The 453,811-nt window shown below is 53.6% G+C and carries 410 protein-coding genes and 17 tRNA genes (1 of these 427 cut by a window edge); 202 read left to right on the top strand and 225 right to left on the bottom strand.

Annotation, left to right across the window (positions count from 1 at the left end; genetic code table 11):
* Positions 1-258 precede the first annotated feature (258 nt).
* The 8 genes from nth to metG are packed head-to-tail and all read right to left on the bottom strand — an operon-like array spanning position 259 to position 8,606.
* Entirely contained in the window at positions 259-900 is a 642-nt protein-coding gene (gene nth / locus AVO41_RS07110) for an endonuclease III (protein WP_068584737.1), read from the bottom strand.
* A gap of 4 nt (positions 901-904) precedes the next feature.
* A complete protein-coding gene (locus AVO41_RS07105) occupies positions 905-1,636 on the bottom strand; it encodes an electron transport complex subunit E (RefSeq protein ID WP_068584734.1) in 732 nt (243 codons plus the stop codon).
* Positions 1,629-2,258 carry an electron transport complex subunit RsxG gene (gene rsxG, locus AVO41_RS07100; RefSeq protein ID WP_068584731.1) on the bottom strand — a complete coding sequence of 210 codons (630 nt, stop codon included), beginning with the start codon at positions 2,256-2,258 and terminating at the stop codon, positions 1,629-1,631. Before rsxG ends, AVO41_RS07105 begins: the two co-directional genes overlap by 8 nt.
* A 10-nt stretch (positions 2,259-2,268) precedes the next feature.
* The gene (locus tag AVO41_RS07095) at positions 2,269-3,297 is read right to left on the bottom strand and encodes an RnfABCDGE type electron transport complex subunit D (protein ID WP_068584730.1); all 1,029 of its coding nucleotides are present in this window, start codon (positions 3,295-3,297) and stop codon (positions 2,269-2,271) included.
* 4 nt (positions 3,298-3,301) lie between these two features.
* Positions 3,302-5,395 (bottom strand): electron transport complex subunit RsxC, encoded by a 2,094-nt coding sequence (gene rsxC / locus AVO41_RS07090; protein ID WP_068584729.1) that lies wholly within the window; start codon positions 5,393-5,395, stop codon positions 3,302-3,304.
* Positions 5,392-5,946, bottom strand: coding sequence for an electron transport complex subunit RsxB (rsxB, locus tag AVO41_RS07085; protein ID WP_068584728.1), 555 nt, complete (start codon positions 5,944-5,946; stop codon positions 5,392-5,394). Before rsxB ends, rsxC begins: the two co-directional genes overlap by 4 nt.
* On the bottom strand, positions 5,943-6,518 hold the full coding sequence (gene rsxA, locus AVO41_RS07080; protein WP_068584726.1) for an electron transport complex subunit RsxA: 576 nt from the start codon (positions 6,516-6,518) through the stop codon (positions 5,943-5,945). The genes rsxB and rsxA overlap by 4 nt, the downstream gene beginning before the upstream one ends.
* Before the next feature lie 9 nt (positions 6,519-6,527).
* Positions 6,528-8,606, bottom strand: coding sequence for a methionine--tRNA ligase (gene metG / locus AVO41_RS07075; RefSeq protein WP_068584723.1), 2,079 nt, complete (start codon positions 8,604-8,606; stop codon positions 6,528-6,530).
* Positions 8,607-8,879: 273 nt separating this feature from the next.
* On the opposite strand from metG, the gene AVO41_RS07070 reads away from it, so the two are divergent.
* Genes AVO41_RS07070 through AVO41_RS07055 form a run of 4 tightly spaced genes read left to right on the top strand, consistent with a single transcriptional unit; the run spans position 8,880 to position 13,774 of the window.
* Complete coding sequence (locus AVO41_RS07070) at positions 8,880-9,200, top strand: STAS domain-containing protein (RefSeq protein ID WP_068584720.1); 321 nt, start codon at positions 8,880-8,882, stop codon at positions 9,198-9,200.
* 41 nt (positions 9,201-9,241) lie between these two features.
* Entirely contained in the window at positions 9,242-10,948 is a 1,707-nt protein-coding gene (locus AVO41_RS07065; RefSeq protein WP_068584717.1) for a PP2C family protein-serine/threonine phosphatase, read from the top strand.
* Complete coding sequence (locus tag AVO41_RS07060) at positions 10,932-12,185, top strand: hybrid sensor histidine kinase/response regulator (RefSeq protein ID WP_068584714.1); 1,254 nt, start codon at positions 10,932-10,934, stop codon at positions 12,183-12,185. Before AVO41_RS07065 ends, AVO41_RS07060 begins: the two co-directional genes overlap by 17 nt.
* Positions 12,186-12,196: 11 nt before the next feature.
* Positions 12,197-13,774, top strand: a complete 1,578-nt coding sequence (locus tag AVO41_RS07055) for an ATP-binding protein (RefSeq protein WP_068584711.1) — start codon at positions 12,197-12,199, stop codon at positions 13,772-13,774.
* A 9-nt stretch (positions 13,775-13,783) separates the two neighbouring features.
* Here AVO41_RS07055 and apbC read toward each other — a convergent pair whose 3' ends face one another.
* The 5 genes from apbC to purM form a co-directional block, all read right to left on the bottom strand.
* Complete coding sequence (gene apbC / locus AVO41_RS07050; RefSeq protein WP_068584707.1) at positions 13,784-14,908, bottom strand: iron-sulfur cluster carrier protein ApbC; 1,125 nt, start codon at positions 14,906-14,908, stop codon at positions 13,784-13,786.
* A 69-nt stretch (positions 14,909-14,977) separates the two neighbouring features.
* A complete protein-coding gene (gene dcd / locus AVO41_RS07045; RefSeq protein WP_068584705.1) occupies positions 14,978-15,604 on the bottom strand; it encodes a dCTP deaminase in 627 nt (208 codons plus the stop codon).
* Positions 15,601-16,362, bottom strand: a complete 762-nt coding sequence (locus AVO41_RS07040; protein ID WP_068584704.1) for a DUF3108 domain-containing protein — start codon at positions 16,360-16,362, stop codon at positions 15,601-15,603. Before AVO41_RS07040 ends, dcd begins: the two co-directional genes overlap by 4 nt.
* Positions 16,352-17,041 carry a phosphoribosylglycinamide formyltransferase gene (gene purN, locus AVO41_RS07035; protein ID WP_068584702.1) on the bottom strand — a complete coding sequence of 230 codons (690 nt, stop codon included), beginning with the start codon at positions 17,039-17,041 and terminating at the stop codon, positions 16,352-16,354. Before purN ends, AVO41_RS07040 begins: the two co-directional genes overlap by 11 nt.
* A 15-nt stretch (positions 17,042-17,056) precedes the next feature.
* Positions 17,057-18,112 (bottom strand): phosphoribosylformylglycinamidine cyclo-ligase, encoded by a 1,056-nt coding sequence (gene purM / locus AVO41_RS07030; RefSeq protein ID WP_068584699.1) that lies wholly within the window; start codon positions 18,110-18,112, stop codon positions 17,057-17,059.
* 117 nt (positions 18,113-18,229) lie between these two features.
* On the opposite strand from purM, the gene AVO41_RS07025 reads away from it, so the two are divergent.
* From AVO41_RS07025 to AVO41_RS07005, 5 genes are read left to right on the top strand one after another with little or no spacing between them, the layout of a single operon-like run.
* Entirely contained in the window at positions 18,230-19,561 is a 1,332-nt protein-coding gene (locus AVO41_RS07025; protein WP_160326788.1) for a DUF2066 domain-containing protein, read from the top strand.
* A gap of 10 nt (positions 19,562-19,571) precedes the next feature.
* Positions 19,572-20,288 carry a DnaA regulatory inactivator Hda gene (gene hda, locus AVO41_RS07020; RefSeq protein ID WP_068584690.1) on the top strand — a complete coding sequence of 239 codons (717 nt, stop codon included), beginning with the start codon at positions 19,572-19,574 and terminating at the stop codon, positions 20,286-20,288.
* Between the two features lie 22 nt (positions 20,289-20,310).
* On the top strand, positions 20,311-20,805 hold the full coding sequence (locus AVO41_RS07015; RefSeq protein ID WP_068584688.1) for a TlpA disulfide reductase family protein: 495 nt from the start codon (positions 20,311-20,313) through the stop codon (positions 20,803-20,805).
* Positions 20,806-20,814: 9 nt separating this feature from the next.
* On the top strand, positions 20,815-21,099 hold the full coding sequence (locus tag AVO41_RS07010) for a hypothetical protein (protein ID WP_068584686.1): 285 nt from the start codon (positions 20,815-20,817) through the stop codon (positions 21,097-21,099).
* 17 nt (positions 21,100-21,116) lie between these two features.
* Positions 21,117-21,977 carry a PilZ domain-containing protein gene (locus AVO41_RS07005; RefSeq protein ID WP_068584863.1) on the top strand — a complete coding sequence of 287 codons (861 nt, stop codon included), beginning with the start codon at positions 21,117-21,119 and terminating at the stop codon, positions 21,975-21,977.
* A gap of 2 nt (positions 21,978-21,979) precedes the next feature.
* On the opposite strand, the gene ylqF is transcribed toward AVO41_RS07005, so the two are convergent.
* On the bottom strand, positions 21,980-22,939 hold the full coding sequence (gene ylqF, locus AVO41_RS07000; RefSeq protein ID WP_082676609.1) for a ribosome biogenesis GTPase YlqF: 960 nt from the start codon (positions 22,937-22,939) through the stop codon (positions 21,980-21,982).
* Complete coding sequence (locus AVO41_RS06995; protein ID WP_068584682.1) at positions 22,939-23,181, bottom strand: hypothetical protein; 243 nt, start codon at positions 23,179-23,181, stop codon at positions 22,939-22,941. The genes ylqF and AVO41_RS06995 overlap by 1 nt, the downstream gene beginning before the upstream one ends.
* Before the next feature lie 102 nt (positions 23,182-23,283).
* On the opposite strand from AVO41_RS06995, the gene AVO41_RS06990 reads away from it, so the two are divergent.
* On the top strand, positions 23,284-24,726 hold the full coding sequence (locus AVO41_RS06990; RefSeq protein ID WP_068584679.1) for a diguanylate cyclase domain-containing protein: 1,443 nt from the start codon (positions 23,284-23,286) through the stop codon (positions 24,724-24,726).
* A 60-nt stretch (positions 24,727-24,786) separates the two neighbouring features.
* Here the strand turns inward: AVO41_RS06990 and AVO41_RS06985 are convergent, their stop codons facing one another.
* Positions 24,787-26,502, bottom strand: coding sequence for a proline--tRNA ligase (locus AVO41_RS06985; RefSeq protein ID WP_068584676.1), 1,716 nt, complete (start codon positions 26,500-26,502; stop codon positions 24,787-24,789).
* Between the two features lie 162 nt (positions 26,503-26,664).
* On the opposite strand from AVO41_RS06985, the gene AVO41_RS06980 reads away from it, so the two are divergent.
* The gene (locus tag AVO41_RS06980; RefSeq protein WP_068584673.1) at positions 26,665-28,050 is read left to right on the top strand and encodes an anti-phage deoxyguanosine triphosphatase; all 1,386 of its coding nucleotides are present in this window, start codon (positions 26,665-26,667) and stop codon (positions 28,048-28,050) included.
* On the opposite strand, the gene queG is transcribed toward AVO41_RS06980, so the two are convergent.
* On the bottom strand, positions 28,023-29,258 hold the full coding sequence (queG, locus tag AVO41_RS06975) for a tRNA epoxyqueuosine(34) reductase QueG (protein ID WP_068584670.1): 1,236 nt from the start codon (positions 29,256-29,258) through the stop codon (positions 28,023-28,025). The genes AVO41_RS06980 and queG overlap by 28 nt on opposite strands.
* Before the next feature lie 253 nt (positions 29,259-29,511).
* Between queG and tsaE the strand changes: the two genes are divergently transcribed.
* From tsaE to AVO41_RS06920, 11 genes are all read left to right on the top strand, one after another.
* Positions 29,512-30,063: a tRNA (adenosine(37)-N6)-threonylcarbamoyltransferase complex ATPase subunit type 1 TsaE gene (gene tsaE / locus AVO41_RS06970; protein WP_068584667.1), complete on the top strand. Its 552-nt coding sequence runs from the start codon at positions 29,512-29,514 to the stop codon at positions 30,061-30,063.
* 104 nt (positions 30,064-30,167) lie between these two features.
* On the top strand, positions 30,168-31,679 hold the full coding sequence (locus AVO41_RS06965; protein WP_068584665.1) for an N-acetylmuramoyl-L-alanine amidase: 1,512 nt from the start codon (positions 30,168-30,170) through the stop codon (positions 31,677-31,679).
* Between the two features lie 70 nt (positions 31,680-31,749).
* Positions 31,750-33,633 (top strand): DNA mismatch repair endonuclease MutL, encoded by a 1,884-nt coding sequence (gene mutL / locus AVO41_RS06960; RefSeq protein WP_235584693.1) that lies wholly within the window; start codon positions 31,750-31,752, stop codon positions 33,631-33,633.
* A gap of 1 nt (position 33,634) precedes the next feature.
* Positions 33,635-34,618 (top strand): tRNA (adenosine(37)-N6)-dimethylallyltransferase MiaA, encoded by a 984-nt coding sequence (miaA, locus tag AVO41_RS06955; RefSeq protein WP_235584692.1) that lies wholly within the window; start codon positions 33,635-33,637, stop codon positions 34,616-34,618.
* A 210-nt stretch (positions 34,619-34,828) separates the two neighbouring features.
* On the top strand, positions 34,829-35,083 hold the full coding sequence (gene hfq / locus AVO41_RS06950) for an RNA chaperone Hfq (RefSeq protein ID WP_068584663.1): 255 nt from the start codon (positions 34,829-34,831) through the stop codon (positions 35,081-35,083).
* Between the two features lie 109 nt (positions 35,084-35,192).
* Positions 35,193-36,494, top strand: a complete 1,302-nt coding sequence (gene hflX, locus AVO41_RS06945) for a ribosome rescue GTPase HflX (RefSeq protein WP_068584660.1) — start codon at positions 35,193-35,195, stop codon at positions 36,492-36,494.
* Between the two features lie 93 nt (positions 36,495-36,587).
* The gene (hflK, locus tag AVO41_RS06940) at positions 36,588-37,820 is read left to right on the top strand and encodes an FtsH protease activity modulator HflK (protein ID WP_068584657.1); all 1,233 of its coding nucleotides are present in this window, start codon (positions 36,588-36,590) and stop codon (positions 37,818-37,820) included.
* A gap of 1 nt (position 37,821) precedes the next feature.
* Positions 37,822-38,676, top strand: a complete 855-nt coding sequence (hflC, locus tag AVO41_RS06935; protein ID WP_068584654.1) for a protease modulator HflC — start codon at positions 37,822-37,824, stop codon at positions 38,674-38,676.
* Between the two features lie 89 nt (positions 38,677-38,765).
* Positions 38,766-38,954 (top strand): DUF2065 domain-containing protein, encoded by a 189-nt coding sequence (locus tag AVO41_RS06930; RefSeq protein WP_068584852.1) that lies wholly within the window; start codon positions 38,766-38,768, stop codon positions 38,952-38,954.
* A 77-nt stretch (positions 38,955-39,031) separates the two neighbouring features.
* Positions 39,032-40,201: an ATP phosphoribosyltransferase regulatory subunit gene (locus AVO41_RS06925; RefSeq protein ID WP_068584652.1), complete on the top strand. Its 1,170-nt coding sequence runs from the start codon at positions 39,032-39,034 to the stop codon at positions 40,199-40,201.
* 42 nt (positions 40,202-40,243) lie between these two features.
* Positions 40,244-41,563, top strand: a complete 1,320-nt coding sequence (locus tag AVO41_RS06920; protein ID WP_068584650.1) for an adenylosuccinate synthase — start codon at positions 40,244-40,246, stop codon at positions 41,561-41,563.
* 34 nt (positions 41,564-41,597) lie between these two features.
* Here the strand turns inward: AVO41_RS06920 and AVO41_RS06915 are convergent, their stop codons facing one another.
* Positions 41,598-41,960: a response regulator gene (locus tag AVO41_RS06915; RefSeq protein WP_068584647.1), complete on the bottom strand. Its 363-nt coding sequence runs from the start codon at positions 41,958-41,960 to the stop codon at positions 41,598-41,600.
* A 114-nt stretch (positions 41,961-42,074) separates the two neighbouring features.
* On the opposite strand from AVO41_RS06915, the gene AVO41_RS06910 reads away from it, so the two are divergent.
* The 10 genes from AVO41_RS06910 (at position 42,075) to AVO41_RS06865 (ending at position 51,274) form a co-directional block, all read left to right on the top strand.
* Positions 42,075-43,991: a SurA N-terminal domain-containing protein gene (locus tag AVO41_RS06910; protein ID WP_068584642.1), complete on the top strand. Its 1,917-nt coding sequence runs from the start codon at positions 42,075-42,077 to the stop codon at positions 43,989-43,991.
* Between the two features lie 170 nt (positions 43,992-44,161).
* Positions 44,162-44,506 (top strand): 30S ribosomal protein S6, encoded by a 345-nt coding sequence (rpsF, locus tag AVO41_RS06905; RefSeq protein WP_068584640.1) that lies wholly within the window; start codon positions 44,162-44,164, stop codon positions 44,504-44,506.
* On the top strand, positions 44,506-44,733 hold the full coding sequence (rpsR, locus tag AVO41_RS06900) for a 30S ribosomal protein S18 (protein ID WP_068584638.1): 228 nt from the start codon (positions 44,506-44,508) through the stop codon (positions 44,731-44,733). The genes rpsF and rpsR overlap by 1 nt, the downstream gene beginning before the upstream one ends.
* A gap of 43 nt (positions 44,734-44,776) precedes the next feature.
* Positions 44,777-45,661, top strand: coding sequence for a DUF2232 domain-containing protein (locus AVO41_RS06895; protein WP_068584636.1), 885 nt, complete (start codon positions 44,777-44,779; stop codon positions 45,659-45,661).
* A 40-nt stretch (positions 45,662-45,701) separates the two neighbouring features.
* Complete coding sequence (rplI, locus tag AVO41_RS06890; protein ID WP_068584633.1) at positions 45,702-46,151, top strand: 50S ribosomal protein L9; 450 nt, start codon at positions 45,702-45,704, stop codon at positions 46,149-46,151.
* 111 nt (positions 46,152-46,262) lie between these two features.
* Positions 46,263-47,705, top strand: a complete 1,443-nt coding sequence (dnaB, locus tag AVO41_RS06885; protein WP_068584631.1) for a replicative DNA helicase — start codon at positions 46,263-46,265, stop codon at positions 47,703-47,705.
* Positions 47,692-48,858, top strand: a complete 1,167-nt coding sequence (alr, locus tag AVO41_RS06880) for an alanine racemase (protein WP_068584629.1) — start codon at positions 47,692-47,694, stop codon at positions 48,856-48,858. Before dnaB ends, alr begins: the two co-directional genes overlap by 14 nt.
* Entirely contained in the window at positions 48,848-49,480 is a 633-nt protein-coding gene (locus tag AVO41_RS06875) for an NUDIX domain-containing protein (RefSeq protein ID WP_068584627.1), read from the top strand. The genes alr and AVO41_RS06875 overlap by 11 nt, the downstream gene beginning before the upstream one ends.
* A 7-nt stretch (positions 49,481-49,487) precedes the next feature.
* Positions 49,488-49,871 carry a hypothetical protein gene (locus AVO41_RS06870; RefSeq protein ID WP_068584624.1) on the top strand — a complete coding sequence of 128 codons (384 nt, stop codon included), beginning with the start codon at positions 49,488-49,490 and terminating at the stop codon, positions 49,869-49,871.
* On the top strand, positions 49,871-51,274 hold the full coding sequence (locus AVO41_RS06865) for an MATE family efflux transporter (protein WP_068584621.1): 1,404 nt from the start codon (positions 49,871-49,873) through the stop codon (positions 51,272-51,274). Before AVO41_RS06870 ends, AVO41_RS06865 begins: the two co-directional genes overlap by 1 nt.
* Here the strand turns inward: AVO41_RS06865 and AVO41_RS10770 are convergent.
* Positions 51,271-51,408: a hypothetical protein gene (locus tag AVO41_RS10770; RefSeq protein WP_162838989.1), complete on the bottom strand. Its 138-nt coding sequence runs from the start codon at positions 51,406-51,408 to the stop codon at positions 51,271-51,273. The genes AVO41_RS06865 and AVO41_RS10770 overlap by 4 nt on opposite strands.
* Positions 51,409-51,540: 132 nt before the next feature.
* On the opposite strand from AVO41_RS10770, the gene AVO41_RS06860 reads away from it, so the two are divergent.
* The 3 genes from AVO41_RS06860 to AVO41_RS06850 all read left to right on the top strand — a co-directional run bounded on the left by AVO41_RS06860 (position 51,541) and on the right by AVO41_RS06850 (position 53,014).
* The gene (locus tag AVO41_RS06860; protein ID WP_068584620.1) at positions 51,541-52,752 is read left to right on the top strand and encodes an SPOR domain-containing protein; all 1,212 of its coding nucleotides are present in this window, start codon (positions 51,541-51,543) and stop codon (positions 52,750-52,752) included.
* Positions 52,753-52,834: 82 nt separating this feature from the next.
* Positions 52,835-52,921 (top strand) — tRNA-Leu (locus tag AVO41_RS06855).
* Between the two features lie 16 nt (positions 52,922-52,937).
* Positions 52,938-53,014, top strand: a tRNA-Val gene (locus AVO41_RS06850).
* 418 nt (positions 53,015-53,432) lie between these two features.
* Here AVO41_RS06850 and AVO41_RS06845 read toward each other — a convergent pair.
* Positions 53,433-53,966, bottom strand: coding sequence for a DUF3087 family protein (locus AVO41_RS06845; protein ID WP_068584618.1), 534 nt, complete (start codon positions 53,964-53,966; stop codon positions 53,433-53,435).
* Positions 53,967-54,140: 174 nt separating this feature from the next.
* On the opposite strand from AVO41_RS06845, the gene queA reads away from it, so the two are divergent.
* From queA to secF, 5 genes are all read left to right on the top strand, one after another.
* A complete protein-coding gene (gene queA / locus AVO41_RS06840) occupies positions 54,141-55,190 on the top strand; it encodes a tRNA preQ1(34) S-adenosylmethionine ribosyltransferase-isomerase QueA (protein WP_068584616.1) in 1,050 nt (349 codons plus the stop codon).
* 77 nt (positions 55,191-55,267) lie between these two features.
* On the top strand, positions 55,268-56,389 hold the full coding sequence (gene tgt, locus AVO41_RS06835; RefSeq protein WP_068584613.1) for a tRNA guanosine(34) transglycosylase Tgt: 1,122 nt from the start codon (positions 55,268-55,270) through the stop codon (positions 56,387-56,389).
* 104 nt (positions 56,390-56,493) lie between these two features.
* Positions 56,494-56,829 carry a preprotein translocase subunit YajC gene (gene yajC / locus AVO41_RS06830; RefSeq protein ID WP_068584605.1) on the top strand — a complete coding sequence of 112 codons (336 nt, stop codon included), beginning with the start codon at positions 56,494-56,496 and terminating at the stop codon, positions 56,827-56,829.
* A 132-nt stretch (positions 56,830-56,961) separates the two neighbouring features.
* Entirely contained in the window at positions 56,962-58,839 is a 1,878-nt protein-coding gene (gene secD / locus AVO41_RS06825; RefSeq protein ID WP_068584603.1) for a protein translocase subunit SecD, read from the top strand.
* A 112-nt stretch (positions 58,840-58,951) separates the two neighbouring features.
* Positions 58,952-59,929: a protein translocase subunit SecF gene (gene secF, locus AVO41_RS06820; RefSeq protein ID WP_235584696.1), complete on the top strand. Its 978-nt coding sequence runs from the start codon at positions 58,952-58,954 to the stop codon at positions 59,927-59,929.
* A 25-nt stretch (positions 59,930-59,954) separates the two neighbouring features.
* On the opposite strand, the gene AVO41_RS06815 is transcribed toward secF, so the two are convergent.
* On the bottom strand, positions 59,955-60,410 hold the full coding sequence (locus tag AVO41_RS06815) for a hypothetical protein (RefSeq protein ID WP_235584691.1): 456 nt from the start codon (positions 60,408-60,410) through the stop codon (positions 59,955-59,957).
* 121 nt (positions 60,411-60,531) lie between these two features.
* Here AVO41_RS06815 and AVO41_RS06810 point away from each other — a divergent pair, with 121 nt between their 5' ends.
* The gene (locus AVO41_RS06810; protein WP_068584595.1) at positions 60,532-61,002 is read left to right on the top strand and encodes a YcgN family cysteine cluster protein; all 471 of its coding nucleotides are present in this window, start codon (positions 60,532-60,534) and stop codon (positions 61,000-61,002) included.
* 65 nt (positions 61,003-61,067) lie between these two features.
* Here the strand turns inward: AVO41_RS06810 and AVO41_RS06805 are convergent, their stop codons facing one another.
* Positions 61,068-61,562: a peptidylprolyl isomerase gene (locus AVO41_RS06805; protein WP_068584592.1), complete on the bottom strand. Its 495-nt coding sequence runs from the start codon at positions 61,560-61,562 to the stop codon at positions 61,068-61,070.
* 82 nt (positions 61,563-61,644) lie between these two features.
* On the opposite strand from AVO41_RS06805, the gene AVO41_RS06800 reads away from it, so the two are divergent.
* From AVO41_RS06800 to AVO41_RS06695, 22 genes are all read left to right on the top strand, one after another.
* A complete protein-coding gene (locus AVO41_RS06800) occupies positions 61,645-62,067 on the top strand; it encodes a CopD family protein (protein ID WP_068584589.1) in 423 nt (140 codons plus the stop codon).
* Position 62,068: 1 nt separating this feature from the next.
* On the top strand, positions 62,069-63,175 hold the full coding sequence (locus AVO41_RS06795; protein ID WP_068584586.1) for a sialidase family protein: 1,107 nt from the start codon (positions 62,069-62,071) through the stop codon (positions 63,173-63,175).
* 48 nt (positions 63,176-63,223) lie between these two features.
* Positions 63,224-64,597 (top strand): 30S ribosomal protein S12 methylthiotransferase RimO, encoded by a 1,374-nt coding sequence (gene rimO / locus AVO41_RS06790; RefSeq protein WP_068584579.1) that lies wholly within the window; start codon positions 63,224-63,226, stop codon positions 64,595-64,597.
* Between the two features lie 166 nt (positions 64,598-64,763).
* Positions 64,764-65,417 (top strand): peroxiredoxin, encoded by a 654-nt coding sequence (locus tag AVO41_RS06785; RefSeq protein WP_068584575.1) that lies wholly within the window; start codon positions 64,764-64,766, stop codon positions 65,415-65,417.
* Positions 65,418-65,534: 117 nt separating this feature from the next.
* Positions 65,535-66,002 (top strand): hypothetical protein, encoded by a 468-nt coding sequence (locus tag AVO41_RS06780; RefSeq protein ID WP_153003501.1) that lies wholly within the window; start codon positions 65,535-65,537, stop codon positions 66,000-66,002.
* On the top strand, positions 65,995-66,537 hold the full coding sequence (locus AVO41_RS06775) for a DNA-deoxyinosine glycosylase (RefSeq protein ID WP_068584570.1): 543 nt from the start codon (positions 65,995-65,997) through the stop codon (positions 66,535-66,537). The genes AVO41_RS06780 and AVO41_RS06775 overlap by 8 nt, the downstream gene beginning before the upstream one ends.
* A 75-nt stretch (positions 66,538-66,612) precedes the next feature.
* On the top strand, positions 66,613-68,136 hold the full coding sequence (yegQ, locus tag AVO41_RS06770) for a tRNA 5-hydroxyuridine modification protein YegQ (protein ID WP_082676604.1): 1,524 nt from the start codon (positions 66,613-66,615) through the stop codon (positions 68,134-68,136).
* A 1-nt stretch (position 68,137) separates the two neighbouring features.
* On the top strand, positions 68,138-68,395 hold the full coding sequence (locus AVO41_RS06765) for a YfhL family 4Fe-4S dicluster ferredoxin (RefSeq protein ID WP_068584566.1): 258 nt from the start codon (positions 68,138-68,140) through the stop codon (positions 68,393-68,395).
* Between the two features lie 200 nt (positions 68,396-68,595).
* Positions 68,596-69,078: a DsrE family protein gene (locus tag AVO41_RS06760; protein ID WP_235584689.1), complete on the top strand. Its 483-nt coding sequence runs from the start codon at positions 68,596-68,598 to the stop codon at positions 69,076-69,078.
* Between the two features lie 87 nt (positions 69,079-69,165).
* Positions 69,166-69,840 carry a glutathione S-transferase family protein gene (locus AVO41_RS06755; RefSeq protein WP_082676602.1) on the top strand — a complete coding sequence of 225 codons (675 nt, stop codon included), beginning with the start codon at positions 69,166-69,168 and terminating at the stop codon, positions 69,838-69,840.
* A 66-nt stretch (positions 69,841-69,906) separates the two neighbouring features.
* Complete coding sequence (locus tag AVO41_RS06750; RefSeq protein WP_153003500.1) at positions 69,907-70,689, top strand: hypothetical protein; 783 nt, start codon at positions 69,907-69,909, stop codon at positions 70,687-70,689.
* Positions 70,690-70,783: 94 nt separating this feature from the next.
* Positions 70,784-71,695 (top strand): prenyltransferase, encoded by a 912-nt coding sequence (locus AVO41_RS06745; RefSeq protein ID WP_082676600.1) that lies wholly within the window; start codon positions 70,784-70,786, stop codon positions 71,693-71,695.
* Positions 71,692-72,603 carry a cysteine synthase CysM gene (gene cysM / locus AVO41_RS06740; protein WP_304437702.1) on the top strand — a complete coding sequence of 304 codons (912 nt, stop codon included), beginning with the start codon at positions 71,692-71,694 and terminating at the stop codon, positions 72,601-72,603. The genes AVO41_RS06745 and cysM overlap by 4 nt, the downstream gene beginning before the upstream one ends.
* A gap of 29 nt (positions 72,604-72,632) precedes the next feature.
* The gene (locus AVO41_RS06735; protein ID WP_068584551.1) at positions 72,633-73,151 is read left to right on the top strand and encodes a CYTH domain-containing protein; all 519 of its coding nucleotides are present in this window, start codon (positions 72,633-72,635) and stop codon (positions 73,149-73,151) included.
* Positions 73,141-74,529, top strand: a complete 1,389-nt coding sequence (locus tag AVO41_RS06730) for a TolC family outer membrane protein (RefSeq protein ID WP_235584688.1) — start codon at positions 73,141-73,143, stop codon at positions 74,527-74,529. The genes AVO41_RS06735 and AVO41_RS06730 overlap by 11 nt, the downstream gene beginning before the upstream one ends.
* Positions 74,530-74,532: 3 nt before the next feature.
* Positions 74,533-76,113 (top strand): ABC transporter substrate-binding protein, encoded by a 1,581-nt coding sequence (locus AVO41_RS06725; protein ID WP_235584687.1) that lies wholly within the window; start codon positions 74,533-74,535, stop codon positions 76,111-76,113.
* Between the two features lie 89 nt (positions 76,114-76,202).
* Positions 76,203-76,763, top strand: coding sequence for a TetR/AcrR family transcriptional regulator (locus AVO41_RS06720; protein ID WP_068584548.1), 561 nt, complete (start codon positions 76,203-76,205; stop codon positions 76,761-76,763).
* Positions 76,764-76,767: 4 nt separating this feature from the next.
* On the top strand, positions 76,768-77,331 hold the full coding sequence (locus AVO41_RS06715) for a L,D-transpeptidase (RefSeq protein WP_235584686.1): 564 nt from the start codon (positions 76,768-76,770) through the stop codon (positions 77,329-77,331).
* On the top strand, positions 77,328-78,251 hold the full coding sequence (nikB, locus tag AVO41_RS06710) for a nickel ABC transporter permease (RefSeq protein WP_068584545.1): 924 nt from the start codon (positions 77,328-77,330) through the stop codon (positions 78,249-78,251). Before AVO41_RS06715 ends, nikB begins: the two co-directional genes overlap by 4 nt.
* Positions 78,251-79,087 carry an ABC transporter permease gene (locus tag AVO41_RS06705; RefSeq protein ID WP_068584542.1) on the top strand — a complete coding sequence of 279 codons (837 nt, stop codon included), beginning with the start codon at positions 78,251-78,253 and terminating at the stop codon, positions 79,085-79,087. The genes nikB and AVO41_RS06705 overlap by 1 nt, the downstream gene beginning before the upstream one ends.
* A complete protein-coding gene (gene nagZ / locus AVO41_RS06700) occupies positions 79,080-80,168 on the top strand; it encodes a beta-N-acetylhexosaminidase (RefSeq protein ID WP_201022857.1) in 1,089 nt (362 codons plus the stop codon). Before AVO41_RS06705 ends, nagZ begins: the two co-directional genes overlap by 8 nt.
* Positions 80,169-80,205: 37 nt before the next feature.
* Positions 80,206-81,417, top strand: a complete 1,212-nt coding sequence (locus AVO41_RS06695) for a mechanosensitive ion channel family protein (RefSeq protein ID WP_068584540.1) — start codon at positions 80,206-80,208, stop codon at positions 81,415-81,417.
* Here the strand turns inward: AVO41_RS06695 and murB are convergent.
* Entirely contained in the window at positions 81,414-82,448 is a 1,035-nt protein-coding gene (gene murB / locus AVO41_RS06690) for a UDP-N-acetylmuramate dehydrogenase (RefSeq protein ID WP_068584538.1), read from the bottom strand. The two genes, AVO41_RS06695 and murB, sit on opposite strands and share 4 nt — an antisense overlap.
* An 83-nt stretch (positions 82,449-82,531) precedes the next feature.
* Here murB and AVO41_RS06685 point away from each other — a divergent pair, with 83 nt between their 5' ends.
* Positions 82,532-83,887: a sodium-dependent transporter gene (locus tag AVO41_RS06685; RefSeq protein WP_068584535.1), complete on the top strand. Its 1,356-nt coding sequence runs from the start codon at positions 82,532-82,534 to the stop codon at positions 83,885-83,887.
* An 87-nt stretch (positions 83,888-83,974) separates the two neighbouring features.
* Here AVO41_RS06685 and AVO41_RS06680 read toward each other — a convergent pair whose 3' ends face one another.
* From AVO41_RS06680 to dapD, 5 genes are read right to left on the bottom strand one after another with little or no spacing between them, the layout of a single operon-like run.
* Positions 83,975-84,463 carry a Crp/Fnr family transcriptional regulator gene (locus AVO41_RS06680; RefSeq protein WP_068584533.1) on the bottom strand — a complete coding sequence of 163 codons (489 nt, stop codon included), beginning with the start codon at positions 84,461-84,463 and terminating at the stop codon, positions 83,975-83,977.
* Between the two features lie 24 nt (positions 84,464-84,487).
* Positions 84,488-84,703, bottom strand: a complete 216-nt coding sequence (locus AVO41_RS06675; protein ID WP_068584526.1) for a hypothetical protein — start codon at positions 84,701-84,703, stop codon at positions 84,488-84,490.
* Positions 84,700-85,884: a succinyl-diaminopimelate desuccinylase gene (dapE, locus tag AVO41_RS06670; protein ID WP_068584523.1), complete on the bottom strand. Its 1,185-nt coding sequence runs from the start codon at positions 85,882-85,884 to the stop codon at positions 84,700-84,702. Before dapE ends, AVO41_RS06675 begins: the two co-directional genes overlap by 4 nt.
* 14 nt (positions 85,885-85,898) lie before the next feature.
* A complete protein-coding gene (locus tag AVO41_RS06665; protein WP_068584519.1) occupies positions 85,899-86,258 on the bottom strand; it encodes a Spx/MgsR family RNA polymerase-binding regulatory protein in 360 nt (119 codons plus the stop codon).
* A 57-nt stretch (positions 86,259-86,315) separates the two neighbouring features.
* Complete coding sequence (gene dapD, locus AVO41_RS06660; RefSeq protein ID WP_068584517.1) at positions 86,316-87,143, bottom strand: 2,3,4,5-tetrahydropyridine-2,6-dicarboxylate N-succinyltransferase; 828 nt, start codon at positions 87,141-87,143, stop codon at positions 86,316-86,318.
* A 182-nt stretch (positions 87,144-87,325) separates the two neighbouring features.
* Here dapD and AVO41_RS06655 point away from each other — a divergent pair, with 182 nt between their 5' ends.
* Positions 87,326-87,760: a VOC family protein gene (locus AVO41_RS06655; RefSeq protein ID WP_068584515.1), complete on the top strand. Its 435-nt coding sequence runs from the start codon at positions 87,326-87,328 to the stop codon at positions 87,758-87,760.
* Here AVO41_RS06655 and glnD read toward each other — a convergent pair.
* Positions 87,703-90,375, bottom strand: a complete 2,673-nt coding sequence (gene glnD, locus AVO41_RS06650; protein ID WP_068584512.1) for a [protein-PII] uridylyltransferase — start codon at positions 90,373-90,375, stop codon at positions 87,703-87,705. The genes AVO41_RS06655 and glnD overlap by 58 nt on opposite strands.
* A gap of 78 nt (positions 90,376-90,453) precedes the next feature.
* Entirely contained in the window at positions 90,454-91,257 is an 804-nt protein-coding gene (map, locus tag AVO41_RS06645; RefSeq protein WP_068584508.1) for a type I methionyl aminopeptidase, read from the bottom strand.
* A gap of 251 nt (positions 91,258-91,508) precedes the next feature.
* Between map and rpsB the strand changes: the two genes are divergently transcribed.
* The 15 genes from rpsB (at position 91,509) to AVO41_RS06570 (ending at position 105,993) form a co-directional block, all read left to right on the top strand.
* Positions 91,509-92,249: a 30S ribosomal protein S2 gene (rpsB, locus tag AVO41_RS06640; protein ID WP_068584505.1), complete on the top strand. Its 741-nt coding sequence runs from the start codon at positions 91,509-91,511 to the stop codon at positions 92,247-92,249.
* A 74-nt stretch (positions 92,250-92,323) separates the two neighbouring features.
* On the top strand, positions 92,324-93,208 hold the full coding sequence (gene tsf / locus AVO41_RS06635; protein WP_068584503.1) for a translation elongation factor Ts: 885 nt from the start codon (positions 92,324-92,326) through the stop codon (positions 93,206-93,208).
* A 210-nt stretch (positions 93,209-93,418) separates the two neighbouring features.
* On the top strand, positions 93,419-94,162 hold the full coding sequence (gene pyrH, locus AVO41_RS06630) for a UMP kinase (RefSeq protein WP_068584501.1): 744 nt from the start codon (positions 93,419-93,421) through the stop codon (positions 94,160-94,162).
* A 46-nt stretch (positions 94,163-94,208) separates the two neighbouring features.
* Positions 94,209-94,766, top strand: coding sequence for a ribosome recycling factor (frr, locus tag AVO41_RS06625; RefSeq protein WP_068584497.1), 558 nt, complete (start codon positions 94,209-94,211; stop codon positions 94,764-94,766).
* Between the two features lie 74 nt (positions 94,767-94,840).
* Positions 94,841-95,566, top strand: a complete 726-nt coding sequence (locus AVO41_RS06620) for an isoprenyl transferase (RefSeq protein WP_369793275.1) — start codon at positions 94,841-94,843, stop codon at positions 95,564-95,566.
* On the top strand, positions 95,560-96,414 hold the full coding sequence (locus tag AVO41_RS06615; protein WP_068584492.1) for a phosphatidate cytidylyltransferase: 855 nt from the start codon (positions 95,560-95,562) through the stop codon (positions 96,412-96,414). Before AVO41_RS06620 ends, AVO41_RS06615 begins: the two co-directional genes overlap by 7 nt.
* A complete protein-coding gene (gene rseP / locus AVO41_RS06610) occupies positions 96,411-97,802 on the top strand; it encodes an RIP metalloprotease RseP (protein ID WP_235584685.1) in 1,392 nt (463 codons plus the stop codon). The genes AVO41_RS06615 and rseP overlap by 4 nt, the downstream gene beginning before the upstream one ends.
* Entirely contained in the window at positions 97,795-100,086 is a 2,292-nt protein-coding gene (bamA, locus tag AVO41_RS06605) for an outer membrane protein assembly factor BamA (protein ID WP_068584488.1), read from the top strand. Before rseP ends, bamA begins: the two co-directional genes overlap by 8 nt.
* A gap of 77 nt (positions 100,087-100,163) precedes the next feature.
* Entirely contained in the window at positions 100,164-100,694 is a 531-nt protein-coding gene (locus AVO41_RS06600; protein WP_068584486.1) for an OmpH family outer membrane protein, read from the top strand.
* 48 nt (positions 100,695-100,742) lie between these two features.
* Positions 100,743-101,789 (top strand): UDP-3-O-(3-hydroxymyristoyl)glucosamine N-acyltransferase, encoded by a 1,047-nt coding sequence (gene lpxD, locus AVO41_RS06595; RefSeq protein ID WP_068584483.1) that lies wholly within the window; start codon positions 100,743-100,745, stop codon positions 101,787-101,789.
* On the top strand, positions 101,789-102,226 hold the full coding sequence (gene fabZ / locus AVO41_RS06590; protein ID WP_068584833.1) for a 3-hydroxyacyl-ACP dehydratase FabZ: 438 nt from the start codon (positions 101,789-101,791) through the stop codon (positions 102,224-102,226). Before lpxD ends, fabZ begins: the two co-directional genes overlap by 1 nt.
* Before the next feature lie 59 nt (positions 102,227-102,285).
* Positions 102,286-103,056 carry an acyl-ACP--UDP-N-acetylglucosamine O-acyltransferase gene (gene lpxA / locus AVO41_RS06585; protein ID WP_068584481.1) on the top strand — a complete coding sequence of 257 codons (771 nt, stop codon included), beginning with the start codon at positions 102,286-102,288 and terminating at the stop codon, positions 103,054-103,056.
* Complete coding sequence (gene lpxB, locus AVO41_RS06580; protein ID WP_235584684.1) at positions 103,040-104,236, top strand: lipid-A-disaccharide synthase; 1,197 nt, start codon at positions 103,040-103,042, stop codon at positions 104,234-104,236. The genes lpxA and lpxB overlap by 17 nt, the downstream gene beginning before the upstream one ends.
* Positions 104,233-104,859 carry a ribonuclease HII gene (rnhB, locus tag AVO41_RS06575; protein ID WP_068584478.1) on the top strand — a complete coding sequence of 209 codons (627 nt, stop codon included), beginning with the start codon at positions 104,233-104,235 and terminating at the stop codon, positions 104,857-104,859. The genes lpxB and rnhB overlap by 4 nt, the downstream gene beginning before the upstream one ends.
* A 144-nt stretch (positions 104,860-105,003) precedes the next feature.
* A complete protein-coding gene (locus tag AVO41_RS06570) occupies positions 105,004-105,993 on the top strand; it encodes a chemotaxis protein CheV (protein WP_068584475.1) in 990 nt (329 codons plus the stop codon).
* A gap of 370 nt (positions 105,994-106,363) precedes the next feature.
* Here the strand turns inward: AVO41_RS06570 and AVO41_RS06565 are convergent, their stop codons facing one another.
* The 3 genes from AVO41_RS06565 to ykgO all read right to left on the bottom strand — a co-directional run bounded on the left by AVO41_RS06565 (position 106,364) and on the right by ykgO (position 109,547).
* Positions 106,364-107,398, bottom strand: coding sequence for a hypothetical protein (locus AVO41_RS06565; RefSeq protein WP_068584473.1), 1,035 nt, complete (start codon positions 107,396-107,398; stop codon positions 106,364-106,366).
* A gap of 65 nt (positions 107,399-107,463) precedes the next feature.
* Positions 107,464-109,281, bottom strand: coding sequence for a hypothetical protein (locus AVO41_RS10710; protein WP_153003498.1), 1,818 nt, complete (start codon positions 109,279-109,281; stop codon positions 107,464-107,466).
* Positions 109,282-109,421: 140 nt separating this feature from the next.
* Positions 109,422-109,547 (bottom strand): type B 50S ribosomal protein L36, encoded by a 126-nt coding sequence (gene ykgO, locus AVO41_RS06555; RefSeq protein WP_019896385.1) that lies wholly within the window; start codon positions 109,545-109,547, stop codon positions 109,422-109,424.
* A 165-nt stretch (positions 109,548-109,712) separates the two neighbouring features.
* Here ykgO and AVO41_RS06550 point away from each other — a divergent pair, with 165 nt between their 5' ends.
* The 3 genes from AVO41_RS06550 (at position 109,713) to AVO41_RS06540 (ending at position 113,394) form a co-directional block, all read left to right on the top strand.
* Positions 109,713-111,659 (top strand): ATP-dependent DNA helicase, encoded by a 1,947-nt coding sequence (locus AVO41_RS06550; protein ID WP_068584467.1) that lies wholly within the window; start codon positions 109,713-109,715, stop codon positions 111,657-111,659.
* 67 nt (positions 111,660-111,726) lie between these two features.
* Positions 111,727-112,392 (top strand): tRNA (adenosine(37)-N6)-threonylcarbamoyltransferase complex dimerization subunit type 1 TsaB, encoded by a 666-nt coding sequence (gene tsaB, locus AVO41_RS06545; RefSeq protein ID WP_068584464.1) that lies wholly within the window; start codon positions 111,727-111,729, stop codon positions 112,390-112,392.
* 114 nt (positions 112,393-112,506) lie between these two features.
* Complete coding sequence (locus AVO41_RS06540) at positions 112,507-113,394, top strand: hypothetical protein (RefSeq protein ID WP_068584461.1); 888 nt, start codon at positions 112,507-112,509, stop codon at positions 113,392-113,394.
* A 16-nt stretch (positions 113,395-113,410) separates the two neighbouring features.
* On the opposite strand, the gene AVO41_RS06535 is transcribed toward AVO41_RS06540, so the two are convergent.
* Entirely contained in the window at positions 113,411-113,710 is a 300-nt protein-coding gene (locus tag AVO41_RS06535) for a hypothetical protein (RefSeq protein ID WP_068584456.1), read from the bottom strand.
* Positions 113,711-113,809: 99 nt separating this feature from the next.
* Between AVO41_RS06535 and ycaO the strand changes: the two genes are divergently transcribed.
* From ycaO to AVO41_RS06500, 7 genes are all read left to right on the top strand, one after another.
* Entirely contained in the window at positions 113,810-115,564 is a 1,755-nt protein-coding gene (ycaO, locus tag AVO41_RS06530) for a 30S ribosomal protein S12 methylthiotransferase accessory factor YcaO (RefSeq protein WP_068584453.1), read from the top strand.
* A gap of 181 nt (positions 115,565-115,745) precedes the next feature.
* Positions 115,746-116,702, top strand: a complete 957-nt coding sequence (locus AVO41_RS06525; RefSeq protein ID WP_068584451.1) for an acetyl-CoA carboxylase carboxyltransferase subunit alpha — start codon at positions 115,746-115,748, stop codon at positions 116,700-116,702.
* Positions 116,703-116,741: 39 nt separating this feature from the next.
* Positions 116,742-118,079, top strand: coding sequence for a tRNA lysidine(34) synthetase TilS (tilS, locus tag AVO41_RS06520; RefSeq protein ID WP_068584447.1), 1,338 nt, complete (start codon positions 116,742-116,744; stop codon positions 118,077-118,079).
* Between the two features lie 261 nt (positions 118,080-118,340).
* Positions 118,341-119,984, top strand: a complete 1,644-nt coding sequence (locus tag AVO41_RS06515; RefSeq protein ID WP_068584444.1) for a CTP synthase — start codon at positions 118,341-118,343, stop codon at positions 119,982-119,984.
* 20 nt (positions 119,985-120,004) lie between these two features.
* On the top strand, positions 120,005-120,841 hold the full coding sequence (gene kdsA / locus AVO41_RS06510) for a 3-deoxy-8-phosphooctulonate synthase (protein ID WP_068584827.1): 837 nt from the start codon (positions 120,005-120,007) through the stop codon (positions 120,839-120,841).
* A 110-nt stretch (positions 120,842-120,951) separates the two neighbouring features.
* Complete coding sequence (eno, locus tag AVO41_RS06505) at positions 120,952-122,232, top strand: phosphopyruvate hydratase (RefSeq protein ID WP_068584442.1); 1,281 nt, start codon at positions 120,952-120,954, stop codon at positions 122,230-122,232.
* 9 nt (positions 122,233-122,241) lie between these two features.
* Positions 122,242-122,577, top strand: coding sequence for a septum formation initiator family protein (locus AVO41_RS06500; RefSeq protein ID WP_068584438.1), 336 nt, complete (start codon positions 122,242-122,244; stop codon positions 122,575-122,577).
* Here the strand turns inward: AVO41_RS06500 and AVO41_RS06495 are convergent.
* Positions 122,574-123,143, bottom strand: coding sequence for a Smr/MutS family protein (locus AVO41_RS06495; protein WP_068584435.1), 570 nt, complete (start codon positions 123,141-123,143; stop codon positions 122,574-122,576). The two genes, AVO41_RS06500 and AVO41_RS06495, sit on opposite strands and share 4 nt — an antisense overlap.
* A gap of 110 nt (positions 123,144-123,253) precedes the next feature.
* Between AVO41_RS06495 and surE the strand changes: the two genes are divergently transcribed.
* The 4 genes from surE (at position 123,254) to AVO41_RS06475 (ending at position 127,145) form a co-directional block, all read left to right on the top strand.
* Positions 123,254-124,018 (top strand): 5'/3'-nucleotidase SurE, encoded by a 765-nt coding sequence (gene surE, locus AVO41_RS06490; RefSeq protein WP_068584432.1) that lies wholly within the window; start codon positions 123,254-123,256, stop codon positions 124,016-124,018.
* The gene (locus tag AVO41_RS06485) at positions 124,015-124,716 is read left to right on the top strand and encodes a protein-L-isoaspartate(D-aspartate) O-methyltransferase (RefSeq protein WP_068584430.1); all 702 of its coding nucleotides are present in this window, start codon (positions 124,015-124,017) and stop codon (positions 124,714-124,716) included. The genes surE and AVO41_RS06485 overlap by 4 nt, the downstream gene beginning before the upstream one ends.
* A 47-nt stretch (positions 124,717-124,763) precedes the next feature.
* A complete protein-coding gene (locus tag AVO41_RS06480; protein WP_068584428.1) occupies positions 124,764-125,345 on the top strand; it encodes a YqaA family protein in 582 nt (193 codons plus the stop codon).
* A 162-nt stretch (positions 125,346-125,507) separates the two neighbouring features.
* Positions 125,508-127,145: an alpha/beta-hydrolase family protein gene (locus AVO41_RS06475; RefSeq protein WP_068584425.1), complete on the top strand. Its 1,638-nt coding sequence runs from the start codon at positions 125,508-125,510 to the stop codon at positions 127,143-127,145.
* A gap of 40 nt (positions 127,146-127,185) precedes the next feature.
* On the opposite strand, the gene AVO41_RS06470 is transcribed toward AVO41_RS06475, so the two are convergent.
* Together AVO41_RS06470 and AVO41_RS06465 are read right to left on the bottom strand one after the other, a co-directional pair.
* Entirely contained in the window at positions 127,186-127,695 is a 510-nt protein-coding gene (locus AVO41_RS06470) for a type 1 glutamine amidotransferase domain-containing protein (protein ID WP_068584422.1), read from the bottom strand.
* A gap of 194 nt (positions 127,696-127,889) precedes the next feature.
* Complete coding sequence (locus tag AVO41_RS06465; RefSeq protein WP_068584420.1) at positions 127,890-128,273, bottom strand: Mth938-like domain-containing protein; 384 nt, start codon at positions 128,271-128,273, stop codon at positions 127,890-127,892.
* Between the two features lie 190 nt (positions 128,274-128,463).
* Here AVO41_RS06465 and alaC point away from each other — a divergent pair, with 190 nt between their 5' ends.
* Genes alaC through thrC form a run of 4 tightly spaced genes read left to right on the top strand, consistent with a single transcriptional unit; the run spans position 128,464 to position 133,649 of the window.
* Positions 128,464-129,651: an alanine transaminase gene (alaC, locus tag AVO41_RS06460; RefSeq protein ID WP_068584417.1), complete on the top strand. Its 1,188-nt coding sequence runs from the start codon at positions 128,464-128,466 to the stop codon at positions 129,649-129,651.
* Positions 129,652-129,692: 41 nt separating this feature from the next.
* Entirely contained in the window at positions 129,693-131,012 is a 1,320-nt protein-coding gene (locus AVO41_RS06455; RefSeq protein ID WP_068584826.1) for a homoserine dehydrogenase, read from the top strand.
* Positions 131,005-132,129: a hypothetical protein gene (locus tag AVO41_RS06450; RefSeq protein ID WP_068584414.1), complete on the top strand. Its 1,125-nt coding sequence runs from the start codon at positions 131,005-131,007 to the stop codon at positions 132,127-132,129. The genes AVO41_RS06455 and AVO41_RS06450 overlap by 8 nt, the downstream gene beginning before the upstream one ends.
* A gap of 29 nt (positions 132,130-132,158) precedes the next feature.
* Positions 132,159-133,649, top strand: a complete 1,491-nt coding sequence (gene thrC / locus AVO41_RS06445) for a threonine synthase (RefSeq protein ID WP_068584412.1) — start codon at positions 132,159-132,161, stop codon at positions 133,647-133,649.
* Between the two features lie 40 nt (positions 133,650-133,689).
* On the opposite strand, the gene AVO41_RS06440 is transcribed toward thrC, so the two are convergent.
* On the bottom strand, positions 133,690-135,564 hold the full coding sequence (locus tag AVO41_RS06440) for a DHH family phosphoesterase (RefSeq protein WP_068584410.1): 1,875 nt from the start codon (positions 135,562-135,564) through the stop codon (positions 133,690-133,692).
* A 15-nt stretch (positions 135,565-135,579) separates the two neighbouring features.
* On the opposite strand from AVO41_RS06440, the gene AVO41_RS06435 reads away from it, so the two are divergent.
* Positions 135,580-136,188: a YqiA/YcfP family alpha/beta fold hydrolase gene (locus AVO41_RS06435; protein WP_068584407.1), complete on the top strand. Its 609-nt coding sequence runs from the start codon at positions 135,580-135,582 to the stop codon at positions 136,186-136,188.
* Between the two features lie 232 nt (positions 136,189-136,420).
* On the opposite strand, the gene AVO41_RS06430 is transcribed toward AVO41_RS06435, so the two are convergent.
* From AVO41_RS06430 to dksA, 4 genes are read right to left on the bottom strand one after another with little or no spacing between them, the layout of a single operon-like run.
* Positions 136,421-136,645 (bottom strand): hypothetical protein, encoded by a 225-nt coding sequence (locus AVO41_RS06430; RefSeq protein ID WP_068584404.1) that lies wholly within the window; start codon positions 136,643-136,645, stop codon positions 136,421-136,423.
* A 51-nt stretch (positions 136,646-136,696) separates the two neighbouring features.
* Positions 136,697-137,293, bottom strand: a complete 597-nt coding sequence (locus AVO41_RS06425) for a hypothetical protein (protein WP_068584401.1) — start codon at positions 137,291-137,293, stop codon at positions 136,697-136,699.
* A 41-nt stretch (positions 137,294-137,334) separates the two neighbouring features.
* Positions 137,335-138,948, bottom strand: a complete 1,614-nt coding sequence (locus tag AVO41_RS06420; RefSeq protein WP_235584683.1) for a bifunctional aminoglycoside phosphotransferase/ATP-binding protein — start codon at positions 138,946-138,948, stop codon at positions 137,335-137,337.
* A gap of 31 nt (positions 138,949-138,979) precedes the next feature.
* Positions 138,980-139,408 carry an RNA polymerase-binding protein DksA gene (gene dksA / locus AVO41_RS06415; RefSeq protein ID WP_068584398.1) on the bottom strand — a complete coding sequence of 143 codons (429 nt, stop codon included), beginning with the start codon at positions 139,406-139,408 and terminating at the stop codon, positions 138,980-138,982.
* 228 nt (positions 139,409-139,636) lie between these two features.
* On the opposite strand from dksA, the gene AVO41_RS06410 reads away from it, so the two are divergent.
* Positions 139,637-140,428 (top strand): HAD family hydrolase, encoded by a 792-nt coding sequence (locus tag AVO41_RS06410; protein ID WP_068584396.1) that lies wholly within the window; start codon positions 139,637-139,639, stop codon positions 140,426-140,428.
* Here the strand turns inward: AVO41_RS06410 and AVO41_RS06405 are convergent.
* Complete coding sequence (locus tag AVO41_RS06405; RefSeq protein ID WP_068584393.1) at positions 140,415-141,788, bottom strand: FGGY-family carbohydrate kinase; 1,374 nt, start codon at positions 141,786-141,788, stop codon at positions 140,415-140,417. The genes AVO41_RS06410 and AVO41_RS06405 overlap by 14 nt on opposite strands.
* 179 nt (positions 141,789-141,967) lie before the next feature.
* Here AVO41_RS06405 and AVO41_RS06400 point away from each other — a divergent pair, with 179 nt between their 5' ends.
* From AVO41_RS06400 to yjgA, 3 genes are read left to right on the top strand one after another with little or no spacing between them, the layout of a single operon-like run.
* Positions 141,968-142,855, top strand: a complete 888-nt coding sequence (locus AVO41_RS06400; protein WP_068584390.1) for a cell division protein ZipA C-terminal FtsZ-binding domain-containing protein — start codon at positions 141,968-141,970, stop codon at positions 142,853-142,855.
* Between the two features lie 7 nt (positions 142,856-142,862).
* Positions 142,863-144,899 (top strand): NAD-dependent DNA ligase LigA, encoded by a 2,037-nt coding sequence (gene ligA / locus AVO41_RS06395; protein WP_082676626.1) that lies wholly within the window; start codon positions 142,863-142,865, stop codon positions 144,897-144,899.
* 27 nt (positions 144,900-144,926) lie between these two features.
* Positions 144,927-145,472 carry a ribosome biogenesis factor YjgA gene (yjgA, locus tag AVO41_RS06390; protein WP_068584384.1) on the top strand — a complete coding sequence of 182 codons (546 nt, stop codon included), beginning with the start codon at positions 144,927-144,929 and terminating at the stop codon, positions 145,470-145,472.
* 39 nt (positions 145,473-145,511) lie between these two features.
* On the opposite strand, the gene AVO41_RS06385 is transcribed toward yjgA, so the two are convergent.
* The 6 genes from AVO41_RS06385 to AVO41_RS06360 are packed head-to-tail and all read right to left on the bottom strand — an operon-like array spanning position 145,512 to position 148,719.
* Entirely contained in the window at positions 145,512-145,811 is a 300-nt protein-coding gene (locus AVO41_RS06385; protein ID WP_068584381.1) for a DUF3817 domain-containing protein, read from the bottom strand.
* A 14-nt stretch (positions 145,812-145,825) separates the two neighbouring features.
* Positions 145,826-146,737, bottom strand: coding sequence for a DMT family transporter (locus AVO41_RS06380; RefSeq protein WP_068584379.1), 912 nt, complete (start codon positions 146,735-146,737; stop codon positions 145,826-145,828).
* Complete coding sequence (locus tag AVO41_RS06375) at positions 146,734-147,234, bottom strand: asparaginase domain-containing protein (protein ID WP_235584682.1); 501 nt, start codon at positions 147,232-147,234, stop codon at positions 146,734-146,736. Before AVO41_RS06375 ends, AVO41_RS06380 begins: the two co-directional genes overlap by 4 nt.
* Before the next feature lie 2 nt (positions 147,235-147,236).
* Entirely contained in the window at positions 147,237-147,710 is a 474-nt protein-coding gene (gene lexA / locus AVO41_RS06370; protein WP_068584373.1) for a transcriptional repressor LexA, read from the bottom strand.
* Between the two features lie 23 nt (positions 147,711-147,733).
* The gene (locus AVO41_RS06365) at positions 147,734-148,048 is read right to left on the bottom strand and encodes a YciI family protein (protein WP_068584370.1); all 315 of its coding nucleotides are present in this window, start codon (positions 148,046-148,048) and stop codon (positions 147,734-147,736) included.
* Positions 148,049-148,050: 2 nt separating this feature from the next.
* The gene (locus AVO41_RS06360) at positions 148,051-148,719 is read right to left on the bottom strand and encodes a septation protein A (RefSeq protein ID WP_068584367.1); all 669 of its coding nucleotides are present in this window, start codon (positions 148,717-148,719) and stop codon (positions 148,051-148,053) included.
* Positions 148,720-148,902: 183 nt separating this feature from the next.
* Here AVO41_RS06360 and AVO41_RS06355 point away from each other — a divergent pair, with 183 nt between their 5' ends.
* From AVO41_RS06355 to AVO41_RS06335, 5 genes are all read left to right on the top strand, one after another.
* Positions 148,903-149,781, top strand: coding sequence for a PHP domain-containing protein (locus tag AVO41_RS06355; RefSeq protein WP_068584364.1), 879 nt, complete (start codon positions 148,903-148,905; stop codon positions 149,779-149,781).
* 75 nt (positions 149,782-149,856) lie between these two features.
* Positions 149,857-150,492 carry an L-threonylcarbamoyladenylate synthase gene (locus tag AVO41_RS06350; protein WP_068584361.1) on the top strand — a complete coding sequence of 212 codons (636 nt, stop codon included), beginning with the start codon at positions 149,857-149,859 and terminating at the stop codon, positions 150,490-150,492.
* Positions 150,493-150,507: 15 nt separating this feature from the next.
* Positions 150,508-151,167 carry a site-2 protease family protein gene (locus AVO41_RS06345; RefSeq protein ID WP_201022856.1) on the top strand — a complete coding sequence of 220 codons (660 nt, stop codon included), beginning with the start codon at positions 150,508-150,510 and terminating at the stop codon, positions 151,165-151,167.
* A 24-nt stretch (positions 151,168-151,191) separates the two neighbouring features.
* Positions 151,192-152,109 (top strand): 23S rRNA pseudouridine(2605) synthase RluB, encoded by a 918-nt coding sequence (rluB, locus tag AVO41_RS06340; RefSeq protein ID WP_068584359.1) that lies wholly within the window; start codon positions 151,192-151,194, stop codon positions 152,107-152,109.
* Positions 152,106-152,834 (top strand): DUF445 family protein, encoded by a 729-nt coding sequence (locus tag AVO41_RS06335; protein ID WP_068584357.1) that lies wholly within the window; start codon positions 152,106-152,108, stop codon positions 152,832-152,834. The genes rluB and AVO41_RS06335 overlap by 4 nt, the downstream gene beginning before the upstream one ends.
* A 39-nt stretch (positions 152,835-152,873) precedes the next feature.
* On the opposite strand, the gene AVO41_RS06330 is transcribed toward AVO41_RS06335, so the two are convergent.
* Positions 152,874-153,785, bottom strand: a complete 912-nt coding sequence (locus AVO41_RS06330) for a DMT family transporter (RefSeq protein WP_082676590.1) — start codon at positions 153,783-153,785, stop codon at positions 152,874-152,876.
* A gap of 172 nt (positions 153,786-153,957) precedes the next feature.
* On the opposite strand from AVO41_RS06330, the gene AVO41_RS06325 reads away from it, so the two are divergent.
* Positions 153,958-154,455: a CIA30 family protein gene (locus AVO41_RS06325; RefSeq protein ID WP_068584354.1), complete on the top strand. Its 498-nt coding sequence runs from the start codon at positions 153,958-153,960 to the stop codon at positions 154,453-154,455.
* Here AVO41_RS06325 and AVO41_RS06320 read toward each other — a convergent pair.
* Genes AVO41_RS06320 through ubiG form a run of 3 tightly spaced genes read right to left on the bottom strand, consistent with a single transcriptional unit; the run spans position 154,448 to position 156,538 of the window.
* Positions 154,448-155,149, bottom strand: coding sequence for an SDR family NAD(P)-dependent oxidoreductase (locus AVO41_RS06320; protein WP_068584350.1), 702 nt, complete (start codon positions 155,147-155,149; stop codon positions 154,448-154,450). The genes AVO41_RS06325 and AVO41_RS06320 overlap by 8 nt on opposite strands.
* Positions 155,146-155,799, bottom strand: a complete 654-nt coding sequence (locus AVO41_RS06315; protein WP_068584347.1) for an HAD family hydrolase — start codon at positions 155,797-155,799, stop codon at positions 155,146-155,148. The genes AVO41_RS06320 and AVO41_RS06315 overlap by 4 nt, the downstream gene beginning before the upstream one ends.
* Positions 155,800-155,827: 28 nt before the next feature.
* Positions 155,828-156,538, bottom strand: coding sequence for a bifunctional 2-polyprenyl-6-hydroxyphenol methylase/3-demethylubiquinol 3-O-methyltransferase UbiG (gene ubiG, locus AVO41_RS06310; RefSeq protein WP_068584814.1), 711 nt, complete (start codon positions 156,536-156,538; stop codon positions 155,828-155,830).
* A gap of 223 nt (positions 156,539-156,761) precedes the next feature.
* Between ubiG and gyrA the strand changes: the two genes are divergently transcribed.
* From gyrA to pyrF, 11 genes are all read left to right on the top strand, one after another.
* Positions 156,762-159,362 (top strand): DNA gyrase subunit A, encoded by a 2,601-nt coding sequence (gene gyrA / locus AVO41_RS06305; RefSeq protein WP_068584343.1) that lies wholly within the window; start codon positions 156,762-156,764, stop codon positions 159,360-159,362.
* A gap of 28 nt (positions 159,363-159,390) precedes the next feature.
* The gene (gene serC, locus AVO41_RS06300) at positions 159,391-160,455 is read left to right on the top strand and encodes a 3-phosphoserine/phosphohydroxythreonine transaminase (protein WP_068584341.1); all 1,065 of its coding nucleotides are present in this window, start codon (positions 159,391-159,393) and stop codon (positions 160,453-160,455) included.
* A 12-nt stretch (positions 160,456-160,467) separates the two neighbouring features.
* On the top strand, positions 160,468-161,580 hold the full coding sequence (gene pheA / locus AVO41_RS06295) for a prephenate dehydratase (RefSeq protein ID WP_068584338.1): 1,113 nt from the start codon (positions 160,468-160,470) through the stop codon (positions 161,578-161,580).
* Between the two features lie 27 nt (positions 161,581-161,607).
* Positions 161,608-162,747, top strand: a complete 1,140-nt coding sequence (gene hisC, locus AVO41_RS06290; protein ID WP_068584335.1) for a histidinol-phosphate transaminase — start codon at positions 161,608-161,610, stop codon at positions 162,745-162,747.
* Entirely contained in the window at positions 162,744-163,643 is a 900-nt protein-coding gene (locus AVO41_RS10790) for a prephenate dehydrogenase/arogenate dehydrogenase family protein (RefSeq protein WP_068584334.1), read from the top strand. Before hisC ends, AVO41_RS10790 begins: the two co-directional genes overlap by 4 nt.
* Before the next feature lie 33 nt (positions 163,644-163,676).
* Positions 163,677-165,005, top strand: a complete 1,329-nt coding sequence (aroA, locus tag AVO41_RS10785) for a 3-phosphoshikimate 1-carboxyvinyltransferase (protein ID WP_068584331.1) — start codon at positions 163,677-163,679, stop codon at positions 165,003-165,005.
* A 43-nt stretch (positions 165,006-165,048) separates the two neighbouring features.
* Complete coding sequence (gene cmk, locus AVO41_RS06275) at positions 165,049-165,726, top strand: (d)CMP kinase (protein WP_068584811.1); 678 nt, start codon at positions 165,049-165,051, stop codon at positions 165,724-165,726.
* A 186-nt stretch (positions 165,727-165,912) separates the two neighbouring features.
* Positions 165,913-167,586 (top strand): 30S ribosomal protein S1, encoded by a 1,674-nt coding sequence (gene rpsA / locus AVO41_RS06270; RefSeq protein ID WP_068584328.1) that lies wholly within the window; start codon positions 165,913-165,915, stop codon positions 167,584-167,586.
* A gap of 94 nt (positions 167,587-167,680) precedes the next feature.
* Positions 167,681-167,986, top strand: coding sequence for an integration host factor subunit beta (locus tag AVO41_RS06265; RefSeq protein ID WP_068584325.1), 306 nt, complete (start codon positions 167,681-167,683; stop codon positions 167,984-167,986).
* 76 nt (positions 167,987-168,062) lie between these two features.
* Entirely contained in the window at positions 168,063-168,449 is a 387-nt protein-coding gene (locus tag AVO41_RS06260; RefSeq protein ID WP_068584322.1) for a LapA family protein, read from the top strand.
* A gap of 47 nt (positions 168,450-168,496) precedes the next feature.
* Positions 168,497-169,198, top strand: coding sequence for an orotidine-5'-phosphate decarboxylase (gene pyrF, locus AVO41_RS06255; RefSeq protein WP_068584319.1), 702 nt, complete (start codon positions 168,497-168,499; stop codon positions 169,196-169,198).
* An 8-nt stretch (positions 169,199-169,206) separates the two neighbouring features.
* Here the strand turns inward: pyrF and AVO41_RS06250 are convergent, their stop codons facing one another.
* The 3 genes from AVO41_RS06250 to AVO41_RS06240 all read right to left on the bottom strand — a co-directional run bounded on the left by AVO41_RS06250 (position 169,207) and on the right by AVO41_RS06240 (position 173,052).
* On the bottom strand, positions 169,207-170,748 hold the full coding sequence (locus AVO41_RS06250) for an ATP-binding protein (protein ID WP_068584316.1): 1,542 nt from the start codon (positions 170,746-170,748) through the stop codon (positions 169,207-169,209).
* 77 nt (positions 170,749-170,825) lie between these two features.
* Complete coding sequence (locus AVO41_RS06245; protein WP_068584313.1) at positions 170,826-171,524, bottom strand: response regulator transcription factor; 699 nt, start codon at positions 171,522-171,524, stop codon at positions 170,826-170,828.
* Positions 171,525-171,543: 19 nt separating this feature from the next.
* Positions 171,544-173,052 (bottom strand): RNA polymerase factor sigma-54, encoded by a 1,509-nt coding sequence (locus AVO41_RS06240; RefSeq protein WP_068584310.1) that lies wholly within the window; start codon positions 173,050-173,052, stop codon positions 171,544-171,546.
* A 184-nt stretch (positions 173,053-173,236) separates the two neighbouring features.
* Here AVO41_RS06240 and AVO41_RS06235 point away from each other — a divergent pair, with 184 nt between their 5' ends.
* Entirely contained in the window at positions 173,237-173,686 is a 450-nt protein-coding gene (locus tag AVO41_RS06235) for a hypothetical protein (RefSeq protein ID WP_068584307.1), read from the top strand.
* A gap of 361 nt (positions 173,687-174,047) precedes the next feature.
* Here AVO41_RS06235 and xseB read toward each other — a convergent pair whose 3' ends face one another.
* Genes xseB through dusA form a run of 3 tightly spaced genes read right to left on the bottom strand, consistent with a single transcriptional unit; the run spans position 174,048 to position 176,962 of the window.
* Positions 174,048-174,263 (bottom strand): exodeoxyribonuclease VII small subunit, encoded by a 216-nt coding sequence (gene xseB, locus AVO41_RS06230; RefSeq protein WP_068584304.1) that lies wholly within the window; start codon positions 174,261-174,263, stop codon positions 174,048-174,050.
* Between the two features lie 27 nt (positions 174,264-174,290).
* Positions 174,291-175,883, bottom strand: a complete 1,593-nt coding sequence (gene xseA / locus AVO41_RS06225; protein ID WP_068584300.1) for an exodeoxyribonuclease VII large subunit — start codon at positions 175,881-175,883, stop codon at positions 174,291-174,293.
* On the bottom strand, positions 175,880-176,962 hold the full coding sequence (dusA, locus tag AVO41_RS06220; protein ID WP_068584297.1) for a tRNA dihydrouridine(20/20a) synthase DusA: 1,083 nt from the start codon (positions 176,960-176,962) through the stop codon (positions 175,880-175,882). The genes xseA and dusA overlap by 4 nt, the downstream gene beginning before the upstream one ends.
* Before the next feature lie 155 nt (positions 176,963-177,117).
* Between dusA and AVO41_RS06215 the strand changes: the two genes are divergently transcribed.
* The gene (locus AVO41_RS06215) at positions 177,118-179,316 is read left to right on the top strand and encodes a bifunctional (p)ppGpp synthetase/guanosine-3',5'-bis(diphosphate) 3'-pyrophosphohydrolase (protein WP_068584295.1); all 2,199 of its coding nucleotides are present in this window, start codon (positions 177,118-177,120) and stop codon (positions 179,314-179,316) included.
* Here the strand turns inward: AVO41_RS06215 and pgl are convergent.
* The 8 genes from pgl to gltX all read right to left on the bottom strand — a co-directional run bounded on the left by pgl (position 179,304) and on the right by gltX (position 185,213).
* The gene (pgl, locus tag AVO41_RS06210; RefSeq protein WP_068584293.1) at positions 179,304-180,011 is read right to left on the bottom strand and encodes a 6-phosphogluconolactonase; all 708 of its coding nucleotides are present in this window, start codon (positions 180,009-180,011) and stop codon (positions 179,304-179,306) included. The genes AVO41_RS06215 and pgl overlap by 13 nt on opposite strands.
* Before the next feature lies 1 nt (position 180,012).
* The gene (gene zwf, locus AVO41_RS06205) at positions 180,013-181,491 is read right to left on the bottom strand and encodes a glucose-6-phosphate dehydrogenase (RefSeq protein WP_068584290.1); all 1,479 of its coding nucleotides are present in this window, start codon (positions 181,489-181,491) and stop codon (positions 180,013-180,015) included.
* A 2-nt stretch (positions 181,492-181,493) separates the two neighbouring features.
* A complete protein-coding gene (gene gnd, locus AVO41_RS06200) occupies positions 181,494-182,948 on the bottom strand; it encodes a decarboxylating NADP(+)-dependent phosphogluconate dehydrogenase (protein WP_068584287.1) in 1,455 nt (484 codons plus the stop codon).
* A 319-nt stretch (positions 182,949-183,267) separates the two neighbouring features.
* Positions 183,268-183,343 (bottom strand) — tRNA-Glu (locus tag AVO41_RS06195).
* A gap of 116 nt (positions 183,344-183,459) precedes the next feature.
* Positions 183,460-183,534 (bottom strand) — tRNA-Gly (locus AVO41_RS06190).
* 2 nt (positions 183,535-183,536) lie between these two features.
* Positions 183,537-183,612 (bottom strand) — tRNA-Glu (locus AVO41_RS06185).
* A gap of 37 nt (positions 183,613-183,649) precedes the next feature.
* A tRNA-Ala gene (locus AVO41_RS06180) sits at positions 183,650-183,725 on the bottom strand.
* A gap of 72 nt (positions 183,726-183,797) precedes the next feature.
* Positions 183,798-185,213, bottom strand: coding sequence for a glutamate--tRNA ligase (gene gltX / locus AVO41_RS06175; protein ID WP_153003497.1), 1,416 nt, complete (start codon positions 185,211-185,213; stop codon positions 183,798-183,800).
* 167 nt (positions 185,214-185,380) lie between these two features.
* Between gltX and AVO41_RS06170 the strand changes: the two genes are divergently transcribed.
* The 3 genes from AVO41_RS06170 (at position 185,381) to ppsA (ending at position 190,007) form a co-directional block, all read left to right on the top strand.
* A complete protein-coding gene (locus tag AVO41_RS06170; RefSeq protein ID WP_068584282.1) occupies positions 185,381-187,240 on the top strand; it encodes a M61 family metallopeptidase in 1,860 nt (619 codons plus the stop codon).
* Entirely contained in the window at positions 187,225-187,500 is a 276-nt protein-coding gene (locus AVO41_RS06165) for a SlyX family protein (protein ID WP_068584278.1), read from the top strand. The genes AVO41_RS06170 and AVO41_RS06165 overlap by 16 nt, the downstream gene beginning before the upstream one ends.
* 77 nt (positions 187,501-187,577) lie before the next feature.
* A complete protein-coding gene (gene ppsA, locus AVO41_RS06160) occupies positions 187,578-190,007 on the top strand; it encodes a phosphoenolpyruvate synthase (RefSeq protein ID WP_201022855.1) in 2,430 nt (809 codons plus the stop codon).
* Between the two features lie 14 nt (positions 190,008-190,021).
* Here ppsA and AVO41_RS06155 read toward each other — a convergent pair whose 3' ends face one another.
* Genes AVO41_RS06155 through AVO41_RS06140 form a run of 4 tightly spaced genes read right to left on the bottom strand, consistent with a single transcriptional unit; the run spans position 190,022 to position 196,171 of the window.
* Positions 190,022-191,638: an ABC transporter ATP-binding protein gene (locus AVO41_RS06155; protein ID WP_068584272.1), complete on the bottom strand. Its 1,617-nt coding sequence runs from the start codon at positions 191,636-191,638 to the stop codon at positions 190,022-190,024.
* A gap of 17 nt (positions 191,639-191,655) precedes the next feature.
* Positions 191,656-192,999 (bottom strand): ABC transporter permease, encoded by a 1,344-nt coding sequence (locus AVO41_RS06150; protein WP_068584269.1) that lies wholly within the window; start codon positions 192,997-192,999, stop codon positions 191,656-191,658.
* Complete coding sequence (locus AVO41_RS06145; protein WP_068584266.1) at positions 192,996-193,976, bottom strand: ABC transporter permease; 981 nt, start codon at positions 193,974-193,976, stop codon at positions 192,996-192,998. Before AVO41_RS06145 ends, AVO41_RS06150 begins: the two co-directional genes overlap by 4 nt.
* Complete coding sequence (locus tag AVO41_RS06140; RefSeq protein WP_153003496.1) at positions 193,976-196,171, bottom strand: ABC transporter substrate-binding protein; 2,196 nt, start codon at positions 196,169-196,171, stop codon at positions 193,976-193,978. The genes AVO41_RS06145 and AVO41_RS06140 overlap by 1 nt, the downstream gene beginning before the upstream one ends.
* Positions 196,172-196,370: 199 nt before the next feature.
* Here AVO41_RS06140 and AVO41_RS06135 point away from each other — a divergent pair, with 199 nt between their 5' ends.
* On the top strand, positions 196,371-197,144 hold the full coding sequence (locus AVO41_RS06135; RefSeq protein WP_068584263.1) for an enoyl-ACP reductase: 774 nt from the start codon (positions 196,371-196,373) through the stop codon (positions 197,142-197,144).
* A 71-nt stretch (positions 197,145-197,215) separates the two neighbouring features.
* Here the strand turns inward: AVO41_RS06135 and mnmH are convergent, their stop codons facing one another.
* The 11 genes from mnmH to tig all read right to left on the bottom strand — a co-directional run bounded on the left by mnmH (position 197,216) and on the right by tig (position 206,485).
* The gene (mnmH, locus tag AVO41_RS06130; protein ID WP_068584262.1) at positions 197,216-198,322 is read right to left on the bottom strand and encodes a tRNA 2-selenouridine(34) synthase MnmH; all 1,107 of its coding nucleotides are present in this window, start codon (positions 198,320-198,322) and stop codon (positions 197,216-197,218) included.
* Positions 198,322-199,377 carry a selenide, water dikinase SelD gene (gene selD / locus AVO41_RS06125; protein ID WP_068584258.1) on the bottom strand — a complete coding sequence of 352 codons (1,056 nt, stop codon included), beginning with the start codon at positions 199,375-199,377 and terminating at the stop codon, positions 198,322-198,324. Before selD ends, mnmH begins: the two co-directional genes overlap by 1 nt.
* A 141-nt stretch (positions 199,378-199,518) precedes the next feature.
* A tRNA-Asp gene (locus AVO41_RS06120) sits at positions 199,519-199,595 on the bottom strand.
* 9 nt (positions 199,596-199,604) lie between these two features.
* A tRNA-Val gene (locus tag AVO41_RS06115) sits at positions 199,605-199,680 on the bottom strand.
* Between the two features lie 35 nt (positions 199,681-199,715).
* A tRNA-Asp gene (locus AVO41_RS06110) sits at positions 199,716-199,792 on the bottom strand.
* Positions 199,793-199,811: 19 nt separating this feature from the next.
* Positions 199,812-199,887 (bottom strand) — tRNA-Val (locus AVO41_RS06105).
* A 290-nt stretch (positions 199,888-200,177) separates the two neighbouring features.
* The gene (locus AVO41_RS06100; protein WP_019896294.1) at positions 200,178-200,450 is read right to left on the bottom strand and encodes an HU family DNA-binding protein; all 273 of its coding nucleotides are present in this window, start codon (positions 200,448-200,450) and stop codon (positions 200,178-200,180) included.
* Between the two features lie 116 nt (positions 200,451-200,566).
* A complete protein-coding gene (lon, locus tag AVO41_RS06095; protein ID WP_068584256.1) occupies positions 200,567-203,056 on the bottom strand; it encodes an endopeptidase La in 2,490 nt (829 codons plus the stop codon).
* A gap of 22 nt (positions 203,057-203,078) precedes the next feature.
* Positions 203,079-204,338 (bottom strand): ATP-dependent protease ATP-binding subunit ClpX, encoded by a 1,260-nt coding sequence (clpX, locus tag AVO41_RS06090; RefSeq protein ID WP_068584252.1) that lies wholly within the window; start codon positions 204,336-204,338, stop codon positions 203,079-203,081.
* A 59-nt stretch (positions 204,339-204,397) separates the two neighbouring features.
* Positions 204,398-205,000, bottom strand: coding sequence for an ATP-dependent Clp endopeptidase proteolytic subunit ClpP (gene clpP / locus AVO41_RS06085; RefSeq protein WP_068584250.1), 603 nt, complete (start codon positions 204,998-205,000; stop codon positions 204,398-204,400).
* Positions 205,001-205,174: 174 nt separating this feature from the next.
* On the bottom strand, positions 205,175-206,485 hold the full coding sequence (gene tig, locus AVO41_RS06080; RefSeq protein WP_068584247.1) for a trigger factor: 1,311 nt from the start codon (positions 206,483-206,485) through the stop codon (positions 205,175-205,177).
* 301 nt (positions 206,486-206,786) lie between these two features.
* Here tig and AVO41_RS06075 point away from each other — a divergent pair, with 301 nt between their 5' ends.
* Positions 206,787-207,017, top strand: coding sequence for a DUF2892 domain-containing protein (locus AVO41_RS06075; RefSeq protein ID WP_068584244.1), 231 nt, complete (start codon positions 206,787-206,789; stop codon positions 207,015-207,017).
* 78 nt (positions 207,018-207,095) lie between these two features.
* Here the strand turns inward: AVO41_RS06075 and AVO41_RS06070 are convergent, their stop codons facing one another.
* From AVO41_RS06070 to AVO41_RS06045, 6 genes are all read right to left on the bottom strand, one after another.
* Complete coding sequence (locus tag AVO41_RS06070) at positions 207,096-209,036, bottom strand: ABC-F family ATP-binding cassette domain-containing protein (protein WP_068584239.1); 1,941 nt, start codon at positions 209,034-209,036, stop codon at positions 207,096-207,098.
* A gap of 6 nt (positions 209,037-209,042) precedes the next feature.
* Positions 209,043-209,732 (bottom strand): ABC transporter ATP-binding protein, encoded by a 690-nt coding sequence (locus AVO41_RS06065; RefSeq protein WP_068584236.1) that lies wholly within the window; start codon positions 209,730-209,732, stop codon positions 209,043-209,045.
* Complete coding sequence (locus AVO41_RS06060) at positions 209,725-210,975, bottom strand: lipoprotein-releasing ABC transporter permease subunit (RefSeq protein WP_068584233.1); 1,251 nt, start codon at positions 210,973-210,975, stop codon at positions 209,725-209,727. Before AVO41_RS06060 ends, AVO41_RS06065 begins: the two co-directional genes overlap by 8 nt.
* 11 nt (positions 210,976-210,986) lie before the next feature.
* Positions 210,987-211,616: a trimeric intracellular cation channel family protein gene (locus AVO41_RS06055; protein WP_068584230.1), complete on the bottom strand. Its 630-nt coding sequence runs from the start codon at positions 211,614-211,616 to the stop codon at positions 210,987-210,989.
* A gap of 125 nt (positions 211,617-211,741) precedes the next feature.
* The gene (locus AVO41_RS06050; RefSeq protein WP_068584227.1) at positions 211,742-213,043 is read right to left on the bottom strand and encodes an NAD(P)/FAD-dependent oxidoreductase; all 1,302 of its coding nucleotides are present in this window, start codon (positions 213,041-213,043) and stop codon (positions 211,742-211,744) included.
* A gap of 113 nt (positions 213,044-213,156) precedes the next feature.
* The gene (locus AVO41_RS06045; RefSeq protein ID WP_153003495.1) at positions 213,157-214,458 is read right to left on the bottom strand and encodes a hypothetical protein; all 1,302 of its coding nucleotides are present in this window, start codon (positions 214,456-214,458) and stop codon (positions 213,157-213,159) included.
* A gap of 101 nt (positions 214,459-214,559) precedes the next feature.
* Here AVO41_RS06045 and mfd point away from each other — a divergent pair, with 101 nt between their 5' ends.
* Positions 214,560-218,078, top strand: coding sequence for a transcription-repair coupling factor (mfd, locus tag AVO41_RS06040; protein WP_068584805.1), 3,519 nt, complete (start codon positions 214,560-214,562; stop codon positions 218,076-218,078).
* A 10-nt stretch (positions 218,079-218,088) separates the two neighbouring features.
* Positions 218,089-218,739, top strand: coding sequence for a peptidoglycan binding protein CsiV (locus tag AVO41_RS06035; protein WP_235584681.1), 651 nt, complete (start codon positions 218,089-218,091; stop codon positions 218,737-218,739).
* Between the two features lie 90 nt (positions 218,740-218,829).
* Here the strand turns inward: AVO41_RS06035 and minE are convergent, their stop codons facing one another.
* From minE to minC, 3 genes are all read right to left on the bottom strand, one after another.
* Positions 218,830-219,099, bottom strand: coding sequence for a cell division topological specificity factor MinE (gene minE / locus AVO41_RS06030; protein ID WP_068584219.1), 270 nt, complete (start codon positions 219,097-219,099; stop codon positions 218,830-218,832).
* 9 nt (positions 219,100-219,108) lie between these two features.
* Positions 219,109-219,921 carry a septum site-determining protein MinD gene (gene minD / locus AVO41_RS06025; protein ID WP_068584216.1) on the bottom strand — a complete coding sequence of 271 codons (813 nt, stop codon included), beginning with the start codon at positions 219,919-219,921 and terminating at the stop codon, positions 219,109-219,111.
* Between the two features lie 80 nt (positions 219,922-220,001).
* On the bottom strand, positions 220,002-220,700 hold the full coding sequence (gene minC / locus AVO41_RS06020; RefSeq protein WP_068584213.1) for a septum site-determining protein MinC: 699 nt from the start codon (positions 220,698-220,700) through the stop codon (positions 220,002-220,004).
* 56 nt (positions 220,701-220,756) lie between these two features.
* Here minC and pxpA point away from each other — a divergent pair, with 56 nt between their 5' ends.
* From pxpA to AVO41_RS06005, 3 genes are all read left to right on the top strand, one after another.
* The gene (pxpA, locus tag AVO41_RS06015) at positions 220,757-221,536 is read left to right on the top strand and encodes a 5-oxoprolinase subunit PxpA (RefSeq protein ID WP_068584210.1); all 780 of its coding nucleotides are present in this window, start codon (positions 220,757-220,759) and stop codon (positions 221,534-221,536) included.
* Positions 221,533-223,233 carry a carboxyltransferase domain-containing protein gene (locus AVO41_RS06010; protein ID WP_068584207.1) on the top strand — a complete coding sequence of 567 codons (1,701 nt, stop codon included), beginning with the start codon at positions 221,533-221,535 and terminating at the stop codon, positions 223,231-223,233. Before pxpA ends, AVO41_RS06010 begins: the two co-directional genes overlap by 4 nt.
* Before the next feature lie 189 nt (positions 223,234-223,422).
* Positions 223,423-223,815 carry a hypothetical protein gene (locus AVO41_RS06005; protein WP_153003494.1) on the top strand — a complete coding sequence of 131 codons (393 nt, stop codon included), beginning with the start codon at positions 223,423-223,425 and terminating at the stop codon, positions 223,813-223,815.
* A gap of 31 nt (positions 223,816-223,846) precedes the next feature.
* Here AVO41_RS06005 and AVO41_RS06000 read toward each other — a convergent pair whose 3' ends face one another.
* The 6 genes from AVO41_RS06000 to uvrC form a co-directional block, all read right to left on the bottom strand.
* The gene (locus tag AVO41_RS06000) at positions 223,847-224,479 is read right to left on the bottom strand and encodes an HPP family protein (protein ID WP_068584201.1); all 633 of its coding nucleotides are present in this window, start codon (positions 224,477-224,479) and stop codon (positions 223,847-223,849) included.
* Positions 224,480-224,620: 141 nt separating this feature from the next.
* Positions 224,621-224,709: transfer RNA gene (locus AVO41_RS05995), tRNA-Leu, on the bottom strand.
* A 32-nt stretch (positions 224,710-224,741) separates the two neighbouring features.
* Positions 224,742-224,815: transfer RNA gene (locus tag AVO41_RS05990), tRNA-Cys, on the bottom strand.
* A 6-nt stretch (positions 224,816-224,821) separates the two neighbouring features.
* A tRNA-Gly gene (locus AVO41_RS05985) sits at positions 224,822-224,896 on the bottom strand.
* A 182-nt stretch (positions 224,897-225,078) separates the two neighbouring features.
* The gene (gene pgsA, locus AVO41_RS05980; protein WP_068584198.1) at positions 225,079-225,660 is read right to left on the bottom strand and encodes a CDP-diacylglycerol--glycerol-3-phosphate 3-phosphatidyltransferase; all 582 of its coding nucleotides are present in this window, start codon (positions 225,658-225,660) and stop codon (positions 225,079-225,081) included.
* Positions 225,661-225,752: 92 nt separating this feature from the next.
* A complete protein-coding gene (gene uvrC / locus AVO41_RS05975) occupies positions 225,753-227,633 on the bottom strand; it encodes an excinuclease ABC subunit UvrC (RefSeq protein ID WP_068584195.1) in 1,881 nt (626 codons plus the stop codon).
* 72 nt (positions 227,634-227,705) lie between these two features.
* Between uvrC and AVO41_RS05970 the strand changes: the two genes are divergently transcribed.
* From AVO41_RS05970 to AVO41_RS05960, 3 genes are all read left to right on the top strand, one after another.
* A complete protein-coding gene (locus AVO41_RS05970) occupies positions 227,706-228,665 on the top strand; it encodes a S49 family peptidase (RefSeq protein ID WP_068584192.1) in 960 nt (319 codons plus the stop codon).
* A 142-nt stretch (positions 228,666-228,807) separates the two neighbouring features.
* Positions 228,808-229,671 (top strand): HDOD domain-containing protein, encoded by an 864-nt coding sequence (locus AVO41_RS05965; RefSeq protein ID WP_068584188.1) that lies wholly within the window; start codon positions 228,808-228,810, stop codon positions 229,669-229,671.
* Position 229,672: 1 nt separating this feature from the next.
* Positions 229,673-231,304, top strand: coding sequence for a diguanylate cyclase (locus AVO41_RS05960; protein WP_068584185.1), 1,632 nt, complete (start codon positions 229,673-229,675; stop codon positions 231,302-231,304).
* 158 nt (positions 231,305-231,462) lie between these two features.
* On the opposite strand, the gene acnB is transcribed toward AVO41_RS05960, so the two are convergent.
* The gene (gene acnB / locus AVO41_RS05955; RefSeq protein WP_068584181.1) at positions 231,463-234,045 is read right to left on the bottom strand and encodes a bifunctional aconitate hydratase 2/2-methylisocitrate dehydratase; all 2,583 of its coding nucleotides are present in this window, start codon (positions 234,043-234,045) and stop codon (positions 231,463-231,465) included.
* A gap of 91 nt (positions 234,046-234,136) precedes the next feature.
* On the opposite strand from acnB, the gene AVO41_RS05950 reads away from it, so the two are divergent.
* Positions 234,137-234,373, top strand: coding sequence for a (2Fe-2S)-binding protein (locus AVO41_RS05950; RefSeq protein WP_068584178.1), 237 nt, complete (start codon positions 234,137-234,139; stop codon positions 234,371-234,373).
* A 23-nt stretch (positions 234,374-234,396) separates the two neighbouring features.
* Here the strand turns inward: AVO41_RS05950 and AVO41_RS05945 are convergent, their stop codons facing one another.
* Positions 234,397-235,458: a PQQ-dependent sugar dehydrogenase gene (locus AVO41_RS05945; protein ID WP_068584175.1), complete on the bottom strand. Its 1,062-nt coding sequence runs from the start codon at positions 235,456-235,458 to the stop codon at positions 234,397-234,399.
* Between the two features lie 167 nt (positions 235,459-235,625).
* On the opposite strand from AVO41_RS05945, the gene purB reads away from it, so the two are divergent.
* The 3 genes from purB (at position 235,626) to AVO41_RS05925 (ending at position 240,326) form a co-directional block, all read left to right on the top strand.
* Positions 235,626-237,023: an adenylosuccinate lyase gene (gene purB / locus AVO41_RS05940; RefSeq protein ID WP_068584802.1), complete on the top strand. Its 1,398-nt coding sequence runs from the start codon at positions 235,626-235,628 to the stop codon at positions 237,021-237,023.
* Between the two features lie 274 nt (positions 237,024-237,297).
* Positions 237,298-238,452, top strand: a complete 1,155-nt coding sequence (locus AVO41_RS05935) for a JmjC domain-containing protein (protein WP_068584172.1) — start codon at positions 237,298-237,300, stop codon at positions 238,450-238,452.
* Between the two features lie 725 nt (positions 238,453-239,177).
* Positions 239,178-240,326, top strand: a complete 1,149-nt coding sequence (locus AVO41_RS05925) for a PIN domain-containing protein (protein ID WP_068584167.1) — start codon at positions 239,178-239,180, stop codon at positions 240,324-240,326.
* Positions 240,327-240,366: 40 nt separating this feature from the next.
* Here the strand turns inward: AVO41_RS05925 and AVO41_RS05920 are convergent, their stop codons facing one another.
* A complete protein-coding gene (locus tag AVO41_RS05920) occupies positions 240,367-240,627 on the bottom strand; it encodes a helix-turn-helix domain-containing protein (RefSeq protein ID WP_068584165.1) in 261 nt (86 codons plus the stop codon).
* 87 nt (positions 240,628-240,714) lie between these two features.
* Here AVO41_RS05920 and trxA (AVO41_RS05915) point away from each other — a divergent pair, with 87 nt between their 5' ends.
* Complete coding sequence (trxA, locus tag AVO41_RS05915; protein ID WP_068584162.1) at positions 240,715-241,569, top strand: thioredoxin; 855 nt, start codon at positions 240,715-240,717, stop codon at positions 241,567-241,569.
* Here trxA (AVO41_RS05915) and AVO41_RS05910 read toward each other — a convergent pair.
* The 16 genes from AVO41_RS05910 to dnaE all read right to left on the bottom strand — a co-directional run bounded on the left by AVO41_RS05910 (position 241,566) and on the right by dnaE (position 265,372).
* Positions 241,566-244,478, bottom strand: a complete 2,913-nt coding sequence (locus tag AVO41_RS05910; RefSeq protein WP_068584159.1) for an insulinase family protein — start codon at positions 244,476-244,478, stop codon at positions 241,566-241,568. The genes trxA (AVO41_RS05915) and AVO41_RS05910 overlap by 4 nt on opposite strands.
* A 134-nt stretch (positions 244,479-244,612) precedes the next feature.
* Positions 244,613-246,700, bottom strand: a complete 2,088-nt coding sequence (gene pnp / locus AVO41_RS05905) for a polyribonucleotide nucleotidyltransferase (protein WP_068584157.1) — start codon at positions 246,698-246,700, stop codon at positions 244,613-244,615.
* 273 nt (positions 246,701-246,973) lie between these two features.
* Positions 246,974-247,240: a 30S ribosomal protein S15 gene (gene rpsO / locus AVO41_RS05900; protein ID WP_068584154.1), complete on the bottom strand. Its 267-nt coding sequence runs from the start codon at positions 247,238-247,240 to the stop codon at positions 246,974-246,976.
* A gap of 123 nt (positions 247,241-247,363) precedes the next feature.
* Positions 247,364-247,855, bottom strand: a complete 492-nt coding sequence (locus tag AVO41_RS05895; protein ID WP_068584151.1) for a Crp/Fnr family transcriptional regulator — start codon at positions 247,853-247,855, stop codon at positions 247,364-247,366.
* Between the two features lie 97 nt (positions 247,856-247,952).
* Positions 247,953-248,753 carry a methyltransferase gene (locus AVO41_RS05890; RefSeq protein WP_082676583.1) on the bottom strand — a complete coding sequence of 267 codons (801 nt, stop codon included), beginning with the start codon at positions 248,751-248,753 and terminating at the stop codon, positions 247,953-247,955.
* The gene (gene truB, locus AVO41_RS05885) at positions 248,737-249,663 is read right to left on the bottom strand and encodes a tRNA pseudouridine(55) synthase TruB (RefSeq protein ID WP_068584145.1); all 927 of its coding nucleotides are present in this window, start codon (positions 249,661-249,663) and stop codon (positions 248,737-248,739) included. Before truB ends, AVO41_RS05890 begins: the two co-directional genes overlap by 17 nt.
* A gap of 232 nt (positions 249,664-249,895) precedes the next feature.
* Positions 249,896-250,267: a 30S ribosome-binding factor RbfA gene (rbfA, locus tag AVO41_RS05880; protein ID WP_068584141.1), complete on the bottom strand. Its 372-nt coding sequence runs from the start codon at positions 250,265-250,267 to the stop codon at positions 249,896-249,898.
* A 2-nt stretch (positions 250,268-250,269) separates the two neighbouring features.
* Positions 250,270-252,765, bottom strand: a complete 2,496-nt coding sequence (gene infB / locus AVO41_RS05875) for a translation initiation factor IF-2 (protein ID WP_068584138.1) — start codon at positions 252,763-252,765, stop codon at positions 250,270-250,272.
* A gap of 19 nt (positions 252,766-252,784) precedes the next feature.
* Positions 252,785-254,269 carry a transcription termination factor NusA gene (gene nusA, locus AVO41_RS05870; RefSeq protein ID WP_068584136.1) on the bottom strand — a complete coding sequence of 495 codons (1,485 nt, stop codon included), beginning with the start codon at positions 254,267-254,269 and terminating at the stop codon, positions 252,785-252,787.
* A gap of 76 nt (positions 254,270-254,345) precedes the next feature.
* Positions 254,346-254,804, bottom strand: coding sequence for a ribosome maturation factor RimP (gene rimP, locus AVO41_RS05865; RefSeq protein WP_068584133.1), 459 nt, complete (start codon positions 254,802-254,804; stop codon positions 254,346-254,348).
* Positions 254,805-255,072: 268 nt separating this feature from the next.
* The gene (locus AVO41_RS05860) at positions 255,073-255,726 is read right to left on the bottom strand and encodes a 3'-5' exonuclease (protein ID WP_068584130.1); all 654 of its coding nucleotides are present in this window, start codon (positions 255,724-255,726) and stop codon (positions 255,073-255,075) included.
* Positions 255,726-257,555 (bottom strand): putative nucleotidyltransferase substrate binding domain-containing protein, encoded by a 1,830-nt coding sequence (locus tag AVO41_RS05855; protein WP_068584127.1) that lies wholly within the window; start codon positions 257,553-257,555, stop codon positions 255,726-255,728. Before AVO41_RS05855 ends, AVO41_RS05860 begins: the two co-directional genes overlap by 1 nt.
* A gap of 141 nt (positions 257,556-257,696) precedes the next feature.
* Positions 257,697-259,313, bottom strand: a complete 1,617-nt coding sequence (locus AVO41_RS05850; protein WP_068584122.1) for a cation acetate symporter — start codon at positions 259,311-259,313, stop codon at positions 257,697-257,699.
* 4 nt (positions 259,314-259,317) lie between these two features.
* Positions 259,318-259,530 carry a DUF485 domain-containing protein gene (locus AVO41_RS05845; protein ID WP_068584119.1) on the bottom strand — a complete coding sequence of 71 codons (213 nt, stop codon included), beginning with the start codon at positions 259,528-259,530 and terminating at the stop codon, positions 259,318-259,320.
* Positions 259,531-259,745: 215 nt separating this feature from the next.
* Positions 259,746-261,710 carry an acetate--CoA ligase gene (acs, locus tag AVO41_RS05840; RefSeq protein ID WP_068584116.1) on the bottom strand — a complete coding sequence of 655 codons (1,965 nt, stop codon included), beginning with the start codon at positions 261,708-261,710 and terminating at the stop codon, positions 259,746-259,748.
* Positions 261,711-261,880: 170 nt separating this feature from the next.
* Positions 261,881-265,372: a DNA polymerase III subunit alpha gene (gene dnaE, locus AVO41_RS05835; protein WP_068584113.1), complete on the bottom strand. Its 3,492-nt coding sequence runs from the start codon at positions 265,370-265,372 to the stop codon at positions 261,881-261,883.
* 160 nt (positions 265,373-265,532) lie between these two features.
* On the opposite strand from dnaE, the gene aat reads away from it, so the two are divergent.
* Positions 265,533-266,312: a leucyl/phenylalanyl-tRNA--protein transferase gene (aat, locus tag AVO41_RS05830; protein WP_068584110.1), complete on the top strand. Its 780-nt coding sequence runs from the start codon at positions 265,533-265,535 to the stop codon at positions 266,310-266,312.
* An 85-nt stretch (positions 266,313-266,397) separates the two neighbouring features.
* Positions 266,398-266,616 carry a translation initiation factor IF-1 gene (gene infA, locus AVO41_RS05825; RefSeq protein ID WP_068584107.1) on the top strand — a complete coding sequence of 73 codons (219 nt, stop codon included), beginning with the start codon at positions 266,398-266,400 and terminating at the stop codon, positions 266,614-266,616.
* Between the two features lie 127 nt (positions 266,617-266,743).
* Here the strand turns inward: infA and clpA are convergent, their stop codons facing one another.
* From clpA to AVO41_RS05810, 3 genes are all read right to left on the bottom strand, one after another.
* On the bottom strand, positions 266,744-269,011 hold the full coding sequence (gene clpA / locus AVO41_RS05820; protein WP_068584104.1) for an ATP-dependent Clp protease ATP-binding subunit ClpA: 2,268 nt from the start codon (positions 269,009-269,011) through the stop codon (positions 266,744-266,746).
* Positions 269,012-269,326, bottom strand: a complete 315-nt coding sequence (clpS, locus tag AVO41_RS05815; protein ID WP_068584101.1) for an ATP-dependent Clp protease adapter ClpS — start codon at positions 269,324-269,326, stop codon at positions 269,012-269,014.
* A 106-nt stretch (positions 269,327-269,432) separates the two neighbouring features.
* Positions 269,433-270,206: a DnaJ domain-containing protein gene (locus tag AVO41_RS05810; protein WP_068584098.1), complete on the bottom strand. Its 774-nt coding sequence runs from the start codon at positions 270,204-270,206 to the stop codon at positions 269,433-269,435.
* 270 nt (positions 270,207-270,476) lie between these two features.
* On the opposite strand from AVO41_RS05810, the gene AVO41_RS05805 reads away from it, so the two are divergent.
* Entirely contained in the window at positions 270,477-271,082 is a 606-nt protein-coding gene (locus AVO41_RS05805; RefSeq protein WP_068584095.1) for an alkylphosphonate utilization protein, read from the top strand.
* Between the two features lie 17 nt (positions 271,083-271,099).
* Here AVO41_RS05805 and AVO41_RS05800 read toward each other — a convergent pair whose 3' ends face one another.
* Positions 271,100-272,440 (bottom strand): diguanylate cyclase, encoded by a 1,341-nt coding sequence (locus AVO41_RS05800; RefSeq protein ID WP_068584090.1) that lies wholly within the window; start codon positions 272,438-272,440, stop codon positions 271,100-271,102.
* Positions 272,441-272,604: 164 nt separating this feature from the next.
* On the opposite strand from AVO41_RS05800, the gene AVO41_RS05795 reads away from it, so the two are divergent.
* Positions 272,605-273,324 (top strand): YebC/PmpR family DNA-binding transcriptional regulator, encoded by a 720-nt coding sequence (locus AVO41_RS05795; protein WP_068584088.1) that lies wholly within the window; start codon positions 272,605-272,607, stop codon positions 273,322-273,324.
* Between the two features lie 28 nt (positions 273,325-273,352).
* Here AVO41_RS05795 and AVO41_RS05790 read toward each other — a convergent pair whose 3' ends face one another.
* Together AVO41_RS05790 and AVO41_RS05785 are read right to left on the bottom strand one after the other, a co-directional pair.
* A complete protein-coding gene (locus tag AVO41_RS05790; RefSeq protein ID WP_068584085.1) occupies positions 273,353-275,032 on the bottom strand; it encodes a cation:proton antiporter in 1,680 nt (559 codons plus the stop codon).
* 86 nt (positions 275,033-275,118) lie between these two features.
* Positions 275,119-277,356: an NADP-dependent isocitrate dehydrogenase gene (locus AVO41_RS05785; RefSeq protein ID WP_068584082.1), complete on the bottom strand. Its 2,238-nt coding sequence runs from the start codon at positions 277,354-277,356 to the stop codon at positions 275,119-275,121.
* 260 nt (positions 277,357-277,616) lie between these two features.
* On the opposite strand from AVO41_RS05785, the gene AVO41_RS05780 reads away from it, so the two are divergent.
* From AVO41_RS05780 to hflD, 3 genes are all read left to right on the top strand, one after another.
* Positions 277,617-278,162 carry a pseudouridine synthase gene (locus AVO41_RS05780; RefSeq protein ID WP_304437703.1) on the top strand — a complete coding sequence of 182 codons (546 nt, stop codon included), beginning with the start codon at positions 277,617-277,619 and terminating at the stop codon, positions 278,160-278,162.
* Positions 278,163-278,226: 64 nt separating this feature from the next.
* Complete coding sequence (gene mnmA / locus AVO41_RS05775; RefSeq protein WP_068584079.1) at positions 278,227-279,384, top strand: tRNA 2-thiouridine(34) synthase MnmA; 1,158 nt, start codon at positions 278,227-278,229, stop codon at positions 279,382-279,384.
* Positions 279,381-280,061 (top strand): high frequency lysogenization protein HflD, encoded by a 681-nt coding sequence (gene hflD / locus AVO41_RS05770; RefSeq protein WP_068584075.1) that lies wholly within the window; start codon positions 279,381-279,383, stop codon positions 280,059-280,061. Before mnmA ends, hflD begins: the two co-directional genes overlap by 4 nt.
* Positions 280,062-280,164: 103 nt before the next feature.
* Here the strand turns inward: hflD and fldA are convergent, their stop codons facing one another.
* Positions 280,165-280,683 (bottom strand): flavodoxin FldA, encoded by a 519-nt coding sequence (gene fldA, locus AVO41_RS05765; protein WP_068584072.1) that lies wholly within the window; start codon positions 280,681-280,683, stop codon positions 280,165-280,167.
* A 182-nt stretch (positions 280,684-280,865) separates the two neighbouring features.
* Here fldA and AVO41_RS05760 point away from each other — a divergent pair, with 182 nt between their 5' ends.
* Entirely contained in the window at positions 280,866-281,096 is a 231-nt protein-coding gene (locus tag AVO41_RS05760) for a uracil-DNA glycosylase (protein ID WP_068584069.1), read from the top strand.
* A gap of 8 nt (positions 281,097-281,104) precedes the next feature.
* Here the strand turns inward: AVO41_RS05760 and ampD are convergent, their stop codons facing one another.
* Entirely contained in the window at positions 281,105-281,644 is a 540-nt protein-coding gene (gene ampD / locus AVO41_RS05755) for a 1,6-anhydro-N-acetylmuramyl-L-alanine amidase AmpD (RefSeq protein WP_068584067.1), read from the bottom strand.
* Between the two features lie 126 nt (positions 281,645-281,770).
* On the opposite strand from ampD, the gene nadC reads away from it, so the two are divergent.
* Positions 281,771-282,643: a carboxylating nicotinate-nucleotide diphosphorylase gene (gene nadC, locus AVO41_RS05750; RefSeq protein WP_068584063.1), complete on the top strand. Its 873-nt coding sequence runs from the start codon at positions 281,771-281,773 to the stop codon at positions 282,641-282,643.
* Entirely contained in the window at positions 282,640-284,646 is a 2,007-nt protein-coding gene (locus AVO41_RS05745) for a monovalent cation:proton antiporter-2 (CPA2) family protein (protein ID WP_235584680.1), read from the top strand. The genes nadC and AVO41_RS05745 overlap by 4 nt, the downstream gene beginning before the upstream one ends.
* A 15-nt stretch (positions 284,647-284,661) precedes the next feature.
* Here the strand turns inward: AVO41_RS05745 and pgeF are convergent, their stop codons facing one another.
* Together pgeF and rluD are read right to left on the bottom strand one after the other, a co-directional pair.
* The gene (gene pgeF / locus AVO41_RS05740; protein ID WP_068584795.1) at positions 284,662-285,420 is read right to left on the bottom strand and encodes a peptidoglycan editing factor PgeF; all 759 of its coding nucleotides are present in this window, start codon (positions 285,418-285,420) and stop codon (positions 284,662-284,664) included.
* A 17-nt stretch (positions 285,421-285,437) separates the two neighbouring features.
* Entirely contained in the window at positions 285,438-286,541 is a 1,104-nt protein-coding gene (rluD, locus tag AVO41_RS05735; RefSeq protein ID WP_201022854.1) for a 23S rRNA pseudouridine(1911/1915/1917) synthase RluD, read from the bottom strand.
* Between the two features lie 219 nt (positions 286,542-286,760).
* On the opposite strand from rluD, the gene AVO41_RS05730 reads away from it, so the two are divergent.
* Complete coding sequence (locus tag AVO41_RS05730) at positions 286,761-287,627, top strand: outer membrane protein assembly factor BamD (RefSeq protein ID WP_068584061.1); 867 nt, start codon at positions 286,761-286,763, stop codon at positions 287,625-287,627.
* A gap of 62 nt (positions 287,628-287,689) precedes the next feature.
* On the opposite strand, the gene AVO41_RS05725 is transcribed toward AVO41_RS05730, so the two are convergent.
* The 3 genes from AVO41_RS05725 to sucC are packed head-to-tail and all read right to left on the bottom strand — an operon-like array spanning position 287,690 to position 291,411.
* Entirely contained in the window at positions 287,690-289,336 is a 1,647-nt protein-coding gene (locus AVO41_RS05725) for an NAD+ synthase (protein ID WP_068584056.1), read from the bottom strand.
* Positions 289,337-289,359: 23 nt separating this feature from the next.
* On the bottom strand, positions 289,360-290,241 hold the full coding sequence (sucD, locus tag AVO41_RS05720; protein ID WP_068584053.1) for a succinate--CoA ligase subunit alpha: 882 nt from the start codon (positions 290,239-290,241) through the stop codon (positions 289,360-289,362).
* On the bottom strand, positions 290,242-291,411 hold the full coding sequence (gene sucC / locus AVO41_RS05715) for an ADP-forming succinate--CoA ligase subunit beta (RefSeq protein ID WP_068584050.1): 1,170 nt from the start codon (positions 291,409-291,411) through the stop codon (positions 290,242-290,244).
* A gap of 183 nt (positions 291,412-291,594) precedes the next feature.
* Between sucC and AVO41_RS05710 the strand changes: the two genes are divergently transcribed.
* Positions 291,595-291,879: a PP0621 family protein gene (locus AVO41_RS05710; protein WP_068584047.1), complete on the top strand. Its 285-nt coding sequence runs from the start codon at positions 291,595-291,597 to the stop codon at positions 291,877-291,879.
* Here the strand turns inward: AVO41_RS05710 and AVO41_RS05705 are convergent.
* From AVO41_RS05705 to AVO41_RS05660, 10 genes are all read right to left on the bottom strand, one after another.
* Positions 291,876-292,367: a peptidylprolyl isomerase gene (locus AVO41_RS05705; RefSeq protein WP_068584045.1), complete on the bottom strand. Its 492-nt coding sequence runs from the start codon at positions 292,365-292,367 to the stop codon at positions 291,876-291,878. The genes AVO41_RS05710 and AVO41_RS05705 overlap by 4 nt on opposite strands.
* 37 nt (positions 292,368-292,404) lie before the next feature.
* Positions 292,405-293,637, bottom strand: coding sequence for a GGDEF domain-containing protein (locus AVO41_RS05700; RefSeq protein WP_068584043.1), 1,233 nt, complete (start codon positions 293,635-293,637; stop codon positions 292,405-292,407).
* 7 nt (positions 293,638-293,644) lie between these two features.
* Positions 293,645-294,004: a hypothetical protein gene (locus tag AVO41_RS05695; protein WP_153003493.1), complete on the bottom strand. Its 360-nt coding sequence runs from the start codon at positions 294,002-294,004 to the stop codon at positions 293,645-293,647.
* Positions 294,005-294,046: 42 nt separating this feature from the next.
* Complete coding sequence (locus AVO41_RS05690; protein ID WP_068584037.1) at positions 294,047-294,361, bottom strand: hypothetical protein; 315 nt, start codon at positions 294,359-294,361, stop codon at positions 294,047-294,049.
* A 110-nt stretch (positions 294,362-294,471) separates the two neighbouring features.
* The gene (locus AVO41_RS05685; protein WP_068584034.1) at positions 294,472-294,753 is read right to left on the bottom strand and encodes a hypothetical protein; all 282 of its coding nucleotides are present in this window, start codon (positions 294,751-294,753) and stop codon (positions 294,472-294,474) included.
* 104 nt (positions 294,754-294,857) lie between these two features.
* Positions 294,858-295,247, bottom strand: a complete 390-nt coding sequence (locus tag AVO41_RS05680) for a hypothetical protein (protein ID WP_068584029.1) — start codon at positions 295,245-295,247, stop codon at positions 294,858-294,860.
* A gap of 143 nt (positions 295,248-295,390) precedes the next feature.
* Positions 295,391-297,829: an N-6 DNA methylase gene (locus AVO41_RS05675; RefSeq protein WP_068584026.1), complete on the bottom strand. Its 2,439-nt coding sequence runs from the start codon at positions 297,827-297,829 to the stop codon at positions 295,391-295,393.
* A gap of 96 nt (positions 297,830-297,925) precedes the next feature.
* Positions 297,926-299,794 (bottom strand): tyrosine-type recombinase/integrase, encoded by a 1,869-nt coding sequence (locus AVO41_RS05670; RefSeq protein WP_068584023.1) that lies wholly within the window; start codon positions 299,792-299,794, stop codon positions 297,926-297,928.
* Positions 299,791-301,386, bottom strand: coding sequence for a hypothetical protein (locus AVO41_RS05665; protein ID WP_068584022.1), 1,596 nt, complete (start codon positions 301,384-301,386; stop codon positions 299,791-299,793). Before AVO41_RS05665 ends, AVO41_RS05670 begins: the two co-directional genes overlap by 4 nt.
* Positions 301,383-302,468 (bottom strand): tyrosine-type recombinase/integrase, encoded by a 1,086-nt coding sequence (locus tag AVO41_RS05660; RefSeq protein ID WP_235584694.1) that lies wholly within the window; start codon positions 302,466-302,468, stop codon positions 301,383-301,385. The genes AVO41_RS05665 and AVO41_RS05660 overlap by 4 nt, the downstream gene beginning before the upstream one ends.
* Before the next feature lie 343 nt (positions 302,469-302,811).
* On the opposite strand from AVO41_RS05660, the gene AVO41_RS05655 reads away from it, so the two are divergent.
* Complete coding sequence (locus AVO41_RS05655; RefSeq protein ID WP_068584014.1) at positions 302,812-303,939, top strand: NAD(P)/FAD-dependent oxidoreductase; 1,128 nt, start codon at positions 302,812-302,814, stop codon at positions 303,937-303,939.
* Between the two features lie 84 nt (positions 303,940-304,023).
* Here the strand turns inward: AVO41_RS05655 and AVO41_RS05650 are convergent, their stop codons facing one another.
* A complete protein-coding gene (locus AVO41_RS05650) occupies positions 304,024-304,722 on the bottom strand; it encodes a response regulator transcription factor (protein WP_068584011.1) in 699 nt (232 codons plus the stop codon).
* Between the two features lie 58 nt (positions 304,723-304,780).
* Positions 304,781-306,901, bottom strand: coding sequence for an ATP-binding protein (locus AVO41_RS05645; protein ID WP_068584008.1), 2,121 nt, complete (start codon positions 306,899-306,901; stop codon positions 304,781-304,783).
* Between the two features lie 291 nt (positions 306,902-307,192).
* On the opposite strand from AVO41_RS05645, the gene AVO41_RS05640 reads away from it, so the two are divergent.
* The 3 genes from AVO41_RS05640 to AVO41_RS05630 all read left to right on the top strand — a co-directional run bounded on the left by AVO41_RS05640 (position 307,193) and on the right by AVO41_RS05630 (position 310,027).
* The gene (locus AVO41_RS05640) at positions 307,193-308,620 is read left to right on the top strand and encodes a lyase family protein (RefSeq protein WP_068584005.1); all 1,428 of its coding nucleotides are present in this window, start codon (positions 307,193-307,195) and stop codon (positions 308,618-308,620) included.
* Between the two features lie 27 nt (positions 308,621-308,647).
* Complete coding sequence (gene trxA / locus AVO41_RS05635; protein WP_068584001.1) at positions 308,648-309,025, top strand: thioredoxin; 378 nt, start codon at positions 308,648-308,650, stop codon at positions 309,023-309,025.
* 72 nt (positions 309,026-309,097) lie between these two features.
* Positions 309,098-310,027, top strand: coding sequence for an exopolyphosphatase (locus AVO41_RS05630; RefSeq protein WP_068583998.1), 930 nt, complete (start codon positions 309,098-309,100; stop codon positions 310,025-310,027).
* 10 nt (positions 310,028-310,037) lie between these two features.
* Here AVO41_RS05630 and AVO41_RS05625 read toward each other — a convergent pair whose 3' ends face one another.
* A complete protein-coding gene (locus AVO41_RS05625; RefSeq protein WP_068583995.1) occupies positions 310,038-310,673 on the bottom strand; it encodes an HPP family protein in 636 nt (211 codons plus the stop codon).
* 120 nt (positions 310,674-310,793) lie between these two features.
* Between AVO41_RS05625 and AVO41_RS05620 the strand changes: the two genes are divergently transcribed.
* From AVO41_RS05620 to AVO41_RS05600, 5 genes are all read left to right on the top strand, one after another.
* Complete coding sequence (locus AVO41_RS05620) at positions 310,794-311,396, top strand: peroxiredoxin (RefSeq protein WP_068583993.1); 603 nt, start codon at positions 310,794-310,796, stop codon at positions 311,394-311,396.
* A complete protein-coding gene (locus tag AVO41_RS05615) occupies positions 311,396-312,322 on the top strand; it encodes a polyprenyl synthetase family protein (RefSeq protein WP_068583990.1) in 927 nt (308 codons plus the stop codon). Before AVO41_RS05620 ends, AVO41_RS05615 begins: the two co-directional genes overlap by 1 nt.
* Positions 312,323-312,419: 97 nt before the next feature.
* Positions 312,420-312,812, top strand: a complete 393-nt coding sequence (queD, locus tag AVO41_RS05610; protein WP_369793274.1) for a 6-carboxytetrahydropterin synthase QueD — start codon at positions 312,420-312,422, stop codon at positions 312,810-312,812.
* A gap of 76 nt (positions 312,813-312,888) precedes the next feature.
* Positions 312,889-313,179 (top strand): STAS domain-containing protein, encoded by a 291-nt coding sequence (locus AVO41_RS05605; RefSeq protein ID WP_068583986.1) that lies wholly within the window; start codon positions 312,889-312,891, stop codon positions 313,177-313,179.
* Positions 313,180-313,209: 30 nt separating this feature from the next.
* A complete protein-coding gene (locus tag AVO41_RS05600; protein WP_068583982.1) occupies positions 313,210-313,992 on the top strand; it encodes an A24 family peptidase in 783 nt (260 codons plus the stop codon).
* A 29-nt stretch (positions 313,993-314,021) separates the two neighbouring features.
* Here AVO41_RS05600 and AVO41_RS05595 read toward each other — a convergent pair whose 3' ends face one another.
* The 3 genes from AVO41_RS05595 to AVO41_RS05585 are packed head-to-tail and all read right to left on the bottom strand — an operon-like array spanning position 314,022 to position 320,071.
* Entirely contained in the window at positions 314,022-317,984 is a 3,963-nt protein-coding gene (locus tag AVO41_RS05595) for a YhdP family protein (RefSeq protein WP_068583979.1), read from the bottom strand.
* A gap of 1 nt (position 317,985) precedes the next feature.
* Complete coding sequence (gene rng, locus AVO41_RS05590) at positions 317,986-319,458, bottom strand: ribonuclease G (RefSeq protein ID WP_068583976.1); 1,473 nt, start codon at positions 319,456-319,458, stop codon at positions 317,986-317,988.
* Positions 319,448-320,071 (bottom strand): nucleoside triphosphate pyrophosphatase, encoded by a 624-nt coding sequence (locus AVO41_RS05585; RefSeq protein ID WP_068583972.1) that lies wholly within the window; start codon positions 320,069-320,071, stop codon positions 319,448-319,450. The genes rng and AVO41_RS05585 overlap by 11 nt, the downstream gene beginning before the upstream one ends.
* Here AVO41_RS05585 and AVO41_RS05580 point away from each other — a divergent pair.
* Positions 320,070-320,501 carry a hypothetical protein gene (locus AVO41_RS05580; protein WP_153003492.1) on the top strand — a complete coding sequence of 144 codons (432 nt, stop codon included), beginning with the start codon at positions 320,070-320,072 and terminating at the stop codon, positions 320,499-320,501. The two genes, AVO41_RS05585 and AVO41_RS05580, sit on opposite strands and share 2 nt — an antisense overlap.
* Here the strand turns inward: AVO41_RS05580 and rfaD are convergent.
* The gene (gene rfaD / locus AVO41_RS05575; protein ID WP_068583967.1) at positions 320,492-321,463 is read right to left on the bottom strand and encodes an ADP-glyceromanno-heptose 6-epimerase; all 972 of its coding nucleotides are present in this window, start codon (positions 321,461-321,463) and stop codon (positions 320,492-320,494) included. The genes AVO41_RS05580 and rfaD overlap by 10 nt on opposite strands.
* A 114-nt stretch (positions 321,464-321,577) precedes the next feature.
* Between rfaD and AVO41_RS05570 the strand changes: the two genes are divergently transcribed.
* From AVO41_RS05570 to panD, 5 genes are all read left to right on the top strand, one after another.
* Positions 321,578-322,255, top strand: coding sequence for a tyrosine-protein phosphatase (locus tag AVO41_RS05570; protein WP_068583964.1), 678 nt, complete (start codon positions 321,578-321,580; stop codon positions 322,253-322,255).
* A 125-nt stretch (positions 322,256-322,380) separates the two neighbouring features.
* Entirely contained in the window at positions 322,381-324,120 is a 1,740-nt protein-coding gene (msbA, locus tag AVO41_RS05565) for a lipid A export permease/ATP-binding protein MsbA (RefSeq protein WP_068583962.1), read from the top strand.
* Positions 324,113-325,051 carry a lysophospholipid acyltransferase family protein gene (locus tag AVO41_RS05560; protein ID WP_068583960.1) on the top strand — a complete coding sequence of 313 codons (939 nt, stop codon included), beginning with the start codon at positions 324,113-324,115 and terminating at the stop codon, positions 325,049-325,051. The genes msbA and AVO41_RS05560 overlap by 8 nt, the downstream gene beginning before the upstream one ends.
* Positions 325,052-325,136: 85 nt before the next feature.
* On the top strand, positions 325,137-327,926 hold the full coding sequence (ppc, locus tag AVO41_RS05555) for a phosphoenolpyruvate carboxylase (protein WP_068583958.1): 2,790 nt from the start codon (positions 325,137-325,139) through the stop codon (positions 327,924-327,926).
* A gap of 91 nt (positions 327,927-328,017) precedes the next feature.
* On the top strand, positions 328,018-328,410 hold the full coding sequence (panD, locus tag AVO41_RS05550) for an aspartate 1-decarboxylase (protein ID WP_068583955.1): 393 nt from the start codon (positions 328,018-328,020) through the stop codon (positions 328,408-328,410).
* 92 nt (positions 328,411-328,502) lie between these two features.
* Here panD and AVO41_RS05545 read toward each other — a convergent pair whose 3' ends face one another.
* From AVO41_RS05545 to pcnB, 6 genes are read right to left on the bottom strand one after another with little or no spacing between them, the layout of a single operon-like run.
* Positions 328,503-329,354 carry a flagellar motor protein MotB gene (locus AVO41_RS05545; RefSeq protein ID WP_068583951.1) on the bottom strand — a complete coding sequence of 284 codons (852 nt, stop codon included), beginning with the start codon at positions 329,352-329,354 and terminating at the stop codon, positions 328,503-328,505.
* Positions 329,347-330,114, bottom strand: coding sequence for a motility protein A (locus AVO41_RS05540; RefSeq protein WP_068583948.1), 768 nt, complete (start codon positions 330,112-330,114; stop codon positions 329,347-329,349). Before AVO41_RS05540 ends, AVO41_RS05545 begins: the two co-directional genes overlap by 8 nt.
* A 45-nt stretch (positions 330,115-330,159) precedes the next feature.
* On the bottom strand, positions 330,160-331,059 hold the full coding sequence (gene panC, locus AVO41_RS05535; RefSeq protein ID WP_068583946.1) for a pantoate--beta-alanine ligase: 900 nt from the start codon (positions 331,057-331,059) through the stop codon (positions 330,160-330,162).
* A gap of 12 nt (positions 331,060-331,071) precedes the next feature.
* Positions 331,072-331,845, bottom strand: a complete 774-nt coding sequence (gene panB, locus AVO41_RS05530) for a 3-methyl-2-oxobutanoate hydroxymethyltransferase (RefSeq protein ID WP_068583943.1) — start codon at positions 331,843-331,845, stop codon at positions 331,072-331,074.
* Positions 331,842-332,378, bottom strand: a complete 537-nt coding sequence (gene folK / locus AVO41_RS05525; RefSeq protein ID WP_068583941.1) for a 2-amino-4-hydroxy-6-hydroxymethyldihydropteridine diphosphokinase — start codon at positions 332,376-332,378, stop codon at positions 331,842-331,844. The genes panB and folK overlap by 4 nt, the downstream gene beginning before the upstream one ends.
* A complete protein-coding gene (gene pcnB / locus AVO41_RS05520) occupies positions 332,365-333,819 on the bottom strand; it encodes a polynucleotide adenylyltransferase PcnB (protein ID WP_068583937.1) in 1,455 nt (484 codons plus the stop codon). The genes folK and pcnB overlap by 14 nt, the downstream gene beginning before the upstream one ends.
* A gap of 214 nt (positions 333,820-334,033) precedes the next feature.
* Between pcnB and trpS the strand changes: the two genes are divergently transcribed.
* The 4 genes from trpS (at position 334,034) to AVO41_RS10750 (ending at position 339,744) form a co-directional block, all read left to right on the top strand.
* A complete protein-coding gene (trpS, locus tag AVO41_RS05515) occupies positions 334,034-335,041 on the top strand; it encodes a tryptophan--tRNA ligase (protein WP_068583936.1) in 1,008 nt (335 codons plus the stop codon).
* 186 nt (positions 335,042-335,227) lie between these two features.
* Positions 335,228-336,376: an efflux RND transporter periplasmic adaptor subunit gene (locus AVO41_RS05510; protein WP_068583935.1), complete on the top strand. Its 1,149-nt coding sequence runs from the start codon at positions 335,228-335,230 to the stop codon at positions 336,374-336,376.
* 35 nt (positions 336,377-336,411) lie between these two features.
* A complete protein-coding gene (locus tag AVO41_RS05505; protein ID WP_068583934.1) occupies positions 336,412-339,564 on the top strand; it encodes an efflux RND transporter permease subunit in 3,153 nt (1,050 codons plus the stop codon).
* Between the two features lie 42 nt (positions 339,565-339,606).
* Positions 339,607-339,744: a hypothetical protein gene (locus AVO41_RS10750; protein WP_160326785.1), complete on the top strand. Its 138-nt coding sequence runs from the start codon at positions 339,607-339,609 to the stop codon at positions 339,742-339,744.
* A 182-nt stretch (positions 339,745-339,926) separates the two neighbouring features.
* Here the strand turns inward: AVO41_RS10750 and AVO41_RS05500 are convergent, their stop codons facing one another.
* The 5 genes from AVO41_RS05500 to aroC all read right to left on the bottom strand — a co-directional run bounded on the left by AVO41_RS05500 (position 339,927) and on the right by aroC (position 344,369).
* Positions 339,927-340,127: a hypothetical protein gene (locus AVO41_RS05500; protein ID WP_068583933.1), complete on the bottom strand. Its 201-nt coding sequence runs from the start codon at positions 340,125-340,127 to the stop codon at positions 339,927-339,929.
* Between the two features lie 51 nt (positions 340,128-340,178).
* On the bottom strand, positions 340,179-340,574 hold the full coding sequence (gene gloA / locus AVO41_RS05495) for a lactoylglutathione lyase (RefSeq protein ID WP_068583929.1): 396 nt from the start codon (positions 340,572-340,574) through the stop codon (positions 340,179-340,181).
* A 70-nt stretch (positions 340,575-340,644) separates the two neighbouring features.
* Positions 340,645-341,916, bottom strand: a complete 1,272-nt coding sequence (locus tag AVO41_RS05490; protein ID WP_068583925.1) for an O-acetylhomoserine aminocarboxypropyltransferase/cysteine synthase family protein — start codon at positions 341,914-341,916, stop codon at positions 340,645-340,647.
* Between the two features lie 133 nt (positions 341,917-342,049).
* A complete protein-coding gene (locus tag AVO41_RS05485; RefSeq protein WP_068583923.1) occupies positions 342,050-343,228 on the bottom strand; it encodes an MFS transporter in 1,179 nt (392 codons plus the stop codon).
* Positions 343,229-343,244: 16 nt separating this feature from the next.
* Positions 343,245-344,369 carry a chorismate synthase gene (gene aroC / locus AVO41_RS05480; RefSeq protein ID WP_068583920.1) on the bottom strand — a complete coding sequence of 375 codons (1,125 nt, stop codon included), beginning with the start codon at positions 344,367-344,369 and terminating at the stop codon, positions 343,245-343,247.
* Between the two features lie 66 nt (positions 344,370-344,435).
* Between aroC and AVO41_RS05475 the strand changes: the two genes are divergently transcribed.
* Positions 344,436-344,888, top strand: coding sequence for a thioesterase family protein (locus AVO41_RS05475; RefSeq protein WP_068583918.1), 453 nt, complete (start codon positions 344,436-344,438; stop codon positions 344,886-344,888).
* Here AVO41_RS05475 and AVO41_RS05470 read toward each other — a convergent pair.
* Entirely contained in the window at positions 344,857-349,938 is a 5,082-nt protein-coding gene (locus tag AVO41_RS05470) for a diguanylate cyclase (protein WP_160326784.1), read from the bottom strand. The genes AVO41_RS05475 and AVO41_RS05470 overlap by 32 nt on opposite strands.
* Before the next feature lie 231 nt (positions 349,939-350,169).
* Between AVO41_RS05470 and AVO41_RS05465 the strand changes: the two genes are divergently transcribed.
* Positions 350,170-351,699 carry a class I SAM-dependent methyltransferase gene (locus AVO41_RS05465; protein WP_068583913.1) on the top strand — a complete coding sequence of 510 codons (1,530 nt, stop codon included), beginning with the start codon at positions 350,170-350,172 and terminating at the stop codon, positions 351,697-351,699.
* 53 nt (positions 351,700-351,752) lie between these two features.
* Here AVO41_RS05465 and AVO41_RS05460 read toward each other — a convergent pair whose 3' ends face one another.
* Positions 351,753-352,805: an NADP(H)-dependent aldo-keto reductase gene (locus tag AVO41_RS05460; protein ID WP_068583910.1), complete on the bottom strand. Its 1,053-nt coding sequence runs from the start codon at positions 352,803-352,805 to the stop codon at positions 351,753-351,755.
* Positions 352,806-353,035: 230 nt separating this feature from the next.
* Here AVO41_RS05460 and AVO41_RS05455 point away from each other — a divergent pair, with 230 nt between their 5' ends.
* The 3 genes from AVO41_RS05455 (at position 353,036) to AVO41_RS05445 (ending at position 355,253) form a co-directional block, all read left to right on the top strand.
* Positions 353,036-353,455 carry a twin-arginine translocation signal domain-containing protein gene (locus AVO41_RS05455; RefSeq protein WP_068583907.1) on the top strand — a complete coding sequence of 140 codons (420 nt, stop codon included), beginning with the start codon at positions 353,036-353,038 and terminating at the stop codon, positions 353,453-353,455.
* A gap of 92 nt (positions 353,456-353,547) precedes the next feature.
* Positions 353,548-354,399: a DUF692 domain-containing protein gene (locus tag AVO41_RS05450; protein WP_068583904.1), complete on the top strand. Its 852-nt coding sequence runs from the start codon at positions 353,548-353,550 to the stop codon at positions 354,397-354,399.
* A gap of 2 nt (positions 354,400-354,401) precedes the next feature.
* Positions 354,402-355,253 carry a DUF2063 domain-containing protein gene (locus tag AVO41_RS05445; RefSeq protein ID WP_068583901.1) on the top strand — a complete coding sequence of 284 codons (852 nt, stop codon included), beginning with the start codon at positions 354,402-354,404 and terminating at the stop codon, positions 355,251-355,253.
* Between the two features lie 83 nt (positions 355,254-355,336).
* On the opposite strand, the gene AVO41_RS05440 is transcribed toward AVO41_RS05445, so the two are convergent.
* The 7 genes from AVO41_RS05440 to AVO41_RS05410 form a co-directional block, all read right to left on the bottom strand.
* Positions 355,337-355,413: transfer RNA gene (locus AVO41_RS05440), tRNA-Arg, on the bottom strand.
* Between the two features lie 85 nt (positions 355,414-355,498).
* Positions 355,499-355,589 (bottom strand) — tRNA-Ser (locus tag AVO41_RS05435).
* Positions 355,590-355,691: 102 nt separating this feature from the next.
* Positions 355,692-356,978: a serine--tRNA ligase gene (serS, locus tag AVO41_RS05430; RefSeq protein ID WP_068583899.1), complete on the bottom strand. Its 1,287-nt coding sequence runs from the start codon at positions 356,976-356,978 to the stop codon at positions 355,692-355,694.
* Between the two features lie 46 nt (positions 356,979-357,024).
* Positions 357,025-357,432 (bottom strand): fluoride efflux transporter CrcB, encoded by a 408-nt coding sequence (gene crcB, locus AVO41_RS05425; RefSeq protein WP_068583896.1) that lies wholly within the window; start codon positions 357,430-357,432, stop codon positions 357,025-357,027.
* Positions 357,433-358,806 carry a replication-associated recombination protein A gene (locus tag AVO41_RS05420; protein WP_068584783.1) on the bottom strand — a complete coding sequence of 458 codons (1,374 nt, stop codon included), beginning with the start codon at positions 358,804-358,806 and terminating at the stop codon, positions 357,433-357,435.
* A gap of 2 nt (positions 358,807-358,808) precedes the next feature.
* Positions 358,809-359,471, bottom strand: a complete 663-nt coding sequence (gene lolA, locus AVO41_RS05415) for an outer membrane lipoprotein chaperone LolA (protein WP_082676578.1) — start codon at positions 359,469-359,471, stop codon at positions 358,809-358,811.
* A gap of 42 nt (positions 359,472-359,513) precedes the next feature.
* Complete coding sequence (locus tag AVO41_RS05410) at positions 359,514-362,057, bottom strand: DNA translocase FtsK (protein ID WP_068583893.1); 2,544 nt, start codon at positions 362,055-362,057, stop codon at positions 359,514-359,516.
* A gap of 147 nt (positions 362,058-362,204) precedes the next feature.
* Between AVO41_RS05410 and trxB the strand changes: the two genes are divergently transcribed.
* Both trxB and AVO41_RS05400 read left to right on the top strand, forming a co-directional pair.
* Complete coding sequence (trxB, locus tag AVO41_RS05405) at positions 362,205-363,164, top strand: thioredoxin-disulfide reductase (protein ID WP_068583891.1); 960 nt, start codon at positions 362,205-362,207, stop codon at positions 363,162-363,164.
* Between the two features lie 68 nt (positions 363,165-363,232).
* Positions 363,233-363,940 carry an FKBP-type peptidyl-prolyl cis-trans isomerase gene (locus tag AVO41_RS05400; protein ID WP_068583888.1) on the top strand — a complete coding sequence of 236 codons (708 nt, stop codon included), beginning with the start codon at positions 363,233-363,235 and terminating at the stop codon, positions 363,938-363,940.
* 280 nt (positions 363,941-364,220) lie between these two features.
* On the opposite strand, the gene AVO41_RS05395 is transcribed toward AVO41_RS05400, so the two are convergent.
* Positions 364,221-364,532 carry a YqfO family protein gene (locus AVO41_RS05395; RefSeq protein WP_068583885.1) on the bottom strand — a complete coding sequence of 104 codons (312 nt, stop codon included), beginning with the start codon at positions 364,530-364,532 and terminating at the stop codon, positions 364,221-364,223.
* 86 nt (positions 364,533-364,618) lie between these two features.
* Here AVO41_RS05395 and AVO41_RS05390 point away from each other — a divergent pair, with 86 nt between their 5' ends.
* On the top strand, positions 364,619-364,900 hold the full coding sequence (locus AVO41_RS05390) for a hypothetical protein (protein ID WP_068583882.1): 282 nt from the start codon (positions 364,619-364,621) through the stop codon (positions 364,898-364,900).
* A gap of 87 nt (positions 364,901-364,987) precedes the next feature.
* On the opposite strand, the gene htpG is transcribed toward AVO41_RS05390, so the two are convergent.
* The 10 genes from htpG to AVO41_RS05340 form a co-directional block, all read right to left on the bottom strand.
* Positions 364,988-366,880: a molecular chaperone HtpG gene (gene htpG / locus AVO41_RS05385; protein ID WP_068583880.1), complete on the bottom strand. Its 1,893-nt coding sequence runs from the start codon at positions 366,878-366,880 to the stop codon at positions 364,988-364,990.
* 151 nt (positions 366,881-367,031) lie between these two features.
* Positions 367,032-367,427, bottom strand: a complete 396-nt coding sequence (acpS, locus tag AVO41_RS05380) for a holo-ACP synthase (RefSeq protein WP_068584781.1) — start codon at positions 367,425-367,427, stop codon at positions 367,032-367,034.
* 3 nt (positions 367,428-367,430) lie between these two features.
* Positions 367,431-368,168 (bottom strand): pyridoxine 5'-phosphate synthase, encoded by a 738-nt coding sequence (pdxJ, locus tag AVO41_RS05375; protein ID WP_068583877.1) that lies wholly within the window; start codon positions 368,166-368,168, stop codon positions 367,431-367,433.
* A gap of 47 nt (positions 368,169-368,215) precedes the next feature.
* Positions 368,216-368,935, bottom strand: coding sequence for a DNA repair protein RecO (recO, locus tag AVO41_RS05370; protein WP_068583874.1), 720 nt, complete (start codon positions 368,933-368,935; stop codon positions 368,216-368,218).
* A 32-nt stretch (positions 368,936-368,967) separates the two neighbouring features.
* Complete coding sequence (era, locus tag AVO41_RS05365; protein ID WP_068583870.1) at positions 368,968-369,876, bottom strand: GTPase Era; 909 nt, start codon at positions 369,874-369,876, stop codon at positions 368,968-368,970.
* Positions 369,869-370,576, bottom strand: coding sequence for a ribonuclease III (rnc, locus tag AVO41_RS05360; RefSeq protein WP_082676576.1), 708 nt, complete (start codon positions 370,574-370,576; stop codon positions 369,869-369,871). The genes era and rnc overlap by 8 nt, the downstream gene beginning before the upstream one ends.
* Positions 370,576-371,343, bottom strand: a complete 768-nt coding sequence (gene lepB / locus AVO41_RS05355) for a signal peptidase I (protein ID WP_068583867.1) — start codon at positions 371,341-371,343, stop codon at positions 370,576-370,578. The genes rnc and lepB overlap by 1 nt, the downstream gene beginning before the upstream one ends.
* 81 nt (positions 371,344-371,424) lie before the next feature.
* The gene (gene lepA, locus AVO41_RS05350) at positions 371,425-373,230 is read right to left on the bottom strand and encodes a translation elongation factor 4 (RefSeq protein ID WP_068583864.1); all 1,806 of its coding nucleotides are present in this window, start codon (positions 373,228-373,230) and stop codon (positions 371,425-371,427) included.
* Between the two features lie 340 nt (positions 373,231-373,570).
* Positions 373,571-375,052 (bottom strand): DegQ family serine endoprotease, encoded by a 1,482-nt coding sequence (locus tag AVO41_RS05345; protein ID WP_068583861.1) that lies wholly within the window; start codon positions 375,050-375,052, stop codon positions 373,571-373,573.
* Between the two features lie 2 nt (positions 375,053-375,054).
* Positions 375,055-375,537 carry a SoxR reducing system RseC family protein gene (locus AVO41_RS05340; protein WP_068583859.1) on the bottom strand — a complete coding sequence of 161 codons (483 nt, stop codon included), beginning with the start codon at positions 375,535-375,537 and terminating at the stop codon, positions 375,055-375,057.
* A 136-nt stretch (positions 375,538-375,673) separates the two neighbouring features.
* On the opposite strand from AVO41_RS05340, the gene nadB reads away from it, so the two are divergent.
* Positions 375,674-377,272: an L-aspartate oxidase gene (gene nadB, locus AVO41_RS05335; RefSeq protein WP_068583856.1), complete on the top strand. Its 1,599-nt coding sequence runs from the start codon at positions 375,674-375,676 to the stop codon at positions 377,270-377,272.
* Here nadB and AVO41_RS05330 read toward each other — a convergent pair.
* From AVO41_RS05330 to AVO41_RS05320, 3 genes are all read right to left on the bottom strand, one after another.
* A complete protein-coding gene (locus AVO41_RS05330; protein ID WP_235584679.1) occupies positions 377,269-377,847 on the bottom strand; it encodes a chemotaxis protein CheW in 579 nt (192 codons plus the stop codon). The genes nadB and AVO41_RS05330 overlap by 4 nt on opposite strands.
* A 61-nt stretch (positions 377,848-377,908) precedes the next feature.
* Positions 377,909-381,577, bottom strand: a complete 3,669-nt coding sequence (locus AVO41_RS05325; protein ID WP_068583853.1) for a UvrD-helicase domain-containing protein — start codon at positions 381,575-381,577, stop codon at positions 377,909-377,911.
* Positions 381,574-384,435, bottom strand: a complete 2,862-nt coding sequence (locus tag AVO41_RS05320) for a PD-(D/E)XK nuclease family protein (RefSeq protein WP_068583849.1) — start codon at positions 384,433-384,435, stop codon at positions 381,574-381,576. The genes AVO41_RS05325 and AVO41_RS05320 overlap by 4 nt, the downstream gene beginning before the upstream one ends.
* 140 nt (positions 384,436-384,575) lie before the next feature.
* Between AVO41_RS05320 and AVO41_RS05315 the strand changes: the two genes are divergently transcribed.
* Positions 384,576-384,935 (top strand): putative quinol monooxygenase, encoded by a 360-nt coding sequence (locus AVO41_RS05315; RefSeq protein ID WP_068583846.1) that lies wholly within the window; start codon positions 384,576-384,578, stop codon positions 384,933-384,935.
* Here AVO41_RS05315 and chrA read toward each other — a convergent pair.
* The 3 genes from chrA to AVO41_RS05300 all read right to left on the bottom strand — a co-directional run bounded on the left by chrA (position 384,930) and on the right by AVO41_RS05300 (position 388,141).
* On the bottom strand, positions 384,930-386,171 hold the full coding sequence (gene chrA, locus AVO41_RS05310; protein ID WP_082676572.1) for a chromate efflux transporter: 1,242 nt from the start codon (positions 386,169-386,171) through the stop codon (positions 384,930-384,932). The genes AVO41_RS05315 and chrA overlap by 6 nt on opposite strands.
* A 159-nt stretch (positions 386,172-386,330) precedes the next feature.
* A complete protein-coding gene (locus AVO41_RS05305; RefSeq protein WP_068583842.1) occupies positions 386,331-387,437 on the bottom strand; it encodes an MBL fold metallo-hydrolase in 1,107 nt (368 codons plus the stop codon).
* Positions 387,434-388,141, bottom strand: coding sequence for a TetR/AcrR family transcriptional regulator (locus tag AVO41_RS05300; protein WP_068583838.1), 708 nt, complete (start codon positions 388,139-388,141; stop codon positions 387,434-387,436). Before AVO41_RS05300 ends, AVO41_RS05305 begins: the two co-directional genes overlap by 4 nt.
* 223 nt (positions 388,142-388,364) lie before the next feature.
* On the opposite strand from AVO41_RS05300, the gene AVO41_RS05295 reads away from it, so the two are divergent.
* From AVO41_RS05295 to AVO41_RS05275, 5 genes are read left to right on the top strand one after another with little or no spacing between them, the layout of a single operon-like run.
* Entirely contained in the window at positions 388,365-389,837 is a 1,473-nt protein-coding gene (locus tag AVO41_RS05295; protein ID WP_068583837.1) for a cytochrome C, read from the top strand.
* Positions 389,837-391,084 (top strand): hypothetical protein, encoded by a 1,248-nt coding sequence (locus AVO41_RS05290; RefSeq protein WP_068583833.1) that lies wholly within the window; start codon positions 389,837-389,839, stop codon positions 391,082-391,084. The genes AVO41_RS05295 and AVO41_RS05290 overlap by 1 nt, the downstream gene beginning before the upstream one ends.
* A gap of 9 nt (positions 391,085-391,093) precedes the next feature.
* Positions 391,094-391,486 carry a c-type cytochrome gene (locus AVO41_RS05285; RefSeq protein ID WP_153003491.1) on the top strand — a complete coding sequence of 131 codons (393 nt, stop codon included), beginning with the start codon at positions 391,094-391,096 and terminating at the stop codon, positions 391,484-391,486.
* Complete coding sequence (locus tag AVO41_RS05280) at positions 391,483-392,814, top strand: NAD(P)/FAD-dependent oxidoreductase (protein WP_068583827.1); 1,332 nt, start codon at positions 391,483-391,485, stop codon at positions 392,812-392,814. Before AVO41_RS05285 ends, AVO41_RS05280 begins: the two co-directional genes overlap by 4 nt.
* A gap of 34 nt (positions 392,815-392,848) precedes the next feature.
* Positions 392,849-393,565, top strand: coding sequence for a c-type cytochrome (locus tag AVO41_RS05275; RefSeq protein ID WP_082676571.1), 717 nt, complete (start codon positions 392,849-392,851; stop codon positions 393,563-393,565).
* Positions 393,566-393,798: 233 nt separating this feature from the next.
* Here the strand turns inward: AVO41_RS05275 and AVO41_RS05270 are convergent, their stop codons facing one another.
* The 4 genes from AVO41_RS05270 to AVO41_RS05255 form a co-directional block, all read right to left on the bottom strand.
* The gene (locus AVO41_RS05270) at positions 393,799-395,175 is read right to left on the bottom strand and encodes a hypothetical protein (protein ID WP_068583824.1); all 1,377 of its coding nucleotides are present in this window, start codon (positions 395,173-395,175) and stop codon (positions 393,799-393,801) included.
* Between the two features lie 188 nt (positions 395,176-395,363).
* Complete coding sequence (locus AVO41_RS05265) at positions 395,364-396,266, bottom strand: M48 family metallopeptidase (RefSeq protein WP_068583821.1); 903 nt, start codon at positions 396,264-396,266, stop codon at positions 395,364-395,366.
* 36 nt (positions 396,267-396,302) lie between these two features.
* Entirely contained in the window at positions 396,303-396,485 is a 183-nt protein-coding gene (locus AVO41_RS05260; protein ID WP_068583818.1) for a hypothetical protein, read from the bottom strand.
* A gap of 3 nt (positions 396,486-396,488) precedes the next feature.
* Positions 396,489-396,893 carry a hypothetical protein gene (locus tag AVO41_RS05255; protein WP_068583816.1) on the bottom strand — a complete coding sequence of 135 codons (405 nt, stop codon included), beginning with the start codon at positions 396,891-396,893 and terminating at the stop codon, positions 396,489-396,491.
* A 173-nt stretch (positions 396,894-397,066) separates the two neighbouring features.
* On the opposite strand from AVO41_RS05255, the gene AVO41_RS05250 reads away from it, so the two are divergent.
* Genes AVO41_RS05250 through AVO41_RS05230 form a run of 5 tightly spaced genes read left to right on the top strand, consistent with a single transcriptional unit; the run spans position 397,067 to position 401,592 of the window.
* Entirely contained in the window at positions 397,067-398,857 is a 1,791-nt protein-coding gene (locus AVO41_RS05250; protein WP_068583813.1) for a 2-oxoacid:acceptor oxidoreductase subunit alpha, read from the top strand.
* Positions 398,854-399,717 (top strand): 2-oxoacid:ferredoxin oxidoreductase subunit beta, encoded by an 864-nt coding sequence (locus AVO41_RS05245; RefSeq protein WP_201022853.1) that lies wholly within the window; start codon positions 398,854-398,856, stop codon positions 399,715-399,717. The genes AVO41_RS05250 and AVO41_RS05245 overlap by 4 nt, the downstream gene beginning before the upstream one ends.
* Positions 399,714-400,253 (top strand): hypothetical protein, encoded by a 540-nt coding sequence (locus tag AVO41_RS05240; RefSeq protein WP_068583808.1) that lies wholly within the window; start codon positions 399,714-399,716, stop codon positions 400,251-400,253. The genes AVO41_RS05245 and AVO41_RS05240 overlap by 4 nt, the downstream gene beginning before the upstream one ends.
* 45 nt (positions 400,254-400,298) lie before the next feature.
* On the top strand, positions 400,299-400,688 hold the full coding sequence (locus AVO41_RS05235; RefSeq protein ID WP_160326783.1) for an HIRAN domain-containing protein: 390 nt from the start codon (positions 400,299-400,301) through the stop codon (positions 400,686-400,688).
* A gap of 19 nt (positions 400,689-400,707) precedes the next feature.
* Positions 400,708-401,592, top strand: a complete 885-nt coding sequence (locus AVO41_RS05230) for a 3'-5' exonuclease (RefSeq protein WP_068583803.1) — start codon at positions 400,708-400,710, stop codon at positions 401,590-401,592.
* Here the strand turns inward: AVO41_RS05230 and ggt are convergent.
* Positions 401,589-403,352, bottom strand: coding sequence for a gamma-glutamyltransferase (gene ggt / locus AVO41_RS05225; protein ID WP_068583800.1), 1,764 nt, complete (start codon positions 403,350-403,352; stop codon positions 401,589-401,591). The genes AVO41_RS05230 and ggt overlap by 4 nt on opposite strands.
* A gap of 150 nt (positions 403,353-403,502) precedes the next feature.
* A complete protein-coding gene (locus AVO41_RS05220; RefSeq protein WP_068583797.1) occupies positions 403,503-403,784 on the bottom strand; it encodes a peptidylprolyl isomerase in 282 nt (93 codons plus the stop codon).
* Between the two features lie 56 nt (positions 403,785-403,840).
* Between AVO41_RS05220 and AVO41_RS05215 the strand changes: the two genes are divergently transcribed.
* The 5 genes from AVO41_RS05215 to AVO41_RS05195 all read left to right on the top strand — a co-directional run bounded on the left by AVO41_RS05215 (position 403,841) and on the right by AVO41_RS05195 (position 410,342).
* Positions 403,841-404,893 (top strand): hydroxymethylglutaryl-CoA reductase, encoded by a 1,053-nt coding sequence (locus AVO41_RS05215; RefSeq protein ID WP_068583794.1) that lies wholly within the window; start codon positions 403,841-403,843, stop codon positions 404,891-404,893.
* Between the two features lie 2 nt (positions 404,894-404,895).
* Complete coding sequence (gene fni, locus AVO41_RS05210; protein ID WP_068583787.1) at positions 404,896-405,942, top strand: type 2 isopentenyl-diphosphate Delta-isomerase; 1,047 nt, start codon at positions 404,896-404,898, stop codon at positions 405,940-405,942.
* Positions 405,939-407,105 carry a hydroxymethylglutaryl-CoA synthase gene (locus AVO41_RS05205; protein WP_068583778.1) on the top strand — a complete coding sequence of 389 codons (1,167 nt, stop codon included), beginning with the start codon at positions 405,939-405,941 and terminating at the stop codon, positions 407,103-407,105. The genes fni and AVO41_RS05205 overlap by 4 nt, the downstream gene beginning before the upstream one ends.
* Complete coding sequence (locus tag AVO41_RS05200; protein WP_068583773.1) at positions 407,102-408,046, top strand: DMT family transporter; 945 nt, start codon at positions 407,102-407,104, stop codon at positions 408,044-408,046. Before AVO41_RS05205 ends, AVO41_RS05200 begins: the two co-directional genes overlap by 4 nt.
* A 280-nt stretch (positions 408,047-408,326) precedes the next feature.
* On the top strand, positions 408,327-410,342 hold the full coding sequence (locus tag AVO41_RS05195) for a cache domain-containing protein (RefSeq protein ID WP_068583771.1): 2,016 nt from the start codon (positions 408,327-408,329) through the stop codon (positions 410,340-410,342).
* 163 nt (positions 410,343-410,505) lie between these two features.
* On the opposite strand, the gene AVO41_RS05190 is transcribed toward AVO41_RS05195, so the two are convergent.
* Both AVO41_RS05190 and AVO41_RS05185 read right to left on the bottom strand, forming a co-directional pair.
* Positions 410,506-410,596, bottom strand: a tRNA-Ser gene (locus tag AVO41_RS05190).
* A 70-nt stretch (positions 410,597-410,666) separates the two neighbouring features.
* Positions 410,667-411,506 carry an MYG1 family protein gene (locus AVO41_RS05185; protein WP_068583769.1) on the bottom strand — a complete coding sequence of 280 codons (840 nt, stop codon included), beginning with the start codon at positions 411,504-411,506 and terminating at the stop codon, positions 410,667-410,669.
* A gap of 138 nt (positions 411,507-411,644) precedes the next feature.
* On the opposite strand from AVO41_RS05185, the gene AVO41_RS05180 reads away from it, so the two are divergent.
* Positions 411,645-414,224: a methyl-accepting chemotaxis protein gene (locus tag AVO41_RS05180; RefSeq protein ID WP_068583766.1), complete on the top strand. Its 2,580-nt coding sequence runs from the start codon at positions 411,645-411,647 to the stop codon at positions 414,222-414,224.
* 107 nt (positions 414,225-414,331) lie between these two features.
* Positions 414,332-414,691, top strand: a complete 360-nt coding sequence (locus AVO41_RS05175) for a hypothetical protein (RefSeq protein WP_068583763.1) — start codon at positions 414,332-414,334, stop codon at positions 414,689-414,691.
* Between the two features lie 28 nt (positions 414,692-414,719).
* Here AVO41_RS05175 and AVO41_RS05170 read toward each other — a convergent pair whose 3' ends face one another.
* The 3 genes from AVO41_RS05170 to cls all read right to left on the bottom strand — a co-directional run bounded on the left by AVO41_RS05170 (position 414,720) and on the right by cls (position 417,618).
* The gene (locus AVO41_RS05170; protein WP_068583760.1) at positions 414,720-415,322 is read right to left on the bottom strand and encodes a biliverdin-producing heme oxygenase; all 603 of its coding nucleotides are present in this window, start codon (positions 415,320-415,322) and stop codon (positions 414,720-414,722) included.
* A gap of 88 nt (positions 415,323-415,410) precedes the next feature.
* Positions 415,411-416,163, bottom strand: a complete 753-nt coding sequence (locus AVO41_RS05165; protein ID WP_068583758.1) for an endonuclease/exonuclease/phosphatase family protein — start codon at positions 416,161-416,163, stop codon at positions 415,411-415,413.
* Between the two features lie 12 nt (positions 416,164-416,175).
* Entirely contained in the window at positions 416,176-417,618 is a 1,443-nt protein-coding gene (gene cls / locus AVO41_RS05160) for a cardiolipin synthase (protein WP_235584678.1), read from the bottom strand.
* A gap of 161 nt (positions 417,619-417,779) precedes the next feature.
* Here cls and AVO41_RS05155 point away from each other — a divergent pair, with 161 nt between their 5' ends.
* From AVO41_RS05155 to hrpA, 3 genes are all read left to right on the top strand, one after another.
* Entirely contained in the window at positions 417,780-418,574 is a 795-nt protein-coding gene (locus AVO41_RS05155; RefSeq protein ID WP_068583755.1) for a motility protein A, read from the top strand.
* 15 nt (positions 418,575-418,589) lie between these two features.
* Positions 418,590-419,408 (top strand): OmpA family protein, encoded by an 819-nt coding sequence (locus AVO41_RS05150; protein ID WP_068583752.1) that lies wholly within the window; start codon positions 418,590-418,592, stop codon positions 419,406-419,408.
* Between the two features lie 129 nt (positions 419,409-419,537).
* The gene (hrpA, locus tag AVO41_RS05145) at positions 419,538-423,512 is read left to right on the top strand and encodes an ATP-dependent RNA helicase HrpA (protein WP_068584768.1); all 3,975 of its coding nucleotides are present in this window, start codon (positions 419,538-419,540) and stop codon (positions 423,510-423,512) included.
* A 34-nt stretch (positions 423,513-423,546) separates the two neighbouring features.
* Here hrpA and AVO41_RS05140 read toward each other — a convergent pair whose 3' ends face one another.
* The 22 genes from AVO41_RS05140 to rlmE all read right to left on the bottom strand — a co-directional run bounded on the left by AVO41_RS05140 (position 423,547) and on the right by rlmE (position 444,677).
* The gene (locus AVO41_RS05140; RefSeq protein ID WP_068583749.1) at positions 423,547-423,861 is read right to left on the bottom strand and encodes a DUF2818 family protein; all 315 of its coding nucleotides are present in this window, start codon (positions 423,859-423,861) and stop codon (positions 423,547-423,549) included.
* A gap of 53 nt (positions 423,862-423,914) precedes the next feature.
* Positions 423,915-425,354 carry an NADH-quinone oxidoreductase subunit NuoN gene (nuoN, locus tag AVO41_RS05135; protein WP_068583746.1) on the bottom strand — a complete coding sequence of 480 codons (1,440 nt, stop codon included), beginning with the start codon at positions 425,352-425,354 and terminating at the stop codon, positions 423,915-423,917.
* Between the two features lie 24 nt (positions 425,355-425,378).
* Positions 425,379-426,893, bottom strand: a complete 1,515-nt coding sequence (locus tag AVO41_RS05130; protein WP_068583743.1) for an NADH-quinone oxidoreductase subunit M — start codon at positions 426,891-426,893, stop codon at positions 425,379-425,381.
* A 30-nt stretch (positions 426,894-426,923) separates the two neighbouring features.
* A complete protein-coding gene (gene nuoL, locus AVO41_RS05125; protein WP_068583740.1) occupies positions 426,924-428,900 on the bottom strand; it encodes an NADH-quinone oxidoreductase subunit L in 1,977 nt (658 codons plus the stop codon).
* 6 nt (positions 428,901-428,906) lie between these two features.
* Positions 428,907-429,212 carry an NADH-quinone oxidoreductase subunit NuoK gene (gene nuoK, locus AVO41_RS05120; protein ID WP_068583738.1) on the bottom strand — a complete coding sequence of 102 codons (306 nt, stop codon included), beginning with the start codon at positions 429,210-429,212 and terminating at the stop codon, positions 428,907-428,909.
* Entirely contained in the window at positions 429,209-429,847 is a 639-nt protein-coding gene (locus tag AVO41_RS05115; RefSeq protein ID WP_068583735.1) for an NADH-quinone oxidoreductase subunit J, read from the bottom strand. Before AVO41_RS05115 ends, nuoK begins: the two co-directional genes overlap by 4 nt.
* A 42-nt stretch (positions 429,848-429,889) precedes the next feature.
* Entirely contained in the window at positions 429,890-430,381 is a 492-nt protein-coding gene (gene nuoI / locus AVO41_RS05110) for an NADH-quinone oxidoreductase subunit NuoI (protein ID WP_068583733.1), read from the bottom strand.
* A 12-nt stretch (positions 430,382-430,393) separates the two neighbouring features.
* Positions 430,394-431,458: an NADH-quinone oxidoreductase subunit NuoH gene (gene nuoH / locus AVO41_RS05105; protein ID WP_068583730.1), complete on the bottom strand. Its 1,065-nt coding sequence runs from the start codon at positions 431,456-431,458 to the stop codon at positions 430,394-430,396.
* 37 nt (positions 431,459-431,495) lie between these two features.
* Complete coding sequence (nuoG, locus tag AVO41_RS05100) at positions 431,496-433,616, bottom strand: NADH-quinone oxidoreductase subunit NuoG (RefSeq protein ID WP_068583727.1); 2,121 nt, start codon at positions 433,614-433,616, stop codon at positions 431,496-431,498.
* A gap of 35 nt (positions 433,617-433,651) precedes the next feature.
* On the bottom strand, positions 433,652-434,932 hold the full coding sequence (nuoF, locus tag AVO41_RS05095) for an NADH-quinone oxidoreductase subunit NuoF (RefSeq protein WP_068583724.1): 1,281 nt from the start codon (positions 434,930-434,932) through the stop codon (positions 433,652-433,654).
* Between the two features lie 3 nt (positions 434,933-434,935).
* Positions 434,936-435,430, bottom strand: coding sequence for an NADH-quinone oxidoreductase subunit NuoE (nuoE, locus tag AVO41_RS05090; protein WP_068583721.1), 495 nt, complete (start codon positions 435,428-435,430; stop codon positions 434,936-434,938).
* Complete coding sequence (locus tag AVO41_RS05085; protein ID WP_068583717.1) at positions 435,427-436,680, bottom strand: NADH-quinone oxidoreductase subunit D; 1,254 nt, start codon at positions 436,678-436,680, stop codon at positions 435,427-435,429. The genes nuoE and AVO41_RS05085 overlap by 4 nt, the downstream gene beginning before the upstream one ends.
* Positions 436,681-436,684: 4 nt before the next feature.
* Entirely contained in the window at positions 436,685-437,362 is a 678-nt protein-coding gene (locus AVO41_RS05080; protein ID WP_068583714.1) for an NADH-quinone oxidoreductase subunit C, read from the bottom strand.
* Between the two features lie 20 nt (positions 437,363-437,382).
* Entirely contained in the window at positions 437,383-437,859 is a 477-nt protein-coding gene (locus AVO41_RS05075; RefSeq protein ID WP_019896019.1) for an NADH-quinone oxidoreductase subunit B family protein, read from the bottom strand.
* Positions 437,850-438,206 (bottom strand): NADH-quinone oxidoreductase subunit A, encoded by a 357-nt coding sequence (locus AVO41_RS05070; RefSeq protein WP_068583711.1) that lies wholly within the window; start codon positions 438,204-438,206, stop codon positions 437,850-437,852. The genes AVO41_RS05075 and AVO41_RS05070 overlap by 10 nt, the downstream gene beginning before the upstream one ends.
* 98 nt (positions 438,207-438,304) lie before the next feature.
* A tRNA-Leu gene (locus tag AVO41_RS05065) sits at positions 438,305-438,389 on the bottom strand.
* Positions 438,390-438,409: 20 nt separating this feature from the next.
* A complete protein-coding gene (gene secG, locus AVO41_RS05060; RefSeq protein ID WP_235584677.1) occupies positions 438,410-438,754 on the bottom strand; it encodes a preprotein translocase subunit SecG in 345 nt (114 codons plus the stop codon).
* Positions 438,733-439,500: a triose-phosphate isomerase gene (gene tpiA, locus AVO41_RS05055; RefSeq protein WP_068583705.1), complete on the bottom strand. Its 768-nt coding sequence runs from the start codon at positions 439,498-439,500 to the stop codon at positions 438,733-438,735. The genes secG and tpiA overlap by 22 nt, the downstream gene beginning before the upstream one ends.
* A gap of 70 nt (positions 439,501-439,570) precedes the next feature.
* A complete protein-coding gene (gene glmM / locus AVO41_RS05050) occupies positions 439,571-440,926 on the bottom strand; it encodes a phosphoglucosamine mutase (RefSeq protein WP_153003505.1) in 1,356 nt (451 codons plus the stop codon).
* Positions 440,927-440,979: 53 nt separating this feature from the next.
* Positions 440,980-441,810 (bottom strand): dihydropteroate synthase, encoded by an 831-nt coding sequence (gene folP, locus AVO41_RS05045; RefSeq protein WP_068583699.1) that lies wholly within the window; start codon positions 441,808-441,810, stop codon positions 440,980-440,982.
* A 75-nt stretch (positions 441,811-441,885) separates the two neighbouring features.
* Positions 441,886-443,847 (bottom strand): ATP-dependent zinc metalloprotease FtsH, encoded by a 1,962-nt coding sequence (ftsH, locus tag AVO41_RS05040; RefSeq protein WP_235584675.1) that lies wholly within the window; start codon positions 443,845-443,847, stop codon positions 441,886-441,888.
* Positions 443,848-444,053: 206 nt separating this feature from the next.
* A complete protein-coding gene (gene rlmE, locus AVO41_RS05035) occupies positions 444,054-444,677 on the bottom strand; it encodes a 23S rRNA (uridine(2552)-2'-O)-methyltransferase RlmE (protein ID WP_068583693.1) in 624 nt (207 codons plus the stop codon).
* Between the two features lie 132 nt (positions 444,678-444,809).
* Here rlmE and yhbY point away from each other — a divergent pair, with 132 nt between their 5' ends.
* On the top strand, positions 444,810-445,139 hold the full coding sequence (yhbY, locus tag AVO41_RS05030) for a ribosome assembly RNA-binding protein YhbY (protein ID WP_068583691.1): 330 nt from the start codon (positions 444,810-444,812) through the stop codon (positions 445,137-445,139).
* A gap of 52 nt (positions 445,140-445,191) precedes the next feature.
* Here yhbY and AVO41_RS05025 read toward each other — a convergent pair whose 3' ends face one another.
* The 9 genes in view from AVO41_RS05025 to truA are tightly spaced (at most 21 nt apart) and all read right to left on the bottom strand, a layout consistent with a single transcriptional unit that may run on beyond the window.
* Positions 445,192-446,376 (bottom strand): O-succinylhomoserine sulfhydrylase, encoded by a 1,185-nt coding sequence (locus tag AVO41_RS05025; RefSeq protein WP_068583687.1) that lies wholly within the window; start codon positions 446,374-446,376, stop codon positions 445,192-445,194.
* Positions 446,369-447,880: an amidophosphoribosyltransferase gene (gene purF, locus AVO41_RS05020; RefSeq protein ID WP_068583685.1), complete on the bottom strand. Its 1,512-nt coding sequence runs from the start codon at positions 447,878-447,880 to the stop codon at positions 446,369-446,371. The genes AVO41_RS05025 and purF overlap by 8 nt, the downstream gene beginning before the upstream one ends.
* 1 nt (position 447,881) lies before the next feature.
* A complete protein-coding gene (locus AVO41_RS05015) occupies positions 447,882-448,421 on the bottom strand; it encodes an SPOR domain-containing protein (protein WP_068583682.1) in 540 nt (179 codons plus the stop codon).
* Entirely contained in the window at positions 448,418-449,743 is a 1,326-nt protein-coding gene (locus AVO41_RS05010) for a folylpolyglutamate synthase/dihydrofolate synthase family protein (RefSeq protein WP_068583677.1), read from the bottom strand. Before AVO41_RS05010 ends, AVO41_RS05015 begins: the two co-directional genes overlap by 4 nt.
* Positions 449,744-449,750: 7 nt before the next feature.
* The gene (gene accD / locus AVO41_RS05005) at positions 449,751-450,608 is read right to left on the bottom strand and encodes an acetyl-CoA carboxylase, carboxyltransferase subunit beta (RefSeq protein ID WP_068583673.1); all 858 of its coding nucleotides are present in this window, start codon (positions 450,606-450,608) and stop codon (positions 449,751-449,753) included.
* A gap of 21 nt (positions 450,609-450,629) precedes the next feature.
* On the bottom strand, positions 450,630-451,481 hold the full coding sequence (gene trpA / locus AVO41_RS05000) for a tryptophan synthase subunit alpha (RefSeq protein WP_068583670.1): 852 nt from the start codon (positions 451,479-451,481) through the stop codon (positions 450,630-450,632).
* Between the two features lie 13 nt (positions 451,482-451,494).
* Positions 451,495-452,700 (bottom strand): tryptophan synthase subunit beta, encoded by a 1,206-nt coding sequence (trpB, locus tag AVO41_RS04995; RefSeq protein WP_068583667.1) that lies wholly within the window; start codon positions 452,698-452,700, stop codon positions 451,495-451,497.
* Positions 452,697-453,368: a phosphoribosylanthranilate isomerase gene (locus tag AVO41_RS04990; RefSeq protein ID WP_068583665.1), complete on the bottom strand. Its 672-nt coding sequence runs from the start codon at positions 453,366-453,368 to the stop codon at positions 452,697-452,699. Before AVO41_RS04990 ends, trpB begins: the two co-directional genes overlap by 4 nt.
* Positions 453,361-453,811: the 3' portion of a tRNA pseudouridine(38-40) synthase TruA gene (gene truA / locus AVO41_RS04985; RefSeq protein WP_068583662.1), read on the bottom strand. Its footprint extends 350 nt past the window's final position; only the last 451 of its 801 coding nucleotides appear in the window; its start codon lies off the right edge, out of view; it ends in the stop codon at positions 453,361-453,363. Before truA ends, AVO41_RS04990 begins: the two co-directional genes overlap by 8 nt.

Below are 453,811 nucleotides of genomic sequence, written 5' to 3'. Positions count from 1 at the left end.
TGCCGAACTCAGAAGTGAAACGTCTCAGCGCCGATGGTAGTGTGGGAGGTCCCATGTGAGAGTAGGTCATCCCCAAGCTTATATCCCAAACCCGTGAGGCAGCCCCTCATGGGTTTTTTTATGTCTGAACGATAAGTAACCCAACTTCTGCGGCTTCGCTGTACTCCGACCTCTTTCTCTTTTTACCAGGCCTGGTGAAAATTGGATATTGTATTTAACAATAATTGCCTATTTTGTTTCGTGTTAAATAAAACAGGATTATTCGGTGTATTGCGTTTTGTCTTTGAACTCACACAGGTCATAAATACAGCAAGCACCGCAGCGAGGCTTGCGTGCGGTACAGGTATAACGACCATGAAGAATTAATAAGTGATGCGCGGGCATCAGATAGGCTTTGGGTACGTTTCTGAGTAGTTTCTTTTCCACTTCCAGTACGGTTTTTCCCGGTGCGATTCGTGTTCGGTTGGACACGCGAAAAATGTGGGTATCTACCGCCATGGTTGGCTGTCCGAAAGCCGTGTTGAGGACGACGTTGGCCGTTTTTCGTCCCACGCCGGGCAAGGCTTCCAGCTCTTTTCGATTGTCAGGCACCTGGCCGTTGTGTAGAGCCAGTATCTGTCGGCAAGTTTTGATGATGTTGGCCGCTTTGCTGTTAAACAGGCCGATGGTTTTGATGTAGTGTTTTAGCCCGTCTTCACCTAGATCCAGGATGGCTTGTGGCGTATTGGCGACTGGAAATAATTTTGCGGTGGCAATGTTGACGCCTTTATCCGTGGCTTGGGCGGAGAGAATGACGGCGATCAACAGTTCGAATGGCGTAGTGTAGTTTAATTCGGTTTCTGGTTCAGGAATCTGTTCCGCCAGGCGTTCAAAAATTTCCAGTCGTTTGGCCTTGTTCATGACGCTACTGCTTTACGGTTTGATTAAGTGTTGGTTCGGTTTGCACTTGAATACCAAGTTGATTGGTCTGCTTTTCACGTTTTTTGATTTCGATGGCGTTTTTAATGGCGATCAACAGGCCCAACCCAATGAAGGCACCTGGTGGTAGGATGGCGAGTAAAACCGGCTGATAGAAGTCGGGCAGAGTGAGTGTCCAGCCGGCAGCCATGTCGCCTAATAACAGATGCATTTGGTCAAATAAAGTGCCGTTACCAATGAGCTCGCGCAGAGCGCCCAAAACAATCAAAACCAGGGCAAACCCAAGTCCCACAAAAAAGCCATCAATGAGGGCATGATTCACGGGGTTGCGAGAGGCAAAGGCTTCAGCACGTCCCAGTATGGCGCAGTTGGTGACAATCAATGGAATGAAAATGCCGAGAATGCCATGCAAGGTATTGAGATAGGCTTCCATCATTAAATCGATCACGGTGACGGCGGCCGCAATGATGGCAATAAAAACTGGAATACGAATTTCTGATGAGACGTAATCGCGGATCAGGGAGACCAGAACATTTGAAATGATTACGACGGCCATGGTGGCCAATCCGAGTCCAAGGCCATTGACCGTATTGTTGGTGACAGCGAGCAATGGGCAGAGTCCGAGCAGGGCCACCAACGCTTGGTTGTTGTGCCAAAGACCATCTTCTATGATCTTTTTATAGGTCTGCCAGGTCGATGTTTTGTCGGCATTACTCATATAAGGCATCTCCTTGGGACTTGATCAGCTTGAGGACATCTCTGACCGTTTCTACGACGGCTTTGGGCGTAATGGTAGCACCGGTGAACTGATCAAAGGCACCGCCATGTTTTTTCACGGTCCATTGATCAATTGGCGGTGCCCCCAAATGCTTACCGTTAAATTCGGTGATCCAATCAGATTTTTCTGGGTCGATTTTGTCTCCCAGTCCGGGGGTTTCAGCATGCTTAATCACTCGCACGCCCAAAATTTGGCCATTGACGTCAACACCGATCAGAATGTGCATATTGGGGTTGTAAGCTCGTTGTGTCACGGTTTTAATGACCAGTCCGGCGGGCTCGTTGTTCTTGCGTGCCCGGTAAACGGTCAAGGGCTGATCCGTGTTCATATGATCCGGTGGCGTGTAGGTAAACGTATCAGTGAGCAGATCGTTGTCGTAGTGATCGGCGGGCATGACCTGTTGCAAGGTTTTGATTAAGGCCTGCTTTTCCGCTTTTTTGATGGGGCCGGCTGTCAAAAGCCAGACAGCGGTGAGCAGCGTGACGGCGATCACCACAAACGCACTCAACTTCAGCGCGGTCTGAAACATTTGTCTGCTCAAAGACGGTGTTTCATCAGTCATGACAGAATTCTCATCGTCTAGTGTGCCCCATGACTCTTGGTTGCGTGTATTGGTCGAGTAATGGTACAAAAAGATTCATTAATAGGACCGCAAAAGCGATGCCATCGGGGAAACTGCCCCAATTTCGAATCACGTAAACCAGGACGCCGATGCCGATGGCGTAGATCAAACGCCCCATCGGCGTGGTGCTCGAGGACACGGGGTCGGTAATAATAAAAAAAGCCGCCAACATCACGCCGCCGCTGAACAAATGAAAGCTGACGGGTGCGTAGGTATCTGGGTCAATGGCATGAAAAATTGCTGCCATCAGAGCCAATGCCCCCAAAAAGCCAGCCGGATATTGCCAGCGAATGGCGCGACTATAAAGCATCCAGAGCCCGCCGATCAGAAACGCAACATTTACCCAAAACCATCCATTGACTAGATTCGGGTCGTTGAAGCGCGAGCTGGCCCAGGTTTCGGCAGCACTGGCCCCGTTGATCAAGGCCGTTTGCAATTCGTTGAGCGGTGTGGCGCCGGTCAAGTGCATCAGGCCTGGCGGAAACTGTCCGGTGAAAATGATCTGGGCCGACTCCAAAAAGGAAAGGTGGTGCCCCGAAATGCCGGTCGGTAATGTCCATTGAGTCACTTCAGCGGGAAAGGAAATTAGCACAAATGCATACCCCAGCATGGCTGGATTAAATGGGTTATAGCCCAGTCCGCCATAAAGATGTTTGCCGAAGACCAGCGCAAAGATGACGGCACTGACAATGACCCACCAAGGCGATTCGGGAGGGATGCAGAACACAATACCGGTCACGGTGATCAAACCACTCATGTCGGAAATAAACGGTTTAACTGGACGATTGCGCAGCTTTAACAGGCCATATTCGACCAATAACCAGGTGATGACGGCCAGTCCCCATTGTATGGTGATGCCAAAGCCAAAAAAGTAAATGTGTGCCATCAATGCTGGAAACGCAGCGATCTGAACCTGAAGCATGGTTCGACGAACGCTGCTGGCATTATGAACATAGGGCGATGAATAGGGGAGCGACATAGGGTTAATCCTCAGTGTCCGATGCCTGGTCCGACTCAGTCTGATCGGGGGTTGTTTGTTGCATTTGGCGAGCCTTGGCTCGTTTTTTAGCGGCTTCCATCGCAGCTTTGCGCTTGTCCTGAGTCGGGGCGGTCGTATCCGCTTTGGTACCCGCTTCCTGACTGACGGACGACTCACCTTTCTTGGAGGCCTGCTTGGCTGCGTTCATGGCGCGTTGCCGTTTGTCGTCTGATTCGCTCTGTGCGTTGTCAGATGCCTTCAATGGACTGGCGCCGGTTTCTGTTTTTTGGCGTGTCTTTGCTCGTTTTTTGGCTGCGGCCATCGCGGCTTTGCGTTTGTCTTCGGCGGTGGAGGTTGTCGCTGAATCGGTGTTGGGGGCATTGTCGGCCTGGTTTTTGGCTTTTTGGGCTCTCGCTTTGGCCGCCGCCATGGCCTTCTCGCGTGCGGTTTGCGCGGGTTTTTCCGATGGCGACGTCTCGGATTGGTTGGTTGTTTTGGCGGCAGCGGCTTTTTTAGCGGCCGCGGCAGCTCTGGCCTTGGCTGCCGCCGCACCGGTTGCGGGTTTTTTCCCGGCGGCTTGCTTTTTGACAGCGTCTTTTTTCGCCTGAAGCCGTGCTTTTTTGGCTTTTTCGGCTTTTTCGATACGCGCCTGTTTGAACTCATGACGCTGTTTGGCGAGTTCAGCGGCGGCGTCTTCTTTTTCGATGCGCACGATTTCGGACTTGGCATGGCGGTAATATTGCACCAGCGGAATATGGCTGGGGCAGACGAAGCTGCAACAGCCACATTCAATGCAATCAAAGACACTCAGATCCTTGACCTTGTCGTATTCATGGCTGCGACTGTGCCAGTATAGCTGCTGAGGCAGAAGCTGAATTGGGCAGGCATCCATACACTCGCCACATCGTATGCAGGGCATAGCAGGCTCAACCGCTTCGGGCGGGTTGGCAAGCACGCAATTCGTGGTTTTGATCACGGGCACATTATTGCTGTGCATGGAAATGCCCATCATTGGTCCGCCCTGAATTAGCGGGTAGGTCAACGCGGTCTTAGGGGAGGCTTTTTCAGCCAGTGCCTGAAAGGAGGTGCCTAGCAAGACGTTTGCATTGAAAGGATGTTCCAGCCCCATGCCAGAGACGGTGACATACCTTGAGATCAGCGGTTTGCCCTCATCGGCCGCTTCGGCGATGGCTGCCAGCGTGGCGACGTTCATCATCAAAACGCCCACTTCGATCGCGTGCTTGTCGGACGGAATTTCCAGGTGCAGCAACTCTTGCGTGAGTTGTTCCTGACCGCCCATCGGATAGACGGTGGCAACAGGGTGAACTTCAAACGACGTTTGTTCGTGTGAAGCAGTCGAAAGGCCCGAGAGCGCATCATTCATGGCTTCAATGGCTTGTGACTTGTTGTCTTCAATGCCGCAAAGCACGCGGGGAATCCCCAGTGATTGAGCCACGATTTCAGCGCCGCGCCAAATGGCTTGGGCCTTGTGTTGCATTAACTGATCATCACACGTAATGAAGGGTTCGCATTCGGCGCCATTGATGATTAAATGCTCAATGCAACCGCGCTGATCCGGGATTTTAGCGAAGGTTGGAAAGCCAGCTCCACCCATTCCGACAATGCCCGCTTCATGCACGAGTTTTTTGAGCGCCTGAGGGGTGGCGGGGGACTTGGCCGGAGTGAGGGGTTGAGCCTGATCTTCACCGTCAGGTTCGATCAGAATGCATAACCCCGGTAAGCCGGACGGATGGGGCAGAATACGTGGCTCAATGGCGGTCACATAGCCAGAGGTGGGCGCATGAATGGGCGCAGACAAGCCTTTATTGGTGTCGGCAATGCGCTGATACTTCAATACCCGGTCGCCCACCTGAACCAACGGCTCGGTGGCCACGCCAAGGTGTTGTTGCACCGGCAACGTCAGAAGGTCGGGTATATAGTCTTCCAGTAATGGATGGCGGTTGGACAGCGATTTGTGATACTTGGGAAACACGCCGCCATGAAAATGGTACAGCCAGCGCTTGGCCATGGGATACAGTTTTCCCAGCCATGCAATCAAACGGTGTTTGAGCGGTTTTCGTTCCACCAAGGCGTTCAAGATCGACGCTCCAGACTGTTTGCAATGGGTTCGGGCCAGTGCCAGGTTTGCGGTGTGGGTCGTTGTGGCACCATATCAATGCAATCCACCGGGCAGACGGGCACACAGAGTTCACAACCGGTGCATTCCTTTTCAATCACGGTGTGCATCATTTTGGTGGCGCCGACAATGGCATCCACCGGGCAGGCTTTGATACAGTGCACGCAACCAATGCACAGGTCTTCGTCAATCACCGCCACCATTGGCTCATCCGGTGGCGCTTTGGTTTCATCCATTTCTTTGGGTTCCCGATGGGTGATTTCGGAAATCTGGATCATCACCTCATGCCCGCCTGGCACACACAGATTGACTTCGGATTTGCCTTCAGCCAGGGCTTCAGCATAGGGTCGGCAACCGGGAAATCCGCACTGACCACACTGCGTCTGCGGCAGGATGTTATCAATTTGATCGGCGACGGGATTGCCTTCCACCTTGAATTTGATTTTGGCATAGCCAAGCAGCAAACCAAAAATCACTGCCAAAGCCAAAAATACGATCAGTGCTTCAATCATGCCACCAACCCACTAAAGCCCATAAAGGCAACGGACATCAGGCCCGCTGTGATCAGCGCAATAGGCGCCCCCCGAAACGGAGCCGGCACATCGGCGTATTCGATGCGCTCCCGCATGGAGGCAAACAGCACCAGCACCAGCGTAAAACCAGCCGCTGCGCCGAAGCCATAAATGGCGGATTCGAGAAAGCCGTGATCCTGCTGGACATTGAGTAATGCCATGCCCAGCACGGCGCAGTTGGTCGTCATCAGAGGAATGTAAATACCCAGCGTCTGATAAAGCACCGGGCTGGTTTTATGAATGGCCATTTCGGTAAAGCTGACCACCACCGCAATGGAAATAATAAAACCGATGGTGCGCAGAAAATCCAGGCCGAATGGTGTGAGCAGATAGTGATTGATCAGGTAACTGAGCACCGCACTCAGGGTCATGACAAAAGTCGTGGCCATGCCCATGCCCAGGGCCGCATCGACTTTCTGGGACGAGCCCATAAACGGACACAACCCCAGAAATTTGACCAGAACAAAGTTATTGACCAGGACCGTGCTGATCAGAATCAAAACGTATTCCATGACAACCTTTTATTTCACACGCATGCCCGGTTGCGCACCCACATCGGGTTCGAGGATAAACAGGTCCTTACCGCCCGGGCCGGCAGCTAGGACCATGCCTTCGGACACTCCAAAACGCATCTTGCGAGGCTTCAAGTTGGCGACCATGACGGTCAGCTTGCCTTCAATGTCAGCTGGGTCATACGCTGACTTGATGCCGGCAAAGACCTGTTTTTCGCCCTGGCCCAGATCCAGCGTCAGTTTGAGCAGCTTATTGGCTTCGGGCACGCTCTCCGCCTTGGCAATGCGTACCACGCGCAGATCAATTTTAGCAAAGTCGTCAAAGCTAATTTCATCCGCGAGTGGTTCAATGTCGGCTGTACTCTTTGAGTCATTGTCTGGTGCGGCCTGTTGCATGGCTTTCTGAGCCGCAGCGTCGTCCTTGGAGGCCTCAAGCATTTTGTCGATCTGGGCCGGGTCAACGCGTGTCAGCATGGGCTTGAACTTGACGATTTCATGCCCCATCAGTGGTGATTGAATGGCTGACCAATCCAGATTATCCACCTGTAGGAACGCTTTCGCTTTTTGTGCCGTTTCCGGCAACACCGGGGCCAGGTATGTGATCAGCACTCGGAACAAATTGATGCCCAGGCTGACGGACTCGTGCAGTTCAGTTTGCTTGCCTTCCTCTTTGGCCAGAACCCAGGGCGCGGTCTGATCAATGTATTCATTTGCCAGGTCAGCCAGGTGCATGATTTCCCGCATGGCCTGGGCGAATTCACGCTTTTCGTATAGGTCTGCAATGGCGTCGCTCTGTTCGATGAACTGCTGATATAGCGATTGGGCCTGTTTTGACCAGGCCTGGTTAAGACGACGGTCAAATTTTTTCACAACGAAGCCGGCGCAACGACTGGCAATGTTAACCACTTTGCCCACAAGGTCGGAGTTCACACGTTGGGTGAAATCCGCCAGACTTAAATCGATGTCGTCAATGCGACTGGAGAGTTTGGCCGCAAAGTAATAACGCAAATATTCCGGATTCAAGTGGTCCAGATAGGTTTTGGCCATAATAAAGGTGCCGCGTGATTTCGACATTTTCTGGCCATCAACGGTGAGGAAGCCGTGAGAGAAAATCGCATCCGGCGTGCGGAAACCGGCACCCGACAGCATGGCTGGCCAAAAGAGCGCATGGAAGTAAATGATGTCTTTGCCGATGAAGTGATACAGCTCGGCCTCGGCATCAGGGCCCCAAAAACGCTCAAAGTCCAGTCCTTTTTTGTCACACAGGGCCTTGAAGCTTGCCATATAGCCGACAGGCGCGTCCAGCCAGACATAGAAGTATTTATCGGTCTCGCCGGGGATTTGAAAGCCAAAATAGGGCGCATCGCGTGAGATGTCCCATGCACGCAGACCTGAGTCAAACCATTCGTTGAGTTTGTTGGCAATCTGCGTCTGCAGATGACCTTTGTGTGTCCAGTCTTTGAGCATGGACTCAAAATGAGGCAGTTCAAAGAAAAGGTGTTCGGTTTCTTTTTTGATCGGGGTGGCGCCGGAGACCACCGACACCGGGTTTTTCAACTCTTCCGGTGAATAGGTAGCGCCACAGGCTTCGCAGTTGTCGCCGTATTGGTCGTCCGCGCCGCATTTAGGACAAGTGCCTTTGATGAAGCGATCCGGCAGAAACATCGCCTTGTCCGGATCGTAATATTGTTCAATCACATGGCGACTGATGTGTCCCTGTGCTTTGAGCTGTTCATAGATGTAGCTGGCAAAGTGTTCGTTTTCGGGTGAATTGGTGCTGTGGTAATGATCAAAGGCAATGTTAAACCCGGCAAAATCCGACTGATGCTCCTCGCTGACCCGGGCGATCAAGGCTTCCGGTGAGATACCTTCTGCCTGAGCACGAAGCATGATCGGGGTGCCGTGGGCATCGTCGGCACAGACGTAATGGCATTCGTGACCGCGTTGACGCTGGAACCTGGCCCAGATATCGGTTTGGATGTATTCCACCAGATGACCAAGGTGAATCGGACCGTTGGCATAAGGCAATGCGCTGGTGACCAGAATCTGTCTTTGTGAAGAGGAGGATGCTTGTTTCGTTGCCGTCATAATGCCCTGAGTGCGTTGATAATGAGAAAAGAGTGCATTATAAACGTTTTTGGGCATGACTTCGATAGATCAAGCTGGGAGCGGACGCAAACCAATCGCTTATAAAGGCCCCATTTCAAAGGGGCGTCAGCCCTAGTCTTTACCTGTGCAGCGATTGAAAATTTTTATTGACTTGGCCTGAGTCCTCTGCCCGTTTATAAGAAAAGGGTGATACAATCAAAATCAACCGTTGCGGCACGTAAAAGAGCATGAAGACAGGGAGGAGCGCCTTCTATGGGATTATCAACAACAGTGACCGGTGGTGAAGTTCGTTTGCAGGTCAAGGGTCATTTTGATATCGGTTGTTATGATCACTTTAATCAAGTCATTTCCGATTACCTTGATACCGCCGTTGCGATTATCATTGATTTTTCCCAGGCTGACCACCTGGACAGCTCCGCACTGGGCATGTTGTTGTTGTTGCGCGAGAAAGTCAGCGACCGATCGGTCAGTGTGGCACTGGAAAATGTGAATACCACCCTCTACCGTGTGTTTAAAGTGTCAAAATTTGACCAATTGTTTGCCATAAATTCCCCCGCCCGCCAAGTGAGTTGATGCGTTTTTCAATATGACGACCAGAGCAGCTTGATTCCAATATGGCCAGCATTCTGATCGCCGATCCTTCCAACTCCAACCGGCTTTACCTAAAGTTGTTGTTAGAAATGCATGGCTACGACGTGCTTCAAGCACAGAACGGGCACGAAGCCATTCGCCTGTTTGATGACCATGCCCCACACTTAACCATTACCGAAATTGCTTTGCCCGATTTGTCTGGTGCCGAGTTGGTGCAACACATCAAAGCCTGCAGTGACGAGCAGTTCTATCCGGTGTTTGTCATCACGGCGGTCGTCGGCGCTCAGCGTTTACAGGGCATTTTGCAGGCCGGGGCCGATGATTTCTTGCAGAAACCTTTTGTGGAAGAACTGTTTCTGGCCAAGGTGGATTCGCTTTTGCGTAACCTTGATTTTTATAATGACCTGAAACAGTCCAAAGAAATGTTGGCACAGGTGCACTCAAATCTGGCCTGGGAGCATCAATCCGCTCAGCGGATTTTTGATAAGTTTGTCTATGGACCGCGACAATTGGTGCCTGGCCTGGATGTTCATATTTCGGCGGCCTCTATTTTCAACGGCGATGTGTTTTTTTCTTCGGTGACACCTTCCGGTCACGTGATCACGCTTCTGGGCGATTTTACTGGCCATGGATTGCCTGCGGCCATCGGCGCAATCCCGGTGGCCGAAACGTTTTATTCGATGGTGTCCGCAGGACGCAACATCAAAGAAATCCTTCTGGAAATCAATCGAAAGCTCAAAAAAATATTGCCCGACCACATTTTTTTCGGCTGTCTGGTTGTCGAGGTCAGTCCCAAAAAGCGCAAAGCGCATGTGTTTAACGGGGGGATGCAGCCGATCCTGGTCTTTGACGGCATTACGCCCAACGTTCGAAGACTGATGTCTAATTCCTTACCGCTTGGGGTGGTGGAAAACGAGCATTGGCATCCTGAGTTGAAGTCTTTTATGCTTGAGGGGCATGAGCAGTTTGTCTTTTACACGGATGGCGTGGTGGAAGCGGTGAACGCGCAAGGAGACATGTTCGGACTTGAACGCCTGGTCCAGGCGCTACAGGGGCACCGGCTTCATATCCCTTCGTTGGTTGAGGCCGCCGAGGACTTTTGTGGTGATGGCGAGTTCGACGATGATGTCAGCATTGTCAAACTCGACATTGCCCGTGTGATTGAAAAAACCGACATGATCACGGCACGTGTTTTGGCGGAACAATTGCGTGATCCGTCTTCTTGGGAACTGAGTTTTTATTTTGGTACCCATCAGTTACGACAGGCTGACAAGCCAGTGGAAACCGTGGTGGATGCCATCAGTGGTACCCAGCCTTTGGTGCCGTTTAAGGACGATTTGTTTATGGTGATCACCGAACTCTATATGAATGCGCTGGAGCACGGTCTGTTATGCTTGGATTCGGCCCTTAAACAGGATGCGCAGGGCTTTCTGCATTACGCAGAGCTCAAACAGAGGCGTTTGGCTCAATTAAATCAAGGTGGCATCGGCATACAGATTAAGCAGTCCCCTGTCTCGGCGGATCAGGCAGATATTCATATCACCGTGACGCACGACGGTGAGGGCGTCTGTGATCATGTCATGGCGCAGCCGGACGGAGAGGTTCATCGTTATGCCGGTCGAGGCATAAAACTGGTGCGCTCTTTGTGTCACCAGTTTGAATTTGATGAACAGGGAAGAAAAGTGACGGCCATTTATCGTTGGGAGCGCCCGCATGCCAAGACCCATTGATCCAACGCCGACCATTATGGTGGTGGATGACGACCCTCGGCAAATTACCGCGTATCAAAATCTTTTTTGTGAACGGGGTGATACGGAGTCGGCCCTGCAAACCCTGGCCGAATTGGTGGAAGCGCGGCCCAAAAGTCTGTTGTCATCCAACAGTCAATTGCCTTTTACGCTTTTGACGGCACAGCAGGGCGATGAAGCCATTGATGTTTTTTCCGCCCAGTTACATTCGTCTGCCCCGGTTCGTGTGGCCTTTATCGACATGCGTATGCCCCCAGGGATGAATGGTCTGCAGACCGCAGAAGCCTTACGTAAACTCGACTCGCGTGTGTATATCGTGATTGTGACGGCGTATACCGACGTTGATATGGACAATATTTCCGAGGTTTTGCAAGAAGACGTGTTGTTTGTGCGCAAGCCATTTCAGCCGGAAGAGGTGGTCCAAATTGCCCGTAATTTCTGCCAGGCCTGGGCCAGAGACCGCGAATTAAGTCGTTTGCGAACCAAATTGCAGCAAAAAGCAGAATCCAACCTGTATGAAGCCGCCCATTATGAAGTCACTCAGAGCTTGTTGTCTGACATGGCTGACAAGATGAATGCTCAATCCGGGCTGCTGGCTTATCTTTCCTCCCAATTTGACGTGGATTCATCGCAACAGGCCAACTTTGATGAAGTGACCGGCACGGTGCTGGGGGAAGCGCGTCAATTATCAAAGTTAATCAATGCATTGCAACGTCTGTCGGTTGAAAGTGATCAGGTGTCGGTGTTTTCAGTGCGAGACCTGATTGAGCAGCTGGAAGCGTTAATGCCGAATTTGACGCGACCCCGTGAGAAGGTTGATATCCAATGGGAGCTGTCTGTGTCCGACCATCAGACGCTGCATACTTATTTTTCACGGTTGGTACTCGCTATTTCAGCGCTGCTATACAATGCCGAGGAAGCGCTACAGAGCCAAGAAGCAATCGTGCCCGGTCACAAGGGAAAAATTCAAATAAAAATGGGCGTTGAAGACCAAAGCTTTGTCCTCAATGTGATTGATAATGGCATCGGCGCCGCCCCTGATCGCATCGACCATTTTTTTGGTGCGGGATACACCAGTAAACCTGGGCATGCAGGGATGGGTCTGACCATGGTGGCACAGTTTGCGTCGCATGTCGGTGGCAAAATTGTTCTGACCAGTGATGGCCCTGAAACGGGAATGCGCACGGAAGTGCGTTTTCCGCTCAACGTTCGTCAATAAGGAGGCATGTTATGGCCACCGTGCGCGTGGTGAGTGAGTTGGAAGCCTTTAACCAACGGTGTGCACAAGTGTGTCCTCAAGCTGTGTATGGGCGTGATGAGCTTTTGACGGATGCTCAGATTCGGGCGAGTGAGGTGTTGTTGCTGGCAACCGACGCATCGGCACAGCTGTATGAGCGACTGACTGCCTGGTATCGCATTCAACCCGCGTTGTTTTGTCTGGTCTGGTCGCCCAACATCCCTGACACGGACATTGAAGCTTTGCGAGGGCAGCTGCCGCACCAGGGGCTGTTATGGGTGACGCGCCTTCCCTCGGCCCTGGAATTGCGTCAATGGCTTGATCAGGCTCAATCCTGCCTATCAAATCAGGATGCCATGCGCCATGCTGAAGAGGCATGCCGATGCGGTGCGGATTTGCTGAACAGCCTGTTTAGTGTCATTCAATTTGATGCCGATCAAAAAATCCGCTCGGTGAATAAGCGTGCAACGCTGGAAACCGGTTGGCAGGCCTCTCAGCTGATCGGTCGCTCGATCAACGATGTGGTGTTATGGACCAATGATCGTTTGGGTGTCACTCAATACTTTGCCAATTTCGAGGGCGAAACCCGGTATTTTAATGCGGCCGGTGAGCAACGCTGGGCGCTGGCTCAGGTTCAATCCAAAACGGACGCAGAGGGTGAGTTATTTTATTTCTGGGTTGCCAAAGACATCACCGAGCAAAAGAAACAGGTACAGGTGGATGAATACGCCCACTTTCAGGAAGGCCTGTCGCGTGCTAAAAAGGAATTGGTTCATGATTTGGGCAACACGCTTAACAGTATGAATGCAACTCGCTCGGTGCTTAGTCAGGGTGTTGAGCAATTTCGTGCCACCGTTCAATTGATTGAGCAGTGGATGGACCAGCCTGAACAAAATATCAACACCGACAGCGGTGACCTGGCTATGGCGCTGCAGTTTGTGCAAGCGCTCTATCATTCGTTAATGGAAACGTTGGAACACTATTTTGCAAAGACCGATGTGGCGCTGGCGAACGATCTGACAGGGTTGATCGATACCTTGAGCGAAAAACAAACAGACATCAGCCAGGCTGGCACCTCGGCGGATATGGATGACACGGTGAACGTGTTTGCTCTGATCGATAATCTGCGCCAGTCATGTCAGGCAATGCTGGATGAGTTAGGGGTTTCCATGCAAGTCATGATGGGCGAAACGGATAAAGCCTGTTTTTTGCAGATTTCTCGCAGTCAGCTTTATCAGGCATTGATGAACCTGGTTCAGAATGCGGCGGAAGCGTTAGAGGTAAGCAATAAAGCAGAGAAAAGCATTCAGATTAAAACGCGATTGGACGAGAGTGGTCGATTTGTGATCGAGGTGCATGATACGGCCGAGGGCATTCCTCGCGCCTATCTCAGTCAGATATACAATCATGGCTTTACCACCAAAGCAAAAGGGTCAGGACAGGGCCTGCCCTCGGTGGCGAATTTTGTGAACGCCCACAAAGGGCGCATCGAAGTCCAGAGCAGCTACGAACAAGGGACGACATTTCGAGTCATTCTGCCGCCCAAAATTATTTTTAACTGCGCCAAATAGCCCACTGTATCAAGAATTTTCGACTTGAATGTTGGGGAAGGCATGGGCGTAACTGCGTTTTTGTTGTGCCAGATGCGTGCCGATCTGGTGAGCGATGTGACGATATTGCTGCGCGGCCGCACCACTTGGGGCCTCAATCACGGTCGGGTGGCCCTGGTCGGCTTCCTCGCGAATGTGCCGAGCCAGAGGCAGTCCACCTAAATAAGGCACTTCCGCACTCTGTGCCAAGGCCTGGCCTCCGCCTTCGCCGAAGATCGCTTCTTCATGGCCACAGTTCTCACAGATGTGAGTGCTCATGTTTTCCACCACCCCCAAGATCGGGATATTGACCTTTTCAAACATGCGCAGGCCTTTGCGTGCATCAATGAGTGCAACCTCCTGAGGCGTGGTGACAATGAGGCCACCCGTCACCGGAATCTGCTGCGCCATGGTCAGTTGCACATCGCCCGTGCCGGGAGGCAAATCAATCACCAGAACATCCAGATCCTGCCAGCGTGTCTCGTTCAGCAGTTGCATCAAGGTGGAGGTGACAATCGGTCCGCGCCAGATCATGGGGTCTTCGGGCTTGATCAGAAACCCAATTGACATGACCTGCAGACCATAGGCTTCCACCGGTTCCATCTGCTTGCCGTCTTTGGTCTCGGGTTTGCTGTGAACGCCTAACATCGTTGGAATGCTCGGGCCGTAGATGTCGGCATCCAACAACCCGACACGCGCGCCTTCCTGTTTGAGCGCCAAGGCCAGATTGACGCTGGTGGTGGATTTGCCAACACCTCCTTTGCCAGACGCCACGGCGATGATGTTTTTGACCCCGGTTAAGGGCGATTTATTGCCTGCGGTTTCGTGTGGCTTGATCTCAGTAGTGAATTCGATCTTGATCTCTTTGATGGCCTCGTGACCGAGCAGAGGTTGGCGGATTTGTTCAGCCACGGCATCCCATAAACTTTTTCCAGCAAAAGGTAACGCCACCTGGAGGGTCAGTTGACCTTTTTTGAGTTGAGCGTTTTGCAGCAAACCTTCATGCACACTGGAAGCGGGCAGATTCGCCAGGCGAACTTGGTTCAGGGCTGCGGCAATGTCGGCTTGCAGCGCGTCGTCAATGCCGTCGCCAAACAATTTCTTGAGAATATTCATGCAAGAGACTCCGTTTTCGGCAGATGATTTGACCAGGCCTGGTCAAATTTGGGTGATGTAAAAGGGCCGTCAGGATAAAAGGTCAAGCTGGCGTTCGTCGCGCGGCTTGTTTTGCGTATCCTGTGTGATTCGACTCGCAGTGGGCCCTTCCTGGTTTCGGTATTTGGCGTCTTCACGCTTGTTGTAGGGTTTGATCGCGGCGCTTGAGAGGGTTTCAAAGTTGATTGCACAGATATCCATGCCCGGGCGTAAGGCCAGGGGCAGCTTACCGTTGTTGAAAATTTCCAAAACAATTTGCCCTTCCCAGCCCGGGTCGATCCGGTGAGCGGTCACATGCACCATTAAACCGAGGCGCGCCAGACTCGAGCGCCCATCCAACCAGCCGACCAGGTCGTCGGGGATGCGGACCGATTCGTGCGTTGACGCCAGTGCCAATTCGCCGGGATGCAGAAAAAAAGCCTGACCGTCGTCAATGACGATTTCTTCTCCCATGATCTTGTCGAGAATGGCCTGACGGTCTTCACTGTGACCACTCAAGTCAATGTAGGGGGCTGTGTGATCATTAAAAACACGAAATTTTCTGGCGAGCCGAAGGTCAACGCTGATGCCTTTGATTTTTTCCGGGTCAGGCATCGGTTCAATGCCAATCTTGCCAATTTTTAAATGTTGGAGAATATCTCGATCGCTGAGTTTCATAATTTTGGGGGCTTATTAAGCATTAATTCTATGGTACGGCCTTGTTCGGCTTTTTCAACGCGAACTTTTGCAGGGAAATAGGCCTTTTGGGGCATCAGCCACAGCTCGATACGGATTTTATCACTAAGCAGGGAAAAATACAGAGTTGTCACGTCGTCAGAAAAGGGCAGGTCAAGCGTTCGGGGTTGAAAGGCTTGATTTATGTGGATCGGGGTTTGCGCCTTGTCTCGCTGTAGAGCAAACTCGGGCAGGGGGTGATCGGCTTGCTGGTGACGACGGGCATAAAATCCCAGGGCATAGGCCAGAGAAATCTGGTCATAGGCGTGGGGGTGACTGGGAAAACTTTTGTTCTTGTCCGGTGAGACAATCTCGGATGTGGCGGTTTGGCGGACAATTTCGGTTTGGCGTCGATGCACTCGGTCGTCATAAAAGCGTGTGAGTTGTTGCACCGAGCGTTGCCAAGTCAATTCGGAAGGTGGATGATAAGTTAAATCGATTTTGTCGACGGTTTCTTCGTTGATGAAGGCCTTGGCCCAGCTGGATGGGGCGGCCGTGGACGTCAGATGACAGTCGTTTTGAACACAGTAAAAGGCGTGGTGCGCCTGGCCAACGGTAAACCCCATGACCTTGACATCAAACGTGGCTGAAAAGTTGGGCCAGGGCTGAGCATGGGATGCGGGGGTAAGCAACAAAAGCAATGGGCACAAAACCAGGCAGGCAAGCGCTTTGCCCGGTCCGGTTAACCATTCATTGTTCATGACTGCTCTGGTGTTGTTGCATAAGGCTTTGCAGCTTGTTCAACATAATCGGCCCTTTGAGCGGCTGATCTCGAAAGCAGGCCTGGTGATTTTGATAGGAAAAATCACCGCGCGCCAACAGGTTCACGGCCAGTGGATAGGCTTCGTGTTCCATTTTTTGAACACGTTCTTTTAAGGTGTCTGCGGTATCTTCATCGGTGACGGGTAAAGAGGCCTGCAGAACCAGTGGGCCACCATCCAGCTCTTCGGTAACAAAATGGATGCTCAGGCCGTGTTCGCTGTCGCCCGCTTCCAGTGCTCGTTCGTGAGTGTGAAGGCCCGGGTATTTGGGCAACAGAGAGGGATGAATGTTGAGCATCCGCCCTTCGTACGCATCGATGAACGATTTGGTCAGAATCCGCATGAACCCGGCCATGATCACAGCACTCACAGAATAGGGCGCCAGGGTGTCGATCAGTGCCTGATCGTATTGTTCGCGCTCGTCATAGTCTTTGTTGTCCACCACTTCGGTTGAGATGCCTTCGTACTGAGCAATTTCCAGTCCCTCGGCATTCGGATTGTTGCTGACCACAACGGCGATCTCATAGAGCGCATTGTCCTGATAGTCCATGAGCGCTTTGAGATTGGTGCCGCGCCCGGAGATCAGAACCGCAATGGGGAATTTATCGGAATCGGCCACACGCTCTCCTTTGGCTTAGTTCAGAATGACACCTGGGTTGGCCTCATCGCTGTGTTCAATGTGGCCGATGGTGGTGACGGTTTCGCCACAGTCACGAAGAAGCTCGGTGGCTTGTTGTGCCTGATTTTGCGGCACAACAATGACCATGCCGATCCCGCAGTTAAAGGTGCGGTGCATTTCGTGAAAGTCCACGTTGCCGTGGGTCTGAAGCCAGTCAAACACAGCCGGTCTGGTCCAGCTTTGCGTATCAACGCGTGCTTGCGTATTGGCAGGCATCACTCGGGGCAGGTTTTCCAACAATCCGCCCCCGGTGATGTGGGACAGGGCGTGGACATCGACCTGTTCCAGAAGGGTCAGGACGGGTTTCACGTAAATGCGTGTCGGCGCCATCAGTGCGTCAATCAGCGGTTGACCGTCACAGTCCTGATCAAGCTGGGCGCCACTGACTTCGATGATTTTTCGAATCAATGAGTAGCCGTTGGAGTGGGGGCCGGAAGCGCCCAGGCCCAGAAGCACATCCCCGGCTTTTACTTTGGTTCCGTCGATGAGTTTCGATTTTTCCACAATGCCCACACAGAACCCGGCCAGGTCATAGTCTCCTTGTGGATACATGCCCGGCATTTCAGCGGTTTCGCCACCGATGAGCGCGCAGCCTGCTTGCTGACAGCCTTCGCCGATGCCTTTAACGACGTCACGGGCCGTGTCGAGTTCTAATTTTCCCGTGGCGTAATAATCCAGGAAAAACAGCGGCTCGGCCCCCTGTACAATCAGGTCGTTGACGCACATCGCCACCAGGTCGATGCCGACCTGGTCGTGCTTACCGCTTTCAATGGCCAGCATCAGCTTGGTGCCGACCCCATCGGTACCGGAAACCAGCATGGGCTGTTTGTAGCGGTCAATCGGCAATTCAAACAGAGCACCGAATCCGCCCAGTGATGCGGTAACTTCAGGGCGACTGGTGGCTTTGGCAATGGGCTTGATGGCATCGACCAGCGCGTTGCCGGCATCGATGTCAACACCGGCGTCTTTGTAGCTGATGGAAGAGGGCGTTGAAGGGGAGTGTTTGGTCATAATGATGTTAGTCGTGTGCGTTGGAACGTTGATTTGAGTGTCCTCCGCCCCGGAAAATGTCAGGCCAAGACGGTGGAAATGATTTACCATATTGTAACCAAAAAACACGGACAAATTATGAGAAGTTTTGTAAAACCTTTTGCCTTCAGGGCCGGGTTGATGAGTGCCTGGGTTTCCGGTTTGCTGCTGTTCTCGGGTGCGATCCTTGCTGAATCGGACACTCAAGCGCCGACATCCTCGGCCCCGACATCTCAATCAGCCGAGACGTTCCGTCAAAACCTGTTTGACGTCACGCTGATCTTGCGAGGCGAGGAGGTCTCACCGGATTCGATTGGCCCCTATCTGGAAACCGCTCTGAAAATTGAACTGGTTCGATTGACAGGCGACAGTGGCTTTTTGAGTTCTGAGCAGGCGGACACATTTTTGCAGTCCGCGCGCGCCTGGTTGAAACAATATCGTTTCGAGCCCTATCGACAGGATGGTGTGACCGTCGGTCAAAGGCTCATTTTCACGTTTGATGACGATAAGTTCTACGAGGCGTTTGAACAAAAAGGCCTGGTGCTTTGGCCTTTGGAAGCACGCCCGAGCACGCTGGTGTATGGCTCGCAAAACCGGGCGGGCCAGTTGCTGAAACTGGACGCCCAAAACCTGCAGTATTTGCCTCAGCTCGATTGGTATAACCGGGTTGAAGAAATGGCGCTGCCCATGACGCTTGCCGCCCCCCGGGGTCAAGGCTCCTTTGGCGAAGGGCTTTGGGTGTACCCGGATTTTCAGCGCCGTCGTTCCGGTGTGGTGGCCGATCGTCTGCAAACCAGTGACAGCGATTATCTGCTGGCTTATCAGCTCCGCCAGTATGCCAGCCAGCCGTCTGAATTGAACTGGCAGCTGTTCAGTAAGGAAGGTCAGGTGATGCTTGAGGCGCAGCAGCAGGCTGAAGACCGCACCCCTCAAGCCTTGACCGGCCTGTTTCGTGACATGATGGCGGCTGTGGCCGCTTATTACTCACGCCCGTATCGAGATCAGGCACAATACATCGGTAGTGTGACTCTTCGTGTGGAGGCGCTCAGCTCTGTGCAGCAACTGTTTCAGGTCGAGCAAGCGCTGACAGCGCTCAAACCGGTCATACACGACAGCCGTCTGGTGACGACGGAGGCGGGGAAGGCAACGTTTGAGTTGGTTTATCAGGGAACGTATGAAGCACTATTGGCCTATCTCCAAGGGGTGACCTCGGTGGAGATGCTGTCGGATAATGCCATCAGTGGCGAGATTTTTGTGCGCTGGCACCAAGAAGAGCTGACAAACGATTTGCAGAATTTAGCGCCGCAAACAACGGACAATACAAGGAGTGACGAGGCACAGGGTGACGATTTGACCACGGAGCCCGCTGTGGAGACGGCGCCGGAAATATTGCCCTATATCGATGAGGCCACGGCTGGCGAACGCGAGTGAGGTTGGAGAAATGTTTATTCAGTTGCCTTTGAAAATGGGATTGCGAGAGGCGGTCAGTTTTGACACCTTTGTCTCGCCCGACCCTCAGACAGAGATGGCTCTGGCGCGATTTCAGACAGCTTTGCAAAAAAGTCAAGGGGAAACCTTTTACCTTCAAGGACCCAAAGGCGCGGGGAAAACCCACCTGCTTCAAGCGGCCTGTCGACTCATGAGTCAACAACGTCAACAGAGTGTTTTCTTGCCCTTGGCGGATCCAGAATTGCCGTTGATTGCCGATGTCTTATATGGCTTGGAAAAAACGCACTTGATTTGTCTGGATGATGTGGAGCAGGTCGTTGGCAACCCCGAGTGGGATGAATCTTTAATCCACCTTTTGGGCCGGGCTCGTTCTCTGGGGCACTCAGTGGTTCTGTCGGGTGAAAGCGATCTATCGCAGTGGCCGACGGATCGGCCAGAGCTCTCTCAATCACTGATGTCGGTGTTGCCGATTCGCGTGCCGATTCTGGACGAGCCCAAGTCGCTGGTACAGGCTTTGCAAAAACATGCCCGGAAAATGGGGTTCGAATTACCGATTGACGTGGGCAACTACCTGGTTCGACAGTTTTCCAAGGACTTGCAGGAACTGATGTCGGTGTTGAAAATACTTGAGCAGGCGAGTGTCATGGAAAAACGCCGTGTCACCTTGCCTTTTGTCAAGCAGGTGCTGACTCAGTCGGCCATTGCATAATCTCAATCACAAGGAAAAATCGATGCAAAAAATGAACCCCCTATGGTCCCGTGTTTTAGGTGTTTTGATGCTGTTCATGCTGGTCTTTCCCGCAAAAGCTGAACTGGACATTCAGTTCAAAGACCTTGATGGTAATCCGGTCGCACTGTCTGATTTCAAGGGAAAATGGGTGGTGGTGAATTTTTGGGCGACCTGGTGTCCGCCATGTCGCGAAGAGATGCCGGAACTGGGGTTTTTTCACCAAGCACACAAAGACAAGGATGCGGTGGTGTTGGGTGTGAATTATGAAGACGCGCCCATTGATAAAGTGCGAGCCTACCTCAAGCAGGAGAATATTCAGTTTCCGATCGTACGTCTGCCAGAACCCATTGATAATAAGACCACACCGTTTGGGCCATTGCGCGGTCTGCCAACCACCTATATGGTCTCTCCGGCCGGAAAAGTGATTGCTGCACGTACCGGGCGCGTTGACGAGGCGATGCTGAATCAGTTTCTGGAAAAATACGGTGACCGTTAGGAGGTGAGCATGCGTCAGCAGTGGCAGTATGGCAAGCGTTATTGGCGACTGGCCGTCCATTTGATTTTCAAAACCCGGCATTTTGGGGTAAATAACCGCTGGTGGGTCAGCCAACCATCGCCGATCGGCTGGTCTGTTTCCAGGCGTCTTTGGGGCGTGCTGACTGTCATGCCGATCTGGCGCAATTATCAGTCGATGAAAGTGCGCACCTGCCTTGGCTGGGTCCCCCAGAGCGACTGTGAGGCCATGGGGTTTGCCCGTCAGATTGAGCGGGCGGCCAACAAACGGCAATAAACCGGATGGATGATTTCATGGAACAGTTGAATCTCGAACAGCGCCAGTCCGTCCGGTTCGTGCGTCCTTTTAAAGTGACCACGCTTGAAGAAGAGGGATTCGACCAGGGTTTTTCCGGCGTGGATGTGAATTTGACCGGTTTAAGTTTTCGTTTGCCGGAAGCCGATTGGTTTTTGCCCGGTCAAAGCCTGAGTCTTCGAATCCGCAACGATCTCAATGGCGAGCAGTTTGAGCTCGACAGTGTCCAGGTGGTCCATCTGCAACCGGATGAACAAGGGAGTTGGTTGTGTGGGTGTCACATCACTCAGATTTCCAGTGAGCAGTTGCTGGCGCATCATCGCCTGGTGATGACCGATCAGGCAACGGCACAGTCATCCATGGCCGTGGCCAAATTGAGTGAGTTTGATTTTGATGAAACCGCTTCCCCCTTGTCGCAAAACACCGCGGATTTTCAGGAAGCCAGCATGGCCTTGAGTTTGGCGGTGGCCGAGGCCGAACTGAATCAGCAGTGGGTGGAACGCGTTTTTGCGCGGCTGGATCAACTCTGGCAAAGTCGATTGCCCGCGGACCAGCAGCTGACCGAGACCCGCCAGGAAGTGGAGGCGCTCAAACAGGCCTGGCAGGAATTAAGTTTGCAGGCGCGCAGTTGGAATACCCTGGCTAAATTACTGGTGCATTCACCCAGCGCTGGCGCTGATCAGGCCGATTGGCAGCGTTTGATCGCAGACTTTGAAGGACGTTTCCTGACCGATGCTCAGCAAATGGCGTATGATCTGATGCACCAGGGGCATACGGCGCGAGAGGCGTTGGAGATGGCGCAAGAGGCCATCGCACAATCAGCGGGAGGCCGTACCGACGATAAGCGATCCAGTGAATGAACTCAGCGGTTTTTCTTGCGCTGACGTTTGCGCGCGTCGCGTGCTTCTTTTCGGGCGGCTTTTTTCGCCGCTTTTTCTTCCCGTATCTGTTCCACCTCGGCTTTTTCCTGTTGCATCATTTCCGGGGTTTCCCAGGTAATGGGGCCAAGCAGTCCTTCACGCAACTCACTGATTAATATACGCGAAGCTTTGTCCAGATCTACCTGCCCGCCGCTGACCAGGCAGCCACGCTGGCGACCGATTTGTTCCAGCACTTCGAGATCCGGGTAAGGGGTATGGTTTGGCAGTTCCGACAAACTGAAACGTGCCATCAGACGCTCGGGATAGGTGTTGAGCAGATACTCACTGGCATAGGTGGCAATGTCCGGCAGTTCAAAGGCGGTCTCCTTGATGCCGCCGGTAATGGCCAGGCGATAGCCTGAGTGGGCGTTATCGATATTGGGCCAGAGCATGCCGGGCGTGTCAAACAAGGTGTTGCGCGCATTCAGCTGAATCCGCTGGATCAATCGAGTCACCGCGGGCTCATTGCCAGTTTTGGCAATGGTGCGCTCGCACAGGGTGTTGATTAAGGTGGATTTGCCCACATTGGGGATGCCCAGAATCAGCAGGCGGCGTTTTTTGACCGAGTTGTCTGGCAGGGGCAACAGTGCCTCGATCTGTTGAAGCAGCTTGGTGCGAATCTGTGTGTCTTTGCTGTTGACGGGCAGGGTGCGGACGGATTTGTCCGGTTGATAATACGCTTGCCAGCGTTCCGTAAGCGCCGGATCTGCCAGGTCGGATTTGTTAAACAGCTTGATCACCGGGCGATCCCCATACAACTGAGCCAGCATTGGATTTTGGCTGCTGTAGGGAATGCGGGCATCCAGCACTTCGATCACCAGATCGATTTCAGGCAGTTGTTCCCGAACTTCTTTCTGGGCCTTGTGCATGTGGCCGGGATACCATTGGATGGGGTTGAGCATCAGCGGCGTCCGAACAGGCGCATTAAAAAGCGGGCAAAGACCACCAGGGCACTGGCGAGCCAGACATACACGAACCATTTAAAGATGGCGTAGAAAGATTCCATTTGCGGTTGCAGATGCGAGACGCCTTCGACCGTCAGTTGACCGTTTTCGGCATTGGAAAGCACGATCAGCACCACCAGCAGAATCACCGCCGCGTTTGCGGCCCCCAGGTAAAGAAACAGTTTTTGCCAAATATCCACACGCGTTCCTATGGTATTTTGTATTGATCGGAGTATTATAAAGCCATGAAGCCTTCGCTCTCAAAAAACTTAAGACGGGTTTATCGACGATTCTTTTGGCCAGTGGCGCTGATTGGAACGATTGCGCTGGTGCTTCATTTAACCCAGACCCTTCGTTTGACCGAAGAATTGTTTCGCCTTGAGATCCAGAATCTTTCCAAACAAGTCCATCGGCATTTTGAGCATGTGCAAAAAAGTGTTCAGAGTCGATACACACAAATCGCTCACCTCTACGAAAGCCGCCCTGAATTGCTTCAACGCATACGTACTCAAGATCACGATGGCTTGTATGCCTTGTTAAAGAGCGATTATCAGGCGCTTCGTGAAGAAATGCCGCAGTTATATGTGATGCATCTGTTCAACGAGCGTAATGTGACGTTGTTGCGTCTTCACAAGCCTGCATCCTGGGGTGACGACCTGACTCAGATCCGACCGATGATGGCAAAAGCCAACCGAAGCGGTGAGGTGCAGCACGGTTTTGAAGCAGGGAAAAATGGCATTACCTACCGGGTCAGTGTGCCAATGGTTTCGTCGGGCCAGCCGCTGGGGGTGTTGGAGTTTGGGATTGAACCGGTGTATTTCACCACGGATTTGGCTGAGCATTATCAAGTGTCGAGTCGCTTGCTGGTCCCCCAGGGAAAGCTGTCGCACCTGGTGCGCTCGGTGTCGTTTGGCACGATTGGTGACTATGCTGTGATCAAGCGTGACCCGGTGTTTGATCAATTGGCCATTGGTGTCTCCGAGCCGACCGGTTTGATCCACCAAGGGGAGCGTACCTTTGTTTTTATTTCCGATTTAACGCTGCCCAACTACCTGGGCCAGGATGTGGTCCGGGTGCAAGTGGTCAAAGACATCACCGAGCGGTATAACCATCATTATCAGGAGCTTTATGCGCAAGTGGGCATGAATGTGATTGCGCTCTTTTTGATGCTGGTGTTGCTGCATATTCTGTTAAGACGGTTTCAACTGGCTTCGATTCGCAGTGAACGCAAACTCCGACATTTACGAAAACAAAACCGGGCGTTTCAGCAGAGCAATGAACGGGATGAACTGACGCAGTGCTTCAATCGTCGGTATTTTAAAAAACGCCTGCGGCGTTTGCTGGCTCGGGAACGTCACACTTCCTGTGCGTTACTGTTTTTTGATATCGATTATTTCAAGGAAATCAACGACGAATGCGGCCACTTGGTGGGTGATCAGATCCTGTCAGAACTGGCGGTGTTTGTGCGACAGAATGTGCGTGATGGAGATGCCCTGATCCGCTGGGGCGGAGAGGAATTTGCCTTGATTCTGGAAGGCGTGGCACTGGCCGATGCCAGAGACGTGGCAGAAAAATTGCGCGCGCTGGCTCAGGAAAAAACCTGGGTCGAGGGCGTTCGCATGACACTCAGTTTTGGGGTGACGATGATTCAGCCGGGTGATGATCTTAAAAGCCTGCAGGATCGTGTGGACAAACTGCTTTATGACGCCAAGCACGGCGGTCGCAACCAGGTGTGTGCCGGCTGATGCGTTGGAGGGGTCGGTTTTTTACCAGGCCTGGTAAAAAACCGTATTCCGCTAAGCGGATCAGCGGTTGAGCTGCGCCAGCAGGAAGGACATGAAGGTGTCGGCCGGAATGTCCTGCGCCTGGTCATCGCGGCGATGCTTGTATTCAATCATGCCTTTGTCCAGACCGCGCTCCCCAATCACGATGCGGTGAGGAATGCCGATCAGTTCCATGTCGTTGAACATGACGCCGGGGCGTTCCTTGCGGTCATCAAACAGCACTTCAACCCCTTGATCTTTCAGGGTCTGATACAACTCATTGGCGGCGGCTTCCACGCGGGGGGATTTGTGCATCTGCATGGGCACAATGCAGACCGAAAACGGTGCGATGGGTTCCGGCCAGATGATGCCCTTGTCATCGTGGTTCTGTTCGATCGCAGCGGCGACCACCCGGCTGACGCCGATGCCATAACAGCCCATTTCCAACACCTGCGCGCGTGAGTGTTCGTTGAGCACCGTGGCGTTGAGCGCCTGTGAGTATTTGTTGCCCAGTTGGAAGATATGCCCCACTTCGATGCCACGGGCAATGCTCAGTTTGCCCTGACCGTCGGGGCTCGGGTCGCCTTTGATCACATTGCGCAAATCCACGATTTCATCAAATTGAGCATCACGTTCCCAGTTGGCACCGCTAAAGTGATGGCCGTCTTCATTGGCTCCGCAGACAAAATCCGCCATCTTTTCCGCGCTGCGATCCACCAGTACGGGAATCGAGAGATTGATCGGCCCCAGTGAGCCGGGCGCACAGCCCAATGCATCACGAATCGCCTGGTCTTCGGCGAAGGTCAGCGGCGCTTTGACCAACGGGTGTTTTTCCGCTTTGAGCTCATTGAGGGCATGATCGCCGCGCAAGACCAGTGCAACCAATGGCTGTTGTTCGCTGGCGCCTTCGACCACCAGTGTTTTGGCCACCTGTTTCTTTTTTACCTGCATGAAGCCGCAAACCTCGTCAATGCTGCGTTGCTCCGGTGTGGCGATTTTTTCCATATCCACGGACGGGGCCGGGCGATCGCGGTTGGGGGCAACCGCTTCGGCCAGTTCCACGTTGGCCGCATAATCTGACTGATCGGAAAAGGCGATGGCGTCTTCACCTGAGTCGGCCAGAACGTGGAATTCATGCGAGCCTTCGCCACCGATGGCACCGGTGTCAGCCTGCACGGCCCTGAAGTCCAGCCCCAGTCGGGCAAAGATCCGGCTGTAGGTGTCAAACATGACTTCATAGGTTTTCTGCAGGCAGTCGGTGTCCATGTGAAACGAGTAGGCGTCTTTCATGGTGAATTCGCGGGCTCGCATCACCCCGAAACGCGGGCGGATTTCGTCGCGGAATTTTGTCTGAATCTGATAAAAATTGGCCGGCAGCTGTTTGTAACTGCGAATTTCCTTGCGCACCAGATCGGTGATGATTTCTTCGTGCGTGGGGCCGAGCACAAAATCCCGCTGGTGGCGATCCTTGAAGCGCAACAGCTCCGGGCCATAGTCGGGGCCGCGTCCGGACTCATCCCACAGCTCCATCGGCTGGACCACGGGCATCAGCAGTTCCTGAGCATTGGCCCGGTCCATTTCCTCGCGGATGATCTGCTCAACCTTGCGCAGCACTCTTAAACCCAGTGGCAGCCAGTTGTAGAGACCACCTGCCAGGGGGCGGACCAACCCGGCACGAAGCATAAGCTGGTGGCTGATCACCACGGCGTCAGCCGGGGTTTCTCGCGTGGTGGCAAGTAACAGGGCAGAGGTTTTCATAGAACGGTGTCTTCCTTTGGCGATGTTGATGAGTCGTAAATGGCTCGGTGATTCAAATGCAGGAATTTTATCATGTCTCGAGGCCGGCATCAGCCATTCGCGGCTGACTTATGATCGGAGTCGCGTTAAACTCTGTGCAATCAACTAACAAAGGATGCTTGGATGACCGATTCATCACAGGTTGAACAGGAAATGCGTGCCTGGACCCAGCGTTACACCGACTGGCTGGAAGACAAAGAAGCGCGTTCGCCTCGAATTGTGTATCAGCGTGACCGTGCTCGGGTGATTCACTCCGCCTCGTTTCGACGATTGCAGGCCAAAACCCAGATATTCGGGTTGAACGAGTCGGATTTCTACCGTACTCGCTTGACTCACTCCATGGAAGTGGCGCAAATCGGCTCGGGATTGGTCGAGCAACTGGTGACGGTGGCACTGGAATCCGAGCAACAGGGCCAGACGCCTGACTGGCTGGACTGGTTGCCGTCGTTTTACCTGATTGAAGCGGTTTGCCTGGCGCATGACCTGGGGCATCCGCCCTACGGCCACGGCGGGGAGACCGCGTTGAACTATATGATGCGAGAGCACGGAGGGTTTGAAGGCAATGCCCAGACCCTGCGTATTCTTGCAAAACTGGGTGAATACACACCGAAAAACGGCATTGACCTGTCGCGGCGCGCCACGCTGGGGGTTCTGAAATACCCGGCGCTTTATGATTCGGTCATTCAGACCTGGCCGGGCTACATGACCCGCTGTGCCGAACCGGAAGTGAGTGATTTTCGCACCTTGAGCATGCGCGAATGGCATCCGCCTAAAAGTCTGTATCGAGAGGAGGCGGAAGTGTTCGAATGGGTGTTGGCGCCTTTCAGTGAATCCGACCGCGAGGCCTTTACCCGACTGACAAAGGTGTCGGACGGGTTTGACCGAACCGGGCACAAAGCACTGGACACCACCATCATGGAATTGGCCGATGACATTGCCTATGGCATTCACGACTTGGAAGATGCGGTGGCCATGGGGATGGTGCCCAAAGACCTGTGGTGTGACGAGGTGGTTCACAGTGAGGTGTTTCAGCAGCATCGATTATGGGATGAGACCATGACCGAGCGCTTGTTCAGCCCGCGCTCCAAAGATCGAAAACACGCCATCAGTCAGATGGTCGGGATTATGATCGAGAGCATCCGCATTGACGAGCATCCGGATTTCGAACACCCTCTGTTGCGTTACCAGGCACATTTGGGCGAGGGTGAAATGGCGGTCCTGGAGCTGCTAAAGCGGTTTGTTTACACCCATGTGATTACCCTGCCCGAGGTCAAAGGCATGGAATACAAAGGGCAGTTGATTGTGCTGGAGTTGTTCAAGTCGCTGAGAGCCAACCCCCAGGCACTTCTGCCACGCAACACCTTCGCCAAATACGAGCGCGCTGACACCGTCCGTGCCAAACAACGGGTGATTTGTGATTACATCGCGGGGATGACCAACACCTACGCCTCGCGTTTGTACAATAAGTTTTTCAGCGCCACTCAGGGGTCGATTTTCGATCGCCTTTGAGCGGCGCGAACCGGAATGCGTGGGGGTAGCACATATTGCCGGACCTGATTGGGGTGGCCGGGACGCCGAAAATAGGGGGTGGGGCAAAGGGTGCCGTCCACAATTGCCCGGTGACGCTGCAGCGCCCACTTCAGGTGTGGCGCCAGCAGTTCGGACACGGGGGATGTGGCGTCCAAGGCGTTTAAAATCGCTTTGGAAAGTGTCTTGTTTTCCAATGCATTGCCCAGTGCGACACACAGGTTGCGTTGCCATTGTTCAAACCCGATGCGTCGAATGGCGGAGCCTTCAAAGAAACGGTAAAAGTCACCGGGCGTCCACTGCCATAGATCAAGCAGTTGCGCATTGTCCATGGGCGCGCGCGGCGCAAAATCAGGTTCTTCACTCGCCACGGTGAAGCGGTTCCAGGGGCAGACCAACTGGCAGTCGTCGCACCCGTAGATCCGGTTGCCCATCTGGCTGCGCAACGGTTCCGGAATCACGCCGTCGTATTCGATGGTGAGGTAGGAAATGCAGCGTCGCGCATCGACCACGGCATTGTCCACGATGGCCCCGGTTGGGCATTCCTGAAGACAGGCCTGGCAGGGACCGCAGCCTTGTTTGGTCACGGGGGCGTCGATCGGCAAAGGCAGGTTGGTGAATAATTCACCCAGAAAAAACCAGGAACCGGCGCGGGGGTGAATCAGCAAGCTGTTTTTACCGGTAAAGCCCAGACCGGCTTTTTGAGCCAGGGGGCGCTCCAGCACTGGCGCGGAATCACAGAAAGGGCGCCAGTGTGGGTCAGGAAATGACTGGGCCAACCCAGTCTGCTCAATCAGGGTTTCAATCTCACTGGCCAGTTGTTTCAGGCGCTTGCGCATCAGTTTGTGGTAATCGCGGCTGAGTGCATAGCGCGAAACATAGCCGCGTTCGGGGGCCTGCAGTATCCGGACCGGGTGGGCCGCGTCCCGGTCAAAGTAGTTCAGGCGGACGCTGATAATGCGCACCGTGCCTGGCACCAGTTCCGCAGGCCGCGTGCGTTTGTGGCCATGGCGTGCCATATACGCCATCTTGCCGTGATAGTTGTTTGCCAACCAAGCCTCGAAAAAAGGCTCCCATTGCGAAAGATCGGGCGTGGTGATGCCCAGATCTGCAAAGCCCAGCTTGTGCGCTGCGGCTTTGATTTGTCGGCTAAGCGCCGAGTAATCGATGTCAGGGGCGGTTGGCGTCATAAATGAGTCGTATATGAAATAGGCGATTGGACATTGGTGAAGGGATCACGCAAAATTCTAACAGAGTCCCTGGTTGGAGTCAGGGATGAGATGACAATGAGAAAAAATTCGCTGATTAGGCGAAACAGGCAGGCCGGGCAAGCCCAGGCCAAATGTTTCAACGCAGTTATGCGGTATTGAGCCATTTTTAGTTGTTTTTTCATCGCGCGCCGAGATGCAATCCATTTCACGCAAGTTTTAAGAGTGTTCGAACATGAAAATTGACCAGGCCTGGTTAAAAGATGCCTCCCAGACCCATGATTTTGCCCAACAACTGGCACAGGCGTATCAGCGGTGGTGTCAGTCGTCGCCGGATGCGACGCAGCAGGCACTCAGCGTGTCCTTTCAGGGCGATTTGGGGGCGGGGAAATCCACGTTTGTGCGGGCGTTTGTGCAATGGTTTTTACCCGGGCAAAAAGTCAAAAGCCCGACGTTTACGTTGGTCGAAACCTACCCGGTTCGCATTGAGCAACCGCATGCCGAGGCCACGGCGGTGACGTTTGTGCACTTTGATTGTTATCGGCTCGCCGACCCGGAAGAACTCGAGTTTCTGGGCATTCGTGATCTGTTGAAGCCGCCGTCGTTGGCGCTGGTGGAGTGGCCGGACAAAGGCGAAGGGGTTCTGCCCCAGCCGGACCTGGTCTGTGAATTGGCTCTGGCAGAGGTCGAAAATCCGGAAAAAGGACGTGTCCTTTCATTGCAAGCCCATACCGAATCAGGCAAGCAGTGGCTGGCGTGTATGCCCACTACGGCAACGGTGAATTGAAGAGGTCGGGCATGGAAAACCGATTTTTTGACACTTTCTGGCACGAAGTTTGTTTTAGGGGAAATGGTTTTACTTTCTCCGTTACAAACCAGTCAGGTGAGGTTATGCAAAATAATCTGTTTTTACATGCCGGGTCAGCGCGTCCCCACAAGTCAAACGGTCGTTTTAAGCGATGGTTGGTGATGGTGATGGCTTTGCTAGGGCTTTTGTCGTTGTCCTCTCAGGTGATGGCAGACACGACCTTGACCAAAGTGCGCATCGGACAGGGCGAGTCGCATACGCGGGTGGTGTTTGAAATCAAACAGAATCAGCGTTTTAAGGTCTGGACACTGGATAATCCGGCGCGGATCGTGCTGGATTTTTATGGGGCCGACAGTCACTTGGGCTTTCAGCGACAGGCTTATGAAGACAAACGGCTCAAACGCATTCGGGTCAAACATCAGACTAACCGCACACGGGTGGTCCTGGACTTGAAGGAAGCCCTGTTTTATAAATATTTTACGCTGGCGGCTCGAAAAGGCATGGACGAACGAGTGGTGGTGGATTTGAAATACCCGGTTCTTGCCATGAATCGTCAGGATGCGCCCAAACAATTGGCTGCAGCTGAGCGTAAGAAATCAGATCACGCCCAGTCAAATGCCAAAGCGGCTGAGCACTCTGCTTCCAAATTAGCTCAAGCGGTGTCCAAGCAGCCTGCGCCGCGACATCAAGCCACTCGCACACTGTTAGACCAAGCTCCCAGCTCGCATGAGCTGGTGGTGGCGCTTGATCCGGGGCATGGTGGGTTTGATACCGGTGCCATTGCTCAAAATGGCGTTTATGAGAAACACGTGATTCTGTCCATGGCCAAGCGCATTAAAAAACACATCGATGCGGCCCCCGGCATGCGTGCGGTCCTGACACGAACGGATGACCGTTTTTTGCCGTTGAAAGAACGGGTGCGACTGGCACAAAAGCAGGACGCGGACATTTTTATTTCATTGCACGCCGATGCATTTGGGGATGAGCGTGTTCGAGGCGGTTCGGCCTATATTCTGGCCTCACGGGGGGCCAGTGCCCGCGTTTCATCGCTGCTCAAGCGCAGCGGTGGTGATACGTTGCAGGATGTGCGTCTGAAAACCCGGGCGGATCGAGCCTATGTCATGACCGGTCTGAGTCGGGCTGCGAACATTCGAGCCAGTCGAAAACTGGCCAATGCGCTGCTCAGCCAGTTGGGCGCTAAGGTGCACATGCACAAACGACGGGTTCAAACCGCCGATTTTGCGGTGCTGAAATCGATTGACATGCCATCGGTTCTTCTTGAAACCGCTTTCATTTCCAACGCCAACGACTTGAAAAATCTGCAATCCCCCTGGTTTCATAATCAGGTGGGAGAGGCCTTGGTCAAAGGCTTGACCCGTTTTGTGTCGCAGCATGGACACCAGCCGCGCTGGGGCGAACAGCTTTATGTCCAGTATCGAGTGCGTCCAGGGGATACCTTGTCCGAAATCGCGGCCAACTACCAGTTGAGCACGCGCCAGCTTAAAAAAATCAACCACATCAAAAAAGCAGACCGGTTGTTTGTCGGCAAGCGCTTGAAGATTCCGGTATCGGACACGATTCTGGCATCGCTGTAGTTGACTTTGAAACCTTGCCGGGGGCATCGTATAATCCCGCTATGATTTGCCAACCTTTCACAGATGCCCCTTGAACGACGCTGAGCTGAACAGCCCGACACCCGGTTCCGAGATTGCGGTTCTGCCCTCGCACCTGGCCGATCAGATCGCGGCGGGGGAAGTGGTTGAACGGCCCGCGTCCGTTGTGAAAGAGTTGCTTGAAAATGCGCTCGACGCCGGGGCCTCATCCATCAGTGTGGCCATCGAAGCAGGCGGGCACAAAGCCATTCAAGTCACCGATGACGGGGCGGGAATTCCCAAAGCCCAGCTGCAACTCGCCGTCAGTCGCCACGCCACCAGTAAAATTCACACACCGGAAGATTTGGTCGGGGTGCGCACGCTCGGGTTTCGAGGGGAGGCACTGGCCAGTATCAGTTCGGTTTCACGTTGTGCCTTGACCAGCCGTACCGCGAACCAAAGTGCTGCCTGGAAAATACAGGTGGATGGCAATGGTCAATGGGGCGAACCGGAGCCCGTGGCGCATCCGCAGGGAACGCGGGTTGAGGTGCGTGATCTGTTTTATAACACGCCTGCCCGCAAAAAATTCCTGCGTCAGGAACGCACCGAATTCAGTCACATCGAACAACTGGTGCGACGAGTGATGTTATCGCGCCCGGATGTGGCGATTAAGTTGGTCCACAATCAAAAAACCGTGCGTCAGGTGGCACCAGTGACCGATGAGGTGAGTGAGCGCCAGCGACTGAGTCATCTAATGGGCGCCCCGTTTGTGGATAATGCGCTCAAGCTGGCGTTTGATGCCCAGTCCATGCAACTGTCGGGCTGGGTCGCGCAGCCCAGCTTTAACCGGGCTCAGGCTGACATGCAGTACCTGTTTGTCAATGGGCGCATTGTGCGTGACCGACTGCTGTCCTATGCGGTCAAGCAGGCTTATGCCGACGTGATGTATCACGGCCGTCATCCTGCTTATGTCCTGTTTTTGCAGATTCCCGCCGACAGCGTTGATGTGAACGTGCATCCGGCTAAGTATGAGGTGCGCTTTGCTGAAGGGCGTCGTGTCTATGATTTTTTGCGCCGGACGGTGCGGGACGCCGTGTCCAAACCGCTGGTGGGGCGTGACTTGTCCGGGGAGTCCAACCGTTCGACGTCACAGGCGATGCCCGATCCGCGATCTCAGGCGGGCGTGTCATCCGAAGCCTGGTCCGAACAAGGGCATCAGGCCTCCATGGCGTTTCAACAGCCTGCGCCATTTTCCGGCAGTTCCTCATCAGGTGTCAAAGAATCCCTGGCCTATTATCAGGTGGCACCGGGGGCGGATGTGTTGCCCGCTCAAAATGCGCCGTCAGCTTTCGCCGCGCCAAGCGATGTGTCGCAGAATTACCTGGGGTATGCCAAAGCACAGATTCATGGGGTGTTTGTGTTGTCTGAAAATGAGCAGGGGCTGGTGCTGGTCGACATGCATGCCGCGCATGAGCGCATTGTGTATGAGCGTTTGAAGCAGCAGTGGGCTCAGGCCCGCTTGGTGACGCAACCGTTGCTGGTACCGGTGGTGGTGCGACTGGAAGCCTCTGACCTGCGCGTGTGGGAAAATTTTAATTCGGAGTTTGAGCGCTTAGGGTTTCGGGCCGAAGTGTTCGGGCCGGAGCAGATCAAGTTGACAGAAGTACCCAGTTTGCTGGCCAAAACCGATGTGGCCAGCCTGTTTGTGGACATGCTGGGGGAATTGGCGCAACAGGGTCACACGGATTTGTCGGAGACCCTGATTGATCGACTGCTGAGTACCATGGCCTGTCATGGCTCGGTTCGAGCCAATCGCCAGTTGACGTTGGAGGAGATGAACGCCTTGCTGCGTGACATGGAACGAACCGAGCGCTCGGCCCAATGCAACCATGGGCGCCCCACTTGGGTGCAGCTGAACATGGATGAGCTGGATCGGCTGTTCATGAGGGGGCAGTAGCGTGCGTGATTTCAGACACCCCGACTGGCTGACCTCGCTGATTGAACAACGCTGTGTACTCGCGTTGATGGGGCCGACAGCTTCCGGTAAGAGTGCGCTTTCCATGGCGCTGGCCGAGGAACTTCCGGTCGAGTTGATCAGTGTGGATTCGGCGCTGATTTATGAGGGCATGGACATTGGCACCGCCAAACCGTCTGAGCAGGAACGCACGCAGGTAGCGCATCATCTGGTGGATATTCTGCCCCCCACCCAGTCATATTCCGTTTCCGAGTTTCTGGAAGATGCCTCCCAGTCGATCGCGCATATTTGGGCAAACGGCCGGCTGCCCGTGCTGGTGGGGGGCACGATGATGTATTTCCATGCGTTGCAAAATGGTCTGGCGGATTTGCCTGAGGCCGATCCGTCGTTGCGCCGTTCGCTCCATCAGGCCTGGCAAAAAGACCCTCAGGGTCAACATGCCCGCTTGATGGTGGTGGATCCGGCCGCGGCCGCACGCATTCATGTCAACGATGCGCAGCGCTTGATTCGTGCGTTGGAGGTGTATGAATTAACCGGCACCCCCTTGAGTGTGCATCAGCAAAACGCACGCAACCAGGCGTGCGATGCCTGGAAGTTGGTCAAAGTGGGGCTGATCCCGTCGGATCGCAAGCGATTGCATCAGGTGATCGAGCAGCGCTTTGACCAGATGCTGGAAGCCGGGTTTGTGAAAGAGACTGAGCATTTATTTGCCCAACCCGGGTTGCATGCCGACCTGCCCGCAATCCGCAGCGTCGGGTATCGCCAGGCCTGGGCATACTGGCAGGGCGAGATCGATTACGAGACGTTTGTCGCCAAAGCCAAAACCGCCACACGGCAACTGGCCAAGCGCCAGTTAACCTGGTTGCGAAAAGAATCCGATCTGCTGACGCTTGACCCATTCGAACAGTCGTTGAGCGAGCAGGTGGCGCAGACGCTGGCGCACCTTGAGCAGCGATGTGACGCTTAAAAAGCAGGCGCAAAGTCATGAACGCATTGTCAGGCGGATACTTTCTTTTTGACTGCAAAGTGACTGTGGTATGATTTCATTCATCATTCGTTGCCGGGATGGATGCTAAGGCCATGTCGGTGATAAACCTCAGTGCCAGGCTTGTGATTCAGCGGGCCTGGATCGTGAGTAACGGATGCCATATAAAAAATAAACGAACAGGAAAGTAACATGGATAATAAAAAGCCAGCCAAAGCTTTGCCCATTCAGGACCCATATTTGAACGCGCTACGCAAAGAACGCATTAATATTGCGATCTACCTGGTCAATGGCGTCAAGCTTCAGGGGCGCGTCGACTCCTTTGATCAGTTTGTGGTCCTGCTGCGCAGCAATGTGACGCAAATGGTTTACAAACATGCCATTTCGACCATTGTGCCGTCGCGCGAACCAAAAGCCTATGAACAAGGTGCATCCGACGACGAGTGAGTTCGATGCCTTTTTCGTGCCGGAAAATCTTCCGGCACTTTGATGGTGGCCGGTTAGGGTCCCATTTTCCTGCCTTTTTTCTTTTTTCATACCACCTGACTGAATAGACATGGAATTATTTGGAAAGCTCGAACGCCAGCAGTTAGACCGTGCCGTGCTGGTTCATGTAGATTTTTATCATGAATCGGATCGTGAAGAGCTGGATGAGCTTTATGAGCTTGTCGATTCCGCCGGTGCCGATGTGCAGACCCTGATCACCGCCAAGCGCGACAAGCCCGATCCCAAATATTTTGTGGGCAAAGGCAAGGTGGATGAAATTCAGTCCGCCATTGCCTCGACCGAGGCGGATGTGGTGATTGTCAATCATGCGCTCAGTCCGGCGCAGGAGCGTAATTTAAGTGACCAGCTCAAGATACAGGTTCTGGATCGCGTGGGGTTGATTCTGGATATTTTTGCGCAACGGGCCCGTTCACATGAAGGTAAGCTACAGGTTGAGCTGGCACAGCTCAAACGGATGGCCACACGTTTGGTGAAAGGCTGGACGCATCTGGACCGCCAGGGCGGGATCGGCGCAAGAGGCCCGGGGGAAACTCAGCTTGAGACCGACCGTCGTCTGGTTCAGGGCAAAATCAAGCAACTGGAAGCGCGCATTGAGAAAGTACGCAAGCAGCGCCAGCTGGGCCGACAATCGCGCAAGAAATCGGATTTGCCCACGGTGGCGATTGTGGGCTACACCAATGCTGGTAAATCCACGCTCTTTAATTGGTTGACGCAGGCGCATGTGTATGCCGAAGACCGCTTGTTTGCCACCCTGGATTCCACCTTGCGCAAGGTGCATTTGCCCGGCGCCGGGCCGGTTATATTTGCAGACACGGTGGGATTTATCCGTCACATTCCGCATGATTTGGTGGCCGCGTTTCGCTCCACTCTGGAAGAGACCAGTGAAGCGGATTTGCTGATTCATCTGGTTGATGTGGCCGATCCGCATCGCGCAGAAAAAATGGCCGATGTGGCCGAGGTGATTGAAGAAGTCGGTGCCGCGGATGTGCCACAACTGGTGGTGTTTAACAAAATTGACCGGCTTGAGCCGCCAGCCAATGAGCCCAAAGTGCGTCACGGAGAAGATGGGCTGCCCTGTGAAATATGGATTTCGGCGGCCAAAGAAAGCGGTCTGTCGCTGTTGAGTGATGCCATCGGTGCGCATTTTCATGGGCGCTATCAGACTGTGTCGCTCACGCTGGATGTGACCGCGGGCAAGCGCCGCAGTGAACTGTATCAACTGGGTACGATTCTGGAGGAGTCGTTCGACGAGGCTGGACACAGCTGTTTTCGTATGCATGTCACCGATCAGGAGTCGCGTCAGATTCAACAGTGGCCTGAAATCCTTGCCTATCAAGTGGTTTCCTCCTGAGTGTGAATTCGTCGCGCCGCGCACGAATTATGGATGACATTTGTCCCGATAAAATTTAAAATGCTTTACTGATTTCAAATACTGGAGAAGAGCATGGCGTGGAATGAGCCGGGAAAACCTGGTCAAGACCCTTGGGGGAATTCCAACGGGTCTGGCAACGGCAATCGTCCCAATGGTCCGAATCGGCCTGATAACGATTCGGACCCGATCGAAAAGATCAAGCAAGTGCTGGAATCTTTCAATGCCGGCGGTGGTGGCCAATTTAACCCCAAAATGATGGTGTTGGGTGTGGTCGTTCTGGCTGTGATCTGGCTGCTCAGTGGTCTCTATACGGTCGATTCACCTCAACGTGGTGTGGTCAAGCAGTTTGGCGCCTACAAAGAACAGACTATGCCCGGTCTGCACTGGCATCTGCCCTGGCCGATTGAAACCGTCACGCTTGTGAACGTGGACCGAATTCGTACCGCTGAAATTGGTTATCGCTCGGATGCGGCCAATCGCAACGGTACGGTTCCCAGCGAAGCGCTGATGCTGACCAAGGATGAAAACATTGTCGACATTCGCCTCGCGGTGCAATATCGGGTGGCGGACGCGCAGAAATATCTCTATCAGGTGTCGGATCCAGACAAAACGCTGAAAGACATGGTCGAAAGTGCCTTGCGTGAAGTCGTCGGTCGCAACAACATGGACTTTGTTCTGACCGAAGGGCGTAATGAAGTCGTCTCCAAAGTGCAGGCCCTGGCGCAGGAAAAACTGGATGACTATCAGGCGGGCTTGATGGTGACCTCCATCAACCTGCAGGATGCCCAGCCCCCCGAGCAGGTTCAGGCCGCCTTTTCCGATGTGGTCAAGGCGCGAGAAGACCGTGAGCGCCTGATCAACGAAGCTGAAGCCTATGCCAATGATATCCTGCCGAAGGCGCGTGGTCAGGCCGCGCGAATGCTGGAAGAGTCGCGTGCTTATTATGACCGAGTGATTGCTGAGGCCACCGGTCGTGCCAGCCGTTTTGCCAGCGTGCAGACCGAATACGAAAAGGCGCCGGAAGTGACACGCAAACGTTTGTACATCGACGCGATTGCGCAGGTGTTGGGTCAGACTTCCAAGGTGTTTGTCGGGGCTGAGAGTGGCACCAACCTGCTTTATCTGCCATTGGATAAGATGATGGGTAACCAGACCAGCGTGCCTTTCCGCACGCCGCAGGACGGTAACCAGAATCAAAGCAACGGCTCACAGCAGTCCAATGATGGCAACCGCAATAACACGCGCAACAATGCCACTCAGCGAAGCAATATTCGCGACATCCTAAGAACCAGGGAGCTTCGTTAAAATGAAATCGATCTTATCCATTTTTCTGGCGGCGGTTCTGTTTGTCGGGGCCAATGCGTTGTACACGGTTCAGGAAGGGCAAACGGCACTGATGTTCCGTTTCGGTGAAATCGTCAAAGCGGACATCGGGCCGGGGCTGCATTTCAAAACCCCGTTTGTGAACAACGTGCGTAAATTTGATGCACGTCTGCAGACGCTGGATGCCAACCCCGAGCGTTACCTGACCAGTGAAAAGAAAAACCTGCTGGTGGATTCCTTTGTGAAGTGGCAGATTGAAGACGCCGAGAAGTTTTACACCTCCATGAACGGCGACTTTAATCTGGCAAACATGCGTCTGGCACAAATCATCAAAGATGGCTTGCGCTCTCAATTCAGTGAGCGAACCGTGCAAGAGGTGATCTCACAGGATCGTAAAGTCATCGTGCGTGACATCACCAAAGAGACCGCCAAGGCAGTGAGTGAGTTTGGGATCGCGATTGCAGATGTGCGCATCAAACGGGTGGACTTGCCTCAGGACGTCAGTGATTCGGTGTTCCGTCGAATGGAAGCTGAGCGTCACCGTGTGGCCAAGGATTTGCGCTCCCAGGGGGCCGAAGCCGCCGAGCGTATCCGAGCGGATGCCGATCGTCAGCGTACGGTGATTTTGGCCGATGCGTTCCGTGAAGCGGAGATCATTCGAGGGGAAGGCGATGCCGAATCCACCGAGATCTATGCCAATGCCTATCAGAAAGACGCCGATTTCTATGCGTTCTATCACAGTTTGGACGCCTATCAGAAGTCATTCAAAGACAAGTCTGATGTCATGATTGTGGATTCTCAGTCAGACTTCTTTAAATTCTTCAAGCAGCCTGAATAAACGTCAGGCACTCAAATCAGGTGGTTTCGGCCACCTTTTTTTTGTCAGCGTCCCGGCGGTTGGGCCTGCGTAAACAGGAGTCAAGCGAAATGGATGGGTCTTTGTTACTCAGTGCGTTGGCGCTGGTTCTGATACTGGAAGGGTTGCTGCCGTTCATCGCACCGGGTGTCTGGCGCAATACCATGGCGGAATTGGTAAAGATGGAAGATGCTAAGCTTCGCCTTGTCGGTCTGATCAGTTTGAGTGTCGGTCTGTTGTTGTTATGGGTGTTTGCCTAATCTTTTTACCAGGCCTGGTTAAAAAAGGACTTAAACGGTCCGATCGGGCCACTTAAAATTTAACAGGAAACATTGTTGTGTCAAAACAAGCTACTTGGTTTACACCGGAAGGGATTGAGGATTTATTGCCGGATGCCGCTCGGAAATTAGAGCATTATCGGCGTCAGTTGCTGGATCTGTTCGAGTTAAGCGGCTATGAACTGGTGGTGCCGCCCATTGCTGAATTTACCGATTCGCTGTTGACAGGCAAGGGCGAGCACCTTGCTGTCGACACCTGTCGCTTCACGGATCAGGAAAGCGGCAAGATGATGGGCGTGCGTGCGGATATGACGCCTCAGGTGGCGCGCATTGCCACCAACCGACTCAAGGACGAATCGGTGTTGCGTTTGTGCTACGTGGGCGAGGTGCTGAAAACGCGCAACAACAAAGCCAAAGGCTCACGAAGCCCGATTGAAGTCGGGGCCGAATTGTTCGGGCATGACGGGGTCGACAGTGACATTGAAGTGATTGATCTGATGCTGAATGCCCTGGCGTCTATGACGGATCAGTCGGTTACCCTTAGCCTGGGCCATGTGTCGGTAGTGGATACACTCATGCGCGAGGCACAGCTGTCGACGGAACAGAAAAATGAAATGGTCGATATTCTGCTGCGTAAGGCGCTGCCAGAATATGACGCCTTTGTTGAAGGCTTGGCGTTGTCAAGGGCGATGAAAACAGCGTTTGTTGAATTGCCGTCATTGATGGGGAGCGCTTTGGACGTTTTGGACAAAGGCAAAGCGATGAGCCAACATTGTCCGGCTCTGACCTCTCATTTCGAACGCTTGAGCGCGGTGGTTGCCTACTTTGAGCAGGTGCCCAATGTGACGCTGCACATGGATTTGAGCGATCTTCGTGGCTATCAGTATCACACCGGTCTGATTTTTACCGCGTATCTGGCGGAACAGAAACTGATCCCGATTGCGCGCGGCGGTCGTTATGACGACATCGGCTCGGTTTTTGGTGCCTGTAAACCTGCGACCGGCTTTAGCCTGGATTTGCGCAGTGCGCTTGACTGGCTGCCCACGCCGGCGGCGTTGACCCGTGAAGTGGTGTACGCACCGATTGAGCCGGATGCAGGCCTGGCCGAGGCGGTAAGTGCCCTCCGAGCCAAGGGAATGGTAGTCAAGCGCTTTAACACAGTGGATGCGCTGCCGGACGATGCGCAAAAGCTCGTCTGTGAAGCAGGCGAATGGCGTCGGAAAAAATAACAACGGCAGTCCAAACCAACTATTTGAACGAATGAGAATGTAATGGCAAAGAAAAATATTGTTGTGGTGGGCACCCAGTGGGGTGATGAAGGCAAAGGTAAAATCGTTGATCTGCTGACCGATCGGGTGGCAGCGGTGGTTCGCTTTCAGGGCGGGCATAACGCCGGTCACACCCTGGTCATTGACGGTCAGAAAACGGTGCTGCATCTGATTCCTTCCGGGATTTTGCGTGAATCGGTGGATTGTCTGATCGGCAACGGCGTGGTGCTTTCGCCGGAAGCTTTGCAGACCGAAGTCACCCAATTGGAAGCCACCGGGCTTGAGGTGAAAAGTCGTCTGAAAATCAGCGAGGCCTGTCCGCTGATTCTTGATTACCACATTGCCATTGACCAGGCGCGTGAAAAAGCACGCGGTAAAAAAGCCATCGGTACCACCGGGCGCGGCATCGGACCGGCCTATGAAGACAAGGTGGCACGACGTGGTCTGCGAGCCGGTGATTTGCGTAACATGGACCGTTTTGCGCAGGTGTTGCGTCAGACGCTTGAATACCACAATTTTATGCTGACCGAGTATTATCAGGCCGAACCTGTGGCGTTTGACGCCTTGCTTGAGCGCTGTCGGGCCTATGCCGACCTGATTGTGCCGATGCTGACCGACATTCCTCAGGAGATTCAGCGACATAACGACGCAGGACACAGTCTGATGTTTGAGGGCGCGCAGGGCACCTTGCTGGACATCGACCACGGAACCTATCCGTATGTCACATCGTCCAACACCACAGCAGGGGGCGCGGCGTCCGGCAGTGGCATCGGTCCTTGTGCGCTGGACTATGTACTTGGCATTACCAAAGCCTATGCCACCCGTGTCGGTGGCGGTCCTTTCCCGACTGAGCTGGTGTATGATGTCGCGGCAGATGAGGGGGATGAAACCGGTAAAATTCTGGGCACACGTGGGCATGAGTTTGGCGCGACCACCGGGCGTCAGCGTCGTTGTGGCTGGTTTGACGCGGTGGCATTACGACGCGCCTCTCAGGTGAACGGCATGACTGGTATTTGTCTAACGAAACTGGACGTGTTGGATACCTTGCCGGAGATCAAAGTCTGTGTGGCGTATGAAAAGGACGGCCACCGTTATGATCTGCCGCCTAGCAGTGCGGAAGACTATGCAGAGATGACGCCGGTTTATCAAACCTTGCCCGGCTGGCAGACCAGTACCGTCGGCATCAATAGTTGGGATGGGTTGCCCGAAGCGGCGCAGGCCTACATTCGTTTTCTGGAAAAACAGGTCGGCAAGCCGGTGGCGATTCTCTCCACCGGGCCGGACCGCAATGAAACACTGATTCTGGACAACCCGTTTGTCTGAGTCGTGAGTGGCCCGGTTTGTGAATAATCCGGGGTTAAATCAGCTTTTGAATCAGCTTGGGCAGGGTTTCAGGGTCAAAGGGTTTGACCAGCCAGCCGGTCGCGCCCAGTGCCCTGCCTTGTGCTTTCATTTCATCCCCGGTTTCGGTGGTCATCATCAGAATGGGCGTAAAGTGCGTGTCTTTTCGTTCTCGGGCGGCTTTGAGAAAGGTTAGACCGTCCATAACCGGCATGTTGACGTCGCTGATGATCAGGTCGAACCTTGTTTTGTCCAGCGCGTCCAAAGCGGCCTGACCATGTTCTGCCAGCGTCACGTCGCAGGTTTTTTGCAGGACCAGATCAACCAGTTTTCGCATGGAAAGGGCGTCATCAACGTAAAGAATTTTGGGCCGAGGCATCGGGGCTCACCAATTGAGAATGGAATACGATACAATACGCTAAATTCGATGGTTTACTCAAGTTTTTCAGGTGGCGCGCAGGCGCTGTCACAATCGCGAAGGTCGGTATAAATTATGTTACAAAGCATTCGGGATCATGCTCAGGGTTGGATTGCCTGGGTCATTGTGGGGCTGATTATTTTAACCTTTGCCTTGTTCGGCATTGATCAGTATGCCAAAGGCGACAAAGTGGTGACGGTTGCTGAAGTCAACGGCGAAGATGTCACCGCACGCGAATTTCTGACGCTCTATCAGCAGCAAAAAAACCGCCTGAAAAATCAGTTCGGTGAGATGTATGATCAGGTGGTGGACGATGCCGAGTTGCGTGAACAGGTCATGGATGCATTGCTGGAATCCGTTGTGGTACGCCAATGGGCTCAGGCGCACAACATGATCGTGTCGGATCAGCAGTTGTCGGCGACGATTCAATCGGCTGAGGTTTTCCATAAGGATGGTGAGTTTGACCAGCAGACCTATCAGAATATTCTGATGCGCAATGGTTTGAATGTGGCGCGATTTGAGCAACAACAACGCCAGCACCTGATTGAAACCCAGAATCGTCAGTTAACCATGAGTTCCGCTTTGGTGGCGGATAGCCAGGTCAATGCCTTGATGACACTTCAAGCGCAGGAACGTGACGTGAACTATTTGCGCATTGATCACCGTCCGTTGATGAAACAGGTCACGGTGACCGACGAGGATGTTTCGGATTATTACCGCGCCCACAGCGAAGAATTTGTCCGTCCCGAGCAGGTGGTGATGTCCTATGTCACCCTGAGTCAGGCCAAGATTGCGCAAAGTCTCGAGGTGGATGAGACCGAACTCAAACGTTTTTATGACAACAACCAGGATCTGTTTACGCAGCCGGAAGAGCGTCAGGCCAGTCACATCCTGATCCAAGTCAACGAAGAACGAAGCGAGCAGGAAGCACTTGAAACCATTCAGCGTCTGCGTCAACAAATCAAAGATGGGGCCGAATTTGCACAAGTGGCCGAAGAAAACTCCGAAGATCCCGGTTCGGCCAGCGCGGGCGGTGATCTGGGGTTATTTCAACAGGGGTTGATGGTCCCAGAATTTGATAAAGCGGTCTTTTCTCTGGCAAAAGGCGAGCTGTCTGAACCGGTAAAAACCGAATTTGGCTACCACTTGATTCAGGTGACGGCGATCGAAGAAAGTCAGACGCCTGCCTACAGTACGATTCGTGACGAGGTTGAAAGCGCTTACCGTAAGATGCAGGCCGAACAGCGTTATTACGAGCAATTGGAAACGTTGAATACTCTGGCGTACGAGCAGCCGGATACGCTGGCCCCCGCAGCCGAAGCACTGGGACTTGAGATCGTGACCACCGACCCGGTTTCTCGCAATGGTGCAGACGGCCCGGTGCTGGGAGATCGCAAGGTCATCAATACGGCCTTTTCCGATGAGGTTAAAAACCAGGGGCTGAACAGTGAATCCATTCAGCTGGATGAAACCAAGGCCGTAGTGCTGAGAGTCAATGACGTCATGCCGAAAGCGCAAAAGCCATTGGAAGAAGTTGCCTCAACCATCCGTCAGCAGTTGACCTCACAAAAAGCGCGTCAGGCGTCTGCTGACATGGCCTCAGAGCTGGTCCGCTCTCTGAGGGACGGGCAGGAAATGAGCGCGCAGATGGAAACCGATGTGATTGAATACCATCCGGTAGGCTGGATGGGGCGTGACCATGGCCAAATGCTCCCCCCTTTGGTGGAAGCCATCTTCAAAGCGCCGAAACCGGAACAAAATCAGGCCAGCTACACCACCTTTGCATTGCCCACGGGCGACTCCGTTGTGATTGAGGTGTTGGGTGCACGCACGGGCGAGATGCCACAGGCCGAAGAAACCCGGACCCAATTGCGCACGGCTTTGACCAATTTGTCTGCCACGGCGGAAATGCAGGCGCGTTTGTCTGCCATGGTGGCCGATGCGGACATTCATCGCAAAGAAAACTACAAAACCATCAAACCGCGTTTGTAATGCAATGGCCGGGGTCTTTTGGGTCCCGGTTGCACTTTTCTGCAAAAACGCTATAATCCCCGCTTTCGACCATTTTGTGTGCCCTGAAAGGTGTGCGCTATGTGGTTGATCTTCCTTGCTTCACTCAACCGGGTTTGAGGAGGCTTTTTTAATCCATAAGGAGAACTCGAATGCGTCATTATGAAGTCGTATTTATGGTGCACCCTGATCAAAGCGAACAGGTGCCAGCCATGATCGAGCGTTATCGCGCTCTGATTGAAGAAAACCAAGGCGCGATTCACCGTCTTGAAGACTGGGGTCGTCGTCAGATGGCTTACCTGATCAACAAGGTACACAAAGCGCATTATATTCTGATGAATATCGAATGCGACGCCGATACCCTGGCCGAACTGGAAAACCTTTTCTACTACAATGATGCGGTTTTGCGTAACATGACCCTCAAGCGTAAAGAGGCCGTCACAGAAGCATCGCCGATGATGAGCGAAAAAGAAGACAAGCGTCGAGGAGGCAAGTAATGGCCAGAGGATTCGGAAGAAAGAAATTCTGTCGTTTCACCGTTGAAGGGGTGAAAGAGATTGATTATAAAGATTTGGATACGCTGAAAAGTTACATTACCGAAACCGGTAAAATTGTGCCAAGTCGTATTACCGGGACCAGCGCGAAATATCAGCGCCAGTTGTCCCGTGCGATCAAGCGTGCCCGTTATTTGGCATTGCTGCCTTATTCAGATCAGCATAAGTGAGTGAGATTCAGCATTAACCGATTGCTCAACTAAGAGGACGCCCATGCTCAGCTTAGCCAATTATGTCATGCGAGGCCCGACGCAGGCGTGGATTGCCACGCTGATTCTGGCCGTTTTGACGGTTTGGCTGACGCCTTTGGGCATTTTGCTGGGCGCTGTGATTGCACTGGTGACACTGCGCGTCGGTGAAACGGATGGCCTGAAAACTTTGGCGATTGCTGTACTGGCCACGCTGGCGCTCCATCAGTTTACGATGGGACAGTTTTGGCCAGGCCTGGTGGCGGTCATGGAGTACATGCTGCCGGTCTGGTTGCTGGCGTGGGCATTGCGCCAGACGCAGAAGCTGGCAACGCCGATTCATCTGGCCGTTATGTTGGCCGCGGGTGTGGTGCTCGCCTTCCACCTGATGGTGGGGGATACCGTTGCCTGGTGGCAGTCCGTGATGGAAAACTACCTGGCGCCTTTGATGGACCAGGCCGGTGCATCGCTGCCGGCGGCGACCATTGAGCAGGTTTCGCAGGTTGCAACCATGTTGCTGGCCATGTTTTTGGTCACGCTTTGGGTTGTGGTGCTGCTTCTGGCGCGGTGGTGGCAGAGCGCATTGTATTTTCCGGGTAAGTTTCGGGAAGACTTTTATCAGGTGCGCCTGCCGGCTTCGCTGGCGGTGCTCGCGGCAGTGGCGGCCATCGGCAGTCTTCTGACGCCATCTCTGATTCTTCAGGATCTGGCGGCGGTGTTGATGGTGGGATTGATGTTTCAGGGCTTGTCTGTGATACATCACGCCATTGATCTGAAGGCGATGAGCAAAGCCTGGCTGTTTGGTTTGTATGTAATGTTGATGCTGTTTCCTCAAGTAATATTGATTTTGGCCACGGTTGGGTTGGTGGATACATGGATGGATATCCGCAACCGTTGGACACAGGCCTGAGACCAGGCCTGGTAACTTTTAGATTAGAGGTTTAGTAGCCATGAATGTGATTTTATTGGAAAAAATTCAAAACCTGGGTGGCTTGGGCGACCAGGTTGCGGTCAAAGCCGGGTACGCCCGTAACTTTTTGATTCCCCAAGGCAAAGCCAAGCCAGCCACCAAAGAAAATGTGGCAGAGTTTGAAGCGCGTCGTGCCGAGTTGGAAAAACAGGCGGCGGAAGTTCTGGCCGCTGCACAGAGCACCTACGAGCAGATGAATGGCACGGTTGTGACCATTGAGATGGTCGCCGGTGACGAAGGCAAACTGTTTGGTTCTGTGGGCACGGCAGACATTGCTGACGCGCTGAACAAAGCTGGTTTTGAAGTGGAACGCAAACAGATTCGTATGCCGGAAGGGCCTGTGCGCTTTGTCGGCACTTTCGAGTTTGATGTGGATTTGCACTCCGATGTGGTGGCTTCCATCACGGTGGACGTCAAAGCCGCAGAATAATCACGCCACCATTCGGTTGTGATCAAAAGCGAGGTACTGCCTCGCTTTTTTTATGCACGTTTGTTTTTTTGGGCAAGCAAGTCTTGTATGGACTGGTTATAATGGCCGATTATGAGTCAGTCGCCTGAATTTAAAACCCCTCCCCACTCCATTGATGCCGAACAGTCTGTGATCGGCGGTTTGTTGTTGGACAACGACAAGCTTACGGATGTCAGCGGTATTCTCACGCCCTCGGATTTTTATACTCAGCAGCATCAGCGAGTGTTTGAAAGCATTCTGGCATTGAGTCAGGCTGAAAAACCCTTTGATCTGGTGACTGTGATTGCCCAGTTGCAAGCCAGCGGAGAGCTGGAAACCATTGGTGGCAAAAGCTATCTGATGGAATTGGTGGACAACACTCCCGGCGCCGCCAACATTACCTTTTATGCGCAGGTGGTGCGTGACAAATCGATTCTACGTGCCCTGATTCAGGCCTCCAACGAAATCAGCGAACAGAGCTATTTTCCGCAAGGAAAAGAGGTCACGGCCATTTTGGATGCGGCTGAAAGCCGCATACTGAAAATCGCCGAGCAGGGCAGTGGCAATCAACGTGATTATCAAACCATCAAGCATTTGCTTAATGACGCACTGGTGACCTTGCAGCAGCGTATGGACAGTGACGGCATTACCGGTCTGGCCACCAGCTGGAGTGAGTTTGATGAAGTCACGTCCGGTCTTCAGAAGGGCGACCTGGTGATTGTGGCCGGACGTCCGTCGATGGGGAAAACGTCCTTCTGTATGAATATGGCTGAGAACGTGGCCATCAAGGAAAAAGCCCCGGTGGCGGTGTTCAGTATGGAAATGCCCGGGGAGCAGCTGGTCATGCGAATGTTCAGTTCGGTCGGTCGCGTGGATGCGGAAAAGATCCGTAAGGGGAACGCGCTGGAAGACGAGGACTGGGGCAAGATTACCCTTGCCATGAATCAGATGTCGCAGGCCAAAATTTTTATTGATGACACGCCTGCGCTGATGATCAATGATCTGCGCGCCCGGGTGCGTCGCATTGACAAAGACGTGCGTGATCAGCAACTCAAAGAAGCGGAACAGCACCCCAGTGTGCTGGACGGGTCGCGCGAACCGCACGAATTTGTCACCGGACTGGGCATGATCGTGGTGGATTATCTGCAGTTGATGCGCGGCTCGATTCAGACCGATAACCGAGTGAATGAAATTTCCGAGATTTCCCGAGGCCTCAAAGCCATTGCCAAGGAAATCAATGTGCCGGTGGTGGCGTTGTCGCAATTGAGTCGTAACCTGGAACAACGACCGGACAAACGCCCTAAAATGGCCGACTTGCGTGAATCCGGCGCGATTGAGCAGGATGCGGATCTGATTATTTTTATCTATCGCGATGAAGTTTATAACCCGGACTCGGCCGACAAAGGCAAAGCCGAAATCATTCTGGGCAAGCATCGTAACGGGGCGCTGGCCAATATTCCACTGGCCTTCCTCGGCCACTACACTCGATTTGAAAACTTTACGGCCATGGACGATCAAGCCGATGAGTACTACTGAAGCCCTGACCATCACGCAATTTCGTCCGGTGCGGGCGGTGATTCACCCTCCGGCCTTTGCGCACAATTTGGCCCGTGTGCGGGAGCGGGTGGGGCAATCCAATGTCTGGGCCGTGATCAAGGCCGATGGCTATGGCCATGGGCTTGAGCGCGTCGCGGAGTTCTTGAAGCAAGCCGATGGGTTTGGCGTGGCCTGTCTGGATGAAGCCTTGCGCTTGAGAGAGGCGGGCTGCGAGCACCCGATTGTGGTGCTCGAAGGTGTGTTTTCATGGCAGGAATGGCCACTGATCTGGCGCAACCGACTGGAATGTGTGGTGCACAGCCATGAACAGTTGCAGTGGCTGGCACACTGGCTTGAGCATGCTGACCTGCCCTGCGATACGCAGCCTGAGTTGGATTTGTGGTTAAAATTTGATACCGGCATGCAGCGTTTGGGATTTGAACCGGGCGAAGCCGAGACGGTGGTGGAATGGTTGCGCTCGTTGCCCGCTGAGATTTCCATGCATCTGATGTCGCATTTGGCGTGCGCGGATGAAGACAATGGGCAGATGTTTACCCAAAAACAGTGTGCTCTGTTTGATCAATTAAGTCAGACCGTCGACGGGCAGCGCAGTCTGGCCAATTCCGCTGGCGTTCAAACGTATCCCAAAACGCATTATGACTGGGTACGGCCGGGCATTATGCTCTATGGCGCCAGCGCCCGTTCGGGCACGTCATTGGCGCCCACCATGACGCTGATGGCCGAAGTCACGCGTCTGCGCTGGATCGAGGCCGGAAGCGGCGTCGGTTATGGTCTGACCTGGCAGGCGCAACGCCCAACCCTGCTTGCGGTGGTCTCCATTGGTTACGGCGATGGTTACCCCCGTCATGCGCCTTCCGGGACCCCGGTGTTGATTCATGGTTGCAAGGTGCCGCTGGTCGGGCGCGTGTCGATGGATATGATCACAGTGGACGTCACCGACTTGCAGGATCGGGTCAGCGTCGGGGATGCCGCCATTTTATGGGGGCAGGGGCTGGCGGTGGATGAGGTGGCGCAGTGGTGTGGCACCATCGGTTATGAATTATTGTGTGGCGTCACCCCGCGAGTGCCCCGACAGGTCGCGGAAACAGCCCTAATCTCAACCTCGCAGGAAGTGACAAGTCATGTCGGATAATCGCTCTGACCCATTTCAGTATCGTTTGCGCATCGAGTCGATTGAACCCGCCTTTGAAGGATTCTTTCGGATTGATCGTGTGCGATTTCAGCACCAGCGTTTTCAAGGGGGTTGGTCAGAGACGTTGGAACGTGAATTGTTCGGGCGAGGTCAGGCGGTTCTGGTGTTGCTCTATGATTGTGCGTCACGTCAGGTTCTCTTGATCGAGCAATGTCGCGCTGGCGCCCTGAAGCACGCCCGACATCAGTCGGAAAAAGCCTGGTTGCTGGAACCGGTGGCAGGCATGATCGATTCGGGTGAATCAGCGCAGCAGGCATGCGCGCGCGAAACGCAGGAAGAAGCCGGGGTGACGGTGCAGGACTTTGAATACGTCTGTCAGTTCTACCCCAGCCCGGGCGGCAGCGATGAAGTTTTGCATCTATATGCGGCGGAAATTGATTTTTCCGAGTTGCCTGCACTGGCGGGGGCAAAAGAGGAGCACGAAGACATTCGACTGGTACCGATGAAGTTTGAGCAGGCGGAAGACCGGCTGCGTTCGGGGCGCTTTAATGTCGCCAGTACCATTGTGGCTTTGCAGTGGTTGTTTTTTCAACGTCTGGAGGAATCGGCGCCACGCCGTTAGGGTGAATATGTTTTGTTTGTTTCGTAACAGTCGGATTCTGTCGCCCTGGCACATCGGGGTTTTGTTGGTCAGTTTGTCGGGCGTGGTGTACTGGTTGCATTTTGCCTTTATTCAAAAAGCGTTTTGGCAGACCGTATTAAGCGGTCAGGCGTTGTTTGTGGATCTGCTGCTGGGATTGCCGGTGGTGTTGATCTTTGCGGTGGTGATATACGCCATGATTTATTGGGTGCTTAAATTGCTGTTGATTTTTTTATGGCCGCAAGCGATCGAAATGCTCCCTGACAGCGCGGAGCAATTGTCGGATGACATGCCCGAGTCCTTACACCAGGCCTGGCAAAAAGAGCCACCCTCTTCCAGGGGCGATTCGAACGAATCCGACAAGAAAGACTGATGCAGGCCGAGGCCGAAGCGCAAAAGCTGACCTGGGCCGGCTACGCGCTGGAGGCACGGGTGCTGCTCAAGTTGGCGGTGCCGATTTTGATTGCTCAGTTGGCGATCACCGGGCTGGGTGTGATTGACACGGTGATGTCGGGGCATGTGGGCACGGATGATCTAGCAGCCATCGGTCTGGGATCGAGCTTGATGTTCCCGGTCCTGATGGTGCCGATGGGTATTTTGCTTGCGCTGACCCCCTTGGTTTCCAAACGTTTTGGTCAGGATGATCCAACTGCGATCCGGCGTTATTTGCAACAGGGGCTCTGGTTGTCCGTGCCGCTCGGACTGTTGGCCATGGTGGTGTTGATGCAACCGCAATGGGTGTTGGATCAACTGTCGTTGTCGCCCAGCGTTTATCAACTGACTCAGGATTATCTGATCTATGTCGCCCTTGGCCTGCCGGGCCTGGCGCTTTATCTGGCGTTGCGTTTTTTCTGGGAAGGACTGTCTCTCACCTGGCCCACTATGGCAATCAGTGTGCTCGCATTGCTTGTGAATGTTCCGTTGAATGCGGTGTTTATTTATGGCTGGGGGCCCGTTCCGGCGTTTGGTGCCGCCGGGTGTGGTATCGCTTCCACACTGGTTATGTGGGGCATGCTCGGGGTTGGCATCTGGTTTGTGCGCCGCCACCCCAAAACACGTCCGCTCACCGCCTGGCAGGCCAGTGACTGGTTTCGTTATCGCTGGCGTCAAGGCATGGCGGACATTCTGTCACTGGGTGTGCCCAATATGCTCGCGCTTTTGTTCGAAGTCACGCTGTTCAGTTTGATTGCCGTGTTCATTGCCAAACTGGGAACGGAGGTGATTGCCGCCAATCAGGTGGTGATGAGCTACACCTCCATGGCGTTTATGATTCCGTTAAGTCTGTCGCTGGCGGTCACGGTTCGGGTGGGCACCGCATTCGGGCAAGGCAGTTTGACCGCCATGCGCTTGAGTGTGCGTACCGGACTGGCGGTTGCGGTGCTATTCAGCAGCGTGGTGGCGCTGGTGACCTTCAGTGCGCGTGAGCAGATTGCGGCTTTTTACACCCAGGACCCGGCCGTGATAGCGATCGCATTGTGGCTTCTGCTGCTGGCGGCGGCTTATCAGGTGTTTGATGCCATTCAGGTGACGTCGGCCGGGATTCTCAGAGGGTTGCATCATACGAAAACCACCATGCTGGTCACCTTTGTCAGTTATTGGGGGCTGGGCATGGGCGGCGGTTACATTATGGCCTTTACCGACTGGTGGCTGCCGCCGCAGGGCGTGGGAGGCTTCTGGCTGGGGATCGTGTTCGGGTTGATTCTGGCCGCAGGTCTGCTGCAGTGGAAACTCTGGCATCTGAAAGCAGGCCTGGTCAAAAAAGGGGTGTTGGTTTAACGTGACTCGTCACGGTTTTTGAAGGCTTTGTAGAGCCCCCAGACCACCAGGGCGACCACAAGTGCGCTGACGCCGACAAATCCCAGTGTCAGCAGCAGCGCTGATCCGACTTCTTCCATCCCGATGTTGTGCATGATCAATTCCTGTAAACTTCGCTTTGCAATTGCCAGTCAACATTCTACAATAACTTGAAGTGATAAAGCTTAAAGCTGGCCGATGTTTGGCTATATTTGCAACCCCTGATTGGCGTGACCTGAGCACAAAGCATGGCGCAAACCATTTCCGAATTTGAAAAAGAGCGGGCAGAACTGCTCAAAGCCATCGAAGATCAGGCTCAGCAGCGTTCGTCCGATCGAGGTCCGGCCTTGACCGCCGGGAGTGGCGGTTCTGCTCAGGGCCAGCCGGAACATTCATTAAGTGATTGGCTTCAAGCCGCAGAGGATGTTATGCCGAGTCGAGAAAACAAACCCCAGTCATCGCCTTCCCGCGCCAGTCAACGCACCAAAAGCCAAAAGGTGTCGTTTTTTGGCGTGGTGATCATGCTCTCACTGCTGTTTACCATTCTGGGCGTGCTCTATATCGGCTACACCAGCATTCATAATGAATTGCAAAAAGTGGTCAGTTCCGTTGACAGTTCCCGTGACCGCCTGGCCGCATTGGAAGTCAAAGTGGCGGATGTGGAAAAAGCCGCAGCCACAGGCGGGCAGTCAGAGGTGTTTACACAGTTGCAGGAGCAGGTTGCCACCCTGGAACAAGAGGTAAAGCAACTCAAAGCAACCCAGCAGGGGTTGGATCAAGCGCTGGCCCGCCAGCCACAAGCAAACGCTTCACCGACTGGGCAGCGCTCGGCATCGCAAACCTTGAGCGGGTCGGATCAGGTGGTGACCATTGCGGTGTTGGAGCAAAAACTGAAAGAGTACACCCAGGGGATCGATCACAAACTGGCGACACTGATTGATCGCCTGAATGGTCAGGCGGGGGCACAGGCCTCTGTACCGGCCACCTCTGAGCAATCAAAACCAGAAAAAAAACCGTCAGAGACAGACAATCAGGAAGCGACGGTGGCCGAGCCTCAATCGCCCAAAGTTTCCCGCTTGGACCAGCCTGTGATCCGCCTTGTGGGTCAGCCCAGTAATCCGACAGCGCCCCAGGCGCCCAAAAAAGAACAGGCGCCCACCAATCAATCTTCCGAGCCCGAGCCTATTCGCTGGCTGAAAGAACTGCCGGATCAGCACTACACGCTGCAGTTGGCGAGCATGTCGAATCAGCGTTCGGTCGAACGCTTGATGGAACAAAAGGGCTTGCAAGGCGCCAAAGTGGTACCGCTGTTACGCAATGGCGAAACCTACTTTGTGTTGCTCAGTGGGGGGTATGACAACCGCAATGAAGCCGACCAGGCGGCCGAACGTTACAAACAGCAATTTGACATTTCACCCTGGGTGCGTCGCGTTCAGGACATTCGCTCAAAACTGGATTGAGCGAATGTCAAAAAACCTCAGAAACGGTTGACTTGCGTGCTGTCGCTCCCTATAATGCGCGCATTCCTAACGGAATGATCAAGCCAGTGTGGTGAAATTGGTAGACACGTCGGATTCAAAATCCGATGCCTTAATCGGCGTGGCGGTTCGAGTCCGCCCACTGGTACCAATCCAAATTCTGTTATACGACTGTAGCTCAGTTGGTTAGAGCGCCACCTTGACATGGTGGAGGTCGGTGGTTCGAATCCACTCAGTCGTACCATTCTCTTTTCTGTATTTCTCTACGAAAAAATCGCAAAATCACGCTTTTTTTGTAAAAATCCTTATCATAATTGTTGCATCATTCGATGATGGCTGTGAAGGGTAACAAGGTAATGTCCTGTGGGGGAATATTTCGATATTCTGAATGCAGATAATGACCGCAACACCTGAAAATAATCATTTGCTGGCCAACTGTCATTAGAATGACAGTTCCTACAAAAGACGTATTTAGGCACCAATGAAAATTTCACCAGTTGTTACAGTTTTTCCGGGGATCCCAACGCGCGTGTGACCTTCAGTCAGTGGTTTACCCGAATCTGGTTTTTTAAAACCATAGACTGGGACAAGGCCTATGGCAACAGTGCGTGTGCGACCAGCAAAATGCGCTGGTTTGATGACATCTAAACGCGAACGGCCATTTATTCGTCGGTTTGTTTCGTCAGGTAAGGGCGAAGTTGATCCGCGTCAAAGCGAGCCTGGTCCAGGTCCAGTGATGCGGCCTGCATTTGTTTTTCCAGTTCTTCTTTTTCGGCTTTGAGGTCGGTCAGAGCGTGGTAATTGTTTTCCAGTTTGTGCATCTGTGTCAGCCCCAGGTGATAAAAGCGAAGGATTTTCATCGCTTGCGTGTCACCGTTTGTGGCTGCTTCCTGCAGCGTTTCATGCGCGTTTGAGATTTTCATCAGGTTGCGCTTGAGCCGCCAGGCATACATCACTTCCTGCATCCAGGGTTTGTCGGCAAAAAACCATTTCACAATGAAAAAGGTGATCACCAATCCCAGCAAAGCGCCCAGAATGTTCAGAACAATCAGGTTGTTGTTATAAGGCTTTAAATATTCCACAAACGTGGTAGCGGTGATCATGCCGATGACAATGAACATCGCCATAATGATCAGGGTGGCGTTTCGGGTTTTGCGTCGATACGTCGGCGGGTCCATCGGTTGAATTGAGAACATAGGGTCGTCCTTTGTCTTTATCTAGGCTGTCGGTATTTTAGCAACTTCGATCATGCTTTTGACCAGGCCTGGTTATTTTTCAAGAGACCGGTTGTTTGCTTGGGCCTGCGGGTGTTCTGCCGCGCGGTTTGCGATATAATGCCGCGATCTCAACGGTTTCAACAGGAGTGCGTCTTGCGTCGTCAGGACTTTTATTTTGATTTGCCTCAGGCGCTGATTGCCCAACATCCGGTCGCTGAGCGTTCGGCCAGTCGTTTGCTGGTGATGCAGGGGAAGACCCTGAGCGATGCGTCATTTGTGGATGTGCTGGATTATATGACCCCGGACGATTGCCTGATTTTTAATAACACCCGTGTGATTCCGGCGCGGCTGCATGGGCAAAAAGCCACGGGCGGCCAGGTTGAGGTGTTGGTGGAGCGAATCCTGAGCGACACCGACGTCTGGGCGCACATTCGGGCCAGCCGCGCGCCCAAGGCCGGTAGCCGCTTGACGCTGGAAGGGCGCATTCCTGTGACGGTGACCGGACGCGAGGGCGCTTTGTTCAAACTGGTGTTTGCCCCGGAAGAGACCGATCATGCAACAGCGCTTGAAGTGATCGAGGCCTTCGGGCACATGCCTCTGCCGCCTTATATTGAGCGTGAGGATGACCAGGCCGATCAGGAACGCTATCAGACGGTTTATGCCTCCGAACCGGGTGCGGTTGCTGCCCCGACCGCGGGATTGCACTTTGACGAGCCTCTGATGGCCAAACTTAATGACCGGGGCGTCGCCACGGGTTTTGTGACCTTGCATGTGGGCGCGGGCACCTTCAAGCCCGTACAGGTCGACAACATTGCCGAGCACACCATGCATTCGGAAGTGATTGACGTGCCTGACGAGACGGTGGCGCTGATTCGCCGTACCCGTGAAAAAGGCGGGCGGGTCATCGCGGTGGGCACAACGTGCATCCGGGCACTGGAAAGTGCGGCGGCAGCATCGGACGACGGTGAGCTGTCTGCGTTTCAGGGAGAAACCGATATTTTTATCACCCCGGGGTATCACTTTCGGGTGATTGATGGGCTGATTACCAATTTTCACCTGCCTGAATCCACGTTGATTATGCTGGTATCGGCTTTGGGCGGGTATGACAATACCATGCGCGCTTACCGGCATGCGGTGAACTCTGAATACCGTTTTTTCAGTTACGGTGATGCCATGCTGGTGCTCCCGGATCGTAGACCCTGACGCGGCGGTACCGAGTCGCCAAACCGAATAAAGAATCGAGGCATGGACGGGTAAGATGCCTCCAGACAGGATTAAGTATGAAATTTGAATTGCAGCATCAGGATGGTCGGGCACGGCGCGGCGTTTTGCGTTTTGAGCGTGGCGAGGTGGACACCCCTGCGTTCATGCCGGTAGGCACTTATGGCAGCGTCAAAGGCATGTTTCCCGAAGAAATTGCTGACACCGGGGCGCAGATCATTTTAGGGAACACCTTTCACCTGTCACTGCGTCCGGGCACAGAGATCATTCAACAGCATGGCGATTTGCATGACTTTATGAACTGGTCCGGCCCGATTTTGACCGATTCCGGCGGGTTTCAGGTGTTCAGTCTGGGCAAAATGCGCAAGATCACCGAAGAAGGGGTGACCTTTCGCAGCCCGGTTAATGGCGACAAAATATTCATGGGCCCCGAAGAGTCGATGCAGATTCAGCGCGAGCTGGGTGCAGACATTGTGATGATTTTTGATGAGTGCACCCCTTATCCGGCCACACACGCGCAAGCGGCCGATTCCATGCGGTTGTCATTGCGCTGGGCCCAACGTTCCAAACAGGCCCATGGAGATAACCCAGCGGCGCTGTTTGGCATTGTCCAGGGCGGTATGTATGAAGATTTACGCCGTGAATCCATTGACGGTCTGGTCGACATCGGTTTTGATGGCTATGCCATCGGCGGCTTGTCCGTGGGCGAGCCCAAAGAAGAAATGATGGGGACGCTGGATTTTACCGAACCGCACATGCCCAAAAACAAACCGCGTTATATGATGGGCGTGGGCAAGCCGGAAGACATTGTCGAGGCGGTGCGCCGCGGGGTGGACATGTTTGATTGCGTGATTCCGACGCGTAATGCCCGCAATGGGTTTTTGTTTACCCATCAAGGCGTGGTCAAAATCCGCAATGCTGTGCACAAGCGTGACACCGGCCCTTTGGACCCGCAATGCGATTGCTATACATGCCGCCATTACAGTCGTGCTTATTTGCATCATCTGGACAAATGCGGTGAAATCCAAGGCGCGCGACTCAATACGCTGCATAACCTGCATTATTACCAGAGCCTGATGCGCGGGTTGCGTGAGGCCATTGCCGCGGGCGAACTGGATGGGTTTGTGGAAACCTTTTACCGCCAACGGGGTGAAACGCCGCCGGATTTATCACAAGGGTAAAGCCGGGGCTTTCAGTCCGTCCGCAGGGAGCGGATAATATTTTTAGAATTTGTGGCCGCTTTGTGCCACAATATTGCGAACTTTTGATAAGAAGAGGTGTAACAATGAGCTTTTTTATTTCCGATGCCATGGCAGAAAATGGAGCCGCCGCGTCCGGCAGTGGGTTTGAAGCCCTGATTCCACTGATTTTGCTGTTTGTGGTCTTTTATTTTCTGTTGATCCGTCCGCAACAGAAAAAAGTCAAAGAGCACAAAAAACTGGTGGAAGCCTTGTCAAAAGGTGCGGAAGTGGTGACGTACGGTGGTCTGGCCGGGAAAATTCGTGAGCTGGATGAAAGCTTTATTGACTTGGAAATCGCGCCCAATGTGACGGTCAAGGTCGAGCGTCAGAATGTGGCACGCGAACTGCCGAAAGGAACCCTGAAGGGTCAGGCAGAGTAAGTCGAAACGTTTGCAAGTTAGGGCAGGGTTGTGACGCCGTCATACCCGGCCCTTTTTTGTTTAAAGCACACCGCACCGGCCTCGGCGCGGTTTCTTTCGTATGGCCTGCCTGGCAGGCAATGGTAATCCAAGATGTTTGAATCCAGACAAAAAGTCATCAGCAACACCTATCCGATATGGAAATATCTGCTCCTGGCCGCAGCGATTACGCTCAGTGCCATTTATGCGGCGCCCAACCTGTTTGGGGATGACCCCGCGGTCCAGGTTTCTCCCGTCAAAACGGTTGAATTTGACCAGTCCACCGTGGATCAGATCAATGCCACGCTTTCACAGGCCGGCATCGAGCCCAAGGCGTTTGAACGCCAGCCTGAGCAGTTTCTGTTGCGTTTTCATTCCACAGACGATCAATTAAAGGCGCGGTCACTGCTGAAAGAGACGCTGGGGCGTCAGGCTGTGGTGGCGTTGAACCTGGCACCGGCGACGCCGGATTTTCTCAGTGCGCTGGGTGCACAGCCAATGTATCTGGGGCTGGATTTGCGCGGCGGGGTTCATTTCCTGATGGACGTCGACATGGAAGCGGCGCTGTCCAAAACCTATGAACGGTATGTGGATGAATTGAAATCGGTTTTGCGAGAAGAGCGCATCCGTTATCTTGGGCTGACACACAAATCCGATCGTTTGTTGCTGCGTTTACGCAACCCCGAAGAGGTGACGCAGACGTTGAATGTGATTGCAGCGGAATTTCCTCAGACCTTCGAGCCTCGAGCGAATGAGGAAACCGGGGAAATTGCTTTGCCGCTGCTGGCACAGGTCAAGTCTGAGACACGCAAATACGCCTTGAAGCAGAATATTACCACCCTGCGCAACCGTATCAATGAATTGGGCGTGGCCGAGCCGGTCATACAGCAGCAGGGCGATCGTCGGATCGTGGTGCAGTTGCCCGGTGTTCAGGACACGGCCAAAGCCAAAGAGATTCTGGGAGCCACCGCAACCCTTGAGTTCCGTCTGGTGGAGGAAAAGGGCGATGCCCGTCGAGCCGAACGAACCGGCTATGCGCCGAATGGGGCACGCCTGTATCACTTCCGGGATGGCCGCCCGATTTTGCTCAAGCGTAGCATTATCGTCAGTGGCGACAACGTGATCGACGCCAAATCCGGGATTGATCAGGAAGCGGGCTCGCCGCAAGTCTCGGTCACGCTGGATGGGGCCGGGGGCCGAAAAATGCTGGCCACCACCAAGGACAACATCGGCAACCGCATGGCGGTGGTGTTCATTGAAAACCGAGTGGACACGATTGAAAAAGACGGCGAAACCATCAAAAAACGCACCACCACCAAAGATGTGATCAATGCGGCGGTGATCCGCGGCCAGTTTGCCAACCGCTTCCAGATCACGGGGCTGGACAGTCCGCAGGAAGCACAGGATCTGGCGCTGCTGTTACGCGCCGGGGCGTTGGCCGCCCCCATGGAAATCGTCGAAGAGCGCACCATTGGCCCGAGCATGGGGCAGGACAACATCAATCAGGGCTTCCTTTCCGTGGTGATCGGCTTTGCCCTGGTGCTGGTGGTGATGGCGATGCGTTATAAAGTGTTTGGCCTGGTGGCCAATGTGGCGTTGACGCTGAATCTGGTGATCATTGTGGCGGTGCTGTCGCTGCTGCAGGCCACGCTGACATTGCCAGGCATTGCCGGGATTGTATTGACCGTGGGGATGGCGGTTGACGCCAATGTACTGATTTTTGAGCGCATTCGGGAGGAATTGCGTCACTCGTCGATACAGACTGCGATTCACGCCGGTTACGAAAAGGCCTTTGTGACCATCGCGGATGCCAACATCACCACGTTGCTGGCGGCGATTGTGCTGTTCAGTTTCGGCACCGGGCCGATCAAAGGCTTTGCCATCACCTTGAGCATCGGGATCCTGACGTCCATGTTCACTGCCATTTTGGGCACGCGCGCTGTGATCAATGTGCTTTATGGCAACAAACCGGTACAGAAATTATCGATCTGATGCGCTGAGGGGCTTCCCCCGGCGCATCTGTCATGCATTTTTTCGGGGCCTGTGACAGGCGCCGAGCAATGAAAGGAATGGGTTCGTGCAAAACGAAGAACGTTACAATTTTATGCGGTTTCGAGGGCAGGCACTGGTTCTGTCCCTGTTGTTGCTGGTTGCCTCAATTGCCGGTGTGGCGATCAAGGGGTTGAATTTTGGCATTGATTTCACTGGCGGTACGCTGGTGGAACTGGCCTATGAAGAGGCGGCCGAAGTCGATGAAATTCGAGCGGCATTACAGAACAACGGTTATGAGCGTGCCACCGTACAGAATTTCGGCTCGGCCAAAGAGGTATTGATTCGCATTGCCCCGCGCCCGGAAGAAAGCTCGGCTCAGATTTCCAACAATGTGATGGACATGTTGGCCGAGAAACATTCGGATGCCTTTGAGCTGCGTCGGGTCGAGTTTGTCGGGCCGCAGGTCGGGGATGAGTTGACCGAAGATGGGGCCTTGTCATTGATTTATGCGCTGATCGGGGTTCTGATCTATGTGGCGCTGCGTTTTGAGTTTCGTTTTTCGCTGGGCTCGGTGGCGGCGCTGGTGCATGACGTCACCATTACGGTCGGGGTATTTGCCTGGACTCAGGTTCAGTTTGATCTGACCGTGCTCGCGGCGATCCTTGCGGTGATCGGTTACTCGCTGAACGACACCATCGTTGTGTTTGACCGGGTGCGGGAAAATTTCCGCACGGTGCGTGATGGCACCCCGGTGCAAGTGACCAATCTGTCCATCAACCAGATGTTGGCTCGGACCATTATGACCTCTTTGACCACATTACTGGTGTTGGCAGCACTGATCGCGATTGGGGGCGAGGTGATTTATGGGTTTGCCTTGGCCTTGATCGTCGGGGTATTGGTCGGGACCTATTCGTCGATCTTTGTGGCCAGCTCCATCGCGTTGGCGCTGGGTGTGTCCAAAGAAGATCTGATGAAACCGGTGAAAGAAGGCGAGGATGCCTCGGCGCAGGAAGAAGAATTGCACCGGATTTTCCTGGAAGAAGAAGCCAAGCGCGAAGCCAGAGAAGCCGAGGCCTCGGCTAAAAAATAACCAGGCCTGGTCAAAAACGTGCCGCTCAGTGATGCATGGACTGGGCCGGTGCGTTGTCAGCGGCCATCAACAACTCGATTTCATCCTGAGTCAGATATTCGTGTGCCAGATTCTCGTCCCGACGTTGCACGACACTAGGTAGGTCAAAGTCCAGCTGCGGGTGCGGTTGTGTCTGGTTCAGGTTCTGTGCGAATTTCTGCAACGCCTGAATCACCTGACCATTCAAGTCACGCTGCGTTTGCTCCAGAATGATGTCCTGCAACTGATTGACCCATTTCATTTGGGTGTCGCGCACTTTGTCGGCATGCGCCTGCAGATTGTTGTCTTTCAATGCCTGCGGGTAGCCGGCGGTGAGTTCTTTGATGTCGTCGATGATCATCTCTGCAATCTGAATGGTTTGTTCGGACGTGTCTTCCAGACGCTGATCAATATAGTCCAGACAGGTGACGACTTTTTGTGATGTGTCCATTTTCTGACCCATAAAACGCTCCTTGTGTGACTGTGTCAATTCTTTGACGAGTTTGGGCTTTTCAGGGAATACACATCAATAACTGTGCCAAAATAAAAAGACATGCAAGCCATTGAAATAAAAAGAGATAGTCATGACCTCTTGTTCGAAAAAATCTGACCCTGCCCCTCAACGTCCTTTTTGGCAGCGGTTGTCTTTGACGGAAATGAGCCCCCAGCAGTGGGAATCGCTGTGTGATGGCTGTGGCTTGTGCTGTCTGACCAAGTTGGAAGACGAAGACACGGGCGAGTTGGTGTATACCCGTGTGGTGTGTGAATGGTCCGATCCCGAGACGGCGGCCTGTTCGGATTATGCCAACCGGTCGGTCAATGTGCCGGGCTGTGTCGCTTTGACACCGGAAAGAGTCGAGCAATTTGACTGGTTGCCGGATACCTGTGGCTATCGATGTGTGGCGCAGGGCCGGGATTTGCCCAAGTGGCATCCGTTAAAGACAGGGGATCGCCGTTCGGTGAAGCAGGCGCATCAGGGATTGCATGGCATTGCGGTGGTGGTGGACCAGCCGGGATTGGATTATGAGGATTATGTGATTCCGGACCCAGATTAGGTCGGATGGGATTGGTTTTTTAACCAGGCCTGGTTAAAAAACCATTGGAATCAAGCGCTGAGGGTTCAGGCTTCTTCTTCGTGCTGTACACCGCCAGCGCCGTGAGCATGGCCGTGTTCGATTTCTTCGTCGTTGGCCGCTCGCACGTCCACCACTTCAATTTCAAAGGTCAGGTCTTTGCCCGCCAGCGGGTGGTTGGCATCCACGGTCACGGTTTCGTCTTCGATGGAGGCGATGGCAACGGATTGAGGGCCTTGTTCGGTTTGCGCTTCAAAACGCATGCCGACTTCCAGGTTGTCGACGCCCTGGAACAGGTTTTTGGGCACACCGGCCTGAATCATTTCGTCCATGACTTCGCCATAGGCTTCGGCAGCGGGAATGGTCGCGCTGAACTGATCGCCAGCCGCTTTGCCTTCCAGTTCTTTTTCCAGGCCGGGAATCAGGTTGGAATGACCGTGCAGGTAGGCCAGTGGCTCGCCCTGGGATTTGTCAATCAGGTTGCCTTCGGCATCGGTCAAGGAATAATGGATCTGGCCGACCGTGTCTTGTGCAATTTTCATGTTGGAGGTCCTTCTTTTTATCAATGGAGTCGGTATCATACAGGTTCTCAATAACGATGTATAACCATGGAGACACATCTCAATGCTTTGGCTGAAAACGTTTCATATTCTGTTTGTGATGGCTTGGATGGCCGGGATTTTTTATCTGCCGCGGATTTTTGTGCACTATGTCGAAGGGCAGGCCGCCGGGGAGGACGTGCGTCGTCTGGCAATTATGGCTGAGAAGCTGTATAAATTTATGACCATTATGATGATGATTGCCATCGGCACCGGCATTTGGCTGTGGCTGGCGTACTTTCCAATGGCCGAGGGCATGGGCTGGCTACACGCCAAGATTGTGTTTGTGATTCTTATGCTGGCGTACCACCTGTGGACCAAGCGCCGAATGAAAGAAATGCAAGCCGGGCACTTGGATCACTCCGGGATTTATTACCGTTGGGCCAACGAAATTCCGTTGCTGCTGACCATCGTGATTCTGATTCTGGTTGAAATCAAGCCGTTCTGATATGAGTGATGCTGTGCTGGCGGCGATGCCGCATCTGATTAAGGATGATTCGATCACTCTGGAGTTTGCGCTTGCGCCCAAAACGGACGCCCCGGTGTATCGACACCCTGAGACCTCGCCCCTCTCTGTTGAAGGCAGTGGTCATTTTGTGCGAACTCAGGATGGGGCTTTGTTGCGGGTGTCCGAATGGTCGGCGCATCGGTCATCGGATGAAGGCCGAACCTGGCAGCGTGTCTCTTTGTTTTCCGAGCAGGGCGCGTTCAAGGTTCAGCCCACACACAGTCTGGCGGTAACGCGTTCCGGGACCGTTGTGCTGGCTTTCTTGAACACGGCGCAGGCGCATTTTCGTTGGTTGAAAAGTAAGAATCGGCCGACGCGTAACACTAGGCTGCCGTTGTGTGTGATGCGCAGTGAGGACCATGGACGCACCTGGTCCGAGCCCCAGACCATTCAAACCGGCTATTGCGGCGCCAGCTTTAGTCTGGTGCAGACCGCGAGCGGGCGGCTGGTGCTGTCGGCTCAAAATCTGGATTACACCGCAGGCCGTCACTACAGCCTCAGCTACGTATCGGATGATGACGGGCACAGCTGGCAGGCCAGCAATTGGATCGATCTGGGTGGGCAGGGCCATCATGACGGCGTTTATGAAGGCTGTTTGCTGCCGCTCAAAGACGGGCGTCTCTGGTACTGCCTTCGTACCAATCATGACTGGTTTTACAATGCCTACTCCGAAGACGAGGGGTTGACCTGGACCCACATGGAACCCGGCATGACCGCCAGCAGCTCACCGGCCTACCTGTTGCGCCTGCAAAGCGGTCGCATTCTGATGTTGTATAATCCGCTGCGCCCGAGCAGCGGCGAATCGGCGGCACGCATCAGTGGTCAGTTTTCACAACGCACCGCGTCCTGGTATCGGGCCGAACTGGTGGCTCGTCTGAGCGATGACGACGCTCAGAGCTGGACCGATCCGGTGACACTGGCCTATTGTCAGGGTGCCTGGCTTGCCTACCCACGTGCCTTTGAGCAACGTCCCGGTCACATCTGGATCGACACCATGCAAAGCGGTCTGAAACTGACAATGGATGAAGCCATGTTGCTGCAAAACTAACCAGGCCTGGTAAAAAAGCACTTCGACAGACACCAAAAAAGGACATTTATGACACACCAACCGACCATCGGCATTGTCAGCCTGGGCTGCCCCAAAGCCACGGTTGACTCAGAGCGTATCCTCACTCAGCTACGAAGCGAAGGGTATCATCTGACCAATGATTACGAGGGCGCGGATGCGGTGATCGTTAACACCTGCGGCTTCATTGATGCGGCGGTGGAAGAATCGCTCAATACCATCGGCGATGCCCTGGTTGAAAACGGCAAAGTGATTGTCACCGGCTGTCTGGGGGCCAAGGACGGGGTGATTGAGGCGGTGCATCCGGACGTGTTGGCCGTTTCCGGGCCCGCGGCGTATGAACAGGTGGTGGAAGCCGTGCATCAGGCGGTGGCGCCTCCCGAGCACAACCCTTATCTGGATCTGGTGCCGCCGCAGGGCGTTAAATTGACGCCGCGGCACTTTGCCTATTTGAAAATCTCCGAGGGCTGTAATCATCGCTGCACCTTCTGCATTATCCCTTCCATGCGTGGCAATCTGGTGAGTCGCCCGGTGGGCGAAGTCGTCTCGGAAGCGCGACGCCTGAAAGAGGCCGGGGTCAAGGAAATTCTGGTGGTATCGCAGGATACGGCCGCCTATGGCGTGGACGTCAAACACAAAACCGATTTTGCTGAGGGGCGGCCCACCAAGAGCTCGATGTTTGGTTTGAGCGAAGCCTTGGGCGAGCTTGGCGGGACGGACAACGTCTGGGTGCGCTTGCATTATGTCTATCCTTACCCCAATGTGGAAGAGGTGCTGCCATTAATGGCCGAAGGCAAAATATTGCCGTATCTTGACATGCCTTTGCAACACGCCGATCCCGAGATTCTCAAGGCGATGAAACGTCCGGGCAATATGGACAAAATGCTGGAGCGGATCAACCGCTGGCGGGAAGAAGTGCCCGATCTGGTGATTCGTTCGACTTTTATTGTCGGTTTTCCGGGCGAGACCGAAGCCCAGTTTCAGAACCTGTTGGAGTTCATTGAAACCGCTCGTTTGGATCGGGTGGGTTGTTTTCAGTATTCACCGGTCGATGGCGCGGTAGCCAATGATCTGGCCGAGCCAGTGCCGGATGACATCAAGCAGGATCGGTTTGACCGGTTCATGCAGTTGCAGCAGCGCATCAGTGCCGAAAAAATGCAGGAAAAAGTGGGCCAAACGCTGCAAGTGCTGGTGGATGAAGTGGATGAAGAGGGGGCCATTGCCCGATCACAGGCGGATGCGCCGGAGATTGACGGCTTGGTGTTTTTGCCACAGGCGTATGACCTGGAACCAGGTGATTTTGTTCAGGCGCGCATCACCGCAGCCGACGCCTATGACCTTTGGGGTGAGGTGGTGGTCGGCCCCGAGCGAGAGGATGCGACCTATTATGCGTTGAATGATTAGTTGATAGGGATTAGCTATCAAATATTAAAAAATAATTCATTAGAATTAATTGTAACGGGTTGCTAAAGTAGCACTCACATTAACTGAGCTTGCTCTTAAATAAAAAAAGCTTATGTTGGTGCGCTAATGACTTTGATTGCATGACCACTCAACAGGAGACGACATCATGGAAAACCAAGACGTTCAAACCGTATCATTGCCTCGCTTGAATGAACCCGCACCGGCCTTTAATGCGGTCACCACTCATGGCCGCAAATCGCTCAGTGATTACCAAGGAAAATGGTTGATTCTGTTTTCGCACCCGGCTGACTTCACCCCGGTCTGCACCACTGAATTCATGGCATTTCAGGAGCGTAAGCCGCAGTTTGACGAATTAAACTGTGAATTGCTGGGCTTGTCGATTGACTCGCATCATTCGCATAATGCCTGGGTACTGAACATTAAAGAGAAGTTCGGCATTGATATCGAGTTCCCCATCATTGCCGACCTGGATATGAAAGTGGCGCAGGCCTACGGCATGATTCACCCCGGGGCGGCCGATACATCGGCGGTGCGGGCGACGTTTATCATTGATCCGGACGGGGTCTTGCGTGCCATGATGTATTACCCGATGAGCAACGGTCGTTCAATGGATGAATTTGTGCGCGTGGTCAAAGCGCTTCAGACCACAGATGAGCACGGCGTTGCGACCCCAGAAGCCTGGCAGCCGGGCGACAAGGTGATTGTGCCGCCGCCGTCTGACATCAACGAAGCCAAGAAACGTCTGGCCTCGGACGAGTATGAGTGTGTGGACTTTTATTTCTGTAAAAAATCATTGTAAGCCTAGGTGCGTCTCGTCGCTTTGAGGCGCTTTTGCTTTGAACCCGGTGTCGGAAAGCACCGGGTTTTTTGTGTCCGTAAAGAATGAGAGGAAGGCAATATGAATTCAGGAAAACGTTTGTTTTGGCTTAGCGTGCTGCTAAGCGTAAGTCTTGGTGCGTTTGCGGCGCCAGTGCAATGGTCGCCGCAGGTTTTTGAAGATCAGTGGGGGAAAACGCACACACTGGACGATGACACTCAGTGGGTGGTGTATTCACACCATATGGATGGCAACGACTGGGTCAAAGGGGCTTTCAATCAATTGAAACTTCATGATGTCTCAGCGCACCGATTGTTGTATGTGGCCGATATTTCCGGCATGCCGTCTCTGATTTCCAAGTGGATGGCGGTGCCGGCGATGCAGGATTACGCCTTTCCGATTGCGCTGGTGCGAGACAGTCAGCGTCTGGCAGACTGGCCGCGTACGCATGAGAGCGTGTCTGTGTTCGAGTTGAAGGACGGTCAGTTGGTGGCTGAGTACACGTTTGCCAGCCGCGAAGCGCTGCAGGTCTTTCTGAGCATGAACGTTTTGGCCGGGCATGACTGAACCAGCCCGTTCGTCGTCCGCGCATTACTGTGAAGGGTTCGCGCCCATTTTGTCTGGCAAGGATCGGGTCTTGGTCCTTGGCACCATGCCCAGTGTGCGCTCATTGGCGGATGCGTTTTATTATGCGCACCCGCGCAATGCCTTCTGGCCCATTATGGCCGATTGCCTGAACGAACCGGGGTTGGCCGAGGCGTCGGTGTCGCAAAAAAAACAAACCCTGCAGGCTCATGGCATTGCGCTTTGGGATGTGCTGGCGGCCTGTGAGCGTCCGGGCAGTCTGGATGCGGCCATCACTTCCCCGGAGGCGAATGACTTTGAAGCCCTCTTTGAAATTCACAGCGGGATAAAGCAGGTGCTGTTTAACGGTCAGAAGGCACAACAGCTCTTTCAACGTTGGGTGATGAGGCATCAGTCTCTGCCGGATCATCTTGACTATCATGTTGTGCCCTCGACCAGCCCGGCCAATGCCCGGTTATCCTTTGAAAATAAAAGGGATTTCTGGTGTCAAACCCTTTCGCACATTCCGGTGAAATAAAGTAGAATACACGGTTCTCTAGCCCTTGGTATAAAACAGGGGGCACTCTTTTCACTGGAACGGAAGGATTTTGCCTTGGAAGCAGAACACAACCCCCGTCAGAAACCGGCCGGATTCAAGCCGGAATTACTCTCGCCCGCCGGCACATTCAAAAACATGGAATATGCGTTTGCCTATGGGGCGGATGCGGTTTATGCCGGTCAGCCACGCTACAGTCTGCGTGTGCGCAATAATGAATTCGACGAAGCCACGTTGGAAAAAGGCATTCAGCGTGCGCATGAACTGGGCAAAAAGTTTTACGTGGTCAGTAACATTCAGGCGCACAACGCCAAGATCAAGACCTACATGCGCGACATCGCGCCGATCATTGCGATGAAACCGGACGCTCTGATTATGTCTGATCCGGGCCTGATTGCGATGGTACGGGCCGAATACCCCGAGCAGGAAATTCATCTGTCGGTTCAGTCCAATGCGGTTAACTGGGCCACGGTGAAATTCTGGCAGGATCAGGGCATCAGCCGGGTGGTGCTGTCGCGCGAACTGTCGATGAAAGAAATCAAAGAAATCGGTGAAGCCGTACCGGGGATGGAACTGGAAGTGTTTGTCCACGGCGCTTTGTGCATTGCCTATTCCGGGCGCTGTCTGCTTTCAGGCTACATCAATAAACGCGATGCCAATCAGGGAACCTGCACCAATGCCTGTCGTTGGCACTACAACACTTATCAGGCTCAGGAAAATGACGCCGGTGATGTTGTGGGCGTGCCGGTTGATTCGGTGGGTCAGATAAAGGATCTGACGCAACCGACTGAAGCATCTGGCGATGAGGCCGCGGCACCGATGCCTCCCGAACCAACGCTTGGCGAAGGACCAAATGTCAGTGAGCCGATGTTGTTGGAGGAGGCCGGTCGACCGGGTGAATTGATGCCCGCGTTTGAAGACGAGCATGGCACCTACATTATGAATTCCAAGGATCTGCGTGCGGTGGAGTTGATCCCGGAGATGGTCAAGATGCAGGTGGACTCGCTTAAAATCGAGGGGCGTACCAAATCGCACTATTATGTGGCCCGCACCGCTCAGGTCTATCGCAAGGCGATCGATGACGCCGCCTCGGGCAAGCCGTTTGATACCAACCTGTTGACCGAGCTTGAAGGCCTGGCCAGTCGTGGTTACACCGAAGGGTTTTTGCGCCGCCATGTGCACGCCGAGTATCAGAACTATGACTATGGGGTGTCCAAGTCCGACCGTCAACGTTTTGTGGGCGAAGTGCAGGATGTGGTGGAACATGATGGACGCAGCTGGCTGCAGATTGATGTGAAAAACAAATTCTGTTTGAACGATTCCATCGAGTTGATGTCGCCGGCCGGTAATGTGACCTGGCATTTGGACGCCTTGCTGGACAAAAAATATCAACCGGTTGAGTGTGCGCTCGGTTCGGGCTGGGTCGCCTACATTCCCAACCCGTTCAAGGAATTTGACGTGTCGCAATTACAGTATGGGCTGTTGATGCGCAATGAAGCCTGGGGCGGTGACCTCAAGCGCGACGCGGCGGCTCAGGCGGATACGGCCAAATCAGCTAAAACAGCAAACGCAGAGGTTTGAGGTGGCACTGAAGATTCTTGAGGGGTGCACGAATTGCGACATGTGCGAGCCCGAATGCCCCAATGAAGCCATTTATTACGGGGATAAAATCTATGAGATCGACCCCGATCTGTGTACCGAATGTGTCGGTTATTATGACACACCGACCTGTGTCAGCGTCTGTCCGGTGGATTGCATTATCACCGATCCTGAACGAGAAGAGGATCATGCCACCTTGCTGAAAAAGTTTGAATCACTGGTGCTTGACGACAAAATCTGAGACATGCCTGCATTCGTTTCAGTGCCTGCTAATGCATTCGCCATGCTTTTTATTTGAGCGCATAATTGAATGCAAGGCCGAATATGATTTGCGTTCGGTTTTTCAGGCTGTGGCAGGGAGGTCTTATGCGTGCGTGCGTTCAGGTTTTGTGTTCTATTCTGTTGTCTTTTCTCGTCTGGTTGCCCGTTCAGGCCCAATCAATGCCTGATCCGCATCCCAAGGTGGCGGCATTGATCGAAGCCGAACAGGCACCTTTCGGTGTGGTGTTTGACATCGAAACCTTGGATTCAGACGCGTTGCCGCGTTTGGCAGAGTATGTGCGGCGCCAGATTGAGCGCCTGCAATCTCATTACCCTGATGCTGACATCGCGGTGATTTCGCATGGGGCGGAGGAACAGGCTCTGTCCAAAGAGGCGGCGGAGCGTGAATCGGCGTTGCACGCCACCTTTTCCGGTCTGGTTGAGGAGCAGGGCGTCTCCATGCATGTGTGCGGCGCGGTGGCCGGGCTCAAAGGCCTGGACGCCTCCGATTTTCCTGATTTTGTGACGTTTTCACCCTCGGGCATGGCACAGCTGAATGATTACAAGGCTCTGGGCTATGACGTGGTCACCATTGAAGCGTTGAATGAAGCACAGCGCAAGGCACTGTTTGAGACACCGCAACGTTATTTTGATGCAGAATGATGTGCTTGGGTTGACGCCGCAGATTTGACGCCAGCGTCTGAGTTTGTATCATGTAGGCTTTGTATTTCAACGTGAGGAATCGGCCCCATGTCCAACTCGGCGAAGAAAATGGAACTGATCAGCTTTAAACTCTGCCCATTTGTGCAAAGAGCCGTGATCGTGCTCAAGAAAAAAGAGGTGGATTTTGACATCACCTACATTGACTTGAGTAACCCGCCGGAATGGTTTGAGCAGATTTCGCCTCTGGGAAAAGTGCCGGTATTGAAGGTGGGTAAGGAAGTCCTGTTTGAGTCTTCGGTGATTCAGGAGTACGTGGATGAAGTGACCCCGCCGTCTCTGCACCCGCAAGACCCGTTGATCAAAGCCAAGAACCGTGCCTGGATCAGCTTTGGTGGCGATTTGAATGTTGATCTGTTCAAGCTGGCGCATGCCACCAGTGAAGCCGATTTTGAGCAGGTGCGAGAGCAGATGACTGGCCGTTTGCACAAACTCGAAGAAGTCCATTCCGGTAAGCGCTTTTTTAATGGCAAGGATTTTTGCTTGATTGACGCCGCGTTTGCGCCGTTTTTCATGCGCTTGGCGTACCTGGCCGATGCCTGTGACCTCAACTTCCTGACCGACCTGCCCAAAATGCGCAAGTGGGCGGAAACGTTGTTGGCTGAAGAATGCGTGCAAAACTCGGTGGTGCCGGAATTGCCACAGATGTATCTGGGCATGCTGCGCAATGTGGATGGCGGCTACCTGGCCGGTCGCTGTCAATGATCAACGCTTACTGAGCGGTTGCGCACCTTGACTCACCGGTTGCTCTGCGGGATCTTGTGCCTGCTGATGGTAACCAGTGCCCGGGCAACACCGTTGTCCGAGCTGTCACATCTGGATTTGAACAAGCTGGCGTTCCTCATTGAGCAGAATGAGACCGGTGGGCGTGAGGCGTATCTGACCTACTGGAGTCCGAACGAGGCCTTTCCTTCCTTTGGCATCGGGCATTTTATCTGGCTCCCGCCGGGGAGCGAGGCGCCGTTTTCTCCCTCGTTTTTGTCGATGGTGCGTTTTGTCGATCGCCATCATCCTGCGCCGGAATGGTTGCAGGCCGCTTCCCCGTCTTTCCCCTGGCGGGACCGAGCTGATTTTTACCAGGCCTGGTCATCCGAACCCCTGCAAACACTTCGTCACTGGTTGTCCCAGACCAAGCCGATTCAGGCTGCCTTTATTGTGAAACGATTTCAATCGCAACTGACGATGCGATTGAGCGAGTTGCCACCTGCCCGGTCGCAGCGATTGCGCCAGCGCGTAAGGGTTTACACTCAGTTTGAATCGGGCTTGTTGGCCTTGTTGGACTATGCTAATTTTAAAGGCATCGGCGCAAACGCAAGAGAGCGATACCAGGGTCAGGGCTGGGGGTTGCTGGATGTGCTGGAGGCCATGCCGAACCAAGCGTTTCTTTCGTCTCGTTCCCAGCGACAACAACTGGTTATGTTTGTGAAGCAGGCAAAAATAATTTTGAAGAAACGAACGGAGCTGGCCCCTGTTCAGCGCAATGAGACTCGCTGGTTGAAAGGCTGGTATCAGCGTCTGGATCGTTACAAAAGCTGGGGCGAGGCTGGGGTATAATGAGTTCTAGGGTTCAACGCAGCGGCCCTGTCTGTTGCGCCGGCCTGCTTTTTCTGGCAAAGCGTGGGCAACACCTGCCCGGGAGTCATGATTGATGTCATCCAATGTGGCTTGTTCACGTGTGTACGCCTTATGGCGGTCAGCACGGCCACCATTTTTGCTGTTGACGGTGATGGTGATGGCGTTGACGTTCTCTGCAATCGGTCCGTCTGCACCAGTTGTTGAGTGGGGGCTGGTCTTTTCGCTGGCACTGGCCGCACACCTCAGTGTGAATTGGCTGAATGAATACGACGACGCCCGCTCCGGTTTGGATGGGTTGACCGCCAAAACGCCGTTCAGTGGTGGCAGTGGTGCCTTGCAGGCCTGTCCTGATGCAGTGGGCTGGGTGTTGCGGGCCGGTTGGTTTTTGGTTGGGTTCATCGCTGCGGCGGGTCTGTTTCTGGCCTTGACTCGACAAGGGGAGCTGATCTGGTTTGGTCTGGCCGGTCTGGGGCTGGTGGTTTTTTATACCTCGCATTTGACGCGCCGGCCTTTTGCCATGTTAATCGCTCCGGGACTGGCATTCGGTCCGGTGATGATGCTGGGCACTGAATTCTTGTTGCAGGGACAGATATCGATGGCCATGCTGTTGTTGGCTTTGATGATGTTTTTTTTGGTCAATAACCTGTTATTGTTGAATCAGTTTCCGGATGTCGCCGCCGATGCGCGGGTCGGGCGGCTCACTCTGCCAATGCAATTGGGGACGCAAGCCAGTGCCACCGTGTTTGTGCAAAGCCTCGGACTGGCGTACGCCGTTCTGGCGACGGCGATTCTGAGCGAGGTGTTGCCGCCTTCGGCTGCCCTGGGATTCATCACGATGCTGTTGGCCGCACCGCTGGGATGGCGCGTTCTGCGCGATCATCGGAATTTGACACGTCTCAAAGCGGTGCTAGGCTGGAATGTGGTCGTGGTGTTGCTGACACCGGCGTTGGTGGCAACAGGGTTATGGATGGGGAAAATGATATGACATTGATGGATACGGTTGGAAATACCCCCTTAATCAGATTGCAGCGGATGGCTGAATTTGACAACGGGTCTACGGTGCTGGCCAAACTTGAAGGCAATAATCCGGCGGGTTCCGTCAAAGATCGGCCTGCCTTCAACATGATTTATCAGGCGCAAAAGCGCGGTGAAATTCGACCGGGTGACACGCTGATTGAGGCCACCAGTGGCAATACCGGCATCGCGCTGGCCATGGTCGCAGCGATGCTCGACTATCGGATGAAGCTGATTATGCCCGCCAATATGTCACAGGAGCGGCGTGCGGCCATGACCGCCTACGGCGCTGAATTGATACTGGTAAGCCAGGAAGAAGGCATGGAAGGGGCCAGGGATCTGGCGGCACGCTTACAGCATCAGGGAGAGGGTCATGTGCTGGATCAGTTTGCCAACCCAGACAATCCGATGGCGCACTACCAAACGACCGGGCCGGAAATATGGCAACAGACAGAAGGCCGTATCTCGCATTTTGTCAGTGCCATGGGTACGACCGGAACCATCATGGGCACGTCCATGTACCTGAAAGAACAGAATCCGGATATTCAAATTATCGGTTTGCAGCCCGAGGAAGGGGCAGCGATTCCGGGGATTCGGCGCTGGCCACAAGCCTATTTGCCCGAGATTTATGACGAGCGACGGGTGGATCGTATTATTGACATGCCTCAGGCGCTGGCCGAGTCGACCATGCGGGAGATGGCGGCCACAGAGGGCATTTTTTCCGGCGTCTCGTCGGGCGGCGCCATGGCGGGTGCGCTTCAGATTGCCCAAGAAACGCCGGGGGCGACGATCGTCACCATTGTTTGCGATCGCGGTGATCGTTATCTGTCGACGGGTGTTTACCCGGCCGGTTCCATTACCCAATCACGGGATTTATAACCTTCAGCGAAACAACAGGTCTGGTTTTTATGGCGAGAGAGATTGAACGCAAGTTTTTGGTCGATGTGGCTGCCTGGCAGGAAGCGGCTGTGCATCAGGCGCATGAGCGCAAGCATTTTGCCCAGGGGTATTTGAATGATATGACTCACCCTGATGCCAAAAGCTCTGTGCGCATTCGGATCGAAGACGATGAGGCCAACATCAATATCAAAAGCCTTGAAATCGGTTTAAGCCGGGACGAATATGAGTATCCGATTGATTTGAAAGATGCAAAAACCATGTTATCGACGCTCACAGTGGGGCCTGTGATTGAAAAATATCGCCATTATGTTACATTCGAGTCACATACTTGGGAGGTGGATGTTTTTTTGGGCGATAATGACGGCTTGATTGTGGCCGAAGTGGAAATGGCGAGCGAGGACGAAGCGGTCGCCCTGCCGGACTGGGTCACCAAAGAGGTCACGAATCTGCCCAGGTTTTACAACATCAGCCTGAGTCAGAAACCATATTGCGATTGGAGTCACGATGAAAAACTGCTTGAAACATAAAACGGAGCAAGTCGGCCGCCGTGCAGGTTTGAAAACCTGGGTGATGGCGCTGGGGCTGGCAGGTTGGGGAATGCCCGCCCAGAGCGCCACCGGTCTGATGGATGTGTATCAGATGGCGGTGACGCATGACGCCCAACTGGCTCAGGCTCGAGCACAATTTGAAGCGGATCGACGTGTGGTGGAGATCAACCGGGCGCCTTTGTTGCCTCAACTCTCGGCAGATGCCGATGTGACGCGTCAGGATTCGGACCTGAAAGGGCGTGATAACACCCGTCGACAGGCCGGGTTGAGTCTGACGCAAACCCTTTACCGTAAAGATCAGTTTGCTCGCTATGATCAGGCGGATTTTCAGCGCCAACAAGCTCAGTTTGCGTTGCAGGAAGCCGAACAAAGCGTGATCGAGCGGGTGACGGATGCGTACTTCAAAGTGCTTTTGTCGTTGGAAGAAGTGCGTCTGGCCAAAGCTCGGGAAAGTTCTGATAAAACCCAGTGGGAACGGGCTCAGGCTTCTGCGGATGTGGGGTTGGCGAGCAAAACCGATGTACTGCAGGCCAAGTCCAGTTTTGATTTGTCGCGCTCTCAGCGTATTTCGGCTGAAAATGATCTGGATGTGGCCAAAGAGGAATTGATGAAATTGACCGGTCAGCCGGTTTCCGAGTTAAAAGAAATTCGCCTGGACACACGACTGAATATGAAACCGGTTGATGTGGTAACTTGGGAAGCGAAAGCTGAATCGAATAACCTGACGGTTCTGCAGTCCCAACAGGCTGCATCGGCTGCGTCCAAAGCAATCGAGGTGCAACAGTCCGGTCACTGGGTCAGTGTGGATTTACGCGGTCAGTATCAGCACCAGAGTTATGCCGATTATGAAGAAGCCTATGCCAGTAGTTATCAGGACAGCAATGCCCTGTCGGTTGGTGTCTATGCCAGCTTGCCGCTTTATGCCGGCGGCGGCACCTCAGCCAAGGTAGCGCAGGCGCGGGCCAGCTATCAGGCGGCGAACCAATCTTTGCGCAACGCCAAAGAGTCGGCACGCTTGAATGCGCGGGTCCAAGCCCGCAATCTGGAAAGAGGACTGGAATTGGTGCGCGCCAATCGAGCGGCGGTAGTGTCAAACGATGCGTTTCTGGAAGCCGCCGAAGAGGGGTATAAAGTGGGCTTGCGTAATATGCTGGAAGTGCTGACGGCGCGCACCAACATGTTTCAGGCCCGCCGCAATCTGGCGGAATCATTACACAATGTGGTTCTGAGTCGCCTACGCCTAGAAGCTGCGGCAGGTTCATTGACGGCCGATACGTTGCAACGCTTTGAGCGTCTGCTCTCTGCACCTCGGCAAGAAACGGTGCCGACGGTGACCCTGGACGGAGACGCGTCCTGATCCATGGCGGAAACTAACAAGGGCATGCCACACCTGTCTGCTTCGGTGAATCACGAACGACGAACGTTTTTGGCGGGTTCCATTACCTTGGCCGCCTCTGTAACCGGATTGGCGGGGTGTGAGGGGGCACCGCCATCAAACAAGGCGGATACCATTGAAATGGGCGTGACCGGTCGGCCCCGGATGCTGGACCCGCGCTTTGCCACCGATGCCTTGTCGAGCCGCATCAATCGATTGTTATACCGTCAGTTGATTGATTTTAACGCTGCCTTTGAACCCATACCAGATTTGGCGGACTGGGTACGTCTGAGCCCGACGCACTATCGCTTTACCCTCCGTGAATTTCCTGTCTTTCATGACGCATCTGTGTCTCAAAATTACCAACTGTCGGCCCATGATGTGGCGGCGACGTATCAATCGGTGCTGACACGCTCGACCGGTTCGCCGCATCGCGGGGCGTTAAAAGCGCTGAACCGAGTCGTGGCCATATCGCCCACCGAAGTGGATTTTTTTCTGTCCGAGCCGGACCCGTTGTTTGTGGGCCGTCTGGTGCTGGGGATTCTGCCAGCACGAAGGCTGGCTGAAGGACATCGCTTTCAGGAGCATCCCATTGGGGCCGGGCCTTGTCGGTTTGTGTCCGCCAGTGAACAAAAACTGGTGTTGAAACGTCCCGATGGCATGAAATTGGTGTTTCGGCCAGTCAAAGATGCGACGGTTCGTGTTTTGAAGTTGCGTAAAGGAGAGCTGGATCTGGTTCAGAACGACCTGTCTCCCGAGCTAGCCGCTTATTGCCAGGCACACCCAGGTCTTGCCGTGGACTGGTCGGACGGTACCGGATTTGGTTACATCGGATTTAATTTTGCAGACGAAACGCTGGCGAGTCAGGAAGTGCGTGAAGCGATCGCGCTTGGCATTGATCGTAACGCCATTGTGTCGGCGGTTTTTCAAGGGCGTGCGCGCCTGGCCGGCGGGTTGCTGGTACCTCAGCACTGGGCAGGCGTCGAGGGCTTGCCACAAATTTCCTATGACCCGGATCGGGCCCGAGCCATGATCGCCGGGGTGCGTCAACGTCACCCGCAATGGTTTGATGCACAGGGTCGACTGCCCTTAAGTTTTAAAACTTCGTCCGATGCCACCCGCATCCGTTTGGCCACCATTTATCAGTCGCAACTAAAAGCCATTGGCATTGACCTGTCTGTTCAGAGTTATGACTGGGGGACTTTTTATAACGATATCAAGCAGGGACGCTTCCAGCTATACAGCCTGGCCTGGGTGGGGATTAAAAGCCCGGATATCTTTGAGTATGTGTTTCACAGTCAGGCCATTCCACCCAAAGGCGCCAACCGGGGCCGCTATGTGGATGCCACCGCCGATGCGTTGATCGAACAGGCTGCCTCTGCCGAATCAGTGGCTGAGCAGGCACGTCTGTACCGGCGTCTTCAAGGACATCTTCAGGCCACGCTGGCGGTGATGCCTTTATGGTATGAAGATCAATACGTCGTCCATCGACCCGATTTAACAGGGTACCGTCTTTATCCGGATGGTCGTTTTGATGGCTTGCTCACTGCCACGAAAACCCTTTGACGAGCGATGAGATTGGCTCGGTCAAGTTGGCAGATGCGTTGGCCTAAGCTACAATCACCCCCTAGCGCAAACGACTTTGGAAGCACTGAGTGAAAGACACCACGCAAAAAATTCTGGCGGCGGCGACACAGGTCTGGAATCAGAACCCCTCCGCGCCTTTGAAGGATATTGCTGAAGCGGCCGGGGTCAGCCGGATGACGTTGCACCGCCATTTTGATGGGCGTGATGCCCTGCTGGAAGCCATTCTTGAAGAGTTCATGCAACGCATTATGACCGTTTATGATCAGGTTGAAGCCATGCCCGACCCGGTCATGACGCGTATGGAACAATTGTTGCGCCGGACACTGGATGTCGTGGAAGCGCACACGTTTTTGTTGGATGTATTCGAACAAAGCGGCCACCCTCAGGCATGCCGTGACCAGATCGAGCACTGGGAAAAACGCTTTGCCATTCTGTTTCATGAGCTGGTCGAGGCGGGGTGGGTCAAGCCGGGCATGACGGTGGAATGGGCTCATGCACTGGTTGAGGGTGTGATCAAGGCCAGTCACCGAGTTCGCCACAAGCCAGGTGCCCTGTCGATGCCTCTGTCGGATGCCGTTTGGCAAGCCTATTGTGCGGCGGTGTTTGTTGACAGACCTGAACGGGATTAACTCGGTGCCTCGTCCTGGCCTGACTGACTCGGTGTCTGCTGCTCATTCAGACTGGCTGTTTGTGTCGGTCGCTCAGCAGCGTCTGTGGTGTCTGAACGATTGTTTTGCATCGGCGGAGCCTTCTTTACTGGAACTCGTCGAAGAAAAGGCGACCTGGTCCTGCCCGGTGAGCACTGGGTTAAACGGCGTCGGTCAGGAAAAGGATTCGGGCAAGACGCCTTTGGGCTGGCATCAGATTCGGGCAAAAATCGGGGCGGGTCAACCTTTGAACGCGGTGTTCAAAGGGCGTCGACCCACTGGAGAAATCTACTCGGATCAGCTGGCCGCTCGCTACCCGAACCGGGATTGGATTTTGACACGTATACTCTGGCTTTCGGGGCTGGAGCCCGGTCGAAACCGTCTGGGAAACCGGGATAGCATGCAGCGGTTTATTTATTTCCATGGTACGCCTGATTCCGAGCCGATGGGGGTGCCCCGTTCGCATGGCTGTATTCGGCTGCGAAATCAGGATATGCTCACCTTGTTTGACAAAGTGCACGCTGGAACACGCGTTTGGATTGGCGCATGAATGGTTTTTTGATTCGCTTGAGTCTCAGTGTGGTGTTCACAGCCTGGGTGGTTTCAACACTGGTCTTTTTTTTGTTGCATCTGGTGCCGGGCGATCCGGTGGCGGTGATGCTGGGCGATTGGGCCAGTGCAGCGGATGAAGCTGCTCTGCGGCGACAGCTAGGATTGGATCAGCCAATCTGGCAGCAATACCTCTCGTTTTTAACCGGGTTGCTTCAGGGCGACCTGGGTCAGTCTCTTTTTTATCAGACCCCTGTGGCGGATCTGGTGGCTGAACGGTTTCCCTACACACTTCAGTTGGCATTGATGGCCATGTTGATCGCGATCCTGATTGCCTTTCCACTCGGTATCTGGGCTGCTTTAAGAGCGGGGCAGTGGCCGGATTTCGTCTCGATGAGTGTGTCCATGTTGGGCGTCTCCATTCCTAACTTCTGGCTGGGGCCGATGTTGATTCTGGTGTTTGCGCTTTGGTTGGCCTGGTTTCCGGTCAGTGGGGCCGAGCAGGGCTTTGCCTGGGTATTGCCGGCGGTCACACTGGGCACTGCGCTGGCAGCGATTCTGGCGAGAATGTTACGTGCTTCCATGCTCGAGGTGATGCATGAGGATTTTGTCCGCACCGCGCAGGCCAAAGGCTTGAACCGTTTTCAGGTGTATGGACGTCATGCGCTCGCCAATGCGCTCTTGCCAGTGGTGACGTTGCTGGGGCTGCAGCTCGGAACCCTGTTGGGCGGCGCGGTGATCACAGAAGTGGTGTTTGACTGGCCCGGTATGGGGCAGCTGCTGGTGGAGTCGATTCAACGCCGGGACTATCCGGTGGTGCAGGCATGTATTCTGGTGATCAGTGTGGCCTATATCAGCATTAACGGGTTGACCGAAGTGCTGTATGGCTGGCTGGATCCGCGTATTCGGGTGAGCCGCTGATGCGCGGGCGTTGGAATCTTTTGGCGTATGCCGTGGTGACCGGTTGGTTACTGATGGCACTGAGTTCACCGTTTCTGGGGGAAGCGGCCACACAGGTTCGGCTGGATCGGTTTTTTATGACCGCTGACTGGCAAAGCTGGTTGGGCTATGACCAACTGGGGCGTCCTCTTTGGGATAGAATCATTCAAGGGGCTCAGACGTCGTTCTGGGTGGCGTTCTGGGTGGTCGGCTTTTCCGCGCTGATTGGCACTTCTCTTGGGGTCTGGAGCGCGTACGTCGGCGGCTGGGTTGATCGCGTCTTTCTGAAAATTGTGGACGTCTTTCTGGCTTTTCCCGGTCTGCTGCTGGCCATTGCGTTGGCAGCGGTATTGGGGCCGGGCATTGAAAATGTGGTGCTGGCGCTGGTCGTGGTCGGGTGGGTTGGCTTCGCTCGGCTGGCCCGTGCTCAGACTTTGAGTTTGCGTCAACGTGATCATGTGATGGCGGCCAAAGCCATGGGCGTGTCCGATCGGCGAATTGTGTTTCGCCATTTGATTCCGCTGATGCTGGCGCCACTGGGCGTGGAAGCAACCTTTGGCATTGCGGGCGCGGTGCTTTCGGAAGCCGGCCTCTCGTTTCTGGGTCTGGGCGTTCAGGCGCCGGATGCGTCCTGGGGCAGCATGATCCGAGAAGGCACACGCTATTTATTGGTGGCCCCTCATCTGGTCTGGGCGCCCGGACTGGTTTTAATGAGCGTGGTGCTCGCGGTGAATCTCCTGGGCGATCACTGGCGGGATCGTCTGGACGTGCGCCATGTTTCGACAGGTAAAAAACGCACATCGGAGTCTCATGTTTAAACACAACACAGGCAAAACCATGCCGCTTGGGCATGTGATGATGGATCTTGCCGGCACGACGATTTTGCCGGCTGAAAAAGCGCGGCTTATGCACCCGGTGATTGCTGGTGTCGTGCTGTTTGCACGCAATTATGAATCCCCGGAACAGTTGCATCGTCTCACACAGGAAATACGCCAGTTGCGTCAACCGCGCCTATTGATTGCGGTCGATCAGGAAGGCGGGCGCGTTCAGCGTTTTCGTGACGGGTTTACCCGACTGCCGCCGATGGGTGCATTGGGGCGCCACTATCAATCTTCTCCCCAAGCGGCGCTGACGCTGGCGGAAGACGTCGGCTGGATCATGGCCAGTGAGTGCCTTGCGTCCGGGGTGGATTTCAGTTTTGCGCCGGTGATTGATTTGGATTATGGTGACAGCCATGTCATCGGTGACCGAGCTTTTGACCAGGCGCCGATGGTGGTGACGGCCCTGGCAAAGGCGTTGATTCAGGGGATGAAACATGCAGGCATGGCGTCGGTGCTCAAGCATTTTCCCGGCCATGGGTTCATTCAGGCCGATACCCACCACGAAGTGGCCACGGACGAGCGTACGTTTGACCAAATTCGTATGGCCGACCTGCAACCGTTTTTAGGATTGATTGAGGCCGGTGCCAAAGCTGTGATGCCCGCGCACGTACGTTACCCCAAAGTGGATGCCATGCCTGCGGGCTTCTCGTCGGTGTGGTTGCAGAAAGTCCTGCGAGAACAGTGTCATTTTCAGGGGGCGATCATCAGCGATGATTTGACCATGCATGCCGCGGCCATGTACGGTTCGCCCTGGGAGCGGGTCGAGCTTGCTCGCCAGGCCGGGTGTGACCTGACGTTGCTCTGCAATGACCCTGAAGCCGTGCAATCGGTGTGTGATCAAAGCGAGGATCAGGAGGAAGATCCCGTTGCTCAGTCCCGCTTGATCGGTCTGCACGGCCAGGGTGATTATGATTTTGACCAGGCCTGGTTAAAATTGCATCAGGACCCGCGCTGGCAGGCAGCCCGTCATCGCTTGGATGCGTTCGACGTTCGCCAGAATCAGCAATCGTTACTCTAAGACGGTGATCAGACCCAATACATAAAGGAAGGAAAGGATGTTACAAATCGCTGCGGATAATGGCTTTTCCATGACAGGCATGGCGTCGCTGATTGAATTGTTTCCGGGCGTCTGGAACGGGCTGGTTCAGGTCTTTGCGGGGCAGGAATGGTTGCTTCTGAGCACACTGGTGCTGGGTCTGACCTTTGTGGTGGATTTGCTGTTCCGATTTGCCATGAGTCGGGTGGACCATCGGTTTAACCGTAAAAAACAGCACTTTCTCAAGACACTCAGTGAAGCCCTGCTGGGGCCGGTGTCATTATATATCTGGCTGGTAGGGGGCAGTGCGACGCTGCTCACGCTAATCAGCCACTTTGATTTGTTTACGAACTGGGTGGAACCGATCAAAGCCACCCGCTTCACCCTCAGTATGTTGATCGTCGCCTGGTTTGGCTTCCGTTGGCTCCGACGCATGGAGCTGTACCTCAAGGCCGTGGCCGCGGCGGATACGCGCTGGGACCCAGTGACCGTTGAGGCGGCGGCCAAGGTGTTGAAGCTGACGGTTTTTGTGGTCACCGGTCTGGTTATTCTCAGTGCCTTTAATGTGAATTTAACCGGTTTGATTGCGTTTGGCGGGTTTGGCGGGATCGCCGTCGGTTTTGCGGCCAAGGATATTCTGGGCAATGTCCTGGGCGGGCTGATGATCTATATGGACAAGCCTTTTGCGCCGGGCGACTGGGTGCGCTCGCCGGATCGGAACATTGAAGGGGTGGTGCAGAAAATTGGCTGGCGCATTACCGAGATTCAAACGTTTGATAAGCGCCCTCTGTACATTCCCAATGGGGCGTTTGCCAACATTGCGATTGAGAACCCGTCACGGATGTCGCATCGTCGCATTTATGAGACCGTCGGGGTGCGTTATTGTGATGTCAGTAAAGTGGCCGGGATCACACGCGAGATTCGTCAAATGTTGCGTGAACACCCTGAAATCGATGAATCCGAGACATTGATTGTGAACTTTAATTTATTCAATCAGTCGACGCTGGACATTATGATTTACACCTTTACTCATACGCGGGAATGGGTCAAGTTCCATGCGGTCAAAGAGGACGTCTTGTTGAAGGTCTCGCAGATTGTGGAAGCGGCTGGTGCGGAAATGGCGTTCCCAACCCGCACTCTTTATTTGGAAGACGCCGTCGAAATCGCCGGGTTGCCTCGCGATGGCGAAGTGCGTTCGGGCAAAGAAACGCAGATAACGCCCGCGTCTTAGCGGATCACAATGACTTCGCGTTCGAGGTGAATGCCAAATTTATGGTCCACGTCTTCTTGGATGGCGTGGGCCAGTGCCAAAATGTCAGCCCCATTGGCGTCGCCCAGATTGACCAGAACCAAGGAGTGTTTTTCTGACACACCGGCGCGGTTCAGGCGTCGGCCTTTCTGCCAACCAGCCTGTTCGATCAGCCAAGCGGCCGGTATCTTATATTCGTTGTGCACGGTTTTGTGATGGGGGACCTCGCCGTGCAAACGGGTTAACTCGTGGTAATAAGCTTCGGTAATCAGCGGGTTTTTGAAAAAGCTGCCGGCATTGCCCTGGATGCGTGGGTCTGGAATCTTTTGCTCACGCAATTTTACAATGGATTCAAAAATGTCTTCGGGCGTGAAGAGATGGCCCTCGGGATAGTGAGCTTTGAGCCAGTTTTTAAGGGGGTCATAAACCAGATTGGGCTGGCCGGCGTGTGTTTTACGCAAGCGGAAAGTGACCCGATGGACCAGCAAACGGTTTTTGTATGACTGTTTGAAGATGCTGGAGCGGTAACCGAAATCGCATTCGGCATTGCGAAACTCCATGCGTTCGCCGGTAAACAGGTTCAGTGTCTGTACGCGCGTAATGGTGTCTCTTGCTTCGGCGCCATAGGCCCCGACATTTTGAACCGGGGCGGCGCCAACGGTGCCCGGGATGGCGGCCAGGTTTTCCAGCCCCCAGTAGCCTTGCTCCACTGTGTAGCGTACAAATTCATGCCAGTTGAGTCCGGCACCTGCCGAAAGCCAGACGTGATCCTTGTCCTCTTTCATCAGACGGATCTTGTCATACTGGCAGGTGACAATGACTTTTTCCAGGTCTCGCGTCAGCAGCAGATTACTGCCGCCACCGAAAATCACCCAGGGCAGGGAGGCGAGTTTGATATCGGAGCGCAGGGCCGGAATATCAGATTGCTTGTTGATCTCGATGAAATAACGACCGGTGACATCAATGTCAAAGGTGTTGCGGTCTTTTAGAGAGTAATTCGCGTAAATATGCATATCTGATATAATTTTGCACAATTAAAGCACAATGTTTGTGGCCTTTGAGTCAGAACAACATCGCAATTATAAAGGATTGGCCTATGCTGCAGTCAAAGAATTTGGGGGCAACCTGGAGTTCACAAACCATATTTGTTATGGCGGCAGTGGGGTCGGCCGTCGGCCTGGGGAACTTGTGGAAATTCCCCTACATTACCGGTGAAAACGGGGGGGCCGCGTTTGTTCTGGTTTATTTGCTGTGTATTCTGGCCGTCGGTTTGCCCATTTTGATTGCAGAAATTACGCTGGGGCGAGCCGGTCAGGCCAGTCCACCGCAAGCGATGGCCAATATTGTGCGAAAAGTCGGCGGAAGCCGAATGTGGGTGTTTCTTGGGATTAACGGCGTATTGGGCGGTCTGTTCATTCTGTCGTTTTATTCGGTGATTGCCGGCTGGGGGTTGGCTTATTTTCTGGAAAGTCTGCGCGGCAATTTTGTCGGGATTGACGCCCAAGCTGCGAAAACCCACTTTGAAACCTTTGTCGCCAGTCCGGGCGGGCTGATTTTCTGGCACACACTGATTATGATCGCCACGGTGCTGATCGTGGTCAAGGGAGTGCGCAGCGGGATCGAGCGTGGCATCAATATCATGATGCCCGGTTTGCTGGTGATTCTGCTGATTTTGTTTGGCTATGCTCTGACCACTCCGGCATTTTCTCAAAGTTTCGATTTTCTGTTTGAACCCGATTTTTCCAAATTATCATCGGATTCTATCCTGGTGGCTCTGGGCCACGCCTTTTTTACCTTGAGTCTCGGTTTCGGGACGATGATGGTGTATGGCTCTTATTTGCCCCGATCGTTTTCGATTGTGCGGGCGACGTTATGGATTGTGGTGGCCGATACCGTGATTGCGTTGTTGGCAGGCATGGTGATTTTTTCAATCGTCTTCAGCAATGATCTGGTGCCGGGCGCCGGTCCGGGCTTGTTGTTCCAGACACTGCCGGTGGCGTTCAGCCAAATGCAGATGGGCTGGCTGTTGGGCACCCTGTTTTTTGCCATGGTGGTGCTGGCGGCGTTGAGTTCGGCCATTTCCATGATTGAACCCGGGTTGAGCTGGTTGGAGCAGAACTGGGGCATTTCCCGAATGAAAGGGGCCTGGCTGCTGGGAAGCGGTGTCTGGTTGCTGGGTCTTGGCAGCGCGTTGGCGTTCAATCTGTGGCAGGACGTGACGGTATTGGGTGATCGGACCATTTTCGAATCCATGGACTTTTTGACGTCGAATTTGATGTTGCCGTTGGGTGGCTTGTTCACGGCACTGTTTGTGGGCTGGGTCTGGAGCCGTCAGCAACGGGATGAGCAGATTGGGATGCCGCCGAGCTGGTCAGGGATCTACACGGTAGTCATTCGTTGGGTGGCACCGATTCTGGTGGCGATTGTGTTTGTGAATAATCTAATTGCTTGAGGGGTGAAGCGCCGTATTCGTGGCCGGTATGAACGGTGTTTTTAACCAGGCCTGGTTAAAAACACACTTTCGGAAGGCGGAAGCAGTTCAGTATTGCGTCATGTATTCGTTTTGAATGATGCGATGCATTTCCATGTTTTCCTGCAGCATTTTTCGCTGTAGCTGATGCGAAAAACGCAGGATGGAGCGCATGACGTGCAAAATGACTTGAGGATGCTGTTCGCCCAGCTTTTCAAACTCATCGCGCTGTAACATCAACACGGTTGCGTCTTTGCGGGCCTGCAGACGCATGGTGTGGGCAATGCCGTCGATAAAGCTGAGTTCGCCCACCAGAGTGCCGGGTTTGATGGTGTTGATGTGAATGGTCTTGTGCGGTCCGATCACTTTCAGGATATCCAGCTTGCCTTCCAGAACGATGTAGAGATTGCCATCGACTGTCTCGGGTTCAAACAGGACTTCTTCGGGTTTTAGGTGTTTTTGGCGAACAATGGTTGCCAGCAACTCGCAGTCCTGTTCGTTAAGATCCGTGCCGAGCAATGAATCGGCAATGCGTTGGGCGTCGGCGTTTGCAGCCATGAAAATCCTCCAAGATAAATAAAATCAATCAAGCCGTTCCAGTGGGAAGAGGGCATCCATTGACCAGGAAATGCCGACCACCAGAACCAGTACCAGCACAAACACGATCAGAACCGATCGGGCCTGTTTGTTGTCAATGAATTTTTCTTTCCACTTTTCTTTTTTGATGTGTGGCCAGATCAGAAACAGCAATATGGCCACCGCCAGAATCTGAAGAATGACTGAAATCACGGTACTCATTGCTCGGGCTCCTTGATGAAAAGGTGCTTGAGTGTCAGGTAGTATATCTCAGTCAGATCGATGATGTCTTGGGCGACCACCTTTTCATTGATTTTATGGATGGTGGCGTTCAAAGGACCGAATTCGAGCACCTGTGCGCCGGTCGGCGCAATGAAGCGACCGTCTGAGGTGCCGCCCCCGGTATCGAGTTTGGAGGCCAAGCCGGTATGCGTGTGAATGGCGGACTGAATCGCCTGCACCAATTCACCTTCAGCGGGCGTTTCAAACGGCAGGCCGGAGACGGTCCATTTGAGCTCGTAGTCCAGTCCATGTTTGTCCAGAATTTGGCAGACGCGATCTTGAAGCGATTCCGGCGTTTGCTCGGTGCAGAACCGGAAGTTAAACATAAGATCACAGTGACCGGGAATGACGTTGGTCGCACCCGTGCCAGCATGCAGGTTGGAGACCTGAAAAGAGGTGGGCGGGAAATTGGCGTTGCCCTGATCCCATTGTGTGTTGACCAGTTCGGTCAAGGCGGGCGCGAGCGTATGCACGGGGTTTTGAGCCAGGTGCGGGTAGGCAATGTGTCCCTGAATGCCATTGACACGAAGCTCGCCTGTCATGGAGCCGCGTCGGCCGTTTTTGACCACATCGCCCAGTTGGCGGCTGCAAGTGGGCTCGCCGACCAGGCAATAATCCAGGCGTTGGCCGCGTTGTTGCAGGGTGTCAATCACCGCTTTGGTGCCATGAATGGCGGGGCCTTCTTCATCACTGGTGATCAGCAGGGCAATCTGGCCGTGGTAATCAGGGTAATCCTGAATAAAGCGACGGCACGCCACCACAAAGGCCGCGATTGAGCTTTTCATGTCCGCTGAGCCTCGACCGTGCAACCAGCCCTGCTCATCAATCAAACCGCTGAAGGGGGTATGTGTCCATTCCTCAATCGGGCCGGTCGGGACCACATCCGTGTGACCGGCAAACACAAAGACCGGCGCCTGTTCGGTGGCGTTTCGAGCTGTGTGCAGGGTCCACAGGTTGGTCACCTCTTCAAACACCAGTGTTTCCGGGGCAAAGCCCAGCTCCGAGAGCTGGGATTGAATCAGCGGTTGAGCGCCTTTGTCATCGGGGGTGACGGAGTCAATTTGAATTAACTGCTGCGCCAGTGCCAGAGCCGGGTGATCAGACAATGCGGATTGGGACATGTGATCGGTCTCTCTTATTTTGCAAACGCGCCCGTGTAGGCCTCTGCATTGAAGCGGAAAATCAACGAGTGATCGGTTTCGAGAACCGGACGCTTGATCAGGGTAGGTTGCGCATGCAAAGTTTGACCAAAGGTTTGATCATCGCTTGCCATCAAGTCGGACTGTTCCGTCTCGGACAAGTGTTTCCAGGCTTTGCTGGCCGGATTGACGATCTGGTCGCGACGGGCTTGGGTCAGCCAGTTTTGGACCGATTCCGGAGTAAACGCCGGTTTGCGAAAGTCCACGAATTCGAACGCAATGCTTTCAGCTTCCAACCACTTTCGCGCTTTTCTGACCTGGTCGCAATTGCTCAGGCCATACAGACGTACGGTCATAACAATCCTTCAACGGAGTACGGGGCCGAGACAGAAAAGCTCAGCCCGGTTGATCGATTAAATGTCGCGAAGCAGCTCGTTGATGCCCACTTTGCTACGGGTTTTGGCGTCCACTTTTTTGACAATGACGGCGCAGTACAGGCTGTAGGTGCCATCTTTGGAAGGAAGGTTGCCCGAAACCACAACGGAGCCGGCCGGGACGCGACCATAATGAATTTCACCAGTCTCGCGGTCATAAATGCGGGTGGATTGGCCGATGTAGACGCCCATGGAGATAACCGAGCCTTCTTCCACGATGACGCCTTCAACCACTTCGGAACGGGCGCCGATGAAGCAGTTGTCCTCGATGACGGTGGGGGCTGCCTGCAGCGGTTCCAAAACCCCACCGATGCCAACACCGCCGGAGAGGTGGACGTTTTTACCGATCTGCGCACAGGAACCAACTGTGGCCCAGGTGTCAACCATGGTGCCGGAATCAACGTAAGCACCGATGTTGACATAAGAGGGCATCATGACGGTGCTGGGTGCAAGGTAGGACCCGCGGCGTGCAGCCGCTGGTGGGACAACACGAATGCCCGCCTGCTCAAAATCACTTTGTGACCAGTCCACAAATTTGGAGGGGACCTTGTCAAAATAGCGGGTTTCCGAGCTGTTCATGACCACATTGTCCTGGGTACGGAACGAGAGTAGAACGGCCTTTTTCAACCATTCATTCACCTGCCAGTCGCCAACACCTTTTTGTTCGGCCACGCGCATTTCACCCGAGTCAAGCAGCCCAATGGCTTCATCGATGGCGGCTTTGGTGTCGGCGTCGACGGTTTTTGGCGTGATTTCGGCACGCTTTTCAAAAGCGGTTTCGATAATGTTTTTAAGTTTGTCCGACATGAAAAATCCTGTGTTTAATTCAACGCAGTCGCCGCTGGAACAAGGCCAGGACGACCGATAAGAAACGACTCGAAGCCGGATAACAGCGTCCGGCGGTTTAAAAATTTGGCAAATTATAGCATTATCCTGGCTGGAAGCACGAATGCCAAAAGCGAAATTTGAATGGAAAAAGGAAAACGATTATGGGTAACGGCATTGTTGGCGTGGATCACGTCAGTTTTTTGGTTTCGGATTTGGCGCGGTCATTGCATTTTTATGAAGGGGTGTTGCAACTGCCTCGGTTAGCTCGGCCCGACCTGGGTTTTCCCGGTGCCTGGTTGGCGCTGGGTGAGAAAGGTCAGGCGCTTCATCTGTTGGTGTTACCGGATCCACGGTCTGCGGTCAGTCCGAAAACCTTGCCCGAGCATGGCGGGCGTGATCAGCATATGGCGTTGCAGGTGTCTGATTTAGACGCGGTTCGACAGCGCCTGGACAAAGCGGGGGTTCGTTACACGCAAAGTCGTTCCGGCCGTGCGGCCCTGTTTTGCCGGGATCCGGATCATCATGCGCTGGAGTTTTTTCAACCGACGGATTCATCGCGATTGGCCGAGGGCTCGATCAAATCAAGTAACGTCTGAGCCAGTCGCTCTTTGCTCTCAGAGCGGGTGAGGCCATCGTCGCTGAGCGTGCTGATCTGAAACACATCTTCGGCCCGCTCACCAATGGTGTTGATTTTGGCGTCATGCACCTTGATTTGGCACTGTTTGAAGCCTTGTCCGATTTTGGCCAGCAGACCGGGGATGTCTTTGGTGGTCAGGCTCAATTCGGTTAATTCATCATTGATCGCATGAAAATGGATTTCGGTCGGTGTTTCGAATACGCGAATGCGCCGTGGCGGCGGGGCATGCGTGACCGGCCGGTCTTGTGGGGGATGCTCAAGTTCACTCAGTAGGGCGGTTTGGGTGCGCTCGAGCGTGTTGCCATCGGTAATCGGGCAATGATCATGGTCAAGCAGGTAAATAATGACCAATGTCATGTCGTTTTCGCCCGAATAGATTTTGGCTTCCACGATGTTAAGGTTGAAGTGGTCCAGCGCCTGTGTGAACTGTGAAAAAAGGTATTCGCGATCATGCATATAAATGATGAGTTCGGTGGCGCCACGATTGGTTCGGCTTTGCAGACGCAGATTGATTTCATCGGGATCACATTGGTAGAGATTCCGCGTGATCCGGGCAATTTCCGAAGGGGTCTGACGGCTGAAAAAGTCGGTCTGCTCGAATGTTTTCCAGAAAGGTTGAAAAGCGGCTGAGCCCAGGCCGTATTGTTTGAGCAGCTCGCTGGCCTTTTCTTTGTGAAAAATCGCCTGTTTAGCCCGGTCCTGTGGCAGCGTCTGGGAGGCATCCAGTGCCTGGGTGGTGCTGTGATACAGCTGCAGAAACAGCTGGTTTTTCCAATCGTTCCAGACCTCGTCCGACGTGGCACGGACATCGGCCAGGGTCAACAGATACAGGTTGTCCAGGCGTTCCTGTGTGCCCATTTTGGCGGCGAACTGAGCGATGATTTCCGGGTCGGACAAATCTTTTTTCTGAGCGACGTACGAGAAATCCAGGTGGTGTCGGACCAGCCAGCTCAGAAGGTGCGCATCCCGCTGGTTAAGATTGTGGCGGAAACTGAACTCCTTGGCATCGATGGCACCCAGCTTTTCGTGGTCACCTTTTTGCCCTTTGGCAATGTCATGAAACAAACCGGCCAGCAGAAGAATTTCGGGTTTACAGATTTGTTTGGCTACCTGGTGCGCGGTGGGAAACTCATAGGCATAATCGTCCAGATAAAAACGTCGAAGGTTACGGATGACCAGCATGGTGTGCTCGTCCACCGTGTAGGCATGAAAGATGTTGAATTGCATCAAGCCTGTAATGCGCGCAAAGGCTGGCAGGTAGGCGGCCAGAATGCCGTAAAAATACATGCGGCTAAGCGCGGCATTGACGCCTTTGGGTTGGCGGAAAATCTCCATGAAAAGCGCTTTGTTGATCGGATCGGCCCGGAACTGGTCGTCAATGCGGTGAAGATTGTCCCGAATCAGGCGAATGGTGCGTGAGCGGATGCCTTGCACCAGATGGTCATAGTTTTCCAGGATGATGAAGATTTCGAGCAAAGCGGTCGGGTTTTTTTCGAACAGATTAGGGCGAATGACATCCAGATAATCGTCCACCAGACGAAAGCGTGGGTTGATTTGTTCAATGCGCTCCTCACCGGTATCGAAAATCTCTTCGCGGAAATGCTGCAACAGAATTTCGTTCAGGCGCGCCACCACGTGGACGTTCTGATAGTAGGGCTTCATGAAGGCTTCCACCGATTTGGAAATATCGTCGGTGGGTGTGTCAGTCATGCTTGCAGCCAGACTCTGTTGGTTATCAAACAGTAGACGGTCTTCGTGGCGCTGTCGCAGTCGGTGCAGGGCAAAACGGATGCGATTCAGGTACAGGTAGGCGGCACGAATCTCCTTGTATTCATTGAGCGTGATGAAGTTGTGCTGCATCAGTTCTTCAATGGAGCTGGCTCCGAAATGGCGCTTTGCCACCCAAAGAATGGTTTGAATGTCGCGCAAGCCGCCCGGACTTTCTTTGATGTTGGGTTCCAGCTGGTTGAGCGTGTTGTGGTAGCGTTTATGCCGTTGTGCCTGCTCGGCAAGCTTGGCCTGGAAGAACGCTTGGCTGGGCCAGAATTGTTTCAAATTGAACAGGTTCTGCAGTGAAATAAAGGCTTCATAGTTGCCGCTCAGCCAGCGTGCTTCCAGCAAGTTGGTGGCCGTGGTCACATCGGCTTTGCCCGCTTCAATGCATTCTTCCAGATCACGCACGGCATGGCCGACTTCAAACCCCAAATCCCAGAGATAAGTGATGAACTCGCTGATGGTTTCGGTGTGTTTATCTTTGTTTTCTCCCAGGATTAATAAGTCAATGTCGGAATAGGGTTGAAGCTCACCGCGCCCATAGCCGCCGACGGCAATCAGAGACAGGTCAGATTGATCCGGGTCTTGCGGAAAAAAATGTCCCCAGATTTTTTTGAGCATCTGGTCAATGAAAGACGTGCGCTCTTTGATCAGGGTTTCAATGGGTTGACCCTGATCGAATTGCACAAACTGCTGCTGGTTGAACTCTTTGAGCAGATGGCGTCCTGCGCTGAGCGAGTCGCGCCGTGATTGCTGGTTGAGGGAGTGGTAAAAATTTCGCGCTGGATTGGAGTCGCTCATGCAAAAAACCTTTTGCGGCAAGGGAGAGGCTCAACGCCTTGGGAACCGATCTGTTTTGCCCTGCTTTTAATGCAGGCTTCAAGGTAGAACCGGTGTTTCTCCCGGGCGCAGTGTGAGCACTTCGTAGCCGTCGGCGGTGACGGCGATGGTGTGTTCCCATTGGGCAGACAGCTTACGGTCCACGGTTTTGACCGGGAAAATTGTGTTGTCCGGATGTTTTTTATTAGGTCCAAGGGTTTTGACGGCCGCCCCCCCTTGGTTGATCATGGGTTCGACGGTGAACACCATGCCTTCGCGCAAAACGGTATTTTTGAGGTCCGGTTGTGTGCAATGCACCACTTGTGGCTCTTCGTGAAAGGACTGGCCAATGCCATGCCCGCAATATTCTTCCACCACGGAAAAGTCATTGCAGTGGGCATGGGTTTCAATGGCTTCGGCGATGTCATACAGTGTGGCGCCGGGCTTGACGGCCTCGATTCCCAGCCATAGGCACTCGTGTGCGACCCGGCAGAGACGTTTGGCAAAGGGTTTGACCTTGCCAACCTCGAACATCATGCTGTTGTCGCCGTGATAGCCGTCTTTGATCACGGTGACGTCAATGTTCACAATGTCGCCGTTTTTCAGTTTTTTATCGTCATCCGGGATGCCATGGCACACCACATCATTCACCGAAATACAGCTTTCCGCGGGAAAGCCATGATAGCCGAGTGTCGCTGACTGCGTGCCCTGGTTCGCCATGTGCTCGGCCATGCGGGCATTCAGCTCACCTGTGGTGACACCGGCTTTGACGTAAGGCGCAATCTGAACCAGAACATCGGCCGCGAGTTGTCCGGCGATGCGCAACTTTTCGAGATCGTTTTGAGTTTTGATGATGATGGCCATAATGCTAAAGAAAAAACGGTCCTGTTTTTAGGGTGAATCGGGTTTTTCGTTGCGCTGTGAAGCGCTTTGTGGTATAAATGCGTCGCTTTTTGACAGATCACCTTTCCGGTGGCTGAAAAAAAGCATTTTAACAAATAATCCACACGCCTGCCGACACATTCCACGGGGTGCCGACGGAAGCTTCGAAGAGAGGTTTACTGTCGGTTCGTGGTCTGGGCAGGCGGAGGCAAAACCCAAAACTGGAGAAAAGCATGGCTAAAGTCACAATGCGTGAAATGTTGGAAGCGGGCGTCCATTTCGGTCACCAGACCCGTTATTGGAATCCAAAAATGAGCGAATACATTTTTGGTGCTCGTAACAAAATCCATATTGTTAACCTCGAAAAAACCCTACCGTTGTTTAATGATGCGCTGAACTTTTTGAGCGGCATCGCTGCCAACAAAGGCACGGTTCTGTTTGTTGGTACCAAGCGTGCGGCGAGTGATTTGGTGAAGCAGGAAGCCGCTCGTTGTGGCATGCCTTACATCAATCATCGTTGGTTGGGCGGCATGCTGACCAACTTCAAAACCATCAAGCAGTCGATCAAGAACCTGAAAGACCTCGAAGTTCAGGAGCAGGACGGGACGTTTGAAAAAATTACTAAGAAAGAAGCGTTGATGCGCACACGTCAGAAAAACAAGTTGGACTTGTCTTTGGGCGGTATTAAGGACATGCGTGCCATGCCTGATGCGATTTTTGTCATCGACACCGGCAGTGAAAACATTGCTGTGAGCGAAGCGAAGAAACTGGGCATTCCGGTTGTAGGCGTTGTTGATACCAATAACGATCCGGGTGACATCGATTACGTCATTCCTGGCAATGACGATGCGGTACGTGCGGTGTCGCTCTATCTGTCAACCGTTGCGGACGCGATCCTGGAAGGCAAGGGCAGCATTACGACGGCGCCGGCCGGTGAAGCCGATGCCGCAGAAGGCGAAGCCGCTCAAGCGTAAGCGTGCGAATGAATTTTAACCAGGCCTGGTCAAAACCGGGCCTGATTTCAAACGAATCAAGAGGTTGATAAAAGATGGCAGTGACAGCATCGATGGTAAAACAGCTGCGCGAAATGACGGGCGCGGGCATGATGGATTGTAAAAAAGCGCTAGGTGAGACCGACGGCAATATGGACGATGCGGTTGAGTTTTTGCGCAAAAAAGGCATGGCGGGTGCCGACAAGAAAGCGGGCCGCACTGCAGCGGAAGGCGTTGTGGCCATCGCCATTTCCGAGGACAAAAAGAAAGCAGCGATTGCGGAAGTGAACTGTGAAACCGATTTTGTTGCCAAAGGCGATGAATTCAAAGGGTTTGCGGATGAAGTGGCCGCTGTGATTCTGAAAACCGGTATCACGGATGTAGATGCGCTGATGAATGAAAAGCTGGACAATGGTCAGACCATTGATGAGCGTCGTCGTGAGCTGGTGGGTCGTATTGGTGAGAACATGACGGTGCGTCGTACCGAAGTCATTGAAACCACTGGGCAGATCGGCCAGTATCAGCACGGTGAGAAAATTGGCGTAGTGGTTGCCATGGAAGGAGGTGATGAAAACCTGCTGCGTGACGTGGCCATGCATGTGGCAGCTTCCAAGCCGGCAGCGGTGTCAGCGGATGACGTTGATGCGGACATGGTAGAAAAAGAGCGTCAGTTCCAGATCGAGCAGGCTCAGGAATCCGGTAAGCCGGCTGAGATCATTGAGAAGATGATTGAAGGGCGCATGCGTAAGTTCCTGCAGGAAATTACTCTGATGGGGCAAGCCTTTGTCAAAGACCCGGATCAGACGGTTGAGAAGCTGTTGAAATCAGCCGACGCGTCGGTTTCTGATTTTGTGCGCCTTGAAGTTGGCGAAGGCATCGAAATCGAAGAAACGAACTTTGCGGATGAGGTTGCCGCAGCAGCGGAAGCAGCTAAGTCCTGATCGTTGCGTTTGTATGACGTATGAGGCCATGATAAGCCGCGGTTTATCATGGCCTTTTTTGTAGGAATTGCTTAGAATAACGACGGCTGTGCTCAAGTGTGTTTTTGAGGTTGGCAGCGCTTATTTCAAAACAGTGGTGTGTGCTAGCATGACTGTTTATCCATCCAAGGCGGTGAACACTGTTTTGAAATAAGCTGAAAGGGTATAAGCATGGCACTGAAATATTCACGGGTACTGTTGAAGTTCAGCGGTGAAGCGCTGATGGGGCAGAACAGTTTTGGACTGGATGCCGAGACACTGCGTAATGTGGTGGCAGAGGTGAAAACACTGCATGATTTGGGCGTGGAAGTCGGCCTGGTTGTGGGCGGTGGCAATATCTTTCGCGGGGCCCAGATTCAGGGGGCCGGGATCGAGCGCACCACAGGCGATCAAATGGGCATGATGGCCACAGTGATCAATGCACTGGCCTTGCGTGATGTGATTGAGGACATGGATATGCACGCGGTCGTGTACTCTGCCATGTCGATTGAGGGCGTCTCGCACGGTTTTCATGCCAATCACGTCAAAAAATCACTGGCCAAAGGCGATATTGCAATTTTTGCGGCGGGCACAGGCAGCCCCTTTTTCACCACGGATACCGCTGCGGCGTTACGCGGTATTGAAATCGATGCGGATATTGTGCTCAAGGCAACAAAAGTGGATGGCATTTACAATGCGGATCCCATTAAAAATCCCAGTGCCGCTCGCTATTCCGAATTAAGTTATGAGCAGGTGATCGAGCAGAATCTGCAAGTGATGGATATGACGGCGTTTGTATTGTGTCGTGAACACAGCATGCCGATTCGAGTGTTTGATATGTTCAAGCAAGATGCCGTGATCCGAATCGTTCAGGGGGAGGACGAAGGCACGTTGGTTCACAATGCCACCCCGGAAAATCATGACGACGAACAATAATATCATGACGACGAACAATAATATTTAACGTCTGGAGGACAGAGACATGTTGGAAGACATTTTTAATGATGCCAGTGAACGGATGGACAAATCGGTTGAAAGTCTGGAGATGGCGCTGGCAAAGATCCGTACCGGGCGGGCACACCCCAGTATCCTGGATGCGGTGAAAGTTGATTATTATGGCGCCATGGTGCCGGTTTCACAGGTGGCGAATGTGAACGTGGAGGACGCGCGCACCTTGACCGTGCAGCCATGGGAAGCGCCCATGATTCCGACGATTGAAAAAGCGATTATGACCTCTGAGCTGGGGATTAATCCGGTGACGCATGGTAATGTGATGCGTATCCCCATGCCGCCTTTGACCGAAGAACGTCGTAAAGAGTTCATCAAGCTGGCCCGTTCTGAGGCGGAAAATGCCCGTGTGGCGGTTCGCAACATCCGTCGGGACGCCAACGCCGATTTTAAAGCCCTGAACAAAGAAAAAGAAATCACCGACGATGAGATGCGTGAATCGGAAGATCGTATTCAGAAACTGACCGATGAGCATGTTCAGCGCATTGAAAAGATTTTGTCTGCCAAAGAAACCTCTTTGCTGGAAGTCTGAGCGTATTGCGTCGGAAGGCTCCCGGCGCAGTTGTTATCTGATCACACAGAATCAAAGGACGATGTTTGTCTGACTTGCATAACGATTCACCGGTGCCTGGCCACATCGCCATTATTATGGATGGCAATGGTCGCTGGGCAAAAAAAAGGCTTTTGCCGCGCTTTGTCGGCCACAAGAAAGGTGTGAGTGCGTTAAAGCGCGTGATCACACGCTGTGCTGAGCTTGGGGTGACGTCTTTGACTTTGTTTGCGTTCAGTACTGAAAACTGGAAGCGCCCCAAAGAGGAAGTGAACAAGCTGATGGGGCTGTTTCTGGAAGCCCTGCAAAAGGAAGTCAAAAACCTGCATGAAAATGGGGTTCGCCTGGAAGTGATTGGCGATCGCAGTGCATTCAGTGAGGCGATTCAAACCCACATTGACGAAGCCGAAAGACTCACCGCCGACAATGAACGCTTGAAGCTGAATGTGGCGGCCAACTATGGCGGACGAGCTGACATCGTGGAGGCGGTCAAAGCTTGGGGAAAGGCACATCCAGGCGAATCACTTGAATCGCTTACCCCTGAAGCGCTTTCCTCTTATCTGGCGTTGAGTGATCAGCCTGAACCGGATTTGTTGATTCGAACGGGTGGTGAGCAGCGTGTCAGTAATTTCATGATATGGCAAATGGCTTATACCGAGTATTATTTTACCGATACCCTCTGGCCCGACTTTGATGAAAAGCAGGTGGATCTAGCTGTGGCCTCTTATCAGCAAAGAGAGCGTCGTTTCGGTCGCACCAGTGAACAGGTTGCTTCATGTTAAAACAAAGAGTGTTGACCGCCAGTGCCTTGTTTGTCTTTTTGCTTGGCGTTCTTTTTTGGGGCGGCCCGGTCAGTTGGCTCATCCTCTTTTCTTTTACCGGTTTTTTGGCAGCGCGAGAGTGGTTTGCTCTGGCGTTTTCTGACCGACCTCACTTAAGTTCGATTCCGTTTGCCTCAGTGGTGGCTGCCATTGTGGCCTTGACGCCATGGCTGGTTCGGTTGCCGTTAATGTTTTGGGGGGCTTTGACATTGGGGCTGGCCCTGTGGATGGTGCTGAGTGTCATCTGGTTTCAACGTCACAAAGGGGAGCCGGGGTCGACCAGCTGGTTGGTCAAAACTTGCCAGGCCTGGTGGTCTTTGCCTGTGGGTGGGGCGTTGATCGTCAATTTTCATGTGATTGCCTGGTGGTTTTTGCGTGATTTCGGGCCGGGCTGGTTGCTGTTGAGCTTGTTTGTCATCTGGGCCGTGGACACGGGCGCTTATTTTGCCGGTCGACGTTATGGTCGAACCAAGCTGGCGCTGTATGTCAGCCCCGGAAAAACCTGGGAAGGCGTTTTGGGCGGTGCTGTATTGGCGTTCGGAGTGGCACTGATCGGGCTTTATTGGCTGCAAAGTGCTGGGGTTGGCCGTTTGCTCACCCCCTTGGAGCTCGTCTGGTTGGCACTCGGGCTGATGACGCTGGGTGTGTTGTCGGTTTTTGGTGATTTGTTTGAAAGTCTTCTAAAGCGGATCAATGGTCAAAAAGACAGTGGTCGTTTGTTGCCCGGCCATGGTGGTTTGCTTGATCGGATTGACAGTTTACTGCTGGCCATCCCTTTATTTTTCTTTTTCTGGGTCATGTGGGCATGATGACCTTTTTCTGGTCGGTGCTGGGATTTGTGGTGGCCATTGGCGTATTGGTCACGGTGCATGAATGGGGTCACTATGCCATGGCGCGCCTGTTTAACATTAAGGTGACGCATTTTTCCATTGGTTTTGGCAAGCCGCTTTGGTCCTATCAAGGTCGTGAAACCCGCTTTCAAGTTTCGGCCATTCCTCTGGGCGGTTATGTGCGTTTTGCGGATGAACGGGTGGAGCCGGTCGCCAGCGCTGATTTAACGCGTGCGTTTAATCGTCAATCTGTCTTTAAGCGGTTTGCAGTGGTGGCAGCAGGGCCCCTGATCAACCTGCTGTTCGCCTGGTGGGTGTTTGCGTTGATGTTTGCCTCCGGCGTGTCCGGTTTGAAGCCCGTGTTTGTTTGGCAGACTCAGTCGTCTTCGTTCGAGTCGGTCGAGCCCGCACAGCAGTGGTTGCTGACCGAGGTGGGTGGCCAGCCTGTCAAAACGTGGCGTGAAGCCCAGCAGCAGTTGCTTCAGGCGGTGGTCGCTAAGCGCGATTCCATAGACTTGCGTTACCGTGCCTTTGATCGTTCGGAACAGTCAGGCGTTGTTGCATCAGATGGTCGGGGACAAACGTTTTCTTTAAAACCCTTGTCGGTGGATCAATTGAAAGAAAACGGCTGGCGAAAGCTCGGGGTTATACCGTCCGGCCCGGATTTGGTTCCGGTTTTGAACCAGATATCTCCCGAGAGCCCGGCCAGTAAGGCCGGCTTGCAGGCGGGTGATCGAATTGTTTCTATTTCTGGGCAGTCGGTTGAGTCGTGGCAGGTCGTGACCCAGATCATTCGAAATCAGCCAGGAGAAACGGTGAGCATGGGGATTGATCGTGCGGGCCAACGGCTTCAAAAGCAGGTGGCGTTGGCTGCTAAGCCGGTCGGGGCAGAGACAATTGGTTTTATGGGCGCCAGCGTGAAGGTTCCGGCACAAATAAAGGGACGCTATCAGAGCACCATGCAAGTCGGTGTCTGGAAAGCGCTTTCTATGGGGTGGCAGCATAATCTCGACTGGATTGCCATGAGCCTGTCGATGCTAAAAGGCATGGTAATGGGCGATGTGAACTGGTCGAATTTGTCTGGACCTGTTAGTATTGCAGAGTTTTCCGGCAAAGCAATGCAGTCTGGCTGGGTCAGTTTTCTGGGACTGCTGGGGCTTTTGAGTTTAAGTTTGGGAATTTTGAATCTTTTGCCCATTCCGCTACTGGATGGAGGGCATCTGGTTTTTTATCTGATCGAAATGCTGAAAGGAACGCCGGTCAGTGAGGGGGTTGAGATCGCTTCACAGAAAATTGGCTTGTTTTTAATTCTGGGACTGACCTTTTTTGCGTTGTTTAATGATGTGGTAAGACTGACAAATGGCTAAAAAAATTATTCAAATCATTGGGCTCTCAACAGCGCTGACGGCTCAGAGTTCGTTGGCACAGCTGCCAAATGAAATCCGAGGCATCAATGTTCAAGGCAATGAACGCGTCAGTTTGGAAACCGTGCGCAGTTACCTGACCCTGGATCAGGGGGATGCGTTGACCCAGCAGGCAATTCAGGAAAGCATTCGTAAACTGTATGCGACCGATTTTTTTCAGGATATTGCGATTTCCATCGATGAAGAGGGTGTTCTTCAAATACAGGTCCAGGAGCGTCCGTCCATTGCTGAAGTGCGATTTGAAGGCAACGAGCTGATTAAAACGGAAGACATGCAACAGGCCATGGAAACACTGGGCATTAAGCAGGGGCGTATTTTTAATGAAGCGCAAATGGAGCGGATCATTGTTGATCTGAAGCGCCGTTATCAGAATCAGGGCTATTACGCCGCTGACGTGGACGTCACAGTGGAAACCTTGCCCCGAAACCGTGTGGCGTTGTCTGTGGACATCGTTGAAAATGAACCGGCAAGCATCGGTCAGATTCAGTTTGTTGGTAACCATGCGTTCGGTGATGAGTTGTTGAAGCGTCGTATGCTTTTGTCCGAATCTTCAACCTTTGGTGATTCGGATAAATATGCCAAACCAAAGCTTCAATCTGACCTGGAAACCTTGCGGTCCTATTATTTGGATCGCGGTTTTGCAAAATTCGATGTGCGCTCGTCCCAAGTAAGTTTGTCTCCGGATAAAACCGAAGTGTTTATCACGGTGAATATGGACGAGGGCAATCAATACCGCGTGTCCGATGTTCGTTATTCGGGTGAAACAATCGTTTCAGAAACTGAATTGGACGTTTTGAAAGAGATTGAAGAAGGGATGTTGTTTTCCCGCTCTAAGGTGGTTGCGTCGGTTGAAGCGTTTCGCAATCGCTTGAGTGAGGAGGGGTATGCCTTTGCCGAAATCGAACCGATTACCAAACTGGATGAAACGGAACGCACCGTTTCATTGGATTTTCGAATTGAACCAAAAAGCCGGGTTTATGTGCGCCGAATTAGTATAGAGGGCAATACACGCACTCAGGATCATGTGATTCGACGTGAGTTGCGACAGTTGGAAAGTGCCCCCTATTCGTTGCAGGCGGTTAAACGTTCCAAGACGCGTCTGAATCAATTGGGCTATTTCACCAAAGCGAATATCGAAACCGATCGTGTGTCCGATAACCAAGTGGATTTGATTGTTCAGGTGGAAGAGGAGTCAACTGGTTCGTTCAATGCCGGGGTGGGGTATTCGCAGCTGGATGGGGTCAGTTTTCAGATTGGTGTAACCGAGCGTAATGTGATTGGTTCCGGTTATCGTGCTAATATTAATGCAAACTACAGCGCATCAATTAAATCTTCAAACATCAGCCTGACCAACCCCTATTTTACTGAAGATGGCATGTCGCTGGGCGGTGGTTTTTATTTCCGTAACATTGATGCCGAAGAGCTGAATGTCTCGAATTACAAAGTGGACACTTATGGGGTGCGGACCAATATCGGGTATCCCACCAGTGAATACAGTCGTTTGAATTACGGTTTGAAATTCGACAATCAATCGATTGAATGCATTTCGGATTTTCAGGCGTGTGATCGTTTTGTCGAAGACATGGGGGAAGATTTCCAGTCCGTGCGTGTGACGGCCGGTTGGACCTATGATACTAAAAATTCTTTTTACTTTCCTACAGACGGTCATGACACCAGTGTTAGCACCGAAGTGGTGATTCCAACTAATAGTGATCTTTCTTTTTATAAAATTTTTCTGAAAGAAAACGCTTATTTCCCTCTAACCGACGACTTTACTCTGAAGCTAAAGGGCGATGTGGCCTATGGCGATGGCTATGGCAACAATCAGGACAGCTTGCCGTTTTTCGAGAATTTTTATGCCGGTGGGATCGGCTCGGTGCGAGGGTTCGAACCTAACTCATTGGGGCCACGTTATCAGACCACGGATGCGGTTTCGGATGATCCCAAGGGGGGGAGTTTTCGCGTTGTGACCAATGCCGAAATTATTTTCCCGATGCCATTTATTGAGAACTCTGAAAACTTGCGTGTCAGTTTTTTTGTGGATGCCGGCAACGTGTATGATTCATACGATGAGGTTGAGTTCAGCTCTTTGCGAAGCGCTTACGGGGCGGCGGTGTCCTGGATTACGCCGGTAGGACCGCTCGCGTTCAGTCTGGCTCGCCCCCTCAAAAGCGAAGACGGGGATGAGTTGCAGTCATTTCAATTTAATTTGGGTATCCCGATGTAAGCACGCTGGCTTAAAACCAGTACGGCTTTTCGCTATAATGCTACGAATAGGATATTTTGGGAACAAAGGGCAGAATCATGCACAGATTGTTTATGGCCGGGTGGTTACTTTGGATGCTGACAGCAACGGCCTGGGCGCAACAGCCCGCAAACATTGCGGTTGTGAATGTTGGCTTGCTTCTAGAGCAGGCCCCGCAGGCACAAGCAGCCGGACAAAATTTGGAAAAAGAATTTGCCCCCCAGCAGGCCGAACTGGAAAAAATGGCTCAGCAGTTGGAGAAGAAAAAGCAGGCATTTGATAAAAATCAGGCGGTGATGTCTGATGCTCAAAAGGCGGCATCTGAGCGTGAGATGACCATGCTCTCACGTGACATCCAGCGAAAACGCAGTGATATCCAAGAACTTGTGAATATTCGCCGTAACGAAGAACTTTCTAAAATACAAGAAACGGTCAATGATGCGATCAAACGCATTGGTAAAGAGTCTGCTTATGACCTGATTCTGTATGAAGGCATTGCGTATACCAGCGAACGCCTGGACATTACGCAAGACGTATTGAATTACTTGAAAAAAGCGCATGAATCAAAGCGCTCCAGCTTTAATCAATAAAACCGGTCGTTTCGCCCCTTTTTCCTCCCTGATAAAGAGAGACGCTTTTTGACACTTGAACAGATTCTCAATCTTTTGACGCACCGAGGCGTCGAATGTGACTACACGGGCGCCATGTCGGATGAAATTCATCAGGTTGCCAGTCTGGGGCAAGCAGGTGTTCATGAGCTGACTTTTTTTAATGACCCCAAGCGAAAGCGTGAATTAAAGCAAACCCAGGCGGGATGTGTGTTGATCCGCCCAGTTGACGCGGAATTAACAACGCGTCCCAAGTTGTTGGTTTCGGATCCTTATTACGCCTATGCGTTGGTAGCTCAAGCTCTCAATAAGCGCTCGTTTCCTGCTGAAACGCATTCCAGTGCGCAGATCGCACCTTCAGCAATATTGGGCGCCAACGTTTTTGTGGGCGCGAATGTGTGTGTGGGGGAGAACGCGGTCATTGAAGATGATTGTGTGATTGAAGCAGGGGCCATTATTCAATCGAATGTGTTCATTGGTCGGGGGTCGTACGTGGGTGCGAACGTGACACTGGCCGACGCTGTTGTGGTGGGGGCAGACGTCTATCTGGATGCCGGTTGCGTGATTGGCGGGCAAGGCTTTGGCTTTGCCCCACATCAAGGCCAGTGGCATCGCATCCCTCAGATCGGGCGTGTTGTGATCGGTGACCGGGTCTTTATTGGTAACAATACGACGGTGCATCGAGGGGCACTCGAAGACACGGTTATTTCGGACGACTGTATTATCGATGCACAGGTTCAGGTGGCTCACAATGTGAAGCTTGGGCAGGGGGTAGCGGTGGCGGCGCAATCCGGTTTTGCCGGTAGTACTGAGGTCGGCGCGCACTGTCAGTTCGGTGGGCAGTCGGGCGTGTCTGGGCATCTATCCATTTCTGACGGTGTGTTTGTGGGCGCTAAAGCCGGTGTGACGCATTCGCTGAAACAGTCTGGCGCTTATGCCGGATTTCCTGCGACGGACGCGGCCAGTTGGCAAAAAAACATGGTACGAGTGAAATCCCTTGATAAAATGGCCAGTCGGATTAAGGTACTGGAAAAAGAGCTATCGGCCCTAAAAGCCTATTTGGAAAAAGATATATGATTTTGGATGTAAAAGAAATATTTGATTACCTGCCTCACCGTTACCCATTTCTGTTAGTGGATCGAGTCACGGAATTTGAATCGGGCGTATCGCTGAAAGCCTATAAAAACGTCACCTACAACGAGCCTCAATTTACGGGACATTTCCCGGATAATCCGATTATGCCGGGGGTTATGATCATCGAAGCCATGGCTCAGTGCACAGGCATTCTTGCATTCAAAAGCCAAGGCGTTAAGCCAGATGGCCAGTCTATGTACTACCTTGCTGCTGTCGACAACTGTCGTTTTCGCAAACCCGCCGTTCCCGGCGATAAACTTGAATTCGAAGTCAAAGCTTTGACCAATAAAAAAGGCATCTGGAAGTTTCAGTGTGAAACACGGGTGGAGGGCAAGGTGATTGCCGCCTGTGATATGATGTGCGCCGAACGGGATGTCTAACGGTTTATGCGATATTCTCCTTTTTCTCTGCAAAGCGACTTGGACACAGGAAACTCATTGTGATTCACCCAACCGCCATCATTGATCCCGCTGCTGAACTGGCCGATTCCGTGGAAGTCGGTCCTTATTCCGTGATTGAAGGCAAGGTGCGCATCGATGCACATACCGTGGTCGGCCCTCATGTGGTGATTTCCGGGCCAACGGACATTGGCCGTCACAATCGTTTTTTTCAGTTTGGTTCCATCGGGGCGGCGCCCCAAGATAAAAAATACAATAATGAGCCCACACGCCTACGCATTGGGGATAGCAACACCTTTCGTGAGAATGTGACGCTGAACCGCGGGACGGCACAGGATCGTGGCGAGACCACAATCGGTGACGACAACTGGGTTATGGCCGGGGTGCACATTGCACACGACTGTGTGGTGGGGAATCACACAATTTTCGCTAATGCCTCAGCCTTGGCAGGGCATGTCCGAGTCGATGACTGGGCGATTCTGGGCGGCTATACATTGGTTCACCAGTTTTGCAACATCGGCGAGCACGCATTTTGCGGCATGGGCAGTGTGATCAACCAGGATGTTCCCAATTTTATTACCGTCTCCGGCAATCTGGCTGGGCCTCGCGGACTCAACCTGGAAGGGTTAAAGCGACGTGGCTTCGACCGGGGGCAGATCAACCTTGTCAAAAAAGCTTATCGAGCGCTCTACCGCACTGGCTATCGATTGGAAGAAGCCATCACCGAGATTGATGCACTGAATGACGATCAAGGCACGCTTGATACCCTCCTGACCTTCTTGTCCTCGACCCATCGTGGAATTGTCCGCTGAGCCGATGGCTCGCTGTCCTGTCTTTGCGCTGGTGGCTGGAGAAACCTCAGGGGACCAGCTTGGCGCTGGTGTGATCCGCGCCTTAAAACAACGTTATCCTCAAGCCCGTTTTGTCGGCATCGGTGGTCCGGAAATGATGGCAGAGGGGTTGGAAAGTTGGTACCCCATGTCTCGTTTATCGGTGATGGGGTTGTTCGAAGTCCTCAAACATTTACCAGGCCTGCTCAGGCTTCGTCGTCAACTGATTCATCGGTTACGGTCACTGCGTCCGACCGCGTTTATTGGCATTGATGCACCGGATTTCAATTTTACCGTGGAAGCCCGATTGAAGGCAGACGGGGTGCCGGCGTTTCATTATGTGGGCCCCTCAGTTTGGGCTTGGCGAGAGCATCGATTGAAAAAGATACGGGAACAGGTCGATGGTGTGTTCGTGCTTTTTCCGTTTGAAACATCTTTGTATGAACGCTATGGGATTCCGGTTAAATACGTCGGTCACTACATGGCCGCAGAAAGTCATCAGGCCCCACTCAAATCGCAAGCTCGAGAGACTTGGGGGCTCTCTGAGAAGGTGTCAGTCACCGGACTCTTACCAGGGTCAAGATCAGCAGAAATCAGCGTCATGATGCCGTTGTACCTTCAGGCGGCCGGTTTGCTGTTGAACCGTTATCCCACCATGCAATTCGTGATCGCCGCGGTCAATGAGCAAGCGTGTGCGATGATAAAAGGCCAGCTGGCCAATTTGGCTGCTTGGCAGCAGCCACACTTTCAGGTCAAAACGGGCCAGGTTAAGACCGCCATTGCCGCCAGCGACCAGTTGATCGTGACGTCGGGAACGGCGACACTTCAAACAGCTCTCATGCAGCGGCCTTTTGTTCTGGCCATTAAGGTTCATCCGTTGAGCTATTGGTTGATGAAGCGATTAGCCACCACGCCATGGGTCGGGTTACCCAATGTGTTGGCACAGCAATCCGTGGTGCCGGAGTTAATCCAGCATGAGGCCACACCGCTCAAACTGGTTCAGCAATTGATACCGCTCATTGATTCGCCGCAGGCACGTGAACACCAAATCTCTGTTTTTGCTCAACAACAGGTAGCTCTGGAGCAGCCCTCCGCAGAGCGGGTGGTCGATGGATTGGTCGCATGGTTGCCTTCTCTTCGGTCGGCAGGCGATGCCTCATGACCTTGTCGCTTTCGCAACAAACTGAGTTGTTTGGTGTCGAACGCCCTGACGGTTTGGAAGTCGGTGTGGATGAAGTGGGGCGGGGCCCATTGGTTGGTAATGTGGTGGCCGCGGCGGTTGTGTTGCCCGCGGAATCGCCCCTTTTGCTGGCGGACTCAAAAAAATTGTCTGAAAAAAAACGTGAAGCACTGTTCGTGGCGATTCAAGAGCAGGCTCTGGCCTGGGGGATCGGCCAGGCATCGCCTCGTGAGATTGATGAGCTCAATATTCTGCAGGCCACTTTTTTGGCCATGGAGCGGGCGGTCGCGACTTTACAGGTGCCGATCCAAAAAGTATGGGTGGATGGCCATCGGTGTCCGCCATGGCACTATCCCAGTGAAGCTGTGATCAAAGGCGATGACAAGGTGCCGGCGATCAGCGCTGCCTCCATTCTGGCAAAAGTTACACGTGATCGACAGATGGCTGACCTGCATGAAACCTATCCACAATACGGCTTTGATCGCCACAAAGGCTACCCTACGCCAGCGCATCTGCAAGCGATTAAGGAACATGGCCTGCTGGCAGAGCATTATCGTTACTCATTCAAACCCGTCAAACATCTGGCTGGGGCTGAACAGACATGACCCATTAGTTGGTCAGGTTTTTGCTACATCTGTGAGATAAATGGGTCTGGCTCTGCGTACAAATCGTCTGTTGCGATCTTTACAATCGGTCGAGGCCCGTGCAGAATGAAGCAAACACCATAAAAAGAACCATTGGAACGCACTATGACCACTACGCTTGAACAAGTTGAAAAAACGGCGCAACTAAGCAAAAACAACCAAATGAGCTTGATGGTGTTTCAGGTTCAGTTTCCAACAGAAGAGTACGATCCGCCTTTTTATGGCATGAATGTGTTCAAGGTTCGCGAAGTTCTGGAAGGGCGGGCTTATAATGTCTCTGAAATGCCGGATGCCAACCCCCTGATTGAAGGGATGATCGAGTTGCGTGGCGTGTATCTTCCGGTGATTGATGTGCCCAAATGGATGGGCTTTGAAATGACACCGGAGCAGAAAGAAAAGTCGATTATTATCGTCTCTGATTTCAGCCAGAACTTTATCGGCATGCGCGTGGCGCATATTCATGGCGTGGAAGAGAAAGATTGGGAAGACATTAAGCCGGCTACCAATTACAACGTGGACGTGAACACCAACCAGGTGGTCAATCATACCTACCTCGACAACAGCGACACACTTTGTTTTATTCTGGACATTGAAAAAATGCTGATTGAAGCCATGCCGCAAATGGCCCGCAAAATTTTCGAGTCCGCCGAAGAAGTTAAAAAAACCGATCATGACTTTACGCCGGAAGTTCGTGAACGTGAAATCCTGTTCGCGGAAGACAGTAAGGCCATTCAAAAATACATGGGCATGGTATTCGAGCAACTGGGATTACGCCATCGTGGGTTTGAAAACGGCCGTTTGTTATTGGATTACGTGGACTCACTTGAAAACTTGGACGATATTTCCATGGTGTTTACCGATTTGGAAATGCCAGTCGCGTCCGGGCACACAGTGATTCAGGAACTCCGTAAGAACCGCAAATCAGCACACATTCCGATCGTGGTGCATACGTCCATGACCAGTGATAACAACACGCGGGAAGTCCTGGCTATGGGGGCGGATTTCTTTGTGGGCAAAGTGGATACCGGCCTGATTGTCGATACCATTAAAAAAGTAGAGCAAAAGTATTACAGCAAAGGCATGGGCAGCGAGTAGTCCACTGATAAAACGTCGGGCATAAAAAAAGGCACTGATCAGGCAAGCCATTTACTTAAGTGGTGGTAAGCATTTGGTGAATTAAGGTCTGAGTCTTCAAAAGGTCTTGTCGCCCCCACCCAGTGAGATGGCTTTCAATAATAAACCTAGCTTTTGCTAGGTTTTTTCTTTTTTTGAGTCTTCTTTACCTCAAAGCTCCAACTTCATTAAAATAATCGTATTGAAGTTAGGCTTCTCTTGAAATCATTACAAGTTCGACCAATTCAGTTTTACGCTTGCGGTCTACCGTTTAATTTCTGGTTTATTAACTAATTCCTATCTTTTTTTGGATCGACTATATCATGTGCAGTTATTTCTCTGGGTCGTTACATTAAAACTTTGTTTTTCTTCTTAGAGAAACTATTAAGTGATAAGCAAAAAACAGAATTAAAATCTTGTGAATGAACCAAATAGAGTAGTCTGCTAGATAGAAATTATTTGTTCTATTGAGGGGGTTTATAAAATAGAAAAAACTATTTGGGCTGCAGTTTATTAGTGCAGTCGGACCGCAAACGAAAGAATAAAAAACGATAGAAACAAGAACCATCCAAGCTAGAGGCTTAAACCAGCTGTTGGCGAAATTTGATGTGTGCCTGTTAATCAAAAAAACGATTTGATCTTGCCAATTATTTTTAGACCATCCTCTTTGCTTTAGCTCTTTACGATAAGCCTCCATTTCAAGACTATGAAAATAGGATTCTTCAATTAAGTTTAGTGATTCTGACATGCATACTTTTAGCTGACGGAAAACATCCCTTTCAGCAGTGAACTTGTTAAATTTTGGCCAACGCACATTTTGAAGTTCAAAATCTTTAGAAAAACTGACACCTTCAAGTTTAAGGGTGTGACAAAATTCGGTGTTTTTAAAGAAGTTTTTTGTAACAAAATTTCCTATTTGAATTTCCGGTTTAAAAGAAAAACCTTGCAGTTCTGTTTCTCTAAAGAAAATACAACGTTCTAGTTTTAAAATTGCCGACTCAATTGATAGATTTTTTAAGAAAACATCAGACTCTAAGGTGCATCTATTAAAATGTAAGTATTTTAGTGCATTAGCCTTTATTGATGTCTTCTTTGAGAAAATACAGTCTTCAAAAACTAAGTCGTTATATGATACCTCCAAATCAAATTCATCAAACTTGCATGACTTAAAAGTTATTTTTTTTCTATTATTATCACCAACACCTCCATTTTTATTGTTTACAAAAAAAGTGTTAAATCTTTCTTTATCAATTAAAGGAAAATGTAAATTTTTTACAACCAATTCTCCCACGGTTTTCTTTTCAATTTCTCCCGGATTATCAGAATGGTTGAAATTATCAAAATCTTCCCATGAATATTCATAATTTTCTTCAATGTTTAATATCATAAAATCCTTTTAAAAATGCTTTATTCATTAATTTAATCTACCATTTTAAATATTGTATTTTGATCTTAAACATATAATTGTTTGCGGAAATATTTTGAGTTGGGGTGATAATATAAGATATCCTCAACATCGTTTTTTCCACGGCTCAACTCAATCCTTTCCGCAGGAGTTTTTCCATCATCACCTCTCTTGCAAAAGTTGTAGTACACCCTGAAGATTTCAATTAGTTTCACTACCATTTCCGGGTTGTAGGCGTTATAGCCATTCCACATATTGCCCGCAGAGGTGGCCGATTTAATCGGTCTCTCCAGGTAATGAATCATCCGACGTATCTGCATAAAATATCGATCTACACTGTGAAGCGAAGCTTTTAAAAACATCCAGCCAAGCTCTGAGTCAGAATACACTCCCAAATCATTAAGGTGGCAAGCCATTTTCTCCGGTTCACCCATGCTTGGAATCGGAATACTTACCCATCTATCAGACCACTTGCCCAGGCTTAATGCATTTACAATGTTGTAGGTCATGATTTGATGCTGTGCTTCGATAAAACTAATACCTTTGGCATCCGCATAGGTTTTTACATACCGCTCTTGTTCTTGAAATATCTCTCTTTTGGTGTCCACGGTATGGTTTTTCATGAAATTGATATAAAATCCATTAACCTGGTATTTTTTCGGATTCTTTAGCTTCTCGTCATATCCGAGCATAAAAGCTGCCCTCATGCCTGAATCCTGGTCCATTGAATGATGGATGCTTTTTGCACGGTAAGTTAATTCGTTTATATATTTGAAATGAGCAAGCATCGTATATTCGGAATGGATTTGGACACCTTTCTCAGGCAATTTTAGAAAATCAGACATCGTGAAGTTTGAATCAATATTCTCACGGCTGATTGAATTTTTGTATGTATCCTCAATCGATTGAATCGTTGATTTTGATTTTGTTTTCTGTGTTCGATATGTTCGCTGAGCTGCTTTTAAATAGTCTTCGTGGCTCCAAAATCTTGCTGTCTTTCTAAATGCGGGCTCAATTGAGCTTTCTTTGTTTGCCTGAATGATTTCTTCAACTTCACTCTGTTGAACAGATGGATCGTAATTTAAGTGATTCCCAAAAACATAGCTTGTGTCGTTACAGGTCGTCGCAATGGCCAATAACTGAGTATTGCGTTTATCTTTTCGCTTGGACCAGTTCACCAGATGAAATTGAACATCTGTTGCGAGCCTCAAATGTTTATTAGCCAAAAGTTCCGCTAGTTTGGATTCCCTGCTTCTTGCGAAGAGAACGCATTGCTTATAAATAAAATCGACCTTATCGTAAAAAGTTTTGGGGTTTATATCTAAGATGTCTAGGATTCGCTGGGATGGAGATTTATTAACCAGGAGCTTGAAAAGCGTTTTATTTAAATGAGTTATCCGCTGTCTTTTTAGAGCGTTTGTGTTGACCGCAAAGGTTTTATCGCAGCATTTACATTTGTATCGAGGGGTTCCGGCTTTGTTTTTTCCGTGCTTATAGTAACTTTGTCGTTCTGTAATAGGTATCTTATGATTTTGACATGTTTTGTCAGGGCAGCTAATATTGCCAATATTGATTCTTGGTATATTTTTTAATCGATACAGTTCGTCTTTGAGGCCAATACCGCTTTTTATTGGAAGTGTTTCACCACATCCGTTGCAGATAAGCCTAACACCACTTTTATTTCCAACCCGCTTATAGAGCTTATTTGGATTTTTACTGCCAGGCTTGACTTTAAAATCAGGGAACTCTGATGGAACTAAAAAATTGCTGCACTTAGGGTTTCGACAACAGTTGATATGCGAAGAGTCAGGCGGTAGAAAGGTGTTGTGAGGGGTAGAATTTTTAGCAGAAGATATCTTTTTCAATATAAAAATCCCCGAACTGGCGACCAGTACGAGGATTGTATGATCATTTCAACGCTTTTTCCACCACTTTAGTAAATGGCTTGCTGATCAGGTGCCTTTTTTATTCAACCCGTTTGCGTGTGCAAACTGTGAGCGTTTGATTAACGCTGACGTGCTTTGAAACGAGGGTTGGTTTTGTTGATCACATAGACTTTGCCGCGACGACGAACGATCTGGCAGTCCTTGTGACGTTTTTTAGCCGACTTCAAAGAAGATAGAATTTTCATATCAGATATCCAATGGTTTTGTGGGTTGCCAAACAGGTTCGGCAACGGGTTCAAATTTGAACGGCGAATTTTACTGACAAACCCCTGCCTTGTCCAGTTTTTTGGTAGAATTTTGCTCTTTTTAAAGAACGCGGATCTTGAAGCCCCGCGGGAGACGCCCTCGCTTTGTCATTGACCGACACCACTGATGCCTATTTTTGTGAAAACGGTCGCCTGACCGATTTTGACAAAGCCTTTTGTCACCGCGATGCCCAGCAGTCGATGGCCAAAGCCGTGGCCGATGCCATTGACGCTGAGGCCACTTTTCTGGCGGAAGCCGGTACCGGCACCGGTAAAACGTTTGCGTATCTGGTGCCGGCCTTGCTCTCTGGCAAAAAAGTCATTATCTCCACCGCCACCAAAACCCTGCAGGAGCAATTGCTCTTGAAAGACGTTCCCTACATTAAATCCGTGACCGGGTTTCGCGGGCGTGTGCGGTTGCTCAAAGGGCGGGAAAACTATCTGTGCACACAGCGTCTGGCCATTGCGCAGACGGCACAGGCCAATACAAAGCAGGCCTGGTTAAAACTCAATCAGATCGAACAATGGGCGCAATCCACGCAAGATGGCGACCGGGCCGAGCTTTCAGAACTGGATGAAAACGATCCAGTTTGGTCACAAGTGTGCGCTCGCATGGAGTTTTGTCAGGCCAATGAATGTGGTCAAAGCGCGGATTCATCGTGTTTTTACCCCAAGGTGAAGAAGGCCGCGAGTGAGGCTGAGATTCTTATTGTGAACCATCATCTTTTTTGTGCCGATCTGGCGCTAAAAGAACAGGGGTTCGGGGAGCTTCTACCCAAGGCAGATGTCTATGTTTTTGATGAAGCGCACCAGCTGCCGGATGTGGCGGCTCAGTTTTTGGGGTTTCGTCTCAGTCGCTATCAGCTGGATGAGCTGGTGCGCGATTTGAAAGAGGCGTACGCCAAGGAAGCACCGGATACGGCTTGGCTTTCGGATCAGGCACAATCGGTGTCACAGGCCATCACTGATTTTAATAAAAGCCTCGGCAAATTCGAACGACGCTGGAACTGGCAAGCCTTTCAAACGGCAAAGGCATCGGTGGCCGCCTTGAAAACCTTGCGCAATCGGCTGGAATACCTGGGAGATGGGCTGAAGCCTTTGACCGACCGGGGCAAGCAACTGGCCGCCCTTTACCAGCGGGTGCAGAAACAAGCCTCAGAGATCAACCAGTGGCTGGACTCGGACTCAGAAAACCGGGTTCGCTGGGTGGAATCCACACAAGGACGTTTTTCTTTGCATCTGACCCCTCTGAGTGTGGCTGGCCCGTTTTCCCGTCAACAGGAAAAACTGGGGGGGAGTTGGATTTTTACCTCGGCCACGCTCAGTGTGAATGGCGAATTTGATTATTTCAGCCATAAACTGGGTCTGGCGTCGCCTCGCACGGAAATCTGGCAGAGCCCGTTTGATTTTGCATCTCAGGCGGCGATTTATCATCCAGTCGGGTTGCCTTCGCCCAATCATGATGACTACACCCGAATCTGTCTGCGCGCCGTTTGGCCACTGTTGAAAACAACACAGGGAAGGGCCTTTTTATTGTTTACCAGTCACAGCGGTTTGCAGAAAGCGGCGGACATTTTACGTGATCACTGGGAAGGCGCACTGATCGTGCAGGGCGAAGGGCCCAAATCGTCATTGATTGATCGGTTTCGAGAACAGGAACGCGCGCTTTTGCTGGGCACAGGCAGCTTTTGGGAAGGGGTTGACGTCAAAGGCGAAGACCTGGTTCTGGTGATGATTGATCGCTTGCCTTTCATGCCGCCTGATGACCCGTTGGTGGAGGCGCGTGAAGCCGATTTAAAACAGAAAGGGTTGAGTGCGTTTTTTCATTTCCAGTTGCCAGAGGCACTGATTGCCATGAAGCAGGGCAGTGGGCGTTTGATTCGTGATGCAACGGATCGTGGGGTGTTGGTGCTGTGTGATCCCCGTTTGAAAACAAAGTCTTATGGACGGCAGTTTGTGCAAAACCTACCTGCCTGTCCCTGGGTCTATACACCCGAGGAAGCTCAGGCGTCACTGACACGTTTGCTGACCCCATCTGGGGAGGCTGAATGAGGGAACGGCGTTTGGTGATTAGGAAAGTTGGCGGCTATAATTTGTGATTTAATTGATGGGAGCTGTCATGTCATCGACCATTCTGGCCATTGAAACGTCTACGCAAGCATGTTCGGCGGCATTGCTGACCTCGCAAGGCGTGTTTGAAGAGTTTGAGCTGGCGCCTCAGCAGCATGCAGACAAGATTTTGAGCATGGTCACTCGCGTGTTGGAAAAAGCCGGATGTGCACCCGATGAGGTTGATTGTCTGGCCTATGCCAACGGTCCTGGGGCCTTTACCGGCGTGCGCATTGCCGCGGGTGTGATTCAGGGGCTGGCCTATGGCTGGCAAAAACCCGTGATTGAGGTTTCCACGCTTGAAGCGTTGATTCACCAGGCCTGGTTAAAAGTGCCGACGCGTGCAGACCAGACGTGGATTGCCTGTATGGATGCGCGCATGCAAGAGGTGTATTGGCAAACGGGTCAGCGGAACGAGCAGGGCGAGCTGGTGAGCGAGCCGCCACAGATGTTGCCTCGGACCCAAGCTTTGAAGCGGGTGCCGCAGGGCGCGCTGGGCATTGGCGACATGGCTTGGGCATGGCCGGAATGGGAAGCGCCTTTTTCTGAGTTTGTTTCGGCCTACCCTCGTGCAAGCGATGTCGCCCAGGTCGCGGCGCTTCGAGCTTCTCTCGCACAACCGGTAACGCAATGCCTGCCTCAGCCACTGTATTTGCGCAATCAGGTGACCGGTTAACCCCGTTTTATTCTATGACCATTGTCTGACAATGCTCCGATTAGTGGTGTGCATACCGGTTGGGCGCGTTATGATGCGTAAATGGGAAAGCAGTTTGGTTTGGAGGAGAGCAAAATGAACCAGAAAACAGTCAACCGTGCGCTAAGCGCTGACCAAACATTGTGGGTATCATTGAGCGACTTGCTGATGATGGTGGCCCTGTTGCTGATGTCGCCAGCTCAGGCGGCGACCTTTGAAAAAGGCGATACCATCCTGGTGGCGTTTCCTTCGACCACGATCAAAGACGACGCGTTTATCACCGGCCTGGTCACACGGGTGACCGAGGAAGGCGATTACCAGATTCAGGTGCGTGATTATGTGGTGGGGCATGATTATGGTCTTTCCTGTGAACCCATTGCCGTCAACGCAGCGGGTGAGGTGACCGATGAGTCCGGCTGGGAGTTGTGGGAGAACACCAAATATTTGAGCACCGATGGTCTGCAATACATCGTCCCCGGTGAAAACGCCATGGATCTGTCGGTGGGCAAACACTATTTCATTGACCGCAATAACCTGCATACTCGCTTCTCGCGCTGGCTGTCGGATGCGCCGGTGCTTTCCGTGGAGTTCCTGGAACGTGCGGTGACCCAAGCGCCCGCACTGGATCTGGCACCGATGATTCCGGCGTTTGAAGTGGCCATCGCGCACCGCAAAAGTTTTTATGACGCTGAAACCGGTGCCCCGAAGTGGCCCCATGAAACCCTGCCTCAGCTTGAACGGATGTTGGCCGACATCGAACAGCGTCTCTCAGAGCAGCCTGCTTTGCGTGCGCACTGGTTCGCCGAGAAGCGTCAATGGAAACAGTTGGAAGAATCCATGTATCTTTACTTCATGATCGAAGCGCTGGACAAGGCGGTTCGCGATGCGGAAGGGGCGTTACTGGACGCCAACAAAGAAAAAGCCGATCCCGCTGTCATGCAAACAATGCAACAGCGCCTGGACCGGCTTTATCAAAGAGATTGATGCTTAGCGTCGTCGCTTATTTATCGAAGTGATAGTATTCCTGGTTCAAGTAATCAGCCACTTGCTCTTGTTCCTCCGGAAACCAGCCGACGTTCAGGTTGCTTTCGCAATAAGACACGGCCTTTTTCAGAGCCGGCCAGGAGTCGACGCCCATCTTTTTAAGAGACGGCTTGGCGTAGCCCATGTCCGCATGGCACTTCATGCAGTTGGCATCGTCGTGCAAAACCTTGCCTGGATGCGGCGACGAGGCCTGTGTCTGAGTGCTTAATAAAGATACACTGGCAAGCAAGCCGATGGATAAAGTTGACATGCGCATGGTATTCCTCCTTTGCGGTTGAAACAACTCCATTTCATTCTACTGATTTTTGCGTGAATTCATGCATTAATCTTTTTAAGCCTGATAACAGGGAAAATTATGACAGAACGCACCAATATCATTGGCAAAGATGCCTGTCTGGAAGACTCGATTGCACGGATGCAATCGTCTCTGTCCGATTTGGGGTTTGACATTCACCAGGCCAAAGCCGCTAACCCGGTGGAAAACGTCTACTGGCTGCACATCAAAGACCGTTTCTGCCCGGCTCTTTTTACCAATGGCAAAGGGGCAAGTCGAAAGGCGACCCTGGCCAGTGCACTGGGCGAGTACCTTGAGCGGCTGCAGACCAATTATTTTTTCTCAGACTATTATTTGTGCCAGGAACCCGGTGCAAAGAACTGGCTTTATTTCCCCTACGAAAAGTCCTTTGCATTGGAAGACTATCGAAACTGTCTGACGCCGGCGCTGTGGGCTCTTTATGATCCGCATGAGGAATGGGAGGCCGAAGATCTGTTGAGTTTGAATGATCAGACCGACCGGATTCGATGTTTGCCGCTTGAAGCGGTGTCTGAGCAAAAAACCGTCTATTTCCCTGCCAATCTTTTGAGTAATTTGTATGCCAGCAATGGGCTAAGCGCCGGGAACTCGTTTGACGAAGCCGAAACCCAAGGTCTATCTGAAATACTGGAACGCTGGGTTAAGGCAAAGATCTTACGACAAAATCTCTGTCTGCCCGAAGTACCGGAATCGGTTCTTAAGGCATATCCGGTGGTCACACAGGCCTTGGCGGCCATGCGGGCGCAGGGCCTGGAAGTCTCTGTGCGGGACGCCTCTTTGGGCGGTCATTATCCGGTGATGAATGTGACGCTGTTTGATCAGGAAAACGGACGTTGCTTTGCCTCATTCGGAGCGCACCCTCTGTTTGAGGTGGCACTGGAACGAGCGATGACCGAAGCCCTTCAGGGGCGACAGCTGAATGATCTGGACGGATTTGATGTGCCAGTGTTTGATGAAACCATGGTGGCATCGGACGAAAACATTGAAAATCACTTTATTGATTCCAGCGGTTGGTTGCATGCTCGCTTTATTTCCGATCAACCTGATTTTGAATTTGTGCACTGGCAAGCCCAAACGCCTCTGCCGTATCTGGCGGATGTCGCCACCACGGCTGCCCAGCGCCAGGGGTTGATTGATCTGATTGAAGCGGGATTGAATGCCACCGTGTTTATTGCACGCTATGATTATGCCGGCCTGCCGGCCTGTCGCATTGTGGTGCCGGGCGTATCGGAAGTCTTTCCGCTGACCGAATTGCTGGACAACAATCAAAACCGAGGGCGACAACTGCGTGAGGCTTGGTTTGCTTTGGCGACTGAGCAGGACTTTGATGCCTTTCTGGACCGGCTGGATGAATTGGCCTTTGCCGATCACCAGGGCGTGGCGAACCTGATGGGGCTGATACCGGACCCCGGCACCCTTTGGGCCAGATTGATGGTGGCGGACCTGCGTTTGTTTGTGCTGTTGCGCCTTGGCGCACTGGAAGAAGCGTTGGAAGCGGTCGAGCTGGCGGCAATTTACCAGCAGGATGCGTCCCTGCAGGGCTTTTATCAAGCACTGGCGTTTGCGTTGGAAGCACGTTTGTCCCCTCAGTCAGGCATGGATCAGGCCGATCTGCAGGCGAAATTATTCGGCACTGACCGGGTGAAAGAGGTCTGGGCACATCTGGCAAAGCAGGTGTTTATGCGGGGCTGTGACATGGGAGCGTCCATTTTTACTCACAGTGAAGCGCATCAGGCATTGTGTCAAGTACACAATCGTCTGCGCTCTGCGAAAGCCGACCCCCAAGAGCAAACGTAACCAGGCCTGGTAAAAAGAAAGACAACAATGCAAGCCTACTTGCAGTGAGCACAATTTCGTGCAGTTTGCTAGAATACGCGAAAGATTTGAAGCAAACCCCGATTCTTTGGTGTCAGAGCTTGGCGGGCATTGGCCCGTTCGCGTAATGAACCATGATTCGGAGACAACAACGGACAAGACAATGAAACTGGAATTTTTGGATTTTGAAAAGCCGATTGCAGAGTTGGAAGCAAAGATTGATGAATTGCGTCATCTGGATGGCTCAGATGACATGGATCTGCTCAAAGAAGTCTCGGCTTTGGAAGAAAAAAGCCGTAATGTAACCCAGTCGATCTTCAGCAAACTGTCCGATGTCCAGGTGGCTCAGTTGGCTCGCCATCCGCAACGACCCTACATGCTGGACTACATCAAGCACATTTTTACTGATTTCAAAGAGATGCATGGCGATCGTGCATTTGCCGATGATCCGGCGATTGTGGGCGGGCTTGCCCGCATTGATGGCCAGGCCGTCATGGTGATCGGTCAGCAGAAAGGGCGCGATACCAAAGACAAAATTCACCGAAATTTCGGCATGCCCAAGCCGGAGGGGTACCGAAAAGCATTGCGCTTGATGAAAACGGCGGAAACCTTTGGTCTGCCGGTGCTTACTTTTATCGATACCCCGGGTGCTTACCCTGGGATCAACGCCGAAGAGCGCGGTCAGTCTGAGGCCATCGCCCGTAATCTGATCGAAATGTCGCAGCTTTCGGTGCCCATTATCTGCACGGTGATCGGCGAAGGGGGCTCCGGTGGGGCCTTGGCCATTGGTGTGGGGGATGCCACTTTGATGATGCAATACAGCACTTATTCGGTCATTTCTCCGGAAGGGTGTGCCTCCATTCTGTGGAAAGACGCGGCCAATGCTGCGGATGCCGCCGAAGCGCTCGGCATTACCGCCAACCGACTGAAAGAATTGGGGCTGGTGGATCAGATTGTGACGGAACCCTTGGGCGGCGCTCACCGTCAGCCGGAAAAAGCCGCTGCGGCTCTGAAAGAAGCCCTGTTGCATCAGCTGGACATTGTCAAAAATCAATCCATGGAAAGTTTGCTTGACACCCGCTATCAGCGTTACATGCAATACGGCAACTTTGAGGGGTAACCTGAAATCGTGAGGGCGGCTGCCTTAACGTTTGACTCAATGCCCCTTGAGGCGTTTAAACAGCGTCTGAACGCTCTAACCCAAGACGTTGAAAATCCTCATTATCTGGTTGCTCTCAGCGGCGGTTTGGACTCGGTGGTGCTTTTGCACCTGTTAGCGCAAACCGTGCCCAGTGAGCGCATTCATGCTGTTCACATCAATCACCAGCTTCAAGCGGCTGCCGGCGACTGGCAACGCTTCTGCCAACAGCTGTGTCGAACCCGATCTCTTTCATTTGAATCGCAGCCTGTCACCCTTGCTGACGAAGGTGGTCCGGAGGCGGCTGCGCGCACGGCCCGCTATCGCGCCCTGACTCAATTGGCTCAAAGCTGGCAACAGCAGCTTACCGACCAGGCCGCATCCGCTAATGCCCGGGTTTGTGTGCTCACCGCGCATCATGCGGACGATCAGGCAGAAACCATGATTCAACGACTGGGGCGAGGAGCCGGTGTCAGCGGCTTAAGTGGTATGCCCTCAGTTGGTTCTGTGCCGGGGGCGGCACAGATCACGCTCCTGCGACCTTTGCTGGACTTCTCGCGGACCGCCTTGCAGGCCTACGCTCAGTCTGAGGGGTTGAGATGGGTGGAAGACCCCAGCAATGCCTGCCCTCAGTACCAGCGTAACCGTGTCCGTCATGAAGTCATGCCGGTGCTCAAGTCAATCTGGCCGGCGTTTGAGCAAAAAGCCTCTCAGACCGCGCAATGGATGCAGGAAGCCAATGCGCTGCTCAATACATTGGCCGAACAGGACCTTACCGGTCTGAATCATACGCCTTTTCATCTGGATCTTCGCCCGCTGCTGGCCGTGTCGGATGAGAAGGCGCCGGATCGAGTCCGTCTGAAAAACCTGATTCGTTATTGGGCCCGGCGCTTCTGGCCAGAGCCTCCGTCAGCAAAGCTGTTGGAGTGGTGTTTGAATCAATTGCAAAACGCCGATGTCCAGGCGCACCCACAATGGTTGCTTTCACAAACCCCTGATAAGACGATGGTGCGAATCGATCAAGGGCGCCTGTATTATCTGCAAAACCCGGATGAGGTCTATGAGGTGGCATTGACTGAATTTTCTCCCCATGGCCACCAGTTTGAAGCCGTTTGCCTGCTTGACGCGCTGGACGCCTTTGAAACGACCCGGCCCACAGCTAAGATCGCGGCCTTGCCGGCGGATTGGCTGGCACAACGCCCGGACAGAAAAAAGATCAAACAATGGTTTCGGGACCAAAGAATTCCTTGGTGGCAAAGGCGGGTCTGGCCAGTGCTCTATGAGCCGGACAAACAAAGCATTCAACAGGGCGTGTTATTGGGGTATGATCCCCAAAAACAGGCCGGGATAAAACGGTGACAAACAAAACAGAAAATGGCGCTTGAACGCGACTCCGGTTTGCTCTGATTCGGGAAAATGTCTATAATACGAATCCATTCTGATCGTATTCACAAAACGGGCCGTTGGGTTACGGGCATTTGTCATCATCGAGTCTAAAGACCTTGTCAGCACGGCCAGTGAGCGCACGAACAAACATATTCATCTCAATCAGTGGTTTCGAATTACCCCGGTGATGCATTCATCGATCGACGAATTTTAACGGTTAACCAAAGTGGTGGCATGACTAAATTTATTTTTGTAACAGGCGGCGTGGTTTCTTCTCTAGGCAAAGGCATTGCCGCGGCTTCGCTGGGGGCTCTGCTCGAGGCGCGAGGCTTAAAGGTCAGCATGCTCAAGATGGACCCCTACATCAATGTGGATCCGGGCACCATGAGTCCTTTTCAGCATGGCGAAGTGTTTGTCACCGACGATGGCGCGGAAACCGACCTGGATCTGGGGCACTACGAACGGTTTGTGCAGCGCCACTTTACCCAGCGCAACAGCTTTTCCACTGGCCAAGTGTATGACAAGGTGATTCGCAATGAGCGCCGCGGTGATTATCTGGGTGGCACGGTGCAGGTGATTCCCCACATCACCGATGAAATCAAAAACCGCATTAAGCGTGCCGCCGCCGGAGCGGATGTGGCGTTGGTCGAGGTCGGCGGTACCGTGGGTGACATCGAATCCCTGCCTTTTTTGGAAGCCATCCGTCAACTGGGCGTCGAGGTCGGGCGTGACCGCGCCCTGTTTATGCATCTAACCCTGTTGCCATACATCGCGGTGGCCGGCGAAGTCAAAACAAAACCCACGCAGCACTCGGTGAAAGAGTTACGTTCGATTGGGATTCAGCCCGACATTCTGGTTTGCCGCTCCGATCGGGCGCTTGAGCCGTCGGAAAAACGTAAGATTGCTCTGTTTACCAATGTTGAAGAACCCGCCGTCATTAATTCTCTGGATGCGCGCACCATTTACGAAGTGCCACGCATGTTGCATGAGCAAGGGTTGGACGATCTGGTGACCAACCGGTTCCGACTGGATGTGCCGCAACCGGATCTGAGTGATTGGGATCAGGTGGTCGATGCGCAGTTGAGTCCGCAGCAGACAGTGAAAATCGGCATGGTGGGTAAATACGTGGATTTGACCGAAGCGTACAAGTCATTGATCGAATCGCTGATCCATGGTGGTATTCAAACGCGCACCCAAGTCGATATTCATTATTTGGATGCCGAAGAAATTGAACGCAGTGGTACCGATTGCCTGGCAGGAATGGATGCCATTCTGGTGCCCGGCGGGTTTGGCGAGCGCGGTGTGGAAGGCAAAATTGCCGCCATCCGTTATGCGCGTGAAAACAAAGTGCCTTACCTGGGGATCTGCCTGGGCATGCAAATGGCGGTGGTGGAATACGCCCGTCACATGGCTGGCATGGAAAACGCCCACAGCACTGAGCTGGACAAGAAAACCCCGCATCCGGTGGTCGCACTGATCACAGAATGGACTGGCGAAGACGGCTGCATTGAAGAGCGGGACGAGTCCACCGACTTGGGAGGTACCATGCGGTTGGGCGGGCAGGCCTGCTTGTTGAAGGAAAACAGCCACATTGCTCAGATTTATGGTCAAACCACGATCCGCGAACGTCACCGTCACCGTTATGAAGTCAATGATGGTTACATTGAACGCCTGGAGCAGGCAGGCTTGGTGATCTCGGGGCGTTCCGAAGACGGCAACCTGGTTGAAACGGTCGAAATCGACGATCATCCCTGGTTTGTTGGCTGTCAGTTCCATCCGGAATTCACCTCGACCCCGCGTAACGGTCATCCTTTGTTCCGCAGTTTTATTGAAGCGGCGAATGCGCGCCATGCCCAGACGCAGGAGGTGTCCTCATGAATGATTTGTTTCAACAGAGCATGAACCTTTGTGGTCATGAAGTGGGATTAAACCGGCCGCTGTTTCTGATCGCCGGGCCCTGTGTGATCGAATCCGAAACTCAGATCATGCAGACAGCCGAACGTCTAAAGAAGCTGACCGATGAACTGGGCATGCCGTTTATTTTCAAGGCCTCCTACGACAAGGCGAACCGCTCCTCCACGCAAAGTTACCGTGGTCCGGGCATTGAAGAAGGCTTGCGTATCCTGCAGCGGGTCAAAGACGAACTCGGTGTGCCGGTTCTGACCGATGTGCATGAAGACACGCCCCTATCGGAAGTCGCCAGTGTGGTGGATGTCATGCAGACGCCGGCTTTTCTGGTGCGTCAGACTAACTTCATTCAAAACGTCTGTCGGCAGGGCTTGCCGGTCAACATCAAAAAAGGGCAGTTTCAGGCGCCCTGGGACATGCAACAGGTGGTGAACAAAGCTCGAGAAGTGGGCAATGATCAGGTCATGGTCTGTGATCGCGGCACCTCTTTTGGCTACAACACTCTGATTTCCGACATGCGTGGTTTGGCGATGATGCGCAAAACCGAAGTGCCGGTGGTATTTGACGCCACCCACTCGGTGCAGCAACCGGGCGGTCAGGGCACGACATCGGGCGGTCAACGTTCCATGGTGCCAGTGCTGGCGCGCGCGGCGGTCGCCGCCGGGGTCTCGGGACTGTTTATGGAGACGCACCCGGACCCGGAAAACGCTTTGTCGGATGGCCCCAACATGTGGCCACTGGATCAACTGGCGCCACTGTTGACCACACTTAAGCAGCTGGATGATACGGTCAAGGAACAGGGGTTTATTGAAAACCCCATGCTTTAAAAAGAGGTGCCTTTTTGACCAGGCCTGGTCAAAAAGCAAGCCCTTGTCATCTGGCTGACAACTCAGTGCACTATACTGATTCGAATTTAAATAAAAACAGGAACGAAAACATGCCTTTAATCAAAGACATCAAAGCAAGACAAGTCATCGATTCTCGCGGCAACCCCACTGTGGAAGCGGATGTGATTCTGGAAGATGGCAGCAGAGGGCGCGGCATTTCCCCCTCCGGCGCCTCAACCGGGTCGCGTGAAGCGATTGAATTGCGCGACGGTGATGCCAGTCGTTTTGGCGGAAAAGGCGTGCTGAAAGCCGTCAGTAACGTCAATAAAGAAATTCGTGATGCGCTGATCGGCAAAGAAGCCACGGATCAGAAAGCCATCGACCAGGTCATGATTGATCTGGACGGCACCGAAAACAAGGCTCGCCTGGGCGCCAATGCGATTTTGGCTGTGTCGATTGCGACCGCGCAGGCCGCGGCGGTGTCTAAAGGTCAGCCATTGTATGCGTACCTGAAAACGGACACTTATCAAATGCCTGTGCCGATGATGAACATCATCAACGGCGGCGAACACGCAGATAACTCGGTGGATTTTCAGGAATTTATGATTATGCCGGTGGGTGCGCCTTCCATGTCCGAAGCCATTCGTTACGGCGCTGAAGTGTTTCATGCACTGAAGAAGGTTTTGTCACAGAAAGGATATAACACCGCCGTTGGGGATGAAGGTGGGTTCGCGCCTGACCTGAAATCCAATGAAGAAGCTTTGCAGGTAATTCTGGAGGCGATTGAAGCGGCCGGATATCAGCCCGGTAAGGACATTATGATTGCAATGGACGCCGCCTCCTCGGAACTGTACAAGGACGGCAATTATCACCTGGCGTCTGAGAATAAAACCCTGTCTTCGACCGAGATGGCCGATCTTCTGTCTGACTGGGTGGATCGTTATCCGATTATTTCGATTGAAGACGGTCTGGACGAGTCTGATTGGGATGGGTTTAAGTATCAGACGGAAAAAGACGGTCACCGTCTGCAAATCGTGGGTGATGATCTGTTCGTGACCAACCCAAAAATACTGAAAGAGGGCATCGATAAAGGCATCGCCAACTCGATTCTGATTAAAATCAACCAGATCGGTACGCTGACCGAAACCTTTGAAGCGATTGCCATGGCCAAGCAGGCCGGCTACACCGCTGTGATTTCGCATCGCTCCGGTGAGACCGAAGACACGGTCATTGCTGACATTGCCGTTGCTACGGGGTCTGGTCAGATCAAAACCGGCTCCATGTCCCGTACCGACCGCATCGCCAAGTACAACCAGTTGCTGCGCATCGAAGAAGAGTTGGGCAGTGAAGCCGTCTATCCGGGTATGAACGCCTTTTACAACCTGAAATAGGCGATTGCCATGAAGTGGCTGCTGGGCATTCTGGGGCTGGCGTTGATTGTGATCTGGATGCGTTTGCTGTCTTCGGACGGTGGTCTGGTTCAGGTCATGACGCTCAACCAGGAACTCTCCAGCATGCAGGCCCAGTTGGATGAATTATCGGCTGAGAACACCCTGCTTAAACGCGAAATCATCGATCTGCAGACCAATACACAGGCCATTGAGACGATCGCCCGCCACAAGCTGGGAATGATCGGTCAGGACGAGGTCTTTGTGAAGGTGATCGAGCTGCCGGCAGGAGACCAGAATGATGCTAAGCCGGGTGAAGGCGCCAGTGGCACGGTGTCAGAGCGTTAATCCAGACGCAAGCGCACGTAAACACTGCCAAGACCGCCGTCTTTGGGCTGAGCACTGCAAAAAGCCAGCACAGGCGGGCAGGTCGGCAGCAACTGATTGACCAGGTTTTTCAGCTTGGGCAGGTTGTCTTCGGCGTTATAACCTTTGCCGTGGATGATCAGTAATTGTTTTTCGCGGTGAGCGAGGGCGTCCTGCAGACATTGCAAAATGGCCTGTTCAGCCTGCGCCACCGTCATTCCGTGTAGGTCAAGCGTTGTTTCCACCGGAAAGCGCCCCTGTTTGAGTTTTTTCCAGGTCTTGGGGTCGCAAGGCGCACGCTTGAAAGCCAGCGACGCATGCTGGCTCACAGGCTGGGTTGACGCCAGTCCCGACTGGTCGAAATCGAATTCGGACGCGTCATTTTGCACGGGTTGGCGCAAGCGCTGAAAAGCGCGGCGTTTGGCCGCCTGTGCCTGACGGGTTCGGGTTGACTCCTGCGATAAACGCGGTGTTTTGGCTTGCAGTGGCGTGACATCCGACATGGCTTGTCGAAACAGGTCCTGATCTTCCGGGGTCGTTTTGCTCATCAGAGGGTGCGTTAATGCGAATGGGCTTGCGCAAATGATAACAGATTGCCTCGGGTTGCAAACCGTCTCTCAGGGCGGTTTTTACCTGTGTTTAATGGAATGGACTCACCATGAACGTGCTTTTATCCAATGACGACGGTTTTCAGGCGCCGGGCATTCGCGCTCTATGGGAGGTGCTTGAGGGCTTAAGCTGGTGCGAAAATCGAGTACTGGTCGCACCGGAACGCAATCGCAGTGCCGCGAGCAACGCTTTGACGCTGATGGCTCCGTTACGCATGAATCGTGAAGCGCCCAATGTATACAGTGTGGACGGCACCCCGACTGATTGCGTGCATCTGGCGGTGAATGGCGCCTTGACCCCCCAGCCGGACATGGTCATTTCCGGGATCAATGCCGGGGCGAACATGGGCGATGACGTGCTTTATTCCGGTACGGTGGCGGCGGCGACAGAAGGCCGGTTTCTGGGCAAACCATCGATTGCGGTATCTTTGTGCGGGGATGAATATTTTGAAACGGCGGCGCGAGTAATGCAGTCCTTGCTGGATGAGTTGCCGTCGTTGTTACTCGATCCCGACACCATTCTTAATATCAATGTCCCGGATCGCCCTTATGACGCCATCAAAGGGGTGCGAATCACTCGCTTGGGCAAACGTCACGCCTCGGAAAAAGTGGTGGCCACCACCGACCCTCGGGGCAAGCCCATCTACTGGGTGGGGCCGGCCGGTGAGGCGCAGGATGCGTCCGAAGGCACGGATTTTCATGCGGTGGAATCCGGTTACGTTTCCATCACGCCTCTGAAAATTGACCTCACGCATTACACCATGCAATCTCAGTTGAACGACTGGCTGGCCAAAAGTGGTAAGCAAGGGCTATGAAGCTGACGTATCCCAACGACCAGTTTGAGCGTCTGCAGGGCGTGGGCATGACCTCGCAGCGAACGCGAGACCGGTTGATTGACCGTCTGGAGCAAACCCTCTCATTGCATCCCAGTGTTGCCTATGCCATGCGGGTAACCCCGCGCCATTTGTTTATGGACGAAGCCATGGCCTCCCGCGCCTATGAAGACAGCGCCTTGCCAATTGGTCATGCCCAGACCATCTCTCAGCCGCAGGTGGTCGCCATTATGCTGGATTTTATCTTGCGCGAGCGCACAGAGCCCTTGCACGGGGTGATGGAAATCGGCACCGGTTCGGGTTATCAGGCCGCGTTGCTTGGCTTGCTGGCCGAACAGGTCTGGACTCTGGAGCGAATCAAGCCGCTCTACCTTCGGGCCAAACAGGCGATTGCTCAGCTCGACCTCGACAATGTTCACGTCAAATTGGCGGATGGGTTTGAGGGGCTGCCCGATCAGGCCCCGTTTGATGCCATCCTCTCTGCGGCTGCGCCTGAAACTCTGCCCGAACGCTTGCTGGATCAGGTCGCGATCAATGGGCGTTTGGTGGCGCCGGTAGGGGGTGAAACCCAAACCCTGCAGGGCTGGACCCGCACACCCTCCGGCTGGGTTGAAACCGATCTGGGTGCGGTGCGATTTGTGCCCATGCTCACCGGGGTTGATTCGACTTCGCATGATTAAATTTACCAGCCATTATGTTGTCTAACATACGCTGAAAAAGGACGGTTTTGAAACTTTTTACCCCTTTGTACGACCAGGTGCTTCGCTGGTCAAAACACCCCAAAGCACCGCATTATCTCTGTGGTTTGAGCTTTGCCGAATCCTCGTTTTTCCCGATCCCGCCAGATGTGATGCTGATGCCCATGAGTCTGGCCAGACCGGAAAAGGCATTTTATTACGCCTGGCTCACCACCGTGTTTTCGGTGCTCGGGGGCCTGCTGGGTTATGTCATTGGCTACACACTGCTGGACGTGGTCTGGCCCTGGCTGGAAGCCACCGGCCATGACGCCACCTTCGATAAGGCTGCCAGCTTTTTTGACCAGTATGGCCTCTGGGTCGTACTGATGGCGGGCTTCAGCCCGATTCCCTACAAAGTCTTTACCATCGCCGCCGGCGCCGCACACATGGCCTTGCTGCCATTCATCATAGCCTCATTGATTGGACGCGGTGCACGCTTTTTTCTGGTCGCAGGACTGATGAAGTGGGGCGGTGAACGCTTTGAATCTCGCCTTCGAGCCAGTGTTGACCTTCTCGGTTGGTTGCTGGTTGCTCTCATAGCCGTTTATATTGCTTATCGTCTGACCGCTTAAACGACTACAATCCTCTCTTGTCGATTCACCAGGCCTGGTTAAAAACAGGTTTTATTCATTGTTACAATGAGTTAAAACGGTTTTTCAAACTTAATTAGAGTTTTAAACGTTCGTTGAAAGTAAGAAATGGCTTGCAGTGTCTGTCACTTGCTTTGATCAGAGGTGAAAAATATTCGAATCGGACGACACTTTTCTACCATTGGGCTGATCGTCGGCACGGCGTTTTTTGCATTGTCTCTGACTCCGAGTCTGGTGCCGCGTGGCGAGACGGTTCAGGGTGTGATTTCCGGTGTTTCCATGGCCTCTGGCTATGCGGTTGGGGTGCTGGCTTGGTGGATATGGCATTATTTTGAACTGCCGTTTCCATCCGGTCGGTGGCAGCGCTGGATCAAGCGGGTGGTCGCGACGCTTTGTGGCCTACTGGCGATCAGCTTTCTGATACAAGCCAGTGATTGGCAAAATTCGGTGCGCGTCCTGATGGGCATGGCACCGGTTGAGGGCGTACGAGCCCTCTGGGTGGGTCTGATTGCCTCATTGGTGTTTCTGACGGCCTTGTTGTTTGGAAAAGGGTTTCTTGCGCTCTGGCGATTTTTTTCACGCCATTTGCGTCGGGTGGTCCCGCACCGGGTATCGGTGGTCACCGGACTCTTACTGTCGTTTTCGCTGTTCTGGGCGTTGGTGGACGGGGTGTTGTTTGCCACGGTTCTGGAAAAGGTGGATTATTCCTATCAACAGCTTGATGCACTGATGGAGGTCAAGCAACCCAGACCAGAGGGCGCTTTGCAGGCAGGCAGTCCTGATTCATTGATCCCATGGCAGACGCTCGGGCGCCAGGGGCGTCGTTATCTGGCGAATGTGCCCACGGCGGATGAGATCGCAGCCTTCACCGATGAGACCACACAAGCTCCCTTGCGTGTGTATGCGGGGCTTAACTCTGCTGAAACGCCCGAAAAACGGGCCGATCTGGCATTAGCCGAGCTTGAGCGGGTCGGTGGGTTCGAGCGTTCGACGCTGGTGTTGATTGTGCCCACTGGCACCGGCTGGATCGATCCGTCAGGTGTCGAGACGATGGAGTATTTGCATCAGGGCGATGTGGCCAGTGTGGCCGCTCAATACAGCTACCTGCCTAGCCCAATCTCCGTGATGGCCGATGGTGAGTATGCGGTGGAAAATACCCGTGCGTTGTTTCAGGCGGTTTACGGCCGTTGGCGCGAGCTGCCGGAAACAGAGCGCCCCGCGTTTTACCTGTTTGGGTTGAGTCTGGGCGCGATGAATCTGGACGCCTCATTTGACTTTTTTGACATCATTGATGCGCCCTTTGACGGCGCGTTATGGGTCGGGCCGCCGTTTCGAATGGACACCTGGCGCGAGGCGACTCAGCGACGTCGCCCAGATTCGCCGCAGTGGTTGCCGCGTTTTCGCGACGATTCAGTGATTCGGTTTGCCAATCAGTCGGGTGGGCTGAACCAGGGGCCAGCGCCCTGGGGGGACTTTCGAATTGCGTTTTTGCAGTATGCCAGTGACCCGATTACCTTTTTTTCACCGGATTCGTTTTATCAGCAACCCGACTGGCTGGAGTCACCACGCGGCCCCGATGTGTCATCGGAATTGCGCTGGTTTCCCATTGTCACCATGCTGCAACTGGCGGCCGACATGGCGGTGGGAAAAGCGCCACCGGGTTACGGTCATGAGTATGCCGCCGAGCATTATTTTGATGCCTGGTTGGCCCTGAGCGAACCCAAAGATTGGGAGGACGCAGAGTTGAACCGTTTGCGGGCACACTTTGAGGAAATGCCTTAGAGGCTGGGTGGCTGGCCAATAACGAGGCCAGCCGAATGCGTTAACCTTGCTTGAGCACGCTCAGGATGGTTCGGAACATTTGTGGCAGCGCCGATGGGTCCGTGGCAGTGATCAGGTTGTCATCCACCGTGACCGGGTCGCCGGTATAGGTGGCACCCGCATTGACCAAGTCGTCTTGGATCGATGGAAAAGCGGTCATTTTTCGATTCTGACAGACCCCCGCTGAGGCGAGCACCCAAGGCCCGTGACAAATCGCAGCCACCGGTTTTTTTCGCTCGTTTATTTCTTTGACGAACGCGGTGATCTGCGGATTGGTTCGAAGCTTGTCGGGTGCATAGCCGCCGGGAACAAAGACCAGCTCATAGTCATCACTTTGGATGCTTTTAATGCTTTTGTCAGCTTTAAACGTCCCGCCTTTTTTGCCGCGGACTTCTTTTTGAGTTTGTGAGATCACATCCACGTCGTATCCGGCTTCCTGAAAACGGTAGTAGGGGTACAGAAATTCAATGTCTTCAACGGTCTCTTCCACCAATAAAGCAATTTTTTGCATACCACTCCTTTGTCATTCCGTTTCGGTTCAAGGTTGGCAGCTAAACGTTTGTGTGTCAAGGCCGTCTGTCCGGCAAAAGATCATGATGAACCCAGTGAGGCGCGCATGACGACAAGCATGCAAATGGTTTCAGCATCCGCGCCCGTGTGTTGATTGATAAAGGCGACGGGGCGTTTGGTCATGCATACGCAAGCTCAATCGGCGTCTTCTGATATGATCAGTGCCAGGACCACCTCCCGGTCTTCTGTGGTCAGTACGTTGTAGGTGCGGCATGCGGCCAGGTTGGTCATCACTTCCACGCCAATGCCCTGGGCGGCACAGTGTGCGAGTAGAGCCGGGTCGGGAAAACGCTGGGTTTCGCCAGTTCCCAGTAGAATCACTTCGGGGGAAAAGGCCAGCAGGTCGTCAAGATGGCTGGCATTCAGCGAGGTGATGTCGGGGCAATCCCAATCTTCTTTAATCTCGTGCTGGCTGATTGCACAGCTATGATTCAGGGTGAAATCATTGATTTTGACCAGGCCTGGTTGATATTGCTTGACGGTGTAGACTTGGCTGTCTCGGTGTTCGGTGAATTTCATGGGTGCCCCTGTGTGACTTGTGTCGGATTAGTTTATCAAAAAATGCGTTCAGCCTTGATGGGGCGCAGTTTTCATTGACGAATTTTTTCGTTTCTGTATCATTTACAGTTTATTTTCATGCGCAATCTCCGCTTTGGGTACCTCATCCAATCAAGCGGTTCATTCATTGACTTAGGCAAAGGTTTCAGGCGTGACGGACGAGTTTCAACGGATTCATCGATTACCTCCTTATGTGTTCAATATTGTCGGTGAGCTGAAAGCCGCCGCCCGCCGCCGTGGTGAAGACATTATTGACTTCGGCATGGGCAATCCCGACCAGGATACCCCGTCACACATTGTTGAAAAACTGGTCGAAGTGGTGCAGCGCGAAGGCACGCATCGCTACAGTGTGTCGCAAGGGATCCCGCGCTTGCGCAAAGCCATCTGCGACTGGTATCAGCGCCGTTATGACGTGGACATGGACCCGGACACCGAGGCCGTGGTCACCATCGGTTCCAAAGAAGGCCTGGCGCATTTGGCGCTGGCAACGGTCGACAAAGGTGACACGGTATTGGTGCCGAATCCCGCTTACCCGATTCACCCTTATGGGTTTGTGATCGCCGGGGCCGATATCCGCCATGTGCGTCTGACCCCGGATGTGGATTTCTTTGAAGAACTAAAAAAAGCGATCAAGGAATCCTGGCCCACACCCAAAATGCTGGTGCTGAATTTCCCCGGCAACCCGACCACGCAGACCGTGGATCTGGAGTTTTTTGAAAAAGTCATTGCCATCGCCAAAGAGCACGACATCTGGGTGATTCATGATCTGGCATACGCCGACATTGTGTTTGACGGTTATAAAGCGCCGTCGATTATGGAAGTGCCGGGCGCCAAAGACATTGCGGTGGAATTTTTTACGCTGTCAAAAAGCTACAACATGCCAGGCTGGCGGGTCGGCTTTATGGTGGGTAACCCGGAATTGGTGCATGCCCTCAAGCGCATGAAATCTTATCTGGATTATGGGACCTTTACCCCGATTCAGGTCGCTGCAATTGCTGCGCTGGAAGGCCCACAGGATTGTGTGCAGGAAATCTGTGACATGTATAAATCCCGCCGCGATGTGCTGTGCCAGGGCTTGAATGCTCTGGGCTGGGAAGTCGAGCCCCCCAAGGCGACCATGTTTGTGTGGGCGCCGATTCCCCAAGCCTACAAGGAAATGGGCTCGCTGGAATTTTCCAAAAAACTGTTGAGCGAAGCCAAGGTGGCGGTTTCACCCGGCATCGGCTTTGGCGATTATGGTGATGAGTTTGTCCGGTTTGGCCTGATCGAAAACGAGCACCGGACTCGTCAGGCTATCCGTGGGATACGCGACATGTTCCGCAAAGACGGATTGTTGTAATCAATTAGAAAATCGAATCGGTTAAAAAAATTGGAGTGAGTGTGGAAACAATCAAAGTCGGACTACTCGGGTTGGGAACAGTCGGTGGCGCCACCTTGACGATCCTGCGAGACACCCTGGCAGAGATCGAACGACGTCTGGGCGGGCGCACTACGGTTGAGGTCACGCACGCAGCCGTGCGGGATCTCGAGCGTGCTCGTGGTTTGGATACCGAATCGCTGAGTTTGACCGATGACCCCATGTCGGTGGCCACTCACCCAGAGATTGATGTGATCGTGGAACTGATGGGCGGCACCACTCTGGCAAAAAAATGTCTGGAAGCGGCGATTGGAGAGGGCAAGCATATTGTGACCGCCAACAAAGCCTTGATTGCCGAACACGGCAATGAATTGCTGGCGCTGGCGGAGAAACATCAGGTGATCGTGGCCTATGAAGCGGCCGTGGCCGGTGGTATCCCTATCATCAAAGCCCTGCGTGAAGGCCTGGCTGGCAATCGAATTGAATGGGTGGCGGGCATCATCAACGGCACCGGTAACTACATTCTCACTGAGATGAAAGAGCCGGAAGCTGATTTTTACCAGGTGCTGAGAACCGCTCAGGAGTTGGGGTACGCCGAAGCCGATCCAACGTTTGACGTCGAGGGCATTGATGCGGCCCACAAACTGACCATTATGGCTGCCATTGCGTTCGGCATCGAACTGCAGTTTGACAAGGTTTATACCGAAGGCATCAGCGAGGTCACGGCCGAAGACATCCAGTTTGCGCAAAAACTCGGTTATGAAATCAAACACCTGGGCATCGCCAGCCGCACAGACGACGGTTTTTCATTGCGGGTTCATCCGACACTGGTTCAGGAATCGGTGCTGTTGTCACAGATTAATGGGGTGATGAACGCGGTGATGGTCAAGGGCAACCATGTCGGACCGACTCTTTATTATGGCCCCGGTGCCGGTGGCGGTCCCACAGCCAGTGCCGTTGTGGCCGATTTGATTGATGTGATCCGCTGGCGTCATCAACCCGCTCAGGATCGTGTTCCGGCACTTGGCTTTGCGGCCAACAGCCTCAGCAGCCAGTCGGTGTCACCGATCGAAGACATTGAAACCGCCTATTATTTGCGATTCTTTGCGCATGATAATTCCGGTGTGTTGGCGAAGGTGTCTACCATTTTGGCCAAGTACGACATCAATATTGAATTGTTGCACCAGGAGCCATCCGCGGTGAACCCCAATGATGCGACCCTGGTGATGTTGACCAACGAAGTGCCGGAGCGCTCTTTGAATCAGGCGGTCGAAGCCTTACAGGCGCTTGAGGAAATCGATGGCAAAATCATGCGCATTCGGGTAGGCGCGCTGGATGCCTGAACACAACGAGGCGTCGTCGCAAACGCCTCCCCCTGAGCGTCTGGCACTGACCTGGTGGTGGCCCGAGGCAGGTGATTGGTTTCAGGTACTGCAGCAAAGCGAACCCGCCACGAGCTGGGAGGGCGCCAAACAGCTTAATGCGCTGTGGCCATTTGGACGACGCCTGATCTCGCGCGGCGACCGCTACCCTGACCAAAAACACGGGCAAGCGGCGCAGGCCAGTTACCTGTTTCATCAACCCCAAACCTTGCCCGAAGCGCCGGTGCTTGCACATTTGCTGCCACAGGACGCTGAAGGGGTGGCCAACATGCCGTTTTGGGTGGTGGTGTCACCGGTGCAGATGATTCCCGACCGGGACACTTTGCGCCTTTTCCCTCCCGAGACGCTGGCGCTGGACGAGGCCGAAGGGCGCGCGTTGCTGGCATCGTTTAACGCGCATTTTGAATCAGACGGGGTGCAACTGCATTACCTGGCACCGGACATCTGGTTGCTGGGGATGCCTCAGGCCATTGACCTGCAGACCACTCATCTGATTGATGCCGCGGGTCAGTCCGTGGATCAGCGCTTGCCCACCGGCGCGGCGGCCACCTATTGGCACAGTCTGATCAATGAAGCGCAAATGCTGTTTCATCAGCACCCGGTGAATCAGCGCCGACAGGAAGCGGGGCGCCCTCAAGCGAATGGTGTCTGGTTTTGGGGTGAAGGCGTGGTCGATTCCGAGAAGGTTCAAGCGCGTCCTCAGGCTGCCATCGCCGGCGAATCTCTGTATCTGAAAGGTTTGGCTCAGCTGACGGATGCACAGGCCTGGGCGCCTTGCCAAACTTACCAGGCCTGGTTAAAACAGCATCGTCAGGCGCCTGACTGTCGCCATTCACTGGTTGATGTCGAGGCCACCTTGCCTGCCCTGACGGAGCTTGTGGATCGTGAGCAGGCATTGGCACTGTGGGCCGATTTGGAAAAAGATTGGTTTGCGCCCATTTTTAAGGGGCTGAAATCAGGTGAGCTGGGATCGGTTTTTCTGCACCTTGGCACCTTGGGGCAATATTACCTGACACCCAAAACAGCTCGCCGTTTCTGGCGCTTGCCGCGCTCAATCAAACAGAGAGATCAGCTATAATGATCTCAAATCAGTGACAGGATCATCGCATGACTTTTATTGAAACCCGAGGCAATGACGGACACCGTCCGACACAGATTTCATTTTCCGAGGCCATTTTGAGCCCGATGTCGTCGTTTGGCGGTCTTTATTCGCCGGAGACCTTACCCACGCTGGGATTGCCGTTTTTGCAGGCGCATCTGGATTCCGATTATCAGACCCTGGCAAAAGCCGTGCTGGAAGCGTTCGACGTTGACATTGATCCAGCCGTCATCGATCGGGCGGTGGCACGCTACAATGATTTTGATGACGCCTCCGAGCCGGTGCCCGTGGTGAAGCTTTACAATGATCTGTATATCAGTGAGCTGTTCCACGGCCCCACACGCGCGTTCAAGGACATGGCCCTACAGCCGTTTGGTGAGGTTCTGTCTGCCGTCGCTGAAACCCGAGACGAACATTACCTGATTTTGGCGGCCACCAGCGGTGACACCGGACCCGCAGCCCTGGAAACGTTCAAGAACCGCGACCACGTTCAGGTGGCTTGTTTGTATCCGGACGGCGGCACCTCCGATGTGCAGCGACTGCAGATGGTGACTGAAAACGCCGACAATCTGAAAGTCATTGGGATTCACGGTGATTTTGATGATGCGCAGACCGCGCTGAAAAAATTACTGACATCGGATTCGTTCCGTGAAACGCTCGAAGAGGAAGCCATTCATCTGTCCGCCGCCAACTCGGTGAATTTCGGGCGGATTATCTTCCAGACGATTTATCATCTTTACAGTTACCTGGCTCTGGTTCGACAAAATGCCATTACGCTTGGTGAAAAGGTCTACCTCAATGTGCCCAGTGGTAATTTTGGTAACGCACTGGGCGGGTATTATGCTTACAAGATGGGGCTGCCGGTGGAACAGATTCACATTGCCTCCAATCAAAACAACGTCTTGACGCGGTTTATTGAGACAGGCTGTTATGATTTGCGTGACCGTGATGTGATTCCGACCATATCCCCCGCGATGGATATTTTGAAGTCGTCCAACATCGAACGGATTTTGTTTGATTTGTTTGGCCCGGAGCGTACGCGTGCGTTGATGCAGCAGCTCGACAGCGAGCAATATTATCAATTGAGTGATTCGGAACTGGCTGAGATTCAAGCGATTTTTGCAGCCGATTATTGTACCGACGCCGAAGGTAAGCAGTACATTCAACAGGCGTATGAGCAAGAAGGGTATCTGATGTGCCCACATACGGCGACCTGTTTGAAGCCTTACGAGACGCAGCGCAAAGATCCTTCCTTGATGACCATTGCCTATTCCACTGCGGAATGGACCAAGTTTTCAACCATCATCGCCGAGGCATTGAGCGGCCAGTCCTACGAGCATGATGTGGAAGCACTGAAAGCCGTGGCCAGGTTGAGCGGTTCCAGGATCTCGCCACAAATCGATCGCTTGTTTGAGTTGCCGATTGCGCAGACAACCCTGATTGACAAGGATGACATTGAACCGACCATCTTGTCGTTTCTGAAAAAAGACGACGCCTGAGCACCCGAGTGAGGGGGCTTGCTCGGGAGATGCCTTAGCTTTAAGGCAAGTGAATGTGAGCGATTTTGAGTTGCAGGCTTTCGCGCCCGCGAAAACGTTTGCCGCTGAGCTCGTAGACACAACGCACCACACTGTTGAGCGCAAATGGAAAAGGCGCCCCGGCCTGGGGCAGTGCATTGAACCAGATGGCTTCATGACGTTTGCCATCTGGGGATTGTAGTTGCAGTACCACGTGGGTTCGCGTCTGGCCGATGCAGCGGTAGTGCAGGATTAAAAAATCGCCATAAAACAACGGCTTGGGCCATTCTCTTCCATAAGGGGCCAACGCATTGATTTCCTGAACCGTTGCCAGTGACAGCATTTCGGGCGCCAAATGGCCGTCCGTTTCCAGTTGTGGGATGGGCGGTTGATGGTTCAACTGGTTGGCGATGTCTTCTTCCAGGGCCCGAGCAAACGTCTCGAACCCGCTTTTTTCAATCATGCAGCCTGCCGCCGCACTGTGTCCGCCCAATGAGCGAAATAAACCCGGGTGTGCACTGGCAATGGTTTCAAAGGCCTGTTTCAGATTGACGGCTGGCACAATCGCGCGGCCACTGCCGGCCAGCGTTCCGTCCTTGAGGTCGGTCATGGCAAGTGTGGGGCGATGGTAGCGCTCACCAATGCGTGTGGCGATGATGCCCTGAATGCCAGCGTTGCCTTCCAGTGACAGGCAGAGCGAAAATTTGTTTTCGTGGTACAGTTCTTTAGCGATGGCATCAGCCTGTTCCAGCATTTGAGATTGCTGGGCACGTCTCTCTTGATTGTCGGCTTCGAGTTGCTGCAGCGCTGATTGGGCGCTTGACAGGTCTGGCGCATTCAAAAAATCAAAAGCGGTCTTGACGTCGCTCACCCGGCTCGCGGCATTGATGCGCGTTGCCACCTGAAAACCGAGGTATTCCGCGTCAACGGTGGTTTCTTTGATCGGCTGAAACTGAGTCAACGCTTGCCATGGTGGTGTCTGCTGTTGATTGATTGCTTGAAGACCGGCTTTGACCACAGCACGGTTGTTGTGGCTTTTGAGGCTGACACTATCGGCGACGGTGCCCAGCGCGACCAGATCCAGCAATGATTTGAGCGACGGAGTATCGCCAGGCAGGTGACCACGATTGATCAATTCCTGGCGGGCTTGGCTCATGACCAGAAACACCACAAAACAACCAGCCACACGTGGATCATACCCACACAATGACTGCTGAGGGTTGACCACACAATCGGCACTGGCGGGCGGGCCTTCGGCCGGAATCTGGTGGTGGTCGGTGACACAGACCCGCAGACCCGCTTGCTTGAGGCGAGCGATCCGGGGTTCATCGCTGGAACCCTGGTCGGCGGAAAGCACCAATTCCACCGGACCTGGCAGTGCCAGAATGCGGGTGACGGTGTCGTCGTTAATGCCATAACCATGTTGGCGTTCGCTGATGACCGGACAGATGCGCTCGGGTGATACCCCAAAACATTCGGTGAGCGCCCGGGTGGCAATGCTGGCAGATGTCACTCCGTCTGTGTCGTAATCCGTGGCCAAGACAATGGTTCCGCTTGCCTGCACGGCATCGGCGATTAATTCACCGGCGCGTTCTGCCTGATGCATGGCCTTGGGCGGTTGCAGGTGTTGCAAGCGCGGCCGTACAATGGGGTCAATCAGTGGAGAGACTGCCTCTGGGGTGTCCGCGTTTTGCGCCGCCTCCGGTAAATCTGTGCGCCTGAGCCGTCTGGCGGCGAGATTTGCCTGCAGCGGGGTTAGGCCCAATGCCAAGGCGGCTTTCTGAATGACAGCGTCACAGCTTCGCTCTACCACCGTCTGAGTATTCGTCTCGGCCAGAGTTTGTTGGTTGGCAGAAGTGTCAGGGATACGGGGTGCGGAAGAGGAGGCATTTAACATGTACGGTATCCTACCATGATTTTGTATCTGCATGGCTTTTTAAGCAGCGGGGAAAGCGCGAAAGGGCGGTGGTTTGACGCACGCGTTACACGCTGTCTGTCAGAGGCATTTGCCCGTCCGACCTGGCCGCAATCGGCCCCTGAAAAAAGTGCGCGCTATCTGTGTCGCGTGCTTGAATCGGCACAGGCCAGCTCGGAGCCAATCCGCGCCATTATGGGGTCTTCACTGGGCGGCTATTGGGCAAGGTGGCTGGGCGCGCGCTATGGGTTGCCCTCGATCTGGATCAACCCAGCTTTGGCCCTGGATGCGGTGTTTGAACCCTATTATGGTGAATACATTCACCCGCACACCGGGGAGACCATTCGGATCAATACCGATTATTTGCGGTCTTTGAAGCAGTATGAGGTATCGCCTTCAGAGGTGGCACCGTCATTAATTCTGTTGGATGGCGGGGATGAGGTGATTGATTCGGCGCAGACGCGAGTGGTTTATGAACCCTTCGAGCAAGTCAGTATTGCCTGGTTTGATGGTGGGAGTCACGCGTTTGAGCACTGTGAACAGGCGTGGCCAGCAGTGCGAGCGTTTTTGAAGACGCAGGACGTGGTGACACAGTCGTTTTGCTGAGAAAGGTGTGTCGGTTGGTGGCCGCGAATACTAGCCCGAATGTTTCATGAATTTGTGCTGAGATTGCGCAGGAACTTGTTTTCTCGACTTACCCCTTCGGGCGTCGAGTTCTTCGTTTCACAAGGAAATTTACGAAGAAGCGTCGTATCCATGATTACGACCGACTGAGGAAATATTGCTTGTGTAATTCAAGGGGCAAGCAAGGTCGGTGCAAATTTGTTAAATATTCGGGCTAGGCCATAATGTCAATCAATGTGCCCAGCATGTCATCGTATGCTTTGACGGCTTTGGCGTTGCTTTGCACCTGAGTTTCGTTCTGGTTGAGGTTGACCAGTGATTCCGATTGATCTGGGTGAGCGGGCGTGGCCAGAACCTGAGCATTCTGATTCAAACGCTGAAAGCCATCCTGCATGCCTTGCATCGCCTGATAAGCGGCGTTTTGCCCATTGATTTCCATACGGCCTCCTTTACTCAGAGTCTGACGACCTTGACGACCCTAACTTTCATTCTAGTTCTGTGCCTGGCGTAAGGCAAGTGCCGGATCCACTGCGTAGGGATCACGCTCCAGCGCGTATTCAACAAACACCGGGCTCAGAGGGTCGCTGCCGACCCGATCCACTCGGATGCGAACCGTTTCCCCTTCCCAGACATAAGCGCGATAGCCGGGCATGCCTGCCCAGGTTTTGTATTCGGTTCGTGTGGGCTGGCCCAGATCGCGAATCAGGTCACGTGCCACCTGTCGGGTTTGAATGGGGCCACGATGGTTGCTCTGATGTGTGCTTTGCGGGCGGTACAAGCGGTAAGCCGATACCAGCTTGCCTTGAGGATCATAGCGAAACCGTAGGTAATAACTGTCTTCCATGCGTGTACGGGTGAAAAATTTGTCCAGGTTGTGGCCGTTGGATTTGCGCGCCAGGGTAAAACCGCCGACCTGCCATAAATGTTTGCGGACACTTTCCATGGTGGCGTCGGCCAATTCAATGCCAGCTAGCGTGACAGCGTCAACCTTGGCCGGGTTGTCAGCCCCCATTACCCGACTGGCCAGGCTGCTCAAGCAGGCGAGGGTCAGTAGCGGCAGCAGATAGGTTGCGTGGATTCGTTTCATACCGTGGTTAACGGCTGACCTTGATGAAACTTGAACGACGCTCAGGTGTGATCCAACCAATGACGAAAGGCTTCAGACTGAAGATCGCTGTCGATGTGAGAAAGCGAGAACAGCCAGGCATTTTCGTGAGCAGCGGGCGTTTCGACCTGTGCGCACTGACCGGTCATGATGTTGACGTCGGCATCGGAAGGGTCGTGATTCGCCTGCGCGCGCTGTTTCAGCCGCTGTTTTAGGCAGGCCTGGTCATTTTCACCTTTAAAACGGATACCGCAGACCTTGTAACGGGCCTGGTGCGTTTGCGCTTGTTCGAAAAATGCTTCGCGGAATCGGGCTTTGAGATTGGTCGCATCCACAATGACATGGCAGCCACTGGCAAGCAACGTATCAACCAATGCATGCAGGCGCTGGTAAGTCCGTCGATTCATTTCCGGTCCATAAAGCGTTGTCTTTTCGGTATCACTGACGCGTGCCGTCGGATCGATCCCATAGAGACGCTTGCGCTCGATGTCAGAACTGATGATCACGGCGGGCGTCGCGTCAAAAAAAGGTAGGAGACGGCGCGCAACCGTGCTTTTGCCACTGCCACTGACCCCGTGCATTAAGATCAGTTGAGGCGGTGACACGTCATAGGCATCGTCCTCAGCCTGACGCACATAATCTTTGGCCGTTTGCGTCAGGTGGTGGTGCTGATCGGACTCCGCGGGGAGTTGGCGACGACGCAATAGGGTGATTTTGGCTCGAACCAAAGCGCGATAAGCCTGGTAAAACCGCAAGAAAAGCATGCCCGCATAGTCACCGGTGGTTTGGAGGTAGTCACTGAGCAGCGCATTTTTCATGTCCCATTGGCGCCGGTGAATCAGATCGGTCATGAGAAATGCCAGATCATTGATGGGGTCAATCCAACGGAATTGTTCATTGAATTCAATGCCATCAAACAGCACGGGGGTCTGGTCGATCAGTGTGATGTTATCCAGGTGTAAGTCGCCGTGACAAGCGCGAATCCAGCCATGTTGTTTGCGTTGCATCAGAGCCTGCCATAATTCTTTCTGGCGGTGGCGTGTCCAATCGGCCAGCTGACGCAAGCGATACTGGTCTTCGGGGTGATTCAGATCTTGCAACAAGGTGGGGAAGTTGTCCAGCATCGGGTGGATCAGGTCATCAGGATGGCCATAAGGGGCTTCAGCCGGGCAGGTTTCGGCCTGAATATGGAGGTCGGCAATGGTGTTGGCCAGCTGATGCGTTTGCGCAGGCGTGAGTCGATGGGAGGGGGATAACTGTTTGCCCAACACCTGGTTGGGGTCAAACTGGCGCATCTTGACCAGATAGTCACAAATGCATGGTTCATCGCCTTCGGCGGTCAGACTCACCCCCTGGTCGGCGGTGTATAAAGCACAGACGTCCAGATAGAGTTCCGGGGCCGTGCGACGATTAAGGGTAAGTTCCAGTTGGCAAAACCGTTGACGGCGTGCCAGCGTGGAAAAATCCAGAAAGCCGAAATCGACCGGCTTTTTGAGTTTGTAGGCGTATTCACCGGTCAGAAAAACAATGGAAATGTGCGTTTCAATGGTCGTGATCATTGAAACGGGGTGCGGGTAAGCCGCCGGATCGCTCAAATACTTAATTTTCTGTTCCAGCGATGGCGTTGGTTCCGGCACAGGCCCACCCAGTCGTTTGAGGGGTCAAAGATCAGGCAATGCCCTGTTTTTCACGCATTTCCTGTTTGGTTTTCATTTCAACGGTCATGGTGGCAGTCGGGCGCGCTTCCATGCGTGCCAGGCCGATTTCATCCCCGCTGACCTTACAGAAACCATAATCACCGGTTTCGATGTCTTTGAGGGATTTGTCAATTTTGGAAATCAGCTTGCGTTCACGATCGCGGGTGCGCAGCTCCAGAGCAAATTCTTCCTCCTGCGACGCCCGATCACTCGGGTCGGCCGGTGTGGACGAGTCAGAGCGCAGATGGCTGACCGTGGTGGTGGCTTCGGCCACCAGTTGACGACGCCAGGCCAGCAACTTCTCACGGAAATGCTCCAACATTTCGGGGCTCATATACTCTTCACCCGGTTTGGGCTGGTAGGCCGGATAATTTTCAATAAAATCGCTTGAATCACCCATAATGATTTCCTTAGCTTGACGCAGCTTTGCGCGATGCAAAAGCCTTCGTTGAAATTAACTGCGTTTTATACCAAGTTTTCCAGACAGTGACAACAAAAATCCGCTCAAATCCCCGAGCATTTGTCAGGCTAAGTCCGGGTTTTTTGATCAGGCCCCCTTGTAAATTAGATTGGATCGGCTTTAATAGCGATCCAAGTTCAACCGTAGCATTTTGGAAGGAGCAAGTTTATGGCGTTGCAAGCCTTATTATTTGACGTCGACGGCACACTGGCAGACACCGAAAAGGACGGTCATCGGGTCGCGTTCAACCTGGCGTTTGAAGAAGCCGGTCTGGACTGGCACTGGGATGAAGCCTTGTACGGTCAACTGCTGGCGGTGACGGGCGGCAAAGAACGGATTCGTTATTTTTTGGATCGCTTTCATACGGATTTTACCAGGCCTGGTGATTTTGATGGCTTTGTCAAAGGCTTGCATGCGGCCAAAACCCGCTTTTACACCCAGCTTTTAAGTGAGGGGCGCATTCCCTTGCGTCCAGGCGTTGAACGGCTGATTCATGAAGCCAGAGACGCCGGGGTTCGCATGGCTGTGGTCACCACCACGACACCGGCCAATGTCACCGCCTTGCTTACCCATACTTTGGGACAGAACGCAGAGACGTGGTTTGAAGTGATTGCCGCCGGCGACATTGTCCCTGCAAAAAAACCGGCGCCGGACATTTATGATTGGACATTGAGAAACATGGACTTGACGCCGGAACAGTGTTTGGCCTTTGAAGACTCCGACAATGGTATTCGCTCCGCTTTGGCGGCTCAGGTTCCGACACTGGTTACCATCAACGACTACACGCGCGATGATGATTTTTCCAAAGCGCTGCTGACCCTGAGCGATCTGGGTGAACCGGAAACGCCGTATCAGGTTTTGGGCGGGCGTTGTGCCGAGCTGGGGCGTCAACACCCTTATGTGAATTTGAGTGTGTTGGAGCAGTTAATGCGTGCTGCATCGGAGGCTACGTCTGACTGATATCAAAGCCCTCTTTGGCAAGGTGTAACAGCCGAGCGACCCCGAAAGCGGCCTGGTCGTGTAGGGGGGCTATGTCTGAAATGGGCAGCGCTTCCTTGCGTAGGGTCTGCCACAGCGGGTTTTTCAGTCCGCCGCCAACACTGTGGATGGACTGAACCGATGACGCGCCCAATTCGGCCAGACGCTGGTAGCCCAGAACTTCGATTTTTACCAGGCCTGCCAGCGCGGCCAGAAACTCCGTGAAGGCATCCGGGGCGGGCGGTTCAAAGTCGGGGCACTTATTCGGGTCCTGGAATGGAAAACGCTCTCCCTTTGATTTAAGCGGATAATAGTCCAGAGCGCCGATGCGGTCATGAATGTCCGCAGCACTGAGGGGCTTTTGGCACCAATGCTTGATTGGGTCCAGGCCGTAGCGGGTAACCAGCGCGTTGCCACCGGCATTGGAGGCACCGCCTGCCAGCCACCAGGGACCGACTTTGTGGCTGTAAACCCCGTATTGCGGCGCGAAAACCGGCCGATCGCTCAACAGTTTCAATGCCAGAGTGGAACCCAGGGACGTGACGGCCTCCCCGGTTTTGCTGGCGCCGGTGGCAAAAAAACCGGCAATGCTGTCGGTGGTGCCGGCGTGCACACAGGCTTGAGGCGAGATGCCAAAGCGGGCAGCGAGGGTCGGAGCAATGGGTGCCAGCGGTGTTCCCGGTGTCACCACAGAGGGAAGGATCCCGATACCCGCTCCGCGATCTGTCAGGAGTTCAGTTTGAACCCAGTGAGGCCACTGATTCGTCACTGGGTCAAAACCAAGTTTCAGCGCGTTGTTGGCGTCGGTGGCCAGGTCGGTTTGCCCGGTTAGCCAATGCGTCAGCCAATCAATTTGATGCATAATGCGCAGATTATGGGAATGCTCAGGATCCGAAAGAGCGGTGTTTTCCAGCAACCAAAGGGTTTTGGCCAAAGTGCTGGATGCGCCATGCGCCGCGCTGTCGTTTGGGGCCGTTTCCGCATAGCGTTCTGCTTGAGGTTGCGCCCGCTTGTCGTCATACATCAGAAAGTCAGTGACAGGGCGACCATCTTGACTCAAACAGACGCTGGAAGACGTGGCATCGGCCATTATGCCGATCACTTGGCGCAGAGCGCCCCCGTGCATCCGGTGCAGGGACGAGAAGGCCTGGATGAGAGCCGCCTCCCAGGTTTTGGGGCAGTCGTAGGCACCGTCAGCGTCATGAAAATTCGCGACAGCCAGTCCCTCAGCGGCCTGATCCCGGCAACGATACAGGCATAGACGCACCCCTGACGTCCCCAAGTCGATGCCCAGGAGATAAGACTCATCCTGTTGCAATGGTGCGGCGCTTTTTTGGTTCACGACTGTCTCCCTTTGAGTGGATGAAATTGCTATTTTAGCGGCTCAATCGCGTCAGTCGACCACTCGAAGCGCTTTTTTTTAGTGCGTAATTAAAGTAAAATCGGCACATCAATAGAAAGCGTGAACGCCCATCATGTCGGCCTTGTTCACCTGTGCCATCCCAATCAGAGGAATACCGGATGAACGAATTGCAATGGATATTACTGGGGTTTGCCACTCTGGTCATCATCGGGTTGCTGTTACTCAATCAATTCAAGAAAAAGAGCAAAGTTGGCCAGCCTGGTTCTTCGGTCGACGAGGCCGACAAGAAAACGGCGTCCAGTGCTTTAAATGAGTTGGGTGAGGCACATATTCCGGTTTCCCAGCGCACTCAGGCACGTTTGGCGCATGAAGAAGACGATCCCGATGCGCTGCACCCAGAGGATATCCCTGATTCTCAACTGGCGCTGGATGGACTCGGACCGGTCCCGAGCCCTAAAACATCTGAAAACAACGAACCACCGCGCAAACCGAAACATCTGGTGATTCAGGATGAAGAGTTGCGTTCTGTTCATGATGAGCCGCGTCCCAAATCGGTGGACGATGAGCCAGATTTCGGTATTCCCAAAGAGGCAGCTCCAGCACCCGAATCGAAATCAACGACCGAGCCCGATGTGTCGCCGCAGGTGTTTGCCTTGATCGTGATGGGCACCGATGACTTCCCTTGGCCTCGGGTGAACCAGACTCTGCAGGGCGTTGGATTGGTTCCCAATGAAAAAGGGATTTTTGTCAAAAAAGACACCCTCGGCAACGAGATCATTCGTGTCGCAAGCCTGTTGGAACCTGGCACCTTCCCAATTGATGAACCCACCAACGATGCTCACAAAACCGCCGGGATCGTTCTGATTCTGGAACTGCCCTCAACCGTGAAAGCACCGGCGGTGATGCACGACATGATCATGATGGCTCGCAAAATCTCCCAACGCCTTAACGGTCGACTCTATGACCAGAGCCGGCACCTGATCAAGGAATCGGATTTGCAGGCCATGCGCGATGCGGCGGTGGCCTACGAATCGTCCGCGGTCTGATCACGCCATGGCGGATTATCAGGCCTACTTGAAGCAGGTTGAAGCCCTCAACCATCACAGCTATCAGTATTACGTGCTGGACGATCCGCAGATCAGTGACGCCCAGTATGACGCTGCCTATGCTGAACTGGCCCGGCTTGAAGCCGAGCATCCGGATTGGGTGGTGCCCGAATCGCCCACTCAGCGCGTAGGCGATGTGCCTTTGGACGCTTTTGAAACCGTGCGCCATCGTGTGCCGATGGTGTCGCTTGACAATGCGTTCGACTCGGATGAAATGGCCAGATTTGTCCAGCGTATCAGCGAGCGCCTGTCATGCTCGAGCGAAGCCCTTGATTTCGCCGCTGAGCCCAAAATGGACGGACTGGCGATCAATTTGCGCTATGAAGCGGGCAATCTGGTCCAGGCCACCACGCGTGGTGATGGCGAAGTGGGCGAGGACGTGACTCAGAATGTGCGCCCCATTCGTGCCATTCCCCTAAAGCTGTTCAGTACTCATCCGCCTGAGGTGCTTGAAGTGCGGGGAGAGGTTTATATGCCTCGCGCCGCCTTCGATGCGCTCAATGCTGCACGACATCAGGCGGAGGAGAAACCGTTTGCCAATCCCCGAAACGCCGCTGCCGGTACATTGCGTCAGCTTGACCCGCGCATTGCGGCCAAGCGTCAATTGGCGTTTTTCGCTTACGGCTGGGGAGAGTTGGATCAACAGCTGAGCTGGCCGCAGACCTATTCCGCCATGATGACGCAGCTCAAGGATTGGGGGCTGCCGCTCAATCCCTGTTCGCAAACCGTGCAGGGGTTGGATGGCATGAATCGTTACTACGACTGGTTGAGCGAACAACGATCTCAGCTGGACTACGAGATCGATGGCATCGTCTACAAGGTTGATGACCTGGCTTATCAAAAAACACTGGGGTTTACCGCACGTGCGCCCAGATGGGCCATTGCCCGCAAGTTTCCGGCAGAAGAGGTCTGGACCAAATTGTTGGCCATTGATATTCAGGTCGGACGGACCGGTGCCTTAACCCCGGTGGGACGACTTGAGGCGGTGCAAGTCGGTGGTGTCGTGGTCTCCAATGCCACCTTGCATAACCTGGATGAGATTCACCGAAAAGATGTGCGGGTTGGCGACACTGTGATTGTGCGTCGTGCTGGCGATGTGATCCCGGAAATTTTGGGACCGGTTTTGTCGCAGCGTCCGGCGCAGACAGAAGCCTTTGAGATGCCATCCGAATGCCCGGAATGCGGCTCGGAAGTGGTTCGCGATCCGGATAAGGCGGCCTACCGCTGCACGGGGGGGCTGGTGTGTCCGGCGCAGCGAAAGCGCGCCCTGCATCACTTTGTGTCACGCAAAGCCCTCGATATGGATGGTCTGGGTGATAAGCTGATCGATCAGTTGGTGGATCGGGGCTGGGTGAAGCGACCCGATGACCTGTTTCAGCTGAGCGCAGAGACCCTGCAAACATTGCCCAGAATGGGTGAGAAGTCCTCTCAGAATGTGATTCATGCGATTGCTCGGGCGCGTGAGACCACTTTTGCTCGCTTTATCTACAGCCTAGGCATTCCCGAAGTGGGCGAAGTCACGGCCAATACGCTGGCCCGTCATTACCGTACTCTGGAAGCCCTTAAAAAGGCCGAGGTGGATGATCTGGTGACGCTGGATGACATCGGTGAGGTGGTGGCACAAAAAGTGCATCAGTTTTTGAATGAAACGCACAACCAAGCCGTGATTGAAGGACTCGTGGCCGCCGGGGTCACCTGGTCCACGCCTGACTCAGCGGATTCGTCTGAAGCGGTTGATGCGGATTCCAGATTGAATGGGGCGACGGTGGTGGTGACCGGCACCTTGAGTCAAATGACGCGCGACGAAGCCAAAGAAGCCTTGAGACGGCTCGGTGCCAAGGTGACCGGCAGCGTGTCAGGCAAAACCGATTATCTGATTGCTGGTGATAATGCGGGCAGCAAACTCACCAAAGCCAAATCGCTGGGTGTGACGGTCCTGACTGAGGATGACCTGAGCGAAGCCCTGGCAAATGCCACAATATAAACCAATTCAAATTAAGGATGCCTCAGCATGGTTCGACCTCGAAATGTGAACCGACACAAAGCGGAAAAAGAAACGCCGGACTGGGAACAGGAAGCGTTTGAAAGTCGCACCGACATCAAAAAGGCCGCCCAGGCAGTGACCGATCTGGGCGGGCAACTGGCCGACCTCAGCCCGGAGACGCTCAAAACCTTTGCATTGCCTGACGAGGTGGAAGCGGCGGTGCTGACATTGCGAAAGCTCAAAAAAGGGCCGGCAATCAAACGACAGCGACAGTTTGTCGGCAAACTGCTGCGCCAGAATGAACCGCTTCTGCCCGGCATCAAGCAGCGGTTTCTGGAGCTGGAACAGGCCGCAAACCGTCAGAACGCGCATTTGCACAAACTGGAAAAATGGCGCGATCGTCTGGTGTCGGAAGGGGATGCGGCGCTGTCGGCATTAATTGACGCCGACCCGACGCTGGACCGTTCGCACATGCGCCAGCTGATTCGCAATGCGCAGCGTGAAGCCAGCGCTGGCAAGCCGCCAAAAGCCAGTCGCCAGATTTTTCAGTACCTGAAAGAGCTGTACCTGTAACGGAAGGCACGAGTTCGGTGGCTTTTTAACCAGGCCTGGTCAAAATGAGTCTTGCTGGCTTAAGCGTTTGATCACCGTGGCTTTGTAGACAAACGTGCCCGCCGGTATCAGCGAGGCGATAAACCCTTTGAAGGCCTGCATTTCGTTCATGGGGCTGCGAAATGCATAATAGACCAGCACCGCGTTGAAAGCGAGAAACAACACGCCATGCGCCATGCCCACCACACTCACAGCTTGTTCGTAACCCAATCCATACTTCAAAGGCATGGCAATCCCGATCAGAAGCAACAGTGAGGTGCCCTCCAGCAAAGCCATGAATTTCAGCAATTGATAATTCATTGCGTTTCCCTGCGTTAAAACCAACGGGCCGTGATCAGACGAAGCGTTCGCCGTGAGAGGTGTTGGCCGAATTCAAAAATTAAAAGCCCAAAGACCACCAGCGCGGCACCGGCGGCGATGGTCGTCGTCAGTGGTTCCTGATTGAGAAAATACCCAAGCAACAAGGCCATCACCGGCGTGATCAATGGAATCAGGCCGATGCGCACTGCATCCAAGTGATGAAGCACATAATAATAGAGGATAAACCCAAGCAGAGAACCTAAAACACCCAGGTAAACAATGGCGCCCAGTGCCTGCGTCGATAACTGGGGTAATTGTGTGACAAAGCCGGGCACACTCATCAGATAGACCAGACTGGTGAGCCAGACGGCAGCGGCCACAATATGGGTGTTGGGAAGCTGCAAGGTCCGGTTAAAGCGTTTTACCAGTACGGTGCTCAAGGAATGGCTGGCGGCAGCCAGCAGGGCCAGTCCCACACCGATTCCCAGTTGAGGGTTTAGCTGCGCTGACCATTGAGGGCCCAGCACCAGTGCCAGACCACTGAAACTGACCAGAATGCCAGTCCATTTTTTCAGGGTCATGACGTTGTCCTGCAGGAGCCCGGCGGCAAACAGACCGATCAGCATCGGGGTGAGCCCGAAAATCAGGGAAATCCAGCCAGAGGGCATGGTCTGGGCCGCATAATACATAGGGGTCATGCCACCGAGCATGCCCAGAGCCGCCGCTGCATAGACTTTGAACGCCTGAGCTTGAAAAGTGAGGCGGCGGCGTGTGATCCAGATCAGAATCGGCAGGATGAGCAGGGCGCTGATCAGAATGCGTCCGGCGACGCCCAGAAACCAGTCGTCCTGACCGCTCCATTGTATCGCCAGTGGTGTGGTGGCCCAGATGAAGACCACGCCCAGATAGGATAACGTCAGTTTCATGCGTCGGTGAGTGGTTCGAAACAGCCGGTCTGGCGGTTCTTCTGGACATCATCGGCCGTGAACAGTTGCCCGTTCATGCAGACGTAAACACCGCTCGGTGCGGTTTGCGCGGCCATCAGAGCCGCCCCGAGGTTGAAGTCGGCATCCGAGCGCCCCAGTGCCCAGGGACGCATGGCCCCGGTCAGCACCAGCGTTTTCACATGCAGTTTTGATGTTTCCATCAGCGCTTTGGCGGTGTCGGTCATGGTATCGGTGCCATGGGTGATCACCAGTCTTGATGCTGGGTGATTCAGACAGGCCTCAACGATGATTTGTCTGTCGGCCTCAGTCATGGCCAGACTGTCTTTCAGCATCAGAATTTCCACCTCGGGTGCCGGGATGGCACGGCCGGTTTCGAGCATTTTCGGCAGATGCGTTTGCGCAAATCCCAGTTCGCCCCGGATGGCGTCATAGTCTTTGTCGAGGGTGCCCCCGGTGACCAGAATGGCGGTGGTCATCATTAATCAGGTTGGCGCAAAATGCCGGTGACAATGCCCAGAATCTCGATCTGGTCATTGGTGATGTAAATCGGTTCCAGGCGGGCATTGGCCGGTTGCAGGCGAATGCCGCCTTTTTCAATGTAGAATTTTTTCATGGTCACCTCTTCCTGGTTGATGCGAACAACCACGGATTCACCGTTTTCAGCGGAAGACCGGCGCTCGATGATCACGATGTCACCGTCCTGGATGTTTTCATCAATCATGGAGTCGCCCTTGACCCGCAGGGCAAAGGTTTCCTTGCGCACCATGGATTGCGGCACCGACACAGTGTCGTAATCCATTTCCATCTGGATGGGATCACCCGCGGAGGTCCAGCCAAGCAGTGGCACTTCCACCAGGTCAATGTCCATCAGTTCGACCGGGTCTTCCGGCGTCAGGTCGGGACGCTGGCTTTTGAGTTGGCGTTTGGGGATCAGGTAGGCGACATTGGGCATGGGTGTGTTCCTCTTCCCGTGAATCAGGCTGTCATATTGGCCGGTAAGACCGGCTTGAAAGGTTTGACCGTGACCGACTGATAGACGCCCGCAGCTTTGTAAGGGTCGGCTTCAGCCCAGGCTTGGGCTGCCGCCAACGAGTCAAACTGCGCCACGATCAGGCTGCCGCTGAAGCCCGCGTCTCCGGGGATGTCGGTGTCGGCGTTCGGAAAAGGGCCTGCAAGCATCAATCGGCCGGCCGCCTCCATTTCTTTGAGGCGGGCGATATGAGCGTCACGCGCCTGAGCTCGCAAAGGCACACTGTTGGCAACGTCTTCGGCATAAATGGCGTAGTACATGGTTACCCCTTTTCAGATCGATTGGCTTGGTCATCGGTTTGTTCGGTGCGAGTTTGTTGGTGAATCGCGCCGGAATCCATTTCAGCATCCCCCAGCGTTTCCATGGATCGGTCAAAGACCTTGGCCTCGGTCTCTTCCTGTTCGTCCTGTTTGACATAACGGGCGATGTAGAAGCCTTGCAGGACGATGAAGACAAACGTCAGGCCCATCAGGCCGAACAATTTGAAATTGACCCAGGTGTCGGTGTCAAACTGATAGGCGACATAGATATTGGCCACACCGGAGAAAATAAAAAACGCGATCCACATCTGGCTGAGGCGTGTCCAGGCGTGAGCAGGCAGCGTAATCGCCTGATCCATCATGCGCTGAATGATCGGCTTTTTGCCGATAAAGTGGCTGGCGGCAAAAACCAGGGCAAAGCCCCAGTTGACCACAGACGGTTTCCATTTGATAAAGGCTTCGTCTTGGAAAATGAGTGTGGCGCCCCCAAGAATCACAATCAGCGCCAACGTGATCAGGTGCATTTTTTCAATTGTGCGGTTTTTGGCATACACAAATGCAACCTGCGCGATGGAGGCGACAATCGCGACCGCAGTGGCAACGTAGATGTCATACATCTTGAACGCAATGAAAAACAGAATGACGGGGAACAGATCAAATAAAAGCTTCATAATACCTCTTGTGCAGCCAAGACCAACGGTCGGATCGCCGATCAGGGATGGCGTCTGGTAAACTGTCTCAGGCACTGATGTCACAGTTCAGTCGGTGCGCTGAATAAAAAACATCATTCTAGCGGCCTTTTCATTGGAAGGAAAGGGCCGGGCACGCTTTCGAGTCGAAACAAAAGGAGGGCCATGAAGCCCGATTTTCATTGTCATACAACCGCCTCCGATGGCAGTCTGACGCCTTGTGAACTGATTGACCGGGCGGTCAGCCAGGGCATCACTCATCTGGCCATTACCGATCATGACACCACAAAGGGCTATGAGGAGGCCAGAGAATGTGCGCAGCAACAGGGTATCTGTCTGGTGCCCGGTTCGGAAATTTCCTGCCAGTGGCGCGGCCATACCATTCATGTGGTGGGGCTGGGGGTGGATGTGACCCATCCGCGTCTGCAGAGTGGGCTGCAATACAACCGTGTATTGCGCTGGAAACGGGCTCTGGCAATGGAGGATCGGTTTCGCCAGAAAAAAGGCTGGTCTTTGCTGCCCGACATCTTGCCGCAGGTGAAGGAAGGCATGATCGGACGCAACCATTTTGCCCAGGCTCTGATGGCGCAAGGGCATGTCAGCACGCAAAAGCAAGCGTTTGATCGGTTTTTAAAAAAAGGCAAGCCCATGTTTGTGGACGTGGTCTGGCCTTCTCTGGCAGAGATCACACAGTGGATCACGCAGGCCGGAGGCATGGCGATTGTGGCCCATCCGCATCTTTATAAGCTTACGTCCAACAAGCTGAATCAAATGCTGGTTGAGTTTGTGAACGCCGGTGGTCAGGGGCTGGAGGTGGTCAATCAACCCCGTGTGTGCAGTGAACAATTTGCCATGGCGCAGCGGGCTGAAAAATTCGGTCTCTATGCCTCTATGGGGTCGGATTTTCATCGCCCGGAGCAGCATTGGCGCAACCTGGGCTGGTTGCAGCCGTTGCCGGCTCGCTGTCGACCGGTTTGGGAATGGTTGGCAGCCCGGGGGCAGTTTGAATCGGTACCCTGTGCAAAGACGTCAACTGACGTATAATGCAGTCCGGTTTTGACCAGGCCTGGTAAAAAAACCACTCCAGAGCATCGCATAGAGAGGAAAAGACAGAGCGATATGGCCAAGAACGCATGTGAGTACATCGCCATTCATCCCGAAACACCGCAGCCGAGGCTAGTGGGGCAGGTCGCCGATCTGTTGCAGCAGGGCGGGGTGATTGCCTATCCCACCGAATCCGGTTACGCATTGGGGTGTCTGCTCGACAACAAGGAAGGCGCGGATCGGATTCGTGAGATTCGCCAGCTTGATCCCAAGCATCCCTTTGCGCTGATGTGTCATGACCTCAGCCATCTGTCTTCCTACGCCAAGGTGGGAAACACGCAATTTCGCTACCTGAAAGCCAGTTTGCCCGGGCCTTATACGTTTATTTTACCGGCCAGTCGCGAGGTGCCGCGACGGCTGCAAAGTCCCAAGAAAAAATACATCGGTCTTCGTGTAACGCCGAATGCCGTTGCCCGGGCGATTTTGGACTGTTTTGAGCAGCCACTGATTACCGTCTCCCTCATCCTGCCGGGGGAAACGGTCCCGATGACCGACCCGTGGGAAATTCAGGAAACGATCGGCCATGCGCTGGATGGCGTGGTCGACGGCGGGCACTGTGGATTTGAGCCCACCACCATCATTGACTTCACCGACGATGTCCCGCAACTGATCCGTCAGGGGCAGGGCGCGTTTACTCAACCCGGCGAATGAATTCAGGAGGCCATTGTGTTTGAATTGAACCCCATGCAAACGCTGGCCGTCTGGTCGCTGCCCGTACTGCTGGCCATCACTCTGCACGAAGTAGCGCATGGCTGGATGGCATCCCGTCTGGGTGACCAGACCGCACGCATGCTGGGACGGGTCACCCTCAATCCATTCAAACACATTGATCCCATCGGCACGGTCCTGGTTCCGTTGGCACTGTTGTTTCTGGGCGGCTTTGTGTTTGGCTGGGCCAAGGCCGTGCCGGTGTCACAACGCAATTTCAAACGTCCACAACGTGATATGGCTTGGGTCGCCCTTGCCGGGCCTGCGGCCAATCTGGTGATGGCGCTGGGCTGGCTGGCGCTGATCAAAGTGGCCATGAGTCTGGGCGCCACGCTTGAAAGTGGGGGGACGGGCAGTGCGCAATTTCTGCTCTATGCGGGGGTTGCGGGGGTCACCATTAATTTATTGCTGATGGTCCTGAATCTGCTGCCGCTGCCGCCTTTGGATGGCAGCCGCGTACTGGCCGCGTTTTTGCCTCGTAAGTGGGTCTGGCATTATTATCGACTGGAACCTTATGGTTTGTTTATTCTTTTGGGCCTGCTGTTTCTGGGCATACTCGGCCCGTTGATTTCCGGCCCGTTTTTGTGGCTGCGCCAGATGTTATTTACGTGGCTTTAATGCCTTTTTAAGGAATTTTCGCTTATGAGCAAAACACCCATTTCGCAACCCTCTCAGGCCACGGTCGCCTCTGAAACGGAAAAGTTGCAAAAAATTCTGGCACGCGGCGGCGTCGGATCCCGACGCGGGGTCGAAAAATTGATTGAACAGGGACGCGTTTCGGTCAATGGCAAACCGGCCAGACTGGGAGACCGGGCCCATCTCTCTGACCGGATTGAAGTGGATGGCCAGCGCATCAAAGCCACCCGTCTGGCACCGCAACTGACGCGTGTATTGCTGTATAACAAACCCGAAGGGGAGGTCTGCAGCCGTCAGGACGAACAGGGACGGGCCACCGTTTTTGCGGCTTTGCCGCGCATCATCAACAGCCGCTGGGTAAGTGTGGGGCGGCTGGATTTGAATACCTCAGGCCTGTTGCTGTTTACCAATAATGGTGAGCTGGCCAGCCGCCTGATGCATCCTTCCCAGCAGTTAAGCCGGGTTTATTCGGTGCGGGTGTTCGGTAAATTGACCGACGAGCGTCTGGCCCAATTGAAAAAAGGCGTGCAGCTGGAAGACGGTCCCGCATCGTTTGATCAGGTTTCGCGCCTGCCCCAACAGGACCAGGATTCCGCCAATCACTGGTTGAAGGTGTCGCTCAAAGAAGGCCGCAACCGCGAAGTGCGTCGTTTGTTTGAAGCCGTCGGGCTTCAGGTCAATCGTTTGATCCGTACCCGCTATGGGGACTGGAGCTTGCCACGCGATTTGCGCCAGGGGAAAACTCGCGAACTGACCTGGAAGCAGGTTAACGAGCTGTTGACCCAGGTGGGGCTGCCACCCGATCCCAGGCCCGATCAGGCGGCCTTGCCCAAAAACGCGGCCACGCGCAAGCGTATGCACAGCCGCAGTCAGCCTGCCAAAGGCAAGCCCGGCTTCAACAAAAAAGGGCGCAAGCCACGATGAACCTGGTCAGTCTGGTTTATTTTTCAGCCATAACGTTGTTGCTGGCCGGGTTGATTTTTGATTGGCCCATGGCGTTTTGGGCGGGTGGCTTTGCTTTGTCCGGTGCCCTGACCAATGCGCTGGCCATTCATATGTTGTTTGAAAAAGTGCCGGGCATGGCCGGCTCCGGGGTCATTGCTGCCCGTTTTGATGACGTGACCGCCGCATTGCATCGCTTGATGATGACGCAGTTTTTCACTCAGGACAATATTGAACGGTTTTTGTTTTCAGAGACCGAAACGCAGCGCATCGATCTGTCTCCATTGATCGAACAGGCTGATCTGACGCCCGCTTACGATCGCCTCAGTGAGGTCATTCTGGCCTCCAAATTCGGTGGTGCTTTGAGTCTATTTGGCGGCGAAAAAGCCTTGCAGAGTTTGAAAACGCCTTTTCTGACCAACTTGAAGTCAGCGCTGCAGGAGGTGACGCAATCCGATGAATTTCAGGACGTTTTGCATGCGCAAATGAACAGTCAGATGGACCGTCCGGATGTGCTTGACAGGCTCCAGCAAGACGTTTCCAGAATCATTGAAGCACGCCTGGCCGAGCTGACCCCTGAATCGGTCAAGGTCATTGTGCAGACATTGATCAAGGACCATCTGAGCTGGCTCGTCATCTGGGGCGGCGTGCTTGGTGGGTTGATCGGCCTGGCGTCTGCGTTTCTGGCCAGGTTTGTCGGAGCCTGATCGGAATTGAGCCTCGCGGGCTTTTCCCGCGTCGGCGTTTCAGGCCGACGCACGGCTGAGTGCTGTGACCGTCGCCAAAATCAGGCCCATGCCCAGAAGTTGAACCGGTTCAAGGCCCTGGTTGAGCAACCAGACGCCCAGAATGGACGCGGTCACAGGCTCGACCATGGCAATGATCGCAGCGACGGCGGGCGCGGTGTGGTGTAGCCCGATCACATAAAGAATGAATGAGAGTCCCGCCCCCAATACACCAATGCCCGCAAACCACAACACATGCTGGCTCTGAATCGCTGCCATGACCTCGTGCCCATCCACCAAGCCTGCCAGCAGGATGACCAGGACCGAAAAAGCGATCATCAGTATGGCCTGTGGACTGCCGTGGGGGGCAGCGTATTTGAGGCCAAATATAAACCCGGCATAGGCGAGCCCCGCCAGTAAGCCCGCAATGACCCCAAAAAAGCTGACATGGCTGGCACCGGATTGATAGACCTGAGTGAGTAGAACAATGCCGAAGCTCACCACCGCCATGGCACTCCATTTGGCAAAAGTCGGTGTTTCCAGCTTTAAGGCAAACGAAATCAGCAACACGAACACGGGCGCGCAATACATCAGTGTGGCGGCCACAGCCACACTGCCCTGGGCGATGCTGATGAAGTAAAACGTAAAATTTCCTGCGATGCCAAGGCCTGCGACCACTGACCAGAGCCACAGCCAGGGATTGTTCAGACCGCTGTGTCCGGGGTGCCATAGCAACCAGACGCTCACAAACAGCCAGCCCACGCTGCCACGATAGAAGGCAATGGTTAGCGGGTCCCAGCCATTGGCCATCAACCACCCTCCCAGTCCGCCGGTAATGCCCCAGAAAATGGCGGCAATGATCACCAGAAGCGGGCCAAAGTGGCGCACAGAGAGGGAGAGTGGTTTGCGTAGAGAGGGAGAGAGCATCGACATCAGTGCCCTCCTATGTTGCCGCGCGTTTTAAAACGCTGTGAATGTTCTGAAACCGTAACATTTTCAAGCTTTCATACGAAAGAGGGCAAGGCAAAATCAATCGGTTTCCAATGTGTCAGCGCAGTGGTAAGGTGATAAAGATATCGGATTATTTTGCTTTGGAGGACACACCATGGAACACCATCCCTTATACCAGGGGGCTGATGCCCCTCATCACAACCGTTGGCGTCTGGTGACCGATCAGGTGATGGGCGGACATTCACAGGCGCAGATGCAGTCGGATGACAGCGGGCTTCACTTGACCTGCCACATCAGTCTGGATGACAACGGCGGGTTTGTGCAGGTGCAGTGGCCTTTGAAAGGCATCGCGTCACTTGCGTCCTATACCGGTCTTTATATGGATGCCTGTTCGGATTCGGCGGTGTCTGTGGACTGGGTGCTTAAATCTTCTCAGCTTTGGTTGCCGTGGCAGTCGTATCGGCAGAGCGCGGTGGTCGGCACGGCGTGGCAACGTTTTTATGCGCCTTTTTCTGCCTTCGAGCCTTACCGGACAAAAACCCGCTTAAACCTGGCGCGCGTGACCAAATGTTCGCTCTTGATTGGTGGCGAGGCCATGGACGTGTCACTGCGGGTGAAGGCAATGGGGATTTATCGGTCGCCAGCTAATTGAGTTTGACCCACCAGGCCGGCGTGGCTGTTTGTTGCAATGCTGCCATCAGCTCGTTGGCTATCTGTTCGTGGTGGGGCAGAGTGGCCGGGTTTTCGGACGGAAACTGTCGTGAGCGGGTATTGGATTGAAACGCGGGTAACCAGGCCTGGTAAAAATGCCAGTTTTGATCGCTGTGTTCGGCCGCGACGGTGGTCATCAGTTGTGCCAGGCCGGCTTTAGCAACGCCATAGGCGCCATAATAAGCTGGGTTCTGCCCGGTTTGTTGGTCGAGAATGGTGATCAGATCAGCATTGTCGTTTAAGACCGGCAACAGGGCTTTCATCAGATAAAAATTGGCCGTCAGATTGGTCTGCAACAATTGCAGCCATTGGGCTTCATCAAAATGAGCGATGGGGGTAAACGCGGGCAGTTCGGCGGCATTGAGCCAGACGCTGTCAACACCGCCCAACTCATGCAGGGCCTGCGCCAGCTGTTGGAAATGTCGTGGCTCGGCGCCGCTCAGGTCCATGGGATACAGGGCCGGTTCAACCTGAGTAGAGTTCAGAGAGATCAATTCGTCATAGAGCAGGTTCAGCGCTTTCTGATCTTTGTCCAGCAATACCAGGTCGGTTGGGGTGTTAAGCGTGTTGGCCAGCGCCAAGGCCAGACTGCGTCCCAGTCCCTGAGCGGCGCCCGTAATCAAAATGGCACTCATAAACGCTCCTGTAAAAAATGGCTGATTTCAATCGGGGTTTCAAAGTGGAAGTCGGCGGGCCAGGCATCCTCGCCGGCGCCTTCCGGTAGGTAGCCAAACAACGCCGCGCCGGTTTGCATGCCAGCGTTGACGCCGGCTTCGATGTCTCTGGGGTGGTCCCCCAGATAGAGACAGTCTTTGGGCGAAACCCCGCTTTGTTCGGCCGCAAGCCACATGGGTTCCGGATTGGGTTTTTTCTGAGCCAAGGTGTCGCCACAAATGACCGTTTTGGGTTCGCTGGGAAAGGTCAGAGTCTCCAGCAATCGTTCGGTCAGCCAGGTGGGCTTATTGGTCACGATGCCCCAGGGAATCTTGTTTTCAGCCAGGTGCTTCAAACCGCCTTCCAAGCCCGGAAACAAACGTGTGTGATGATCAATGTGGCGGTAATACACGGACAAAAAATGTTCGCGTCGCTCCTGGATTTCGGCATCGGACAAATTGGGAAAGGCCAGTTGTGTCATGGCGAGACCGCCTTGCGAAACCGTTTTTCGGATGGTCTGGTAGTGCAGGGGACGCACACCATAATGACGACAGGTTTGGTTGAGCGCATAGGCAAAGTCATAGGACGTATCCAGCAGGGTTCCGTCCAGGTCAAACAGCACACATTTCATGGGGATTGAGGATCACTTGTCAGTTGAGTTAAAAAGGTTTTCGAAACGCCAGCAGGTAGTTGACGCGCAGGTCGTGAGTCAGGCGGCAACGTTTCAGAAGGGGGTTGTAGTCAATGCCCGCGCTGGCCTGCAGGTTTAGGCCGCTCTGGCGGCCCATACGCTCAAGTTCCGAAGGCTTGAGCAGCTTGTCATATTGGTGTGTTCCGGCCGGAACCAGATTCAACAGTCGTTCCGCGGCCACGATCGCCAGCGCATAAGCTTTGGGGTGGCGGTTGATGGTGGAAACAAACAGCCATCCGCCGGGCTTGAGTGCATGACTGGCAGCCTGAATGACACTGGCCGGGTCCGGGACGTGCTCAAGCATCTCCATGCAGGTCACACAGTCATAGTGCTCGGGCTCGTTTTCGGCTTTGCTTTCGGCACTGACGGTCTGATAGTCAATGCTCAGGTTTGCTTCCATTGCATGAAGCCGAGCGACGGTCAGCACGTCATCGGCCAGGTCAATCCCTGTGACGTCTGCGCCTGCTTTCGCCATTGCCTCTGACAAAATGCCGCCACCGCAGCCGATGTCCAGAATCCGCTGAGAAGTCAGTGACACATGGTTCTGCATAAAAGCGACCCTGAGCGGGTTGATTGCGTGCAATGCTTTGAATTCACCGTTTTGATCCCACCAATTTTGAGCGTGAGCATTGAAGCGGTTCAATTCAGCCGGATCGGCATTGTGTTCAGCGGAAGTCATGGTCGGTTTGCTACTCGCGTCTGGCTCAAAAAACAGAATCTGAAGTATAGCAAATCCTGGCCCGGCCTGTTGGCTTGTCATATTCGCTTTCTTGGGGCATTTTAAGGTATAATACGGCAAATTTTTTAGCGTCGGATGGGGTGGCTTCATCCGGCTCGAACCCGGTTGCAACCCCTTCATAATATAAAAACGCGGCCGCTCAATAATCAGAGAAGAAATGCCTATGTCAGAGTTTGCCAGAGAAATCCTGCCGATCTCCCTTGAAGATGAAATGGAGCAGTCCTACCTCAGTTATGCGATGAGTGTGATTGTCGGGCGGGCGTTGCCCGATGTACGAGACGGCCTCAAGCCGGTTCATCGCCGTGTGCTCTACGCCATGAATGAGCTGGGCAATGGCTGGAACCGGCCCTATAAAAAATCGGCTCGTATCGTGGGTGATGTCATCGGTAAATACCATCCGCACGGGGACAGTGCGGTCTATGACACCATCGTACGTATGGCGCAGCCTTTTTCTTTGCGCTACATGCTGGTCGACGGGCAGGGGAACTTTGGTTCCATCGATGGCGATGCGCCGGCGGCGATGCGTTACACCGAAGTGCGCATGGCCAAGGTTGCGCATGAGCTGTTGGCCGATCTGGACAAAGAAACCGTCGATTTCAATCCCAACTATGACGAATCCGAACATGAACCGGTGGTATTGCCCACTCGCATCCCCAACCTTCTGGTGAATGGCTCCTCCGGGATTGCGGTGGGGATGGCCACCAATATCCCTCCGCACAATATCAATGAGACGATTGAGGCCTGTGTGGCTCTGATCGATCGTCCGGAAAGTTCGATCAGTGAGTTGATGGAACATCTGCCCGGACCGGATTTTCCAACCCACGGCATCATCAACGGGACCAAAGGCATTCGCGAAGCCTATGAAACCGGTCGCGGTCGTGTCCACATGCGCGCCCGTACGCACATCGAAACCGATGCCAAAGGCAAAGCATCGATTGTGGTCGATGAAATTCCTTATCTGGTGAACAAGGCCAAGCTGATCGAGCGTATCGCCGAACTGGTGAAGGATAAAAAAATCGAGGGCATCAGTGCTTTGCGGGATGAGTCCGACAAGGAAGGCATGCGCATTGTGATTGAGGTACGCAAAGGCGAAGTGCCGGAAGTGCTGATCAATAACCTCTATAAACAAACCGCGATGCAGACGGTGTTTGGCATCAACATGGTCGCTCTGATTGATGGCCAGCCCAAGCTTCTGAATCTGAAGCAGATTCTGGAAGCCTTTATCAAGCACCGTCGGGAAGTGGTCACTCGTCGTACCATTTATGATTTGCGCAAAGCACGCGAGAAGGCCCATTTGCTTGAAGGGCTGGCGCTGGCATTGACCAACATCGATGAGATGATTGAACTGATCAAAGACTCACCCACTCCGGCGGTGGCCAAAGAGCGGATGCTGTCGCGCGATTGGGCGATTGGCCATGTGAAGCAGTTGTTGGAACGCGTTGAGCTGGATGACATTCGTCCGGAGGACTTGGCAGATGGTTTCGGCGCCGTGGGGGAGGATGTATACAAGCTTTCACCGGTACAGGCGCAAGCCATTCTGGAAATGCGTCTGCACAAGCTGACCGGGTTGGAACAGGACAAAATCCTGGAAGAATACCGTGAGTTGATCGAGCGCATTGCCGAATACCTGGAAATCTTACGTAATCCGGACAAGTTGACCCAAGTGGTTCGAGAAGAGTTGCTTCAGGTTATTGATGATTTCGGTGACGCGCGGCGTACGGAAATCGATCATTCCTATCAGGATCTGGAAGCCGAAGACCTGATTGCCAGTGAAGATCGCATCGTGACCTTGTCGCAGGACGGCTACATCAAAACCCAGCCGCTTTCGGATTATCAGGCGCAGCGACGAGGCGGACGCGGTAAATCGGCGACCCAGATGAAAGAGGACGATGAGGTCGATCAGATTCTGGTGGCCAACACCCACGATATGCTGTTGTGTTTCTCCAACCGAGGCAAACTCTACTGGCAGAAAACCTGGCAGTTGCCATTGGCCGGGCGCGGTGCCAAAGGCAAGCCGATCGTTAATGTCCTGCCTTTGGAAAAAGACGAATTCATTACTTCGATTTTGCCAGTATCCGAGTTCTCTGAGGGGTATTACGTCTTTATGGCGACGCGACAGTCCACGGTCAAACGGGTGGCGCTGAGTGATTTCTCACGCCCCCGAGCCAATGGCATCATTGCGTTGGATTTGCTGGAGGATGACGCTCTGGTCGGTACGGCGCTGACCGATGGGGAACAGGACATTATGCTGTTCTCCAATGTGGGCAAAGCGATTCGCTTTCAGGAGACCGATGTCCGGGTCATGGGACGTCAGGCCCGGGGCGTGCGTGGCATGAAGCTGAAAGACGACATGCACATTGTCAGTATGCAGGTGGCGCAGCCGGATACATTGATTCTGACCGCAACCGAGCATGGCTTTGGCAAGTGCACGCCTGTGGATGACTATTCAACCATTAACCGCGGTGGTCAGGGTGTGATTTCGATCAAACAGTCTGAGCGCAATGGCCAGGTGGTCAAGTCGGTCGCGGTCAAGCCCGACCAGGAAGTGGTCCTCATCACCAATAAAGGCACGCTGGTTCGAACCCAGGTTGAAGGCGTATCGGTGGTGGGGCGCAATACCCAGGGCGTGAAGCTGATCAACGTCGGTAAAGGCGAAAAAGTGGTCGGTCTGGCCGTGGTCGATGTTCAGGCCGAAGAGTTGCCGGATGATGACGCAGAGGCCGGTTCAGAAGCTGAGAAAGCGGTCGATCAAGCAGAAGAGTAATTTTAAATCAATAAGATAGAAAGCACAGATGAGAGCATTTAATTTCAGTGCCGGTCCGGCCATGTTACCGGAAGCGGTGATGCAAGAAGCCCAGGCAGAATTTTTGGATTGGCAAAACACCGGCATGTCGGTGATGGAAATGAGCCATCGCAGCCCGGAATTCATGTCCGTGGCCAAAGAGATGGAAGCCGATTTGCGTGACCTGATGGCCATTCCGGATCATTACAAAGTGTTGTTTGTGCATGGGGGCGCGTCGCTGCAGTTTGCCGGAATTCCGTTGAATCTGACGCAAGCGGGCGATACGGTCGATTATTGCAATACCGGTGTCTGGTCTGCCAAGGCGATTAAAGAAGCGTCACGCTTTGTGAACGTCAATGAAGTGGCCAAAGCCGAAACGTCGATTCCGGCGTTTGACCAGTGGCAATTGTCTGAAAATGCCAAGTACCTTCATATCTGCCAGAATGAAACCATTACCGGGGTTGAGTTCCAGTCATTGCCCCAAACCGACAAGCCCATCATTGCCGATTTTTCTTCGACCATTTTGTCGCGCCCCATCAAGGTGGAAGACTATGGCATGATTTATGCCGGTGCACAAAAAAACATCGGCCCAGCCGGACTGGCCATTGTGATTGTACGGGAAGATCTGATCGGCCAGGCACGTGACGACACCCCGACTTTGATGAACTGGGCGACTTACGATCAGTTTGAATCGATGTTCAATACGCCTTCGACCTTTGCCTGGTATCTGGCGGGCAAGGTGTTCAAATGGTTGAAACAACAGGGCGGTTTGGCGGCGATGGCGCAGATTAATGAGCGCAAAGCACAGAAACTGTATCGACTGATTGACGCCTCGTCACTCTATTACAACGAAGTGGCGCCGGAGGTGCGCTCCTGGATGAATGTCACCTTCAAACTCAAGGATGAAAGTCTGAATCAGGCCTTTCTGGACGAATCCCGTGCCGCCGGACTCTTGAGCCTGCGCGGGCACAAAACCTATGGTGGGATGCGTGCCAGTATCTACAACGCCATGCCCGAAGCCGGGGTGGATGCGTTGGTGTCCTTTATGACTGATTTTGAACAACGCCACGCCTGAGAGGCAAGCCCAATGTCGAACGCAACTCCTTCTGCCTCTGAACAAGCCGAGCTCGGTGTGATTCGTGAAGAAATTGATGCGATTGATGCGCAGATCCAGTCTCTGATTGCACAACGGGCTGAATGCGCTCAGAAAGTGGCCGACATCAAAACCCGAGGCGGGCAGGTCGAGGCGGTGTTTTACCGGCCCGAACGCGAAGCGCAAGTATTGCGTGCGGTCAAAGAGCGCAATCACAGTCTGATTCCCGACGAAGACATGGCACGTTTGTTCCGTGAGATCATGTCATTGTGTCTGGCGCTGGAACAGCCAATCAAAGTTGCTTATCTGGGGCCGGAGGGCAGCTACAGCCATGCCTGTGTCATCAAGCAGTTCGGTACGTCGGTTCATCCGCATGCGGTTGGCAGCATTCAGGAAGTGTTTCAGGCCGTTGAAAAAAAGCACGTTCAGTATGGCGTGGTTCCGGTAGAAAATTCCAGCGAAGGGGTGGTCAAGCAGACGCAAAAGTCCCTGATGGATACGTCTTTGACCATCACCGGTGAAGTGGATCTGGCCATTCACCATTGTCTGTTGGCACAAACCCCTGATCCGCATCAGTTGAAAAAAATTGTGGCGCATCCTCAGGCTCTGGGCCAATGCGAAAACTGGTTGAGTCAAAACTTACCAGGCCTGGTGATTGAAGAGGTGGCGTCCAATGCCGTGGCCGCGCAAATGGCCGAGGCCGATCCGAAAATCGGTGCCATTGCGTCGGAACAGGCGGCCCGGTTGTACGGGTTGAAGATACTGGAAACGCACATTGAAGATCAAAAGAGCAACACCACCAAGTTTTGGGTGCTGGGCCATGAGGCGGCCGGTCCCAGCGGAGTGGATAAAACCGCGATGATTCTGTCGGTGCCCAACCAAGCCGGATCCTTGATTCGTGTTCTGGATGGGTTTGCCAAGCGAGGCATCAGTATGACCCGGATCATTTCAGTGCCGTCTACGGAGACACGCTGGGACTATATTTTTTACATTGATATTTTGGGCCATCAGCAACAACCTGATGTGCATGAAGCCCTGACCGAAGTGCAGGCACAATGCAGTTATTTTAAGCTACTGGGCTCCTACCCGGTTTCGCCTTTGGATTAGCGGCCAATCTTTAAAAGCAAGGAACGTATGACCGAATATTCACCTTCCAACGCCTCCTGTCCGGTTGCGGCCAAAGCCAATGCGGCTGTCAAAGGCATTCATCCCTATCAGCCGGGCAAGCCGATTGATGAGCTGCAGCGCGAATATCACCTGACGCGGATTTCCAAGCTGGCATCCAATGAAAACCCGCTTGGCAGCAGTCACAAAGCCACTCAGGCCATTCAGAATGCGCTCAAAGACATGGGGCGCTACCCGGATGGTCACGGTTTCTATCTCAAGCGTGGCTTGTCGGAGCATCTGGATCAACCAGAAGAGTGCATTGCCACCGGCAATGGGTCAAATGAGTTGCTGGAGCTGGTGGCGCGTGTTTTTGCCGGGCCAGGGGATGAAGTCATTTACAGCCAGCATGCGTTTGCCGTTTATGCCATCAGCACTCAGGCTGTCGGCGCCGACGCGGTGGAAGTGCCAGCCCGAAACTGGGGCCATGACCTGAACGCCATGGCGGCGGCTGTCACCGATCAAACCCGTCTGATTTATCTGGCCAATCCCAATAATCCCACCGGCACGCGTTTTGGCAAGCGTGAATGGGAAACGTTTATGAGCAAAATTCCACCCGAGGTGGTGGTGGTTCTGGACGAAGCGTATTTTGAGTATGCGCAATCCCGCGACGATGCCTTTAACGGCTTGCACTACCTGGGCCGTTATCCCAATCTGATTGTGACACGGACCTTTTCCAAAGCCTATGGGCTTGCAGCGTTGCGGGTCGGCTATGCTGTCGCGCACCCTGAAATCATTCATTTAATCAACCGCTTGCGTGAACCTTTCAATGTTAATCATATGGCGCAGGTGGCCGCCACTGCGGCGCTAAAAGACCCGGTGTTTGTGCAAAAAACCATTGAAACCAATCATCAGGGCATGCAGCAGTTGGAAAGTTTCCTCAAAGAGCATCAGTTGAGCTTTATCCCTTCCAGTGCCAACTTCATTTGTGTGGATTTTGGTGAGAAAGCTCAGGCCATGAACGAAGCCTTGTTAAAAGAAGGCGTGATTGTGCGGCCCTTGGCTCAAACGGGCGAATTAGCGCCTTTCCTGCGTGTTTCCATTGGTACGTTCAGTGAAAACCGTCATTTTATGCAAGCATTGATGAAAATTCTGCGGAATCCGGCATGACCCCGACTGTGTTTGAGCGTGTGACCGTGATTGGTGTGGGATTGATCGGCGGCTCCTTTGCCTTGGGCTTAAAACAGGCAGGCCTGGTAAAAAAGGTCATCGGTTACGCACGCCAGAAGGCGCATCTGGATGTGGCCATGGCGCGTGGATTGATCGACGAAGCCAGTGATGACATCGCACAGGCAGTAAGCGGCGCGGATCTGGTTTTCATCAGTGTGCCCATGGATGCGTTTGACGGCGTTCTGCGCGCCATGCAACCACACCTGTCTGACAACACCTTTGTCACTGATGCCGGCAGCACCAAGCAGTCAGTGGTGGCCAATGTCGAAGCGATCTTCACGTCCGATCAGGCCAGTCGGTTTGTGCCTGGGCACCCCATCGCAGGCAAAGAACAATCCGGTGCGGCGGCGGCGTGTGCGGACCTCTATCAGGCGCATCGTGTGGTGCTGACCCCGGATCAAAGCACCCGGTCCGATGCGCTGGAAGCGGTGATCACCACCTGGCAGGCGCTGGGCGCTCAGGTCTGCGAAATGCCGCCTCATTTTCACGACAATGTGTTTGCGGCCACCAGTCACTTGCCCCATTTTCTGGCTTATGCGTTGGTCGATCTGCTCAATGAGCACGAAGAGCTGGGCAATGTGTTTCAGTACACGGCTGGAGGCTTTCGTGACTTTACACGCATCGCTTCCAGTGATCCGACCATGTGGCGGGACATTGGCAAACATAATGGGCCGACCATAGCCAAATGGCTCAGGCATTATCGTGACGAAGTCGATCAGTTGATCGAAGCCATTGAACAAGAAAACTGGGATGGGCTCTACCGGCGGTTTGATCGCGCCAAACAGGCGCGTGATCACCACATTCTCGGGCAAAGCATTCAATCTCCCAAAGAATAGACAAAGCGTCTCTGACGAGATAAGGATTCAACCATGCAAAATGTGCAATTTACTGTTTCTCCCAGCCGTTCGTTAAAAGGACGGGTTCGCGTGCCGGGGGATAAATCCATTTCACACCGCAGTATCATGCTGGGTGCACTGGCCGAGGGGACAACCGAAATCACCGGTTTTCTTCAGGGCGAGGACGCTTTGGCTACCTTGCGCGCGTTCCAGACGATGGGTGTGGATATTTCCGAGCCGGATCAGGGACGTGTGACAGTCCAGGGCGTTGGCTTGCGCGGGTTGAAAGCCCCGACTGCGGATCTGGATATGGGCAATTCCGGCACGGCCATGCGCTTGATGGCGGGGATTCTCGCCGGGCAGAATTTTCAATCCCGGCTGGTGGGGGATGCTTCGTTGTCCAAACGCCCCATGAAACGGGTGACCGATCCCTTGAAGGCCATGGGGGCTCAAGTGGACACCGACGAGGGTGGGACACCACCGATTCGAATTTCACCCAGCCCGGCTTTGCATGGCATTGACTACACCTTGCCCATGGCCAGTGCACAGGTCAAATCCTGCCTGCTCCTGGCCGGTTTGTTTGCCAAGGGACAAACCTCTGTGATTGAGCCGGCCCCCACGCGTGATCACACCGAGCGGATGCTCAAAGGGTTCGGTTATTCCTTAGAGGTCGAAAAACTGGATGCATTGCGTACCAAGGTCTCTTTACAAGGCGGCGGACGACTGCAGGCCTGTGCGATTGATGTGCCCAGCGACATTTCCTCGGCGGCTTTTTTTATGGTGGCCGCTGCGATTGCGGACGACAGTGATTTGGTGATCGAGCACGTCGGTTTGAACCCGACCCGAACCGGGGTGATTGATATTTTAAAACTCATGGGCGCTGACATCACGCTGGAAAATGCGGATGAAGTGGGTGGCGAACCGGTCGCAGACGTTCGGGTACGCAGCTCGAATCTGAAAGGCATTGAAATCCCGGCGCATTTGGTGCCTTTGGCGATTGATGAATTTCCCGTCCTGTTTGTGGCGGCTTCAGCGGCGGAAGGGCAAACCATTCTGACCGGTGCCGAAGAGCTGCGAGTGAAAGAGTCCGATCGCATTCAAGTGATGGCGGATGGACTTCAGGCCGTGGGCATTGATGCGACACCGACGCCTGATGGCATGATCATTCAGGGTGGCGCTCAAACGTCGCAAAATGCCGTGATTCACTCCCATCACGACCACCGTATCTCCATGGCTATGGCCGTGGCCGCATTACGTGCCAAACAGCCGCTGGTCATTGATGACTGCGCCAATGTGAACACATCCTTTCCCAGTTTTGTGGCATTGATGCGTCAGGTGGGGCTGGAAATTGACGTGACGTGAATCAATTTTTCAGCGGTCGTTTCAAACAAGGATATTTATGATGATGACAGAAACCACGATTCCCGTGATTGCCATTGATGGCCCAAGCGGTGTAGGAAAAGGGACTTTGGCGCAATTTCTTTGCGAGCATTACGGTTTTCATCTGCTCGACAGTGGCGCCATTTACCGCACACTGGCTTATGGGGTCACTCATAACGATTTGGACATCGAAGACGAAAAAGCGATTGTTGACTTAGCTCGCGCCCTGCCTGTTCGTTTTGAAAACGGTGAGGTGCTGTATGAAGATGAAACGATTACGCGCGCAATCCGAACGGAAACGGTGGCTGCAGTCGCCTCTCAGGTTGCTGCCATTCAACCGGTCCGGGCTGCATTGCTGCAGCGTCAGCGTGATTTTGCCAAAGCGCCGGGACTGGTCGCAGATGGGCGAGATATGGGAACGGTGGTTTTTCCGCAAGCTCCGGTAAAACTGTTTCTAACCGCTTCGGCCGAAGAAAGAGCAAAAAGACGCGTTATTCAGTTGAAAAATCAAGGGGTTGATGCTAATATTGCCCAAATAACGCAGGACATTGAACAACGAGACGCGCGCGATCGCACGCGTCAGTCGTCACCTTTGATCCCTGCTGACGATGCTGTAGAAATTGACACGACGTCTTTGTCGATCGACGAAGTCTGTCAACAGGCTATTCGTTTGTGCGATGACTCCGGCATTCAGTCCGTTTGATAAAGCTTTCTGACTGATTTTAAAGTATTTAAAAAATCCCTGCTGTCGTCTATCAGCGGGGATTTTTATTTTATTAACACCGTCGATTGTTTGGGAAATCGGCGACTAATCATTGACCCGACCAGGCACTGGAAACCCCAATTTGACAGGCCTGGCCGGTTTGAACAACAACTTGGTATATTATTCATGAGTGAATTATCTTTCGCTGAACTATTTGAGCAATCCCTTGAACAAGAAAAATTTCAGACAGGTTCCCTGATTCTGGGTACTGTGGTTGGCATCGACAAAGAAACCGTTCTGGTTGATGCAGGCATGAAATCGGAATCCAGCATTCCTAAATACCAGTTTGAAAACGCCGAAGGCGAACTGGAAGTTGAAGTTGGGGATGAAGTCGAAGTTTATCTGGAAACCCTGGAAGACGGCTTTGGTGAAACGCGTCTGTCGCGTGAAAAAGCCAAGCGTGCCAAAACTTGGGATCGCCTTGAAGCGGCGATGGACGAAGACGAAACTGTCAAAGGTCGCGTCACCGGTAAAGTTAAAGGTGGCCTGACGGTCGACATTGATGGTGTTCGTGGCTTCTTGCCTGGTTCACTTGTGGATGTGCGTCCGATCCGTGATTTCAGCTTCCTGGAAGGGAAAGAAGTTGAGCTGAAACTGGTGAAGCTGGATCGTAAGCGTAACAACGTGGTCGTATCTCGTCGCGCCGTCATCGAAGCGGAAAACTCCGTAGAGCGTGAAGCGCTTCTGGCGAACATGGAAGAAGGTGCAATTCTGGAAGGGATTGTCAAGAACCTGACCGACTACGGTGCCTTCATCGACTTGGGCGGCATCGACGGTCTGTTGCACATTACCGACATGGCATGGCGTCGTGTGAATCACCCATCCGAAGTCATCAATGTGGGTGACGAAGTGGAAGTGAAAGTGCTGAAATTCGACCGTGAGCGCAGCCGTGTGTCGTTGGGTATGAAGCAACTGCAGGAAGATCCATGGAATGACATGGTTGCGCGTTACCCAATCGGTTCCGAGATCATGGGCAAAGTGGCCAACATCACCGACTACGGTGCGTTCATTGAAATCGAAGAAGGCATCGAAGGGCTGGTGCATACCTCAGAGCTGGACTGGACCAACCGCAATATTCACCCATCCAAGGTGGTTCACCTGGGTGAAGAAGTCAAGGTCAAGATTCTGGATGTGGATCAGGAACGCCGCCGTATTTCGCTGTCAATCAAACAGTGCACCGTGAACCCTTGGGAAGCGTTTGCTGCGACCCACACCAAAGGGGACAAGATCACCGGTAAAATCAAATCGATCACTGACTTCGGTATCTTTATCGGCCTGGAAGGCAACATCGACGGTCTGGTTCACCTGACGGATATTTCCTGGTCTCAGCCTGGCGAAGAAGCGGTGCGCGAGTTCAAGAAAGGGGATGAACTGGAAACCGTTATCCTTTCCATTGATCCGGACCGTGAGCGTATTTCACTGGGTCTGAAGCAGCTTGAGCAGGATCCATTCGGTGAGTACCTGGCAGAACACGGCAAAAACAGCATCGTGACCGGCACGGTTAAATCCGTGGATGAGAAGGGCGCTGTGATTGACCTGGCAGACGAAGTGGAAGGGTACATTCGTGCCTCTGAACTTGAAGCCAATACGCGTGATGCCAGCTCTGTCTTGAGCGAAGGTGATACGGTTGAAGCGAAAATCGTCAATGTGGATCGCAAAAACCGTAACCTGTCCCTGTCTGAAAAAGCCAAAGCGATTCAGGAAGAGGCCAATGCGGTGAAAAACTACTCCGCAAACCAGCCTCAAGCGCAGAATACGCTGGGCGACTTGCTGAAAGATCAGCTTTCAGCGGAAGACTGATCTGTCCTGACGGATTCGAAAAGTCTTTGGGCACACCAGCCATGGCGGTTGGTGTGTCTAAAATTCTCTTTTAATCAATCCAAGAGACAGTCGAATGACCAAGTCAGAGTTGATCGAGCGCATTGCTCGAAAACAGACACAATTCACGCAAAAGGATGTGGAACTCGCTGTCAATCAGATTCTGGACTCGATGATTGAATCCCTGTCCGAAGGTGATCGAATTGAAATTCGTGGCTTTGGCAGCTTCAGTCTCCATTATCGCAAGGCACGCATGGGGCGTAACCCCAAAACCGGTGAAAAAGTGGCATTGAGCGAAAAGCGTGTGCCGCATTTTAAACCTGGCAAATCGTTACGCGACCGCGTGAATGCGTCACGCGAGACCACAGACATTATCAGTTAACCAACCGACGGAATTTTTTCAATTCCGGTTTTTAAAAGGGTTACAATGTTATTTTTAACGTTGTCGCCCTTTTTTTATGCACCGTTTATTCTCTTTTCTGCTTGTGTTGCTGTTTTTAACCGCCGGTTTTGTGCTGGGAATCAGCAATCCGCAATCCGTTCCGTTTCACATGATAGTGATCGACGTTCAGTGGCCTTTGTCGGTTCTGTTGGCGGCCATGTTTGCGCTGGGGGCTTTGCTGTCGGCTGTCTACATGGGGCTCAAGCTTACCCGGATGCACTGGCAGAACCAACGCTTGAAGCATCAGATCAACCAGCAGGCGCGTGAGCAACTGCACTGGCAAAGACAGCAGCAGTCTGATCGTCACAACCAGACCCGGGAAACCATCCATCAAGCGCTGGAACAGACAAAATCAACGAATGTACCCGCCGCACGCCTGCCTGTCAGTCAAAACGATGCTTGATTCGGCTCGGTGGATGTCATTGTTTGCTAAACATCACAAGGAACACCATGTCACATATTGCTTCACCACGTATTATTGTTGCGCTGGATTATGACCGTCCTGAAGCCGCCTTGTCTTTGGTGGATCGGCTGAATCCGTCGGATTGTCGACTCAAGGTAGGGAAGGAGTTGTTTGCCGCCGGCGGGCCGGAATTGGTCAAAACGCTGGTGAAGCGTGGGTTTGATGTGTTTCTGGATTTAAAATACCACGACATTCCAACCACGGTGGCGAAAGCCTGCCGTGCCGCAGCGGAGCTTGGGGTCTGGATGCTTAATGTGCATGCGCTGGGCGGACGTAAAATGATGGAAGCCGCCAAGGCCGCATTGGCGGAGTCCCCCGATTCACCTCTGTTGATTGCGGTGACCGTTCTGACCAGTCATTCGGCGTCTGATCTGGAAGAGCTTGGCTTGCCCGGCACGCCTGAAGCGAATGTGATGCGTCTGGCAGGCCTGGCCAAAGAAGCCGGGCTGGACGGGGTCGTCTGTTCGGCTCGCGAAGCCAATGCTTTGCGTCGGCAATTTGGCGAGGCATTCCAGTTAGTGACGCCCGGTATCCGTCCTGTCGAGGCCAGCCTGGATGATCAGCAACGGGTGATGAGTCCTGAAGAAGCGATTGAGGCCGGGTCAAGTTACCTGGTCATTGGTCGTCCCATTACCCAGGCGGCTGATCCTCAGGCCGCGCTGGATGCGATCAATCATAGCATTGCCTGAGCGCTCCCCTATTCGTCAGCGAGTGGCAAACGCAAAATAAACACAACGCCTGTCTTTTCCGATGTGTCTGACCAGTTTTCCGCCTCCAGTGTGCCCTGATGAAAATTGGCAATCAAGCGGGCAATATAAAGGCCCAAGCCTAAATGCGCCTGCTCGTCCTGATTAAAGCGGCGAATGGACAGCATCCCGTCAAAAATCTGTGTTTCATAACCTTCCGGTAAATGTGGCCCACAGTTCTTAACCCGAATCTCGATCCACTGACCGCGCTTGTGTGCACTTAAGCTGATCGGGCACTGGCCGTTATCAAAGTCTTTGGCATTGCTGATCAGCTTGTCGAGAAGCTGTTCCAGCATGAAGCCATCGCCCAAAACCTGCAGCTGGCCGGTCAATGTCTGCTGAACGTCAAATCGTTCGGCATCCATTGAGGTGATGCTGTCGAAATAGTGGGTCAGCATTTCGCCCACAGGAAACGCTTCACGTGGCTGCGCGTGCAGGCTGTCTTCGATGCTGGAGGCCTCTGACATGGAGGCGATGATCTGTTTGAGTTGTTCTAAAGCACGCTGGGCATAAGAAAGTTGCTTGTGTTGCACATCTTTTTCCAGCATTGACAGCGACATGGCCAGTCGATTCAAGGGGTTGTGAATTTCATGGCGAAGGGCACGGGGCAGTTGTTTGAGGTAACGCTCATAGCCTGATAGCTGACTGAGCATTTCATAAATATGATGGCGCAAATCAGACAGCTCATCACGGTAACCGCGTTCGCTCTGATCCTGAAAATCCAACTGATGCGCACGACCGTAAGGGTCAAATGTCTGGCGCACGTCACGGTCCAGCCGCAGAATTCGGTTTGACAGGGACGCGGTATAGATCACGGCCCCGAGGATGACCAGCAAAAACACTATGCTGCCGATGCCAATGAGACGGTAAAACATGCTCAATGATTCGGTGAGCAGGCTGTCCATGGTTTGTTCGAGAATGATGGCGCCGACAATCTGATCCTTGATCTTAAGTGGGGTGGCTGACATCAGGGAGACGGGTTTGTTGTCACGGTTCATTCGGTACTGCTGAAAGGTACGTCCACGGATGGCTTGTTTGATCAATGCCACTTCCGGTGTCAGGCTCTGTGGGAACGGATAGGGCAGTGAGTAGGGAATCAGCTTTGACAGTCCCTTGATGGCAAAGTGGCCGAGCGTGGTAAACGGGTCCTGGTAGGCATTGGATTGGTAATTGGCCAGGCGACCCACCACGTAAGTGGCCTGACCGACTTCATTGACAATCCAGAGCACCGAACGGTCCAGGTTTAAATGGGCCAGCTGACTGGTCGGGTTGCCCGCCTGGATTTGCAAAGCCCATAAGTCGGGCCGATTTTCCAATATATAGGACAGGTTAACCACGGTCTGTTGCTGAATGATCGCCTGGTTTTTTAACAGCAGCCGATGCAGATCCACCGCAAACTTGTAGGCCAGAAACGGCAGAATGGTCAAAATCAGTAACAGAACAAAAAAACGGGTTCGAATGGAAAGGCGGGGCGACCAAAAGGGGAAGCGCATAAAACAACCTGCGTAGTCAGAGAGTGGTTTTTTACCAGGCCTGGTAAAAACCTGGTTCGGTCAGGGCGGGGCCCCATTCAGTCCTTCTGATACCAACTGTATCCGCGCCCGTATTCGTTGTGAATCAGGTTGAAATCCGGATCCACGGCCCGAAACGCTGAGCGGATACGGCATATATGGGTGTTAATGGTATTGCGCTCGACCACGCCTTGCGTCGCGGCTTGAAGGGTTTCATAGGTGACCACGCCGCGCTCGCCTGCCAGCGCAAACTGTTTCAGCATTTCAAATTCGGTGGCGGTCAGGTCCAGAGGCTTGGACTGCCAATATGCTTTGAACTGGCTTTCATTGAGCTCCAGTCCTTCAATTTTTGATACCTTGCTGCCCTGACCGGATGAGGCGGTGATGCGAAGCAGATTTTTCACCTTGGCGATCAGAACCGCCAGGGTGATGGGCTTGGGCAGATAGTCGATGGCGCCCAGAGCGTGGCCGGTGTAGATGTCGAATTCGGACTGACGTTCGGACAGAAAAATCACCGGAATCGCGCGCTCATAGCTGAGCAGATGCTTTGCCAATTCAAACCCGCCATCCACTTCGTCACCCAGAATGATGTCAGAGATCACCAGGTCGGGCAGTTGCTGCTCAAACCCGGCTTCCGCCGCTGTGCGATCGGCGTAGCCGTGAACCTTAAACCCCTGTCCTTTCAAGGCGGTTTCCAGGGTTTCCAGTTGGACCGGGTCGTCTTCAATGACAGTGATGTGATAATCGTGGTTCAACATTCGCGTGATCCTGGTTTGTTTAGCGGTATTGATTCATCCGTTTGCGTTCGCTGGAAGAGGGGATGTGCATGGCTTCGCGGTATTTGGCAATGGTGCGGCGCGCCACCGAAATGTCCTTGTCTTCCAGCAATTGCATCAGTTTGTTGTCACTGAGTGGTTTTTTGGGATCTTCGTTTTCGATCAATTGCTTGATGTGAGATTTGATCGCTATGGCTGACTGATCGTCACTGCCATATTGAGAAACGCCGGTTGAAAAGAAGTATTTCAGCTCAAACGTGCCGCGCGGCGTTTGGATGTATTTCTGATTGGTGGCGCGCGAAATGGTCGATTCATGCAGATCCAGGGCTTCGGCCAGGTCACGTAGGACCATGGGCTGCATCGCCTGTTCGCCTTCTTCAAAGAACCGGGCCTGCTTTTCCACGATGTAGCGCCCGACGCGCAGCAGGGTTTCGCCACGGCTCTGGATGCTTTTGATCAGGCTTTTTGCTTCAAACAGCTGTTCCTTGATCTGTTTTGATTCGCCCGATTGTCCCTGGAGATCATTGGCCATATCAACGTAAGCACGGTTAATCGATAAACGGGGAAACGCCTCCTGGTTGAGTTCTACCATGTAACCGGTTGCGGTGCGGTGAAGGCGCAGATCGGGTATCACCAGCTCGTTTTGGGTGGACGCATAAGCGCGGCCCGGACGCGGGCTCAATGCCTGAATGACATGAATGACTTCCATCAGATCATCATCATCCAGCAGGTAGATTTTTTTCAGCCGTTTGTAATCGCGCACACTGAGCAGATCGAAATGGTCTTCGATGATTTTGCGAGCGGTCACAACATAAGGGGTTTGCTTGAGGGGTTTCAGCTGCAGCAACAGACACTCACTGAGGTCTCGTGCGCCGACGCCAGTGGGTTCGAACTCCCAAATGACGGCCAAAACCTGTTCCAACTGTTCAACCGAGATTGCGAGCTCGGGTTCATTTTTTTTGATCGCGGCTTCGATTTGTTCCAGCGGCGTTTTCAGATAACCTTCGTCATCGATTTCATCAATCAGATAACTTGCAATCACAGCCTGGTCGGGCACTTCCTGGTTGTCGGGATTTGGCCAGGGATAAATGTCGGCTTGCCAGTAGAGCTTTTCCGCCAAAGACAGTTCAGCAGCGGTGTAGTTTTCCGGCGCGGTGTATTCGCTGTCGAGTGAGGCGGAGCGGGTGGCGACGGGAATGTCTGTGTAGACTTCTTCCCATTCGCAGTCGACTTGCATGTCATCATCAAGTTTGTCGGCGCTTTCCAGGTCGATTTCTTTTTCGTCTGCGTGCGTTTGTTCGTCGCTTGCTTCGTCCCTGGGCTCATCCGCCAACTCTTCCTCAACAAATTCATCGTCGAGTTCAAGCATGAAGTTGGTTTCGAGCGTGGTCGCAATGGTTTGTTGAACTTCCAGGGCTGAATATTGCAGAATTTTAATCGACTGTTGCAGCTGGGGGGTCAGCTTCAGTTGCTGCCCCATGTTCAATTGCAAGCCTGGCATCAACGCCATAAAAGGGTGCTCCTCATAAACAAATGTGCGAAACCTTTTGTGGCAGGTCTATATTGAGTGGATCACCTGCCAAGGTCTTTATGTCAGTGTTATTTCAAGTAACGACTTTTGACTATATAATAACGAAAAAACACCAAAAACGGTATGATTTCACACGAATCGACTAATAAGAGGAGCGCCCATCGTGTCTGTCAAAGAAGAAGCACAAAAAATCCTGGCGGATCTGCCTGAAAATGCGGATTGGAATGACTTGGTTAAAGCCCTGTATTTAAACAAAAAAATCACACTGGGCATGACGGATCTGGAATTATCAAAGTCGCCTTTGACGGAAGACGATGTGGCCGCAATCATGGGGCGCTTGCAGTCAGCCAGACGGGTACCGGATGACATGCGCAACACCCGTGATTACCGTCCTGGGAACGAGGCAACCATGGGTATGGTGGCCGGGATTGTTGCCATTTTCTTTGCGTTCGTGTTTCCACCCATTTCATGGATTGCCGCGCCCATCGCCATTGTTGCCGGTGCCATGGGGCTGAAAAAACATCAGGAAAAAGCCTGGGTGCCGATTCTGATGGCTGTTGTCTCCATTGCGCCAATGATCATGGTGCTCAACGAGCATGTGTCTTATTTTTAAGAAAAACACCACCTGAGTGTTAAACCGCCACGGGTCAAAATCACATTGACCCGTGTCTTAGCCAATCGTTATATGTCATCTTTTTGCAACCAATCATCGGTATAAACCGGATTTTGGCCTCTCTCCACACCGATCTAAACTTCGCATAATGTATATTATGTTAAATTGAGTGCAAGGCGCATTTTATATCTCCTTTCGTCCTACCCCTTCGTATTCAAAGCTCTTTGGAATTCAGAACATGATTGATCGGGGCATGATCGCAGAATGTTCAGAAAGTCATTTTTAACCAGGCCTGGTAACTCAGCCGTCTCCATTTCCAGGCCGTGTGCGAACATTTTCTCGTTGTTATTTATTTCAGTATTTATTCCGGATCTTTTTCGCCTTCATGCCCCAGTCGCTGGTTCAGGGCTTTTTCCACGGCTTCGATGCGTGACTGACAGATCTGGTAAGCTTTGGTGGCTTCGTCAACCATGGGCACCAGTTCATCGATGTCTATGTCATCCGCCTGGGACAGCTTTTGAGCGATCTGTTGCAAGGCCTGGTAGTTTTTTTGGTAGCTTTCAATGTTGTCACTCATGTTTGTTGCCTTTGTTTGAATAAATGGTTACTGGTCTGGGTCATCCAAAGGAACGGCCTTAACGGTGCCGTCGCGAAATTGGATGGCCAATTGTGCTTGATGGCGCGCCTGTTCGGCCTCGGTGATGGGTTCGCCCTTTGAATTACGCACCAAGGCAAAGCCTCGGCTGAGCTGGGTTTTGGGGCCGGCACTGAGCACATAACCAATCATTTGTTTGTTGTGCTTGCGTGCGCGTTCCAGCAAGGTGTGCGGCACGGTCTGAATGATCGAGTGCATCTGCGACAGATGCTGGCGGTGCATGGTCAAGCGATGCTGGGTCTGGGTCTGAACCTGTTGCTGGTGTTGAGACAATTGGTATGACTCATGTTGCACCTTGGCCTGTGCCTGTTGCTGGATGGTCTGCATCCAGGGGGTCAGCTTGGATTGATGGCGATGCAGCCAAACCAGTGATTGATGCTGAATTGTGTGCTCGGCGGATTGAAGCTGTTGTTTCTGGCGATCCAGAAAACGCCGACTCAGATGTTGCACCTGCTCCCAGTGCTGACGAGCCGTTTGCGCGCCGGTCACAATCTGGTGGCGCACGGCGGCGATGACCTTGCTCGGGGTGTCGAAACGCACGGCGGCCACTTCATCCAGTATGGTGTTGTCGCGCTCATGCCCAATGCCGGTCAATACCGGCAATGATGCCTGGGCAACCTGTTTGGCGAGCGTGTAGGTATTGAGCGGATTCAGGTCGAGTTTGGCCCCGCCACCACGGATGATGATCATAGCATCGAACGGCTTTTCTTCATGCAGGGCCCAGACGTTTTCAAAGGCCAGTCCGAGTTCGGTTTCAGCCTTGTCGCCCTGAAAACTGGCGTAAAAATAAAGAAACTCACACAGACCGAGCTGGTGCAGATGATCGGCATCGGCTCGAAAATCACCCAGTCCAGCCGCATTGGGCGGGGCCACCACGGCGAGTCGCATAAAGTCGGTGGGCATGGCAAAACGCTTATTATGCGCTAACAGCCCTTCCTGTTTCAGTTGCTCACGAATTTTGTTGAGATTGGCTTCAATTTCACCCAGCGTAAAACTGGGATCAATGTCCTGCACCATCAATGAAAAACCGAATTTTTCATGGAAGTTGACCTCGGTCAACAGCAGAACACTCTGTCCGGTCTGAAGAGACACGCCTGTCACCGATTCAAACTGTGCCAGTAAGTGCGTGGCCTGTGACTGCCAGATCATGGCGCGACAGGTGGCAATCGGCTGACCGGTTTCCGCGGTTTCGGACAACTCCAGATAAATATGCCCCCGCCGTTCATTCAGGTTGGCGATTTCCGCTCTGACCCAGATGCCACCCTGAAAGCGTTGGCGCAAAGCCGTTTGCACCTGGAACATTAATTGGCTCAGCGGCACCCCTTTTTCCTGGTCATTGGCAGGAATGGCCTGTTCAGCCAGAGGCGAATCGGTGACAGCGCCGGGTTGAGTGACCGAACCACCCGGCAGCCAGCGCTGAAATTGGTCAGCCTGCGTTTCAAGAGCGTCCGGGATGTACCAGATTTTTTGCATCGGGTCCCAGCGCGCGCCCAATGCCTTGGCTTCATCCTTTTCCGCAAACGGCACTTGCAAAGGAATCATGAAGCCTCCTCCAGCATGCGTCGGGTCTTATCCGGGTATTGATCACGCATGCGTTCAATTTCGTTTTCAACCAGTGTCCGGGCCTCCAGCAACGTATGCAGCCCGGCCTCCGGGCGAAAGGCGCGTTCGGACAAATAACGCCGCCATTTTCGTCCACCCGGCAATCCGGCATACAAGCCGAGCATGTGGCGCGTCACCTGGTTGAGCTTCCCCCCCTTTTCAAGGTGTTGTTCAATGTAAGGCAGCATGCGTTCAACCGCATCAAACCGGCTGATTTTGTGGGCGTTATCATTGAGCTGGTTGAGGAGATAAGGTTTTTCATACACCGCCCGCCCGATCATAACGCCATCGAGGCGAGGCAGATTGCGCTCGGTGTCGGTCGAAAGAAACCGCAAACCGCTTATGGGTCCTTCGATCCCGCCATTGATGGCCACAGGCAAATCTGGATAAAGCTGTTTCAAACGCCGCACCCAATCGTAACGCAATGGCGGTATGGTGCGGTTTTCCTTGGGCGACAGTCCTTGCAGCCAGGCTTTGCGCGCATGCACAATCAGCCCATCCACCCCGGCTTTGATCTGGGGTTCGACAAAGGCCATGAAACTGTCAAAATCTTCTTGCTCATCAATGCCAATACGGCATTTGAGGGTAATGGGGATATGCTGGACGGCTGACTTCATTTCCGCCACAGCCTGCGCGACGGTCTTGGGATGCGCCATCAGGCAGGCACCGATCAAATTATTTTGAACCCGATCCGAGGGACAGCCGACATTGAGGTCGATTTCCTGGTAGCCCCACTCTTCTCCCAGGCGGGCGCACTGAGCCAGATCTTTGGCATCGCTGCCACCCAACTGCAGGCTACAGGGGGCATCCGTGGGGTCATGTCCCAAAAAGCGCGGCAAGTTGTCACCGTGAAGAATCGCCCCGGTGGTGACCATCTCGGTGTACAACCAGGCCTGGTCAGAAATCACCCGATGGAACACACGGCAATGGGCATCGGTCCAGTCAAGCATCGGGGCGACGCTGAACGCTTCGGCGCTGTTGCGGGCCTGTTCAATCGGCCGATATGAATCTGCAGGCATAAAATAAATGATTGGTTTAAAAACCGATATTCTAGCCCACCTGTGTATGAATCGCACTGATCCGGGCGGGAAATTCCAGTATCAATTCATATTTTCGCCTTAACCCCGCCAACGCTTTGGTCTAAAATCGTCGCTTAGATATTACGTGGTGAACTATGAGCACACAAGTACAGAGCGATAAGCTCTACCAATCGTTATTTTCCCATCTGGTCACATCCGAAGAAGACGCGCTGGCGCGCGAGGCCTGCCAGTGGGCTCTGTCGGTCGCCGATTCGACCAGCCAGGCCTTTCCTGTGCGCAGCGTGGATGTGGCCCGGGCCTTGGCGCAGTTAAAGCTGGACCGTGAGACACTGATGGCCACCCTGCTCAGTGACCCGGCGTTGGAAACCCACTTGCCGGAAAAGACCTTGTTGGACCACTACGGCAAAACCGTCACCGCCCTGGTGATGGGCATTCGGCGCCTGAATCAGTTTAAAGATCTGCAGACGGTGGCCATGACCAACGAGGAGCAAACCGAACGACTGCGCCAGATGCTGCTGGCCATGATCTCCGATATCCGGATTATGATCGTTAAACTTGGATATCGTGTGGTGCGCTTGCGCCATCTGAAAGACGCCCCACCGGACGCGCGCCACCGTATTGCTCAGGAAACCCAGCTGGTCTTTGCACCGCTGGCCAATCGTCTGGGCATCGCTCAGTTGAAGTGGGAGCTGGAAGACCTTTCCTTCCGTTACCTGATGCCGGACACCTACAAGGATATTGCAAAGCGTTTGGATGCCAAGCGAGATCAGCGTGAAGCGTATATCGATGCATTTATGGTTCGGTTGCGTGAATTGTTTGCTCAGTCACGCATTGATTGCCAGATCAGCGGACGACCCAAACACATTTTCAGCATCTGGAAAAAAATGAGCCAGAAGCATTTGAGCATGGAAGAGCTCTATGACCTCAGAGCCGTACGCATTTACGTCAACTCCGTGTCCGAATGTTATGAAGCACTTGGGGTGATCCACAGCCACTGGAATTACATCAAGCCCGAGTTCGATGACTACATTGCCAGCCCCAAAGACAATGGCTATCAGTCCATCCACACTGTGGTATTGGGCGATGGCAACAAACCGGTGGAAATTCAGATCCGTACTCATGAAATGCACTACCATGCCGAATATGGCGTGGCCGCGCATTGGCGTTACAAGGAAGGCGGCAAACGTCTGGATGAACGGTTGGAAAAAAGCATTAACCTGGTTCGCCAAATGCTTGAATACAATGACAATCCCGACCTGCTCAATGAAATCAGCACCGAGCTTCTGAGCGAGCAGATTTATGTGATGACGCCCGACAACGAAGTGATCACTCTGTCTCAGGGCGCCACGGCGTTGGACTTTGCTTACCAGATCCACACCAATCTGGGCCACAGTTGCCGCGGGGCCAAAATCAACGGCAAGATCCAACCCTTAACCTACCAGCTTCAGACCGGGGACAAGGTCGAGATTCTTTCAGTCAAAAACGGGGCCCCCAATCGTAACTGGCTCAACCCCAACCTGCATTATCTCGGCACCAGTCGAGCGCGCACCAAAGTCCGCCACTGGTTTAACCAACAGAACAAAGACGCCAATATTGAAGCGGGTCAGACGTTGTTCCAAAAAGAGTGTAAGCGCCTCAATGCCGACATCAGTGCTCAGACACTGGCGGAACGGTTTCACCTGTCCAGCCCGGAAGCCCTGTTTGAAGACCTTGGAAAAGGCCAGATCAATGAACGTCAGTTGACCGATGCGATTCAGCGTTGGCTGCAACCTAACCGGCAGGCCGAGCCCAAGCGTGTGCCGCGCCCTGCTCCGGTGGAAAATGAAACCAAGCCTGAAGGCATGCCTGAGAGTGGGGTTTATGTGGTGGGTGCCCCACAATTGGCAACCAGCTTGGCGCCCTGTTGCACCCCGGAGCCGGGCGATGAGATCATCGGCTATGTAACCCGTGGCCGGGGCGTCACGGTGCATCGCCAGGATTGCGGCAATATTCTGAATCTGACATTTGAAGAGCAAAAACGGTTGCTGGAGGTGGCCTGGGCCGGGCAGAAACCGGCACGGGTCGAACCCACCCTGGCCAGAATTCAGTTGCTGGCGTTTGACCGCAAAGGGCTTCTGCGGGATGTGATGGCGCAATTAACGCAATGGGACATCAACCTTTTGTCGTCTGATACCAAAACCGACCGGGTGGACGGTTCGGTCAGTATGACACTGGAAGTGGAACTGGATCAGGCCATCCAATTGGGCGAATTATTAGACCAATTGGAACAGATTCAAAACGTGGTATCGAGTTCCATCGATGTGACGCGAGCGCAGTCGAATCAGAGCGCCTGAGAATCGACCCAGACCTGGGTTTGCCCACCCTGACTTTCCGCTTGGATCTGATTGATGGGCAAAGCTTCCCCTTTCAACCATTGGGCCACGGCGTCACGTTTGCTGGCTCCGGTCACGATTTTATAAAGGTGATGGGTGTTGGCCAGTGCCGGTTCGTTGAGGGACACTCGTTCAGACGGTGGTTTGGGTGAATGGCTTTCGGTGACCACCAGTTGATCCAGATCGTGCCGGTGCCCCGGGAACAGACTGGCCGTATGACCATCCTCGCCCATGCCCAATAACACCACATCAAACGGCTGTTGGCCCAGCAGTCGCTCAATCGTGTGTTGATACGCCCGCTGTGCCAGCATCAACCCCAATTCGGCGGGAATCCAGTGTACTTGACGGGTCGGGATCGGCACATGATTTAACCAGGCCTGGTCAATTTGCACACTGTTGCGTTCGGGGTCATCGCTCGGCAGAACACGCTCATCCCCGAGATAAATGTGCCAGTGTGCCCAGTCGGCCTGTGAATGAGCCAGTTGACGGTAAGTCACTAAAGGTGTGGTGCCGCCCGCCAGAACCAGATGAAAGGCACCGCGCTGACGGATAGCGTCGTCTGCGTGGGCAAGGATTGCCGCACACAGATCATTCGACAATCCTTGTGCCTCGTCAAACACCATCCAGTTGTCCGGCAGACTGTTGAGTTCGGTCATACTAATGCTCCGGGTGGGTATGATAGCGCCACGCCTGTTCCGGGGAGTCAAAGAGTTTGTTGGCGCCCTGTGGTCCCCAGGTCCCCGATTCATAGGTATCAATGTAATTGGTCTGTGTGCTCCAGGCGGCAATCACCGGGTCCACCACTTTCCAGGCGGCTTTGACCTCGTCGTATCGCAAAAACAGCGATCGGTCCCCTTTGATCACATCCAGCAACAGCTCCTCATAAGCATCGTACGCATCGGCCTCGTCCGGATGCAGGGCTGCATCCAGACTGATCTGCTGGGTGTTGATTTCCAAACCCGGCTGTTTGGCCATCATTTCAACTTTGATGGATTCATCCGGCTGAATGCCGAAAATAATCCAGTTGGGTTCCATTTTTTCAATCTGGGAATCACGGAAAAACTGTTTGGGCGGGTGTTTGAAGCACACCGACACCAGCGTTTTGTTTTTGGGCAGGTTTTTCCCGGTCTGCACATAAAACGGCACCCCGGCCCAGCGCCAGTTATCCACGTAGAGCTTCATGGCGGCATAGGTTTCGGTCACGCTGTCCGGCGCCACTCCAGGTTCGTCCAGATAGCCCGGCACGGGTTGACCATGGACTTTGCCAGCGGTGTACTGAGCGCGATAGGCTTGAGAGGCCACGTGCTTTTTCTGGATGGGGCGAATGGATTTAAGCAGTTTGACCTTTTCATCGCGCAGGTCTTCGGCTTCCATGGAGGCCGGGGGTTCCATCGCCACCAGCGCCAGCAACTGCAATAAATGGCTTTGAATCATGTCACGCATGGCTCCACTGGTATCGTAATAGCCTGCACGGGTGCCGATCGGGCGGTCTTCGGCATGGGTGATCTGGACGTGCTCGATGAAATTTCGGTTCCACAACGGTTCCATCAGCAGGTTGGCAAAGCGAAACACCATGATGTTTTGCACCATGCCTTTGCCCAGATAATGATCGATGCGATAGGTCTGGGATTCCTTGAGGTATTTGTTCAGTTCGCGCTGCAGGTTTTTGGCGCTGGTCAGGTCATACCCAAACGGTTTTTCCAATACCACGCGCTTCCAGCCGGTCTGTTCCAGTAACAGGTCCGCTTTGCTCAAATGACGAACCACTTCGGCAAAAAAGTCCGGGGCCAGTGACAGATAATAAGCGACGTTTTCCGACCAGCCAGCGGAGTCGATTTTCTGGGCCAGCTGTTCATACGCCGCCGCATCATTGATGTCCATGCGTAAATAATCCAGCCGCTGCACAAAGCGATCGAACACTTCGGCATCCAGCCCGCCACGGGCTTTGGGTGACAAGTGAGCACGTACTTCGTCCACCCAGTCCTGACGTGACCAGTCACGGCGCCCGATTGCCAGAATGTGCATGTCCTCATCCAGACGTCCCATCTGCTCCAAATGATAGAAGCTGGGCATCAGCTTGGTCAGGGATAAATTGCCAGTGGCGCCAAACACCACATAGGTACAGGCCTGCGCCATGATTACACCTCGTAACTGCCGGATTGGGCGTGGCCGCCGGAATGAATCCAGTCGGTATGGAAACGCTCCCCTCGCGGGGCGTCCACGCGTTCATAGGTGTGGGCACCGAAATAATCGCGCTGTGCCTGCAGAATGTTGGCGGGCAACCGGGCGCAGCGATAGCCGTCAAAAAACGCCAGCGCCGAACTCATCGCCGGCACCGGCAAGCCTTCTGTGACCGCAAAGGCCACCGCTTTGCGCCAGTGACGCTCGGCCTGTTTGACCGCGTCTTCAAAAAATTGATCGTGCAGCAGGTTGCTTAAGGTCGGGTTCTGATCATAGGCCTGTTTGATGTTTTCCAGAAAACGACTGCGAATGATGCACCCACCGCGCCACATCAGCGCAATGCCGCCGTAATTCAGATCCCAGTCAAACTCATTGGCCGCTTCGCGCATCAGCATGTAGCCTTGTGCATACGACATGATTTTTGAGGCATACAACGCATCATGCAACGCATCAATCATGGCCTGCGTGTCCAATTCACTCAATGTGGATGCCTCACCCGCCGGATAGCGATCGGCGGCCTGTTCGCGCTCGGTTTTCAGGGCCGACAGACAACGGGCGTAAACCGATTCGGTGATCAAGGTTACCGGCACGCCCAGTTCCAGCGAGCTGATGCCCGTCCACTTGCCCGTGCCTTTCTGCCCGGCGGCATCCAGAATCTTGTCGACCAACGGTTCGCCGTCCTGGTCTTTAAACGTCAGTAAATCAGCCGTGATTTCAATTAGGTATGAGTCCAACACACCCTGATTCCATTCAGCAAAGACCGCTTGGATGGCCTCAACCGATAACCCCAGGCCCTGGCGCATTAAATGATACGCCTCCGCAATCAGCTGCATGTCGCCATACTCGATGCCATTGTGCACCATCTTGACGTAATGCCCGGCGCCTTCCGGCCCCACCCAGTCACAGCAGGGCTGATCATCGGACTGGGCGGCAATGGCCTGAAAGATCGGTTTGACCGCGGGCCAGGCCGTTTTGTCGCCACCCGGCATAATCGACGGACCAGTGCGGGCGCCTTCTTCACCGCCCGACACTCCGGTGCCGATGAAATGCAAGCCTTCGGCTTGGAGGCGCTGAGTGCGGCGAGTCGAGTCTGTGTAGAGGGAATTACCGCCATCGATGATGATGTCGCCTTCAGACAGCAGCGGAATCAAATCCTCAATCAACTGATCCACCACGGCGCCCGCTTTGACCATCAGCATGACTTTACGGGGCGTGGCTAACTGATCGACCAGTTCGGAAAGCGTTTGTGCGCCAACAATGGAGCGCCCTGCCACTCGTTGGCGAATAAACGCATCGGTCTTTTCATAAGAGCGGTTGTACACCGCTACCTTGAAACCATGGTCCGCCATGTTCAGAACCAAATTCTGACCCATAACGGCCAAACCGATCACGCCTATATCAGCCTGCGCCATGTCTGTGCTCCCTTTTCGTCGATACGTTTTAGCCACATTGTAAAGCAAATTGCCCGGAGGGCTTCAATCATTCAGCCATCCTGCCCTGTTCAGATGACAGTGATGTGATATTGGTGGGTTGTTTGCTGTTATCGACACAAAGCAAGGCGTGCACCCAAAAGAAAAAGTAATGAAATCTTAAGGGGTTGTCATGCAAACGCATGAAATAAACGACTGCGATGATTCAAAACGCACCAAAAGTGACCAGGCCTGGTAAAAAACAGGTGGTTATAGAAAGAAAAAACCCGCCGATCACATTCGCAATCGGCGGGTTAAGATGTGGCGTCCCGTAGGGGAGTCGAACCCCTGTTACCGCCGTGAAAGGGCGGTGTCCTAGGCCTCTAGACGAACGGGACGGGAGGGTTTTTTGCCTGAAACAAATTTTGTCCAGACAAAAAAAATGCCTGCCGAAGCAGGCGATTGTGTGAATGTATGATTCCGGCCTAGAGGAAACATTCATACAATCTGAATTTGGAGCGGGAAACGAGGTTCGAACTCGCGACCCCAACCTTGGCAAGGTTGTGCTCTACCGCTGAGCTATTCCCGCAATGGCGTCCCGTAGGGGAGTCGAACCCCTGTTACCGCCGTGAAAGGGCGGTGTCCTAGGCCTCTAGACGAACGGGACACAAACATCATCTCTTTACCATTTGGCCTAAGTAAAATGGTGGAGCTAAGCGGGATCGAACCGCTGACCTCAACACTGCCAGTGTTGCGCTCTCCCAGCTGAGCTATAGCCCCTCGAGCTGATGGGTGCGTATTATAAGGAACTCACCGTGACGGTCAAGCCATTTTTGCACTTTTTTGACAATTTTAGCCGTTTTGCGCCTTGCGCTCCTCAATCACGGCCAAAGCCCGATCCATACGGGCCAAACAGCGTGTCTGCCCAATCAGTTCCGCCGTGGCATCAATCGAAGGCGATTGACCGCCGCCAGTGATTGCCACGCGAAATGGCATGCCCACTTTGCCCATGCCGACTTCCAGCTCAGCTGCCGTGGCCTGAATGCATTCATGGATGGATTTGGTCGACCAGTCTGTCAGCGCGGCCAGTTTGTCTTTGAGTGTGCGTAACGGTGTTTCGGCAACCGGACGCAGATGCTTTTTGGTGGCCACCGCATCAAAGGCGTCAAACTCACGGTAAAAGTAATCGGCGGCCTCCGCCATCTCCACCAGGGTTTTTGCCCGCTCACGCAAAAGGTCGGCCACAGCGGACAAAGCCGGTCCCTGCTCGGTGTCGAGCCCACGCTCCTGCATAAAAGGGGTCAGATGCGCGGTTAAATTAGCAAGCGGTGTGGTCTGAATATGCTGCTGATTGATCCAGAGCAGCTTTTCTTCGTTAAACGTGGACGGGGCGGCATTAACCGCTTCCAAAGAAAAATGCGCCACCATTTCTTCAAGGGTGAAAATTTCCTGATCGCCATGAGACCACCCCAATCGGACCAGATAGTTCAGTAAGGCTTCCGGTAAAAAGCCTTCTTCTTTGTATTGGAGCACGGACACTGCACCGTGGCGTTTGGACAGGCGTGCGCCATCACTGCCGAGCACCATGGGGATGTGCGCAAACTTGGGTACCGGCGCCCCCAATGCCTGATATAGGTTGATCTGGCGTGGGGTGTTGTTAATGTGGTCGTCCCCGCGAATGACGTGGGTCATGCCCATGTCCCAGTCGTCCACCACCACAGTGAGGTTATAGGTGGGCGTGCCGTCCGACCGGGCGATGATCAGGTCGTCAAGTTCACTGTTGGACACGGTAATTTGCCCTTTGACCAGATCATCGATGACCACACTGCCCTCCTGCGGGTTCTTAAACCGGATCACGGGCTTGACCCCTTCCGGCGGCGTACCGGTAAAGTCCCGGTAGCGCCCGTCATAACGGGGTTTTTCACCACGCGCACGCTGGGCTTCGCGCATTTGATCCAGCTCTTCCTGGCTGGCATAACAATAATAGGCTTTGTCTTCGGCCAGCAGCTGGTCAATGATGGCCTTGTAACGTTCAAAACGATCGGTCTGATAAATCGGGCCGTCATCATAGTCCAGGCCCAGCCAGTGCATGCCATCAAGGATGGCGTCGACCGAGGCCTGGGTGGAACGCTCGCGATCCGTGTCTTCGATGCGCAGAACAAACTGCCCGGTTTGCTGGCGTGCATAAAGCCAGGAAAACAAGGCTGTGCGCACACCGCCAATGTGCAGAAAGCCCGTCGGGCTGGGGGCGAATCGCGTTTTTACCACAAGCGTCTCCTTTATCTAAACTGTGTCGATGCATACCATCTGTGCGGGCAAATGGCGTAAAATGGGACACATTATAACCAATTCCGCCCGCCTGCCGTGAACGACCGTGGAACGAGTTTTCACCAACGCTCGGGGGCGCGAAAAAAGAGCAAAGGAAATCGTTTTTTATGACACTTTTTGCGTCGCAACCGCAACCGGCTTTCACGCCCTCGCCTGCTTTGCACTACCGTCTCCAGCTGGCTCATCCGCATGCGCATTTGTTTGAGGTCACGCTTCGGGTGGAACTGCCGGATCCGACCGGTCAGGTTCTGTCGCTGCCCAAATGGATCCCCGGCAGTTACCTGTTGCGCGATTTTGCCAAGCATGTGGTGGGATTGCGGGCCCAGACAGAACAAGGTCAGCCACTGACTGTGACGCCGTTGGACACCGCGCACTGGCAGGTCGAGCCCGCTGCGACCGCGATTGAGATTTGCTACCAGGTTTACGCCTGGGATTTGTCGGTGCGAGGTGCGCATTTTGACCAGACGCATGCCTTTTTCAATGGCACCAGCGTGTTTCTGGCGGTCGAAGGTCAGCGTGAGCAGCCGGTTGAGGTCGTGATTGAAAAAGGCAGCGCCCCCTTTCAGACCGACTGGCAGGTCGCCACAACGCTGCCAGCGGTTGAGACCGACGACCAGGGGTTCGGGCGCTTCCAGGCAAAAGATTATTGGGATTTGATTGAGTATCCGGTTGAGATCGGATCGTTTGAGTGGCTCGAATTTGAAGCCTGTGGCATTGTGCACCAGGCGGTCTTCACGGGTCGAATCGAATGGGAGCGCGTAGACACCGAACAACTCCGTGCCGATCTGACCCGCATCTGCGAAACCGAACTGTCGCTGTTTGGCGCGCCCTACCCGATTCAGCGCTATCTGTTTCAGGTGATGGTCACCGCCAATGATTACGGCGGTCTGGAACATCTGGATTCCACGGCCCTGATGATCAGCCGCGATGACTTGCCCTATCTGGGCCGGGAAACGACCTACCCCGACGGCTATTTGAATTTTCTGGAACTGTGTTCACACGAGTACTTTCATACCTGGAACGTCAAACGCATCCAACCCGAGGTCTATCAACGCCCGAATCTGACCGAGCCGGTGTACACCCGTCAACTGTGGTGGTTTGAAGGCATTACCTCGTTTTATGACCTCAATATCCTCTGGCGAGCGGGCATTCTGACAGCGTCGGCGTATTTGGCTCGTTTGAGCAAGGAAATGACCAAAGTCTATCGCCTGCCGGGACGCTTTGAGCAAAGCGTGGCCGAATCCAGCCGGCTGACCTGGACCAAGTTTTATCAGCAGGACGAAAACGCACCCAATGCCATCGTCAACTATTACACCAAAGGGGCCTTGATTGCATTAGGATTGGATTTGACCTTGCGCCATAAGACTCAGGGAAAGATCAGCCTGGATGATGTGCTCAAAACGCTCTGGCAGGATTACGGGCGCACGGGCAGGGGCTTGAAAGAAGACGAGATCGAACAAGTCTGCGAACGCGTCAGCGGCGTGGATTTAACGGATTTCTTTGCCCGTTATCTGGACGGGCAGGAAGACCTGCCCTTTGACACCCTGTTTGCCGAGTTTGGCATTGCGTTTTCATTGCGGGCTGCCACCCACCTCAAAGACATGGGCGGACCGGTGGACGAGGCCAAACAAACCCAATCTCCAGCGCCTTTGATCCTTGGCGTCAACCTGGTGCCGACTGAACACCAAACCTTGAAGGTGCGCCACATCTGGAACCGTCAAGCCGCAGTCGAAGCGGGTTTGGCGCCGGGCGATGAGTTGATTGCGCTGAACGGGTTTAAAATGGATTCGTTGGCCACATTGGAGCGGTTTTTGAGTCGCCATCAGGCGAATGAAACCCTGCGCTGTCATTATTTCCGGCGCGACGAATTAATGAGCAGCGATTTGACGTTGCAGACGCCACCCAACGACCGCGTCAGCCTGTGTTATGTGTCACCAGAGGAGCCGGTACAATGGCCAATGATGTAAGCCCTGAGGGCCTCGCCTCCCAAGTACCATCTGACAGCGATTGGCAACAACGTCTGGATCAACTGGAAATGACCTGCGCCTATCAGCAGGATACCATTGAAACGCTGAACCGCACCGTGGGGCAGCAACACCAGCAACTGCAATTGTTGCAGAAACAGATCAATATCTTGTCCGATGCCTTCAAGTCGATCAAAGAAGAGCAAACCGGCCTGGCCGGGCTCAAAGACCTGAAAGATGAGGCCCCGCCGCCGCACTATTAGCTAGCGGGATGGTCCGGGGCGATGCGCTTTTAACCAGGCCTGGTGAATTGGGTCAAGCAATGACAGGAGAGGCTGCGATGCGCTACATTCGTTTTTTCAATGAAATCGGTATTCATGACATTCCTCTGGTCGGGGGGAAAAACGCTTCGCTGGGAGAGATGTTCCAGGCACTGACGCCCAAAGGCATTCCCGTGCCGGACGGCTTTGCCATCACCGCCGAGGCCTATCGGAAACTTCTGACCGACAATGATCTGTGGGACTTTCTACACACACAACTGGATACGCTGGATGCAGACAATGTCACCGAGCTGGGAGAGCGAACCCACGCAATCCGTGAAGCCATTATCGAAGCGGAATGGCCCGAGGTGTTAAAACGGGAAATTCACCAGGCCTGGTCGGAACTGAACCAGCGCTTTGAGGGAGAAATTACGCTGGCGGTGCGCAGTTCCGCCACAGCCGAAGACTTGCCCGATGCCAGTTTTGCCGGCCAGCAGGAAACTTATCTAAATATTTCTGGCTATGAGGCCCTGGTCGAAGCCTGTAAACGTTGCTTTGCCTCACTGTTTACCGACCGCGCTACCCACTATCGCATCGACAAGGGGTTCGACCATTTTCAGGTCGGGTTGTCGATCGGCGTGCAGAAAATGGTGCGCTCGGATCTGGCCAGTTCCGGGGTCATGTTTACCCTTGACACCGAATCTGGCTTTGACCAGGTGGTGTTTATCACCGGGGCTTGGGGACTGGGAGAAAATGTGGTCCAGGGCGCGGTGGATCCGGACGAATTTTATGTCCACAAGCCCACTTTTGAGCAGGGGTTTCGCCATGTGTTGCGCCGTCATCTGGGGGCCAAAAAGCTCAAGATGATTTATGACACCAGCGGCCTGAAAAAATCACCGGTTAAAAACATTCAAACCCGGGTTGAGGAGCGGCGACGGTTTTGTTTATCGGATGACGAGGTGTTAAAACTCGCTGATTTCGCCATGCGTATTGAACAACATTACAGCGTGGATCAGAAAGCGGCCAAAGCCATGGACATTGAATGGGCCAAAGACGGCGTGGATGGCCAGCTTTACATCGTGCAGGCGCGGCCTGAAACCGTGCGTTCCCTCCAAAACCATCAGTGTCTGACCCAGTTTCAGATCCATCCCCGCTCCGATGCACAGGTGCTGACCTCTGGTCGTGCGGTGGGCGATCGGCTCGCGGTTGGACGTGTCAAAATCATTGAAGACGTCGCCGAAATCAGCCAGTTTGAGCCGGGGAACATTCTGGTGACCGACATGACCACGCCGGACTGGGAGCCAATCATGAAAAAAGCCGCGGCGATTGTCACCAACCGCGGCGGACGGACCTGTCATGCTGCCATCATTGCACGCGAGCTGGGGATTCCGGCGATTGTCGGTTGCGGCAAAGCCACCACAGACCTGATGCCGGTCGACACCCAGACTGTGACTGTCTCCTGTGTGGAAGGCGACACCGGTAAGGTGTATGCAGACGAACAGCCTTTTGAAAAAATTGAGACGGATCTGAGCGAGCTGGGCACCACTGAGACCGATCTGATGTTGAACCTGGCCAATCCGGATATGGCCTTCAGCCATCGCTTTCTGCCCAGTGCCGGGGTCGGGCTGGCCCGCATGGAGTTTATGATCAATGAATCGATCAAAATCCACCCGCTTGCTCTGATCAAACCCGAAGCAATCAAAGACGAGGCAACCCAGAAAGAGATTGTCGACATTCTGAGTCAAGCAGGGTTTGACCAGAATGAGGGCGAAGCCTTTTTTATTCAACGCCTGAGCGAAGGCATTGCCACGCTGTGTGCCGCCTTTTACCCAAGGCCGGTGGTGTTGCGCCTGTCGGATTTCAAATCCAATGAATATCGATCCCTTTTGGGGGGGCCGGCCTTTGAACCGCGAGAAGAAAATCCGATGCTCGGCTTTCGCGGGGTGGCACGCTACGTTTCTGAATCATTTGCCCCGGCGTTTGCCATGGAATGCGCCGCCATCAAGGCCGTGCGCGAAGATTTCGGCCTGACCAATCTCAAGGTGATGTTGCCCTTTGTGCGCACGGTAACGGAGGCGCAGCAGGCGTTGAAAGTGATGGCCGACAATGGCCTGCCCCGTCATCACAACGGGTTGGAGGTGTATATGATGTGCGAAATCCCCAACAATGTGTTGCAAATGAAGGCGTTTGCCCCCTTCTTTGACGGGATTTCGATTGGCTCAAACGACTTGACTCAGTTAGTTCTGGGCGTGGACCGGGATTCCGGTCAGGTGGCCGGCAGCTTTGATGAGCGCGAAGCCGGTGTGAAAACCATGATTCAAATGGCGATTGAAACCGCCAAGCAGTGCGGGCTACATACCGGCTTTTGTGGACAGGCGCCTTCGGATTACCCGGAGATGGCGGCGTTTCTGGTGGAACAAGGCATCGACAGCATCAGTTTGAACCCGGACTCGCTGCTCAAAACCCAACAGCGATTGCTGGCCATGGAACAAGGCGATGCTGACAGTTAAGCCGCCGGTTCGGTTCAGGCCAGTCGCTTGCGAATCAGGCTGGGAGCGCTGTCAAGTAACTGGCGGGTGTAAGCATGCTGCGGACGGGTCATGACCTGTGCCACCTCCCCTTGCTCGACAATCTTGCCCGCCTGCATCACCGCCACTTTATGGGCGATGGCGGGAATGATCGACAGGTCGTGGGTAATGAACAGAAACGACAGCTGATATTCCTGCTGCAAGCGGTTCAACAGGGACAGCACCTGCGCCCGGACCGACACATCGAGTGCACTGGTGGGCTCATCGCAGATGATCAGCTCCGGCTCCACCGCCAGCGCACGGGCAATGCCGATGCGTTGGCGTTGACCCCCGGAAAATTCATGCGGATAGCGGCGTGCATGCTCCGGGCGAAGCCCGACCTGTTCCAGTAACGTCTGAATGCGTTTGGCCCGGCCTGCTTTGTCAGTGGGCCCGACGTTGAGACTCTGCATGCCTTCGGCGATGATGTCGCCCACCGTCATGCGCGGATTCAGTGCGGAAAATGGGTCTTGAAAAATCACTTGCAGTTTCTGTCGCAAGGGTTTCATTTGCTTCTCTTTTAAGGCCACCAGCTCATGCGATTCCCCGCCCTGTTCAAACACCACACGGCCATGCGTGGCCTGCACTAATTTTAGAATGGCCTGACCAATGGTGCTTTTGCCACTGCCTGATTCCCCAACCAGCGCCAGGGTTTCTCCCTTGCCGATCCGGAGACTGACCCCATCAACAGCCCGGACATGGTCCACAGTGCGCTGAAAAATTCCTTTTCGGATGGGAAAGTGTACTTTCAGATCCGTAATCTCCAGCAAAGGCGGGCGCTGCAAAACCGGCTTAAAATCAGATACCGGCACGGCATCGGCCAGTAATTTTTGGGTGTAGGCCTCAATCGGGCGGTCAAAAAAGTGTTGGGTTTCGGCCTGCTCAATCAACTGGCCTCGCTGCATCACCGCAACCCGATCGGCCATTTCATACACCACGCCCATGTCGTGAGTAATGAACAAAATTGACAGGCCGTGTTTGTCTCGCAAGGATTTAAGCAGACGCAAAACCTGAGCTTGAATGGTGACATCCAATGCAGTGGTGGGTTCATCCGCGATCAGCACATCCGGTTCGCAGGCCAGTGCCATGGCGATCATTACCCGTTGCTTCTGACCACCCGACAACTGATGTGGATACCAATCAACGCGCTCGGATGGATTGGGGATGCCGACCTCTTCAAACAGTTGAATGGTGCGGTCCTTGGCACGGGCCCGTGAAAGGTTCAGGTGTCGAGTCAGGACTTCGCTGACCTGAGCACCGATGGTCATCACCGGGTTCAACGAGGTCATCGGTTCCTGAAAAATCATGGCAATTTTGCGACCCCGTACGGTCTGCATCATTTTTTCAGGCAGTGAAAACAGGTTTTCCCCATGCAGATCAACCTGGCCGCCGGTCACAGTCAATGCCTCGGGCAACAGACGCATAATCGCCATGGCCGTCAATGATTTGCCACTGCCGGATTCGCCCACCAGGGCAAAAATCTCACCTTCGTCAACGGAAAAACTGACCGACTTCACCAGGGTTTCCTGCTCGGCTTGAATGGTCAATTGTTGCACGTCCAGCACGGTGGTCATAGCGTTTTTCCTTCAGATCATTGACGCGTCTGCGTGCGTGGATCCAGCACCCGTTGCACGCGATCGGAAAATAAATTGGCCGCAAGGACCAGTAAAAACATAAAAATAAAGGCCGAAAACAGCGACCACCAGACCATAGGCTCGCGTGCCATTTCCAGGCGAGCTTGATTGATCATATTGCCCCAGCTGTGCATGGTCGGATCGACCCCGACTCCGACGTAGGATAACACGGCTTCGGCCAGCACCAGGCCGCTGAAATCAAGCACCACCGCAATCAGCACAATGTGCATGACATTGGGCATAATGTGGCGCACGATAATGGTCAGGCGCCCCACACCAAAAGCACGGGCGGAGGTGACGAATTCCACCTGAGATAACTTGAGAGTTTCGGCGCGTAACAATCGGCAAAGGCCAGTCCAGCTGGTCATACCGAGAATAAACACCAGAAACAGCAAACGCAAATCGGCCCGCTCTTCGGTTGAACCGAACCACTGCGGGTTGTTATTGAGGATGGTCTGCATCACCAACACCGCTGCGGCAATCAAAAGCACGCCTGGGATGGAATTCAGCGTGGTGTACAGATATTGAATGGCATCGTCCACCCAGCCTTTGAAAAGCCCGGCACTGATTCCCAGAAACAGAGCCAGCGGCAACATGACAAGCGTGGTCAGCACCCCGATCAACACCCCGGTGCGAATGCTTTTGACCGCGGTGTAGAGCACATCCTGTCCCACTTTGTCGGTGCCCAGTACATGGTAGAACTGGCTGAGGTATCCCAGCCAGCCCACTGTGAACAGCACTCCAAACAACGTCAGGTACGCGGTTCGCCAGGGCAGCCGGGTCATCCCCAATCCGACTTGCCGGGCGTAGGTTGGCAGTGTCAGACCGTGGACTCGCGCACGCCAGAACAAATGCCCAGCGACCAGGAAAGCTGTCATCAGAGCGACGACCATCAGCACCTGAGCGCTCGCCCATAGGATCGACGTCTCGGGCTGAACCCATTGCAGAGGTTGATATTGCTGCACGACATCTCCGTTGGGAAGCGTCACCAGACTTTGGTTATACTCAACCTGAGCAAACGGGGCTGAATAGGTGCGCTCGAACTGGTCGGCGGTGGCACCGAACGCAACATCCAGTAAGGTTTGATGGCCCTGAGTGTCCGCCTCAAAGCGCACCGAGTCTAGAAGGGCGACGGCAGTGTAGGCCAAAAGCACGATGGCAGCGATCATCGCAATTTTGGACTGAAAGATTTGCAGCCACTGTTCACGAACCTGAGGCGAGCGGCGCAATACACGCCCCCATGCCAACAGTGACAACACCAGCAACCAGATCATGTAATCACTCCAAAGCGGGGCCATCATGCGTCAAACCTCACTCTTGGATCAAACAGCGCATAGGATAGATCGGTTAGGATCAGCCCAATGATGTACAACAAAGCACCCAGGAACACCATGGCTTTGACAATGGCGAAATCCTGAGCATTGATCGCATCGATGGTGTAACTGCCCAGCCCCGGAATGCCAAAAAATGACTCCATGATCAGACTGCCCATAAACAAGGTCGGAATAATCACCACCACCCCGGTCAGGATCGGTAATAAGCCGTTTTGAAGGAGATGCCCAAACAGCAAACGAATTTCGGACAAACCTTTGGCTCGCGCGGTTCGAATGTAATCCTTGTTGATTTCTTCCAGAAAAATGCTCCGGTACCAGCGCACGCCTGCCCCTAAGCCCGCGAACACACCAATGGCGACCGGCAGAATCAGAAAACGCCACATTTCCCAGCCCGACTGATACCCGGAAATCGGCACCCAGTGCAAGAGTTTGCTGAACAACACCTGCCCGGCAATGATGTAGAACAAACCGGAAATCGACATGATTGCCACCGCCACGACCATGGTTGCGGTGTCGAGCACCGACCCACGAAACAGCACAATCAGTAGCGCCAGAGCGATGTTGGTCACCAAGCCGATCAGAAATGTTGGCAGTGCAATGGCCAGCGAAGGCCACATTCGCTCCTGTATGTCTTCACTGATCTGGCGGCCATTATCTGCCTGACCAAAGTCCAGCATGAACAGTTTGAGCGACTCCTGAACAAACAGGGTTTGTGTCAGTGTGTTGACGCCCTCTGCCTGCGAGTTGAAAAAAAGAGGCTTGTCGTAACCGTGATTTTCTTTCCATGCCTGGATCATTTCCGGGCTGGTCTGTTTGGCACCCAACTGGGCGCGTGCCATGTCTTCAGGCGTGTTCACCATAAAAAACAACGCAAACGTAATCAGGTTCACCCCGATTAGAATGGGCACAGCGTAGAGAAGCCGTCGCACCATGTAAGCCAACATCAGACGTCCTCCCGGGTTTGTTTGCCTTGATCCGAGGTGCTTTTCTGACTTATAGCCGGCTGTGTAAGGGTTTGCTGTTGCCGTTTACGGTAAGCCGCCATCAAGGGATAGATAGAAACCAGAATCAGCGCACCAAGCAGCCACAGGGGCCAGACCACAGGCCGATTCCATGCCTGTTGGTTTGCCACTCTGGTTTCGGGGTCAAGCCGCCGGTATTTGAGGGTGTTATTGGCCATGGGGTTGGGCCAGACATTGTGGTACCAGTTATGGAACAAGGACAGGCTTTTGGGATGCAGGCCCCAGACCCAGGGCGCATCGTGTTGTACCAGCCGCACCATTTTTCGGATCAGTGCCTTTCGTTTGGGCCCATTCGGCAAACGTTTGACCTGGTCAAACCATTGATTGAATTGAGGCCGGTCATAATTCGACGCGTTGACGCCACTGCCATTGGTATTGATGACCGCCTGATTTCCGCTCAACAGAAACAGAAAATTTTCCGGGTCCGGATAGTCCGCATTCCAGCCCCAGGAAAACAGTTGTACTTTGGCGCCACGGACTTTTTCCTGAAACCGATTGTAGTCGGTCGCCCGAATCACCAGTTCAATGCCCAGCTTGGCCAGTTGCTTGCGATACCAGTTCAATTGCGACTTGGCATCCGGTCCGGTGGCAGGCGTATCGTAATAAAGGGTCAAAGGCTCGCCCTCTGGCGTTTGTCCATTCGGATACCCTGCCTTGCTGAGCAGGGCTCTGGCTTCGTCCAGTGAGCGGCGCACCGGTCCTTGTTTCTGCCAGCGATACACCACGTCATTGTAATGCTCACGACTGCGCTCATACCCATAAATACCAGGCGGAATGGGGCCTTGAGCCGCAACCCCCCGGCCATTGAGAAAAATGGAGATGTATTCTTCCATGTCCACGGCAATGCTGATGGCCTGTCTTAACTGACGGGCCGATTGGTCGTAGCCGCCGACGACCGGATCGGCCATATTGAACCCAAGATAAAATACCGTTGGTTGCACCGCGCTCAGAAAGGCAATCCCCTTCTCCTGCATCTCCGGTGTCAGGTTGAGTTCGCCCTGTGACGAAACCGAAATCGCCTGATCAAAACTGTCGGAACTGACGCCGGAAGCATCGTAATACCCTTGCAGGAACTTGTTCCAAAGGGGCACGCTTTCTTTTTCCAGAGAATAAATTACATCATCAATCAATGGCAGGGCTCGTCCTGCATCGGCCAACAGCGCCGGGTCGGCTCCCTCCGGCAGACCTTCGGAGGGATAGGTACCATGCTGATAATGGGGGTTGCGTTGCAGGTGCATTTGTCGGTTCGGGTTGTTTTCCACCAATCGGTACGGACCGGTTCCGACCGGATACGTATCCAAAGTCAGGTTCTTTTTGACCAGGCCTGGTTGCTGGTAAAACGCCAGCGCCTCCCAAGGGATCGGGGCGAAGAAGTTCATGCTCAGCCAGTATAGAAACTGGGGGTAACGCCCATGAATGCGAATGGAAAAATGCGTGTCCGAATGAACGTGAACGCCTTCAATCGGTGTGTCTCTCAACGCGGTTAAGTCAAGGCGCTGCTGGGAGACACGGTCGGAATAGTCCGCCAATCCGACGATGAGATGACGCATATTGCCCAGAATGGGTGAATGATTGGGCTTGTAAGCCATGCGTTTGATCGCCAGCGCATAATCCTGCGCGACCAACCGACGGGTGCCGCTTTGAGCTAGATCTCCCGGCCGTTCCAAACCGTCCAGTTGTGCGGGCGTCAAATTGTGATAGAGAAACTGTCCGTCTTTATCGCGTGCAAAGGCCGGATGCGGCTGATAGCGGATGTCGTCACGCAGGTAGAAATGGTATTCGGTGTAACGAACCTGGTCGGAATCGGCATCAACAGGTTGTTGACGTTCGTCGAGAAAACGTTGCTCCGGCATCTGCGTCAGGGTCAATGGCTCGAGCGTGTAAGGGCGTTTCAAGTACTGGTACTGCAAAGGCGGTTCATAGACTTGCGAGATAATCGCCCACTCATTGGCGCTGTAGGAGCGCACCGGGTCCAGATGCTTGGGCGGCGTGGCAAAACTGCTGAACAGAGTGTTACTTTGGGCTTGAGATTGAGTATAGGGACGATTCCAGGGATCGTCCTGGCTGCAACCGCTCAACTGAAGCCCAAACATGAGCGCCAGTAAGACACCGACCATGCGTTGTTGTATCCTGCCCAATGGTGACACCACTCTTGCCTTCGATGGAAACCCGCAACGCCTGTCCGTTCAGACACTGCATACAAGCCATTAAGTTTAGTGGGCTTCCAGCAAAATCGCAAACTTTCAGCGATCGGTCCATTGCGGGTATAATACGTTCATTCATGAATCCACTGGGAAACAAAACTAAGGAGACAGGATGGGATTTCTTTCAGGCAAAAAAGCATTGATCGTCGGCGTCGCAAACAACAAATCCATTGCGTATGGCATTGCCAAACAGATGCATGAGCAAGGGGCCGAGATTGCTTTGACTTACCAGAACGACAAGCTCAAAGGACGTGTGGAAAAAATTGCCGCGGAACTGGGCAGCGAGCTGGTATTCCCATTGGATGTGGCCTCGGACGATCAAATTGATCAGGTGTTTGCGGACCTTAAACAACATTGGGATGGCTTGGACATTCTGGTGCATTCGGTCGCTTTTGCACCGCGTGCTGAACTGGAAGGCCGCATGATTGACGCCTCCACCCGCGATGGGTTTGCCACGGCGCATGACATTTCCGCTTACAGTCTGACTGCACTGGCCAAGGCGGGCCACGACATGCTCAAAGCCAATCAGGGATCGATTGTGACCCTGTCGTATCTGGGCGCAGAAAAAGCCGTTCCCAATTACAATGTCATGGGCATTGCCAAAGCCTCATTGGAAGCCACGGTTCGCTATCTCGCCGCCGATTTGGGCCAGGAGAACATCCGTGTGAATGCCGTCTCTGCCGGTCCGATTCGCACCCTTGCGGCCTCCGGGATCAAAGACTTCCGCAGCATGCTTGATAAAGCGGCCGAGTCCACCCCGTTGCGTCGTAACGTCAGCATTGAGGAAGTCGGTAACACCGCCGCTTTCCTGTGTTCCGACCTCGCTTCGGGCATCACCGGTGAAATCACTTATGTGGACGGTGGTTACAACATCACGGCCGGGTAAGTTTTTGTGATCTGACGTTTTCGCATGCGCCCAGCTCAGGGCGTATGCCCCTCCCCCGGTATTTGGGTTTCTTAACCTGTCTCAACGTTTGTCTGATCCGCCATAAAGGCCTGCAATGCCTGCATGTTTCCACGAAACTGGAATGTCTTGGGGTGTTTTTTCATCTGATAATCGTACATGGGATCATAGTATTCCTGCAGCAGGATTTCGATCCAACGTCGATGGGCGTTCGGGTTTGCTTGTTTGAGCTGTAACGCCTCGGCCTGATCAAATGCCTGCAACACCCGCTGATAGCGCTCACCGCCCAGACGCTTGCGGATCCGGTAAAATGCCTGACGCATGAATTCAGCCCAGGCCGACTGGTCCGGGTAGGCCTGCTGAGCCTGAATCACATACTCATCAAACGTGATCTCAACGCGTTGGTCCAGAGGCGTTTCCAATAGCACACGCTGACCGGATTGAAATGCATTGTGCACCGGGTGAGGAAGGTTGACCGATCCGATGTGCCCCGCCTCATCTTCCACAACCAAATGCCTGCTTTGATGCAATCGTCGTATCAGTTCTGCAGCCAGGCGGTTTTCAAAATCAATCTGTGTGGGCTGAGGAGTCACATGACGACCGAACGCAGAGCCACGATGGTGCGCCAGTTTTTCCAGGTCCAGACTGTGCGCCAGTCGTTCAAGCAAACGGGTTTTGCCGGAACCAGTGCGCCCGGCGATAACCCAGATTTGTGTGCCGGTTTGATGGACGGTTTCCGGAAAGCTTTGCAAATAGTCCAACAGGTAGCGACGAAAGGCTTTGTAGCCCCCTTTGATTCTGGGCACCGAAAGGCCGCGCTCGGCCACCCATTGCTGGGCGATCTGGGAACGCATGCCGCCACGAAAACAATAAAGCAGGGTTTCCGGCTGAGCTTTCAACTGAGCTTGCCACGCATCAATCCGCGGCTCTCGAATCGTTGCATTGACCAGTTCATGTCCGAGTTGAATCGCTGCTTTTTGACCTTGTTCTTTGTAACAGCGTCCCACCTGTTCACGTTCCGCATCGTTCATTAACGGCAGGTTGACGCTGTGTTCAAACGCGCCCTGCTGAAATTCAATGGGCGCGCGAACATCGATTAATGGAACCTGGTTTAATACAATCGATTCGAAATCATCGGTCAAAGGTAAATCGGATGTCATCAGACCACCTCGATGCGCGCTGAACCGGGCTGATATGGCAACGTTTCGCCAATTGGCGTTAACTCGAGACCGTGCTGAGCCGCGCAAGCCTGAAACGCATCCACCGCATCCGGTCTGACAATGGCGAGCAGGCCTCCAGAAGTTTGTGGGTCACATAACAGATGTTTCTGATCAGCGGTTAACTCATCACTCACTTTGTGTCCGTAACTTTCATAGTTGCGATGGGTGCCGCCAGGGACACAATCAAGGGACAAGTAGTGGTTCACATGCGGCAAAACCGGTACTTGGTCATAAGCCAGCCGGGCGGCCAGGTCACTGCCTTCACAGATTTCAAGCAAATGGCCTAACAGGCCAAAGCCTGTTACATCGGTCAGGCTGCTCACCCCATCGATTTTGGCAAAGGCTTCACCCACCCGATTCAGAGCGGTCATGCTTTCAATCGCCATTTGCAAATGGGTCGGTTGCAGCTTGTTTTGTTTTTGGGCCGTGGTCAGGATACCGATTCCCAAAGGCTTGGTCAGAAAAATCTGCGCACCGACCTCGGCATCCGTGTTGCGTTTTAGATAGTGATTTTCAATCTGACCGGTCACGGCCAGGCCAAAAATTGGTTCGGTGGTATCAATCGAATGCCCGCCCGCCAAGGGAATCCCGGCATCCTGACAGGCACGGCGCCCACCTTCGAGAACTTGTTGGCCAGCTTCGGGCGGCAAGTCATCAATGGGCCAGCCGAATATGGCGATTGCCATCAAAGGATGGCCGCCCATGGCATAGACGTCACTGAGCGCATTGGTCGCCGCGATCCGACCAAACGTAAAGGGGTCATCGACAATGGGCATAAAAAAGTCGGTGGTACTGATAACGGAGTGGCCATTGCCCAGATCATACACGGCGGCATCGTCCCGAGCGTCATTGCCGACCAACAAATTGGGCACAGCGACTTCGGCAAGGTTGGAAACCAGCATTTGGTCCAGCAGTTTAGGCGAAATTTTGCAACCACAACCAGCCCCATGGCTGAATTGCGTCAACGCAATCGTTTCGCAGGAATTCGGTTTCATAAAGGCATACCTGAACAAATCAAATCATTCTAAATGATTTTGTGACCGGTACAAGCAGGCCTGGTAAAAATCAGAAGTCAAAAAGAGAATTGTGCCAAGGCTAAGCAAAGAGAAGCTTATAAGTGTCATGACAATAATAGATGGCGGAGTGGACGGGACTCGAACCCGCGACCCCCTGCGTGACAGGCAGGTATTCTAACCAACTGAACTACCACTCCGAAGAGATATGGTGGGTGATGCTGGGCTCGAACCAGCGACCCTCGCCTTGTAAGGGCGATGCTCTCCCAACTGAGCTAATCACCCGAATGGATAACGAAATTATCGGCATTCGAAAAAAATGGCGGAGTGGACGGGACTCGAACCCGCGACCCCCTGCGTGACAGGCAGGTATTCTAACCAACTGAACTACCACTCCGTACTGCAACTTAAGAGAATGGTGGGTGATGCTGGGCTCGAACCAGCGACCCTCGCCTTGTAAGGGCGATGCTCTCCCAACTGAGCTAATCACCCATTCTGTCAAATCGCATGTTTTTCCGGGTAAGAAAAACGTGTTTGTTAGGCTTGGAATCTTTTGGATGCCTCGCTTAACAGATGGGCGTATTATAAGGCCCCAGCCCAGGTTGTCAAACCCTTTTGAGGCTTTTTTTACATTTTTTTGACTGGCCAGAATGCTGAGAAAAACGCCCAGAATCAGCGGTCCATACAAACAAAAAAACCCGTCGACATGATGCACTAATGCGATCTTATCAGACGGGTTTGATTTGGAGCGGGATGGCTTGATCCCGATGCAAAAAAGCGGTTTAGTTAACCGCTTCTTTCAATGCTTTACCAGGGGTGAACTTCGGTACTTTGGCTGCTGGGATTTTCATTTCCGCGCCAGTCTGTGGGTTACGGCCGGTACGCGCTGAACGCTCGCCCACTTTAAACGTACCAAATCCGATGATCGCAACCGAATCACCAGAGGTCAATGCTTTGGTGACATTGTTCACGGTTGCATCCAATGCTTTGGCGGCGTCTGCTTTGGTCAAACCGGCTTCGTCTGCAATGGCACTCACTAGTTCAGTCTTATTCATGATTCAAGTTTCTCCATAAGTATTTTAAGTATTCTGTCCACCTGAATTAGGCTTGAGGTAGTTATATCAGCGTCAAACAAGGGCTGTCAAGCGCCAATGCGCAAAAACCGGTGTTTTCAGTGGTGTTTGCGCGTTTTTTTACCGGAATCCTTGCCAAAATCCCGATTGCTCAGGGCTGCGCCCGCTTCGGCTTCATGCAAACGTCCTTCCAGCGACAGGCCTCTTAAATGATGCAATGCCGGGTTCTCAGCTTCGGCATAAGCACTGAATGCCTCCGGCAGATCCGCCAAGGCAATGGCGAAGACTTCATCGATCCATTGCACAGGATGGATGTCGAGACCGGCTTTCACTTCATCAGAGATTTCACTCAGGTCACGTACGTTTTCATAGGGGATCAGAACGGTTTTAATGCCCCCACGGCCCGCGGCGAGCAATTTTTCTTTCAGTCCGCCGATTGGCAGCACCTCGCCACGCAAAGTAATTTCCCCCGTCATCGCCACATCCCGGCGCACGGGAATGTGTGTCAGAACCGAAGCAATAGCGGTGCAAATGGCAATGCCAGCACTGGGGCCGTCTTTTTTGGTGGCCCCTTCAGGGAAGTGAAGGTGTACATCTTTCTTTTCATAAAAGTCACCGTCCAGTCCCAGCTCTTTGTGACGGCTGCGAATCACACTCATGGCGGTTTTGGTGGATTCTTCCATCACACTGCCCAACTGCCCTGTCGAGGTGTGTGTGCCCTTACCGGGCATTGCCGTCGCTTCTATACGCAGCAGATCGCCGCCCACACGTGTCCAGGCGAGTCCCGCTACCTGACCGATCCGGTTCTGTTCGTCAGCCAGACCTATGCGATACTTGGGCACACCCAGGTAGTCATTCAAGGCCGCCACATCAATGCGGATCGGCGCCTCTGCCTGATCCGTCACCAGACGGGTGATCGCTTTACGGCATAGTTTTGCCAACTGCTGATCCAGCAGACGTACCCCGGCCTCCCGAGTGTATTTCTGGATGATTTCGGTGATGGCCTCCCCAGACACCGAAAGCTCCCCTTCTTTCACACCATGGTCTTTCATGGCTTTGGGCAGCAAATGTTCCTGTGCGATGTGCGCTTTTTCATTTTCGGTGTAGCCGGAAAGATTAATAATTTCCATCCGATCCAGCAAAGGTTCGGGAATGTCCATGGAGTTGGAGGTCGCCACAAACATCACATCCGACAGATCATAATCCACTTCGAGATAGTGATCATTGAAGCGATTGTTTTGCTCCGGATCGAGGACTTCCAGCAGCGCACTGGCTGGATCCCCCCGATGGTCCCGTCCCATTTTGTCGATTTCGTCCAGCAGGAACAATGGGTTGCGGGTACCGGCATTTTTCATTTTCTGAATAATACGTCCCGGCATGGCGCCCAGATAGGTTTTACGATGTCCCCGAATCTCAGCTTCGTCACGCACGCCGCCTAGGGACATACGCACGAATTTCCGTCGCGTTGCGCTGGCAATCGAACGAGCCAGTGAGGTTTTACCTACCCCTGGCGGCCCGACCAGACACAAAATCGGCCCTTTGATCTTATTGACCCGCTTTTGCACGGCCAGGTACTCGACAATGCGCTCCTTCACCTTTTCAAGACCATAATGCTCTTTGTCCAGCAGCGCCTGAGCCTTGATCAGATCCTTGGACACACGAGAGCGTTTTTTCCAGGGCAACGCCAGCAACCAGTCGATGTAGGTGCGGATGATGTTGGCCTCGGGCGACTGGGGCTGCATCATTTTGAGCTTGCGCAATTCTTCCTGGGCCGCATCACGCGCCCCCTGGCTCATGTCGGACTGTTCAATTTTCTCCTGCAGTCGGGCCATTTCGGTTTTGCCGTCTTCCGACTCATCGCCCAGCTCTTCATGGATTGCCTGCAGCTTGGTATTCAAATAAAAATTGCGCTGAGTCTGATCCATCTTCTTTTTGACGCGCTGGTTGATCCGTTTTTCCGACTCCAGCAAGTCAATTTCGACTTCAAGCGTGGAGAGTATGTGCTCCAGACGTGCCTTAACGGACAGAATCTCCAGTAATTGCTGCTTTTCCTCGATTCCCAGCTTTAAATGCGCGGAAATGGTGTCCACCAAGCGGTTGGGTTCGGTGGTTTTTTCCACCGTCTTTTTGACTTCGCTCGGAATTTTGCGCTTGAGCGAGGCGTATTCATCAAAACGGGTCTGAATGGTACGCACCAACGCTTCCACTTCCTGATCGGTGGTTTCGTCAGAGGTCACCTCGGACACTTCGCCGGTCAAATACTCACCACTATCTTCCAGTCCCAAGAGCTTGAAACGTTTGATGCCTTCAACCAAGACCTTAATCGTGCCATCCGGTAGCTTTAACAGCTGCAGGATATTGGCCATGACACCGGTCTGATACAGATGATCCAGTTCCGGTGTGGTATCGCTTGCGTCCTTCTGAGTGATCAGAAAAATTTGCTTGTCAGCCTTCATGGCGGCGTTCAAAGCGTTCATGGATTTTTCCCGTCCAACAAACAACGGCACAACCATGCCGGGAAATACCACAACGTCTCTCAGTGCCAGCACAAACACATTGTTTTTATAATCGATTTGTTCTATGTCCATGAAGGTCTCACTTTCTTATAAGTTAACTCGAAGCCTGCTTGGCTGATTCCGCGTACATCAGTACCGGTTTCTTTTTGCCTTGAATCACGGCTCTGTTGACCACCACCTTTTCCAGATTCTGGATGCTTGGCAGTTCGTACATGGTGTCTAGCAAGGTTTTTTCCAAAATCGAACGCAGCCCACGTGCACCGGTTTTTCGTTCAATCGCCAGCTTAGCGATTTCACTCAATGCGTCTTTGCGGAATTGCAACTCGACCCCTTCCAGCTCGAACATCTTTTCGTACTGTTTGATCAGCGCATTCTTTGGCTCGGTCAGGATTTCAATCAGCGCTTTCTCATCCAACTCGTCCAGCGAGGCGATCACAGGCAACCGCCCCACGAATTCTGGGATCAGGCCGAATTTGTTCAAATCCTCCGGTTCAATCTGACGTAACGCACGCGAAGGCTGATCCGACTTTTCCTTGGATTTGACTTCAGCGGCAAAACCGATACCGGCATTTTTTTCCGTGCGCTGTTCAATGATTTTTGCCAGGCCTTCGAAGGCCCCACCCACAATAAAGAGGATTTTGGAGGTGTCCACCTGAATCATGTCCTGATTCGGGTGTTTGCGTCCACCCTGGGGCGGAATACTGGCCACGGTGCCCTCAATCAGCTTCAGCAGGGCCTGCTGAACCCCTTCGCCGGACACATCACGCGTGATCGAAGGGTTTTCGGATTTTCGGGTGATTTTATCGATTTCATCAATGTAGATGATGCCGCGTTCCGCTTTTTCCGGATCGTTATCACAGCGCTGCAGCAACTTCAGCAAGATGCTTTCCACGTCTTCGCCCACATAACCGGCTTCGGTCAACGTGGTGGCGTCGGCGATGGCAAACGGAACGTCCAGTAAACGCGCCAGCGTCTGAGCAAGCAGGGTTTTCCCCGAACCGGTCGGGCCGATCAGCAAAATGTTGCTTTTGTCCAACTCGACCTCGTCCTTTTTGTAGCCTTGCTGCAAACGGCGGTAATGATTGTAAACCGCCACCGCCAGAACTTTCTTGGCCTGCTGTTGACCGATGACGTAGTCATCCAGAATGTGACTGATTTCCTGAGGCGTGGGCAAGTCGGTTAATTCAAAACCAAGTCCCGACTCACCGGCTTCTTCACCGAATTCTTCCTGCAGGATGTCGTTACACAGTTCAACGCATTCGTCGCAAATATAGACCGACGGGCCCGCGATTAATTTTTTGACTTCGTCCTGTGCTTTACCGCAAAAAGAACAATACAGGGTTTTTCCACTCATTCAGGCAGCCTTTTTTGATTCGTATTTAAATAATGGGGACGGCGTGCGTCAATTCAACCTTAACGCTGGGTAATGACCTTGTCCACCAGGCCGTATTCACACGCCTCATCGGCATTCATGAAATTATCCCGGTCGGTGTCCCGCTCGATGATGTCCATGGGTTGGCCCGTGTGCTCCGCCAGGGCTTTATTCAAACGGCTTTTGACCTGCAGGATTTCCTTGGCATGGATTTCGATGTCGGAAGCCTGCCCCTGAAAGCCACCCAGTGGTTGGTGAATCATAATGCGGGAATTGGGCAGAGAAAAACGCTTCCCCTTTGCCCCTGCGGAAAGAAGAAAGGAGCCCATGCTTGCTGCCTGGCCGATGCACATGGTGCTGACATCCGGTTTGATGAATCGCATGGTGTCATAGATGGCCATCCCGGCAGACACACTGCCACCCGGCGAATTAATATAAAGATGGATGTCCTTATCCGGGTTTTCCGATTCCAGGAACAGCAGCTGGGCCACAATCAGATTAGCCATCTGGTCTTCGACCTGCCCCACCAGAAAGATAACGCGCTCTTTTAACAGGCGTGAATAGATGTCGAACGAGCGCTCCCCTCGACTGGTTTGTTCAATGACCATCGGGATCAGGGCGTCTTGAATCGGCATGGATGACATGTGTGTTCCTTTGTGTGTTGGCGTAAATCAAATGGACGCTGAGTTGGCGTCACGCAATACGAATATCTTAGCGGTTGTCGGTCGAAAAATAAATGCGGTAAAAAAAATCCGCGCAACGGTCAGAGACCATTACGCGGATCGTTTATCGCTTTTCAGCAAACCGTTCAGGCAAGCTTAAGCGCCGGGCGCCACAACCTCGTCAAAGGCTTTTTTGACTTCTTTAGTTTTGGCTTTATCCAGCACCATCTGCATGATCTGCTTTTCAACCAGAATCGCATCCACTTCTTTCTGTGCATTCGGGTTTTTGGCGTACCAGTCGATCACTTCCTGCGGATCTTCGTAGGAAGAGGCCTGCTCTTCGATGTAAGCACGACGATCCTCGTCACTGGCCTGCAACTTGTGTTCTTTGATCACATCGCCCAGGATCAGGCCGATTTTGACACGTTTTTCCGCATCCGTCTTGAAGGTTTCCGGCGTCATGCCCAGATCTTCCGGTTTTAAACCCTGCTGCTGGAATTGCTGCATCTGCTGTTGCATCAGAGACTGAGCTTCCTGATCGATCAGCGACTGCGGTACCGTCAGGTCAACCGCTTCGGCAATGGCATCCATCACGGCCGTCCGGTTTTTGTTATCAACGGTACGCTGCAATTCTTTTTCCATGTTGTCACGGATTTCTTTGCGCAAGGCCTCTTCTGTGCCCTCTTCCACGCCGAAGGACTTGACAAATTCTTCGTCCACTTCCGGCATCTGTTTGGTCTGCACCGAGTGAACCGTGATGTCAAACGTGACCGTCTGCCCTTTCAATTCTTCCGACTGATAATCTTCCGGAAAGGTCACTTCGATGGTCTTTTCTTCGCCTTTTTTCATGCCGATGATGCCGTCTTCAAAACCGGGGATCATGCGACCGGAGCCCAGTTCCAGCGGCACATCTTCCGCGGAACCGCCTTCAAACGGTTCGCCGTCTTTTTTACCAACGAAGTCAATGATCACCTGTTCGCCTTCACGGGCTTTTTTGTTGCCATTGGCAGGTTTCCAGGCTGCTTTCTGCTCACGCAGCTTATCGATCATCGCATCGACGTCTTTGTCTGTGATCTCAGAGGTGATCTTTTCGACTTTCAGCTTGGCAAAATCCGGCAGCGTCACTTCTGGGAAGACTTCAAAACGCGCGGTGTAAACAATTTGCCCGTCTTTGTGATCCAACTCATCAATCTGAGGCTGGCCCGCGATGTTCAGGTCTTCTTTTTGGATGGCATCGTAAAACGATTCCTGAACCGCTTCGCCCATCATTTCCTGAAAAACCTGCTGGCCATAGCGCTGCTTGACGATTTTCATCGGTACTTTGCCAGGACGGAAGCCGTCCATTTTGACATTGCGGCGCATCTGAGCCAGTTTCTTGTCCACTTTGCTGTCCAGGCTATCGGCCGGCAGCGTGACATTCATTGTGTGTTCCAGACCTTCCTTCGGTTTTTCGACTGATACTTGCATTGGCGTCCATCTCAAATTGGTTAAAAGTGAATTCGTTCTGCTTTGCCCAAACCCGAAACCGAGACGACCAGCCCCTGCTCGGCCGCGAACAGCGTTCTTTATTCCAACGGTTTGCGACAAAATTGAAATTAGCCGCGAATTATACTGTTTTTCGTGCGTAATGAAAAGGCAGCAGCGGGAGGCCCGGTGAAACCCAACCAGGCCTGGTTATTTTTGCCTCAGCGATTGCAATTTTTGCCAGCGTGATTAAGATTGTGCAGGTTTTTAAGAAAGTTCTCTAAGACAAGAAAAGGATGTCCCTATGACCATTGAAAAAGTCATGATGCTGATCGTCGGAACCATGGTGCTGCTCTCGGCGGCACTCACCTATTATTTTTCACCTCTGTGGTTGCTGCTGACCGCCTTCATCGGGTTGAACCTGCTGATTTCCGGCGTGTTCGGATTTTGTCCGATGGTGCTGATTTTGCGCAAACTGGGTCTGAAGCATGGGTGTGCCTTCCGTGGCTGCAGCGCGGAAAACCAGGTGAGCTGAGTTTCAGCCTCCATCATCCGAGCCTGATGCCTTCAGGCCGGTTTGATTCTATGGCCCGTTCTTGTGCAACGGGCTTTTTTATGCGTCGCATTCCAGTTTGACCGCTTCCAGATTTTCCTGCGCCAACAACCATTGCTCTTCCGCCTCTTCCTGACGGGCCTGCCATTGCGCCTCTTCTTTTAAACACTTCTGCAAACGATCACTCTGATCGGCCTGATACAAGGCTGAATCCGCCATGATTTCGTGCAAATCAGCCAGAGCACTTTCACACACTTTGATTTCTTTTTCCAGTGTCGTCAGCCGTTTCTTAATGGGGGCCAGTTGTTTTTGCAAGGCCTGACGCTTTTGCGCGGCCGCCTGGCGTGTGGCTTTTTTGGATTTGGGGCCAGCGGCACCAGCTTCAACGTCACGCGGGTCAGACGAATTGGTTTTCAGTGACTGAAGCCGTTGCTGGAGATAGCTTTCCAGACTGCCATGAAACGGTTGGACCTGAGCCTGGTGCACCCACCAGAATTGGTCCACCAGACTGCTGAGCAAATGCTGATCATGAGTCACCAGAATCAGGGCGCCGGCAAATTCCTGCAACGCCATGTCCAGCGCATCGCGGGTTTCCATGTCCAGATGGTTGGTGGGCTCGTCCATAATCAGCAAGTTTGGTTTTTGGAACACCATCAAAGCCAGAGACAGCCGGGCTTTTTCGCCCCCCGAAAACCCCTTGACTCGCTCCAGCGCTTTGTCTCCGCTAAACCCAAACTGTCCCAAAAAATCCCTGGCTTGCTGGTCGGTCACGCGTGATCCGTCGTCATGAGTGAGCTGCTGCAAGTGAGCCATCGGCGAGTGGTCCAGCTGCAACGCCTCCAGCTGGTGCTGAGCAAAGTAAGCCATTTTCAGCCCTTTTGCCGCCACAACCTTGCCTTTGGTCGGCGTCAAGTCACCCACCAGGCACTTGAGCAATGTACTTTTACCGGAACCATTGACGCCGACCAGACCAATGCGATCTCCGGCCCGCAATGTCAAAGACACCTGGTCGAGAATCGCAGGCGTTGACGGGTCATAGGCAAATCGCAGTTCAGACACACTAAGCATGGGGTCAGGAAGTTGGGCCGGCGTAAAAAATTCAAACCGGAACTGATTGCTGGCCTGAACCGCTGCCACGGTTTCCATACGTTCCAGCGCTTTGATCCGGCTCTGGGCCTGTTTGGCTTTGGTTGCCTGGGCTCGAAACCGGTCAATGAATGTTTTTAAGTGCTGCATCTGCTGTTTTTGTTTGTCGTGCAGTGCCTGCTGTTGCATCAACTGCTCGTTGCGCTGGCGTTCAAACGCGGCAAAGTTCCCTCGGTAGTACGACAAACGTTTGTTTGACAGGTGCGCAATACCCTCCACCACTTCGTCCAGAAAATGCCGATCATGCGAAATCACCAACAACGCGCCGGAGAAAGACTGCAGCCATTGAATCAGCCAGGCCACGGCTTCGATGTCGAGATGGTTGGTGGGCTCATCCAGCAGTAACAGATCCGAACGCTGCATCAGGGCGCGTGCGAGCTTCAAACGCACCTGCCATCCCCCGGAAAATTCACATACCGGTTTGGCAAAATCGGCATCCGTAAACCCCAGGCCCATCAGCATCTGCTTGGCGGCCGGCTCAACCCGATAGCCATCGATCTGGTCCATCCGGTCCCAGGCCTGAGTGAGGGCCAGATCGTCTTGCTGTGCCTGGGCGGCGTTGACCTGATCCCGGGCGTGCGCATAGAGCTCATCCCCCCGCATCACGAATTCAAGCATGGGGGTATCGGTGGCTGGCAGTTCCTGAGCAACCTGTCCCATGCACCAGCCAGGGGGCTGAGTGATTTCACCGGTCTCCAGTGTCTGATCCCCGGCGATCGCTCTGAACAGAGTGGATTTGCCACTGCCATTGGCACCGATCAACCCGACTTTCTGGCCGGGGTGGATCGTCAGAGAGGCGTGTTCTATCAGTGGATCGGGGCCGACTCGAAGTGAGACGTCAGACAATTGCAACATAAAAAATCAGTGCGTATCGGAAAGGGTCATGTGGCCATCATGCAGACGATAGACGCGATCCATGCGGGCCGCCAGCGTCAAATCATGTGTCACCGTGACCAGCGCCGTCTGATGACTGTCATTCAGTGCCAGCATTAAATCAAAAATCTGCGCGGCCGAACGGTCGTCCAGGTTACCGGTGGGTTCATCCGCCAGAATACAAGCCGGTTCTGTGATCAACGCCCGGGCGATGGCAACGCGCTGGCGTTCCCCACCGGACAACTCAGAGGGTTTGTGTTCCCGTCGATGCGACAGCCCTACCTGATCCAGCAGTGCCAGAGCCTTGTCACGTGACTCGGTCAACTTGGTGCGACGGATGCGCAAAGGCAGCATCACGTTTTCCAGTGCGGTCAGTTCGGGCAGGAGGAAATGAAACTGATAAACAAACCCCATGTATTGGTTGCGCAATCGCCCGCGTTTGGCCTCACGCTGAGCGGAAAAGGGCTGGTTCATCAATACGATTTCACCTTCAGAAGGTGCATCCAGACCTGCCAGCAGATGCAGCAAGGTGCTTTTACCGGACCCGGATGCCCCGACAATCGCAACCTTTTCACGTGATTTCAGGTAAAAATCCACCGGCTGCAGAACTTGAGTGACCTGGTCGCCGTCCTGGTAGGTTTTGCTTAGCCCGCGGGCTTTGAGAATGCAATCACTCATAACGTAATGCCTCCACGGGTCGGGTTTTGGCAGCGCGCCGCGCCGGGTAGAGCGTGGCCAACAGAGTCAGACCGAATGCCACGCCCGCGACGGTGTACACATCTTCCCAATGCAAATCGGATGGAATTTTGGAAATGTAATAAACGTCCGGCGGGAAAAATTCAAAGCCGAACAGCCCTTCAATAAATGGAATGATCACATCAATGTTCCAGGATAGGGTCACGCCTCCTGCGATGCCAAGCAAGGCACCGACAACACCGATGACCAGCCCCTGAATCATAAAAATCATGGAAATACTGTTGGGGCTGGCCCCAATCGTGCGCAGCACAGCAATGTCTTTCTGCTTGTCGGTGACAACCATCACCATGGTGGAGACAATGTTGAAGGCGGCGACCATAATAATCAGGGCCAGCACAATGAACATCATGCGCTTTTCCATTTCGATGGCACGAAAGAAATTGGCATGCTGTTGCGTCCAGTCCCGAACATAAAGGGTTTTGGGCACAGTCAGGCCAATCGACTGGCGCACTCGATTCACCAGAAACATGTCATCCAGTTGAAGTTGCAGTGCAGAAACCTGATCCCCCAACTTGAACACGCGCTGGGCATCGCTCATATGGATGAAGGCCAGGCCGGAATCGTATTCGTGCATGCCCACTTCAAACAGACCGCTAATGGTAAAGCGTTTGAGCCGAGGCATCATACCCAGCGGCGAGACGCTTCCCTGCGGTGCCACGAGTGTGACTTTGTCTCCGATGCTGACACCAAGCGCATTGGCCAGTTCCATGCCGATGATCATATTGTAGTCGCGCTGTTTGAGGCTGCTCATCTCGCCGGCGATCATTTTCTCAGACAGACTGGCCACTTCGGGCTCAAATGTTGGCAGAATGCCCTTCACCATCACCCCTTTAACCCGTCCGCCGAGGCTGAGCATGCCCTGGCCGGAGACATTCGGTGCCGCACCGGTCACGAGAGGCAGAGATTGGACCTGCCCATACAGCGTCTGCCAGTTGGACAGGCGCTCTCCTTGTTCCGCCAGCGTCATGTGTGGCGTCATATCAAGGATCCGGTCACGCAATTCTTTTTGAAACCCATTCATGATTGAAAGCACCACAATCAGCGCGGTGACGCCAAGGGCAATGCCGATCATGGAAGAGAAAGAAATGAATGAGATAAAGCCATTGCGACGTTTGGCCCGCGTGTAGCGCAACCCCAGCAGTAATTCGTATGGCAATTGAAACATGTTCGTCGACTTTATTTTTCAGGATGGGCGCGAAAACGAAAAACCGGCAGCCCAATGTTAAAGATCAGCCCCAGGACGCGAAGCATCAGAATGGTCAAAACGCTCAGCACCACTGCCCAATCCTGCGCCAGGCCAAAATCGATCAGCAACAATAGCAGACTGAGCCCCAGAAAAGAAGCGGTGGCATAAATTTCTTTACGCAGAATCAGGGGCACCTCGCCCATGAGCACATCCCGAATCATGCCGCCGACCACACCGCTCATAATGCCAGCCATAATGATAATCGGGTCGGAATGACCAAGCGCCATCGCTTTCTGAGCCCCGATCACACTGAAGGTCGCCAGGCCCAGGGCATCGAGGTACATCAACCAGCGCATGGGCATGGGGCGCAGGCGCGCGTAGCCGAACACCAGCAAGGTGGTCACGACCACAACATAGATATACAGGTTTTCTCCCACCCAGAAAACGGGCTGCCCCAGAATCAGGTCGCGCAAAGTGCCACCGCCGACCGCGGTCACCATGGCGATGACAATGGCCCCGAACAAGTCCAGTTGCTGGCGCGTTGCGGCGAGCAGACCCGTCATGGCAAAGGCAACCGTGCCCAGTAAGTCGAGGTAATGTAAGGTGATGGCCAACGTCATGTCGGCATTATAAAGGGCCGGCGCTCACAACGCCAGAATTGGGTTTTGACCAGGCCTGGTCAAAAAGGCGGAAGATGGACACAAAAAACCCCGCCGGAGCGGGGTCGTTTGCATCAAGAGACGGTTTACTTTTCTTTCAGGCGGTTAATGCCGAGCATTTTCATAATGTATTTCTGATAAATCGGCTCAGAATTGCCCGATTTCATATTGCGGATGAAGTATTTTTCAAACGCAATTTTTGCCAGATGCACCCACTTGCCGCGCTTGGCCCAGGTCAGGTTGCGAGGCGGAATCTGCGGCAAGGCCACAAACGCGGCGCCGGTATCGCCCATATCAGCCAGACAGACCGTGTTCCAGGTTGGCTCGGACGTGGGTTCTTTGCCATTGAGGCTGTCTTCAATGTTGTGGCAGATGGCCGTGACCATCGACTCAATCATCAGACCGGTTTTGGGGGTGCCGACCGGCACGGGGGTTTTCTCCACCGGCGGAATGGCAATGCCCACACCCAGCGCATAGATGTTGTGATAGGTCGGATTGCGGCTCAGGTTGTCCACTTTCACAAACCCACGTGGATTGACCAGCGGACCGCCATCGTCGCCCTGAGCCTGATCCTGCAGGAATTGCGTGCCCTTGAAGGCAGGCAGCATCATGGAATATTTAAACGGCAGTTCATGCTGATCAATGACTTCGCCACGGTTGTTGTACTCGTCCACATACATGGTGCCGTCTTCGATTTTGGTGACTTTGGCGTTACAGATCCAGTTGATGTGACGGTTGCGCATTTCCGCTTCCAGCAACCCTTTGGAGTCACCGACCCCGCCAAGTCCCAGGTGCCCGATGTAGGGTTCTGATGTCACGAATGTCATCGGAACCTGATCGCGAATTTTGCGTTTGCGCAAATCGGTTTCCATGATCATGGCAAACTCATAGGCCGGGCCATAACAGGACGCGCCCTGCACCGCCCCAACAATAATGGGACCCGGGTTTTCGCAGAATTCTTCCCACTGCTCGTAGGCCTCGGAAGAGTGCGGCGTGGTACAGACCGACACGGTATGGCCGCCATGGCTTTTAGGGCCCATGCCCTCCACTTCGTGGAACGCCAGAGATGGGCCAGTTGCCAGAACCAGATAGTCATAGTCCATTTCATGACCATCATCGAGCGTCAATTTGTTGTTGTCGGCATCCAGGGCAGTGGCCGTCTGGTGATAAAACTCAATGCCCTTGCGGGTCAAGTGCGGCTCAAGCTTGAACGAAATGTCTTCGGGCTTTCGCCAGCCCACAGCGACCCAGGGATTGGACGGCACAAACTGGAATTCATCAATCGCATTCACGACTTTGACCGTGTGCTCTTTGCCCAAATGCTTGCGCACATCATACGCCATGGGCAACCCACCCGTACTGGAACCTACAATCACTATCGTCGCCATAAACTCACTTCCTACGCGTTAATCAGAAATTAATGAAGTGTTAATCTTACTGAGTCCGGGCGCAATGAGAAATTAAAAATACCAATGACCTTTATAAATGATTTTCAATTTGCTTATTTTATGATCTCAGGGTCGTCGCGTTTCGCCATCGACCGAGCCGGTTGCCAGATCAATAATTGATAGGCCGTGATCAACAATCCACAAATGCTTACCAGCGCCACGGCCTGTGTCCAGGCATGACCGCCAAGCGCCAAAACACTCAAACCAACCATCAGAACCAGAGACGTGACCCAAATGGGGCGCCCGACCGAACTCAGGGCGTAACGGTGACACGCCTCCTGCGTTGTGAGCACGGTCTGACGTTCGGCTCGGCGATAGCGCGTGTAGTAATGGATGGCATCGTCCAGAATCATTCCCATCGGAATCACAAACAGCACACCGAGATCGGAAATCGCCCAGCCCGGCTGCCATGGCTGCACAAGCTGAACGGCGGCCATTAGCCACAACAAGGAGACGGCCACGGTCATCACCACGTTCAAGGCCAGACGCAGACTGCGCCAATAGCCCCACAAAAGCAACCCGCTGACCAGCAACAATCCCCATACTGCCTGACCGGCAAACAACGAATCAAACAGCCAAAGCAACCATACCAAACTGATCAGTGTCATCCCCCAACCCAAGGCCTGAAATCCGCGCGGGTAGCGTTGCATCCAACGGGTCAGACGCATCAGGCCATGCCGATCATTTGTGTTGCCGACACGAAAAGGCAACGCCGTTCGCATCCCGAGCCAGGGAAACAAACTCAAATAGGCCACCAGAGCCACCCCGGCCGCCACACTCACCACCCAGGCCAAATCCACCAGCTCCGGTGCCAAAGCCGCCGCCGCCACAAACCCCAATGCCGTGGTAAGATTGGACAGAGCAACGGGGCCGAAGGTTAACTGCAGTGCCTCAGCCAGGGCGTCATGCTGGTACAGACCGCGTGCCATTTCCCGCAGCCAGGTCATGACAATGTGAATGCCATTGCTCATTACCATCATCCACACCACCACCCAGGCGAGCACCGCCGGCAGCTCGGCGTGCGCTGCGACACCCCCGACGGCCAAAGGGGCTGGACGAAGCAATCCCACGCCGGCCAGCGTTATCAGCATCACCATAGCGGTCATGCCCATCAGCAACAGGGTCACCTTGACCGATTCCAGCGCCACCGCACACACAACGCCGGTCAGAGCCACCACCATCAGCCAGGTGCTCCAGTGGGGTGCCTGCCACAGTGTCAGCCAAGGGCTGTGCTCACTCACCATGTGCCCTAACCCCAACAACAGGGCCACCAGCCCTAGCGCCCACCCGCGTGTGGCCCAACATTGATAATGCCATAAGGTGAAGACCCAGCGCGTTACCCAGCGTGAAGCCATGTCATAATCCTTTTCCGTTGCGTGGCGGGCAAACATTTCATGCGTTTGTCAGAGCCCATTTGGTAGAATGGCCGCCATTTTATAAAAGTTTCGCGCCCTTTATGTCACAAACCGCTTATTCCCTCTTGTCGCCCCAATTTCAAACCGCTTCCGCCCAGACGGAACAACAGTGGTGGCATTTGCCTCACCCGCCGGAACAGGCCCTTGCCATCACCGCCTGGGCGCAAAAATCACCAGGCCTGGTGGTTTTGCTCACGCCCGACATGACGGGCGCCGATCAAATGACACGATTGCTGCGGTTTTTTGCGCCATCATCGCTTCCCGTCATCGGATTTCCAGAGTGGGAGACATTACCTTATGATCAATTTTCGCCCCATCAGGACATTATTTCCCAACGCCTGAAGACACTCTATCAATTACCGCGTATGCAACAGGGCATTTTGGTGCTGCCCATCAATACGCTCATGCAACGTGTCGTCCCGGCTGATTTCATTGAACAATACACCTTCTTGCTGGCCACCGAGCAGACGCTGGATGTGGACGCACTGATTGACCAGCTCGAAGTCAGTGGCTACCAACGTGTCAACCAGGTGATGGAGCACGGTGAATTTGCGATACGAGGGGCCTTGATTGACCTTTTTCCCATGGGGGCCGAACGGCCTTATCGCCTGGACCTGTTTGATGACGAAATTGAAACCATCCGTTGTTTTGACCCCGAAACCCAACGCAGCACCGATCAGGTTGAACGCATCGAGCTTTTGCCCGCAAAGGAATACGATCTCAGCGCCAAAGGACTGGGACAATTTCGCCAGCAATGCCTGACTCATTTCGGTGAAAACGTGCGGGAAAGCCAGTTGTATCGCACCGTTAAAAATGGTCACACGCTGGACGGATTGGAATACTACCTGCCGCTGTTTTTTGAACAGACCGCCACCCTGTTCGACTATCTGCCTGAGGCCAGCCAGCTGGTCATGGCCGGTGATCTGAGCCATGCCATGGAAGTAAACTGGGCCGACTTTCAGGAACGCTATGACATCGCCCGCCATAATCCGGATTACCCGGTGCTTCCGCCTCAGGAGCTGATTTTGCCTGAAGAGGCCTTGAAGCGCGAACTGGCAGCCCGGCCACGTATTCACCTGATCGCCGATCTGGACACTGCAAGCCGAAAAGCCGACAAACACAAAATCAGTTTTCAATGGCAACCTGTGCCGGATTTAAGCATTCAATCCGACAGCGACTACCCTCTGGCACGCCTGAACGCGTTTCTTGACCAGTATCGCGAGGCGCACCACGCACCGGTGATTTTTGTCGCCGAATCAGCGGGTCGACGGGAAACACTGGTGACCCTGCTCAAACGACACAAACTGGTCGCCGCCAACCAACTCAGCCAACCTGAAAACTGGGACGCCGCCCTCGCTGAGAGCACCCCCTATCGCATTGTGATCGGCCCGTTGGAGCACTCACTGGTGACCCCGGAGATGGCCCTGATTGCCGAGGCAGATATTTTTGGGCAGACCGTCATTCAAAAACGACGTCGGCGGCGCAAACACAATGAATTTGATCAAGCCGTTGCCAATCTGATCGAGCTGGATATTGGCCAACCGGTGGTGCATTACGATCACGGTGTGGGGCGTTACCTCGGGCTGGAAACCATGTCCATCCAGGGCGAGGATCAGGAGTTTCTGATGATCGAATACGCGGGCGAGGCCAAGCTTTATGTCCCGGTCACCTCTCTGCATCTGATCAGTCGCTATACCGGTGCCAATGCCGACACCGCTCCCTTGCACAAGCTGGGCTCCGATAAATGGGAAAAGGCCAAGAAAAAAGCCGCCGAGAAAGTGCGTGATGTGGCCGCGGAATTGTTGGACATCTATGCCCAGCGTGAAGCGCGAAAAGGCCATGCCTTTGACACAGACGAAGACGCCTACACACGCTTTGCGGCGGCCTTCCCGTTTGAAGAAACGCCCGATCAGGAAGCCGCCATCGACGCGGTGGTGGCCGACATGCGGGCCGAGCGCCCCATGGATCGGCTGGTGTGTGGCGATGTCGGGTTCGGCAAAACCGAGGTCGCCATGCGGGCTGCGTTCATTGCGGCCTACAGTGGCAAGCAGGTCGCCATACTGGTGCCCACAACCCTGCTGTCACAGCAACACCTGGAGAGCTTTCGCGACCGTTTTGCCGACTGGCCCATGCGCATTGAAGGACTTTCGCGCTTTCAGAATGCCAAAGAAACCCAGGCGATCATGGCGGATGTTTCCGCTGGCAACGTCGACATTCTGATCGGCACCCACAAGCTGATTCAGAAAACCATGGATTTCAAGAATCTGGGGTTGATCATTATTGATGAGGAGCACCGGTTTGGTGTGCGCCAGAAAGAACAACTGAAAAAATTGCGTGCTTCGGTCGACGTCCTCACCATGACTGCCACGCCCATTCCCCGCACACTCAACATGGCCATGAATGACCTGCGGGATCTGTCGATCATCGCCACCGCACCGGCCAAGCGACTGGCGGTTCAAACCTTTGTGCAGCAATGGAACCGGGATGTGGTGCGCGAAGCCTGTCTGCGCGAGATTCGGCGCGGGGGACAGGTCTATGTATTGTTCAACGAGGTGGACAAGATCGAAGCCATGGCCGAAGACATACAGACCCTGCTGCCCGAAGTCCGCGTCAGTACCGCCCACGGCCAAATGCATGAAACCGAACTGGAACGGGTCATGCAGGATTTTTACCATCGCCGTTTCCAGATTCTGGTGTGTTCCACCATCATTGAAACCGGGATCGACATCCCGACGGCCAACACCATCTTGATCCACCGGGCCGATAAATTCGGTCTGGCACAGCTGCATCAGTTGCGCGGTCGGGTCGGCCGCTCGCACCACAAAGCCTATGCCTACCTGTTTACGCCGGGTACCCGCGCCATGACCGAGGATGCGCGCAAGCGTCTGGATGCCATCGCCAGACATGACACACTGGGCGCCGGCTTTATGCTGGCCAGCCACGACCTGGAAATCCGCGGTGCCGGCGAACTGCTGGGCGATGGTCAGTCCGGTCAGATACAGGAAGTCGGTTTCAGTCTTTATTCCGAACTACTGGATCGGGCAGTCAAGGCCCTCAAATCAGGGCAGTCATTGTCACTGGACCAGGCCCAGAATGCCGGCGTCGAAGTCACATTGGGCGTGCCCACACTGATCCCGGAAGACTACCTGCCCGACATTCACACACGACTGGTGTTCTACAAGCGCATTGCCAGCGCCGAAAATGCCGCGGCGCTGAATGAACTCAAAGTGGAAATGATCGACCGTTTCGGCCTGTTGCCCACGCAAGTGCATCACCTGCTGGAGGCCACCGCTCTTAAACTCAAACTGGCCCCACTCAACCTGGAAAAAGTCGAGGCACACGACAGCCTGATTCGCATTCAGTTCGGTGCGCACCCGAACATTGATCCGGCGGCTTTGATTCAACTGATCCAGGCACACCCAAAGTATTACCAACTCAAAGGGCAGAGTGAATTAAAATACTTTGCAGACATGCCGGAAGTCGACGAGCGTCTGGCGGCCATCGAAACCATAGCGGCCAGCCTGAAACCCGATGCCGACCCGGCTCACACCAATACATAAGGAACCGATGATGCACCGAACGCACGCTCCCATCAATCGTTGGCGCCACCTGATCCTGACCGGCCTGGCTCTGTTGACCCTGAGCAATTCGATTCAGGCCGAGGACAAACTGCCGCGCTACCATGTCGAAGTCATCGTGTTTGAAACCCTGGCGCTGAAAGGCTGGACCGAAGAGTACTGGCCGGAGAAAACCGCCGATGCCATCCTCCCAGATTGGAATGAGCTTCGCAGCATGCCGAGCCCTTTACCCCAAAAAGTCCATCGGCTGGCGACAGAAGCCAAAAAGATGACGCGTGAAAAAGGCTACAACAAGCTTTTTCACCAGGCCTGGGTGATGACGGGGTTCCCGGAAGACCAGAGCCAACCGTTTAAAATTGAAGTCCTGCCGGGCAACGCCTATCAATCTCGCCTGTTTGGCCAGATCAAATTTTACAAATCACGTTTTGCCCACGTCCGCCTGAACCTGGGACTGGAGCGCCGCATCCCCAGCCGGGTACGACAAGACTTTGCGCAACAACAGGACATGGATGTGACAGCCTTGCCGGACTACTGGCATTTCCAGCTCAAGGAGTCACGCAAAATCAAATCCGGGGAGCTGCATTACTTTGATCACCCCATTTTTGGTGCACTGGTACAGATTCAATACCTGGGCAAAGAATAACGGGTTCAAACCAATCAAACCCCATAAAAAAACCGCCCGAGACGCAAGGGTCAAGGGCGGTTTTTTTATTTCAACGACTGCGGTGCGGATTCAAGAAGAACTTTTCTGATCGTCCGGCAGCACCAGGTTCAGCTCCAACACCTCAAAGCCATTGGCTTCATCAATCGAGATCTGAAGCTGTTCCTGATCGATGGTGACGTATTTGGCAATCACTTCCAGAATTTCTTTCCGCATCTGTGGCAGGTAATCCGGTGCCCGGCGATCTCCACGCTCGTGCGCCAGCAAAATCTGCAGACGATCTTTGGCCATGCTGGCGGATTTTTGTTTTTTCTGCCCCAGCAGATAATCTAATAATGCCATCTCCGCCTCCTATTTCCCAAAAAATTTCGAGAAAAGGCCTTTTTTCTCAGTGGTGAGAAAACGATGTTCTTTTTCCTCGCCGAGAAAGCGGTCGACCACGTCCATATAAGCCTGAGCGGCGTCGGCCTGTTCGTCCAGAATCACCGGCTCGCCGGCGTTGGATGCATTCAGCACCTGCTGAGACTCCGGAATCACGCCCAGCAATGGCACCTTCAACAGGTCCACCACATCATCCACGGCCAGCATGTCACCATTGTCGACCCGCTCCGGATTGTAGCGGGTCAGCACCAGATGCTCACTGATCGGCGCATCCCCGGATTCCGCCCGGCGCGATTTGGCCTGCAGAATGCCCAGAATTCGGTCGGAGTCACGAACGGAAGAGACTTCGGGGTTGGTGACCACGATGGCTTCATCCGCATAATACAGCGCCAGTTGCGCGCCTTTTTCGATCCCGGCGGGTGAATCACAGACAATGAAATCGAACCCTTCGGATTTGAGGTCATCAATGACTTTGCCCACGCCCTCTTCCGTCAACGCATCCTTATCACGGGTTTGAGAGGCTGCCAAAATGTAGAGGTTTTCCACACGTTTGTCACGAATCAGCGCCTGTTTCAAGTTGGCTTCGCCCTGGACCACGTTCACAAAATCGTAAACCACACGGCGTTCACAGCCCATGATCAGATCCAGATTGCGCAGGCCCACATCAAAATCGATCACGGCGACCTTATAGCCTTTCTTGGCCAGTCCGGCCGACAAACTAGCGCTGGTGGTGGTTTTGCCCACACCGCCTTTCCCTGAGGTAACAACAATGACTCGTGACACCTTGTATTCTCCTATTGCATTTCGTGCAGTAATTTTCGCGTATTATAACGTTTTGAAACGGGGCTGAAACCACCGAATGATTAATTGAGGCATTCCGGGTTAAACACCAGCTTGTCGTTTTCCAGACGCACTTCCATAAAACCGGTTTTAAACCGCTCATCAATGTCTTCTGACAACTGATACATGCCGGCGATACACACCAGCTCCGGGTTGAGGCGGTTGGCAAAAATGCGCGCCGTGGTCTCACCGGACGAACCGGCAAAGACCTTGCCCATCACCGTGCCCATCACATGGACATGACCGTCGGCCACTACTTCCGCACCGGGGTTAATGGAGCCCATCACCACCACATCGCGGTCCTTGGCGTACACCTGTTGTCCAGATCGGACCGACCCGGATATCATCAGCGCCGATTTCAGCCCCGCCTCGGTTTCATTGCCGCGCTCGCTGGAGCGGTTGGGCCGTGACGGTTTATCGGGTGTGTTGGGGAAAACGGCCAGTCCGGCGTATTCGGCTTGCTCTTTGATCTGCTCGTCTTCGGTCCGAATGCCGATGGGAATCATGCGTTTCTGATGCAGAAACTCCACCAGTAACGCCAGATAGGTGGCATCGGCCAATGGTACCTGCGGCTCCAATACCACCGGAATGCCGACAAAAAAATCCGGGGCCTGATCGATTTTTTGTGCCAGCGCGTCGCGCGTGGCATCAAACCGGTCGTCGTACAGCTTCAAGACCGTCAACGATAAAATGGACCCTTTCAAATCAATTATTTTGCTCATAGAATAAGCGTTTGCTCGCAATTGGCTGAAAAACGGCCATATTACTTGAGCACGCCATGACAGTAAAGCCCCAAAACACGCGCCAAGCGCCTGATGACGGTTCCAAGCAGATGCCACACACCCCTTCTAAGAGATTACTGAAAAACTGCGACCTGGGCGAACAGCCTGACACCCACATTGATGCGGCCGTGATGCCGCACATTGATCAGGCCAATATCGCCTGCGGCGGCCACGCCGGTGACGCTCAAAGCATGAAGCGGGTACTGCAATTGGCCAAAACCCATAACGTGGCCATCGGCGCCCATCCCAGCTACCCCGACCGAGCGAACTTTGGGCGCCAATCACTCAATCTGCCGTGGGCGGAACTCGAAGCGAGTCTGACCGATCAGGTCCGCCAACTGACACAGATTGCAGCCTCCCAGGGCCTGCCTTTGCAGCACATCAAACCGCATGGCGCGCTGTATCTGGACATGATGCGTTCCGAAACCCTGTTTGCCCGTTTGCTGGACTGGGCTGATCACCGTTTTCCGGGCGTACCGCTGATGGCGCAATGGTTGCCTGACACGGCTGCCTTTCATGATCTGGCCCAGGCCCGGGATCTGCCCATCATCTGGGAAGCGTTTGCCGATCGTCGTTATCAACCCAACGGCCAACTGGCGCCCCGCCATGAGCCTGACTGTCTGCACACCGACGCTCAAGGCATTATTGACCAGGCCTGGTTGTTTTTTGAACAAACGCAGGACCCACACCACCCGATGCAGGCGCATTCCCTGTGTTTTCACTCCGACAACCCGGCCTCGGTCGAAGCGTTAATCGCTCTGGGACAAACCGCATGAAGGACGACTGGGTCATTCATACCCAGGTGGTATCCGCCGACAGCCTGCTTTTGACTTGGCAGCGTCCCTCAGATTCGCGACCGCAAATGGACGACCGCCTGCCCGCGCTGATCCAAAATTTTCTGAACCGCCTTCAGGATGATTGTGCCCCGGGCACCTTCGTCAATCTGGTGGCCGCCTACGCCACTTTATGGGTGCAGTACCGACCAGCGGTGACCTCGGCGCAGGCCCTGATAAAAACGATTGAAAGCTTGTCACAAACCGCTGTCAGTCAAAACACAACGGCTACGAAAGAACACCTGATTGAGATCCCGGTCTGCTACGATCCGGCATTCGGCTGGGATCTCGAGGCGTTGGCAAACACCAAGCACACCTCCGTCGAAGCACTGGTTGCGCAGCATACAGCCCAAACCTATCGCGTGCATGCGGTGGGTTTCAGCCCCGGCTTTGCCTACCTGGGTCAGTTGCCCGAATCGCTGGCGGTGCTCCGGCACCCAGCGCCTCGCGCGGATGTCCCTGCCGGCTCGGTGGCGCTGGCAGACCGACAAACCGCCATCTACCCTATCAACACCCCGGCCGGGTGGCAGATCATCGGGCGCACACCACTGGATCTAAGCTTGAATGACCCGTCCAATCTGGATCGGTTTCAGGTCGGGGACCGGGTTCGTTTTCGCCCCATCAGCCGAGAAACCTATGATCAATGGCCGCGTGAATGCAAAGATGCCCCTTTAAACGATGAGGCAACCGTCACCACCAACCGAATCGGCCTCACAGTCCAGCGCAATGCGTTTGGTGCAAGCATTCAGGACGAAGGCCGACTCGGATGGCAATCTAAGGGACTGGCGCCTTCCGGAGCCATGGACAAGGGCGCGTTTTATGCCGCCAACCGTCTGTTAGCGCAACCGTTGCACTACGCGGCGCTGGAAATCCCCATGGGCGGCTGCGAACTCAAAGCCGAAACCACTCTTTACGCTGTGGTGACCGGCGCCGATCTGGATTTTCGAATCAATGACGTGCCACACCCGCGCTACCAGCCGTTTGTCGTTCAGCCCGGTGACCGCTTGAGTTGGACGCATCCCAGACAGGGACTGTTTGCTTATTTGGGTGTCTGGGGCGGCTGGCAAACCCCAAAATGGTTCGATAGCCGGTCCGTTACCCTGCGTGAACAGATCGGCCAAGCGCTCAAAACAGGCGATGCCCTCGCAATCGCGCCACAAGACCCGGGGCCGATCACAACACAAGAACTGCCTCCCGGTTGCATGATGCAAAACACCACCTCACCGCTTGTGCTGAGATTCATACCAGGCTTTCAGTGGCGCGACTTTGATCACGCTGCTCGTCAGGCGTTTTTGAACCAGGCGTTTCAAGTGTCGTCGCAAAGCGGGCGGGTGGCCACCCGTCTGCAGGCCCATCTGCCCATTGAGGTGCCGTATCACAAAATGCTGTCCGAACCCATGGCCGATGGCAGCATCCAAATTCCACCCAGCGGCGAGCCGATCGCCATGCAGGCCGATCGCCCTACCATCGGCGGTTACCCCAAGGTGGGCGCCCTTTTGCCACAAGACTTGTACAGACTGGCCCAGGCTCAGCCCGGGTCAATGGTGCGCTTTCAGTCTATTACACCCATCGCTGCCGCACTGAAACATCAGAACTGGCAACAATTCTGGGCGTCCGTTCCCGAGCCGCCCTCAAAATAAACACACTATTTTCTATACGAAGGTTGTACATTATTAAATTATTCGTACAATAGAAATTGAGTGAAGTTGTTGCTTCATTTCAAGGGTTGCCAGTACATCGCCACCTTCCTTCCTTAGCCACACTTGATGTACTGGCTTTTTTAGCTATCTTGGTTCCCCGTTTCGCTTTTTTTCTGTTAGATTTAAGTCATGCGAACGCGATCTCTACAGGAAACATTTGATCTTTATCTGGCATTGGACCGGGACGATCCGCTGAATAAACCTCTCGCACCGCGCGAATACCTGAATGGTTTACGCTTACTGACCACCCGTGCAGAGATTGAAGCCAACCTGAATGACTTTGCCATCGACACGCCCAAGCTGGCGCACCCACAAACCCTGGCCCTGTTTGCGGCCCTCATCGACGAAATCTGTGACTGCCTGTCACTGGACGCCCCTGACTGGACGCGCCACCCGGGTTGCGTCAGCCCGAGCCCTTACCCAAAGGTACGGGACGTCGGGCAACACCAGCGCCGCAACCTGTTTGTGTATGATTTGCTAAGTGAACACGATCAACGTCGTTTGCAAGACAAACCAGCCTGAATTCTGGGTCAGGGTCTGGGTTTGGGTCTGCTTAGGTCCAAAGGCTCAGGGGCGGGTCCGTGGCAATGGCTTTGATCAGATCCGTGCGCGTCACGATGCCGACGATGGCATCCTGCTCATTGACCACGGGCACCGCCGTCAGACCATAATCGGCCATCACCTTTGCCACACGCCGCACATCGGTAATCGGGTCGGCGGTAATCACTTCCTTGATCATCACATCGGCAATGGTCTGCTCGGGCAAACTGAAAACATGGGTGCCATCCGTGGAAATGACGTGCATCAAATCCACCAGCGTCAGCAACCCGACCAGAAAGTGTTTGTCGTCGATCACCGGCAACTGTGTGAAACCATGCGTTTGAAAGCGCTGAAAGGCAGCCTCGATCGAGGTATGAATGGACAGGGTCACCACGGGATGACTCATCACCTGATTGACGTGAAGCACCTTCTCACGCTCATTGCTGTGAATCATCTGACGATAGGCTTGTAACCCTTTGGGCGTGGGGGCGTCACCGGAAGAGACACCCTGAATGATCAGGGTTTCATCTTCGGCCACATCCTGCTGAAAACCGGGGCCTTCTGCGGCGTCTGGCTGGCGAACCCGGCGCAGCTCTTCCAGGCTGTTACGAAACGATCGTCCCTGAATGTTGTAAATCGCAAACATCCGTCACGGCCTTTTTTATGATGAACATTCATAAACCTTATAACCAAATGACGGCAAACACAAATTTTTCAGATGTGGAAACAGGCCGAACGGCGCGTAATCTAGGGAGAGAAGTGACAAACAGTAACCATCGCATCAAAGTGGTGCCCAGGGCCGGAATCGAACCGGCACGGAACTTTCGTTCCGAGGGATTTTAAGTCCCTTGCGTCTACCAATTTCGCCACCTGGGCCGGGATAGAAGTAAAGAGGGATGGTATAAATATGGAGGCGGAACCCGGAGTCGAACCGAGGTACACGGATTTGCAATCCGCTGCATAGCCACTCTGCCATTCCGCCATGATCTGGAGCGGGAAACGAGGTTCGAACTCGCGACCCCAACCTTGGCAAGGTTGTGCTCTACCGCTGAGCTATTCCCGCTTGTCATAATGATGCGCTATTATAGAAGATGTCAGGCAAATTACAAGCAAAAATATGGTCAAAATTTGCCTGAAAGCCGCATCCAGGCCCTGTAAGCCAGCCGGTCGGTTGCGGCCTCCCTGTCTTTTTGACCAGGCCTGGTCAAAAAGACATTTCGTTTCAGAAACTTATCAGGGCTTGGCTCAGGGTTTGGCGTCGCGATCGGCTTCCAGAATCACCGGCAAGGCCGCACGCGTGTATTGAATCCAGGTCACCAGTGTCAGAATCGCAGCGAAATACAGCATGGGGAAGCCCAATGCCCCCCAGTTGATGCCCCAGAGCGTGCCGCCATAAATCAACCAGGTCACCGCTGCCATCTGCGAAGCGGTTTTGATTTTGCCTAGACCGGACACCGCCACGACTTCCCGTGCGTTGTTTTCCGCCATCCATTCACGCAGCGCCGAAATGCTGACTTCACGCATCAGAATCACAATGGCCGAGAGCGTCACCCAGAGATTCTGGTATTCCACTGCCACGATGACCAGCGCAGCGGCGACGATCAGCTTGTCGGCCACCGGGTCCAGAAACGCACCCAATGGCGAGGCACTGCCGAATTTGCGTGCAAAGTACCCATCAAACCAGTCGGTCACCGCGGCGATCAGAAACACCCAACCGGCCCAGAAACGGGCGTCTTCCAGTGGCGAGTAATACAACACGATGAAGACCGGAATCAGCACAACGCGCGACCAGGTCATCCACATGGGCAAAGCTTGTAAACGAAACATGAACGGATCTTTTTGGTTAGTTAGCAATTCAAAGCGGCTAGTTTACCACAGCCACCGCGGTGAAACAGCGTGACGGCGCCTGTGGCCTCCAGTCAAACCTCGCCGTGATAAAAATCATAAATGGTTTGCGCGAGACTGGCACTGATGCCCGGCACTTTCTGCAATTCTGACATGGCCGCATTTTTGACTTCCTGCAATCCACCGAAATGGGTCAGCAGCTTCTGACGGGTCTTGGCCCCAACACCGGGGATGTCCTGCAACTGAGACTGCGTCTGTGCCTTCTGTCGGCGACGACGGTGACTGGTGATCGCAAACCGGTGTGCTTCATCACGAATGTAATTGACCAGGTGCAGCGCCATGTCATCCGATTCCAGATCAATGCCTTCGCGGTTAAGCGGTGTATACAGAATTTCCAGTCCGGCTTTGCGTCCCTCACCTTTGGCCACCGACACCAAGCGCTGCGTGTCCAGCCCCAACTCATCAAACACATCAATCGCCTGATTGAGCTGACCTTTGCCCCCATCGATCACAATCAGATCCGGCATGGGCTGCTGTTCACTGAGCACGCGTTTATAGCGCCGTGTCAGGGCCTGATGCATCGCTGCGTAATCATCGCCGCCCTGTATGCCTTCGATGTTGAATTTGCGATAGGCACTGGGTTCGGGCACCCCTTCTTTGAAGACCACACAACTGGCAACGGTTTGCTGGCCCTGGGTGTGACTGATGTCAAAACATTCCATGTGGTCCGGCGCTTCGCCCAATCCCAGCACCGTTTGCAAGGCCTGAAGCCGGTCCTGCTGGGAAGCTCGCTGAGTCAGGCGCTGTTTAAGCCCCGTTTGCGCGTTGGTTTGGGCCAGTTGCATCAAACCTTTATCGGTTTGCGAGCTGGGTTGTTTCAACTGTACCTTATGACGCGTTTTATCGGCCAGCAGTGCTTCCAGTCCCGCTTTTTCATCCACCGGGTTCGACAATAGGATTTTATGTGGCGCCGGGAACGTTAAGTAATGCTGCAATAAAAACGCCGACAGCACTTCAGTGGCCAGGCCATCTTCGGCATTCGATGCCCCGTCTGCCGACACGTCTGCTTTGGGACGATAGGCCTTGGGAAAATGATGATCACTGCCCCAGAGGCTGCCGCCGCGATACATCATCACCGCCAAGCAGACCACATTGCCCTGCTCGGCCAGCGCTACCACGTCCATGTCCTTGGCGCCGGGCTGGTTGATCAGGTGCTGACTCTGAATCGCACGCAAAGCCTGGATTTTGTCTCGATAGTCTCCGGCTTTTTCAAATTCCAGCGCCTCGGCCGCGGCCTCCATTTTGTGTCCGAGCGACTCAATCACCTCAAAGCTTTTGCCTTCCAGAAAGGCCATGGTGTGCGCCACGTCTTCATCATATTGTTCTTTGCTCACCAACCCCTCGATGCAGGGACCGGAACAGCGTTTGATCTGATACTGCAGACAGGGACGGGAACGGTTCTGAAACACGGTTTCGGCGCATTGACGCACCGGAAAAATTTTCTGCAGGGCATGCAACGTCTGATGCACGGCCGAGGCATTGGGAAAGGGACCGAAATAACGACCGCGCCGACGCTTGGCTCCTCGATGATAACTCAGAGACGGATAGGTTTTTGTTGTGGAAACAAAGATATAGGGATAAGACTTATCATCGCGAAACAAGATGTTATAGCGCGGTTTGTAACGTTTGATCAGGGTATTTTCCAAAATCAAGGCTTCGGATTCGGTGTCCGTGACCGTCACCTCAACCCGTGCCACCTGTGCCACCATGGCGCGGGTCTTAATTTCGTCGTGCTTTTTTTTGAAATAACTCGAGACGCGGCGTTTGAGATTTTTGGCCTTGCCGACATAGATGATTTCATCGTCCTCATCCAGCATCCGGTAAACACCGGGACGCTGAGTCAGGTGTTTCAAGAAGGCTTCTATGTCGAATTTTTTTTGCTCGGTTTCCGCCATCGGGCACGCAATCCTGACTTGGTTTCGCTTATAATAAACGGTTTTAAACGTCGCTATTATAAAGGATTTGCCATGTGGGATGAGCAGGACAAGCCGACAAAAAACCAGCAATCCGACGGTTTGAACCGTCTGGCCCTGGCGGCTGAAACCTTTATCAAACAGGAACGCTGGTCGCGCCGCTGGACCAATCTGCTCAAACTGGCGGTGATCGCCTACATCCTGTTTACGCTGGTGATGTTTGCCAGACAGTTCTCACCAGCCGAAGACGTTGCACTTGGCAAGACCCACACCGCCATTGTCAATCTAAATGGCGCGATCATGCCCGACGGGCTCAACAGCGCCCAGGTCTTCAACCCGCTGTTGCGTGAAGCCTTTCGCTCCGAAGCCTCCAAGGCCGTCGTGATTCGAGCTAATTCGCCCGGCGGCAGCCCGGTGCAATCGGCGCTGATCAATGACGAAATCACTCGCCTGAAACAGAAACACAACAAGCCGGTTTATGTGGTGGTCGAAGACATCTGTGCCTCGGGCTGCTACTACATTGCGGTGGCGGCGGACCGCATTTACGCCAACAAAGGCTCCATTGTCGGCTCCATCGGCGTTCGCATGGATACGTTCGGTGTGACCGGCCTGATGGAAAAGCTCGGCATCGAAAATCGCTCCATGCATGCCGGGGACCACAAAGCGTTCATTGACCCCTTCAGCCCAAAAGACGAATCCGGCCGTGCTTTTTTCAAAGAACACATTCTCGAGCGCACCCATCAGCAGTTTATTGAAGCGGTCCGCCAGGGTCGGGGCGACCGCCTGCAGGAAAACGAAAACACCTTCACCGGACTGGTCTGGCTGGGTGACGAAGCCACGCAAAACGGCTTGATCGATGAACTGGGCGATGTCGGCTATGTGGCACGTTCAGTGATCGAAGAGCCGAATACCCGTGTTTATGAAGCCGAAAAAACCTTTATGGAACAATTGATGGGCAATATCGGTGCCGAAACCGCGGCCCAATTGACGCAATATATCAGTACACTGAAATAACACGTCCTGCCAGGCTTTTTGCCCAAGGCAGGCTTATTGTTGACTGGTTTTCACCCACTCACGGCAGAACCGGCGTTTGAAATGTTGACCTTTTCACCAGGCCTGGTGAAGACGTCACTGGCTCAGGAAAGACAGCTCCTTTATGACACAACGCATTACCAGCACCGAGGTCATCGACCGCTTGGATCACCTCAAAAATCTGCCGACTTTTTCCGGGTTGCTGGCCGAATACGACGCCCTGATGGCTTCGGCAAAAGGTTCACACCTCAAGCATGTCGTGGCCCTGCTTCGTACCGATCCGCGGATTTCCACCGGACTGCTCAAGTCGGCCAACAGTGCCCGTTTCAATCCCGGCAGCAAGCAAGTCACCGACCTGGCGGACGCCATTTCGCTGATGGGCAACAATGATGTGCGCCTGCTGATTGTCACCTGGAATTTTTACACCATGTTCGGGTCGCCGACTGCCCTTGATCAGGAAGCCTATCTCACCCATTCGATGGTGTCGGCATTCATTGCCAAAGCGCTGGGACCTCACTGTCGGGTGGACGAAGATCAGGCGTTTTCCATGGGGCTGTTTCATGACTTGGGAGTCTATCTGCTGGCCCTGTATTCGCCCGAAGGGATTCAAGCCGTTCGAGAAACCAGCCAGGGCAAGGCCGGACGTCAGATTGCCGCCGAAAAAGACCAGTTTGCCACCACGCATGCACACGTGAGCGCACGCATGGTCAACCGCTGGCAGCTTCCCAAGCCGGTGGTCATGGGCATTCTGGGCCACCACAATCCGGCGCTGGTGCCGCGTGAATTTCAGGCGCCGGCACGACTGACTGCACTGGCACAGGCTGGCGCCTTTTACCTTGGTTACGAGAATGGACTGGTGGGTGAGCAACCCGGCATTCTCACAGAGACCAGTCAAGGACTTCTCAAGCGTCTCAAACTGTCGGAATCGGGGTTTCAGGAAATGGCTGAAGCCGCGTTGCAGGAAGCCCAGGATACGGGGTTGCTCTGACATGCCCATGACCCGCGCTCAATCAACTCAGGCCACCACCCACAGAACCACACTGTTTCTGACCGTGATTCTGTTGGTGGTGCTGAGCTTGTTGAGTCTGTGGCTCAATGTCGACAGTTATCAGTCACAAAAGCGCAGTTATCTGCAATATTCCGCCAGCCAGGAACAGTCCAGTCTCAATTCCAGCTTGCGAGCGCTCAGCCTGCACGCTTTGACCATTTATAAGTCCAGCCTGTTCAAAGATTCGGTGTTTCGACTGATGGCCAATGCACATCATGGCACCGACGCGGAAAAAACCATCGCACGCCAGCACCTTTATCAAACGCTTTTGCCAACTTACAAACTTCTGTCGGCTGATTACCTGCGTCAATTGCATTTCCATTTGCCGGGTGGCATCAGCTTTCTGCGGTTTCATCGCCCCAGCATGTTCGGTGACGACCTCTCCAGTGCTCGCAACAGCATCAACCTGGTCAACCAAACCCTTAGCCCGGTCAGCGGTTTTGAAGAAGGTCGTGTTTTCAATGGCTTACGTCATGTCTTTCCCATTATTTATCAAGAAGAATTCGTGGGCACCGTGGAAATTTCGTTTGCCATGGATGCGTTGTTCAACAGCATCAGTCACGGTCATGCCGAGTATTTCAACTTGATGCTCAGAAAAGAGCATGTCACCCGAAAAGTGTTGCCCTCTGAGCGGGACAATTATCAGGTTTCCGAAGTGTCGGATCAGTTCATGGTCGACAAACGCTTGTACCTGTCCAGCCTAAATGCCCGCCAGCCAACAATCCCGGATGATTTTCGGCCCAAGCCACCCCAACGCCTGACACAGTCGGAAATGACCCGATTACACCGTGCTGTCAGAGCTGAGTTTGATGCCGGTCGTGCGCCGGACTTACAACAGGACCACTTACATCACCTTGTCATGACCCTGGACCAGCAGGATTATCTGATTCACTTTCTGCCCCTGCACGACGTCTCAGGCCAGTTTGTCGGCTACATTGTCAATCATCAGCGCAATCAGGCGCTGGCCGAGATGCGCCAGGATTTCTGGCGTCATCTGGCCACCAATCAGGTCTTGCTACTGCTGTTGGGCTGGCTGGGCTATTTTTATCTGCGCAAACTGGTGCGGCGTCAGAAGCAATTGGCCTGGCAGGCGCGCACGGATAACTTAACCGGCGTTTACAACCGTAACGGATTCAAGCGCCTGCTGTTTGATTCCATGGCCCAATCCCGCCAGGAAAAAACCCCTTTGAGCGTGATCTTTTTTGACATCGACCACTTCAAGCAGATCAATGACGAACACGGCCACCTGCTGGGCGACCAGGTGCTCAAACACACCAGCGACCTGATTTCCGACGGCCTGACGCGCAAAGACATCATCGCCCGCTGGGGCGGCGAAGAATTTGCCATTCTGCTGCCAGACACCCGCCGAACCGATGCCTACAAAGTGGCTGAACGTCTGCGTCAGACCCTGGCCGCCGACCAAAGCTTCCCCTTCACGGTCACGGCCAGCTTTGGTGTGCACACGCTTCAGTCAAACGACAGCGTGGATTCCTTTATGCAAACCGCCGATTCGCTGCTTTATCAGGCTAAAAACCGGGGCCGAAACTGCGTGGTCGTCAGCAAAAACGACTGAACCGTTTGCGCGCATTGCTTTTTACCAGGCCTGGTAAAAAACCGATTTTCCTGTCCTGCCAGCCATAAAAAAACCGACCCCAGCCTCGGCCGGAAGTCGGTTTTGCAAATCGTGACGGCACGCCCAAGCGAGCCGTCCACTGAGAGGGGTTCCCGAGGCTAGGCCACGGCCACCCCGATGTCGGACAACTGCTTGGGTGATTCCACCTTATAGTCCGGCATTTCGTCGAACTGCAGATAACGATAAACCTCACCCGACATGGTGTTGAGCATCGACACCGCGTCCATGTATTCCGCGTGCGTCGGAATGCGTCCCAGAACCGAACAGACCGCAGCCAGCTCGGCCGAGCCCAGATAGACGTTGGCCCCGTTGCCCAGTCGGTTGGGGAAGTTACGGGTGGAAGTTGAGAAGACGGTGGCGCCATCGGCCACACGCGCCTGGTTGCCCATGCAAAGCGAACAGCCGGGCATTTCGGTGCGCGCACCGATTTTGCCGTAGATGCTGTAATAACCTTCTTCGATCAACTGACGTTCATCCATTTTGGTCGGCGGCGCGATCCACAGGCGCGTAGGCACGGTCCCCATCTGTTCCAGCACCTTGCCGGCGGCACGGTAATGACCGATGTTGGTCATGCACGAACCAATGAAAACTTCATCAATGTTGGTGCCTTCCACTTCCGACATCAGTTTCACATCATCCGGATCGTTCGGGCAGGCCACAATCGGCTCCTTGATGTTGTTCAGGTCGATTTCGATCACTTCGGTGTACTGCGCATCGCTGTCGGCTTCCATCAGCTCCGGGTTATCGATCCAGGCCTGCATGGCATCACGACGACGCAGCAGCGTGCGCGCGTCTTCGTAACCGTTTTCCACCATCCAGTCGATCAACGCCATGTTGGACTTCAGGTACTCGATGATCGGGTCTTTACCCAGTTTGACCACACAACCGTTGGCCGAACGCTCGGCCGAGGCATCGGACAACTCAAACGCCTGCTCGACCTTCAAGTGTTCCAAGCCTTCGATTTCCAACACGCGACCATTGAAAATGTTCTTTTTGCCTTTTTTCTCGACGGTCAGCAATCCGTCCTGGATCGCCTGATACGGAATGGCGTTCACCAGATCGCGCAGGGTCACGCCCGGTTGCATTTCGCCTTTGAAACGCACCAGAACCGATTCGGGCATGTTCAGCGGCATCACGCCCAGTGTCGCGCCGAACGCGACCAGACCGGAACCAGCCGGGAAGGAAATACCGATCGGGAAACGCGTGTGCGAATCACCGCCGGTACCAACCGTGTCGGGCAAGAGCAGACGGTTCAACCAGGAGTGAATCACCCCGTCGCCCGGACGCAGAGACACCCCACCCCGGCTGGTGAAAAACTCGGGCAATGTGTGCTGCAGCTTAACGTCCACCGGCTTGGGGTAAGCCGCGGTGTGACAGAAGGACTGCATCACCAGATCCGCATTGAAGCCCAGACAGGCCAGCTCTTTCATTTCATCCCGTGTCATCGCGCCGGTGGTATCCTGCGACCCCACGGTGGTCATGCGCGGCTCACAATACATGCCGGGGCGCACACCCTCGATGCCACAGGCTTTGCCCACCATTTTCTGGGCAAGCGTATAGCCGTGATCGGCCTGAGACTTATCCTGCGGGCGGATGAACACATCCGAAGGCGGCAGTCCGAGGGCTTCACGTGATTTATCGGTCAAACCACGACCGATGATCAGCGGCACACGGCCACCGGCGCGCACTTCGTCCGGCATGGTGTCCGGCGCCAACTCAAAAGTGGAGACGGTCTCGCCGGCTTCGTTCACGATTTTGCCGTCATACGGGTAGATCGTGATCACATCGCCCATTTCCAGCTTTTCCACATCGCATTCGATGGGCAGAGCACCGGAATCCTCGGCGGTGTTAAAGAAAATCGGCGCAATCTTGCCGCCCAGCACCACGCCGCCTTTGCGCTTGTTGGGCACATAAGGGATGTCATCACCGAAATACCACATCACCGAGTTCATGGCCGATTTACGCGACGAACCGGTCCCCACCACGTCACCAACGTACGCCACGGGATTGCCCTTGGCTTCCAGTTCGGCAATGGTGGCATCGAGATCATCAATGCGTGCCGAAAGCATCTCCTTGGCATGCAGCGGAATGTCCGGACGAGACCAGGCCGCGGTGGCCGGTGACAGATCATCGGTATTGGTCTCGCCATCGACTTTAAACACGGTGACCGTAATCTGTTCAGGCATTTTAGGCTTGGCCTGGAACCATTCGGCCTCGGCCCAGGATTCCAACACCTTCTTAGCGTTGGCGTTGGTTTTGGATTTTTCCAGCACATCGTTGTAGGCATCATAGACCAGCAGGGTCTGAGACAGCGCCTTGACGGCTTCGGCGGCGACCGCATCATTGTCGCTGTCAAGCAGATCGACCAAAGGTTGCACGTTGTAGCCGCCCAGCATGGTGCCCAGATAGAACACCGCTTTTTCCGGGGTAATCGCCTCAACGGCGACGTTTTCCGCCGCGACGTCCGCCAGAAAACCGGCTTTGACATAAGAAGCGTCGTCCACGCCCGGTGGCACGCGATTGACAAACAGATCCATCACCATCTCAAGTTCATCACTCGACAATGACTGAGGGTTTTTGATGTACTCGACCAGCTCAGCGGTCTGCTGTGCGTCCATCGGCAATGGCGGAATGTTCTGTGCTTCGCGCTCAGCAACATGCTCCAGATAGGCTTTTAACATGCAGGATTCCTTTTGGTTTGGATAATGAATAAATTAGAATAGAGGTATTTTACCACAGCGACGCGCCTCGCTTAAGCGCGCAAAGAAACGCATGGATGACAAAACCCAACAGGCACTGGCCAAACTGCCGGACATCTTAAAAAAAGACCTCAACCAAAATCTGTGCATGTGCAATGAAGTGCCAAAGATTGATGTGATCCGAGCGATTGCAGCCGGTGCCGACACGCGCGAAAAGGTGCAGCAGATCACTTACGCCAGCGATGGCAACGGCTGTTGCCGACGTCAGGTGGCCCGCCTGATTGAGTGCATTCATGAGGATCGCTGTTAACGTCCGGGCCCTGCAAGCCACGTTTACTCGGCGGCGCTGATCCGATAAACGCGCCCCGCATCCGTGGCCATGTACAGTTCGCCATGTGTGCTCACGGTTAGGCTGCGCACTCGCTCCCCGCGTGCTTTGAAATGGCGGCGTTCTTCCACCGGTTCCTGTTTGGCATTCAGTTGAATCTGGTTCAGATGGGTCAAGGCGAGCGCGCCCGTCCATAAAGCCGTGCCCTGTTTGACCAGATCGCTGGGCGCAATCGATGGCGTGTAAACTTTCACCGGATCCACCATGCCTGCTTTGTGATCGACGCCGATATCAAAGCCTGTGACATACTCCTTGCCTTGCGTGACCTCCGGCCAGCCGTAGTTTTGCCCTTTTTCAATGCGGTTTAACTCATCCCCGCCCTGAGGTCCGTGCTCGATTGCCCACAGAATGTCATGCTCGGCATCGTAATAAAGCCCCTGCGGATTGCGGTGACCATAACTCCAGATTTCAGCCAGCGCCTGAGGGTCTTTGGCAAACGGATTATCGTCGGGCACAGAGCCATCCAGATTCAGTCGAATCACCGTGCCTGCATGATTTCCCAGGTCCTGCGCCTTGTCACGCTGTCCCCGATCTCCCACGGTAAAAAAGACGTGCCCCTGCTGATCAAACGCAATGCGACTGCCAAAATGAATGTTGCGGCTCGAAGCCGATTGGGTCACCAGCAAATCTTCCCAATCCACCAGACGACGCTCGGCCAGCCTGGCACGCGCCAAAACCGTCACCGCGCCCATGCCTTTAGGCTGGCTGTAAGTAAAATAAAGCCAGCCGCTTTGCACATAATCGGGTGCGCGCTTCACATCCAGCAAGCCCCCTTGCCCCCGATCATGCACCTCGGGCACGCCTTCAAGCCAGGTCACCGTGCCGGAGGTCACATTCAATACCCCGGCCCGACCAGAACGCTGCGTCAGCACCATACGTTCGGCATCCAGAAAATCCATGCCCCAGGTCACACCCAGCCCTGAGGCAATCGTCTGGGTGGTCAGCGTCGCGGCCACCAACGGTTTTCCAGGCAGGCTCAGGCAAGCCAGCACCGCAACGACGGCCAAAACTCTGCGCCATCCGGCGCGACGGGGGTTAACCCCCCGGATGAACCGATTCGTGTGGCGGTCTGCGACGTGTGACATTCTTCCTCCCCTGATCAGGAACTCGCAAAAAAACAATGCAATTCCTTTATAATACGCGCATTTCCAATCATTTAAAAAAGGGTTCCCGCATGCAATTGTCAGAACTGACCGCGATTTCACCGATTGATGGCCGTTATGGAGCGCGCCTCGCGCCACTGAAAGAAATTTTCAGCGAATATGGGCTGATCAAAAACCGCGTTCGGGTTGAAGTCGCCTGGCTGCGCATGCTGGCCAACCACCCGGGCATTCCCGAAGTGCCTGAGCTGTCCGACGCGGCACAGAACCACCTGCTGAAGCTGGTGGACGAATTCTCTCTGGAGATGGCCCAGCGCGTCAAAGAGATCGAGCGCACCACCAACCACGATGTGAAAGCGGTTGAATACCTGATCAAAGAACACTTCGGCGACAACGAAGAACTCAATGCGATCAGCGAATTCGTGCATTTTGCCTGCACCTCGGAAGACATCAATAATCTGGCCTATGCCCTGATGCTCAAAGACGCACGCGCTCAACTGCTGGTCCCACAAATGCAGGAAGTGATCGACAAGATCGCGTCCATGGCCGAAGACATGGCCGAAATCCCCATGCTGTCGCGCACCCACGGCCAGCCTGCCTCGCCCACCACCGCGGGCAAGGAATTCGCCAACGTAGCCTACCGTCTGCAGCGTCAGGTCAAACAACTGATGAACGTGTCCATCATGGGCAAAATCAACGGCGCGACCGGCAACTACAACGCGCATCTGGCGGCGTATCCGGCGATCAACTGGTATGAGCTGACCGAACAGTTTGTGCAAAGCCTGGGCCTGTTGTGGAACCCCTACACCATCCAGATCGAGCCGCATGACTACATTGCCGAGTATTTCCATACCCTGCAACGTTACAACACGATTCTGATCGATTTCGATCGCGACATCTGGGCCTACATTTCCAATAACTTCTTCAAGCAGAAGACCGTGGCCGGCGAAATCGGCTCATCCACCATGCCGCACAAGGTCAATCCGATTGACTTTGAAAACTCCGAAGGCAACCTGGGCATCGCCAACGCGATTTTTGATCACCTGGGTCAGAAACTGCCGATTTCCCGCTGGCAGCGTGACCTGACCGACTCCACCGTGTTGCGTAATCTGGGCGTGGGTGTGGCGCACACCGTCATCTCGCTGCAGGCAACGCTGAAAGGCTTGAACAAACTCGAAGTTAACGCCGAAGCCATGGCACAGGATTTGGACAACAACTGGGAAATCCTCGCCGAAGCCATCCAGACCGTCATGCGCCGTTACGGCATCGAAAAACCGTATGAAAAGCTCAAAGACCTGACCCGTGGCAACCGCGTGGATCAAGCGGGCATGCAGGCGTTTGTGGACGGGTTGGACCTGCCACCCGAAGCCAAAGAACAGCTCAAAGCCATGACCCCGGCCAGCTACATCGGCAACGCCGCCCAACAGGCCAAAAACATCGAACTGGCTCTGACCATGATCAAAGGGCGCTAAAAAGCGTTCGACCTTTTTAACCAGGCCTGGTAAAAACCACTAAAACTTACCAGGCCTGGTTGGAGGAACCCTTCGAGCGCGTCAATAACGGCTAAAAATGGCTAAAATCCCGCTGATCTGCGTTGGAAAATTTGACCATAGCGTTGCTATGGTCTGCATTTCCCGCCTTGCTCAACAAGATTTTTTCTCATTTTTATCTCGCTCTGGACACGCACAAAGGATTCCATGCTTTTGAGCCCCTCCATTCCTCTACTGTTAGTTTAAAGCCGATTTTATGATTCAGTTTCAAGACATTGATCTCCAAACCTTTTTAAGTGACTACTGGCAACAAAAACCGGTATTGCTTAAAAATGCCCTGCCTGATTTTGACGCGCCGATCACACCCGAAGAAATGGCCGGTCTGTCATTGGAATCCGAGGTCGAAAGCCGGATGGTGTTGCAACATGGCGACACCGATTACGAACTGCGTCAGGGACCGTTTGAGGAAGCCACTTACGAAACCCTGCCGGAACAGAATTGGACGCTGCTGGTTCAGGGCATGGATCGTCTATTGCCGGAAATGCATGACCTGCTCACGCATTTTGACTTTCTGCCTCGCTGGCGCATCGACGACATCATGGCCAGCTATGCCACCACCGGCGGCAATGTGGGGCCGCATTTTGATCATTACGACGTATTTCTGCTGCAGGCCGCCGGACAACGCCGCTGGCAACTGACCGCGCAGGACTGCACCGAATCCAATTACCTGACAGGCGTGGATCTACGTTTGATGCAACGGTTTGAGGTCGAGGATGATTACGTGCTCAACCCCGGCGATGTGCTCTATGTACCGCCCAAATGGGGCCATCACGGCATCGCGTTGGACGACGACTGCATGACCTTCTCCATTGGCTACCGCACCTACCGCGGGCAGGAAATGTGGGATTCACTCGGCGATCACCTGGCCGAAACTCAGACGTTTCAAGACTTGTATCGTGATCCCAAGTGGTCCAGCAACCTAAACCCCGGCGAAGTGCCGCCGGAAGCCGCACAACAGGCAAAATTACTGATTCAACAAATGCTGGATGACGACGCCCTGCTCCACACCTGGATGGGGCGTTTCGCCACCCAGCTGGATCAAAGCGGCGCCCAGCAACTGCCCGAACCGCTGGACGAAACCGAAAAAGCCGATCTGGAAACCTTTGTCGATGCCCTGCAACAATCACCAGGCCTGGTCAAAGATCCAGTCTGTCGCTTTGCGTACGTCGAAGGCACACCGGTCAAACTCTTTATCAACGGCACCCAATGGGACCCCCAAGGCGCCAGCGACCACCTGATCCGCACCCTCGCCAACCAAGATCAACTCACCGCCGAAGACTGCGCCGATGAAACCGGCCACAAACTGCTGCATGATCTTTGGCAGTTGCAGTATTTGATGTTTAGCGAATAAAAAGGCTGACAGAATTGGCACTAAAAATCACTTAACATTAGTGTAAGATGACAGCTAATCTCTAACTCCACTAAAAGATAACCTCCCCTTTTCCGAGTATTTATTCACGCACTTAGCATATCGCTTCGAAGCGTTTGACAAATGGCTATTGCCGGGAGCACCTGCGCTGGCACTTCGGTACGCCGCAAAGCCAAAGCTCTTGAAAATACAAATTGGAGTTTTTTTGAGCAAGAAAACCATTGAAAGTGAACCCTGGAGGGTCATGTACAGAAACGGTGTCCTGTTTGTTATCGGGGGATTCCTTGCCGCAGTGGCTTTTTTTGTTTCTGGGTGGACCGGTTTTCTAAACCATTTTGGGGAGCCGCCCTCTTCATGGTTTCAGCGAAGCGGCTCACTGATGACCATAACGATGGTTTTCGTAGACTACCACCTTTATAAACTGGTCAACGACGTGCGCCAAATAAACCAAATTCCGCCGTCGGCATTGCAGATTAAAGACCGGTATCATCCATTAATAAGGGTTTTACCGTACTTCGCTGTCCTTTTCACGGCAGTTGCGACGTTTGTGTGGGGATACGGGGATATTTTGTTTTCGGAGATAAGACAATTCTAACAAGGCCAATCACGGCGTCGCCTACTTCATTGCGACTTCATCCCCATTTCGTAGCCGCGCATGTTGGCTGGCGTTATAGATCAAATAGTATATTACGAAATTTGAAGGCTTTATGGAAAAAATAGAATTAGATTTTGGAGCGATCACCATTGATAACGCGATCTTCAAGCGTGAAGGATATAAGTTCTATGAAGGCCTCCTTGCTCAGATGAGACAATTTAAAGAAAGCCCCGTACTAGTCCTTCAAACAGATATTGTTCACAATGAAGCCATTAAGCATATAGGGCAAGAGATATCAAAAACTCGCTCTTCGATAGAGCAAGTGCTTCGGTCAGCGAATAAACAGTTAAAAATAAAATCCGATCATATCAATAATGCAAGAGCTTTGCTTTCAATTGATGGAAGTGAGGCTGAAATTGCAGAAGCGTGGCTAAATAAATATTATGAATTCATTGGAGCTGAGAAGATTGCTTCTGATGAATATTTAGATATTTCCAAATTAATGGATATGTATTTCTCTACTGAAGCTCCTTTTGAAACGGAAAAAGATAAAAAAAACGAATTTCCAGACGCTATTGCATTATTAGCCCTTGAAGGTTGGGCGGATAAAAATGACATAAATGTTGTCGCTGTCAGTCAAGATAAAGGCTGGAAAAACTATTCTGAAAATTCAGATAGAATCACATTGGTATCTTCTCTAGCTGAGGCGCTTGAGAAGTTTCAGCCGCACAACAAAGTTGTATCTATTATCGCTCATATCAGAGAAGACTCTCTGTTTGATGACAATAACCATGTATTAGAAGAAATCGAACAGGCAATCATAAAGAGCATTAATGGATACGATATTTGGGTTGAAGCAAGTTCATATATGCACTTTGAGTGGAACGATACATCCGCATTTTACATCTCTCATGAACTAGATAACGATCAAGCAGGTTTAGTTAGAGTTAGGGTTGTAAGTATTAATGATGAAACAATAATTCTTAAAGTGGGTGCTAAGGTCGAAGTGGCAATCGAGGCGAGTTTTGACTTCTCAGTAAGGGATTCAATTGATAAAGATTATGTTGGCATGGGTAGAAATATCTGCACTACTACTGAGTCTTATCATACCGATATATTATTAACTCTTTCTGGCGATTTTTCCCAAGAATTTGACGATATTGTAGTTACTAAAATTGAAGTACTAGAAACTATTGAGCACGCGGACTTTGGTGAGGTCGAACCTGATTGGAGAAGCGAGTACGAAGATGAAGAGCTTTAACAAGGAAAAGGGGACGCTCCCCTTTTGTTTTGGCCCTTACCTATGCCGAAGATTCCTGACCCAGCTCCCAACCCGGAAAAACCAAAACCGCTGGATGGCAGTTTAATGCTCTGGCCAACACTTTGGCTCGTTCTACGCCCAGTTTGACTCGGTTGTTTTCAATCGCAGAAAGGGTTGATTGAGGAATGCCAGACATCTCAGCCAATTGATTCTGACTCAACGCCTGTAGCTCACGCAGGATTCTGACCGATTCGCCGACGCTCACCTCGATATTTTTTTTGGCTTTTTGAACATCGTTCATACTATTTCATTCTAGTCATACAGGCTTGAAAAAACGCTCCCCGACCCTATTTTAACTTCAAATCCAATTTAGAACAGGAAACAGCCAATGAGTGAAAACGTCACCCAGCAGACTTTTGAACAGGCCGTGATTCAGGCCTCCTTTGAGCAGCCGGTATTGGTCGATTTCTGGGCGCCCTGGTGCGGGCCCTGCAAACAGGTGATGCCAATGCTCGAGCAACTGGAAACCAAGCTTTCCGGTCGCTTTAAGCTGGTAAAAGTCAACACCGAAGAAGAGCAGACGCTGGCGGCCGAACATCAGATTCGCAGCATTCCCAGCTTCAAGCTTTATCATCAGGGGCAAATGGTCGAACAACTGCAGGGCGCTCAACCGGCTTCGGCGTTTGAACAGTTGCTGGAAAACTACATGGCCCCGGATGAGGCTGAAACCTGGCGTTTGTCCGCCGAGTCAGCATTGGCAGAAGGTCAGCCGGATCAGGCGCGTGAATTATTGGAACAGGCGTTGAGCAAAAGTCCGGGCAATCTGAAAGTCTTGCGGGATCTGGGACAGCTTTATCTGCAGCTCAATGAGATCGACGCAGCCAAACAGGTTCAAAACCGGTTGAATGAGCTGGATGGCGAGGCGCCGGAAACCAAAGCCATGGCGCTTCAGGTGACATGTTTGGACATCACCCAGCAGCACCCGGACTCAGCGCCTTTGGATGCCGCGGTGGAGCAAAACGAGGCCACCAGCGAACAACGCTTTGCCCTGGCCTGTCACCAGATGTTGTCACAGAACATGGAAGCGGCGATGCAGGCCTTGCTGGACCTGTTCGCCCGTGATCGCGACTATGGCGACGGTGCGGCCAAGCGCACCCTGCTTCAACTGTTTGAAGCCCTGCAGGACGATGCGCCGGATCTTGTCAAAACCTTCCGACGCAAACTGCAAAGCCTGATGTTTTAAAGCGTGTGCACCTCAAAACCGTGATCGGTCAGTATCTGACCGTTTTCGGCGTTGGTGAGCACGGCACGCGAGGCGTTTTCCGGTTTCAGATAGGTTGCGGCGACCCGTCGCACATCGTCCAGCGTGGTATCCAGAATCGCTTGCCGGTGCGCGGTGCGCAACGCATGCGTGCGGCCATACAATTCGTAATAGAACGCTTTGCGTGCCTCGCCTGCGGGTGAGCCGGGCTTGTCGATGGCACTGATCACATTTAGAATCGCTTCGTCCACTTTGGCTTGGGTGGCCTGATCGCCCAGCACCCAGTCCAGCGAGTGTTCAAAGTCGGCATAGGTTTCCAGCACGCGCGGATCACGATAAGAGAAGAAAGCGAAACTGCCCGCTTCGGGGTTGTAAGTTGCCCCGCCACCGTATGCACCGCCCTTTTCACGCACGGCGGTGTGCAAAAAGCCATTACGCAACATCGCGCCCAGCACCGACAAGGCCGGGGCATCGGCATGCCCGGCCATCACCGCCGGATAAGATTGCGCACAGAAGTTGACCTGGGTGCTGGTGACCCAGGCCTGGTGAATTTGGTTGTTTTCCACCGACAGAGATAAACCGTGCGCCGGGTGTTTCTGTTCAAACAAGGTGTCCCAGCCCTGAGTGGAAGACAAGGCCGACGGCAACCCATCGGCATCACTGATAATCAGCGCCTGTTTGGCGGTTTGCATCAGTTTGTGCTGAATGTCGGCAAACCCGCTTTGCATCCGTTCCAGCCCTTGCGCCTCATCCAGTCCATCACTGAGCTGTTTGATCGCCTGAATCCCGGCGAAACCGGAACGCTGGAACTGCCAGTTGGCCACAGCGGAATGATTCTGGTTGGCCGCCATCATCGCCAGCGCATGCCCGCTGTTGGTCACGGACTGCTCAACGGAGGCACGAATCTGACCGACCAGATCCTTGATGCGGTCGCTCTCATCAAAGCGCGGATGCGCCAGGGTTTCAAACATCAGATCACTCAGCGCATGCTGGTGGGCATTGAGCGCTTTGCCGGACAGGACAAAATGACTGTGAAAACCAGCCGGGTCATCCAGATCGGCTTTCAGCGTGGATTTGGCACCCAAGCCGCCGGTGACGGCCGCCTGCAAGGCCTGGTTCTGCAGGTAATCACGTCCAGCCGCCCCGACTTCGGTCAGGCAGGTGTTGAACAACGGCATCAACGCCCGCTCGGAATCGGTCAATTCGGGCAGGTCCATCACCATCTGCAGATAAGTCAGACCATTGGTCCCGGCCTCGTAGGTCTGATAAGGCACTTCCGTGCTGGCACGATGCACCGGATCGATCTGCTTCAGGGTTTCCGGCACGTCGTTTTTGGTCACTTCCGGCAGCAGAGACGGATCATCGTCTTCATCCTGACGTGCCTGCAACGCCTGTGCCTGCTCGATGATTGCGGTTTTTTCCGCCTCAGTCAACTCAGCCTGTGTGCTGGCCAATCGCGCTTTTTCCGCCGCCGCTTCCCGGTCGGCCTGTTCCGGATCGGGTTTCATGGTCAGGCGCACACGATGCGGGTTGTCGAGAATCCAGCTTTGAATCAGATCGGGGATAAAGCGCGGGTTTTCGATGTCTTTACGCAGTTGCAACAAGGCCTCATCCACATCCAGCAAGGCAATCGGATCGCCTTCGTGCAGCGCACCCGGCAAAGCCTGCATGATCAGTTGCAGACCATAAGGGAAGCCATCGCCGCCGACTTCACGCTGAGCCAGTTCCAGCTGATGCAACATGGCTTCGACATCGGCCTGAGGCACACCGTCTTTGGCCACCTTTTCCAGCGTTTCCAGAATCAGAGCTTCCACTTTGTCGGCGTGTTCCGGCTCCGAGCCCTGTACCCCGGCGGCAAACGCCATTTCCTTGTTGCCGTCCTCAAACCCGCACAGTGGCGACGGCGCCGTAGCCCATTCGCACGCTTCCAGCGCCTGACGCAAGGGCGAAGCGCTGTTGTCGAGCAGCACCGAACTCAGCAAGTGCCCTTTGAGTACTGCCATGGGGTCCTGGTTTTCGCCCAACAACCAGCTTAGGACAATATGCGTCTTGTTCGACAAATCGTCTTCATTGAGCGCATAAGTGCTTTCCACCGACTTTGGCGCAGACAAACGCTCGGTTTTGCCCACCAGGGTTTTGCCGATTGATTGATCAAAGCGTGACAATGCCAAGTCTTCAAACTTGGCCTGATGATCAGCCGCCGGAATGTCGCCATAGGTCAGAAACACGGCGTTGGACGGATGGTAATGCGTCTGATGAAACGCTTTCATCTGAGCGTGGGTCAGTTTGGGAATGTCCGCCGGATCGCCACCGGAGTTATAGTGATAGGTCCCGGTCGGGTAAAGCTCTTCGGTGACTTTCTGAAACAAAGTCGCCACCGGGGAGCTCATCGCGCCTTTCATTTCATTGTAGACCACCCCTTTGTAGGTCAGGTCCGAGATCGGATCATCCTGGGTTTCAAATTCCAGTCGATGCCCTTCCTGCGCAAAATCCAACGGATCGATCTGCGGGAAAAACACGGCATCCAGATAGACTTGCAACAGATTGTCAAAGTCCTTTCGATTTTCGGTGGCAAACGGATACGCGGTCCAATCACTGGCGGTCAACGCGTTCATAAAGGTGTTGAGTGAACGGCGGATCATCATAAAAAATGGGTCACGCACCGGGAACTTTTCACTGCCGCACAGCACCGTATGCTCCAGAATATGCGCCACCCCGGTGGAATCCATCGGCACCGTCCGAAGCGCCACCATAAACACGTTCTGCGGGTCATCGCTGACCAAATGATAATGGTCGGCCCCGGTGACGTTATGGCGGTAATGCTCGACGTCGAGGTTGAGTGAGTCGATGCTTTGGCGGTGGATCAGGGAAAACGCTGGATGATTCGTCATGCACAAGTTCCTTCATGAATTCAGTGGCAATGCGCCGTTTGCTCGCAGCAACGACGCACGTCAGACAAAAAAAGCCGTGTGAACGGCTTTTTTATGGGTCAAACCGGCCTGATTTTCACCAGGCCTGGTGGTTTTTATACTTCTTTGATCGAGAGCTTAACGCGCCCTTGCTTGTCGATGTCAATCAAGCGGACTTCAATGTCCTGTCCTTCCTTGAGGTAGTCATTGACGTCTTCGACCCGCTCATCGGCGATCTGCGAGACATGCACCAGTCCTTCCCGGCCCGGCATGTAAGACACAAACGCGCCGAAGTCGACAATCTTGACCACTTTGGCCGGATAAATCTTGCCGATTTCAGGTTCGGCGGTGATTTCGGCAATTTTGACTTTCGCCGCTTCGGCCGATGCATCGTCCACCGCAGCGATCTTGACCAGACCGTCGTCATCGATTTCGATGGTGACACCGGTTTCTTCGGTAATCGCGCGAATGGTCGCCCCGCCTTTGCCGATGATTTCACGGACTTTTTCCGGCTTCACTTTGATGTTGAAGAAGCGTGGCGCGGTGTTGGCCACCGACGCATTGGACGCCTGAATCGCTTTGTCCATTTCCTTGAGAATGTGCAAGCGCCCGGCTTTGGCCTGATCCAACGCAATTTCCATGATTTCACGGGTGATGCCGGTGATTTTGATGTCCATCTGCAAGGCGGTCACGCCCTGCTCGGTCCCGGCCACTTTGAAGTCCATGTCGCCCAAGTGATCCTCATCGCCCAGAATGTCGGAAAGCACAGCAAAGCCGCTGTCTTCTTTGACCAGCCCCATCGCGATCCCGGCGATGGGCGACTCAATGGGCACACCTGCATGCATCAGTGACATGGACGTGCCACAGACGGTTGCCATGGAAGAGGAACCATTGGATTCGGTGATTTCCGAGACCACTCGAATGGTGTAAGGGAATTCTTCCACGGTCGGCAGCATCGCGGCCACACCGCGACGCGCCAGCATGCCGTGACCAATCTCACGACGCCCCGGCGAACCGACACGACCGCACTCGCCCACGGAATACGGAGGAAAGTTGTAATGCAGCATGAAGCGGTCGGAATAGGAACCGGTCAGTTCGTCCACCAGTTTGGCGTCTTTTTCCGTGCCCAGTGTGGTCACCACCAGCGCCTGGGTTTCACCGCGGGTAAACAGGGATGAACCGTGTACCTTGGGCAGCACGCCCACCTGGCAGTCGATCGGACGGATCGTCTTGGTATCGCGCCCGTCAATGCGCGGTTCACCTGCAATGATGCGACCCCGGACAATTTCTTTTTGCAGACGGCCGAAGGCTTTTTCAATCTCACCCTCTTCAAACCCGTCTGTGTTCTCTTCGGTGACCGCCAGCGCGTCGATTGCTTTGGCTTTGGCCGCGTTCAGTGCGTCGTAACGCTGCATTTTGTCGGCGATGGAATAAGCGGCTTCCACATCGGATTTGACCTGTGCGCTCACAGCGCCCATCAGTTCGGTGTTGTCCGTCGGTGGCGTCCAGTCCCAGGCGGGCTTGCCAGCTTCGGCCTGAAACGCTTTGATGGCATCAATCGCCACCTGCATTTGCTCGTGGCCGAACATCACCGCGCCCAGCATCACATCTTCAGGCAGTTCGGAGGCTTCGGATTCCACCATCAGAACGGCGTCTGAAGTGCCCGCGACGCTCAACTCCAGATCAGACGATTCCAGTTCGGCATCGGACGGGTTCAGTTGATAGCCGTCTTCGTCGGTGTAGCCCACCACGGCTGCACCAATCGGCCCTTCAAACGGAATGCCGGAAATGGCCAGCGCGGCCGAGGTCCCCAGCATCGCAGGCACTTCGGTGCCCACATCCGGGTCCAGAGAGACAACGGTGGCAATGATCTGCACTTCGTTCATGAAACCTTTGGGGAACAGAGGGCGGATCGGACGGTCAATCAGGCGGGAAGTCAGCGTCTCTTTTTCCGACGGACGGCCTTCGCGCTTGAGGAAACCACCGGGAATGCGCCCGGCGGCATAGGATTTTTCCTGATACTGAACCATCAGCGGGAAAAAGTCCTGACCTGGCTTGGGTTCCTTGGCTGCGACCACGGTGACGAGAAGTTGGGTTTCGCCCATGGCAATCATCACAGCGCCATCAGCCTGACGAGCGATTTCGCCGGTTTCCATGCGCACGGTGTGCTGACCGTACTCAAACGTTTTGGTAATTTTCGACATACTTGGTAATTCCTTTCAGGTGTTCCACGAAGGCCCGGACCTTTGAAACCTGAATCGGAAAACCAGCTCGTCTGGCAGGCTGACTTTCAGATTCAGGCTTAACACGGTTTCTTGCCGGGGAATGGTGTTCTGTTGCATCGGGCAAAGAACGTGACTATCTTAACGTAACTGCGTGACCCAGAAAAGCATGATCACACGCAATTCGAACGGACATAAAAAAACCCGCCGCTCCCGAAGAAGCGCGGGTTTTTCAGGTTGCGATCCCCTGCGGGATTACTTACGCAGACCCAGTTTTTTGATCAGGGCAAAATAACGGTCTGAATTTTTGCGGTGCAGGTAATCCAACAACTTACGACGACGACCGACCAGTCGCAACAGACCGGTACGGGAATGGTTGTCTTGTTTGTGGTCTTTGAAGTGCTCGGTCAGGTAAGTGATGCGGTGCGTCAGCAGCGCAACCTGAACTTCCGGTGAACCGGTGTCACCTGGCTTCTGAGCGAAATCTTCAACAATCTTCTTTTTATCTTCCGGGGTCAACATAACGTTTCCTTTTCAATCGGTTTGTTCAAAAGAAATTCTCCGCAACCGATGGCAGAGAAAGCGCGTATTATACTCGAAATCTTCGGTGTGTCCAGCCTTGAAGCCGGAAAACATCCAATGTAATCAGTGGCGACCGTAGCCGTGCATATAATGCTCGAATTGAGACAGATCGCTGCTCAGCGCCCGGATCAGATGATCCAGACTCACCACGGCATTTTCCACCAGATTCACGGCGATGTAGGGGTGTTCCACTTTCAGGCGATCGTACATGGGGCGCGTGATTTCCAGCAGGAACACTTCTTTGCTCGCCGCTTTCATGCGCAACATGCGAGGTTTGCGGTCAAAAAACGACATCTCCCCAATCAAATTGCCTCGGGCTTGCATGCCCACTTCGGCTTCGTCCTGCCCGTCTGAAGCGGAAAAGCCGACGCGGCCCTGAACGATGAAATACATCGAATCGCCCACATCGCCCATGTCGTTGATGATGTCGCCGCGTTTAAAGGTTTTTTCCTGCAAAAAATGCGACATCACTTCCACGTCCTGCCGCGTCAGGGATTCACAAATGGCGTTTTCCTGAAAATAATCAAACAGTTGATCACTGGTCATTTCTTTCATAGAGGGGTCCTTCATGGTCAAAGCTCGGGCGACGGTGCTTTCTGCGCGAGAAACCGATTCACAGGCCGTCCGTCCGTTAATGTCAATATCTTATCAGTTATAATGCGAAAGTCAGCAAAGGTTTGTGCCAACTCACCCGGCTTAAGCAGCCGGTTGGGTTTTTAGGGCCGCCAAACTGTTCGGCCCCCTGGGCAAAGGTTTCAAACAGCACAAACCCGCCCGGTCGCAGCGATTGGCGAATGTGCGGCCACAAAGACCGCTCCAGAAACCGCACCGCCAGAATCAGGTCATACTCGGCCTGCCAGCAGGACGCGTCAGGATCGGTGATATCCTGACACTGCCAATCCACGGCGACAAAGCATTGCGGTTGCGTCAGGCGTTGCCCGGCTTCCAGAGTAAGGGCTCGTTCCAGAACGCGCGACTGATTTTCCACCGCGGTGACCTGCCAGCCATGCGTCGCCAGATAAACGCTGTCACGCCCGCCACCACAGCCGATGTCCAGTGCCGTCATGCTTCCTGTTGGGTCACCGAGGGCGGCAGGTAAATCTTCTTCCACAAACGCTCTGACGCCCTCGGAAGGCTGCCAGAGACGCTTGGAATCAAACCGGTTTTTGACCAGGCCTGGTTCCGGGGTGTTCAGCAGAGCGTCCTCGCTCAGAATCTGTGTCACCCCATAGCCTTTTTCGGTCAGAAACCGTGTCGCCTGGTCGGCCTGAGCGGCATCCGTGGCAACCAGCTGCAACGCAGCGGGTCGGCAAGGCAATTCGTTCAGACGCTCACAGAGCGCTGGCCACGGAAGATGAGTCGATCCCGGCCAGTGCCCCCGGACATAGGTTTCGTGGTCACGCAGATCGATCAGCGGGGTCTGAGAGCAGGGTCTGTCAGAGGGCGTCGTCATGGCCAGGATCAGCGTTTAACAATGCCATCTGAACCAGGCGCTTAGGCTTGAGCAACGATTTGGCTTCCTGCCATTCGCCCACGCCGATAAACTGACCTTGCGCCTCATAAAACCGCACCAGATCGGTTTCGGGCCGCGGCACGGCCAGCTTGCCGCCACGCAGAGTCAATTCGGCCTCCTCAGCGCTCAACGACATGGCCTGCAAATGCGCCAACGGTGTGTCCATTGGCAGCAGCGTGGCCATTGGGTCCCGCTCGATCTCTTCCAGAGAGTGCATCTCATCTGCAGTCAGAGCGCCGCTTTGAATACGGTGCAATGCGGTCAGATGGCCGACCGTTCCCAGTTTTCGGGCAATGTCTTCGCCCAAGGTCCGCACATAGGTGCCTTTGGAACAGAGCACTTCAAACCGGATCTGGTCGTCTTCGATGTCTTTCAATACCAGTCGTTCCAGTGTGATTTCACGCGGCTGGCGCTCAATCTCAATCCCCTGACGCGCGTACTCATACAAAGGGCGCCCCTGGTGCTTGAGCGCCGAGTACATGGGCGGGGTTTGAAGCGTGGTGCCAAGAAAGGTGTTGAGCGCGCCCACCACCTTCTCCGTGGTCAGCGCCGGCACGGGGGCCTTATCGGTCGGATTGCCCAGACAATCACCGGAATCGGTGGCCTGGCCCAGTTTGAGCGTGGCAATGTAACCTTTTTGTGCATTGAGCAGAAAACCGGAAAATTTGGTGGCTTCCCCCAGACAGATCGGCAACAATCCGGTCGCAAACGGGTCCAGCGCTCCGGTGTGACCGCCTTTTTTGGCGGAAAACAGGCGCTTGACCTGCTGCAAGACGGCATTGGAGGTCATGCCGGCCGGTTTATCAACCAACACCACTCCATGCACATGGCGACGAGCTTTGTCAGACATGACGACTCCTGATCAACGGGGGCTAGGAGCCTGTCGGATTTAAGGCAGATCGACTGCGCCGGATGGAAAACGGCCGATTTTTCCGATCCTTTTCGTCAAATAGCGACTGCTATTCTCCTCAAACGATCGAAAAACTGTCCTCGCTTTCCCTTTCGGCTCGCTACGATCGCTCAAACCCGACAGGCTCCTAGAAACCCAAACAAAAATCGACCAGGCCTGGTCGATTTTGAATTTAAGAGCGGTGCAACGCTTTCTGAATGAGCGCTTCGATGTGGCTGGCGTTTTCCGCCACCGTGTCATAAAAGAAGCGCACTTCGGGCGTCAAACGCAGTTTCATGCGTTTGCCGATTTCGGAACGGAAAAAGCCTTTGGCTTTCTCCAGCGCCTGCTGCGCTTCCTGAGCGGCGGGTTCGTCCTGATTGACCCCGATCAGGGTGTAGTACACCGTCACGATCGCCAGGTCCCGCGAAATCTTGCATTCGGTCAGTGTGACCTGCTGCAAGCGCGGATCCTTGGTTTCCTGAGTCAGAATTTCACTCAGGGTCTTTCGGATTTCACCGGCCACCCGTTGAGGGCGGCTCACACCTTGCTGAGGTTGCTTCATGCTCAATCCAGTGTCCGTTTCACTTCAACGCGCTCGTAGACCTCAATCTGGTCACCGACTTTCACGTCGTTGTAGTCTTTCACACCGATCCCACACTCGATGCCCTGACGCACTTCCATGACATCGTCTTTGTAACGACGCAGGGATTCGAGCGCACCTTCGTAGATCACCACGTTGTCACGCAGCACACGAATCGGGTTGTTGCGTTTGACCACGCCCTCGGTCACCATACAACCGGCGATCATGCCGATTTTCGGTGCCTTGAACACATCACGCACGTCCGCCACACCGACAATGTCTTCACGATAATCCGGTGACAGCTTGCCTTCGATGGCACGTTTGACCTCGTCAACGATCTCATAGATTACGCTGTAATACTTGAGGAAAATGCCTTCGTTTTCGATGACGCGCTTGGCTTTGGCGTCCGCACGGACGTTGAAGCCGAAGATCAGCGCATCCGAGGCCAGTGCCAGGTTGGCATCGGTCTCGGAGATACCGCCCACACCGGAGGAAATCACCGACACTTTGACTTCGTCGTTGGACAGTTTCACCAGCGCGTCAACAATGGCTTCAATCGAACCCTGTACGTCCGCTTTGAGGATGATGTTCACATTCTGAACCTCACCTTCTTCCATGCGGTTGAACATGTTGTCCAGTTTGGCTTTCTGCTGACGGGCAATCTTCTTCTCTTTGTGCTTGCTCTGACGGAACATGGCCACTTCACGTGCTTTACGCTCGTTTTCAACGGTGATCATGTCGTCACCGGCCACGGGCACGCCCGACAAGCCGAGAATCTCGACCGGCATGGAAGGCCCGGCTTCCTTGACCTGCTGACCGGATTCGTTGGTCAGAGCACGGACGCGGCCATACTCCATGCCACACAGAGCAATGTCGCCTTTTTTCAGGGTGCCGGCCTGAACCAATACGGTGGCCACGGGACCGCGGCCTTTGTCCAGACGGGATTCAACCACCACGCCTTTGGCTGGCCCATCAACAGGCGCTTCCAGTTCCAGAATTTCGGATTGAAGCAGAATCGCATCCAGCAAGGCATCGATGCCTTCACCGGTTTTGGCCGACACCGGCACAAACTGAACGTCCCCGCCCCAGTCTTCCGGGACCACTTCTTCGGACACCAGCTCCTGCTTAACGCGGTCCGGGTTGGCGCCTTCCTTATCCATTTTGTTGATCGCGACGACCATGCCCAGACCGGCGGCCTTGGCGTGCTGGATCGCTTCTTTGGTCTGCGGCATTACGCCATCATCGGCAGCGACCACAATCACGACCACGTCCGTTACCTTCGCCCCACGCGCACGCATGGCAGTAAAGGCTTCGTGACCCGGGGTATCGATGAAGGTTACGCCGCCGTGCCCGGTTTCAACATGGTAGGCACCGATGTGCTGGGTGATCCCGCCGGACTCCCCGTGCGCCACCTTGGCTTCACGGATGTGATCCAGCAAAGAGGTTTTACCATGGTCAACGTGCCCCATAATGGTCACGACCGGCGAACGGTTAACGGTTTCGCCATCGTGCTCCTGGTTGACGACGTCGTCTTCCAGCTGGTTTTCATTCACCAGCACCGGCTTGTGCCCCATCTCTTCCACCACCAGTTCGGCGGTTTCCTGATCCAGCACCTGGTTGATGGTGACCATGTTGCCCATCGACATCATCAGCTTGATGACCTCAGCGGCTTTGACCGCCATCTTGTCGGCCAGATCGGACACCTTAATGGTTTCGCCCAGCTGCACTTCACGCACCTGTTTTTCAACCGGCTTCTGGAAGCCATGTTCGTTCTGCTGCGGTGCTTTTTTGTGCATGCCTTTGTGACGGCGACGCCCACGTGGGCGGTCATCGTCCAGAGCCAGGTTTTTACGACCGTGTTTCTGTTTGGGCTGCGGCTTGCCTTTCTTGCCTTTTGGCTCGTCCAGCTCCGCTTTGGCCGGTTTCTTCTTGTCTTTGTCCTTGTGACGCTTGTCAGCGGCACCGTCTTTTGCCTGCGCAGCCTCTTCGGCCTGAGCCATGGCGGCGGCGGCTTCTTCCGGCGTCGGTTCTTTGGCTTTACGCGGCTTCGGATTCTTCTGATAGGCCGCGGCCTGCGCCTGAATTGACTGAGGTTCTGACGCACTGGACGGCGCTGGCTGTGAGGCCGCCTGAGTCTCCTCCTGGCGATTCATTGGTTTTTCATCCACCAGTTCCGGCTGCTCATCTTCCGGTTTTTTCACGAACGTACGCTTTTTGCGCACCTCGACGTTGACCGTCCGTTTGCCCGCACCGGAAGACAGGTTCATTTTCTGTTTGCGCTTAAGGGTCATTTTTTTAGGCACCTCGGCCTTATCACCCTTTCGATTTTTGAAATGATCCAACAAGGTCATTTTTTCTTTGTCAGACAAAGAATCATCCGCGGTTTTTCCGGACACCCCTGCTTCTTCGAGCTGAGCCAACAGTTTCTCTGGTGAGACTTTCAGGGTTTCAGCAAATTGCTTGATTGATACTTGAGACATACGCTGGTGTCCTCCTACATTATTCGAACCAAGGAGCGCGGGCTTTCATAATCAGCTCACTCGCGGCTTCGGCATCCATTTCGACGATTTCCAGTAACTCATCCACACCTAGCTCGGCAAGGTCTTCCTGAGTCACAATGCCCTGCTCGGCCAGCTGCTGTGCCAGCTCGTCATTCATGCCTTCCAGGTTTTTTAAATCTTCCGCCGGCTCGGCCTGACTCACCTCTTCGCCAGCAATGGCCTGAGTCAGAAGGGCATCCTGAGCCCGGCTTTTGAGTTCGGTGACTAATTCTTCATCAAAACCATCAATCTCCAACATTTCTTCGGACGGGATGTAGGCCACTTCATCCAACGTGGTAAAGCCTTCATCCACCAGCACTTCTGCCAGTTCTTCGTCCACTTCCAGAGCATTGACGAACAGTGTTTTGATGGTTTCCGATTCGGTTTCGTGTTTTTCCGCCATGTCCGACTCGGTCATGACGTTCAGTTCCCAGCCGGTCAGCTCGGTGGCCAAACGGATGTTCTGGCCGTTTTTACCGATCGCCTGCGACAGTTGCTCGTCGTCCACCGCCAGATCCATGGTGTGCTTGTCTTCGTCCACCATGATCGAGGTGACTTCGGCCGGGGCCATGGCATTGATCACGAACTGGGCGTCGTTGGCGTCCCACAATACAATGTCAATGCGTTCACCGTGCAATTCATTGGTCACAGCCTGCACACGGCCGCCACGCATGCCGACGCAGGCACCAATCGGATCCAGTCTCGGATCGTTGGCTCGCACCGCCACTTTGGCGCGCAACCCAACATCACGCGCCGCACTCATGATATCGATCAGATCGTCACCGATTTCCGGCACTTCGATCTTGAACAATTCAATCAGCATTTCTTTACAAGCACGTGACATCACAATCTGTGGGCCACGGGTTTTGTACGACACTTCCTGCACGTAGGCACGAACACGCTCACCCAACTTGAAGGTTTCGCGATTAATCAGTTCATTACGAGGAATGATCGCGTCCACGTTGTCACCCAAGTCCAGGATCACATCACCACGATCCATGCGTTTGACCTGGCCGGTCAAAATCTCGCCCACGCGCTTTTCGTAATCTTCAACGATCTTTTTACGCTCGGCTTCGCGCACCTTCTGAATAATGACCTGCTTGGCGGTTTGGGCACCGATGCGACCGAATTCAAGGGATTCAATCGGCTCTTCGATGAACTGACCCGGCTCAATGTGCGGTTCAATGTCCACGGCGTCCATGTGGCGCAGATACCAACCGACATGGTCTTCGATTTCCACATCGTCCTCGATCACTTCCCAGCGACGGAAGGTGTCGTAATCACCGCTTTCACGGTCAATGGACACGCGCACATCAATTTCATCATTGTGGCTTTTGCGTGTCGCCGTGGCGAGCGCCGCCTCGATTGCGTCAAAAATAATTTCTTCGTCCACGCCCTTTTCATTGGACATGATTTCAACGACAGCTAAAACTTCCTTACTCATGGTTGCATCCTCAAAACGGGAATCGGCTTGAGCGCCGATTTGTTCCTACCTTTATCCTGAATTCGTTTGTTTGGTATCAAAAAACCGGGACCACATTCGCCTTTTCAATCATCTCGAACGGGATGTCGTAGGCTTCGTTGTCCACTTCGACGACAATGCCGTCATCACTGACTTCTGTCATCACGCCTTTAAAGCGCTTGCGCCCCAATATTTCTCCCGAGGCGCGAACCTGGACCGTTTGCCCCTGATAAGCCGAAAACTGAGTTGGCTTAAACAGAGGGCGATCCATTCCCGGGGAGGAAATTTCCAGCATGTACGCGCTCTGAATCGGGTCTTCCACGTCCAGCAGGGCACTGATCTGATGACTGACTTCGCCACAATCGTCCACCGTCACCCCTTCCTCACCGGGGCGGTCGATGTAAATGCGCAAGGTTGATTGTTTGCCCGCGGGGATGTATTCCAGCCCCCAAAGCTCAAACCCCAACATTTCAACGGTCGGGGCAACCAGTTCGGCCATTTTCTGTTCCAGTGACACCTATTTTCCTCGGCTGCGGTTTTATTGGATTTCAAAAACAAAAAACCCCGTAAAAACGGGGTTTTTAAACAAAAGCCACGTCTGATGCGCTGGATTCAACGCGATCATTTAAGCAACGTGACTTAGAATGATTTAAAAAACTGACGCGATTATAGTCATAAGCCCGGCTGCTGTCAAGCTTCTGACCCAGTGTCCGCAATGCGCTCATCGGTACAGCGCCCCGCTCTCGCTCAGTGAAACGGAGTTTAGCAAACCCCAAAGCCAGCCTTCAAGTAAGGGAGACAGGCCCTTTTTCTTTCTTGATGGCTTTTAGATGGCGCAATTTGACATACATCATCGCCGTCATCAGGGCATCATTAAACGCGTCGTGCTGTCCCAGGCCCGGCAGCTCCAGGCGTTCGCGGATGGCTTGAAAGCTTAAATCAAACACCTCGTGTTCCGGCTGCAGCCAGGGCTGGTGAAACAGATCGGTGTACAACTCGGAAATATCCGTCTGCCGATTCGGCAGGGGAATGCCCAGCATGGGCCGGATCAGACGATTCACCATGGCGACATCAAACTCGAGGTAATACCCCACCAGCGGTCGGCTGCCCACAAAGCGCAAAAACCAATGCGCCGCCTCCTCTGGGGCCAAACCTTCTGACAGGTCCATGTTGCGCAATCGATGAATCACAATGCTGTCGCCCTGCACGGTCTGCTCAGGCCGAAAAGTCAGATTCAACGACTCGCTCGTACAAATTTCATGGCCCCGTATTTTGATCGCACTCAGGGAAATGATGCTGTCCTTTTTCGGGTCCAGCCCAGTGGTTTCGCAATCGAAGCACACCACGTCATCATCCGGTGGCGGGTCAAACAGGTGGGCATATTGTGGCGTTTTCAAACGCTTTTTTAACCAGGCCTGGTGAATTCGTTGCCAGAACATCAATAATTTTCCAACTTAAAGTGTTGCTCAATCACTTTTTTGAACTGGTTGACCACACCAAAGGCTTCTTTGAGCAGATCCTGCTGAAAATGGCTGAGCTCGTCGGTTTCAATGCGGTTATCCACCGCTTTGCCCTGCATTTTTTTGTGCAGCATCGCCTGCAGACGCAAGGTGTTCAAAAAGTTCAGCGTTTCCCCCAGCTCGATGCCAAAGGCTTCGCTGAAGACCCCGGCGTCCATGAGTTTGCGAATGCGCCAGTGGGTATTGGTCGGTTCAATCCGCCCCTCCAGAGCCAGACAGCGAATACCATGCACAATGGGAAAAATGCCGCCCTTTTTGATGTCAATGCTGTGCCCGGCGTCTTTTTGAGTGATCAGACGACCGAACAGGCCAATGGGCGTTTCAAACTGAGACACACTGAGCGCGAAATGCGGCAAAAACATCGGGCGTTTTTCCACCTGTTGCCACAGTGCCTCTTTCAAGTCCTCGAGACGCTGTGCCTCCCCACGAACCACTTGCGCATCAAACAGAATGGCCAACGCCATAAACCCGTCTTCACTCGGGTCGTCAAACCACTGAATCAGTTTTTGGCGCCACTGCTGTTCACTCAAACACCATTCAGGGTTGGACAGCATGATATTGCCGGGACAAGGCGGAAAGCCAAGCTCGATCAGCTTCTGATTAAAGTGCTCACAGAATGCCATCAAGCCATCCCGGGAAAGATGATCGGGGAAGATCACCGCATTGTCCTGATCGGTACGCACCACCTGTTCCGAACGGCCTTCACTGCCCATGACCACATAAGTCACATCGTCAAACCGACCGTCCTCATCCAACAGCGACCACAATTTGGCTTGAAGCTTGCGGTGTAACTCATTGACTAATTTGGCAATGTAGTGGGTTTTGACCCCTTTGTTGCTCAGCCCGGCGACCAGCTGATCAATCTGAGTCACCACTTGCTTGAGATCGTCAAAGGTTTCCGCCCGCTCCAGTGTCAGCATCACCAGACCGGACTGGTTGGCAAACAGACTCATGAGTTCTTTCTGATGCAACACGCCTTTCAGCGTCTGACCGTCACGTACCACCAAACGATCCACACCGTAACGGGTCATTTTCAGCAATGCGTTGAACAGAAAATCACCCTGATTGATGGTAATGACCGGAAAAGTGGCCAATTCCCCCACCGGGCTCTGCAGATCAAAGGACTCCAAAGCCAGTCCACGCAACAGGTCGGAGGCGGTGACAATGCCGACCTGGTCATGATGGTGGACCACACAGGCATCGCTCTGTTGCGCTTGCATTTTTTCCACACAGGCCTGGATCCCAGTGGCCCCGTTCACTTCGATCAAGGCATGCAAGGGCGCGATGCTGACCGCATCCATCATGGCTTCACTTGAGGATTCTTCCTGCAACTGGCGGTGAAACTGGCTCAGCTTCTGGGTAATGTCGTGAAAATAAAAGGCTTCGAAGGCATTGTTGCTGTGCAATAGCGTTTCAAACACGGAAAACGGCAGTCGGTAAGCCACGGTTTCTTCCAGCGCCCGATAAACCAAATGGGCATTCTGATCCAGCAAACTGGAGGCCCCAAATGCCGCATGCACCCCATAAAGACCGCATTGCGCGGATTCATCACTCTGGTGACATTCTGAAACCCGTCCTTTGATGACCAGGTACAGATACGCCGAACCTTGGCGGTTCAGTGGAATCTGAGCGTCCTGCGGAAAATACACCACATCCAGGGCATCCGCCGCTTGCGCCAATTCGGTTTCGTTCAAGCGGTCAAAGGGCAGCACCTGCGTTAAATAAGCCAATGTGTCTTGATCGGCCATACATCGCTCCTTGTCATTTTGATGTCGGCACCGTAAACCGATGCCGACATCAGAATGACAATCTTTCCCTTCGTCGGGAAACTGTCACAAAAAAGGGGCCCGAAAGCCCCTTAACGTTCAATCATTCATCAACGGCGAGGCTTACTTGCCATGAGCCTGTTGCATGAATTCTTCGGTGCGCCCCTGATCACTGGTCATCATGGCAACCACAACGGTCACAACAACAGCCAATGGCACAGAGAACAGCGCTGGGTTCACCAGAACCGGAACGCCGGCCACGTCACTCATGCCGAAGAAACGGGCAAACGTCAGGATCAATGACGCCACCAGACCAACGGCCATACCGATGACCACAGCTTGGCTGGTCAGGCGCTTCCACCAAACGGCAAACACCAGAGCTGGCGCAAAGGTGGACGCTGCAATACCAAAACACATGGCTACCAGCATGGCAACGTTCTGCTCTTTCAACCAAAGAGACATCAGAATCGCCATCACCGCCAACACACCGGCACCGATCTTGGCAAAGCGAACGCGCTGTTCATCGGTACTGGCCGGGTTGATCACACCGGCATACAAGTCATGCGACAAACTGGTGGTTGCGGCAATCAACAGCCCTGCTGACGTACTCAGCATCGCCGCCATCGCACCGGCTGCAATCACACCCAGTAGGATCTGACCACCGATCATGTCGCCCAGCATTGGCATGGTCATGTTTTTAGCCACACCGGCTTTGCCTTCGGCCAGCAACGAAACCAACTCAGGATAAAGTGCATACATCGCGATCACACCCACAAAGAAGATGCTGCCGTAGAAAATCGCCAGACCCCAGATGGTGATCTCAGCGGATTTACGCGCACTCTTGGCGTTGGAGACCGTATAGAAACGGATCAGGATGTGAGGCAAGCCCAGTACACCCAGGAACAGAGCCAAAATCAAACTGGCATTGTCCATGAGGCTGCGCAACTGCACGCCCGGGGTGATGGCACTGGCCGCTTCCGGCATAATACCGCGTACGGTGTCCACAGCTTGGGCACTTTCCGCCGTCGTCATCCCGGCAATCGCGCTCACGGCTTCCGGTGAACCGGCTGCCAGATGCGGTGGCACCATGTCTTTGCCTTGCGTCACGATTTCGATGGGGTTACCGCCGAAAATCAGAATGGTGCCAAAAACCAACAGGAAGATCATGGCCACGAACAAAATCGCGCCCTGAATCGCCTGGTTGTAACTGGTCCCTTTCATGCCCCCCATGATCACGAAAATCGCCATTAGCACACCGGCCGCCAGAACGGTCAGGGTGTAAGGCAGATCCAGCAACAGGGCAAACAAGTGGCCTGCACCAACCATTTGCGGAATCAGATACATCACCGCCAAGGTAATGGTGGAGAGCATGGCCACAATACGGATGTTGCGCTCGGCACTGTCATAGCGCGAAATCAACACATCGGCCACGGTGTACTGACCCACGTTTTTCAAAGGCCCGGCAATGATCAGCAGTACCACGATCCACGCAGCAAAGAAACCAATCGCCAGCCACCAGCCGTCGATCCCCATCAGTGCAACCGCACCGGCCACACCAAGGAAACTCGCCGCACTGGCATAGTCACCGAACATCGCCATCCCGTTCACGCGAGGCGAAATCCCGCCACCGGCCACATAAAAGTTGGCCGTCGAACGGGTGGAGCGACGATGGTAATAACTGATAAATAAAGACAGGGCAATCCCGAGGACAACCACAATCAAAGCGACTAAATTTTCCATGAGATTACTGCTCCTCCTCGGTCATTTTGTTCAAATACAAACGGGTAATGACCACACCGGAGATAATGATCACCAAACCGCCCCAAATGGCCAAAGGCAAGCCCAGAACTTCCATCGCGGCAATGTCCTTGAACGTGGCGGACGTCATCAACGCCACCCCGAAATAAAGCACGGTGTAAATGGCCAGCAAAATCGTAGCAAACCGTCTTGCACTCATTTGACACCTCCTTGAAGCCGGATTCGGCTTGGCATGCGACGACCGGCGATGGTCCCCGCAAACTGGTTATGTTGGTTGGAATGCATCCAATCCTCCTCTCATCGTTAGCAAAAAGCCCTGAAACAGGGCCTCACTTTGAAACCAACCGACCTGTTTTTGACCAGGCCTGGTTAATTTCGAACATGGTAGACAATTTTATGCCTTTTGCGTATTAATTATTTATGGGACTGCATAAACTCATCTAGGATGCCCGGATCCTCCAGCGTGGAGACATCCGAGTGAATTTCTTCCCCTTTGGCAATCGAGCGCAGCAAACGGCGCATGATCTTACCGGAACGGGTTTTGGGCAGGTTGCTGCCGAAACGGATGTCGTCCGGTTTGGCAATGGGCCCGATTTCTTTGGCCACGTGGTTACGGAGCTCCTGCACCAATTGCTGACGCGCTTCACCCTCTTTTGGGATGTCCATATCGAGCACGGCGAAGGCAAACACGGATTCGCCTTTGACATCATGCGGTTTGCCCACCACGGCCGCTTCGGCAATGTGGGAATGTGACACCAGTGCGGATTCAATTTCCATGGTACCCAGACGGTGACCGGACACGTTCAGCACGTCATCGATGCGGCCCATGATCCAGAAGTTACCGTCTTCGTCCAGGTGTGCACTGTCCCCGACCACATAATATTTGTTGTCGAACATGGCGAAATAGGTGTCGACAAAGCGTTTGTCGTCGCCCCAGATGGTGCGCAGCATGGACGGCCAGGGCTTGCGGATCACCAGATAGCCGCCTTCGCCATGGGTCAGTTCCACGCCCTCTTCGTCCACAATGTGGGCATCAATGCCGGGCAGCGGCTTGGTACAGGACCCCGGCTTCAATTCGGTCACACCGGGCATCGGTGCGATCATGTTGGCACCGGTTTCGGTCTGCCACCAGGTGTCCACGATCGGACATTCACCGCGACCGATCACGTCGTGGTACCACATCCAGGCTTCCGGGTTGATCGGTTCACCCACAGTGCCCAACAGACGCAGACGGCTCAGGTCATACTGTTCCGGCAGATCCTTGCCAAATTTCATCAGCGCACGAATCGCGGTGGGCGCGGTATAGAAGACCGACACGCCGTGATCCTGACAGACCTGCCAGAAACGTCCGGCATCGGGGTAGGTGGGCACGCCTTCAAACATCACCTGAGTGGCGCCCACTGACAGAGGGCCATAAGCGACATACGTATGACCGGTAATCCAGCCGACGTCGGCGGTACACCAGAAAACGTCGTCGTCTTTCAGGTCAAACACCCATTCATTGGTAATGTGCGCGTTGAGCAGATACCCACCAGTGCTGTGCTGGATGCCTTTAGGTTTGCCAGTGGAACCGGAGGTGTACAGCAAAAACAGCGGGTGTTCGGAATCGACCATGACGGGATCATGGTAATTGCTCATGCCAGCAATCGCGTCGTGCCAGGTCATGTCACGATCCGCTTTCATGGCCACTTGGGTATCCGTGCGCTCATAAACGATCACTTTGCGCACCGTATCGCCGCCTTTTTCCAGGGCATCGTCCACCGCTTTTTTCAATGGCAGTTCTTTGCCACCGCGCACACTGGCATTGGCCGTAATCACCATTTTTGCACTGGCGTCTTCAATCCGGTCTCTCAGGGCTTCGGCAGAGAAGCCGCCAAAGACCACCGAGTGAATCGCACCAATGCGCGCACAGGCCTGCATGGCAAAGACCGCCTGAGGAATCATCGGCATGTAGATCACCACACGATCCCCCTTTTCAATGCCCTGCGCCGTCAGCGCATTGGCAAAACGCGACACATGATCGTGTAATTCTTTATAGGTGTACTGCTCAACGTGCCCGTCATCGGTCTCAAAGATAATGGCCAGCTTGTCTTCTTTTTCGGCCAGATGACGATCGATACAGTTATAGGAGGCGTTCAGTTCCCCATCGGCAAACCACTTGTAAAAAGGCGGGTTGCTGTCATCCAACCCTTGAGTAAAGGGTTTGGACCATTCCAGCTTGTCCTTGGCCAGGTCACACCAGAACCCTTCGTAATCCTCATCCGCTTTCTTTTTAAGCGCCTGATACGTGGCCTCATCCACGTTTGCCTGTTGCTTAAAGGCATCCGTGGGTTGAAAGACCCGTTCTTCTTTCAGGATGGATTCGATATTGTTCGACATGGACGTCTCCTGTTTTGCATTTTGGGGATGGGAAGTCACCGGCTCAAAAGCACCCAAACGGGCACTCAAACGGGCCGGCCCATAAATGGCACCTATTCTAATGGTTAAGCCAAAACAATAGGAATAAAATTCTTTTATTTAAGTGTTTTTGCACCCGATTTCCGGCAGAACTATTTGATCACGACTTTCGGTTGCCAGCCGCTGGCATCCAACCACTCAATCAACGCATCATCCGGAGCATAGCGCCCGACCGATTTCATTTGCACCCAGGCCTGGTCATTTTCATAATCCACCACCACGGGCAACCCGGCCGGCTGCTCAGGATCCTCTTCACGCTGATAATGTCCCAGTACCGTGGCCAATTCATGCACGACGGACTCGGTCAAAGGCATGCTTGGTCGAATCTTAATGCCTTTGGCACGCTCCTGACGGGATTCAGCCAGTGTCACCACCTGCTCGGCATCGATTTTGATGCCACCGTTAAAGGTGTCTTCACTGACCTCGCCATGGATCAATACCACGGCATCGGGCACCAATATCTCCCGGCAGCCTTCAAACACATTGGGACGCAACACCACTTCCACGCGTGCCGTTTGATCATCAATGGCCGCAAACCCCATACGGCTTCCGGATCGGGTCACTTTGCTGCGTGCCGCCACAACCAGCCCGGCGACCCAGACTTTTTTCCACTTCTCCGGTCGCAGTGACTTGAGATCCTGATCCACCAGGTCCGCTAACTCTTTGCGATAAATCTCAATGGGATGACCGGTCATGTACAAGCCCAACGTATCCTTTTCGCCTTTCAGGCGCTTCTTCTGTGACATCTCACTAACGGCCACCAGCTCGTCGGCATTTTCCGCTTCAAACGACAGCGCATCACCGAACAAATCACTTTGGCCAGCTTCTTCATCCTTTTGTTTTTGTTCAGCTTTCTGTAAAGCATTGGGCACAGTGGACAACATGGCCTGACGATTGTCATGCAAGCTGTCCAACGCACCACTCAAGATCAGTGCTTCAAGCACCCGGCGGTTGAGCTTGCGGTTGGAACGCGCGCACAGATCAAACAAACCGGTATAAGGCCCATTGGCCTTGCGCTCCGCGATCACGCCTTCCAGTGCCGCTTCGCCGACTCCTTTGATTGCCCCCAGGCCATAACGAACGGTCTTTTCCCCACGCACGGCCTTGAAATGAATCTCGCCCAGATTAATGTCGGGCTGCATCACCTCAATGCCCATGGCCTGACATTCATTGACCATGTGCACCACTTTGTCGGTGTTGTCCATGTCCGACGAAATCTGCGCCGCCATAAATTCAGCAGGGTAGTGTTTTTTCAGCCAGGCCGACTGATATGACACCAGTGCGTAGGCAGCAGAATGCGACTTGTTGAAACCGTAACCGGCAAACTTTTCTACCAGATCGAAAATTTTCATGGCCAGATCGCCATCGATGCCATTGGCCTCGGCGCCTTCTTTGAACACCGAGCGCTGCTTGGCCATTTCTTCCGGCTTTTTCTTACCCATGGCCCGGCGCAGCATGTCCGCTTTGCCCAGCGAATAACCGGCCAGAACCTGAGCAATCTGCATCACCTGCTCCTGATACAGGATAACCCCGTAAGTAGGCTCCAGAATCGGCTTGAGCAGTTCGTGCTGGTAGTTGGGGTCCGGGTAGGCGACTTTTTCCTTGCCATGCTTACGGTTGATGAAATTATCCACCATGCCCGATTCCAGTGGCCCGGGACGAAACAAAGCCACCAAAGCGATGATGTCTTCAAAACAGTCAGGCTTGAGGCGCACAATCAGGTTCTGCATGCCCGACGATTCGAGCTGAAACACCCCGGTGGTTTTACCGGTTTTGATCATGTCAAAGGTAGGCTGGTCATCCATGGGGATCGCATTGATGTCGACAAAGCCTTCGTCGCCCGGTGATTTACCTTCATTGATAAAGTGCAGAGCCCAATCGATGATGGTCAGGGTTCGCAGCCCCAAAAAGTCAAATTTGACCAGGCCTGCGGTTTCCACATCGTTTTTATCCAACTGGGTCACCACACTGGTGCCATCGGCTTCCGACAGCAACGGACAGAAGTGATCCAGTGGCTTGGGTCCGATGACCACCCCACCGGCGTGCTTACCGGTATTGCGCACCGTGCCTTCCAGCTTCAGCGCCAAATCCAACAGGGTTTGAACCTCTTCGTCCTGCTGATAACGCTGTTGCAGATCTTCTTCCTGGTCTAGCGCTTCCTGCAGCTTGATGCCCAGATCATTCGGCACCATTTTGGCAATGCTGTCGACCATGCCATAACTGTGGCCCAGCACCCGACCCACATCCCGGATCACCGCTTTGGCGGCCATGGTGCCAAACGTTACGATCTGGGAGACATGGTCCTGGCCGTATTGGCGGGCAACGTATTCGATGACCTCATCACGGCGCTCCATGCAGAAATCCACATCAAAGTCAGGCATCGAGACCCGTTCCGGGTTGAGGAAACGTTCGAACAGCAGGTCATACTGCAACGGGTCCAGATCGGTGATCTTCAGCGCATACGCCACCAATGAACCAGCCCCGGAACCGCGACCCGGCCCCACAGGTACACCGTGATCCTTGCCCCACTGAATGAAGTCAGCGACGATGAAAAAGTAGCCGGGAAAGCCCATCTGTAAAATGATGTCGAGTTCAAACTTCAGTCGTTCATCATAGGGCTTACGCCGTTCCGTCAATTCAGCCGGTGTCAGTTCCGGGAACAGGAATGCCAGACGCTCATCCAACCCCTTGCGGGATTCGGCAATGAAATACTCATCCATGGTCATGCCGTCGGGCACCGGAAAATCCGGCAGGAAATACGTGCCGAGGGTCAGAGAAACATTACAGCGTCGTGCGATTTCAACGGTATTCTCCAGCGCTTCGGGAATGTCTGCGAACAAGGCCTGCATTTCGTCACTGGTGCGAAAATACTGTTCATCCGAATAACGATGCGAGCGGTTCGGGTCCTCCAGCACCACCCCTTCATTGATGCAAACCCGCACCTCATGCGCATCAAAATCATCCGAGCGAGCAAAGCGGACATCATTGGTGGCCACCACTGGCAAATCGTAGCGTTCGGCTGCTTCCAATGCGGCGGCAATGTGAGCCTCTTCACCGGCTCGACCGGTACGCACCAGCTCCAGATAATAGCGGTCCGGAAACGTCTGCTGCCACCATTCAAGGCGCTTGGCCGCCAAATGAGGCTTTTGCGCGCTCATCGCCTGACCGACATCCCCGTGCAAATTGCCGGACAGAATAATCAACCCCTCATTGTAGCGGGCCAACCAATCCTGAGAAATCAGCGGTCTTTCTTCATGCCCCACCAATTTCTGGTTTTTGAGCCACGCCAGAGAAATCAGGTGGGACAAATTGAGGTAACCCTGATTGGTCTGGCAGAGACAGGTCACCTGAAAGGTTTCCTCTTCGGCGTTCTCCACCCATAGATCGGCCCCAATCAATGGTTTGATCCCCGCCGATTGAGCCGCGGAATAGAATTTGACCAGAGCAAACATATTCATCTGATCGGTCAGCGCCAACGCCGGTTGTTCCGAATCGGCCGCCAGCGTCACGGCCTCCTTCACCCTCAGTGTCGCATCGACAATGGAGTATTCGGAATGGGTATGCAAATGTACAAATGGCGCCATGCAGGTACTTTCCTCAGTGATACGCATCGGAGCGGTCGGTTTTCATGGGTTTTTGATCTGCATCAAACGATCACAGGCATTCAACCGACTTCTGGTTTAGAATGCACGTATTCTATGCGATTCCAGCAAAATTGAACAGGGAACAGACTGGGCTGACAGCATGCCGACCAAACCATTGAGCGCACCTTTTTGGCTGGACCCTCATCCAGTGGCTTTTCCGCCCACGCACCTGGCTCTGAACGAGCCGGATGGTCTGCTGGCGATTGGCGGCGACTTGACCAGTGAATGGCTGTTGAGTGCCTATCAAAAAGGCATTTTTCCCTGGTATGCGCACGACGACCCGATTTTGTGGTGGACCCCTAATCCACGCTCAGTGCTGTTCACCGACGCCATCCATCTCAGCAAATCACTCAAAAAACGATTACGCCAGGCACGTTTCGACGTCACATTCGACCAAGCCTTTACCGACGTACTTAAGGCCTGTGCTCATACCCCGCGCCCCGATCAGGACGGCACCTGGATTTTACCGGAAATGATGCAAGCCTATGAACGACTGCATCATCAGGGACATGCCCATTCGGTGGAGGTCTGGCAGGATTCAGTGCTGGTAGGCGGGCTGTATGGCGTCGCCATCGGACGGATGTTTTTTGGCGAGTCCATGTTCAGCCGTCACAGCGATGCGTCCAAACTGGCGCTGGTTGCTTTGTGCACGCAGTTACGGGAATGGGGGTTTCGCCTGATTGACACTCAGGTCGCCACCGACCACCTGCAGAGAATGGGGGCGAGGTTAGTCAGCCGGGAACTCTTTGAAAGCCTGTTAACCCAACAGATTCAGCAAAGTGCCCCCCCTGTCTGGTCTCTTTCTTCGAACTGGGCGCAAAATGCACTGACGTTCGCACATAACCAAACCACGCAAACCAGCCGTCCACCCGGCGCGTGACCGTCCAGTCATATCTATTTGAATTCAGGGTAGAAAGCGTCTATAATGCCGCTTTTCGTAATTTCAGGGGCGAAAGCTTAAGTCTATGTCAAAACAAGATGTCATTGAATTTGAAGGGGAAGTAATCGAAACCCTTCCGAATACCATGTTTAAAGTCCGATTGGAAAATGGGCATGAAATTTTGGCCCACATTTCAGGGCGCATGCGCAAAAACTACATTCGGATTCTGGCCGGTGACAAAGTCAAAGTGGAATTGACGCCTTACGACCTGACCAAAGGTCGCATTACCTACCGAGGCAAATAAGTCCCACCGGTTGGCCTTGCCGATCCGATTCCCCTGCACAAAAAAGCCGCTGAACTGACCAGGTCAGTTCAGCGGCTTTTTTATTTGTCCCAACCCCTTTGGAGACTCATGACACGGGCGCTCTCCACTACACACCGGCTTCTTCACGAACCGTCAGCACCAAATCGTCTTTTTTCGCTCCCACTTGCAGTGTATCCCCGGCTTGAAGGGCCTCTTTCAGCAACAAATCCGCCAAGGGTTTTTTGATTTTTTCCTGAACCAGTCGACGCATGGGGCGGGCGCCCATAATCGGATCATAACCCTCTCGAGCCAACCAGTCTCGCGCGGCATTGGTCAGCGACAGGCCGACCTTTCGCTCAGCCAGATTGTTTTCCAACTCGTACATAAACTTATCCACTACCTTGTGCATCACGGATGAAGACAGGCGATTAAACTGCACGACGGCATCCAAACGGTTACGGAACTCCGGGGTGAACACCTTTTTGAGTTCACTGTTGATGTCCAGGGTATGGTCCTGTTCGGTAAAGCCAATGCTGGTCCGACTGGCCATTTCCGCCCCCACATTCGACGTCATAATCAGAACGACATTGCGAAAATCCGCTTTACGCCCGTTGTTGTCGGTCAAGGTTCCATTGTCCATTACTTGCAACAACAAATTGAACACATCCGGGTGCGCCTTCTCGATTTCATCCAACAACACCACCGAGTGCGGATGTTTGCTCACCGCCTCTGTGAGCAAGCCGCCCTGATCAAAGCCAACATACCCTGGAGGAGCCCCAATCAGGCGGGACACCGAGTGCCGCTCCATGTATTCGGACATGTCATAGCGCAACAACTCAATTCCCAGGTGCTCGGCCAACTGACGCGTCAGTTCCGTCTTGCCCACACCGGTTGGGCCGGCAAACAAAAACGCACCGGTCGGACGATTGCCTTCCTGCAAGCCAGAACGCGCGAGCTTGATCGCGGTGGCCACCTGATGCACGGCGTCATCCTGACCAAACACCACATGCTTCAGGTTCGCTTCCAGATCCAGCACCGCTTCTTTTTCTTTTTGAGAAATCTGCGCCACAGGAATGCGCGCCATGTGCGCGACAATGCTTTGAATGTCGGCCACCGAAATTTGTTTTTTTCGCTTGGATTTGGGACGCAGTGCCTGCTTGGCGCCGGCTTCATCAATCACATCAATCGCTTTGTCCGGCAGATGCCGTTCGTTGATGTAGCGGGCGGATAATTCCACCGCTGATTTCAACGCTGGCAGGGTGTACTTAACCGCATGATGGTTTTCAAATTTGGATTTAAGGCCTTTTAGGATTTCATACGCTTCATTCTGAGTGGGCTCGGCCACATCGATTTTCTGAAACCGGCGCGCCAGTGCACGGTCCTTCTCAAAAATGCCCCGATATTCTTCATAAGTGGTGGCACCTATGCAGTGCAACCGCCCATTGGCCAGAGCAGGTTTCATCAGGTTAGACGCATCCAGTGCACCGCCCTGAACGGCCCCGGCACCGATGATGGTATGAATTTCATCAATAAACAGAATGGCCTGTTCATTTTGCTCCAACGCTTTCAGCAACGCTTTAAACCGTTTTTCAAAATCCCCACGGTAACGGGTGCCTGCCAACAACGCCCCCATATCCAGGCTGTAAATTTGTGCGGCCGCCAAACGGTCAGGCACCTGATCGTGCTCGACCTTCCAGGCAAGCCCTTCGGCCACTGCGGTTTTCCCGACTCCGGGCTCGCCAACCAGCAGAGGATTGTTCTTGCGTCGGCGACTTAACACTTCAAGGGTGCGCATCAACTCCCATTCACGACCAATAATCGGGTCCACACGCCCGGCCTGAACTTCGGCATTCAAATGCGTGGTGTACTGTGAGACCGGATCCGATTCAGCGTCGCCGTCGACGTTTTCGGTCTGGTCGGAAGTCGCGCCGGTATCGTCCGCAATAAACTCATCTTGCTGTTGAGCGGTCACACCATGAGAGATATAACTGAGCACATCAACACGCTCGACGCCATTGGACACCAACAGATAAACGGCCTGCGACTCCTGTTCAGAAAACAAAGAGCCAAGCACATGCAATCCGGTTACTTCCTTGTAACCATTGCTTTGTACCAGATAAATCGCACGCTCAATCACCCGCTGAAACGCCATGGTCGGCAAAAGCTCTTCGGTGTCAGGATGTCGAACCGGAGCAGCTTCGTCGGTTTCCAGATATTCCTCCAGTGCCAGCTCGATCGGCTGCACCTGTGCCCCGCACGCCATAATGGCTTCACGCACCTGCGGCAATCCCAGCAATTCCAGCAGCAGATGCTCAAGCGTGACATATTCATGCTCATATTCATTGGCCAGACTGAAGGCATTACTGAGCGTTAACTGCAATTCTTTACTCAACATTCAGGCCACCTCCAGATCGCATTCCAACGGGTGTTGATGTTCCCGTGCATAGTGTTTGACTTGCATCACTTTCATTTCAGCCACTTCGCGTGAATAAACCCCACAGGTGGCTTTGCCCTGAGTATGAACCGTCATCATAATGCTTTGCGCCTTATCACTGTCAATTTGAAAAAAACGCATCAGCACATCCACCACAAAATCCATCGGGGTAAAATCATCATTAAGCAGCACCACCTTATAGCGTTTGGGGGGCTTGGCCTTGGCGCGGAGCGGCTCCAAAACATCGGAACCGCTTGTTTGTGCATGTCGACTCATTAAGCTGCCTTATCAATTAAAGCGATCATTCTAATGCTTCCTTATTATAACGAAAAATGATCCTTTTCCGCAGCCTAAGGGGTTCCAGAGGCTTTAGACCACTCTATCATGCCGCCACCAAGCGCGCATAGAGATCGCCAGGCTGATAACGTTCATCGCCCGGCAGCCCCATGTTGGATACTTTGATATAGTCGTCGGAGGAATAGGCATCCGGCACGGTAATCTCCATGCGGCCTGACGGAGATTGCAGCGTCAGATCCGTCCCCGGCGTCAGTAGAGCACGCGGCACCTCGATCGTGCCATAAAGATCACTGCCTTCCAAACGCCAGTTAAGCGAATTGAGCCGCAGTTCAAAACGAACCAGATAATCCCCGGGTTGTCCCCCAAACAAGCCCTTGTATCCCTTTCCTTTCAACCGAAACGTTTTGTTCATAAACGCTTCGCGCGTGAACTTCATGCGCACCTTCAGACCTGGGATGTAAAAATACCCAAGTTTCAGCAGTCGAATGGCATAGCGGAGTGTGAGCGGGTAGGTGATTTCACGATCTCGCCCATGAATGGGCGCCTGTCGGGCATGACGCGAACTGGGTTGCGCCGTGGCACTGGAGGATGAAGAGGATTGGCGCCGGACGTTTCGGCATAACCTGGCCTGCTGACGGCAGAAATCGCGCCAGTAATCGTCACGGTGTTTGCTGAGAACCTCATAGGCTTCAGCAATTTCCTGAAATTTTTCCTTGGCATTATGAATGGTGGAGACGTCGGGGTGGTAGCGGCGGGCCAGTTTTCGATAAGCTTTTTTGATCGCATCGGTCGCCGCTTGCGGGTGAACGCCCAAAAGAGCAAAATAATCTTTGTTGGCATCGTAATGCGGCGGTTGCATCCGTGGCAGTGACCCGTTCTTAAACAATCATAAAAAATCTCTGCGCATTGTTGCCCAGAAACATTGCATCGGTAGCATTGATTCTACCGCCTTCCTGCCTGAAAAAAAAGCGCTATTCTTTTACCTGCTCCGCCATATCCCGGGTTGCAAACCATCACATAAAGGCGATAATAAGCGCTTTTCCCATAGACAACCTTAGCCGAAAGCAAACCTGTTTCATGCATCAGGTTTGATATCACGGCCAAGGCAGCAATAAAAGGCCAAGCAGATATGCCAGAAATCCAAACGTCATCATTGATGGATGCACTCAAACAACGTGCAGACAGTCGCTGTGAACTGTCCGGCGAACCGGGCGAACATGCCTGGTTTGTGACCGGAGCCACCGAAGAACCAGACCTGGACCACTGCATTCTGGTCAGCACCCCCTCGCTGTCTCAGTTGCAACTGGCCGAGTCGGATCCATTGGCGGAGTTAGACGCCCATCACTGGCGCTGCCTCAATGACGCCATTTGGTCGCCGGTACCTGCGGTTCAGGTCACCGCCTGGCGCCTGCTGGAGCAAATGCGTGACCAGGGATGGCCACAACCTCTGCTGGATATGATGTACATGGAAGAGGCGACCCGCGCATGGGCCGAAGCAGGCCTGGTAGAAAATACAGGTGAAAGCATCGAGATCAAGGATGCCAATGGTACCCGTTTGAACGACGGCGACTCGGTCACGTTAATCAAGGACCTGGATGTCAAAGGCACTGGCTTTACGGCGAAACGGGGCACACTGGTCAAAGGCATTCGCCTGACGGACAACCCCAAACACATTGAAGGCAAAGTCAACGGCACTCAAATCGTCTTGGTGGCGGCCTTTGTCAAAAAGGCCTGATCCGAACCGGCACCCGCTCAAAGGGTTTTGACAATAGCTTGATTGCGCCCTTGCGCCTTGGCCTCGTACAGGGCTTTGTCAGCGAGAGCAAAAAGTGCCTCGTAGGTGACTTCCTGACCCGTTTCGGAATAGGATTCGGCATCTTCCAGCATCGACACCAGCGCAGGAATGTGCGCACTGTCATGGCAAGCGGCGCCGACACTGACGGTCACGGCGACACCTGCCGGGTGCAATTCCGCCACTTCCTCAGTCAACCGCGCCAACAGTTCACTGATCTCCGTGTGGCTGCGCTCCTCAATCAACATGACCAGTTCATCCCCGCCATAACGGGCAATCACGTCTTTTGAGCGGCTGTAGGAACGGACCAGTCGGGCGACATTCTGCAACACCTGATCGCCAATCAGATGGCCCTGCTGATCATTGATGGCTTTAAAATAATCAAGATCCATCACCGCCACAGCCACCGAGTGATGACGGCTTGTGGCTTTTTGCACCAGGCGCTCAGCAAACTCATCAATGTAGTGGCGATTGTTCAGACCGGTCACACTGTCCAGATTGGCCTTTTCATACAGCGCCTTCTGCGCCGCCCTGGCTTCCAGCAGCTCGCGGTGATTATGAATCAGATTAATGGCACGCGCCAGAAAATCGGTTTCATGAAACGGCTTGGCAATAAAATCACCGGCCCCGTGTTTCAACACATAGACTTGGCGCAGCAAGTCATTCCACCCGGATACCGCGAGAATGGGAATATCCCGCAACCCTTCTTCGGATTGACGGATCAGATTGATCAGGCCGATGCCACTGACACTGCCCTCCAGCACCAGATCCGTGACCACCAGATCAAAGTGGGTGGGCTTTAAATCCAACAATGCGGCCGCCGCCTCACCGCTTTTGACATGACTGACCTCCCAGCCGGCCTGCTGCATGATGTAGCTGGTGTAATCGGCCGTACTCTGAGTGTCTTCGACATACAGCACCCGGGCATGAATGTGGGTGGTGGCATACAGCATCAGACTTTTTAACGCGCGTTTGAGCGTCGCAAAATCGGACTTAATAAAGATTTCAGTAAAGCCGGCGTCATAGGCTTCGCGCTTGAACGATTGTGTATTACGTGACGTCAACAAAAACTTGGGAATATTGGCCACGCGCGTGTTTAAGTTGATCTTTTTCAAAAACTTGAAGCTGTCAATGTCTCCAAGCTCATGCGCAATGCTGATGGCATCCGGCGTCGCTTTTTTTAAATACTCAAACGCTTCCGCCCCGGACTCGGTTTCCACAATGCCCACTTTTTCAGTCGATAAAATGTCCCGAACCAATTTACGATAACTTTTGGACGGATCCACCACCAGTATGTCCATAAACCCTCACGAAGCGTCATTCAGCCATCTCAGGCAATCCATGATTGCAGCAAGCGACACGCATTTTAACTCATTGTGCTGTCAAAGTGTGAGAGCCGGTCGCTCGTCACTTTTTTGCAAAATCGTGTAAAATTGCGTTTTTTCTTTCAGGAACAGGAACATCGATGGGACGCGCATACCAAAACCGTAAAGAATCCATGGCCAAAACCTCGGACCAGAAAGCCAAGGTTTACAGCAAGTACAGCCGAGAAATCTATGTGTGCGCCAAATCCGGCGGCACCGAGTTGGAAAGCAACCTGGCTCTGAGCGGTTTGATTGATCGAGCCAAGAAAGATCAGGTCCCGGGCCATGTCATTGACAAAGCACTGGAAAAAGCTCAGGGCGGCGGTGGCGAAGATTTTGAGCTGGCGCGCTATGAAGGCTTCGGGCCGGGCAATGCCATGGTGATCATTGAGTGCCTGACCGACAACCCAAACCGAACCTTTGGCGATGTGCGCAACTGTTTTACCAAAACCAAATGCAAAATCGGCACGCCGGGCAGCGTCAGCCACATGTTTGATCACAGTGCCATTCTGGTGTTCCAGGGCAGTGATGAAGAAACCGTATTGGAAACGCTGCTGATGGCAGACGTGGATGTCAGCGACATCGAATCCGAAGACGGTCATATCTCGGTGTTTGCACCGCACACCGAATACGCCAAGGCCAAACAGGCGTTAATGGATGGGATCGAGGGCATTGAGTTTGAGGTGGATGAAATTCAGTTCATCCCCAAAATGACCAAGCGCATTGAGAGCGAAGACGATCAGGCACTTTTCGAGAAGTTTCAAGGCATGCTTGACGACGTCGACGATGTTCAGAACGTCTACCATGACATCGAGGATTGAGCCGTCCAGGACGCAGGCCAGCCCCTTTTTACAATTCCACGTCAATGGGATTGTTTCTTGCCAGTGCCTGATCGAGCTTTTCGTACAGCATTGATAATGTGTCCCCGGTGGCATAGACCGTCACCGCAATGGGCAGCTTTTCCAAACGCTGGTGGAGTTTTTGCGCCACAATCAATGCAGCATCCATGTCTGAATGCGTCGCCAGAATCGCATAACGTGACGGTGCCAATTTGCCAAAATAATCGGACTTGCGCAACAGCGGTGCCAGCTCCCTTCCGACAAACCCGGGATCGCTGTGCTCAAATGCCAACAGCGCAAATGGCTCGTGATAGCGTTGGGCACGTGCCATCTCCTTTTCAATCACATCTTCAAACACCAGCGGGTTGTAGGCGCTGGTCACCGTGTCCCGTTCCAGCAGCTGTTTGAGTGTTTCGCGGGCTTCGCTGACCTCGCCGCCGACGGACGAGTGCTCGGCCGCCTTGTCGAGCGCAAACCCCGAAGCTTTCCACCATAAAAAGCCTTTGAGTAACAGTGTGTTTACAAACATCGACAAAATGACCACACCCACCACCACGGCCATGAACAGTTCTTTGTGTACGAAGTCAGCCGGAAGGGAGAACACCATAATAATCGCCAGCCCGCCCTTCATACCGGCAAACGTCAGTGCACCGCCCCAACGCCAGGGATGATGCTTCACCGCCATCAGCGGCAGAAGCAACGCCGCTCGCAGCATCGTGGTCAGGACAAAGGCATAAAGAATTTCCAGCTTGTATTGCCACAATAGTGACAGCTCCACAATACTGGCGATGGCCACAAAGATCACCCCATTGGCGAACATGCCCAGATAAGCGGCTTCTTTGCGATAGGCGCGAAAGCTGTTCTCCGGTGCACTTTCCCGGTTTAAAGCCTGATACAACGCCGTCAGGTTAAATTTTTTGTAGTGCCCTTCTTTGTCAAACAGGTATTTGAACAGCAAAATGGTGACGACCACGCCCAAAATGCCGGAGAGCTGCATGTGCTCGGCCACCAGAAACGCCATCGTGGCCATCAGATAAATGGTCAGAAACTGCTCGATGCTGTCTGAGAAATACTTAAACAGATAGTAGCCAATCAGCCCAATCACCACACCGACCCCGATCGACTCCAGTACCAGAGAACCCAATGACCATTGCAACTGAGACCAGACCACGTCGCTGCCCTCGATCAGGGGCAGGGCCACAAAAAAGAACAGAATCATTGCCGTGATGTCATTGAACAGACTTTCGCCTTCGGCGTAGAGTTTCAAGCGTTCGGGCAGCTTGAAGCGGGAAAAAATCGACGAGACCGACACCACATCCGTGGCCATCAACGGGGCAAACAAGGCCAGCAACATGCCGAGGGTCAGATGATATTCAGGCGCGACCCAATGGGTCAGCCCCATGGCCAGTGCAATGGCGATCACCACGGCAATGACCGACAGATAGACGATGCTGCCCAGGTTCTGGCGAAGCTCGCTGCGTGAGACCCCCAACACATCCGGGATCAGAATAATGGGCAGCATCAAGTAGACGATTTCCGGAAAGGCTTCGCCCAACGGGGCCAGATGAAAGAAGTGATTTCCCAGATAGGCCAGGGTAATGGCCGACAGCGCAAAGGGCCAGTTCGACCGCTCTTCCAGAATGCGGGAAAGCAGCACTACCACCAGAATCATGGTAAAAATCAAGAGCATGGTAACCGCTCCTCAGGTTTCTGGCTTAACAGTTCGGTTGCGCTGCTCCGACTCACCTTTTGCCGCCGCCAAGCCAAAACGGTTTTTTACCAGGCCTGGTCAATCACGGCGTTCAGCGTCGCGCTGGGGCGCATCACCTCAGCGGCCCGATCAAAATCGGGATGGAAATACCCGCCAATGTCCACCGATTGCCCCTGAATGCCATTGAGCTCTTGCATGATGGTGGCTTCCTGATCCTTCAGGTTTTTGGCCACTTTTTGGAAACGGTTCTGGATATCCGCGTCCTCCGTCTGTTCTGCCAGGGCCTGCGCCCAGTAAGCGGCCAGGTAATAATGGCTGCCCCGATTATCGATTTCGCCGGTTTTGCGCGAGGGCGAGCGCCCGGTTTCCAGTAACCGTTCAGTCGCTTTGTCCAGTGCTTTGGCCAACACCGCCGCCTTGGGGTTATTGGCCACCGAGGATAAATGCTCCAGGGACACCGCCAATGCCAGAAACTCACCCAGTGAATCCCAACGCAAGTGGTTTTCTTCCAACAATTGCTGCACATGTTTGGGTGCCGAACCACCTGCACCGGTTTCAAACAACCCACCGCCGTTCATCAGCGGCACGATCGATAGCATCTTGGCAGACGTGCCCAACTCAAGAATGGGGAACAGGTCGGTCAGATAGTCGCGTAACACATTGCCGGTCACCGAAATCACATCCTTGCCCTCTTTAACATGGCGGAGGGTAAAACGGGTGGCCTCAGCCGGCGCCATAATGTGCATTTCCAGCCCCGTGGTATCGTGGTCAGCCAGATACTGCGTCACTTTTTTGATCAGTTCGTGGTCATGGGCCCGCTCAGAGTCCAACCAGAACACAGCGGGCATGCCAGTGGCGCGTGCCCGGTTGACCGCCAGTTTGACCCAGTCACGGATCGGCGCGTCCTTAACCTGACACATGCGGAAAATATCGCCCGCTTCCACCGATTGCTGCATCAGAGCATTGCCGTCACGATCAACCACGGAAACCACGCCAGTGCGGGTCATGCGAAATGTTTTGTCATGCGAGCCATACTCTTCCGCTTTTTGCGCCATCAACCCGACATTGGGCACCGTGCCCATGGTGGTCGGATCAAACGCGCCATGACGCTGACAGAAAGCAATGGTTTCCTGATAAACCCCGGCATAGCAACGATCCGGAATCACCGCCAGTGTGTCCTGCTGATTGCCTTCGGCATTCCACATCTTGCCGCCCCCTCGAATCATCGCCGGCATGGAGGCATCAATGATCACGTCACTGGGCACGTGCAGGTTGGTAATTCCCTTGTCGGAATCCACCATGGCCACGTCGGCCTGATCCTGCAAGCACTGTGCCACTCCTTCCTCAATTGCCTGACGCGTCGCATCGGGCAGATTGGCAATCTGACTCAGCAAGTCCCCCAACCCATAGGCCGGGTCCACACCGGCCTGGCTCAGGGCCTCGCCATGCCCGGCAAAAACCGGTTCAAAAAAGGCTTTTACCGCTTCCCCAAAAATAATCGGGTCAGAAACCTTCATCATCGTGGCCTTCAGGTGCAGGGAGAACAACACCCCTTCAGCCTTGGCCTCAGTCATCGCCTGCTTGAGAAAACGGCTCAGGGCCGTTTGACTCATCACCGCGGAATCAATGATTTCACCGGCCTGTAGTGGCGACCAGTCCTTCAGAACCTCAGACTCGCCCCCTTGTTCCGGTTGAAACACGATCTGAAATTCGGTGGCGCCTTCCAGTGTCACAGAGGTTTCCGAGCCGTAAAAGTCGCCGGCTTCCATGTGCGCCACGCGTGTTTTGGAGTCTTTTGACCAGGCCCCCATGCTGTGAGGGTGCTTACGGGCAAAGTTTTTCACGGCCGTGGGCGCGCGGCGATCGGAATTGCCTTCACGCAAGACCGGGTTGACCGCGCTGCCCAGCACTTTGGCATAGGTCGCTTTGACCGCTTCCTGTTCAGCGTTTGCGGGCTCCGATGGGTAATCGGGCACAGCAAACCCTTGAGACTGCAGCTCTGTAATGGCCCGTGTCAGCTGCGGGATGGAGGCACTGATATTAGGCAACTTGATGATGTTGGCATGGGGTTGTTTGGCCAGTTCTCCCAGTTCAGCCAGCGCATCGGATTGACGTTGCTCCGGCTTGAGCGCTTGCGGAAAATGCGCCAGGATGCGCCCGGCAAGAGAAATGTCACGGGTTTCCACCGACACATCCGCCGCCCGGGTAAAGGCCTGCACAATTGGCAAAAACGAAAACGTCGCCAGCGCTGGCGCTTCGTCGGTCAGGGTATAAACAATATCAGCCGGGGTACTTTGTGACATACATCATCCTTGCATCAGTCAAAACAGTGGGAAACGGGCTTGCAGTCAGGCCGGGCGGGACGCCTGCAATGAGGCCTGAGCAATGATAGAATGACGCTATTCTAACCACTACGGCGAACAAGCGCAAAGGCCGCACAAACTTCATGCCCCAAAAAACCGGTAAGACCCAAGCCCTGATCAAACAGCATAAGCAACGCAAGGCCCGCCAATCCAATTCCAAACAGCCAGACAGGCAGACGCTGGATACATCACCCACTCTGATTCTGTTTAACAAACCGTTTAACGTGCTGTCGCAGTTCACAGACCGCCAACAACCGCCCAGACCCACGCTGGCCGATTACATCGGATTAAACGATGTCTACCCTGCCGGACGGCTGGACCGCGACTCGGAAGGGCTTATGATTTTAACCGACCACGGTCCCACCCAGCATCGGCTGGCGCACCCTCGACACAAACAGGCCAAAACCTATCTGGTGCAGGTGGAAGGCGAGATAACCGATCAGGCACTGGCCCAATTAGCTCGCGGCGTGACGCTGAAAGATGGCCTGACCCGACCTGCCAAAGCACACAGAGTGCCGGAGCCGGACTGGCTTTGGCCTCGCAACCCGCCGGTCCGCACCCGACAGAGCATCCCCACCAGTTGGCTCACCTTGACACTGACCGAAGGTCGCAACCGTCAGGTCCGTCGCATGACTGCTCATGTCGGCTTTCCCACCCTGCGCCTGATCCGTACCCAGATCGGGCCCTGGACACTCGACGCCCTTCTTCCGGGGCAATGGAGGCGTGTGCCTGCTCCGACCTCATGAAAAGGGTTGAAACATGTTAAAATAAACAGCTTTAAAACGTTTCACAAAAAGTGCCCAGAGTTCTATGCCTGAGTTTTCTTCCTCCAAACCACCTGCCGACACCAAAGTGATTGTGGGCCTCTCCGGCGGCGTGGATTCTTCGGTCGCCGCGCTGCTGCTAAAACAGCAAGGCTATCAGGTGGAAGGCCTGTTCATGAAAAACTGGGAAGGCGATGACACCGAGGACTATTGCCCGGCCGCAGAAGATTTAAAGGATGTGCTCGCCATTTGCGAAACGTTGGACATCCCCTTGCATGTTGAAAACTTTTCCAAGGAATACTGGGACCGGGTCTTCACCCACTTTTTGCACGAGTATGAGGCCGGGCGCACCCCGAACCCGGACATTCTCTGCAATAAGGAAGTGAAATTTAAAGCCTTCTTGAACCATGCCCTGTCACTGGGCGCGGACTTCATTGCCACCGGTCATTATGCGATTCGCCATGAAGATGAACACGGCCGTTTTCATCTGTATCAAGGGCACGATCGCAATAAAGACCAGAGCTACTTTTTGTACACGCTGGGCCAAGCCCAGCTGGCAAAATCTCTGTTTCCGCTGGGCGACCTGGCCAAACCGCGTGTGCGTGAGATCGCTGCCGAAACAGGTTTGATTACCCATAATAAAAAAGACAGCACCGGCATCTGTTTCATCGGCGAGCGCAACTTTCGCGACTTTCTGCAACAATATCTGCCTGCCCAACCCGGTGAAATGGTCAGCGACGAAGGCGAGCATCTGGGCGAGCACCAGGGGTTGATGTATTACACCTTCGGTCAACGCAAAGGCCTTGGCATCGGCGGCGGACATGGCAAGGGCAACCTTCCCTGGTTCGCAGCGGACAAGGACCTGGAACACAACCGCCTGATCGTGGTTCAGGGCGAAGATCACCCTTTGCTCAACCACCGATACCTGACGGCCGTACACATGGACTGGGTCGCCGGCGAACCACCGCCTTCGCAGACACAGCTGGAAGCCAAAATCCGCTATCGCCAGCCCCAGCAGCCCTGTCAGATTCTGGCTCAGTCAGACGAACGTTTACTGGTTGCCTTTGATACACCACAAACGGCCATTACCCCCGGTCAATCCATCGTGTTTTACCGGGGGCAGGACTGTCTGGGGGGCGCCGTCATCGACAGCCGTCACCATGAATTCAACCAAGCCGAACTTTTCTTTGAGAGACCATTATGAGCAACGCTTACACGTTTCATGACAAAGCCATCGCCCTGAGCGGCATTTACCAGGCCGCTCAGTTGGTGTTTGAGCTGGCAACGACCGGTCAGGCCTCACAGCGCGCCTATGAGGTCAGCATTGATTCGCTTTATTGCGACAATCCGGATCAGACACTGGACGTCTATGGTGGCGATGTGGCCAATATCCAGACCGGCGTCCTCACCTTGCTCAACCAGATGAATGGCGCGCAGGCAACCACCAATCGCAATATCGAAGTCACGAAGTATGTTCTGAGCTTAATGATTCTGGAAAAAAACGTCTCCAAAAAAGGCGTCCTGGACAAGGTCGCCCGCACGATTGATTCGTCTCGGACCCAGCGCAATCATTTTGGCGACTACCATGAAAACGTGATCGCCACCCTGGCCCGCGCATACAGTGAAAACATCAGCCAGATCAATCCCCGGATTATGGTCAATGGCCAACACGGTCATCTGCAGAATCCGAAAGTGGCCAACAAAATTCGGGCGCTCCTGCTGGCCGGTCTGCGCGCTGCCCTGCTATGGCGCCAGGTTGGTGGGACGCGCTGGGGCTTGCTGCTCAGCCGGAAAAAATACCTGCAGGCCGTACAAGCACTGCATCGACCGGAAACAAGCGCATCCGACGACGCCCCCAACGACACCACCGACGAGCGTTAAAACGCCTGTCGTTTTTACCAGGCCTGGTAAAAAAGCCACCCGGAAACAAAAACGGCCCTTATCGGGCCGTTTTACGATCATGCATGGGCTTCCCGCCATCCAATCAACTTAATTCCATTTCTTCCTTGATCTGATCCACCCAGGCATCGACCCGCCCTGCGGTTAACTCAGGTTGCTGGTCTTCATCAATCGCCAGCCCCACAAAAAACTCTTCGTCTTCGGTGACCGCCTTGGACTCGTCAAACTCATAGCCGTCGGTCGGCCAATAACCTGCCGGCGTGGCGCCATTTTCAACCGCCACATCATGCATAAAGCCCATCGCATCCAGAAAGTATTCGGCGTAATCCGCCTGATCGCCCAGACCGAAACAGGCCACAGTTTTACCGGTAAAATCGATGCCTTTGAATTCATCCCAGAAATCGTCCCAGCTGGACTGCAGTTCACCGTAATACCAGGTTGGCTGTCCCAGAATGATCTTGTCGTATTGGGCAAAGTCATCAGGTGACGCCGAGGCAATGTCATGCACCTCAACCTGGTCCGAGCCCAGTTTGTCTTTGATCATATCCGCCACACGTTCTGTGTTGCCCGTATCGGTGCCATAAAACAATCCGACTTTACTCATGTTGTTTCCTTTTGTTTCAGGTTCGTTGATCTTTGGATTTCTTAAATCATACGTAAGCGCCCAACCCGTTGCAACGGGCGCGACACTTTCCAGCGAACATTGTGGATGTCAACCTTGACTTTATGAGCATGAATTTTATCATCTGGTTTAAAGGCTAAAGCAAAAATGACTAATGAGGACCAATGAGTCAAACCAATGACCCCCGGACGCCAGAGCCCATTGATTGCTTTCAATGTCAGCATTTCTATATCACCTGGGACGAAGCCAACCCCAGAGGCTGCAAAGCGTTTGGTTTTAAAACCACTCAGATGCCAAGTGCCGTGGTTCTGGAATCCTCCGGTCGGCCTTGTCTGAAATTTTTGCCCAAAAAACGGACACAAAAAAAGAAACCCAAACGGGGCTGGATTGCCTGACAGCTGAGTCAGCTTTTTAGCAATGACCAGTCAAACGCCTCGCCCGGGTCCGTTTTTCGCCCGGGCGCGATGTCGCAATGCCCCACCACCGACTGGTCAGACAAACGCGGATACGTTTGCTTAAGCAGGGCCAGAACCTGATTCAGACGCTGGTATTGCCGCGGGTCATAAGGCAGGGTATCGGTTCCCTCCAGTTCAATGCCAATCGCGAAATCGTTACACGCCTGACGTCCTTGCCATTGCGACTGACCGGCATGCCAGGCCCGACGATGAAACGGTACATATTGAATCAACTCACCGTCACGCCTTATAAACAGGTGAGACGACACTTTCAAATGCTGTATTTCGGCATAATAGGGGTGCTCGTTCGGGTTCAGTGTATTGGTAAAGAGTTGCGTCACACCCTCGGTCTGAAATTGGCCAGGCGGCAAACTGATGCCATGGATGACCACCATGGAAATATCATCCGGATCCGGACGCTCATCCGCATTGGGACTGGGAATCAGCAACGCCTCGGTCAAACAATGGCTGTGGGGATCAATCTGCATGGATCATCGAGTTCCTGAGCCGTTCTGTAAAAAAAGGATTCATGCGGACGCCCGCCCGCAAACCGTTAGGGCATAGTATAATAGGCGTTTTAACGGAAAAAAAGCCACGAAACACGAGCCAAGTGAATGGATTATTTTGAGACCCTGCCCCAAGACGTTGAAAACGCCCTGAAAGAAGACATTGGCCCCGGGGACCTGACCGCCTCGCTGGTTCCCTCCGGCCTTGCCACGGCGACCATCGTTGCCAAAGAAGCGGCGGTGATCTGCGGGCGGCCCTGGTTTGACCAGGTCTTCGCACAGCTGGACCCGTCGATCGAGATCGAGTGGCTTTGTCAGGAAGGCGATCAAATTACCCCCAATACCACTGTCTGCCGTCTTCGGGGGGAGGCCGCCTCATTGCTGACCGGCGAGCGCACGGCCCTGAACTTTCTGCAAACCCTGTCAGGCACTGCCACTGCCACGCATGCGTACGTCGCAGCGCTCAACAGCCAGACCACCCGCTTACTCGACACCCGAAAAACGCTCCCTGGACTGAGGTTAGCGCAAAAGTACGCGGTACATACTGGCGGCGGACAAAATCACCGGATCGGTTTGTATGATGCAATTTTGATTAAAGAAAACCACATCATGGCAGCGCATGGCATCACCCAGGCCGTCCAACGCGCTCGCCGGACGCATCCGGGCGTCAGCATCGAAGTCGAAACCGAAACCATGGCCGAACTCGAAGAAGCCTATCACAGCGGGGCCGACACCATCATGCTTGATAACTTTTCGCTGGCACAAATCACCCAGGCCGTTGACTGGGTCAAGGCGCAAACGGCTCGAACCCAGCGCCCCAAGCTGGAAGCTTCCGGCAATGTCACGCTTAGCGAGTGCCCGCAACTGGGTCAGACCGGTGTGGATTTCGTTTCCACCGGCGCCATCACCAAGCACCTGCAGGCAACGGATTACTCCATGCGCTTTGAATTGCCCCAAACGACACAGGACGCAGAACAATGATGTTTGATCACATTCTATTCAACATTGTGTTTCTGCTGGTGATTACCGTGGGACTGGTGTCTCTGTCACGACGGATTCACCTGCCCCCCATTCTCAACTATATCCTTGTCGGCGCCATTGTGGGCCCTTACGGGCTGGAACTGATTGCCAATGAGGACAGCATTCATTTTCTGGCTGAGTTCGGGATTGTGTTTCTGTTGTTTGCCATCGGTCTGGAATTTTCCCTGTCGCAGATGGTCGCCATGCGGCGCATGGTATTCGGCTATGGTGGCCTGCAAGTTGGCCTGACCGCATTGATCGTCTACGGGTTGGCCCGACTGCTGGATTTCAGCTTTGAAACCTCGGTGGTGATGGCCGGAGCGTTTGCCTTGTCCTCGACCGCGATTGTGATCAAGCAACTGACCGAACAGTCGGAAATTCACACCCGTCACGGGCGAGCCACCGTCGGCATCCTGATTTTCCAGGACATTATGGCCATCCCCCTGTTGATCCTGATTCCCGCACTGGGTATGGCCATGGCCCAACCCGAAGTCGCGGCGGAGTCGCTCACCACAGAACTGGGCTGGGCGTTTGCCAAAGGTCTGTTTGTGGTCGTGGTAATGCTGCTGGCCGGACGCTATGTGTTGCGGCCTCTGTTTCATGAGGTAGCCACAGCCAAATCACAGGAACTGTTCACACTCACGGTGCTCACCGTGGTGCTGGCCGCGGCGGCCTTTACCGAAGAGCTTGGCATCTCCATGACCCTAGGGGCGTTCATGGCGGGGATGATGCTGGGGGAAACCGAGTACCGCCACCAAATTGAAGCCGACATTCGTCCCTTCCAGGACATTTTGCTTGGGCTGTTCTTTATTACGGTCGGCATGATGATCTCCCCAGACATTCTCGCCACCCACCTGTGGGTCATCCTCGGGGTTACCCTCGGCATTATGTTGCTCAAAGGCGTGTTGATTTTTGCTGTCATGGCGCTATTCAAACGTCCGGCCGGTGTCAATGCGCGCACGGCATTTTCACTAGCCCAGGTCGGGGAATTCGGGCTCGTGATTTTGACTCTGGCAATCAATGACAACCTGTTGTCGGAAACGCTGGGACAAATCCTCTTGACGGTCACCGTCCTCAGCATGATGGTGACGCCGATGATGATCAAATACAACGGACGCTTTGCCCAATGGCTGTTTTCCAAAAGCTATCAGAGTGACTTTGCCGAGCTGGCGCATGAACTGAAAGAAGAAAGTAAATTCCTCTCCAACCATGTCGTTTTGACCGGTTTCGGTCGCGTCGGACAAACCACCGCCAAATTCCTGCAACAGGCGCATGTGCCCTATGTCGCACTGGACATGGACATCAAACGGGTCAAAGAAGCCCAACAGAGTGGGGAACCGGTCTTTTTCGGCGACTCGTCCAAACAGAGCCTGATGGAAGCCACCAATATCCACCAGGCCAAAGTCGCGATCATCACGCACCATGATCACCATGCGGCCATGAAAACCCTTAAAACACTGTCAAGCATTGCACCCGACCTGCCTGTGCTGGTACGAACCCAGGACGAGAGTCATCTGGAAGAGTTACTCGAAGCCGGCGCCACCGAAGTCGTCCCCGACACCTTCGAAGCCAGCATCATGCTGGCCTCACATCTGCTGATGATGCTGGGCCAGCCGCCGAGCCAGGTTCTGCGCCTGACCCGGCAGGCCCGCCAGGACCGTTACAGTCTGCTCTCTGGGCTTTACCTCGGGGAAACCGATGCCATCCCGTTTGATCACGGACAGGTTGGCCAGATCATTCAACCTTTCGACGTTGATGACGGCGCCTGGTCAGTGGGCAAAACCCTGGCAGATCTGCCCACTCAGTCTCTGGGCGTTGAAATCAAATCGATCAAACGTGGCAGCGTGCGCGGCGACGACCCGGCCTCCAGCACACGCCTGCGCGCGGGCGATGTGGTCATTGCGCAAGGCTTACCGGAATCATTGGAAAAACTGGAAGCGGTGATCAATACCGGCAAATTCTGATCAAGCTGCGCCAGATCAGGTCAGCCAGATCAGACTGGCCTGACGGCCGGTTTGCCCTTCCCGCCGATAGGAGTAAAAGCGTTGCGGGTCTGAATAGGTACAGAGGTCGCTAAGGGTGATGGCCTGAACCCCTTCCTGGATCATGGCAATTTTCACCAGGCCTGGTAGATCTGCCATGTAATGCGTATCCGGCGCCGTCTGCACTGGTTGGAAACACGCCGCCGCGCCCTCAAACGCTTCCACAAAGGCCTGAAAAACCTCCGCGCCAACTTCAAAATGCGCCGGTCCGATGGTTGGGCCGACCCAGGCCAGCAATTGATCGGCCGGGACCGGCATGCCACGGATGGTGTTTGCAACCACCCCATTGACCAGACCGCGCCAGCCGGCATGAATCGCGGCCACTGCCGTCGCGTTTTGGTCCGCGAGCAAAATCGGGGCGCAATCGGCCGTCAACACCGTACAAGCCAGCCCCTTCTGATTCGTCCAACTGGCATCGGCCTGCGGCACCTTCTCATCCAGCCGCACAGATGGCCTGTCAATCGCGAGGGCGTGAGTAGAATGCGTTTGAGCCAACCAAACCGGCTGCACGCCACCGCCCAACGCCGTCAGCAACGCCTGGCGATTGGCGGCCACATCCGCAGGGCAATCGCCCACATGGTCGGCCAGATTGCCTGCCTGCCAAGGTCCCTGACTGTGGCCGGTTTCCCGTGTCGTCACACAGGCTTTCACGCCAGCAGGGAGTGACCAGTCGGGTTCCATAAAGGTAAGAGTCACAGGCTGAACCAAGTCATTTATTCTCTTTCTTCCGGGATGTCTGCGTCAGTGACCCATTCGACCTCAACCCCATGATCAGGGTCATACTCATCATAACCACCATCCCAATTGGCGTTCATCTGCGCATCAAAATCCGCCATATCATCACGCAACACATCCATCAGGCCCAGCATGTCGTCAGGAATCGGCGCTTTCCAGTTCATGACTTTTTGCGTCACCGGATGAGTCAGGCTCAGTGCGCCCGCATGCAAGGCCTGACGTGGAAACGCCCGCAAAAACTCAACGAATTCAGGCAACATTTTTTTGGGGATTTTCATTCGCCCGCCATAGACCGGGTCACCCACCAGCGGGAACCCCAGATGGGCCATGTGTACGCGAATCTGGTGAGTACGGCCGGTTTCAAGCGCCACTCGGACATGCGTGTGCCCTCGGAAGCGTTCTTTGACACGGTAGTGCGAGACCGCACGCTTACCCCCCACCGCCAACACAGCCATGCGCTTTCGATCTTTGGGGTGACGCCCGATGGGCTTATCAACCGTCCCTCCGGCAATCATGCGCCCCACGACCACCGCGTCATACACACGCTCCACATCATGGCGCTGCAGTTGATCCACCAGATGTGCCTGCGCAGTCAAGGTTTTGGCTACCACCATCAGACCCGACGTGTCTTTATCCAGCCGGTGCACAATGCCGGCTCTGGGCACCTGTTGCAGCGCGGGATAATGATAAAGCAATGCATTCATCAGGGTCCCGTCCGGATTGCCCGCGCCGGGATGCACCACCAAACCGGGGGGCTTGTTAATCACCAGGATCGCATCGTCGTCATAAACCACTTCGAGCTCAATCGGCTGCGGCACAATATCTGTGCGGTCTTCCAGTTCGGCCTCTAGTGACAGTTGTTCGCCGCCCATCACTTTTGTATTGGGCTTGGTCACCACTTGGCCATCCATCTGCAGGGCTCCCTGTTTGACCCAGGTTTGTAGCTGGCTGCGGGAATAATCGTCAAACAAGCCAGCCAGTGCGGCGTCGAGCCGTTTTCCCAGAGCTGACTCCGGGATCGTACCTTGCAGGAAAATGCGCTCTCTGAGTGCCTGTGCTGTTTCATTCTGAGGGGGTGACAATGCCTGTTCCTTCTGGTTTGACTGAATTCGATAAAGAGCCCGTGCAAACCACAGGCAATCTGTATCCGGGGGCGTGAAAATGTGCTATCATCCGGTTTTTGAGTATTTCGATCTCGATGGCTTTTGAGCTCGTGATCGAACCATCTTCGCAGTGTTTGATGCGTCAGAATCTGACTAAAACGCTGTACTAATGGGTTTGACAATAGTTTATCAAAGATTATGAAGCAATCGCTGATTTCCCTGCTCCTCTTTTTTGCCGCGCTTAGCTTAAGCGGCTGCTCTTCACTGGTTGCCAAGGAAGACGAAGACAAAACCGTCAAAGAATTTTATGCTGCGGCCAAAGACGCCTTCAACAGTGGCCAGTGGGACACCGCCATTGAAAACTACGAAAAGCTCAAGGCCTATTACCCATATGGCCAGTACGCCGAACAGTCCTATCTCGAACTGGCTTATGCCTACTATCGGTATGAAGAACCGGAATCAGCCCAACGCGAATTACAGGAATTCATTCGTCTCTTTCCCAAGCATCGCGCTCTGCCTTATGCCTACTACCTGAAAGCCCTGGCAACCGATGCCATCAACAAAAGCTGGCTGGATGACTGGATTACCGACCCGGCACGCCGCGATATGGCGTCCACACGCGAGGCCTTTCAGGGGTACTTTGAACTTCTATCAAAATACCCGAAAAGTCCCTATGCCGCCAAGGCGCGTGAGCGCATCATTGCTCTGCAGAACCGCTTGGCCCGCCATGAGTTTCAAGTGGCCAAATACTACTTTGACCGTCAGGCGTATCTGGCGGCCACCACTCGTGTCAAAGCCTTGATCGAGAACTACCCTAATGCGCAGACCGTGATGCCGGCGCTGGCACTGATGCGCGATGCGTACACTGAACTTGGCATGACCCAGAACGCAACCGATACCCAGTCAGTCATTGATTACAATCTGGGCAAACACCAAGTCAAATCAGATGCTGCGGCTGACGCAGCCCCATCTGAAGACAGTCAGGCAACACAAAAACACCGTTGGAAACAGCCAGAAAAAAGCTGGTGGGACAGCATGCTCGATTCGGTGGGAGACTGGTTCTAATCCCAGACCTGCCAACATCACAGCCAAACCAAGCCCCCGCCATCTGACTGGGCTGAGAGGCTTTACTCTTTATAACCCGAAGTAATCGGATAACGCCGATCCCGCCCAAAAGCTCGGGGAGACACTTTCACACCCGGAGCTGACTGACGGCGCTTATATTCATTCTTTTGAATCATCGCAGCAATGCGCCGCACCAATGCCAGCTCCACCGACAACTGCGTTGCGATGACCTCCGGTGACTCATCCCGTCCGACCAACGCTTCGATGACCGGATCCAGAACGTCATATTCCGGCAAAGTATCCTGATCCGTCTGATCAGGACGCAATTCCGCTGAAGGGGGCCGTTCGATCACACGAGGCGGGATCACCGGTGCCGTTTCAGCATCGGGCAGCTGATTACGATAACGCGCCAAGCGGTAGACCCAGGTTTTGGACACATCTTTCAGCGGAGAAAAACCGCCGACCATGTCGCCATAAAGCGTTGAATACCCAACGGCCACCTCGGATTTATTGCTGGTGGCCAACACCACCTTGCCCAACTTGTTGGACATCGCCATGAGTAAAACCCCACGAATGCGGGCTTGAAGATTTTCTTCAGTGGTGTCTATCGACCGACCTTCAAAGCGTGGCGCCAATAAAGATTCAAAACCGGCATAAATGGTTTCGATCGGTAGCGTCTGAAAGGCCACGTTTAATCGCTTGGCTTGTGCGGCGGCATCCTCCTGGCTGATCTGAGCGGTGTAATGAAACGGCATCATCACGGCCTCCACCTGATCTGCCCCCAATGCGTCCACGGCGATGGCCAGGGTCAGCGCGGAATCAATGCCGCCTGAAAGCCCGAGCAACACGCCCTGAAACCCATTTTTGTGGACGTAATCCTTCAAGCCCAACTTGAGCGCTTGATAAATCCGAGCTTCGTCTTCATAGAGCGAGGCTTTTTCACCCGGCGCAATGGCCACGGCATCGGCCTGTTTCAAGACCGTCACCGGGGTCAGTGCCTTGACAAATTCCGGCGCCTGAACCTGCACTTCGCCTTCGGCACAGGTCGCGAAAGACCCGCCATCAAAGACCAGCTCATCCTGCCCACCAACCTGATTGACGTAAACAATGGGGCACTTGACCTCGTTGACGCGGCGGCGAACCACCTCAATCCGATCACGATGTTTTTCCTGCGAGAAAGGGGACGCATTCAAATTAAGCAATATGTTAGCCCCCGCCTCCACAGCCTGGGAAGCCGGGGTGAACTTCCAGATGTCCTCACACACTAGCAGGCCGAAGCCCACGCCCTTGTAATGCACCACACATGGCTGGTCATCCTGAGAAAAATAGCGTTTTTCATCAAAGACACTGTAGTTGGGCAAATTTTGTTTGATATAGCTGGCTTGGATCTCACCATCGGCAATCCAGGCAGCCATATTAAAACGTTCGCCCAAGTCATCCATCATGGGGTAGCCGACCACCATAGCTACGTCCGACACCGCTTCACACAAGCGTGTCAGCCCCTGATCCACCTGTTCGTACAACGCGGGTCGAAACAACAAATCTTCCGGCGGGTAGCCGGTCAGCGTCATTTCAGGAAAGACCACGATGTCTGCCTGATGTGCCGTCCTGGCTTCTTGTGCCGCCTGAATAATCGCTTCGACATTGGCTGACACGTCTCCCACAACCGGGTTGATCTGCGCCATACAAAGACGGATTTGTTCAGACATAGTGTGTTCCTTCAGTATGCGCGTTACGAGAGACAGGCCTGCATGGCTTGTCCCATGTCGGTGGGTGAATCCACGACGGTGACACCCGCTTGCTTCAACACTTGAATTTTGGCCTGAGCGGTGCCTTGACCGCCGCTGACGATGGCCCCCGCGTGCCCCATGCGTTTGCCCGGTGGTGCAGTCATGCCGGCAATGTAGGCCACAACCGGTTTGCTCATATTCTTTTGAATGAATTCAGCGGCCTCTTCTTCTGCCTGACCGCCAATTTCACCGACCATGATCACGCCTTGTGTTTCCGGGTCCTGCTCAAAGGCTTTCAGACAATCAACAAAACTCATGCCCTGTATGGGGTCACCACCGATACCGACGCAGGTCGTCTGCCCCAGTCCGGCTTGCGTGGTCTGGTGCACGGCTTCGTAGGTCAAGGTCCCCGAGCGCGACACGATCCCAATGCGTCCCGGCATGTGAATGTGCCCGGGCATGATTCCGATTTTACACCCTTGTCCGTCTTTACCCGGAGTAATCAAACCGGGGCAATTGGGACCAATCAAATAAGCATCGCTCTGATCCAGAACGGCCCGGACTTTGAGCATGTCATTGACCGGAATGCCTTCGGTAATGCAAGTAATCACTTTGATTCCGGCCGCAACCGCTTCAATAATGGAATCGGCTGCAAACGCCGGGGGCACATAAATCATGGACGCTTCTGCCCCGGTCTGCTCTACTGCCTCTTTGACGGTATTAAATACCGGCAGGTTTAGATGCGTGGTGCCGCCTTTTCCTGGCGTCACCCCTCCGACCAGGCGGGTACCATAGGCCAATGCCTGTTCTGAATGAAAACTGCCCTGCTTGCCGGTGATGCCCTGGCAAATCACTTTGGTCTGTGCGTTGACTAAAATACTCATTTATTGGTCCTCCCCAGCCAGTTCAACGGCCTGTTTTGCCGCCGCGGACAGGGTATCAGCGGTCACAATCTGCAACCCGCTTTCTGCAAGACGGGCGCGTCCCTGTTCAACGTTCGTGCCTTCCAGGCGCACCACGACCGGCAGTGTCAGCCCGACTTCTTTCACCGCTTGAATAATGCCCTCTGCGATCAGATCACAACGCACGATGCCGCCAAAGATATTCACCAGAATCGACGCCACCTGACTGGAAGAAACGATCAGTTTGAAGGCTTCGGCGACCCGGTCGGCTGTCGCGCCACCGCCCACATCCAAAAAGTTGGCTGGCTGACCGCCATGAAGCTGAATCAAATCCATCGTTGCCATGGCCAGACCCGCCCCGTTGACCATGCAACCGATGTTGCCTTCCAGTGCAATGTAGTTCAACTGATGATCCGCCGCTCTGGCTTCGCGCTCATCTTCCTGTGAAGGATCTCGCCATTCTGCCAGGGCTTTTTGACGATACAACGCATTGGGGTCAATACTGACCTTCGCATCCAGCGCAACCAATGCGTTGTCCGTTGTTTTGATCAGTGGGTTGATTTCAAGCAGAGCCATGTCTTTTTCCAGCGCCATTTGATAAGCGGCTTGCATGATTTGCCCCAACTGTTTGAAGGCCTCGCCGGTCAAATTCAGCGCAAACCCCACTTCCCGGCATTGATAAGGCATCAATCCGACGGCTGGATCGACGCTGACCTTATGAATGCGCTCAGGCGTGCTTTCGGCCACGGCCTCAATGTCCATGCCACCGGCCGCTGAAATAATAAACGTGTGACGCTTGCGGGCCCGGTCAACCAGCAAACTCAGATACAACTCCTCTTCAATTGATTGCGTTGTTTCAATCAGGACCGCATGAATGGGCAGTTCCTTACCGGCCGTTTGCGGTGTGGCCAGACGTTGGCCGAGCATGGCCTGCACGGCCTCTTTCGCCTGCGCTCTGGTGTCCACCAACTTCACCCCGCCTGCTTTGCCGCGAGCGCCAGCATGAATTTGTGCTTTGATCACCCACCGATCGGTTGCCAGCGCGTCCAGCGCCGCGTCCAATTGGTCGTCCGCGCGCACCACCTCTCCGGCTGGTACCGGGATTCTGTACGTCTGAAAAAGGGATTTTGCCTGATATTCGTGTAAATTCATGCCTAACTCAGCCACTGCAATTCAAAAGTCGTATTTTAAGCCTTTTACGCTGCGTTTACGAGTGATCCCGATGGCGTGTTTGAAATTTAGGGCCGTAAAGCCGTTCTTTTTATCTATATCGGAAAGAACCGTTATAATGCCGCAGAAGAACGTTTGCCTGATGGCGGTTGGGAGACCCGGTTTATGCGCGCATTGTTTTATTTTTTTCTGATTCTGGTGGTGTTTTTTTTGGTGCTTTTTGTCTACAGCCGGGTCAGACTCTTTCGCCAGAACATGAACGCCATGCTGAATGAACACGACGACGCCTCGCAAGCTGAGCAGACACAACAGGCCGCGGATCGAATGGTGGCCTGTGAACAATGCGGCCTTCACCTGCCTGAAAGCGAGGCGATCATGGAAAAGCAGAATGGGCAGCGTCGTTATTTTTGCAGTCAGACCCACCGGGATCAAGCCAAGGAAACCCCCTAGCTTGTCATGGCCTGGCCATCTATCTCAACCACTGTCACATCAAAATTCAACGCCTTGCCGGCCAGAGGATGATTAAAATCCAGAGTCACCACGTCATCGTCCACCGCCAGGACCGTGGCTGGGACTTCGTCTCCGCTCGGCGTATTCAACCCGACCACGAACCCCGCTTCGAGTGCCATACTCTCGGGAAAATCACTGCGAGGCATGCGATGCACATTGCTTGGATCCGGCTCTCCAAATGCCTGAGCGGGCGATAACCCCAACTGAGCTCGGGTCCCCAACTCCAGTCCGACTAACCACTGTTCCAGTGCCGGAAACAGTTCACCATCGCCCATTTCGAAACGAAAGATTTCGTCTTCCTGCGTGGCTTCGACTTCCTCACCATCGGCCAAACTCAAACGAAACACAATCCCCAGGCTGGATGACTCGGTCACTCTGGGCAACTCACCTGTCGGGTCGGATTCTTTTTTTGTCGTCTGTTCAGTCATTGCCATTCCTTTTAACGATTTACCAACTCGGCCGAGGCTATTTTTTACCAGGCCTGGTGGTTTGAGTGCGTTTTGTTTTGGTCGTCCCCGTTCGCGCCTTAGCCAGACCGGTGCCTTTGACACAGTTTCGCCCGGCCTTTTTAGCTTGATATAAATACGCATCCGCTGCCTGCATGACGGCCTCTGGTGCTCCGTTCTGCGCATCTTTTTCGGCGACCCCAAAACTCGCGGTCACGCGGACGGTCTTTTTCTGACCGGTTTTGTCCTGAACCAGGAGCGGTTTGTTCGCAATGCGTTCCCGAACGGACTCCAAAACGGGCAGCGCTTCCCGAGCCGTTTTACCCGGAAAGACCAGCGTAAATTCTTCACCGCCATAGCGGTAAACGCGTGACATGCCCGATTGCTTTAAGTGGGTCGCCACCGCTTGCAATACCCTATCACCGGTTTCATGCCCATAGCGATCATTGAATTTTTTAAAATGATCAATGTCCATCATGGCGATGGCATAACGCCGACCTAACCCGGCAAACGATTCAAACAAGGCACGACGACCTTTTAAACCGGTTAATGTATCCGTGTAAGCCAAATGGTGGGCATCAAACACCATCGCCAGCAACACGGCCAATGTGGCCAGCGATGCCCACCAAGCCAGAGTTGCGGCGTCCGCAGCCGAATTCAACCCCATCATGGCCATCACCAGGACAAACGGCATCGCCAAATCCAGCAAACGCCGGTGAGATGCAAAGGCCAGACGCGCAAGCCAGACCAGTAAAATCAACACGGTGATCGCCAGAGCGCTCCACGTCAAGTGAATCCATTCGGTGGCCACCGGCCAAAACAGCCAGGACCAGTCCGGATGCGGCAGAAGCTGGACGCCAACCAACACAACCACGAAGGGTGTCAGCCACAAAAGCCCCTGAAAGACGATCCACCCAAAGTGATGGAACCCCTTTTCGGGCAGCAGGCGTAGAAGTAACAAATGGCAAGGCATCGCAAAGGCCAATAGCGGATAAAGAATCAGAAACTGGGTGGGCCATTGAGGCAACCCATAGGACAGAAAAAAACAATAAGTCGACAGTGCCATCACCAGCAGGATCGGCTGAAAACGGTTTAAGAACAGGCTGATAAAAGCACTCAGCAAAGCCAGAAGATAAGGCAGCCAAGTCAACGATTGCAATGCCAACATGGGCCATTCAAGGCGATCAGGTCGAGCCCATACGCCCACGATCAGCAGTCCAAACAGCCACAGAAGGTGAACGCGCAACCCCATCTACGACTCAGGTATCACCAAACCAGGAAGATTCCTGCGGGACCACATCGGTGCAAACCACGCGCCAGGTCAAACGATAGCGGCAATTGCCCGACACACAGCTGACGTCGTCCTTGCCAAATTCCGCCGCTTTGGTGGCATGGCGTGAGCGGACGGACACACCGACCGGACACAGGGATTCGGCTTTACTGGTCAATGCTCGACTTTGCAGCGTTCTGGGCGGTTCATCATAATAAGTCGTCAGAAGGTATTCATTTTCGCTCAATGCCTGGGAGTTGACGGTGGCACAACCGCCGAACATCACACTGGCGCCCAATAGAGGAAGAAGCGACCATTTGGTTAGAGATGAAAAATTAGTTTGATTCATGCGTTGTCCGCTGCGTTGTTTTTAAAAAATAGCTGTCGGGGGTTATTCAGACAAAGGCTGTTCCGTAATCCCCAGCTCCGTGACCACATAGCACATATTGGTGTGCAATTTTTTGCCATCCACCAAAAAAGACGTGCCTTCCGTCAACTGATCATCCGGGTTGATGCGAACACTCCCCTGATAAGACTTGATTCGCTCACCAGTATGGCAGGTATAAATTTCGATTTTACGATCCAGCCCCACCCAGTCGGATTGAAGATTTTTGGCGGAATTGGAAATTTTTTCGCACCCGGTCAGTACCAGAAACGAGGCGACCAGCATAATGAGCCATTTCAAGGAATTTAGTTGGTTCGACATACACGGTGCCCTCAATATGTATTGAGCCGTTATTATGCCAGTTTCAAACGATAGAGACCAATCCGATTCATTCGCTCTGGCACAGTGTGCCACCCACGCTTCACTCTGCCTTAATCGACGGGAATGCCTGCTGCATCCTCTTCAGGCTTAACCGGGTCGGTCCCCGTCTGTTCTGCCGAAGACTTAATATCCTCCCAACTGGTTGATTTGGCTTCATCCCAGGCTTCCGACACATCGTCACCCACGCCTTTGGCCGTCTCCTTGGTCTTTTCCCAGGCGGACGCCGCATCGTCTTTGGCGTTTTCCCAGGTCTGCTCGGCATCGGCCCATGCAGCCCCCGAACCACAACCGATCAGTGCCAGGCTCAACACAAAATGAATTCCTTTTTTCATAAATTATACAACCTTTGTAAGACTTACATTAAAGCAAGTAGTTGAAATTATTGACTTACAACCACTGTAAGACTTTTTCTGTTTTTTCATGGTTATAAAACCCTCTAATTTTGATTAATTCTTACAACTTTTTTACTGGCCATTTCAGCTTTGAGTTGAGCATTTTCGTTGCTCAAAGTGGCGTTGATGGAGGTCAGCTTGCGAATGTCAGACTCAAGCTGTTCGATATGTTCTCGAAGCTCTCTGTTCTTAGATTTCTCAAGCTTAAGCTTTTCGATCTTTTCATCCCGTTGAGCTTTATGCTCTTTGCCCATGATTTCACGAACTTCTGCCGCTATTTCAGGATAACGATTATGTATGGTGGAATCAGATACACCCGCTTCTTCTGCAAGTGCTGAGATGCTTAATTTTCGCTTTTTATCGACTACCTTAGGGCGACCATGCTTTAGTCGAATTAGTGCATTAATGATCTCTTTCTCTGTCGATGTACCCATTAGGCTTATCCTTTTATAAGGGCGGATAACTTTTTTGCTTAAGTCAGTTTTTGTGTGGTTTTTAAATAGCATTAAAGTCTATACTTCAAGATAACACTAAAGCTTGTTAGATTGAGTAAACTAATAATAAGCGCTTCTCAAATTTAACCTTCAACATAGCCAAGATACTGCTTACGTTTCTGATATTCTAGATTCATCATATATTGCTCCATGTATTCGAAATCTGGCTCACCTTCTTCCGTCACCGGCAACATTATCTTTTCTCGACTGATCCGCTTGTCGTTAATTTCACGGTTGAAGTTATATTTTTCGGACAGCCGATTTGTTAGCGCTGCAATGAATAAATAGATGTATTTACTAAATTCATTGTTCGTTAGATGGGTTACGTGATCACTGGCAACGAAACTGTATGGATGATAAAAACTTGACCCTACACTGCCGCTATTCGCGACTGTCAGACAGTTTGAGAAAATCCGAACGCCGGTATTATTCCCGATGAAATTATCAACGCCGTTATTCAGTGATGTCGAGGAAATGTAGGGCATTTTCCCCGGCACCTGATTATCTTTCTTCAAGCGTTTACCGCGCTGAACCTCTTTGAAAATGCTCTTCAGGAAGAACTCTTCCCAATCTTTTTCAACCAGATCCTCTATCTCGTTTTGCGTCACATCGTGCCAGCTAAGCCCTTCAAATAAATAGGGTCTGTTCTTTACGATCATCAGATATTCAAAGGCCAGAAAATCAGTGATTACCGCTTCAAATTCCCTTTCAGTGGGCATCATGTCATTGAAGTAGTAGAAACTGTGCAACCATTCGTCGTCTTTCTCGATGGACGTTTTCACGCAAAAATTGGTTGCCGCTTCGATCCTGTCGAACCAAACATCCAGCAGGTGTTGCTTTCTGTCTTTGGCCTGCTCAGTCTCAACCAAACCGATGTGTGGATTGATTTTGTAGCCATCGTCGCGGAAGTCAATGAACCGGCATTCCTTGCCTTTCGGGTGCGGCTCATTGGCCGTAAATATCGCTATACAAGGCAATGTCCCAACGCCATAGAAGGTATCGCTGTTCAGCGTAATCACACCCTCTAACGTGTGTTTTTTCAAGATATTGCCTTTAATGGCCTTTTCTTCCGATGACTTCCCGGTCATTGACGATTGAGGCACGATAACTACCGCACGGCCTCCCTCGGTCAATGAGTCCAGCAGATGCTCTGTGAAGGCAATTTCGTAAAGGTCAGGGTTCTTCTTTGAGCCTTGCGAATACGGCGGGTTCATCATTCCAACCGTTGCGCCGTTAAGCTGGATCTTACTAGGGCTCTCTTTCAGGAAGTTGTGATTGACCAAGTTGGATTTGCCATCACCCCGCAAAATCATGTTCGTGGTAGCAATGGTGAACATGTAGGGTTGCAGCTCCAGCCCGTGAAGCTGCTTTTGACGAATGTCCTTTTTCTGCTCCTCGGTATCCGCCTTAGCAATCATGTGGTGCATAGCGGCGATGAGAAAGCCCGCTGTTCCCGCACAAGGATCAAAGACGATATCATCGGGCTGAATATCCAACAATTCACAGAACAGATCCGTTATGTGTTTCGGAGTCAGAACAATGCCGAGGGTTTGGCCATCCCCACCCGAGTAGGACATAAACTCGCCGTAGAACCGTCCCAGATAATCCTCGGAAGAGCTAGTGTAGCGAATACTCCTATATATCCGGTGGTTCAAAAATTCGGTGAAATGCTTCAGAGGGGTCTTGCCGAGCGTGGTATTAATTTCGTTCAGGATTTGAGTATCTTTGATAATCGCAAATTGGCTGAGGATTTTATCACGCTTAACATCAGGCCGAACGTTAGAGCGCTTGAGGTTCGATGCAATGGCTTTGAAGATTTTATCGCCATCGGTGCTAACGGTGTCATCGCCAATCAGATCATCAGTGGAAAAGTTTTTATATTCTGACTCCCGAAGGGCTAGCAAAATACCTGATACGACAAGCGGTTTGTCTATATCTTTCAGGTTACCGTAGTTCCGCAAATCTTCGTGAAGCTCTGCGGCATCCTTCAGGATTTCATGAAGCTCTTTATCGTAATCAGTTTCTTCTTCCAGAATTTCTCTAGTGTAATATTCTTCGATATTCTCTTCATTGAATGAAATGAAAGATTCTACATCAGGCAATTCTCGGTAGTATTCAGTTTCATCAATGAAAATCGGACTAATATAATGCTGCTTTTGATCGCCAGATATACCAAAGGCAATGATCTTGTTATAACTCGTATTTTTGGCTAAATGTTTGCCATAAAATAAGGCTCCATTCACGGCGCAGTCTTTTACGTCCTTCACAGCCGTGCTGATCGTGTCTCCTTTGGTTCTTTTAACGTGTTTGGCAACGTCCGCTTTGTTTTCAATAATCAACAAGAAATCTTTAACCAGCCCGACGAATTCGGGGAAACCGACCTTGCCAGATCCAGCCTTTGACGCAGTTTTCAGAGCGTCATTGATTTCTTTGATAGAGCTTCCTTGTGGTTCAAGTTCAATGTCTGCTTCTGTGAGAAGCCCATAAACCCAGAAATCTGTTTTTGCTTCCTTTTTTGCCATTTTTTTCACTTCCTATTCGGACTTAATAGGTTTTGATAAAATATTTCTAAAAATATTAAGCAAAACCTAAATCTTTAAACTGCAACTCAACTGCCCTTAAGAAACAAAGTCTTTTACTTCATCCCACATACCAAGGTCTTTCAATACACGCTCACAGCGCTCAATATCACGCTCTACACGCTGTTTTCCCGCCTCACCAATATCATCTATCTGTCTTAGTTCTAATTGCTGTATATAGATGCCATTGAAGTATTCACCGTGACGCTTCTTCTCGATAATCGATTCATCACAATCAACGCAAGCCGTTCCCTCAATCACAGAACGTCCACCACAGCCTGAATTATCAGAGGTACACCATGAATGCCCTGTTGAACGTAAATGAACCGTATCAGAGATGCGTTCAGCCATCGCCGCACGACTATCAAAGGTCTTAACCGGTTCGTTGTTTGAACGGTACGAGATTAACTTGTTGGCAAGACCGCCTGTAATAATCGTATCTTCATCTAAAAACTCTTCGACTCGTGCAACCTTGAAGCTTTTAATCTGTACCGCAATTTCATCGTAGAGTTCTTCGTCCTGCGATTTATTAGCAGCATATAGCAAGGTCATATCCATGCCCCAATGCTTGAAGTGCTGTTTAAGGTAACGTAAATCGCCATAAGCCGACTGTGCCACATAGACCGCAAAGGTACGTCTAAAACGGTGTGCAGTTAATCCCTTCAAACCCAATGCATTTCCAAAGTCTTTTAAACGTTTATCAAATGCACTATGGCTCAAGGGATTAATCTGATTTCCTTGTTTCATTGAATTAGTTAAGAACAGATGATGTTTGAAGTTCTCTATTTTTAAACCTCTTGAATCATGGGGGTCTTGAGCGAACCGTTCAGCTTGTTCTTGCCACAACCTTTCTTGAAAAGGTTTGACATAGGCTTTTTGCACTTCAATAGCCTTGATAACGATTTCAGGCACAAGCCATTCGGTATAGCCCTCATAGGTTTTACTCGAATGGGATTTAAGCCAGTAATAGACTTCATCCTTGTTATCTTCAACACGGTACGCATCGGTTTGAATCGCAGAGAGCTCGTGAATGCGAATACCACTGAAGGTTAGGATAATGATTGCCATGGCACCAGGGATGTCTCTATACAAAGCACTAAATTCTTTCAGCCCAGAATAGCCTTTAGGCTTTAAAAAATGGTTGGTAATGGCGGTAGAGATACCAGCTTGAGAGTTAATCGCTTCAGTCAGTTTCTCCCGCTCAAGTTCAATCTCTGCTTGAGGCTGTATCAGCTCATTGGCTTGCTCTAATACCTTGTTGCAGTAATTGATTAATTTCTTGAGTTCGTCATCAGGAATGACTTGGGTTTTGGCTGTTTTTTTACTCTGAGAATGAGCACCCGCCAAGGAAATTGCGGAACTCTCAACCCATGGGTGTTCAAACGCCCATTGAGTGGCTTTAAGGTTGTGATACAAGGTCTCAATCGCTGAAAATCGATGTATTAAGTAGGATTTAGATAACGGTTTTTTGGTTTGTTTCGATACTTCTTGTTTGCACTGGTGGACGTAATTTGCACAGTGCATAGGGGTAATATTTGAGGTGCTTTGCACATTGATATTGTCTAAATAATTCCAAAACGGTTTTAAGGATTTGAATAACTTGAATATCGTACCTCCCGATGGCCTTTGTTTGATGTCGTAGTGTTTGAGGGCAAACTTCACCGCCTCCACAAATTGTTTTGGAATGGTGTTAAAACGTAGTTTCTTTTTAGAATCTGGAGTGTTCGAGGGAAATCGAGCGTCTTCTAGTCGCCATGTATCATCGCCGTATTGGCTAATAATATGATGGGTTCCGTCCGTTAAGAGATAAGACGACACAGGCAAGATTTGAAGCTCTGAATCTTCAAGTTCATGCAGTTTTTGAGGTCGGCAGTAATCGATTGCACTGATTTGCATTACTTGACTCATGCGACTTCCTCTAACTGATTACGATTCTTCCATGCAGGGTGAGGATTGGCTTGTGCCTCGGCTCTCATGTTTGCCACATAGTTGGCATCGAATTGCGGGGCGATGTCTTTATCAATGATACGAATGATATGAGCAAAGTATTTGCTCCAACGCTTTGCGCCAATCTGTCCACGCTCATAGACAATCAACCAGTAGAACGAGAAGAGGCGATAGAGGTCTTCTTTTGTGACTACCATGTTGCGACAACGCACACAGCTTAAAAAGTTGGTGCAGTAGATTTTATTGCCGCTCTTGTCAGTACGATTTGGAATATCTGAACACTTTGAAACAGGGGTGTTGTTTTCTATCACCTCTACATTGGAGAGTAGCTCTTTGGTTCGTACCTTTCCCATGTAATTAAAGTTCTTTTCGGCCTCTTTCGGCGCTTCAAGGTAGTGAGTTTGCGATACTTTTACCGAATGATTCGCTAAAGCAGCAGTTACAAAAGGGTCTCCACCAGAGAGTTCCCAAATACTGTTTTCAAAGGTTTTTCTGAAACGAGAGACATTGACTTGTAACGGTTCGCCATTGTCGTTTTTCAGGTCTTTTTCTTTCACCCATTTTTTTGTATTTGTTTTCAGTAAGCTATTTGTGATAGTAGTGATTCCACCATTATTTAAGACTCCGGTGGTTCGATAAGAAAGCACTAAATCGGTTCCGCTTTCAGCTCGTAAAGACTGGTTCATGTCGATGACGTGCTGAATCATTACAGTGACATCTGCCAGTACCGTTTGAACATTCTCAACATTGGTTGAGTGACGAAGATTTTGAATGTGGGTTGCATTGCCACGACGTTTATACAGCACCAATAGCTTGCGGTTTTCTTTTAATGGATGCTCTTGAATCGAGTCCGTAGTCATTTCCAAAAGTGGCGTGGTATTCATGCCTGAACGCAGTGCTATCGCCAATAAAAAGATAGTTAACTCATAACTATTTAATGGCTCGTTTTTTTCAAGAATCTTGTTTACATCGACTTTTAGGGCATGAGCTACACGCTTACGCTCAGCTTTTGAAAACGCAGTTTGACCTTTCACTTTCCGGTTGGAGTTTGGAAATGGATTCTTTGGGAAATCAAACCGCTCCAACCAGCCCATTCCTTGCATTTTGACCAGAATCGATTTGGTATTAGTGTATATTGTTTTGGCTGAAGCGCCATTTGGATAATTTGTTTTTAGATTCTGGATATAGTTTTCAATCAACTCAAAAGTAATATCCGATAACACCAATTCACGATTCATAGCTTTTGCATAAATCGCCAAATAATGAGCAAAATATTTAAACCCAGCGTGGCAGTAATGAGAAATGGTTGAAGGCTCCACTAACGACTCAGAGAGCATGATTTCAATAGTTTGTTGAGCCGCACTGGTAATCGCATCAAAGCCCTGCCTATAATGTTTCTCGAAGTCGTAAGTTCGACAATTCGTAGCATTCACACCAAGCGAAACAAGTGTATTTTTAGGAATGCCTGTTTTTAAAACAGGTTGGGTGATAACTACCCCATTTGGGTCTGAAACAGATAAAGAGGCTTGATTAAAATCTTTACGTTTTTTCATGCCACTCCCTCGGACCCAAGGCAGATTTGGTCAATATCCTGGTCGTATTCGGTCATTAAATCGCCTTCCAAATCTTCGAGATAATGCAGATAAACTTGTGTTGTTAAGATGCTTGAATGACCTAAACGATCTTGGACGTACACCAATGGATCGCCTCGATAATTTGGGTTGTGTCGAAGTCCATAGAGCTTAAAAGTTGCGTAGGTGTGTCGAAGCTTATGCAGGCTTATTTCTTTTCGACCAACAATTTTTTTCAACTCTGTATTTAGTATCGTGCCTTTGATGGAATAAGGTTTTGCAAATCGGTTCAACAGCAGAGTTTTTTGCTCGCTGACTTCATTTTTCAACAGTAACTCATTTCGCTCATGCAGCTTGTATTGCCACAGTCGTTCATACAGTGATATGGGAATATGAATCGTGCGTTCCTTATTTCCTTTTGTGCCGCCCTGACCGCTTTTTACTTCCATATCTTTGGAACTCAGCACAACAGGCACAATCGCTTTACCCCGCTTCGTTCTTGGGTCTTGGATATAGCTTTCAGGAAAGGTTAGCAATTCCTCTTTGCGCATCCCTGTTTGTAGGGCTAGACGATAGATTAGATGTTGAGAGATAAAACAGGGATGTGCCATCAGGATTTTGACTTCTTGCTTGGTCAAAACCTGCAATGCCGCCACTTTTTCTTTCAGCATTACATTGACTGCATTTTTTTGATTACCCGACCTATCCGTATGAGCCAAGAAGCCCTTACCTTTATTGATAATCACAGTCTCAATGTCATAGGGTACGGATTCGATCCAATGCTTTCTTTGAGCGAACTCATAAAATTGGATAATGGTTCTTAAACGCCCATTGATCGTCTTTGAGGATAGACCCAAGCTGACTGACCAATCACGATAAGCAGCAATGACTGAATGTTGAGTGTCTGCCATCTTTGAACGCCAATCCAGTCCATTACCCTCCAAATAACCAAAGTAGTCATACAGGTCTTGCCCGTAACGCCACCATGTATTCTTACTCTCGACTCGTCCTCTAGTGATACAGAAGTAAATTAAGAATTGGTGGACTTCAGTCTCCAACTCCATATCTGAATTAACGATTAACGGAAAGTCCTCATAGGAATGACCATGCAGTTTAAAGTCATTCGTTGCTCTTATTAATCTCATCAAGCCACTCCCGTTAAGGCAATGGTTTAACTATAAATTAACTGTAAGCCTATTACAACTGCATATCATAACACCCCCTCTTGTCCGCTTAGCCAGCCAAAGACAAAATTAGACAGCTGAAGACAAAAATTAATCCCTTGGAAACAGTTTTACTGATTTTACCCGTTTTTCTTAAAGAGTATAATCAATCGAAGCAAATTCACTGGGCAGGGGCGCTGATTGAACGCATGACCGTTGCCAACATCCAACAGAAGGACAGACCATGGAAAACATCACCATACTGGGAACTGGCTTTGCCGCACTGACTGCAATCAAAGAAACCCGAAAGCAGCTGCCCAACGCCAAGATTACTGTGATTGCACCTAAAAAGCAGATGGTGTACCTCCCCAGCTTGATCTGGCTCCCTTCTCGCCTACGCAAAGGGGACGACCTCAAAGTCGATTTGACGAACTATTTCAATCGTCAGACAGTTGAGTACATCCAGGGGCGTGTGACGGGCATTGAAGAACAAGGTCGGCTGATCAAAACCGACCAGGGATCGCATCGAAACGATGGATTAATCATTGCCACCGGTGGGCGCTTTATCAAGAAACTGCCGGGCATTGAACACGCCATCACGCCATGTGAGGGCATCGATGCCGCCGAAGCCATCAAGGATCGCCTGGATAACCTGGCGGGCGGCACCATTGCCATCGGCTTTGGCGGCAACCCGAAAGAACCCTCAGCGATGCGAGGTGGCCCCATGTTTGAATTTCTGTTTGGCATCGACACGCTTTTACGTCGCCAGGGACGCCGCCACCAATTTGAGCTGGTGTTTTTCAACCCGGCCCCCAAACCGGGCAAGCGGCTGGGCGACAAAGTACCGGACAAAGTGCTGAAGATGATGGAAAAGCGCGGTATTCAAACCCACCTCGGACACAAAATGAAGGGCTTTGAGCGCAACAAGGTGCTCACAGAAGGCGGAGAAATCGAGGCCGACCTGATCCTGTTTATGCCTGGCATGACCGGACCAGATTGGGTGGAAAACACAGAGATGCCTTTGTCCGAAGGCGGTTTGATCCAGGCCAATGAGCATTGCCAGGTGGCAAACATGGAACGGACGTATGTGGCTGGCGATTCAGGCAGTTTCCCGGGACCGGAATGGCAGGCCAAACAGGCACACGCGGCTGACCTTCAGGCGGTGACGGCCAGCCGCAACCTGGCACGTGAGCTGAATGGACAGACCGATTTCGACCCCATTAAACATGAGCTTGTTTGCATCATTGATACACTGAGTCATGGGGTTTTGGTACGAAGAACGGAAAAAGGCACTCTGCTTTTGCCCCCCTGCCGCCTCATGCACTGGGCAAAACGTTTCTTCGAAAAGTGGTACCTGCGCCAATACCGTTAAAACGTCCACAAAAAAGGCGCTCAGTTGAGCGCCTTTTGACATTTAGCTTTTTGATTTTAATCAGTACTTTATCGCAAAGGACAATCAGCGAATCTCGTCGAGTTCCACCTTCAACAAACCGATATGACTGGCATAATTCACCAGTTCAGCCGATGCCGTCAGCCCCAGTTTGGTCATAATGTTTTCCCGGTGCTTGGACACCGTACGGTCACTGATGCCGAGCAAGTCGGCAATATCTTTGGTTTTGTATCCTTCGGCAACCAGCTTAATCACCTGCTTTTCACGAATGGATAATTTACGTGGCTTTTTAGGCTTGTCTGTGTCAGACATCGCCTGCGCACGTTTCGCCTCCTCTTCGGACACGTATTCTTCCAGACCGGGTTCAATTTCAGAATGAATGAACAACTCGTCATCAAGAACGGCCTTGATGCCCTTGATCAATTCCGATTTGGATACGGACTTCAATGCCAGCCCGTTCACCCCTAAATCCATCACCTCTTTCCAGACATTGGGCGCCTCAGCAGCCGTTAGGACAATGATTTTAATCGGGTTTTTCTTTTTCCGCAATTGCGTGATGACGGCCATTCCGCTCAATTTTGGCATCGACAGGTCAATGATCAGAATGTCCGGTGCATCCTGCTCGACGATCGACATAGCCGTTTCACCGTCTTGCGCTTCTGCCGCCACCTTGACCGTGCCGTCCGCATCCAGAATGGACTTAAATCCGGCCCGCACCAAGTCATGGTCTTCCGCCAGGAGCACTTTTGCTTTTGCCTTTGCCATCTAAAACATTCCTTTTTGCCTGTTCAATTCACTATTATAAGCATAATTCAGTGATAGTCTAATGGAGGCGATCGATTAATTTTTCAAGGGCGTTCACGCCTGAAACCAACATTTTCCAATCGACTTTATCTCTTTGCTCAGGCTGTTTTTTTGCCTGCTGAAGGCATTTCACAAGCTTCAACAGCGGGCTGACGTGAAACATCATGAGATTGCCTTTGATCCGATGCAATCCACTCGATAAGCCCACCAGATCTTTTTGATCAAGACTGTGTTTGAGCTCCACCACTTCTTCTTGCAAAGAGGTGATTAATTGGGGCGTCATCCCCAGTAAGGCGTCATCCAGCACTTGGGCAAGAGAAAACTCGTGCATTTCTTTTTGAGCACGGCGCACACAGTCATCCATGGTCGTTTCAGACGTGGCCTGCTTAGGCTTTGACGGTGAAGCCAACTCAGAATCAGCTTGAGCGGTCTGAAGGTCAGGCGAACGGCAATCAGAATTTTCCTGGCTGAAGCACTCCAACAAGTGGATCACTTTGTCCTGGGATACCGGTTTTTCCAGCCACTGGTCAAACAATGTTTTATCCAGAACGATCCCTGCTTCGGCTTCTTCCGCTTCTGTGTGTGCGGCCGTCAGGGCGAACACCCCTTTCAGCGCCTCGCAATCACCAGGCTTCAGTGCACGAATTTTCTCACACACCTGCATGCCATTGAGCCCAGGCATTTGAATGTCCAGGAACACGAACTCATACGCCTTCTGTTGGAATTTTGACCAGGCCTGGTTGCCATCGCTGGCCTGATCAACGTGACATCCGGCCTCAACCAGAAACGTCTCCAGCACACGGCGATTAATCATCGAGTCATCTGCAATCAGCACGCGACACTCAGGCAAAGTGGGGTTTTCCACCTCGGTTTCGACCGGCATATGCGCTGCGCCAAACGACGAGGATTTGCCCATACCGCCGATGGCGGACACCTCGATTTCATCACAACTGCGATGAGGAAAGGGCAACCACACTTCAAAGCAAGTACCCACAGTCAACTCTGATCGGACCTGAACGTCACCTCCCATCACCTCAACCAGCGTTTTGACGATGGCCAGTCCCAAGCCGGAGCCAACATATTGCTTACGCCCTTTGGCATCCAACTGCTTGAAAGGGTCAAATATATAACGTAAGTCTTCGTCTTCAATGCCGTGGCCACTGTCGCAAACCTGAACCACCAACCCCGTTCCTTGATCGGATTGGCGCTCATCCACGGACAGATGCACCCCGCCCTGCTCGGTAAATTTGATGGCGTTCACCAACAAATTCAACAGAACCTGAGACGTCCGAACCAGATCGCCATAAAAGCAGTCATGCTCTACGGACACGTCCACGGTCACGTTCAACCCTTTCTCAGAGGCAATAGACTTGGTCAAATGGCGCAGATAGCGAATCATTTCATCCAGATTGAAGACCGAATTCTGAATCCGGATCTGATCGGACTGGGTCTGCGAAAACGTCAGGATGTCATTGATCAGAAAATTGAGCTGGTCCACGGTCAGGCGCATCACCTGGAGCTGTTCGCCAATCGACTTGCCTTGATGATGATTCTTTTTGATCAGGTCAATCAGACCATTCATGCCCATCAGCGGGGAGCGCAACTCATGACTCAACATGGCCAGAAACTGGGTTTGCGCCTGATATTGGGATTCAAGCAAATCCGCTTCCTTTTTGGCCATCTGTTCACGCTCGCGTAATCGTTCGATCATCAAGCGGCTATTGGAGGCAACCAACTCCTCTTCCAGGGCATGCAGTTCAGACACTTCGACGCAATGGGCGCAGATGTACTCTTCCTCGTCCGTGGCCTGCCAATGCAGCTGGGCCATTAGCCAGATGGTGCCATGCTCGGCTTCAAGACCAATCAAAAAACGCTGTTCCAGCGCTGGATCTTTACGCAGTGCCTTCATTCGCTGAGCTAAAATCGTCTGACTTTCTGATTTTAAACAGGCTTCAAACGCCTCAAACGTGACCGCTTCCTGTTCAAACAAGGCAGGCAACAGCACAGCAAACGCCTCAGACAGATAAAACCCCACTGAGAAAGGCGCACTTTTTTTGCGTGTGGCACACCACCATAGCCCTTGATTCAGGACCGTCTTGGCAACCGTTGAATTTTTTTCAAGCGACGTTGAATGGGGCATAGTAAAACCAGTAACAATGCAAATTGATCAATAAAAACTTCCTCGCACGCGGCCTTAAGCAGCCCAAAAAGACGCACCTTACATCTAAAGCGTTGGGCCATTTGCGCCCTCACTGACACAGACAGGAACCGTTTACAAAAAAGAAAGCTTAACACACCCATACCAGGAATACGTGATCGCCCTTATCTTTGATGAAACACAGGGTTTCCGCTTACTCTAGGATACGGTAGAATAAGCATTTATTTTGAGCGCCTAGACAACCTTTTCTCTCAACCAGACCGAAACAAACCTATGACCAGCCAAACCACCCGTACCGAACACGACAGCCTTGGCCCACTATCCGTCCCAGCCGATGCCATGTGGGGCGCACAAACACAAAGAGCCATCGACAATTTCCCGATCAGCGGCCAACCCATGCCGCCGAATTTCATTCAGGCCGTGGCCCGCATCAAAGCTGCCTGCGCCCGCGCCAACCAGCAACTTGGCCTGCTTGAACAGATAAAAGCCGACGCCATCGTCCAGGCCGCAGAAGAAATCATAACCGGCCAGCACCTGAACCAATTTCCGGTGGATGTCTTTCAAACCGGTTCCGGGACCAGTACCAACATGAATGCCAATGAAGTCATTGCGCATCTGGCATCAAACATCAGCGGCGAACGCGTGCACCCCAATGATGACGTCAACATGAGCCAAAGCTCTAACGATGTCATCCCAACTGCCATCCATCTCAGCGCGGCATTAATGCTAGAAACGCAACTGATGCCCGCCCTGGACCACGCCCAACGGGTATTACGCGACAAAGCCAAAGCCGTCCAGGGCGCGGTCAAAACCGGCCGTACGCATTTAATGGACGCCATGCCGGTTCGTCTCGACCAGGAGCTCGACACCTGGCAACAACAACTCTACGACAATGCCGCTCGCCTGCAATCGGTTAAGACAAGACTGCATCAGCTGCCTCAGGGCGGCACCGCAGTGGGGACTGGCATCAACGCCCCCAGCGACTTTGCCAAAACCTTCTGTGACTGCCTGAATCAACAATGTCAGCAAACACCCGAACTCAAAGGCATGTCATTCACCCCCATGCCCAATCCATTTGTCGGTTTAAGCAGCCAGGATACGGCGGTGGAATTGAGCGGTCAACTCAACACGCTCGCAGCAGGCCTGGTCAAAATTGCCAATGACTTGCGGTGGATGAATTCCGGTCCTTTGGCAGGTCTCGGCGAAATTCAGCTTCCCGCCCTGCAGCCTGGCAGCTCCATCATGCCGGGTAAAATCAATCCGGTGATTCCCGAAGCCGTGGCGATGGCTGGCACACAGATCATCGGCAATCACACCACCTTGACCCTCGCTGGCCAGTCTGGTAATTTCCAACTCAACGTTATGTTGCCGTTGATTGCATTGCGATTGCTGGAAAGCCTGACGCTTGCATCCAACGCGTTAACAACGCTTGCCGACAAAGCCATTGAAGGCTTTGTCGTCAATAATCGGAACTTGACCGAAACACTGGCCGTCAACCCGATTCTGGTCACAGCACTGAACGCACTGGTCGGCTACGAAACCGGCGCGGCCATTGCCAAGGAAGCATACCGATCCGGACGTGCGGTTTTGGACGTGGCTCAGGAAATGACCGATCTGGATCGTGATGCTTTGGCCAGCTACCTTGACCCGGAAAAACTTACCCATGGCGGGTTGCCGGATGATTTTACTCACTCCGAATAAGCTTCGGACCAACCATTAAGGAACGTTATGTCAGTGATTGACCTCACACAGGAAACATTTGAAGAAACCATTGAAAACAATGAGATCGTTATTCTGGATTTCTGGGCGGAATGGTGCGGGCCTTGCAAACAATTTGCGCCCACTTATGAAAAGGTTTCCGAAAACCACCCTGACATTGTCTTTGCCAAGGTCAATGTGGAAGAACAACAAGAGCTGGCCGGCATGTTTCAAGTCCGCTCCATTCCCACACTGGTATTCATGCGTGACAAAATCGTGGTCTTTTCCAACCCCGGTGTCATCCCCGAGAGCAACTTTGAAGAGGGCATCGCCCAATTGAAAGACCTTGACATGGACAAAGTCCGTCAGGATCTGGAAAAAGCACAAGCCGAACAGCAAGCACAATAAAGCGACTGGCTGTCCCTGGCAGGCACAACATTCCTGTGTCTGCTCTCAAACTTCGATCCGAGGAAAAACACCATGTCAGAACAAAAATACCGTCTGGTTACCCGAAGTGATTTTGATGGCTTGGTCTGTGCCGTATTGCTCAAAGAAAAAGATCTGATCGATGACATCGTCTTTGTTCACCCCAAAGACATGCAGGATCAAAAAATCGAAATCACCGCACGCGACATCACCACCAACCTGCCTTATGTACCGGGTTGTCATCTGGCGTTTGACCACCATGCCAGTGAAGCGCTGCGCAATGAACAGTCCGATAACCACATCATTGACCCCAATGCCCCTTCCGCAGCCCGGGTGGTGTACGACTATTATGGCGGTAAAGCGGCCTTCCCTCGTGTGGGCGAGGACATGATGGCGGCGGTAGACAAGGCAGACTCTGCACAGTTCAGCAAAGAAGAAATACTCAACCCATCCGGCTGGGCACTGTTGAACTACCTGATGGATGCCCGAACCGGCTTAGGACGTTTTAGAGAGTTCCGTATTTCCAACTATAATCTGATGATGGAACTGATCGACTACTGTCGTGACCATACCATCGATGAAATCCTGGAACTGCCCGACGTCAAAGAGCGCGTGGACCTTTATTTTGAACACGAACCAGCGGCGATTGAACAGATCAAACGCTGTGCCACCGTTTATCACAACCTGGTCGTGCTCGATTTCCGCGAGGAAGACATCATCCACCCAACAAACCGTTTCATGGTTTATGCCCTCTACCCTGACTGTAATATTTCCATTCACGTGATGTGGGGCTTCAAGAAACAAAACACCGTCTTTGCATTGGGCAAATCCATCCTGAACCGATCGTCCCAAACCAATATCGGGCATTTGTGCCTGTCCTATGGCGGTGGCGGACATGAAGCGGCCGGTACCTGCCAGATCGACCACGATCAAGCCGAAGACGTGTTGCAGGAATTGATTGAAAAGATCAACTACGACGGTTAATCAAAGGCATTTACGCATAGATCTCTAGGGGAGGTTCCTCCCCTAAACGCTTGACGATGTCTGACAGCGTGACCATACCGGTCAAATGCTCCTGATCATCCATAATCGGCAGGCAGCCGATTTCATATACGCTCATGGCTTGTGCCGCTCGCCGAATGTCGGTTTCAGCGCGTGTGGTCAGCACGGAGGTTTCCATCACATCCGCCACCGTTGAGACACTGTTTTCCAATAACAACTGGTTATTTTCATCCACGATTGCATGCATCAGGATTAAATGAGATGACACCAGGCCGATCACGCCTCGAGTCACCTCGTTGATCACGGGTAAGTGATTGATTTTTCGGTCCTGCATCCGTTGCCAGGCCTCCACCAAAGGCATGTCCGGCGTGGCTGTGACCACGGGCGAAGACATGATCTCACCGATTTTCACCACCACCCTGCGAGCATGCTCTTCTTGAACGGAGGCATAGTGAGCAGCCGCTTGCGCGCCACCCGAGGCGTGAGACGTCGAAGCCTGAGGCATCGGAAAATCGGGGGACTCTTCGACCTCCGATGAGGGTTTGGTCCGATCCACCCGTAAAGGTTGACGGGCCGGATCGGGCTGTCCAATCCGATTGCGCCCTTCCGGCGAATAAACTATGAACATTCGTACCTCCCCGTCCCAACGAACCCGGACCGATCATTTTACGGATCCGTGCTTGCATTTGTTCGAATCACTATACTATAGTTATCGGCCAACCACCCATTTTTCAAGGAAGACCGAACCATGTCTGTACTCGTCACGAAATCCGCTCCGGATTTTCAAGCCGCTGCGGTCCTGGCCGATGGCAGCATCGTCGATCATTTTTGTCTGTCAAAACACATCCAAAACCGCTATGCCGTGGTGTTCTTTTACCCGCTTGATTTCACCTTTGTCTGCCCTTCCGAAATCATTGCGTTTCATCACCGGGTGGAGGCCTTTAAGGAACGCGACACGGAAATCATCGGTATCTCGGTGGATTCTCAGTTTACCCACAATGCCTGGCGCAACACGCCCGTGGAAGAAGGGGGATTGGGACCGGTGAACTTCCCACTGATTTCCGATCTGGGCGGCGAAATCATGCGTGAGTATGGCATTCACCACCCCGATCATGTGGCGCTCCGAGCGTCGTTCCTCATTGACAAACAAGGCATCGTTCGCCATCAAGTTGTCAATGACCTGCCCCTGGGGCGCAATGTGGATGAAATGCTCAGAATGCTGGACGCATTACAATTTCACGAGGCGCATGGAGATGTCTGCCCGGCCGGGTGGCAAGCGGGCGATGACGCCATGAAAGACTCCCCAGAAGGCGTCGCCGATTATTTACGCAAACACGCCGACGATCTTTAATGCCCAAGCAAACCTCCGCCGATGCGTTCCTCTTAGAATGCCAGACGCGTGTCAACCAGGCGCTCGACAGTCAACTTGATAAGGCGCTGGCAGGCTCTGTTCTTTTCCCAGACACCGACTATCACTGCCCCTTGACCTTGAAGGATGCGCTGGCTTATGCCCTTGCCTCACCCGGCAAACGCTTAAGAGCCGCCCTGATCTTCGCCATTGGCACGCCGCTGAATCAATCCGAACACAACCTGGACCTTCTGGCGACTGCCTTGGAAATGATCCATGCTTATTCCCTGGTGCACGATGACTTGCCTGCCATGGACGATGATGATCTGCGTCGCGGTCAACCCACGGTTCACAAGCGGTTCGACGAAGCCACGGCTATTCTGGTCGGCGATGCCTTGCAAACCTTGGCCTTTGAAACCTTAACCCACCTTGATGGCTATCGGTCTTCAGAGATCAAAACACTGATCCGTCTTTTTACAAAAAGCAGTGGTCCGAATGGCATGATTGGTGGGCAAATCCGTGATCTCGCCGCTGAGAATCAGACATTGAGCTTGGATCAGCTCACCCAACTCCACCGCATGAAAACCGGCGCGTTGTTTGTCACAGCCTGTCTGTGCAGTATTATTGGCCACTCAGACTATGAACACCTGTCAATGCCTCTGCAAGGATTTGCCGAGTCACTGGGGCTCGCATTTCAGATACAGGACGACATTCTTGACGTCGAAAGCGACAGTGACATCCTGGGCAAACCCCAAGGCAGTGATCTTCGCCAACACAAAACCACCTTTGTCACGCTACTGGGCATACAAGGCGCCAAAGAGCACCGCGACCACCATATTCACTGCGCGCATCATGCCCTGAAAAAGCTCCCATTTGAATCGCCCTTTTTGGCACAGTTAACCGATTTTGTGCGTGATCGTCGCTTCTGATCATTCATAAAAAATTCACCTCACAACGCGATTCAACCCCTGCAAGCCTGAATAGGGATTGCTATAATGCAGTTGATTTGAATCAATATAGCGGTAGATGGCGATGCCCCAAACTTATTTCCTCAATACTCAGCTTGAATTTGCGTCCGCTCACCGACTGCATGGCTATCCGGGGGACTGCGCAAACCTTCACGGTCACAACTGGAAAGTTGAGGTCACGGTCAAAGGGCATCAACTCGATGACGTCGGCATGGTCATGGATTTCAAAGCCATCAAGCGTGAAGCCAAAACCATCATTGACGAGTTGGACCATACCTACCTAAATGATCACCCGGCCTTTCAATCGGACAACCCCACTGCTGAAAACATTGCCCGTTTTATTTATCAGACCCTGGCAAAACGCATCAACTCTGAACAGGTGCAGATGCACCGGCTCACGCTTTGGGAAAACGACCGTAACAGCGTCACTTACGAACAGACCGATGATTGAAGGTTTTTAAACGATCCGGGTTTTTACTCAGGCTTCTTATGGCGTATAATACTTAAAAAACAGAAAGGAACCCTTCATGATTACCCACGAAGTCAAAGACAACACGCTGTATATCTATGTGAAAGACAAGTTCAGCATTGAATCGTTCGGCGATTTCCAAAATGCTTACATGGGAAGCGAGTATGACAAGGTCGTCATTGACTTCAGCCAAACCCAACATATCGATAGTGGTGGATTGGGGATGCTGCTCCAACTACGAACCCATTTGGGTGAAGACAGCTCAAAAATCACCTTAGTCGGTCTGTCAGACCATATTCTAAAAGTGTTTGAAGTGGTCAATTTTGAACAGCTGTTTACCATGGCTTAATCGCCCCACTCTCTTTTTCTTTGCAAAACTGTGAGCCTGCTGCTCTCTTCGCCAGCCCTCTACTTGAGCCTCTCGATTTTACTGGGTCTGATCGTGGGCAGTTTTTTATCCATGCTGACCTGGCGCATGGGACAAGCTGCCGCTCAGAACCTGGACGTCACCTGGCTATCTCTTGTGGGCGGGCGCTCCGCCTGTCCCAACTGCGATAAAACTTTGACCTGGCACCAGCTCGTCCCAGTGTTCAGCTGGTGCGTCCAGCGGGGAAAATGTGCCTCGTGTCAGACCTCTATTTCTCCGCGCTACCCCTTGATTGAATTGAGTTGCGCGGTACTGACACTGGCCGTCATCTGGCAATTTGGCCCGACGGCTCAGGGCATCTACTATGTGGTCTTTGGCTGGATGCTTTTGGCCATGGTTGTGATCGACATCGAACACCATCTTTTGCTCGACCAGCTGACGCTTCCTTTGATGTGGCTAGGGTTACTCATCAATACTCAAGCACTGATCACGCCTTTAAATGAGGCCGTCTGGGGCGCCGCTTTGGGCTATCTGCTGCTTTGGACGCTGTATCATGTGTTTTTGTTTCTGACAGGAAAAGAAGGCATGGGCTATGGTGACTTTAAACTTCTGGCCGCGTTAGGGGCCTGGTTTGGCTGGAGCGCTTTGCCACAGATTATTCTGGTAGCTTCACTCAGCAGTTTATTCATCACACTCGGACTCTGGCTGTTACGACGTGTGTCTTTACAAGCGCCGATTCCATTCGGCCCCTATCTGGCACTGGGCGGACTCTCCATGGTTTTCATACCCGCCTGAATGCAATTTTAACCAGGCCTAGTTAAATATCACTGCTCCCAATCCAGGGGATCCATGGCTTTTGGCGGCTTGGCGCCTTGCGCTTCTTTCTCAATCAATTCAATTCCCATTTTTCCCTTGCTCACAGCAATGTCATCCAAAGAACCGCTGATCTTGTATCGATAAGTCACCAAATCTTGATTCAACCCCGGAATCAGCTTGCTGATGGCATAGGCCGCCACACCGACAACGGGCGTCACCAAACCACTCAGTGCGGCGATGGTGGGTAAGGATCCCCCAATCGCGGGCGTCACGCGCGCATCCAATTTCAATGTTTCGCTCATCAGATCGATGTCCCCGGTCACGGTCGCTTTGGCAGACGGTGCCGTCATACGCAGCTCTGACAAATGATACCGCCCCCGGTCAAAACGGCCCGAGCCTTCAATCACGTCATACAGCAAACCAGCTTCGGTCACATCCCGAAGATCCAAACGCAATCGCCGCAGCACAGAGTCCACACTCAACAATCCAAGAACTCGGGCCAGACCTGGTTCGGCTTCCTTGATCACGCCATCATCAAACCGAAAATCCACCGTTCCTTTGGCGCGTTCCATGCTTGCACAAGTCAGGTCTCCCGGCCAGGTCAAATCCATTTCAACCACGCCTTTCTCACCTTCAAAGCCTTTCTTAATGCCAAGCCAGCGTGTCATCCTTGCCACATCATTCGCTCGCAGCACCCCTTTCAACCGACTCCGATGCGTTTGCTTATCATAGTCAAAATGCCCTTTAAAACGCCCGGACACTTCATCTACCTGAATGGTCAGATCTTTATAGCGGCTGGCTTGAGGCGTTTCCAACCAATGAAAATTGACCTGAGAAACCGTGCGTTCATTGATGCGAATATTGCGCCCAGAAAAAAGAATGTCTTTTTTCAAGTTATCCATCGTCGCGGGTGGGTGACAATCCACTTTTGTCGCCAGATTTTTTTCAGTGAAATCCTTTGGCAAATCCAAATGCAGGCGCGACACATTGACTTTCAGACGATCGGTTTGGGTTTGCAATACTTGCAAAGCACCTTCCTGAAACAGAGCCGCATACACCACCCGCTGAGCATCTTTATTATCCGCCTGATTCGAAAGTCCAACCCATGTCAGTTTGCCGTTATGCAAAGGCGCATTCGCATAGGTTAATTCACCCACTGAGACATGGGAGGGCAACCAGGACCAGGCGCGCATCCAGGCCCACTGAGACGTTTGTGCATCGGAAAAAACCGTGTCAGAGGATTGCAAAACCGCCACGTCATTTGACCAGGTTTTCAAGCCTGGCCAATAATCCAGCCACTTTTCAAGCGCCACTTGATTCAAATGCCCGGCAACGGCAATGCCGGACTGACTGGAAGTACCTTGCCAGGGATCACTGCTGCCCAATTGAATTCCCATGTGATGCAACGACCAGGATTCATCTCGGTCCTGCCGCCATTGACCACGCATATGACTGAGTTCCGGCAACCAGGCGGACACATCGATGTCAGACTCTCCAATCCTGGCGTCCCAATGAAGCGCTTGCGGCCGTTGCTGGTGCTGATTCAGCGCCTCTTCATTCAGGGGGGCGGGCAAATTAAGAATCAGTGCACTCAAATCGGCCTGACCCACCATACGCACGGAAGCATCGTCTTTATCCAAGCGTGCTGTACCGGCTTTCTGATCAAAAGGAATGCGCAAGGTTGTGTGCCAGGGCACCCAGCCCTCCACATCTGGCAGGGTGACGTCATGCTCTCCCTGAATCTCAACATCAATCGTTTTGGGCTGCGTGGCAATCGCCACCGAAACCGGTGACACGCCCCATTGTGCTTCCAGCGCTTTCGCGGCAATACTTTTTTCTGTAAAAGTCAGCTGCCCCTGAAAATTTTGCCAGTGCAACCGTTCAAACAAACGCACACTCACACCGTTGAAATCAACAGAGCCAGTCACCGTTTCCGTTTGATCATCAAAGCCATTCACGGGGATGCGTATGTTCGCCAAATTCACTTTTACCGGGCCGGAAAGTTGAACCTGATGCGCCAGAAAATCGTCCAGACCGATATGACGAGCCAAAGGGGATGCGAGCAAATAACCTTGAGCCTGTTGCGCATCGGCTTCGACCTGCGCCGAAACCCTGACCGCGATGTCGTCAAGATCCAAGCCTTCAATATGTGTCTCAATATTATGCCCCATTGCGCCGAGTGTTTTGGCCTTGGGGGCGGTAATGGTGAGATCATGCGGGACATAACGTAACGACGCATTGAAGTCGGTCACCGCCGGCCAGTCGGGATCAAACTTCAGCGTGGCCCCTTCAACCTTGGCCGCCACCTCAAACAGGCCCGGGGCATTCTGAAAAGGAAATGCACGCCAGTCCCCTTCCACCCTTGCTGACAACCGAATATTTTTCCCGTCCACCAGAGCCGTTTTCAGCCAGTCTTTCAGATCGGCTTCCATTAAACCATAAGGCAGATAGCGTTTTACCGATGCCATTTGATCGGTTTGAGCCTTGGCCTTTAGCGCGAGCTGGCCTTTCGCATCCACCTGCCCTGAAAGCGTGCCCTGAATACGCTCATCCAGCGACCAGTCAAAAGCGGAAATCTGCCAGGCCTGCCGGTCAGCATCCCACGCCCACTGAACGGGGTCCGGCAGACTGAGTTGAACGTGCGGTGTATCCAATGCTGAGTAAACCACGTTCAATGGGGACGCGGCCTTAAGCACCCCTTTGCCATCCTGGTAATCGATGTGCCAGTCTGTGGCGCTTAACCCCGGATAAGCTTTCTGCGCCGGCAATTCGAACTGTTTGAGCGTGCCTGAAAACGCCTTAAACGCTCGATCCGTCAAATCAAACCGGCCCGACACCTGATGCAGGCTCAAGGCCTTGACGCGTTCGTACGCAGACAAGGGTTCAAACTGAGCCACTGCATAATCATAAAAAGGCGTTAGGGAAGCCAGTCCGAGCTGATCCAACGAAAAGGTAAGCTGATCGCCTTGCGTAAGCTGAACCTGAATGGGTGAGACACTGCGCAAATAGGTCTGATCCATTGCCAGACGATCCACCATCAGCACCCAATTATTGGCGGCATCGCCCTGACCCTGGGTCAACCAGTGCGCTTCCAGCCCCAATGACTGAGGCAGCTCATCCGCGCCCTCGGTCTGCCATCCCAGTTGACTGGTTTGGGCGTATAAACGAGCCTCGTGCAGTTTTTTCTGCTGCCATGTCAATTCGATTCGGGCCGATAGAGATCCGGTTGGCAAGGCATTCCAGTCTTGCAAACGCCCTGGCAACAAGGTGTAAATCGATGTCAGTGCTAGAGGTTCTGACAAGATGATACTGGCTCGGCCATCACTGAGACGCCCCGTCGCACTCACGTCAAAACTACCCTCAAGGCTTAGATTCACCGGCACTTGATCGCGTTGCAAAGTCAAATCACCACGCAGTGACTGACGCGCCCCCTGAAAAGTTTGCAGGGAATGGATGCTTAATCGATTGGTGTGCTGGTCACGGTACACCTGTTGAATCCGAATGGATTTCAACGACATACGTTTCCAGTGTAAGAATTGCGGCAGACGCCCCAGAGAGAACAAAGACACGGGGGATGCAGAAGCCGACCCGCCAGGTTGCGCCGAGGCGTGCCATGTCAATTCACCCGCTTCCAACGTCACGCGCTCCCCCCAATGATGCCAGCCCATCAAGGGAGCGAAGACGTTGACGTCAAACATCAGGCTGTCTAAACGTCCGTCTAGATGACCCGTTTCATCTCCCACATCCTGACTGGTTACATGGAGATCTTTCAGACTAAACGAGGCGCCCACCCAGGTCTGTTCAACCTCGAGCTGATCCGCCGTCAGAGCAAAGCCAAGTGCCGGCTTCGCCCAACTGAAAAAGCTGGTGGGCTGGAATTGTATCCAGGTGATGGCACCGCGCACCAACAACAGATAAAGTGCAATGAGGCCAAAAAACAAATAAACCAGACGACGCAACGTACGACGCACGCTAGGAAATCACCACATCAAACTGTTCAATAAAGTAGCCGCTTTCAGCTTGGAAGCTCATGCTTTTTCCCAAAAACGTCTCAAGTTCGGCCACGCTGCCCGAGGCTTCATCCAAAATATAAGCCACCACTGGCTCGGACGCAATCACACGGTAAAACCGGGCATCAAAGGACTTATCCATACGCGTAATCTCCCGAAACACCTCAAACGCAATCGTCTCAGGTGTTTTCACCGTCCCACGCCCCTGACACATCGGGCAGGGCTCACACAGAACACGCTCCAGACTTTCGCGGGTTCGTTTGCGCGTCATCTCGACCAACCCAAGCCGTGATATTTCAGTGATCACGGTTTTGACCCGATCTTTTTCCAATGCTTTCTGTAAAGCGGCGTAAACCGCTTCACGGTGCGAGGCATCGTCCATATCAATCAGATCAAGAATAATGATCCCACCGAGATTGCGCAACCTTAATTGACGTGCGATGGCTTGCGTGGCTTCCAGGTTGGTCCGAAAAATGGTCTCTTCCAGATTTTTATGACCGACAAAGCCCCCGGTATTCACATCAATGGTGGTCATGGCCTCAGTCTGATCAATAATTAAGTAACCACCCGATTTCAAATTAACACGCTTTTCCAGGGCTTGCTGAATTTCGTCTTCGACATTATATAAGTCAAAAATAGGTCTTTCTCCGGCGTAGAGGTGCAACTTATCCGAAAGATCCATGACATAATTGGCGGCAAAATCGAGCATCTTTTTATAGGTTTCGGTCGAATCCACGCGAATGGTTTCGATGCGCTCAATCGGAATGTCTCGCAACACATGCAGATAAAGCGGCAGATCCTCATAGACAAGGCTGGCCTTTCGCGCCTGTTTGGCTTTGTGCTGTATGTCCTGCCAAAGCCGCTGAAGATACATCAGATCGGCCCGTAATTCATGAAACTCTGCGCCTTCGGCCACCGTCCGAACGATCAAACCGCCCGTCTGAGCATCCGCTTCGGGAATCGACTTGATCAATTCGCGCAAGCGATCCCGTTCCTGCTGGGTTTCAATTTTTTGCGACACCCCCAGTGTCTGTTCGTGTGGCATAAACACCAGCAGACGTGAGGGAATGGTGACCTGCATGGTCAGGCGTGCGCCTTTGGAACTGATCGGGTCTTTGACCACCTGAACCATGACTTTCTGACCCGGGCGCAAATAAGCACTGATGTCATCGCTGTCCATGGCATCCGCCAGATTCAACGCCTGAGCATTGACGTCCGATACATGCAAAAAACCGGTCCGCTCCAGACCAATGTCAACAAAGGCCGCCTGCATCCCGGGCAACACCCGATCGACTTTGCCAATGTAAATATTCCCGACCAGCCCCCGGCGCTTGGCCCGCTCCACCCAGACCTCCTGCAACACACCGTTTTCCACCCATGCCACACGGGTTTCGGTGGGCGTGACATTCACCAGCACTTTTTCTTCATTCGACATCCTGACTCCAGAAACCTGATTCTCTTAAAAGCTGATCCAATTCAAACAAAGGCAATCCCATCACGCCGGAATAACTGCCATCCAGGCGCTCGACAAATCGGGCGCCCTGCCCCTGAATCGCATAACCGCCCGCCTTGTCCTGCGGCTCCCCCGTCAGCCAGTAATCTCGACATTCCTGATCGCTGATCTCACGCAGCTGAACCCTGCTTTGGTTCACCGCCGAGAACACCGCACCGTCATGGACCAGCGCCACAGCACTCAATACCTCATGCGAACGTCCGCCCAGCCTGCGCAGCATGTTCCGCGCCTCCCTTTCGTGTTTGGGCTTTTCCAGCACGGCGCCCTCCACACGGATCAAGGTATCACCGCCAATCACCCATATCCTGGCACCGGGTAATTTCTGAAATCCATTGAGCGCTTTTTCAATCGCCATGCGCCGAACGTAAGATTCAGCGGACTCGCCGGGCAAAGCCACCTCTTCAATCGGCGCCTGAACCGTTTCATAGGTCAAACCAAGTTGTTCGAGCAATTCCCCTCGGCGAGGCGAAGCAGAGGCCAGATACACATCCACTGGCGAGGCTTTGTCGTCTATAATGGCAGACTCTTCATTCATGACAGTTAATCTTACTTTTATGGTTCTGGATCAAATTATCCCTCAACACACGCCCTCCAACCTTTCAGAGCGGTTTGAAGCCGAATGGATCGGCGAGCATACGCTGGGATCATTTCTGCTCAAACCCAGTCACATACCCTGGGTCGTCTTTGTGCCCAAACATCCCCTCACCCCTGATAACGCAGCACACATCTACCCCCTGCTCTATGAACTCTCTGACTGGCTGAGTGAGCAAGGACTTGGCATTCATAACAACATTGCCAAACTGGGCAATGTGCTGCCCTACTGTCACATTCATCTGGTGATGCGAACCCCACAGGATGAGTGCTGGCCCAACCCGATTTGGGGGCAGACATTAACGCCCTGCCTTACGCCAGACAAAGCGCAACGCATCGATCTCATCCGGCAGTTTCTGAGCACTCACTCATAGCCAAATTCCAGTCGCTCGGGATGGGCCGATAACCAGTCGAGGTAACGCGCCACCCCTTCTTTGACCGAATAAAAAGGGCGATCATAACCCGCCGAACGCAGGGCGGTGTTATCCGCTTGCGTATAACTCTGATAGGCCCCTTTCAGATGTTGAGGGAAATCAATGTATTCAATTTCGCCCTTGCCATGATGTTCAATCACCGCCTCGGCAATATGCTTGAACGGCTCCGCTTTGCCCGGCCCCAAATTAAAAATGCCTGACGCTTGAGGGTTCGCCATAAACCAAAGATTCACTGCCGTGACATCCTCCACCGAGACAAAGTCACGGCTTTGCATGCCCGCTTCATACCCATCATACGGACCAAACAACTTGGGGTTCTCGCCCGCCAGTAACTGACGGTGCAACTTATACGCCACGCTGGCCATGTCCCCTTTGTGCTGTTCACGCGGTCCATAAACATTAAAATAACGAAACCCGACAATCTGACTCTGCGCCTGCGGCATCAACCGGCGCACATATTGATCAAACTGAAATTTGGAAAAACCATAAGCGTTAAGTGGCTGTTCGTATTGCCTGTCTTCCACAAACACCGGACCGTCGCCGTATACAGCCGCCGATGAGGCATACAGGAAGGGAATTTCGTGATTCATGCAATAATGAAGCAAGTCTTTTGAATACTCATAATTGTTTTCCATCAAATAACGACCGTCCCATTCGGTCGTCGCAGAGCAAGCCCCCTGATGAAAAATGCAGTCAATCTCCGGCAGCCCTTCCTCAGCAAAAATCCGCGACTGAAAATCTTCCTTGTCCAGATAATCGGCAAAATCACAATCCACCAGGTTAATGAATTTTTTGCCTTTTTTCAGGTTATCCACCACCAGAATATCATCACGCCCCTGCTCATTGAGGGCCTTGACCAAATTCGAACCGATGAAGCCGGCACCGCCAGTGACTACAATCATTCAACTGCCTTTCTCTAATCTCGTTTAAGCCAATAATTCTAGCATTTCATGCCTTAGCCCATCACAAAAAAGGTAAAATGCCCATTTTTAGATTTTGGCTGTTTCACCCCTCTCATGAGCAAACTGCAATCCAAACACGGGCGCCTGCTGGCTCACCTGGAAGCCTGGCTGGTTGACCACGAAATCCTTCGAGTCCTGTTTCGAAACTTTTATCGCCTCTCGCCCCGCGACAGTGAGGTCCAGGCCTTTCGTAGCAACCATCCCTCGCCTGGGTTTCTGAAAAAACTGAAACAACGCCACGGCCTAAAAACCGTGCTCAGTTTACGCGCTGCCAACCAGACCGGTCAGTTTTTGCTTGAGAAGGAAGCCTGCGACCGACTGGGCATCCGACTGATCAATCTACCAATCTCTTCTCGCAATTTTCCAAAAAAGGAAAAACTGGAACAACTGATCGACCAGCTTCAATCGCTGGATTACCCCCTACTGATTCACTGCAAGTCGGGTGCCGACCGAGCTGGACTGGTCAGTGTGCTCTTTAAACATTTCGTCCTGGGCGAACCCATTGCGCAAGCCCGCAAGCAACTGGGCATGAAATACGGCCACTTCCGCTGGGCTGATACCGGAAAGCTCGATTACCTGTTTGATGAATTCGAACGATTTGAAACGACTCACCCCGAAGTGTCGTTTCATCAATGGATTCAACATCATTATGACCGGGAACAGCTCAACCAAACCTTCCAGGCGGCTGGCTGGGCCAACATCGTGGTCAACAAGATTCTGCACCGCGAATAACGACGGAAGGCCCATGCAGAAAGGCTCACCCCAAAAACCACCAGGCCTGGTCAAAACCTGATAACGGGCGCGCTGTCCAGCCTTTTCGTTGGGTTTACCCCAATAACCGAGTATAATTTCGCGCTATGTTTGACGCCAACACACGCCATCTTTATCGTCGCCTACTGGGCTACATTGCCCCGTACAAGTGGATGATTGCTCTCACGCTGTTCACATTGGTGGTGATTGCCGCCATGGAACCGGCCACCGCCGCCATCCTCAAAGACCTGGTGGACGACAGCCTGATCAAAAAAGACCCGGACAGTTTTGTCATCCTCCCCATTCTTCTGGCCGGGGTCTTCATCGTCAAAGGGGTGGCGGAATATTTCAGTAAGGTGGCCAGCCAGTGGATCGCGCAAAAAGCCATTCTGAGCATTCGGGATGAAATGTTTCGCAAACTGCAATTTCTTCCCATGGCCACGTTTCAGCAGTTTTCCACCGGCGAATGGATGTCAAAAATCACCTATGATGTGGCTCAGACCGGACGCGCTCTATCGGAAGCCTGGATTGTGCTGATTCGCGACACCCTGATAGTGATCGCCCTGTTCGGGTACATGCTTTATATTTCCTGGGAGTTAACCCTGCTGATGATGCTGATCGGGCCGGTGGTGGCCTACATCATCGACCGAGCCAGCAAACTGATGCGTCACTCCAGCACGGAAATGCAGCACAACATGGGGCGAATGACTCACCAACTGGAGGAAGGCCTGGTCGGCCACCGCGACATCAAGCTGTATCATGCCGAATTCTATGAGCAGTCGCGTTTTCACCAAACCGCACAGGACTTAATGCACCACACCATGAACGTGACCAAGGTCTCCGCGCTGAATGTGCCGCTGGTTCAGGTACTGGCCGCCGTGGCGCTGTCCATTGTGGTCTACATCGCTATGAAAATGTCTGCTGATGGCGCCTTCACACCGGGTGAACTTCTGTCTTACATCACCGCCATGGCACTGACGTTTGAACCCATTCGCCGTTTGACCAACATCAACATCACCATCCAAAAAGGGATGGCAGCGGCACAAAGCATCTTTGAGTTACTCGACCGTGAGGAGGAACCGGATCGAGGCCAGGGTATGCTCGAAACGGTTCAGGGAACACTGCGCTTTGATGACGTCACCTTTTATTACCCGCAAGCCGACACCCCGACGTTCGAGCACTTTAACCTGACCATTCCGGCGCGTAAAACCACCGCTCTAGTAGGTGAATCCGGCAGTGGCAAAAGCACGCTGGTAAGTCTGATCGCCCGCTTTTACCAACCGCAAAACGGCCGCATTTTACTTGACCAACACCCCATTGATGCCCTGTCCCTGCACGCGCTGAGGGAACAGCTTGCTTTTGTCAGCCAGCAGGTCGTACTTTTCAACGATACCGTGCGGGCCAACATCGCCTATGGTCAAAACAGCATTGATGAAGACGCCATCATTCATGCCGCACAGCAAGCGCAAGCCTGGGACTTCATTCAACAACTGCCGCAGGGGCTCGACACGCCGATTGGGGACAATGGCGCGCGCCTCTCCGGCGGTCAGCGTCAGCGTCTTGCCATTGCCCGCGCTTTTTTGAAAGACGCCCCAATCCTCATTCTGGATGAAGCCACCTCCGCACTGGACAACCAGAGCGAACGCAGCATTCAGGAAGCCATGCAATCACTCACCCAAAACCGGACCGTGATCGTCATTGCCCATCGACTAAGCACCATTGAACAGGCCGATCAGATCGTCGTGCTCGACCGGGGAAGCATTGTCGAACAGGGATCTCACCACGAACTGATGACCAAAGAAGGCCGCTACTTTACACTTCAACAGCAAGGGCTTGCCAATGCGTGACCTGCCCAGCCAATTTGTTCACCCTAAGTACTGGGGCATCTGGCTGGGGGTTGGTTTTCTCAAACTGCTCAGCTGGCTGCCCTACCACGCCCGCTTGGCTACCGGACACTTTCTCGGAGGGATTCTGTACTGGCTGGCACCCGGACGGCGCAAACTCGCCCAGGCCAATATCGCTTTGGCCTTTCCCGACTGGACGCCCGCGCAACGCACTCAACTCAGCCGCCAGCACTTTCGTTCGCTCGGCACCGGCCTGGCGGAAACAGCCACCAATTTATGGGGGATCCACCGTCACCACCCTCAATCGCACCCACAACATGAAATGCATCACTTCCAGTTTCACGGTCAAGAACACCTTGATACCAATCGCACGCAAGGCACCTTACTCGTGGTGCCTCATTTCACCACCATCGAAGTCACAGGCCTGATGCTCAGCCAACTTCGCCCTTTGCATTTCATTTATCGGCCGCATGATAACGCGCTCATGGAATACTTGATCACAAAAAGCCGAACCACTTATGTTTCGGATCAGCCCGGCTTTTCTCACCCTGTCACGCCGTTACCCAACACCAATACACGCGCCATTATCAAAGTGTTACGTCAAGGCGGAACCGTTATGATACTGCCGGACCAGCGCTACCGAAGTCGCGGTCGCATCATTGCCCCCTTTTTCGGTCACGATGCCATGAGCCACCCAGGGCTGTCAAAACTGGCCAAACTTGGCAACGCCCGGGTCCTTCCAGTGTTTACCGAGCGCCGGGGCCATGACTATCATTGCTTTATCCAGCCTGCTTTAACCGACTTTCCAAGCGACGATCCGCAGGCTGATCTGATCCGACTGCACCGGCTTTATGAAGCCGAAGTCAAACGCAATCCAGCCCAATATCTCTGGACACACAACCGCTGGAACCTAAAACGCCCGCGGGATTATTAAGCCAAAAACGGTTTTTGATCCCGTACAGCGGACTCATGATATAATGCCGCCAAAATTTTCAACGAACGGATGATTGAGACACTTTATGGCTAAAGAACTGAGTGACAAACAACTCCGGTCACGCGTCAAATTGCTTGGCTCGTTGCTGGGAGAAGTCATTGAAACCCAGGTCGGAAAAGACACCCTCGACGCCATTGAAAAACTGCGCAAGGGCTACATCAAACTGCATGAACAGGACGACCCGGCGCTTCGTCAGGAACTCAAGGATTTCATCGAAGCGCAGACGCCGCAGGAACTGATCCTGATCATCCGTGCGTTCAACCTTTACTTCAGTCTGGTCAACCTGGCGGAAGAAGAGCACCAGTTTCACCAGCGCCAGAGCCAGCTAAAATCCGATGGGCCTCTGTGGACCGGTTCCGTGCTCAATACCATCAGTGAATTCAAGGAACAGGGACTGAGCGCCGAAGAAGTCAAAACCCTGATCGGCCAACTGAATTATGTACCGGTGTTTACCGCTCACCCGACCGAATCCAAGCGTCGGGCGGTCATGGAAAACCTGCGTCGCATCTTCCTGACGTTGGGCGAGCTGAATGAAGCCGAAGCCTATAAAAACCCTTACACTCAGGAAGAAGTGATTCGTCGCCTACGCTACCAGATTCAGGTACTGTGGAAAACCGACGAAGTGCGCCGCATGAAGCCCACCGTGGAAGACGAAATCCGAAACGGGATTTATTATTTCCGTCAATCGCTGTTTAAAGCCGTTCCTACCGTTTACCGCTTTATGGAACGTGCCCTGGCCCGCCACTATCCCGAAGCCAATCTGGAAACCCCAAACTTTCTCACGTTCGGCTCCTGGATCGGCGGGGATCGTGACGGCAACCCTTATGTGACGCATCAGACCACCGTTAACGCACTTTACATGCAAAGCCGGGCGGCTCTGTACGAATACCAGCGTCGGGTACATCAACTGAGTGCCCAACTGACGCAATCACGCTACATCACGGACATTAAGCAGGAAGTGATCAACCGCGCCACCATCATTGATGCCGACCTGCAGGAACAGGTGTTTCACAAACGTGCCGACCGCTTCAAAGACGAACCCTACCGTCGTTTTCTTTACCTGATTCACGGCCGTCTCCAGGAGAACCTGAATTACGTCGAAGCCCAGCTCAATGAAGAAATCATTGACCCGCCACGTTTTGCCTACAAAAACGAAAACGAATTTCTGGCGGATCTGGAACTGATCCACGAATCGCTTTGCAGCCATGGCGATCAGGAAGTCGCGGACGCCGAGCTCAAAGATCTGATCCGACTGGTTCAAACCTTCGGCTTCTATCTGATGCGCCTCGATATCCGTCAGGAGTCAACGGTGCACACCAGTGCCGTCATAGATCTGCTCAATCATTTGGGCATCGATTACGCCGCCTTGTCCGAGGCCGAGCGTCTGGACGTTCTGGCCCAGCAGATTTCCTCGCCCACGGTCATCGACACCCAGCACTTGGATCTGGAAGACATGACCCGTGAAGTGCTGGAAGTCTTCCATGTTATGCGCCGCATGCGCGATGAAATCAGTGAAAAGGCCTTCAATAACTACGTCATCTCCATGACTCATGAAGCCAGTCATGTGATGGAAGTGCTATTCCTGGCCCATCAGGCGGGACTGGCTGGCTACAACGCCGGCGAACCCTACTGCAAAATCCATGTGGCGCCGCTGTTTGAAACCATTCAGGACCTGGAGCACATTGTCCCGGTTACCTCAGCGCTGTTCGACAACCCGACTTATCATGCTTTGCTCAAAGCCTCCGGCAACCAGCAGGAAATCATGCTGGGTTACTCCGATTCGGCCAAGGACGGCGGCAACCTGTCTTCCGCCTGGACACTCTATCAGGCCCAGCAGCAAATCATGGCCCTGGCCGACGATTACGGCGTCGACTGTCGCCTCTTCCACGGACGTGGCGGCACCATCGGTCGTGGGGGCGGGCCAACCCACAGCGCGATCCTGTCTCAACCGACCGGCACCGTGCGGGGTCAGATCAAATTCACCGAACAGGGTGAGGTGTTGTCGTTCAAATACTCCAATGCCGAAACCGCGACCTATGAATTATCCATGGGGGTCACCGGTCTGATGAAAGCCAGTCAGTGTCTGGTCCGTCCGAATCAGAAGGACGACCCGGCGCACCTGGAAGTCATGCAGACCCTGGCCAAAGAAGGGGAAAACGCTTTCCGCGAACTGACCGATCACACCGAAGGCTTCTTCAAGTTTTTCTACGAAGCCACCCCGGTCAACGAAATCGGCTTGCTCAACATCGGTTCGCGTCCGTCGCACCGCAAGAAAAACAACCTGTCCAAAGCCTCCATCCGTGCCATTCCATGGATCTTTGGCTGGGCGCAGGCGCGCCTGACCTTCCCGGCCTGGTATGGCACCGGAGCGGCTCTACAGACCTGGATTCAGTCCGATGGCGATGAGAAGCTCTTGGAAATGTATGAAAAATGGCCGTTCTTCCGAGGCCTGCTGAGCAACATCCAGATGTCACTGTTCAAAACCGATCTGGTCATCGGCAAGGACTATTCAAAACTGGGACAAGACCCGGAGACGGCTGATAAAATCTATGAGATGATTGCGAGCGAACATGTTCGGGCGGTGGACACCTGTCTCGACATCAGCGGCAACGACTACCTGATGGCAGACACGCCGACCGTGTCCCTGTCATTGAAACGACGCACGCCCTATCTGGAACCGTTGAACAACATCCAGGTCGCCGTGCTCAAGCGTTACAAAAATGAGTCGCTGCCGGAAGAAGAGCGGGAAAAATGGTTAACGCCATTGCTTAATAGCATCAACGCCATTGCGGCGGGGATGCGCAACACCGGCTAGGCATTTTCGAACCATCATCGAACCACGGATTGTCACGACTACCCGCGTGGCAACCGAAGCTTTGCAACCCCCAAAAGGGATGAGGTCAAGCATGCACATTACAATGCTGAAATCTAAACTGCATCGTGTCACCACCACCCACGCGGAGCTGGACTACGAAGGCTCCTGCGCCATTGATGGCAACCTGATGGATGTGGCCGGTATTCGTGAATACGAGCAGATTCAAATTTATAACATTGCCAACGGTGAGCGTTTCACCACCTACGCCATCCGTGCGGACGAAGCCTCGGGCATGATTTCGGTCAATGGTGCCGCGGCACACAAAGCCAATCCGGGCGATCTGCTGATTATCGCCACCTACGCGAGCATGGACGAGGCGCAAGCGGAGCAGTTCAAGCCGGTGATGGTGTATTTCGACGAACACAACCAGATCACCCACACCCGCAATACCATTCCCAAGCAAATGTCGGCGGCCTCCGCCTGATGTTTAACCAGGCCTGGTTAAACATCAGGTCGGTTTTGCCAATTCATCCCCCCATTCAGGCCGTCTGACTCACCGCCTTACCCATCCGTTCGTTATTCTGCAGGCGTTGCCGTTTGCGCATCGTCGGATTCGCCCGGCGCGAACGCTTCCGCAGCCTGCTCGAATGCAGATGGGGGCTCGTCCATTTCGCCGGGACGCACCCCCAACACCTGCTCTTCCAGTGAAATCTTACGGGCCGGTCTGATGATAATTTCCACCCGCCGGTTTTTGGTGTAGGCCTGAGGGGTGTCTTCATCCACCAATGGTTCCGTAGGCCCCACACCCACGACCTCGCATTGTTCTGCTCGAGCCACCTGGTCGTCGATCAATTGCTCAATCACCGCCGCGGCCCGAGCGCTGGACAACTCCCAGTTGGAGCGGAAGCGTCCGCCCGTCACCGGGCGTTTGTCTGAATGCCCCACCGCCTTGACCTGATCCTTCTCACCGATGTGCGCGCGCAGCTTGCGCAGCTCCACCACAAATGCGGGCTTTAAAGTCGCCCGACCGGACGGAAACGAAATACGTTCCGGAAACGAAATTTTGATCTGTTTCTCCTCCGGCTCAATGGTCACATCAATGTTGTTTTCCTGCGCGGTTTCGTTATTGACCGAATAGGTTTCAATCAGGCTTTCATACAGGGGTTTGAGCTGATCCAGCGTGGTTTCACCCATCTTCTCAAGATTGGATTCCTGCTCTTCTTTGATCTTTTTGAAATACTCCACCTGGGTTTGCGTCAGATCCCGTCCGTGGCCCAATGTCTTGGTCAGGGACTTGACGATGGCTTCGTACTTGTCGGCGTCGAGCGTCGACATGGAAAACAACAGAACAAAAATGGCCATCAGCAGCGACATCAGGTCCGCAAACGTCGCCAACCAGCTTTGTGATTTGTCGCACTTCTTAGACATCGTCCGGTTTCGCCTTCTGTCCTGGCTCCAGGAAAGGCGCCAGCAGATCGCGCATGATATTGGGGTTCTGCCCGTCCATAATCGCCGTCAACCCTTCCATGATCATCTGTTGGCGCAATGACTCCTCTTCGCCCCAAACGGTGATTTTATCTGCCATGGGCAAGGCAAACAGGTTGGCAATCATGGCGCCGTACAGTGTGGTCAGCATGGCCACCGCCATCGCCGGACCGATGGTGGAGGGGTCAGACAGGTCCGACAGCATCTGAATCAGGCCCACCAAGGTCCCGATCATCCCAAAGGCCGGCGCAGCGGCCCCGATGGAGCCAAACACCCCGGCACTGGTTTCCGCGCGCTCACTGAAGAGTTGATTTTCCTCTCGCAGATTCTGCAGTACCAACTCCTTGGAATACCCGTCCACCATCATGCGCACGCCGCGCTGATAGAATTCATGCGGGACCTCCATGTCTTCCAAAGCCAGCATTCCCTTCATGCGCGAGGTGCGAAGCAGGTCCTCGGTCAAGTCCAGTAATTCGTTTTTATCTTTAATGTCCGGGCTCGGCAGCACCACTTGAAACGACATTTTGACCGCAAACATCGCCTCATGAAATGAATAACGGATCATGGTGGCGGCCAGCGTGCCACCGATGACAATCATCAGGCCGGGAATATTAACGAAAATCCAGATGGATGAGCCAATGGCCATGGCGGCAATAATGATGGCCACACCGGCGAACAATCCGATAAATGTGGAAAAACTCATGACATCCTTTTGGGTCTGAACCGTTTATGTTTTGACCAGGCCTGGTTAAAACACCTGCCCGTCGAGACGGAAAATGGCATTGTCCAGCAACCGAGTGCGTCCCAGTGTGGCCGCCACCATCACAGCAAATTCCGAGCCATCTGCGGTATCGCTCGCATGCCACTGGGTCACGGTCTGCAAATCGGGCAAACGAACCCAGGCCAGATAATGCACCACAAACCCCTGGACCTGCAACCGTGCCTGGGCGGTTTGCAAGATCGATGCATGGTTGTGTGGCGTCTGTTGCAAGGACGTGACAACCGACGTTAGGGTTTGGCGTATCAGAGGGGCCTGAGCGCGTTCGGCCTCACTCAGATACTGGTTGCGGGAACTCAGCGCCAGCCCATCGCTTTGACGTACAATCGGCGCGCGAATCAAGTCAATCGGAAACGCCAGGTCGTGCACCATTTTTTGCAGAATCACAAACTGTTGAAGGTCTTTCTGGCCAAACACCGCCACATTCGGCTGTACCAGATGAAACAACTTGCTGACCACGGTGACCACGCCATCAAAATGCCCTGGTCGATCCGCCCCCTCAAACTGTGAGGACAGGGCCGCATCGGCCTGTACGCGTGTGGCGTCATAGGGCTGACCGGGCTGATATCCGGGGTACATGACCGAGACGGCCGGGGCAAACAATACATCCGCCCCCTGAGCTTGGCACTGGGCCTGATCCTCGCTCAAGGTACGTGGGTATTGATCAAAATCTTCGTTAGGGCCGAATTGCAGTGGGTTAACAAAAACCGTGGCCACGACTTTGTCTGCGTGTTGACGTGCCTGCTCAATCAGACTCAAATGACCGGCGTGCAGGTTGCCCATGGTCGGCACCAGCGCAATGCGCTGGCCCTGTTTTTGCCAGGCCTCAAGGCACTGGCGCAATGGTCTCACCTCAGAGATGGTATGCACACCGCTTCTCCTCTATTTGGGAAACTGTCCAGTTTTAACGGCCTCGACATAGGCTTTCAAGGCTCCCTGAACGGTCCCGGTTTCGGCCAGAAAATCGTGACTGAACGACGGTGCCCCGCCCACAGTGGTGCCCATGACATCATGCCAGACCAGCACCTGTGCGTCCGTGTCGGGGCCACAGCCAATCCCAATCACGGGAATGCTCAAGGTCCCGGCAATACGCTGAGCGACCGGACGCGCCACGCATTCCAGCAACAGCATATCGGCCCCCGCCGCTTCAAAATGACGGGCATCGATCAGCAGCTGATCGGCTTCGGAGGCCGCTTTGCCGACCATGCGATACCCCTGTTTTTGCACCGACTGGGGCAACAGCCCCAGGTGGGCACACACCGGCATGCCCCGTTCACTCAGGGTTTGCACCAGTTGTCGATGAAAATCGCTTCGCCCTTCCAGCTTGACCATGTTGGCCCCGCCTTCTTTGAGCAAACGCCCTGCGTTGCGCACGCCGTCTTCCAGGCTTGCGTCGCTGAGAAAGGGCATATCGGCCATGCACCAGGCTCGTCCGTTGCCGCGCTGAACCAGTTTTGTGTGGTACACCATCTCATCCATGGTCACCGGCAGGGTGCTGTCATGCCCCTGAACCACCATGCCCAATGAGTCACCGACCAGAAGAATGTCCACACCACTTTCGGCCGCCCAGTGCGCCTGAGTGGCATCGTACGCAGTCAGACAGACAAGTTTTTCGCCCGAGGCTTTACGTTCGTGCAGGTCTTTCAAACGGATCATGAGACAGCTCCTGATGAAGGGTCGACTGAGCGTGGCGGTGAACAGGGGTCCAGAAAATGCTCCGGCAAACGCGCCAACGCCTCGTGATAGGCCTGACCCGTACGTGGGCAGCGTAACTCGGGGGCCAGTTCCAGCAAAGGGACCAGAACAAAATCCCGTTGCGCAATGCAGGGATGCGGAAGCGTCAGGCTGTCGGAATCCATCACTTGATCGTCGAACAGCAACACGTCCAGATCAATGACGCGCTCTCCCCAATGACGCTGTTTGACCTTGCCCTGCGCCTGTTCCAATGACTGCAATGCGTTCAATAAAGCCTGCGATGTCAGCTGAGTGCGCAGACAGGCCACCGCATTCACATAATCGGGCTGATCCTGCGGCCCCTGCGGGCGCGAGGCGTACAATCGTGAATGCGCAACCAGCTCTGAGTCTTTCAGGCCGGAAAGCGCGTGCAGCGCATGCTGCACTTGAACCAGCGGCTGGTCAAGATTGCTGCCCAACCCGATGTAAACGGTGTGCGCCTCAATCCCGTTCATTGACAGACGGTGGGGCGTCCTGGTTGGGCGCCGCATTGGCTCGTTTTCGGTAGGGGTTGCGGTTACGTCGGGGACGACGTCGACGGCGGCCGGGCTTTTTCACCTGGTTGGCAAACGCCACCTGTTCCACACCATCTAACGTCTGGTAGTGCGTCCACCAGTCAAACACCTCTTTCAAATCCGTGGCACCGGCGGCGACTCGCACGCCCAAAAAGTCATACGCTGCCCGAAAACGCGGGTGAGAGACAATTTTCTGAGCGCGATCGCCCTGATAACGAGGCAAGCGGTATTGCAGGTTCCAGATGTCTTTAATCTGCCCGATAAAACGCCGCGGCACGGCCGTGGCCGGGCGCTGCCACTCCAGCACATCCGAGGCGGCGGCAAAGGTCGCATCCTGCGGTTTGAGCCCGTCAGCCAGATGTTGCTCACGACGCGCGACCATCGGCTCCCAGAGCATGGCGGCAAACAGAAACGCCGGGTTGACCCCTTTGCGGTTGCGAATACGCGCATCCGTGCTCTTGAGGGCTTCGATCACCAGCATGCGCGGAAACCCTTCGGCCTGCTGAGCCAAAAGCTGTTCGGTCTGGGGAAACAGATAGGCAAACAGACCGAACTGGCGTAATTTTTCAAATACCTGAACCGCCACGCCACTGTGAAACAGCTTGAGCACCTCTTCAAACATGCGCGCGTGCGACACGTCCTTGAGCAATGGCGCCAAATCCGTGATCGGTTTGCGTGTTTTCGGTTCAATTTCAAATCCCAGCTTCGCTGCGAAACGCACCGCACGAATCATGCGCACCGGATCTTCGCGGTAACGGGTTTCCGGGTCACCGATCAGACGAATCACACCTGCCTTGATGTCATCCAGCCCGCCGGCATAGTCAATCACACTGAAATCACGAATGTTGTAATAAAGACTGTTGACGGTAAAGTCGCGGCGCCAGACGTCTTCGTCCATGTTGCCATACACGTTGTCACGCAAAAGGCGACCCTGATCGTCCACAGCGCGAGTGTGGTTCAGACGCCCCCGGCCTTTGGGTTTGCTCGACACCTGAGACGCTTCGCTGTCACCGCGAAACGTGGCCACTTCAATGATCTGGCGTCCGAAACGCACATGGGCCAGGCGAAAACGACGCCCGATCAGGCGGCATTTGTTTTTAAAGACGGCTTTCACTGCTTCCGGTTCGGCGTTGGTCACCACATCAAAATCCTTGGGCTCCAAGCCCAGCAGCAGATCTCGCACACCGCCGCCCACCAGATACGCTTCGTAACCGGCCCGCTTCAACCCATAGAGCACATCCAACGCGTGTTTATCGATCTGGCCGCGTGACACCCCGTGCTGATCCCGGGAAAGAATCTGTTTGTTTGTCGTATCCGCAGAAGGCGTGGCCAATCGTTTGGGAGAGAGTTTTTGAATAAGGCGCTGAATGAATCGCTGCATAGGCATAATAATCTGTGGAATGGTTCCTGATTCGCCGCCCTCCGACTATTGCATTGCATACGCAAAAGCAGAAAGGGCTGAAAAAAGACACATTTTAGCGGCTTTTCGCATGAGTGCCAACCAATGTCCCTGCACAAACCGGCATTGCCTCGCTTTTGGCGATCAAAAGTGCGAAAATAGCGCCCATTTCGATGTTTCGGGAGAAGACAAATCCATGACCAAGCCAACCCTTTTCAGTGGCATACAACCGTCCGGCGATCTGATGCTGGGCAACTACATCGGCTCACTCAAAAACTGGGTGCAACTGCAGGACGACTATCAGTGCCTCTATTCACTGGTCAATATGCACGCCATCACCGTGGAACAGGACCCGGCGGATCTGGCGCGTCGTAGTCTGGATTTTGTCGCCCTCTATCTGGCCTGTGGCATTGACCCGGACAAAAGCACCGTTTTCATCCAATCACACGTGCCCGCGCACGCCGAACTGGCCTGGATTCTCAACTGCGCCGCCTACATGGGCGAGCTCAATCGCATGACCCAGTTCAAAGACAAATCACAGCGCCATGCGCAAAACATCAACGTCGGCCTGTTTGACTACCCGGTGCTGATGGCCGCCGACATTCTGCTTTACCAGACGGAACTGGTTCCCGTGGGCGCCGACCAGAAACAGCACCTTGAGTTGACGCGAGACATCGCCACGCGTCTGAATCACCGCTTTGATTTCGAGCTGTTCAAAGTGCCCGAGCCGTTTATCCCCGAAGCGCAATCCGGTGGCCGCATCATGAGCCTGCAGGAGCCGACCAAGAAGATGTCCAAATCCGATGACAACAAAAACAACCTCATCGGCCTGCTGGATGACCCCAAAACCATCCTCAAAAAATTCAAAAAGGCCCAGACCGATTCCGGCACCGACATCGTTTACGACCTGGAAAACAAGCCCGGCGTGGCCAACCTGCTCACCATTTATTCCGTGATCAGCGGCCAGCCCATCAGCGAGATTGAAAAGCATTTCGAAGGCAAAATGTACGGCCACCTCAAAGTCGAGCTGGGTGAACTGGTGGTGGAATACCTGCGCCCCATTCAAGAGCGCTATCATCAACTGCGCCAAGACGAAGCCGAACTCAAAGCCATTCTCAAACAAGGCGCCGACCGCGCCAGTGAACAGGCGCAACCCACACTGGAAGCCGTGCAGAAAGCCTTCGGGTTCGTTCTTCCGAAATAAAAGCGTTTTCGCTTTCACCCCCCTGCAAAAACCACCAGGCCTGGTGGTTTTTTGCTTTCTGGATGCCGCAAACGGGCCATCAATTCGGAAAGATGCAAATAATATGTCTCACTCCATCTCCCCTATCGCAATCACAGTTAAAATTGTTACAATGGTGTAACTTCATTTAAAAAAGGCAGATCCTTCATGCGCTACCTTGCATCGATTGCGACCTTCACCCCCACATTGATAACCGCTCTGACCGCCGTGACCCTATCGGCCATGATCAGTGGCTGCACCCAGGAAGGCGCGCCTTCCGCCGGCGCCGGTCAACAGCCGCCCACCGTTTCGGTGACCACGGTGACCCCCACATCGGTACCGCGCCAGCTGGACATGACCGGACGGACGCGTGCCCACCGTGTGGCCGAAATTCGCCCGCAAGTGGAAGGCATTATTGAAGAGCGGCTGTTCACCGAAGGGGCGACGGTGAGTCGCGGCGATGTGCTTTATCAGATCGACGACGCCAGCTACGAGGCGATTCTGGAAAACGCCAAAGCTGCCGTGGCGCGTGCCGAAGCGGTATTGACCAATGCACAACTCAAGGTCAAACGAAACCGCCGACTGGTCAAGATTGATGCCGTCAGCGAACAGGTGCTCGACGATGCATTGGCCGCCGAACGTGAGGCCATTGCCAATCTGGCCGCCAATCAAGCCGCATTGAAATCGGCACGCATCGACCTGGCCCGCACCCAGATCAAAGCGCCCATTGATGGCGTCATCGGTCGTTCCAACATCACCGAAGGGGCGCTGGTGGCTGCCAACCAGGCACAGGCTTTGGCCACCCTGCAGCAACTGGACCCGATTTATGTGGATTTCAGCGTGCCCAGCCAAAAGGCCATGGATTTAAAAGCCAATTTACAGGCGGCGGAATCACCGATGCCGGTCACGCTGCTGCTAGGCAACGCTGAGCCCTACCCGCATCAGGGCGACATCATTCTCTCTGAATTTGAAGTTGACCCCACCACCGATTCGGTCGTGATTCGCGCTCAGTTTGCCAACCCGAATCATCATTTGTTGCCGGGCATGTTTGTTCACGGTCGCATTCAAAACGGGTCGTCTGACAACCGGTTCTTAATTCCGGCTGTGGCCCTGCAGCGTGACCCGGTGGGCAAGCCGTTTGTCTATGTGCTCAGTGATGACAACACCGTCAAAGCCCGCCCGGTGACACCGGAGCGACTGCACCACGAAAGCTGGGTGATTGGTGACGGCCTAAGCGACGGAGACCGGGTCATCACCGAAGGGCTGCAGATGTTGCGCCCCGGCATGCCCGTCACACTCAAGCAGACCAGCGAATAATTTTTCTTCCAGGCCTTTAACCCAAGGAACGATTTATGCAGCCACAGCATGCATCCAATGACCGCAGAAGTTTTGCGACCTTCTTTATCAACAAGCCGGTTTTCGCCTGGGTTCTGGCATTTCTGGTCATGCTGGGCGGCGCTTTATCCGTCGTTTCCCTGCCGGTGTCGCAATTCCCATCGATTGCCCCGCCGACCATTTCCGTCTCAGCCGCTTATCCCGGCGCCTCGGCCAAAATTCTGGAACAGACGGTCACACAGGTGATCGAGGGCGAAATGAAAGGACTGGATGGGTTGATGTACATGTCCAGTTCCAGCGAGTCCACCGGGCAGGCGGCGATTGAATTGACCTTTGCCACCGGTACCGATCCCGACATCGCACAAATGCAGATCCAGAACAAACTGCAGACGGCCATGAGCTCGCTGCCCGAAGCCGTACAGCGACAGGGGATCGAGGTCAAAAAATCGGCGCGCAACTTTTTGATGGTGATCACCTTCATTTCACCCGACGGCACCCACAACCAATACGACCTCGGCGATTATCTGGCCACCCATATCATTGACCAGATCAACCGGGTGCAGGGCGTGGGCGAGACGGTGCAATTCAGCGCCGAACACGCCATGCGGGTCTGGCTGGATCCCTACAAACTGACGCAATACAATCTGGTGGCCACCGATGTCGTGGCGGCCATCCGTGCCAATAATCAGGTGATCACCGCCGGTCAATTAGGCGGCCTGCCCACCAAAGCCGAGCAACCGATCAATGTCACCGTCAATCTGCAGGGACGACTGAAAAACGTGGCAGAGTTCGAACGCGTCGTGGTCAAGACCGCGCAGGACGGCTCCAACATCACCGTTGGCGACCTGGGCCGAGTTGAAATCGGCGCCGACAATTACAGCAAAATCGCCCGTTACAAAGGCGTGCCTGTAGCCGGGTTTGCGGTCAAGGTCGCCCCCGGCGCCAATGCGCTGGAAACGCATGAACGTGTGATCAACCGTTTGGAAGAACTGCGGGATTTCTTCCCGGACGACATGGATTATCGCATTCCCTATGACATGACCCCCTTCATCAGTCTGTCGATCGAAAACGTGGTCAAGACACTGGTGGAGGCGATTGTGCTGGTGGTCCTGATTATGTATCTGTTTCTGGGCAATCTGCGCGCTACCATCATTCCGTCGATCACGGTGCCGGTGGTATTGCTGGGCACCTTTGGGGTCTTGGCTTATTTTGGTTACTCCATCAACACCCTGACCATGTTTGCCATGGTGCTGGCCATCGGGCTGCTGGTGGATGACGCCATCATTGTGGTGGAAAACGTCGAGCGGGTCATGCACGAAGAAAACCTGCCGGCCAAAGAAGCCACTTTCCGTTCGATGAACCAGATTTCCGGTGCCCTGATCGGCATCGGTCTGGTGCTCTCGGCGGTTTTCCTGCCCATGGCCTTTTTCCCGGGCTCCGCCGGGGTCATTTACGAGCAGTTTGCGGTCACCATTGCCTCGGCCATGATTTTGTCCGTCTTGGCGGCCTTCATCCTGACACCGGCTTTGTGCGCCACCTTTCTCAAACCCGTTGACAGAGAGGCCGAATCACGCGGCTTCTTTGGCTGGTTCAATCGCCGTTTTGAATCCATGACCGGCGGCTACAAGCGCGGGCTGGCCAGTGTCCTGCGCTTCAAACACAGCTTTTTGGTGGTGTACTTGCTCATTGTCGCCGGTGTGGCCGCTCTGTACATGAAAACGCCTTCCGGCTTTCTGCCGCAGGAGGATCAGGGCCTGTTCTTTACCCAGATCAACCTGCCCGCAGGCTCCACCCGGGAAGACACGCTGAATGTGGTCAAGCAGATTGAGCAACATTATCTGAACAATGAGGCCGACAACATTGAAGAGTTCATTACTGTACTCGGCTTTAACTTTTCCGGCACCGGGCAGAACACCGCCATCGCATTCGTGAACCTGAAAGATTGGTCCGAACGCACCGAGCCGGGGCAAAGCGTGGACGCCATCATCGGACGCGCCATGGGTCGATTCAGCCAGATCACTGAAGCTCAAGTGTTTGCCTTTGCCCCGCCTCCGGTGATGGAACTGGGCAATGCCACCGGCTTTGATTTTTATCTCAAAGACAGTGCCGGTGTGGGGCGTCAGGCCCTGTATGAAGCGCGCAATCAATTCCTGGGCATGGCCAATCAGCACCCGGATTTGATGCGAGTGCGTCCCAACGGCCAGGACCCGGCCCCGGTGTTGAACGCTCAGATCGACAAAGAAAAAGCTCAGGCCATGGGTTTAACCATCGCCGACATCAACCAGGCCCTTTCCATTGCCTGGGGCAGCGCCTATGTGGATGACTTTATCAAGCAGGAAAAAGTCAAAAAGATTTACGTGCAGGGCGAAGGCGAATTCCGCTCCACCCCGGAAAATTTCAACGATTGGTATCTGCGCAACCAGCAAGGCGAAATGATTTCCGCCGCCAGTCTGATCGATTTTGACTGGAGCAAGGAATCCCCCAAATACGAGCGCTACAATGGTTCGGCCGCGCTGCAGGTGATGGGCATGGCCGCACCGGGCGTCAGCTCGGGCCAGGCCATGCAGACGGTGGAAAATCTGGTGGCGCAACTGCCGCCCGGCATCAGCATGGAATGGACGGGTATGTCGTACGAAGAACAGCAGGCCGGTGACAAAGTCCTGTTGCTGTACGTGCTGTCGGTACTGGTGGTCTTTCTGGCATTGGCCGCATTGTATGAAAGCTGGGCCCTGCCGGTCTCAGTCATGTTGATTGTGCCGCTGGGCATCCTCGGGGCACTGGCCGCCGCCCACCTCACCGGCAAACCCAGCGACATCTATTTTCAGGTCGGGTTGCTGACCATTGTGGGGCTGGCGACCAAAAACGCGATTTTGATTGTCGAGTTTTCCAAAGAGCTGGTCGAAGATGGGCTGGATGAAATCAAAGCCACGATTGAAGCGGCCAAAATGCGTCTGCGCCCGATCCTGATGACCTCACTGGCGTTCGGCTTCGGCGTGGTGCCATTGGCACTGAGCAGCGGAGCCGGTTCCGGCGCACACAACGCCATCGGCAACGTGATTCTGGGCGGGGTCATCAGCGCCACCTCGCTGGGCATATTCCTGGTGCCGGTATTCTTTGTGTTGATGCAACAATGGTTCAAATCAGTGAAACCGATTGAGGATTCAAAGTAAAATACCGGCATTCAACGGACTTAATCAGGAAGGTTTGGGCTTATGTGGATTCATTACATCGGAGAAATCATGATCGGCGTGGTGGTGTTACTGGTGGTGGCCCACCTGGGCCTGCACGTCTATTTCAAACATCAGAAGCGCAAAAAACGCGCCGTATCGAAAAAAGCAGAGGATGCTTGATGGCTGTTATCAACCAGGCATGTTTGATTGATTAAACCCTTTATCAGGAAGATTTATGGGTAATGGCTTCGTATACGGCAAATAAAATACCGCCTATCACAATGAGAGCGGCCAGAACAAGCAGAATATCCATGATTACATACCCTCTAACTGATCTATTTTCCGAAGTATTTTCCGGTTAATCAGGACCAGATCCGGTTAATCAGGACCAGACTCAACGTGACCAGCACTGCTGACAAAAAAGCTAACCCGACTTTCACATCCACACTGGCCAAGTCTTTTTGAAATAACCAAGCTAATAATGAAACATCAATGGCCACCAATAAGCCAAAAACGACCTTCAGATAACCAATTGTCTCTTTGACTTTATCAATTTGGGCCACTTTTTACGCTCCCATTATTCACATTGTAGCAAATTCGAACCTCTGTCCGATTTAGCTTCGAACGTGGTCTTCGCCGATGAACTCGATCTGATAGCCATCCGGGTCTTCCACAAACGCAATGATGGTGCTGCCCGCATTCATCGGCCCCGCTTCGCGGACGACTTTGCCGCCGGCTTTTTTCACATTGTCTGCGGCTTCATAGACATCAGGCACTTCAATCGCGATGTGCCCATAACCATCGCCCAGATCGTATTCGGACTGATCCCAGTTATAGGTCAGCTCCAGCACCGCTTCTTCCTCTTCCGAACCGTAACCCAGAAACGCCAGGGTAAATTCCCCTTTGGGGTACTCTTTCTGGCGAAGCAGTTTCATGCCCAGTACGTTCTGGTAAAAGTCGATGGATTTCTGCAGATCACCGACACGCAGCATGGTATGCAAAATTCGCATTCACATCTCCTTAAAATGTTAGCCAGACCCGGTTTTGACCAGGCCTGGTGGAAATAAGAGCCCGTAAAGATTAAACGTGTTCCAGCGCCTGGTCAATGTCTGCCAGGATGTCATCAATGTGCTCAATGCCAATCGCCAGACGGACCAGGTCTTCTGAGACCCCCGCTTTTTCCAGTTCTTCCGGACTCAACTGGCGGTGGGTGGTGGTCGCCGGGTGACAGGCCAGCGATTTGGCATCCCCGATGTTGACCAGACGCAGAATCATCTGCAGTGCATCAATGAAGCGTGCACCGGCGGCACGACCGCCTTTGACACCAAAACTCAGAATGCCGGAACCCTGACCGCCCGTGGTTTTCTGGCAAACGTCGTAGTATCGATCACCGTCGAGCGCCGCATAGTTCACCCAGGACACTTTCGGGTGCTGCTGCAGATGCTTGGCCACGGCCAGGGTGTTTTCACAATGGCGTTCCATACGAAGCCCCAAAGTCTCCAGCCCCTGCAGCAGCAAAAACGCGCTGTGCGCCGAAAGTGCCCCGCCGGTATTGCGCAGCGGCACCACGCGCGCGCGGGTAATGAACGCGGCCTCGCCCACATCACGGGTGTAGCTGACGCCATGATAGGACGGATCGGGTTCGTTCAGCAGCGCAAATTTTTCCGGGTAAGCCGACCAGTCAAACCGACCGGAATCGACAATCAGACCACCAATCGTGGTGCCATGCCCGCCGATGAATTTGGTCAACGCGTGGATCACAATGTCAGCGCCCAGCTCAATCGGACGACACAGATACGGCGTGGCCACAGTGTTGTCGACCATCAGGGGAATGCCATGCGCATGGGCGATTTCAGCCAGCTTGGCCACATCCACCACATTGCCGGCCGGGTTGCCGATGGATTCACAGAAAATCGCTTTGGTGTTGTCATCAATGGCGTTGGCAAAGCCCTCGTAATCGTCTGACTTGACCATGCGCACCTCAATGCCCTGACGCGGCAAGGTGTGGGCAAACAGGTTGTAGGTGCCGCCATAGAGCTGACTGGTGGAGACGATGTTGTCGCCCGCCTGGGCAATGGTCTGAATCGCATAGGTGATCGCGGTCATGCCCGACGCCACGGCCAAACCGGCAATGCCCCCTTCCATTTCCGCCACGCGTTTTTCCAGCACATCGCAGGTGGGGTTCATGATTCGGCTGTAGATATTGCCCGGCACCTTCAGGTCAAACAGGTCCGCGCCGTGCTGCGTATCATCAAAAGTGTAAGAGGTGGTCTGATAAATCGGCACCGCCGCGGATTTGGTGGTGGCTTCGGATTCATAGCCGTGATGCAAGGCAATGGATTCTAACTTCATGATGTCTCCTCAATGAGCGTTTGAATGGGGTAAATCAAAAAATATTCGAAGGATTCTGACCGTTTGCACTCAAGCTGTCAATTTGATCTTTTTAATCCACACATGCAGGAAATTCATACACCTTACGGCGGTTTTAACCAGGCCTGGTCAAAACCGGTTCTCGGACCCAACGCAATGCGATCACCAGGGCAAGCAGCACGGCAACCAGACTGATCATAAAACTGAGCATGGCACCGCTCCATTCCCAGCTGTAACCGGCCACCAGCATGCCCAGTGCGCCGCCCAGACCATGGCTGAAAGAAGCGTACAGCGCCTGACCGCGACTTTGATTGGGCCCGATGAAATAATGATCAATCAGATAAATCGCGGCCGCATGAAACAAACCATAACTTGCCGCGTGCAGGGTTTGCGCCACCACCAGCAATCCCAGTGAGTCCGGGACCAGCGGGATCATGGCCCAGCGTATCGCCGTCAGAACCAGGCTCAACAGTAACAATGCCCGCACCGAATGACGGGCAAACAAGGGGCGCATCCAGAAAAACACCGCAATTTCAGCAATCACCCCAATCGCCCACAGCCAGGCCACCAGCGTTTTGCTGTAACCGAAATCGGTCAGAAAAATACTGTAAAAACTGTAGTAGGTCCCATGCGAAAACTGAATCAGGCCACTGACCAGCAGCAGACTCCAGACCCAGGGGCGTTTCAGTACTCGCACAAACCCCTCGGTGACGTGGTGCGACTGCGACACGGCGTGATCGGCTCTGACCCAGAAAGTTGCCAGCCAGATGCCCCAGGCCAGGCTCACCAGCAGCCAGGGCAAAGAGGCCTCACTCAGCCAATCCAGCTGCCAGCCGCCCCAGAGCACCGCCAGAATAAACCCAATCGACCCCCAGAGGCGCACCCGACCATAAAGCGCTTTCTGACCATGCAAGACACTGAAGGTATAGGCCTCAAACAAAGGCAAGGCGGCGTGAAAAAAGAAACTGAACCCAAACACCGTCAGCAACAGGCCCCAGTAACTCTGTGTGACCAGCCAACCCAGACTGAACAAGGCCGTGAGCAGGCCGCAAACGCGCAACCAGACGATTGGGCCATACATTCTGTCTGCCAGCCACCCCAAAAGATTCGGGGCCACGATTTTGGTGCCGATGAACACCGCCATCAGCTGACCGATTTCAATCGCACTGAAAGACAGCGACTGGTAGTAAAGCGAAATGTAGGGAATCAGGGCCCCAAACAGCATGAAGTAGACCAGATAAAAGGCCGAGAGTTTGGGGTAAGCTTGTCGGTAAAACGGCGCCGATTGGCTCATGCTACCTCATTCGAGCTTATGGCTGTGAGGGATCGCTTGCATCATCATCCATGAGCGCCAGATCGGGCATCGGTGGGACCACGTCGGCATTCTGAGCACGGTGGCGCAGATAATGATCCAGAATCACAATCGCCATCTGAGCTTCGGCGATCGGTGTGGCCCGCAATCCCACACAGGGATCATGACGGCCTTTGGTGACCATTTCAATCGCTTCATTGTTTGTGTTCACACTGCGTCCGGGCGTCATGATACTGGAGGTCGGTTTGAGGGCGATGCGGGCAACGATGTCCTGCCCGGTGGCCAGACCGCCGACAATGCCGCCGGCATGATTGGACACAAACCCTTGCGGTGTTAATTCGTCCCGATGTTGCGTGCCTTTTTGGGCCGCCACCTCAAACCCGTCACCGATTTCCACACCCTTGACCGCATTGATGCTCATCAGGGCATGGGCCAGATCGGCATCGAGACGATCAAACACCGGTTCTCCCAGCCCCACCGGCACGCGATGGGCAATCACCGTGACTTTCGCACCCACAGAGTCTTTCTGTTTCATCAGATCGTCCATGTAAGACGCAATCTCATCCATTTTTGCACCGTTCGGACAAAAATACGCGTTGTCATTGTCAAACGGCCAGACGGCGTCTTCGATTTCAATCGGCCCCAGTTGAGAAAGATGCCCCTTGATTTCGATGCCCAGGCGTTGATTGAGGTATTTTTTGGCAATCGCGCCAGCGGCCACACGCATGGCGGTCTCGCGGGCGGATGAACGCCCGCCGCCGCGATAATCACGCAGGCCATATTTCTGAGTGTAGGTATAGTCGGCATGGGCCGGACGGAAGGTTTCGGCCACCTTGGAATAATCCTTGGAGCGCTGATCGGTATTACGAATCAACAACCCGATGGGCGTACCGGTGGTTTTGCCTTCAAACACCCCGGACAGAATCTCCACCTCATCCGCTTCGCGACGGGCAGTGGCGTGCTTGATCTGACCGGGCTTGCGCCGGTCCAGTTCAACCTGAATATCGCCAGCGTCCAACGCCAGGCCCGGCGGGCACCCATCCACAATGCATCCCAAAGCGGGACCGTGACTTTCCCCAAACGTGGTCACTCGAAAATTCTGACCCAGGCTGTTTCCTGCCATACGTCCATCCAATCAATTCTGTAAAATGGCGTCATTTTAGCAAAAACCGCGCAGGGAGATCACAAAATGCCACACCCAACCCAACCGCCAAACTCTCTGCCGCGCAACGCCTTCTTTTCCCAGCCCCATCAGGTGAAGCGTGATGAGCTGGATTTTCTGGGGCATGTCAACAACAAACAATACCTAACCTGGATGGAAACCCTGGCTTGGGCCCATGCCAATGCGGTCGGCATCAACGAAGCCACACAAAACGCCTGCAATCGCATCCTGATTGTGCACGAGCACACCATGCGTTTTCACAAAGAATGCCTGCCAAACAATTCATTGATTCTGAAAACCTGGCTGGGGCAACAACTCGGAGCCTGCCGACGTCAACGCCATTTTGCTTTTGTGCGCACCCGCGACGACCAAACCGTGTTTACCGCCACCACCGTCTATGTGTGCATTGATCGGCTAACCCACCGCCCCAAACCCATTCCGAATGAATTCATTCAGCCCTATCAGGCGACAGGCCCATAATAAAGCGATTACGGCCCTGACTTTTGGCTTGATAAAGCCGCTTATCCGCCTCCGACAAGGCTTCCCAGACATCTGATTGCGCCGTGATCACGCCCCCCAAACTGATCGTCACCTGACCAAACCGCGACGCCGAATGAGTTAATTTTGTATGTGCGAGCGTTTGCTGAAGGCGTTGCGCCCATTGTTCCAGCGCGTCCACCTCGGTCTCTTTAAAAAGCACCACAAATTCTTCTCCCCCCATTCTCGCAACCAATCCAACCCCATCGGGCAGACCGGTTTCAGTCTCTGACTGCCCGACCGAACACGCAAGAATGTCTGCCACCTGGCGCAAACAGGCATCGCCCTGCTGATGCCCATAGGTGTCGTTGTAAGCCTTAAACCAATCGATGTCCACCATCACGACACCGCAGGCACGACTTGATCGACTTTTTAACCAGGCCTGCCAGGTTCCCGCAAGAGGTCGCCGGTTGTACAACCCCGTCAATGGGTCGGTGACCGTCAGCCGGTCCAACTCCGAAATCGCTTTGGCCAGTTGCGTGCTCTTTTGTTCCGCTTCCCGCGTTCGCTCATCGATCTGTTTTTCCATTCGCGCATAAAGCATGGCATTGTCCAGCGCAATCGCCATATGCCCACTGAGTTGCTCAATCAACGCCCTCTGGGGTTGTCCAAACACAGCGGGCAACAGATCGTTTTCCAAATAAATCACGGCAATCAGACGATCATGTAAATGCAAAGGCCAACCCAGCATCGCCCGCGCATGGCGTGCTCGAATGTTGGCGTCACCGCCAAACACGGGGTTTGTCTGGGCATCCGCAACAATCACCGGCTCCTGACGACGAATCACGGTCTGGACCAGCGCTTCATTCACAAACACCGCCTCCTGCAATGGGATGTCGGGAAACGTTGTCATCTCACGCGCGTTCGGACGATCTTCATTCGGCTGGGCGTGTGCCGCCACACGCCAACCTTGTCTGTCGGGCAGTAAAAGCGCGCCCTGTCGCGCACCACTGGCTTGAATCAAGTTGCCCAGCATGATGTCAAGCAACCGCGTGACCTGCTTGGTCTGAGTCAAGTCCCGAGAGAAAGCCAATAAAAAGTCGGCATCGGAAAGCTGCGGGGTTTTATCAGACTTTGCCTCCGACTGTCCTAACCATAACGATCGACTGCGGTGAAGACAGGTCTGGTAATATTCATGCATGCTCACGAGGTGGTGTTGGCGGCTCAAATTCTCCAGCATTTGAGCCGCCAGAGTTTGGATGGATAACTGGCCGTAGGACGCCGCTAATTCAAAACTGGCCTCATAGGCCTGGAAGGCCTGCATGGTCTGGCCGACCATTTGCGCCGCCACCCCATCTATCAGGCGGGCTCTGGCTAAAAAATTCTCCGGCACGGCGTCCGCCCAATGATGAAAACGACGTTGAAGTCGCCGGACTCTTAGGCGAGCTTGCCAGCGCTTCACACCGGTTGACGCTCCCTGCTGTCCTTCTATGATTGCTTGGTAAAAATGCCATTCAGCCCAGTGCAACATGCCTTGTGAAGCGTCCAGATAATCAAGCGCCCGTATAGACGCCTGTTTCGCAGCGTCCCAGGCCCCCTGATGAACATAGGCAGCCATTTGATTCACATAATAATAGAGCGCAAAATGGGGTGAGCCGAACTGAGGCAGTGCCGATTCAAACGCCGTCGGTTCGAACCCATCGCTGGCAAAGGTATCCGCCGAAAAGGTCTGGCCGGTTAAATTTTTCATCGCCTGGCGTATGCTCTGCAAGGCACGCAAAGGCTCGATGGTTCCCAACCGTTGCAAAACCGGTTCAAACTGGTCCAGAGACTGATGCAACTGGGAAAAGGCCACCCCTCGCATCCACTGACTTTGCACCATTGCGGCGGCCGCACAGGCAGTATGAAACACATCCCCGGTGCTCAACCCAACCTGATAGGCCTGCCACCAGTTCTGTTCCGTTTGAAACGCCGGCTCACGCCAGGATTGCACAAAATAGCCGAACACAAAACGCACTTCCGCTTCAAGCGTCTGATCGTCGAAGCGCTTCAACAAAGCCAACGCCAGCTGACCGTACTCATAGCCCTGCTCGGTACGCTGACGAATCGCCCCCTGAAAAATCACGCCATAGACAATGAAGCCGATGACCACCTCCCGCGTAAACCCTTGGTGCAAGGCCAGGCGAAGCAGGCGCATGGACAGGAGCACACAAAGCTTGGGATTTAATTGATACGCCACTTTCAACATGGCCGAAAGCAAACGGATGCGCAAACGATCCCGGTTTTCCGTGGCTGGGCGGTAATGCAACAAAGCCTCCATTGTGTGCGGTCGCAAAGCACGGCGCAAAGCCGACCACTGAGACACAAAAGCCGCCGGAGAAAACGCACCTGGCAAGGTCACACCCAACCATTGCGCACCGATCAGACCGGTTTCATAGGCGTCCTGAAAACGAGATTGATCGGTATAGAGTTTGACCAGCCATTCACACACCTCCGCTTTACTGAACGCATCCTCCATTTGAGCCAGGGCTTCTCGGTAAAACCCTTCGGCTTCTTCATAGCGTTGCGTAAAATGCGCGCATTCAGCGCGGGTTCGGGCAAGGCGAATATGATCCGACAAAGCCCAATCCAATTGAATCACCGCACTCGCATAGACAGCGTATTCATAAGCGCGCTCAAATTCACCGCGTTCGCGCGCGCTCTGACTGGCATCGAGTTGTAATTGAAACAACCACTTCTGTTGCGACCCCGTTGCCCATTGTCCCAAGAACGGCACACAGGCATTTAAATGATGCAAAAGCGTAAAAAGCTGTTCGCCCGTGGCGCTGGACACCTGCAAAAGGGAGGCAGCATCAGCCTGAGCCTCTTGCGGTGCGTCGAGCCCGACCGTCTTGGCAAAGTTCATTCCCAACCGCCAATGCCATTGCGCCAGCACATCGGACGCCCAAACCGACAGCACGGCCTGAACAATTCGGTCGTGTGCAAATTGATAATGCATCCCGCAATCATCCTGGGCAGAAGACTCAAGCGGCCAAACCCATCCCTCATCAATCAAAGGCTCCAAAACGCTTTCAACGGGCATGGCCTCATCGTACACCGACGCCACCAATGCGAATGAAAAACAATTTTGGCGGCTTGCGCAGGCAGCAATCGCCAGAAAGCGCTGTGCCGCCACGGAAAAATGCTGGAAACGCTCTACCAGGAATTCGACGACGTTGTCAGCCACAGACAATTTTTTCAGCTGACCCATCGCGTTTTGTTGAGCGGCATCATCTTCCGTTCCCGTGAGCGCACACGTCGTTTGCCAAACCTGAAATAACTGCCCCAGAAAGAACGGGTTGGACAGGGTTTTCGCATGCAGTATCTGCGCCAGCTCCTCCCGACTAGACGCCCCCCATTCCGGCAAACGCTGAGCCACCCAATGCTGTAATGCCTGCTCACTCAAATTACCCAGAGCTACGTTTTCCAGTGAGCAACCACTGCGCTGTGCCTTGTCCCAAAAATGAGTCGCGGGGTGATCGGGCCCAACTTCATTGTCGCGATAGGCCATGATCAGTTTGAGTCCCTTGACCTCAATTATTAATCGGGAAAGCCAGTCGAAGAATCGGGCATGCGCCCACTGCACATCATCCAGAACCAATATCACAGGTTTGTCAGGGTCGGCAAATTGGTCGACAAAACGCGACATCAAATGCATGACCGTCTCGCTTTCACGCATGGCCTGACTGGGTGCCTGCCCCAGACCGCTCTCGCCTGGCATCGGCACTGCGGACAAATCCGGCCAGACCAGGGTTAAATCCGGCAACAAACTGACCATCAGCGAAGCATGTGCCTGAAAATGATCGGCCAAGCGGGCTTTCCAGGTATCAAACAACGCATCCGGCAGCCCTTCCAGACGACGGACCCAGTGATTCAGTCCCTGATAAAGCCCTTCAAACACGGATTGCTCATCGTACTGGTCGCACTTCAACGTCAGGACAAACGCATCGCTGTGGCCAACGCCCGATTGGGTCAGCGTCTGTGCCAACATGGAACTTTTTCCCACACCTGAAGCCCCGTGTAGGCGCAATAGCTGGCAAGGAGGCACCTCGCTTTCAGATCGGTCTGTTTCTTTTAAAAACCGTATGATTTGCGCTTCTTGCGCCGAACGGTCGACTGTGTCAGTCATGGCACGCCCTGACGACGAAGGACGCAAAGGATCAGACAGCCCTTCATCCGGGTAAAACATGGCGAGGCGATTCACTTCACCGGTTTGATGCCAGTGTGACAATTGCCGCAAATCTCTTAAAACCAACCGAGCCGAGGCATATCGATCCACCGGGTCTTTTTGTAGGAGCTTGCTAAGCAACCGACTGAGGCCCACAGGAATCGCAGATCGCACGGTGTGCGCCTCGGGCACAGGTCGTGTGACATGCTGATGCCACAGTGATTCAGCGGATTGATCGAGAAAAGGCGGCTGGCCAGTTAACAGCGCATACAGCCAGACCCCCAGGCTGTATCGATCACTGGCACTGGACACTGCTGTGGTTAACTGACCACTGGCTTCGGGCGCGAGAAACGCCACATTTTCTGCCAGGGTGGAAACGGGAGAAGGTTGAGTGGTTTGGCGAACGCTGTGCCCCAATCCCAATAGTTTAAGCTGCTTTTTTCTCGAATCATACAACAGATGATCTGGTGTTAACTGACCATGCACCCAATCCAGTGTTTCGAGTGCCATCAACCCTTCGACCAGAGCGCAGGCCAGGGGCCAAAAATCCGCCAGATCCATGGGCGGACCGATCCAATCCGATAAGGGTTTCCCGTCAAAAAAAGGATACACCAGGTAGGCTTCTCCCTGAATGGCGGTCACACCCTCCGGCTGGATGAATAACGGGTGATTAAGTTGTTTGAGAAGCTGGTACTCCGCTTGTATCGGATCATGCGTCCCACTTCGAGACCAAGCGATTCGTGTTTTTTTATATAGACAGGTTTGCTCCGAATCTGTCTGGGAGCAGGGTCCCAAAAACAACTCCGATGTTTCGGTCTGTTTGTAATGCTTTAAATGAGTGGGCACAAACACGTCTCAATCGTTATCAGGCACAGAAGGCTGGTTTAAGGGTTTCATTTTACCACTCATGCGTTCAAAACAAGGTGAGCCAGATCAAATTATTCACAAGCTTTGACATCAAATTTAAAATTTCACGGTGGTCTCAGCAGATCAGTCAAATTTTGGTTAAACTATCCAGCGTTTTCACGCACGGTCATCCGCCTCAACCATCAATATTTTCAAACCGATGAGTCAGCTATGAAACACACCGACTGGACCGAAGGCTACACCTCCGACATTGGCTACACCTACGGTTATTTTAAAGAACTCAACCCCTTATCCATGCGTCTGGCGTTTTACAATGCGGGGCTGACCCCGCCTGACCTCAATGCCGAGACGCATGCCTGTGAATTGGGATTCGGACAAGGGTTGAGTTGCGCCATGCATGCCACCGCCACGCCGGTCAACTGGTGGGGCACCGACTTTCTGCCCGAGCAGGCCGGGTTTGCCCAAAGCCTGGTGGCGGCTTCGCAAACCGAGGCCCATTTTTTTGACGATGATTTTGCCACGTTTCTGGAACGTGACGACCTGCCCCAGTTTGACTTCATTGCCTTGCATGGGGTCTGGACCTGGGTGTCCGACCAAAACCGCGCCATTCTGGTGGAATTCATACGACGTCACCTCAAAGTCGGTGGTGTGGTGTATCTAAGCTATAACACCCAGGTCGGCTGGGCGCAGATGATGCCTTTTCGCAAACTGCTGACCCAGCATGTGGACCGTATGGGATCGCCCGGCGCTGGCAGCGCCCAGAACATTCGCAACGCTTTGAGCTTCGCTCAGGGACTGTTTGACACTGCCCCGGCTCACGCGCGCTCCCACCCCGCTGCAGCCAACAAGCTTCAGGAACTGTTGAACCAGGACCCGCATTACCTGGCCCACGAATACTTCAATCGCGACTGGGCCCCCATGGACTTTGCGGATCTGGCAGAAGCACTTGCACCGGCCAAACTGCGTTTTGCCAGCAGTGCGCATTATCTGGACCTGATTGATCCACTGAATTTGAGCGACGCACAGAATGCATTTCTGGAATCCATTCCCGATACGGCGCTGCGTGAGACCGCACGGGACTTCTGCGTGGACAAAGCCTTTCGCAAAGACTACTGGCACAAAGGCGCTCAGCCTCTGAGCAACCGGCAAATGGCCGAAGCGTTCAAACAGGAGCCAGTGATCCTGACCAAGCCTCGAGGCCGCATCTCGCTGGTGGTCGAAGGCGCATTGGGCGTGATGGATCTCAGCCCGGGCATTTACGACCCCATTCTGGATTTCATGAGCGACTATCAGCCCCATTCACTCGGGGAAATGCTGGATAACCTGCAACACATTGAAGGCATGGATTTGATGACGCTGGTCCAAGCCGCGTTTATTTTTGCGCATCGCGGCGAATGGCACAGTGCCCAGCCTGATGCCAGCCAGACCCAGGCACAAGCCGCCTGCGATGCCCTGAACCGTCACCTACTGAGCACACATGGAGACAAAACTGGATTGTTGCATCTAGTCAGCCCCGTCACCGGGGGTGGGATTCAAGTATCCATACAGGAAAAAGCATTGATCAGAGCCTGGCAGGCAGGCGTGCGCGATGCCAGTGAGCTGGCGCAAGCACTGAGTGAATCGCTCGAAGGGCAAAGCCTTCGCGAAGCCACCGACCAGGTGGCCGCACTGGAAGCCGCTGATGCCTTTGTGCAACGCTTTGTGCCCTTTTTACAGGGACACAAAATCCTTGAGCCCTAAACAAATCGCACTGGCTTTTAGCCGGTTTTCCGTTGTACCGCGTTGTATATCATTTAAGGACTGGGATAAGTGTAGCGCTGATGAATCGCTTCGATCCCAGCCAGAACCTCATCACTCAGCGCCACATCAACGCTGGCAATGTTTTCTTTCAGCTGGGTCATGGTGGTGGCACCAATGATATTGGCGGTCACAAACGGACGAGAATTAATGTAACTCAATGCCATTTGTGCCAGCGACAAATCATTTTCCCTGGCCAATTGGGCGTAAGCCTGCGTCGCCAGCGTGGCCTGCTCATTCAGATAACGGTCAAATCGTGGAAAAAGCGTGATGCGGGCATTTTCAGGTCGGGCATCATTCAGGTATTTTCCAGTCAACACCCCAAAGGCCAGCGGTGAATACGCCAGCAAGCCCACCTGCTCTTCCTGAGTGATCTCCGCCAAACCGACTTCATAACTGCGGTTGAGGAGATTGTAGGGGTTCTGAACCGACACGATTTTCTCCAGCCCCATTTCCCGAGCAATCTGCAACATCTTCATCGTGCCCCAGGCGGTCTCATTTGACAGCCCGATGGTGCGAATTTTGCCTGCTTTGACCTGACAGCTCAACGCTTCCAGTGTCTCACTGAACAGGGTCAGATCGTCGGGTTTTTCATTCAGCGTCGGGGGTTCATACCCCAGCTGACCGAAAAAATTGGTGGGGCGCTCAGGCCAATGCAACTGATACAAATCCACGTAATCGGTCTGCAGGCGTTGCAGCGAGGCATTCAATGCCTGCTCAATCTGCGCCGTAGTGTACCGGCTGCGCCCCTCTCGGATGTGCGACACGAACTCACCCGGCCCCGCCATTTTGGTCGCGAGTATGACCTCTTCCCGCCGTCCGTTTTGAGCAAACCAGTTGCCGATGATGGTTTCAGTGCGGGTGTAAGTTTCTGCCTTGGGTGGCACCGGATAAAGTTCCGCCGTGTCCCAGAAGTTGACGCCCTGAGCCAGCGCATAATCCATCTGCTCAAACGCCTCTGCCTGAGTATTCTGTTCGCCCCAGGTCATGGTCCCCAGACAGATTTCGCTGACCTCAATATTGGTGTGTCCCAGAAAATTGTATCGCATGAGTGTGGCTCCTTTTATTTCTTTAATCCTATCAAAGCCCACGCCGACAGACCACTTTCTTACCAGGCCTGGTGAAAAACCGGCCGGGCAATGTCGCTTGAGACGCTGATGTGATAAGTAGCTGAAACCCATACTTTTATTAGGCTTGGATTACTTTCAGAAGCGGCGTATCATGAGATTTGATATAACTAAACATTAAACGTTCTTATGCTCAACCAGAGGAGCCCATCATGAGTGATTCAAAAACGCGTCGTGATTTTCTAAAACTGGCCGGTGCTGCCGCGGCTTCATCCTTTGCAGGCCAGGCGTTGGCCTCAGACAGCCCATTCGGCATCAAAAAAATGGAACAAGGCTATGAAAACGTGCTGGCCGAAGGCAAATGCGGTGAAGGCAAGTGTGGCGGCGGCATGCCCGACCATGCAAAAGGCAAAGCCAAAGGCATAGAAGGCAAGTGCGGCGAAGGCAAATGTGGTGAAGGCAAATGCGGCGGCGGCATGCCCGACCATGCAAAAGGCAAAGCCAAAGGGATGGAAGGCAAGTGCGGCGAGGGCAAATGTGGTGAAGGCAAATGCGGCGGCGGCATGTCTGAACGCTATGAACGCAAAAACATGGAAGGTAAATGCGGTGAAGGCAAGTGTGGCGGGCGTTAAACCACAACCTTAACGCTTTGTCTTTCGCGCCTGTCATCAGAAAACGCCGACGACAGGCGTTTTCTGATGGTGATTAACCGCTAGGAGCAACCATGGCCTACACTGGACGCAAACCGATCGACGGCGTTGGGCTTGGCTTGAGACGCGATTTCATCCATCAAGTGCCCGATGACGCGGTCATTGATTTTTTTGAAATCGCCCCCGAAAACTGGATTGATCTGGGCGGGGCTTATGGCAAGGGCCTACGCCGACTGACCGAACGCTTTCCCTTTACCTGTCATGGTCTGTCGCTGGATCTGGGCGGGCCGCGCCCGCTGAATACCGATTATCTTCAACAACTGAAACAGTTTTTTCGCAGCCATGACATTCACTGCTACACCGAACATTTGAGCTACTGCGGCGACGAACAGGGCCTGCTCTATGATCTGATGCCCATGCCCTTTACCGAAGAAGCAGTGTATTACGTGGCCGATCGCATTCGTCAGGTTCAGGACACGCTTGAACAGAAGATCGGCATTGAAAACATCTCTTTCTACGCTCAAACGCAGTCTGACATGAGCGAGGCCGAGTTCGTCAATGCGGTCATTGATGAGGCGGACTGTGGACTGCTTCTGGATGTCAACAACACTTATGTCAATGCCATCAACCATCGCTACGACCCACGGCAATTCATTGAAAGCATGCCCGGCGAGCGCATCATGTACCTGCACATGGCCGGGCATTTTGACGAAGCCGAAGACTTGAAAGTGGACACGCATGGCCAGGACATTCAGGCCGAAGTCTGGGAACTGCTCGACTTCACCTACGACACCCATGGCCTGAAACCGACCTTACTGGAGCGCGACTTTAACATCCCGCCGTTTCCGGAACTGATGGAAGAAGTCGAAGAAATTCGTCGTCGACAAGAACGCTGGACCAACCGCCAACACAGAAAGGCCAGTTGATCATGACAAAAGACCAACCCGCTTTTCAGAGATTGCAGCAACACTTTGCCCGGCACCTGCGCGATCCCGATCAACCCTACGATCCCAGTCAACCGGGTGCCGCGACCATTGAAACACGCCGCCTCAACGTCTACGAATCGCTTTTTTTCAACAACTTTAACGGGTTGCTCGGGAGCATGTTCCCCGTCATGAAAAAATGGCTGGGCGACGCGCAATGGGAAGAGCTTGTACGCAGCTTCATGCAAACCCATGGCAGCCAAACACCTTATTTTCACAAACTGGGTCAGGAATGGTTACGGTTTCTGGCCCAAACCGACCATCCGATACTCAAGCAAACACCCATGTTAGGAGAACTCGCGCACTATGAATGGGTGGAACTGGCCGTGTCCATTGAACCATTTGAACCCTCACCCTTCCCAGCCCCACGCATTGACCAGGACCCGGTGCTGACACTCTCACCGCTGGTCTGGCCCTTGCACTATCAAACGCCGGTGCATCGGATTTCCAGCCAGCGCGATCACAATGATTCGCTTCAATCCGAAGCCACCTGGTTACTGGTCCACCGGGATAGCGAAGACAAAGTCCACTTCGCCGAACTGACGGCACCCATGTATCAACTGCTCAGAGCGTTTGCCAATGCCACAACACCGGTTTCAGAAATGGTGGGAACCCTGAGTCAGCCCCTTTCTGAGCAATCCGACTTCACAAGCGAAGACATCATGACTTCAGCCGCCCAGCTGATTCCACAGTGGATCGAGCAGCAATGGCTGATCTGCACCGCGCCCGAGGCCCCCCACCCCATCGTTCACAGTGAACAACTGCAACGGGCGGGCCAAACCGACTTGCGGCCTTAAACAAAAAAGAAAAATGCATCGAGCATCAGACAGGCAATAAAAAAGGCCTGCAATGTAAAACACATTGCAGGCCTTCGGAATAATGGCGCGCCCGGGAGGAGTCGAACCCCCAACCGCTCGGTTCGTAGCCGAGTACTCTATCCAATTGAGCTACGGGCGCTTGAAAAGAAAGCGTATTGTAGTGATTGACGCTGTTTTTGTCAATCGAAATGTGCCAGAATTTTTAAGCTCTCACACAACAAAAATGGCGGAGGACTAGGGATTCGAACCCCAGGTAGGCTACTAACCTACAACGGTTTTCAAGACCGCCGCCTTCGACCGCTCAGCCAGTCCTCCTGATGGGTGGGTATTATAGGGCGCTGACTTGAAATTGCAACCGTCTGCGCCCGGATTTTCCGATTTTTTTCGGTTTTATGACACTGGACTCTGTCCAATGATTTACAGGGTTTCTGTCCCGCCCAGATAGGGTCGTAAGACTTCGGGCACACGCACCGAACCGTCCGCTTGCTGGTAGTTTTCCAGCACCGCCACCAGGGTTCGTCCCACGGCCAAACCGGAACCGTTCAGAGTATGAAGCAGCTGGGGCTTTTCCTGACCGCTGCGATAACGGATCTGCATGCGTCGTGCCTGGAAGTCTTCGAAGTTGGAACAGGAAGAGATTTCCCGGTAGGCGCTTTGTCCGGGCAACCAGACTTCCAGGTCATACGTTTTGGCTGCGGAGAAACCAATGTCGCCCGTGCAGAGGTCCAGCACACGGTACGGCAGTTCCAGTGCTTGCAACACTTTCTCGGCTTGAGCCGTTAGCGCATCCAGAGCATCATAGGAGGTTTCCGGTGAGACAAACTGCACCAGCTCGACTTTTTCAAACTGATGCTGGCGAATCAGGCCTTTGGTGTCTTTGCCGTAAGACCCGGCTTCTGAGCGAAAACACGGCGTATGCGCGGTCAGTTTCAGTGGCAGTTGATCCGTATCGATGATCTCATCCCGATACAGGTTGGTGACCGGCACTTCCGCGGTGGGAATCAAATAAAGATCTCGATCCGAGGTGTCGTGTTCTTCGTGTTTGGCGATCTGATACAGATCGGCTTCAAATTTGGGCAGCTGACCGGTCCCGAACAGGCTGTCCTGATTGACAATGAAGGGCACATAGACTTCTTCGTAACCGGCTTGGTGATGACAGTCGAGCATAAACTGCAACAAAGCGCGATGCAGTTTGGCCATGCTGCCGCGCATGACCGCAAAGCGCGAGGCCGTCAACTTCACTGCCGCGTCATTGTCGAACCAGCCACGTGCTTCGGCCAGCTCAACGTGGTCTTTCACCTCAAAATCAAAGTCCGGCAACGTCCCCCAACGCCGGAGTTCAACGTTGTCGTCTTCACTGTCGCCCACCGGAGTGCTTTCATGCGGCAGATTGGGCACAGAGGCATAAATGGTTTCCAGCTCCTGCAACACCACATCGGTGGCGGCTTTGGCTTCATCCAGCTGCTCGCCCAGCTCAGCCACCTCGTCCAGCAACGGTTGGATGTCTTCTCCGGCGGCTTTGGCTTTACCGATGTTTTTGGAGCGCGCATTGCGCTCAGCCTGCAAATCCTGGGTTTGGATCTGCAGAGCCTTGCGCTTGGCTTCCAGCGTTTCTATCTCTTGTACGTTCAAATCAAACCCGCGCGTGGCCAATTGTTCAGCCAGCGTGGCTAGGTCACCACGAAACCGTTTCGGATCCAGCATGTTTTTGCTCCCACATTCTTGGTCTTATATGCAATTTAAAATTCTTTCAGGCGCCCGCAGACGGGTGAAAAAGCCAGCGCCCTAACGCCAACCCGGCGGCAACGGCCAACAGCGTGACCCCGACATTCAAAGCGATGTTAGCGCCGGCTTTCCACCAGTGTGCCGTCTGAATCAGTTGATAGGTTTCCAGCGAAAACGTTGAAAAGGTGGTAAACGCGCCCAGAAAACCGACGACCCAGAAGGTTTTGACCTCCACCGAGGTCGGCCACTTGTGCAGAAACGCCATCACCAGAAAGCCCAGCACAAACGCGCCCAACACATTCACCGCCAGGGTACCCCAGGGAAACCCGCGCCCAAGCCAGGCATACACCCAGTGAGACAGCGCAAAACGGGCCGACGCCCCAAGGGCGCCACCCAGCGCCACCATAATCAGTTGAGTGCCATGCAATCCCATTCAGTGCTCCCGATCGCGCCGCTGCCGTGTGGAGGCCTGATCCATTTGCGCCAGTCGCTGCAGCTTGTCAATGATTTTGATTTCCAGGCCACGGGCAACCGGCTGATAATAGCGCCGCTCGGGCATGGTTTCCGGAAAGTAGCTTTCACCCGCTGCATAAGCCTCGGGTTCGTCATGCGCGTAACGATAGCCTTCGCCATAATCCAGTTGTTTCATCAGCTTGGTCGGAGCATTGCGCAAATGCAACGGCACCTCGTCCGAACCGTGGGTTTTCACATCCTGCAAGGCCGATTTGTAGGCACTGTACACCGCGTTGGATTTGGGCGCGACCGCCAGATAGACGGCGGCTTGAGCCAGAGCCAGATCGCCTTCGGGGGATCCCAATCGCTCATAGGCTTCGGCGGCATCCACCGCAACCCCCAAGGCTTTCAAATCGGCATTGCCGATCTCTTCGCTCGCCATGCGAATCAAGCGCCGGGCTAGATAACGCGCATCCACCCCGCCATCGAGCATGCGTGTCAGCCAGTACAGTGCCGCATCCGGCGCTGACCCGCGCACACTTTTGTGCAGGGCTGAAATCTGGTCATAAAAGGCTTCACCGCCTTTATCAAAACGCCGCACCCCGCCCTGCAAGACCTCTTTGCAATGCGCAAGGGTCAAAACCACCAGGCCTGGTTGATTTTGGGTCGGCGGCAAAGTCTCTTCGGTGTTAAGCTCCGTCATCGGTTCGGCAAAATCGACGGATTGCTCCAGCACATTCAACAGACGGCGTGCATCCCCATCGGCGTAGTCAATCAACGCCGTCTCTGCCTCCTGCGTCAACACCAGAGACTGGCCCAAATCCTGTGCCAGCAGCGTCAGCGCCCGTTCCAGCACATGTTTGAGATCGGCGGCTTCCAGTGAGCGCAGCACATAGACTCTGGCACGGGACAAGAGCGCATTGTTAAGTTCAAACGACGGGTTTTCCGTGGTCGCACCGATAAAAACAAACGTCCCGTCTTCGACATAGGGCAAAAAAGCGTCCTGCTGCGCCTTGTTGAACCGGTGCACCTCATCCACAAACAGCAACGTGCCCTGCCCGAACTGTTCGCGTTGTTTTTGCGCCTGCGCCACCGCCTGACGCACCTCTTTGACCCCATCCAGCACGGCAGAAAGACTCAAAAACTGCAGCTGGGACTGGTGCGCGATCAGGCGCGCCAACGTCGTCTTGCCGGTACCCGGCGGCCCCCAGAAAATCATCGAATGCAGCCGCCCGCTATCAAACATGCGCGAAAGCGCTCTACCCGGCCCCAGCAGATGACCCTGGCCGACGTACTCGCTCAATTGACTGGGACGCAGTCGGTCCGAGAGGGGTTGATAGGCCTGAAACTCCATCATCATTCCAACCCAAGCACGTCCACGCCTTTGGGAGGCTCAAACTGAAACTGGTCCATCGACACCGGTTGGTTCTGCTCAATGTTTTCAAATCGCACTTTGGTCACATTGTCACTGGATTGATACATCCAGAGCTGCACCAGCCGACCTTTTTCATCCAGCGCGATTTCCAGACTCTGGAAGAAAGTGCCTTCACGTGGCGCCAGATTAAACCAGTGCACGCCGTCTTTGACCGAACCGGCGATGATGGTAAAACGCTCGGTCAAAGGCGCGTCATAGAGCAACCAGCTCAATGGAAAATCCCGTTCCAGCTCATTGAGTGCCTGAACCGTGACCTGGTCCAGATCCTTGTCCCAGATCCAGACATTCTGACCATCCACCACAATGGTCTGAGGCGTCGGCGATTCGTACACCCATTTCAACAGGCCGGGCCGCTCCAGTACAAAATGGCCTTCTGAACGGTGCTGTGAAAACGTGGACTCATCCGGCTGGGTTTGCACAAATTCGGCCTGATAGGTATTTAACGAGGCCAGAAAGTCATCCAGATAACCGATGTCGGCCTGACGCGCCATTGCGCTGGTTGCGTTGCTCCATACCAGCGCAGCCAAGAACGCCTGCGCCACTCTGCGTCCGAAAACCGAACGAAAAAAGAAAGCCAGTTGCATGCACATTTCCTTGTGTTTGGGGCTTGTCTCAGTGCTCACGAGTCATTCCTGTGATTTAGGGACCAGCACGTCGCGCCCGCCATTGCCCTTCATGGGCGAGACAATGCCTGCTTTTTCCATGGCTTCGACAATGCGGGAGGAGCGATTATAGCCAATTTTAAAATGGCGCTGGACGGAGGACACCGATACCTTCTGGTTATCAATCACAAACGCGACCACCTGATCGTACAAAGCATCCTGCTCGGCATCTTTTTCCAGGGTATCGCCAGCGTCGCTCTGCGGCCCCTGGGTCACCGATTCCAGATACTGTGGCTCACCCTGCGACTTAACAAAGTCGGCCACGGCATGCACCTCTTCATCGGAAACAAACGCCCCATGTACCCGCTTAGGCGAGCCGGTGCCTGGCGGCATATACAGGCTGTCCCCCATGCCCAGCAATTCTTCCGCCCCACCCTGGTCCAGGATGGTGCGCGAATCGATTTTGGTGTTCACCATAAACGAAATCCGCGTCGGAATATTGGCCTTGATCAGCCCGGTGATCACATTCACCGACGGGCGCTGGGTCGCCAGAATCAGATGAATTCCCGCCGCCCGCGCTTTCTGCGCGATCCGCGCGATCAACTGCTCAACTTCTTTGCCCACCACCATGATCATGTCAGCGAACTCATCCACCACTACCACAATGTAAGGCAAGGGCTCCAACGTCGGCGGCGGTTCCGAACTGTCCATACCGAAATTGGCGCTCTGTTTGTAGAGCGGGTCCACAATGGGGTCGCCGTCATCGATCGCGCCCTGGACTTTGGCGTTAAAGCCGGCGATGTTGCGCACCCCGAGTTTGGCCATCAACTGATAACGCCGATCCATTTCAAACACGCTCCAACGCAGCGCATTGGCCGCCTCCGACATATCGGTCACCACCGGCGTCAGCAGATGCGGAATGTCTTCATACACCGATAATTCCAGCATCTTCGGGTCCACCATGATCATGCGCACTTCTTCCGGCGTGCTTTTGTAAAGCATGCTCAGAATCATGCTGTTGACCCCGACCGATTTGCCCGAGCCAGTGGTCCCAGCAACCAGCAAATGCGGCATTTTGGCGATGTCCGCCACCACCGGCTTGCCGGAAATGTCTTTGCCCAAGGCCACCGTCAGTGGTGACTTGGCTTTTTGAAAGGTCTCCGAAGCGATCATCTCGCGAAAACTCACCACTTCGCGCTCATCGTTCGGGATTTCAATGCCCACCACCGACTTACCGGGGATCACATCCACCACCCGGACCGATTTCACCGAGAGCACGCGAGCGAGATCCTTGGACAGGTTATTGATTTGGTTGACCTTCACGCCCGGCGCGGGCAACACCTCAAACCGGGTGACCACCGGCCCGGGTTGCACCGCTTCCACTTGCACACTGACCCCGAATTCTTTCAGCCGCTCTTCCAGTTGAGCGGAGAGCGATTTGAGCTCGTCGTCGCTGAAGCCTTCGTCATAGTTCGGCACTGGCGACAAGAGTTCCACCCCGGGCAGTTCCCCGGCGCTTTGGTCAGGCACCGTCTCACTGGCCGCCGCCCGTTTTTTTACAGTCACGCCGGACGCGCCGGTTTTCTCCGATTTAGCAGAGGTGTCCGAGGCCGATGATTTCGAGGTGGCTTTCGCGGACAACTTCGGGTCTTTGCCGGACGCCGCTGTGGATGCATCGGCGTCTTCATCCAGGTCCAGCTTGGGCGTTTTGGATTTTACTTTTTTGGCCAGCGCCGCGATCACGCGCGGTTTGCCGGGTTTGCCCTGCTCATCCGGCTCAGAGGGTAGAATAATTGCCGGACCATTTCGTTCAGACGTTGCCTTGTCGTTGGACCCGCTCGCTTCGGCGGGTTTGGCTGTCGTGCCTGAGGCGGCAGACTGCTGTGCTTTGGCCCAGTCATACGCCTGAGAACCTTGTTGCCAGGCCTGGTCAAAAATCCATCTGGCAAGCTGACCGGTTCGATCCATAATGGTCATCCAAGAATAACTGGTGAACAGGCTGAACGCGAGCACAAACACCGTCAGCAACACCAGCGTGGTGCCCAGCAAATCAATCTGGGTTTTCAACCAACTGGACAACTCATACCCCAGCACTCCGCCGCCGGAAAATGGCAACACCACCCAGCCCAGATCCGGCTCCAGATACAGGGTGGCCAGTCCCGAACCGGCAATCACCATCAGCACCAGCCCGAATAGACTGCCGAAAAAACGATTGAGGTTAACGTCCCGGCCGACCCGGATTTTGAGCGTTACCACCGCTGAAATAAGCAGCCCCACCGGAATCAGAAAGGCAAACAGCCCCAGAAAATAGAGCATGAACGACGACAGCCAGGCACCGGTGTAGCCGCCTACGTTATGAATCAGCGTGATGGTGGCCACGGTATCAAAGGCGGGGTCATCCGGATGGTAGGTAAACAGCACCGCAAACATGAACAGCGCCAATGCGGAACACACCAGAAAAATGGTGTCTTTGACCAGCCAGTGAACGTTCATGGGCGCTTCGGTCAGATCTTCCGTGTCTTCGGAATGCGCCTTGTCTTTTTTAAAAACCGCTGGTTTAAACGCCATGCCCGACTCGAACCCTTTTTCTCGTCACGTTGCTGCCCATTATTTTCAATGCAGGGGAAGATGAAAAACGTTAGAATTTTAGCATAGTTTCGCGCAGGACTCAGGGCTTGCGCGCACCAAACCCGAACTTTTAACCAAGAGGTCATTATGAGCACAAAACACTGCAAGCTATTGATTCTGGGCTCCGGCCCGGCCGGTTACACCGCGGCCGTTTATGCGGCCCGCGCCAACCTGGACCCCGTCATCATTACCGGCATGCAGCAAGGCGGACAATTGACCACCACCACCGAAGTCGATAACTGGCCCGGCGACCCGAAAGACCTGACCGGTCCGGACCTGATGGTGCGGATGCAACAGCACGCCGAACGCTTTGGCACCGAGATTCTGTTTGACCACATCCACACCGCGGACCTGAGTGAACGCCCGTTTCGCCTCAAAGGCGACTCCGGCGAATACACCTGCGATGCTCTGATTGTGGCCACCGGTGCCTCAGCCAAATACCTGGGACTGGAATCGGAAGAAGCCTTCAAAGGCAAAGGGGTTTCCGCCTGTGCCACCTGCGACGGTTTTTTCTACAAAAACCAGAAAGTCGCGGTCATCGGCGGAGGCAACACCGCGGTGGAAGAAGCCTTATACCTGTCCAACATCGCCGCCGAAGTGACCATCGTTCACCGTCGCGACCGCTTTACCAGTGAAAAGATTCTGGCCGACCAACTGCATGAAAAGGCGGAAAACGGCAACATCAAGATTGAATTTCACACCGAGCTGGACGAAGTGTTGGGCGACCAGATGGGCGTGACCGGCTTGCGCCTGAAAAACCGTGAAAGCGGAGACACCAAAGAGATTGATGTGGCAGGCGTCTTTATCGCCATCGGCCACCAGCCCAACACCGGGATTTTCGATGGGCAGCTCGACATGGACCATGGCTACATCAAAGTCCAGAGCGGCCTGCAGGGCAACGCCACCCAGACGTCGATCGAAGGCGTGTTCGCCGCCGGCGACGTGATGGATCAGGTATACAAACAGGCCATCACCTCCGCCGGTGCCGGCTGCATGGCCGCGTTGGATGCCGAAAAATACCTCGACAAGCTGGAAGCCAAACAATAATCCAGTGACCGCCTACTTTTCACCCAAAAACCACCAGGCCTGGTGGTTTTTTAGATTCAGGAAATGATATGACGACGATCAAACACCTTACTGCTTCCGTTGTACTTGCTTTGGGCACGCAATCCGCACTGGCCAGTGCACCGCTGGAGACCACCAAGCAAAAAGCCAGCTACACGCTCGGATCGGACATTGCCAAAAACTTTGAACAACAAGGCATTGAAATTGACATCCCGGCACTGGTGCAGGGCATGGAAGACGTGTTCAACGATCACGAACTGCGTCTGGACGAAAGTCAGATGCAAAGTGCGATTGACGAGGTCAAGCAACAGGTGCTGGAACGCCAGAAAGAAGCGCGTAAAAAACAGGGGCAGGAAAATGCCAAGGCTGGCAGTGCGTTTCTGGCAAAAAACAAAAACCGTGATGAGGTCAACGTCACCAACAGCGGCTTACAGTACCGCGTGATCCAATCCGGCCAAGGCACCCCGCCCACCGAAGATCAGTACCTGACCGCTCATTACGAAGGGCGCCTGATAGACGGCACTGTATTTGACAGTTCTTATGAGCGCGGCACCCCTATCGAGTTTCAGATGAGTGATGTGATCAAAGGCTGGGGCGAAGCGCTGAAAAAGATGAAGCCGGGCGCGCAATGGGAAATTTTTGTGCCACCGGCGTTGGGTTATGGCTCCAAAGGCGCGGGCGATGTGATTGGCCCCAACCAAACCCTGATCTTTACCATTGAACTGATCAAAGTCGACGACGAGCGACCTAAGCGATAGGCTGCGTTAAGGCTCCGGCCTTGCTCGTTGGCAAATCGTTAGACAAAAAAAAACCCCGGTCACGACGCAATGCGTTCCGGGGTCTGCTTCCAAGCTATCGATCGTCAAAATCTGACCCAAAAGCGGAGCAATAATCGAGGAGGATGTTGAAAAATTGCTTCAACGATTTAAATTCTAACAAACAATATCACGCTTTCCTAATATAAAAATCACCTATCACGATAGATAAATTTTATAATCCCTTATAAACTTCTCAGTCTTTTCGTAAAAAAACGAACACTTATAAATCAATCACTTCCATCACATCATACGCCGGGGTCTCAAATGGGTGCGCTGCTTTCAATGCCTGGATAACCGCCTGAATGCGTTCCTTTGCCACCACCATTTCCACTCGCATCTCCTCAACCACTTCGGTTTGGTTTGCCTCCCCCAGAAACGGCTGACTGCCGGGCAGCGGTCGAAACTGGCCCCGACCGGCCACTTCCCAACTGCAGCGATCATAATGCCCGATCTGACCGGCACCGGCTTCGAACACCGCATCCTTGACCGTCTCCACGTGCGTTTTCGGAACATAAAAGCATAATTTATACATATTCACCCTTCATTTTTTTAAAATGGTGACCACGCTTATCATTCGCCCTGAGCGATAACGCTTCGAGCATGAAACAAAGAGGTCTTATGCGAAACTTACTCATTACCTACACCATTATACTGGCGCTGGGCATTGGCGCCATGGTTACCCAGATCCACTATCTTGCCAACATTGCCGGTTTCATTGGCGCCATCGGCCTGATGCTGGTGTTTTTCAAAGACCGTCCCGACGAAGAAACCCTAAGCCCGGAACAACAGGCGCACAACAAAAAAATGCGCCGCTATTGGTACATTGTGTTCATCACCGGGATTGTTTTCAGCCTGATTTTCGGCAGCCTCTGGAACAGTCACATGGGGCGCATGGTCTAGCTGCCCTGATTCCAATTCACTGCGGCCCGACTTTCGGGCATAAAAAAACCGGCAGATGCCGGTTTTTTTATGGGGACAGGGCCTGGATCAGATCACTTCACTCAGCAACGCGTTCATGCGTTTGATGAATTCACCCGGGCTTTCCAGCGTATCGCCTTCGGCCAGTTGCGCCTGTTCCAGCATAAACAGCGACCACTCTTTCAGCTTGGCCTCATCATCCAGCGCCTCCAGCTTTTTCACCAGGGCGTGATCCGGGTTGAGCTCCAACACGGGCTTCTGCTTAGGCACCGGCTGTCCCATCTGTTCCATCATACGGATCATCTGCGGCGTCATGTCACCTTCAGCCGGGACCACGCACGCCGGTGAATCGGTCAGACGGTGAGTGACCTTAACGTCTGCCACCTGATCTTCGATGGCTTTTTTCACCTTATCGGTCAGGGCTTCGCGCGCTTTTTTGTCCTCTTCGCTCAGATCCTTGTCCGCTTCTTCGTCCAGTTCTTTCAAATCGGCCGCGGTCACGGATTTGAGCTGTTTGCCTTCAAATTCGGTCAGATGCGACACCACCCACTCATCAATGCGATCGGTCAGCAGCAGCACCTCAATGCCTTTTTTGCGGAACATTTCCAGGTGCGGGCTGCCCAGTGCCGCCGCGTGGGTTTCGGCGGTCAGGTAGTAGATCGCTTCCTGATCCTCACTCATGCGGTCAATGTAGTCGGCCAGTGACACCCGCTGTTCGGTCACGGACGGTTCCTGCGTGGAAGTAAAGCGCAACAGAGCGGCGATTTTGTCTTTGTTGGCAAAATCTTCGATGATGCCTTCTTTCATCACATTGCCGAACTGATCCCAGAAGGTGTTGTAATCACTCTGGTCATCGGCTTTGGCCATTTTGTTTAACTGGTCCAACACACGCTTGACGGAGGCGGCACGAATTTTATCCACCACTTTGTTGCTCTGCAGGATTTCACGCGACACATTCAGCGGCAGGTCATTGGAATCGATCACCCCGCGTACAAAGCGCAGATACGTTGGCATCAGGTGTTCGGCATCATCCATAATAAAGACGCGCTTCACATACAGCTTGAGGCCATAACGACGGTCGCGGTCATAGAGATCAAAGGGCGCACGTTTGGGCAGGTAAAGCAAAGAGGTGTATTCCAGCGTACCCTCTACTTTGTTGTGCATGTGCGCCAACGGTGCTTCAAAATCATGCGACAGCGTCTGATAAAAGTTGTTGTAATCGTCTTCTGACAATTCGGACTTCCGCTGGGTCCAGATCGCGGTGGCCTTGTTGACCTGCTCCAGCGTCTTTTCACCCGTTTCTTTGCCTTCGTCGTCGGTCTGTTCTTCCCACATTTTGATCGGGAAATTAATGTGGTCGGAATAGGTGGTGATCACATTCTTCAGACGGAACGGCTCCAGGAACTCATCCATGTCCTCTTTCAGGTGCAAGACGATCTCGGTACCTTTTTCCGCTTTTTCCACGGTTTCCAGGGTGTACTCCCCTTCGCCGGTGGATTCCCAACGGGTCGCCGTGGCGGCTTCTTCACCCGCCTTGCGTGTGGTCAGCGTCACTTTGTCAGCCACGATGAACGACGAATAAAAGCCGACCCCGAACTGACCGATCAGATGGCTGTCTTTGGCCTGATCTCCGGTCAGGTTTTCCAGGAATTTTTTGGTGCCGGAGTTGGCAATGGTCCCAATGTTTTCGACCACTTCATCACGCGTCATGCCAATACCGTTATCCGTGATCGACACGGTGCGCGCGTCCTTGTCAAAGCCGACAATGATCTGCAGCTCGGATTCGCCTTCGGACAGTTTGTCATTGGACACGGCTTCAAAACGTAGCTTGTCCAGAGCGTCGGAGGCGTTGGACACCAGTTCGCGCAAAAAGATTTCTTTATTGCTGTAAAGGGCATGGATCATCAGCTTGAGCAGCTGATTGACTTCGGTCTGAAACGCATGGGTTTCGGTCTGACTCATACTCTGTCTCCTGAACGTAGGTTAAGCAGGGCGAGCGTCGCCCGTCATAGATGGAAATTAAAATCGATGTCAGAGGTATAGGGGCGGGGGAATTTTTTTCAAGAGGAAACAGGAAAATTTACCAGGCCTGGTAAAAAAAGGATCGAACCGCTTAAAGTTTTGCCATGCCACCGCCTTCTGCCACGGCGAACGCCAACGCATAGTGGCGCTCATCGCTGAGGCTAAGCGACCAGCGTTCAATGCCCAACCGTTCAGCGTGTGCCCGGGTCGCTCCAGACAACGCCACCTGCGGCTGTCCGGCGTCGGTGTGAACGATGTCAATGCCCTGGAAGGACACGCCCTGTGTAAAGCCGGTACCCATGGCTTTGACCACCGCTTCCTTGGCGGCCCAACGCTTAGCCAGAAATCGCTCGGGAAAGTCACAACGCGCGCACTCGTCCCGTTCGGAGTCGGTCAGAATGCGCCGGATAAAACTCTCACCGCGACGGGTCAGCAACTGCTCGATCCGAGCGATTTCAACCAGGTCGGTGCCAATGCCGGTAATCATCAATCAGGCGATTTTTCGGGCTTCGACCATCATGCGCTTCATGTCGGACACGGCGGTGGGCAGGCCGCAAAACACCGACTGAGCAATGATGGCATGACCGATATTGAGCTCTTCAATGTCTTTGATCGCCGCAATCGCAGCCACATTGTGATAATGAAGCCCATGCCCGGCGTTGACCGACAACCCCAAAGACACCGCCAGATCGGTGGCGGCCTGCAGCCGAACCAACTCCTGCTCAATCGCTTTGGGTTCGGTCAGTTCAGCATAAACACCCGTGTGCAATTCAATCACCGGTGCGCCCACTTCGGCCGCCGCGCGGATCTGAGCTTCCTCGGCATCAATAAACAGACTCACGCGCGTGCCGTTGTCAGCCAGTTTCTGGCAAAACGGCGTCAGCATCGCTACCTGTCCGGCCACATCCAATCCGCCTTCAGTGGTCAGTTCTTCGCGTCGCTCCGGCACCAGACACACGTCTTCAGGCTGGGTTTCCAGTGCAATGGCAAGCATCTCATCGGTGGCGGCCATTTCCAGGTTCACCTTAGTCTGGCGCATGTCCACCAAATGATGCAAGTCGGCATCCTGAATGTGACGTCGATCTTCACGCAAATGCAGCGTGATGCTGTCGGCACCGGCCATTTCCGCATCCAGTGCGGCCTTGACCGGATCGGGATAACGCGTGCCTCGGGCCTGTCTTAGCGTGGCCACATGATCGATGTTCACGCCCAGAAAAATCGGTTTCATGTCTAATCCTCAATCTGATTGAAATGTTTGGGGGTACATCCCCAGGTTTACGTGTCCTGGGAAAATAACGCCCGTGCTTGTATCGGCTGACCGTTCAAGGCTTGCGTCAACGCGGTTCGAAAAATAAATCGCCAGGGTTTTTGACAGGCGGCATCATAGTCTCCCTGAGCAAACGCCAGCAGACAATGCCCCGGCACCGTAAGCTCAATTGAATTGGGACCCACCGGCCAAAACCCGGCATCCGGCGCGAACGCATAGTGCGCGTGCGGATCAATCGGCTGGCCATCCAGCGACTGACGAAACTCAATCCGAACGCCCAGCTGGTCCAGCAATACCCACTCAAACTGGCGTAATTGCCAGGCCTGCTGAGCCCGATCTTTGGCATCGGCCAGTTGATACAGCGTCTGCTCGTAAGCTCGGTAAAACGGGGTCATGGCCACCCCTGGATAAAGCAAACGATACATCAGCTCATTGACATAAAGACCACAGTAGCTGGCCTCGCCCATCAGCGGGAAGCGAATGCCCGCCGCCTCCATGCTGTGCAGCGTCACCAGTTCTCCGCGGCCTTCGCGCCAACTTAAATGCAGCGGCTGAAACGGCTGACACAAGGCACGCTTAGCCGCCGCGCCTTTCTGGCCGGAGCGCAGCCCCCGGACCACGGCGGTCAGCTTCCCCTGCTCCGGCGTAAAGAAGGTCACCAGGGCACTGGTTTCCCGGTATGCCTTCTGATGCAATACGTACCCCGATTGAGTGATCGCTTGCGCCATGCATGCCTCATTCTGCGCCCTGGTTCGAGCCGTTATACGTCGGGGTCATACCCCAGACTGGCCAATGCCCGGTCGTCGTCTGCCCAGTTTTCTTTGACCTTGACCCACAGCTCCAAGTGCACCCGGGCATCCATCAGATGCATCATGTCCTTGCGCGCCTGAATGCCGACCTGCTTGATCAGTTGGCCTTTTTTGCCGATGACAATCATTTTCTGCCCCGGACGTTCCACCAAAATCAACCCGTGGATTTCCCAACGATCCGCTTCGTCATCCCACTGAAAGCGCTCGATTTCCACGGTCACGCCATAAGGAACTTCCGCCCCCAGCAATCGCATGAGCTTTTCGCGGATGATCTCCGAGGCCAAAAACCGAGTGGAACGATCGGTCAGGGTTTCTTCCGGGAAAATCATTGGCTGCTCTGGCAAACGGGCGGTTAAGGCCTCTTGCAGGGTTTTGATCCCGGACTGGTTGTACGCCGAAAGCGGAATGATTTCATCGTAACGCACCTTTTTGCCGATTTTTTCCAAAAACGGCAACAGCGCATACTTGTCCGGGAACAGATCAATTTTATTCACCGCAATGATCAATGGGATAGCCTGATGCTCGCATTTTTCTGCCACGGCTTCGTCTTCACGCGTCCAGCGATCCGCTTCGACCACCATGACAATCACATCCACGCCCGACAGGGCGCCGCTGGCAGTTCGATTCATCATCCGGTTAAGTGATTTTTCCGCGCCCAGATGCATGCCCGGGGTGTCCACGTACACAATTTGCGTCTGTTCGTTGGTCACCACGCCGTGAATACGGTGACGGGTGGTCTGCGGCTTGGGCGAGGTAATGCTGAGTTTCTGGCCGATCAGACGGTTCATCAGGGTGGATTTGCCCACATTGGGGCGGCCGACCACCGCCACAAACCCGGCGCGATAGGCGTTATCAGTCATCCGCTTCCCCTTTTTCCAGCACGCGCAGCGCTTCTTCGGCTGCGAGTTGTTCCGCTTTGCGTCGACTGGTGGCAACCGCTTCAAATTTCCGGTCCAGTGCTGACACAAAACAGCTGATGGTAAATTCCTGGGCATGGGCCGGTCCGTTGACGCTGATCACCGAATACTCGGGCAGGTCAGCCTGTCGGGCCTGCAAGGTTTCCTGCAGACGGGTTTTGGGATCTTTGCCCACTTTGGCCGGGTCCAAGTTGGCCATGCGGTCAGCATAAAGACGCGTCACAAACGCACGGCAGGCATCCAACCCACCGTCTTCGTACACGGCCGCAATGATCGCCTCCACCGCATCGGCAATGATTGAGGAGCGACGGTAGCCACCGCTTTTAAGCTCCCCCGGGCCCAGCATCAGATAATCCGACAGATCATACTCGCGCCCGATTTTGGCCAGCGTTTCGCCCTTGACCAGAAACGCACGCACCCGGCTGAGATCGCCTTCGGAAATGCCATGAAACTGGTGAAACAAGGCGTCGGCGATCATAAAATTGACCAGACTGTCGCCCAGAAACTCCAGACGTTCGTTGTTTTTGGCGCCCATACTGCGATGCGTCAGTGCCCGCGCCAGAATGTCCGGGTTCTCAAAGGTGTAGCCAAGCTTTGCCGACAACTGGCGCAAACGTTTAGCCTGTTCGGTTTCAGCGGCCATCAATCAATGCCTTTGCCAATTCGTCCAAAATCAATGCCATCATCCCAGTGCATCCAGATGCCAAACGCTTCGCCTTTGAGGTTTTTTTCCGGCACAAAGCCCCAGAAGCGGCTGTCATTACTGTGATCCCGATTATCACCCATCACAAAATAATGCCCTTCGGGCACCGTCACCGACACCAAATCCTGACTGGATTTCTGGTGGTCGAGCAAAATCCGATGCGTACGCTCATCCAGCGACTCCTGAATCAAAGCAGTGCCGTCCATGATATTGCCGGCGCCTTCGCCGTCGTATTCACCCAGCGCCTGTTGCATGGCCGGTTGACCATTGATAAAGAGCGTACGCTCAATGTAGGAAATTTCGTCCCCCGGGAGGCCGACAATGCGCTTGATGTAATCCACGTTGGGATCCTTGGGGTATTTGAACACGGCCACATCCCCGCGTTCCGGCTCACCGGTGTCAATCAGTTTGGTCTGAGTGACCGGCAATTTAATGCCGTAAGCAAACTTATTCACCACAATGAAATCCCCAATCTGCAAGGTCGGGTACATGGAGCCGGAGGGAATCCGAAAGGGTTCGATCACAAACGAACGCAGCACCAGCACAATCAGGAAGACCGGAAACAGAGAACGTGCGTACTCCACCAAAACCGGTTGTTTTTCACCGGTCACCGACCGGGCGCGTTTGGGGGCCCAAACCGTCTTGTCCACATATACAATCACGCCGGTGATGGCGGTGACAATCACCAGTATCAGTTCAAAACTCATCTATTGGCTCACTTTCTTGGGTTCGCCCGCGCCGGTTAAAACTTGGGCCGGCCCGACAAATTTAACCAGGCCTGGTAAAAATCAATTATCTTCAGAGGTGTCGAGCACAGCCAGAAACGCCTCCTGCGGCAAATCGACACTGCCAATCGACTTCATGCGCTTTTTGCCTTCTTTCTGTTTCTGCAACAGTTTCTTTTTACGCGACACATCCCCGCCGTAACATTTGGCGGTCACATTTTTACGTAAAGCTTTCACGTTGGTACGGCCAATAATTTTAGCACCAATTGCCGCCTGAATGGCGACATCAAACATCTGGCGCGGAATAATTTTGCGCAGTTTTTCAATCAGCATCTTGCCGCGTGGCACGGATTTGGATCGATGCACAATCACCGCCAGGGCATCCACCGGCTCGCTGTTCACCAGAAACTCCAGCTTCACCAAATCATCAGACTGGAAGCGACGGAACTCATACTCCATGGAGGCGTAGCCACGTGACGTGGATTTCAATCGGTCGAAAAAGTCCAATACCACTTCATTCAGCGGCAATTCATATGTCAGCGACACCTGTTTGCCCACATACTGCATGTCTTTTTGCACGCCGCGTTTTTCAATGCACAGCTTCATCACCGGCCCCACGAATTCTTCAGGCACCAGAATGTTGGCCACAATGATCGGCTCACGGATTTCTTCAATCGTCGCCTGGTCGGGGAGGCTTGAAGGGTTATCGATGCTGAGCACCTCGCCCTTTTTGGTCACCACCTCGTACACCACCGTCGGCGCGGTGGTGATCAGGTCCAGGTTGTATTCGCGCTCGAGTCGTTCCTGTATAATTTCCATGTGCAGCATGCCCAGGAAACCACAACGAAACCCAAAGCCCAGCGCATCGGAACTTTCCGGCTCGAAATACAGCGCGGCATCATTCAGTCGCAATTTGCGCAAGGCTTCGCGCAGATCTTCAAAATCTTCCGAGCTGATCGGAAACAACCCGGCAAAGACACGGGGCTGCGCCGGTTTAAACCCGGGCAGACGCTCCACCTCGCGCCCCGCTTCCATCAGGGTGTCGCCCACCGGCGCGCCGTCAATGTCTTTGATGCCCGCGATCACGAAGCCGACTTCTCCGGCACGCAGCACCTCCTTGGGCGTGCGCTTGGGATTGAATATCCCCACCTGATCCACTGAGTATTCTTCGCCGGTGGAGGAAACTTTCATTTTGGTTTTTTTGCCGATCTGACCGTCAATGATCCGCACCAGCGAGACCACGCCCAGATAATTATCAAACCAGGAATCAATGATCAGCGCTTTCAACGGTGCGTCCCGATCGCCTTCCGGCGGCGGGATTTTTTTGACGATGTCTTCCAGCGTTTCCTTGATGCCCACGCCGGACTTGGCACTGGCCTGAACCGCATCATGCGCTTCGATGCCGATGATCTCTTCGATCTCATCCACCACGCGTTCCGGTTCCGCGGCCGGCAGATCGATTTTGTTCAGCACCGGCAGGACTTCCAGCCCCTGTTCGATCGCGGTGTAACAGTTGGCCACCGTTTGAGCCTCCACGCCTTGCGAGGCGTCAACCACCAGCAGTGCCCCTTCGCAGGCGGCCAGTGAGCGTGACACCTCATAAGAGAAATCCACATGCCCCGGCGTGTCGATGAAATTGAGCTGATAGGTCTGACCATCATCGGCCTGATAGTGCAACGTCACACTCTGTGCCTTGATGGTAATGCCCCGCTCCTTTTCCAGATCCATCGAGTCGAGCACCTGCTCTGACATCTCGCGCTCGGTCAGGCCTTCACACAAACGGATAAACTGATCCGACAGCGTGGACTTGCCATGATCGATGTGCGCAATGATGGAAAAATTTCTGATATGCGTAAGCTGTGTGGCCATGCGTGCCTCAAACAAAATAACGGTTCAAAATAAAAAAAGGGTGACAAGTCACCCTTTGGGCCCCGTTTTCAGGGGCATCGCTGAGCGGCTGGCTCAGCGGGTCAATGAATTGGCGCTTATTTTACGTGATCTGAACAAAAAACGCATCTTTGTCCGTCACACAGCGCACCTAGGAGTCTGTCAGATTTAAGACAGATCTACTGCGCCGGATGGAAAACGGCCCATTTTTCCGATCCTTGTCGTCAAATAGCGGCTGCTATTCTCCTCAAACGAACGAAAAATTGTCCTCGCTTTCCCTCTCGGCTCGCTACGATCGCTCAAACCCGACAGACTCCTGGGCTTATTCCAACACCACCGGCAGGAACATCGAGCGCTTGCCACGCACAATCCGAACCGGGATGGAGCGCCCCTTGGGCAACTCTTCCATCAGGTCATTGAACGCCGCGACCGACTTAACCGGTTGGAAATTAATCGTGACCAGAATGTCGCCGGGCTGAATGCCTGCTTTGTGCGCCGGACCACCATGTTTGATGTCGCTGACGCCCACACCGAATGGCAGATTGCGCTCGGCCAGCACTTGCTCGGGCACGGTTTCCACAGCGACGCCCAGCGCATCGTTGCGGTCCGGTCCGCCATTGTCTGGCTGAATGGCCTCATTCTGAGCCAGATCGGCTTCACCCAGTGCCTTGAGCTCGACCGTCATGGTCTTACGCTCACCATTTCGCAACACTGTCATCTGCAAGGGTTCGCCCACTGGCGAAGCGCCTACCACCGGCGGCAGATCGCCGGATTCATCAATGGTTTTGCCTGCAAACGAAATGATCACATCGCCCGGTTCCACGCCAGCGGCTTCCGCAGCGGAGTTGGGCGAAATCGAATTCACCAGCGCCCCCATGGGTCGCTCCATGCCGAAACTTTCGGCCAGATCGCCGGAGACTTCCTGAATGCCGACGCCCAAAAAGCCGCGCACCACTTTGCCCGATTCTTTAAGTTGCTTGACCACATTCATGGCGATGTCAATCGGAATGGAGAAAGACAAGCCCATGGAGCCGCCGCTGTTACTGAAAATCTGCGCGTTCACACCAACCACTTCACCGGCGGTGTTGAGCAAAGGCCCACCGGAATTACCCGGATTGATCGGCACATCGGTCTGAATGAACGGCACATAGGTGTCATTGGGCAAGGTACGGCCCAGCGCACTGACAATGCCGTGCGTTACCGTGTAATCCAGACCGAAGGGTTCACCGATTGCCAGCACCCACTGACCGACCTGAAGGTCTTTGGCCGTTCCAATATCAGCCACCGGCAAACCATCGGCATCGACTTTAAGCAGCGCGATGTCAGAGCGTTTATCGGAGCCGACCACTTCCGCGGTCATTTCCCGGCGATCGTTTAACTTGACCACGATGTCGTCGGCGCCGTCGATCACATGATGGTTGGTCACAATGAATCCATCTTCGGAGATAATGAATCCGGAGCCCAGTGACGACTCTTTACGACTGGGTCGATCACCACGCCCTTCCCCGCCGGGCATGCCAAAGAAATGACGTAGCATTTCATCCGGCAACCCTCTGAACTGCGGCGGTACACGCTGTTCAACCTCTCGCGTGGTGCTGATGTTCACCACGGTTGGGCTGTGGTCACGTGCCAGTTGAGAAAAATCGGGCAGCATCACGCCCGGTGCTCCCTGCCCAGCCGTTTGCTCGGTGGGCGTCTTGGCCTGAGCTTGGGCCAGATTGAGGGCCATCAGCACCGTCAACAGAGCCAGACCACTGACGGCCACCTTAAAAGGGTGCCAGATTGCGGCTGAGAGTTTGGTCATGTTTACGTCTCCTTCGATATACGTTGATGCAACACCGGTTTCTGCGGCGTCCAGAAGTTGCGCGGCCACCACCAGCCCACGATCAGGCCGGCAAACGCCAGCCCGGCGGTTAATGCCTCTGTGGTTGCGTCCGACGTCGGCCAGATCACCTGAGCCAATGCTGCGCCCAAAAACAATCCCATTAAGGGTAACCCATACCCCATCAGCGAATGTTTGATTAATTCTGACTTTTTCATGGACAAACGCACCCGATCATGCAGTCCCACGTCCAGCGTGTTGTCCACCCAGATTTCATTTTGCGCTTTGGGCACCAGCCACTGCGTCAGCACACCCGTGCCACAGGTGCCTTGACTCTGACAACTGTCACACCCACTCTGACTCATCGTCCGAACCAGAGCCTGATCGCCTTTTAGCTCAATGACATCGCCTTCTGCCAGAACAGTCTCGGACGAATCCGTTGGGTTATGAGGATCGGTTGCGTTCACAGTGTTCTTTTCTCCTGTGCCATTGGCGTCGCCTTCCTTGTGCTTTATGCTACCATTATGCAGATTTTCAAGGTGGGCGGACCGCCGATTTGTTCCAACCCTTGTGACCGGGCAAGCCAACGCAGCGAACGCATTCATGAGCAAACAGACCTACCCCAAATACTGTACTGACATACTGGTGATCGGCAGCGGCATCGCCGGTCTGTCCGTGGCCCTGAAACTGGCCCGACACGCCAAGGTCATGGTGGTGGCCAAAGCCTCGCTCAATGAAGGCAGTTCCGTTTACGCCCAGGGTGGCATCGCCGCCGTACTTGACCCGTTTGATTCGGTCGAATCCCACATTCAGGACACACTCGAAGCCGGTGCGGGCCTGTGTGACCCCGACGCCGTTCGACTGGTCGCCGAAAAAGGCGCCGATGCCATCTATGAATTGATTGACCTGGGCGTGCCTTTCAGCAAGCATGACGCCAAAAGCTATCACCTCACTCAGGAAGGTGGGCACAGTCACCGGCGGGTCATTCATGCCGCCGACCATACCGGCAAATCGGTGACGGAAACCCTGCTGGATCAGGTCAAACAAACGCCCAACATCACGCTGATGCCCAACCACATGACCGTGGACTTGATTCTGTCGGACGACCGCAAGCGCTGTCTGGGCAGCTATGTGCTCAACCAAAGCACCCAGATCGTCGCCACGCTGGTCGCACAGAAAACCATTCTCGCCACTGGCGGGGCATCCAAAGCGTATCTTTACACCAGTAACCCCGACACCTCCACCGGGGATGGCATCGCCATGGCCTGGCGCGCTGGCTGTTCGGTCACCAACATGGAATTCAATCAGTTTCATCCCACCTGCCTGTTTCACCCCAAAGACCGTTCCTTTCTGATATCCGAGGCGGTGCGCGGGGAAGGTGGCATTTTGAAACGCCCGGACGGCACGCCCTTTATGGCGCATTATGACGAACGCGCCGAACTGGCCCCGCGAGACGTGGTGGCCCGTGCCATCGACCAGGAAATGAAAGCCCACGGATTGGACTGCGTCTATCTGGACATCCGCCATCGATCTGAAGGCTTCATTCTCAACCACTTTCCAACCATTTATGCCCGCTGCCTCAAAGTGGGCATCGACATCACGCGCGACCCGATCCCGGTGGTCCCCGCTGCCCACTACACCTGCGGCGGCATCACCACCAACCTCAAAGCCGAAACCGAAATCGCCAACCTCTATGCCATCGGCGAAACGGCCTACACCGGTCTGCATGGCGCCAACCGCCTGGCCAGCAACTCATTGGTCGAGGGGCTGGTTTTTGCCCAGGCCGCCTATGAAGCCATTCTGGAAAGTTTTGAACCGGAACCGTCGCTCTGTGCCAGTCGCATTCCAGCCTGGGACGACCACCTGGTCACCCAGCCCAAGGAAAAAGTACTGGTCAGTCACGACTGGGATGAACTCAGACGGGTCATGTGGGATTACGTCGGCATCGTGCGCACCGACAAGCGACTTCAGCGGGCGCTGAAACGGGTTCAGATACTAAAAGATGAAATTCATGAATTTTATCGCCACCATACGCTCAGCAGCGATCTGCTGGAATTGCGCAACCTGACGCAGGTGGCCGAGCTGATGATCCAGAGCGCGATTCAACGCAAAGAAAGCCGGGGCCTGCACTATAATCTGGACCACCCCGAGCGGATTGATCCGGCCTCGCCGACTCGGCTGCAGCCGGAAAAACGATCTTAGCCGTTTCGAAGCGGCACATCGTCCACATTGGCCACCTGCTCCAACAAACCATCAGTGGCCAGACGGTCGATGTCAATCAGAATCACCATATGCCCTTTTTCGACTTTGGCATCCGGGTCTTTCTGACTGATGTCCTGAGCTTTGGTCACGGCTTTGCCAGACTCGGTAATGGTTGCCAGGCCCTGCATGAAATGATTGTCCACGGAACTGGAAATATCCGGTGGCGGCTGCAGTGACTTCATATCAAAAGCATGCACATCGGACACGGCATCCACCACCAGGCCCACAACCCGCTCGCCCTGTGCCGTCAGAATCTGCACCACGATCACCACGGTGGTCGGGTCAACCTCCGCCGGCAACTTGAAGCGTTCGCGCAAATCGAGCACCGGCACCACGGTGCCACGCAGGTCCACCACGCCTTTGACATAACTGGGAACATTGGGCAACGGGCTCGGTTTTTCCCAACCGCGGATTTCCTGAACCCGATCAATCGCCACCGCAAACTCTTCCTTACCCAGCTTAAACGTCAAAAATTCTTTCATTTCCGATTCTTGCGTCACCCGTTTTTCCTCCATCTGGATCTCATTGAGTGAATACGAACTCTAGTGTAGCGTCTCCAGTGGCCCCTAGCAATTATCAATCCATTTCACCGCGTCCGGACACATCCAGATCTGACTCAGCGTTGACCTCCACCCACTGATTGAGCGCACACAAATAAAGCACTTGTGTCTGTGGGCGCGACTCCAACCGCGCAATCAACTCTCCATAACGTGCCAGTTGCGGAGCATAGGTTTGTGTCAGGCTCTCAATCCACGCGGCCCGTTCTGTGTCAGTCAGCGAGGCAGGTGGCTGATTGGTTTTGTAATCAATGATCCAGCGCCGCCCGCTGTCATCCACTAGGGTGCGATCCACCACCGTCTGCAGCACCTGTATCTGGTCCGACCAGGGCACCACCTCGGACAAGGCCCATTCCGATTTTGCTTCCGAGTGGTCCGTCTGCAAAGCCCATCTGACCCGGTCATGAGTCAGCGCCTGTTGCAGACAATGCGTCACGCGTTGCAAAGCCTCAGAAACAAACGCAGAGGGCAACACCGACTGCAAACGCTGCTGCAACCAGGGTTCGAGCGACCTCAGACGCACCGCATCCTGATCCGGCGTCTCAGACAGCGTCCAGTATTGCAACACTTCGTGCACCAGATTGCCCACTGCCTTACCAACACCAACCCCCGGCCCGGCGGCTTGTTCAGCCCTCGATACGGGTAACGAAGTGTCCGGCGTGGCCGATGCAGTGGCACTGGGCTGGTGTTGCTGCTGATAACGCTGCCAGCCCGACTGCTGTGTTAACCAGGCCTGGTAAAAAGATTGGTTTGGCGCGGGCGCGGACTCAAACGGTGCGACATCAGCCCGGCGACGCAGTACCTTGGCCGGCACACAGCTCTGCTCTGGCGGCGCCGTTTCCAGGTCGGGCGACTGGGTGAGCCAATGTTGAAACGCATCCAGCCGCTCACCCTGTATCAGCGGCCAAAGCAGAGCAAGAAAACTGCCCTGGGCCGGAGCCAAGGACTCGGGTGCTTCCAGCGCTTTGTCACTGGGTTTTAACGACACAAACAAATGCAGACAGCGCTTGGCCCGCGTGATGGCCACATAGAGCAATCGAGCCAGTTCATGCCGTTGTTTGCGCTTTTCATAGGTTTTGATCAGTTCGCCCAGTCGGGTATCGGCTTTGGCACGTGCCGATTGGCCTTTTTGCAGCAACGGTGCCAGCACCCAGCGCGAAAACGTTTTGCCCTGGGCATCTTCCTGCTTAAAAGGCAGCCACTGAATCAGCGGTTCGTCATCAGCGCGACCGATTTTTCCCAGTGACGGCAGAATCACCGTGTCAAACTCCAGCCCCTTGGATTTGTGAATCGTCATCAACTGCACCTGCTCCGCCTCATTGGACGTATCCGGGCGGGCATACAAAGTTTCCAGCGACTGGGCCAAGGTCTCGCCGGTGATGTCCGTGCCCTCGGTTTCCAGGTCCACCAGCATGCGCTGCCAGACCCGCACATTGTCACGCGCCGCCTCCGACAACAGCGTGCGCGCCCCGCCTAACTCCAACCAGGCCTGTTTGACGCGTTCACTCAACGCCACCGCCCCACTCAAGCGCATGGCTTTGGCCAGAATGGGCACGGCCTGTGCCAGCACCTTTTGCCCGGTTTCCGACAGCGACTCGCGCCGCGCCGGATCATTCAAGGACGCCCAGACCGGTTCGTGGAATCTGGCCGGGTCCCCCAGCAGCGCATGCAGATCAAACAGCGACAGGCCAACCAAAGGCGAGCGCAACAAGGCCAGCCAGGCCGCGCGATCTTCCCGGTGCACCAGCGCCAGCGTCAACGCTTGCAGGTCCTGAATTTCCTGTCGTTCCGACAAGGCCTCCAGCTCAATGGCCCGAAACGCAATGCCCGCCTCCTTCAACGCCTGCGCGATGGGCTTGAGGTGACTGCGACTGCGCCCCAGAATGCCCAGCTCGGCTCCCGCCGGACGCGTTGCCTTCCAACGCGCTACCTCGGCCACCAGCGTCTCAATATCGGTTTCTGGAGTGAAATCCCCTCGATAATAGACCCCCTCCCCAGCCAGGGTTTTGCGAGCATTGGCCGAGGCATACGCCACCGCCCCGGTGGTCATGTCATCGTCGTCCGGCATGATTTGCGCAAACACCCCATTGACCCAATCCACCACCCTTTGGCTCGAACGGAAATTCACGGTCAAAGACAATGGCGTTAACGCCAGCGATCCCACACCGTGATGCCAGGCCTGCAGGAAATTGGCCACTTCGGCTTCCCGAAAACGGTAGATCGATTGCATTGGGTCCCCCACCAGAAACAAACTGTGCCCATCGCCGGGCGCCCAGCCGGCAATCAGTTTTTCCAGCAGCGCAAACTGCGACACAGACGTGTCCTGAAACTCATCGATCAGCAGGTGCTGCAGACGATAATCCAACTGCTCGGCAAACTCGGTGGGTGCATCCGGCTCGCCCAGAGCGCGGGACGCCGCCTGAGAGATTTCGATGTAGTCGCTCTGGCCTTCCTGCTGCAACACCAGTTTGAGATGCGCCGCCGCCAGTCGCAACAAATGCAATAGATGCTGCAGCGCCTGCCAGTCATCATCCTGATAATACGGCGCTGGCAGACGACCCAAACTCTGCAGGGCCTGGGCTGCGGTGCGATCCGAGTCGGCCTCTCTGAGTTCTTCCAGACTTTCGGTCAACTGATCCTTAAACTGTTTGCGCTGCGCTTTGTCGTCGCCTTTGGCCTTGGACGGCGACAACACGCCTTTGGCTTCGTTCATGGTTTTTAACCAGTCGCCATCGGCTTTCAACAGCCATTGCGACAGTCCCGTCCACACCGGCAACGGCGTCTTCTCATCCAACCGGGCTGGAAGGTCAAGGCCTTGCAAAACCTTCGCACCATTGGCCTGAGCGACCTCAGCCATGGCCAGCAAGTCATTCAGGTGGCGCAACCAGGGCGTTAATTGCCGCAAGGCCTGCCGAATGTCCTGATCCACCAGGTCCTGAATCGCCGTCTCCAGTGTTTGACGGGCGGCCTGATCGGCTTCGGGCCCACCGGCCAGAAACGGCAGCAAGGCATCCATCCACTGATCACGTTTGGCCAGCATTTGTGCCAACAGGTCCTGGGCCCGGGCATAGGAACCGTTGACCAGCTTCAACAGAGTGATCACTGCCGATTGCGCCTGTTCATCATTGCCATCACTCAAAGCCGCATTGGCCGCCTGTCGGTACAAAGGCATGGGCTGGGTCGTAATCTGACTGGCCAGGCCATGACGCGACAGATAAGGCATCTGCTGTACCAAATAGCTATTCAGGGAATCAATGGTGCGAATCCGCAAGCGTCCGGGGTTCTGCGCCAGCTGCCAGCCTTGTTCCCGATCGCGCTGTCGTGCGGCCTGTGCCAGCTGCTGGGTGTTGCGCTCGAACACGCCAGCTTCGTACGGCAAGGGCGCTTCGGCCGAATGCAATGCCTGCAAAATACGCTCACGCATTTCCGCCGCGGCCTTTTTGGTAAAGGTCATCGCCACGATGTTCTCCGGCTTGTCCACCACCGACAGCAAACTCAAAAACCGCTGGGTCAGCAACGCGGTCTTACCCGACCCGGCCGGGGCCTGAACAATCAGTGACCGCGTGGGGTCCACCGCTTCAAAACGGGCCTGACCGTCTTCGATCGCATCGTCCACAACCAGCGTTTGCCAGACTGGCTGCGAAGGCATGGAAATGGGCGCGTCAAAGGGCAACGAAGATTGGGTCATGGGGCATCGTCCTGCTCATTCGTGTGGGGCACCTGCTCCCACTGATTTCGTGCTTCCGGCAAGCGCAACGCCAGCCAGGAAGCGGCGTAGGCGAGATCGTTTTCGCTGCGCTCCGGCATCAGGCACATCGGCGCCTCGCCCTGCTGAATCGACTGCGCGAGCGCCCAGACCTGCTGCTTCAGATCCTGCAATACTGCTGACCAGGCCTGAGCCGGGGCGTCTTCCCCCGCTTTTTTGGCCCAGGCTGTCACATCGGTCTGACGCCCCGGCAGATTGATTTCATCGCCGTCGGCCACCAACGCCGAAAAGCGCACACCGTCATCACTGTGCAAAATGCCATAACCCAAGGCCCCGACCTGATCCAGCGCATACAAATAAGTGGCCAACTGCGGCGCTTTCAGCGGCCCCGGCCAGAGGTCTTTGGCACGGGCCCGCCCGGTTTTGTAATCCAACAACAAATGACGTCGCTCTGCATCGGTGCCGGCCAAAGCATCCACGCGATCGATTTTGATGTGCAACCGCATCTGCGCCAGCGTCACCGGGTAAGCCTGTTCGAACGCCACCACTTCAAACGGCGAACGCTGGGCTTCCAGCGCCAGCCAGCTCAGAATCAGCTCCGTCAGGCGCTGCTGTTCCAGTGTCAGCAAACTGGCTGGATAATGGTCTCCCAAGTCCGCCAGCCCCCGACGCACGCGCTCGGCCACATCTTCTCGCAACTGATCTTGTGACAAGCTCAGCAGCCTCTGCTGAGTTTGATGCTGACGCCAGAACTGCTCCAACACCTCGTGTACCAGCGTGCCCAGATGATGACGCGGCACGCCCTCTTCCACTGTTTCCAGCCCATAACGAGCGCCCAGACGGTAATCCAGAAAGGCCATCAGCGGGCACTGGCTCTGAGCGGTCAGAATGCCCACGCCGCCCGGCAGGTCTTCACCGGCCGGCACCGGCGGTGCCTGATCATCCTGCACCCAGACCCACGCATCGTCCAATGCCTGTGACGCCAGCAAGTCCGACCCCGGCGCATCGCTCGGTGTCTCACTCGCTTCTGCGCCCGATTGAACCCTCGTTATCAGAGGCGATGGCAATAAGCGCGCTTCCCCTTCCAGACAGGGGTAAGACCAGACGCTGATCGGTGCCGCATGACGCAAGCGCTCGGTCACCCCCATGGCATAATCGTATTCTCGCTCCACACTGCTGCGGGGGCATTGACGATCACGCTGGAGCGTCACCGGCAGGAAGGCGTTGGGTTTGGGCGGACGCGGCCACTTTTGATCGGTCATCTGCATGACCCAAAGCGCATCAAAAGTCTGTCCCCCAGCCTCCAGCATGCCCATGATCTGAATCGGGGCCTCACCCAGTGATTCCGGCTGATGAAGGCGCTCAGACAGATACCGGCGCAAAAGCGTCAACCATTGCGCAGCGCGTTGACGGCTCGGCTGCAGTGACAACTGTCCGAAAGTCGCCAACGCATCCAGGAACGCTTGCTTTTGTTGCTGCTCATGGCTGCTGAGGCTGGTTTTTTCGCCCGGGTCCGAAGCGGCGGTTGGTGCGGCCCACTGAAAACGCGTCAGCAATGTTTGCGCCTGCGTCGCAAACGCCGCCGCCGTCATCCGCTCTGAACGTTTGTCCGACAAGGTCTGCTCAAAACTGTGCACCAACGTTCGAGGCAAACGCACCCCCGATTCGGCCGCCTGTGCCTGCACCAACAAAGACGGCCAGCGCACTTGCGCCCATTGCCAGCGACGCAGGCGCTTATCCAGCGTCAGCCGTTGCGACAGGTCACCGGCGGTATAAGGCGAACACAGCCATTCTGACCAGGCCTGGTAAGAAATGGGGCGATCCGGCTCAAAGGCGAGCGTCAGCGTCGCCAGGGCATTGCTCACAACCGGCAACTGACTCATCGGCTGCCCCTGCGAGGCATTCACCAAAGATGGCTGTGCCAACGCCGTGTCCGACGAGGCAGACATCGGCTGACCAAACTGCTGATACAGCGCTTCCTCCAGTGCCGTCTGCAAATGGCGCTGAAGCCCGCCCTGCCAGTCCGGTGCCACCAGACCGATGCGAACCTGGCTCATGGGCTTGTGCTGTGCCAGATCGGCCAGCGTTTTCGCCGCCCAGTGCGCCGCACTCTGCCATTCCGCCTGAGCATCGGCCAGGACCTTCACGCGGCTGTCAGGCGTGTCCGTCACGGCCCGGTCGCGTTCATCCACCGTCACGCCCTGCGTTCGAAACAGCGTCACCAGCGCATGCATAGACGGGGGCCACTCGTCGAATCCCACCAGCGTCAATCGCTTTGGCCACGCCAGATCATCCGAGCCGGCCAGCGTTTTCAGTTGCTGATAGCGCCAACGCTGATGGGTCGGCGCATCCAACCAGTTTTTATCCATCAGTTGCTGGCGATATGCGCTTGCCAGCGTTTGCCAGAGACGGCTTTCCGCCGACCGGTTATGGCCGTCACAACAATGGGCGAGCATTGCCTCAGAGGCGATCACGGCCTCGGGTTCGTAAGGCAGAAGGTTCTCATGCAACAAACACCAGGCCTGATAGAGCTCACGCGCCGTATCCGGCCCGTCGAACAGAGCATAATCCGGGGCAGCCTGAACCTGCTTGTGCAACAACCAGGCCCATTGCTGAGTGGCTTCAAACGGGGTCAACACATGATCAGGAAGTTGGTCGGGCGAGAGCCGCCCCTGAATGACCTGACGGGTTTCCCATTGCTGCCACCATTGCTCCCAGGTCAAAATCTCGGGCGTCTCCCGGGTTTGCGTCTCCGAAGCAGTAACGTGCGTCACCGTTTCCTGGGTCAGGGTCCGGGTCAGACGGGAATTGGCAGCAATGATCAGATGACCGTCAGGCATAAAGCGTTCGCAGTGAGATGAGTTTCGTTGAGCTTCGTTAAGCGATAAAAATGACTGAACCTTCTAAAGCGTTCAGTTTATCAAATCTGCAGCAATCGCGTAGAATGACGCCATCGATCCCCCTACGTCAGGAAACGTCCATGTCCCGAAAAATTTATTGCACCGCTCAATTTCAACCCAAACCCGGCCAGGCCGATCGCCTGTTTCAGACCCTGCAGGCGCTCGAACCCAATACCCTGCGCGAAGATGGCTGTCTGCAATACGTGGTGACCCGCCAGATCGAGACCCCGTTTGCCGAAGGCCAGAGCTTTCCCATTGTGTTTCACGAAATCTGGGCCGACCTTGAAAGCTTTGAAGCGCACTGTCAGCGCACGGAAATTCAGAATTTTTTCCAGACCTGCTGTCTGGCCGAAGACGGGCTGGCCGCGGATTGGAACGTGTGCGCCTATTCCGACGAACCGGCCGACTACGATCATCCTTTCAAAAAATCCGGCTTATAAAACCTGCCCCATGAGGGCGGCGACCACTGGATTCAACAACAACAGGCCCCAAACCGGTCCTTGTCGGCGCAGCCAGACCAGATTGATCGCCAACATCAGCAAAGCAAGCAGAGTGTGGCCGCTGGTGACGCCTGTCTGCGCGCTCGCGTTCAAGGACAAGGCATGTAACAGAATCGGGTTCAACCAGGCGGCGGCGAGCAGCCCCACCACCACGGCATAGATCGCCGCCAAAGCTCCGGCCACCCGAGACTGTTTCTGCCAGGCCTGGTAAAAACGCAATCCGCCCATCAACAACAGAAACCCCGGCAGAAAAATAGCCAGTGTCGCCACCAGTGCGCCCAGCCAGCCCAGGGTCTGCACCCCCAGAAAACTGGCAAAGGCAAACATCGGCCCCGGCATGGCCTGAACCGCGCCATACCCGGCCATGAACACCTCTGCAGGAAGCGGCCCGTGCGGGGCGACCCAATCCTGCGCCAAAAGCGGCAACACCACATGGCCGCCGCCAAACACCTGAAAGCCGGTTAGCGCCAACTGGGCAAACACACCGCTCAAGGTGGTCAGCACGGCAGGCAGCGTAAGCACCGCAACAAACAGCGCAAAGGCGCTGGCCAGCAGCAAACGGCTCTGCCGGAGACCGGGACGGCGTTCCAGGGCGGCACCCAAACCATCCGAATGACGGCCGCGCAAAGGCCTTAGCCGTCCCAGCGCGCCCACAACCCCGCACAGCATGATCAACGTCCAGGCCGGAACAGGCGTCAGCAAGAACACCCCGCCGCTGAGCACCGCCATGCCCCAAAGCAGCCATCGCCGCCCCAGAGCGCGACTCATTTGAATCAAAGCCAGCGACACCACGACTGCGGCCACCCACAACCAACCTTGCATCAAGGGTGCCAGAGCGTCGGCATAGGTCTGGCCCACCCAACCAAACAGGCCCAGCAGCAAGGCCGTCGGCAGGGTAAAGCCGACAAACGCCGCCAACGCCCCCAACCAACCGGCACGCTGATAGCCCAGCATAAAGCCAAGCTGCGAACTGGCCGGACCCGGTAATGTCTGCGACCAGATCAGCCAGCGCTCAAACGCCGCCGTCTCAAACCAACGCAATTGCTCGACAAACGTGCGCTGAAAAAACGCCACATGCGCCGCCGGACCACCAAAGGCGTGGCAGCCCAACCACAAAAAACGCCAAAACACTTCCCAGCTGTCACGCCCCATCCGCAAACTCCCTGCACCCGCCATACTTTCGCCTGAGTGTACACGCGTCGTCTGACAACCCCATGACAAAACACAAAAAAAGCCTTCCGGTCTGACGACACAGGAAGGCCAAGAACGAACGCAAACGGTTCAAACCACCGACTCATAAACGGTCGGTGTGTGAATTTTGATGGGCGCTAACCGTTATTCAAAATTTTCTCCCAGATCTCCACCGGTCATTTCTTTGTAAATATGACGGGCATTGTTCTGATAGGTCTGCTCGTACACAGAGCGATCCGAATACATGGACTGATCGATTTCTTCGGCGTCACTGATGTCGCCGCCCTGATCGATCACCTTCTGCACCTCTTTTTGCATGTACACCAGATAATCATGCGTGTCGGTTTTCACCGTTGCCAGATCGGTCGGCCCGCCATGCCCCGGGATCACCAGCACATCATCGGGCACATAGTCCATCATCGTGCGGAATGTCTCCACCCAATACTGGGTATTGGTGTAGGAAAACAGCGCCAGCATACGGCTGTTGTAGCCCACATCCCCGGTTAACAGCAGGTTGCGCGACGGCACATACACCAGCGTGGAACCGGGCGTGTGCCCCGGCCCGAAGTTGAGCAGCTCCACGGTTTCACCGCCGCCGACATCGATCACCATCTTGTCACTGAATTCGGTGAACTGGTCCGACACATTGCGCGCCGAATCGGTGATTTCATGCCCGACGCGGGTGCCCCAGTGTTCTTTGATGTGCTCAAAGCCCTGATCAAAATCCTGGTTGGCCACATCGTGTGAATAAAGGTTTTTCACCCCCACATCCACCCAGTAGCTGCTGCCCAGATAAGCATGGCCCTGAGAGTTTTCCACCGCCACCCATTTCACAGGCTTGTTGGTGTGTTCCTTGATCATGCGATGAAACGAGCCCGCCACCGCCGGATTGGGCCCGGCGTTGAACACAAAGACCCCGTCTTCGAATTCCATCCAAGTCAGGTTGTTATTAAGGCCGTAGTTGGTGGGGTTGTGCCAGATCAGACTGCCCACCACCGTATAGACCCCGTCCGTCACCTTGACCGGCTCGGGCAGTGGCAGCGTCGGCCCGATGTAACCGGCTTTTTTCAGGGTGCCCGCCACATCCTTGGCATAGGTATCAAACGTGGACGCCGTGGCGGCATTCGCCGACTGCATTTCCTGAGCATAACGCTCAAACCCGGCCACATAAGGATCTTTGGCCTGTGCCGCTGAGGCGACCGCCATCATCGTTGCAACCGATGTGGCCACGAGTGTTTTTGAAAATGTCATGCTTGCTCCTTTGTCTCGTGCCAGGGGCACGGGTTGCTGTTAACCAAATTCTGCCAGGCCTGGTGCGCCAGGTTTTCCCAATCATTTTTAACCAGGCCTGGTAACAATCCATCCAAATAAAACTGTATCCAGCGCAACACCGGACCATAGGCCAGGGCCGCCGCCTGCATGGTCGGCATTGACGCAATCTCATCGGCTTTCTGTGCCTGCGCCAACACCTCTCTGAGCGTCACAAACGGCTGCTGAGCACAGACAGGCGGTTGCTCGGGCAAAAATTCCTGATGGCGCGCCTGCAAAATAAAACGCATGGCGTGCGGGTGCGTGATCGCTTCCTGCATCATCCAGTCGACGAGATGGCTGAAGCGCTCCCAGCCGGTGTCATGGCGCCGGATAATGGCCTGTTGCGCCTGTTCCAACTGCGCCAGCAACGCTTCCATCAATCTTCGCGCAATGGTTTCCTTGTCGCCAAACGCGTGATAGATCGAGCCGGAACTGACCCCGGAATGCGCCACCAGATCGGCGATGGACGTATTGAAATACCCCTGCCGATCAAACAACACCAGGGCCGAATCCAGCACTTTTGTTTGCGACGTCGGCCAATCGAGGTTGGCAAAAAACGATGGCGCATGCTTGGCATGTGGCGCAGGTTGAACCCTGGCCCCCAAAGCGGTCGCATCATAAGACGGTGTTGCGGCGTTTTTCATGCCATTAGAATAAGCATTCTAATCACAGAACACAAGCACCAACCATGCAAGCATTGTGAAAAGACCGCGCCCGGACGGGCGCTGCAAAGATCATTAATATTTATACCCACATAATATAAATTTTTTCTAATTCCCTTTTTGTCACGCATCCTTAAAATTCAGCCCGTACGATAAAAATCCTTTGCTCAGGATAAACCCATTTAATATATAAGGACATTGGCTTATGGAACTGATCAGCCTTTACCCCACCTGGTTTGAGCCCAATCTGGGCTCCGGCTGGGTGATCGGCATCATCGCGACCTTCCATGTGCTGGCCTCTCACACCTCGGTCGGGGCCGCCATGCTGTTTGCCTATCTTTCCTATCGCTCCTACAAGGAAGACCGCCCGGACTATCTGGACTTCGTCAAACGCTACGGCCTGTTTCTGCTGGTGTTCACCTATGTTGCCGGCTCCATCACCGGGCCCGGCATCTGGTACTCGACCACCGTGGGCAGTCCCAATGGCATCGGCGCATTGATCCACTCATTCGTCTGGAAATGGGCCACCGAATGGGTCTTTTTCGTGATCGAAGTGGTCGGCGTCTATATGATTGTTTATCTGGTGGGCAAGGTCGATAAAAAAACCCACATGAAAATCTCGCTGATCTTCGGGATTTCTTCGCTGGCGACCATGGTGATCATCATCGGCATTCTGTCATTCATGATGTTGCCCGGCAAAGAACAGTGGTTTGCCGAAGGTGGTTACCTCAATGGCTTTTACGGCACCAATACCTTTGTGCAGATGGGCATGCGCGTGGCGTTTATGTTCACCATGACCGCCGTGGTCGGGGGCATTGTGATCTCCACCATCAAAGACGCAACGTTTAAAAAAGAAATGACGCGCAAACTGGGTTGGCTGGGCATCATCAGCACCCTGATCGGTTCGGCTCTGTTCCAGTGGTATCTGAGCTCCGTGCCCGAACAGGCGCTGCTGGTCATGGAAAACCGTCTGCCGGACTACTTTGAACCCAGCATCATGGCGGTACTGGCCGGGACGCTCGCGTATTTCATCATCACCATGATCCAACCGCGTCTGCTGGTGCAGGGCTTTGCCGGGGCCATGACCATCATCATTCTGGTGGCGGGTCTGTGGCCGGAAGAAACCGCGCGCGAATCCATGCGCAAGCCTTGGGTGGCCGGTCAGTATGTTTATTCCAACCAGGTGATCGGCCGCGACGTGCCCGGCATGGACATCCAATCGCAAATCCCCACGCTGGAAAAAGTGGGTCTGCTGAAAGCGCACCCGTTCACGCCTGAGCATCTGCGCGAGGTGAACGAAGGCAACCGCATTCAGGCGGGTGAGTTCATCACCATGACCTATTGCTCCAACTGCCACTCGCCCAGCCAGACCGGGATTCGTCCGCTGCATCGTTACTTCCCAGACGGCATGACACAGGCACGCATGGAAGACTACATCCGTGGCGTGATTGAGCCAGGCACCATCGCCTACATGCCCAAAATGCCAATGACCGAAGACGAGGTCACCGCGCTGGCGTCCTACTTGTTGCTCAATAACGAAGGCGGACAGACCGCCATCACCGCAGCGATTGACAAAGAAGTGGCCGACCGCAAGCAAAAAGCGCTGGCTAAGGAATCCAGCGATTCCGCCAATGCGGTCATCAGCCTGAACTCCACAACCTCACAGGAGGCGCACTAATGGATGCTGGAAACGTTCAACACATCACAGACATGATGTATGCCCTGCGCAATCCCGCCGGGGTGCCGACCTATCCCATTGTCTTTATGGCATTGGGAGTCCTGACTTTTGCCCTGCACATCTTTTTTGTGCAGCTAATGCTGGGCACCGCCGGGGTCACCATCGCGGGCGCATTCAGCAGCGACCCACACTGGCGACGTCTGAGTGCGGCGATGCTGGAAGTTGCTAAGGTGTCCGTGTCGGTCGCCATCGTGATCGGGGTCGCGCCCCTGCTGTTTGTGCAGGTGATTTATGACCCGCACTGGTACACCTCCAACGTGCTTTCAGCCGACTGGGTCATCGCCTTTATCCTGATTCTGATTCTGGCCTATTGGTCCATGTACTTCTACTATTTCCAGAACAGCAAGCAAAAAGGCGTCGAAGCCGCCCCCAAAGCGCGCTGGTCAATGATCCTGAGTGTGATTCTGCTGCTGGTGGTCGGTTACATCATGCACAACCTGACCAAGCAGATGCTGCACCCGGAACTCTGGCAGAGCTGGTATATGCCCAACGGCCAGATGGATTACTCCGGCTCCAAACTGCATGCCAGCAACCTCTGGCGCTTCGGTTTCTTTATCAGCATGGCGATTCCGGTGGCCGGAGCCATGATGGTGACCTACCGCCGTTTCAAGATGGTGCGTGAAGACGCCGACATGGACTACCTCAACTTTGCTGCAGACGTGGGCAAAAAATGGATTTCCGTCGGTTCCGCCATCGCGCTGGCCTTTTACATCGGCTGGATGATGACCCTGCCCGAAACCGCTGGCGACTTCGGTACCTCTTTCTGGGGCATTGCCGGAGGCGTGGCACTGATCGCCTACGCGCTCTGGGCCAAGGTTCGCCTGAAAAACAACCACCCTTTATGCAGCTACATGGCCTTGCCCATGGCCGTGGTCGCCGGTTTGGTGGTTGCCATCAGCCGTGAGATGCTGCGCTACGGCATTCTGGAAGGCTTTTTCGGCTACGACTTCATGGACTATAAGGTGGTGATGGACTGGTATTCCACCGCGCTCTTCTTTATCACCTTCGCGGTGCTCGGCGGTGCGGTGCTGAGCTATTACCTCACCGTGGCCTGGAAAGTCGGCCAGACCAATGGCGTGTACACCCCCAGCGCCACCGTGGACCGCATGGGCACCGCCGCCATCTGGATTCTTTTGCTGTGGATGGTGCAATTCTTTGCCGTCGGCTTCTGGGTCTGGGCGCAATAAAGGAGTTATATGATGAACCGAACGATTTCGATTTCCGCCTTGTGCCTGAGCTTGATCACGGCAGGTGCTCAGGCCGCACCGCAACCCATGGCCTCAGGCGAAGCCATGGCCCAACAATGCGCGCCCTGCCACGGCACCAACGGTCAGGCACTGACCGAAGCCATGCCGCCTCTGGCCGGCATGGATGCCGACACTTTTGAGCGCGCCATGCTGGCTTATCGGGACGGCTCACGCGACGCCGTGATCATGGATCGCGTCGCCCGTGGCTTTACCGACGAAGAAATTCATGCCATGGCCATCTGGTTTGAGCAACAACCGTTCAAACCCTGGCAGGACACCACGCTGGAAGAGGCCTATGACGCCTCCAACGCCGCTGACAAAGCAATGGGAGGTCAACAATGAGTCGACTGGAACAACAAACGTTTGATCGCAAAATCACTCGCCGCGACCTGATCAAGGTGTTTGGCGCCTCAGCCGTGGCCGCCACCGGCATTTTCGGGGCCAGCAACAAAGCCTTTGCGCAATCCGCCGCGCATGTGGTGATTCTCGGCGGTGGCGTCGGCGGGTCCACCTTTGCCAAATACCTGCGCTTTGCCGACCCCGACGTCAAAATCACCATCATCGAGCAATACCCGGAATACATTACCTGCCTGCGCAGCAACGATGTGCTGGTGGGCATGCACACACTGGATGAACTGACGTTCAATCTGGACACGATTCGTTCCAAATACAATGTGAACGTGATCATCGACAAGGTGGTGGGCGCGGACTTTGACAAAAAAACCGTGCGTACCCAGAAAGGCGAGACCGTGTCTTACGACAAACTGGTGGTTTCGCCGGGCATCGACTTTGTCTATGACAACATCGAAGGCTTCAACGAGCAGGTGGCCGACACCACGCATCCGCACGCCTACAAAGCCGGGCCGCAAACCCTCAAGCTGAAACAGCAACTGGAAAACCTGCCTCAGGGCGGCACCGCCATCGTCGCCCCACCGCAGAACCCTTTCCGCTGTCCGCCGGGGCCGTATGAACGAATTTCGTTCTTTGCTGAATACCTGAAAAAACACAACCCCACCGGCAAGGTGATCGTGCTTGATCCCAAAGACCGCTTCACCAAAGACATTCCGTTCAAAAAGGCGTGGGAACGTCTGTATGGCTATCGAAGCGACAACAGTCTGATCGAATGGATTTCCGGTTCCGATGGCGGCCAGGTCACACGACTGGACCCGAAAACCAACCAGGTACAGGCCATGGTCGAAGATTTTCAGGCGGACTTGATCAACATCATCCCCAACCAGCGGGCCGGTAAACTGGCGCAAATGCTGGATCTGGCCGACGAATCCGGCTGGTGCCCGATCAATCGCCATACTTTTGAATCCATGCGCCATGACGAGGTGTATGTGCTGGGCGACAGCACCATCGCCGACGCCATGCCCAAATCGGGTTACGCCGCCAACTCTCAGGCCAAGGTCTGCGCCAAAGCCGTCGCCGATACACTCAAAGGCGAAAGCCCGGGCAGAGCGATTTATTCCAACGTCTGCTACAGCCTGGCCGGACAAAATTACGGTGTTTCCATTGCCGCGATTTATGAAGTCCGCGACGGCCTGATTCAACCCAAAGGCGACTCGGCGGGCGTGTCAGAGATTACCGACAAACCGGCCCAGCCGATTCTGGAAGCGGTCTATCAGAAAAACTGGCACCGCGAATTCGTCAAAGACGTGTTCTCTTAAGGCGGAAACCATGGATTCAAAAGGGAAAAAGGTTATGAAAAAAACATCCATCCACTCAGCCATCAGTGCCTGTGTGCTGGTGCCTGCGCTGGCGTTGGCCGGCGGCCACGGGGAAAAACCTGATGCCGCGCCCTGGACGCATCAGTCGCTCAACCAGACACTGAACGAGATGCCACAAGGCAATGTCGAGCGGGGCCAGCGCGTGCACACCCAAATGATGTGCGCGTCCTGTCACGGCGAAAACGGCCAGTCCCCTTCGCGCAACTTCAGTTCGCTGAACGGACAGACACCGGCATACACCATGAAAATGATGCTGGACTACCGCGACGCCCGCCGCTGGGAAAATTACGGTCAGGCCACCATCATGGTCAAGCTGGCTCAGGCGATGACGGATCAGCAAATTGCCGATGTGGCCGCGTTTTACGCCGAGCAGTCTCTGTCCGACTGGCAAATCGAGCAGACGCTGCCGGACGAAAGGTTTAAAATGGCCGACAAGCTGGTACGCAAAGGCGACGCCTCGCGGCTGCTGGTGCCCTGCTCTTCGTGCCACGGCGTGAACGGTCAGGGCAATGGCATCACACCCGCCCTGGCCGGACAAGTGCCGGAATATTTCAAACGCACCATGCACGCCTACAAAAACGGCGAACGTCACAACGACGTCAGTCAGGGCATGTCGCAACTGGCCAAACCACTGACCGACGCCGAAATCGACGCGCTGGCCAAGTACTACGCCAATCTGGAGGGGTCTTAAATGAGCGGAATGAAAGCCATCATCTGGGGAGCTATTTTAACCTTCGGCTCCATCTTTCTGATTTGGTTACTGAGCATGGTGACCACAGTCGCCACCTGATCAATCAAACAAAACGCGGCCATCGAGCCGCGTTTTTTCTATCAAAACAACCGTACCAACATAATGGTATCGTCTGAGTCCACTAATCATAATGTGCTTTTTCAACCAGTTGCAAGAGAAGTAATGCCTACTTTTTAAAGAGTAGCATCGCCATTTCCCAAGTCCTCATCTTCTCTTTCCTCTTTGGGTGCGACATATTGGTCTTCAACAAGCTTTTCATACAAAGAGTCATATTGATATCCTTTCTCATTGATGCGCTCCCAAAATTCTTCCCAGAGTTTTCGATGATTAAGAGGAGCTTCTTTTGTCTTTGTATAGAGAGCAGAAAAGAATGCTCCAATTCCACCAGCATTCAATATTTGGTTGATCCCATATGATCCAGCGTTCTCTAAGGCTCCACTAAAAACACACTTCAAGTCATGATCGCTAAATGTCGAACTAATGGGGAGTAGTAAACTATTTCCTCTAAACTCAGCCGAGTCAAAAGATAAAGCTTCAGAAAATAGAGAAATGGATTTATCCTTAAAAAACACTGAAGGAGAGGCCGCAATTATTTTAGCTTGATCAACATGTGTTAAACCATCCACTTTTTCAAAAACTTGGCTTCTTATGTCTTCGATTTTCTCAACAAGTGCTCCCACCTGATATCTTAAAATCTCTTCCGGACTCATTGCATTAATAAGACCTTCGACACGCACCTTTTCTGATTGTGGTAATTCCGACCAAAGATCATTTCTTAACTTCAGGAAAGGAAAGATTCTTTTAAGTAGGTTATCGCTTGCCTCAGAGAGCATGCTAGCCAAATTGTTTGATACGACCTCTTCAAAAATATCAGGGTATAATCGTTGTATGACTCCTAAAGAAGCTGATAATCGATTCAACAACTCTGGCGAAACTCCTGCTTCATCTCGAAATATCCTTTTCCACAAAATAATTGCAAGATTTCTAACCCCGCTTTCTTTGACTCTACCTAAGTTATTTTCCGACGATAATAGAGTGAAAGCTTTTTCCTCATCATCCGGAAATGATGGCTCATTGATCAACTCGAACAATCTCTGAACGATTACTTTTCCTTTTAATGGGGGGTGGATCAGTAAATAATTAGCAGCCTGTATTATATATGCAAGGGCCAGCTCTGCTGGCGGAGAGAATTGGCTTCCATCATCTGAAAAGGTCGGATGTGCACAAATATTTCGGTCATCCTTAAGCCGCTCTAAATGTGATTTTTCTATTGTTGAAATCAGTTGCAACTCATCGCAGGCAATGTTCAAGAGTTTTTTCTCAAAAGCTAACATAGCAGCCGGATCGTTTGGTTGGATTTTGTTTAAGTCATTTTCATATTTTTGTGCTGCAGGGTCTTCACTGAGACTCAACTCACGTATCTTTTCAATTATATCTACGCATACGGCGATCCATGTTGCAATTAGAGAAGCTCGGTATGCCCCCGTTCTATAAGAAGCTATAGACTCATTTAGAAAATCTTTTGCATGAATGTTACGAACATTCTGCATCAGTTCGTCTAGATTACTTAGATGTTGTCTCACTAAAACCTCTACAATAAAGCATACAATAGTCTATTTAACAGGCATTAAAGATCAATTTACAGATATGTCATGAATAATTAATTTCCCATTCTTCATTGAAGAATACTCAGATTTTAACTACTTAAATTCTGTTAGAAGTTAAAACCATGTCAGCCTCACACCCACATCAACCCAGCGCCTTCCTGTTTTAAAAATCGTTCTGCTGCCTGAAAATTTGGACAGTGCCGAGCAACCTGTTGCCAGAAGTGTCTGGAGTGATCGAAATGAATCAAGTGACACAGCTCGTGGACGAGCACGTAATCGGCGACAGCTTCCGGCATCCGTGCGATGGCCCAGTGGAAGCGGACGCGGCCTTTGTGGTCGCAGCTGCCCCAGCGGGCGCGGTAGTGTTTGACCTGCCAGTCTGTGGGTTGCACGCCGATCTGCTCGGCTCTGTCCGGCAGGGTTGCTGACAGCCATTGGGTCAGACGATCCTGACACAGTCTTCTGAACGCGGGGCGCAAGCGATCGGGCAGGCGCGTTGGGTCAGTACGCAAGGCCTGTTGGAAAGTAGCGACATCGTCCGGGGTGGCGCGCACTTCCCAGTGGCGCTGTGCCCAGTCGATGTTGGCTATGGGGTGGACTTTGATCTGGTCACAGGGCGTCAGTTGCCATGTCCAGTCTTCGCCCAGCAATGCAAAGGGTTGATCGCATTGAAGGTGAAACGGGCTTTGTTGGCGTTGTTGCTGCAGACGCTGTAATTGCTGATGCAGGCTGGAAAACAACCAGGCCTGGTGATTTTTAAAGGTGGCGATTTGTTGTTGTTTGCTGAGCGCGTTTGGTACCAGAAAAGTAATGCGCTCGGGCGTGACTTTGAGCGCGACCGAACCGCGTCGGCGCGTGGGTTTGCATTGGAAAAAAGCCTGACCGGACTCATGGCAGAGGCTTGGATGCGCAGGCCAGTTTTGCGAGGTGGGAAGCGGATGCGAGAGGATCAACGGCGAAGCGTTACGACCTTTGGCCGCTTGTGAGGCTGGGGGTGCTTTGGAAGCAAGGGATTGTTTCAAGCGTTGCCACATGCGTTCGGCCGTTTTGGGTCAGTGTGAGAGACTCGCTTAGGGCTCCGCGGCGTTGTCGAGCGCCCGGTCCATTTGGCGGTGAGATTGTTCGGCGCGTTCCTGCGCGGTGGCCTGACGCTCGGCCTCGGCTTGCGCTTTTTCGGCGTCATAGCTGGCGCAACTGCTCAGATTCAACGCCATCAGCAATGCGCCACTTACGAGCCAGTGTAACCGTGACATGCGTTACCCCTGCACGTCAAAGTTACGCAATGCCATGCGAAAGGCATTAAACGGATTCAGCAACGCGTCGGCGAGAATAATCGCAAACCCGGCCCAGTGATAAAAATGCGGTTCCACGCCTTCGACGAAATACAAATAGGTCAGCAAGCCGGTCGCCAACGCGACATTGAGCACGGCCCAGAACTGATCTACCAAAAAGGCCATGGCACTGATGTCGCCGGATTTGAACATCTCGATGAACAACACCGCAATCGCGACCCCGATAAACACATACCCCGCCGTGCCTTCCAGCGAAATCTGCATCACATGGGCGACGATCAAAAACGCCACGACCAACAGCATCCACGGAATCTTGCCCAACATCGACAAAACGCCGCCCTGATTGGATTGCACTCGTACTTCGCTCATGAGGATTCCTCTCTTTTTGGTTTTTCAGTCATTTTGCGCGGTTGCACGTAAAAGGTCAAGCCAACCGAAGGCCACGACGTCCCTTTAGCACCGCGACAAACAGCGCGAGCGCTTTGTTTTTTTTATGCGCAAACTTTGCTATAGTTTTGGCAACCCTTTAACACGAGTGTCTTATGACCGATACCCGCCCGATTCCCGCGCCCATCCCTGATTCACACCGATTGAGTGTGTCCATTTCCGGCGCCGGGGGTGCCGGGGCTGTGACCGTGGGGCTGATTTTGTTGGAAGCTTTTGGCAAGGCCGGTTTTTACGGCGCTCTGACCCGCAGCTTTGGCCCTCAGATTCGCGGCGGCGAGTCGGCGGTGTTTCTGAATCTGTCGGATCAGCCGATCGAAACCCTGCCCGAAGCCACCGACATTCATCTTGCGCTGGACTGGAAAAATTTTGAACGCTTTGCCGATGAAATCCCGCTGACGGCGAACACGGAGATTTTCTACGACGACAGTCGCGAAAAACCGCCCGCTCTGGTCACTGAGTCCGGCGCAGAGTGCACACCTCTGCCACTGCTGAATACGCTTAAAGAAATCAAAGGCGGTCGCATCAACATGCTGGGCTTGGGCGTGCTGGCCAAACGCCTCGGTCTGGCCGAGCACGCCATTGAGCAGGCCTTGCAGAAAACACTGGGGCGCAAAGGCGACGAAGCCGTGCAGCTGTCGCGCCAGACCGTTGAAGCCGGACAAGCACTGGTCGAAGCCCCCAAAACTTCGCCCCTCAAAGGCTGGCAACCCAGCGAACAGGCGCGCTGGCATCTGAGCGGCAACGAAGCCTGCGCCATCGGCGCCTTGCGCGGCGGACTCAAACTCGCAGCCGCCTACCCGATCACCCCGGCGACCGACATCGTGGAATACCTCGCACCCCGGTTGGAAAAAGTCGGCGGCCAGGTGCTGATTGCCGAAGACGAACTGGCAGCGATGAACATGGTCATCGGTGGCGCGTTTGGTGGCGTGCCCGCCATGACCGCCACCTCTGGCCCCGGCTTTGCCCTGATGACCGAAGCCATGGGGTTGGCCGTGGCCAGTGAGACCCCCGCGCTGGTGGTAACGGTCATGCGCGGCGGCCCGTCCACCGGGATTCCCACCAAATCCGAGCAGGCCGACCTCAACCAGGTGTTGTATGGCCTGCATGGGGATGCGCCGCATGTTGTGGTCGCCCCGCTGAACGTCAGTGAAAGCGTCTGGGTCACGCAATGGGCATTGGGACTGGCCGAACATCTGCAAACCCTGGTGGTGCTCGCCACTGATCAGCATTTGGGCCAGTCTCGCATGATCTGCGACCCGACGCTGCCCGAAGACATGAGCCAAACCCGCGGGCTGACCCGCCTTCGCGCTGAACCCCGAACCACGGGCGACCCGGCGTATCAACGCTATGCGCTCTCGGCGGACGGGCTTTCGCCCATGTCGGAACCCGGCCTGCCCGGCGCGCAATACACCGCTGACGGACTGGAACACACCGAAACCGGTCTGCCCTCCTCGTCGGCGCAGGACCACCGCGACCAACTGGCCAAGCGTGCGCAAAAACTGACCGAGTTTGATTATGGCGATGATTGGGCCACCTACCTGCCCGCTGACAAGGCCAAGCACCTGATCCTCACCTGGGGCTCGTCGTTTGAAGCCTGCAAGGAAGCCGTGGCCCGCCACAATGCGGAGGCCAAAAAAGGCAAGCAAGTCTCGCTCTTGGGCCTGCGCCTGTTGATGCCCTTGCAGAGCAAATCCTTACGCCAGCTCTGCAAGGGCCATCAGGTAACGGTGGTGGAACAAAACGCCACTGGCCAACTGTATCATTACCTGTTGAGTGAGCAGGCCCTGCCCAAGTCGAGCCAATCGTTTGCCCGCCCCGGGCCGATTCTGTTTACGCCGGGCGAACTCCAGACCTACTTGCGCTCGCTCACCGAGGAGGCAACATGAAAAAAGCACAGGCGGTGGAACGCATTGATCAAATGCCGGTGGAAGCACGCCCGGCCCGACCCAATGATTATCTGTCGGACAACCATCCCGTCTGGTGTCCGGGCTGTGGCCACTTTTTTGTCTTGCGCGCACTGACCAAGGCGCTGGCCTGGCTGGGCCGCCCGGCGGAAGAACTGGCGATGATCACCGGCATTGGCTGTTCCTCGCGCTTGCCCGCCTATCTGGCCAGCTATGGTTTTCACGGCGTGCATGGCCGCGCGCTGGCCGTGGCCACCGGATTGAAAGCCGCCCGTCCTGACTTAACCGTACTGGTGGCCGGTGGCGACGGCGATGGCTACTCGATTGGCGGCAACCATTTTCTGCATGCCTGTCGGCGCAACATGGATTTAACCTATCTGGTGATGGACAACGAAGTCTATGGGATGACCAAAGGCCAGCCCTCGCCCACCAGCGCCCCCGACTGGCACAGCAAACTGGCCCCGCACGGCACCGGCATCAATGCCTTCAACCCGATGGGCGTAGCGCTGGCCGCCGGGGCGAGTTTCATTGCGCGTGGCTTTGCCGGCGACCCCAAAGGCCTGACCAAACTGATCAGTGACGGCATTGAACACAAAGGCTTTTCGGTCATCGAAATCAAAAGCCCTTGCGTGACCTTTCGCCCGGAACAGAAAGCCTGGCAAAAGCAAATGCGCTCGCTTAACGTCTCGCCCACGCCCAACAAGCTGGAAGCGGCGCAAGCCATTCATGCCAGTGACGGGTTTGACACCGGGATTTTCTACCAGGCCGATCTGCCGATCTTTGATCCCCAGTCCGAGGCCACAACAACCCTGGATGAGCTGGAACAGGAGCTGGTGCTATGAGCCTGACCTCGTCGATGCATCCACACGTCAAAACCACCAACAAAAACTACGCCTGGGTGTTGGCCGCTGTCTCGGAGATGATCGAAGAGACGCTCTATCACTGTGACACCTTTTCGCATGCGCTGCGCGCGCACCACAACGACGCCGCCGCGGAGGTGTTTGATGCGTTCAGCCCCGCGCTCAACCGTGAACTGGACCAGGTGCTGGATGCGCTCAAAGGCGTGGAACTGCCCCGCATTCCGCCCTGGGAAATTCCGCATCTGGACTATGATCATCCGGCTTCCAACCTGATGGAACGGGCGCATTACCTGATGACGCCGGTGGAAGCGCATCAACTGGTCAATGACATGATTCGCACCCACACCTGTTTTTACAATCATCTGCTGGAAACCACTCATCAGCCGATCATCAAAGAACTGGTCAAAGAGCTGCTCAATCTGTGTCTGCAATGCCGCCAACGCAACCAGCAGGCCATGAACCAGACGGAAAGCACCCCGGCACTGACCGATGACGACCCACCGAATGAGCCGCAATAACGCCCGATGTGGCCGTTTGCACGCACACACAGGCCGAACCGCCAGGTGTTTCCAGTCCGAGGCACGGTGTTTTATCAGGCTCAGAGGGCCTGGGAAGCTGGCTGGCTACCCCCCGAGGTGCCTTTGTTATTGATTAGAGAGCCCACCAACGCTTACGATCCCCATGCAGTGCAAGTCTGGCTGTTGCGCCCCCGCGTACTGCTGGGCTATGTGCCACGGGAGCTGGCACCGGTGGTCGGCTGGCAACTGCGCCACCATCAGATCCAAACCTGCCAATTGGATCACACCTTGGGGCTGACGCGCCCCGGCCTGCGCTGTCGGCTGCAGACAAATGATAGCTGGCAAACCACCTGGGTAAGGCGCTTCTGGTCTTTTTACCAGGCCTGGTCAAAATGGCGGCATCCGATCCGATGCCGAGACAGGCAACCCCATTGAATCTTCGAGGAATCACGTTATGACACTTTCACTGACCGATATGGCCCAACAACTGGCTCAGTCCCCGGATTATCAGGTGTTACACCGACTGGCACCTGCACAGGACTTTACCCCCGCCTCGGCCCAGCCGGGACCGAGGCATCAGGTGTGCATCATCGACACCGAAACCACGGGGCTGAACACCGATGAGTGCGAGCTGATTGAGCTGGGGTATCAGGTGGTGGAATTTGACTCCGACGGCCAGTTTTATCGGGTGCTGTGCGCCAAAAACTTTTTAAACGAACCCGAACGGCCCATTCCGCCGGAAGTCACGCAGGTCACACACCTGACCGATGACGACGTCCGTGGCCACAAAATCCCCTGGGAAGAAGTCATTGCAGATTTGAGCCCGGTGCAATTGTGCGTGGCGCACAACGCCGGGTTCGACCGGCCGATTGTGGAGCGCTATGCCGATCTTTTCAAGGAGAAGGTCTGGGGCTGTTCGGTGCGTCAAATCGACTGGCTGAAGCTCGCAGGCGTAGGCTCGCGCAGTCAGGAGATGCTTTGCTGGAAGCTGGGCGGATTCTTTTACGACGCCCACCGGGCGCTGGATGATGTGCAGGCGCTGACGCAGCTTTTGAGTCAGTCGGTGGGCGAGCCACCCACACCGGTCTTTCAGTCATTGCTGGCAGGCGTGCGGGAACAAAAAGCCCTGATCAAAGCCACCGGCGCGCCGTTTGAACTCAAAGACGCGCTCAAACAGCGAGGCTATCGCTGGCAACCGGCGCAACGGGTCTGGCAAAAGATGTTCAACGCCAGCGACACCCAGAATGAGATGGCGTGGCTGAAAGAAAACGGCGTGCCCAACCCCGACATCAAAAAAATCAAGGCCACCGATACCTTTTCCAAACGCGCCGAACTCTAAGAGCCGTTGGGCGCTTCCCAAACTTTTGCCACGCCGCGACCGCGCTGATCGGCTGCCGCAGCCCAGGTGCCATCGGACTGTCGCACCACGAGCTGCACGTCGCCCAGATAGGGATGACGTTTAAGCTGATAGCCCATCAGTGTGAGTTCGGCTTGCGTGCTTTCCGATAAGCTCGGATGGTAGCGAATTTCGTTTTTGGGCCAGAGTTGATGATGCACCCGCGTGGCATCGACCGCCTGCTGGGCCGTCATCTCACGCTCAAACACATTGACCAGGGTTTGGAACACGCTGGTGATGATCGACGACCCGCCGGGAGTGCCCACCGCCGCAACCACTTGAGTGGAACCGTCCTCTTGTGACTGCAGCAACAAGGTGGGGGACATGGACGAAAGCATGCGTTTTTCCGGGGCGATGGCATTGGCCTTGCCGCCGATCACACCGAACACATTGGGCACGCCCGGCTTCTGACTGAAATCGTCCATCTCATTGTTCATCAGAAAACCGGCCGCCTCAATCACCACACCACTGCCAAACGGCATGTTCAGCGTATAGGTGTTGGACACCGCATTGCCTTCGGCATCCACAATGGAAAAATGCGTGGTGTCGGTCGATTCCGCCAGACCGGGCTGAATCGATTCGGTTTCAGAAATAGCCCGTAGATCAATCCCTTCTGAACGACTCTTCAAGTAACTTTTACTCAAAAGGCGCTCGGTGGGCACGGACACAAAATCGGGATCGCCCAGGTATTCGGCGCGATCGGCGTACACCCGTTTGGCCAGTTCGGCATAAAAATGCGTGCGCAACGCCATCGGGTCCGACTGCCCTGCCTGCATCGCCTGCTCAAAGTCGGCCTGACGCAACTGTTTCATTTTTAGAAGCTGGGCGATTGCGACCCCACCGGAACTCGGCGGCGGCGCACTGACTAACTCATAGCCCAGCCAATCGATGCGAATCGGCGCACGCCAACGCACGTCATAGTCGGCCAGGTCACGATGCGTGATCAAACCACCCCCGGCCTGCATGGCCGAAACCAACTGATCGGCAATCGGCCCCTGATAAAAAGCGGATTCTCCCAACTCGGCCAGGCGCGTAAGCGTTTTGGCCAGCGCTGGCTGTTGCCAGCGTTGACCGGCCTGAATCGGCGCGGCAAATTGCTGAAAACGTTTGGCCACCGATTCTGGCTGACCGGCCGGGGCCAGTTTCTTGTTCAACCAGCCCTGATACCAGTCGGCGGTTTGCGCCAGTGATTCTGGCACAATGAAACCGCTTTGTGCGAGCTCAATCGCCGGTTGCAGTAACCGTGCCCAGGGCAAGCGCCCGAAACGCTGGTGCGCCGCCCACATGCCTTTGACCGTGCCCGGGACGCCGGAAGCCTGGTAGCCCACCAGCGAACGAAACGGAATCACCTCCCCGGTTTTATCCAAATACATGGTTTCAACCGCGGCCTGAGGCGCTTTTTCGCGATAGTCCAGAAACCAGGGCTGAGGCTGAGCACCCTTTTTTTCTGCCGCAAACAGGGTCATGAAACCGCCCCCGCCCAGATTGCCTGCTTCCGGGTAGGTCACCGCCAGTGTGAAGGCAGCCGCCACAGCGGCATCAACCGCATGACCGCCCTCATCCAAGATTTGCTGGGCCACCGCCGCACTGTGTTGATCGGGCATCGCCACCGCCGTTTGCGAGACCGCACTCTGAGCATTGATGGCCAGCAGCAGCCCGACGCCCATACTCACGCCCCGCATCAAATTTGTCCATCCTGTCATCGCTTGCCTCGCTTGTGTCTCATTCCATGTCCCACCAAATAGGTTTTTGACCAGGCCTGGTTAAAAATGCATGAAAGATTGCGCCATGAAAAAAGGCGAAACCAACCCTCGCTGATTTCGCCTTCTCTCAATCAGTGCATCGTTCAGATGTTATTCCGTGCGATCGGTCACTTCCAGCAAGTGGTAACCGAACTGGGTTTTGATCGGCCCTTCCAGCGAACCCACATCGGCGCTGAAGCAGACCTTGTCAAACTCCGGCACCATCATGCCCGGCCCGAACTGCCCCAGGTCACCGCCTTGACGCCCGGATGGGCATTGAGAATGCTCTGCTGCCACCTCGGCAAAATCCTTGCCCTGTTCGATTTCCTGTTTCAGTGCGTTGGCCTGTTCTTCGGTTTCTACCAAAATGTGTCGTGCGGTTGCCATTGCCATGCTTTTGATCCTTTCTGTTATCCAATTGGGCTGTAAATCCCCTATAATACCGCATTATGACACAGAATAAAGATGGCGCTTTTGCGCAGATCCCCATGCAATCGGTCGGGCCGGTCAAATTAATCGGCGACGTCGAGGCCGATGACCTGATGATTCCCATGGCCACCTACGAGACACCTCTGTGGCCATCGGTCGCCCGTGGCGCGCGCGTCACCCACCATGCCGGTGGCATCCGCGTGACCGTGGTGGATGAACGCATGACCCGCTCCATTGCTTTGGAAGCGGCCAACGCCCGTGACGCACTGGCAACTATGAAGTCACTACAGGCCCGTCACCCTGACTTGCAAGCCGTGGTCAGCGAAAGCAGTCAATACGCGCAACTGATCGACCTGAACTGCCAGATCATTGGCAAACTCCTCTACATCCGTCTGGAATTCACCACGGGGGATGCGTCCGGTCACAACATGGTCACCCATGCCGCCGACCGCCTGATCCCGTGGCTGCTCAACGAATACCCCAACATGGCATACGTGTCGATTTCCGGCAACCTGTGTACGGACAAGAAAGTCTCGGCGGTGAATGGCTTGCTGGGACGCGGCAAAAACGTGGTGGCCGAAACCACCCTGCCACGCAAGCTCTGCCAGCGTTTTTTGAAAACCAGCCCCGAGGCGCTGGTGGATCTGCACATCAAAAAAGATTTGATCGGTTCGATTGCAGCGGGCAGTCTGCGCAGCGCCAACGCCCATGTGGCCAATATGCTGTTGGGCTTTTATCTGGCCACGGGCCAGGATGCCGCCAACATTGTCGAGGGCTCGCAGGCGATCAACCACGCCGAAGTCACGCCAGAGGGCGATCTGTATTTTTCCACCACTTTGCCGCATTTAATCGTGGGCACGGTGGGCAATGGCAAGGGACTGGAATTTGTTCAGACTAACCTGCAGCAGCTCGGTTGTCTGGCTGAGCGCCCCGCCGGTGACAATGCACGTCGCCTCGCCTGTATTGCCGCGGCCTGTGCCTTTTGTGGCGAATTGTCACTGCTGGCCGCGCAAACCAATCCGGGCGAATTAATGGCCGCGCACCTCAAGTTAGAACGTCAGGGCAAGGCCTAAGTATGACGGAGATCACTCAGCGCAAACAGGATCACATCGACTGGCTGCTCAAGGACCCGCAGATTGAACGCAACCAAAGCGGGTTTGATGCGATTCAACTGACGCACCGGGCCCTGCCCGAATGCGATTTTGACGCCGTGGACACCCGCCAGACGTTTCTGGATCACACCTTGTCTTTTCCGTTTCTGATTTCGTCGATGACCGGGGGCGCTTCGGGCAATCTGTCTGAAATCAACCGACGGCTTGCTCAAGCCGCCGAAGATACCGGCACCGCCATGGCGGTCGGTTCCCAGCGCGCTCTGATCACCGATCCCGGCTCGGACACCAGTTTTCAACTGCGCCAGTACGCGCCGAGCGTGCCGTTACTGGCTAATATGGGCGCGATTCAATTGAACTATGGCTTTGGGTTGGATCAGGCACGACGCATGGTGGACACGCTTGAAGCCAATGCACTGATTCTGCACCTGAACCCCTTGCAGGAAGTGATTCAGCCCGAAGGCGACCGTAACTTTGCCGGTCTGGCCGAGCGCATTGATCAACTCAATCAAACGTTGGACGTCCCGATCGTGCTTAAGGAAGTCGGTTGCGGCCTGTCTGCGGCCGACATTCAACTGGGGCTGGACGCCGGCATTCAATGGTTTGATCTGGCCGGACGTGGCGGCACCTCCTGGAGCCGGATCGAAGCCAGACGCAGTGCCCAGGTGCCACAGGCCGATCTGGGTGAAATCTTTCAGGACTGGGGCTTAACCACGCCTCAGGCGCTGGATGCGGCACGCCCCTTTCACGACCGGGCCCAATTTATTGCCAGTGGCGGCATTCGCAATGGCATCGACATGGTCAAATCGGTTATAATGGGCGGTCATGTTTGTGGCACAGCGGCCCCGTTATTGCAACCCGCCATGACCTCCACTGACGCCTGTGTGGCCGTCATTGAGCAGTTTCATCTGGCGTTTCGCACGGCGCAGTTTTTACTCGGTGCGCCGACTGTGTCCGAATTGTTTTTAAACGATGCACTGCTGCATCATAACCAGAGTTGTCAGACTGAATGACGGTTGGGATCGATCTAATACATTTTGCCACGGCCGATTATTACCTGGGGCTGGACACCTTTGCTCAGGAAAAAGGCACCGAACTGGAAAAATACACCATCGGGATCGGTCAGGAAAAAATGTCAATCGCCCCGCCGGACGAAGACATTGTGACGCTGGCGGCCAAAGCCGCGCGCCCAATCCTCGACCAGATCAATCCTGATGCCATCAGCAGCGTGCTGTTTGCCACCGAGTCCGGGGTCGATCAGTCCAAATCCGCCGGCACCTATTTGCATGGTTTGCTGGGACTGTCGCCGCATTGTCGTACCGTGGAGCTCAAACACGCCTGCTACGGCGGCACCGCGGCCCTGCAAATGGCTTGCGCACTGGTCAAAGCCAACCCCAAAGAACAGATTCTGGTGATCGCCGCCGACATCGCCAAATATGACGTCGACTCCTCTGGTGAAGCCACCCAAGGCTGTGGCGCGGTGGCCATGCTGGTCAAAGCCGAGCCCCGTATTCTGGCAATCGAACCCGGTTCGGGCTACTACACCGAAGACGTGATGGATTTCTGGCGCCCCAATCACCGCACCACCGCACTGGTGGACGGCAAATACTCAACCAAGGTTTACCTCAACAGCCTCAAGCAGGCCTGGCAACATTTTGTATCGCAAACCGGACGACGCTTTGAACAGATTGATGCGTTCTGTTACCACATTCCTTTTTCACGCATGTCGGAAAAAGCACACAAGGCCCTGACCAAAGTGGCCGGTATGACATTGGACAAAGAACGTTTTTTTGCCCAGATCCAGCCCGGCCAGCGCTACAACCGTGTTCTGGGCAACAGCTACAGTGCCTCGCTTTTTATTGGTTTTTGTTCATTTCTGGACAACGCCCCGGGCGATCTGACCGAGAAGCGCTTTGGATTATTCAGCTATGGCTCCGGTTGCGTCGCCGAATTTTTAACCGGCGTTATCCAACACGGCTATCAGGACGTATTGATGCGCCAAAGCCATCAGGCACAAATTGATGCCCGCACGCCCTTGAACTACCAACAATATCTCGATTTTTATTACCCGACGATCACCGACCCGGACAACGTCGCATTCGAGGTTCACAATCGTGGGGCCTACCGGCTGGCAGGGATCGGGCACGCCATTCGACGCTACCAGCGCCGCGCATGAGCTCGCCGGCCACCTCCCAGTGGCGCGGTCTGATCTGGATGACCATTGCGGTCATGAGCATCCCCGCCTCCGACGCCATTGCCAAATTATTGAGCCAAAGCTTGTCCGTGGGGCAAATCAGCACCACGCGCTTTGTGATTCAATGCCTGTTGCTCCTGCCCTTATGGCTGTGGTGGCGTCACCAAGGGGTCTGGTTGCAAGGCCTCAAATTTCGTGACTGGCTCCTTGGCGCACTGATCGCTGCCTCGATTCTTTTTTTATTCTGGGGCCTGACTTATTTGCCACTGGCCAACAACATCGCCATTTTCTTTGTGGAACCTTTGATTCTGGTGCTCTTTTCCAGACTTTTTCTGAAGGAGACGGTCACCGTCAAGCGCTGGGTCGCCGTCACCGTCGGTCTGATCGGTGCGCTGATCGTGATTCGCCCCAACATCGAAGCCTATGGCTGGGCGAGCTTATTGCCCCTTCTGTCTGCGACCGCTTATGCCGCTTACCTGACTTTGACCCGCGCTTTGCGCGACACCCCTGATCCGGACCATTGGCCCGAAGCGGCCAATGGTTTGCAGAAATCGGTGCGTCTGCAGTTGATGATCAGCCTGGCCGCCGCATCACTGATGCTACTGTTTCTCGGCTTGGGACAAGCCACATCGATCTCACTGACTGATCTCAACTGGCCCACGCCAGCTCAATGGGGCCTTCTGGGTTTACTGGGGCTGCTGGCCGCGTTTGCGCATGTATTGATTGCTCTGGCCTTCACCTACGCCAGCGCCAGTGTGCTCGCGCCTCTACAGTATCTGGAAATTCTGGGGGCCGTTTTTTTCGGTTGGTGGCTGTTTCAGGAATGGCCCGATTTACTCACCTTTGTCGGCGCGGCCGTGATCATCGGCTCCGGCCTTTACATTGCCATGGAAAAACCTCACCGCGATGTGATCGAAGATTGAGAGGACGAATTAGGTGGACAGGAGCCAAAGCCTGCCATCTGAAAAAAATGCCTGCCTGAAGACCCTCCCCAGACCCGTCGGCGTGACGAGCCTTGTGCCCCAAGATGCACCGATAACAGGACAGGTTTCCCCTTTTTCACACAAGACACACGCTTGGCCGTGAGCTAAAAAGGCTGACATCAACCGGCTAGAGCTGATACCCAAGCAATTTTTCATTTTGGCTTATTATTTGCTCAATATTGGCTCAAATTGTCAACACTCTCAACAAGGAACCGGTACATTGCAAGACCTGCTTACATCTGATCAAATCAAATCCTACATCCGATACCTGCCGGAAGTACAAAAGTATGTGTCAGAACTGGAGCATCAGGACCTGTCCTGGACCACCGTTGCGATGGTTGGAAAGATTAACAATGAAAACATGGATGATCAGCTGCTGGACTCCATCGTTGAAACCCAGACCGAATTCCAGCATTTACGCGACCGGATGATTCAGGAGCTGGTAGGCCGCTATCTCAATCAAGCCACCAGTGAGATACAACTCAAGGCTCAGGCCGCCATCGACATTTTAATTCGTAACCTTTTTGAACGGACAGCCGATGTGGGTTTTTTGGCGACGGATGATGATCTGGTCGCCTTCATGGAACGCGATGAGGTCACGGAAGAAGATCAACGATTCATCCACCAGAGAATCGAAGAATACGTGGCGAAATACAGTGTGTACGACGACGTTTTGCTGCTCACTCCCCAAGGACAGGTTCGGGCCAAACTTGACGACAACAACCCTGTCACGCACAGCCATGACCCCATCATTCAGGAAGCCCTCCACTCAGATCAGGAGTACACGGAAGTTTATCGCTATTCGGACCTGTTTCCCAACAAACCAAACAGCCTGATCTATGCCAAAAAAATTCAATCCGAACAAAACGGGCATCTTCAGACGGTTGGCGTCTTGTGCTTGAGTTTCAACCTGGACGACGAGCTGGACCGACTTTACCCGGTGCTTGGCAGTGACGAAACCTTCGCCATTATGCTGCTCAACGACAAAGGCCAGATTCTGTCGTCCAATTCACCACAGCAACATGCGCCCGGCCGACAACAGGTTAAACAGCCCGATGGCTTTGAGATGGCGGTTCGTGATGGCGAAACCTTGCATTATGCTACCCGAACCCATGGTTACCAGGGATTTCACGGACTGCCGTGGTTCGGCTATGTTGCGGTGCCAAGCCAGGTCGCTTTCCGTGATAAAAGTGAACTCAAGTCATTGGATGTTGTGATTGAGCAAGCATCTCCTTTGTACCTGACCGACTTGGAAGAAATGAACCTCAAAGTCAGCAATTTGCTGTTGATCGTCATTTTGAACGGCAAAATTATTTCTCTCAAACGTGATGTCAAAGCTTTTTTGCCCATCCTGGACAATTTCCAGTCGATCAGCCGTGACATTCAAGAAATTTTCGTACGCTTCATTCACCATATTCATAACGTCCTGGTCAAAACCATTCAGAGCAAAGTAGCTTTCAGTGCCGCGCTGGCAGTGGAAATCATGGATCGCAACCTCTACGAGCGTGCAAATGATTGTCGCTGGTGGGCACTCAACAGTACCTTCCGCCAGCTTTTGAGTGAACACAATCAGGGACAGACCTTGACCGAAAAGGATACAACGCGTCTGTGTGACATACTGGCCTATATCAATCAGTTGTACACCGTTTATACCAACATCCTGCTGTATGATCGCAGCGGCAAAATCCTGGCGGTGTCCAATCCCTCGGAGTCGGAGCGGATCGGGACAGTCATGCCTAATCCACAGGACGTTTCACGCTGCCTGAGATTGAGTGACACCCAACAATATGTGGTCTCCGATTTTCACAAAAGTGAACTCTATGAAGGGGGATACACCTACCTTTATCATGCGGCTGTCAAAGATTGGCACAATCTGGACAGCAATGTGGGCGGCATTGCCCTGGTCTTTGACAGCCAGCCAGAGTTCAAAGCCATGCTGGTCGACAGCGAGCCTAACTATGCCAATGCCATTCTCAATGACGTCACTTCAAGCGTTTTGATTGATCGAAGTGGCCTGGTGATTTCAAACACCTCGGACGAAATCGAAATTGGCTCCACGTTAAACACTCCGAAAGAAATTCTGGATGCGGAAAAAGGGACCAACGACACCATATTCTGGCAATGGGACGAAAAACCATGCCTAGTCGGTTATCGTGTGGGCGAAGGTTACCGGGAATACAAAAACGGCGATGGCTATGACCATGACATCATTGCTCTGATGTTTACGGCCATCTAACCCACAAAGCATTCCTTTATGAAAACACCGTTCTATGCAGATCAATGCCGGATCACCCTGTTTAAACAACACAGAAAATCGGTAATCAGACATAAAAAAAAGCCCCGGAAGCGCTGCTCCCGGGGCTTTCGCGAACATCAGCGATGGCTGACGATTCTATGTATGGCAGAGGGGAAGGGATTCGAACCCTCGATAGGCTATTAACCTATACCCGCTTTCCAGGCGAGCTCCTTCGACCGCTCAGACACCCCTCTGTATTGATGCGGCGCATTATAGCCCCTTTGACCGATAAATCCAAGCAAAGCAAAGCGGAAATCAATAAATTCAGCTTTTGGCCATGGCCATGGCGCTGTCAAAGTTCCCCATCACACACATAAAACCGGTTTTGTGGCAAAAGATGGCATCCTCGAACCCGGAGACGGCCACCAGTGAGTCACCGCGCAAACCGCGAAAACGTTCAGGCAAGTGGTTCTCAGCCTGATTGCAGTAGACCCCGTACCCTTCTTCACCTTTTGGGTAGACAACACGGCGGATTTGCGGATAGTGGCGAATAAAATCTTTAAACGGCAAGGCTTCGTCCAAGACCATAACGCCTTCATCCAACTGCGCCAACGCATTGAGCAGAGCGGGCAGTGCAACGGCTTCCTTGACCGCTGCAGCAATGAAGTTATTCAGGATGTCGTCCGCCATCGCCACCGCTTTTTCAAAGGCGGCAGTCTGCAGGACTTCATCATCGCTTGAACTGGCATTCATCATCCCGATCACCATGGAGATCGACGGCCTCGGACTGTCGGCAAACACTCCATTATCCACCGCATCAATGTCCTTGATCAGTTTCTGATCGACCCAATCTCGCGCATAAATGCGCTGGTCTTGCGTCTCCAGCTCGGTTTTTTTGAGTATGGCTTCCCCGAAATGTAACCAGATCAACCCTGCGGTGGCGTATGGCGTGCTATCTTCCCGCGTCAAGGTGAAACTGTTTTGATGGTGGTCAAAGCGCCCTCGATCCGGGTCGTATTCAGCGCCCACATCAAGCACCAGATCTGCCTGGCGGATCACCTCTGGATCACGGGAACGAACCACCGGGCGGTTATCCAGTCTTTTTAGCATCGCCAGTGCAAACACTTCATCGGCATGAAACCGACCTGAATGGGTCACAATCATAAATTTAAACTTCCTTTATCCCTCGTTACAGACGCTTGTCATCCGGCTGTCATAAGTCTGTCATCAAAGCCTCACCCAGAGGAAAAACGCGCTGTGCATAATTAGCTCGCATTGTAGCAGTCTTTTTGGGGTTTGTTTATGATTGACCGTTTATCCATCCGCCAGCGTCTCTGGGGCAATTTAGGGTTGTTTATCCTCCTGTTTGCCGGTGTGTTTACTCTCAGCTTTCTGATGATGCAGGAAACCCGCAACCAAACCCACTCACTGGCACAGCAGGAACAGACCCGAACCGCCGAGATCACGCAGTTTCAAGCCGGATTAATGGACACCATCCAGGCGATGAACCATTATTTGCTGTCGCTGTCGGACGAACAAAACCGACTCTTCAATGAACGCATCGGTGAGCAAATCGAAGCCCTGAATCAGCTACTGCATTCACTGGGGGCAGAAACCACGACCAACGCCAGCGGCATGCTCGAAGTGATCGAAGCGCCCGAAGCCAACCGTCATTTGATCGAGCAGTTGTATCCGTTGAACGAGGTGTTGATCAACATGAAAAAGGCCACCAACTCTTACGTTTTTCTGAAAAACAATATTCAGGATACGATTGAATTTGGTCTGGAGCGCAGTGCCACAGAGCTGAAAAGCGCGCTGGCAGAAGTTCGCGACCTGGATAGCATGACGACTCGAGATCTTGAGGATCTGACGCAAATTGAAGCGCAACTTAACCAATCGCAATTAATGGCCGCCAAAATGATTGCTACCCAAAATTCGGCCATCTGGTCCCGGTTTGAAGAAAAAGGACTGGGCGAGCGCCTCAGTCCCGTCATCCAACGACTGCAAAAGGAACATGCACCCCAGACAGAAACCGAAACTCAGTATGGTGGGCTCTTCAGTGATCTCAATGAAACGGAAGACACGCAAGCACCGGTCGATCAACTGGCCGAGAGTCGGGCTCAGTATGTGGATGCATTCGGCGACCTGAAAGATATGATCGTCACCACTCAAGACAACAATCAGACCCTGGCCGCACTGACCCGAGAAGCCAACAACCGCCTGACTCAGATCATCAATCACCTGCAGGCAAAACGCGTGCAGCAATTGACCGCCTTCAGCCAACGCGCAGAACAAAGCGCTGAAATTCTGAGCTGGGGCACTTTAGCAGGCAGCCTGCTCATGCTATTGCTCACCTTCGGCATCATAAAGTCCATCGTCGGGCCGCTCAAAACCATGCACCGCCAGGTGTCCGATGTCGCCAGACACAATGATTTTTCACAATGGCGGGTCCTGAAGGGACGCAATGAACTGGTCGATATGAGCCAAAGCATCAAACAACTGTTCGATGAACTGCAACAGGCGTTGCATGAAATTCAATCGGTCAGTCAGGCTCAGGCAAACGGACAACTGGACAAAACCATTGAAGGACACTACCGAGGCGACCTGGGCACACTGGTCGACAGCGTCAACCAAAGCTCGCACCAGGTGTTTGATGCGTTTGAGGACATTGAGCATCTGGCCGATGCGCTCAAACGCGGCGACTTTTCAACCCAGTTGAACACCCAGGCCTATTTGGGACAATACCGGGATGTTATGGACGGTCTGCACCATGCCATGCAGGCGCAATCGAGCGCCATCAACCAGGTTCGCACTGTGACCCGTGCCATGCGTGAAGGGGACTTCTCACAACGAATCCAGGCCAACATGCCTGGAGACTTGTCCAATCTTCAGCGCTACCTCAATGAATCGCTCGACAACCTAGAAACCGCCATCAATGCCAAAACCAGAGCCTTGCAGGCCTTTAGTGAAGGCAATTTCTCCCACACTATGAGCGGCCCATTCAAAGGAAAGCTGCTGGAACTGAAAGAACACATCGACACCATGGCCGACAATGTCAGTCGCATGCTGGGTGATGTTCGTCAGGCGTCCGGCCACGCCGTGCATGGCATCAAAGAAATCAGCTCCGGCAATCAGGACTTGAATCATCGTGTGCAGTCTCAAGCCGCATTGATTGAAAAAACCGCCTCGCAAATGGGCGTGATGACTCAGCACATCGACCACTCGCTGCAACACTCACAACGGGTGAATGACGCCACTCAAACCGTCAAAACCGATGCCCAGTCCGGCATGCAAACGGTTGCCAAGATGGTGGAAGCCATGCAGCGCATCCAAACGGCCAGTCGTGACGTGGCGGGCATGACCGAAATGATCGATTCCATTGCCTTTCAAACCAATCTGCTGGCACTCAATGCCGCGGTCGAGGCCGCTCGTGCGGGTGAAAACGGCAAAGGATTTGCAGTCGTGGCCGGTGAAGTGCGCGCCCTGGCGCAAAAATCCGCCGAAGCCGCGCAAAGCATTAAATCCGTCACCGAAACCAACCTCGAAAGCATAAAACAGGGCATGGCCCTGTCACAAACCACGCTTAAAGCATTCGAACACAACACCCAGCACATTGAGCACATCGCTGAAATGGCCAACCAAATGACCGAATCACTCAGTGCACAAAACGCTGGCATCAATGAGGTCAGCCAGGCCTTAAGCGACATCGACGAGGCCACGCAGCAAAACGCAGCGCTGGTGGAAGAAGTCGCCAGTACCTCTAACACTATCATCGAACAAGTACTGGCTCTGGAAACCAAAGTGCAGGATTTCCAACTGACCGACGCGCCCAATGATGAACGCTATGACCCGGAGCCGATCAAAGCCTTGTCGCATCTATGAAGTAACGCTTATTGCCTTCACAGACAGAGTTGGTCATAATTTTGCTGGCTAAGTGAACCAAGATCATTCACGGACAAACGAGCAAAACAGGGTCGACTCTTACACACATGGACAAAGAAAAATCAGACTACTATCTGCTCAATCTGGAAGGGGCCGAACTTCAGGAAGAGCTGGCCAAACTTGATTCGGACAACGTCATGCGCTTGGCTGTCCGCATGGCCGATCGCAGCCCGGTGGACGCGCACAAAATCCAAGTGAACCTGCCGCCCAAGGCGCAGAAACAATTCAAAAACGTGGTCAACACCATCAACCGCCATCAAAACAAACGTCGTGGCTCGGAAACTTCCCGACAGAGACTGGCCCGGCTTTATTATGAAAATCGTGACAGTTTCCCCCTTAAACGTGCCCTGATGCTGGCCGTGATTGCCTATGTGCTGCTTTCATTGGCACTGGGGCAAATGGTCTAACGCTGAAAACCGGTTAGCAGAGGCCTTTTCAGGCCGTTGCGTTTTCGACCTCAACCAATTGCTGACGCAGACGAACAAAGACTTCCACCCCTGCTAATATGGCTTCGTGGGGGTCAATTTCCACCTGATCCAGCCACTGACAAAACCACTCCCACTTTTTGGCATTCTCTGAATCGCCCTCACCGACATAAAAGCTCATCGGCACATCCGCTCCCAGCTTTTTCTGCAAACGTGGCGCGATCTGGCGTGCGCCTTGAGACGACCCTTCCAGGACATACAAGGCACCAACCGCAGCCGAAAAATCACGAATGGAGGTAATGCCAGGCATCACCGGACATTCAATTTTTTCCTGAGTCAATTGCTGAACCCTTTCGAGGTCCGCTGTCAGTCGAGCGCATTTTTGGTTACGCCCAATAAAATCATCGAGCCCGGTCAGTTCAAATTCTGCTTGATAGGTCAGTAGATGCTGCTCCACTTGGCAGAACACATTTTTCATCGCCAACAACAAACGTTGGTAATGCTGATATTCAAATGCCTGGCTAAACAGAGCGCGGATTAATGGCGTGTTCTCCAGCCAGTTGTGAGCTGGTTCTAATTGGTCTTTAAGATGTTGGCGCAATGACGTATTCACAGTGATATCCCAATGCTAAAAGGCTGCTTAATTTTTATGCACAGTTTAACAGCCCTACCAACACAATGGAAATAGGCCAATCGTCATTTCACGGTTTTTCAGTTTGAAAACAGACTCTTAACGGGTTATGGTCGGAAATGTGCGGCACCGAAATCACCTCTGATTCTAACACCACCAACCCCCGATAAAACACATGGTCCAACGGTTGACGATTGAGGCGACGAATGCCATGGTCGGAAGGATAGACCACTTTTTTCAGGCCCAGCTGCCGGGTGGCTTTATTCAAAGTCATCACCCGGGTCCGATTCCAGGAATTAAAATCACCGCTGAGAATCATCGGACCGGTATGCTCACTCAGATGGCGCCAGATAGATTGCAGCTCCTGCTTGAATAACGCATGCGAAACAAAGTTAATGGCATGAATATTCAGATGGATCAGCCATTGGCCATCGGCCATCGGGTGGCGCGTGATGAGCGCGGTTTTGTGGGTGGCGACCCCTAATTCACGACTTTGGGTCAGACATTGCGCCTGGGCATTCATTTGAGAACGGCTGGCTGTGACCACACCATAGTGACGCCCGGCTCTCTGCAAGTTAGGCGCCATCAGATACGGCAAATTAAAAAAACGTCCCTGCCCTTCCAGCGCCTTCGCCTCTTGCAGTGATAACAGATCGACCTGAGAGACCGGGATCAGATCACTCAGCTCGTTCAGGGCGTTGGCAGAAAAGTCCGTTTTCTGAACATTCCAGGCAATCAACTGAAACGGATCCGGCAGCGTGGCGGTTTGAATCGCTGCATCATAGATATCGGCTGAAATGGGCGTATGGGTCGGTCGATACATGCCGTGCTCGAATTACAAAATCGGGGCAAAGATACGGGTCAGGTTTTCAAACAACCGCCGTCCTTTTGACGTTTTGGGGACAAAACGCTGGCTTTTCAAGCGCAACGTGTGTAAAAACGGTCGCAACTCCGTCAGCAATGTCTGTGAATAAGCAAACACCGCCATTTCATAGTTAATGAACAATGAACGATAATCCAGATTCGCCGTCCCCAACAACACGGCTTGGTGATCCAGCATCACCAGTTTGGCGTGCAACATCCCCGAAGGATACAGATAAACCTCCCCTCCGGCTTCGGCCAGCTCACGCATGTAGGAGCTTCGCCCCAGATCAAAAATCAAATGATCGGATTTTTCCGGCGTCAGCAATGTCACCCGAACCCCCCGCTTAATCGCAATCAGTAAGGCATTCATGATGCTGCTGTCGGGAATGAAGTACGGTGACACGATCTGAATATGCGATTTGGCCTGATAAATCGCATAAAGCAGGCTCTCAAACAGAATGTCCCCGGCAATGTCGGGGCCGGACGGCACCACTTGCAACCAGGCCTGGTCAAAATCATCCCTATGTGAGGGCCATGCTTTCATGCCCTGCCCATCGGTGGTTTTCACCGGCACCGAATGCCCGGTGGTGTAATACCAGTCTTCGGCAAACACCTGCGCGAACGTGACCACACTGGGCCCGGTGATTTCAAACAACCAATCCACCCAACGCTCTGTGTCGCGCCGCTCATCACTGGGGCCAAAATAGTCCCCTGACAGATTCATCCCTCCGGTAAAAACCGAACGCTGATCGATCAGATAAATTTTGCGATGGTTGCGCAAGTTGACCTGCTGATTGAAGAAGGTTTTGAACACCGGTTGGAAAAAAGCGATCTCGACCCCCGCTTCCTCTAAAAAGCGCAGCGCCATGCGACGCCGATACAGATCAAAACTGCCAATGCTGTCGAGCAGCAACTTGACTTCCACGCCGTCGTTCGCTTTTTTCGCCAGCAATTCGGCCAGACGCTGGCCAGTGTTGTCCAGCTCAAAAATATAGGTTTGCAGATAAATGCTCTCACGCGCTTGCCTCAGCCGTTCTTCCAGTTGGGGCCATAGCGTCTCGTGGCTGTAAGCATGAATGCTGTTGTGGACGCTGGTCGTGGGCAGCTGGCTCGCATCCAGCAGTTGTTTCAATGACTGAGCCATCGCGTTGTCCGATGCAGGCAAGTCACCCGCCACCGTGGAGGCAAAGGTGAGATTGGACTTATTTGTTTTATACAGCAGCTTGCGCGAGCCAAACACCCAATACACCAGCACCCCCAGTAAGGGCAACAGAATCAACGCAAACAACCATGCCATAAGATTCTGTGGCGAGCGGCGCTGGTAAAGCATATGCAGCAATGCCACCACCACCAGAACCAGGTTCAGCGCATACACACTCAATGCCCACACATTGCTTTGCAAAAACTCACTCACCGTCAATGGCCTTCCCTGTTATATTCACAATACGGCACCACACTAGTCGGGCACACATTTTGCTCACCGAGCAAGCGGTGTTTCCCCAGATGGGGTCTATTTTGCTATAGTAGCTTTACGGACACAATTGAAAACGGCATTTCGACTCGGACAACGCCCTCATGATGAACATTTCTTTTACGGCACTGCTTGGTTTTATTCTCGGCCTGGGGCTGTTTGCCCTGGCCGTGGTGCTCAACACCGACAGTTACATGATGTTTTTCAGCCTCTCCAGCTTGCTCATGGTACTGGGGGGCACGCTGGCGGTGGCCATGATCTCCTTCGAGGGGATCAACGTCCTCTTGGCGATCCGGGAAATCGGCGCCACCCTGGCCTCGGCCAAGGTCAACCCACGCAAACTTTATGAAGACGTGGGCGTGCTGATCGACTGGTCAAAACTGGTGCGCAAAGAAGGTCTGCGCCGCCTGGAAAATTCGGTGGTGCTTTCACGCGCCGACGACGAAAACTTTCTGGGCCAATCGTTTGAGTACCTGCTTTCCGGCTACAAAGGCGAAAAACTCTACACCCTGCTCGAACACACGCGCCAGTCCATGTACGATCGGCGAATGACGCAGGCCAAAGTCTTGATGACCATGGCCTCCGCCGCGCCAGCCTTTGGCATGATCGGGACGCTGGTGGGGCTGATCATCATGCTCAACAACATGGAAGGCGACCCCTCCCAGATTGGCGGTGGGTTGGCCATCGCTCTGATTACCACGCTTTATGGGGTGTTGATGGCTCAACTGTTTTTCAAGCCGGCCGCCAAAAAGGTCGAGCAAAAGCAGGATCTGGAAGCCTATCGCAACCACATCCTGACCGAAGGGGTGTATTTGCTCGCCGAAGGCGCCTCTCCCATGCACATCCAGGATGCCATGAACGCCTTTTTGGACCCACGCTACCAATTCACACGCGCCTAACGGACAGGAGCATTTATGCCGGAAGTCCAAATGCCCAAGCGCCCGCAACCCAAAGCACACGAGGCCCCGAAAACCAACCCCAACACCGCCGGTCAGCACAGCACCCGGCGGTGTCGCAGTTTTCAAAAGGCCAATTTGGGCGACAACTCTCAGGACGAATGGTTGATCACCTACGCCGACGCCGTGACCTTGATTCTGGCGTTTTTTGTGTTGATTTTTTCCATTTCCGAAATCAGCCAAACCAAGTTTGAAGCGCTGCAAACCAGTCTCGGGCATGAACTGCTGAAAAAAGAGGAGGTGGTCAACCCGCTGGAAAAGCTGCAAAGCAATCTGTCTGAGATTCTGGAACGCTATGAAATTTCCCCGCAAGAAGCCCTGACACTGGATGGCGACGAATTGCGCATCGATCTGCCGGGCGAACTGCTGTTTGAAAGCGCCTCCACCGACCTTTCGACCGAATCACAGCAACTGATCCGCTCGGTAGCCGATGAAATCAAAGCCTTTCCATTGCCCAACTATCTGATTGAAATCGAAGGCCACACCGATGATGTGCCCATCAATACCACCCGTTTCCCCTCCAATTGGGCGTTGTCTTCCGGGCGTGCGATTTCCGTCCTCAAAATCTTTTTTGAAAGCGGCATCGACAAACACCGCCTCAAGGCGATCGGCTATGCCGACACCCGCCCCAAAGCCCCCAATCGCGATCAGTTTGATCGCGCCATTCCTGAAAACCAGGCCGAAAACCGCCGTGTGGAAATCAAAGTGGCTCGCAACCCCGAAGCCAGTGGGTTTAAGACGCCTGCCACTAAGCAGACCGGCACTCAGTCACCATAAAGGTCAAACGAAGGTAAAAAATCACCAGGCCTGGTGATTTTTACAGAGAAAAAAGCCCCGGAACAGAGGGTTTTGCGCTTCGCCGGTCAGACGGCTACAATTGCGCTTCCAGATCATCTCGAGGAAGGCATGCAGATTCTTAACGCCCAGCAAGCAATCAATGCGATTGACACCACTTTGAGCAAAGATCGTCATCGCTTGCGACAGCAACTCAAGCGTCTTAAAGTCCGCGCAGACATGTCCAAAGCGGCATTTTCCGAGATTCAGTCCGACCCCGACTGGGAAAAATGGCTCCATCGCCTGCAAGCCTCGCAGGCGCAAGTGGAGGCCAACCGTCGTCAGTGCCCCAGTGTCGATTACCCGGACCTGCCCGTCGCCCAACGCCGCGAAGAAATCATCCGTACCGTTCAGAACCATCAGGTGGTCGTGATTGCTGGCGAAACCGGTTCGGGCAAAACCACGCAAATCCCGAAAATGTGCCTGGATGCCGGACGCGGAGTCTTTGGCCGCATCGGGTGTACCCAGCCTCGTCGCCTGGCCGCCCGCAGCGTGGCCGAACGCCTGGCCGAAGAACTCGACAGTAAGCTTGGAGACACCGTCGGCTATCAGGTGCGCTTTCATGACCAGGTGCACCAACGGTCTCTGATCAAGGTAATGACCGATGGCATTTTGCTGGCCGAGTTGCAGAAAGACCGCTTTCTTAATCAATACGACACCATCATCATTGATGAGGCGCATGAGCGCAGCATCAACATCGATTTCCTTTTGGGCATTCTCAAGCAATTATTGCCCAAACGCCCGGATCTGAAAGTCATCATCACCTCGGCCACCATCGACACCGAACGTTTTTCCCGGCATTTCAACAACGCGCCCATCATTGAAGTCAGCGGTCGGACCTATCCGGTGGAAGTTCGTTACCGTCCGCTTGCCTCGTATGAAGACGATGACGGCCAGACGTTTGAGCAGGACATCCCCACCGCGATTGGGCATGCACTGGACGAACTGTCAGAGGAAGACCCTTTTGGGGACGTACTGGTGTTTCAGGTGGGTGAGCGCGACATCAAAGAAACCGCCGAGACTCTGCGCAAACAAAAACTGCCTCATACCGAAATCATTCCGCTTTATGCACGTCTGAGCATGAGCGAGCAGAACAAGGTCTTTCAGACCTCGCAAAAACGTCGTGTCATTCTGGCGACCAATGTCGCGGAAACGTCCCTGACCGTGCCCGGCATCAAATTTGTGATTGACCCGGGCCTGGTTCGCATCAGTCGCTACTCCGTTCGCTCCAAAGTACAGCGCCTGCCGATTGAAAAAATTTCTCAGGCATCGGCCAATCAGCGTGCCGGACGCTGTGGCCGCGTGAGCGAAGGCATCTGCATTCGTCTCTACGACGAAGACGACTTTCATGCCCGCGCCCAGTTCACCCCGCCCGAGATTCATCGCACCTCGCTGGCCACGGTGATTCTTCAGATGACGCAGATGCGCCTGGGTCAGGTCAAGCATTTCCCATTTATTGAGCCGCCCGAAGACAAAGCGGTGAATGATGGCTACCGCCAGTTGCACGAATTGGGTGCGCTGGATGATCAACGACGCCTGACTGAGGCCGGACAGACGTTGGCCCGTTTACCGCTTGACCCACGCATGGCAAAAATGGTGCTCGAAGGTCAAAAAAATGGCGTGCTGATGGAAGTTCTGGTCATTGCCACGGCACTGAGCATTCAAGACCCAAGGGACATGAACGAAAGCACGCGCCAGGCTGCCGCACAGGCTCACAAACCGTTCGAAGACCCGCGTTCCGATTTTTTGTTTTTCCTGAACTTGTGGCGTTTTTATGAAGACAAACGACGCCACCTCAGCCAGAACAAATTGCGCAAACTCTGCAAAACCAATTTTCTGTCTTATCTGCGCATGAAAGAATGGCACGATCTGTTTTTCCAGATCGAAGTATCACTCAAGCGCCAGGGCATCAAAATCCACGATCTGCACTTGTATGAAGAAGTCCGTGACGGTGGCAAGGTGCGGGAGCAACTGGCCGATGTTCATGCCATTGCCGTCCACCGGGCATTGATGAGCGGCCTGCTGGGCAATCTGGCGGTGCGCGAAGACGACAAACGCTACCAGGGCGCACGCAACACCAAAGTGTTTATTCACCCCAGCTCGGTTCTGTTCAAGCGCAAACCCAAGTGGCTGGTCAGTGCCGAACTGGTCGAAACCAGCAAAGTCTTTGCCCGTAACAATGCGGCAATTGACGTGAAATGGGTGGAATCGCTGGCCAGTCACTTGGTCAAGCACAGCTATGACGACCCACACTGGCAAAAAAAACGCGGACAGGTCGGCGCCTTCGAAAGCGTGACCCTGTACGGCCTGCCGATTGTAAACCGACGTCGCTGCAATTACGGCCCCATCAACCCCAAAGAAGCCCACAAAATCTTCCTGCGGCATGCTCTGGTCGAGGGTCAAATGCACTGCCGGCTGGATTTTTTTGTACACAATCAACAGTTGATACGCGACATTGAACAGGTTGAGTCCAAGTTACGGCGACCCGATTTTCTTGTCGACGATGAACAGCTCTACGACTTCTATGCTGAGCGCATTCCAGGACACATTTACAACCAACCGGCACTGGAAACCTGGGTCAAGCAAACCCGTCAGAAAGCACCGGAAAAAATCGATGCCCTGTTTTTGACACGGGAACAGCTGCTCAAGCAGAGTGTGGACACCGACCGACTCGCACATGACTTTCCCGACCAGATCCAGTTGGGCAATCATCTACCGCTCAAATTGGACTACGCGTTTGAGCCCGGAAAAAAGCACGATGGCATGATGGTCAAACTGCCCCTGGCCCAGCTCAACCAGGTGCAGGCGAAGGACTTTGAATGGCTGACCCCGGGGCTGCTGCGTGAAAAAACCGCACACTACATCAAGGCCCTGCCCAAATCACTGCGCAAACAATTCATTCCGGCACCACAGACCGCCGAACTGGTGCTTCAGGAAATGTCACCCGATAAGAAAATCGACGGCCAGAAAGCCGACTATCTGACGCAATTGGTGTGGGCGCTCAACCGACGCGGCCAAAACAAGGTCAAGCTCAACGATTTTGAGTCCGTGACATTGCCAGAGCATTGCCTGCCGTTTTACCGCTTGCAGGATGAAAAAGGCCGCACACTTGCCGAAAGTGCGGATTTGGGTGAACTCAAACACGATTACCAGCATCTGGTCACAGCCTCACTTAAAAAGTCACAACCCGACCAGGCCTCACGCAAACCGATTACAGACTGGGACTTTGGCGATCTGCCGGACTCGGAGACACTGAAGACCCCGCAAGGAGAACTGACGGTGTACCCGGTGCTCAAACTCGACGGGAACACGCTTTATCTGGACAAAAGCCCCGATCAGGACGAAGCCGATCGCATACATGGCGAAGGCGTTCTGGCCCTGTGCCAGACTCTGTTGTTTGACAAAGTACGCTACATGCAGCGCCAGCTGCCTTTAAAGCAGGCCTGCCTGTGTTTCGCCCCGTATGGCACCTGCCAGGATCTGACCGAGCAAATCATTCACCGTGCGCTGCAGAGACTGGTGCCCGCCCCTGGCGACATTCGAACCCAGGCCGGTTTTGAAGAAGCGCTGGTGAACTTGAAACAATCATGGATAGAGGAAGCTCAAGCCCTGAGCAAAATGGTGTCGGACACATTAAAACGCCATCAGAAACTTGCCAAGCGGTTAAAAGGCAACGTTAATCCACGCCTGCTGGGCTCGATTCAGGACATTCGCACGCAACTCGATGGCTTGGTATACGCACAATTCATCAATGAGACGCCGGATCAGTGGCTCAAACAACTGCCCCGCTACCTTCAGGGACTGGAAAAACGTCTGGAAAAGGTTGAGTTGGATCCGAGCAAGGATTTGACGGCCCTCAAACAACTGCAGCCACTGTTGAAGCATTATGAGACCATCGCCAGTGATCCGGCTTACCAAAAACACCCAGGCCTGGTCGAAATACGATGGTTGTTGGAAGAACTAAGGCTGTCCTTGTTTGCGCAGCCAATGAAAACATTGCAGCCGGTCTCGATCCAACGCGTTGACAAAAAATTGCGTCAACTATAGATCAACACTGCGTCAACTATAGATCAACGCGGGGTTAAGACTGTTGTAGATAACGCCTGAGGTTATAGCGGTAGATGAACCCGGGGAAGGAAAAAATCGCAAACATAAAGACCGTCACTGCATAAAACTCCCAATCCTGGGCCTGCACCTGCCCCATGGCATTTTTTTCCAGCATGAAGGCCAGAGCACCGATCAGAAGGAAGTAAACGAACCACTCCACAAGATTGACCCACACCGACTTGGTCTGCACAGGCAGCAGCAGAAACAGACGGTTCTGAAAAAACCAGGGAATGTTGGCCAAAACAATGGCGGTGACGATCAGCACCCAAACGGCGGTATCCAAAGTCATCGTGCGTCTCCTGCGGTTAGTTTGGTGGATCGGGTCAATTCAGCCCTGTGGGATCAGCTAAGGCTATGATAGCCCAGATCGATCACCCAGGATGGGAAGAGACCAAAGACAAGCAGCGCCACTGCCACCAGGCTGATGGCCCAGGTCAGATGTCTGGCCACAGGCTCAACTTTCATGGTGTCTTGCGGCGCATCAAAGTACATGACCTTGACCACACGCAGGTAGTAGAAAGCACTGATCACCGCTGAGACCACAGCCAGAACCGCCAGCCAGACAAAACCGGCCTGAACCACTTCTTCGATGACCACCACTTTGGCATAGAACCCGATAAAAGGCGGAATACCGGCCATCGAGAACATGACAAACAACATCATCAGGGCCAGCCAAGGGTTGCGCTGATTCATCCCTTTGAAATCATCGACGCGATCAAACTCATGACCGGTGCGTGCCAGGACAGTGATCAGACCGAAGGCTGCAAGACCCATAAACGCATAGATCAGCGTATAAACCATGGCACTGGCATAGCCGTCGGGATTGGCGGCAATCAGCCCCAGCATCAAAAAACCAATGTGACCAATGCCGGAATAGGCCAACAGTCGTTTCAGGTTGTTTTGAACGATTGGCACCAAGGCCCCAACCAACAAAGACAGCACGGACAAAATCACCAGCAACGGCTGCCAATCCATCACTGCACCCGGCAAAGCTTCGGCAAGCAAACGATACAGAATCGCAAAGGCCGCAATTTTCGGGGCCGTCCCGATAAAGAGGGTTACCGCCGTGGGCGCCCCGTGATAGACATCCGGCACCCACATGTGAAACGGCACCGCTCCCAATTTGAACGCAAGACCGATGACAATAAAGACCACAGCAAAGGACAACACCACATGGTCCACTTCGCCTGCATCGATCACCGCCGCCATCGCATCAAAGGCCACCTGACCCGTGGCACCATAGAGCATGGAGAAGCCATACAACAGCATCCCGGTCGCCAAGGCCCCGAGTACAAAATATTTCAACGCCGCTTCAAGCGCTGCACTGTGATCTTTTCGCATGGCTACCATGGTGTAGATCGCCAAGGACATGATTTCCAGCCCCAGGTACAGCGTGATCAGATTGTGCGCAGACACCATGACGAACATGCCGAGGACCGAAAACAGCCCCAACGTGAAATACTCGCCACGATAAAATTTCGCTTGCAGCAGATATTCTTTGGAAAACAGGAACAAGCCCAGAGAAATCACAACGATGGCGAGTTTGAGAATGTCCGCAAAGGCATCGCGCACAAAACTGCCGTCAAAGGTGGTCACCGTCTCCGTAGTGAAACTGGTCAGGATCAACGCCCCGACGATCACCAGAATCACCTGCGTGGCGTAATAGGTAGCAAATTCATAACGCTTTGACCACATCGTATCCGCGACCAGCAACAAACTGGTCAGCGTCAGCAACACGATTTCAGGTATTGCAGGCGTAAAACTTGGGATGACAAAATTCATACGATCGACTCACCTAGTTAATTCTTATAGTTTTGACGTTGTCGCCTGGATCAACAGATTGGCAACGGACACATCCATGACTTCAATAAGCGGTGCCGGATAAACCCCCAATAACACCACCGCAAAAGCCAGAATGCCCATAATGGCAAATTCACGTTTGTTGAGGTCGGCCAGTTTGCCGACCTGCTCATTGGCCACCGGCCCGAAGAAAACGCGTTTGACCATCCACAGTGTGTAAGCAGCACCGATCACAAGCGTCGCGGCCGCCACCACGCCGTACCAGACATTGGCTTTAAACGACGCCAGAATGACCATGAATTCGCCCACAAAACCGGAAGTACCGGGCAGGCCAGCATTGGCCATGGCAAACAACACAGCGAAGAAGCCGAACCAAGGCATGGTATTGACCACCCCGCCGTAGGCCGAAATTTCACGCGTATGCATGCGGTCATACAAGACCCCGATCATCAGGAACATGGCGCCGGAAATAAAGCCATGCGAAACCATCTGTACCATGGCCCCTTGCATCCCCAGAGCTGCACCCTGTGCCTCACCCGTATTGGCAACGATGCCATAAACCAGAAACATCCCCAAGGTGACAAAGCCCATGTGAGAGATCGACGAATAGGCCACCAGTTTTTTCATGTCCTTTTGTACCATCGCCACCAGACCGATGTAAAAGATGGCAATCAACGACAAAATAATCACCAGCCAGTCCAGCATCATGGACGCATCCGGTGTAATCGGCAGACTGAAACGGACAAACCCGTAGCCGCCCATTTTGAGCATGATCGCAGCAAGCACCACAGAACCGGCCGTCGGCGCCTGAACGTGCGCATCCGGCAACCAGGTATGCACCGGAACCATGGGAATTTTGACGGCAAACGCAATCAAAAACGCGAGGAAAATCAGAATCTGCGCCAACTCACCCAGTGGCAACAGATGGAAATCGAGAATACCAAAACTGCCAGACTGGAAGTACATGTACAGGAAGCCGACCAGCATGAACACCGAGCCAAAAAAGGTGTAAAGGAAGAATTTCAATGTGGCGTAAACCCGATCTTTGCCACCCCATTTACCAATAATAATGAACATCGGGATCAACAAGGCTTCCCAGAACACATAAAACAGGATGGAATCGAGTGCCGTGAAGACACCAATCATCATGCCCTGCATGACCATAAACGCGCCCATGTACTGTTCAACGCGTTCTTTGATCACGTCCCAGGCCGAAGCGATCACCAGAACCTGTGTAAAGGTGGTCAACAACACCAGCGGCATCGAGAGACCATCCACCCCAAGGTGGTAATGAATGTTGAACTGATCGATCCAGGGCGTTTTTTCCACAAATTGCATGGCCGCGGTGCTGGCATCAAACTGCACCCACAACGGCAGAGAAATGAGGAACGTCACCACCGACACCAACAAGGCAAACCATTTCGCGAAAGTCGGTCGCTCTCTGCCAGCAAACAGGATCAGCAACCCCGCCAGGATCGGTAACCAGATCAGGGTACTTAAAATAGGCAAACCAAAAACCATTGACAACTTCCCTTCGTTATTTCTCTTTTATTACCACAGTACCCAAACCAGCATTGCCAGCAGGCCGAAAATCATCACAAACGCATAGTGATACAAGAAACCGGTTTGTCCCTGTTTCAGAGCACCCGCCGCTGCGGCAACAGATGTAAAGGTATTTTTGACCAGGCCTGTATCAATCACTTTGACATCAATGCCTCGCCAGAAGAAGTCGCCCAGCTTGCGTCCTCCCTGTTCGAAAACAATTTCGTTGAAGCGGTCAAACCCATAACCACTGGCCAGCATCTTGTAGCCACGTGGACACATGGCGTGTATGCGGGATGGAATTTGTGGGGCTTTAAGATAAAGCAGCCAGGCCATAAACACACCCGACAGTGCCAGAATAACCGGCGGGGTGACAAACCCATGCAATGCCATACCAATCGCCGAGTCAAAATAATCATTGTAGATGGTGCTCAGCACATCGTTCTGCGGCAACACCGTGATCGCATCGGCAAAATAAGTACCCGAGAGGATCGGTCCGACCATGGGAAGTCCCATAAACACGGCGGGAATGGCAAGAAGAATCAATGGCACTGTGACCACTTTGGGTGATTCTTTGATGTCATGCGTCTTGACGTAGTCTGATTCTTCGCCATGGAACACCAGGAAAATCATTCGGAATGTATAGAAAGCCGTCACAAACACACCGATCAACAAAAGCACTTCCGCCAGCCCGGCGCCATAGACATCGGTTTCACCGACGGCCAGCAACACACTGTCTTTCGAAAAGAAACCAGAGAACCCTGGGAAACCGATCAGCGCAAGCGCACCGATCAGCATCGACCAATAGGTAATGGGCATGTGTTTACGCATGCCACCCATCTGGCGAATGTCCTGGATGTGATGCATGGCAATGATCACAGAGCCGGCTGCCAAAAACAGCAGTGCTTTAAAAAATGCATGCGTCAGAACATGGAACATACCAACCGCGTAAGCAGACGCCCCAAGTGCGGCGACCATGTAACCCAACTGAGAGAGTGTCGAGTATGCCACCACGCGCTTGATGTCGGTCTGAACGATCCCCAAAACCCCCATCATAAAGGCGGTAATCGCCCCTACCAGCAAAACAGTACTCAAGGCCACGGCCGAAAGCTCGAAAGCAGGCGACAAACGCGCCACCATAAAGATCCCCGCGGTCACCATGGTCGCGGCATGAATCAATGCCGAAATCGGGGTTGGACCTTCCATCGACTCAGGCAGCCAGACATGAAGCGGCATCTGGGCCGATTTGCCCATGGCCCCGATGAACAACAACAGGCACAACACCGTGATCACAGACCACTCCATGCCCGGGAAGAAGCTCATGGTCGTCCCGACCTGGCTCTCAAGTGCGTTGAAAAATTCCTGATAATCGAGGGTATTGAAATACATCACCACAACGGCGATCCCCAGAATGAAACCGAAATCGCCTACCCGGTTTACCAGAAATGCCTTCAGATTAGCCTGGATGGCGGATTCGCGTTTCATGTAGAAACCGATCAGGAGGTAAGAGACCAGACCAACCGCTTCCCAGCCGAAGAACAACTGCAAGAAGTTGTTGGCCATAACCAAGGACAGCATTGAGAAGGTAAACAACGAGATATAGCTGAAAAAGCGCTGATAGTAAGGGTTATCATGACTGTAATCTTCATCATGGGCCATATAACCGATGGTGTAGATATGGACCATCAACGACACAAATGTCACCACCAGCATCATGGTTGCCGACAAGCTGTCAATCAGATAGCCGATCTCAAAACGCAGGCCGTCTGACACCATCCAAGTATAAAGCGCATCGTTATAAACCGCGTGTCCCTGAAACACAAACAGCCAGAACACATAGGCCGACAAAACCGTGGACACTGCCACACCGAAAATTGTGACAGTATGCGCCCCGCGACGACCGATCCGACGACCGAACAGGCCTGCTGCAATCGCACCGAATAAAGGGGACAACAGGATCAGTGTAAGAATAAACTTTAACATCATAACCAATTACCCTTTAATCGTGCTCAGATCATCAACATTGATGGTCTTGCGATTACGAAACACCAGTACGATGATCGCCAGACCCACGGCCGCCTCGGCCGCTGCCACGGTCAAAATAAAGAAGACAAAAATCTGTCCCGTCACATCACCCAAATAGTGTGAAAAGGCAATCAGGTTGGTGTTCACGGCCAGGAGCAACAGCTCGATCGACATCAAAAGAACAATGACGTTTTTCCGGTTGAGGAAAATCCCCGCCATGCTGATCATAAAAAGGATGGCCCCAAAGATTAGGTAATCCGATAATGCGATCATTCTTCTTTCTCCTTTTCAGGCAAGGGTTGCTCAACCGTGGGCGGCATTTTGACCATTTCAAAACGATCTTCCGCACGGGTTTTAATTTGTTGATCAATGTCCTGATACAGCACTTCGGTATTCGGACGACGACGCAAGGTCAAGGTAATGGCCGCAACGATCCCCACCAAAAGCAGAACAGCAGCCAAAATGAAGGCATAGACATGCTCGGTATACAGTGGAATGGCCAGAGCAAGCGTGTTGCTTTCTGCCTCTGCCAGGGATTTCGGCGGCGTGACCTGTTCAAGGCCAAAACGCTGGGGGCCCAACACCAGATACATCAGGGCAAAGATCGCCGCAGCCGTCAGAACACCCAGGGGCAAATAACGGGTAAACCCTTCCTTGAACTGCGCCACATTGATGTCGAGCATCATCACAACGAAAAGGAACAGCACCATGACTGCGCCAACGTAGACGAGAATCAATGCCAGCCCCAGAAATTCAGCTTGTGCAATCAGCCAAATACCAGCGGTGGAAATGAAAGCCAGAACCAGCCACAAGGCAGCCTGAACCGGGTTTTTGACACTGATCATTTTCAAGCCAGCAATCACTGCGATGGCCGCCAGTAAGTAAAAAATAAACTGTAAAAACGTCATGGATAACCTACTTTTGCTTTGATTACGCCAACAAGGCGGGGATCAGCGATATTTTGCATCCGCTGCGCGGTCCGCAGCGATTTGTTCTTCATGCTCATCACCAAAGGCCAGAAGATCTTCTTTGGTCATGATGTGCGTGCCGCGTTCGTGAAATTCGTACTCAAACACCCGCGTTTCAACGATGGCATCCACTGGGCAGGCTTCTTCACAGAAGCCACAGTAAATGCACTTAAACATGTCAATGTCATATTGTGTGGTACGACGGGTGCCGTCAGCACGCTCTTCCGATTCAATGGTGATGGCGTTGGCCGGACAGACGACTTCACAGAGCTTGCAGGCAATGCAACGCTCTTCACCGTTTTCGTAGCGGCGCAGGGCATGCTTTCCTCGAAAACGTGGCGACAGCGGCGTTTTTTCTTCCGGATAACGGACGGTAATTTTTGATTTGAACAGGTATTTACCCGTGACGGCCAAGCCCTTAAAAAGTTCTGTGAAGCCAAACGTCTTAACCTGATGTTTTAAAAATGCAATCATGCTCAACCTCACTTAATCAAACCATAGTCCAAGCTGGGCATATTCCATCACCCCAACAGCAAACACCCAGACAATCGTGACCGGTATCAGAACCTTCCAGCCCAACCGCATGATCTGATCATAACGATAACGAGGGAAGGTGGCGCGGAACCACAGGAAAAGGAACAGCAATACTGCCACTTTCGCAAACAACCAAATAAAACCAGGCACCCAGGCAAACATCGGTTCCAGTCCCGGGATGCCTTCAAACGGTGATAACCAACCACCAAGAAACATCACCGCGGTCATGAACGAAATCAAAATCATCATGGCGTATTCCGCCAGGAAAAACACCGCGAAAGCCATACCGGAGTATTCAACATGGAAACCGGCGACAATTTCCGACTCGCCTTCCGCCACATCGAACGGTGCCCGGTTCGTTTCTGCCAGGCCTGAAATGAAATAGACCGCAAACATGGGGAGCAGCGGCAACCAATACCAATGAAGCAAACTGCCTTTCTGGCCTTCAACGATTTCTGTCAAATTCATGCTGCCAGCAACCATCAGTACCGTCACCAGGGCAAACCCCATTGCAATTTCATAGGAAATTTTCTGGGCTGAGGCGCGCATCGCGCCCAAAAAAGCATATTTAGAGTTGGATGCCCAGCCGGAAATAATGACACCATAAACAATGATTGAGGTGACAGCCAGGACATACAACACCCCCGCGTTAATGTCTGCAACGACCACACCGTTTTCATCGAATGGGATCACCGCCCAAGCCGCTACGGCCGGTGCAATGGTCAATATCGGCGCCACAACAAACAAATAGAAGTTGGATTCGGTGGGACGGACAATCTCTTTGAACATCAACTTTAGGGCGTCTGCAATCGGTTGTAACCAACCTTTCGGCCCTACCCGATTGGGCCCCATTCTTAACTGCATGTAACCGATAACTTTGCGCTCAGCAAACGTCAGCCAGGCCACTGCCAACATCACGGGCAGAATGACGACCACAGCCTGAATGAGTAATGTAATCACAACCGCCAGCCAATCAAACAAGAACGTTGATAGCCAGGCCTGTAACGAATCGAACATAATTAATTCCTCTGCTTAATAACCGTTTGCCCGAATCTTAGGCCATTTGGGCATCCGGCGTTGCCTGAAGCGATGGCGATCGTCGAACCATCGCATCCACGGCATAAATATTGACCGGTTCGGTGACCGTAATGGATGACTGCTCAGGCGCTTCTGAAGGAGTCACCGCGCTGAAATCCGGATCAAGGGGTTTTAATTCAATTTCATCACGGACTTGTGACGCATTGGTCTGATCAAAGCCGTCTAGCTCAAGCAGATTGCCCAGCACTCTAAACACTTTCCAGGCGGGTTTCGCTTCGTGCACCGGTTCAATAGCCATCTTAAAGGTCTGAAGCTGCCCCATGGCATTGACAAAGCTTCCCGCTGTTTCGGCAAACGTGCCGATTGGCAATAACACATCGGCATAATCACGCTGCGTTTCAGAATCAAAGGCTGTCAGGTTGACCACACACTCGGCTTGGCGCATGGCATTGAGAGCCAATTGCCCGTCTGCCATATCTTTTTCCGGTTCGATCCCAACGTTCACATACATGCGCGTTCGAGCAGTCAGCATCTGTGCCGCATTATGACCACGCGAGGGTTGGAAGCCAACTTGCTGGGCCCCCACGGTATTCGCTGACATGGGAACAATGCTGAGTGTTGCCTGCGTCCAACGTTCGAGCAACGCACACAATTGCACAATCTCTGTGTAGCAACCATCGGTCTGAGCAATCTGGCCCAGCAAAATCGAGGCAACCTTAGCCTCTGTGAGCTGTTTAGCCAGCTTTTGAATGTCATCATCAACGGCTGCGTTTTGAATCCAGGCGGGCAAGTCTGCCTGGTGTCCGGTGATTTCTGCAACCGCTTTGGTCAATGCAGCTAAACGCATCAACCACTGGGCGTCCACCACTTGCTGGATGTCGTAGTTAAAATCAAATGTTTCTGGGTTAATCGCCCATACTTTCGCGCCATTAAGCTGTGCTTTGCGCACACGGTGGTTCAGCAATGGAATTTCTTTTCGTAGCCAGGTCCCTACCTGAATCACCACTTCCTGTTGCTCCAGCTGATCAAAACGAAGGTTCAGATAAGGTTGAATGGCTTTTTCACTGTCTGTCGTGGAATCGGCATCCAAACGAAAGTCATTCTGGCGAAGACGGTGATCCAGGTTGTCAACGCCCAGCCCATTCGCAATTTTTTTCAAAAGGTGCAACTCTTCCAGTGTCGCATTCGGCGCAGCCAAAAATCCAACCTGGTCCGGTGTTGTGCTGGCATAGGCTTTTAACTTGTCCGCCACATATGCCAGCGCTGTTTCCCAATCGACACTCTGCCACTGACCTTTATTTTTGATCATCGGCGTTTTCAGGCGGTCTTCACTGTGAATGGCTTCGTATGAGTAGCGATCACGATCAGAGATCCAAACCTCATTGATTGACTCATTTTCTGCCGGAACCACTCGCTTGGCTTGATTGCCTTTGGCATGAAGTACAATATTGGAGCCAATACTGTCGTGCGGCGCAATGGTTGGGTGAGACTTAAGCTCCCAAGGGCGTGCGGAATAACGGAAAGGCTTCGAGGTCAAGGCGCCAACGGGACACAAATCGATCATATTGCCCGACATTTCAGAGCTGACAGATTTCTCGATGTAAGTGCCAATTTCCATCCATTCACTTCGACCGGTCGCCCCCATTTCCATCATGCCAGCGACTTCCTGACCAAAACGCACACATCGCGTACAGTGAATGCAGCGCGTCATGTCGGTTTGGATCAAAGAACCAATGTCCTTATCAGCCACCACGCGCTTGCCTTCATTGAAGTGTGAAACATCGTCCCCGTATTCAAGCGCGACGTCTTGAAGTTCACACTCGCCGCCCTGGTCACAAATCGGACAATCCAGCGGATGGTTGATCAACAGAAATTCCATGACGTTCTTTTGAGCGCCTTTCGCTTTTGGCGACTGGGTCAATACTTTCATGCCATCTGTCACTGGCGTTGCACAAGCAGGCAGTGCTTTGGGAGCCCCTTCTACCTCAACCAGGCACATGCGGCAATTCGCGGCGATGGAGAGTTTCTTGTGGTAACAAAAACGCGGAATGGCGATGCTGGCCTGATCAGCCACATCGATCAGCATTGAGCCTTCTTCCGCCTCAACCACTTGTCCATTAATCTCAATCTTTACCATAACTACTACCTAATTCAATGCCCGAAACGTCCGGCTTATTGACGGTCAAAAATACTGCAACCGTGATCGATGTAATGTCTGAATTCGTGCTCAAAGTGCTCCAGAAAACTGCTCACAGGTGTGGCGGCAGCGTCGCCTAGGCCACAGATCACTTTCCCCATGATTTTGCCACCCACATTGCGCAGCAATTCGATGTCTTCAGGTCGCCCTTTCCCCTTGCGGATACGATGGATGACTCGGTACATCCAGCCTGTGCCTTCACGACAAGGGGTACACTGTCCGCACGACTCTTCATGGTAGAACCAAGATAAGCGCTCACAAGCTTTAACCATATCAGTATGGTCATCCATGATGATGACAGAGCCCGCGCCCAGAAACGACCCGGCTTTTGCAATCGAGTCATAATCCATGTTCATCTCCATGGCTTTGTCTGCGGGCAGTACGGCGGTTGATGCACCACCCGGCACAACGGCTTTCAACTCACGACCTTTCCAGATGCCGCCAGCCGCATCAAGCAGATCCTTAAAAGGGGTTCCCATCCGCACTTCAAAATTACCGGGCTTTTCAATATGGCCTGAAACCGCGTAACACTTGGTACCACCGGCATTTTCAACACCCAGATCACGGAACCATTCGCCGCCTTTAGCTAAGATGACCGGAATCGATGCCAGCGTCTCGGTATTGTTGACCGTCGTCGGTTTACCCCAGGCGCCATAACTGGCAGGAAACGGTGGTTTAAACCGCGGCTGGCCTTTTTTGCCTTCCAACGACTCAATCAATGCGGTTTCTTCACCACAAATATAGGCTCCAGCCCCCAGATGAGCATGCAACTCAAAATCATAACCAGAGCCCAAAATGTTTTCGCCGAGCAACCCTGCTTCGCGTGCCTGTTCGATCGCATTGTGGAAACGCTGATACGGCTCCCAAAATTCACCCCGAATATAGTTATAACCGGCTGTCGCGCCGATGGTATAACCGGCAATCATCATCCCCTCAACCAGCTGATGAGGGTTATAACGCATGATATCGCGGTCCTTGAAGGTACCCGGTTCGCCCTCATCCGAATTACACAGAATGTATTTGGGACCAGGCGCGGCCCGATTCATAAAGCTCCACTTCAAGCCGGTTGGGAAACCAGCCCCGCCGCGACCTCGAATATTGGAGGTTTTGATTTCATCAATGATTTCTTGAGGCGAGAGCTCTCCTGCTAAAACCTGTTTCCAGATTTGATACCCGCCGTTTTCAATGTAGGTCTCAATATCCCAAGGGGTATCCAGATGATTGAGGCGATAACAGCATTCATTCAAAGGTAACATGACTTACTCCAAACCATCCAGGATTTCATCGACGCGTTTTTCGTCCAGGTCTTCGTAGTATTCTTTTCCAACCATCATCATTGGAGCACCACCACAGGCGCCAAGACATTCAACGGTCTTGATTGAGAACTTGCCATCCGGCGTAACCTGACCAACCTCCACATCAAGCTTTTGTTTCATGTAATCCAACAATTCGTCACTGCCACGCAGCATGCAAGATATGTTCGTGCACACACACAGTTTGTGGCGACCGACTGGCTCGTGCTCATACATCGAATAAAACGTGGCCACCTCGTAGACAGCAATCGGCGTCATGTTTAAATAGTCGGCCACTTCATCCATCAACTCTGTGGTTAAATGGCCACCATTTTCCTCCTGTACGATGCGCAACGCTGCCATCACAGCGGATTGAGCTTCGTTTTCAGGGTAGCGTGCCACCCATCGGTCGATGCGTGCCTTCACGTCGCCTTGAATCATTCCCTGATTGGCAGTACTCATCGATCAATCTCCCCGAATACAATGTCTTGGGTCCCAATGATTGCGACCACGTCAGCAATCATATGCCCTTTGGCCATTTCATCCAAAGAGGCCAAGTGGGTATAACCCGGTGCACGAATTTTCAGTCGATACGGTTTATTCGCACCATCGGAAACCATGTAGATGCCAAATTCGCCTTTGGGGTGCTCAACCGCCGAATAAGCTTCCCCTTCTGGCACACAGAAACCTTCCGTAAAGTGCTTAAAGTGGTGGATCAAAGCTTCCATACTGGTTTTTGCCAGTTCACGACTGGGCGGCGTGACCTTATGGTTGTCGGAGATGACCGGCCCCGGATTCTGTTTCAACCATTCCACACATTGTTTAATGATCTTGTTGGATTCACGCATTTCGGCAACACGGACCAGATAGCGATCATAGCAGTCACCGGTTTTGCCAACTGGCACATCGAAGTCCATGCGATCATACACTTCATAAGGCTGTTTCTTTCTTAAATCCCAGGCAATACCAGAGCCACGCAACATTGGACCAGTAAAGCCAAGCTGAAGTGCGCGTTCAGGCGATACAATACCGATGTCAACCGTGCGCTGCTTCCAAATACGATTGTCAGTTAACAGAGTCTCATACTCATCGACCAGACCAGGGAAGCGCTCTGTAAACGCCTCGATAAAGTCAAGCAATGACCCTTCACGCGTTTCATTCAATTCATCCAGTTTTTTACCTTGACGCCATGGCGACTCTTCATATTTAGCCATGCTGTCAGGTAAATCACGGTAAACACCACCCGGGCGGTAGTAAGTTGCATGCATTCGTGCGCCAGAGACTGCTTCATAACAGTCCATCAGGTCTTCGCGCTCTCGAAACGCATAAAGAAAAACGGTCATGGCACCGATGTCGAGCGCATGCGCACCCAGCCACATCAAGTGGTTGAGAATTCGTGTGATCTCATCAAACATCACCCGAATATACTGAGCCCGTTCTGGCACTTCCAGATCTAGCATTTTTTCGATTGCCATGACATAGGCGTGCTCGTTGGCCATCATGGAAACGTAATCCAATCGATCCATGTAACCGATCGATTGATTGTAGGGCTTGTACTCCGCCAGCTTTTCGGTGCCACGATGCAACAAACCAATATGCGGGTCAGAACGAACAATGGTTTCACCGTCCAGTTCCAGAACCAATCGTAAAACGCCATGCGCCGAGGGGTGCTGCGGGCCGAAGTTAAGTGTGTAATTTCGAATCTCTGACATAGGGTTACCCACTTTGTTTTTGGGCTGTTTCGTGACGAATGACACGTGGCACATTGATACGGTTTTCGATGGTGACAGGTTGGTACACAACCCGAGCCTTCTCCGGGTCATAGCGCATTTCAACGTGACCAGTAAGAGGAAAGTCCTTACGCAACGGATGGCCAACGAAGCCATAGTCGGTCAGGATACGACGTAAATCCGGATGTCCGGCAAACACGATGCCGTACAAATCAAATGCCTCTCGCTCAAACCAATCTGCGCAGTGCCAGACATCCATCACTGAGTCGACGGTTGGCGCACTGGCGTCATCTGCATAGACTTTGACACGAACGCGGCGATTGTGCGCCACCGACAACAAATGATAAACCACGGCAAAGCGGCGAAGCATGTTTTGATCTGTGTCATCCTCAGGTTCTTCAAAATCGAACACACCGCGACTGAAACCCGTTTGAGTGACCGCCGTCGTTTCCCAGTTTGCCTGACCGTAAGAAAGGTAGTCCACACCGCACAGGTCAATCAGCTGATCAAAACCAGCCTGGTTCTTCAAACCAAGCATCAGGTCATGTGCCACGCCAGCTTCCACTTCAAGCGTCAGCTCATCAAACTGAATACTGACCGACGAAATCCACTCGGGAAAAAGTTGTTGCAGTTGGGTTTGAAGATCCAGAACAGACTGCTTCATAAGACAATTCCTTATGCGCCTTAGCGCGCAATGGTGTTGGTGCGCTTAATTTTATTTTGAAGCTGAACAATGCCATACAGAAGGGCTTCAGCCGTCGGAGGACAACCGGGGACATAAATATCGACCGGCACAATGCGATCGCAACCACGTACCACGGAATAGGAATAATGGTAATACCCCCCGCCATTGGCACAGGATCCCATGGAAATCACCCAACGGGGTTCGGCCATCTGATCATAGACCTTGCGCAAGGCTGGGGCCATTTTATTGACAAGCGTGCCCGCAACGATCATCACGTCAGATTGGCGAGGACTGGGTCGAAAGATAATCCCGAAACGATCCAAATCGTAACGCGACGCACCCGCGTGCATCATTTCAACCGCACAACAGGCCAAACCAAAGGTCATTGGCCATAGAGAACCGGTTCGGGCCCAGTTGATCAGCTTGTCAGCCGAGGTGGTCACCACCCCTTCTTTCAATACGCCTTCTACTCCCACTCCAGCGCCCCCTTTTTCCATTCATAAATAAAGCCTACGACCAGCAAGCTCAGAAAGGCTGCCATGGCTAACAAACCAAAGGTGCCAATCTCTTCAAGTGCGATGGCCCAGGGAAACAAAAAAGCAATTTCCAAATCAAAGATAATGAATAAAATCGCGACCAAATAGAAGCGGACATCGAACTTCATTCGAGAGTCTTCAAATGCTTCAAACCCACACTCATAAGGGGATTGCTTCTCAGAATCAGGGTGACTGGGCCCCAAAAGGTAACCCATGACAATCGGCCCTACGCCAAAAAGCACACCCAGAACGACAAACACCAAAATGGGTAGATAATTTTCAAGCATCGGTCAAAACCTCATTTAATCGCCAGCTGGAAACAAGTCCAACTTCAGCGTCTGCTGAGTCTTCAGCTGAATGGTCCAATGACAAGCATTGGAAAATATGGTGCCGATGGCCGGACTCGAACCGGCACGGCTTACGCCACTACCCCCTCAAGATAGCGTGTCTACCAATTCCACCACATCGGCAAATCTAGAAAGCCTGTTAATCAGTTGGGAACCACAGGCTCGTCGGTTTTTTGGGCCTCTTCCGTTGTCTGCTGGCTGGTTTTTTCAATCACACTGCCTGAGCCTTTTGCTTGCTGCGCCCCCATGTAGGCCAGACTCAGACTGGTAATGAAAAAGATCACCGCAACCACCGAGGTCACTTTCAAGAGAAAGTTATTAGATCCTCCACCGCCAAAAACGGACTGAGAAGACCCACCACCAAAATTAGCCCCTGCATCAGCGCCTTTTCCGTGCTGAAGCAGAACCAAAACAATCAAAATAAATGCGATAAACAAATGTATCGCCAACACAATATTAAACATGCTTACGCTCCAGCGGCCCGGCAAATGGCCATAAAATCGTCTGCGTTCAGGGAGGCGCCACCAATCAAACCACCGTCGATATCTGGCTGCGCCATTAACTCTTCGGCATTGCCAGGCTTCATGCTGCCACCATACTGAATCACCACTTTCTCAGCCACGTCCGGGCTGGATTTGGCAAGCAAGCCTCGCACATAAGCATGCGCTTCCTGAGCCTGTTCTGCCGAGGCAGTCTTACCCGTGCCAATCGCCCAAACCGGCTCATAAGCAATCACCACCTTAGCAAAGGCTTCAATGCCAACCACGGAAACCACGGCTTCAACCTGCTCCGCAATGACCGCTTCCAGCTTACCGGCTTCACGTTCAGCCAGCGTTTCACCAATACACAAAATTGGTGTCAAGTCGTTTTCAAGCGCAGTCTTCACCTTTTCGGCGACCAACTGGCTGATTTCACCAAACATTGAGCGGCGCTCTGAATGACCAAGGATCACATAAGAGCACCCCATGTCTTTCAACATTCTGGCTGACACTTCGCCTGTAAAGGCCCCTGCATCCGCTTCAGTCGTCATGTTCTGCGCGCCGACTTCAATCCGGTCACAGCCAGCCGCCTTTAACGCCGTTGCCACCTGATCAATATACAAAGACGGTGGACAGACAGCGATTTTCGCAGCACCTGCCTGATCAGCCTGCTTGATCAACCCGGCCATCAGTGCGTCAACACTGGCCTTAGAACCATGCATCTTCCAGTTACCTGCTACAAACTTTTGTCTCATTCCAATCGTCTCCAACGCAAAATTCACGCTATATTAGCGACTAATTTTTCAAATTACAATCTTGACAATGTCAACCGAATTCAGTTTGAACCACCTCAACCAGCCTTTTTAACTGGGGCTGGATCAAATCAATCTCCTCACCCTCGACCATCACTCGAATCAGCGGCTCGGTACCGGATGGACGAATCAAGATACGGCCACGTTCGCCAAACACTTCCTGCACACTACGCATCATTGCCTGCAATGGTTCATTCGCATCCAGACGGGCTTGTGAAGGGCTCCTTTCTTTCAAACGTATGTTTTCAAGCAGTTGCGGGTATTTTTTCATGCCCGCTTTGAGCCGAGCCAAAGGCTGCTCTCTTTGCACCAAGATCCCCAGCACCTGCAGCGCGGCAACAATGCCATCGCCCGTGCCAATTCGATTCAAACACAAAACATGACCGGAACCCTCTGCTCCAAAAAGCCAGCCTTTTTCTGTTAACGCCTGCATCACATAGCGGTCCCCAACGCGAGCACGGAAAAAATCAATCCCACGATCTTTTAACGCCCGCTCAAGCCCCAAATTACTCATCACTGTTCCCACAACGCCCGGCACCTCAGCCTCTGAGTAACTGGCCAATATATACAACAACTCATCCCCATCCACAATTTGCCCAGCACCGTCCACCATCATGACCCGGTCGCCATCGCCATCGAAAGCCACCCCCATATCCGCTTTATTCTCCAACACAGCGGCCTGCAAGGCAGCCAGATCAGTCGCCCCGCAGGCCTGGTTAATATTAATACCATCCGGCTGATCACCGATGGAAACCACCTGTGCTCCCAGCTCGCGAAACACACTCGGGGCAATGTGATACGTCGCACCATTGGCACAATCCAGAACCAGCTTCAAACCATCCAGTTTTTGAGGAGCCCGGTAGGTGCTTTTACAAAACTCAATATAGCGACCCGGCGCATCATCAATGCGGCGTGCTCGCCCCAATTTATCCGACGACACCATCTGCAATGGCTGATCAAACGCGTCTTCAATGGCCTGCTCCATTTCATCGGATATTTTCTGGCCGTCCGCATTGAAAAACTTAATGCCATTGTCATGATGAGGATTATGGGAGGCGCTGATCACAATTCCGGCACTGGCATGAAAGGTCTGTGTCAAGTAAGCAATGGCTGGGGTGGGCATGGGGCCCAACAACATCACATCGACCCCGGATGCGATCAGACCCGCTTCCAGAGCTGACTCAAACATGTACCCTGACACGCGCGTGTCTTTACCGATCATGACGCTGTGACGCTCACTGTCGTCGGTTTGTTGCAGCACTCGGCCCAACGCCCAACCCAGCTTCAAAATCTGATCCGGGCGTATCAAACCTTCTCCTACCTTGGCACGAATGCCATCGGTTCCGAAATATTTCTTTTCCAAATTAATGTCCTGTCCCAAATTTAGCGACCTATCGATGCACTTTTACCCACGTGCTGGCATCAGCCTAAAGCCCTGGTCAGATTTAACGCCTGAACAGTCTCCGCCACATCGTGCACACGCACAATACGAGCCCCTTTCATCATAGCCAGAGAAGCGGCGACCGCACTCCCGAGAACGCGCTCATCCGGTGAATCCACCCCGGTCAAGGCACCAATCATTCGCTTGCGTGATACGCCAGCTAAAATGGGATAGGGTTGATCGGTGAGTGTATTGAGCGCTTTGAACAACTCAACGTTCTCCTCGTGCGTTTTGCCAAAGCCGAAGCCCGGGTCCAACACAACCCTGTCAGACGACACACCATGCGCCTCACACACACGAACCCGCTCCATTAAAAACGATTGCACGGCCTTCACCACTCCCTGCGGGTAGCCCGAGCACTGATGCATGGCCTCTAACCCCCCCGGATGATGCATCAGACAAACGGCAACGTCTGACTGAGCCACCGCATCCAGCGCCCCGCTTGCCTGCAAAGCATGAATATCATTAATCATGTCCACATCGTGCTGAATGGCTTCTTTCATCACCATGGGCTTGCTGGTGTCCACAGAAATGAGCGCATCGGTCTCACGACGCAACCACTCCACCACCGGCATCACCCGATCCAGCTCCAGCTCAATCGAAACCGGCTGTGCACCCGGCCTGGTTGACTCACCGCCAACATCGATCACATCCGCGCCCGCTTCCAACATTTCAAACACCCGTGATCGCAGGGTTTCTGGGCGCACGAAACGACCGCCATCCGAAAACGAATCCGGCGTGACGTTTAATATCCCCATGACCAAAGGCCCGGAAGTTGCCTTGTTCAGCTTTGCAAAAAATCGTTCTGACATGGTTGCTCACAAATTCGATCCAGACAAAAAAAGCCCATAATAATGGGCTTTTAATACGCACTTACGATCATTCAATCAGTGCCAACGCGGCTCCTCTTTGCCGGAAACATCACCGCTCGAATCATCGGACAAGTCAGTGCTGCTGGCATCCGTTGAAGGCGACGTTTCTGAATCGGCTGCCGACTCAGGGGCATCGTCATCGGAATCATTTGACCGCTCCTGCCAGTCTCTGGGCTCGCCTGGATCTTTTCTGGCCATCAGATTGTCGATTTGCGCCGAATCAATGGTTTCGTATTTCATCAACGCATCAGCCATGGCATGAAGGATATCAATGTTGTCTTCCAACAGCTTTTGTGACCGTGCGTAGTTACTGTCAATGAAATGGCGAATTTCATCATCAATTTCTTTGGAGACTTCGCCGGACACATTGGCATTGCGCGAGGAGCCCATCAAACTGTTGTTTTCTTCTTCCTCGTACATCAAAGGCCCCAACTTTTCGGACAGCCCCCACTTGGTCACCATGTTCCGAGCGATCTGAGTCGCGCGCATGATGTCATTGCTGGCCCCGGTGGTCACAGCGTCTTTGCCGAAGATCATCTCCTCAGCTATGCGCCCGCCATAAAGACTCGACAACTGACTCTCCAACTTACGCTTGGAATAACTATAGGAATCCTCTTCGGGCAAATACATGGTGACACCCAAAGCCCGCCCCCTCGGCATGATACTGACTTTATACACAGGGTCATGCTCGGGAACCAGGTAACCGACAATGGCGTGACCGGCCTCGTGATAAGCGGTCAGTCTTTTCTCTTCCTCACTCATCACCATGCTTCGACGCTCAACGCCCATCAGTATCTTATCTTTGGCTTTTTCAAAGTGCCCTTGAGTCACCAGTCGTTCGTTTGCCCGCGCTGCGAACAAAGCTGCCTCATTAACAAGGTTAGCCAAGTCCGCACCGGAAAACCCGGGGGTCCCGCGAGCAATCAGAGATGGGTCGACATCATCCGACATGGGCACTTTGCGCATGTGCACTTTCAGTATCTGCTCTCGCCCCCGCACATCGGGCAACCCCACGCTGACCTGACGGTCAAATCGCCCCGGACGCAACAGGGCCGGGTCCAGTACGTCGGCCCGGTTTGTGGCCGCGATAACGATCACCCCTTCATTGCCTTCAAACCCGTCCATTTCCACCAGCATCTGGTTAAGGGTTTGCTCACGCTCATCGTTACCGCCGCCCATTCCGGCACCCCGGCTGCGGCCAACGGCATCGATCTCATCGATAAAGATAATACAGGGTGAATGCGCCTTGGCCTGCTCAAACATATCACGGACTCGAGAAGCCCCCACACCGACAAACATTTCCACAAAGTCGGAGCCTGAAATGCTGAAAAACGGCACCTTCGCTTCCCCAGCAATGGCTTTGGCCAGCAAAGTTTTACCCGTACCCGGTGGGCCCACCATCAACACACCACGCGGAATGTTCCCACCTAAATTCTGATACTTTTCGGGGTCGCGCAGGAAATCAACGATTTCTCCGACTTCCTCTTTGGCTTCATCGGCACCGGCCACATCGTCCAGCGTGACTTTTACCTGATCATCACTGAGCATTTTGGCCTTACTTTTACCAAAGGACATGGGGCCACCTTTGCCCCCCATGCCGCCACCGCTCATGGAGCGCATGAAGAAGATCCAAATCGCAATCAACAGCAACATCGGGAACCACGAAATAAAGATCTGCATCAACAGGCTTTGCTTTTCGGGGGGACGCGATACCACTTTCACACGGTTGTCCAGCAAGTCCCCCATCAATCCGACATCGCCCGGGTTGTAAGTTGTAAACGCTCGACCATCAGAAAAAACCCCCTGGATTTTCTCACCTTCGATGGTCACCTGGCTCACCGTCCCGGCGCGCACCTCGTCAATGAATTCAGAGTAAGCCAGCTGCGATCTCTGAGTTGCTCCTTGCCCACTGAAATGGTTAAAGATGGACAGCATAACCGTTGCGACCACCGTCCAAATCAGGATATTTTTGAGCATATCGTTTTTCATAGTCTGTTGGGTTCTCCGACCATTCCGACGCGCTTATTTCAAGCCCTTTTACCCGAAAAAGCGCCGTTTGATTGCGTTGCAAAAAATCAATTCTTATCGCCTAAACTTTACCACAAAACCATTCATTTTTTTTACTCTGATCAACAAGAAATCCGCTGACCCATGGCATTTTTCGCAGTTTCACGAAAGGTTTTTTATGACCCTCGTTTGTTTTTTGCGAGTAAATACATTTCTTTACTGCGTGCACGCGAAGCTTTGGGTTTTCGTGTCATCACTTTCTGGTACTTACCACGCAGTTGTTTTAACAGCGCTTCGTACCCTTCGCCCTGAAAGACTTTCATCAAGAGGTTTCCGCCGGGCTTGAGAACCTGATCCGCCAGGTCCACACAGAGCTCGACCAAATACATGGCTTTGGGGATGTCCACCTGTTTGTTACCACTCATGTTCGGTGCCATGTCTGACATGACCAGATCCACTTCCCGTCCGTCCAATGCGTTCATTAATGCTTCATAAACCGCATCGTCCTGAAAGTCACCCTGAATAAACGTGACCCCTGCAAACGGCTCCACGGGCAACAGGTCCAACGCAAACACTTCACCCTGCGCCCCAATCTGATGTGTGGCCCATTGAGACCAACCACCGGGTGCCGCCCCCAAATCCACCACCGTCATACCGTGATGAAACAACGCGTCTTTGTCGTCGATTTCCTGCAACTTGTAGACCGCACGCGAACGCCACCCCTCCTGCTTGGCCTTATTCACATAATAATCATCAAAGTGCTCTTTCAACCATTCGGTACTGGACTTACTTCGTCCCATCGTCTTCCTCTATGTTTCCTGCTCATTCGGGTTTGATTGCGTTAAAATGCATCTTTTTCATTGGCGTATCGCGTTGATTCGATCACAGAACCGCTTGCGCGAACGCAAAACACCAACGGGTATCTTTAATTTATGACTGAACGCCTTGTCAATCCGGTCCAGCCTAAGCTGACCACATCAAAAAAGAAATTTCTAAAAGGCATTGCGCATGGGTTACGCCCCGTCATCCTGATTGGGGCAAACGGTTTGACGCCGGCCGTATCCGATGCGGTTGAAGAGGCGCTGAGCCATCACGAACTGCTCAAAATCAAAATGGCGGAAGACGATCGCGACGCGCGTCAGGCGATGATCAACGCACTGGTTGAACAAACCGGAGCTCAGATTGTTCAATCCGTGGGCAAAATTGTGGTTTTGTTGCGCCTAAACGTTGATTCAGAGTTGGCCGCTGAACTGCCCAAGTAAGTCGCTGAAAGAGTCCGAAACGACCAGGCCTGGTAAAAAACAGGTCGGCGCTTCAGGCAATCGCGTCCAAACCCCGCGCGAGATCGGCTTTCAAGTCATCGATCGTTTCCAGCCCAACGGACACCCTTAACAAAGCCATCGTGATGCCGCTGGCTTCACGCTCGGCTTCCGGCACACGGGCATGGGTGGTGGTTGCCGGATGCGTAATACTGGTTTTGACATCACCCAGATTCGCGGTGATCGAAATCAGGCGCGTCTGGTCGATCACAGACCAGGCTTCGGCCTGACCACCTTTCACCTCAAAGGCCAACAACCCGCCCGGCCCTGCTTGTTGTCGCTCTATCAGCGCTCTTTGAGGATGGTCCGCCAACCCCGGGAAATACACGCGTTCAACCGCCGGGTGCACCGCCAGCCATTCAGCGAGGGATTGCGCTTGGCGACTATGGGCCTCCATTCGCAATGCCAGGGTTTCCAGCCCCTTCAGGAATATCCAGGCATTAAAAGGGCTCATGGATGGCCCGGCCGTGCGCATGACACCACGGATTTTTTCTTCAATCAAATCGGCGGGGCCCACCACGGCGCCGCCGACGGCTCGTCCCTGCCCATCCAAGAATTTGGTGGCCGAATGAATCACCAGATCGGCGCCCAGTGCCAGAGGGCGTTGCAAAGCCGGAGTACAAAAACAGTTATCGACCATTAACCAGGCCTGATGGCGTTTCGCCAGCTCAGAAAGCCGGGCCATGTCTGCAACTTCGGACAATGGATTCGACGGCGTCTCCAAAAACAACAGGCGGGTATTGGGCTGAATCGCGTCTTCCCAAGCCGCCAGATCGGTCAAAGGCACAAAGCTGATCGCCACCCCGAACTTGCGCAAATACTGATCAAACAGCACGCGGGTGGTCCCGAACACATTTTGCGAGCATACCAAATGGTCACCGGCCTGAAGCAGACCAATCATGCTGGTCAGAATGGCCGACATGCCCGAAGCTGTGGCCACACAGGCCTCCCCCTCTTCCATCGCCGCCAAGCGACGCTCAAAGGCCTGAACGGTCGGGTTAGTAAAGCGGGAATAGACATTACCCGCCTCCTCACCACTGAAACGGTCCGCGGCCTGCTGTGCAGACTCATAGCGAAAACTGGAGGTGGGGAAAATGGCTTCACTGTTTTCCTGCTGCTCGGTCTGTTCGTAACCGGCTCGGATCGCGAGCGTTTCCAATGCCCACTGATGATCATCCATTGTAGATCCCCACTGGCTCGCGCCCGACCTGCTTTTGTTTGCGCTTGGCCGAGTCATTACGACTTTGATCCAGAGAATCCAGGTATTCCTGAGTGATGTCGCCCGTCACATAACAGCCGCTGAAACACGACGTGTCAAATTCATTGATGCGTCGGCTGCCATACGACACCGCATCAATCAGATCGTCCAGCTTCTGATAGAACAAACGATCGGCCCCGATGTAGTCACGAATCTGCTCAATGTCTCGTCCATTGGCAATCAGTTCAGACGGGCTGGGCATGTCGATGCCGTAAACATAAGGGTAGCGCACCGCAGGTGCGGCCGAAGCAAAATACACATTTTTGGCACCGGCATCACGCGCCATCTGCACAATTTCTCCGGAAGTGGTACCGCGCACGATCGAATCGTCCACCAACAAAATGTTTTTATCCTGAAACTCAAGCGGGACCGGATTCAGTTTCTGACGCACCGATTTTTTGCGCTGTGTTTGTCCAGGCATGATAAACGTGCGGCCGATGTAACGGTTTTTGATAAAGCCTTCCCGGTAAGGTTTGCCTAAACGGTCCGCCAGCTGCAACGCCGAGGTACGGCTGGTGTCGGGAATCGGCATGACCACATCAATGTCATTGTCCGGCCAATCATTGAGAATCTGTTCAGCCAGTTTTTCACCCATGCGTAAACGGGATTTATAGACTGAGATGTCATCAATCATGGAATCCGGGCGGGCGAAATAAACAAACTCAAAAATACACGGGTTATACTGGGGATTTTCCGCACACTGTTCAAAGTGAATCTCACCTTTCTCGGTGACCACCACCGCTTCCCCTGGCCCCAGATCGCGCATCAGTTCAAACCCGGCTGCACTGAGCGCAACGCTTTCCGACGCAATCATGTAATCGGTATCACCATTGTCGGCCTGGCGCTGACCGACCACAACCGGACGCAAGGCATGCGGATCCCGAAACGCAAAGAGTCCGACCGAAGGAATAATGCCAACGGCAGCATAGCCGCCGCGGCAACGGCGATGCACCCCTTTGATGGCAGCAAAAATATCGCCCGGCGACACCGACAGTTTTTTGTCTCGCATCAACTCATGAGCAAACACATTCACCAACACTTCCGAATCGGAGTTGGTGTTCAGGTGGCGCAAATCTTCTTCATAAATCTCTTTGGACAACTGATCAGCATTGGTGATATTACCGTTATGTCCCAGCGCAATCCCGTAAGGCGAGTTGACATAAAACGGCTGCGCTTCGGCACTTGAAGAGCTACCCGCGGTTGGATAGCGCACATGCCCGATGCCCATGCGCCCGACCAGATCCCGCATGTGGCGGGTGCGGAATACGTCTTTGACCATGCCATTATCTTTTCGCTGGTACAAACGCCCCTGATCACAGGTCACAATACCCGCTGCGTCCTGTCCGCGATGCTGCAAAACCGTCAGCGCGTCATACAACTCCTGATTGACCGGCGTTGCTGAAACCATACCCACTATGCCACACATACTACTCTCTCCCGTTCGTTGCCTCGGTGCCCGATTGGTTCGGCGAAATTCTAACCAGTTGGGATTCAATATTTAACATTTGATCGAGTTTTTTCTGATCTTTTTCAGCCTGCGCACGATCCGCATAAGGACCGGACCGGACTGAATAATAATTGGATTGCGGAAAGTGTTTGATAAACACCTGATAATCGTATTCCAGCTCTCCTGCAAGTTTTCTGGCCTGCTCTTCCGTGCGATACGCAACCAGGCGCAAAATCCACTGCGTCTCAGGCGACGCTGTTTCAGTCGAATCGGCTTGCGGCTCACTGCCTGAAGCCACGTCTGCCTCGGATGCTTCAGTCGGCAGAGTGTGAACCATGGCCGGCTGGCTGTCGGCTTCAGACACTTCCGGCCAGGGCGACTGTGGATCAAATGCAACCGGGTTGGCGTACCACTGGGGCACAACTAGCACGAGAACCCCCAGCCACAATACGGCACCAACCAGGCGATTCTTAAAGGCTTCCTGTTCGTCTGTATGCTCATCGCAAGAGGGATTCGTCATACCACCGCCTCGCTTTCATTCACAGAGACATCCATCACGGGCAATGCCTCCGCCACCGTATAAAAAGACCCACACACCACGGCCTGCATCGATTCATCTTGCGCCAACATACGCCCGGTTTCCAGTGCATGGGCCATCGAATCGCTCACATGAATGCGGTTTGCGGCCATCCCGGCCCCCTTTAACTGATTTGCCAGTACTTCGGAAGACAAGGCGCGCTCAACCGATAGCGGTGGCAACACCCAGTGACGAACCACCGGTGCCAACGCACGGATCATTCCTCCGACATCCTTATCAGCCATCACCGCCAACACACAGACGCAGTGAGGCACAGCCTTCGCCGAAGAAGACAGTGCTTGAGTCAATGCGGCAGCCGCATGGGGGTTGTGCGCCACATCCAGCAGCCAATGCTGCCCCTGCCAAGTGACCTGCTGCATCCGGCCTGCATGCCGCGTCTTTTTCAGTCCTGCCCGCATCTTATCCTGTGCCACCGGACGTTGATCCGAAAGCCAATCCACCAAAGCCAAGACACCACTGGCATTGTCACACTGATAACGTCCTTTCAGCGGCAAGGCCGGCATGGACCAGGTTTCCGTTTTTTGACTCGCATCTGGCAAAAACCACCAGGCCTGGTCCGTCGTCGTACCCTGCCAGTCAAAGTCTTTGCCCAGAGCTCGCAGTGGTGTTTGAAGCGTCTCAGCTTGCGCCATGACCGAGGCTGGCACATGACGGTCCGAGCAGACGCAGGGACGACCAGCGCGCATCACACCGGCTTTTTCTCGGCCAATGGTTTCACGGTCACTGCCCAGCCAGGCCTGGTGATCCACATCGATCGCTGTAATCAGGCACGCATCCGCATCCACCAGATTCACGGCATCCAGGCGACCTCCCAGCCCAACTTCCAGAATGATGACATCCAACGGTTGTTGTGCAAACACATACAAAGCGGCCAGCGTCGCCACTTCGAAATAGGTCAGACGGGTCGGGCCCGCCGCGGCGTCTATGGCTTCAAATGCCGCCACAATGGACGCATCATCAACCGGCTGCAAACCAACCTGAATTCGTTCATTGAATCGATGAAAATGAGGAGATGTGTAGGTGCCGACCCGATAGCCCGCTGCATGATAAATTGAGGCCAGCATCGCCACACTGGAACCCTTGCCGTTGGTGCCAGCCACGGTGATGACCAGTGGCTTTGGTTTGGCCACACCCAGTGCTTGCGCAACCGACTTGACACGCTCGACACCCAGTTCAATCTCGTCCGGATGACGTTGCAGTAAATGCGCCTCCCAGTCGTTGAGTGATCGATACGGGTTCGACATGGTGACGTCAGGCAGCGGGCTTTTTCATCAGCATCCGGCAGACATCGGACAATTCCGACGCCAACTGATGGCGATGGACAATGCGGTCAATGGCCCCGTGCTCCAACAGGAACTCAGAACGCTGAAACCCTTCTGGCAGCGTTTCACGAACCGTCTGTTCAATCACTCTTGGACCGGCAAAGCCAATTAATGCCTTGGGTTCGGCGACATTCAAATCACCCAGCATGGCAAAACTGGCCGAAACACCGCCCATGGTCGGGTCGGTCAGCACTGAAATAAACGGCAGACGCTTTGCTCGCAGCCGACCCAATGCGGCACTGGTTTTGGCCATCTGCATCAGTGAAAACAGCGCTTCCTGCATGCGCGCGCCCCCACTGGCCGAAAACACAACCAGCGGGCATTCCTTTTCAATCGCCGTATTCACCGCACGGACAAATTTTTCTCCCATCACCGACCCCATGGAACCGCCCATGAATCGAAATTCAAAAGCGCCTGCGACAACCTCCAACCCATGGATCTGACCGATCATGGTGACAAAACTGTCCTTTTCACCGGTGGTTTTCTGGGCCTGGGACAAACGGCTTTTATAGGTTTTCATATCCTTGAACTTTAACGCATCGACGGGGGAGACATTGCCATGAATTTCCATGGCGGAGCCTTCATCCAGAAACGTTTCCAAGCGTCGCCGCGCGCCCATTCGCATGTGATGATCACACTTAGGGCAAACATCCAGGTTTCGAATCACTTCGGCGCGATACAAAGTGCTGTCACACTTGGGGCACTTTGTCCAAAGCCCTTCGGGGACATTTTTTTTGCGTTCTCTGACTTGCTTGATACTTGGCAGAATTTTTTCAAACCAACTCATGGTGGGATCTCCCTTTGCAATTCATTCCAGTTCTTTGCCTGCATCGGCCAGATCGATGGCATCACGAAAACATCGCAACTGACTGGTCACGCGGGCTTGGACGGTTTCAAAGTTGACCTGATTCTGTTCAACCAGGGTTTCAATTTCCCGAACCAGGGCCGAACCGATGATCACAGCGTCCCCCAGCTGGGCCATCGCATGAGCCGCCTGAGCATCACGAATGCCAAAACCGATCGCCACAGGCATGGCCGTGCGTTGACGTAACGAGGCCACATGCGTCGCCACATCGTCGACATCCAGCCGGCCTGAACCGGTGACCCCTTTCAATGACACATAGTAAACAAAACCGCTGCCTTGTTCATTGACAGCGGTCAATCGGCTTTCGGGCGTGGTCGGTGAAACGAGGAAAATTAAATCCGTTGACGCCTGTTTCAGTGCCGGCAGGTAAAATTCGGTCTCTTCCGGAGGCATGTCCACCGTTAAAACGGCATCCACCCCTGACTGCTGCGCCTGATGAGCAAACGTTTCCACGCCCATGGCTTCAATCGGGTTCAAGTAGCCCATCAGAATCACAGGCGTGTGTGCATCTTTCTGCCGGAACTGCACCACCATCTCAAGCACCTGTCTGAGGCTAACTTGATGCGACAGCGCCCGCTCCACCGCTTTTTGAATCACCGGGCCATCGGCCATCGGATCCGAGAACGGCACGCCCAGTTCAAGCATGTCCGCCCCTGCGTCCACCAGACTGTGCATCAGTGGCACCGTCATATCCGGGTGCGGGTCACCCGCAGTGATGTAGGGAATCAACGCCGTTCGTTTTTGTTCTTTCAGCGCCGAAAACGTTTCGGCGATGCGTCGAGAGGTTTGGGTCATGTCAGCACTCACGTTAAAATTCAAATCCTTCAATCGCAGCAATGGTATTCATATCTTTATCGCCGCGACCGGACAAATTGACAACAATGGATTGATCCGGACGCATGTCAGCAGCCATTTTGAAGGCCTGAGCCAGTGCATGACTGGTTTCCAGTGCGGGAATAATCCCTTCAAAGCGGGTCAAGTCGCGACACCCCTGCATGGCTTCGTCGTCATCAATGGCCACATATTCCGCACGACCGATGTCTTTCAACCAGGCGTGCTCCGGCCCGACCCCCGGGTAATCCAAACCGGCTGAAATCGAATGTGTCCCCAGTATCTGTCCGTTTTCATCTTCCATAATGTAGGTGCGATTGCCGTGCAAAACCCCCGGCTTCCCTTGGCATAACGGCGCAGCATGTTCTCCCGAAGCCAAACCATGGCCACCGGCCTCCACACCAACCAGTTTGACCGACGTATCACCTAGAAAATCATAAAAAATGCCAATGGCGTTGGAGCCGCCGCCGACGCAGGCCACCACGGCATCGGGCAGACGTCCTTCCTTTTCCAGGTGCTGTTGTTTGGCTTCACGGCCAATAATGGCCTGAAAATCCCGAACCATCATTGGATAAGGGTGAGGGCCAGCCACGGTGCCGATAATATAGAAGGTGTCGTCCACGTTGGTGACCCAGTCTCGCATCGCCTCATTCAGAGCGTCTTTCAGGGTACGGGTACCGGACTCCACTGCGACCACTTCGGCTCCCAGCATACGCATACGGGCGACATTGGGTGCCTGACGCTTGACATCTTCCGCTCCCATGTACACCACGCATTCCAAGCCAAGACGCGCGGCAACCGTGGCACTGGCCACACCATGCTGACCGGCTCCGGTCTCAGCAATGATGCGTGTCTTGCCCAGTTTCTTGGCAAGCAAAGCCTGACCGATGGTATTGTTGATTTTATGCGCACCTGTATGGTTCAGGTCTTCGCGCTTTAGATAGATTTTGGCACCACCGACCGCATCGGACCAGCGCTCTGCCAGATAAAGCGGGGTGGGACGCCCGACATAGTCCTGATAATCACGCGCCAAAGCGTCCATAAACGCTGGATCATCTTTCAGTGACTGGTACTGTGACGTCAATTCCGAAAGTGCCGCCATCAGCGTTTCCGGTGCGAACACACCGCCATACACACCAAAATGGCCTCTTGCATCGGGGTACTGTGAGTAATCAATGGTCATACATTTTCCTGTTTTTGCATCGGGCCAACTGTGGCCTGAATGAATGCCTGAACGAGTTTGGAATCCTTCCGACCCGGAGCGCTTTCAACCCCGCCACTTACATCAACGGCCCAAGGCCGAACCGTGGTGATCGCCTCACTCACGTTATCTTTATTTAATCCACCCGCCAGCACAATCGGCTTATCGAGTGTGGACAAGGCCTGAGGCGTCACCCAGTCCCAGTTGAACTGTTCCCCAGTGCCCCCCGGCACCCCTTTCACGTAGGTATCCAACAGCAATGCCTGACTCCGCGCGTGCGTTTGTGCCAATTCAAACAAGTCTGTATCGGCCTGCATCCGAATCGCCTTCATGTAGGGGCGATCAAACTGTTCACAAAACGTCGCCGTTTCATCACCATGAAACTGCAACAGATCAAGGGGCACCGAGTCCAGCGTCTCTTGCACTGCTTCGACAGAAGCATTCACAAATAACCCGACCGTGGAGACAAAAGGCGGCAATACTGACTGAATCTTTGCCGCCTGCTCAGGGGATACGGCGCGGGGGCTTTTTGAATAAAACACCAGCCCGATTGCATCAGCACCGGCCTGTGCGGCCGCCAACGCATCCGCTTCACAGGTAATGCCGCAAATTTTCACCCGCGTTCGGGCATTGTCTGTCGCATTAACCATGTGAATACTCCCAGAGCCGCTCGTCTAATTGTGCCAGCGGTACGTCCCACTGCGACGGATAATAAGCATTCACAAAATACAAGCCGGTCGCCGGCGCGGTTTTGGCCGCTTTGGTTCGGTCGCGCAAAGCCAGAAGTTCACTGACCCAATCGATCGGGCGTTCCTTACGGCCAATTTCCAGCAGGGTCCCCACAATATTTCGAACCATGTGATGCAAAAACGCATTGGCACGGATATCAATCAACACAAAAGGCCCTTCTCGTCGAACGCTTAGCGCCTGCACTTGTCGCCGTGCATGACTGGCCTGACATCCCGCTGCTCGAAACGAAGAGAAATCCCGTTCGCCAAGCAACAACTGGCCGGCCTGATGCATGAAAACTTCATTCAATGGCGCTCTCTCCCAGGTCACCCGGTCGGCCCAATGCGCTGACGCCACTGGCTGA

This window comes from Thiomicrospira sp. WB1, from assembly GCF_001507535.1.
Taxonomy (GTDB): domain Bacteria; phylum Pseudomonadota; class Gammaproteobacteria; order Thiomicrospirales; family Thiomicrospiraceae; genus Hydrogenovibrio.
Note: the sequence above shows the minus strand (reverse complement) of the source record. Positions and strands in the feature narration are given on the sequence as shown.

Bases quoted from the DNA above. Each gene is read 5' to 3' on its own strand.
- nth (WP_068584737.1), bottom strand. From the start codon at position 900: ATGAACAAGGCCAAACGACTGGAAATTTTTGAACGCCTGGCGGAACAG.
- AVO41_RS07105 (WP_068584734.1), bottom strand. From the start codon at position 1,636: ATGAGTAATGCCGACAAAACATCGACCTGGCAGACCTATAAAAAGATC.
- rsxG (WP_068584731.1), bottom strand. From the start codon at position 2,258: ATGACTGATGAAACACCGTCTTTGAGCAGACAAATGTTTCAGACCGCG.
- AVO41_RS07095 (WP_068584730.1), bottom strand. From the start codon at position 3,297: ATGTCGCTCCCCTATTCATCGCCCTATGTTCATAATGCCAGCAGCGTT.
- rsxB (WP_068584728.1), bottom strand. From the start codon at position 5,946: ATGATTGAAGCACTGATCGTATTTTTGGCTTTGGCAGTGATTTTTGGT.
- rsxA (WP_068584726.1), bottom strand. From the start codon at position 6,518: ATGGAATACGTTTTGATTCTGATCAGCACGGTCCTGGTCAATAACTTT.
- metG (WP_068584723.1), bottom strand. From the start codon at position 8,606: ATGACGGCAACGAAACAAGCATCCTCCTCTTCACAAAGACAGATTCTG.
- AVO41_RS07070 (WP_068584720.1), top strand. From the start codon at position 8,880: ATGGGATTATCAACAACAGTGACCGGTGGTGAAGTTCGTTTGCAGGTC.
- AVO41_RS07065 (WP_068584717.1), top strand. From the start codon at position 9,242: ATGGCCAGCATTCTGATCGCCGATCCTTCCAACTCCAACCGGCTTTAC.
- AVO41_RS07060 (WP_068584714.1), top strand. From the start codon at position 10,932: ATGCCAAGACCCATTGATCCAACGCCGACCATTATGGTGGTGGATGAC.
- AVO41_RS07055 (WP_068584711.1), top strand. From the start codon at position 12,197: ATGGCCACCGTGCGCGTGGTGAGTGAGTTGGAAGCCTTTAACCAACGG.
- apbC (WP_068584707.1), bottom strand. From the start codon at position 14,908: ATGAATATTCTCAAGAAATTGTTTGGCGACGGCATTGACGACGCGCTG.
- dcd (WP_068584705.1), bottom strand. From the start codon at position 15,604: ATGAAACTCAGCGATCGAGATATTCTCCAACATTTAAAAATTGGCAAG.
- AVO41_RS07040 (WP_068584704.1), bottom strand. From the start codon at position 16,362: ATGAACAATGAATGGTTAACCGGACCGGGCAAAGCGCTTGCCTGCCTG.
- purM (WP_068584699.1), bottom strand. From the start codon at position 18,112: ATGACCAAACACTCCCCTTCAACGCCCTCTTCCATCAGCTACAAAGAC.
- AVO41_RS07025 (WP_160326788.1), top strand. From the start codon at position 18,230: ATGAGAAGTTTTGTAAAACCTTTTGCCTTCAGGGCCGGGTTGATGAGT.
- hda (WP_068584690.1), top strand. From the start codon at position 19,572: ATGTTTATTCAGTTGCCTTTGAAAATGGGATTGCGAGAGGCGGTCAGT.
- AVO41_RS07015 (WP_068584688.1), top strand. From the start codon at position 20,311: ATGCAAAAAATGAACCCCCTATGGTCCCGTGTTTTAGGTGTTTTGATG.
- AVO41_RS07010 (WP_068584686.1), top strand. From the start codon at position 20,815: ATGCGTCAGCAGTGGCAGTATGGCAAGCGTTATTGGCGACTGGCCGTC.
- AVO41_RS07005 (WP_068584863.1), top strand. From the start codon at position 21,117: ATGGAACAGTTGAATCTCGAACAGCGCCAGTCCGTCCGGTTCGTGCGT.
- ylqF (WP_082676609.1), bottom strand. From the start codon at position 22,939: ATGCTCAACCCCATCCAATGGTATCCCGGCCACATGCACAAGGCCCAG.
- AVO41_RS06985 (WP_068584676.1), bottom strand. From the start codon at position 26,502: ATGAAAACCTCTGCCCTGTTACTTGCCACCACGCGAGAAACCCCGGCT.
- AVO41_RS06980 (WP_068584673.1), top strand. From the start codon at position 26,665: ATGACCGATTCATCACAGGTTGAACAGGAAATGCGTGCCTGGACCCAG.
- queG (WP_068584670.1), bottom strand. From the start codon at position 29,258: ATGACGCCAACCGCCCCTGACATCGATTACTCGGCGCTTAGCCGACAA.
- tsaE (WP_068584667.1), top strand. From the start codon at position 29,512: ATGAAAATTGACCAGGCCTGGTTAAAAGATGCCTCCCAGACCCATGAT.
- AVO41_RS06965 (WP_068584665.1), top strand. From the start codon at position 30,168: ATGCAAAATAATCTGTTTTTACATGCCGGGTCAGCGCGTCCCCACAAG.
- hfq (WP_068584663.1), top strand. From the start codon at position 34,829: ATGGATAATAAAAAGCCAGCCAAAGCTTTGCCCATTCAGGACCCATAT.
- hflX (WP_068584660.1), top strand. From the start codon at position 35,193: ATGGAATTATTTGGAAAGCTCGAACGCCAGCAGTTAGACCGTGCCGTG.
- hflK (WP_068584657.1), top strand. From the start codon at position 36,588: ATGGCGTGGAATGAGCCGGGAAAACCTGGTCAAGACCCTTGGGGGAAT.
- hflC (WP_068584654.1), top strand. From the start codon at position 37,822: ATGAAATCGATCTTATCCATTTTTCTGGCGGCGGTTCTGTTTGTCGGG.
- AVO41_RS06930 (WP_068584852.1), top strand. From the start codon at position 38,766: ATGGATGGGTCTTTGTTACTCAGTGCGTTGGCGCTGGTTCTGATACTG.
- AVO41_RS06920 (WP_068584650.1), top strand. From the start codon at position 40,244: ATGGCAAAGAAAAATATTGTTGTGGTGGGCACCCAGTGGGGTGATGAA.
- AVO41_RS06915 (WP_068584647.1), bottom strand. From the start codon at position 41,960: ATGCCTCGGCCCAAAATTCTTTACGTTGATGACGCCCTTTCCATGCGA.
- AVO41_RS06910 (WP_068584642.1), top strand. From the start codon at position 42,075: ATGTTACAAAGCATTCGGGATCATGCTCAGGGTTGGATTGCCTGGGTC.
- rpsF (WP_068584640.1), top strand. From the start codon at position 44,162: ATGCGTCATTATGAAGTCGTATTTATGGTGCACCCTGATCAAAGCGAA.
- rpsR (WP_068584638.1), top strand. From the start codon at position 44,506: ATGGCCAGAGGATTCGGAAGAAAGAAATTCTGTCGTTTCACCGTTGAA.
- AVO41_RS06895 (WP_068584636.1), top strand. From the start codon at position 44,777: ATGCTCAGCTTAGCCAATTATGTCATGCGAGGCCCGACGCAGGCGTGG.
- rplI (WP_068584633.1), top strand. From the start codon at position 45,702: ATGAATGTGATTTTATTGGAAAAAATTCAAAACCTGGGTGGCTTGGGC.
- dnaB (WP_068584631.1), top strand. From the start codon at position 46,263: ATGAGTCAGTCGCCTGAATTTAAAACCCCTCCCCACTCCATTGATGCC.
- alr (WP_068584629.1), top strand. From the start codon at position 47,692: ATGAGTACTACTGAAGCCCTGACCATCACGCAATTTCGTCCGGTGCGG.
- AVO41_RS06875 (WP_068584627.1), top strand. From the start codon at position 48,848: ATGTCGGATAATCGCTCTGACCCATTTCAGTATCGTTTGCGCATCGAG.
- AVO41_RS06870 (WP_068584624.1), top strand. From the start codon at position 49,488: ATGTTTTGTTTGTTTCGTAACAGTCGGATTCTGTCGCCCTGGCACATC.
- AVO41_RS06865 (WP_068584621.1), top strand. From the start codon at position 49,871: ATGCAGGCCGAGGCCGAAGCGCAAAAGCTGACCTGGGCCGGCTACGCG.
- AVO41_RS10770 (WP_162838989.1), bottom strand. From the start codon at position 51,408: ATGCACAACATCGGGATGGAAGAAGTCGGATCAGCGCTGCTGCTGACA.
- AVO41_RS06860 (WP_068584620.1), top strand. From the start codon at position 51,541: ATGGCGCAAACCATTTCCGAATTTGAAAAAGAGCGGGCAGAACTGCTC.
- AVO41_RS06845 (WP_068584618.1), bottom strand. From the start codon at position 53,966: ATGTTCTCAATTCAACCGATGGACCCGCCGACGTATCGACGCAAAACC.
- tgt (WP_068584613.1), top strand. From the start codon at position 55,268: ATGAAATTTGAATTGCAGCATCAGGATGGTCGGGCACGGCGCGGCGTT.
- yajC (WP_068584605.1), top strand. From the start codon at position 56,494: ATGAGCTTTTTTATTTCCGATGCCATGGCAGAAAATGGAGCCGCCGCG.
- secD (WP_068584603.1), top strand. From the start codon at position 56,962: ATGTTTGAATCCAGACAAAAAGTCATCAGCAACACCTATCCGATATGG.
- secF (WP_235584696.1), top strand. From the start codon at position 58,952: ATGCGGTTTCGAGGGCAGGCACTGGTTCTGTCCCTGTTGTTGCTGGTT.
- AVO41_RS06815 (WP_235584691.1), bottom strand. From the start codon at position 60,410: ATGGGTCAGAAAATGGACACATCACAAAAAGTCGTCACCTGTCTGGAC.
- AVO41_RS06810 (WP_068584595.1), top strand. From the start codon at position 60,532: ATGACCTCTTGTTCGAAAAAATCTGACCCTGCCCCTCAACGTCCTTTT.
- AVO41_RS06805 (WP_068584592.1), bottom strand. From the start codon at position 61,562: ATGAAAATTGCACAAGACACGGTCGGCCAGATCCATTATTCCTTGACC.
- AVO41_RS06800 (WP_068584589.1), top strand. From the start codon at position 61,645: ATGCTTTGGCTGAAAACGTTTCATATTCTGTTTGTGATGGCTTGGATG.
- AVO41_RS06795 (WP_068584586.1), top strand. From the start codon at position 62,069: ATGAGTGATGCTGTGCTGGCGGCGATGCCGCATCTGATTAAGGATGAT.
- rimO (WP_068584579.1), top strand. From the start codon at position 63,224: ATGACACACCAACCGACCATCGGCATTGTCAGCCTGGGCTGCCCCAAA.
- AVO41_RS06785 (WP_068584575.1), top strand. From the start codon at position 64,764: ATGGAAAACCAAGACGTTCAAACCGTATCATTGCCTCGCTTGAATGAA.
- AVO41_RS06775 (WP_068584570.1), top strand. From the start codon at position 65,995: ATGACTGAACCAGCCCGTTCGTCGTCCGCGCATTACTGTGAAGGGTTC.
- AVO41_RS06760 (WP_235584689.1), top strand. From the start codon at position 68,596: ATGCCTGATCCGCATCCCAAGGTGGCGGCATTGATCGAAGCCGAACAG.
- AVO41_RS06755 (WP_082676602.1), top strand. From the start codon at position 69,166: ATGTCCAACTCGGCGAAGAAAATGGAACTGATCAGCTTTAAACTCTGC.
- AVO41_RS06750 (WP_153003500.1), top strand. From the start codon at position 69,907: ATGGTAACCAGTGCCCGGGCAACACCGTTGTCCGAGCTGTCACATCTG.
- AVO41_RS06745 (WP_082676600.1), top strand. From the start codon at position 70,784: ATGTCATCCAATGTGGCTTGTTCACGTGTGTACGCCTTATGGCGGTCA.
- cysM (WP_304437702.1), top strand. From the start codon at position 71,692: ATGACATTGATGGATACGGTTGGAAATACCCCCTTAATCAGATTGCAG.
- AVO41_RS06735 (WP_068584551.1), top strand. From the start codon at position 72,633: ATGGCGAGAGAGATTGAACGCAAGTTTTTGGTCGATGTGGCTGCCTGG.
- AVO41_RS06725 (WP_235584687.1), top strand. From the start codon at position 74,533: ATGGCGGAAACTAACAAGGGCATGCCACACCTGTCTGCTTCGGTGAAT.
- nikB (WP_068584545.1), top strand. From the start codon at position 77,328: ATGAATGGTTTTTTGATTCGCTTGAGTCTCAGTGTGGTGTTCACAGCC.
- AVO41_RS06705 (WP_068584542.1), top strand. From the start codon at position 78,251: ATGCGCGGGCGTTGGAATCTTTTGGCGTATGCCGTGGTGACCGGTTGG.
- nagZ (WP_201022857.1), top strand. From the start codon at position 79,080: ATGTTTAAACACAACACAGGCAAAACCATGCCGCTTGGGCATGTGATG.
- AVO41_RS06695 (WP_068584540.1), top strand. From the start codon at position 80,206: ATGTTACAAATCGCTGCGGATAATGGCTTTTCCATGACAGGCATGGCG.
- murB (WP_068584538.1), bottom strand. From the start codon at position 82,448: ATGCATATTTACGCGAATTACTCTCTAAAAGACCGCAACACCTTTGAC.
- AVO41_RS06685 (WP_068584535.1), top strand. From the start codon at position 82,532: ATGCTGCAGTCAAAGAATTTGGGGGCAACCTGGAGTTCACAAACCATA.
- AVO41_RS06680 (WP_068584533.1), bottom strand. From the start codon at position 84,463: ATGGCTGCAAACGCCGACGCCCAACGCATTGCCGATTCATTGCTCGGC.
- AVO41_RS06675 (WP_068584526.1), bottom strand. From the start codon at position 84,703: ATGAGTACCGTGATTTCAGTCATTCTTCAGATTCTGGCGGTGGCCATA.
- dapE (WP_068584523.1), bottom strand. From the start codon at position 85,884: ATGTCCCAATCCGCATTGTCTGATCACCCGGCTCTGGCACTGGCGCAG.
- AVO41_RS06665 (WP_068584519.1), bottom strand. From the start codon at position 86,258: ATGACCGTACGTCTGTATGGCCTGAGCAATTGCGACCAGGTCAGAAAA.
- dapD (WP_068584517.1), bottom strand. From the start codon at position 87,143: ATGTCGGACAAACTTAAAAACATTATCGAAACCGCTTTTGAAAAGCGT.
- AVO41_RS06655 (WP_068584515.1), top strand. From the start codon at position 87,326: ATGGGTAACGGCATTGTTGGCGTGGATCACGTCAGTTTTTTGGTTTCG.
- glnD (WP_068584512.1), bottom strand. From the start codon at position 90,375: ATGAGCGACTCCAATCCAGCGCGAAATTTTTACCACTCCCTCAACCAG.
- map (WP_068584508.1), bottom strand. From the start codon at position 91,257: ATGGCCATCATCATCAAAACTCAAAACGATCTCGAAAAGTTGCGCATC.
- rpsB (WP_068584505.1), top strand. From the start codon at position 91,509: ATGGCTAAAGTCACAATGCGTGAAATGTTGGAAGCGGGCGTCCATTTC.
- tsf (WP_068584503.1), top strand. From the start codon at position 92,324: ATGGCAGTGACAGCATCGATGGTAAAACAGCTGCGCGAAATGACGGGC.
- pyrH (WP_068584501.1), top strand. From the start codon at position 93,419: ATGGCACTGAAATATTCACGGGTACTGTTGAAGTTCAGCGGTGAAGCG.
- frr (WP_068584497.1), top strand. From the start codon at position 94,209: ATGTTGGAAGACATTTTTAATGATGCCAGTGAACGGATGGACAAATCG.
- AVO41_RS06615 (WP_068584492.1), top strand. From the start codon at position 95,560: ATGTTAAAACAAAGAGTGTTGACCGCCAGTGCCTTGTTTGTCTTTTTG.
- rseP (WP_235584685.1), top strand. From the start codon at position 96,411: ATGATGACCTTTTTCTGGTCGGTGCTGGGATTTGTGGTGGCCATTGGC.
- bamA (WP_068584488.1), top strand. From the start codon at position 97,795: ATGGCTAAAAAAATTATTCAAATCATTGGGCTCTCAACAGCGCTGACG.
- AVO41_RS06600 (WP_068584486.1), top strand. From the start codon at position 100,164: ATGCACAGATTGTTTATGGCCGGGTGGTTACTTTGGATGCTGACAGCA.
- rnhB (WP_068584478.1), top strand. From the start codon at position 104,233: ATGACCTTGTCGCTTTCGCAACAAACTGAGTTGTTTGGTGTCGAACGC.
- AVO41_RS06570 (WP_068584475.1), top strand. From the start codon at position 105,004: ATGACCACTACGCTTGAACAAGTTGAAAAAACGGCGCAACTAAGCAAA.
- AVO41_RS06565 (WP_068584473.1), bottom strand. From the start codon at position 107,398: ATGATATTAAACATTGAAGAAAATTATGAATATTCATGGGAAGATTTT.
- ykgO (WP_019896385.1), bottom strand. From the start codon at position 109,547: ATGAAAATTCTATCTTCTTTGAAGTCGGCTAAAAAACGTCACAAGGAC.
- tsaB (WP_068584464.1), top strand. From the start codon at position 111,727: ATGTCATCGACCATTCTGGCCATTGAAACGTCTACGCAAGCATGTTCG.
- AVO41_RS06540 (WP_068584461.1), top strand. From the start codon at position 112,507: ATGAACCAGAAAACAGTCAACCGTGCGCTAAGCGCTGACCAAACATTG.
- AVO41_RS06535 (WP_068584456.1), bottom strand. From the start codon at position 113,710: ATGCGCATGTCAACTTTATCCATCGGCTTGCTTGCCAGTGTATCTTTA.
- ycaO (WP_068584453.1), top strand. From the start codon at position 113,810: ATGACAGAACGCACCAATATCATTGGCAAAGATGCCTGTCTGGAAGAC.
- AVO41_RS06525 (WP_068584451.1), top strand. From the start codon at position 115,746: ATGAAACTGGAATTTTTGGATTTTGAAAAGCCGATTGCAGAGTTGGAA.
- tilS (WP_068584447.1), top strand. From the start codon at position 116,742: ATGCCCCTTGAGGCGTTTAAACAGCGTCTGAACGCTCTAACCCAAGAC.
- AVO41_RS06515 (WP_068584444.1), top strand. From the start codon at position 118,341: ATGACTAAATTTATTTTTGTAACAGGCGGCGTGGTTTCTTCTCTAGGC.
- kdsA (WP_068584827.1), top strand. From the start codon at position 120,005: ATGAACCTTTGTGGTCATGAAGTGGGATTAAACCGGCCGCTGTTTCTG.
- eno (WP_068584442.1), top strand. From the start codon at position 120,952: ATGCCTTTAATCAAAGACATCAAAGCAAGACAAGTCATCGATTCTCGC.
- AVO41_RS06500 (WP_068584438.1), top strand. From the start codon at position 122,242: ATGAAGTGGCTGCTGGGCATTCTGGGGCTGGCGTTGATTGTGATCTGG.
- AVO41_RS06495 (WP_068584435.1), bottom strand. From the start codon at position 123,143: ATGAGCAAAACGACCCCGGAAGATCAGGACCTGTTTCGACAAGCCATG.
- surE (WP_068584432.1), top strand. From the start codon at position 123,254: ATGAACGTGCTTTTATCCAATGACGACGGTTTTCAGGCGCCGGGCATT.
- AVO41_RS06485 (WP_068584430.1), top strand. From the start codon at position 124,015: ATGAAGCTGACGTATCCCAACGACCAGTTTGAGCGTCTGCAGGGCGTG.
- AVO41_RS06470 (WP_068584422.1), bottom strand. From the start codon at position 127,695: ATGCAAAAAATTGCTTTATTGGTGGAAGAGACCGTTGAAGACATTGAA.
- AVO41_RS06465 (WP_068584420.1), bottom strand. From the start codon at position 128,273: ATGAAATTCACCGAACACCGAGACAGCCAAGTCTACACCGTCAAGCAA.
- AVO41_RS06450 (WP_068584414.1), top strand. From the start codon at position 131,005: ATGCCTGAACACAACGAGGCGTCGTCGCAAACGCCTCCCCCTGAGCGT.
- thrC (WP_068584412.1), top strand. From the start codon at position 132,159: ATGACTTTTATTGAAACCCGAGGCAATGACGGACACCGTCCGACACAG.
- AVO41_RS06440 (WP_068584410.1), bottom strand. From the start codon at position 135,564: ATGTTAAATGCCTCCTCTTCCGCACCCCGTATCCCTGACACTTCTGCC.
- AVO41_RS06435 (WP_068584407.1), top strand. From the start codon at position 135,580: ATGATTTTGTATCTGCATGGCTTTTTAAGCAGCGGGGAAAGCGCGAAA.
- AVO41_RS06430 (WP_068584404.1), bottom strand. From the start codon at position 136,645: ATGGAAATCAATGGGCAAAACGCCGCTTATCAGGCGATGCAAGGCATG.
- AVO41_RS06425 (WP_068584401.1), bottom strand. From the start codon at position 137,293: ATGAAACGAATCCACGCAACCTATCTGCTGCCGCTACTGACCCTCGCC.
- dksA (WP_068584398.1), bottom strand. From the start codon at position 139,408: ATGGGTGATTCAAGCGATTTTATTGAAAATTATCCGGCCTACCAGCCC.
- AVO41_RS06410 (WP_068584396.1), top strand. From the start codon at position 139,637: ATGGCGTTGCAAGCCTTATTATTTGACGTCGACGGCACACTGGCAGAC.
- AVO41_RS06400 (WP_068584390.1), top strand. From the start codon at position 141,968: ATGAACGAATTGCAATGGATATTACTGGGGTTTGCCACTCTGGTCATC.
- ligA (WP_082676626.1), top strand. From the start codon at position 142,863: ATGGCGGATTATCAGGCCTACTTGAAGCAGGTTGAAGCCCTCAACCAT.
- yjgA (WP_068584384.1), top strand. From the start codon at position 144,927: ATGGTTCGACCTCGAAATGTGAACCGACACAAAGCGGAAAAAGAAACG.
- AVO41_RS06385 (WP_068584381.1), bottom strand. From the start codon at position 145,811: ATGAATTATCAATTGCTGAAATTCATGGCTTTGCTGGAGGGCACCTCA.
- AVO41_RS06380 (WP_068584379.1), bottom strand. From the start codon at position 146,737: ATGAAACTGACGTTATCCTATCTGGGCGTGGTCTTCATCTGGGCCACC.
- AVO41_RS06375 (WP_235584682.1), bottom strand. From the start codon at position 147,234: ATGACCACCGCCATTCTGGTCACCGGGGGCACCCTCGACAAAGACTAT.
- lexA (WP_068584373.1), bottom strand. From the start codon at position 147,710: ATGCCCAATGTCGCCTACCTGATCCCCAAACGCCAACTCAAAAGCCAG.
- AVO41_RS06365 (WP_068584370.1), bottom strand. From the start codon at position 148,048: ATGTACTACGCCATTTATGCCGAAGACGTTGCCAACAGTGTGCCTTTG.
- AVO41_RS06360 (WP_068584367.1), bottom strand. From the start codon at position 148,719: ATGAAGCTTTTATTTGATCTGTTCCCCGTCATTCTGTTTTTCATTGCG.
- AVO41_RS06355 (WP_068584364.1), top strand. From the start codon at position 148,903: ATGAAGCCCGATTTTCATTGTCATACAACCGCCTCCGATGGCAGTCTG.
- AVO41_RS06350 (WP_068584361.1), top strand. From the start codon at position 149,857: ATGGCCAAGAACGCATGTGAGTACATCGCCATTCATCCCGAAACACCG.
- rluB (WP_068584359.1), top strand. From the start codon at position 151,192: ATGAGCAAAACACCCATTTCGCAACCCTCTCAGGCCACGGTCGCCTCT.
- AVO41_RS06335 (WP_068584357.1), top strand. From the start codon at position 152,106: ATGAACCTGGTCAGTCTGGTTTATTTTTCAGCCATAACGTTGTTGCTG.
- AVO41_RS06330 (WP_082676590.1), bottom strand. From the start codon at position 153,785: ATGTCGATGCTCTCTCCCTCTCTACGCAAACCACTCTCCCTCTCTGTG.
- AVO41_RS06325 (WP_068584354.1), top strand. From the start codon at position 153,958: ATGGAACACCATCCCTTATACCAGGGGGCTGATGCCCCTCATCACAAC.
- AVO41_RS06320 (WP_068584350.1), bottom strand. From the start codon at position 155,149: ATGAGTGCCATTTTGATTACGGGCGCCGCTCAGGGACTGGGACGCAGT.
- AVO41_RS06315 (WP_068584347.1), bottom strand. From the start codon at position 155,799: ATGAAATGTGTGCTGTTTGACCTGGACGGAACCCTGCTGGATACGTCC.
- ubiG (WP_068584814.1), bottom strand. From the start codon at position 156,538: ATGACTTCCGCTGAACACAATGCCGATCCGGCTGAATTGAACCGCTTC.
- gyrA (WP_068584343.1), top strand. From the start codon at position 156,762: ATGTCAGAGTTTGCCAGAGAAATCCTGCCGATCTCCCTTGAAGATGAA.
- serC (WP_068584341.1), top strand. From the start codon at position 159,391: ATGAGAGCATTTAATTTCAGTGCCGGTCCGGCCATGTTACCGGAAGCG.
- pheA (WP_068584338.1), top strand. From the start codon at position 160,468: ATGTCGAACGCAACTCCTTCTGCCTCTGAACAAGCCGAGCTCGGTGTG.
- hisC (WP_068584335.1), top strand. From the start codon at position 161,608: ATGACCGAATATTCACCTTCCAACGCCTCCTGTCCGGTTGCGGCCAAA.
- AVO41_RS10790 (WP_068584334.1), top strand. From the start codon at position 162,744: ATGACCCCGACTGTGTTTGAGCGTGTGACCGTGATTGGTGTGGGATTG.
- aroA (WP_068584331.1), top strand. From the start codon at position 163,677: ATGCAAAATGTGCAATTTACTGTTTCTCCCAGCCGTTCGTTAAAAGGA.
- cmk (WP_068584811.1), top strand. From the start codon at position 165,049: ATGACAGAAACCACGATTCCCGTGATTGCCATTGATGGCCCAAGCGGT.
- rpsA (WP_068584328.1), top strand. From the start codon at position 165,913: ATGAGTGAATTATCTTTCGCTGAACTATTTGAGCAATCCCTTGAACAA.
- AVO41_RS06265 (WP_068584325.1), top strand. From the start codon at position 167,681: ATGACCAAGTCAGAGTTGATCGAGCGCATTGCTCGAAAACAGACACAA.
- AVO41_RS06260 (WP_068584322.1), top strand. From the start codon at position 168,063: ATGCACCGTTTATTCTCTTTTCTGCTTGTGTTGCTGTTTTTAACCGCC.
- pyrF (WP_068584319.1), top strand. From the start codon at position 168,497: ATGTCACATATTGCTTCACCACGTATTATTGTTGCGCTGGATTATGAC.
- AVO41_RS06250 (WP_068584316.1), bottom strand. From the start codon at position 170,748: ATGCGCTTCCCCTTTTGGTCGCCCCGCCTTTCCATTCGAACCCGTTTT.
- AVO41_RS06245 (WP_068584313.1), bottom strand. From the start codon at position 171,524: ATGTTGAACCACGATTATCACATCACTGTCATTGAAGACGACCCGGTC.
- AVO41_RS06240 (WP_068584310.1), bottom strand. From the start codon at position 173,052: ATGGCGTTGATGCCAGGCTTGCAATTGAACATGGGGCAGCAACTGAAG.
- xseB (WP_068584304.1), bottom strand. From the start codon at position 174,263: ATGAGTGACAACATTGAAAGCTACCAAAAAAACTACCAGGCCTTGCAA.
- xseA (WP_068584300.1), bottom strand. From the start codon at position 175,883: ATGATTCCTTTGCAAGTGCCGTTTGCGGAAAAGGATGAAGCCAAGGCA.
- dusA (WP_068584297.1), bottom strand. From the start codon at position 176,962: ATGCCTGCAGATTCATATCGGCCGATTGAACAGGCCCGCAACAGCGCC.
- AVO41_RS06215 (WP_068584295.1), top strand. From the start codon at position 177,118: ATGAGCACACAAGTACAGAGCGATAAGCTCTACCAATCGTTATTTTCC.
- pgl (WP_068584293.1), bottom strand. From the start codon at position 180,011: ATGACCGAACTCAACAGTCTGCCGGACAACTGGATGGTGTTTGACGAG.
- zwf (WP_068584290.1), bottom strand. From the start codon at position 181,491: ATGGCGCAGGCCTGTACCTATGTGGTGTTTGGCGCCACTGGCAATTTA.
- gnd (WP_068584287.1), bottom strand. From the start codon at position 182,948: ATGGCGCAGGCTGATATAGGCGTGATCGGTTTGGCCGTTATGGGTCAG.
- AVO41_RS06170 (WP_068584282.1), top strand. From the start codon at position 185,381: ATGACACTTTTTGCGTCGCAACCGCAACCGGCTTTCACGCCCTCGCCT.
- AVO41_RS06165 (WP_068584278.1), top strand. From the start codon at position 187,225: ATGGCCAATGATGTAAGCCCTGAGGGCCTCGCCTCCCAAGTACCATCT.
- ppsA (WP_201022855.1), top strand. From the start codon at position 187,578: ATGCGCTACATTCGTTTTTTCAATGAAATCGGTATTCATGACATTCCT.
- AVO41_RS06155 (WP_068584272.1), bottom strand. From the start codon at position 191,638: ATGACCACCGTGCTGGACGTGCAACAATTGACCATTCAAGCCGAGCAG.
- AVO41_RS06150 (WP_068584269.1), bottom strand. From the start codon at position 192,999: ATGATGGCCCCGCTTTGGAGTGATTACATGATCTGGTTGCTGGTGTTG.
- AVO41_RS06145 (WP_068584266.1), bottom strand. From the start codon at position 193,976: ATGTTGGCTTACATGGTGCGACGGCTTCTCTACGCTGTGCCCATTCTA.
- AVO41_RS06140 (WP_153003496.1), bottom strand. From the start codon at position 196,171: ATGGTCGGTGTCTTACTGGCGCTCATGTTTGGGCTTCAGTTGAGCGGT.
- AVO41_RS06135 (WP_068584263.1), top strand. From the start codon at position 196,371: ATGGGATTTCTTTCAGGCAAAAAAGCATTGATCGTCGGCGTCGCAAAC.
- mnmH (WP_068584262.1), bottom strand. From the start codon at position 198,322: ATGACATCCGATTTACCTTTGACCGATGATTTCGAATCGATTGTATTA.
- selD (WP_068584258.1), bottom strand. From the start codon at position 199,377: ATGAAACCGAATTCCTGCGAAACGATTGCGTTGACGCAATTCAGCCAT.
- AVO41_RS06100 (WP_019896294.1), bottom strand. From the start codon at position 200,450: ATGAATAAGACTGAACTAGTGAGTGCCATTGCAGACGAAGCCGGTTTG.
- lon (WP_068584256.1), bottom strand. From the start codon at position 203,056: ATGGACATAGAACAAATCGATTATAAAAACAATGTGTTTGTGCTGGCA.
- clpX (WP_068584252.1), bottom strand. From the start codon at position 204,338: ATGAGTGGAAAAACCCTGTATTGTTCTTTTTGCGGTAAAGCACAGGAC.
- clpP (WP_068584250.1), bottom strand. From the start codon at position 205,000: ATGTCATCCATGCCGATTCAAGACGCCCTGATCCCGATGGTCATTGAA.
- tig (WP_068584247.1), bottom strand. From the start codon at position 206,485: ATGCAAGTATCAGTCGAAAAACCGAAGGAAGGTCTGGAACACACAATG.
- AVO41_RS06075 (WP_068584244.1), top strand. From the start codon at position 206,787: ATGACCATTGAAAAAGTCATGATGCTGATCGTCGGAACCATGGTGCTG.
- AVO41_RS06070 (WP_068584239.1), bottom strand. From the start codon at position 209,036: ATGTTGCAATTGTCTGACGTCTCACTTCGAGTCGGCCCCGATCCACTG.
- AVO41_RS06065 (WP_068584236.1), bottom strand. From the start codon at position 209,732: ATGAGTGATTGCATTCTCAAAGCCCGCGGGCTAAGCAAAACCTACCAG.
- AVO41_RS06060 (WP_068584233.1), bottom strand. From the start codon at position 210,975: ATGTTTCAATTGCCATACGAATTACTGCTGGGGTTGCGCTACACGCGG.
- AVO41_RS06055 (WP_068584230.1), bottom strand. From the start codon at position 211,616: ATGACGTTGGCCATCACCTTACATTACCTCGACTTACTGGGCACGGTT.
- AVO41_RS06050 (WP_068584227.1), bottom strand. From the start codon at position 213,043: ATGGCGACGATAGTGATTGTAGGTTCCAGTACGGGTGGGTTGCCCATG.
- AVO41_RS06045 (WP_153003495.1), bottom strand. From the start codon at position 214,458: ATGGCTTCACGCTGGGTAACGCGCTGGGTCTTCACCTTATGGCATTAT.
- mfd (WP_068584805.1), top strand. From the start codon at position 214,560: ATGTCACAAACCGCTTATTCCCTCTTGTCGCCCCAATTTCAAACCGCT.
- AVO41_RS06035 (WP_235584681.1), top strand. From the start codon at position 218,089: ATGCACCGAACGCACGCTCCCATCAATCGTTGGCGCCACCTGATCCTG.
- minE (WP_068584219.1), bottom strand. From the start codon at position 219,099: ATGGCATTATTAGATTATCTGCTGGGGCAGAAAAAACAAAAATCCGCC.
- minC (WP_068584213.1), bottom strand. From the start codon at position 220,700: ATGAGCAAAATAATTGATTTGAAAGGGTCCATTTTATCGTTGACGGTC.
- pxpA (WP_068584210.1), top strand. From the start codon at position 220,757: ATGACAGTAAAGCCCCAAAACACGCGCCAAGCGCCTGATGACGGTTCC.
- AVO41_RS06010 (WP_068584207.1), top strand. From the start codon at position 221,533: ATGAAGGACGACTGGGTCATTCATACCCAGGTGGTATCCGCCGACAGC.
- AVO41_RS06005 (WP_153003494.1), top strand. From the start codon at position 223,423: ATGCGAACGCGATCTCTACAGGAAACATTTGATCTTTATCTGGCATTG.
- AVO41_RS06000 (WP_068584201.1), bottom strand. From the start codon at position 224,479: ATGTTTGCGATTTACAACATTCAGGGACGATCGTTTCGTAACAGCCTG.
- pgsA (WP_068584198.1), bottom strand. From the start codon at position 225,660: ATGTTTCGTTTACAAGCTTTGCCCATGTGGATGACCTGGTCGCGCGTT.
- uvrC (WP_068584195.1), bottom strand. From the start codon at position 227,633: ATGGCGGAAACCGAGCAAAAAAAATTCGACATAGAAGCCTTCTTGAAA.
- AVO41_RS05970 (WP_068584192.1), top strand. From the start codon at position 227,706: ATGTGGGATGAGCAGGACAAGCCGACAAAAAACCAGCAATCCGACGGT.
- AVO41_RS05965 (WP_068584188.1), top strand. From the start codon at position 228,808: ATGACACAACGCATTACCAGCACCGAGGTCATCGACCGCTTGGATCAC.
- AVO41_RS05960 (WP_068584185.1), top strand. From the start codon at position 229,673: ATGCCCATGACCCGCGCTCAATCAACTCAGGCCACCACCCACAGAACC.
- acnB (WP_068584181.1), bottom strand. From the start codon at position 234,045: ATGTTAAAAGCCTATCTGGAGCATGTTGCTGAGCGCGAAGCACAGAAC.
- AVO41_RS05950 (WP_068584178.1), top strand. From the start codon at position 234,137: ATGGATGACAAAACCCAACAGGCACTGGCCAAACTGCCGGACATCTTA.
- purB (WP_068584802.1), top strand. From the start codon at position 235,626: ATGCAATTGTCAGAACTGACCGCGATTTCACCGATTGATGGCCGTTAT.
- AVO41_RS05935 (WP_068584172.1), top strand. From the start codon at position 237,298: ATGATTCAGTTTCAAGACATTGATCTCCAAACCTTTTTAAGTGACTAC.
- AVO41_RS05925 (WP_068584167.1), top strand. From the start codon at position 239,178: ATGGAAAAAATAGAATTAGATTTTGGAGCGATCACCATTGATAACGCG.
- AVO41_RS05920 (WP_068584165.1), bottom strand. From the start codon at position 240,627: ATGAACGATGTTCAAAAAGCCAAAAAAAATATCGAGGTGAGCGTCGGC.
- trxA (WP_068584162.1), top strand. From the start codon at position 240,715: ATGAGTGAAAACGTCACCCAGCAGACTTTTGAACAGGCCGTGATTCAG.
- AVO41_RS05910 (WP_068584159.1), bottom strand. From the start codon at position 244,478: ATGACGAATCATCCAGCGTTTTCCCTGATCCACCGCCAAAGCATCGAC.
- pnp (WP_068584157.1), bottom strand. From the start codon at position 246,700: ATGTCGAAAATTACCAAAACGTTTGAGTACGGTCAGCACACCGTGCGC.
- rpsO (WP_068584154.1), bottom strand. From the start codon at position 247,240: ATGTTGACCCCGGAAGATAAAAAGAAGATTGTTGAAGATTTCGCTCAG.
- AVO41_RS05895 (WP_068584151.1), bottom strand. From the start codon at position 247,855: ATGAAAGAAATGACCAGTGATCAACTGTTTGATTATTTTCAGGAAAAC.
- AVO41_RS05890 (WP_082676583.1), bottom strand. From the start codon at position 248,753: ATGACGACGCCCTCTGACAGACCCTGCTCTCAGACCCCGCTGATCGAT.
- truB (WP_068584145.1), bottom strand. From the start codon at position 249,663: ATGTCTGACAAAGCTCGTCGCCATGTGCATGGAGTGGTGTTGGTTGAT.
- rbfA (WP_068584141.1), bottom strand. From the start codon at position 250,267: ATGAAGCAACCTCAGCAAGGTGTGAGCCGCCCTCAACGGGTGGCCGGT.
- infB (WP_068584138.1), bottom strand. From the start codon at position 252,765: ATGTCTCAAGTATCAATCAAGCAATTTGCTGAAACCCTGAAAGTCTCA.
- nusA (WP_068584136.1), bottom strand. From the start codon at position 254,269: ATGAGTAAGGAAGTTTTAGCTGTCGTTGAAATCATGTCCAATGAAAAG.
- AVO41_RS05860 (WP_068584130.1), bottom strand. From the start codon at position 255,726: ATGTTCTGGCAACGAATTCACCAGGCCTGGTTAAAAAAGCGTTTGAAA.
- AVO41_RS05855 (WP_068584127.1), bottom strand. From the start codon at position 257,555: ATGGCCGATCAAGACACATTGGCTTATTTAACGCAGGTGCTGCCCTTT.
- AVO41_RS05850 (WP_068584122.1), bottom strand. From the start codon at position 259,313: ATGGAAAATTTAGTCGCTTTGATTGTGGTTGTCCTCGGGATTGCCCTG.
- AVO41_RS05845 (WP_068584119.1), bottom strand. From the start codon at position 259,530: ATGAGTGCAAGACGGTTTGCTACGATTTTGCTGGCCATTTACACCGTG.
- acs (WP_068584116.1), bottom strand. From the start codon at position 261,710: ATGTCGAACAATATCGAATCCATCCTGAAAGAAGAACGGGTCTTTCAA.
- dnaE (WP_068584113.1), bottom strand. From the start codon at position 265,372: ATGGCGCCATTTGTACATTTGCATACCCATTCCGAATACTCCATTGTC.
- aat (WP_068584110.1), top strand. From the start codon at position 265,533: ATGCCGACCAAACCATTGAGCGCACCTTTTTGGCTGGACCCTCATCCA.
- infA (WP_068584107.1), top strand. From the start codon at position 266,398: ATGTCAAAACAAGATGTCATTGAATTTGAAGGGGAAGTAATCGAAACC.
- clpA (WP_068584104.1), bottom strand. From the start codon at position 269,011: ATGTTGAGTAAAGAATTGCAGTTAACGCTCAGTAATGCCTTCAGTCTG.
- clpS (WP_068584101.1), bottom strand. From the start codon at position 269,326: ATGAGTCGACATGCACAAACAAGCGGTTCCGATGTTTTGGAGCCGCTC.
- AVO41_RS05810 (WP_068584098.1), bottom strand. From the start codon at position 270,206: ATGCAACCGCCGCATTACGATGCCAACAAAGATTATTTTGCTCTTTTG.
- AVO41_RS05805 (WP_068584095.1), top strand. From the start codon at position 270,477: ATGCCAGAAATCCAAACGTCATCATTGATGGATGCACTCAAACAACGT.
- AVO41_RS05800 (WP_068584090.1), bottom strand. From the start codon at position 272,440: ATGGACATACTGGTGGTGGATCCGTCCAAAAGTTATCGTAAATTGGTT.
- AVO41_RS05795 (WP_068584088.1), top strand. From the start codon at position 272,605: ATGGGACGCGCATACCAAAACCGTAAAGAATCCATGGCCAAAACCTCG.
- AVO41_RS05790 (WP_068584085.1), bottom strand. From the start codon at position 275,032: ATGCTCTTGATTTTTACCATGATTCTGGTGGTAGTGCTGCTTTCCCGC.
- AVO41_RS05785 (WP_068584082.1), bottom strand. From the start codon at position 277,356: ATGTCACAAAGTACCCCGGCTGATATTGTTTATACCCTGACCGACGAA.
- mnmA (WP_068584079.1), top strand. From the start codon at position 278,227: ATGCCTGAGTTTTCTTCCTCCAAACCACCTGCCGACACCAAAGTGATT.
- hflD (WP_068584075.1), top strand. From the start codon at position 279,381: ATGAGCAACGCTTACACGTTTCATGACAAAGCCATCGCCCTGAGCGGC.
- fldA (WP_068584072.1), bottom strand. From the start codon at position 280,683: ATGAGTAAAGTCGGATTGTTTTATGGCACCGATACGGGCAACACAGAA.
- AVO41_RS05760 (WP_068584069.1), top strand. From the start codon at position 280,866: ATGAGTCAAACCAATGACCCCCGGACGCCAGAGCCCATTGATTGCTTT.
- ampD (WP_068584067.1), bottom strand. From the start codon at position 281,644: ATGCAGATTGATCCCCACAGCCATTGTTTGACCGAGGCGTTGCTGATT.
- nadC (WP_068584063.1), top strand. From the start codon at position 281,771: ATGGATTATTTTGAGACCCTGCCCCAAGACGTTGAAAACGCCCTGAAA.
- AVO41_RS05745 (WP_235584680.1), top strand. From the start codon at position 282,640: ATGATGTTTGATCACATTCTATTCAACATTGTGTTTCTGCTGGTGATT.
- AVO41_RS05730 (WP_068584061.1), top strand. From the start codon at position 286,761: ATGAAGCAATCGCTGATTTCCCTGCTCCTCTTTTTTGCCGCGCTTAGC.
- AVO41_RS05725 (WP_068584056.1), bottom strand. From the start codon at position 289,336: ATGTCTGAACAAATCCGTCTTTGTATGGCGCAGATCAACCCGGTTGTG.
- sucD (WP_068584053.1), bottom strand. From the start codon at position 290,241: ATGAGTATTTTAGTCAACGCACAGACCAAAGTGATTTGCCAGGGCATC.
- sucC (WP_068584050.1), bottom strand. From the start codon at position 291,411: ATGAATTTACACGAATATCAGGCAAAATCCCTTTTTCAGACGTACAGA.
- AVO41_RS05710 (WP_068584047.1), top strand. From the start codon at position 291,595: ATGCGCGCATTGTTTTATTTTTTTCTGATTCTGGTGGTGTTTTTTTTG.
- AVO41_RS05705 (WP_068584045.1), bottom strand. From the start codon at position 292,367: ATGACTGAACAGACGACAAAAAAAGAATCCGACCCGACAGGTGAGTTG.
- AVO41_RS05700 (WP_068584043.1), bottom strand. From the start codon at position 293,637: ATGGGGTTGCGCGTTCACCTTCTGTGGCTGTTTGGACTGCTGATCGTG.
- AVO41_RS05695 (WP_153003493.1), bottom strand. From the start codon at position 294,004: ATGAATCAAACTAATTTTTCATCTCTAACCAAATGGTCGCTTCTTCCT.
- AVO41_RS05690 (WP_068584037.1), bottom strand. From the start codon at position 294,361: ATGTCGAACCAACTAAATTCCTTGAAATGGCTCATTATGCTGGTCGCC.
- AVO41_RS05685 (WP_068584034.1), bottom strand. From the start codon at position 294,753: ATGAAAAAAGGAATTCATTTTGTGTTGAGCCTGGCACTGATCGGTTGT.
- AVO41_RS05680 (WP_068584029.1), bottom strand. From the start codon at position 295,247: ATGGGTACATCGACAGAGAAAGAGATCATTAATGCACTAATTCGACTA.
- AVO41_RS05675 (WP_068584026.1), bottom strand. From the start codon at position 297,829: ATGGCAAAAAAGGAAGCAAAAACAGATTTCTGGGTTTATGGGCTTCTC.
- AVO41_RS05670 (WP_068584023.1), bottom strand. From the start codon at position 299,794: ATGAGTCAAGTAATGCAAATCAGTGCAATCGATTACTGCCGACCTCAA.
- AVO41_RS05665 (WP_068584022.1), bottom strand. From the start codon at position 301,386: ATGAAAAAACGTAAAGATTTTAATCAAGCCTCTTTATCTGTTTCAGAC.
- AVO41_RS05660 (WP_235584694.1), bottom strand. From the start codon at position 302,468: ATGGAGTTGGAGACTGAAGTCCACCAATTCTTAATTTACTTCTGTATC.
- AVO41_RS05655 (WP_068584014.1), top strand. From the start codon at position 302,812: ATGGAAAACATCACCATACTGGGAACTGGCTTTGCCGCACTGACTGCA.
- AVO41_RS05650 (WP_068584011.1), bottom strand. From the start codon at position 304,722: ATGGCAAAGGCAAAAGCAAAAGTGCTCCTGGCGGAAGACCATGACTTG.
- AVO41_RS05645 (WP_068584008.1), bottom strand. From the start codon at position 306,901: ATGCCCCATTCAACGTCGCTTGAAAAAAATTCAACGGTTGCCAAGACG.
- AVO41_RS05640 (WP_068584005.1), top strand. From the start codon at position 307,193: ATGACCAGCCAAACCACCCGTACCGAACACGACAGCCTTGGCCCACTA.
- trxA (WP_068584001.1), top strand. From the start codon at position 308,648: ATGTCAGTGATTGACCTCACACAGGAAACATTTGAAGAAACCATTGAA.
- AVO41_RS05630 (WP_068583998.1), top strand. From the start codon at position 309,098: ATGTCAGAACAAAAATACCGTCTGGTTACCCGAAGTGATTTTGATGGC.
- AVO41_RS05625 (WP_068583995.1), bottom strand. From the start codon at position 310,673: ATGTTCATAGTTTATTCGCCGGAAGGGCGCAATCGGATTGGACAGCCC.
- AVO41_RS05620 (WP_068583993.1), top strand. From the start codon at position 310,794: ATGTCTGTACTCGTCACGAAATCCGCTCCGGATTTTCAAGCCGCTGCG.
- AVO41_RS05615 (WP_068583990.1), top strand. From the start codon at position 311,396: ATGCCCAAGCAAACCTCCGCCGATGCGTTCCTCTTAGAATGCCAGACG.
- queD (WP_369793274.1), top strand. From the start codon at position 312,420: ATGGCGATGCCCCAAACTTATTTCCTCAATACTCAGCTTGAATTTGCG.
- AVO41_RS05605 (WP_068583986.1), top strand. From the start codon at position 312,889: ATGATTACCCACGAAGTCAAAGACAACACGCTGTATATCTATGTGAAA.
- rng (WP_068583976.1), bottom strand. From the start codon at position 319,458: ATGTCGAATGAAGAAAAAGTGCTGGTGAATGTCACGCCCACCGAAACC.
- AVO41_RS05580 (WP_153003492.1), top strand. From the start codon at position 320,070: ATGACAGTTAATCTTACTTTTATGGTTCTGGATCAAATTATCCCTCAA.
- AVO41_RS05585 (WP_068583972.1), bottom strand. From the start codon at position 320,071: ATGAATGAAGAGTCTGCCATTATAGACGACAAAGCCTCGCCAGTGGAT.
- rfaD (WP_068583967.1), bottom strand. From the start codon at position 321,463: ATGATTGTAGTCACTGGCGGTGCCGGCTTCATCGGTTCGAATTTGGTC.
- AVO41_RS05570 (WP_068583964.1), top strand. From the start codon at position 321,578: ATGAGCAAACTGCAATCCAAACACGGGCGCCTGCTGGCTCACCTGGAA.
- msbA (WP_068583962.1), top strand. From the start codon at position 322,381: ATGTTTGACGCCAACACACGCCATCTTTATCGTCGCCTACTGGGCTAC.
- AVO41_RS05560 (WP_068583960.1), top strand. From the start codon at position 324,113: ATGCGTGACCTGCCCAGCCAATTTGTTCACCCTAAGTACTGGGGCATC.
- ppc (WP_068583958.1), top strand. From the start codon at position 325,137: ATGGCTAAAGAACTGAGTGACAAACAACTCCGGTCACGCGTCAAATTG.
- panD (WP_068583955.1), top strand. From the start codon at position 328,018: ATGCACATTACAATGCTGAAATCTAAACTGCATCGTGTCACCACCACC.
- AVO41_RS05545 (WP_068583951.1), bottom strand. From the start codon at position 329,354: ATGTCTAAGAAGTGCGACAAATCACAAAGCTGGTTGGCGACGTTTGCG.
- AVO41_RS05540 (WP_068583948.1), bottom strand. From the start codon at position 330,114: ATGAGTTTTTCCACATTTATCGGATTGTTCGCCGGTGTGGCCATCATT.
- panB (WP_068583943.1), bottom strand. From the start codon at position 331,845: ATGATCCGTTTGAAAGACCTGCACGAACGTAAAGCCTCGGGCGAAAAA.
- folK (WP_068583941.1), bottom strand. From the start codon at position 332,378: ATGAACGGGATTGAGGCGCACACCGTTTACATCGGGTTGGGCAGCAAT.
- pcnB (WP_068583937.1), bottom strand. From the start codon at position 333,819: ATGCAGCGATTCATTCAGCGCCTTATTCAAAAACTCTCTCCCAAACGA.
- trpS (WP_068583936.1), top strand. From the start codon at position 334,034: ATGACCAAGCCAACCCTTTTCAGTGGCATACAACCGTCCGGCGATCTG.
- AVO41_RS05510 (WP_068583935.1), top strand. From the start codon at position 335,228: ATGCGCTACCTTGCATCGATTGCGACCTTCACCCCCACATTGATAACC.
- AVO41_RS05505 (WP_068583934.1), top strand. From the start codon at position 336,412: ATGCAGCCACAGCATGCATCCAATGACCGCAGAAGTTTTGCGACCTTC.
- AVO41_RS10750 (WP_160326785.1), top strand. From the start codon at position 339,607: ATGTGGATTCATTACATCGGAGAAATCATGATCGGCGTGGTGGTGTTA.
- gloA (WP_068583929.1), bottom strand. From the start codon at position 340,574: ATGCGAATTTTGCATACCATGCTGCGTGTCGGTGATCTGCAGAAATCC.
- AVO41_RS05490 (WP_068583925.1), bottom strand. From the start codon at position 341,916: ATGAAGTTAGAATCCATTGCCTTGCATCACGGCTATGAATCCGAAGCC.
- AVO41_RS05485 (WP_068583923.1), bottom strand. From the start codon at position 343,228: ATGAGCCAATCGGCGCCGTTTTACCGACAAGCTTACCCCAAACTCTCG.
- aroC (WP_068583920.1), bottom strand. From the start codon at position 344,369: ATGGCAGGAAACAGCCTGGGTCAGAATTTTCGAGTGACCACGTTTGGG.
- AVO41_RS05475 (WP_068583918.1), top strand. From the start codon at position 344,436: ATGCCACACCCAACCCAACCGCCAAACTCTCTGCCGCGCAACGCCTTC.
- AVO41_RS05465 (WP_068583913.1), top strand. From the start codon at position 350,170: ATGAAACACACCGACTGGACCGAAGGCTACACCTCCGACATTGGCTAC.
- AVO41_RS05460 (WP_068583910.1), bottom strand. From the start codon at position 352,805: ATGCGATACAATTTTCTGGGACACACCAATATTGAGGTCAGCGAAATC.
- AVO41_RS05455 (WP_068583907.1), top strand. From the start codon at position 353,036: ATGAGTGATTCAAAAACGCGTCGTGATTTTCTAAAACTGGCCGGTGCT.
- AVO41_RS05450 (WP_068583904.1), top strand. From the start codon at position 353,548: ATGGCCTACACTGGACGCAAACCGATCGACGGCGTTGGGCTTGGCTTG.
- AVO41_RS05445 (WP_068583901.1), top strand. From the start codon at position 354,402: ATGACAAAAGACCAACCCGCTTTTCAGAGATTGCAGCAACACTTTGCC.
- serS (WP_068583899.1), bottom strand. From the start codon at position 356,978: ATGCTGGATCCGAAACGGTTTCGTGGTGACCTAGCCACGCTGGCTGAA.
- crcB (WP_068583896.1), bottom strand. From the start codon at position 357,432: ATGGGATTGCATGGCACTCAACTGATTATGGTGGCGCTGGGTGGCGCC.
- AVO41_RS05420 (WP_068584783.1), bottom strand. From the start codon at position 358,806: ATGGAGTTTCAGGCCTATCAACCCCTCTCGGACCGACTGCGTCCCAGT.
- lolA (WP_082676578.1), bottom strand. From the start codon at position 359,471: ATGCAACTGGCTTTCTTTTTTCGTTCGGTTTTCGGACGCAGAGTGGCG.
- AVO41_RS05410 (WP_068583893.1), bottom strand. From the start codon at position 362,057: ATGGCGTTTAAACCAGCGGTTTTTAAAAAAGACAAGGCGCATTCCGAA.
- trxB (WP_068583891.1), top strand. From the start codon at position 362,205: ATGAGCACAAAACACTGCAAGCTATTGATTCTGGGCTCCGGCCCGGCC.
- AVO41_RS05400 (WP_068583888.1), top strand. From the start codon at position 363,233: ATGACGACGATCAAACACCTTACTGCTTCCGTTGTACTTGCTTTGGGC.
- AVO41_RS05395 (WP_068583885.1), bottom strand. From the start codon at position 364,532: ATGTATAAATTATGCTTTTATGTTCCGAAAACGCACGTGGAGACGGTC.
- AVO41_RS05390 (WP_068583882.1), top strand. From the start codon at position 364,619: ATGCGAAACTTACTCATTACCTACACCATTATACTGGCGCTGGGCATT.
- htpG (WP_068583880.1), bottom strand. From the start codon at position 366,880: ATGAGTCAGACCGAAACCCATGCGTTTCAGACCGAAGTCAATCAGCTG.
- acpS (WP_068584781.1), bottom strand. From the start codon at position 367,427: ATGATTACCGGCATTGGCACCGACCTGGTTGAAATCGCTCGGATCGAG.
- pdxJ (WP_068583877.1), bottom strand. From the start codon at position 368,168: ATGAAACCGATTTTTCTGGGCGTGAACATCGATCATGTGGCCACGCTA.
- recO (WP_068583874.1), bottom strand. From the start codon at position 368,935: ATGGCGCAAGCGATCACTCAATCGGGGTACGTATTGCATCAGAAGGCA.
- era (WP_068583870.1), bottom strand. From the start codon at position 369,876: ATGACTGATAACGCCTATCGCGCCGGGTTTGTGGCGGTGGTCGGCCGC.
- rnc (WP_082676576.1), bottom strand. From the start codon at position 370,576: ATGGCCGCTGAAACCGAACAGGCTAAACGTTTGCGCCAGTTGTCGGCA.
- lepB (WP_068583867.1), bottom strand. From the start codon at position 371,343: ATGAGTTTTGAACTGATACTGGTGATTGTCACCGCCATCACCGGCGTG.
- lepA (WP_068583864.1), bottom strand. From the start codon at position 373,230: ATGGCCACACAGCTTACGCATATCAGAAATTTTTCCATCATTGCGCAC.
- AVO41_RS05345 (WP_068583861.1), bottom strand. From the start codon at position 375,052: ATGACCAAACTCTCAGCCGCAATCTGGCACCCTTTTAAGGTGGCCGTC.
- nadB (WP_068583856.1), top strand. From the start codon at position 375,674: ATGAGCAAACAGACCTACCCCAAATACTGTACTGACATACTGGTGATC.
- AVO41_RS05330 (WP_235584679.1), bottom strand. From the start codon at position 377,847: ATGGAGGAAAAACGGGTGACGCAAGAATCGGAAATGAAAGAATTTTTG.
- AVO41_RS05325 (WP_068583853.1), bottom strand. From the start codon at position 381,577: ATGACCCAATCTTCGTTGCCCTTTGACGCGCCCATTTCCATGCCTTCG.
- AVO41_RS05320 (WP_068583849.1), bottom strand. From the start codon at position 384,435: ATGCCTGACGGTCATCTGATCATTGCTGCCAATTCCCGTCTGACCCGG.
- AVO41_RS05315 (WP_068583846.1), top strand. From the start codon at position 384,576: ATGTCCCGAAAAATTTATTGCACCGCTCAATTTCAACCCAAACCCGGC.
- chrA (WP_082676572.1), bottom strand. From the start codon at position 386,171: ATGGCGGGTGCAGGGAGTTTGCGGATGGGGCGTGACAGCTGGGAAGTG.
- AVO41_RS05305 (WP_068583842.1), bottom strand. From the start codon at position 387,437: ATGACATTTTCAAAAACACTCGTGGCCACATCGGTTGCAACGATGATG.
- AVO41_RS05300 (WP_068583838.1), bottom strand. From the start codon at position 388,141: ATGAAAAACGCCGCAACACCGTCTTATGATGCGACCGCTTTGGGGGCC.
- AVO41_RS05295 (WP_068583837.1), top strand. From the start codon at position 388,365: ATGGAACTGATCAGCCTTTACCCCACCTGGTTTGAGCCCAATCTGGGC.
- AVO41_RS05290 (WP_068583833.1), top strand. From the start codon at position 389,837: ATGGATGCTGGAAACGTTCAACACATCACAGACATGATGTATGCCCTG.
- AVO41_RS05285 (WP_153003491.1), top strand. From the start codon at position 391,094: ATGATGAACCGAACGATTTCGATTTCCGCCTTGTGCCTGAGCTTGATC.
- AVO41_RS05280 (WP_068583827.1), top strand. From the start codon at position 391,483: ATGAGTCGACTGGAACAACAAACGTTTGATCGCAAAATCACTCGCCGC.
- AVO41_RS05275 (WP_082676571.1), top strand. From the start codon at position 392,849: ATGAAAAAAACATCCATCCACTCAGCCATCAGTGCCTGTGTGCTGGTG.
- AVO41_RS05270 (WP_068583824.1), bottom strand. From the start codon at position 395,175: ATGCAGAATGTTCGTAACATTCATGCAAAAGATTTTCTAAATGAGTCT.
- AVO41_RS05265 (WP_068583821.1), bottom strand. From the start codon at position 396,266: ATGTGGCAACGCTTGAAACAATCCCTTGCTTCCAAAGCACCCCCAGCC.
- AVO41_RS05260 (WP_068583818.1), bottom strand. From the start codon at position 396,485: ATGTCACGGTTACACTGGCTCGTAAGTGGCGCATTGCTGATGGCGTTG.
- AVO41_RS05255 (WP_068583816.1), bottom strand. From the start codon at position 396,893: ATGAGCGAAGTACGAGTGCAATCCAATCAGGGCGGCGTTTTGTCGATG.
- AVO41_RS05250 (WP_068583813.1), top strand. From the start codon at position 397,067: ATGACCGATACCCGCCCGATTCCCGCGCCCATCCCTGATTCACACCGA.
- AVO41_RS05245 (WP_201022853.1), top strand. From the start codon at position 398,854: ATGAAAAAAGCACAGGCGGTGGAACGCATTGATCAAATGCCGGTGGAA.
- AVO41_RS05240 (WP_068583808.1), top strand. From the start codon at position 399,714: ATGAGCCTGACCTCGTCGATGCATCCACACGTCAAAACCACCAACAAA.
- AVO41_RS05230 (WP_068583803.1), top strand. From the start codon at position 400,708: ATGACACTTTCACTGACCGATATGGCCCAACAACTGGCTCAGTCCCCG.
- ggt (WP_068583800.1), bottom strand. From the start codon at position 403,352: ATGACAGGATGGACAAATTTGATGCGGGGCGTGAGTATGGGCGTCGGG.
- AVO41_RS05220 (WP_068583797.1), bottom strand. From the start codon at position 403,784: ATGGCAATGGCAACCGCACGACACATTTTGGTAGAAACCGAAGAACAG.
- AVO41_RS05215 (WP_068583794.1), top strand. From the start codon at position 403,841: ATGACACAGAATAAAGATGGCGCTTTTGCGCAGATCCCCATGCAATCG.
- fni (WP_068583787.1), top strand. From the start codon at position 404,896: ATGACGGAGATCACTCAGCGCAAACAGGATCACATCGACTGGCTGCTC.
- AVO41_RS05205 (WP_068583778.1), top strand. From the start codon at position 405,939: ATGACGGTTGGGATCGATCTAATACATTTTGCCACGGCCGATTATTAC.
- AVO41_RS05200 (WP_068583773.1), top strand. From the start codon at position 407,102: ATGAGCTCGCCGGCCACCTCCCAGTGGCGCGGTCTGATCTGGATGACC.
- AVO41_RS05185 (WP_068583769.1), bottom strand. From the start codon at position 411,506: ATGATTGTGACCCATTCAGGTCGGTTTCATGCCGATGAAGTGTTTGCA.
- AVO41_RS05180 (WP_068583766.1), top strand. From the start codon at position 411,645: ATGATTGACCGTTTATCCATCCGCCAGCGTCTCTGGGGCAATTTAGGG.
- AVO41_RS05175 (WP_068583763.1), top strand. From the start codon at position 414,332: ATGGACAAAGAAAAATCAGACTACTATCTGCTCAATCTGGAAGGGGCC.
- AVO41_RS05165 (WP_068583758.1), bottom strand. From the start codon at position 416,163: ATGTATCGACCGACCCATACGCCCATTTCAGCCGATATCTATGATGCA.
- AVO41_RS05155 (WP_068583755.1), top strand. From the start codon at position 417,780: ATGATGAACATTTCTTTTACGGCACTGCTTGGTTTTATTCTCGGCCTG.
- AVO41_RS05150 (WP_068583752.1), top strand. From the start codon at position 418,590: ATGCCGGAAGTCCAAATGCCCAAGCGCCCGCAACCCAAAGCACACGAG.
- hrpA (WP_068584768.1), top strand. From the start codon at position 419,538: ATGCAGATTCTTAACGCCCAGCAAGCAATCAATGCGATTGACACCACT.
- AVO41_RS05140 (WP_068583749.1), bottom strand. From the start codon at position 423,861: ATGACTTTGGATACCGCCGTTTGGGTGCTGATCGTCACCGCCATTGTT.
- nuoN (WP_068583746.1), bottom strand. From the start codon at position 425,354: ATGAATTTTGTCATCCCAAGTTTTACGCCTGCAATACCTGAAATCGTG.
- AVO41_RS05130 (WP_068583743.1), bottom strand. From the start codon at position 426,893: ATGGTTTTTGGTTTGCCTATTTTAAGTACCCTGATCTGGTTACCGATC.
- nuoL (WP_068583740.1), bottom strand. From the start codon at position 428,900: ATGATGTTAAAGTTTATTCTTACACTGATCCTGTTGTCCCCTTTATTC.
- nuoK (WP_068583738.1), bottom strand. From the start codon at position 429,212: ATGATCGCATTATCGGATTACCTAATCTTTGGGGCCATCCTTTTTATG.
- AVO41_RS05115 (WP_068583735.1), bottom strand. From the start codon at position 429,847: ATGACGTTTTTACAGTTTATTTTTTACTTACTGGCGGCCATCGCAGTG.
- nuoI (WP_068583733.1), bottom strand. From the start codon at position 430,381: ATGATTGCATTTTTAAAACATCAGGTTAAGACGTTTGGCTTCACAGAA.
- nuoH (WP_068583730.1), bottom strand. From the start codon at position 431,458: ATGTTCGATTCGTTACAGGCCTGGCTATCAACGTTCTTGTTTGATTGG.
- nuoG (WP_068583727.1), bottom strand. From the start codon at position 433,616: ATGGTAAAGATTGAGATTAATGGACAAGTGGTTGAGGCGGAAGAAGGC.
- nuoF (WP_068583724.1), bottom strand. From the start codon at position 434,932: ATGTTACCTTTGAATGAATGCTGTTATCGCCTCAATCATCTGGATACC.
- nuoE (WP_068583721.1), bottom strand. From the start codon at position 435,430: ATGAGTACTGCCAATCAGGGAATGATTCAAGGCGACGTGAAGGCACGC.
- AVO41_RS05085 (WP_068583717.1), bottom strand. From the start codon at position 436,680: ATGTCAGAGATTCGAAATTACACACTTAACTTCGGCCCGCAGCACCCC.
- AVO41_RS05080 (WP_068583714.1), bottom strand. From the start codon at position 437,362: ATGAAGCAGTCTGTTCTGGATCTTCAAACCCAACTGCAACAACTTTTT.
- AVO41_RS05070 (WP_068583711.1), bottom strand. From the start codon at position 438,206: ATGCTTGAAAATTATCTACCCATTTTGGTGTTTGTCGTTCTGGGTGTG.
- tpiA (WP_068583705.1), bottom strand. From the start codon at position 439,500: ATGAGACAAAAGTTTGTAGCAGGTAACTGGAAGATGCATGGTTCTAAG.
- folP (WP_068583699.1), bottom strand. From the start codon at position 441,810: ATGTCAGAACGATTTTTTGCAAAGCTGAACAAGGCAACTTCCGGGCCT.
- ftsH (WP_235584675.1), bottom strand. From the start codon at position 443,847: ATGCTCAAAAATATCCTGATTTGGACGGTGGTCGCAACGGTTATGCTG.
- rlmE (WP_068583693.1), bottom strand. From the start codon at position 444,677: ATGGGACGAAGTAAGTCCAGTACCGAATGGTTGAAAGAGCACTTTGAT.
- yhbY (WP_068583691.1), top strand. From the start codon at position 444,810: ATGACTGAACGCCTTGTCAATCCGGTCCAGCCTAAGCTGACCACATCA.
- AVO41_RS05025 (WP_068583687.1), bottom strand. From the start codon at position 446,376: ATGGATGATCATCAGTGGGCATTGGAAACGCTCGCGATCCGAGCCGGT.
- purF (WP_068583685.1), bottom strand. From the start codon at position 447,880: ATGTGTGGCATAGTGGGTATGGTTTCAGCAACGCCGGTCAATCAGGAG.
- AVO41_RS05015 (WP_068583682.1), bottom strand. From the start codon at position 448,421: ATGACGAATCCCTCTTGCGATGAGCATACAGACGAACAGGAAGCCTTT.
- AVO41_RS05010 (WP_068583677.1), bottom strand. From the start codon at position 449,743: ATGTCGAACCCGTATCGATCACTCAACGACTGGGAGGCGCATTTACTG.
- accD (WP_068583673.1), bottom strand. From the start codon at position 450,608: ATGAGTTGGTTTGAAAAAATTCTGCCAAGTATCAAGCAAGTCAGAGAA.
- trpA (WP_068583670.1), bottom strand. From the start codon at position 451,481: ATGACCCAAACCTCTCGACGCATCGCCGAAACGTTTTCGGCGCTGAAA.
- trpB (WP_068583667.1), bottom strand. From the start codon at position 452,700: ATGACCATTGATTACTCACAGTACCCCGATGCAAGAGGCCATTTTGGT.
- AVO41_RS04990 (WP_068583665.1), bottom strand. From the start codon at position 453,368: ATGGTTAATGCGACAGACAATGCCCGAACGCGGGTGAAAATTTGCGGC.